The 461,373-nt window shown below is 57.5% G+C and carries 408 protein-coding genes, 12 tRNA genes, 2 other RNA genes and 16 pseudogenes (1 of these 438 only partly in view); 173 read left to right on the forward strand and 265 right to left on the reverse strand.

Going from position 1 to position 461,373, the window contains the following annotated elements; translation table 11 throughout:
- A pseudogene (locus ACI77H_RS03250) lies at positions 1–94 on the reverse strand (integrase); the annotation flags it as partial.
- A 1,127-nt stretch (positions 95–1,221) separates the two neighbouring features.
- On the opposite strand from ACI77H_RS03250, the gene ACI77H_RS03255 reads away from it, so the two are divergent.
- Positions 1,222–1,935, forward strand: a complete 714-nt coding sequence (locus ACI77H_RS03255) for a methyl-accepting chemotaxis protein (RefSeq protein WP_407011027.1) — start codon at positions 1,222–1,224, stop codon at positions 1,933–1,935.
- 226 nt (positions 1,936–2,161) lie between these two features.
- Positions 2,162–2,383, forward strand: coding sequence for a hypothetical protein (locus tag ACI77H_RS03260; protein ID WP_282483474.1), 222 nt, complete (start codon positions 2,162–2,164; stop codon positions 2,381–2,383).
- Positions 2,384–2,436: 53 nt separating this feature from the next.
- Here the strand turns inward: ACI77H_RS03260 and umuC are convergent, their stop codons facing one another.
- Entirely contained in the window at positions 2,437–3,717 is a 1,281-nt protein-coding gene (gene umuC, locus ACI77H_RS03265) for a translesion error-prone DNA polymerase V subunit UmuC (protein WP_282483473.1), read from the reverse strand.
- The gene (locus ACI77H_RS03270; protein ID WP_282483472.1) at positions 3,710–4,135 is read right to left on the reverse strand and encodes a LexA family transcriptional regulator; all 426 of its coding nucleotides are present in this window, start codon (positions 4,133–4,135) and stop codon (positions 3,710–3,712) included. Before ACI77H_RS03270 ends, umuC begins: the two co-directional genes overlap by 8 nt.
- Positions 4,136–5,435: 1,300 nt before the next feature.
- On the opposite strand from ACI77H_RS03270, the gene ACI77H_RS03275 reads away from it, so the two are divergent.
- The 5 genes from ACI77H_RS03275 to ACI77H_RS03295 all read left to right on the forward strand — a co-directional run bounded on the left by ACI77H_RS03275 (position 5,436) and on the right by ACI77H_RS03295 (position 11,103).
- Positions 5,436–5,747, forward strand: coding sequence for a cupin (locus ACI77H_RS03275; protein ID WP_407010355.1), 312 nt, complete (start codon positions 5,436–5,438; stop codon positions 5,745–5,747).
- 612 nt (positions 5,748–6,359) lie between these two features.
- Complete coding sequence (locus ACI77H_RS03280; protein WP_205894086.1) at positions 6,360–7,280, forward strand: LysR family transcriptional regulator; 921 nt, start codon at positions 6,360–6,362, stop codon at positions 7,278–7,280.
- A gap of 387 nt (positions 7,281–7,667) precedes the next feature.
- Positions 7,668–7,850 (forward strand): hypothetical protein, encoded by a 183-nt coding sequence (locus tag ACI77H_RS03285; protein WP_205894085.1) that lies wholly within the window; start codon positions 7,668–7,670, stop codon positions 7,848–7,850.
- A 19-nt stretch (positions 7,851–7,869) separates the two neighbouring features.
- A complete protein-coding gene (locus ACI77H_RS03290) occupies positions 7,870–9,141 on the forward strand; it encodes a RidA family protein (protein ID WP_205894084.1) in 1,272 nt (423 codons plus the stop codon).
- 528 nt (positions 9,142–9,669) lie between these two features.
- Entirely contained in the window at positions 9,670–11,103 is a 1,434-nt protein-coding gene (locus ACI77H_RS03295; protein WP_205894083.1) for a catalase, read from the forward strand.
- A gap of 535 nt (positions 11,104–11,638) precedes the next feature.
- Here ACI77H_RS03295 and ACI77H_RS03300 read toward each other — a convergent pair.
- The 3 genes from ACI77H_RS03300 to ACI77H_RS03310 form a co-directional block, all read right to left on the reverse strand.
- Positions 11,639–12,055, reverse strand: coding sequence for a hypothetical protein (locus ACI77H_RS03300; RefSeq protein WP_205894082.1), 417 nt, complete (start codon positions 12,053–12,055; stop codon positions 11,639–11,641).
- A gap of 353 nt (positions 12,056–12,408) precedes the next feature.
- Complete coding sequence (locus ACI77H_RS03305; RefSeq protein ID WP_237142333.1) at positions 12,409–13,866, reverse strand: YncE family protein; 1,458 nt, start codon at positions 13,864–13,866, stop codon at positions 12,409–12,411.
- A 41-nt stretch (positions 13,867–13,907) separates the two neighbouring features.
- On the reverse strand, positions 13,908–14,333 hold the full coding sequence (locus tag ACI77H_RS03310; RefSeq protein ID WP_205894081.1) for a DUF305 domain-containing protein: 426 nt from the start codon (positions 14,331–14,333) through the stop codon (positions 13,908–13,910).
- A gap of 955 nt (positions 14,334–15,288) precedes the next feature.
- Here ACI77H_RS03310 and ACI77H_RS03315 point away from each other — a divergent pair.
- Positions 15,289–15,768: pseudogene (locus tag ACI77H_RS03315) on the forward strand (OprD family outer membrane porin); the annotation flags it as partial.
- Positions 15,769–15,883: 115 nt separating this feature from the next.
- Here the strand turns inward: ACI77H_RS03315 and ACI77H_RS03320 are convergent.
- The 15 genes from ACI77H_RS03320 to ACI77H_RS03390 all read right to left on the reverse strand — a co-directional run bounded on the left by ACI77H_RS03320 (position 15,884) and on the right by ACI77H_RS03390 (position 30,633).
- A complete protein-coding gene (locus tag ACI77H_RS03320) occupies positions 15,884–16,216 on the reverse strand; it encodes a Rieske 2Fe-2S domain-containing protein (protein WP_205894079.1) in 333 nt (110 codons plus the stop codon).
- Positions 16,216–16,530, reverse strand: a complete 315-nt coding sequence (locus ACI77H_RS03325) for a YciI family protein (RefSeq protein WP_205894078.1) — start codon at positions 16,528–16,530, stop codon at positions 16,216–16,218. Before ACI77H_RS03325 ends, ACI77H_RS03320 begins: the two co-directional genes overlap by 1 nt.
- 3 nt (positions 16,531–16,533) lie before the next feature.
- Positions 16,534–17,406 (reverse strand): dioxygenase, encoded by an 873-nt coding sequence (locus ACI77H_RS03330; RefSeq protein ID WP_282483160.1) that lies wholly within the window; start codon positions 17,404–17,406, stop codon positions 16,534–16,536.
- Between the two features lie 87 nt (positions 17,407–17,493).
- Complete coding sequence (locus ACI77H_RS03335) at positions 17,494–18,561, reverse strand: maleylacetate reductase (RefSeq protein ID WP_205894076.1); 1,068 nt, start codon at positions 18,559–18,561, stop codon at positions 17,494–17,496.
- 8 nt (positions 18,562–18,569) lie between these two features.
- Positions 18,570–20,033: an aldehyde dehydrogenase family protein gene (locus ACI77H_RS03340; RefSeq protein ID WP_205894075.1), complete on the reverse strand. Its 1,464-nt coding sequence runs from the start codon at positions 20,031–20,033 to the stop codon at positions 18,570–18,572.
- Positions 20,034–20,124: 91 nt separating this feature from the next.
- Positions 20,125–21,144 (reverse strand): hydroxyquinol 1,2-dioxygenase, encoded by a 1,020-nt coding sequence (locus ACI77H_RS03345; RefSeq protein ID WP_205894074.1) that lies wholly within the window; start codon positions 21,142–21,144, stop codon positions 20,125–20,127.
- A 66-nt stretch (positions 21,145–21,210) separates the two neighbouring features.
- On the reverse strand, positions 21,211–21,705 hold the full coding sequence (locus tag ACI77H_RS03350) for a hydroxyquinol 1,2-dioxygenase (protein ID WP_205894073.1): 495 nt from the start codon (positions 21,703–21,705) through the stop codon (positions 21,211–21,213).
- 126 nt (positions 21,706–21,831) lie between these two features.
- Positions 21,832–22,761 (reverse strand): LysR family transcriptional regulator, encoded by a 930-nt coding sequence (locus ACI77H_RS03355; protein WP_205894072.1) that lies wholly within the window; start codon positions 22,759–22,761, stop codon positions 21,832–21,834.
- Between the two features lie 85 nt (positions 22,762–22,846).
- Positions 22,847–23,881, reverse strand: a complete 1,035-nt coding sequence (locus ACI77H_RS03360) for a branched-chain amino acid ABC transporter permease (RefSeq protein WP_205894071.1) — start codon at positions 23,879–23,881, stop codon at positions 22,847–22,849.
- Positions 23,881–24,744, reverse strand: a complete 864-nt coding sequence (locus ACI77H_RS03365) for a branched-chain amino acid ABC transporter permease (RefSeq protein WP_282483159.1) — start codon at positions 24,742–24,744, stop codon at positions 23,881–23,883. The genes ACI77H_RS03360 and ACI77H_RS03365 overlap by 1 nt, the downstream gene beginning before the upstream one ends.
- Positions 24,745–24,746: 2 nt before the next feature.
- Complete coding sequence (locus tag ACI77H_RS03370) at positions 24,747–25,439, reverse strand: ABC transporter ATP-binding protein (protein ID WP_205894069.1); 693 nt, start codon at positions 25,437–25,439, stop codon at positions 24,747–24,749.
- Between the two features lie 3 nt (positions 25,440–25,442).
- The gene (locus ACI77H_RS03375; RefSeq protein WP_282483158.1) at positions 25,443–26,168 is read right to left on the reverse strand and encodes an ABC transporter ATP-binding protein; all 726 of its coding nucleotides are present in this window, start codon (positions 26,166–26,168) and stop codon (positions 25,443–25,445) included.
- Positions 26,169–26,193: 25 nt separating this feature from the next.
- Positions 26,194–27,504 carry an ABC transporter substrate-binding protein gene (locus ACI77H_RS03380; RefSeq protein WP_205894067.1) on the reverse strand — a complete coding sequence of 437 codons (1,311 nt, stop codon included), beginning with the start codon at positions 27,502–27,504 and terminating at the stop codon, positions 26,194–26,196.
- Positions 27,505–27,588: 84 nt separating this feature from the next.
- Positions 27,589–28,935 carry an outer membrane beta-barrel protein gene (locus tag ACI77H_RS03385; protein ID WP_407010356.1) on the reverse strand — a complete coding sequence of 449 codons (1,347 nt, stop codon included), beginning with the start codon at positions 28,933–28,935 and terminating at the stop codon, positions 27,589–27,591.
- 996 nt (positions 28,936–29,931) lie between these two features.
- Positions 29,932–30,633, reverse strand: a complete 702-nt coding sequence (locus ACI77H_RS03390; protein ID WP_282483156.1) for a hypothetical protein — start codon at positions 30,631–30,633, stop codon at positions 29,932–29,934.
- A gap of 902 nt (positions 30,634–31,535) precedes the next feature.
- Here ACI77H_RS03390 and ACI77H_RS03395 point away from each other — a divergent pair.
- Positions 31,536–31,611, forward strand: a tRNA-Ile gene (locus tag ACI77H_RS03395).
- 138 nt (positions 31,612–31,749) lie between these two features.
- Here the strand turns inward: ACI77H_RS03395 and ACI77H_RS03400 are convergent.
- Together ACI77H_RS03400 and ACI77H_RS03405 are read right to left on the reverse strand one after the other, a co-directional pair.
- Positions 31,750–33,165, reverse strand: coding sequence for a relaxase/mobilization nuclease domain-containing protein (locus ACI77H_RS03400; protein ID WP_282483155.1), 1,416 nt, complete (start codon positions 33,163–33,165; stop codon positions 31,750–31,752).
- Complete coding sequence (locus ACI77H_RS03405) at positions 33,162–33,545, reverse strand: hypothetical protein (protein WP_282483154.1); 384 nt, start codon at positions 33,543–33,545, stop codon at positions 33,162–33,164. The genes ACI77H_RS03400 and ACI77H_RS03405 overlap by 4 nt, the downstream gene beginning before the upstream one ends.
- A gap of 2,523 nt (positions 33,546–36,068) precedes the next feature.
- Here ACI77H_RS03405 and ACI77H_RS03410 point away from each other — a divergent pair.
- Positions 36,069–37,055, forward strand: a complete 987-nt coding sequence (locus ACI77H_RS03410) for an AAA family ATPase (protein WP_205893181.1) — start codon at positions 36,069–36,071, stop codon at positions 37,053–37,055.
- An 814-nt stretch (positions 37,056–37,869) separates the two neighbouring features.
- Here ACI77H_RS03410 and ACI77H_RS03415 read toward each other — a convergent pair.
- Entirely contained in the window at positions 37,870–38,166 is a 297-nt protein-coding gene (locus ACI77H_RS03415) for a hypothetical protein (protein ID WP_282483153.1), read from the reverse strand.
- A 68-nt stretch (positions 38,167–38,234) separates the two neighbouring features.
- The gene (locus tag ACI77H_RS03420; protein ID WP_282483152.1) at positions 38,235–38,804 is read right to left on the reverse strand and encodes a hypothetical protein; all 570 of its coding nucleotides are present in this window, start codon (positions 38,802–38,804) and stop codon (positions 38,235–38,237) included.
- A 624-nt stretch (positions 38,805–39,428) separates the two neighbouring features.
- On the opposite strand from ACI77H_RS03420, the gene ACI77H_RS03425 reads away from it, so the two are divergent.
- The gene (locus ACI77H_RS03425) at positions 39,429–39,683 is read left to right on the forward strand and encodes a hypothetical protein (RefSeq protein WP_407010357.1); all 255 of its coding nucleotides are present in this window, start codon (positions 39,429–39,431) and stop codon (positions 39,681–39,683) included.
- Positions 39,684–39,785: 102 nt separating this feature from the next.
- Here ACI77H_RS03425 and ACI77H_RS03430 read toward each other — a convergent pair.
- The 9 genes from ACI77H_RS03430 to thrS all read right to left on the reverse strand — a co-directional run bounded on the left by ACI77H_RS03430 (position 39,786) and on the right by thrS (position 47,242).
- Positions 39,786–39,862, reverse strand: a tRNA-Pro gene (locus ACI77H_RS03430).
- Positions 39,863–39,951: 89 nt separating this feature from the next.
- Positions 39,952–40,308, reverse strand: a complete 357-nt coding sequence (locus ACI77H_RS03435; protein ID WP_003179985.1) for a MerR family transcriptional regulator — start codon at positions 40,306–40,308, stop codon at positions 39,952–39,954.
- Positions 40,289–40,591, reverse strand: coding sequence for an integration host factor subunit alpha (ihfA, locus tag ACI77H_RS03440; RefSeq protein WP_002553164.1), 303 nt, complete (start codon positions 40,589–40,591; stop codon positions 40,289–40,291). Before ihfA ends, ACI77H_RS03435 begins: the two co-directional genes overlap by 20 nt.
- Positions 40,592–40,594: 3 nt before the next feature.
- Positions 40,595–42,976, reverse strand: coding sequence for a phenylalanine--tRNA ligase subunit beta (gene pheT / locus ACI77H_RS03445; protein WP_407010358.1), 2,382 nt, complete (start codon positions 42,974–42,976; stop codon positions 40,595–40,597).
- A 26-nt stretch (positions 42,977–43,002) separates the two neighbouring features.
- Positions 43,003–44,019, reverse strand: coding sequence for a phenylalanine--tRNA ligase subunit alpha (pheS, locus tag ACI77H_RS03450; RefSeq protein WP_007905876.1), 1,017 nt, complete (start codon positions 44,017–44,019; stop codon positions 43,003–43,005).
- Positions 44,020–44,128: 109 nt separating this feature from the next.
- Entirely contained in the window at positions 44,129–44,485 is a 357-nt protein-coding gene (rplT, locus tag ACI77H_RS03455; RefSeq protein ID WP_007905879.1) for a 50S ribosomal protein L20, read from the reverse strand.
- Positions 44,486–44,513: 28 nt separating this feature from the next.
- The gene (rpmI, locus tag ACI77H_RS03460; protein WP_008145659.1) at positions 44,514–44,708 is read right to left on the reverse strand and encodes a 50S ribosomal protein L35; all 195 of its coding nucleotides are present in this window, start codon (positions 44,706–44,708) and stop codon (positions 44,514–44,516) included.
- 60 nt (positions 44,709–44,768) lie between these two features.
- Positions 44,769–45,320 carry a translation initiation factor IF-3 gene (gene infC, locus ACI77H_RS03465; protein ID WP_176469887.1) on the reverse strand — a complete coding sequence of 184 codons (552 nt, stop codon included), beginning with the start codon at positions 45,318–45,320 and terminating at the stop codon, positions 44,769–44,771.
- The gene (thrS, locus tag ACI77H_RS03470; protein ID WP_010455934.1) at positions 45,320–47,242 is read right to left on the reverse strand and encodes a threonine--tRNA ligase; all 1,923 of its coding nucleotides are present in this window, start codon (positions 47,240–47,242) and stop codon (positions 45,320–45,322) included. Before thrS ends, infC begins: the two co-directional genes overlap by 1 nt.
- Before the next feature lie 373 nt (positions 47,243–47,615).
- Between thrS and ACI77H_RS03475 the strand changes: the two genes are divergently transcribed.
- Both ACI77H_RS03475 and ACI77H_RS03480 read left to right on the forward strand, forming a co-directional pair.
- Positions 47,616–47,918: a hypothetical protein gene (locus ACI77H_RS03475; protein WP_192420302.1), complete on the forward strand. Its 303-nt coding sequence runs from the start codon at positions 47,616–47,618 to the stop codon at positions 47,916–47,918.
- Between the two features lie 292 nt (positions 47,919–48,210).
- Complete coding sequence (locus ACI77H_RS03480; protein WP_003179963.1) at positions 48,211–48,423, forward strand: cold-shock protein; 213 nt, start codon at positions 48,211–48,213, stop codon at positions 48,421–48,423.
- A gap of 72 nt (positions 48,424–48,495) precedes the next feature.
- Here ACI77H_RS03480 and ACI77H_RS03485 read toward each other — a convergent pair whose 3' ends face one another.
- Positions 48,496–48,816, reverse strand: coding sequence for an I78 family peptidase inhibitor (locus ACI77H_RS03485; protein ID WP_407010359.1), 321 nt, complete (start codon positions 48,814–48,816; stop codon positions 48,496–48,498).
- A 165-nt stretch (positions 48,817–48,981) separates the two neighbouring features.
- Positions 48,982–49,287 (reverse strand): hypothetical protein, encoded by a 306-nt coding sequence (locus ACI77H_RS03490; RefSeq protein ID WP_407010360.1) that lies wholly within the window; start codon positions 49,285–49,287, stop codon positions 48,982–48,984.
- A 131-nt stretch (positions 49,288–49,418) separates the two neighbouring features.
- Here ACI77H_RS03490 and ACI77H_RS03495 point away from each other — a divergent pair, with 131 nt between their 5' ends.
- Entirely contained in the window at positions 49,419–49,631 is a 213-nt protein-coding gene (locus ACI77H_RS03495) for a hypothetical protein (RefSeq protein WP_033061806.1), read from the forward strand.
- 32 nt (positions 49,632–49,663) lie between these two features.
- Here ACI77H_RS03495 and ACI77H_RS03500 read toward each other — a convergent pair whose 3' ends face one another.
- The 8 genes from ACI77H_RS03500 to ACI77H_RS03535 all read right to left on the reverse strand — a co-directional run bounded on the left by ACI77H_RS03500 (position 49,664) and on the right by ACI77H_RS03535 (position 57,319).
- Positions 49,664–50,692: a nucleoside hydrolase gene (locus ACI77H_RS03500; protein ID WP_407010362.1), complete on the reverse strand. Its 1,029-nt coding sequence runs from the start codon at positions 50,690–50,692 to the stop codon at positions 49,664–49,666.
- 43 nt (positions 50,693–50,735) lie between these two features.
- Positions 50,736–51,140, reverse strand: a complete 405-nt coding sequence (rbsD, locus tag ACI77H_RS03505) for a D-ribose pyranase (RefSeq protein ID WP_407010363.1) — start codon at positions 51,138–51,140, stop codon at positions 50,736–50,738.
- Complete coding sequence (gene rbsK, locus ACI77H_RS03510) at positions 51,137–52,054, reverse strand: ribokinase (RefSeq protein WP_407010365.1); 918 nt, start codon at positions 52,052–52,054, stop codon at positions 51,137–51,139. Before rbsK ends, rbsD begins: the two co-directional genes overlap by 4 nt.
- Before the next feature lie 56 nt (positions 52,055–52,110).
- Complete coding sequence (locus tag ACI77H_RS03515; RefSeq protein WP_407010366.1) at positions 52,111–53,130, reverse strand: LacI family DNA-binding transcriptional regulator; 1,020 nt, start codon at positions 53,128–53,130, stop codon at positions 52,111–52,113.
- Positions 53,131–53,133: 3 nt separating this feature from the next.
- A complete protein-coding gene (locus ACI77H_RS03520; RefSeq protein ID WP_145317149.1) occupies positions 53,134–54,111 on the reverse strand; it encodes an ABC transporter permease in 978 nt (325 codons plus the stop codon).
- Complete coding sequence (locus ACI77H_RS03525; RefSeq protein WP_407010367.1) at positions 54,108–55,661, reverse strand: sugar ABC transporter ATP-binding protein; 1,554 nt, start codon at positions 55,659–55,661, stop codon at positions 54,108–54,110. The genes ACI77H_RS03520 and ACI77H_RS03525 overlap by 4 nt, the downstream gene beginning before the upstream one ends.
- Before the next feature lie 56 nt (positions 55,662–55,717).
- Positions 55,718–56,671 carry a sugar ABC transporter substrate-binding protein gene (locus ACI77H_RS03530; RefSeq protein WP_407010369.1) on the reverse strand — a complete coding sequence of 318 codons (954 nt, stop codon included), beginning with the start codon at positions 56,669–56,671 and terminating at the stop codon, positions 55,718–55,720.
- Positions 56,672–56,857: 186 nt separating this feature from the next.
- Positions 56,858–57,319 carry a hypothetical protein gene (locus ACI77H_RS03535; protein WP_407010370.1) on the reverse strand — a complete coding sequence of 154 codons (462 nt, stop codon included), beginning with the start codon at positions 57,317–57,319 and terminating at the stop codon, positions 56,858–56,860.
- A gap of 352 nt (positions 57,320–57,671) precedes the next feature.
- On the opposite strand from ACI77H_RS03535, the gene ACI77H_RS03540 reads away from it, so the two are divergent.
- From ACI77H_RS03540 to ACI77H_RS03550, 3 genes are all read left to right on the forward strand, one after another.
- Positions 57,672–58,760, forward strand: coding sequence for an asparaginase (locus ACI77H_RS03540; protein ID WP_392887108.1), 1,089 nt, complete (start codon positions 57,672–57,674; stop codon positions 58,758–58,760).
- A gap of 157 nt (positions 58,761–58,917) precedes the next feature.
- Positions 58,918–59,208: a DUF1654 domain-containing protein gene (locus tag ACI77H_RS03545; protein WP_076030442.1), complete on the forward strand. Its 291-nt coding sequence runs from the start codon at positions 58,918–58,920 to the stop codon at positions 59,206–59,208.
- Between the two features lie 4 nt (positions 59,209–59,212).
- Positions 59,213–59,902 carry an endonuclease gene (locus ACI77H_RS03550; protein ID WP_407010372.1) on the forward strand — a complete coding sequence of 230 codons (690 nt, stop codon included), beginning with the start codon at positions 59,213–59,215 and terminating at the stop codon, positions 59,900–59,902.
- A gap of 80 nt (positions 59,903–59,982) precedes the next feature.
- Here the strand turns inward: ACI77H_RS03550 and ACI77H_RS03555 are convergent, their stop codons facing one another.
- The gene (locus ACI77H_RS03555; protein WP_407010374.1) at positions 59,983–60,348 is read right to left on the reverse strand and encodes an SPOR domain-containing protein; all 366 of its coding nucleotides are present in this window, start codon (positions 60,346–60,348) and stop codon (positions 59,983–59,985) included.
- Between the two features lie 250 nt (positions 60,349–60,598).
- On the opposite strand from ACI77H_RS03555, the gene csrA reads away from it, so the two are divergent.
- Entirely contained in the window at positions 60,599–60,790 is a 192-nt protein-coding gene (gene csrA / locus ACI77H_RS03560; RefSeq protein WP_008028241.1) for a carbon storage regulator CsrA, read from the forward strand.
- A gap of 179 nt (positions 60,791–60,969) precedes the next feature.
- On the opposite strand, the gene ACI77H_RS03565 is transcribed toward csrA, so the two are convergent.
- Positions 60,970–61,425, reverse strand: coding sequence for a DUF2214 family protein (locus ACI77H_RS03565; protein WP_407010376.1), 456 nt, complete (start codon positions 61,423–61,425; stop codon positions 60,970–60,972).
- A 412-nt stretch (positions 61,426–61,837) separates the two neighbouring features.
- Between ACI77H_RS03565 and ACI77H_RS03570 the strand changes: the two genes are divergently transcribed.
- Positions 61,838–62,794, forward strand: coding sequence for a tyrosine-type recombinase/integrase (locus ACI77H_RS03570; protein WP_407010377.1), 957 nt, complete (start codon positions 61,838–61,840; stop codon positions 62,792–62,794).
- 473 nt (positions 62,795–63,267) lie between these two features.
- Positions 63,268–64,131, forward strand: a complete 864-nt coding sequence (locus ACI77H_RS03575) for a hypothetical protein (protein WP_407010378.1) — start codon at positions 63,268–63,270, stop codon at positions 64,129–64,131.
- An 810-nt stretch (positions 64,132–64,941) separates the two neighbouring features.
- On the opposite strand, the gene ACI77H_RS03580 is transcribed toward ACI77H_RS03575, so the two are convergent.
- On the reverse strand, positions 64,942–65,262 hold the full coding sequence (locus ACI77H_RS03580; RefSeq protein ID WP_407010380.1) for a hypothetical protein: 321 nt from the start codon (positions 65,260–65,262) through the stop codon (positions 64,942–64,944).
- A 104-nt stretch (positions 65,263–65,366) separates the two neighbouring features.
- Here ACI77H_RS03580 and ACI77H_RS03585 point away from each other — a divergent pair, with 104 nt between their 5' ends.
- The 3 genes from ACI77H_RS03585 (at position 65,367) to ACI77H_RS03595 (ending at position 66,690) form a co-directional block, all read left to right on the forward strand.
- The gene (locus ACI77H_RS03585; protein WP_407010381.1) at positions 65,367–65,633 is read left to right on the forward strand and encodes a helix-turn-helix domain-containing protein; all 267 of its coding nucleotides are present in this window, start codon (positions 65,367–65,369) and stop codon (positions 65,631–65,633) included.
- A 71-nt stretch (positions 65,634–65,704) separates the two neighbouring features.
- Positions 65,705–65,920, forward strand: a complete 216-nt coding sequence (locus ACI77H_RS03590; protein ID WP_407010382.1) for a hypothetical protein — start codon at positions 65,705–65,707, stop codon at positions 65,918–65,920.
- 143 nt (positions 65,921–66,063) lie between these two features.
- The gene (locus tag ACI77H_RS03595; protein WP_407010383.1) at positions 66,064–66,690 is read left to right on the forward strand and encodes a recombinase family protein; all 627 of its coding nucleotides are present in this window, start codon (positions 66,064–66,066) and stop codon (positions 66,688–66,690) included.
- A 155-nt stretch (positions 66,691–66,845) separates the two neighbouring features.
- Here ACI77H_RS03595 and ACI77H_RS03600 read toward each other — a convergent pair whose 3' ends face one another.
- The 4 genes from ACI77H_RS03600 to ACI77H_RS03615 form a co-directional block, all read right to left on the reverse strand.
- Positions 66,846–67,583, reverse strand: a complete 738-nt coding sequence (locus ACI77H_RS03600) for a hypothetical protein (RefSeq protein ID WP_407010384.1) — start codon at positions 67,581–67,583, stop codon at positions 66,846–66,848.
- A complete protein-coding gene (locus ACI77H_RS03605) occupies positions 67,576–68,400 on the reverse strand; it encodes a hypothetical protein (protein WP_407010385.1) in 825 nt (274 codons plus the stop codon). Before ACI77H_RS03605 ends, ACI77H_RS03600 begins: the two co-directional genes overlap by 8 nt.
- 775 nt (positions 68,401–69,175) lie before the next feature.
- Positions 69,176–69,844: a hypothetical protein gene (locus ACI77H_RS03610; protein WP_407010386.1), complete on the reverse strand. Its 669-nt coding sequence runs from the start codon at positions 69,842–69,844 to the stop codon at positions 69,176–69,178.
- A 98-nt stretch (positions 69,845–69,942) separates the two neighbouring features.
- Positions 69,943–70,323 (reverse strand): Rap1a/Tai family immunity protein, encoded by a 381-nt coding sequence (locus ACI77H_RS03615; RefSeq protein WP_407010387.1) that lies wholly within the window; start codon positions 70,321–70,323, stop codon positions 69,943–69,945.
- Positions 70,324–70,776: 453 nt separating this feature from the next.
- On the opposite strand from ACI77H_RS03615, the gene ACI77H_RS03620 reads away from it, so the two are divergent.
- Both ACI77H_RS03620 and ACI77H_RS03625 read left to right on the forward strand, forming a co-directional pair.
- Entirely contained in the window at positions 70,777–71,493 is a 717-nt protein-coding gene (locus ACI77H_RS03620; RefSeq protein ID WP_407010388.1) for a hypothetical protein, read from the forward strand.
- A gap of 32 nt (positions 71,494–71,525) precedes the next feature.
- The gene (locus ACI77H_RS03625; protein ID WP_407010390.1) at positions 71,526–71,750 is read left to right on the forward strand and encodes a hypothetical protein; all 225 of its coding nucleotides are present in this window, start codon (positions 71,526–71,528) and stop codon (positions 71,748–71,750) included.
- A 198-nt stretch (positions 71,751–71,948) separates the two neighbouring features.
- Here the strand turns inward: ACI77H_RS03625 and ACI77H_RS03630 are convergent.
- A tRNA-Val gene (locus ACI77H_RS03630) sits at positions 71,949–72,025 on the reverse strand.
- Between the two features lie 183 nt (positions 72,026–72,208).
- Here ACI77H_RS03630 and ACI77H_RS03635 point away from each other — a divergent pair.
- A complete protein-coding gene (locus ACI77H_RS03635; RefSeq protein WP_407010391.1) occupies positions 72,209–73,492 on the forward strand; it encodes an NAD(P)/FAD-dependent oxidoreductase in 1,284 nt (427 codons plus the stop codon).
- A 223-nt stretch (positions 73,493–73,715) separates the two neighbouring features.
- Here the strand turns inward: ACI77H_RS03635 and ACI77H_RS03640 are convergent, their stop codons facing one another.
- From ACI77H_RS03640 to leuC, 22 genes are all read right to left on the reverse strand, one after another.
- Positions 73,716–76,130, reverse strand: a complete 2,415-nt coding sequence (locus ACI77H_RS03640) for a TonB-dependent siderophore receptor (RefSeq protein ID WP_407010392.1) — start codon at positions 76,128–76,130, stop codon at positions 73,716–73,718.
- 67 nt (positions 76,131–76,197) lie between these two features.
- Complete coding sequence (locus tag ACI77H_RS03645; protein WP_407010393.1) at positions 76,198–77,142, reverse strand: FecR domain-containing protein; 945 nt, start codon at positions 77,140–77,142, stop codon at positions 76,198–76,200.
- Positions 77,139–77,648, reverse strand: coding sequence for a sigma-70 family RNA polymerase sigma factor (locus tag ACI77H_RS03650; RefSeq protein WP_407010395.1), 510 nt, complete (start codon positions 77,646–77,648; stop codon positions 77,139–77,141). The genes ACI77H_RS03645 and ACI77H_RS03650 overlap by 4 nt, the downstream gene beginning before the upstream one ends.
- Before the next feature lie 249 nt (positions 77,649–77,897).
- Positions 77,898–77,974, reverse strand: a tRNA-Asp gene (locus ACI77H_RS03655).
- 89 nt (positions 77,975–78,063) lie between these two features.
- Positions 78,064–78,140, reverse strand: a tRNA-Asp gene (locus ACI77H_RS03660).
- Between the two features lie 54 nt (positions 78,141–78,194).
- Positions 78,195–78,270, reverse strand: a tRNA-Val gene (locus tag ACI77H_RS03665).
- A 126-nt stretch (positions 78,271–78,396) separates the two neighbouring features.
- Positions 78,397–79,173 (reverse strand): SDR family oxidoreductase, encoded by a 777-nt coding sequence (locus tag ACI77H_RS03670; protein ID WP_407010396.1) that lies wholly within the window; start codon positions 79,171–79,173, stop codon positions 78,397–78,399.
- Positions 79,170–80,381, reverse strand: a complete 1,212-nt coding sequence (locus ACI77H_RS03675; RefSeq protein WP_407010398.1) for an O-succinylhomoserine sulfhydrylase — start codon at positions 80,379–80,381, stop codon at positions 79,170–79,172. Before ACI77H_RS03675 ends, ACI77H_RS03670 begins: the two co-directional genes overlap by 4 nt.
- A 64-nt stretch (positions 80,382–80,445) precedes the next feature.
- A complete protein-coding gene (purF, locus tag ACI77H_RS03680; RefSeq protein WP_046026886.1) occupies positions 80,446–81,951 on the reverse strand; it encodes an amidophosphoribosyltransferase in 1,506 nt (501 codons plus the stop codon).
- Between the two features lie 41 nt (positions 81,952–81,992).
- A complete protein-coding gene (locus ACI77H_RS03685; RefSeq protein ID WP_407010399.1) occupies positions 81,993–82,553 on the reverse strand; it encodes a CvpA family protein in 561 nt (186 codons plus the stop codon).
- Positions 82,554–82,652: 99 nt separating this feature from the next.
- Positions 82,653–83,312, reverse strand: coding sequence for an SPOR domain-containing protein (locus tag ACI77H_RS03690; protein ID WP_407010400.1), 660 nt, complete (start codon positions 83,310–83,312; stop codon positions 82,653–82,655).
- Positions 83,296–84,603, reverse strand: a complete 1,308-nt coding sequence (folC, locus tag ACI77H_RS03695; protein ID WP_407010401.1) for a bifunctional tetrahydrofolate synthase/dihydrofolate synthase — start codon at positions 84,601–84,603, stop codon at positions 83,296–83,298. The genes ACI77H_RS03690 and folC overlap by 17 nt, the downstream gene beginning before the upstream one ends.
- Positions 84,600–85,520, reverse strand: coding sequence for an acetyl-CoA carboxylase, carboxyltransferase subunit beta (gene accD / locus ACI77H_RS03700; RefSeq protein WP_008028281.1), 921 nt, complete (start codon positions 85,518–85,520; stop codon positions 84,600–84,602). Before accD ends, folC begins: the two co-directional genes overlap by 4 nt.
- A gap of 209 nt (positions 85,521–85,729) precedes the next feature.
- Positions 85,730–86,353: a phosphoribosylanthranilate isomerase gene (locus ACI77H_RS03705; RefSeq protein ID WP_407010404.1), complete on the reverse strand. Its 624-nt coding sequence runs from the start codon at positions 86,351–86,353 to the stop codon at positions 85,730–85,732.
- Between the two features lie 64 nt (positions 86,354–86,417).
- Positions 86,418–87,242 (reverse strand): tRNA pseudouridine(38-40) synthase TruA, encoded by an 825-nt coding sequence (gene truA / locus ACI77H_RS03710; protein ID WP_407011028.1) that lies wholly within the window; start codon positions 87,240–87,242, stop codon positions 86,418–86,420.
- A gap of 290 nt (positions 87,243–87,532) precedes the next feature.
- Positions 87,533–90,157, reverse strand: coding sequence for a FimV/HubP family polar landmark protein (locus ACI77H_RS03715; protein ID WP_407010406.1), 2,625 nt, complete (start codon positions 90,155–90,157; stop codon positions 87,533–87,535).
- Between the two features lie 208 nt (positions 90,158–90,365).
- A complete protein-coding gene (locus ACI77H_RS03720; RefSeq protein ID WP_407010407.1) occupies positions 90,366–91,376 on the reverse strand; it encodes an aspartate-semialdehyde dehydrogenase in 1,011 nt (336 codons plus the stop codon).
- 267 nt (positions 91,377–91,643) lie between these two features.
- Complete coding sequence (gene asd / locus ACI77H_RS03725) at positions 91,644–92,756, reverse strand: aspartate-semialdehyde dehydrogenase (RefSeq protein ID WP_407010408.1); 1,113 nt, start codon at positions 92,754–92,756, stop codon at positions 91,644–91,646.
- 68 nt (positions 92,757–92,824) lie between these two features.
- Positions 92,825–93,907: a 3-isopropylmalate dehydrogenase gene (gene leuB, locus ACI77H_RS03730; protein WP_407010409.1), complete on the reverse strand. Its 1,083-nt coding sequence runs from the start codon at positions 93,905–93,907 to the stop codon at positions 92,825–92,827.
- A gap of 79 nt (positions 93,908–93,986) precedes the next feature.
- On the reverse strand, positions 93,987–94,754 hold the full coding sequence (locus ACI77H_RS03735; protein ID WP_407010411.1) for a class I SAM-dependent methyltransferase: 768 nt from the start codon (positions 94,752–94,754) through the stop codon (positions 93,987–93,989).
- A gap of 136 nt (positions 94,755–94,890) precedes the next feature.
- On the reverse strand, positions 94,891–95,535 hold the full coding sequence (gene leuD, locus ACI77H_RS03740; protein ID WP_407010412.1) for a 3-isopropylmalate dehydratase small subunit: 645 nt from the start codon (positions 95,533–95,535) through the stop codon (positions 94,891–94,893).
- A gap of 10 nt (positions 95,536–95,545) precedes the next feature.
- Positions 95,546–96,964, reverse strand: coding sequence for a 3-isopropylmalate dehydratase large subunit (leuC, locus tag ACI77H_RS03745; RefSeq protein ID WP_407010414.1), 1,419 nt, complete (start codon positions 96,962–96,964; stop codon positions 95,546–95,548).
- A gap of 146 nt (positions 96,965–97,110) precedes the next feature.
- Between leuC and ACI77H_RS03750 the strand changes: the two genes are divergently transcribed.
- Both ACI77H_RS03750 and ACI77H_RS03755 read left to right on the forward strand, forming a co-directional pair.
- Positions 97,111–98,001, forward strand: a complete 891-nt coding sequence (locus ACI77H_RS03750) for a LysR family transcriptional regulator (RefSeq protein ID WP_407010415.1) — start codon at positions 97,111–97,113, stop codon at positions 97,999–98,001.
- Positions 98,002–98,067: 66 nt separating this feature from the next.
- Positions 98,068–101,346, forward strand: a complete 3,279-nt coding sequence (locus ACI77H_RS03755; protein WP_407010416.1) for a PAS domain S-box protein — start codon at positions 98,068–98,070, stop codon at positions 101,344–101,346.
- An 89-nt stretch (positions 101,347–101,435) separates the two neighbouring features.
- Here the strand turns inward: ACI77H_RS03755 and ACI77H_RS03760 are convergent, their stop codons facing one another.
- The 10 genes from ACI77H_RS03760 to gltX all read right to left on the reverse strand — a co-directional run bounded on the left by ACI77H_RS03760 (position 101,436) and on the right by gltX (position 107,344).
- Positions 101,436–101,882: an Hsp20 family protein gene (locus ACI77H_RS03760; protein ID WP_407010418.1), complete on the reverse strand. Its 447-nt coding sequence runs from the start codon at positions 101,880–101,882 to the stop codon at positions 101,436–101,438.
- Between the two features lie 117 nt (positions 101,883–101,999).
- Positions 102,000–102,959 carry a tRNA dihydrouridine synthase gene (locus ACI77H_RS03765; RefSeq protein ID WP_407010419.1) on the reverse strand — a complete coding sequence of 320 codons (960 nt, stop codon included), beginning with the start codon at positions 102,957–102,959 and terminating at the stop codon, positions 102,000–102,002.
- A gap of 123 nt (positions 102,960–103,082) precedes the next feature.
- Positions 103,083–103,520: an acyl-CoA thioesterase gene (locus ACI77H_RS03770; RefSeq protein ID WP_407010421.1), complete on the reverse strand. Its 438-nt coding sequence runs from the start codon at positions 103,518–103,520 to the stop codon at positions 103,083–103,085.
- Between the two features lie 48 nt (positions 103,521–103,568).
- Positions 103,569–104,402, reverse strand: coding sequence for an alpha/beta fold hydrolase (locus ACI77H_RS03775; protein WP_407010423.1), 834 nt, complete (start codon positions 104,400–104,402; stop codon positions 103,569–103,571).
- 32 nt (positions 104,403–104,434) lie between these two features.
- On the reverse strand, positions 104,435–104,974 hold the full coding sequence (locus tag ACI77H_RS03780; protein ID WP_008028313.1) for a TetR/AcrR family transcriptional regulator: 540 nt from the start codon (positions 104,972–104,974) through the stop codon (positions 104,435–104,437).
- Between the two features lie 183 nt (positions 104,975–105,157).
- Positions 105,158–105,233: transfer RNA gene (locus ACI77H_RS03785), tRNA-Glu, on the reverse strand.
- Positions 105,234–105,313: 80 nt separating this feature from the next.
- A tRNA-Ala gene (locus ACI77H_RS03790) sits at positions 105,314–105,389 on the reverse strand.
- Positions 105,390–105,442: 53 nt separating this feature from the next.
- Positions 105,443–105,518 (reverse strand) — tRNA-Glu (locus ACI77H_RS03795).
- 79 nt (positions 105,519–105,597) lie between these two features.
- Positions 105,598–105,673: transfer RNA gene (locus ACI77H_RS03800), tRNA-Ala, on the reverse strand.
- Between the two features lie 189 nt (positions 105,674–105,862).
- Positions 105,863–107,344 (reverse strand): glutamate--tRNA ligase, encoded by a 1,482-nt coding sequence (gltX, locus tag ACI77H_RS03805; protein WP_407010425.1) that lies wholly within the window; start codon positions 107,342–107,344, stop codon positions 105,863–105,865.
- 219 nt (positions 107,345–107,563) lie between these two features.
- Here gltX and ACI77H_RS03810 point away from each other — a divergent pair, with 219 nt between their 5' ends.
- Together ACI77H_RS03810 and ACI77H_RS03815 are read left to right on the forward strand one after the other, a co-directional pair.
- Complete coding sequence (locus ACI77H_RS03810; RefSeq protein WP_407010427.1) at positions 107,564–108,613, forward strand: HlyD family secretion protein; 1,050 nt, start codon at positions 107,564–107,566, stop codon at positions 108,611–108,613.
- The gene (locus ACI77H_RS03815) at positions 108,603–110,153 is read left to right on the forward strand and encodes an MDR family MFS transporter (protein WP_407010428.1); all 1,551 of its coding nucleotides are present in this window, start codon (positions 108,603–108,605) and stop codon (positions 110,151–110,153) included. Before ACI77H_RS03810 ends, ACI77H_RS03815 begins: the two co-directional genes overlap by 11 nt.
- Positions 110,154–110,245: 92 nt before the next feature.
- On the opposite strand, the gene uvrB is transcribed toward ACI77H_RS03815, so the two are convergent.
- Complete coding sequence (gene uvrB, locus ACI77H_RS03820; protein WP_407010429.1) at positions 110,246–112,261, reverse strand: excinuclease ABC subunit UvrB; 2,016 nt, start codon at positions 112,259–112,261, stop codon at positions 110,246–110,248.
- Between the two features lie 338 nt (positions 112,262–112,599).
- Here uvrB and ACI77H_RS03825 point away from each other — a divergent pair, with 338 nt between their 5' ends.
- Positions 112,600–113,796: an amino acid aminotransferase gene (locus ACI77H_RS03825; RefSeq protein ID WP_407010430.1), complete on the forward strand. Its 1,197-nt coding sequence runs from the start codon at positions 112,600–112,602 to the stop codon at positions 113,794–113,796.
- 235 nt (positions 113,797–114,031) lie between these two features.
- Positions 114,032–114,232, forward strand: coding sequence for a hypothetical protein (locus tag ACI77H_RS03830; RefSeq protein WP_407010431.1), 201 nt, complete (start codon positions 114,032–114,034; stop codon positions 114,230–114,232).
- Here ACI77H_RS03830 and ACI77H_RS03835 read toward each other — a convergent pair.
- Entirely contained in the window at positions 114,229–114,459 is a 231-nt protein-coding gene (locus ACI77H_RS03835; protein WP_008007186.1) for a hypothetical protein, read from the reverse strand. The genes ACI77H_RS03830 and ACI77H_RS03835 overlap by 4 nt on opposite strands.
- A 227-nt stretch (positions 114,460–114,686) precedes the next feature.
- Between ACI77H_RS03835 and ACI77H_RS03840 the strand changes: the two genes are divergently transcribed.
- A tRNA-Asn gene (locus tag ACI77H_RS03840) sits at positions 114,687–114,762 on the forward strand.
- A 152-nt stretch (positions 114,763–114,914) separates the two neighbouring features.
- Here ACI77H_RS03840 and ACI77H_RS03845 read toward each other — a convergent pair.
- The 3 genes from ACI77H_RS03845 to ACI77H_RS03855 form a co-directional block, all read right to left on the reverse strand.
- A complete protein-coding gene (locus tag ACI77H_RS03845; RefSeq protein WP_407010433.1) occupies positions 114,915–115,910 on the reverse strand; it encodes an AraC family transcriptional regulator in 996 nt (331 codons plus the stop codon).
- A 1-nt stretch (position 115,911) separates the two neighbouring features.
- Positions 115,912–116,925: an AraC family transcriptional regulator gene (locus ACI77H_RS03850; protein WP_191623708.1), complete on the reverse strand. Its 1,014-nt coding sequence runs from the start codon at positions 116,923–116,925 to the stop codon at positions 115,912–115,914.
- 259 nt (positions 116,926–117,184) lie between these two features.
- On the reverse strand, positions 117,185–118,435 hold the full coding sequence (locus ACI77H_RS03855) for an OprD family porin (RefSeq protein ID WP_407010435.1): 1,251 nt from the start codon (positions 118,433–118,435) through the stop codon (positions 117,185–117,187).
- Positions 118,436–118,793: 358 nt separating this feature from the next.
- Here ACI77H_RS03855 and antA point away from each other — a divergent pair, with 358 nt between their 5' ends.
- From antA to ACI77H_RS03930, 15 genes are all read left to right on the forward strand, one after another.
- On the forward strand, positions 118,794–120,197 hold the full coding sequence (gene antA, locus ACI77H_RS03860) for an anthranilate 1,2-dioxygenase large subunit (RefSeq protein ID WP_407010436.1): 1,404 nt from the start codon (positions 118,794–118,796) through the stop codon (positions 120,195–120,197).
- Between the two features lie 2 nt (positions 120,198–120,199).
- On the forward strand, positions 120,200–120,691 hold the full coding sequence (antB, locus tag ACI77H_RS03865; protein ID WP_407010437.1) for an anthranilate 1,2-dioxygenase small subunit: 492 nt from the start codon (positions 120,200–120,202) through the stop codon (positions 120,689–120,691).
- Between the two features lie 19 nt (positions 120,692–120,710).
- A complete protein-coding gene (gene antC / locus ACI77H_RS03870; protein ID WP_407010438.1) occupies positions 120,711–121,733 on the forward strand; it encodes an anthranilate 1,2-dioxygenase electron transfer component AntC in 1,023 nt (340 codons plus the stop codon).
- Between the two features lie 104 nt (positions 121,734–121,837).
- Positions 121,838–122,998, forward strand: a complete 1,161-nt coding sequence (locus ACI77H_RS03875) for an ABC transporter substrate-binding protein (protein ID WP_407010439.1) — start codon at positions 121,838–121,840, stop codon at positions 122,996–122,998.
- 66 nt (positions 122,999–123,064) lie between these two features.
- Positions 123,065–123,976 (forward strand): branched-chain amino acid ABC transporter permease, encoded by a 912-nt coding sequence (locus ACI77H_RS03880; RefSeq protein ID WP_150631563.1) that lies wholly within the window; start codon positions 123,065–123,067, stop codon positions 123,974–123,976.
- Between the two features lie 10 nt (positions 123,977–123,986).
- A complete protein-coding gene (locus tag ACI77H_RS03885) occupies positions 123,987–125,003 on the forward strand; it encodes a branched-chain amino acid ABC transporter permease (RefSeq protein ID WP_407010441.1) in 1,017 nt (338 codons plus the stop codon).
- Positions 125,000–125,749, forward strand: coding sequence for an ABC transporter ATP-binding protein (locus ACI77H_RS03890; protein ID WP_407010443.1), 750 nt, complete (start codon positions 125,000–125,002; stop codon positions 125,747–125,749). Before ACI77H_RS03885 ends, ACI77H_RS03890 begins: the two co-directional genes overlap by 4 nt.
- Positions 125,742–126,428 (forward strand): ABC transporter ATP-binding protein, encoded by a 687-nt coding sequence (locus ACI77H_RS03895; protein WP_150631566.1) that lies wholly within the window; start codon positions 125,742–125,744, stop codon positions 126,426–126,428. The genes ACI77H_RS03890 and ACI77H_RS03895 overlap by 8 nt, the downstream gene beginning before the upstream one ends.
- 6 nt (positions 126,429–126,434) lie before the next feature.
- Positions 126,435–127,244 (forward strand): alpha/beta hydrolase, encoded by an 810-nt coding sequence (locus ACI77H_RS03900; protein WP_407010444.1) that lies wholly within the window; start codon positions 126,435–126,437, stop codon positions 127,242–127,244.
- Between the two features lie 236 nt (positions 127,245–127,480).
- Positions 127,481–128,425 carry a PDR/VanB family oxidoreductase gene (locus ACI77H_RS03905; RefSeq protein ID WP_407010445.1) on the forward strand — a complete coding sequence of 315 codons (945 nt, stop codon included), beginning with the start codon at positions 127,481–127,483 and terminating at the stop codon, positions 128,423–128,425.
- A 17-nt stretch (positions 128,426–128,442) separates the two neighbouring features.
- Positions 128,443–129,774, forward strand: coding sequence for an aromatic ring-hydroxylating dioxygenase subunit alpha (locus ACI77H_RS03910; protein WP_407010446.1), 1,332 nt, complete (start codon positions 128,443–128,445; stop codon positions 129,772–129,774).
- A complete protein-coding gene (locus ACI77H_RS03915; RefSeq protein WP_407010447.1) occupies positions 129,764–130,297 on the forward strand; it encodes an aromatic-ring-hydroxylating dioxygenase subunit beta in 534 nt (177 codons plus the stop codon). Before ACI77H_RS03910 ends, ACI77H_RS03915 begins: the two co-directional genes overlap by 11 nt.
- Positions 130,297–130,890 carry a cysteine hydrolase family protein gene (locus ACI77H_RS03920; RefSeq protein ID WP_407010448.1) on the forward strand — a complete coding sequence of 198 codons (594 nt, stop codon included), beginning with the start codon at positions 130,297–130,299 and terminating at the stop codon, positions 130,888–130,890. The genes ACI77H_RS03915 and ACI77H_RS03920 overlap by 1 nt, the downstream gene beginning before the upstream one ends.
- Positions 130,887–131,675 carry an SDR family oxidoreductase gene (locus ACI77H_RS03925; RefSeq protein ID WP_407010449.1) on the forward strand — a complete coding sequence of 263 codons (789 nt, stop codon included), beginning with the start codon at positions 130,887–130,889 and terminating at the stop codon, positions 131,673–131,675. Before ACI77H_RS03920 ends, ACI77H_RS03925 begins: the two co-directional genes overlap by 4 nt.
- A 28-nt stretch (positions 131,676–131,703) precedes the next feature.
- Positions 131,704–132,936 carry a dienelactone hydrolase family protein gene (locus tag ACI77H_RS03930; RefSeq protein ID WP_407010451.1) on the forward strand — a complete coding sequence of 411 codons (1,233 nt, stop codon included), beginning with the start codon at positions 131,704–131,706 and terminating at the stop codon, positions 132,934–132,936.
- 65 nt (positions 132,937–133,001) lie between these two features.
- Here the strand turns inward: ACI77H_RS03930 and ACI77H_RS03935 are convergent, their stop codons facing one another.
- On the reverse strand, positions 133,002–134,519 hold the full coding sequence (locus tag ACI77H_RS03935; RefSeq protein ID WP_407010453.1) for a nucleobase:cation symporter-2 family protein: 1,518 nt from the start codon (positions 134,517–134,519) through the stop codon (positions 133,002–133,004).
- Positions 134,520–134,776: 257 nt separating this feature from the next.
- On the opposite strand from ACI77H_RS03935, the gene ACI77H_RS03940 reads away from it, so the two are divergent.
- Together ACI77H_RS03940 and ACI77H_RS03945 are read left to right on the forward strand one after the other, a co-directional pair.
- Positions 134,777–135,058: a BrnT family toxin gene (locus ACI77H_RS03940; protein ID WP_407010454.1), complete on the forward strand. Its 282-nt coding sequence runs from the start codon at positions 134,777–134,779 to the stop codon at positions 135,056–135,058.
- A gap of 3 nt (positions 135,059–135,061) precedes the next feature.
- Positions 135,062–135,391 carry a BrnA antitoxin family protein gene (locus ACI77H_RS03945; protein ID WP_407010456.1) on the forward strand — a complete coding sequence of 110 codons (330 nt, stop codon included), beginning with the start codon at positions 135,062–135,064 and terminating at the stop codon, positions 135,389–135,391.
- A gap of 1 nt (position 135,392) precedes the next feature.
- On the opposite strand, the gene ACI77H_RS03950 is transcribed toward ACI77H_RS03945, so the two are convergent.
- From ACI77H_RS03950 to ACI77H_RS03975, 6 genes are all read right to left on the reverse strand, one after another.
- Positions 135,393–136,220: an arylamine N-acetyltransferase gene (locus ACI77H_RS03950; protein ID WP_407010457.1), complete on the reverse strand. Its 828-nt coding sequence runs from the start codon at positions 136,218–136,220 to the stop codon at positions 135,393–135,395.
- A gap of 112 nt (positions 136,221–136,332) precedes the next feature.
- Positions 136,333–137,127 carry an exodeoxyribonuclease III gene (locus ACI77H_RS03955; RefSeq protein WP_407010458.1) on the reverse strand — a complete coding sequence of 265 codons (795 nt, stop codon included), beginning with the start codon at positions 137,125–137,127 and terminating at the stop codon, positions 136,333–136,335.
- 102 nt (positions 137,128–137,229) lie between these two features.
- Entirely contained in the window at positions 137,230–138,801 is a 1,572-nt protein-coding gene (locus tag ACI77H_RS03960) for a diguanylate cyclase (protein WP_407010459.1), read from the reverse strand.
- Between the two features lie 268 nt (positions 138,802–139,069).
- Positions 139,070–139,465 carry a hypothetical protein gene (locus ACI77H_RS03965; protein ID WP_407010460.1) on the reverse strand — a complete coding sequence of 132 codons (396 nt, stop codon included), beginning with the start codon at positions 139,463–139,465 and terminating at the stop codon, positions 139,070–139,072.
- 120 nt (positions 139,466–139,585) lie between these two features.
- Positions 139,586–140,413, reverse strand: a complete 828-nt coding sequence (locus ACI77H_RS03970) for a lipopolysaccharide biosynthesis protein (protein WP_407011029.1) — start codon at positions 140,411–140,413, stop codon at positions 139,586–139,588.
- Positions 140,414–140,606: 193 nt separating this feature from the next.
- The gene (locus tag ACI77H_RS03975) at positions 140,607–142,352 is read right to left on the reverse strand and encodes a murein L,D-transpeptidase (RefSeq protein ID WP_407010461.1); all 1,746 of its coding nucleotides are present in this window, start codon (positions 142,350–142,352) and stop codon (positions 140,607–140,609) included.
- 81 nt (positions 142,353–142,433) lie between these two features.
- Between ACI77H_RS03975 and ACI77H_RS03980 the strand changes: the two genes are divergently transcribed.
- The 3 genes and pseudogenes from ACI77H_RS03980 to ACI77H_RS03990 all read left to right on the forward strand — a co-directional run bounded on the left by ACI77H_RS03980 (position 142,434) and on the right by ACI77H_RS03990 (position 143,771).
- Positions 142,434–143,138: a murein L,D-transpeptidase catalytic domain family protein gene (locus ACI77H_RS03980; RefSeq protein ID WP_407010463.1), complete on the forward strand. Its 705-nt coding sequence runs from the start codon at positions 142,434–142,436 to the stop codon at positions 143,136–143,138.
- 115 nt (positions 143,139–143,253) lie between these two features.
- Positions 143,254–143,328, forward strand: a pseudogene (locus tag ACI77H_RS03985) (twin-arginine translocation signal domain-containing protein); the annotation flags it as partial.
- A 128-nt stretch (positions 143,329–143,456) separates the two neighbouring features.
- A complete protein-coding gene (locus ACI77H_RS03990) occupies positions 143,457–143,771 on the forward strand; it encodes a hypothetical protein (RefSeq protein WP_407010464.1) in 315 nt (104 codons plus the stop codon).
- 370 nt (positions 143,772–144,141) lie between these two features.
- Here ACI77H_RS03990 and ACI77H_RS03995 read toward each other — a convergent pair whose 3' ends face one another.
- The 11 genes and pseudogenes from ACI77H_RS03995 to ACI77H_RS04045 form a co-directional block, all read right to left on the reverse strand.
- A complete protein-coding gene (locus ACI77H_RS03995) occupies positions 144,142–146,181 on the reverse strand; it encodes an acyltransferase family protein (RefSeq protein ID WP_407010466.1) in 2,040 nt (679 codons plus the stop codon).
- A 930-nt stretch (positions 146,182–147,111) separates the two neighbouring features.
- Positions 147,112–147,435 (reverse strand): annotated as a pseudogene (locus ACI77H_RS04000) (site-specific integrase); the annotation flags it as partial.
- A 489-nt stretch (positions 147,436–147,924) separates the two neighbouring features.
- A complete protein-coding gene (locus tag ACI77H_RS04005; RefSeq protein WP_407010467.1) occupies positions 147,925–149,355 on the reverse strand; it encodes an IS1182 family transposase in 1,431 nt (476 codons plus the stop codon).
- Between the two features lie 625 nt (positions 149,356–149,980).
- Positions 149,981–150,382: a GtrA family protein gene (locus tag ACI77H_RS04010; RefSeq protein ID WP_407010468.1), complete on the reverse strand. Its 402-nt coding sequence runs from the start codon at positions 150,380–150,382 to the stop codon at positions 149,981–149,983.
- 5 nt (positions 150,383–150,387) lie between these two features.
- On the reverse strand, positions 150,388–151,302 hold the full coding sequence (locus ACI77H_RS04015) for a hypothetical protein (protein WP_407010469.1): 915 nt from the start codon (positions 151,300–151,302) through the stop codon (positions 150,388–150,390).
- Entirely contained in the window at positions 151,299–151,535 is a 237-nt protein-coding gene (locus tag ACI77H_RS04020; RefSeq protein ID WP_407010470.1) for a hypothetical protein, read from the reverse strand. The genes ACI77H_RS04015 and ACI77H_RS04020 overlap by 4 nt, the downstream gene beginning before the upstream one ends.
- Before the next feature lie 38 nt (positions 151,536–151,573).
- A complete protein-coding gene (locus ACI77H_RS04025; protein WP_407010471.1) occupies positions 151,574–152,569 on the reverse strand; it encodes a class I SAM-dependent methyltransferase in 996 nt (331 codons plus the stop codon).
- A 46-nt stretch (positions 152,570–152,615) separates the two neighbouring features.
- Positions 152,616–153,440: a phytanoyl-CoA dioxygenase family protein gene (locus tag ACI77H_RS04030; protein WP_407010472.1), complete on the reverse strand. Its 825-nt coding sequence runs from the start codon at positions 153,438–153,440 to the stop codon at positions 152,616–152,618.
- A complete protein-coding gene (locus ACI77H_RS04035; RefSeq protein ID WP_407010473.1) occupies positions 153,437–154,513 on the reverse strand; it encodes a glycosyltransferase family 2 protein in 1,077 nt (358 codons plus the stop codon). The genes ACI77H_RS04030 and ACI77H_RS04035 overlap by 4 nt, the downstream gene beginning before the upstream one ends.
- The gene (locus ACI77H_RS04040) at positions 154,440–154,865 is read right to left on the reverse strand and encodes a WbqC family protein (protein WP_407010474.1); all 426 of its coding nucleotides are present in this window, start codon (positions 154,863–154,865) and stop codon (positions 154,440–154,442) included. Before ACI77H_RS04040 ends, ACI77H_RS04035 begins: the two co-directional genes overlap by 74 nt.
- 299 nt (positions 154,866–155,164) lie before the next feature.
- Positions 155,165–155,641: pseudogene (locus tag ACI77H_RS04045) on the reverse strand (transposase); the annotation flags it as partial.
- Between the two features lie 83 nt (positions 155,642–155,724).
- On the opposite strand from ACI77H_RS04045, the pseudogene ACI77H_RS04050 reads away from it, so the two are divergent.
- Positions 155,725–156,729, forward strand: a pseudogene (locus ACI77H_RS04050) (IS110 family transposase).
- Positions 156,730–156,988: 259 nt separating this feature from the next.
- Here the strand turns inward: ACI77H_RS04050 and ACI77H_RS04055 are convergent.
- Positions 156,989–157,102: pseudogene (locus ACI77H_RS04055) on the reverse strand (IS5/IS1182 family transposase); the annotation flags it as partial.
- A 73-nt stretch (positions 157,103–157,175) separates the two neighbouring features.
- On the opposite strand from ACI77H_RS04055, the gene ACI77H_RS04060 reads away from it, so the two are divergent.
- Complete coding sequence (locus tag ACI77H_RS04060; protein WP_407010476.1) at positions 157,176–158,183, forward strand: class I SAM-dependent methyltransferase; 1,008 nt, start codon at positions 157,176–157,178, stop codon at positions 158,181–158,183.
- 717 nt (positions 158,184–158,900) lie between these two features.
- Here ACI77H_RS04060 and ACI77H_RS04065 read toward each other — a convergent pair.
- Positions 158,901–159,044 (reverse strand): annotated as a pseudogene (locus ACI77H_RS04065) (DNA adenine methylase); the annotation flags it as partial.
- On the opposite strand from ACI77H_RS04065, the pseudogene ACI77H_RS04070 reads away from it, so the two are divergent.
- From ACI77H_RS04070 to ACI77H_RS04115, 10 genes and pseudogenes are all read left to right on the forward strand, one after another.
- Positions 159,041–159,709, forward strand: a pseudogene (locus ACI77H_RS04070) (phage late control D family protein); the annotation flags it as partial. The pseudogenes ACI77H_RS04065 and ACI77H_RS04070 overlap by 4 nt on opposite strands.
- Before the next feature lie 55 nt (positions 159,710–159,764).
- Positions 159,765–160,328, forward strand: a complete 564-nt coding sequence (locus tag ACI77H_RS04075) for a glycoside hydrolase family 19 protein (protein WP_407010477.1) — start codon at positions 159,765–159,767, stop codon at positions 160,326–160,328.
- Positions 160,310–160,852 carry a lysis protein gene (locus ACI77H_RS04080; RefSeq protein WP_407010479.1) on the forward strand — a complete coding sequence of 181 codons (543 nt, stop codon included), beginning with the start codon at positions 160,310–160,312 and terminating at the stop codon, positions 160,850–160,852. Before ACI77H_RS04075 ends, ACI77H_RS04080 begins: the two co-directional genes overlap by 19 nt.
- A 150-nt stretch (positions 160,853–161,002) precedes the next feature.
- Positions 161,003–161,653, forward strand: a pseudogene (locus tag ACI77H_RS04085) (DNA adenine methylase); the annotation flags it as partial.
- Between the two features lie 89 nt (positions 161,654–161,742).
- Entirely contained in the window at positions 161,743–162,018 is a 276-nt protein-coding gene (locus ACI77H_RS04090; protein WP_407010480.1) for a hypothetical protein, read from the forward strand.
- The gene (locus ACI77H_RS04095) at positions 162,015–162,236 is read left to right on the forward strand and encodes a hypothetical protein (RefSeq protein ID WP_407010481.1); all 222 of its coding nucleotides are present in this window, start codon (positions 162,015–162,017) and stop codon (positions 162,234–162,236) included. Before ACI77H_RS04090 ends, ACI77H_RS04095 begins: the two co-directional genes overlap by 4 nt.
- Positions 162,233–162,775, forward strand: a complete 543-nt coding sequence (locus ACI77H_RS04100) for a phosphohydrolase (RefSeq protein WP_407010482.1) — start codon at positions 162,233–162,235, stop codon at positions 162,773–162,775. The genes ACI77H_RS04095 and ACI77H_RS04100 overlap by 4 nt, the downstream gene beginning before the upstream one ends.
- A complete protein-coding gene (locus ACI77H_RS04105; RefSeq protein ID WP_407010483.1) occupies positions 162,772–163,146 on the forward strand; it encodes a hypothetical protein in 375 nt (124 codons plus the stop codon). Before ACI77H_RS04100 ends, ACI77H_RS04105 begins: the two co-directional genes overlap by 4 nt.
- The gene (locus ACI77H_RS04110; RefSeq protein ID WP_210688958.1) at positions 163,143–164,075 is read left to right on the forward strand and encodes a hypothetical protein; all 933 of its coding nucleotides are present in this window, start codon (positions 163,143–163,145) and stop codon (positions 164,073–164,075) included. The genes ACI77H_RS04105 and ACI77H_RS04110 overlap by 4 nt, the downstream gene beginning before the upstream one ends.
- Positions 164,072–164,347: a pyocin activator PrtN family protein gene (locus ACI77H_RS04115; RefSeq protein ID WP_407010484.1), complete on the forward strand. Its 276-nt coding sequence runs from the start codon at positions 164,072–164,074 to the stop codon at positions 164,345–164,347. Before ACI77H_RS04110 ends, ACI77H_RS04115 begins: the two co-directional genes overlap by 4 nt.
- Position 164,348: 1 nt before the next feature.
- Here ACI77H_RS04115 and ACI77H_RS04120 read toward each other — a convergent pair whose 3' ends face one another.
- A complete protein-coding gene (locus tag ACI77H_RS04120) occupies positions 164,349–165,473 on the reverse strand; it encodes a site-specific integrase (protein ID WP_210688978.1) in 1,125 nt (374 codons plus the stop codon).
- Positions 165,474–165,575: 102 nt separating this feature from the next.
- On the opposite strand from ACI77H_RS04120, the gene dusA reads away from it, so the two are divergent.
- Both dusA and tal read left to right on the forward strand, forming a co-directional pair.
- Positions 165,576–166,586, forward strand: coding sequence for a tRNA dihydrouridine(20/20a) synthase DusA (gene dusA, locus ACI77H_RS04125; RefSeq protein WP_407010486.1), 1,011 nt, complete (start codon positions 165,576–165,578; stop codon positions 166,584–166,586).
- A gap of 178 nt (positions 166,587–166,764) precedes the next feature.
- Complete coding sequence (gene tal, locus ACI77H_RS04130) at positions 166,765–167,691, forward strand: transaldolase (protein ID WP_407010488.1); 927 nt, start codon at positions 166,765–166,767, stop codon at positions 167,689–167,691.
- A 158-nt stretch (positions 167,692–167,849) separates the two neighbouring features.
- Here the strand turns inward: tal and rssC are convergent, their stop codons facing one another.
- Together rssC and rssB are read right to left on the reverse strand one after the other, a co-directional pair.
- The gene (gene rssC, locus ACI77H_RS04135) at positions 167,850–168,332 is read right to left on the reverse strand and encodes an anti-sigma factor antagonist RssC (protein WP_007935262.1); all 483 of its coding nucleotides are present in this window, start codon (positions 168,330–168,332) and stop codon (positions 167,850–167,852) included.
- A complete protein-coding gene (gene rssB / locus ACI77H_RS04140; RefSeq protein ID WP_084323765.1) occupies positions 168,332–169,513 on the reverse strand; it encodes a two-component system response regulator RssB in 1,182 nt (393 codons plus the stop codon). Before rssB ends, rssC begins: the two co-directional genes overlap by 1 nt.
- Positions 169,514–169,789: 276 nt before the next feature.
- On the opposite strand from rssB, the gene ACI77H_RS04145 reads away from it, so the two are divergent.
- Complete coding sequence (locus ACI77H_RS04145; RefSeq protein ID WP_407010490.1) at positions 169,790–170,089, forward strand: PilZ domain-containing protein; 300 nt, start codon at positions 169,790–169,792, stop codon at positions 170,087–170,089.
- A gap of 62 nt (positions 170,090–170,151) precedes the next feature.
- On the opposite strand, the gene ACI77H_RS04150 is transcribed toward ACI77H_RS04145, so the two are convergent.
- A complete protein-coding gene (locus ACI77H_RS04150) occupies positions 170,152–170,841 on the reverse strand; it encodes a VacJ family lipoprotein (protein ID WP_407010491.1) in 690 nt (229 codons plus the stop codon).
- Between the two features lie 201 nt (positions 170,842–171,042).
- Between ACI77H_RS04150 and ACI77H_RS04155 the strand changes: the two genes are divergently transcribed.
- Entirely contained in the window at positions 171,043–171,663 is a 621-nt protein-coding gene (locus tag ACI77H_RS04155) for an HAD family phosphatase (RefSeq protein ID WP_407010492.1), read from the forward strand.
- A 109-nt stretch (positions 171,664–171,772) separates the two neighbouring features.
- The gene (locus ACI77H_RS04160) at positions 171,773–172,036 is read left to right on the forward strand and encodes a DUF4404 family protein (RefSeq protein ID WP_407010494.1); all 264 of its coding nucleotides are present in this window, start codon (positions 171,773–171,775) and stop codon (positions 172,034–172,036) included.
- Positions 172,037–172,118: 82 nt separating this feature from the next.
- Here the strand turns inward: ACI77H_RS04160 and queF are convergent, their stop codons facing one another.
- Entirely contained in the window at positions 172,119–172,949 is an 831-nt protein-coding gene (gene queF, locus ACI77H_RS04165; protein ID WP_407010496.1) for an NADPH-dependent 7-cyano-7-deazaguanine reductase QueF, read from the reverse strand.
- 61 nt (positions 172,950–173,010) lie between these two features.
- Positions 173,011–173,532: a plastocyanin/azurin family copper-binding protein gene (locus tag ACI77H_RS04170; protein ID WP_407010497.1), complete on the reverse strand. Its 522-nt coding sequence runs from the start codon at positions 173,530–173,532 to the stop codon at positions 173,011–173,013.
- Positions 173,533–173,687: 155 nt separating this feature from the next.
- Here ACI77H_RS04170 and ACI77H_RS04175 point away from each other — a divergent pair, with 155 nt between their 5' ends.
- The 3 genes from ACI77H_RS04175 to ACI77H_RS04185 all read left to right on the forward strand — a co-directional run bounded on the left by ACI77H_RS04175 (position 173,688) and on the right by ACI77H_RS04185 (position 176,304).
- On the forward strand, positions 173,688–174,368 hold the full coding sequence (locus tag ACI77H_RS04175; protein WP_407010498.1) for a heavy metal response regulator transcription factor: 681 nt from the start codon (positions 173,688–173,690) through the stop codon (positions 174,366–174,368).
- Positions 174,368–175,720, forward strand: a complete 1,353-nt coding sequence (locus ACI77H_RS04180; RefSeq protein WP_407010499.1) for a heavy metal sensor histidine kinase — start codon at positions 174,368–174,370, stop codon at positions 175,718–175,720. Before ACI77H_RS04175 ends, ACI77H_RS04180 begins: the two co-directional genes overlap by 1 nt.
- Before the next feature lie 122 nt (positions 175,721–175,842).
- Positions 175,843–176,304, forward strand: coding sequence for a hypothetical protein (locus tag ACI77H_RS04185; RefSeq protein ID WP_407010500.1), 462 nt, complete (start codon positions 175,843–175,845; stop codon positions 176,302–176,304).
- A 137-nt stretch (positions 176,305–176,441) separates the two neighbouring features.
- Here ACI77H_RS04185 and ACI77H_RS04190 read toward each other — a convergent pair whose 3' ends face one another.
- From ACI77H_RS04190 to ACI77H_RS04200, 3 genes are all read right to left on the reverse strand, one after another.
- Complete coding sequence (locus ACI77H_RS04190; RefSeq protein WP_407010502.1) at positions 176,442–177,686, reverse strand: lipoprotein-releasing ABC transporter permease subunit; 1,245 nt, start codon at positions 177,684–177,686, stop codon at positions 176,442–176,444.
- Positions 177,687–177,750: 64 nt separating this feature from the next.
- On the reverse strand, positions 177,751–178,434 hold the full coding sequence (gene lolD / locus ACI77H_RS04195; RefSeq protein ID WP_407010503.1) for a lipoprotein-releasing ABC transporter ATP-binding protein LolD: 684 nt from the start codon (positions 178,432–178,434) through the stop codon (positions 177,751–177,753).
- A 7-nt stretch (positions 178,435–178,441) separates the two neighbouring features.
- Positions 178,442–179,692: a lipoprotein-releasing ABC transporter permease subunit gene (locus ACI77H_RS04200; RefSeq protein ID WP_407010505.1), complete on the reverse strand. Its 1,251-nt coding sequence runs from the start codon at positions 179,690–179,692 to the stop codon at positions 178,442–178,444.
- A gap of 94 nt (positions 179,693–179,786) precedes the next feature.
- Between ACI77H_RS04200 and ACI77H_RS04205 the strand changes: the two genes are divergently transcribed.
- Entirely contained in the window at positions 179,787–180,365 is a 579-nt protein-coding gene (locus ACI77H_RS04205; RefSeq protein WP_407010506.1) for a PilZ domain-containing protein, read from the forward strand.
- An 18-nt stretch (positions 180,366–180,383) separates the two neighbouring features.
- Positions 180,384–181,106, forward strand: a complete 723-nt coding sequence (locus tag ACI77H_RS04210; protein WP_407010507.1) for a glycerophosphodiester phosphodiesterase — start codon at positions 180,384–180,386, stop codon at positions 181,104–181,106.
- 42 nt (positions 181,107–181,148) lie between these two features.
- On the opposite strand, the gene sthA is transcribed toward ACI77H_RS04210, so the two are convergent.
- Both sthA and ACI77H_RS04220 read right to left on the reverse strand, forming a co-directional pair.
- A complete protein-coding gene (gene sthA / locus ACI77H_RS04215; protein WP_201204956.1) occupies positions 181,149–182,543 on the reverse strand; it encodes a Si-specific NAD(P)(+) transhydrogenase in 1,395 nt (464 codons plus the stop codon).
- Between the two features lie 208 nt (positions 182,544–182,751).
- Entirely contained in the window at positions 182,752–183,801 is a 1,050-nt protein-coding gene (locus ACI77H_RS04220; RefSeq protein WP_407010508.1) for an FAD:protein FMN transferase, read from the reverse strand.
- A 90-nt stretch (positions 183,802–183,891) separates the two neighbouring features.
- Here ACI77H_RS04220 and ACI77H_RS04225 point away from each other — a divergent pair, with 90 nt between their 5' ends.
- Positions 183,892–185,190 (forward strand): MFS transporter, encoded by a 1,299-nt coding sequence (locus ACI77H_RS04225; protein ID WP_407010510.1) that lies wholly within the window; start codon positions 183,892–183,894, stop codon positions 185,188–185,190.
- Between the two features lie 194 nt (positions 185,191–185,384).
- On the opposite strand, the gene ACI77H_RS04230 is transcribed toward ACI77H_RS04225, so the two are convergent.
- Positions 185,385–186,848: a glyceraldehyde-3-phosphate dehydrogenase gene (locus ACI77H_RS04230; RefSeq protein WP_407010511.1), complete on the reverse strand. Its 1,464-nt coding sequence runs from the start codon at positions 186,846–186,848 to the stop codon at positions 185,385–185,387.
- Between the two features lie 363 nt (positions 186,849–187,211).
- Between ACI77H_RS04230 and mfd the strand changes: the two genes are divergently transcribed.
- From mfd to ACI77H_RS04245, 3 genes are read left to right on the forward strand one after another with little or no spacing between them, the layout of a single operon-like run.
- A complete protein-coding gene (mfd, locus tag ACI77H_RS04235; RefSeq protein WP_407010512.1) occupies positions 187,212–190,661 on the forward strand; it encodes a transcription-repair coupling factor in 3,450 nt (1,149 codons plus the stop codon).
- A 10-nt stretch (positions 190,662–190,671) separates the two neighbouring features.
- Entirely contained in the window at positions 190,672–191,238 is a 567-nt protein-coding gene (locus ACI77H_RS04240; RefSeq protein ID WP_407010513.1) for a CsiV family protein, read from the forward strand.
- Positions 191,239–191,249: 11 nt separating this feature from the next.
- Positions 191,250–193,940, forward strand: coding sequence for a DEAD/DEAH box helicase (locus ACI77H_RS04245; protein WP_407010514.1), 2,691 nt, complete (start codon positions 191,250–191,252; stop codon positions 193,938–193,940).
- 109 nt (positions 193,941–194,049) lie between these two features.
- Here the strand turns inward: ACI77H_RS04245 and ACI77H_RS04250 are convergent, their stop codons facing one another.
- The 3 genes from ACI77H_RS04250 to ACI77H_RS04260 all read right to left on the reverse strand — a co-directional run bounded on the left by ACI77H_RS04250 (position 194,050) and on the right by ACI77H_RS04260 (position 196,676).
- The gene (locus tag ACI77H_RS04250; protein WP_407010515.1) at positions 194,050–194,787 is read right to left on the reverse strand and encodes an S-methyl-5'-thioinosine phosphorylase; all 738 of its coding nucleotides are present in this window, start codon (positions 194,785–194,787) and stop codon (positions 194,050–194,052) included.
- A gap of 12 nt (positions 194,788–194,799) precedes the next feature.
- Positions 194,800–195,810, reverse strand: coding sequence for a beta-N-acetylhexosaminidase (gene nagZ / locus ACI77H_RS04255; protein WP_407010516.1), 1,011 nt, complete (start codon positions 195,808–195,810; stop codon positions 194,800–194,802).
- A gap of 158 nt (positions 195,811–195,968) precedes the next feature.
- Entirely contained in the window at positions 195,969–196,676 is a 708-nt protein-coding gene (locus tag ACI77H_RS04260) for a TetR/AcrR family transcriptional regulator (protein WP_407010517.1), read from the reverse strand.
- Between the two features lie 229 nt (positions 196,677–196,905).
- On the opposite strand from ACI77H_RS04260, the gene lexA reads away from it, so the two are divergent.
- On the forward strand, positions 196,906–197,514 hold the full coding sequence (lexA, locus tag ACI77H_RS04265; RefSeq protein WP_007944149.1) for a transcriptional repressor LexA: 609 nt from the start codon (positions 196,906–196,908) through the stop codon (positions 197,512–197,514).
- Between the two features lie 10 nt (positions 197,515–197,524).
- Entirely contained in the window at positions 197,525–197,998 is a 474-nt protein-coding gene (sulA, locus tag ACI77H_RS04270; RefSeq protein ID WP_407010518.1) for an SOS-induced cell division inhibitor SulA, read from the forward strand.
- A gap of 86 nt (positions 197,999–198,084) precedes the next feature.
- Here the strand turns inward: sulA and ACI77H_RS04275 are convergent, their stop codons facing one another.
- From ACI77H_RS04275 to ACI77H_RS04305, 7 genes are all read right to left on the reverse strand, one after another.
- A complete protein-coding gene (locus ACI77H_RS04275; protein ID WP_008028479.1) occupies positions 198,085–198,318 on the reverse strand; it encodes a hypothetical protein in 234 nt (77 codons plus the stop codon).
- A gap of 154 nt (positions 198,319–198,472) precedes the next feature.
- Positions 198,473–198,997, reverse strand: coding sequence for a DUF6586 family protein (locus ACI77H_RS04280; RefSeq protein ID WP_407010519.1), 525 nt, complete (start codon positions 198,995–198,997; stop codon positions 198,473–198,475).
- Between the two features lie 142 nt (positions 198,998–199,139).
- Positions 199,140–201,767, reverse strand: coding sequence for a type I DNA topoisomerase (topA, locus tag ACI77H_RS04285; protein ID WP_407010521.1), 2,628 nt, complete (start codon positions 201,765–201,767; stop codon positions 199,140–199,142).
- Positions 201,768–201,881: 114 nt separating this feature from the next.
- Positions 201,882–202,118 (reverse strand): DUF1653 domain-containing protein, encoded by a 237-nt coding sequence (locus tag ACI77H_RS04290; RefSeq protein ID WP_407010522.1) that lies wholly within the window; start codon positions 202,116–202,118, stop codon positions 201,882–201,884.
- 99 nt (positions 202,119–202,217) lie between these two features.
- A complete protein-coding gene (fadA, locus tag ACI77H_RS04295) occupies positions 202,218–203,393 on the reverse strand; it encodes an acetyl-CoA C-acyltransferase FadA (protein WP_407010524.1) in 1,176 nt (391 codons plus the stop codon).
- A 32-nt stretch (positions 203,394–203,425) separates the two neighbouring features.
- The gene (gene fadB, locus ACI77H_RS04300) at positions 203,426–205,573 is read right to left on the reverse strand and encodes a fatty acid oxidation complex subunit alpha FadB (protein WP_407010525.1); all 2,148 of its coding nucleotides are present in this window, start codon (positions 205,571–205,573) and stop codon (positions 203,426–203,428) included.
- Between the two features lie 606 nt (positions 205,574–206,179).
- Positions 206,180–206,617, reverse strand: coding sequence for a hypothetical protein (locus ACI77H_RS04305; RefSeq protein WP_407010526.1), 438 nt, complete (start codon positions 206,615–206,617; stop codon positions 206,180–206,182).
- A 104-nt stretch (positions 206,618–206,721) separates the two neighbouring features.
- On the opposite strand from ACI77H_RS04305, the gene ACI77H_RS04310 reads away from it, so the two are divergent.
- Positions 206,722–207,162 (forward strand): universal stress protein, encoded by a 441-nt coding sequence (locus tag ACI77H_RS04310; protein WP_008028495.1) that lies wholly within the window; start codon positions 206,722–206,724, stop codon positions 207,160–207,162.
- 192 nt (positions 207,163–207,354) lie between these two features.
- On the opposite strand, the gene ACI77H_RS04315 is transcribed toward ACI77H_RS04310, so the two are convergent.
- A complete protein-coding gene (locus tag ACI77H_RS04315) occupies positions 207,355–209,274 on the reverse strand; it encodes an ATP-binding cassette domain-containing protein (protein ID WP_407010527.1) in 1,920 nt (639 codons plus the stop codon).
- Positions 209,275–209,487: 213 nt separating this feature from the next.
- Here ACI77H_RS04315 and ACI77H_RS04320 point away from each other — a divergent pair, with 213 nt between their 5' ends.
- The gene (locus ACI77H_RS04320; RefSeq protein WP_407010529.1) at positions 209,488–211,416 is read left to right on the forward strand and encodes a transglycosylase SLT domain-containing protein; all 1,929 of its coding nucleotides are present in this window, start codon (positions 209,488–209,490) and stop codon (positions 211,414–211,416) included.
- A gap of 187 nt (positions 211,417–211,603) precedes the next feature.
- Here the strand turns inward: ACI77H_RS04320 and ACI77H_RS04325 are convergent, their stop codons facing one another.
- A complete protein-coding gene (locus tag ACI77H_RS04325; RefSeq protein WP_407010531.1) occupies positions 211,604–213,409 on the reverse strand; it encodes an ABC transporter transmembrane domain-containing protein in 1,806 nt (601 codons plus the stop codon).
- Between the two features lie 247 nt (positions 213,410–213,656).
- On the opposite strand from ACI77H_RS04325, the gene ACI77H_RS04330 reads away from it, so the two are divergent.
- Positions 213,657–213,836, forward strand: coding sequence for a PA1571 family protein (locus ACI77H_RS04330; RefSeq protein ID WP_407010533.1), 180 nt, complete (start codon positions 213,657–213,659; stop codon positions 213,834–213,836).
- A gap of 174 nt (positions 213,837–214,010) precedes the next feature.
- On the opposite strand, the gene pdxB is transcribed toward ACI77H_RS04330, so the two are convergent.
- On the reverse strand, positions 214,011–215,153 hold the full coding sequence (gene pdxB, locus ACI77H_RS04335; protein ID WP_407010534.1) for a 4-phosphoerythronate dehydrogenase PdxB: 1,143 nt from the start codon (positions 215,151–215,153) through the stop codon (positions 214,011–214,013).
- Positions 215,154–215,329: 176 nt separating this feature from the next.
- On the opposite strand from pdxB, the gene ACI77H_RS04340 reads away from it, so the two are divergent.
- Positions 215,330–216,739 carry an MATE family efflux transporter gene (locus tag ACI77H_RS04340; RefSeq protein ID WP_407010535.1) on the forward strand — a complete coding sequence of 470 codons (1,410 nt, stop codon included), beginning with the start codon at positions 215,330–215,332 and terminating at the stop codon, positions 216,737–216,739.
- A 123-nt stretch (positions 216,740–216,862) separates the two neighbouring features.
- On the opposite strand, the gene tusA is transcribed toward ACI77H_RS04340, so the two are convergent.
- Both tusA and rlmM read right to left on the reverse strand, forming a co-directional pair.
- The gene (gene tusA / locus ACI77H_RS04345) at positions 216,863–217,114 is read right to left on the reverse strand and encodes a sulfurtransferase TusA (protein WP_214381966.1); all 252 of its coding nucleotides are present in this window, start codon (positions 217,112–217,114) and stop codon (positions 216,863–216,865) included.
- Between the two features lie 176 nt (positions 217,115–217,290).
- Positions 217,291–218,364, reverse strand: a complete 1,074-nt coding sequence (gene rlmM / locus ACI77H_RS04350) for a 23S rRNA (cytidine(2498)-2'-O)-methyltransferase RlmM (RefSeq protein WP_407010537.1) — start codon at positions 218,362–218,364, stop codon at positions 217,291–217,293.
- Between the two features lie 222 nt (positions 218,365–218,586).
- Here rlmM and acnA point away from each other — a divergent pair, with 222 nt between their 5' ends.
- The 3 genes from acnA (at position 218,587) to ACI77H_RS04365 (ending at position 224,009) form a co-directional block, all read left to right on the forward strand.
- Positions 218,587–221,328, forward strand: coding sequence for an aconitate hydratase AcnA (gene acnA, locus ACI77H_RS04355; protein WP_407010538.1), 2,742 nt, complete (start codon positions 218,587–218,589; stop codon positions 221,326–221,328).
- Positions 221,329–221,548: 220 nt separating this feature from the next.
- Positions 221,549–222,340 carry a lysostaphin resistance A-like protein gene (locus ACI77H_RS04360; protein WP_407010540.1) on the forward strand — a complete coding sequence of 264 codons (792 nt, stop codon included), beginning with the start codon at positions 221,549–221,551 and terminating at the stop codon, positions 222,338–222,340.
- 103 nt (positions 222,341–222,443) lie between these two features.
- Positions 222,444–224,009 carry a methyl-accepting chemotaxis protein gene (locus ACI77H_RS04365; protein WP_407010542.1) on the forward strand — a complete coding sequence of 522 codons (1,566 nt, stop codon included), beginning with the start codon at positions 222,444–222,446 and terminating at the stop codon, positions 224,007–224,009.
- 199 nt (positions 224,010–224,208) lie between these two features.
- On the opposite strand, the gene ACI77H_RS04370 is transcribed toward ACI77H_RS04365, so the two are convergent.
- Positions 224,209–224,895, reverse strand: a complete 687-nt coding sequence (locus ACI77H_RS04370; RefSeq protein WP_407010543.1) for an alpha/beta family hydrolase — start codon at positions 224,893–224,895, stop codon at positions 224,209–224,211.
- A gap of 111 nt (positions 224,896–225,006) precedes the next feature.
- Between ACI77H_RS04370 and ccoN (ACI77H_RS04375) the strand changes: the two genes are divergently transcribed.
- From ccoN (ACI77H_RS04375) to ccoP (ACI77H_RS04410), 8 genes are all read left to right on the forward strand, one after another.
- Positions 225,007–226,431: a cytochrome-c oxidase, cbb3-type subunit I gene (gene ccoN, locus ACI77H_RS04375; RefSeq protein ID WP_150632536.1), complete on the forward strand. Its 1,425-nt coding sequence runs from the start codon at positions 225,007–225,009 to the stop codon at positions 226,429–226,431.
- Between the two features lie 10 nt (positions 226,432–226,441).
- Entirely contained in the window at positions 226,442–227,050 is a 609-nt protein-coding gene (gene ccoO, locus ACI77H_RS04380; RefSeq protein ID WP_407010545.1) for a cytochrome-c oxidase, cbb3-type subunit II, read from the forward strand.
- 3 nt (positions 227,051–227,053) lie between these two features.
- Positions 227,054–227,272, forward strand: coding sequence for a cbb3-type cytochrome oxidase subunit 3 (locus ACI77H_RS04385; RefSeq protein ID WP_407010547.1), 219 nt, complete (start codon positions 227,054–227,056; stop codon positions 227,270–227,272).
- On the forward strand, positions 227,269–228,222 hold the full coding sequence (ccoP, locus tag ACI77H_RS04390) for a cytochrome-c oxidase, cbb3-type subunit III (protein WP_407010548.1): 954 nt from the start codon (positions 227,269–227,271) through the stop codon (positions 228,220–228,222). Before ACI77H_RS04385 ends, ccoP (ACI77H_RS04390) begins: the two co-directional genes overlap by 4 nt.
- Positions 228,223–228,705: 483 nt before the next feature.
- A complete protein-coding gene (ccoN, locus tag ACI77H_RS04395) occupies positions 228,706–230,148 on the forward strand; it encodes a cytochrome-c oxidase, cbb3-type subunit I (RefSeq protein WP_407010549.1) in 1,443 nt (480 codons plus the stop codon).
- Positions 230,148–230,756 carry a cytochrome-c oxidase, cbb3-type subunit II gene (ccoO, locus tag ACI77H_RS04400; RefSeq protein ID WP_008028530.1) on the forward strand — a complete coding sequence of 203 codons (609 nt, stop codon included), beginning with the start codon at positions 230,148–230,150 and terminating at the stop codon, positions 230,754–230,756. The genes ccoN (ACI77H_RS04395) and ccoO (ACI77H_RS04400) overlap by 1 nt, the downstream gene beginning before the upstream one ends.
- A gap of 5 nt (positions 230,757–230,761) precedes the next feature.
- On the forward strand, positions 230,762–230,947 hold the full coding sequence (locus ACI77H_RS04405) for a CcoQ/FixQ family Cbb3-type cytochrome c oxidase assembly chaperone (protein ID WP_003175465.1): 186 nt from the start codon (positions 230,762–230,764) through the stop codon (positions 230,945–230,947).
- Entirely contained in the window at positions 230,944–231,927 is a 984-nt protein-coding gene (gene ccoP / locus ACI77H_RS04410; RefSeq protein ID WP_407010551.1) for a cytochrome-c oxidase, cbb3-type subunit III, read from the forward strand. The genes ACI77H_RS04405 and ccoP (ACI77H_RS04410) overlap by 4 nt, the downstream gene beginning before the upstream one ends.
- A 55-nt stretch (positions 231,928–231,982) precedes the next feature.
- Here the strand turns inward: ccoP (ACI77H_RS04410) and ACI77H_RS04415 are convergent, their stop codons facing one another.
- Entirely contained in the window at positions 231,983–232,999 is a 1,017-nt protein-coding gene (locus ACI77H_RS04415; protein WP_407010552.1) for a metallophosphoesterase family protein, read from the reverse strand.
- Positions 233,000–233,232: 233 nt separating this feature from the next.
- On the opposite strand from ACI77H_RS04415, the gene ACI77H_RS04420 reads away from it, so the two are divergent.
- The 7 genes from ACI77H_RS04420 to hemN all read left to right on the forward strand — a co-directional run bounded on the left by ACI77H_RS04420 (position 233,233) and on the right by hemN (position 240,785).
- Positions 233,233–233,562 (forward strand): hypothetical protein, encoded by a 330-nt coding sequence (locus ACI77H_RS04420; protein ID WP_407010553.1) that lies wholly within the window; start codon positions 233,233–233,235, stop codon positions 233,560–233,562.
- Between the two features lie 173 nt (positions 233,563–233,735).
- Positions 233,736–235,151 carry a cytochrome c oxidase accessory protein CcoG gene (gene ccoG, locus ACI77H_RS04425; RefSeq protein WP_407010554.1) on the forward strand — a complete coding sequence of 472 codons (1,416 nt, stop codon included), beginning with the start codon at positions 233,736–233,738 and terminating at the stop codon, positions 235,149–235,151.
- A gap of 11 nt (positions 235,152–235,162) precedes the next feature.
- Complete coding sequence (locus tag ACI77H_RS04430; protein ID WP_407010555.1) at positions 235,163–235,702, forward strand: FixH family protein; 540 nt, start codon at positions 235,163–235,165, stop codon at positions 235,700–235,702.
- Positions 235,703–235,860: 158 nt separating this feature from the next.
- Entirely contained in the window at positions 235,861–238,311 is a 2,451-nt protein-coding gene (locus ACI77H_RS04435) for a heavy metal translocating P-type ATPase (RefSeq protein WP_407010556.1), read from the forward strand.
- A gap of 24 nt (positions 238,312–238,335) precedes the next feature.
- Entirely contained in the window at positions 238,336–238,554 is a 219-nt protein-coding gene (ccoS, locus tag ACI77H_RS04440; protein ID WP_008028543.1) for a cbb3-type cytochrome oxidase assembly protein CcoS, read from the forward strand.
- The gene (locus tag ACI77H_RS04445) at positions 238,547–239,230 is read left to right on the forward strand and encodes a sulfite exporter TauE/SafE family protein (protein ID WP_407010557.1); all 684 of its coding nucleotides are present in this window, start codon (positions 238,547–238,549) and stop codon (positions 239,228–239,230) included. Before ccoS ends, ACI77H_RS04445 begins: the two co-directional genes overlap by 8 nt.
- 172 nt (positions 239,231–239,402) lie before the next feature.
- Positions 239,403–240,785, forward strand: a complete 1,383-nt coding sequence (gene hemN, locus ACI77H_RS04450) for an oxygen-independent coproporphyrinogen III oxidase (protein ID WP_407011030.1) — start codon at positions 239,403–239,405, stop codon at positions 240,783–240,785.
- On the opposite strand, the gene ACI77H_RS04455 is transcribed toward hemN, so the two are convergent.
- Positions 240,782–241,258 carry a hypothetical protein gene (locus tag ACI77H_RS04455; RefSeq protein WP_407010559.1) on the reverse strand — a complete coding sequence of 159 codons (477 nt, stop codon included), beginning with the start codon at positions 241,256–241,258 and terminating at the stop codon, positions 240,782–240,784. The two genes, hemN and ACI77H_RS04455, sit on opposite strands and share 4 nt — an antisense overlap.
- A 156-nt stretch (positions 241,259–241,414) precedes the next feature.
- On the opposite strand from ACI77H_RS04455, the gene fnr reads away from it, so the two are divergent.
- Entirely contained in the window at positions 241,415–242,149 is a 735-nt protein-coding gene (fnr, locus tag ACI77H_RS04460; protein ID WP_407010560.1) for a fumarate/nitrate reduction transcriptional regulator Fnr, read from the forward strand.
- A 79-nt stretch (positions 242,150–242,228) separates the two neighbouring features.
- Positions 242,229–242,777, forward strand: coding sequence for an adenine phosphoribosyltransferase (locus ACI77H_RS04465; protein WP_027921719.1), 549 nt, complete (start codon positions 242,229–242,231; stop codon positions 242,775–242,777).
- Positions 242,778–242,902: 125 nt separating this feature from the next.
- On the opposite strand, the gene ACI77H_RS04470 is transcribed toward ACI77H_RS04465, so the two are convergent.
- The 5 genes from ACI77H_RS04470 to dnaX all read right to left on the reverse strand — a co-directional run bounded on the left by ACI77H_RS04470 (position 242,903) and on the right by dnaX (position 248,735).
- Positions 242,903–244,051: an acyl-CoA dehydrogenase family protein gene (locus ACI77H_RS04470; protein ID WP_407010562.1), complete on the reverse strand. Its 1,149-nt coding sequence runs from the start codon at positions 244,049–244,051 to the stop codon at positions 242,903–242,905.
- Between the two features lie 197 nt (positions 244,052–244,248).
- Positions 244,249–244,851, reverse strand: a complete 603-nt coding sequence (gene recR / locus ACI77H_RS04475) for a recombination mediator RecR (protein ID WP_123403316.1) — start codon at positions 244,849–244,851, stop codon at positions 244,249–244,251.
- Between the two features lie 65 nt (positions 244,852–244,916).
- Positions 244,917–245,951, reverse strand: coding sequence for an NADP-dependent oxidoreductase (locus ACI77H_RS04480; protein ID WP_407010563.1), 1,035 nt, complete (start codon positions 245,949–245,951; stop codon positions 244,917–244,919).
- 276 nt (positions 245,952–246,227) lie between these two features.
- The gene (locus ACI77H_RS04485) at positions 246,228–246,566 is read right to left on the reverse strand and encodes a YbaB/EbfC family nucleoid-associated protein (protein ID WP_008028561.1); all 339 of its coding nucleotides are present in this window, start codon (positions 246,564–246,566) and stop codon (positions 246,228–246,230) included.
- A 66-nt stretch (positions 246,567–246,632) separates the two neighbouring features.
- Positions 246,633–248,735 (reverse strand): DNA polymerase III subunit gamma/tau, encoded by a 2,103-nt coding sequence (gene dnaX, locus ACI77H_RS04490; RefSeq protein WP_407010565.1) that lies wholly within the window; start codon positions 248,733–248,735, stop codon positions 246,633–246,635.
- 144 nt (positions 248,736–248,879) lie between these two features.
- On the opposite strand from dnaX, the gene ACI77H_RS04495 reads away from it, so the two are divergent.
- Entirely contained in the window at positions 248,880–249,617 is a 738-nt protein-coding gene (locus tag ACI77H_RS04495) for a substrate-binding periplasmic protein (RefSeq protein ID WP_407010567.1), read from the forward strand.
- 89 nt (positions 249,618–249,706) lie between these two features.
- On the opposite strand, the pseudogene ACI77H_RS04500 reads toward ACI77H_RS04495, so the two are convergent.
- Positions 249,707–250,095, reverse strand: a pseudogene (locus ACI77H_RS04500) (diguanylate cyclase domain-containing protein); the annotation flags it as partial.
- On the opposite strand from ACI77H_RS04500, the gene ACI77H_RS04505 reads away from it, so the two are divergent.
- Positions 249,988–250,317, forward strand: a complete 330-nt coding sequence (locus ACI77H_RS04505; protein WP_407010568.1) for a hypothetical protein — start codon at positions 249,988–249,990, stop codon at positions 250,315–250,317. The pseudogene ACI77H_RS04500 and the gene ACI77H_RS04505 sit on opposite strands and share 108 nt — an antisense overlap.
- A 172-nt stretch (positions 250,318–250,489) precedes the next feature.
- Here the strand turns inward: ACI77H_RS04505 and ffs (ACI77H_RS04510) are convergent.
- Positions 250,490–250,586, reverse strand: an RNA gene (gene ffs, locus ACI77H_RS04510) — signal recognition particle sRNA small type.
- A gap of 336 nt (positions 250,587–250,922) precedes the next feature.
- Between ffs (ACI77H_RS04510) and ACI77H_RS04515 the strand changes: the two genes are divergently transcribed.
- Entirely contained in the window at positions 250,923–251,399 is a 477-nt protein-coding gene (locus ACI77H_RS04515; RefSeq protein ID WP_407010569.1) for a hypothetical protein, read from the forward strand.
- Between the two features lie 532 nt (positions 251,400–251,931).
- On the opposite strand, the gene ACI77H_RS04520 is transcribed toward ACI77H_RS04515, so the two are convergent.
- Positions 251,932–252,534 (reverse strand): hypothetical protein, encoded by a 603-nt coding sequence (locus ACI77H_RS04520; RefSeq protein WP_407010570.1) that lies wholly within the window; start codon positions 252,532–252,534, stop codon positions 251,932–251,934.
- A gap of 228 nt (positions 252,535–252,762) precedes the next feature.
- Positions 252,763–253,065, reverse strand: a complete 303-nt coding sequence (locus ACI77H_RS04525) for a hypothetical protein (RefSeq protein ID WP_407010571.1) — start codon at positions 253,063–253,065, stop codon at positions 252,763–252,765.
- A gap of 68 nt (positions 253,066–253,133) precedes the next feature.
- On the opposite strand from ACI77H_RS04525, the gene ACI77H_RS04530 reads away from it, so the two are divergent.
- From ACI77H_RS04530 to ACI77H_RS04560, 7 genes are all read left to right on the forward strand, one after another.
- A complete protein-coding gene (locus tag ACI77H_RS04530; RefSeq protein ID WP_407010573.1) occupies positions 253,134–253,361 on the forward strand; it encodes a hypothetical protein in 228 nt (75 codons plus the stop codon).
- Positions 253,362–253,750: 389 nt separating this feature from the next.
- Positions 253,751–254,350, forward strand: a complete 600-nt coding sequence (locus ACI77H_RS04535; protein ID WP_407010574.1) for a recombinase family protein — start codon at positions 253,751–253,753, stop codon at positions 254,348–254,350.
- Positions 254,351–254,817: 467 nt separating this feature from the next.
- A complete protein-coding gene (locus ACI77H_RS04540; RefSeq protein WP_407010575.1) occupies positions 254,818–255,456 on the forward strand; it encodes a hypothetical protein in 639 nt (212 codons plus the stop codon).
- Positions 255,457–255,954: 498 nt separating this feature from the next.
- On the forward strand, positions 255,955–256,548 hold the full coding sequence (locus ACI77H_RS04545; protein WP_407010576.1) for an HNH endonuclease signature motif containing protein: 594 nt from the start codon (positions 255,955–255,957) through the stop codon (positions 256,546–256,548).
- A gap of 305 nt (positions 256,549–256,853) precedes the next feature.
- Positions 256,854–257,114 (forward strand): hypothetical protein, encoded by a 261-nt coding sequence (locus ACI77H_RS04550; RefSeq protein ID WP_407010577.1) that lies wholly within the window; start codon positions 256,854–256,856, stop codon positions 257,112–257,114.
- Positions 257,111–257,317, forward strand: a complete 207-nt coding sequence (locus tag ACI77H_RS04555; RefSeq protein WP_407010578.1) for a hypothetical protein — start codon at positions 257,111–257,113, stop codon at positions 257,315–257,317. Before ACI77H_RS04550 ends, ACI77H_RS04555 begins: the two co-directional genes overlap by 4 nt.
- A complete protein-coding gene (locus ACI77H_RS04560) occupies positions 257,314–258,180 on the forward strand; it encodes a Bro-N domain-containing protein (protein ID WP_407010579.1) in 867 nt (288 codons plus the stop codon). Before ACI77H_RS04555 ends, ACI77H_RS04560 begins: the two co-directional genes overlap by 4 nt.
- A gap of 154 nt (positions 258,181–258,334) precedes the next feature.
- Here the strand turns inward: ACI77H_RS04560 and ACI77H_RS04565 are convergent, their stop codons facing one another.
- The 8 genes from ACI77H_RS04565 to ACI77H_RS04600 form a co-directional block, all read right to left on the reverse strand.
- Positions 258,335–258,979 carry a hypothetical protein gene (locus tag ACI77H_RS04565; RefSeq protein ID WP_407010580.1) on the reverse strand — a complete coding sequence of 215 codons (645 nt, stop codon included), beginning with the start codon at positions 258,977–258,979 and terminating at the stop codon, positions 258,335–258,337.
- Positions 258,980–259,053: 74 nt separating this feature from the next.
- A complete protein-coding gene (locus ACI77H_RS04570) occupies positions 259,054–260,460 on the reverse strand; it encodes a DUF6538 domain-containing protein (RefSeq protein ID WP_407010581.1) in 1,407 nt (468 codons plus the stop codon).
- Positions 260,461–260,540: 80 nt separating this feature from the next.
- An RNA gene (gene ffs, locus ACI77H_RS04575) (signal recognition particle sRNA small type) lies at positions 260,541–260,637 on the reverse strand.
- 136 nt (positions 260,638–260,773) lie between these two features.
- Positions 260,774–261,940 (reverse strand): putative zinc-binding metallopeptidase, encoded by a 1,167-nt coding sequence (locus tag ACI77H_RS04580; RefSeq protein ID WP_407010582.1) that lies wholly within the window; start codon positions 261,938–261,940, stop codon positions 260,774–260,776.
- Positions 261,941–262,084: 144 nt separating this feature from the next.
- Positions 262,085–264,442 (reverse strand): NAD-dependent DNA ligase LigA, encoded by a 2,358-nt coding sequence (gene ligA / locus ACI77H_RS04585; protein WP_407010583.1) that lies wholly within the window; start codon positions 264,440–264,442, stop codon positions 262,085–262,087.
- Between the two features lie 187 nt (positions 264,443–264,629).
- Positions 264,630–265,484, reverse strand: coding sequence for a cell division protein ZipA (gene zipA / locus ACI77H_RS04590; RefSeq protein WP_407010584.1), 855 nt, complete (start codon positions 265,482–265,484; stop codon positions 264,630–264,632).
- 257 nt (positions 265,485–265,741) lie between these two features.
- Positions 265,742–269,230 carry a chromosome segregation protein SMC gene (gene smc / locus ACI77H_RS04595; protein WP_407010585.1) on the reverse strand — a complete coding sequence of 1,163 codons (3,489 nt, stop codon included), beginning with the start codon at positions 269,228–269,230 and terminating at the stop codon, positions 265,742–265,744.
- Positions 269,231–269,232: 2 nt separating this feature from the next.
- Complete coding sequence (locus ACI77H_RS04600) at positions 269,233–269,892, reverse strand: GntR family transcriptional regulator (RefSeq protein WP_407011032.1); 660 nt, start codon at positions 269,890–269,892, stop codon at positions 269,233–269,235.
- Between the two features lie 267 nt (positions 269,893–270,159).
- Here ACI77H_RS04600 and xdhA point away from each other — a divergent pair, with 267 nt between their 5' ends.
- From xdhA to guaD, 4 genes are all read left to right on the forward strand, one after another.
- Positions 270,160–271,614: a xanthine dehydrogenase small subunit gene (xdhA, locus tag ACI77H_RS04605; protein WP_407010586.1), complete on the forward strand. Its 1,455-nt coding sequence runs from the start codon at positions 270,160–270,162 to the stop codon at positions 271,612–271,614.
- Complete coding sequence (gene xdhB, locus ACI77H_RS04610; RefSeq protein ID WP_407010587.1) at positions 271,607–274,006, forward strand: xanthine dehydrogenase molybdopterin binding subunit; 2,400 nt, start codon at positions 271,607–271,609, stop codon at positions 274,004–274,006. Before xdhA ends, xdhB begins: the two co-directional genes overlap by 8 nt.
- Positions 274,007–274,148: 142 nt before the next feature.
- A complete protein-coding gene (xdhC, locus tag ACI77H_RS04615; protein WP_407010588.1) occupies positions 274,149–274,991 on the forward strand; it encodes a xanthine dehydrogenase accessory protein XdhC in 843 nt (280 codons plus the stop codon).
- Positions 274,992–274,999: 8 nt separating this feature from the next.
- The gene (guaD, locus tag ACI77H_RS04620) at positions 275,000–276,304 is read left to right on the forward strand and encodes a guanine deaminase (RefSeq protein ID WP_150631657.1); all 1,305 of its coding nucleotides are present in this window, start codon (positions 275,000–275,002) and stop codon (positions 276,302–276,304) included.
- A gap of 175 nt (positions 276,305–276,479) precedes the next feature.
- On the opposite strand, the gene ACI77H_RS04625 is transcribed toward guaD, so the two are convergent.
- On the reverse strand, positions 276,480–277,244 hold the full coding sequence (locus ACI77H_RS04625) for a GntR family transcriptional regulator (RefSeq protein ID WP_150631658.1): 765 nt from the start codon (positions 277,242–277,244) through the stop codon (positions 276,480–276,482).
- 343 nt (positions 277,245–277,587) lie between these two features.
- Here ACI77H_RS04625 and ACI77H_RS04630 point away from each other — a divergent pair, with 343 nt between their 5' ends.
- The gene (locus ACI77H_RS04630; protein WP_407010589.1) at positions 277,588–278,778 is read left to right on the forward strand and encodes a benzoate/H(+) symporter BenE family transporter; all 1,191 of its coding nucleotides are present in this window, start codon (positions 277,588–277,590) and stop codon (positions 278,776–278,778) included.
- A 45-nt stretch (positions 278,779–278,823) separates the two neighbouring features.
- Here the strand turns inward: ACI77H_RS04630 and ACI77H_RS04635 are convergent, their stop codons facing one another.
- Positions 278,824–279,168 carry a YggL family protein gene (locus ACI77H_RS04635; RefSeq protein ID WP_150634698.1) on the reverse strand — a complete coding sequence of 115 codons (345 nt, stop codon included), beginning with the start codon at positions 279,166–279,168 and terminating at the stop codon, positions 278,824–278,826.
- Between the two features lie 233 nt (positions 279,169–279,401).
- Here ACI77H_RS04635 and dacB point away from each other — a divergent pair, with 233 nt between their 5' ends.
- On the forward strand, positions 279,402–280,862 hold the full coding sequence (gene dacB / locus ACI77H_RS04640) for a D-alanyl-D-alanine carboxypeptidase/D-alanyl-D-alanine-endopeptidase (protein WP_407010590.1): 1,461 nt from the start codon (positions 279,402–279,404) through the stop codon (positions 280,860–280,862).
- Between the two features lie 125 nt (positions 280,863–280,987).
- Here dacB and ACI77H_RS04645 read toward each other — a convergent pair whose 3' ends face one another.
- Together ACI77H_RS04645 and rlmKL are read right to left on the reverse strand one after the other, a co-directional pair.
- Entirely contained in the window at positions 280,988–283,378 is a 2,391-nt protein-coding gene (locus ACI77H_RS04645) for a diguanylate cyclase (RefSeq protein ID WP_407010591.1), read from the reverse strand.
- Positions 283,379–283,521: 143 nt separating this feature from the next.
- Positions 283,522–285,792 (reverse strand): bifunctional 23S rRNA (guanine(2069)-N(7))-methyltransferase RlmK/23S rRNA (guanine(2445)-N(2))-methyltransferase RlmL, encoded by a 2,271-nt coding sequence (rlmKL, locus tag ACI77H_RS04650; protein WP_407010592.1) that lies wholly within the window; start codon positions 285,790–285,792, stop codon positions 283,522–283,524.
- A 530-nt stretch (positions 285,793–286,322) separates the two neighbouring features.
- Here rlmKL and rmf point away from each other — a divergent pair.
- On the forward strand, positions 286,323–286,538 hold the full coding sequence (rmf, locus tag ACI77H_RS04655; protein ID WP_003223300.1) for a ribosome modulation factor: 216 nt from the start codon (positions 286,323–286,325) through the stop codon (positions 286,536–286,538).
- A gap of 286 nt (positions 286,539–286,824) precedes the next feature.
- Here rmf and ACI77H_RS04660 read toward each other — a convergent pair whose 3' ends face one another.
- Positions 286,825–287,844 carry a quinone-dependent dihydroorotate dehydrogenase gene (locus ACI77H_RS04660; RefSeq protein WP_407010593.1) on the reverse strand — a complete coding sequence of 340 codons (1,020 nt, stop codon included), beginning with the start codon at positions 287,842–287,844 and terminating at the stop codon, positions 286,825–286,827.
- 229 nt (positions 287,845–288,073) lie between these two features.
- Here ACI77H_RS04660 and ACI77H_RS04665 point away from each other — a divergent pair, with 229 nt between their 5' ends.
- The 7 genes and pseudogenes from ACI77H_RS04665 (at position 288,074) to cobA (ending at position 298,080) form a co-directional block, all read left to right on the forward strand.
- Positions 288,074–289,285 (forward strand): CmpA/NrtA family ABC transporter substrate-binding protein, encoded by a 1,212-nt coding sequence (locus ACI77H_RS04665; protein ID WP_407010594.1) that lies wholly within the window; start codon positions 288,074–288,076, stop codon positions 289,283–289,285.
- A gap of 15 nt (positions 289,286–289,300) precedes the next feature.
- A complete protein-coding gene (locus tag ACI77H_RS04670) occupies positions 289,301–289,876 on the forward strand; it encodes an ANTAR domain-containing response regulator (RefSeq protein WP_008027390.1) in 576 nt (191 codons plus the stop codon).
- Between the two features lie 336 nt (positions 289,877–290,212).
- Positions 290,213–291,424, forward strand: a complete 1,212-nt coding sequence (locus ACI77H_RS04675; RefSeq protein WP_407010595.1) for a nitrate/nitrite transporter — start codon at positions 290,213–290,215, stop codon at positions 291,422–291,424.
- A gap of 7 nt (positions 291,425–291,431) precedes the next feature.
- A complete protein-coding gene (locus ACI77H_RS04680) occupies positions 291,432–293,099 on the forward strand; it encodes a protein kinase domain-containing protein (protein ID WP_407010596.1) in 1,668 nt (555 codons plus the stop codon).
- Between the two features lie 283 nt (positions 293,100–293,382).
- A pseudogene (locus ACI77H_RS04685) lies at positions 293,383–294,582 on the forward strand (NAD(P)/FAD-dependent oxidoreductase); the annotation flags it as partial.
- A gap of 20 nt (positions 294,583–294,602) precedes the next feature.
- Positions 294,603–297,320, forward strand: a complete 2,718-nt coding sequence (locus ACI77H_RS04690; protein ID WP_407010597.1) for a molybdopterin-dependent oxidoreductase — start codon at positions 294,603–294,605, stop codon at positions 297,318–297,320.
- A 10-nt stretch (positions 297,321–297,330) separates the two neighbouring features.
- The gene (gene cobA, locus ACI77H_RS04695) at positions 297,331–298,080 is read left to right on the forward strand and encodes a uroporphyrinogen-III C-methyltransferase (RefSeq protein WP_407010598.1); all 750 of its coding nucleotides are present in this window, start codon (positions 297,331–297,333) and stop codon (positions 298,078–298,080) included.
- Positions 298,081–298,149: 69 nt separating this feature from the next.
- Here cobA and ACI77H_RS04700 read toward each other — a convergent pair whose 3' ends face one another.
- The 8 genes from ACI77H_RS04700 to ppsA form a co-directional block, all read right to left on the reverse strand.
- Positions 298,150–299,184: an OmpA family protein gene (locus ACI77H_RS04700; protein WP_407010600.1), complete on the reverse strand. Its 1,035-nt coding sequence runs from the start codon at positions 299,182–299,184 to the stop codon at positions 298,150–298,152.
- A gap of 107 nt (positions 299,185–299,291) precedes the next feature.
- Positions 299,292–299,882 carry an RNA polymerase sigma factor SigX gene (gene sigX, locus ACI77H_RS04705; protein WP_407010602.1) on the reverse strand — a complete coding sequence of 197 codons (591 nt, stop codon included), beginning with the start codon at positions 299,880–299,882 and terminating at the stop codon, positions 299,292–299,294.
- Positions 299,883–299,968: 86 nt separating this feature from the next.
- Complete coding sequence (locus tag ACI77H_RS04710; protein ID WP_008027407.1) at positions 299,969–300,793, reverse strand: mechanosensitive ion channel family protein; 825 nt, start codon at positions 300,791–300,793, stop codon at positions 299,969–299,971.
- Positions 300,794–300,795: 2 nt separating this feature from the next.
- A complete protein-coding gene (locus tag ACI77H_RS04715) occupies positions 300,796–301,044 on the reverse strand; it encodes a hypothetical protein (protein WP_007944521.1) in 249 nt (82 codons plus the stop codon).
- A gap of 63 nt (positions 301,045–301,107) precedes the next feature.
- Complete coding sequence (locus tag ACI77H_RS04720; protein WP_407010603.1) at positions 301,108–302,103, reverse strand: zinc transporter ZntB; 996 nt, start codon at positions 302,101–302,103, stop codon at positions 301,108–301,110.
- A gap of 26 nt (positions 302,104–302,129) precedes the next feature.
- Positions 302,130–302,621, reverse strand: a complete 492-nt coding sequence (rraA, locus tag ACI77H_RS04725) for a ribonuclease E activity regulator RraA (protein WP_407010605.1) — start codon at positions 302,619–302,621, stop codon at positions 302,130–302,132.
- A gap of 121 nt (positions 302,622–302,742) precedes the next feature.
- On the reverse strand, positions 302,743–303,732 hold the full coding sequence (locus tag ACI77H_RS04730) for an alpha/beta fold hydrolase (RefSeq protein WP_407010607.1): 990 nt from the start codon (positions 303,730–303,732) through the stop codon (positions 302,743–302,745).
- A gap of 91 nt (positions 303,733–303,823) precedes the next feature.
- Positions 303,824–306,199 (reverse strand): phosphoenolpyruvate synthase, encoded by a 2,376-nt coding sequence (gene ppsA / locus ACI77H_RS04735; protein WP_407010609.1) that lies wholly within the window; start codon positions 306,197–306,199, stop codon positions 303,824–303,826.
- 174 nt (positions 306,200–306,373) lie between these two features.
- Between ppsA and ACI77H_RS04740 the strand changes: the two genes are divergently transcribed.
- Complete coding sequence (locus ACI77H_RS04740; RefSeq protein ID WP_407010611.1) at positions 306,374–307,192, forward strand: pyruvate, water dikinase regulatory protein; 819 nt, start codon at positions 306,374–306,376, stop codon at positions 307,190–307,192.
- Between the two features lie 121 nt (positions 307,193–307,313).
- On the opposite strand, the gene ACI77H_RS04745 is transcribed toward ACI77H_RS04740, so the two are convergent.
- On the reverse strand, positions 307,314–308,723 hold the full coding sequence (locus ACI77H_RS04745; RefSeq protein ID WP_407010613.1) for a PLP-dependent aminotransferase family protein: 1,410 nt from the start codon (positions 308,721–308,723) through the stop codon (positions 307,314–307,316).
- A 137-nt stretch (positions 308,724–308,860) separates the two neighbouring features.
- On the opposite strand from ACI77H_RS04745, the gene ACI77H_RS04750 reads away from it, so the two are divergent.
- Positions 308,861–309,754: a DMT family transporter gene (locus tag ACI77H_RS04750; RefSeq protein ID WP_407011034.1), complete on the forward strand. Its 894-nt coding sequence runs from the start codon at positions 308,861–308,863 to the stop codon at positions 309,752–309,754.
- A 100-nt stretch (positions 309,755–309,854) separates the two neighbouring features.
- On the opposite strand, the gene prpD is transcribed toward ACI77H_RS04750, so the two are convergent.
- The 6 genes from prpD to ACI77H_RS04780 form a co-directional block, all read right to left on the reverse strand.
- Complete coding sequence (prpD, locus tag ACI77H_RS04755) at positions 309,855–311,339, reverse strand: 2-methylcitrate dehydratase (protein WP_407010615.1); 1,485 nt, start codon at positions 311,337–311,339, stop codon at positions 309,855–309,857.
- 160 nt (positions 311,340–311,499) lie between these two features.
- Positions 311,500–312,690 carry a 2-methylaconitate cis-trans isomerase PrpF gene (prpF, locus tag ACI77H_RS04760; protein ID WP_407010616.1) on the reverse strand — a complete coding sequence of 397 codons (1,191 nt, stop codon included), beginning with the start codon at positions 312,688–312,690 and terminating at the stop codon, positions 311,500–311,502.
- 56 nt (positions 312,691–312,746) lie between these two features.
- Positions 312,747–315,344 (reverse strand): Fe/S-dependent 2-methylisocitrate dehydratase AcnD, encoded by a 2,598-nt coding sequence (acnD, locus tag ACI77H_RS04765; protein ID WP_407010617.1) that lies wholly within the window; start codon positions 315,342–315,344, stop codon positions 312,747–312,749.
- 203 nt (positions 315,345–315,547) lie between these two features.
- Complete coding sequence (gene prpC / locus ACI77H_RS04770) at positions 315,548–316,675, reverse strand: 2-methylcitrate synthase (protein WP_407010618.1); 1,128 nt, start codon at positions 316,673–316,675, stop codon at positions 315,548–315,550.
- 40 nt (positions 316,676–316,715) lie between these two features.
- Positions 316,716–317,606 (reverse strand): methylisocitrate lyase, encoded by an 891-nt coding sequence (gene prpB, locus ACI77H_RS04775; RefSeq protein ID WP_223484733.1) that lies wholly within the window; start codon positions 317,604–317,606, stop codon positions 316,716–316,718.
- Positions 317,603–318,322 carry a GntR family transcriptional regulator gene (locus ACI77H_RS04780; protein WP_407011035.1) on the reverse strand — a complete coding sequence of 240 codons (720 nt, stop codon included), beginning with the start codon at positions 318,320–318,322 and terminating at the stop codon, positions 317,603–317,605. The genes prpB and ACI77H_RS04780 overlap by 4 nt, the downstream gene beginning before the upstream one ends.
- A 302-nt stretch (positions 318,323–318,624) precedes the next feature.
- Here ACI77H_RS04780 and ACI77H_RS04785 point away from each other — a divergent pair, with 302 nt between their 5' ends.
- From ACI77H_RS04785 to pabB, 4 genes are all read left to right on the forward strand, one after another.
- Complete coding sequence (locus ACI77H_RS04785; protein WP_407011036.1) at positions 318,625–319,161, forward strand: ATP-dependent zinc protease; 537 nt, start codon at positions 318,625–318,627, stop codon at positions 319,159–319,161.
- A 5-nt stretch (positions 319,162–319,166) separates the two neighbouring features.
- Positions 319,167–320,702 carry an inactive transglutaminase family protein gene (locus ACI77H_RS04790; protein WP_407010620.1) on the forward strand — a complete coding sequence of 512 codons (1,536 nt, stop codon included), beginning with the start codon at positions 319,167–319,169 and terminating at the stop codon, positions 320,700–320,702.
- Positions 320,702–321,688 (forward strand): alpha-L-glutamate ligase-like protein, encoded by a 987-nt coding sequence (locus ACI77H_RS04795; protein ID WP_407010622.1) that lies wholly within the window; start codon positions 320,702–320,704, stop codon positions 321,686–321,688. Before ACI77H_RS04790 ends, ACI77H_RS04795 begins: the two co-directional genes overlap by 1 nt.
- Before the next feature lie 221 nt (positions 321,689–321,909).
- Positions 321,910–323,247, forward strand: a complete 1,338-nt coding sequence (gene pabB / locus ACI77H_RS04800; protein ID WP_407010624.1) for an aminodeoxychorismate synthase component I — start codon at positions 321,910–321,912, stop codon at positions 323,245–323,247.
- A gap of 111 nt (positions 323,248–323,358) precedes the next feature.
- On the opposite strand, the gene thrH is transcribed toward pabB, so the two are convergent.
- Entirely contained in the window at positions 323,359–323,976 is a 618-nt protein-coding gene (gene thrH / locus ACI77H_RS04805; RefSeq protein WP_407010626.1) for a bifunctional phosphoserine phosphatase/homoserine phosphotransferase ThrH, read from the reverse strand.
- 173 nt (positions 323,977–324,149) lie between these two features.
- Between thrH and ACI77H_RS04810 the strand changes: the two genes are divergently transcribed.
- The 3 genes from ACI77H_RS04810 (at position 324,150) to ACI77H_RS04820 (ending at position 327,775) form a co-directional block, all read left to right on the forward strand.
- Positions 324,150–324,890: a phosphoadenylyl-sulfate reductase gene (locus ACI77H_RS04810; protein ID WP_008042297.1), complete on the forward strand. Its 741-nt coding sequence runs from the start codon at positions 324,150–324,152 to the stop codon at positions 324,888–324,890.
- Positions 324,891–325,466: 576 nt separating this feature from the next.
- Positions 325,467–326,993: an NCS1 family nucleobase:cation symporter-1 gene (locus ACI77H_RS04815; RefSeq protein WP_407010628.1), complete on the forward strand. Its 1,527-nt coding sequence runs from the start codon at positions 325,467–325,469 to the stop codon at positions 326,991–326,993.
- A gap of 56 nt (positions 326,994–327,049) precedes the next feature.
- Complete coding sequence (locus ACI77H_RS04820) at positions 327,050–327,775, forward strand: aspartate/glutamate racemase family protein (RefSeq protein ID WP_407010629.1); 726 nt, start codon at positions 327,050–327,052, stop codon at positions 327,773–327,775.
- A gap of 63 nt (positions 327,776–327,838) precedes the next feature.
- Here the strand turns inward: ACI77H_RS04820 and ACI77H_RS04825 are convergent, their stop codons facing one another.
- Positions 327,839–328,762, reverse strand: coding sequence for a LysR family transcriptional regulator (locus ACI77H_RS04825; protein WP_407010630.1), 924 nt, complete (start codon positions 328,760–328,762; stop codon positions 327,839–327,841).
- A 1,208-nt stretch (positions 328,763–329,970) separates the two neighbouring features.
- Here ACI77H_RS04825 and ACI77H_RS04830 point away from each other — a divergent pair.
- Complete coding sequence (locus ACI77H_RS04830) at positions 329,971–331,506, forward strand: AAA family ATPase (RefSeq protein WP_407010631.1); 1,536 nt, start codon at positions 329,971–329,973, stop codon at positions 331,504–331,506.
- Positions 331,497–332,990 (forward strand): VWA domain-containing protein, encoded by a 1,494-nt coding sequence (locus ACI77H_RS04835; protein ID WP_407010632.1) that lies wholly within the window; start codon positions 331,497–331,499, stop codon positions 332,988–332,990. Before ACI77H_RS04830 ends, ACI77H_RS04835 begins: the two co-directional genes overlap by 10 nt.
- A gap of 777 nt (positions 332,991–333,767) precedes the next feature.
- Here the strand turns inward: ACI77H_RS04835 and ACI77H_RS04840 are convergent.
- On the reverse strand, positions 333,768–333,917 hold the full coding sequence (locus ACI77H_RS04840) for a hypothetical protein (RefSeq protein WP_407010634.1): 150 nt from the start codon (positions 333,915–333,917) through the stop codon (positions 333,768–333,770).
- Positions 333,918–334,031: 114 nt separating this feature from the next.
- On the opposite strand from ACI77H_RS04840, the gene ACI77H_RS04845 reads away from it, so the two are divergent.
- Both ACI77H_RS04845 and ACI77H_RS04850 read left to right on the forward strand, forming a co-directional pair.
- Positions 334,032–335,267 (forward strand): TRAFs-binding domain-containing protein, encoded by a 1,236-nt coding sequence (locus ACI77H_RS04845; protein ID WP_407010635.1) that lies wholly within the window; start codon positions 334,032–334,034, stop codon positions 335,265–335,267.
- Between the two features lie 6 nt (positions 335,268–335,273).
- Positions 335,274–335,678 (forward strand): TIR domain-containing protein, encoded by a 405-nt coding sequence (locus tag ACI77H_RS04850; RefSeq protein ID WP_407010636.1) that lies wholly within the window; start codon positions 335,274–335,276, stop codon positions 335,676–335,678.
- A gap of 344 nt (positions 335,679–336,022) precedes the next feature.
- Here the strand turns inward: ACI77H_RS04850 and ACI77H_RS04855 are convergent, their stop codons facing one another.
- Positions 336,023–336,274 carry a hypothetical protein gene (locus ACI77H_RS04855; protein WP_407010637.1) on the reverse strand — a complete coding sequence of 84 codons (252 nt, stop codon included), beginning with the start codon at positions 336,272–336,274 and terminating at the stop codon, positions 336,023–336,025.
- Between the two features lie 152 nt (positions 336,275–336,426).
- On the opposite strand from ACI77H_RS04855, the gene ACI77H_RS04860 reads away from it, so the two are divergent.
- Positions 336,427–337,365 (forward strand): sigma-54-dependent transcriptional regulator, encoded by a 939-nt coding sequence (locus ACI77H_RS04860; RefSeq protein WP_407010638.1) that lies wholly within the window; start codon positions 336,427–336,429, stop codon positions 337,363–337,365.
- Positions 337,366–337,611: 246 nt separating this feature from the next.
- Here the strand turns inward: ACI77H_RS04860 and ACI77H_RS04865 are convergent, their stop codons facing one another.
- The 4 genes from ACI77H_RS04865 to ACI77H_RS04880 form a co-directional block, all read right to left on the reverse strand.
- Positions 337,612–338,874 carry a YiiX/YebB-like N1pC/P60 family cysteine hydrolase gene (locus ACI77H_RS04865; RefSeq protein ID WP_407010640.1) on the reverse strand — a complete coding sequence of 421 codons (1,263 nt, stop codon included), beginning with the start codon at positions 338,872–338,874 and terminating at the stop codon, positions 337,612–337,614.
- Between the two features lie 90 nt (positions 338,875–338,964).
- Entirely contained in the window at positions 338,965–339,984 is a 1,020-nt protein-coding gene (locus tag ACI77H_RS04870) for a hypothetical protein (RefSeq protein WP_407010641.1), read from the reverse strand.
- Positions 339,985–340,351: 367 nt separating this feature from the next.
- Positions 340,352–341,092: an ATP-dependent nuclease gene (locus ACI77H_RS04875; RefSeq protein WP_407010642.1), complete on the reverse strand. Its 741-nt coding sequence runs from the start codon at positions 341,090–341,092 to the stop codon at positions 340,352–340,354.
- Positions 341,093–341,308: 216 nt separating this feature from the next.
- A complete protein-coding gene (locus ACI77H_RS04880; RefSeq protein ID WP_407010644.1) occupies positions 341,309–341,647 on the reverse strand; it encodes a hypothetical protein in 339 nt (112 codons plus the stop codon).
- 187 nt (positions 341,648–341,834) lie between these two features.
- Here ACI77H_RS04880 and ACI77H_RS04885 point away from each other — a divergent pair, with 187 nt between their 5' ends.
- Complete coding sequence (locus ACI77H_RS04885) at positions 341,835–343,004, forward strand: lysozyme inhibitor LprI family protein (protein WP_407010645.1); 1,170 nt, start codon at positions 341,835–341,837, stop codon at positions 343,002–343,004.
- Positions 343,005–343,202: 198 nt separating this feature from the next.
- Positions 343,203–343,745, forward strand: a complete 543-nt coding sequence (locus ACI77H_RS04890) for a DUF1523 family protein (protein WP_407010646.1) — start codon at positions 343,203–343,205, stop codon at positions 343,743–343,745.
- Positions 343,746–343,875: 130 nt separating this feature from the next.
- Here ACI77H_RS04890 and ACI77H_RS04895 read toward each other — a convergent pair whose 3' ends face one another.
- From ACI77H_RS04895 to ACI77H_RS04920, 6 genes are all read right to left on the reverse strand, one after another.
- Positions 343,876–344,310, reverse strand: coding sequence for a hypothetical protein (locus tag ACI77H_RS04895; protein WP_407010648.1), 435 nt, complete (start codon positions 344,308–344,310; stop codon positions 343,876–343,878).
- Positions 344,311–344,402: 92 nt separating this feature from the next.
- Positions 344,403–344,879, reverse strand: coding sequence for a hypothetical protein (locus tag ACI77H_RS04900; RefSeq protein WP_407010649.1), 477 nt, complete (start codon positions 344,877–344,879; stop codon positions 344,403–344,405).
- Between the two features lie 83 nt (positions 344,880–344,962).
- A complete protein-coding gene (locus tag ACI77H_RS04905; RefSeq protein ID WP_407010650.1) occupies positions 344,963–346,174 on the reverse strand; it encodes a hypothetical protein in 1,212 nt (403 codons plus the stop codon).
- Between the two features lie 11 nt (positions 346,175–346,185).
- Entirely contained in the window at positions 346,186–348,159 is a 1,974-nt protein-coding gene (locus tag ACI77H_RS04910; RefSeq protein ID WP_407010652.1) for a hypothetical protein, read from the reverse strand.
- Between the two features lie 8 nt (positions 348,160–348,167).
- Complete coding sequence (locus tag ACI77H_RS04915; protein WP_407010654.1) at positions 348,168–349,025, reverse strand: SH3 domain-containing protein; 858 nt, start codon at positions 349,023–349,025, stop codon at positions 348,168–348,170.
- Positions 349,026–349,047: 22 nt separating this feature from the next.
- Positions 349,048–350,307 (reverse strand): hypothetical protein, encoded by a 1,260-nt coding sequence (locus ACI77H_RS04920; protein ID WP_407010655.1) that lies wholly within the window; start codon positions 350,305–350,307, stop codon positions 349,048–349,050.
- Between the two features lie 345 nt (positions 350,308–350,652).
- Here ACI77H_RS04920 and ACI77H_RS04925 point away from each other — a divergent pair, with 345 nt between their 5' ends.
- Together ACI77H_RS04925 and ACI77H_RS04930 are read left to right on the forward strand one after the other, a co-directional pair.
- A complete protein-coding gene (locus tag ACI77H_RS04925; protein ID WP_407010656.1) occupies positions 350,653–351,951 on the forward strand; it encodes a TerD family protein in 1,299 nt (432 codons plus the stop codon).
- A 329-nt stretch (positions 351,952–352,280) separates the two neighbouring features.
- Positions 352,281–353,531, forward strand: a complete 1,251-nt coding sequence (locus ACI77H_RS04930; RefSeq protein WP_407010662.1) for a VWA domain-containing protein — start codon at positions 352,281–352,283, stop codon at positions 353,529–353,531.
- A gap of 57 nt (positions 353,532–353,588) precedes the next feature.
- On the opposite strand, the gene ACI77H_RS04935 is transcribed toward ACI77H_RS04930, so the two are convergent.
- From ACI77H_RS04935 to ACI77H_RS05010, 16 genes are all read right to left on the reverse strand, one after another.
- On the reverse strand, positions 353,589–354,782 hold the full coding sequence (locus ACI77H_RS04935) for a DUF4236 domain-containing protein (RefSeq protein ID WP_407010664.1): 1,194 nt from the start codon (positions 354,780–354,782) through the stop codon (positions 353,589–353,591).
- A 136-nt stretch (positions 354,783–354,918) separates the two neighbouring features.
- Positions 354,919–355,893 carry a lysozyme inhibitor LprI family protein gene (locus tag ACI77H_RS04940; protein WP_407010665.1) on the reverse strand — a complete coding sequence of 325 codons (975 nt, stop codon included), beginning with the start codon at positions 355,891–355,893 and terminating at the stop codon, positions 354,919–354,921.
- Between the two features lie 83 nt (positions 355,894–355,976).
- Positions 355,977–356,984 carry a hypothetical protein gene (locus tag ACI77H_RS04945; RefSeq protein ID WP_407010666.1) on the reverse strand — a complete coding sequence of 336 codons (1,008 nt, stop codon included), beginning with the start codon at positions 356,982–356,984 and terminating at the stop codon, positions 355,977–355,979.
- 164 nt (positions 356,985–357,148) lie between these two features.
- Positions 357,149–357,727, reverse strand: a complete 579-nt coding sequence (locus tag ACI77H_RS04950; protein ID WP_033896483.1) for a TerD family protein — start codon at positions 357,725–357,727, stop codon at positions 357,149–357,151.
- Between the two features lie 83 nt (positions 357,728–357,810).
- On the reverse strand, positions 357,811–358,386 hold the full coding sequence (locus ACI77H_RS04955) for a TerD family protein (RefSeq protein WP_046071045.1): 576 nt from the start codon (positions 358,384–358,386) through the stop codon (positions 357,811–357,813).
- A 27-nt stretch (positions 358,387–358,413) separates the two neighbouring features.
- The gene (locus tag ACI77H_RS04960) at positions 358,414–359,415 is read right to left on the reverse strand and encodes a TerC/Alx family metal homeostasis membrane protein (RefSeq protein WP_407011037.1); all 1,002 of its coding nucleotides are present in this window, start codon (positions 359,413–359,415) and stop codon (positions 358,414–358,416) included.
- A 44-nt stretch (positions 359,416–359,459) separates the two neighbouring features.
- Complete coding sequence (locus ACI77H_RS04965; RefSeq protein WP_407010667.1) at positions 359,460–359,909, reverse strand: tellurite resistance TerB family protein; 450 nt, start codon at positions 359,907–359,909, stop codon at positions 359,460–359,462.
- 45 nt (positions 359,910–359,954) lie between these two features.
- A complete protein-coding gene (locus ACI77H_RS04970) occupies positions 359,955–361,136 on the reverse strand; it encodes a TerD family protein (protein ID WP_407010668.1) in 1,182 nt (393 codons plus the stop codon).
- Positions 361,136–361,723 carry a TerD family protein gene (locus tag ACI77H_RS04975; protein ID WP_407010669.1) on the reverse strand — a complete coding sequence of 196 codons (588 nt, stop codon included), beginning with the start codon at positions 361,721–361,723 and terminating at the stop codon, positions 361,136–361,138. Before ACI77H_RS04975 ends, ACI77H_RS04970 begins: the two co-directional genes overlap by 1 nt.
- Positions 361,724–361,725: 2 nt before the next feature.
- Positions 361,726–362,484 carry an HAD family hydrolase gene (locus tag ACI77H_RS04980; protein ID WP_407010670.1) on the reverse strand — a complete coding sequence of 253 codons (759 nt, stop codon included), beginning with the start codon at positions 362,482–362,484 and terminating at the stop codon, positions 361,726–361,728.
- Positions 362,481–363,431 carry an HpcH/HpaI aldolase/citrate lyase family protein gene (locus ACI77H_RS04985; protein WP_407010671.1) on the reverse strand — a complete coding sequence of 317 codons (951 nt, stop codon included), beginning with the start codon at positions 363,429–363,431 and terminating at the stop codon, positions 362,481–362,483. Before ACI77H_RS04985 ends, ACI77H_RS04980 begins: the two co-directional genes overlap by 4 nt.
- Positions 363,431–364,525, reverse strand: a complete 1,095-nt coding sequence (locus ACI77H_RS04990) for a cysteine protease StiP family protein (RefSeq protein ID WP_407010673.1) — start codon at positions 364,523–364,525, stop codon at positions 363,431–363,433. The genes ACI77H_RS04985 and ACI77H_RS04990 overlap by 1 nt, the downstream gene beginning before the upstream one ends.
- On the reverse strand, positions 364,518–365,276 hold the full coding sequence (locus ACI77H_RS04995) for a trehalose phosphatase (RefSeq protein ID WP_407010674.1): 759 nt from the start codon (positions 365,274–365,276) through the stop codon (positions 364,518–364,520). The genes ACI77H_RS04990 and ACI77H_RS04995 overlap by 8 nt, the downstream gene beginning before the upstream one ends.
- The gene (locus tag ACI77H_RS05000; protein WP_407010676.1) at positions 365,266–366,393 is read right to left on the reverse strand and encodes a phosphoribosyltransferase domain-containing protein; all 1,128 of its coding nucleotides are present in this window, start codon (positions 366,391–366,393) and stop codon (positions 365,266–365,268) included. Before ACI77H_RS05000 ends, ACI77H_RS04995 begins: the two co-directional genes overlap by 11 nt.
- A gap of 73 nt (positions 366,394–366,466) precedes the next feature.
- Positions 366,467–367,606: a trypsin-like peptidase domain-containing protein gene (locus ACI77H_RS05005; protein ID WP_407010677.1), complete on the reverse strand. Its 1,140-nt coding sequence runs from the start codon at positions 367,604–367,606 to the stop codon at positions 366,467–366,469.
- Between the two features lie 78 nt (positions 367,607–367,684).
- Positions 367,685–368,683, reverse strand: coding sequence for an ATP-grasp domain-containing protein (locus ACI77H_RS05010; protein ID WP_407010679.1), 999 nt, complete (start codon positions 368,681–368,683; stop codon positions 367,685–367,687).
- Positions 368,684–369,169: 486 nt separating this feature from the next.
- Between ACI77H_RS05010 and ACI77H_RS05015 the strand changes: the two are divergent.
- A pseudogene (locus ACI77H_RS05015) lies at positions 369,170–369,280 on the forward strand (transcriptional regulator); the annotation flags it as partial.
- Positions 369,281–369,336: 56 nt separating this feature from the next.
- Here ACI77H_RS05015 and ACI77H_RS05020 read toward each other — a convergent pair.
- From ACI77H_RS05020 to ACI77H_RS05035, 4 genes and pseudogenes are all read right to left on the reverse strand, one after another.
- Positions 369,337–370,096, reverse strand: a pseudogene (locus tag ACI77H_RS05020) (IS3 family transposase); the annotation flags it as partial.
- Positions 370,097–370,099: 3 nt separating this feature from the next.
- Positions 370,100–370,693: pseudogene (locus ACI77H_RS05025) on the reverse strand (IS3 family transposase); the annotation flags it as partial.
- A pseudogene (locus tag ACI77H_RS05030) lies at positions 370,691–370,771 on the reverse strand (hypothetical protein); the annotation flags it as partial. The pseudogenes ACI77H_RS05025 and ACI77H_RS05030, both read right to left, overlap by 3 nt.
- Before the next feature lie 462 nt (positions 370,772–371,233).
- Complete coding sequence (locus ACI77H_RS05035; RefSeq protein WP_407010680.1) at positions 371,234–372,433, reverse strand: AAA family ATPase; 1,200 nt, start codon at positions 372,431–372,433, stop codon at positions 371,234–371,236.
- 511 nt (positions 372,434–372,944) lie between these two features.
- Here ACI77H_RS05035 and ACI77H_RS05040 point away from each other — a divergent pair.
- Positions 372,945–373,901: a DNA-binding protein gene (locus ACI77H_RS05040; protein WP_407010681.1), complete on the forward strand. Its 957-nt coding sequence runs from the start codon at positions 372,945–372,947 to the stop codon at positions 373,899–373,901.
- Here ACI77H_RS05040 and ACI77H_RS05045 read toward each other — a convergent pair.
- On the reverse strand, positions 373,882–374,739 hold the full coding sequence (locus tag ACI77H_RS05045; protein WP_407010683.1) for a hypothetical protein: 858 nt from the start codon (positions 374,737–374,739) through the stop codon (positions 373,882–373,884). The genes ACI77H_RS05040 and ACI77H_RS05045 overlap by 20 nt on opposite strands.
- Positions 374,740–376,386: 1,647 nt before the next feature.
- Here ACI77H_RS05045 and ACI77H_RS05050 point away from each other — a divergent pair.
- The 5 genes from ACI77H_RS05050 to ACI77H_RS05070 all read left to right on the forward strand — a co-directional run bounded on the left by ACI77H_RS05050 (position 376,387) and on the right by ACI77H_RS05070 (position 383,161).
- Complete coding sequence (locus ACI77H_RS05050) at positions 376,387–377,049, forward strand: TnsA endonuclease N-terminal domain-containing protein (protein WP_407010684.1); 663 nt, start codon at positions 376,387–376,389, stop codon at positions 377,047–377,049.
- Entirely contained in the window at positions 377,042–378,583 is a 1,542-nt protein-coding gene (locus ACI77H_RS05055) for a hypothetical protein (protein ID WP_407010686.1), read from the forward strand. The genes ACI77H_RS05050 and ACI77H_RS05055 overlap by 8 nt, the downstream gene beginning before the upstream one ends.
- A 357-nt stretch (positions 378,584–378,940) precedes the next feature.
- On the forward strand, positions 378,941–379,912 hold the full coding sequence (locus ACI77H_RS05060) for a TniB family NTP-binding protein (protein WP_407010688.1): 972 nt from the start codon (positions 378,941–378,943) through the stop codon (positions 379,910–379,912).
- A 647-nt stretch (positions 379,913–380,559) separates the two neighbouring features.
- Positions 380,560–381,813 carry a hypothetical protein gene (locus ACI77H_RS05065; RefSeq protein WP_407010689.1) on the forward strand — a complete coding sequence of 418 codons (1,254 nt, stop codon included), beginning with the start codon at positions 380,560–380,562 and terminating at the stop codon, positions 381,811–381,813.
- Between the two features lie 601 nt (positions 381,814–382,414).
- On the forward strand, positions 382,415–383,161 hold the full coding sequence (locus ACI77H_RS05070) for a 3-oxoacyl-ACP reductase family protein (RefSeq protein ID WP_407010690.1): 747 nt from the start codon (positions 382,415–382,417) through the stop codon (positions 383,159–383,161).
- A gap of 62 nt (positions 383,162–383,223) precedes the next feature.
- Here ACI77H_RS05070 and ACI77H_RS05075 read toward each other — a convergent pair whose 3' ends face one another.
- Positions 383,224–383,919, reverse strand: coding sequence for an HAD-IA family hydrolase (locus ACI77H_RS05075; protein WP_150633972.1), 696 nt, complete (start codon positions 383,917–383,919; stop codon positions 383,224–383,226).
- Between the two features lie 261 nt (positions 383,920–384,180).
- Here ACI77H_RS05075 and ACI77H_RS05080 point away from each other — a divergent pair, with 261 nt between their 5' ends.
- From ACI77H_RS05080 to ACI77H_RS05090, 3 genes are all read left to right on the forward strand, one after another.
- Positions 384,181–389,049 (forward strand): RHS repeat-associated core domain-containing protein, encoded by a 4,869-nt coding sequence (locus ACI77H_RS05080; RefSeq protein WP_407010692.1) that lies wholly within the window; start codon positions 384,181–384,183, stop codon positions 389,047–389,049.
- A 3-nt stretch (positions 389,050–389,052) separates the two neighbouring features.
- Complete coding sequence (locus tag ACI77H_RS05085) at positions 389,053–389,448, forward strand: hypothetical protein (protein ID WP_407010694.1); 396 nt, start codon at positions 389,053–389,055, stop codon at positions 389,446–389,448.
- 155 nt (positions 389,449–389,603) lie between these two features.
- Positions 389,604–389,996: a hypothetical protein gene (locus ACI77H_RS05090; protein ID WP_407010695.1), complete on the forward strand. Its 393-nt coding sequence runs from the start codon at positions 389,604–389,606 to the stop codon at positions 389,994–389,996.
- Between the two features lie 119 nt (positions 389,997–390,115).
- On the opposite strand, the gene ACI77H_RS05095 is transcribed toward ACI77H_RS05090, so the two are convergent.
- The 14 genes from ACI77H_RS05095 to ACI77H_RS05160 form a co-directional block, all read right to left on the reverse strand.
- Positions 390,116–390,337, reverse strand: coding sequence for a hypothetical protein (locus ACI77H_RS05095; protein WP_407010697.1), 222 nt, complete (start codon positions 390,335–390,337; stop codon positions 390,116–390,118).
- Positions 390,338–390,446: 109 nt separating this feature from the next.
- The gene (locus ACI77H_RS05100) at positions 390,447–390,635 is read right to left on the reverse strand and encodes a hypothetical protein (protein ID WP_407010699.1); all 189 of its coding nucleotides are present in this window, start codon (positions 390,633–390,635) and stop codon (positions 390,447–390,449) included.
- A 127-nt stretch (positions 390,636–390,762) separates the two neighbouring features.
- Complete coding sequence (locus tag ACI77H_RS05105) at positions 390,763–391,191, reverse strand: glycine zipper domain-containing protein (protein ID WP_407010701.1); 429 nt, start codon at positions 391,189–391,191, stop codon at positions 390,763–390,765.
- A 190-nt stretch (positions 391,192–391,381) separates the two neighbouring features.
- On the reverse strand, positions 391,382–391,753 hold the full coding sequence (locus tag ACI77H_RS05110) for a hypothetical protein (protein ID WP_017337435.1): 372 nt from the start codon (positions 391,751–391,753) through the stop codon (positions 391,382–391,384).
- A gap of 309 nt (positions 391,754–392,062) precedes the next feature.
- Positions 392,063–392,251, reverse strand: a complete 189-nt coding sequence (locus ACI77H_RS05115) for a hypothetical protein (protein WP_407010703.1) — start codon at positions 392,249–392,251, stop codon at positions 392,063–392,065.
- Between the two features lie 178 nt (positions 392,252–392,429).
- Entirely contained in the window at positions 392,430–392,750 is a 321-nt protein-coding gene (locus tag ACI77H_RS05120) for a YbjQ family protein (protein WP_008027329.1), read from the reverse strand.
- A 27-nt stretch (positions 392,751–392,777) separates the two neighbouring features.
- Complete coding sequence (locus tag ACI77H_RS05125) at positions 392,778–394,064, reverse strand: serine hydrolase domain-containing protein (protein WP_407011038.1); 1,287 nt, start codon at positions 394,062–394,064, stop codon at positions 392,778–392,780.
- Between the two features lie 119 nt (positions 394,065–394,183).
- On the reverse strand, positions 394,184–394,897 hold the full coding sequence (locus ACI77H_RS05130) for a phosphocholine cytidylyltransferase family protein (RefSeq protein ID WP_407010705.1): 714 nt from the start codon (positions 394,895–394,897) through the stop codon (positions 394,184–394,186).
- A 35-nt stretch (positions 394,898–394,932) separates the two neighbouring features.
- On the reverse strand, positions 394,933–395,550 hold the full coding sequence (locus ACI77H_RS05135; RefSeq protein ID WP_407010707.1) for a gamma-glutamyl-gamma-aminobutyrate hydrolase family protein: 618 nt from the start codon (positions 395,548–395,550) through the stop codon (positions 394,933–394,935).
- Positions 395,547–397,862: a PEP-utilizing enzyme gene (locus ACI77H_RS05140; RefSeq protein ID WP_407010709.1), complete on the reverse strand. Its 2,316-nt coding sequence runs from the start codon at positions 397,860–397,862 to the stop codon at positions 395,547–395,549. The genes ACI77H_RS05135 and ACI77H_RS05140 overlap by 4 nt, the downstream gene beginning before the upstream one ends.
- Positions 397,863–397,868: 6 nt before the next feature.
- The gene (locus ACI77H_RS05145) at positions 397,869–398,618 is read right to left on the reverse strand and encodes a class I SAM-dependent methyltransferase (protein ID WP_407010710.1); all 750 of its coding nucleotides are present in this window, start codon (positions 398,616–398,618) and stop codon (positions 397,869–397,871) included.
- Positions 398,615–399,160, reverse strand: coding sequence for an adenylyl-sulfate kinase (locus ACI77H_RS05150; protein ID WP_407010711.1), 546 nt, complete (start codon positions 399,158–399,160; stop codon positions 398,615–398,617). Before ACI77H_RS05150 ends, ACI77H_RS05145 begins: the two co-directional genes overlap by 4 nt.
- A gap of 45 nt (positions 399,161–399,205) precedes the next feature.
- Positions 399,206–400,291 carry a hypothetical protein gene (locus tag ACI77H_RS05155; RefSeq protein WP_407010712.1) on the reverse strand — a complete coding sequence of 362 codons (1,086 nt, stop codon included), beginning with the start codon at positions 400,289–400,291 and terminating at the stop codon, positions 399,206–399,208.
- A 459-nt stretch (positions 400,292–400,750) separates the two neighbouring features.
- Positions 400,751–400,840, reverse strand: a tRNA-Ser gene (locus ACI77H_RS05160).
- Between the two features lie 309 nt (positions 400,841–401,149).
- On the opposite strand from ACI77H_RS05160, the gene ACI77H_RS05165 reads away from it, so the two are divergent.
- The 3 genes from ACI77H_RS05165 to ACI77H_RS05175 all read left to right on the forward strand — a co-directional run bounded on the left by ACI77H_RS05165 (position 401,150) and on the right by ACI77H_RS05175 (position 403,906).
- The gene (locus tag ACI77H_RS05165; RefSeq protein WP_407010713.1) at positions 401,150–401,839 is read left to right on the forward strand and encodes a crotonase/enoyl-CoA hydratase family protein; all 690 of its coding nucleotides are present in this window, start codon (positions 401,150–401,152) and stop codon (positions 401,837–401,839) included.
- 214 nt (positions 401,840–402,053) lie between these two features.
- Positions 402,054–402,776: a 1-acylglycerol-3-phosphate O-acyltransferase gene (locus ACI77H_RS05170; protein ID WP_407010714.1), complete on the forward strand. Its 723-nt coding sequence runs from the start codon at positions 402,054–402,056 to the stop codon at positions 402,774–402,776.
- A 158-nt stretch (positions 402,777–402,934) separates the two neighbouring features.
- Complete coding sequence (locus ACI77H_RS05175) at positions 402,935–403,906, forward strand: magnesium and cobalt transport protein CorA (RefSeq protein ID WP_407010715.1); 972 nt, start codon at positions 402,935–402,937, stop codon at positions 403,904–403,906.
- Positions 403,907–404,003: 97 nt separating this feature from the next.
- Here the strand turns inward: ACI77H_RS05175 and ACI77H_RS05180 are convergent, their stop codons facing one another.
- The 3 genes from ACI77H_RS05180 to ACI77H_RS05190 all read right to left on the reverse strand — a co-directional run bounded on the left by ACI77H_RS05180 (position 404,004) and on the right by ACI77H_RS05190 (position 408,197).
- Positions 404,004–404,726, reverse strand: a complete 723-nt coding sequence (locus tag ACI77H_RS05180; RefSeq protein ID WP_407010717.1) for an amidotransferase — start codon at positions 404,724–404,726, stop codon at positions 404,004–404,006.
- 95 nt (positions 404,727–404,821) lie between these two features.
- Positions 404,822–406,966, reverse strand: a complete 2,145-nt coding sequence (locus tag ACI77H_RS05185; protein ID WP_407010718.1) for a 3-hydroxyacyl-CoA dehydrogenase NAD-binding domain-containing protein — start codon at positions 406,964–406,966, stop codon at positions 404,822–404,824.
- Between the two features lie 25 nt (positions 406,967–406,991).
- Entirely contained in the window at positions 406,992–408,197 is a 1,206-nt protein-coding gene (locus ACI77H_RS05190; RefSeq protein ID WP_407010720.1) for an acetyl-CoA C-acetyltransferase, read from the reverse strand.
- A 592-nt stretch (positions 408,198–408,789) separates the two neighbouring features.
- Between ACI77H_RS05190 and ACI77H_RS05195 the strand changes: the two genes are divergently transcribed.
- Complete coding sequence (locus ACI77H_RS05195; RefSeq protein ID WP_407011039.1) at positions 408,790–409,611, forward strand: c-type cytochrome; 822 nt, start codon at positions 408,790–408,792, stop codon at positions 409,609–409,611.
- 114 nt (positions 409,612–409,725) lie between these two features.
- Here ACI77H_RS05195 and ACI77H_RS05200 read toward each other — a convergent pair whose 3' ends face one another.
- From ACI77H_RS05200 to ACI77H_RS05235, 8 genes are all read right to left on the reverse strand, one after another.
- Positions 409,726–410,535 carry a transglutaminase domain-containing protein gene (locus ACI77H_RS05200; protein WP_407010722.1) on the reverse strand — a complete coding sequence of 270 codons (810 nt, stop codon included), beginning with the start codon at positions 410,533–410,535 and terminating at the stop codon, positions 409,726–409,728.
- Positions 410,532–411,482 carry an alpha-E domain-containing protein gene (locus tag ACI77H_RS05205; protein WP_150630098.1) on the reverse strand — a complete coding sequence of 317 codons (951 nt, stop codon included), beginning with the start codon at positions 411,480–411,482 and terminating at the stop codon, positions 410,532–410,534. The genes ACI77H_RS05200 and ACI77H_RS05205 overlap by 4 nt, the downstream gene beginning before the upstream one ends.
- A gap of 12 nt (positions 411,483–411,494) precedes the next feature.
- Positions 411,495–412,904, reverse strand: coding sequence for a circularly permuted type 2 ATP-grasp protein (locus tag ACI77H_RS05210; protein WP_407010724.1), 1,410 nt, complete (start codon positions 412,902–412,904; stop codon positions 411,495–411,497).
- A gap of 453 nt (positions 412,905–413,357) precedes the next feature.
- Entirely contained in the window at positions 413,358–413,699 is a 342-nt protein-coding gene (locus ACI77H_RS05215; protein WP_017337348.1) for a ribonuclease E inhibitor RraB, read from the reverse strand.
- 212 nt (positions 413,700–413,911) lie between these two features.
- Positions 413,912–414,145, reverse strand: a complete 234-nt coding sequence (locus ACI77H_RS05220) for a hypothetical protein (protein WP_407010726.1) — start codon at positions 414,143–414,145, stop codon at positions 413,912–413,914.
- Between the two features lie 212 nt (positions 414,146–414,357).
- On the reverse strand, positions 414,358–415,233 hold the full coding sequence (speE, locus tag ACI77H_RS05225; RefSeq protein WP_407010728.1) for a polyamine aminopropyltransferase: 876 nt from the start codon (positions 415,231–415,233) through the stop codon (positions 414,358–414,360).
- A gap of 229 nt (positions 415,234–415,462) precedes the next feature.
- The gene (locus tag ACI77H_RS05230; RefSeq protein WP_150630102.1) at positions 415,463–415,654 is read right to left on the reverse strand and encodes a PLDc N-terminal domain-containing protein; all 192 of its coding nucleotides are present in this window, start codon (positions 415,652–415,654) and stop codon (positions 415,463–415,465) included.
- A 70-nt stretch (positions 415,655–415,724) separates the two neighbouring features.
- On the reverse strand, positions 415,725–416,255 hold the full coding sequence (locus ACI77H_RS05235; RefSeq protein WP_407010729.1) for a hypothetical protein: 531 nt from the start codon (positions 416,253–416,255) through the stop codon (positions 415,725–415,727).
- Between the two features lie 179 nt (positions 416,256–416,434).
- Between ACI77H_RS05235 and ACI77H_RS05240 the strand changes: the two genes are divergently transcribed.
- Complete coding sequence (locus ACI77H_RS05240) at positions 416,435–417,916, forward strand: methyl-accepting chemotaxis protein (RefSeq protein ID WP_407010730.1); 1,482 nt, start codon at positions 416,435–416,437, stop codon at positions 417,914–417,916.
- Between the two features lie 225 nt (positions 417,917–418,141).
- The gene (locus tag ACI77H_RS05245) at positions 418,142–418,507 is read left to right on the forward strand and encodes a terminase (RefSeq protein ID WP_407010731.1); all 366 of its coding nucleotides are present in this window, start codon (positions 418,142–418,144) and stop codon (positions 418,505–418,507) included.
- Here the strand turns inward: ACI77H_RS05245 and ACI77H_RS05250 are convergent, their stop codons facing one another.
- The 3 genes from ACI77H_RS05250 to ACI77H_RS05260 form a co-directional block, all read right to left on the reverse strand.
- Positions 418,508–419,305: an acyl-CoA thioesterase gene (locus ACI77H_RS05250; protein WP_407010732.1), complete on the reverse strand. Its 798-nt coding sequence runs from the start codon at positions 419,303–419,305 to the stop codon at positions 418,508–418,510.
- A gap of 278 nt (positions 419,306–419,583) precedes the next feature.
- On the reverse strand, positions 419,584–420,342 hold the full coding sequence (locus ACI77H_RS05255; RefSeq protein WP_407010733.1) for a CHAD domain-containing protein: 759 nt from the start codon (positions 420,340–420,342) through the stop codon (positions 419,584–419,586).
- Between the two features lie 93 nt (positions 420,343–420,435).
- Positions 420,436–420,714 (reverse strand): hypothetical protein, encoded by a 279-nt coding sequence (locus tag ACI77H_RS05260; protein ID WP_045058957.1) that lies wholly within the window; start codon positions 420,712–420,714, stop codon positions 420,436–420,438.
- Positions 420,715–420,937: 223 nt separating this feature from the next.
- Between ACI77H_RS05260 and ACI77H_RS05265 the strand changes: the two genes are divergently transcribed.
- Positions 420,938–421,984, forward strand: a complete 1,047-nt coding sequence (locus ACI77H_RS05265; protein ID WP_407010735.1) for a patatin-like phospholipase family protein — start codon at positions 420,938–420,940, stop codon at positions 421,982–421,984.
- 141 nt (positions 421,985–422,125) lie between these two features.
- Here the strand turns inward: ACI77H_RS05265 and ACI77H_RS05270 are convergent, their stop codons facing one another.
- The 6 genes from ACI77H_RS05270 to kdpF form a co-directional block, all read right to left on the reverse strand.
- A complete protein-coding gene (locus ACI77H_RS05270; RefSeq protein WP_407011041.1) occupies positions 422,126–422,824 on the reverse strand; it encodes a response regulator in 699 nt (232 codons plus the stop codon).
- A gap of 56 nt (positions 422,825–422,880) precedes the next feature.
- On the reverse strand, positions 422,881–425,538 hold the full coding sequence (locus ACI77H_RS05275; RefSeq protein ID WP_407010736.1) for a DUF4118 domain-containing protein: 2,658 nt from the start codon (positions 425,536–425,538) through the stop codon (positions 422,881–422,883).
- 129 nt (positions 425,539–425,667) lie between these two features.
- Positions 425,668–426,213 (reverse strand): potassium-transporting ATPase subunit KdpC, encoded by a 546-nt coding sequence (gene kdpC, locus ACI77H_RS05280; protein ID WP_407010738.1) that lies wholly within the window; start codon positions 426,211–426,213, stop codon positions 425,668–425,670.
- A gap of 151 nt (positions 426,214–426,364) precedes the next feature.
- Positions 426,365–428,422, reverse strand: coding sequence for a potassium-transporting ATPase subunit KdpB (gene kdpB / locus ACI77H_RS05285; RefSeq protein ID WP_407010740.1), 2,058 nt, complete (start codon positions 428,420–428,422; stop codon positions 426,365–426,367).
- Between the two features lie 10 nt (positions 428,423–428,432).
- Positions 428,433–430,127 carry a potassium-transporting ATPase subunit KdpA gene (gene kdpA, locus ACI77H_RS05290; RefSeq protein WP_407010742.1) on the reverse strand — a complete coding sequence of 565 codons (1,695 nt, stop codon included), beginning with the start codon at positions 430,125–430,127 and terminating at the stop codon, positions 428,433–428,435.
- Between the two features lie 8 nt (positions 430,128–430,135).
- A complete protein-coding gene (gene kdpF, locus ACI77H_RS05295) occupies positions 430,136–430,225 on the reverse strand; it encodes a K(+)-transporting ATPase subunit F (protein WP_007899818.1) in 90 nt (29 codons plus the stop codon).
- A 343-nt stretch (positions 430,226–430,568) separates the two neighbouring features.
- On the opposite strand from kdpF, the gene eat reads away from it, so the two are divergent.
- Both eat and ACI77H_RS05305 read left to right on the forward strand, forming a co-directional pair.
- Complete coding sequence (gene eat / locus ACI77H_RS05300; RefSeq protein ID WP_407010744.1) at positions 430,569–431,933, forward strand: ethanolamine permease; 1,365 nt, start codon at positions 430,569–430,571, stop codon at positions 431,931–431,933.
- Between the two features lie 124 nt (positions 431,934–432,057).
- Positions 432,058–432,225 carry a DUF2897 family protein gene (locus ACI77H_RS05305; RefSeq protein ID WP_407010746.1) on the forward strand — a complete coding sequence of 56 codons (168 nt, stop codon included), beginning with the start codon at positions 432,058–432,060 and terminating at the stop codon, positions 432,223–432,225.
- A gap of 45 nt (positions 432,226–432,270) precedes the next feature.
- Here ACI77H_RS05305 and ACI77H_RS05310 read toward each other — a convergent pair whose 3' ends face one another.
- Positions 432,271–433,122 (reverse strand): urea carboxylase-associated family protein, encoded by an 852-nt coding sequence (locus ACI77H_RS05310; RefSeq protein WP_407010747.1) that lies wholly within the window; start codon positions 433,120–433,122, stop codon positions 432,271–432,273.
- 15 nt (positions 433,123–433,137) lie between these two features.
- Positions 433,138–433,791, reverse strand: coding sequence for a GntR family transcriptional regulator (locus ACI77H_RS05315; RefSeq protein WP_407010749.1), 654 nt, complete (start codon positions 433,789–433,791; stop codon positions 433,138–433,140).
- A gap of 176 nt (positions 433,792–433,967) precedes the next feature.
- Here ACI77H_RS05315 and ACI77H_RS05320 point away from each other — a divergent pair, with 176 nt between their 5' ends.
- The gene (locus ACI77H_RS05320; protein ID WP_407010750.1) at positions 433,968–434,525 is read left to right on the forward strand and encodes a TetR/AcrR family transcriptional regulator; all 558 of its coding nucleotides are present in this window, start codon (positions 433,968–433,970) and stop codon (positions 434,523–434,525) included.
- Here ACI77H_RS05320 and fabF read toward each other — a convergent pair.
- The 7 genes from fabF to ACI77H_RS05355 all read right to left on the reverse strand — a co-directional run bounded on the left by fabF (position 434,522) and on the right by ACI77H_RS05355 (position 441,781).
- Positions 434,522–435,796 (reverse strand): beta-ketoacyl-ACP synthase II, encoded by a 1,275-nt coding sequence (gene fabF / locus ACI77H_RS05325; protein WP_407010751.1) that lies wholly within the window; start codon positions 435,794–435,796, stop codon positions 434,522–434,524. The genes ACI77H_RS05320 and fabF overlap by 4 nt on opposite strands.
- 32 nt (positions 435,797–435,828) lie before the next feature.
- The gene (locus ACI77H_RS05330) at positions 435,829–436,623 is read right to left on the reverse strand and encodes an SDR family NAD(P)-dependent oxidoreductase (protein ID WP_407010753.1); all 795 of its coding nucleotides are present in this window, start codon (positions 436,621–436,623) and stop codon (positions 435,829–435,831) included.
- A 206-nt stretch (positions 436,624–436,829) separates the two neighbouring features.
- Positions 436,830–437,165 carry a ComEA family DNA-binding protein gene (locus ACI77H_RS05335; protein ID WP_407010755.1) on the reverse strand — a complete coding sequence of 112 codons (336 nt, stop codon included), beginning with the start codon at positions 437,163–437,165 and terminating at the stop codon, positions 436,830–436,832.
- Between the two features lie 112 nt (positions 437,166–437,277).
- Entirely contained in the window at positions 437,278–439,272 is a 1,995-nt protein-coding gene (locus tag ACI77H_RS05340; protein ID WP_407010756.1) for a polysaccharide biosynthesis protein, read from the reverse strand.
- A 208-nt stretch (positions 439,273–439,480) separates the two neighbouring features.
- Complete coding sequence (locus tag ACI77H_RS05345; protein ID WP_407010758.1) at positions 439,481–440,659, reverse strand: DegT/DnrJ/EryC1/StrS family aminotransferase; 1,179 nt, start codon at positions 440,657–440,659, stop codon at positions 439,481–439,483.
- Between the two features lie 178 nt (positions 440,660–440,837).
- Positions 440,838–441,188 (reverse strand): hypothetical protein, encoded by a 351-nt coding sequence (locus ACI77H_RS05350; protein WP_407010760.1) that lies wholly within the window; start codon positions 441,186–441,188, stop codon positions 440,838–440,840.
- Positions 441,185–441,781, reverse strand: a complete 597-nt coding sequence (locus ACI77H_RS05355; RefSeq protein WP_407010762.1) for a sugar transferase — start codon at positions 441,779–441,781, stop codon at positions 441,185–441,187. Before ACI77H_RS05355 ends, ACI77H_RS05350 begins: the two co-directional genes overlap by 4 nt.
- 636 nt (positions 441,782–442,417) lie before the next feature.
- Between ACI77H_RS05355 and ACI77H_RS05360 the strand changes: the two genes are divergently transcribed.
- From ACI77H_RS05360 to ACI77H_RS05385, 6 genes are read left to right on the forward strand one after another with little or no spacing between them, the layout of a single operon-like run.
- Positions 442,418–443,848: a lipopolysaccharide biosynthesis protein gene (locus ACI77H_RS05360; protein WP_407010763.1), complete on the forward strand. Its 1,431-nt coding sequence runs from the start codon at positions 442,418–442,420 to the stop codon at positions 443,846–443,848.
- Positions 443,836–445,059 (forward strand): O-antigen ligase family protein, encoded by a 1,224-nt coding sequence (locus tag ACI77H_RS05365; RefSeq protein WP_407010765.1) that lies wholly within the window; start codon positions 443,836–443,838, stop codon positions 445,057–445,059. Before ACI77H_RS05360 ends, ACI77H_RS05365 begins: the two co-directional genes overlap by 13 nt.
- A gap of 18 nt (positions 445,060–445,077) precedes the next feature.
- On the forward strand, positions 445,078–447,024 hold the full coding sequence (asnB, locus tag ACI77H_RS05370) for an asparagine synthase (glutamine-hydrolyzing) (protein ID WP_407010767.1): 1,947 nt from the start codon (positions 445,078–445,080) through the stop codon (positions 447,022–447,024).
- Between the two features lie 31 nt (positions 447,025–447,055).
- Positions 447,056–448,339, forward strand: a complete 1,284-nt coding sequence (locus ACI77H_RS05375) for a nucleotide sugar dehydrogenase (RefSeq protein ID WP_407010769.1) — start codon at positions 447,056–447,058, stop codon at positions 448,337–448,339.
- Positions 448,340–448,350: 11 nt separating this feature from the next.
- Positions 448,351–449,391, forward strand: coding sequence for an NAD-dependent epimerase/dehydratase family protein (locus ACI77H_RS05380; protein ID WP_407010771.1), 1,041 nt, complete (start codon positions 448,351–448,353; stop codon positions 449,389–449,391).
- The gene (locus tag ACI77H_RS05385; protein ID WP_407010772.1) at positions 449,384–450,508 is read left to right on the forward strand and encodes a glycosyltransferase family 4 protein; all 1,125 of its coding nucleotides are present in this window, start codon (positions 449,384–449,386) and stop codon (positions 450,506–450,508) included. Before ACI77H_RS05380 ends, ACI77H_RS05385 begins: the two co-directional genes overlap by 8 nt.
- Positions 450,509–450,625: 117 nt before the next feature.
- Here the strand turns inward: ACI77H_RS05385 and ACI77H_RS05390 are convergent, their stop codons facing one another.
- The 10 genes from ACI77H_RS05390 to gyrA form a co-directional block, all read right to left on the reverse strand.
- Positions 450,626–450,841: a lipopolysaccharide assembly protein LapA domain-containing protein gene (locus ACI77H_RS05390; protein WP_407010773.1), complete on the reverse strand. Its 216-nt coding sequence runs from the start codon at positions 450,839–450,841 to the stop codon at positions 450,626–450,628.
- A gap of 42 nt (positions 450,842–450,883) precedes the next feature.
- Positions 450,884–451,177: an integration host factor subunit beta gene (ihfB, locus tag ACI77H_RS05395; protein WP_115486009.1), complete on the reverse strand. Its 294-nt coding sequence runs from the start codon at positions 451,175–451,177 to the stop codon at positions 450,884–450,886.
- A 149-nt stretch (positions 451,178–451,326) separates the two neighbouring features.
- Entirely contained in the window at positions 451,327–451,605 is a 279-nt protein-coding gene (locus ACI77H_RS05400; protein WP_407010774.1) for a hypothetical protein, read from the reverse strand.
- A gap of 217 nt (positions 451,606–451,822) precedes the next feature.
- On the reverse strand, positions 451,823–453,511 hold the full coding sequence (rpsA, locus tag ACI77H_RS05405; RefSeq protein WP_407010775.1) for a 30S ribosomal protein S1: 1,689 nt from the start codon (positions 453,509–453,511) through the stop codon (positions 451,823–451,825).
- A gap of 120 nt (positions 453,512–453,631) precedes the next feature.
- Entirely contained in the window at positions 453,632–454,321 is a 690-nt protein-coding gene (gene cmk, locus ACI77H_RS05410; protein WP_008031791.1) for a (d)CMP kinase, read from the reverse strand.
- Positions 454,318–456,525, reverse strand: coding sequence for a bifunctional prephenate dehydrogenase/3-phosphoshikimate 1-carboxyvinyltransferase (locus ACI77H_RS05415; RefSeq protein ID WP_407011042.1), 2,208 nt, complete (start codon positions 456,523–456,525; stop codon positions 454,318–454,320). Before ACI77H_RS05415 ends, cmk begins: the two co-directional genes overlap by 4 nt.
- Before the next feature lie 28 nt (positions 456,526–456,553).
- Positions 456,554–457,666 carry a histidinol-phosphate transaminase gene (gene hisC, locus ACI77H_RS05420; RefSeq protein ID WP_407010776.1) on the reverse strand — a complete coding sequence of 371 codons (1,113 nt, stop codon included), beginning with the start codon at positions 457,664–457,666 and terminating at the stop codon, positions 456,554–456,556.
- 10 nt (positions 457,667–457,676) lie between these two features.
- Positions 457,677–458,771, reverse strand: coding sequence for a prephenate dehydratase (gene pheA, locus ACI77H_RS05425; RefSeq protein ID WP_029298704.1), 1,095 nt, complete (start codon positions 458,769–458,771; stop codon positions 457,677–457,679).
- The gene (gene serC, locus ACI77H_RS05430) at positions 458,771–459,856 is read right to left on the reverse strand and encodes a 3-phosphoserine/phosphohydroxythreonine transaminase (protein ID WP_407010778.1); all 1,086 of its coding nucleotides are present in this window, start codon (positions 459,854–459,856) and stop codon (positions 458,771–458,773) included. Before serC ends, pheA begins: the two co-directional genes overlap by 1 nt.
- A 237-nt stretch (positions 459,857–460,093) precedes the next feature.
- Positions 460,094–461,373, reverse strand: the end of a protein-coding gene (gene gyrA / locus ACI77H_RS05435; RefSeq protein WP_407010780.1) for a DNA gyrase subunit A. 1,384 nt of this gene lie beyond the right edge of the window; only the last 1,280 of its 2,664 coding nucleotides appear in the window; its start codon lies off the right edge, out of view; it ends in the stop codon at positions 460,094–460,096.

Here is a 461,373-nt window from a genome sequence, read left to right on the forward strand (position 1 = left end):
TTCCCAAATACCTGCCAGTGCGTTCAAGCTTCGTATGACCAAGCAAAAGTTGTACGGCTCTCAGGTTCTTCGTCCTGCCATAGATCAACGATCTGTCACAATTTTGGTGGTCGCTACCCCTAACGATATCCAAGCCACTCAAGCTGACTTCAACAAATAGGCTTTTCGGCATGGACTTCTGACTAGGGAATGATTTGCTTTTCGCGTTTCATAAAAGAGCGCAGAAATAAATCACTCCCCTGCCCTCTTGATTTGATAGCGCATGGCCGATAAAGGCTCTTAGCCACCACTAAAACTCATGGAGGACAGGTTGTGAAATCGATGCTGGGATCAGTGAAAGGTATGTTGGTGCTGCTGGTGGTCGCTTGCAGCCTGGGCTTTGGCGCGATCGTTATCGGTGGCGTCGCGGCGTTCGGTCAGATGGATCGGGCGGCGATTGAGATGGGGCAAGGCAAGGATGTAGTGGCCGACATTCTTCCGCCGCCGTTGTACGTGATCGAAGCGCATTTGATCGTCTACCAACTGATGAACAGCGGCATTGACACCGCGCTGGGGCTGAGCAAGCTTCATCAGTTACGCACCGATTTCGATACGCGCAACGCTTACTGGCTCGCCTCCAACCTCAATGATGCAGTTAAAGGCAGCCTACTAGGCGCCCAAAAAAAAGCCTCCGACACCTATTTCAGCGCGCTTGAAACACACTTCATTCCGGCCCTGCAACAAGGCAATCAAGAAGCCGCCAACACCGCGTTCGAGGAACTGAAAGCCGCCTATGACCTGCACCGCCTGGGCGTCGACAAAACCGTTCAGGTCGCCAATGCCTACGCAGACGCGCAACTGGTGGAGATGAGCAACACCGCCAGCAACGCCCGTTGGCTGTTGGGAATGGTCGGCGGCCTGAGCACCTTGGTCGCCTGGCTGATCTACACCTTCGTCGCCCGCCGGATCAAAACTCTGCTCGGCGCCGAACCTGCCGAACTGCGCCAGGAAATGGCCCGTTTCGCCTCAGGTGACCTGCGCAACGATAACCGTCCTCCCATTGCCGGCAGCGTGCTGGCCGGCCTGGCCGAAGCCCGGGAGCGCATTCGCAAGCTGGTGGCCGATACCGCCGCTGGCGCTGAATCGGTGGACGTACAAGTCAGCAGTGTAAATATTGCACTTGAGCAACTGAAGGAAAACTCCACGTGCCTCGCCGAATCAGCGCTGATCTCTGGTGTGGCCATGGAACACATTTCCAACACCATCACTCACATCGCCAAACAGGCGGTGGCGGCACAGACATCTGTCGGCCAAGCGGACGATCAGGCTCGCGCCGGTGACAGCGCCCGCCTGGAAAGCCTGGAGAGCGTGCAGCGCCTGGCAGCGGCCAGCCGCGAGACGCAATCCTCGGTCACCGACCTAGGCACACAATCGAACAAGGTCAGCGGCATCGTACTGACCATTCGGGAAATTGCCGCGCAAACCAATTTACTGGCGCTCAACGCCGCCATCGAGGCCGCCCGTGCCGGTGAACAAGGCCGTGGCTTTGCCGTGGTCGCCGATGAGGTGCGCAAGCTGGCCGAACGCACGACGAACGCGACTGCGGAAATCGAGTCATTGATCGACGCCATCCGCCGCAGCATCGAAGGTGCCGTGCAAGCGATCCAGCGCAGTGCTGGGGACGTCGACGTTGGCATCAAGACGGTGGTGGCGGCCGGTGAGTCGTTGATGGGCATTCAGGACCGCATCGCGGTAGCGACTCAGGCGATGTTGGAGATTGTCGCCGCCACCATTGAAGTCACCAACGCCTCGCGCAAAGTCACTTCCAGTATGGAAGAAGTTGGTCAACTCGCCGACGCCGGCAACCGCTCGGCCGCCACAACGGCCGGCGCCGGTGAAGTACTACAGAGTGTTTCGCAAAGTTTGCGTACCGCATTAAAGGCGTTCGCGTTTTAAATCTTGCACGCAGACAAGCCAGCTCTCATGCATTTGTGGGAGCGGGTTTGCCTACAAAAAAAGGCAGAAAACGACCCAAAGCATTTTTTTGGTAAAGATTTCGGCGCTGTTAGGGTCCGGCATTGGCTCGCCCGTTCGGAAGAGAGTTGTCAGCGTTACGTCTGAGTTAAATGGAGCGCATGGGCGCTGGGGATATCTATCCCCCATATAAAACCTGGGTGGCATGATGAAGGAAGCGCAAAGAAAGCTGGCTATTACCGCCTGGAAACAGCTCTTTACTCTGTCCGCAAACCGCATCGACGATGAGGACAGATACTACAGATTGCTGAGGTCTGCTGACGACATGGAGCGCGAAGGCCTGATGACTAACACTGAGTGGCTCAAGCTCGCTCAACAAGCCGGGACACTGTTCTCTAGCACAGCAGAGTGCATGGCCGGGCCGAAGTAAGACAAATGGTACGATTTTTATTAAAACGATGATTTGGTGAAAGTCTCCCTTTCCTACTTACAATGCACCGTCCATAACTCGTCGATTCGCGTAGTGAAACTCTGACTAATCATCTCCCGCCGCATGCCCCAATCTGGGTTGCTCGGCACACTGGCGGTACGCAACGTTCCCCTCCCCCACCGCCCATTAATCTGGTCCAGCACGGCCATTATCCTCGTGGCTTCGGCGGGCTGTGATACAGCGAACAAATCGTCAGTGTATTGTCCTGGCTGGCAAAGATTGAGCAGCATGACTTCCGCCTTACTGAATTTGAATCCAGGACGAAACACACGTTCCACCGCGTCCACTGCTGCCTTGGTCAACAGCCGGACATCGTCAGTTGGATACGGCAAATCCACTACCACACCATTAGCGAATTTCGCTTCCTCCGGATTGAACATACCCGTGCGAATGCTGACGCGGATCTTCTTGCAGACTGATCCCTGGGCACGAAGCTTTTCCGAAGCGCGCATCATGTACATCGCCACCGCTTCTTTAATCGGCGGCAACTCCGTGAGGCGTTTCCCAAACATTCGACTGCAACAGATTTCCTGCTTCGGTGGATCAGGTTCCTCTAGCTCAAGGCAATGGGTGCCGGCCAACTCCCGGGCAGTCTTTTCGATCACCACACTGAATTTACTGCGCAGCATCCAAGGATCAGCCTTGGCCAGGTCCATCGCCGTTTTGATGCCCAATGCATCCAAATGTATTTTCATGCGCCGACCGACACCCCATACCTCGGACACATCGGTATTGCGCAGCACCCAATCGCGTTTGAATGGATCACAGATATCAACGACCCCACCCGTTGCCGCTTGAAGCCGTTTCGAAGTGTGGTTCGCGAGTTTTGCCAGGGTTTTGGTGTGAGCAATTCCGACTCCCACCGGTATGCCCGTGCAGCGCAGAACCTGGCTGCGAATTTGACGCCCGAGAGATTCCGGGTTTGCGATTCCCGCTAAATCAGCGAAGGCCTCGTCGATGCTATATACCTCCACCACCGGCACCATGGATTCAATCTGGGACATAACACGTTCACTCATGTCGCCATACAACGCGTAGTTCGAGGAGAAAGGAACGATGCCGTGCTGCTTGAGTTTGTGCTTGATCTGGAAGTACGGTTCCCCCATTTTCACGAAGGGTTTCGCGTCGTAACTTCGCGCTATTACGCATCCATCGTTATTGCTCAAAACGACGATGGGCACACGTGCAAGATCAGGCCGAAACACCCGCTCGCAACTAGCGTAAAAGCTGTTGCAGTCAATCAGGGAAAACACCGGTAACGACTTACTAGACATGGCTACGAACGCTGCTCGTGATCACGCCCCAAATTGAAAGCTCATCCCCCTCCAGAACGTAACGTGGTGGGTATTTGGTGTTCTCTGAAAGCAGGATCATTTGAGTGCCGCGAATGCACAGGCGTTTACAGATGGGTTCGTTGTTCAGCAGCGCCACGACAATGTCGTTGTGACCGGCCTCTAGGGCACGATCGACGATCGCCAAATCAGCATCGAAAATACCAACACCTTGCATGCTGTCCCCGGCAATCGACACTAAATAAACGTGTGGAGCCCGGATATTCAAAATCTCATCCAAGGAGATATGTTGTTCGATGTGATCCGCAGCCGGTGATGGGAAGCCGGCCGGCACACGAAAGGAGCATTTTGGAACCTGAATTCCGCCTTCAGCTATAGGACCCACGATGGTAAAGCTCATGGCAATGCCTTATACAAGTACTGTATTTATGCACAGTAAACGTTGAAGCAGCTTTGCGGTCAATTTTTTGTGTGGGAGTTTTCGACAAGCGGAGGATTGTCGTGCTCGGTGCTAAGCTTTTCGTCTTCTAGGAGGACGAAGCTCATACCAACCAACGACCTGATCCCTTCCCTGCTTTATCGCTTGAATGAAAACCAAATCGCGATCGCCGCGGCCGTTGAGGAGCTTGCCCTGTGCGTAGACAAACTTGGACACGCGACAGTTGCCGAGAATGTGCGCAGCACCTTGGCTACCTTGGATTTGAACTTGGCGCACATCACCCGCGGAATCGCGGACTTGATGAATGATTGAACGCTCGTGCGGTCGGCAAAAAAGACGCTAGGAGCGATGACCAAGCGAAAAAAACCAATAAAAAACCCGCGAGAAACGCGCGGGCAAAAAGGGATAAAACGAGGAGTTCACAAAACTAGAGCATTTCATTGGACAGCCGATTTGAAGCAAACTCCAGCATAGCGGGTTATTCTGTTTACGCAGGAAACTACAATTTTTATTCGCGGCGACCGCGTTGTTTGCTTCGCCCATTTTGAAGCCATGATGATCACTGCACTCAGGCGCATCTGGCGGAAGATCCATTTCGTGAGAAAAGCGACCTACGAGTTACACAAATTTTTGCCCCCTTTCCTCAGGCGGACAGCCCGCAAATCGACCCCTACCTAACGCGAGCGACGAACGACGAATTACCACCCGCTGGTAATCGCCCGTCGCAGCTTCAATCGACGACCACGCCCCCGATGGTCCCCTTTCGGCGCAGCCGGCAACAGGGAAATCTTCCTCGGGCTAAACTGCTTTTGGACTTTGGAGATCTACAATGGCACGTCGAAAAAAGCATCACCCTACAGTAAGCGGTAGCTCCACCCCCCCTGAGATCCCTATGCCTATAAAATCTCGGCAGGGTGTGCCCAGGGCAAAACTCGACCTCGCTACACTCTTAGCCGAAACTCCCGAGCACAGCATCGATTTTCAGTGGGAAGCTATGTCACCCGTTGACCGTGAATTTCAATGAGTTGATGTCAACACGGCTCAACATCACTGCCATTAACAACCTGTTTCCCCAGTGAACTGCTACGGGAAAAATGCTGGCCCGCGGGAGTCATGGACTGCTCCCAAGTCAGCCTCTCGCGAAGGTCAGAAAACGGCCAACAGCGGCTGTCGGTTCAAGCCTGCTTTTAGGCCAGCACTCGACTGTCAATGGTTCTGGTAAATTGGAAGACATTCACTATTTATTTGAGAACCGCGATCAATGAGAGTTATTCGTAGCAAAGACTACACCGCCACTCGCGCTTGGGGTGCTTACGACATAGCTAACATTGATGGAACCACCGTCCGCCTTCACTGGACCGATCAACCATACAAATGGCATGTCAATGATGGGGAGGAAGTTTTCGCAGTCCTCGACGGCACTGTAGATATGCATTATCGAGAGTCAGGCATCGAGCACATCGTGACACTGGTGGTAGGGGACGTGTTTTTCGCAGGGATCGGCTGTGAACATGTTGCACACCCTCGTGGAGAAGCACGGATTCTGGTTATCGAACGTGAGGGTAGCGTTTGAGCTGAGTAGGATATCGCTCGTCATTACAGCTGGTTCACAGACCGTTTAAGATCCATACAGCCCATCGTCAATGGGTGAAATAACCTGTTAAAACACAAGTTCCCTGGTGAATTAATGAGTGTTGAGGTGGATCTCCAATACCCTCATCACTAAACCTCCACCAGGTCGCTATACCGCTGGACGTAAAAAAAGAAACAAGCAGCGAAGACTTAGACATTGAAGGCCAACCACAGAACGCCATCAAGGTCGTTTGGCTTACGTCACAATAGTTCTTCAAGCGCACGACTGCTCAGGTCGAAAGCCCCCTTTATCGATGGCATTGCCCAAGCCGCAGTGAAAAATCGCGACCTTGGTTGGCCAGCTTTTACCAACCCGAGCAGCGATGAATGCCTAGGCGGAAACGAGTCGGCAATCAATTGGCGTGCCCGTCAGTAGAGCCAACGAAAGACCGCATTGTCTAATCTGCTGTCGCGCCAGTGACGAGAATTTTTGCCATGATGTCCTTGCGTTCCAATCATGGTATTCAGGAGGAAACCCATCATGACCAAAGCATTAAGGATTACCTAGTTCTCAATCGGTAGAATCAGCTTCAACCAAAAGCTTGAGGTAATCATGGAAACCCTGGGAAATCTCGAATCCTTCGTCCGTGCCGCAGAGTCCAGCAGCTTTTCCGAAGCCGCGCGACGCTTAGGGATTTCCTCAGCCGCGGTGAGTAAAAATGTGGCGCGACTTGAAGCCAACCTTGGTACGCGTCTGTTCCACCGCAGCACGCGAAGTCTCACCCTCACCGAGGCGGGAGAGTTGTTTTACCAACAAGTCGCGGAAGGCCTTGAAACCATTCAGGGTGCAGTGAACCAGCTTGGCGAATCACGAAAAATCCCCGCAGGGCGACTGCGTGTTAGTTTGTCGCCGACTTTCGCTTACGATTATGCATTGCCAGTGCTAAAGACTTTTATGGAGCGATACCCCGCTGTCGTGCCCGATTGGCAGCTGGAAATGCGTCGCGTGGATTTGATAGGTGAGGGTTTTGATGTCGCTATCGGTGGCGGCATGGAATTGTCACCTGGCGTTGTGGCACGCGAACTGGCCAAACTTCATCTCGTGGTTGTCGCTGCGCCGGCATGGCTGGAAGGCAAGCCTATACCCACTGAGCCCTGCGAGTTGCAGGGAGTTGATGGCATCGTAATGCGCTCGACTAGCTCGGGACGTTTGCTGAACTGGACGCTTCGTGATTCAAACGAAGGACGGGTCGACATCAATCTGAAACCGGTGGCGATCATGAACGACCCGGAAGCGTTGTGTAGATGTGCTGTGATGGGGTTAGGTGTCGCGCTGCTACCTTTGGATCGCGCGTTGCCTTGGTTGCAGCGCGGTGAGCTGATTCGATTATTGCCTGATTGGTATGTGGATCTAGGTGTGGTCTCGATTTACTACTCTTCAAAAAAATCTTTGCCTGCCAAAACAAGGGTGTTTGTGGACTTCCTGTTGGAGCATTTTCAAGAATCACTCTGCCAACATTTACGTGCCGATTGACGCCTACTGCAATTAAGCCAGCATGGATCACTACACACAATAATTCGGCTTTGCTTTCCTCCGCTTTCGACCAAGGAAAATATTTCCAGTTGCGCACCTTGGTTTTCAAATTGGACGAACCACCTCGCGCACTCGCGTGTGTATACCGATAACTTTTTCCAAGCTTTTCAGTTCCTGCTTCTTAGACCTTTGGTGCTGTGCGACCGAGGAAAAATAATCCGGCATAAGAGAAAATTTAATTAGTACTTTATTCCTCTTAACGAAACAGTCTACTTTTATTATTCAGTTGGTAGTACAGCGCATTACCGATGGTCATATTTCCGAAAATTTCGGCATCACTCCATTTGCCTCCAAGCTAGACTTTTGATGAATATGCGGAGGTCAGCCATGTCTCGCATCCCAAAGAAAACATCAGGAATTAAAAAAACAGCCAAACTGAGTAATATTAAATACCCAGACACATGTAAGAAGTCTACATCCTCGCTTGGAACGGAGCTGGACTTGATCATATTGCTGGCAGAATTACCAGAGAATCTCTTGATTTTGGCTGATAGCGAAGGCAACCCCTAAACCAGATTGGAGAGTTGATATGAGTGGCCTTAACGTGGTGCTGGCACGAAACACAAATGATGCAGCGAAAAGCATTGGCCCGTATTCTCAGACAGTTGCATTCTCCCATTACAATTACATCTCGGCTCAATTGCCGCTTGATCCAGCATCAGGGAAGCTAGTCTCTGAAAACGTAAGGGATCAAGCCAAGCAATGCTTCCAAAACATAAAGTCGATTGTGGAAAGCATCGGGCATTACATGGATGACATCATTAAAGTAACTATCTATTTAAAAGACATTACAAACATTGACTCTGCACACGAAGTATATTCCACATTCTTCCCCAACTACGTACCGGTTCTCACAACAATCGCAGTTAAAGATCTGCCTATGGGCGCATCAATTCAAATTGAAGCACTTGTGTCGAATGGCGAAGGTACTATCGAGGGAGCGCCACAAGAAGGTAATCTTATAAAAACTTCCCGAAATACTGACAGTGCACCATCGTGCCTATTATTCTCTCAGTCTGTTGCATTTTCACATTACAATAATATCTGTGCTCAGTTACCCATAGATTCATCGACGCGTAAATTGGTGGCGGGGGGCGTGAAAGAGCAAGCTGTGCAATGCTTAAAAAACATTCAAAATATCTTAAAAAGCCTAGATGTACCTTTAGATGATATCGTCAAAATCAATATTTATCTTACAGACTTAATGAATATCGACGCCGTGGACGCAGCTTATAAGGCTTTTTTTCCGCATTCCGCGATCGCCAGATCATTGGCCTACTACCCTGCGAGAACATTAGTTGCTGCGTCAGCCTTGCCTATGGGTGCACTAGTACAAATTGAAGCGGTAGTATCACATGGAAATGGTACGCCACCGCAGCTTGTTGAGGACAGACATGGAATAGTGATTAAAGCAAACAATGCGGCAGATGCACCGAAGCATCCCTTATCAACACAATCTGTTGCATTCTCTCATTACAACCATGTATCAGCACAATTACCCCTCGACCCAAAAACTGGTGAATTGGTCGGTAGCACCATGAAAGAACAGACAGAACAGTGTCTGAAAAATATCAAATCGATTGTCGAAAATGTTAATCACTTTTTAGGAGACATAGTGAAGATCAATATCCACCTCAAAAACATCGACGATATAACAACCGTTAATGAAATTTACACGAAATTTTTCCCTGACGGCATCCCTGCACGAACAGTGATAGGTGTTTCCGCGTTACCTCACAATGCGCTGGTTCAAATTGATGCAATTGTTTCGAATGCAGAAGGAACACCTCCAAAGCTATGAAAGTAATTTATTTCAACATGGAGCCATCTTGGAGGAATCTATTGGGACCTAGGCACGGTACTCATACGTGCTTGGGTTGGTGGCGATTCAGGGTATAAATAACCTGCCCTCCTCCCGGTCGTTGTTCTGAGAACCAAATCACGACTGAAGTAAAAATTAGCATCAGGTGTAATAATTCGCTCTAACATTTCCGTATATAAAAACAATATTCAGTATTCTTTCGATGTATGCACTGCCGATTAAAATATTGTTAAAACCTCACTGATAGGTGACGCAAATACAAAATCCTGGCCCATACTTACCTCTCGCCTGATCCACACCTCGTTGTCATAGAAGCTCTCCAAAAATGCCTCCGCAGCAACGTACCAATGCTGCTCTCCGACATTTCTCTTGGACCTTCGTGTTTATCAGGATTGAACTGCTGTTTGTCTCGATTGGGGTGGTCTATAGCCGTTGAGAAGGGAAGTTCACCAGTTTGCCGATTGCTGGCGGCCACCGCACACACACTGATTTTCTAAAGGTGGACGCATGAAAAAGCTCACAACGGCATTTGGCGCTCCTGTTGTCGACAACAACAATACTCAAACAGCAGGCGCCCGCGGCCCTGCTCTCCTTCAAGATGTATGGTTCCTCGAAAAACTCGCTCACTTTGACCGCGAAGTGATCCCTGAACGTCGTATGCACGCCAAAGGGGCAGGTGCCTACGGCACCTTCACTGTTACTCACGACATCACGCGCTACACCAGGGCAAAACTGTTCTCGCAGATAGGCAAAGAAACACCGATGTTCACGCGCTTCTCCACTGTCGCCGGCGAGCGCGGCGCGGCTGATGCAGAACGTGACATCCGCGGTTTCTCGATGAAGTTCTACACCGAAGAAGGCAACTGGGATTTGGTGGGCAACAACACTCCCGTGTTCTTTATTCGGGATCCTTTGAAATTTCCTGACCTGAACCACGCCATCAAACGTGACCCACGCACCGGGCTGCGCAACGCGAATAACAACTGGGATTATTGGACCTCGTTGCCGGAGGCGCTGCATCAGGTCACGATCGTCATGAGCGATCGCGGCATACCCTCCAGCTTTCGCCACATGCACGGTTTCGGTAGTCACACGTTCAGCTTCCTTAACGCCGCAAATGAACGCTTCTGGGTCAAGTTCACACTCAAGACCCAGCAAGGGATCAAGAACCTATCGGATGCCGAAGCGGGACAACTCATTGCCGGAGACCGTGAGACCCATCAACGCGATCTGTACGAAAGCGTTGAGCGGGGTGACTTCCCGCGCTGGACGCTGTTCATCCAGGTCATGCCAGAAAATGAAGCTGGTAGCTATCACTTGAACCCGTTCGATCTGACCAAGGTTTGGCCGCATAAGGACTATCCACTGATCGAAGTTGGCGTGATGGAATTAAATCGCAACCCGGAAAACTTTTTCGCAGAAGTCGAGCAGGCAGCATTCAACCCTGGCAACGTCGTCCCTGGCATCAGTTTCTCACCGGACAAGATGCTGCAAGGTCGATTGTTCTCCTACGGTGACGCGCAACGCTACCGTCTAGGCGTCAACCACTCGCAGATCCCAGTCAACAGCCCGCGGTGCCCGGTCCACAGCTACCACCGTGACGGACCAATGCGCGTAGATGGCAACATGGGCGGCACAATTTCCTACGATCCGAACAGCTATGGGGAATGGATAGAGCAGCCGGAGTTCGCGGAGCCGCCGCTGAGCATCGAAGGTGCTGCCGATCACTGGAACCATCGTGTCGACGAGGATTACTACTCGCAGCCTGGTGATCTCTTCCGTCTCATGACTCCAGAGAAGCAATGGCTGTTGTTCGAAAACACCGCACGCGCTATCAACGGTGCGTCGGAAATGGTGGTCGAACGCCACATATCAAACTGCACCAAAGCTGACCCGGCTTATGGAGCAGGTGTAAGGGATGCGATTGCACGGCTTGGGTGAAACCTAACTAGTAATTTCTAGGCGCCAGGCCTACAGCGTGGCGCCTTGTCTTTTTTTACAAACCCTACGCTTCATAATCTTTCAAGAGTTCCATTGATCGAATTCGGTGAACACGACAGTAATCACCCAGTCACAACCACCTAGGTCCACTAACATAAAGGATCTGAAACATGGTTTTTTAACCATATCCCCTTTCGTTATCGACTGATCCCCCCGCCTGTATTCATCAAAGACGATCATTTAAAACCCTTAATCGATGCTGTAAAACGCACCAGAGCCGAAGGCAGGTCGGGGCGCTGTGGTGGGCGCTAAGGAATAATTACAGTAGGAGTTGACCCCCACCGAAGCCACCTACTTGTGCGCATCTACGGAATCTGCCGAAAACTAGAGTCATCTACCGAGGGGCTAATTGAGGCTTGAAGATCTTCTTCAGTAAGGTGCAGTCACGAAAACGAGAAAGGCCCTGCAAGCGTTTACCAGCAGAGCAATTCTTTTTGTTTATAAAGCCCGGCTCGGGCGGACGCAACCAAGGGGGTCACGCCATACGATGGGTCTGAGTGCGATCCGAACCGTCAGACGCGACTTGCACGCTTGGCGTATGATCTGAGCCATCTGCGGCAAGAATTTGGCCTTGTTGAGTGTGGTCCGCCCCATCGGAGGCAAGGGCCTGGCCTTGTGGCGTACGATCCCCCCCATCGGAGGCAAGAGCCTGGCCTTGTGGAGTGTGGTCCGCCCCATCTGAGGCAAGAGCCTGGCCTTGTGGCGTGTGGTCCGCCCCATCGGACGCGAGGGTTTGGCCTTGTGGCGTACGATCCGAGCCATCCGAAGCAATAGTATGTTGATATTCAGCGGTCTGAGTGAAAAATTGATCTTTCTGAGTGCTCGGTACCGCAAATGCGCTAATGCTGAGTGCAAAGGTGGTGACAGCAAGTAATTGGGTAACAGTTTTCATGATGTGTCTCCTGTCGAGTTCGCTTTATTTGCATTGCTGAGAAGTAATTGCCTGTTTGTGAAGCAATCTTCTGCCGATTGGGCGATAGCGTCCAAGACCGATATACAATGCAACGCATAAGCAAAACCTATGCATTGTGAGTGCGGAATTCACAGTCGAAATGCCAGAGGTCCTGTTATCTCGGACGGAGGTCGGTAGCGTTATGTCGCGCAGGTGAACGCAGGGAGAACCGGGACACCAGCGAATCCAGTTTTCAGAAGGGGGGCGGCGGATGGGGGAGACTTACCTGAAAACTCTTGGTCCGAATGCATAGCCACGAATATATGGCTGCGTCGCCATGCAACTGAGTTCGTTTACTTGGACTGAACCTGAACTACTGCCCCAAGTTGCTCCGGCGTGCCGGCCACGATCACCAAATAGCGATTTTGCTCAGGCGCATAGTTCTGCACGATCTGCCGGATAGGACCAACTGCATTGACGACTGCCGAACCTGCCGGGTTTGTCGTGAACGCAGACAAGGGTTGTAAGGGACCGCTACCGTCGGGTTGGTTAGACAACGCCAATATGTAGGGCTGCTTAGGTTCTAGCCCCGTCACAGCGGCTTGCAACACCTGAATCAGTCCTTGATCGAATAGCGCGACGCTGGTTGGAGGCTGATCAGCAGTTTTACCCACGACCTGTAGGCTGAGGTGCGCGGCTTGAGCCGCGACACCTAGAGGCTTGAGGTTGTCAGTCCCCGTCCCCTTCGTAACTGCGTTGGGTACGTAGGCGATAGCCTGTGGTGCTTGGCCGATAGGAATATTGGCTACTACCTTGTTGCTCAGTGTATCGATCACCGCATACGCATCGGCATTTTCCAGCCCTACGTAGATACGGGTTCCATCGCCGGATGGCCACACTCCGTGAGGAAGATTGCCGACGGGAATAGTTGCTACCTTCTCAAAATTGTCCGTGCGATAAACCTGCACCTGATTCAACCCACCAACAGTGATATAGGCAAATGAACCGTTGGCGTTGTTGACCAGATTGACATGGTTGGCGATGGGACCGATATCCAGGGTCTTGAGTGGCTTGAAAGGTGGAGTAGCTTCAAACACCTGGACTTTTCCCGTGTCCTTCAAGGTGAACCAAACCTGCTTGCCATCAGCAGATGCGGCAATGTTTGGGCAGAACGGGCTTACCTGTGGCACATGACCAACAATTGTGTGGTCAGCTACGGACACCACTACCGTCTCTGGAGTGAAGGACGAGCAGACGTAACCGTACTTACCGTCTGGAGAAAATATCTGCATGCCGGGCCCCACTGGCGTCTTGATCCTCATTGTCTCTTGGTAGGTTTTGGCATCGATAACCGACACATAATCCTCGCCGCGCACCGTCACCCAGACTTCCTTGCCATCGGGCGTAAAGAACGCCTCGTGAGGCGCACGGCCAACATAGGTCTTGTGCTTAACGGAGTTGGTTTCGGTATCGATAAACGTCACCGAATTGGTGCCGACTGATACCACCACCAAGGTCTTGTGATCAGGTGAAAATCCCAGGCCGTGCGTTAGCACTTCTCCACGATAGAGCGGGCTGAGGTTTGTCGGTTGGGGATCGCCCAAGGGAATTACACCGAGCACTTTGTTATCGACAGGATCGGTTACTGAGACGGTGTTCGAGAACTGCTCTGCCGCATACATTCGGTCTTGGTGGGTGATGGGGATATCCTGCGCAGAGGCTTTCCCAGGTATTTGGCCAGCGAAACTGACTACGGAACCGGACAGCAACATCGGGGTGATCAACGCTATCAGGACCACTGGGAGCTTCATGAGAATCTCTCCTACTTTTTGTAAAGTCAGGTCTGTGCGGCTCAGGGTTGGGCCACAGAGGGAGTCTGAGAGGGAGAAGCGACTGACGCTGGTAACGGAGCACCTATGGCCAGTTTCATTGCGGCAATTTCCTGCTGCTGCTCGACGATGATTTCTTGGGCGAGCCGTCTCAGTTGTTCGTTTTTCCCATACTTGAGAAGAGTCATCGCCATGTCGATTGCACCTTGGTGGTGTGCGCTCATCATGATGACGAAGTCATGATCGACGTCCCCAGTAGGCTCGACCTCCATTCCCTTCATCATCCTTTCCATGGCGACATTGTTTTCGCTAAGGAAGGGCGTACCTAAGCTGGAGTGGTTGGACGGATCAGCATTCTCCGTAGCCTCGTGAGCAATAGCTGGGAACGCCGCTATCAGGGCAAGAATTGAGAAGCTAATGCGGATTTTGTGAGCTAAAAAGATCGGCATGACGGATCCTCAATTTGAGCCCACAAGCAGGATGAACGAAGGAAGCCTTCACTCGACTCCGCCAAGATATGCTCCTATGAAAAACAGTGCCAAGCGACGTGTTCTTCGAAAGTCATCCGCGACCTATCCGGTTTGACTAGATCGCAAATGGATCCAAATTTTGTAGAACGCGTCGGCTATAACGCATGAATCTTCATATCGCCGTCATCAGATGTTGTCTACTGACAGGAATAACAATGACCGCTCACTACGTGCAAAATAATGAAAGGGCTTGGCCTGCCCATAACTTCGAGTAAAAGTCCCCCCTCTTGTTTCGCGGTCACCGAACGTACCCGCGATAGGGTATAGACGATGCCCATCGCGGCGTCGTCTCACCACGGCTGGTAAAATTTATGAACGCTGCCGCCCATCACTCATAGCATCGCCTCACCGGAATCGGCACTAGGCTAAAAGGTAGGTTTTGCCTGCGTCCTTGCAGGAGACTCCTCAATCGAGGCTATCATCATGATCAAAGATGGCGTTGGTGACATTGCGGCTGCGTCAGTGAACACCGCTTTGGACACCGTTCTAATATTGACAGCTGCCGGCCAATCCACAGCCTCCGCGGTCGAGTCGTCACGCATATTGACGATCGAATCCGTGCGGAGTCTCTTGGAGCAGCAGCTTGGGAACAAAAGCGCATCCGTCATTACGCACAAGCTAGCCACGTCCTCTGTGGTATGCGCTCCCGCGGCGTTGAGTTGCAAAGCGAAAAGCGGTAGGCGTGTTCGGATTACTTGAACCAGCTGCGTGAAAATTGAAGGCCCTCGGCAGTCTGTCCAGGGCCTATTTCTGCATCAGATATCCGGATCTACGACACCGTGTATTAGCTGCCATTAGCAATAATGACAACCAGTCCAAGGGCTGCTGGATCCGAAGGCTAGAGCCAGAGTTCGGCTCCTAAGCCACTGAGACTAACAAAACATGGTCCGCTATGTTCACCTACACCCTAGGCGGCCATGCATTCATGTTGGGCCACGTGAGCGTCAGCGATGATGGCGGGTTTGTATGGCTTGATCAGGGGAACGTTGTCGATGGCCGCAGCCGTCCGGAAGGCAACGGCGGCTCCACCTTTTACTTATTCACGAAAGCTAATGTTGGTACATTTTCACGAGCTGGCGAACAGACGAGCTTTGGTCAATATTCCTATGATTTTTCCAAGGTGGGCATACCTGGGCTCAAAGCTTCAGCGGCATATTTAAGTGGCGACCAAATCAAGGACGTCAGAGGTGGCAGTGATCATAAGGAGTGGGAGCGGGATCTCAGGATTGACTACATCGTCCCCACTGGCCTGTTGAAAGGATTCGGGACAACCCTGCGCCATGGCACGTACCGCAGTGATGGCTCGGGCATTGCTGACACGGACCAGACAAGGCTGATTTTTAACTACAGCTAGTAGTTACGGAGAAAGCCATCTTTCGAGACTTGAGATAAGAGGCGGAGTTGAGATAATCAATTTCGTCGAGGTCTCTCAAATCCGAGTGACATTCAACTCCTACCAATTCACTCCGTCATTGCAAAATGACGTGGCCGTCAACGCACTCCACTGCGACAGGTTCCAGGTGGGCTCCCTTGCATGGACCATCAATGCAGTGTCCATCTTCAAAACGAAAGACCGCACTGTGGTGAGCACACATCAAATACTTGCCCCTGTAGGTGCAAAATTCATTGGGACGGTAATCGAGTGGCACTGAAAAGTGGGGACATCGATTAATGTAGACCCGTACCTCCTCACCTTGGCGTACAGCGACCAACCCCGCAGCATGGAACTGCGTGTGTTCGGGCAGCCCCAGCGCACAGCCGTCTACGATGTCTTCCAATCGACATAGCGTAATGACAGCCATCACCTCCCCCTCGACTCTGGGTTACCGAGACTCCAATTCCAGGGTCTGATTTCTATGTTGGCGAACAATCCAGCCCGTACGTAAGGATCGTCGTTAACGAATGCCTCTACTTCAACAAGGCTCGCTGCTTCAATGACAAGCAGGGTCCCATTCATAGCAACGCCAGTTTCGTCGAGAGTTGGACCACCCAGTCGCACAACTACACGATGCGCATCGGTAGCCCGTAGATGCGCGCGATGGTCCGGCCGTAGACGTTGGCGTAACGCTAAGGAGTCCGGATGGTCGGTTGCGAATACCGCAAAAAATTGGCCCATGCGTCACACGGATTCCATGACGAATTCATAACTAGCACGTCTAAACGGCAATTGGATATCCAACCCAGCAGATAGGTCGTCGTGCGTAAACCGTTCCTCGTAGATAACCTGCAATGACTGTTTAACGCCAAACACTGCGTCGGATTCGAGATACGGATCATCGTGATTGAAGAGGTGCGTGACCAGCTTCTTATAGCCCGGTACCTCGATCATGAAATGCAAGTGTGCTGGCCGCCAAGGGTGACGCTTGGCTGCATTTAGCATCCGACCGACCGGGCCGTCGGTTGGAATTGGATAGCAGACAGGAACGATGGTGCGAATAGCGAAATAACCGTTGGAATCTGTCCGATACCGACCGCGGAGATTTCCAAATGGCTGCGCCGCATCTTGACCTGAGTACATTCCATTTTCAGCCGTCTGCCAAACGTCGAGTATTGCATTGGGAAGAGCATTTCCGCGGGTGTCGACAACCCTCCCACGAACCAGTGCAGCCTCTCCAGGGGTGAACGCCATGTTCTCGCCAAAGGCGCGCTCCGGCATCCCATCGATGTAAAACGGTCCGAACACAGTCGTATCGGTCGCGTTAGCACTGTGCCGGTGGTTAATGGCATCCACCAGCATGGAGACGCCGAGCGTGTCCGATAGAAGGATGAATTCTTGCCGCACATGACCGTCACATTTGTGGCCGGTTTCAGTCAAGAACTTGATGCCCTCAAACCACTCTTTCTCCGTGAGTTCGACCTCACTAACGAAAGCATGCAAGTGATGTGTCAGGCTTTGCATGATTTGCCTGAAACGCGCGTCAGGCGCGTCGTTAAAACTCTGTATTGCCTTTTCGGAGATCAAGCGCTCCGATGCTTTTTCGTCATTGGTCATTGTTGTTATTTCCGACGGAATTGACGCGATGCGACTGAGCAACCGAAACGCAGGATCGCTTCGGTTGGCTTGGGAGGCAACGATAAATCAGCTTGGTGCGGAGCCGTTCAGAGCGCGGCGCAGCAGCTCTTCAATCGGCCCTTGCTCGAATGGCCGCGGGTTATAGTAAGGGCTTGCACAGGCAATTTTTGCCGCTTCAGCCGGCCCCGTTTCTGGAAGCCCAATTTCAGCAAGCGACAACGGAATTCCGAGCTTCTGGTTCAGTTCGTACAGCAACCCACCCACTTCACTGGCGTCGCTGCCGCCTAAGGCTCGAGCAGCTCTTTGGAGTGGTCCCGCTGCTGCTTCCCTGTTGTAATTCGCAGCATGAGGCAACACGATTGCGTGTGCCTGAGCGTGCGGTAAATTAAACGTACCGCCCAATGTATGGCAAAGCTTGTGGTGCAAAGCCATGCCAACCGAGCCCAAGCAAATTCCAGCCAACCACGCCCCATACAGAGCTTGGCTTCGTGCCTCTAAATCATTCGGATCATTGACGACGCGTGGTAACGCCTGAGCCAGCGAGCGGATCGATTCTTCAGCCATGAAACCAATGATTGGATTGGCGTCTTCGGCATATAGCGCCTCTACGGCGTGGGCCATAGCGTTCATACCAGAACAGGCGGATATCTGCGCCGGAAGGGACAAGGTTAATTCCGGGTCATATATGACGGTCTTAGGTAGGACACGAGGATCACGACCTGTCTTTTTTAGCCGGTTTTCGGTGATGCCATAAATGGGCGTCATTTCCGAACCGGCGTAGGTCGTTGGAATCGCCACAATCGGCAATCCCGAGTCCATTGCGATAGCTTTACCCAGCCCAATCGTCGAACCACCACCAACAGCGACGCAGCAGTCAGCGTGAAGCCTGGACGCTTCGCCACGCGCTGCTTGCGCCATTTCTAACGGCACATGCATCACTGCTCTTGAATAAACGTCTGCTGCTCGATCTCCGAGCAGTTGCGCTACCTGCTCCCCAAGCCCGCGCTGCTCAGGTGTGGTTAAAATCAAGGCACGCTTGGCACCGAGGCGGTCAATTTCCTCAGCCAACGTAGATAGTTTGCCTGCGCCAAACACGACGCGCGTCGGGAGACTCTGGTAAACGAAGGAATTCATGATCAGCCTCAGCGCTTGAAATGGGGAGCTATTTTGGCGTCGACGTTAACCCAAACAGATCGGGCCTCCGTGTAATCGTGGATCGCTTCGAAGCCCATCTCGCGACCATAGCCCGACTGACCAACGCCACCAAACGGACTGCCTGGGCTGACACGCTTGTAGCAATTAATCCAGCACATGCCGGCATGGATGGCGTCCGCCATCTTGTGCGCACGTGTAAGGTTCTGAGTCCACAACCCGCTACCCAAGCCGTATTCAGTGCTGTTTGCGATAGCGAGCGCTTCTTCATCATTGCTAAAACGCACAACGGTGACGAAAGGACCAAATACTTCTTCTTGGCAAACGCGGTCTTGGTAAGAGGCCTCGACTACTGTTGGCTCAACATAAAAGCCGTTAGCCAAGCGTTCGTCATCGGGAGCTTTACCGCCAGCCAGGATTTTGCCGCCCTGCTCTTTTGCAACTTCGACGTACGACAGTACCCGATCTCGGTGAAGTGCCGATGTGAGGGGGCCCATTTCGGTCTCTGGATCCATCGGGTCGCCCAACCGAATGGATTTCGCCAGCGCGATGAAACGCTCGAGAAACTGGTCGGCAATGTCCTTGTGCAAGATCAACCGAGACCCAGCAATGCACGCTTGACCTTGGTTATGGAAAATCGCCCAAGCTGCGCCATTTACGGCCGCGTCCAAATTGGCATCTTCGAACACGATATTCGCGCCCTTCCCGCCCAACTCAAGCTGGATACGCTTAAGGTTGCCTTTGGATGCTTCGACGATTCTGCGGCCTGTCGCCGTTGAGCCGGTAAATGCGATTTTACCTACGTCCAAGTGCTCGGCCAGCGCTTGTCCGGCGGTGTGACCGTAGCCTGGAACAACGTTTACGACACCTTTAGGAAAACCGACTTCTGTCATCAGCTCCACAATGCGCAGAGTGGAGAGCGGAGTGATCTCGGAAGGTTTGATAACGACAGTGTTGCCGGCCGCGAGAGCTGGACCCATTTTCCAGCTGGTGAACATCAGCGGGAAGTTCCAAGGCACGATCTGACCCACGACGCCAATTGGCTTACGTTGGACGTAATTCAGAAAGCCGGCCTCAACTGGAATAACGGATCCTTCGATCTTGTCCGCCATACCTCCAAAATAGCGAAAGCATGCCGCTGTCCGCGGGACATCAAGGCCACGCGAATCACGAATTGGGTGTCCCGTATTGAGCGACTCGAGTTGTGCCAACTCTTCGCTGCACTCTTCGATTTTGTCTGCGAGCTTAAGCAGAAGGCGCCCGCGTTCTGCGGCACCCAATGCAGCCCAAGCAGGGAAAGCGCGTTTGGCAGCGGCGACAGCGAGGTCAACATCAGCCGCTTCCGCAGCAGCAATTTTGGTGATCAATGAGCCGTCATGGGGCGACACGACGTCGATGGTTCCGCCCGCAACTGCGTCAACGAATTGGCCGTCGATATAGAGCTGATTTTGCATAATGTATTCCTCGCGCTGTGCCGATGGCGCAGCCTGGCAACTGGATTCTTTTGCGCTAAGCCCGATGCGAACCGGGCTGTTCACGCGTGTCTTAGAATTCGATTGGGTACGGCTTCAGTTCGCCGCTCTCGTACCGTTGCGGCAGGTTCGGCGTCGCGTTTTCCCACACCAAGAGCATCGAACGTTTTGTTGAGTACCCTTGGTGACGGATATCTGCCGGCATAGCGCAAATGTCGCCGGCACGCATGGTGATGCGAGCGCGCGGATTGCCATCGTCTTTATCGCCGACATCCCAAATGATTTCGTCTGACAGTTGCAAGAACCACTCAACACGGTCGTTGCCATGGAAAACGGGCAGAATGAATTCTTCAGTGGTTGGGCAAAACAGACTTGCCTTACAGACCGAGGTAACACTCGGGTTCCAGGTTACGTCGGACCGCGACAGGTACTTGAACAGGCTGAAGGCATGCAATTCGCCTTCAAATCCTTCGGCCGCGTGAACTTCCGGCTCATCTTGGGAGACATCGATGAATTGGCGATTTACCGGCAGATCGTTGCGCAGCGGCGAGTCATCCGGCAGGCCCGGCATGCGCTTTGTGGCGATGCGGAAGCGTTCGATGGCTTCAATGTTATTGCCGTTTTTTCGGCCGAACGCCGTGCCGGTTTCTTCCGGTGCTGCAAACGGGTCAAAGGTGGCGTTGACCCAGTCGCGCAGAATGGCTTTGAACGTTGCCATGATTAAAGGCGTTTCAAAATTCTCGGTGTAATTGACTCCAGCGGCTTTGAGCGTCCCATTGAACGTGCCGGCATACAGGTCAACCTTGCCATAATAGTTGCGAGTGCCGATGACGTGGTCGAAGTTGACCCAGCCGTAGAAGAACCCCCAAGCGACATCGCGCATCATGGCACGAAGAAATGCGTCGATTGGGATCAGGTGCGATCGAGTCTGCCCCTTGGCTGGCCAGGTGATGCGAGCAAAGTACTCATCTCGCGAAAGTTCGAAGGCACCGAGTTGGAACGAGCGGTAACCCGTTACGGCATGGGGTTCGCTGGCTTTGACTTCATCGTCGGCAAAGGTTGCGCCATCAGCGGCGTTTTCAAGCATGGCCATGAATGTATTCCTCTTGTTGCTTTTGTATGGAGGTGGCAGCAGAGCTGAACAGCTCAACCAAATTGGTCACTTGATGCAGATGTCTGCCCATTTCTCGATAGACAGAGGACCTTTGATTGTCTGTTGCAAGATCACGCCTGGACGATCTGCTTCAAATCGATAGGCGACACCGGCTGGCAAAATGCACTGATGGCCGCGCTTGAGCAGGACGTAGCCCATAGGCTTGCCCTCAGGAATCTCGCCCGCCAGTTGAGTGCCTTCGCCGGTGACCAGTGGCGTGCTGAGCTTCAGGAAATCGACCCGGACTTCACCGTCCATAACCACAGCGAACTCGTCGTGCGCGGCCGTGTACCAAGGCGATTGCCCTTCAGCGCGCAGAGTCTCAATCACGTAATCGAGGTTCAGTCCGACGACTACTTTTTCGTAAGGAAGGGATTTTTGCGCCACCTCGAAAATGTTCGAGAAAGCGTAATGGCTGGCTTGCCCGCTGATGAGTTCTACTGAACCTTTGCTGTAGTTCTCAAGCGAACCAAAAAACGTTTGGATTGCAGCGCTGCTCATGGTTCTCACCGTCTTGTTGTTGTAGTAACAGTGAGCCAACAGTACGACGCTGCTTGACTTGGAACAATTGGAGGTCTGACGACAACAGTGTTTGCGAAACGCAAACACTCATCCGACAATGCGCCGCTAGTGCACCCAGCCTCGTTCAAGCAATGGCTGGTCCCAACAAGGCTCCTCGCCAAATTTCCCCACTAAAAAATCGATCAAGGTTCGCACTTTGAGGGCCCTGCGCTGAGTCGCTGGGTAGACCGCGGAAAAATTGAACGACGAAAGGGCATACTCCGGCAAGACTGGAATCAGCTTGCCGCTGAGCAAGTCTTCGCTTGCCACAAGAGTCGGGAGGCAGACAATACATACGCCCGTCGACGCATAATCGCGAAGCATATGCACCGAATTTGATCGCACCTGACCAGGCAGACTCAGCTCTACCTGCTCGCCATCTTTCGTGAATATCCAACGGTTTCGCGAGGGGTAGCCTTCATACAAAGCAATCTTGTGCTGGAGAAGCTGTTGAGGGTGCGTGGGTACACCGAAATTTTCAGCGTATTCCGGCGAGATGCAGAACAATCGACGGACGCTAAAAAGCTTGCGTTCAATTAACGTCTCGGCCATTGGAGGGAACATCTGAAACGCCACGTCAAAGCCCTCCTCGATGGGATCCACCACCCGGTCGTTGACGATTACATCAACCTCAATATCGGGGTACAACCGGGTGAATTCAGCCAGCATTCTGCCGAAATGACTGATGGCGAATCCTGGGAGCATTTGCACGCGGAGTTTTCCTATCGGCTTGGCTCGCTGCTCTCTCATATGCTCAGTGAGTGAATTGAAGCTCGCCACCATATCTGCGCACTCTTTGTAGTACGTTTCGCCTACTTCAGAGAGGCGGACATGGCGAGTGCTGCGATGGAACAGCGGTGCGTTTACAAACTGTTCCAGTTGTTGGATGCGGTGGGTAATTACCGAGCGAGTTACGCCCAACTGCTGTGCAGCCCTGGCGAAATTCCCGGTTTCGGCAACTCGCACAAAAGCTTCGACACTGAGTAAACGATCCATAACGCGGGCTCTCTGGGAATCTTTGTTTTTATTGGAGTGTCGAGGTTAACGTGTCGGCATCCAGCACTCCACTGCCCGCCGATCGTTAACCGCTATGCGAAGCAGAAAGCCGTCGCTGCATCGGGAAAATTTGCCATCCGAATCGCTCATTGATCAACCCCCATACACCCTGCGGCGCTTTAAGCATCATGACCACCGCGACCAGCCCCAGAATGATCATGTACACCGCACCGTATTGCGCCAGGCATCCACGCAACACGAAGTAAATCGCCGTGCCGATCAAGGGCCCTTCCAGCGTGCCGATGCCCCCGATGATGACGATGAAAATCACCACTGCCGTCCAGTCCTGAAGATTGAACGCCGCATCCGGGGAGATACGCAGTTTTTGCAGGAAGATCAGTGCCCCGACCACACCTGTACTCCCCGCGGCCAGCACGTACACCATTAGTTTGGTGCGGAAGGTGTCGACGCCGAGGCTGCCGGATGCCGGCTCGGAATCGCGGATCGAAGCAAGTGCCAGACCCTGTCGCGAGCGCAGCAAAAAGAACACCACTGCCACCGCGGCAATGGCGATGGCCAGCGCAGTGAAGTAAATCAGCATCTCCCGCTCGTCCCGATCAGTACCGATCTGCCTCACAATTGTCGCCGGCAAGCTCTGCCCGGAACCGCCGCCAAGACTGCTCATCTGTGCGAGGCCAAGACGGAATACCTCAGCAACGACCCAAGTGCCAATGGCAAAGTAGGCCCCGCGCAGTCGGAACACAATCAATGCGGTAGGAACCGCCAGCACCGCAACCACTACGCCGGAAAGCAAAACCGCAAACAATGGCGGCACACCAAACCGGGTGGACAGCATGAACAACAGGTATCCTCCCAGGCCCACAAAAGCCTGCTGCCCGACGGACACCATGCCCGCGTAACCCGCCAACAAGTTCCACATCTGCGCCAGCGCCAGGTAATAAGCGAACTCCACCACTAGCCGCAGACTTGAACGGTCCGCCCAAAACGGCGCACTGATCAGAATCAAAACGCAGATCCCTAGCAACGACAGACCAATAAGACTGCTGGTGGTTGTACGTTGCACACGAAAGTCGAGCGCGGAATTATTTAAGACATTCATCAATCGACACTCCGGGGAAACAGGCCACGCGGGCGCACGACCAAGATCAGCAGAAACACAAGGTGACCAGCAAGGATTTGCCAGCCGGGATCGATTTTTGCCCCCAGCGCTTGGGCAACACCAAGAATTACTCCGCCGGCCAGGGTGCCCCACAGACTACCCAAGCCACCGATGATCACTGCTTCGAAGCCGTACAACAGCCGCGCCGGTCCCACCGTTGGGTCAAAGCTCGTGCGGATCGCTAAGAACACTCCGGCAATCGAAACTACGGCCATCGCGAGCGCCATTGCCAAGCCAAAAATATGTGCGTTGTTCACGCCCATTAGTCGTGCGGTGTTCTGGTCATCCGACGTTGCGCGAAATGCCCGCCCTACGGCGGTTTTGAAAAACAGTAATTGGAGTCCGCCGATGATCAGCAACGCGCTGCAAAAAACAATGAGTGGCATGACACCCACATTGAGGCTTCCGAAGCCCACGCTTGCTACTTCAAGGTCGCCCTGCGAGAGCTTTTGGCTGTCCGCGCTGAAAAATTCGAGGAGCACGTTCTGCACAATAATCGACAGCCCGAAGGTCACTAGCAGCGGTGGCAAGATGTCTTGACCGAGCGTTCTGTTGAGCAGCAGACGTTGAAGCAAATATCCGAATACGAACATGAGCGGTACGACGATGAGCAGGCTAGCGAGCGGACTGAGTCCTAGATGGTTGACAACCATGAGTGCGAGGTACGAAGCCAGCACGATGAAGTCGCCATGCGCAATATTGACTAGGCGCATGATGCCAAACATCAGGGAAAGGCCCACGGCAAACATCGCGTAAAGGCCACCGAGCAACATGCCCTGGATAAGTGTATTGAGCCATTCCATAACTAGATCCCGAAATACGCGGCTTTGATCTGAGCTTTATCCGCTTCCCCTGGACGTCCGGTCAGGGAGACGCGCCCCTCCTGGAAGCAATAGAAGCGGTCGCATACACTCAGTGCTTGATTGATATCCTGCTCGACGAGAACCAACGTAGTGCCGTCAGCTTTGATTGAGGGTAATGCTGCGTATATGTCCTTGATCGTGGTCGGGGCCAGTCCCAAGCTGATCTCGTCACACAGCAGCAGTTGCGGGTTCGCCATCAAACCTCGGCCTATTGCGACCATCTGCTGCTGGCCGCCAGAGAGTGCTGTACCAGGACGGTTGCGCATTTGATCCAATACCGGGAATAGCTGATAAATGCGTGCAAGATTCCAAGGCCCGGGACGTTTGCTGTAAGCACCAATCAGCAAATTTTCCTCAACGCTGAGCGAAGGAAACAACTTTCGGCCTTCCGGCACCAAGGCGATGCCCCGCTCTACAACCTGATTGGCAGCCATGTTGCCAATGGCCTCGCCGTTGAAGCGAATGGAGTCGAGTTGATTACTGATCAGCCCCGCCAGCGAGCGTAGGAAGGTCGACTTGCCAGCACCGTTAGAGCCGATGATGGCCACGGTTTCCCCGGCATCAAGGGTCAGACTGATGTCGAACAGCGCTTGGAAGTCGCCGTAGCCGGCACAAAGTTTTTCGATGGTTAGCATGCGTCAGCTCCCGATGCCCATGTAGATGTCCTGAACCCGAGGATCGGCCATCACGCTCCGCGGTTCGCCCTCAGCCAGCTTCGCGCCGAAGTTGATCACCGTTAGGCGACTGACCACCGCTAGCAAGGCGTGTACGATGTGCTCGACCCAGATGATGGCAACGCCCGACTTATGAATTCCCTGGATGGTCTCCACCAGCGCCAAGCATTCCGGCTCAGTCAGCCCGCCGGCGATTTCGTCGAGCAGCAACAAACGCGGCTGGGTCGACAACGCGCGGGCCATTTCCAGACGTTTGCGGTCGAGGAGAGTTAGTGAACCGGCAAGCACATTGGCCTTGCGCATCAGCCCGGTCAGCTCCAGGGTTTGTGCACACCATTGGCTGGCTTCCTTATCCGGCAACCCGGCACCGAAAGTCGCACCCACCAGCAGGTTCTCGAATACGGTCATTTTCACGAACGGATGGGGAATCTGGTGAGAGCGGCCGATGCCTTGCTGGCAGCGCTTGAAAACCGGCACGCGGGTGACGTCGCGGCCCTCGAAATGGATCGAGCCCTTGTCCGCTGCCACGCCGCCGGCGATCAGGTTGAACAGCGTACTCTTGCCCGCGCCGTTGGGGCCGATGATGCCCAGAGCTTCTCCCGGTTGCAGGTTCAGGCTCATGGCGTCTGTAACCTTCACCGAGCCGTAGCTCTTGTGCACGTCACTGATTTTCAGAAGTGGCTCTTGCATGGTGCACCCTTGTCCAGTCGCGCGATCAATAGGTAATTGCCTGCATCTCGCCGCCCAGCGGAATCGCCGGCGCGGTCGTGTTGCTGGTGATCACCAAGTCGTACTTATTGTCTTGGCCCAAACGCCACTGGCCGCTGACCAGCGGGGTCTTGGCAACGTTCTTGACCGGCCCGCCATTCCAACTGATCGGCCCGACCACGGTGTTGAGGTTGGTCTTGAGCAAGGCATCCCGAACCGCGTGGGCATCACCGACCTGTTCTGTGCGTTTGAGGATGTCCACCGCCAGTTCGAACAGTGCGTGCACAAAACCCAGCGGCTGTGTCCATTGTTTGCCGGTGGCTTGGGTGAAACCCTGGGCCAGTTGCCCCGCACTTGCGCCAGTCAACGAAGAGCTGAACGGGTGCGTCGGGCTCCACCAGATTTCCGTGGACAGGTTGTTGCCGGCCTTCCCCAGCGCCTCGACCGCAGTCGGGAACAAGAGAGCTTTACCCACCGAGACTGCCTTGGGCTTGAAGCCTTGCTGCCGAGCTTGGGTCCAGAAAGTACTGAGGTCAGGTGGAATCACCACACCGGTGACGATCTCGACTTCCGCTTTTTTAAATGCTGCAATTTGCGCGGAGAAATCGTCGGTCAGACTTTGGAAGCGACCTGGGTCGACCAGTTGAAAGCCCTTTTGTGCGAGTACCGGCGGGAAGCCCAACTTCGGATCGCCCCATGCGTTGCCGTCGCCATCATTGGGGAACAGGCCGCCGACCACCTTGTTAGTGGGCATCGCGCCCCACATGGCGGTGTAGGTGCCGATCACATCTTCCAAACCCCAGAAGAAATGGTAGGTCCACTCGAAACCCTGATCCGGTTTGCCGCCCCTGGTGAAGAACCATGGCTGCCATGGCGCCACTGTGGAAATGCACGGAATTTCGTTGATTTCGCACTGATCGGACACGGGGTTGGTGGTTTCCGGCGTCGACGACACCAACATCAGGTCGACCTGGTCCGACAGGATCAACTCGCTGGCCACCTCTGCCGCGCGATTGGGGTTGGACTGGCTGTCCTTGACGATCACTTCCAGGCGATAAGCTTTGCCGGCAACAGTGATGGTGTTTTTCAGCGTTTGCTTGAGCGATTCGATGATGTAATTGTCCGCTGCGGCAAAGGGCGCCAGCGGGCCGGTCTGCGGACTGACATAGCCGAGTTTGATCACCCGCTCGCCGCCGATGGCGAAGTTGAACGGCAGACTCGCCAGTGCCACGCCACCGGCGGCGACACCGGTACCGCGGAGGAAATCGCGCCGGGAAACGTCGCGGCCAAACAGGTTTTTATCGTTGTTGTCTGTCATGTGAAGGCTCCAGCCTGGACGAACAGGATCGCAACGTGTGGCGGGGCCATCACGCAGGGTCAGGGGAAAACCGGAAGAGTCGGGTCAGAAGAACAGCGTTACGTCGAAGGACGCCACCACCTGCGAGTCCTTTTGCCCATCGGCATAGGCATCGCGGCCGGGGCCGGAATGGAAGTCGTAACGTAGCTCCGGACGCAGGCGCACGTTGGGGGTCGGGGTCCACGCCAAGTTGGTGGTGACGCCGTAGAAACTGCCCCATGTCGGGTCGGGAATCCCGGTGTCGGGGTCGATGTTGGCCATCATCACGTGGACCGGCGCATCGGTGTAGAACCATTCGGCGCGGCTGTTCCACATCAGGTTTTCGCTGAGTTTGTGGTACCAGTTCAGGTCGGTACCGTACCAGGTGGCGTCATTCTTGTTGGCGAAGCCGGCGAAAGCCCCCTGCTCCTGCTTGCCGTAGTTCAGTTCCAAGGCCACACGGTTGTTCGGGTCGAGCACTTGCGACAAGGTCAGGTAGGAGGCCAAGCGTTTGTAGTCATCGTCCTTAGTCCCGGCCGGCAGCGGCGAGCCGCAACTGCACTCGGCAAAGCTGTCGCCGGCGCCGTTACCGTAGATGTTTTCCCAGTCAATCCAAGTGCTGAAATCAGCCGAGCGCCAGCGCACGTTGGCGATCACGTCCGGGTCGTGGTTGGGGTCTTGCAGGTTGTTCCAGCCCTGAACCACACCCAGTTCGAAGCCCAGCATGCTTTCCCCGGGCGCCGAGGGCAATTTGAAGGAATACAACGCGCCGGCATGTTTCGCCGGGCCGTGCATGAAGGAATAGGTGTGAGAGTAGAAGTCAGTTGGTGCGGGGGAAGGCAAGGCAAAGCCAATCTCATTTTCCAGTGGTGTGTGGAAAATCCCGATCATCAGATCCGAACCGCCTAGTACCGGAAAATAGAAGTCTACGTAGGCCTGAGCGATTGTGAAGGCTTCGTCTTCGGCCTTGTTGTCGCGATTAACCCCCAAGTCCTCGTCCCAGCCGTAGGTCTTGAAATAGCGCGCATCCTTGCCGTAAAGGGTCGTGACGTTAAACCCCCAGTCAGCTTCTTGCGGCATCGGACCGGGAAACGGACCTACACGACCGACCACATTGCTTTTAGCTTTCTTTTCTACGGCCAACGCGAACTGATTGAGGTTTACACCCTCGTCGGACGTAAAGAAGCTCTGTTTGCTGACGTCATCCGTGCCGTTATTGTTGTAGCTCATACCCGCCTGAGCCCAACCGTAGACCTTGATTCCATGGTCACGCTCCATACTGTCGCCGAATATCCCGCGAGCCAGTGAGCCCATTGGATCGTCGGCGGCCGAAGCCGTCGTGGGAAACAATACGCCGCCACCCATAACGGGAGCGAACAGGGTTGCCGCACAGAACCATGCACGAATGTTCATACCTGCCTTCCTCTTATTTTTATTAGATGCCATACCCCGACTGGGGCATCAGTCCGAACGCAAGGTGAAACGCGATGAACTCGCTCTTGATAAGTCTTGGCTTGGACTCCACCCGATCGTTGGCGAATCGTGGTGTTCGGCGCATTGGAGGCTACAAGCCCGCTACTGCACCAACAATTCCATTCTCGGCGACTTCAGTGTTTGCGTAATCAGAACAATCGCGCACATAGGCTCGGATTCTGGAACCCCGCGCGAAGCTGCCGCGGTAACGAAGAATACGAAAGCGTGGGTGAAAACGATGACTAAGTGGAAGGCTTCTGGCTGAATACGAGCCTGTCTCACTCTCAAGCGGTTCCTGAATACCTAGGTCCGCGAGCGAAGCAGCCGTCATTGCGACGAAGCTTCAACAGCACTGTCCGTCAGCCCGACAGTTATGACAAATTCCGCAGGTTGGGCATTTATGCTCGACTGACGGGGCAGGTCGTCATCCGTCAGAAACTCCAACACCCTTGCTGAGCTTATGAGAGTAAAGCTTCCGTCCGCGCCGGCATTTGCCTTTCTCAACGTCATATTTCCAAGGATGAAATTCATGTCTGAAGACGAAAAACACGGATCGTACAAACCGATACCAACCTCAGTTCCGCCTACCTGCAACCTCTCTATCAGGGGCATGCCCTAGGACGCCCCGTGGAGGGAGGCATTCCAAAAGGTGATTCTGCAACTGATCGTCAACTGCGGTGGATTTATGGATTTATCGCAGTTGGATGGAGTGACGATAGGCTTCGATTACGATAATGCTCTAGCTTCGGTCGACTTGGGATACGAGTTGATCAGCTAATCCAGCCACTCGGCTTCTTCGTAAATTGGGACAACCTTTGACCGGCTTCGCCGAAGCTGACCAGCGGGTTCGAGGGTGGTTGCCGATCGTTCTCATGAAAGTCGACACCCAATTACGCACCCAATTACACCCATTTCGAGCCTAAGGATGGGTGAAAATCAACCCGTGATGCTCTTCCTTAGATCTTTGAACATCGCTCTGCCCTCCTTCGCAGCTGTCCGCCCATCACGTGGACCTTCAATTTTACCCTGACCAGCCACGTCGTCTTCCATGCATGCCCCAAGGGCGCACCAAGCGGCACGTATGTTTAGTAAATCATCCAGGCTGTACAGGTCGTCGCCTTTGAGGCCGGTACGGTGCTGATGCCTCAAAATTCTTGAAGAGATTTCCAAGATCGAGCTAATGATGGACTGTGCATCTACTCCATCAATTGGCCCTTTCGGGAACGCTAGGTCACTTTTCTGGCCAGACATTGCGCTCTTGATTAAGCCCGTCTGCACTTCTATCACCGGTTTGATGATCCCGCTGAATTCGCCAACTTTGGCCGATTGATCACCGAAATCGGACCGAGTCTTCAGGACTGGCGTGCCGCCAAGTTTTCCTGATGCTGCTGCCTCGATGAATGCCTTGTGAATTCTGCTGATCTGTTTCGCTCTCCAGAACTCAAACTCAGCCGCTTGTTCTGCTGAAATTTCTGGATGCGTGATGGTCTCGAAAAGATCAAACGAGGCGATTTGCTCAGTTGAGCTTTTGCGGACGCCCTTGAGGGGTTTCTGATCCGCGTCGAACGCGACAACAGCAATTGAGACTGATTTGACAACTACAACTCTGTCACAGTTTTGAGTCATGCGAATATACATTGATTGCTACTCCTTATTATCGTTCTTATGTTTTTATTATAACATACTAAAAATTATATCTAAAGCACACTTATTAAAACGCAAATAAATCATGATACTTTTAATATTGCGTTATTTTGTGACGCCTGATTATCTCTGAAGCCTCTTTGCTTTTTTTGAAGTCAGCGAACTCATCTTCAAAGGTGCAGTAAAAAAGGCTTACCGCGTTTAACCCATTCGTCATGAAGCAGCGGGTGCCATCTTTGCGAGGTTTTTCCCAAGCGATTTCTGTACCGCGTCTTTGAAGATGAAGAGAAATGCATGACCAGATTGTTCATAAACGGCTTCGTATTTCCCCGGCTCATCTTTTTCGAATGCGCCCTTAAACTCTACCAGAATGTTTGTGCCAGAAATGGCGAATCCGGTGTATATCGGTGTTTAGGTGTGCAGTCGATTGTTACTGGTTCGTACACAAGATTCACGAGTTCTGTAAGAAACATCCGAACTTCAAGCCACCTTTAATAAGGCTCGGAGGTTTTTGGAAGCTTTACAGCATCTTCAGGTACAGGAGGGACAGAACAATTTACTCTAGTATTCATTAAAATTTTTAATAATTTTTGCCTTCTAACTGCCATCGTAAATCCCAGTAGGGCACCGCGCCCGAGAGATTTAATGTTCTTAGGATCTGGATCAATTGGTGGCAACTATTATGAATGGTTAACTTAAATGGCTATAACAAAATTAAAACTATTTGACGGCCATACTTTATCTATATATTTACGTAAAAGTATTGAGTAAAGCGTTTAGTGGATTCATAATAGAAGAATGAAACGGAAGTCCTAAAATTCCATTTGGTCATGATTCTGACGGTTCGGAAAGACGAGCAAAGGACCTACTTTTCTACAGATTTCCTATGTTTCATTGGCGCATAGCTCAGCTGGTCTAGAGCACTCGGCTGATAATCGAGAGGTCACTGGCTCGAATCCAGTAGCGCCACCACATACAAGTTTTTCTCGAATATACCTGAACGCTGATAAACCCCGTTGTAACCTCTTGACTCCGGGGTTTTGTTTTATTTGGGGGCAAAGAAACCAAAAAATCAGACCCACCGATCACTATTTCCGGCTTAACAATTTCTTATAAGTCAAGCCCGAGAATCGCTTCTTTTTCACTCTCGTAACACATTTTGGCGAGGCTCGATAATTGCTTTTTGGTTTGCACTAAGACACTCTCTTCCCAGTTCTCGTCCAGAACGAACTGACCGGTCGAGTCCACCACGACTGGTGTACTTAGCCGTAAGGCTGTCTGAGGATAATCGGCGACAATTGCATCTTGGTCGAAATGCACAGCCATCCCACGAAAAAGCGTGTCCATGATGTCCTGAATAAGATTGAACATTTCAGTGAGCAATTTAGCGACGCGCTCTCTTTCGATCTCAAGCTCGACCTCACTACGTGTTTTCTTACGCGTGGTGAATGAAATACCGAAGTTAAAACCCAAAAATAGCTGAGTACGGTCATTGAAGCAGTGAATGTTTGTACACTTGGAATGCTTGCTAAGGTAGGTTTTCAAACGCTCATTCGGCTTGCTGATCTTTACGTATGCGCGGAACAACACACCATCATTACGAACGGACTGCGCGTCTGGAGATGCTGTTGGCATACCTATGCCAAGCTTTGCGTTATCACGGGAGGACAGGTACGCAACACCGTTGCGCTGTAAGGACTGAAAAGTCAGCTTCGTAGCCATAATTGTGCTGCCGCTAATCCATCGACCGTCCTGCCTATCGAGTCTGTAGCTTACCCCCTCCACAACACCGTTTTCATCACGAACACGAATTTGGATGCCACGCTCTGCGAATCTATCAACAAGTTGTGACATATTTACCGGGCGGTTGTTCGCTTTAAAGATAGCCTTTGAAATACCTCTAATGATATGAGCCTGATCCATTTCAGGGTCACCTACACAGGGTTCTTTTGTCCACCCGTCACTGACAGGTACCGCCAAGTTGTATAGTTGTTCAATCTCCCTGACGGCATCCATTCCTTTAAATCTGTCGTTGCTATCGCTCACCAGCTCGAAGTGTGCCCCAAGAGCACTGCGCGAACTCAGGGGATCAGCTTCAACCAACCGAACTCTTGAGCTAACGATATGAGCGTGCTCACAATCTGTGTCTCGATGTATGACTGCGACGTATTTTGTCGTTTCATCGTACCCAAGATCACTCATGTACTTTCTCACGGCCTCTGTCCATTCTGCTGTCGTTAATGCCTCACCTTTCGATAAAGATAAAATGTAGTGACCACAGAGTTTCTTGCTTTCACCTTTATAGAGACGAGTATAACTTTCAAATTCGTGAATGAACGGCTCAACATCAACAAAAACCTTTCTCTCTCCCTCATCCATTATCTCGTAGTAGGGATTTTTTGATATCAGGTTTCCACCGATGAACTCAACATGCTTTCGTTTGTCGAAATCCTGGGCTCGTGCCGCAAACTCATAGACAATTCGGTTCCTAAAAGTCGGAGAGAATTCTTTACCCTTGCTTATCATTTTGATGCTCCATTTATTGTTATTGTTTTTTGGATTGATTCGTTCAGTTTGATTATTTTTCTCCGAGCGGAATCAGAGAGCACAAATGCTGCTGACGGCATGCTGGGATGGCTGCACAGATCATTCAAAGCATGTATATCGCTTGCTAGACCGCTTAGATAGGCTGAAATGACAGCTGATTTTGCGTCTAGACCAATATCCTTCTGCTTAATAAGTGCTAATGCTGCAAGCCTCAAAAATTGCGAGAGATAAGCATAACCGAATTTTTTGGCTGCTCCCTTGAGTTCTGCTGCTTCTTCCGGAGTTAAATACACTTCGGAAACTATAGTTCTGGGATTATCTTTTTTAGGGCGACCACCCTTGGATTTAACCTTTTCCATTAATTCACCTTTTATTATTTTTATTGGTGTTTTTGATTTTGGCGCAGAACCCGAAGGGTTTGAGCACAAGCCCGTTTCGATACCGTGCCAGACCGAGGAACGAGGTTTGGTACGGGGGAGAAACATAGCTTGCAATTCAAATCATTGAATATATTATATCATTTTAGTGTTGAATTTTTGAGACCTCATTAATTACTTTAACTGTTTACAGGTAAGGTATCCGACTTTGAACATGCCCTAAGCATGCGAAGATTTGCAGAACATAACGCTTGCTATGTGGATGTGCGCGTTTTAACCACCTGACACTAAAACGACTCAGTTGATTGGTCCGTCAAACTCAAATACTTTTGAATAAAGAAAATTAAACGTGAAGTGCATTCCGTTAAACCTTAATTTGCATGGAATAATGTTGAGTTCATAGATGAGTTTGCATGCACTCACAGTAAAATCTCTACGTGCTGAGCAGCTCCCCATTTTTTCTTTAGCAACCTTGGAGTGATGCGACCAGGCCGGGTAACCACTTATTAATATCGCGTGCTTCAGAATGCTAATGGCAAACGTTTCCGCGACTCAAGAGACTTGCCGTTAATTCACGCTGAGTCCAAACCGCCGCGTAAGCAATTTTGCCTTCTATTCCACTTCACTAGATAAAAACGGTGAATGTCTTTTTACACAGCCTGGGCTGGAATGACGCTATCAAAACCCAGATTGACCAGATCGGGTTCGTCGACTACCCGCACAAGGTTGGTATCAGTGATGAAGTCGTCGAGGCTCTAGGAAAGTAAGGTGCTTTGACCTCAACGTTCACTTTGATTCTCGATGTTCACTTTGAATAAAGCGCTTCATAGGCGATCCCTGCGATGAAGCACTGAGAAATCATTGACTGGTTCGCGGAGGTATTTTTACACGCTTTTGATCGTTAACGGCCAGTCCTGACAGACAGCCAATATCAGTCACGCTGACGTGGGGTTACTCCGGCTTGAACAACCAGCGCCACGGCCCAGCGCTTTGCCTAATGAGGAAAGTCTCCCCCTTTACACATCGCAGCAATAGTGACCTCAGATTGTCAGAGCACCCCGCCTCGCGGGAAATGATCCATTGGCGGTAGCTATCCCTTCTAGCCCACTGAGACCAATAGATTTGAGTAACTGTCAGCATTGATGACGACATCTACAAAACCGCACTTGAGATGGTCGCCCCTGGTATGCAGGAAGCAGGCACTTTCTACGAAACCCCAAAAGTTTTTATGAGAGTGCAGACTGGCAATCGGCTGGCCGACCTTGGCGGCAAGATGCCATTTATTGAGGAAGTATCACGCAGGAGCAGCGAATCGGATTCGTAATAGGTGCCTTCTCGCTTACACAGCTGTGTAATCACGGTCTGATTCAACATCCCATCATCGCGAACGCACAACCATTACACAGCTGTGTAATCAGGGGCTGTATCAAGATCCCGTCATCGCGAAACACACAACCATTACACAGCTGTGTAATCAGGTGCTGATCCAAGCCCCCGTCATCGCGAAACGCACAACCATTACACAGCTGTGTAATCAGGCGCTTATCCAAGACCCCGTCATCGCAAAACGCACAACCATTACACAGCTGTGCAATCAGGCGCTGATCCAAGACCCCGTCATCGCGAAACGCACAACCATTGCACAGCTGTGTAATCAGGCGCTAATCCAAGACCCCGTCATCGCAAAACGAACAACGATTACACAGCTGTGTAATCAGGCGCTAATCCAAGACCCCGTCATCGCAAAACGAACAACGATTACACAGCTGTGTAATCAGGCGCTAATCCAAGACCCCGTCATCGCAAAACGAACAACGGTTACACAGCTGTGTAACCAGGGGCCGATTCAAGACCCCGTCATCGCGATACGCACAACCATTACACCGCTGTGTAACCAGGGGCCGATTCCAGACCCCGTCTTCGCGAAACGCACAACCATTACACAGCTGCGAAATCAGGTTCAGCCCCCCCTTTTTTAACGAAAACCTGCCCTTCAAACCATCCAAATCTCAATGACACCTGGAAACTAAAATTTTTTGCCTTCCTAAGTGGTCAAATACGACCAAGCCCGCCGGGAGTTTTAGAAAAAACAATACCAAAACAACGCTTGACAAAAAAATAATTTCATTGACGGCAATATGAGAGCGGCTTATTATGGGAAACCTCAAGCAAATGAGGTGAGTCATATGCCAGTACAAAAAAGCCTTTCCAGCATCCAGCAAAACCACACTTCAAAACTCAATTTACCCAAAGACTTTTAGTCATCTTCAGTCCTTAATCGACCAAATTTTCGTGTTTACGTGAATGCGAGAATCAGGCTCTTTTCGGCTTTTTCAGCCCGCCTAGGGTATTTATAACTTGGCTCTTTCAAGGGCAGTCGCTTGTCTATAATTTAAGATCAGATTGGCATATTCCTGCAACACACTTACCTAACCAGCCACATTTAAACCACTTTAAAAAATTGCCGCTTGGCATATCCATACGACACTCCTATCAGGACATTCCATGACCATGATGACGGCTGAAGAAATTTTTGCACGTTGCAACATGCGTAAAGTGCTCAACGACGCTGACAAAAAACCCGAATGGATCATTCAAGGCCTCATTGAGCGTGGAGAGCAGTGGATAATATCCGGCGCCCCAAAGACAGGAAAATCAAGACTCGCCCTTCAACTCGCTGTAGCAGCAAGTTTGAATTCAGAGTGCATTGGATTCAAAGCAAACGGCCATCAAAAAGTGCTCTATATGGACATGGAAATGTCAGAACGTAGTTGCGGTAGCCGGGCCCTACGGCTTCATGGTAACGATCGTGAAAAAATGTCCAACAACGCCAATCTTTTCATATGTAAAGACTTCATGAACATAAACGTACTTAACTCAGATGATCTAGCCAAGGTCACCCCCTATATCAATACAATCAAGCCGGATCTGATCGTATGGGACGTACTCACCAGGTGCCACATTGCCAAAGAAAATGACAACGGCGAAATGGCCCAGGTAATGCTCGCGTTTCGAAAATTGTGCGCAGGGGTTGCACACATAGTGGTCCACCACGACAAAAAACCTCAATTTCAGGGTGGCGCCATGGGTGCTGGTGCCATGCGTGGCGCGTCCGCAATCCACGGCGAAGTAAATGGTGTTCTCTCAATCGTACGTCCAAACGAAGCAAAAAACGATTATCGGCTGAGTCTTTCCGGTCGCGATGTCAATCTGCCAGAACGAATGCATTTGGTAGGTAATGACGACTTGTCTTTTTCGGCGGTGTTGCCACCACAAAAGGTCTCTATTGAATCAAAATTGTCAGATGCTTTCGGAGCTGAGAACACGCTGACAAAGACCGTTCTGATAGATGCATTGAAAGGGAGTCAGTCGATCAAGACTGTTGAAAGGCTGCTCAAAGAAGGCGTCGAGAAAGGTCTGCTGACTAGCCAACGCGTAGGCAAAGCGGTCGAGTACACGTATCTCAAATCGAATCAGGTCTGTGCTGTTTAGGGGCGGGACAGACTGGATATTCGCCACGATCCTCTTGGCATGAATGTCGTCTGATGTTGGCTTATAAAATACTGTCAATGGACATACGACACATCTCCCCTAAAGAGCAGATTGTCTAAGGTCCCCCCTCTCTAAAACTCTCCCCCCGTTATTAATTAGGGACGGGACAAAAAAAACAAAAAAACCTTTTTATTGTTTACAAAAAAAACCGTACTTCAGGTGCCGGAACGGATCCAGATGACAGCTGTGACAGAACCCATTAGCTCAAGCAACTTATCAGTAAAGGAACCAATATAGTATTTAAACAAATCCAAATTGAAGGTCCTAAAGCCCATCACCAATAGGTGATCCCATAGAATCACCCCACTGGCTAAATTCCGGCAGAGCCGGCTCTGGCGGAGAGGGTCGAAAAAATTTGGATAGACAGAGTGCTAAAGTCAATGATGAGCGGCGAGGTGACCAAGGGAGCGGCAGCACAGACCTGCAACCCTTACACTCAAGAAAGCTCAAATCTGCGCGTTTACGCTCAGTCAAAAAACAAACCCCGACCTGTATGCGCAAATAGAGGTTTCGGAAATTAATCTTGACGATGATCGACTCTCACAAAGAGAAACTCTGCACGACCACCGACGACCAACTACCGCTCCTACAGCAGCGTACCCAACGGCTCTCGCAAGCTTGTACGCTTCTCTTTAACGCAAGCAGTGCTACTGCCCCGGCGGCACATCTGCGACGCGCTTCAAGCTCAACCACATACCGGGTTTCGATTATCCTGGTGCCTCCGTTGCGCGACGGTTTGACGCCGGCCCTGCCTCTATCGTGCGGCAACCGCGGCGTCGAATGCACGCTGAAGGTCCACTGACGAAAAAGGCTGGGGGATGTGTTCCTGATTAAAGGTGCCACGGGGCATGAAGGGCTTGTGATTGGCGCCGCGATAGGGATTCACGTTGCCATTGTGGAAACACACCTGGTAGTTGGGCTGGATCCCCTGCCCCATTTCACCGAACTGCACGGTCGCGCCTTCAACGGATCGCAGGTTTTTCATCACCTTGCGCAAAAAAATACGATCCAGCGAAGCGAGGGTGTCGACATTCCATTGGAGAGGGTTCATCGCGTGTTTCCTATTGAGGGGGGGTGAGCAAGCGTTGGATTGGCTAATTAAACGGTGAACAAGGGTGGTTAAGCCTGCGTCGACGGCGTCAGTAGCTGCGCTTCGATTTGAAACGCCTCCGCCACCGACAGGCCGTTCATGATGTTTTCGATAATGGCTTCGCGCAGAGCGCGAATGCCGCTCGGGTAAACATTCAGCGGGTCGTGGTAGTGGCCGGCCATCAGTTGTTTCGCTTGCTCACGGGGCACACGCTGAACGGGCGTGACCGCTTTTTCACTATGCTGGCCGTACCGGTCAAAGGCCTGATCGGCCGTGGACCAGTCAAAGGCAAAACAGCGTTGTTGTTCGGCAGCGCAATCGTGCTGCCACATGGCACTGCCCGGGTACTGATCGCCGGCGCTGACGATGATCAGGGTCAAACGCGGCAGGTCGCGCTCTGCCACGAAGTCATAGATCACCCAGAGAATGCGCCCCATCCGCACTGGAATTAGGTTGGCCACCCGCTGATCATCCGGGTAACGGGCTTGGGCGCGCTCGATCAGCTGGCCGTAGGTCAGGGTCTGCTGGGCGCTGGCCAGTTCGATGAGCAGCGGGTACAGCAGTCGGGCGAGCTGGACATCCAGCAATGTACGGGCCATGGCGTGTTCCTTTGAGGGTATGAGGTGGGCCGCCCGGTTCGTCCGCGCTTTAGCGTGGGCGGGCCACCTGGCTGAAAGCGACGCTGGAGTTTGTCGTGCGAGCTTGTGATGCGGGCAGATTAGCGTGTCGCACCCTGCTCCGTCAGAATCTAGGCTATGCGAACGTGGTCGCAGTCGACCCGCCGGGAGGGGCCAATCCATGACCACAAGAAAATCTACTCACAGGATCAGCCTGAACAGGAAGTAAAACTCGCTTCAATCAATTGGCATGCCGTAGCATTTCATTTGGCTTTTAGCGCGGGATCAGCAGCAAGCTCATGGATGAAAAATGCGCCCTGCTGCAAAATCGTCGGCAATCTCACGGCTGCACCTGATCCATCTCAGCGAGGAATCGTTCACGACGTGTTTGCTTGCGCTTGCCGGCGTACCCAAAGTCGGAAAAGCTCATCTGGCTCATGGGGGGCCCGGGGCAGGTGGTGAAGGCATATTTCAGCACATCTGCAAACTTGTTCGGAGATTCCCTAAGCATTGCGCCAACGTGGCCTGCATGGATGCTTGGGACTTACTTCGCTCACTTGCAACGAACGTCTCGTCAAGCCATCGCGTAGGTACATTGGGCACCCGATGCACCTGTTTCGCACCTCCGCACCGCCTGTACCGCCGGCGCCACAGCCAATGGATGAGCGGCTAGCTGTGGTGCTGGCCTTCGAGCGCGACCCGTCCAATCACATCGTCGTCCCTGACCACATCCGCCACTGGCATCCGCTGGTTTTCGCGGCGCAGCAAACGCTGAAAAAGCCGGTGATTGATCAACGCGAGATGCCTAGCACGAACTCACACAGACTCGATGCAGCCAAAATGCACAACGATTCGCGGTAGTTTTCATGTGCCCTATGTGTGCCCTAAATTCAGGCCTTCCTTCACACACAAAAAAGCCGATCCAAATGATCGGCTTAAGTGTCTGATTTTAATCAGAAAATATGGTCGGGACGGAGTGATTCGAACACTCGACCCCTAGCACCCCATGCTAGTGCGCTACCGGACTGCGCTACGCCCCGACTAGGCGTGAAACTCGTTCTTCATCTCGAAGAACGCTCAAGAATATATCGCAAGCGTTTGAAAACTGGAAGTATTCAAACGCATGAATTTATTTCTTGAGGACCACTAGCACATCTTCCAATTCGGCAATCATCTGCCTAATCATCTGTTTGTATTGAGTGGTGTCGTCTTTGGCTTCATCGCCGGACAAACGCAAGCGCGCGCCGCCGATAGTGAACCCTTGATCGTAAAGAAGCGCACGGATCTGCCGGATCATCAGCACGTCTTGTCGCTGATAATACCGACGGTTTCCGCGGCGTTTGACGGGATTGAGTTGAGGAAACTCCTGCTCCCAATAGCGCAGCACGTGTGGTTTTACCGCACATAGCTCGCTGACTTCACCAATGGTGAAGTAGCGTTTGCCTGGGATGACGGGTAGCTCGTCGTTATGACTTGGTTCCAGCATAAGCCTCAACTCGGGCCTTCAACTTCTGCCCTGGACGAAAGGTGACCACACGGCGAGCCGTGATCGGGATTTCTTCACCCGTTTTTGGATTGCGGCCAGGCCGCTGGCGTTTGTCCCGAAGGTCGAAATTGCCGAAACCGGACAATTTAACTTGTTCGTTGTCTTCAAGAGCGTGCCTGATTTCTTCAAAAAACAGTTCGACCAATTCCTTGGCCTCCCGTTTATTCAGGCCCAGCTCTTCATACAGACGTTCCGCCATCTCAGCTTTCGTCAGAGCCCCCATACGTCACTTCCTTAACGTGGCGTTCAACCTTTGTTCGAGCGAGGTGAGGATGTTTTGCGTCGTGGTATTCACCTCATCGTCATTAAGAGTGCGCGATGGATGCTGCCAGGTCAAGCCGACTGCAAGGCTTTTTCTATCAGGATCAATGCCTTTACCCTGATACACGTCAAATAGCCTGAGGTCTGTGAGCCATTCGCCTGCATTTTCACGGATTACGTCCAGTACAGCACTGGCTGCAACGCCGGTATCAGCTATCAGGGCCAGGTCACGACGCACTTCAGGAAAGCGCGATAACTCCTGGAATTTAGGCATTTTGCCCAATGCCACTTCGGCCAGAACCAGCTCGAATACGAAGACCGGACGATCGAGACCTAGGTTTTTCGATAACTCAGGGTGAATCGCGCCAACGAAGCCCACCAGACGACCTTCACGCTCGATGCGCGCGGTTTGACCCGGGTGCAACGCAGGGTGTTTGCCCGGCACGAACGTGAACGAATCCAGTGCACCGGCAAAACCGAGCACCGCTTCCACGTCAGCTTTAACGTCGAAGAAATCCACGACATCTCGACCTTGCGCCCAGCCTTCCGGCAAACGGCTACCGCACACAACACCCGCCAGCATCGGCTCTTGCTTCAGGCCTTCCAGCTGACCGACAAAACGCAGACCGCTTTCGAACAAACGAACGCGATCCTGTTGACGGTTCAGGTTGTGCTGAAGCGCCTTGACCAGACCCGGCCACAGGGACGAGCGCATGGCCGCCATGTCGTTTGAAATCGGGTTGGCCAGCAGCAGCGGCTCGACACCCGGATTAAACAACTCGAATTGTTTCGGATCGATGAAGCTGTAGGTGATCGCTTCCTGATAACCGCGAGCCACCAGCAGGCGACGCAGTTCTGGCAGATCGCTACGCGCTTCCGCCTTGGCTTGTGGTGCCAGACGGGCTTGCGGGTAACGAACAGGCAAACGGTTGTAGCCGTACAAACGGGCGAGCTCTTCGATGAGGTCAACTTCGAGGCTGATGTCGAAACGATGGCTTGGCACTTCAACGCGCCACTGCCCTGCACCATCGGCAGAAATCTTCAGACCCAAGCCGCTGAGCAGTCGCTCGACTTCGGCCGAATCCATTTCCATACCCAGCATCTGAGTGATACGTTGCGCGCGCAGAGTAACCGGAGCAATCGAAGGCAGGTGCTGTTCGCTGACGGTTTCGATGATCGGGCCGGCTTCGCCACCCGTAATTTCCAGCAGCAGGCCAGTGGCACGCTCCATGGCTTCACGGGCAAGCTGCCAGTCCACGCCGCGTTCGTAGCGGTGCGAGGCGTCGGTGTGCAGGCCGTAGGAACGAGCCTTGCCAGCCACGGCAATTTGATCGAAGAACGCGCTTTCAAGGAAAATGTCGCGAGTAGTCGCGGTGTTGACGCCGCTGTGCTCGCCCCCCATGACGCCGGCGATCGCCAGCGCGCGGGTGTGGTCGGCAATCACCAGCGTATCGCTACGCAGGCTGACTTCCTGGCCGTCGAGCAGCACCAGCTTCTCGCCGTCTTCAGCCATACGCACGCGGATGCCGCCATTGATTTCGGCGAGATCGAACGCATGTAGCGGTTGACCCAGTTCCAGCATCACGTAGTTGGTAATGTCGACGGCAGCGTCGATGCTGCGCACGTCGGCGCGACGCAGACGCTCGACCATCCACAGCGGCGTAGGCTTGGACAAGTCGACGTTACGGATCACACGACCCAAGTAACGCGGGCAAGCGGCCGGTGCCAGCACCTCGACCGAGCGCACTTCATCGTGCACGGCTGGAATGGTAGCCACGACCGGGCGAGTGACCTGGGCGTCGTACAGCGCGCCGACTTCACGGGCCAGACCGGCCAGAGACAGGCAGTCGCCACGGTTCGGGGTCAAGTCGACCTCGATACTGGCGTCGTCCAGGCTCAGGTATTCACGAATGTCCTGACCGACCGGCGCATCGACCGGTAATTCCATCAGGCCATCGTTGCCTTCGCCGACTTGCAGCTCGGCTTGCGAGCACAGCATGCCGTTGGACTCAACGCCACGCAGCTTGGCTTTCTTGATTTTAAAGTCGCCCGGCAGTTCGGCACCGATCATGGCGAACGGAATCTTCAGGCCCGGACGTACGTTTGGCGCACCGCACACTACCTGGAAAGTCTCCGAGCCATTGCTGACCTGGCAAACACGCAACTTGTCAGCGTCCGGGTGTTGCTCGGTGCTCAGCACTTCGCCCACGATCACGCCACTGAATTCGCCGGCGGCCAGCGTAACGCTGTCGACCTCAAGACCGGCCATCGACAGACGGGCAACCAGCTCGTCGCGACTTACCTGCGGGCTAACCCAGCCACGCAGCCATTGTTCACTGAATTTCATCCTGCTCTCCTAAGAATTCGTTACGACTAGCGAAATTGCGCAAGGAACCGCAAGTCGTTGTCGAAGAACAGACGCAAGTCGTTCACGCCGTAACGCAGCATGGCCAGACGCTCGACGCCCATGCCGAAGGCAAAGCCCGAAAACTCTTCCGGGTCGATCCCGGACATGCGCAGCACGTTCGGGTGAACCATGCCGCAGCCCATCACTTCCAGCCAGCCAGTCTGCTTGCAGACGCGGCAGCCTTTACCGCTGCACATCACGCATTCCATGTCGACTTCAGCGGATGGCTCGGTGAACGGAAAATACGAAGGGCGGAAGCGTACAGCCAGTTCTTTTTCGAAGAACACGCGCAGGAATTCTTCGATGGTCCCTTTCAGGTCGGCGAAGTTGATATCGCGATCGACCAGCAGGCCTTCGACCTGGTGGAACATCGGCGAGTGGGTGATATCGGAGTCGCTACGGTACACACGACCAGGGCAGACGATGCGGATCGGCGGCTGTTTCGATTCCATGGTGCGGACCTGTACCGGCGAGGTATGGGTTCGCAGCAACATGTTGGCATTGAAATAGAAGGTGTCATGCATCGACCGGGCCGGGTGATGGCCTGGGATGTTGAGCGCTTCGAAGTTGTGGTAATCGTCTTCGACCTCAGGGCCTTCGGCGATGCCGTAGCCGATGTGAGTGAAGAACTGTTCGATACGTTCCAGAGTACGAGTAACCGGATGCAGACCACCCGAGGTCTGGCCACGGCCAGGCAGGGTCACGTCAATGGACTCGGCAGACAGTTTGGCGGCCAGGTCGGCCTCTTCAAACAGTGCCTTGCGGGCATTGAGAACCTCTGTGACACGCTCCTTGGCAACGTTGATCAGGGCGCCGACTTGCGGACGCTCTTCTGCCGGCAGATTCCCCAGGGTCTTCATCACCTGAGTCAATTCGCCTTTTTTGCCAAGGTAGTGAACCCGGATTTGCTCCAGGGCATTGATATCTTCAGCGCTTTGCACAGCCTCTAGTGCTTGAGAGACGAGCGCATCCAGGTTTTCCATGTACAGACTCCAGATACAAAATAGGGGAAGAGCTTGAAGGCTCTTCCCCTATTTATGACGTTTAACACCTGGCCCCACAAAGGTAAGGCAGGGTGACTGTCGTGGGTACTTAAGCCAAGGTGGCTTTAGCTTTCTCGACAATCGCAGCAAACGCCGCTTTTTCGTTCACTGCCAGATCAGCCAGAACCTTACGGTCGATCTCGATGGACGCTTTTTTCAGGCCGGCGATGAAACGGCTGTAGGACAGACCGTTGATACGTGCACCAGCGTTGATACGAGCGATCCACAGAGCGCGGAACTGACGTTTTTTCTGACGACGGTCACGGTAGGCGTATTGGCCTGCCTTGATTACCGCTTGCTTGGCAACACGGAATACGCGCGAGCGAGCGCCGTAGTAGCCTTTAGCAAGTTTCAGAATTTTTTTGTGACGTTTACGGGCAATGACGCCACGCTTTACACGAGCCATGAGTTACTTCCTCTATTCTTGACTAAAATTAACGAAGGCGCAGCATGCGCTCGACTTTTGCCACGTCACACGGTGCCAGCAAGCTGCTACCGCGCAGTTGACGCTTACGCTTGGTCGACATTTTAGTCAGGATGTGGCTCTTGAAAGCGTGCTTGTGCTTGATACCGTTAGCAGTTTTCAGAAACCGCTTAGCAGCACCACTTTTAGTTTTCATTTTTGGCATGTTCGGATACTCCGCATTCAGTTGATAAACATAATCAGAAGGCCTGCCGTGCCCTATTGATTACTTCTTCTTTTTCGGGGCGATGACCATGATCAGTTGGCGTCCTTCCATCTTAGGATGCTGTTCGACCGAACCGTACTCGAGCAAGTCACCTTCAACTCGCTTGAGGAGTTCCATCCCCAGCTCCTGGTGGGCCATCTCACGGCCGCGGAATCGCAAGGATACCTTGGCCCTGTCCCCATCACTCAGGAAACGTACCAGGTTGCGCAGTTTTACCTGGTAATCCCCTTCCTCCGTCCCTGGACGAAACTTGATTTCTTTAACCTGAATCTGCTTCTGGTTTTTCTTGGCCGCGGCAACCTGCTTCTTCTTTTCGAAGATCGATTTGCCGTAGTCCATCAGTTTGCAAACAGGGGGTACTGCATCGGCGGAAATCTCCACCAAATCCAGCTTGGCCTCTTCAGCCTTAAGAAGCGCGTCTTCAATTGACACAATCCCAAGCTGCTCGCCTTCAGCCCCAATTAACCGAACCTCGCGTGCCGAGATATTCTCGTTGATCGGGGCTTTCGGTGCAGCTCGTTTATCTTGTCTCATTTCACGCTTAATAGTAATTACTCCGAATCTGGGCGACCACGCCGGGAAACCGCTTGCGCGAGAAACTCAGCGAACTGGGCGACGGGCATCGAGCCCAGGTCAGCACCTTCACGAGTACGCACAGCGACAGTCTGCATCTCGACTTCCCGATCTCCGATAACCAAGAGATAGGGAACCTTGAGCAAAGTATGCTCGCGGATTTTAAAGCCGATCTTTTCATTTCTCAAGTCAGACTTGGCACGAAATCCGCTTTCGTTGAGAGTTTTTTCAACTTCAGCGGCGAAATCAGCCTGCTTGTCAGTGATATTCATGATCACTGCCTGGGTCGGAGCCAGCCACGCAGGGAACGCTCCCTCGTAGTGCTCGATCAGGATTCCGACAAAACGTTCGAAGGATCCGAGGATCGCCCGGTGCAACATAACCGGGTGCTTGCGACTGTTGTCTTCGGAGACGTATTCGGCTCCCAGACGGACAGGCAGATTAAAATCGAGCTGCAGGGTACCACACTGCCAGACGCGACCAAGGCAATCTTTCAGCGAGAACTCGATCTTCGGACCGTAGAAAGCGCCTTCGCCCGGTTGCAGATCGTACGGCAGGCCCGCGCTATCAAGGGCTGCAGCCAGGGCAGCCTCGGCGCGATCCCACAGCTCGTCGGAACCGACGCGTTTTTCCGGACGAGTGGACAGCTTCATCTCGACGTCTTTAAAGCCAAAATCGGCGTAGACGTCCATGGTCAGCTTGATGAACGCGGCGGATTCGGCCTGCATCTGCTCTTCGGTGCAGAAGATATGGGCGTCATCCTGGGTGAACGCACGCACGCGCATGATGCCGTGCAGCGCACCCGATGGTTCGTTACGGTGGCAGGCACCAAACTCGGCCAAGCGCATCGGCAGCTCGCGGTAGCTTTTCAGGCCCTGGTTGAACACCTGCACGTGGCACGGGCAGTTCATCGGCTTGATGGCGTAGTCGCGGTTTTCCGACTGGGTGGTGAACATGTTGTCGGCGTAGTTAGCCCAGTGCCCGGATTTTTCCCACAGGCTGCGGTCAACGACTTGCGGAGTCTTGATCTCCAGGTAGCCGTTGTCGCGCTGAACTTTGCGCATGTACTGCTCGAGCACCTGATACAACGTCCAGCCGTTCGGGTGCCAGAACACCATGCCCGGCGACTCTTCCTGGGTATGGAACAGGCCCAGGCGCTTGCCGATCTTGCGGTGATCGCGCTTTTCCGCTTCTTCGATGCGCTGGATGTACGCCGCCAGCTGCTTCTTGTCAGCCCAAGCCGTGCCGTAGACGCGCTGCAATTGCTCGTTCTTGGCATCGCCACGCCAGTAGGCGCCGGACAACTTGGTCAGCTTGAAGGATTTCAGGAAACGCGTGTTCGGCACGTGCGGACCGCGGCACATGTCGACGTATTCTTCGTGATAGTACAGGCCCATGGCCTGCTCGTTCGGCATGTCTTCGACCAGGCGCAGCTTGTAATCTTCGCCGCGGGCCTTGAACACCTCGATCACTTCGGCGCGCGGAGTGACTTTCTTGATCACGTCGTAATCTTTTTCGATCAGCTGCTGCATGCGCTGTTCGATGGCGGCCAGGTCGTCCGGAGTGAAAGGACGTTCGAAGGCGATGTCGTAATAGAAGCCTTCGTCGATGACCGGCCCGATGACCATCTTGGCCGTCGGATACAGCTGCTTGACCGCATGACCAACCAGGTGAGCGCAAGAGTGGCGAATAATCTCCAGCCCTTCTTCATCCTTTGGCGTAATGATCTGAAGCGTGGAATCGCTGTCGATGATGTCGCTGGCGTCGACCAGCTTGCCATTGACCTTGCCGGCCACGGTGGCCTTGGCCAGACCTGCACCAATGGATGCGGCGACCTCGGCTACGGAAACCGGGTGATCGAATGAACGTTGACTGCCGTCGGGAAGAGTAATAGTTGGCATGGCGCCTCCTCTCCTAGTGGTGACCCCTACCAAAGGTCACGTGGGTTGGGATGAGCCAGTACAAGATCCGGTCCAGGCCATTCAATAACGAACGCCTGCCTTACAGCGGCAGGAGCCTTGCGGCCAACCGGAAAACCGAACCAGAGTGACTGGGATTCAAATCAGGGTTATTCGAATATCTGCCGCCACCGTGACTGAAGGTCTGCGGAGCTTGCAAATACCCGAGCGAGGCATGCTAGCACAGATGAACGGTCGTCGAGGCGCCTAGGTTTTCCATCAAGGCAAATCAGGCGATTTTATGCCAGAGTGCTGAACTTGAACCGCGCTTTACCCCTCAGATAACAAGACATTGACCCACAAGGAGCATCCCAGCATGCGTCTGAATCGTTTGTTCGCAGTAGTCGCCCCCATCGTCCTGTTGCTGCCGTTGGCCGCCCATGCCGATTGGCCGAAGGGCGAGCGCGAGAAATACATGGCTCAGTGCACCGAAGCGGCAACCCCTCAGATCGGCGCTGCCGCGGCAAAAGCCCACTGTGCTTGCGGGGCGGATGCAATCAAGTCGTACCCGGCCAGCGACATTCAGTCGTTGATGGACAACAAGGCAAGCGATGCACTGAAACAAAAAGCACTGACCCAGATTTCAGCGTGCAAGGCCGATAACAAGGCGAAAAAATAAGCCCGAAAGAACGCTTTAAAGGCCTCAACAGACGATGAAAAGCCTCCGAAAACCGCTTTTTCGTACAATTTATGCAGGTTTTACAGCTTTTTTTATCGTCTTTACTTTCGGTTGAAAGCCTTTTAAAACGGGGCTTTCAGCCACATCAAGCGACAAAGAAAGCCCGACTGTAGGGCAAACAGCACGTCCGGGGGGCTCCCAAAGCGAACATTTCGACTATGATACCCCGGTGTGCCCAGTTGGCCTGAGCAGCACAGTACTACTGAAAATATATGTTTCTTGGAGATACACCATGTCTAATCGCCAAACCGGCACCGTTAAATGGTTCAACGATGAAAAAGGCTTCGGCTTCATCACTCCTCAAGGTGGCGGTGACGACCTGTTCGTACACTTCAAAGCTATCGAAAGCGACGGTTTCAAAAGCCTGAAAGAAGGCCAGACCGTTTCCTTCGTGGCTGAGAAAGGCCAAAAGGGTATGCAAGCTGCTCAAGTTCGCCCAGAGTAATTTCCAGGCGCACTAAAAAAACCCCGTCCATGTGACGGGGTTTTTTATGGGTGAAGCAAAAGCCCAACGATATCAGCCGCAGTTGATGCGTGTGATCACCAGGTTGGCATCGGTGTTCAGGTTCAGGCGGTCGGAGCGGTACTCCAGAGTCACCATATCGTCAGGCTTGAGGATACGGGCATTCTGCGCCCCTGCGCGAACACGCGCCTGCTCCAGCAGCTCGGGCGAAGCCTTTTTGCCAATGGTGAATTCGGCAGCCTTTGCTTCGCAACGGCTGTGACCGGTATCCGTCGTCGTGACAGGGTCTGTTGCCGATTCGGTGGATGTGCTGCTGCAACCTCCCAGCAGGCTAGCAGCCAACAGAGTACCCAATGACGCGAGCTTCCAAGGCATGAAGCCTCCTTTTTTCAATAGTTAAGCTGAGATCGTGCGACCGCCAATCTGGCGTTTGGTTTCACAGGCAGTGCCAGCACTCTACCCTCGCCCCGGACAAGCGGCGAGTTTGCCTGAGCACTCCCGGTCATTCACCCCGCAATCGTGACTGAATATGACCTGCGCTCAATAAATGTCGATGTAATCGAACGGCGGTGATGGCCAGTTCTCTTTCAGCGCATTGAAGATCTGCATGACCCAGACCTCGTCACTGGCCGCGACCAACCCCACATACCCCGAGCCCTTTGCCCACGTCTCCAGACGAAACAGTAGCCCGCCGATATCGGTGCCACCCACAACGCCCGATGAAATGTAGGCGATACCGCCCTTGGTCACTCGCAATTGAGTGTGCTCATCATCACTGGCCGAGGCCAGAAGCTGGCGCACCGCCTCAAGGGTCAAGCCGTCGGGAGTGTTCAAATCGATCTGCACAGCACGGTCCTTGAAAAATCATCAAAGACCAAGTGTCGCATAGCCCTCCCCTCATGCCTAAGTCGGAGTGCCAAACACCCTGCAAAATGGTTAACTCACACCCAGACTTTCCCGAATTCACGAGCGCCATCATGACCACCGTAAGCATCGACGCCGACATCAAAGCCAAGTGGCCGCAAGGTCATAGCTCCTATAGCCCGGGCAGCCCGGAAGAGTTGGCAATCATTGGCATCGATCTATTGGTCAAGGAACTGGGGACTGAAGCGGCGCAGTCCTTTATCGCCCAGGTGTTCGAGAAGTACCCGGCCGACTACAAGGGCGCTGAATACAACGAAAGGGAGTGAAACCCGCAGGTTGGTACCTGCGGGTGTAAAGCTTACTTCAAGCGCGCCAGACGCTGGGTCAGCAGGTCAAAGAAGCCTTGAGCGTCACCGCTTTCAACCCAGAAAGCGTTTTTCGGCGCTTTCAAGCCGTCATACCAGTCGACGATGGTTTGACCGAAGGTCGGGCCTTCGCGGCTATCAACCACCACATTGACCGAACGACCTGAGAACAACTCCGGTTTGAGCAGGTAGGCTATGACCGTAGCGTCATGCACCGGGCCACCCGGAAGACCGTAGTGTTCCATATCGCCTTTGACGTATTCATTGAGAATGTCGCCCACCAACTTGCTGGCGTTGTTGTTCAATGCGGCGATCTGCTTCAGGCGCGCTTCACTGGTGAGGACTTTGTGGGTCACGTCCAGCGGCAGGTACGTCAGCTTGACGCCACTTTTGAGCACCACTTCAGCTGCCTGCGGATCGGCGAACAGGTTGAACTCGGCCACCGGGGTAATGTTGCCGCCGTTGAAGTGAGCGCCGCCCATGACCACCACTTCCTTGATGCCCTGAACGATTTCAGGTTCCTGGATCAGCGCCAGCGCCAGGTTGGTCTGTGGACCGAGCATGGCAATGGTGATGCTGTGGGGTTTGGCGGCTTTCAGGGTATCGATCAGGTAGTTGACTGCATTACCCTGCGCCAGGCCTTTCTTAGGCTCATGCACGGTGACGCCCGACAGGCCTTCCCTACCATGAATGTTCTCGGCATAAATCGGCGTACGCATCAGCGGTTTCGGCGCACCGGCATAAACCGGCACGTCTTCGCGCCCCGCCCATTCACGGGCCAGCCGCGCATTACGCGAGGTTTTGTCCAGACGCACGTTGCCGGCGACGGTGGTCAGCGCGCGGATGTTCAACTCTTCCGGTGATGCCAGCGCAAACAGCAAGGCAACCACGTCGTCGGCACCTGGGTCAGTGTCGATGATCAAGTCGATCTTTTCCGCCGCCTGGGCGCTTGTTGCGGTAATCAGGGACAAGAGCAGCAGACTCCGGAGCAGATGGTGCAGTTTCTGAGCATAGCGGTGCATAGCGCACTCCTTGTGCGTGAAAAAGCAGAGAGACAACAGCGAATCAGAACGTGACCCCGGCCACCAGCACGACGTTGCAGTACGGCTGACATTCGCCTGTACGAACAATCGCCCGCGCCTGTCGGCTCAGGACTTTGAATTGGTCATGACTGAGCAGCTCACGCCGACCCAGCGCACCTTCAGCATTCAACTCATCCAGCGCCACCAGCGCCGACGGCTGCTTGTCCAGAATCTCCTGGGCCAACACGTGGCTTTCGACCTGCATTTCGCTGAGCACAACCTTCAACGTGCTGATGAAATCCGGAACGCCGTGAGTCAAGGCCAGGTCGATCAGTTCGACACCCGGCGGAACCGGCAGTCCGGCATCGCCAATCACGACTATGTCGCCATGCCCGAGGGAGGCGATCAGCCGCGACAGCGCGATGTTGAGCAACGGTGTTTTTTTCATGGTGCTTTAAAGGCCTGTACGTCGGACAAAGTGGGGATCGAGGGTTGCGCGCCGGCACGGGTCACTGACAGCGCCGCTGCGACCTGGCCGAAACGGATTGCTTGCGCCTCGTTGTTGCCGGCCGCCAGTGCGGCAGCGAAACCACCGACAAAGGTATCGCCAGCCGCCGTGGTATCGACCGCCTTTACCTTCTGCGCAGGGAAGTGTTCGAAGCTGTTGCCATTGGCAAACAGCGAGCCTTGGGGGCCGAGGGTGATGATCACCTTGCCGGCCCCCATGGCGATCAACCGGATCGCAGCGACTTCGGCGGTTTCCAGTGAGTCCACCGGCAAACCGCTGAGGGCCGAGGCTTCGCTCTCGTTGGGGATCAGGTAGTCGATGGACGCATACCAGTCTGCAGGCAGCGGTCGGCTGGCGGGCGCAGGATTGAGAATCACGGTTTTGCCCAGTTCACGGCCGCGCTTGAGCGCATGGCCGACCGTGGCATCCGGCACTTCGAGCTGACAGATGATCACATCCGCCGCCTGCAATACCGCGTCAAAGCGATCGATCACTTCTGGGGTCAGCGCTCCATTGGCACCCGCGACGATGACGATCGCGTTCTGGCTGTTGTCATCCACCACGATCAACGCCACGCCACTGGCACCGTCGACGGTGCTGACCGCCTGGCAATCGATATGGTCGGCCAACAGCGCTCCGCGCAGTTCCTCTCCATAGGCGTCGCTGCCCACGCAACCGACCATCGACACCTGCGCGCCCAGTCGCGCCGCAGCTACCGCCTGATTGGCGCCCTTGCCGCCGGAGACCGTGGCAAACGACTCGCCGATCAACGTTTCACCGCCACGGGGCAACCGCGACGCGCGGGTCACCAGGTCCATATTCAGGCTGCCTATCACTACTACTTTTGCTGGCATACATCACTACTCATCAATTCTGTTTCGGCGGTGCTTTTGATTTAGCGCTTTCTACTTCAACGAAACTGGGCGAACACACCGGCCAGCGGCGCGGTCGATTCCCGCAGCACAATACTGGGCGTCACGATCCGTTGATCGGTGGCCATAGCCGGCGTGGCGATCCTGCGCAACAGCACTTCGGCCGCCATCTCGCCGAGCTGCAAGATCGACTGCCCTACCGTGGTCAGCGCCGGGTAGACATAACGGCTCATCTGGATATCGTCGAAGCCGATCACCGACAGCTCGCTCGGTACACGAATATTGCGCTCGGCGGCGGCGCGCAGCACGCCGATGCCGATCATGTCGTTGCCGGCGAAGATGGCGCTGGGCGGGTTATGTTCGAGGAGGAGCGCGGCGGCGCTGTAACCGCCGGTGCTGGTGAAATCGCTTTCCAGCATGCGCTCGCGAGGCACTTCGACACCCGCCTCTTTCAAGGCGCGGCAATAACCCGCCAAACGCATCTGCGCGACGCTGGTACTGGCCGGCCCGCCAATCGTGGCGATGTCCCGATGCCCCAACTCCAGAAGGTGGCGGGTCGCCAGATAGGCGCCGTACTCGTGATCGATGCGCACCAGGTCCGCATCAACCCCTTCCAGCCCACGGTCGACAATCACCATCGGCGTGCGCACACCTGCGAGTCCTTCTGCCAGCCCGGCGTCCCCACCGGCCGACGCCACGATCAGCCCGTCAATGCGCTTTTCCAGCAACACGCGCAAGTAGCTGCGTTGCTTGTCCGGGTTGTCGTCGGAGTTGCAGAGGATCACGCAATAACCATTGCGCTCGCAGTAGTCCTCGATGCCGCGCGCCAGTTCGGCGAAGTAGGGGTTGAGGCTGTTGGGCACCAGCAGTCCGATGGTCGCGGTGGTCTTGGCTTTTAATGAGCGGGCCACCGCACTGGGTACGTAGTCGAGACTTTTGATCGCCGCTTCGACCTTGATCCGCACTTCTTCGCTGACCGGCCGGCTTTTGTTCACCACATGGGAAACCGTGGTGTAGGAAATCCCCGCGAGCGCTGCCACATCCTTGATCGTTGCCATGACTCAGGTCCGCCGGCTTGCGCGCTGACTGCGATAGGTATCAAGTACCACCGCCACCACGATAACCGCGCCGGTAATGATGCGTTTGGTCGGTTCGGTCGCGCCGATCTGCGCCAGACCAGCGGCCAGTACCGAGATGATCAACACCCCGAAGAACGTGCTGATGACCGAGCCGCGCCCGCCCATCAGGCTGGTGCCGCCGATCACTACCGCGGCGATCACTTGCAGTTCCAGGCCGGATCCGGCATTCGGGTCCGCCGCCTCCAGGCGGGAAATCTGGAACAGCGCGGCAATACCTGCCAGCAGCCCCATCAGACTGAACACCAGAATCTTGTAGGGTTTTGGATTGATCCCCGCCAGACGCACGGCTTCTTCGTTGGTGCCGATGCCGATCAGGTAGCGACCAAACACCGTACGGGTCAACACGGCCTGGGCAATGAAGATGATCAGCAAGGCGATGATGAACGACGGCGAAATGCCGAAGGCAATCGGGTTGGACAGCCAGGCGAAAGCATCGCCGATGTAGGCGGTGCGCGAACCGGTCATTTGATAGGCCACGCCGCGTGCCATTTCCAGCACGCCGAGGGAGACGATGAACGACGGAATCCGCCACGCCACCGTGATCGAGCCGGTGATCGTCCCCGCCAATGCGGCTGCCGCCATGCCGAGCAACGCTGCCGGCAATACGCTCCAGCCCCAGCCGAGAATCGCCACACTGACCGTCGACGCGGCGAGTGCCAGCACCGAGCCCACCGACAGGTCGATTCCGCCGATGATCAGCACGAACGTCATGCCTACCGCCAGCACCATCAAGTCAGGAATCTGGTTGGCCAGCGTACTGAACGTGTCGTAAGACAGAAAATGGCTGCTCAGGACCGAGAACAGCACGACCATCGCCAGCAAGGCACCGGCCAGGCCCAGATAGGTGCCGAGTCCGTAAAAATTGCCACTACGTTTACCGGCAGATGTTGCAGTTTTCATGAAAGATCCCTAGGCGCTGCTTCGTTGAGCAGCGCATCACGTTTTTGATAGCCGGCAAAAGCAGCGGCAAGCAAGTCATCCTGGGTCCAGCTATCGCGCTCGAATGTCTCGATCAAGCGCCCCGCCGACAGCACGCCGATCCGGTCGCAGATCAGCATCAGCTCGCGCAGGTCGCTGGACACCACCACCAGCGCCTTGCCCTGACGGGTCAACTCACCGAGCAGCGTATAGATGTCGAATTTTGCGCCGACGTCGATGCCGCGAGTCGGCTCGTCGAACAGCAACACCGAGCAATCGCGCTCCAGCCAACGGCCGATCACAACTTTCTGCTGATTACCGCCGGACAGCTCCGACACCAATTGCGTCGGGCTGGAACTGCGGATCCGCATGGCGTCGATCTGACGCTGGGCCAGGGACATCTCGTCACCGTTGTTGACGAAGCCACCGCTGGAAATCATCGGCATGTTGCCCAAGGCAATGTTTGCGCTGATCGACTGCGTCAGCAGCAAGCCCTCGCCCTTGCGGTCTTCGGTGATCAGGGCGATGCCGTGATCGACCGCGTCCACCGGTGAACGAATACTCACGACCTTTGCCGGTGAACCCAGCGCAACCGTGCCGCTGTCCGCCGTGTCGGCGCCGAAGATCAGGCGCAGCAACTCGGTGCGCCCTGCCCCGATCAAACCGGAAATCCCGTAGATCTCGCCGGCGCGCACTTCGAAAGAGACGTCGCGCACCTTGTCGGAGCGGGTCAGCCCCTTGACCGTCAACGCCGGAGCGCCAATCTTGCGCGGGCCCATGTCGATGTGTTCACCCAATTCACGGCCGACCATCAGGGTGACCAACTGCTCACTGTTGTAATTGGCCATCGGCTCGACGCAGACCAGGTTGCCATCGCGCAACACCGCAATGCGCTGAGCCACCCGCGCCAGCTCTTCGAGGCGATGCGAAATGTAGATGATCGACACGCCGCGAGCCTGCAGACGCGTGATTTGCTCGAACAGCATTTCGACTTCACGGGCCGTCAGCATCGCGGTGGGTTCGTCGAGGATAAGCACATGGCAATCGCCGATCAGGTTGCGGGCGATCTCGACCATTTGCTGGTGACCGATACCCAGTTCGCCGACGAGAGTGTCCGGGTCGATCGCGTCGAGCCCGACCTGAGCCATGGCTTCGATCGCAGCCTTGCGCAATTGCTTGCGGCTGATCCAGCCGCCGTTGCTCGGCAGGTTATCGAGAAACAGGTTTTCCGCCACCGACAGGGTCGGCAACAGATTGAGTTCCTGCATGACCATGCGGATGCCCAGGTCTTCAGCCTGGGTACGGCTGCCGGGGCGGTAATCCTGCCCCTGGAATTGCATCTGGCCGGTGGTCGGCGTGACCAGTCCACCGATGATCTTCGACAGCGTGCTTTTGCCGGCGCCGTTCTCGCCGGTCAGCGCCAACACCTCGCCGCGCATCAGCGTCAGCTCGATGCCGGTGAGGACAGGTTGCGCGTAGGTCTTGCCGATACCGCTGACCGAGAGGACAGCGTTCGGAGCGGAAACAGACATAAAAACTCTCCATGCGCTCGCCCGGACGGGCGAGCACCGTTGTGTCGCCAGAAGGTCTACTTGGTGACCAGCTCTACCGGCGTTTCGATCACGCCGTTGCTGCCGCTGTCGACTTTCTCGCCTTTGATGATCTTCAGCGCCGTCTCGATGCCGAACACCGCTTGCCGGGCAGCGAACTGGTCAGCGGTGGCCAGGACGCGGCCGTCCTTGAGCATAGGCTTGATGGCGTTGATGTTGTCGTAGCCGACCACTTGCACCTTGCCGGCCTTGCCCGCCGCACGCACGGCAGACACTGCGCCGACGGCCATGCTGTCGTTGCCGGCCAGCAAGGCTTTGACTTGCGGGTATTCGCTGAGGATCGACGCGGCGACCTTGTTGCCTTTATCGATTTCCCAATCGCCGGATTGCAGGGACACGACCTTGATCTGCGCCGCTTCCATCGCATCCTTGAAGCCGGCAGTACGGGCCTGGGCATTGGTGGTGGTGGACACACCCTCGATGATGCCGACTTCGTCACCGGCCTTCAGCTGTTTGGCCAGGTATTCACCCACCAGGCGCGCACCTTTGCGGTTGTCGGGACCTACGAACGGAACATTGATATTTTTGCTTTTGACGACCGCTGGATCCAGCTGGTTATCGATGTTGATCACGGTGATGCCGGCATCGATGGCTTTCTTGATCACCGGAACCATGGCCTTCGAGTCCGCGGGGGCGATGACCAGCGCGTTGACCTTGGCCAGAATCATTTGCTCGACGATACGTGTCTGGCCCGCCGTGTCTGTTTCGTCCTTGATACCGTTGGAGATCAGGTCGAAATCGGCGGAATGGTCTTTCTGATACGCCTTGGCACCGTCTTCCATGGTCAGGAAGAATTCGTTGGCCAGGGATTTCATGACCAATGCAACTTTGGGTTTTTCAGTGTCGGCGAAGGCCGAGGAGACAGGCAACGCGGCGGATGCGACAGCCAGCATAGCGACAGCGAGAAGACGTCCAGCGAATGGCAGCTTCATGGGTTCACTCCGATCTTATGATTATTCTGAGCAACGCTTGCGCTGGCGTAAGTTTTACCGCGTGAGCCAATGGCACAAGCCATCGGCAGTGCCGCGCAAACGTTTGCGTAGACAGAACTATGCGAACCCTGCCGATATTTGTCAACGACCGAAAAGCACGCTTTGCGCTTGCGCCAACAAAACCGGTTATGCCGTGGTGCTGATCACGCCGCCCGCACTGGAGCCCTTCGCCAATTCCTTGACGAGATTGCCTGTGACTTCCGCCAGCGCCCCACTGGTGTTGGCAATTTGCCCTTGAATCGACATGACGGCAGCCGTCTTGGCTTCCGGTGTCGGGTAAGTCGCCACTTGAGCCGCTGCCAATTGTTGCTGTTGTTCGCGCAGTTGCTGCTGCAGTTCCTGCATACGCTTGAGCAACAGCTTCACCACAACGCTTTGATCGCTGCCGCTTTCGCTATCGCTTTCCGTTTTCGTTTCGATCACCGCGCCGCCACCGGTCCGGACCTTGGTTGCGCCACCCTCCTCCTGGGTACCCAACGCCTGTGTCGAAGCCTCGGAAGTTGATTCGCTCAAGGCGTTGATCGTTGCGGTGGACTTGCCACCGATGGTGATTGCGCCTGCATTGGGAAAGCCGATCGAAAACGACATGTGAACTCCTGAAAAAAATAATCCTTCAGAGAAGCATCGACCTGTACGCAGGTTTCTTTAGCAATGATTTGCCCTCTGGCAAAGCGACTTGACCAACAGAAGCTGTAGCCCTTTTCGGAGAGCCGAACGCAAATGACAAACATATTCGGAAAACCGGACAACAGAACGTTTAATTCCAGTTCAACACAATGCAAATAACTGATAAAAATCATTAAGTTAAAGCTATTTTTTATTTCCAAGTATGACTGGTACAGATCCTGCTCCCTCTCATTCACCCCGAACGTTCAGATCTGTCCGGGGCGCATCTAGATGAACCTGCATCCGCACTGTCTCACTACTAGAGAGAAAAATAATGACATCTGCTTTCAAGACTTTTGTTCCGGGCGCCTTGGCCCTCCTGCTGCTCCTTCCGACCGCCCTTCAGGCAAAAGAAGTCGAAACCAAACAGAAACTGGCGAACGTGGTGATCCTGGCCACCGGCGGCACCATTGCCGGCGCGGGCGCCAGCGCCGCCAACAGCGCGACTTATCAAGCGGCGAAAGTCGGCATCGAGCAGCTGATCGCTGGCGTTCCGGAACTGAGCCAACTGGCTAATGTTCGCGGCGAACAGGTCATGCAGATCGCCTCCGAAAGCATTACCAACGACAACCTGCTGCAACTGGGTCGTCGAGTGGCCGAACTGGCTGACAGCAAAGACGTCGATGGCATCGTCATCACCCACGGCACCGACACCCTGGAAGAAACCGCCTACTTCCTGAACCTGGTGGAAAAAACCGACAAGCCAATCATCGTCGTGGGGTCCATGCGCCCTGGCACTGCAATGTCCGCCGACGGCATGCTCAACCTGTACAACGCCGTGGCCGTGGCCAGCAGCAAAGACGCGCGCGGCAAAGGCGTGCTGGTGACCATGAACGATGAAATCCAGTCGGGTCGTGACGTCAGCAAGATGATCAACATCAAGACCGAGGCGTTTAAAAGTGCCTGGGGTCCGCTCGGCATGGTGGTCGAAGGCAAATCCTACTGGTTCCGCCTGCCGGCCAAGCGTCACACCATGGACTCGGAGTTCGACATCAAGAACATCAAGAGCCTGCCTGACGTCGAAATCGCCTATTCCTATGGCAACGTGAGTGATACCGCCTACAAAGCGCTGGCTCAGTCCGGCGCCAAAGCCATCATCCACGCAGGCACCGGCAACGGCTCGGTTTCTTCGCGTGTGGTTCCGGCCCTGCAAGCCCTGCGTAAGGATGGCGTGCAAATCATTCGTTCCTCCCACGTCAACGCCGGTGGCTTCGTACTGCGTAACGCCGAACAGCCTGACGACAAGTACGACTGGGTTGTGGCCCATGACCTGAACCCACAGAAGGCTCGCATCCTGGCCATGGTCGCGCTGACCAAGACCAATGACAGCAAAGAGCTGCAACGGATGTTCTGGGAATACTGATTCACCCTCGCCCGATCGGCTCCGGTCGGGCACCGTTTTCACCACTCGCCAGCCGTGGCGAGTGGTCTCCTTTCTGATAAAAAAATCTCCTTCGTCCTACACCAAACGGGTAAAAGCGCTGTCAGAGGATTTTCTTGAATTTTAAGCAGTTGCGAAAATGCTTACAGTTAAATACTGTATGCACGTACAGCTTAATAAGGATAATTCCGTGGCCACCACCTCCGCCTCTCCTGACGCCTATGAACGCATGGGTATGCGCGTTCAGAAAATCATCAATTCCCCCACCGCCCAGAAAGCCAAGGCGGCCCTGATCTTCCGTCTTCCGGACGAGCCAGTGGATGAGTGGGAGCAACTACTCGAAGAAATCGACGAAAACGACAACGTCACCCTCGCCTACCGCGACGATGGCGGTGTGCAGATTTTCTGGGTTGTGCCGAAGGAAGATTGAGTCAATGAGTGTCCGTTGTTTTGCTTTGCTGTTTCTGCTCTTCGCGATGGGCGCGCAAGCTGACGCCCCGCGCACCTTCAATGAAGCCAAGAAAGTCGCCTGGAAACTGTACGCCCCGCAATCCACCGAGTTTTATTGCGGCTGTAAATACACCGGCAATAAGGTGGACCTCTCGGCCTGCGGTTATGTGCCACGCAAAAATGCCAAGCGCGCTTCGCGGATCGAGTGGGAGCACATCGTCCCGGCCTGGCAGATCGGCCATCAGCGCCAGTGCTGGCAGGAAGGGGGGCGTAAGAACTGCACGCGCTACGATTCGACCTACCAGAAGGCCGAGGCCGACTTGCATAATCTGGTGCCGAGCATCGGCGAGGTGAATGGTGATCGCAGCAATTTCAGTTTTGGCTGGCTGCCGGAGCAATCGGGGCAATACGGTTCGTGCCTGACCCAGGTCGACTTCAAGGCGAAAAAGGTCATGCCCCGCCCTTCCATTCGCGGCATGATCGCCCGGACTTACTTTTACATGAGCAAGCAGTACGGTTTGCGCCTGTCGAAACAGGATCGGCAACTGTACGAAGCATGGAACAAAACCTATCCAGTACAGGCCTGGGAACGTCAGCGCAATCAGAGCGTGGCGTGCGTGATGGGACGCGGCAATGAGTTTGTCGGGCCGGTGGACATGAAAGCGTGCGGTTAAGCACTTGTTGAAAACATAAAGGCCTGGGGTTGAATGCCCCAGGCCTTTTTCGTTTTCAATCGTGCTGGCGCCAAGGCACCTTACTGAGTCATCGGATGCTCGATGACCAGCAGTTCGATGTTCTGTTTTTTTGCCCGGGTCAGCGCCGCGCGCACCTCTTCCTGCTTGGCTTCAGCTTCGGCTTTCGAATTGAATGGCCCCATCAGAATGCGGGTCTTGCCATTTTCCTTGACCACGCTGGAAATGAAACTGTGCTCGATCAGCCAGCCACTCAGGTCGCTGACAGCCTGGGTTATTTCGCCTCGAACCTCCAGATCCCACTGCGGCGCAGATACCGCCGTCGGTGCTGCCGCCACGACTGGCTGCGGCTTTGGCGCATCAACGCGCTTACCCTCACCGCATCCCGCCAATGCCAGTACTGCGATTACCAAAGCCATTTTGCGCACAACGCTTCCCTCTGAATCCTGAAAACGGGGATTTTAACACTCATGAATACTTCTCGAGTGCCGCAAAATGGGCTCAAAACAACGAGAATCATGGAGGCGGCCTCTGTATAGTTACGCCTTGGGAATTAATGCAGCATCTGCGCGTCAGAAAGAGGCACCCAAACCGTGAGACTTCGCACTAATCTATACATACCACCGACCTCTGCACTGTCCGAATCAGGTGCCCTACAAAGCAATCAAGGAGAAGACCATGCTGATACTCACCCGCAAAGTCGGTGAAAGCATAAACATTGGTGATGACATTACGATCACCATTCTGGGCGTAAGCGGCCAGCAAGTCAGAATTGGCATCAACGCCCCGAAAGACGTTGCGGTGCACCGCGAAGAAATCTATCAGCGCATTCAGGCTGGCCTGACCGCCCCGGACAAGCCGCAATCCTGAATCCTGCTGCAGTCAGTAGCCAGCCTGTTCGCCCCGGAACCACGGCTGGCTAAAGATTCACGCACTGCGATCACTTCCGCCCCCATTCCCGAATGTGAAGCCGATATTACCGGCATGTCTCACGTCATGGCTGTCGGACGTTTCGGATTAAGCCTGGGGAAGTATGCCTTCGCACTCGGCTAACCAAACGTCACCCCCCGCGCCATGCCCGTGGCTGCCACAACCATCAGCATCAGCAGCAGCGCTTCGATATGACTGATTCGCGCGAACAACTTCGCACGACCGGCATCAATGGCTACGCCGCGCGCCTGCGCAATTCTCCACTTGATCAGCCTGATCATCGGCGCAACTTCAAGCAGCAGGATGAGAACGAAAAGCGTCATCTTTAGATGGAACAACGGCTGGTGAAGATAGTAGTCAGTGCCCTTTTCGTACCCGGCAAAGGCTCGCATCCCACCGGTGATCAACAGGATGACGGCAGAAATACCCCACAGATTATCTGCAATCAAGACGCTGCGCGCCTCACCCAACCCGGCAGCCAGCCTCCGGAAAGCGCTACCGCGAGCCAGCACAGCCCAAAAGCCCAGGGCAAACGCCAAGAGATGGATCGCAGCAAGAAACCAGTGGGCTAGCATCGATATACTCCAGTCGGGTGTTGAGTTCGATCAGCCTGTCAGTAGTAGCCTATAAAATCGGGGACTGCCTGCTCAGCGGTTATCGCTTGCACTGGTGGTGATTGCAGGCGCTCTCGTCGACGTCCTCGTCGGATGGACCGACAAAGCAATAACGCTCTCCTCCGTGAAAGCAGAGAGAACACCGCGATGTGTCCGGGATTTGCAGTCCGATTTGCAAATCGCAGACAACAAAAAAGGGCCCACCTTTCGGTGAGCCCTTCTAGACCGCCCAGCAGAGCGGATTTTGTTTGGTAGGCGCGATTGGACTCGAACCAACGACCCCCACCATGTCAAGGTCTGCTAGGAGCAAGCTCCCAGCCCTGCTGCTCTTGGACTTCGCAGAACGCCCATTCACATATATGAGGCGTCAACAATGGCAAATTTCCGCCTACTTCCGTCCGGCAACTGGAATGCTCAGGTACGGGTTAAAGGCAAATCTCCCCAGTCGAAAACCTTCAGCACCAAAGCCGAAGCAGAGTCATGGGCGAAACAAATCGAAGCCGTGACGTTGGATCGCAAGCATCACACCGTCTATACACTTGGGATGATTTACTGCGAAACCATGCTCAAAGGGAAAGGCAGCTACAACCACGCCGTAAAGATCGTTGAGCACCTAGGCAGGCATTTCACCCAGCCTATTCATGAAATCACGCCGCAGATGATCAATGACTTCAAGATCATGCGACTGAAGAAGGTGAAGCCATCCACGTGCAGGACGCAGCTCGCATTCATGTCGCGGTTCTACCGATTCGCAAAACGCGGCTTGCTGATCGACATTCACAACCCTGTAAGCGATATCACACTCCCAAAGCCCGACCGGTCTTCTGACAAGGTAATCCGTGCAAGCGAGCTTGAGCGCCTGCTGGCGAAGTTATCTCCCACCATGAAGCTCATCGTTGAGCTTGCTTATGAAACAGCGATGAGGCGCTCTGAAATCCTGAAGCTGACGAAAGACTGCCTGCACCTCAATGAGCGTATTGCCGACGTGATCGACGGAAAGAACGGAACGAGGTCTGTCCCCCTCACCCATCGTGCTGTTGAAATCCTTCAGCTCGCCGAACTCTGGGCCACCGTAGATCGCCATCCGTATGGCTTGATCTTCACTGTCACACCCCACGCAGTCTCTCAGGCTGTCCGTCTGGCACGCGTAAAGGCTGGACTTGATAGCAGCGTCAGGTTGCACCAGCTCAGGCACACCAGAATCACCAATGTGGCGAAGAAAGGATTCAACAACGCCCAAATCATGATCGTCTCAGGACACAGAGATACTCGATCCGTAGCGCGGTACTCTCACTTGAACGTCAGAGATGTGCTGCACCTTATTGATTGACCAACCCAATGGGCTGCCAGCCTCGATTAACTGAAGGGTTGGCGGCCTCGAAAACTCGCTCAAAACCATCGATAAACCCCAGCAGAACCTTCATTGATTTCTTCCTACTCCAATCACCCAGCTCCATTCTGCCCAGTGTTTACTAGGTGAATTGACACTCTGGGCTAAGCATGGCGCTTTCTCTCCGATGGAAACTGGTTTAAGGAAAAATGGCACGGTGCTTCATGCGCCCAGAATGATTGGCGCCTAAACACATCTGAACTCTGATCGCAACCACTTCTTGACAAGCGGCTAAAAATCTGTAGAATACGTCGCCTACCCAGTAGGTAGACAGACAATGTTGAAGCCTCCACCGCGACCACCAAACAGGTGCCTTGCATGGGGGCTTCGTCTTGTCTGGGATTTGATAAACCCACCCGGCGATCACGCCGAAGGATGTGAACCACATTTGAACTGACCATAGGAGGCCACTCATGCACAACGCAATTCCCTTCGTTTTGAAGCTCACCCCCGGCACCATTGCTGCCAACCAAGACTCAGCAGAACCTTCCCTCGATGAGCAGATCGTTATTCTGCACAAGCAGGGATTCGGTCGTCGTAAGATCATGCTCGCGCTTGGCGTCGGAGAATCTCAAGTACGTCGTCTGACCAAAGGAATCGCGGTTGAGGGTGCAACATGCCCAGCTATCACACCTTTTGAACGCGCAGTGAAGCTCTGCTATCCGCTGGCCGTACGTCGTCATGGCCTCAAGGACTACCAGCTTCGGGACATACTTTTTCGCGTCTATGGCTCGAAATGGAATGCAGCCACCGGCAAGTACGATGGGCTTTACACTGATGACAACATCTACAGACTGAGGAAGCGGGTTCGTGAGCTTGCCGTCGAAAGGGATGAGATTGCCGTGTTTCCAATGGATTGGTTCGATACCACCAAGCCTTTGGAGTCAAACCGCCAAATCCGCCACTGTGCCCTCAATCTTGCAGAGCGCGTACAGGATGTCATCGATGATTACATGCTGGCCTGTGGAGTGGAATTGATGGCAGAGGAAGGAATGCCGACAGAGCAGGAAGCCGAGCTACATCAAATTGAGCGAGCCAAACAGGTCGCAGCAGCAAGGCTGCACATCCTCAAGCTTGCTATACCTGAGCTCAGTCCTGAGCCGGTTAACCTGCTGATGGAGCGTGCCGAAAAGCAAGCCAGAAACCTAGCACGAACACCAGATATCGAAGTTCCAGATGTGCAAGCGCGTAGCAGGCAGGATCAACCCGAACCAACGCGCACCAACGCATTTCTCGACTACGTTGAAAGCCGAGGGTGGCTAGCCTCGAATCAGTGAAACGCTAATGGCAAGCTGTGCTGACAGGGATTGTAGATCACCAACAGCCTTGGTACCCCAGTCGCACGGACAATATATAAGAGGTGGGGTGGTGGGGCGTTCGCACTCTTAAAGGTCATCCAAAGACCGACAGGTCTAAGCTTGATACACCTCGACCGGAGGTCGTAGCTCAATCACCTGAAGTGTTACTGGGGAATAATATTGATGACAATCAATTCCCCAAAAAGAAAGATAGGACCCTGTGTCGCCGCGACACGGTGTCATCCTCTCAACTCCGTTGATTATCTCTGCACCATACCATCAAGAACGGCAGTTCTTCTGGAAGTTGGTGGTTATGTGTTTATTTATCTGGATGATAATCCAAGTGGTGTCGCAGTTGAGGTGCGGAGAAATTGGGCGTTCGCTCGAGGGATGTCCTTCTTTGAACATCCGTTCAGGGGGCTACCAGCTAACGTAGGTGCGAACGATTCAGTGAAACTGGTTACGTACTCGCTCTACCCTTTGGCGCTCTGCTCACCACTTGGACTTCTGCCCGCTCTCAACCCACGTTTCATTTCTACGCTTACCATTGACTCCTAGAATCTGCCTGATCTGCTTGTCAATCTTTCTGTTGTGCCAATCATTGCTACGCATGGTTATGCCCCAGATGAATAGCCACAGACCGCAAGTCGGAATGCAAAGCAGCAGGTGCAAGATGTGATTGATCTTTCTCTTCTGACTGGTCAGATAGTAGAGCTGATCGTTCATGTTCGCCCTTGTGCAATTCGATTGGAGCAAGGTGGTTGATTCAGGTCAGTTCTTGAACAGAAATCAACGCAACCAACCATTCGCCGTCATGGCAGTTTTCCCGCTGGGAAGCTGAATCAATGCTGACTTGTCTCCATCTTTCGGACCTTCGATGAAGTTGACTTTAGTAGCAGTTGAAATCGTTCGGCACTTACCTGACTCGATCAAACGCCCAGCCTCATCTTCGTCCTGATCGAGCGATGCCTCCACCATCTTTGTCCAGTCACCAGCTTTATAGCAAACCATCGAACCTGCGACGAGCGTTCGCTTTGGATAGGTGTCAGCCATAGCTACAGCAGATGCGAATAGGGGCAGTAGGCACAACAAGCGAGTAGCGTTGTTCATCAAGCATTCCTTCGATACGGAAGATAGAGGCAATAATATCCCAAATTCAGATATCTGAAAACCAGATATAGGTTGGAGACTGCTCATCTCGCAGTTGCCCAGCCATGCCTAAGACGATCTACAAACCCGAACACGCGGTCCTGCTGACCCTACTGAAGAAACACAGGAAGGCGGCTAGTCTGACTCAAGTACAGTGTTCAAAGGCACTGGGACGTCCACAGTCGTTCATGAGTGACGTTGAGAGTGGGACGCGCCGCTTGGATATCGTGCAGCTTCGCGACCTATGCAAAGTACTGGGAATTGGATTGCCAGACCTGATCGCGGAATTCGAACAATCATTGTCGGCAGATGAAGCCGCCACTGCTCAATGACTTTCTGAACTGAGTCACCCGATCATCCATTTGTTGGACTACGATCTTTACGCCCTTCAAGGACGACCGCCATGCCAGACAATGCAGACGCCCACATAGCCACAGCGGACGCGCTAACCCTCCTATTGCACAACCAGCACGCCATAGCTGCTGCAATTGAAGAATTGTCCCTGTGGGCTAAAGCTAGTGGGGCAAGTGACACCTGCGACAATGCACTCAACGCATTACAGACTCTCGATGCGAACGCATCAGCCATCACCGCTGGGATTCTCAAGCTCCGGCAATAATCGCTATCAAAGAAGTAGACCTATCCGGTAGTGAAGTGGACGCTACGCAGTGGCCAAAATAATCTATCAATAAAGTCTTTAAAATAGCCTAATAATAAACTATCATTGATCTATTAAATTGAGACCCCAAAGGATAGCCAACCATGAACGCCCACTTATACCTCCGAGCATCGACCAAAGATCAAGATGCCAATCGTGCAAAGGTGGTCTTGGAGTTGTTCGCCGTCGAGAGGGGTTTGAACGTCGTTGGTGTGTATGCAGAAAACATCAGTGGCACCAAGCTCAATCGTCCTGAGCTGCTCGCCTTGCTCGATACTGCCGAGAGTGGAGACGTGCTATTGGTTGAGTCTGTAGACCGCCTCAGTCGTCTCTCACAAGCTGACTGGGACACTCTCAAGACCACTATCAAAGCCAAGGGATTGCGTCTAATTGTAGCTGATCTGCCTACCAGCCACATGCTGGTTGAGGCGAAGGGAATCACTGGCCAAATCATGGACGTGATCAACAACATGCTGATTGATCTTATGGCGACTATGGCACGGCTGGATCAAGAGAAGCGTGTAGAACGCATCAAGCAAGGTCTGGAAAACAAGCGTGCTGCCGATCCTGAATGGAAGCCGTCAGGCAAAGGGAGGAACGCTGCCAAGTGGGAAGAGGTGCAATCACTGATGAGAAAACATCCAACCATGTCTGCTGATAAGGTCGCCAAGCTGGCTGATTGTGGTGTTGCCACGGTATACAGGATCAAAAAGGAAACGATAGCGACGTGAAGTATTACCATCTACCCCGTCATGATCGCGCCATATGCAACTAACCACTTAGCTTAACTTGGGGCCTGCTTGGATTTTATCTGTTTAACTACGAGTCCCTTACTCGACAGCACTGGTGATTCGACGACCTCTGATCGCTTCAAAACAAAGAAAAATCAATACAGATCGTAACGCAGACCAACGCTGTTTAATATCACATTAAACCCGTTATTAGATTTTAAGTAGCTAGTTGATGCGTACTCCATGAATTGAGCACTCATCATTATCAGACGTAGCAGCGAAAAATCAGTAAAATTAATTATCGTCAAATAGTGGGACTTTCTATCTTCCTCCGAAAAGCCATTTGAATCGCTCAGCTTTTCATCAACGATCCTTACCATATTATAAAAGATTCGAGTAAGGCTGTATATTTGGTCAGTTGAATCAACTCCTTCCAAGTATTCAACTACGGACGATACCTCAGGGTCGGAGGCTCGAAGCCCTTCAACAACGTCTTCAATTTTTATAACAGCCTCCCCTCCCGACAGCCTCACCACTGTTCCTTGAACATCTGCATCAACCCGAAAGGAATCAAAGTATGTTTTTTGCGAGTCGAGCATATTGAAAAGCTGCATTTCGAACGAGCGAAGCCTTTCTGTCTTTCTTGAGGCCTCCACCTCCAACTTTAATTCTTTATTGGCTTCCACCTGAATAGACAGAGACCGTATAAGCAGGACTATCGATACAAAGCTGAGTAGAGGATTTAAAGTACCTCCTACATAGTCTCCTAGCTGGCCCCATTTTTCCGGATCGCCGGAAACAACATAATTAAGATTCAAATAGAATTGTGCAAAATACGAAAATAGCACTAGAGCAATAAGTGCCGCCGATAAAATTACATATCGGTTAAACATCTATAAACCCAACCACAAGATACTTAACTACACGCCCATCCAACAAGCGTATAGGGTTTGCAACAAGTTCTAGATACTCCCACCTCTCTACATCAATCCCGTTATTCTTATCTAAGTTCTTAGAAAACTTCTTCTTCATTGCAAAATCGACGTCCCGGTAGTTCACTCGGAACCCGAACGCCACAGTATCCTCCTCTCCTTCTAGCTGAAGTCTTCCGTTCCCAGTATTTGTATTAAAGCGCCTTATGCTTGCCACAAGATTGAGTCTTTCATCAGTCTTTGTAGCTTGAACAGCATGAACCGTATCCTTTGTAAATTTTGCAAGAGAAACTCTTTCTTCGAAACTCTTCCTGTACTGGATCGAAACATCATAATCAAATTTAACGGCGACCTCATGAACATTTTTCATTACAGAAAGCCGTAATTGCCTAATCAAATCTTCAGCATGATCACCTAGTTTGTCCAATATTTTCTGGGCTTTTTCCGAAGGGTCTGGCGTTTCAATGTAAAGCGCCTCCTTCATAAAGTAACCCATAAGCTCTGTAAATATAGAGTTCCCCATCCTTCTTAATTCTTTTCTAGGCTCTTCATCTAAAACATCCAACCTAAAACTTAGCCCGTAGGACCCCTTGAATGTTTTCTTGAGCGTAGTTCTCACACTGCTCTTTGCTGTGATTCTCTCGGGAACTTTTCCGAGTAGTAGCGTTTCACCAATGATTCGTGTGGCGTCAGAGATTCCTTGCATCGTATCTAAGCCAGACTTCATATCTACTTCATACTCAGCTGTATCAATAACGATGTCCAAATTGATTGGCATAAAGCTCCTTGAGGGGGAAATAGCATCCCCAAAATTTTAGTCCCCCAATCCCTAGAGCCTTCATCTTCAGACGATGCCGCCAAATCAGGCTGGAATGGCTCTTAGCCATCAATCTTTTTATACCTTAGATATTAGGATTGTGCACCTGATTTTGGGCCGCAGGGAGGCCAGAGCACACTGACACTCCAATCACTCCCCACCACAGCCGGACAGATTCCGCCGTAAGAAGCTCAAAAAAGAAGCATGGCAAGGTACTAAAAGTCGTTGTTGGCGATGCAATTGAAGTGCGGAAGATCAACAACTGCTCTCAGGCGCTTGCTAAAGGCCGCTCTGCTGCTGACGTAGTCGTAGCCAATGATCAACGCATGAGGAACTTGAACTCGCATCAAGCAGCCACCCAACCCCACCTGCTTACCTACCAATTTAACAAACTGAATACCTTCAAATCAGTACCTGATTGCCTCAACCCCAATGGCTTGTGTACCTCCCGTGTTAGCGAGTTCACACCAACAGCAGTACGTCGCCTGATGCTGGCTTTCAACGTCTCGTTCTGAGGCTGCGGGAGCTTCCAGATGCCTACCTTTATTTCTCAAAAGCTTGGGTTTCTGGTTGAGCCACTTGTGCCTTGCTTAGCACCTGGGACATTTCGACCGTTTCTAGAATGGATGGAGGGCCTTCCAAACTCGGAACCATTATTTCTGGCCGGATTTTGGGAAACTCAATCAGAAGTGCTATCCCGATTTTCGCCGGGGCTGGGGTATTCGGTGCATCTCTCTCAGCAACCGGGGTTACTCAAACCTAACTGATGAATCATTTCAGGCCACGGCCCAACTACCCATACTTGATAGAAGCCAAGCGAGTCGACCCAGCCACCATATTGGGCATTAAAAGCTTCGTGCACTGCGTCAAGGGAAAGACCGGGAACGTCGGTAGCGTCGAGTGCCAATATGAAGCCGTCCAGCTCTGGCTTGTACTTGTGCGAAATCGACTTCCTCAGCATCTCGACTGCTTCAGCCATCGGTACGACTCGCTCAATCTCTCCACTCTTACTTCTGGCTAGCTCCTCCCAAAACGTTGCGTCCGTGAGCGCCCTCACAACTTGAATGTTCACTTTAGCCCCATCTGGTGAGCGTACGAATGCGTCAACGTGCTTGATGTGCTCCACGTGCTGAAGGTCGGTGTAGCGTGCACCTGAGGCATTCAAGTGCTGAAATAGCCGCCTGCTGGTTTCTTTAGTGCCATCCTCTCCTCTAGGTGGCTTACCGAGCATTCCTAGAGTGACGCCACAGCCGAGACTCAAGTCGCCGCTGGAAGCCCTTCCCCTACCTTCATCTACGCTGACACGAACGTTTTTCCCATCTTGCTGCGTTAGAGCCACCACTCCATCCGACATAGACAAGAACCACGATGTCTTTGGAAGATTCCCATCATCATCTGTAGCCATGCTTCTCTCCAGAAAATCCAGACGTCAGTCCACCACACCACCAACAACACTTACGACCACTGTAACTTGCGAGCCATCCATTCATTTCGCCGCAGTCATTATTTACAAGGATAAGCATCCATAAATGCATTCCATACCAGCTCTGTCCTACCCTCGTTCAACCGTTTCGGATTATCTTTTAAATATTTAACTACGATGCGTACCATCTGACCATTCGTCACACTATCGGGCATACAATATTTCACATCCTTCTTAAGCACGTCACTGTAGAAAAAAACCGTGCTGTTGACTCCCCCTATAAAGCCTCCACATATACCAACGGCTAGCACATCATAGTTTCTCTCTGAATCGGCCACCTTAAGATATTGCTGACACTGCGCTAGCAGCTCATTTCCATCGTATTTTAGGTCTGAGGCCTGAGCACCACCATTCGCCATCATCCCAACCAATACCGCTGCCGCTATCCCTGCTACCTTCATGATGATCACCTTGGAGTGTTGTGGCCTGATATTACACACAAGGAATAATTTTATGAGAAAACTGATTGCAGGGCTTTGCCCTGATGCTGGCCTGCATGACAGCGAATGCTGACGACCTTTTGCAGAACGCAGGAATGAAACCACTCGTGAGCGAAGACGCACGCGCCACGCTCATCACGATTCGCCATTGCACTGAAGGCTATGGCTGTGCGGGTAACCGGCTAGACCGCATATTCAATAATCCTAGAGCCTGCGATTCAGCCGGGAGAGACACCATTGTGCATTTTCTGCTGACTGATGCAGAGGAAGGCATCAAGGGCCACACCGTTTCCTCTAGCTGCTCTTGAGTGGGCCGCTAGCCAAGCAACTCAAACCTGAACTGGTAAAACTTCCGATGACTGTGGCTATATAGCATCACCTTCAACAACGAACAGCAGCAAGGCAAGGAAGTGTATGCGGATACCACAGGAAATTTTGGATCAGATTAGTGACGATCCCTTAGCTGGAACCATTACAGCTTGTGAATTTGTTTCGTCATCGTTCAACCCCCAATCGCCGTGGGAAGAAGATGATGAAGAGCTGCTTTTTGAAATTTACAGCCTAATTAGCAGCCTGAAAGAAGCAAAACAAATTGAGTACATTGCGGATGAGCCGAACCTCAACTCGGCATTTCCGAGCCTCTGCTCACAAATATCTACGTTCATGAACGAGGTCAGGGCGCAACTGGAAGCAAAATTTCGGACCAAGACGAATCAGCGCAAGGTCGACCAGTTCAAGAACCATTTCTCTCTCACGATCACTAACGCTTTCGGCTATGAATTCACGGATGGCGACCTAAAGCGTATCCGAGCGCTGATCAACGAGTTACGGGAGCTTATAACTGAGAATACGGAGCTCGATGAAGAGCACAAGCTTCGCCTACTTAAACGTCTGGAGAGGATGCAATCGGAAATCCATAAGAAAGTATCCGACCTCAACGCCTTCTATGGCCTTGCGGTCGAGGCAAGCGTGATGCTCAAAAAGGTGGGTGAAAACGCCAAACCTATAGTGGATCGGATAAAGGAACTGACCGGTATATCTTGGAATACGCAAGCGCGAGCTGAGAACCTGCCTTCAGGAACGGAGCCACCACTGCTTGAAAATGATGCTGCACCAGCCGCGATTGAGTGACCTCGATTCGAACAATGCAAGGGGCAAAGACAATGAAAGACATCGTAATCACCGTAGTGAATTTCTTCGCTTGGGCAGGAATCGTCGTTGCAACGGTTGTGGGATATTTTGCGATGAAGGGTAACTATGAGTACATCGGCGCCCTGATTGGCTTCGCCGTAGGATGCCTGGGCTCTGGAGTGTGGTTCGTTCTCTCAGCAATCCATCAGAATATCCAAACCATCCGAGATATTGCCATCAAGCAGCCGCAGGGCTGATTACTACTTTCAACACCCCATCCCCCACCACCACCCCAAAGCAGAATCCCACCCGAAAACGAACTGATATCGGCGTTCACATTGCCCAGTGTGAACGAACCCGATATTTTGTGAACGTTCTGAAGAAATCCAAGACAACAAAAAAGGGCCCACCTTTCGGTGAGCCCTTCTAGACCGCCCAGCAGAGCGGATTTTGTTTGGTAGGCGCGATTGGACTCGAACCAACGACCCCCACCATGTCAAGGTGGTGCTCTAACCAACTGAGCTACGTGCCTGCTGTGAGGCGGCATTCTACGGAATTCCGGAGGGGTGTCAACACCTTTTTTCGAGCTAACCCTATGAATATGCAAAATATTTAATTTCGCCGCTGCAAAGAAGATTTTGCGGTGGCTGGCGGTCGATTTTTAACTCGGGTAGGATCGACGCACTCGTAAAATATATTAAACAGAGGCAGCAGGATGGCGAACACCCACTACCCAGAGTCCTACTACGCCGCATCAGCCAATGCGGTTCCGCCGCGTCCGGCCTTGCAGGGTGACGTAGAGACTGACGTCTGTGTGATCGGCGCCGGTTACACCGGCCTGTCCTCTGCCCTGTTTCTGCTGGAGAACGGTTTCAAGGTCACGGTACTGGAAGCCGCCAAGGTGGGTTTCGGTGCATCGGGCCGTAACGGTGGCCAGATCGTTAACAGTTATAGCCGCGACATCGACGTCATCGAGCGCACCGTCGGCCCCAAACAGGCTCAGTTGCTGGGGCAGATGGCGTTTGAAGGTGGTCGGATTATTCGTGAGCGGGTTGCCAAATATAACATCCAGTGCGACCTGAAGGACGGTGGTGTGTTCGCCGCGATCACCGCCAAGCAGATGGGCCACCTGGAATCGCAAAAGCGTCTGTGGGAGCGTTTCGGGCACGCGCAGCTTGAGCTGATGGATCAACAGCGCATCCGTGAAGTGGTGAACTGCGAGCAATACGTTGGTGGCATGCTCGACATGAGCGGCGGGCACATTCATCCGTTGAACCTGGCACTGGGTGAAGCGGCGGCCGTGGAGTCGTTGGGCGGTACGATTTACGAGCAGTCGCCGGCGGTGCGCATCGAGCGCGGCGCAAACCCGATAGTGCACACGCCCCAGGGCAGGGTCAGGGCCAAGTTCATCATCGTGGCGGGCAATGCGTACCTCGGCAATCTGGTGCCGGAACTGGCGGCCAAGTCGATGCCGTGCGGAACCCAGGTGATTACCACCGAGCCATTGGGCGAGGCGTTGGCCAAAAGCCTGTTACCGCAGGACTACTGCGTCGAAGACTGCAATTACCTGCTCGACTATTACCGTTTGACCGGCGACAAGCGTCTGGTTTTCGGTGGCGGCGTGGTGTACGGCGCGCGCGACCCGGCGAACATTGAAGCGATTATTCGACCGAAGATGCTTAAAGCCTTCCCGCAGCTCAAGGACGTGAAGATCGATTTCGCCTGGACCGGCAATTTCCTGCTGACGCTGTCGCGACTTCCGCAGGTTGGACGCCTGGGTGACAACATCTACTACTCTCAGGGTTGTAGTGGCCACGGCGTGACGTACACACACCTGGCGGGCAAGGTGTTGGCCGAAGCGTTGCGCGGTCAGGCTGAGCGTTTCGATGCATTTGCTGACTTGCCGCACTACCCGTTTCCCGGCGGCCAACTGCTGCGGACACCGTTTGCGGCGCTGGGGGCGTGGTATTACGGGTTGCGGGACAAACTCGGATTTTAACCGAAAGACGCAAAAAAGGGGCAACTGTAAAACTGCCCCTTTTTTATACGCTTGAGAATGAGGTGCATCTGTTGAATCGCGTTGATGCCATCGCGAGCAAGCTTGTCCCTACGGTGATGGCGCGAGAGCCAAACCCAGCTGATGCCGCTGCGGATTCGCGGGATATCGGCGAGTACGGCGAGGGCTTGCTCGCGAAGACATCAAATCAGTCAATGAGACGCCGTCAGAAGTCGACGGTTGCCGAAACCAGGTACGTTCGCGGCGTCGACAGCGTCAAGCCAGGCTCGCTGTCATCCGACGCGCCGGCCGAACTCCAGTAGCGCTTGCCCGCCACGTTCTCGATATTGGCGCGCAAGGTAATGTTCTTTTCCTCGACCTTGAACGCGTAGCGGGCGCCTACATCAAAACGCTCCCACGCGTCGATTTCCTTGACGTTGGACTGGTCCAGAAACTGCGAGCTGGAATAGATGCCGCGACTGGTCAGGGTCAGCCCCTGCACGGTCGGCACATCCCACTCGGCACCGAGGTTGACGTTGTATTTTGGCGTCGCAGGCGCGCGATTGCCGTCGAACGTGCCATTGGAAGTGTTGGTCAATTCACTGTCGATGTACATGACACCGCCGAGCAGGCGGAAGCCCTTGAGCGGCTCACCAAACACGCTCAGCTCCACACCATCGTTTTGGCGTTTGCCGTTCGGACCGAAGACGCGCGTGGTGGCGCTGGTTTCATAGGCCGGCTGCTTGATCCGGAACACCGCAGCGGTCACGGCGAACGCACCCGCGTCATACTTGGCGCCAACCTCGACCTGGCGGCTGATGAACGGCGGGAAGATTTCGTCCTCGTTCACCGAAGTCGATGGCGCGATCTTGCCCTGGCTCAAGCCTTCCATGTAGTTGGCATACAGCGACAGCTTGTCGGTGGCCTTGAACAGGATGCCGCCAGACGGCGAAACCTTTTCTTCATCATAGGCCGTGTCGCCTTTGACATCGTCCGTCCAGTCGTCAACCTTCACCCGCTGCCAGCGGGCGCCAAGGGTCAGCAACAGACGATCATCGAAGAACCCCAGCGTGTCGGACAGCGCGAGGCCGCTGAAGCGGTTCTCGGTGTAGACCTTCGAATCGAGCCGAGTGGGCGTGACAGGCGTCGGCGTTTCCCTTGGGTTGTAGAGGTTGCTGTTGGCGGTGGCATAACGGGCGCCGCCATTTTCGAAGTCCATGTAGAAATAGCTGGCAGCCAGGTTGACCTCATGGCTCACCGGCCCGGTATGGAACCAGTTGCGCACCCCGGCGTTAGCCGTCCGGACACTTTCGTCACGGGTGAAGTCACGGGGCTGAACGCTGAAGTCACCCCTGTTGTTGGTGACCGCAACGGCATGACGGAGGAAGTCATGATTGCTTTCGCGCGCCCCCACACCGCCGTACAACATGACGTTATCGCTGACATCGAATTCGCCGTTCACCGTGCCGAACGTGTCGTTGGTACTCGCCTTGCTCCAGGGCTGCGCATAGTTGTGGCGGACATCGCTGGCATGCGGAACCTGCGCGGTGGCGCCGACTTGCACGCGCTCCTGCGGGGCGTCGGTATCGCGCTCGGTCCGCCCTAGGTCAGTTGAGAGGCGCAGCCGCTCACCGCGAAAATCCAGACCCAGCACGGCCATCTCGCGGTCAACATTCTGGTGATCCCATTCGGTATCGCCAGACTGCTTCACGCCATTGAAACGAATCCCGAACATGTTGTCTTCACCGAAGCGCCTGCCGATGTCGACGGCCCCGCCGGTCTGGCTGTCGGACGCGTAGTTGCCGGTAAAGGAAGTGATCGGCTTGTCGGTCGCGCGCTTGGGCACCACGTTGATCCCGCCACCCACGGCGCCTCGCGGCGAGATGCCATTGATGAGCTGGCTCGGGCCTTTGAGAATGTCGACGCGGTCGGCCATCTCCATGTCGATCGTATAGGTTGGCAAAACGCCGTAGAGACCGTTGTAGGCGACATCACTGTTGAACAGGCTGAACCCGCGAATCGTGAACTGCTCATAACGCCCACCCGCCGGGTTGGTGGCGCGAACGGAAGGATCGCTGGCGATCAGCTCGCCCAGGGTCCGCGCCTGCAAGTTCTTGACCGCCTCGCTGGTGTAGGTGGTCATGCTGAACGGCGTTTCCATGAAGTCTTTCGAGCCCAGCAAGCCCTGCGATCCGCGACGTGCGACCTGACCGCCGGCATACACCTCGCCGCCAGTCCCGCCTGTGGCGCCAAGAATCGAGGTAGGGGCCAGTTGCAGGCTGCTGCCTTCTGGCGCCGGGGTCAGGATGTAAGCCTGTTCGCCCACCGGTTGCAGTTGCAGGCCGGAACCTTGCAACAGCCGCGCAAAGCCCTCCTCGACCGCGTATTCGCCGGACAGACCGGTGCTGTTGCGACCGCTGACCAGCGCCGGGTCAACCGATAGATTAACCCCGGACAGCCCGGCGAAGCGGGTCAGCGCATCGCTCAGGCTGCCGGCAGGCACCTGATAATTGCGTCGGGCACTGTCTTCGGCCCAGCTGGCGGTGATGAACAATGGACTGGCACTCAAGCCCAACAACAGGCTCAGGTGCAACAACGGACGCAGACGGAAAGTAGCCAGGCGTGGAAAGGCGGTGGGCATTGAATTTGCTCTCTTGATTCGTTCACATGCCTTGAATGACAAGTAAGTCGAAAAAAGGGGACAGCCTTTACACACTAGTTTTGCGCGGCAGCAACGTGACCCAGTAACGGGTTCGGGATTGCACCTCCAGCGGCAGGCTCGCCGCGAGCAGCGCAAGGACGCGATCCGTGTCGTGGAGACGGAAACTGCCGGTGACACGCAAGGTTTCCAGCTCAGGCTCCCAGCGCAGAACCCCCGGTCGGTAAGTGCCGAGCTCACGCAGGAGATCGCCCAGCGGCTGGTCTTTCGCCATCAGCACGCCTTCACGCCAACCCGGCGCAAGCGCATCGAACGGCGTGATCGCACTGGCCCCCATCACTTGAAGGCTGACCTGTTGCCCCCCGCGTAATGCCAGTGCCGGCCCCTGCAAGGGCTGCAACTGCACGGAACCGTCGAACACCGACACCCGACAGCCGCGTGCGTCCTGGCGCACGCAAACTTCGCTTTGGCTGAGGATGACGTTGCCGAACTTCGTCTGAATCGTCAGCGGCGCAATGCCTGGAACCTGCAGCGACAGCTCGCCTTCAATCAGCTTCACGCGGCGATTCTGCACATCCACATCGACGGCACTGGCGGTGTTGAGTTGCATGGAACTGCCATCGGCAAGCTGCACCTTTTTGCGCTCGCCAGTGGCGGTGTGCAGGTCGGCGCGCCAGACATCCAGGGGTAGTTGCCGACTGATCAGCCAGGCCGTCGGCACCAACGCCACAGCACCCAATGCGCGCTTCAATACCGCGCGTCGCCCCGGATCAGGACGGTCCAGGCTGCTCAGCGCCAACCCCGACGGCAAATCGGCGAAACGCTGACGCAAAGCCTGGGCCTTCTGCCAGGCCTGCTCGTGAACGGCGCAGGTGTCGCGCCAACGCTGCAAGTTCAGGCGGTCCTGCTCATTGGCGCCGCCGGACTCGAGCAACGCAAGCCATTGCGCGGCAGCACGGACGGCCTGACGGGGATCGGATGCCTGACTGTTCACAGCTCCACCAACAGGCAATGCTCATAGGCTTGCGCCATGTAGCGTTTGATCGTGCGCTCGGACACCTGCAGGCGCTCGGCGATTTGCGAGTAGTTCAAGCCTTCGAGCTGACTCCAGAGAAATGCCCGCCGCACCGCCCTCGGCAGTCCGTCGAGCAGCTCATCCAGCGCTTGCAGGGTTTCCAGTAGCAGCCAACGCTGCTCGGGTGATGGCGCACAGTCTTCAGGCATTGACGCCAACGCGGCCAGATAGGCCTGCTCCAGACTACGACGCTGGTAGAAGTTGCTCAGCAGGCGTTTACCCACCGTAAGCAGATAGGCACGGGGTTCTTTCAGGTCGGCGATCCGCTGGGAGCTGGCAAGCAAACGCAGGAACGTATCCTGGCTCAGGTCCGCCGCATCACAGCCGTTGCCCATGCGCCTTCTCAACCAGCCTTCCAGCCAGCCACGGTGATCGCGGTACAGGTCGTGAAGGGTTTGCTCCTTCGGCATCGCTGCATCACTCATCTCAAGAAGCCCTGTGCCAAGGAGTTATCGTAAATGAGAGTGATTCTAATTAATGTCAGAGCTGTGAACCAAGTCCTTTATGCACCGCACAGGCAGAAAGTTGGTTCTGGAAGACTGGAGAGGGATAAAAGCCAAATTTCAGACACAAAAAACCCCGGCCTTTCGACCAGGGTCTTTGCTATCGACTCGAAGATAAACCAGGGGTTTTCTTCGTAGCTCCAAGGCGTTCAGTGGGCCTTGAGGCAGATATGGCGCAGCGGACGGGACTCGAACCCGCGACCCCCGGCGTGACAGGCCGGTATTCTAACCGACTGAACTACCGCTGCGTATCGCTTTGGACTTGCGTCCTAATTCGTCTGACTGGAAGCTTCGAGGCTTTCAATCTCGACCCAGGATAAACCTGAACCGGAAAATATGGCGCAGCGGACGGGACTCGAACCCGCGACCCCCGGCGTGACAGGCCGGTATTCTAACCGACTGAACTACCGCTGCGCGTCGGTGGAGGCTTTTCAGCTTCCATCTTGCTTTCGCAAGACTCTCAAGAAGTGGTGGGTGATGACGGGATCGAACCGCCGACATTCTGCTTGTAAGGCAGACGCTCTCCCAGCTGAGCTAATCACCCTTTGCTTCTCTGAGGCCGCGAAATTTACGCACCTAACGAAGCTAAGTCAATAGCAGGATTGAAGTTTTTCTGAAAAAGACAAAATCGTGTCAATCCCGACAACGTCGCAGACGGCGTCCCGCCCCGCTACTCGCTGTAAATCATCTTCTTGGTCATGCCGCCATCGACCACAAACTCCTGCCCCGTGACGAAGCCCGCATTCTTCGACAGTAACCAGGCAACCATCGCCGCCACGTCCTCGACCGTCCCCACCCTGCCCGCCGGATGCTGCGCATGGTCGGCTTCGGTGAGGGGTTCGGCACGCCGTACCGCCGGGTCTCGCGCATCGATCCAGCCAGGGCTGACCGCGTTGACGCGGATTTCCGGCCCGAGACTGATCGCCAACGCGTGAGTCAGGGCCAACAGCCCGCCCTTGCTCGCCGCATAAGCTTCTGTGTCGGGCTCCGACTGCCCGGCACGGGTCGAGGCTAGATTGACGATTGCCCCGCTGTGAGCACGCAGGTACGGCGCACAGTGCTTGGCCAACAGCATCGGCCCGCTGAGGTTCACCGCCAACACCCGATTCCAGTACGCCAGATCGAGGCTTTCCAGGGTGATGTTGTGCGGATCGGTCACTGCCGCGTTGCATACCAGCGCGTCCAGCCGCCCGAACTGGCCCAGCACTTCGGCGACGCCCAACGCCACCTGCCCTTCGCTCGAGACGTCCATGGCGATGAACCAGGCGTTGTCACCCAGCACCTTCGCCACTTTCGAACCGCGCACCCGATCCAGATCCGTCAGCACCACCTGCCAGCCTTCGCTGATCAGCCAGGCCGCGATCCCCAGGCCAATGCCCCGCGCAGCACCGGTGACCAGTGCGACGCGACCATTGGAACCGGTAGACGGCGTGGACAACTCGATCACAAGGCAGCCAACCCGCGCGCCAGATCGGCCTGCAGGTCGACCACGTCTTCCAGACCGACCGCAATGCGGATCAGGCTGTCACGAATACCCGCTGCTTCGCGCTCTTGCGGCGCCAGACGGCCGTGGGAGGTGGTGCTTGGGTGGGTGATGGTGGTCTTGCTGTCGCCAAGGTTCGCGGTGATCGAAATCAGCCGGGTCGCATCGATAAAGCGCCACGCGCCTTCTTTGCCGCCCTTGACCTCGAAACTCACCACGGCGCCGAAACCCTTCTGCTGACGCAGGGCCAGTTCGTGCTGCGGATGGCTTTTCAGGCCGGCGTAATGGACTTTCTCGATACCGTCCTGCTGCTCCAGCCACTCGGCCAGTTGCTGCGCGTTGGCGCAATGCGCCTTCATGCGCAGGCTCAGGGTTTCCAGGCCTTTGAGGAAGATCCAGGCATTGAACGGGCTCAGGGTTGGCCCGGCGGTGCGCAGGAAGCCGACCACTTCTTTCATCTGCTCGCTACGACCGGCCACCACGCCACCCATGCAACGGCCCTGGCCGTCGATGAACTTGGTCGCCGAGTGCACGACGATGTCCGCGCCCATCTTCAGCGGCTGCTGCAGCGCAGGCGTGCAGAAGCAGTTGTCGACCACCAGCATCGCGCCTTTGGCGTGAGCGATTTTCGCCAGTTCGGCGATGTCCACCAGCTCAGCCAGCGGGTTGGACGGCGACTCGACGAACAGCAATTTAGTGTTGGCCTTGATCGCCTCATCCCAACCGGACAAATCCGCCAGGGGCACGTAATCGACTTCGATGCCGAAGCGCTTGAAGTACTTTTCGAACAGGCTGATGGTCGAACCGAACACGCTGCGCGAGACCAGCACATGGTCGCCGGCGCTGCACAGGCTCATCACCACCGCCATGATCGCAGCCATGCCGGTGGCGGTGGCCACGGCTTGCTCGGCGCTTTCCAGCGCGGCAATGCGCTCTTCGAACGCGCGCACGGTCGGGTTGGTGTAACGCGAGTAAACGTTGCCCGGCACTTCCCCGGCAAAACGTGCGGCCGCGTCGGCGGCAGTACGGAATACATAGCTGGAAGTGAAGAACATCGGATCACCGTGTTCGCCTTCCGGCGTGCGGTGCTGACCGGCGCGTACGGCCAGGGTATCGAACGCTACGCCTTCGAGGTCGCTGTCCAGCCGACCGGCATCCCAATCCTGACTCATGCTGTCACTCCTTGCCTTGCTCTTCTAGTAGATACAAAACCGGCCCCTCAGGGCCGGTAGTTACTCAGTTGTTGTACAGATCAATGATCGCGCTGACTGCCTGCGTCTTGACCTTGGAGGCATCATTGCGTGCCTGCTCGATCTTGTTCAGGTAAGCCTCGTCAACGTCGCCAGTGACGTACTGGCCGTCGAACACTGCGCAATCGAACTTGTCGATCTTGATCTTGCCGCCACCGACCGCCTCGATCAAGTCAGGCAAGTCCTGATAGATCAGCCAGTCTGCACCGATCAGATCCGCTACGTCCTGAGTCGAACGGTTGTGCGCGATCAGCTCGTGAGCACTCGGCATGTCGATGCCGTAGACGTTCGGGTAGCGAACGGCCGGTGCCGCGGAGCAGAAGTAGACGTTTTTGGCGCCGGCTTCGCGGGCCATCTGGATGATCTGCTTGCACGTGGTGCCGCGAACGATCGAGTCGTCCACCAGCATCACGTTCTTGCCTCGGAACTCCAGCTCGATCGCGTTGAGCTTCTGGCGTACGGATTTTTTCCGCGCAGCCTGGCCCGGCATGATGAAGGTCCGGCCGATGTAGCGGTTCTTCACGAAGCCTTCGCGGAACTTCACGCCCAGGTGGTTCGCCAGCTCCAGTGCCGCAGTACGGCTGGTGTCCGGAATCGGGATAACCACATCGATATCGTGCTCAGGACGCTCGCGCAGAATCTTCTCGGCGAGCTTCTCACCCATGCGCAGACGGGCCTTGTAGACCGAAACACCATCGATGATCGAGTCCGGACGCGCCAGGTAGACGTGTTCAAAGATGCACGGGGTCAGGGAAGGGTTGGTCGCGCACTGACGGGTGTGCAACTTGCCGTCTTCAGTAATGTAGACCGCTTCGCCTGGCGCCAGGTCGCGAATCAGGGTGAAACCGAGCACGTCCAGGGACACGCTTTCGGAGGCGATCATGTACTCGACGCCTTCGTCGGTGTGACGCTGGCCGAAGACGATCGGACGGATGCCGTGCGGGTCGCGGAAACCGACGATGCCGTAGCCGGTCACCATCGCCACGACGGCGTAACCACCGACGCAACGGTTGTGCACGTCAGTCACGGCAGCGAACACGTCTTCTTCGGTCGGCTGCAACTTGCCGCGCTGGGCCAGTTCGTGCGCGAACACGTTGAGCAGCACTTCCGAATCGGAGTTGGTGTTGACGTGGCGCAGGTCAGATTCGTAAATCTCCTTGGCCAGCTGTTCAACGTTGGTCAGGTTACCGTTATGCGCCAGTGTGATGCCGTAAGGCGAGTTGACGTAAAACGGTTGAGCTTCGGCCGAAGTCGAGCTGCCCGCGGTCGGGTAACGCACATGGCCAATACCCATGTGACCGACCAGGCGCTGCATGTGACGCTGATGGAACACGTCACGCACCAGGCCATTGTCCTTGCGCAGGAATAACCGGCCGTCATGGCTGGTCACGATACCGGCAGCGTCCTGGCCGCGGTGCTGGAGGACGGTTAGCGCGTCATACAGCGCCTGATTGACGTTCGACTTACCGACGATACCGACGATGCCACACATGCGACGCAACCCCTACTTAATGGATCTGAACTGAACACAACTCACTGAGGCGTTTTGGCCGTCGGCAAGAGGTGCTCCTTGAACGGTATTTCAGCGGGTATGCTGATACCGCTGGCAAGCCACTGACTGCTCCACCCAAGGATCAGGTTTTTGGACCAGTCTGCGACCAATAGAAATTTTGGCACGAGCTGCGACTGTTGCCACCACCCGTCCTGCTGTACCGGCCCCAGGCTCAACAGCCCGACCGCCACGACCACGAGCAACACGCCACGCGCGGCGCCGAAGGCCATGCCGAGAAATCGATCGGTCCCGGACAACCCGGTAACGCGAACCAATTCGCCGATAAGATAATTGATCATTGCGCCTACGATTAACGTGGCGACAAACATTATTGCGCAGCCCGCGATCACGCGGGCCGATGGCGTTTCGATGTATCCGGCGAGGTACTCGGACAATGCACCACCGAACATCCAGGCGACGACTCCTGCGATGATCCAGGTCACCAGCGATAATGCTTCTTTGACGAAGCCGCGGCTCAGACTGATCAATGCGGAGATGGCGACGATTGCAACGATCGCCCAGTCAACCCAGGTAAATGGCACAGTGCAGCCTACAGACGGATAAGGCGGCGCATTTTAGCAGAGCCCATGCTTATCGGTAAGCTGCGATTGTCAGTGCATTTCAAATCGGGTCGATAGTTTTCAACCGCGCTCAGGCTGGAAGCGCACCACAAAACCCTTGAGGTTCTGCTGGCGGTTCAACAAGTCACGCAGACGATCGGCTTCCGCACGCTCGATCAGCGGCCCGACGAACACCCGGTTCTTGCCATCGGCAGTCCGGATATAGGCGTTGTAACCCTGGCTGCGCAGGGTTTTTTGCAGGTTTTCTGCGCTCGCGCGGTTCGACAGGCTGGCCAGTTGCACCGACCAACTGACCGACAAGCCATTGGCATCGACTCGACTTTGAGTCGTGTCCGGCTTACCCGGCGCGGCGCTAATCGGCTGGCTCGGCGCAGTCGCTGGTTTGTTGACCGGGACCGGAGGCGGCGCTACCGGCTTAACGGCAGGCGCAGGCGCGACGGGCGCAGTAGGCGCGATTGGCATCGCGGGCTCTTCCTGCTGAGCAATGTCGTCATCACTCGGCACAGGTTCCTGCGGCAAGGCTTGCGGCTCAGGCACAGCCACCGGCTCGACCTGCACCTGCGGCACTGAAGGTGCTTGCGGTGCAGCCGGCGCTTCGACCGTTACCTGCCGCTGCTCATCCTGACGGGAAAACAGCATCGGCAGGAAAATCACCGCCAGCGCCACCAGCACCAGGGCGCCGACCATGCGCTGTTTGTAAGCCTTATCCAGCAATGCCATTTGCCGCTTCCTCCGTGGAGCGCCGGGCCAACCATTCAAGGGCCTCGGCAACACAATAAAATGATCCGAACAACAGAATCTCGTCGTCGCTCGTCGCCAGCGCGCACTGCCCTTCCAGGGCAGCGGCCACGCTGTCATAGGACGTTACTGACGCACCAAGGTTCTGCAGCACCCCGTGCAAATCGGCGACAGGTCGCGCCCGCGGTGAATCCAGCGGCGCAACAGCCCAGTGCTGGACACTAGCATTCAATTCGCCGACAACACCATCCAGATCCTTGTCCGCCAGCAATCCAAACACCGCCAGGCGCTTGCCGGCCGGTGGTCGGCTCGCCAAACGACGGGCCAGATACTCGGCGGCGTGAGGGTTATGCCCCACATCCAGCAACAGGTTCAGACGCTTGCCGTGCCAGTCGAACTGTCGGCGATCGAGTCGACCGACCACCCGCGTGGCTTTCAGCGCATCAATAATCTGCGCATCGACCCAAGGCAGACCAAGCAACAGGTAGGCCTGCAACGCCAGCGAGGCGTTTTCCATGGGCAGATCGAGCAACGGCAGATCATGCAACTCGACAACCCGCCCTTGAGCGTCGAGACCGCGCCATTGCCAGTTGTGATCGGTCACACCGAGGTCGAAATCACGACCGCGCAGGAAAAACGGGCAAGCCAGCTCGCGCGCCTTGTCCAGCAGAGGTTGAGGAGGATCGAGATCGCCACAGAGCGCAGGCGCGCCCTGGCGGAAAATGCCAGCCTTTTCATAGGCCACGGACTCACGGGTATCGCCCAGATAATCCGCATGATCCACGCCGATGCTGGTCACCAGCGCCATATCGGCATCCACCACGTTGACCGTATCCAGACGCCCGCCCAGACCGACTTCCAGCACCACGGCATCCAGCGCCGACCGTTGAAACAGCCAGAACGCCGCCAGGGTGCCCATCTCGAAATAAGTCAGGGAAGTAGCGCCACGACCCGCCTCTACCGCAGCAAAGGCCTCGCACAGCTCGGCATCTGTCGCTTCGACGCCGTTGACCTGCACCCGCTCGTTGTAACGCAGCAGGTGCGGAGAATTGTAGACACCGACTTTCAGTCCCTGTGCCCGCAGCAACGAAGCCACGAATGCGCAAGTAGAACCCTTGCCGTTGGTGCCAGTGACCGTGATCACCCGAGGCGCCGGCTTGCCCAGTCCCATGCGGGACGCTACCTGTTGCGAGCGCTCAAGGCCCATGTCGATGGCCGAAGGGTGCAACTGCTCAAGGTAGGCGAGCCACTCGCCAAGGGTGCGTTGGGTCATATGTTTGCAGGCACCGGCGGCACGACGATCGGCTCGATCGGCGCGGCAACGAATTTCGGCGTCGGCTTGCCGGTCAGTTGTGCCAGCAGGTTGCCCAGACGCGGACGCAATTCCTGACGATGAATGATCATGTCGATCGCACCGTGCTCCAGCAGAAATTCGCTGCGCTGGAAGCCTTCCGGCAGTTTTTCGCGAACGGTTTGCTCGATCACGCGCGGACCGGCGAAGCCGATGAGGGCTTTCGGCTCGCCGACGATCACGTCGCCGAGCATCGCCAGGCTGGCGGAAACGCCGCCGTAGACCGGATCGGTCAGCACGGAGATGAAAGGAATGCCTTCTTCACGCAGACGCGCCAACACCGCAGAGGTCTTGGCCATTTGCATCAGGGAAATCAGGGCTTCCTGCATCCGCGCACCACCAGAAGCGGCGAAGCAGATCATCGGGCATTTGTTTTCCAGGGCGTAGTTGGCGGCGCGCACGAAGCGCTCACCGACGATCGCACCCATGGAACCGCCCATGAAGGAGAATTCGAAGGCCGAAACCACCACCGGCATACCCAGCAGCGTGCCACTCATGGAGATCAGCGCGTCTTTCTCGCCGGTCTGCTTTTGCGCAGCGGTCAGGCGATCCTTGTACTTCTTGCCGTCACGAAACTTCAGACGGTCGACCGGCTCCAGGTCCGCACCCAGTTCGCTACGGCCTTCAGCGTCGAGGAAAATGTCGATCCGGGCGCGGGCGCCGATACGCATGTGGTGGTTGCACTTGGGGCAAACGTCCAGGGTCTTTTCCAGCTCCGGACGATACAGCACAGCCTCGCAAGACGGGCATTTGTGCCACAGACCTTCAGGCACCGAGCTCTTCTTGACCTCGGAACGCATGATCGAAGGGATCAGTTTGTCTACTAACCAGTTGCTCATGCTTTCTTTCTCCAGTACCGGCGGCCCGAACGCTCTGGTTCGCAGCCCCGCGTATGCCCTTGAGCTAAATTCATGTGTGTGGCGATGATCGGTGGGTGGCCGGGTCAGTGAAGCGTGACCTGCGTACAACCCATCAATCCTCAGCCGTGCCTGCTTTGTGCAGCGCAGTGCATTTTGGGACGGCGGCAGTCTGCCAGCCGTCACATCAACTACGTGCCACTACGTACAGCCTTGATGAACGCCTGAATCTTTGCGTGATCCTTGATGCCCTTGCTTGCCTCTACCCCACCACTGACGTCCACGGCATAAGGTCGGACCCGGGCAATCGCCTCGGCGACATTATCCGGGGTCAGGCCACCCGCGAGGATGATCGGTTTGCTCAAGCCTTGCGGTATCAGAGACCAGTCGAACGCTTCGCCGGTTCCGCCGGGTACGCCTTCAACGTAGGCGTCGAGCAGGATACCGCTGGCGCTCGGAAACGCATCGCATGCCGCCGCGATATCGTCGCCGGCCTTGACCCGCAGCGCCTTGATGTATGGCCGATGCCAGCCTTCACAATCAGCAGCGGTTTCATCGCCGTGGAACTGCAGCAAGTCCAGCGGTACGGCATCAAGCAATTCGCCCAACTCGCAGCGGCTGGCATTGACGAACAAACCCACGGTAGTCACGAACGGCGGCAGCGCCTTGATAATGTCGCGCGCCTGCTGGAACGTCACGCCCCGCGGGCTCTTGGCGTAGAACACAAACCCGATCGCGTCCGCCCCGGCTACGACCGCCGCCAACGCATCTTCTATGCGGGTAATCCCGCAAATCTTGCTGCGAACGGCTGACATGTCGATAAAACCCTCAGGGCAAATCCGGGAAAGTCCAGGATGGTAACAAATGCGTTCGAGGGCGTCAGCCGTCAAGTTCGGCGAAACCGGTCAGGAAGTGTGGGCCAATGTAACGCTCGGGCAATTCGAACTCATCGCGATACTCGACCTGCACCAGGTACAGACCAAATGGATGAGCCGTAACCCCGCCGGAACGGCGTATGCGACTCTCCAGCACCTCCTTCATCCATTCCACCGGACGCTCGCCGGCACCAATGGTCATCAGTACACCGGCAATGTTACGCACCATGTGGTGCAGGAAGGCACTGGCGCGGATGTCCAACACGATCATCTTGCCGTGGCGCGTGACGCGCAGGTGATGCAGCTGCTTGACCGGCGATTTGGCTTGGCACTGGCCGGCGCGGAAAGCGCTGAAGTCGTGAGTGCCGACCAGGTATTGCGCAGCCTCGGCCATGCGCTCGACGTCGAGCGGACGGTGATTCCAGGTGATTTCTTCGTTCAGGTGCGCCGGGCGAATCTGATCGTTGTAGATCACGTAGCGATAGCGCCGGGCGATGGCCTTGAAGCGCGCATGGAAATGCCCAGGCATGACCTTGGCCCAACTGACGCTGACGTCGTGTGGCAAGTTGATGTTGGCGCCCATGACCCAGGCTTTCATCGACCGTTCGACCTGCGTGTCGAAATGCACCACCTGACCGCAGGCATGCACCCCGGCGTCGGTGCGTCCGGCGCACAGCAGCGACACCGGTGAGTCGGCGACTTTGGACAAGGCGTTTTCCAGGGTTTCCTGCACCGTGAGCACGCCGGAGGCCTGACGCTGCCAGCCGCGATAGCGCGAGCCTTTGTATTCAACGCCTAACGCGATGCGGAAAAAGCCGTCGGCCACCATTTCGGCGGCCGGGTTATCTATATTTGCCAAGGAGTGACAGCCTGCTGATCTGCGCAAAGGCGGGCATTATAAGGCCGCCGGACGGGGAAGCCAGTACAACAGAAGATGCAATGCTGAATGTCAGGGCCTCTTCGCGGGCCTGCCCGCTCCCACAGGGTTTTGCGCAGGTCACATAATCTTTGCCCCCCCTCCGAGACCGCGAAGGTGTCCAAACAGGCACCCTCCCATCTCGCAGAAACAAAAACGGCAGCCGAGAGGGGCTGCCGTTTTGTTTACTGCTTACCGATCAATCAAGCCAGACGCGAAAGCATTTCCTTGGCTTCGCTCTTCTGCCCCGCATCACCCTCGGTCACAACCTCGTTGAGGATGTCGCGTGCGCCGTCGGCGTCGCCCATGTCGATGTAGGCCTGGGCCAGGTCGAGCTTGGTGGCGACTTCGTCGGTGCCGGAGAGGAAATCGAATTCCGGCTCGTCAGCGGCAGAAGCCAATGCGTCTTCCGCACTGAAGGTCGGCTCGCTGATGCTCTGCGACAGACGATCCAGCTCGATGTTGACGTCATCCAGCTCAGCGGCGAATGCATCCGGAGCGTCCATCTCATCGGCCAGCGACAGATCGAAATCCGCCGGCAACTCCAGATCATCCAGCGCCACCTCAGGCACGGCCGGTACTTCAGCGGCAGGCAGGTCCTTGAGGTCGTCATCCAGGCTCAACAGGAAATCGTCTTCGGCGAGGGTCGCTGGCGACGCATCACCACCGAGGTCCATGTCCAGATCGAAGTCCGACAGGTCGTCGAGGCTTTCCTTGATTTCGGTCTGCTGCTGCAGTACCGACTCAAAGCTCAGGTCGTCGTCCAGCGGGAATTCATCCAGCTCGGCCAAAGCCTCTGGCGAAGGCGCCGGCTCAGGTGCAACCACCGCCGGTGAGGCGTTTTCCAGATCATCCAGACTCAGATCAAACGCGCTGTCGAAGTCGCCATCGGCCAATACCGGTGCCGGAGCTTCGGGCTCGTCCATCAACAGGTCTTTGACGTATTGGGCGTCCAGTTCGGCAGCGACGGCCGCAGCAGCCAGCCCCCCCGCCACGACGACCGCCATGGCCGGGAAGCGGCTTTTCAGCTCTTCGACACGGGCGAAGTTTTCGCCGTTAGCCACGAGCTGACGCTCCTGTGCCACGAACGCATCGCGATCGCCCTGCTGACCGTAGACTTCCATCAATTTCAGACGCAGGTCACTGCGCTGAGGTTCTTGCTTGATGCCGTCTTCCAGCAACGCAGCGGCCTGATTCAGGCGGCCGGCGGTCATGTGCGACTGCGCCTTGGTCAGCACGTCGTCATCACGATCAGCGGCAGGCGCGACCAGTGGCGCAGCGATGGGCGGCGTTACCACCACCGGCGCAATGACCGGAGCCGGAGCGGGTGCCGGGGTCGGCGCTGGCACAGGAGCCGGTGCAGTTGCGAGTTTCACACTCGGCGGCGGCACTTCCAGACCTTCGAAGCTGCTTTCAGGCAAGTCCAGATCAGCCGTGAATTCCTGCTCCTCGGACAAGGCACGAGCCATGCGCAGGTGTTTCTCGGCTTCTTGCTGCGCTTTGCGGCGACGGGCCAGCAACAGCAGCAACAACAGCAGAACCACCGCACCGCCGCCGACCAGACCCAACAGCACTGGATTGGTCAGCAGGTCGTTGAATTTTTGCTCGTCAGACGCTACCGGAGCTGGCTCGACAGGCGTTTCAGCCAGAGCTGGCGCTGCCTCAGGGGCGGTCGCCACCGGGGCTGGCGTTACGGGTGCAGGGCTCGGCGTCAATTCGGCCGAGATGGCCGGGGCCGTCGCAACAGCCACCGCCGGCGCACCCGCAGCGCCTTCAGCCTGCAACTTGGCCAATTGATTGTTTTTCAGTTCGATCAGGCGTTGCAGCTTGTCCAGCTGACTTTGCAGATCGGTCATGCGGCTTTTCAGTTCAGCGTTGTCACGACGGGTCGTGTCGAGGCTTTCCTGGGTCACGGCCAGTTTGTTGCTCAAGACCTTTGCATCACCTGCAGCACCTTTGCCTCCGGCCTTGCCGGTCGGGGCAGACACCAGGCTCAGATTGTCCTTGGCGGGCTGCACAGGAGCGCCCTCACCGCGAGCGCGCTTGGTCGCATCGAGTTGCTGTTGCCCGGTTCCCGGCTTGGCTACATAGCGACGCCCCTGACGCCACGCGGTGTTCTGCGCGGCGACTTCAGCAATGGCTTTGGGTTGCGGCACGCTGGTGACTTGCGTCTGATCTGGCAGGCGCAGCACCTGACCGGTTTTCAGCAGGTTGATGTTGCCGTTGATAAAGGCATCCGGGTTCAGTGCCTGGATGGCCAGCATGGTTTGCTGAACCGAACCGCCATTACGCGCCTTCGCGGCGATTTCCCAGAGGGTATCGCGTGGCGTAGTGGTGTATTGGGTCGGTTTGGAGGCGCCGGTGACCGGTGCAGTGACGGTCGGAGTCGGTGCCGGTTGCGCAGCCGCTTCAGCGGTTTGCGGCGAGAATTTGGACGGATCGAGCAGCACGCTGTAATCGCGCAGCAGGCGACCGTTGGGCCACATCACCTGAACCAGGAATTTCACCATAGGTTCGGAAAGCGGCTTGCTGGAGGTCACACGCAGGATGCTTTTGCCACTGGCGTTAAGCACTGGGGTGAAGCTCAGGTCATTCAGGAATGCCTGGCGGTCGACACCGGCCTTGGCGAAATCTTCGGGCGACGCCAGGCTCGGTACCAGTTCGGCGGCCGTGAGCTCCTTGACGTCGAGCAATTCGATTTCCGCCACCAACGGCTGGTTCAGCGACGACTTCAGGGTCAATTCCCCGAGCCCGAGCGCATGCGCCATACCGGAGGACAGCGCCGAGGCGGCCGCTATTGCTAACACCAGTTTGCGAACTTGAACCATAGCCTCATCCTTTGTTTGAACATTCCTCGGCCAGCGAGAAGGTGTTGATAGTCGCTGCCGTAAGGCATTGCGCGCGGCGGCGAAGAGTCGTCGCGCGCGATCATTTCTTTCATGCCCCGGAAAGCCTCGCAGGGTGGCTTGCCTTCAGCAATCCAGCCAAGCATAGCGCCCGACCAGAATCATTCTGCAAATTGTTGCCAAGTATCTTTTACAGCAGGTCTTTTATCAACAATTCAGCCACCTGCACAGCATTGAGCGCCGCGCCTTTGCGTACGTTATCTGACGTCAGCCACACATTAAGTTCCGACGGGTCGTCGATTCCAGCGCGAACCCGACCGACGTAGACCACGTCCTGCCCTACCGCATCACCGACCGGAGTCGGGTAATCGCCGGCTTCCACCAGTTCGATACCCGGAGCGTCTTCCAGTGCCGCGTTGATTTTTACCAGGTCCACAGCGCTTGCAGACTGCAGGGTCACGTTAAAGCTATCGCCAAAAAACACCGGGGCTTGAATGCAAGTGACGGAAATCTTTAACAAAGGCATGGCCATGACCTGACGCAGTTCCCGCACCAGGCGCTTTTCCAGCAGCGTATGGCCGTTCTCGTCCGGTTTGCCGACTTGCGCCAGCAGGTTGAAAGCCATCTGCCGATCGAAAAAAGTCGGCTCCAGCGGACGCACATTGAGCAGCTCCGCAGTTTGCCGGGCCAGCTCCGTGACGGCTTCGCGGCCCTGGGCAGAAACGGCCAGACTGGCGGTCACGTTGACGCGCTGCAGATCGAGCAAACCGAGCAATGGCGCGAGCACCACGGCCAACGTGGTGGCCGACGGGCTTGGGCTGCTGACCTGGAAAGGCTTTTTCAGACCCGCCAGAACCTGGGCATTGGCTTCCGGCACCACGTGCGGCGCCTGATCGGCGGGCAATGCGCCCGACAAATCGATCAGCGAGCAACCGGCCGCCGTGGCGCGCGAGGCAAAACTCAAGGTGACCGCCGGACCTGCGGCGAAGAACACCAGCTGCACTTTGCTGAAGTCGAACTCATCGACTTCCCGCACCCGCACGTTCTTGCCGCGAAACGGCACCGAATGACCGGCGGACTCGCTGCTGGCCAGCAGGTGCAGGTTGCCGACCGGAAAATCGCGTTCTTCGAGAATCTGCACGAGCGTTTCGCCGACAGTACCGGTGGCGCCGATCACGGCAATATCAAAGGACTGGCTCATGGTTCTACCTCTGGCGAAACGGGGGGAGCGGCACTTTACCGGGTGGTGGTCATGCAGGCAATTATGTGGCGCCTATACCGACCTCATCGCGGGCAAGCCCGATCCCACATGGTTTGTATCGTGCCAAAATTCGGGAGCAACACAAAACCTGTGGGAGCGGGCTTGCCCGCGATGGCGGCGGACCAGACACCCAACAAGCCTCAGACTGTTGCGCATAAAAAACCCGCGCCCCTTTCAAGGCACGGGTTCTTTCATTGCTTCAATCGATCAACGCTCAAGCAGGATCCGCAGCATGCGACGCAGCGGCTCGGCCGCGCCCCACAGCAGCTGGTCGCCGACGGTGAACGCGCCGACGTACTGCGTACCCATGTTCAGTTTGCGCAGACGGCCAACCGGTACATTCAGGGTGCCGGTAACCTTGGTCGGGCTCAGCTCCTGCATGCTGATGTCGCGGTTGTTCGGCACCAGCTTGACCCAAGGGTTGTGCTGGCTGATCAGCCCTTCGATGTCGGCGATCGGCACGTCTTTGTTCAGCTTGATGGTCAGCGCCTGGCTGTGGCAGCGCATGGCGCCAATGCGCACGCAGATGCCATCGACCGGGATCGGGCTCTTGAAGCGACCAAGGATCTTGTTGGTCTCGGCCTGGGCTTTCCACTCTTCGCGGCTCTGACCGTTCGGCAGTTCCTTGTCGATCCACGGGATCAGGCTGCCGGCCAGCGGTACGCCGAAGTGTTCGGTCGGGTATGCGTCGCTGCGCATGGCTTCGGCGACACGACGGTCGATGTCGAGGATGGCGCTGGCCGGGTCCGCCAGTTGATCGGCGACAGCGGCGTGGCTCACGCCCATTTGCTTGATCAGTTCACGCATGTGCTGCGCGCCGCCACCGGAGGCCGCCTGATAAGTCATGGCGCTCATCCACTCGACAAGACCTGCCTCGAACAGACCGCCCAGGCCCATCAGCATCAGGCTGACGGTGCAGTTGCCACCGATGTAGTTCTTGGTGCCTGCGTCGAGCTGCTGGTCGATGACCTTGCGGTTGACCGGGTCCAGCACGATCACCGCGTCATCCTGCATGCGCAGGCTGGAAGCGGCGTCGATCCAGTAACCCTGCCAGCCGGCTTCGCGCAGTTTCGGGAAGACTTCGCTGGTGTAGTCGCCACCCTGGCAGGTCAGAATCACGTCGAGGGTCTTCAGCTCTTCAATGCTGTAAGCGTCCTTGAGCGGAGCAATGTCCTTGCCCACGGACGGGCCTTGGCCACCGACATTGGAAGTGGTGAAAAACACCGGCTCGATAAGATCGAAATCCTGCTCTTCCAGCATCCGCTGCATGAGCACGGAACCGACCATACCGCGCCAACCGATCAGACCTACACGTTTCATCGCAACTACACCTTCTTGAAAAGTGGGCCGCTGCTTTCGAAGTGGAAAGTGGCAGCGGGCCCGAGAGATTACAGATTCCGCAGCGCGGCGACTACTGCGTCACCCATTTCCTGCGTACCGACTTTAGTGCAACCGGTCGACCAGATGTCGCCCGTCCGCAGGCCTTGATCCAGCACCAGGCTCACGGCTTTCTCGATCGCATCCGCCGCGCCTTGCTGGTTGAAGCTGTAACGCAACATCATCGACACCGACAAAATGGTCGCCAGCGGGTTGGCAATGCCTTTACCCGCGATGTCCGGCGCCGAACCGTGGCACGGCTCGTACATACCCTTGTTATTGGTGTCCAGCGAGGCCGACGGCAGCATGCCGATGGAACCGGTGAGCATCGATGCCTGGTCGGACAGGATGTCGCCGAACAGGTTGTCGGTGACGATCACGTCGAACTGCTTCGGTGCGCGCACCAGCTGCATGGCGGCGTTGTCGACGTACATGTGGCTCAGCGCGACTTCAGGGTAATCCTTGGCCACTTCTTCGACGATTTCACGCCACAACTGGCTGGACGCCAACACGTTGGCCTTATCCACCGAGCACAGCTTCTTGCCGCGCACCATGGCCATGTCGAAACCGACGCGGGCGATGCGACGGATTTCGCTTTCGCTGTACGGCAGGGTGTCGTAGGCCTGACGCTCGCCATTTTCCAGAATGCGGGTGCCACGCGGCGCGCCGAAGTAGATGCCACCGGTCAGTTCGCGAACGATCAGGATGTCCAGACCCGAAACGATTTCGGCTTTCAGGCTCGAGGCCTCGGCCAGTTGCGGGTACAGGATCGCCGGGCGCAGGTTGCCGAACAGGCCCAGTTGCGCACGAATTTTCAGCAGACCGCGCTCAGGGCGGATGTCACGCTCGATGGTGTCCCATTTCGGGCCGCCCACGGCGCCCAACAGAACAGCGTCAGCGGCGCGGGCACGCTCCAGGGTTTCGTCAGCCAGCGGCACGCCGTGCTGGTCGATGGCCGCGCCGCCGATCACGTCGTGGCTCAGTTCGAAGTCCAGGTTGTACTTGTCGTTGGCCAGTTCCAGAACCTTGACCGCTTCGGCCATGATTTCCGGGCCAATACCGTCACCTGGGAGAATCAGAATCTGCTTGCTCATGCTTTCCTCATGTCATCAGTCGGTGCGCCCTGGGGCACGCCCGGAAAAATTCTATTGCTCGGCACTTATGTTTCCGAGCTTATCGTTCAGCCATCAGCACCAGCACATCGGTACTGAACGAACCATCGGCCTCAATCTCAAAATATTCGCGTACTTCGTTGCCCATCGACTGCTGCAATTCGAGGATCGCGGCACGCATCACTTGGGGTGTGCGCATGCGCTCGACCCAGCTGTTGTACTCCAGACGCAGACGTTGACGCGTGGTGCTGCGCGTGTGCAGCCCCGCCTCGCTGACCTGACGCAACCACTCGCCGGCGGAATAATCGCGCACATGGCTGGTGTCGCGCAGCACTTCGACACTTTGCAGGTACGTGTCAAACAACGGGCTGCCCGGTGACAACACGTCGACGAACGCCGCCACGCCGCCCGGCTTCAGCACCCGACGCACTTCGCGCAAGGCCAGGCCGAGATCGCTCCAATGGTGCGCCGAATAGCGGCTGAACACGAAGTCGAATTCGCCATCGGCAAACGGCAAGCGCTCGGCGGCACCAAGGACGGTGGACACGTTGTTCAAACCACGATCGACCGCCGCACCGGCGACCACGTCGAGCATCTGCTGCGACAGGTCGTAAGCCACCACCTCCCTGACCAGCGACGCCACGTGAAAACTCACGTGACCGGCGCCGCAACCGAGGTCCAGTACGCGGGCATCGCCCTGCCCGGCCAACTCGGCCTGTAGCAGCGCAAATTCGGTGCCTCGAGCATGAACAGCGCTGCTCAGGTAGGCCGAGGCCTGCTCACCGAATTGCTTTTGGACTACCTGGCTGTGCTGGGCGGTGCGGGTCATGGGGAGTTCCTTTTTGGGGAGAGTCTTGTGTTGCTTGTTCGGGCCTCATCGCTGGCAAGCCAGCTCCTACAGCGGAGTGCGATTCAACTGTAGGAGCTGGCTTGCCAGCGATGGCGTCATCACGCCTTACGCACAATCAAACGTCGCGAAACAACCAAGGCTGGCTCGCCCGGTGCTTGCTTTCAAACGATGCGATGGCCTCGTGATCCTGCAAGGTCAGGCCGATGTCATCCAGGCCGTTGACCAGGCAATGCTTGCGGAACTCGTCAAGCTCGAAACTGTAGACCTTGCCATCCGGCCGGGTCACGGTCTGGGCTTGCAGGTCGACCGTCAACTCGTAGCCAGGATTCGCTTCGACCTGCTGGAACAGCTCATCCACTTCAGCGTCGCTCAAGATGATCGGCAGCAAGCCGTTCTTGAAGCTGTTGTTGTAGAAGATGTCGGCATAGCTCGGCGCGATGATGCTGCGGAAACCGTACTCTTCCAGCGCCCACGGCGCGTGCTCACGGCTGGAGCCGCAACCGAAGTTCTCGCGGGCCAGCAATACGCTGGCGCCTTGATAACGCTCGGCGTTGAGGACGAATTCCTTGTTCAGCGGACGCTTGGAGTTGTCCTGGTAGGCATAGCCCACGTCCAGGTAGCGCCATTCGTCAAACAGGTTCGGGCCAAAACCGGTGCGCTTGATCGACTTCAGGAACTGCTTCGGAATGATCTGGTCGGTGTCGACGTTGGCACGATCCAATGGCGCGACCAGGCCGGTGTGTTGGGTAAAAGCTCTCATGTGCGGTTCCTCAGATCAGTTCGCGAACGTCGATGAAACGACCGTTGACGGCAGCCGCCGCGGCCATCGCCGGACTGACCAGGTGCGTACGGCCACCGGCGCCCTGACGACCCTCGAAGTTGCGGTTGGAGGTCGAGGCGCAATGCTCGCCCGACTCCAAACGGTCCGGGTTCATCGCCAGGCACATCGAGCAGCCCGGTTCACGCCACTCGAAACCGGCTTCGAGGAAAATCTTGTCCAGGCCTTCGGCCTCGGCTTGCGCCTTCACCAGGCCCGAGCCCGGCACCACGATGGCTTGCTTGATGGTCGAAGCCACTTTGCGGCCCTTGGCGATCACTGCCGCAGCGCGCAGATCTTCGATCCGCGAGTTGGTGCAGGAGCCAATGAATACGCGGTCCAGCTGAATGTCGGTGATCGCCTGATTGGCGGTCAAACCCATGTACTTCAAGGCGCGCTCGATGGAACCGCGTTTGACCAGATCCATTTCCTTCGCCGGGTCCGGCACGTTCTGATCGACCGCCAACACCATCTCGGGCGAAGTGCCCCAGCTGACTTGCGGTTTGATCTGGGTCGCGTCGAGTTCAACGATGGTGTCGAACTTCGCATCCTTGTCAGACACAAGGTCTTTCCAGGCTTCGACCGCCAGGTCCCATTCCGCGCCTTTCGGGGCAAACGGACGGCCTTTGACATACGCCACGGTTTTTTCATCCGCAGCCACCAGACCTACGCGAGCGCCGGCCTCGATGGACATGTTGCAGATGGTCATGCGGCCTTCGACAGACAAGTCGCGAATGGCGCTGCCTGCAAACTCGATGGCGTGGCCATTACCGCCGGCGGTGCCAATCTTGCCGATGACCGCGAGCACGATGTCCTTGGCCGTCACGCCGAACGGCAATTTGCCTTCGACCGACACCAACATGTTCTTCATTTTCTTGGCGACGAGGCACTGCGTGGCGAACACATGCTCGACCTCGGAAGTGCCGATGCCGTGGGCCAGAGCGCCGAACGCGCCATGGGTCGAAGTGTGCGAATCACCGCAGACCACGGTCATCCCTGGCAACGTGGCACCCTGCTCCGGACCGATCACGTGAACGATGCCTTGACGCACGTCATTCATTTTGAATTCGGTGATGCCATATTCGTCGCAGTAGTCATCGAGGGTCTGAACCTGCAAACGCGAGACCTGGTCGGTAATCGCTTCGATGCCGCCTTTGCGATCCGGCGTGGTCGGCACGTTGTGGTCCGGAGTGGCAATGATCGAGTCGACGCGCCAAGGCTTGCGCCCGGCCAGACGCAGGCCTTCGAAAGCTTGGGGCGAAGTCACTTCATGGATGATGTGGCGGTCGATATAGATCAGCGACGACCCATCGTCGCGCCGTTTCACTTCATGGGAATCCCACAGCTTGTCGTAAAGCGTTTTGCCGGCCATCAGACGGTCCTCATCAGCGTGTTTCTATGCCCTGGGCTTTGAACAATTCAATAACCCTTTGGCTTGTGAGGTCGATCCTAGGGGGTTACATTAAATAACTCAAATTCATATTTTTTATGCTTTGGATAACCAACTGGAATACGACGATGGATCTCGCCAACCTCAATGCCTTTATTGCCATCGCCGAGACCGGAAGTTTCTCCGGCGCCGGTGAACGGCTGCACCTGACGCAACCGGCGATCAGCAAACGGATTGCCGGGCTGGAGCAGCAATTGAAGGTGCGGCTGTTTGATCGACTGGGGCGTGAAGTCGGCCTGACCGAAGCCGGGCGCGCCCTGTTGCCACGGGCTTATCAGATTCTGAACGTGCTGGACGACACCCGCCGCGCCCTGACCAACCTGACCGGCGAAGTGACCGGCCGCCTGACCCTGGCCACCAGTCACCACATCGGCCTGCACCGTTTGCCGCCCTTATTAAGGGAATTCACCCGACGCTACCCACAAGTCGCGCTGGATATTCAGTTCCTCGATTCGGAAGTAGCCTACGAAGAAATTCTCCATGGCCGCGCCGAACTGGCCGTCATTACCCTGGCGCCGGAACCCCACGCGCTGGTCAAGGCCACGCCGGTGTGGGACGACCCGCTCGATTTCGTGGTTGCACCGGAGCATTCACTGATCAGCAATGGCGCGGTCAGCCTCGCGGACATCGCCCTGCATCCGGCGGTGTTCCCCGGCGGCAATACCTTTACTCACCACATCGTCCAGCGCCTGTTTGAAGCGCAAGGCCTGACGCCGAACATCGCGATGAGCACGAATTATCTGGAAACCATCAAGATGATGGTGTCGATCGGCCTGGCCTGGAGCGTGTTGCCGCGCACAATGCTTGACGATCAGGTTGCGCGAATACCCTTGCCGGGCATACAACTGACTCGCCAGCTAGGCTATATCCTGCACACCGAACGGACGCTGTCGAACGCAGCACGGGCTTTTATGGCCTTGCTGGATGCACAACTCGATCTGCCAGGGATTCAAGGCTAACTTGTGCTACTCCTATAGAGCCGCAAAACCCTGTGCCTAACGCCCAACTCAGCCCAAGGCCTGCCAATGCCGAAATCTGTTGACCGTATTCCGCCGATGCCACGTATTCAGGCGCTTGACCCGAAACGGTCCGAGCAGAGCTGGGAGAGTGCGCCGCAGCTGCTAGCCGCCCTCAACGGCGCGCGTTTGGGTGCCTGGTATTGGGACATCGAGCGCGGGCAGATCAGTTGGTCGCGAGGTACGCACGCATTGTTCGGTTTCGATCCCCGGCAACCGTTGCCGGCGGATCTGGAATACCTCGATCTGCTGCCGCCCGAAGACCGGGCCAAAACCATTCCCGCGTTCCACGCGGTGATTGCCGGCGCGCCGCTGGAACAGGCGATGCACCACCGCATCCGCTGGCCCGACGGCAGCCTGCACTGGCTGGAGATCAACGGCAGCCTGCTGCCGGACAAACACGGCCGGCCGCGCATGATCGGGGTGATTCGCGAGATCACCCACCAGCGCCAACGCGAACAGGCACTGAGCAGTTCGGAAAAGCGCTTCGCCACGCTGTTTCACCTGTGCCCGAATATGGTGCTGCTGACACGCCAGGAAGACGGCCTGATCACTGAAGCCAACCAGTATTTCGAAAGCCTGTTCGGCTGGCCGGTGCAAAACGCGATTGGCCGCACGACGGTCGAACTGGGCCTTTGGGTGCACCCGGAACAACGGGAGAAACTGGTCAAGGCGACCAAGGCCAAAGGTGAGCTGGTCAGCATGGAGGTGCAATTTCGCGCCAGCAATGGCCAAGTCCACGACGGCATTCTCAGCGCGCAAAAAGTCGAACTCGAGGGCCAGCCCTATCTGCTCAGCACCTTCCTCGACACCACTGAACGCAAGGCTGCCGAACTCGCCCTGAAAGACAGCCAGGAGCGCCTCGATCTGGCGCTGGACTCGGCGCAACTCGGCACCTGGGACTGGCACATTCCCAGCGGCATGCTTTATGGCTCGGCCCGCGCCGCGCAGTTGCACGGACTGGACCCCAAACCGTTCCATGAATCCTTCGAAGAGTTTTTCGAAGGCGTGCCCGGTGAGGAGCGCGACAGCATGCGCGATGCTTATCGCAGCCTGCGCGAAGGCCCGGCCGGCAACTATCAACTGACTTACCGCGTGCAACTGGAGGACGGCACTTCGCGCTATCTGGAAAGCCGCGCCCGCCTCTACCGCGATGAAAACGGCGTCCCGTTTCGCATGGCGGGCACCTTGCTGGACATCACCGATCAGGTCGAGCGCGAACAGAAGCTGGTGGCCTCCGAAGAGAAATTTGCCACCCTGTTCCAGGTCAGCCCGGACCCGATCTGCGTCACCCGCCAGGACACCGGCCAGTTCATCGAGATCAATTCCAGTTTCACCCAGACCTTTGGCTGGAGCACCACCGAGGTGATTGGTCGCAGCGCCGACGAAATCGGCCTGTGGGACGCCTCGGCGAAAAGCCTGCGCCGGATCGAACAAGTCATCCGCGAACAGGGCCTCAGCAACGTGGCAATCCTCGTTCAGCACAAGGACGGCCAATCGCTGACCTGCGTGATTTCCAGCCGCCAGATCAGCGTCGGCAATCAGCCATGCATCGTCACGACCTTGCGCGACATTACCCAGCAACAACGCTCGGAAGCGGCGCTCAAGGCCAGTGAAGAGAAGTTCGCCAAAGCCTTCCACTCCAGCCCCGATGCCATCACCATCACCGAGCGCGACACCGGGCGCTATCTGGAGGTCAACGACGGCTTCTGCCGCCTGACCGGCTACCGCGCCGATGAAGTGGTCGGCCGCACGGTGTATCAGGTCGGTATCTGGGCCGAGGAGAAACAGCGCTCGGCACTGCTCGCCGAGCTGCAGATCAAGGGCCGCGTCCATCACCAGGAAATGCTCGGCCGCAACAAGCGCGGCGAACTGTTGACCGTCGAAGTCTCGGTGGAACCGATCACCCTCAACGAAACCGCGTGCCTGCTGCTGACCGCGCGGGACGTCAGTTTGCTGAAAAACGCTGAAGCGCAGATCCGCCACCTGGCCTACCACGACCCGCTGACCAACCTGCCCAACCGTGCACTGCTGATGGATCGCCTGAGCCAGCAAATCGCCCTGCTCAAACGCCACAACCTGCGCGGCGCCTTAATGTTTCTAGACCTCGACCACTTCAAGCACATCAACGATTCGCTCGGCCACCCGGTGGGCGACACGGTGCTGAAAATCATCACGGCGCGCCTTGAAGCCAGCGTGCGCATGGAAGACACCGTTGCGCGGTTGGGCGGCGACGAATTCGTAGTGCTGCTCAGTGGCCTGGAAGGTTCGCGCAATGAAGTCAGCGCGCAGGTCCGCGAGCTGGCGGACACCTTGCGCGAACTGCTGTCGGAACCGATGTTCCTCGACGGCCAGCGGCTGCAAGTGACACCGAGTATCGGCATCGCGCTGATTCCCGATCATGGTTCGACCCCGACCGATCTGCTCAAACGCGCCGACATCGCGCTGTATCGGGCCAAGGATTCGGGGCGCAACACGACGCAGATGTATCACAACACCATGCAGAAGGCCGCCAGCGAACGCCTGCGCATGGAAACCGACCTGCGCCTGGCGCTTTCCCGGGGCGAATTCGACGTGCATTACCAGCCGCAGGTGGATGCCCGCGACAATCGTATCGTCGGTGCCGAGGCGCTGGTGCGCTGGAACCACCCGGAGCTCGGCGCGCAATCGCCCACCGAATTCATCAAGGTGCTGGAAGACAGCGGACTGATCCTGGAGGTCGGCACCTGGATCGTCGACGAAGCCTGCGATGCGTTTAAACAGTTGATCGCCAAGGGCCTGATCGACCCGCTCGACTTCAGCCTGTGCGTGAACATCAGCCCGCGGCAGTTCCGCCAGAACGACTTCGTCGAACGCATCGAGCTCAGCCTCGCCAACCACGGCCTGCCCTGCTCGCTGCTGAAACTGGAGATCACCGAAGGCATCGTCATTCAGAACCTGGAAGACACCATCAGCAAAATGCGCCGCCTGAAAAAACTCGGTGTGAGTTTCGCCATGGACGACTTCGGCACCGGTTACTCCTCGCTGACTTACCTCAAGCGACTGCCGGTCGACACGTTGAAAATCGACCAGTCGTTCATCCGCGATGCCACCACCGACCCCAACGATGCCGAGATCATCCGCGCCATCGTCGCCATGGCCCGCAGCCTGGAATTGAAAGTGATTGCCGAAGGGGTGGAGACGCCGGAGCAATTGGAGTTTTTGCAGGGGCTGGGCTGCCATTTCTATCAGGGCTACTTGCACAGCCAGCCGCTGCCGATGGAAGCGTTCGAAAAGCTGCTGAAATAAAACGGCACCTGCAGGAGCGAGCTTGCTTGCGCCTACAAAGTAGCGGGCACAAAAAAGGGCGCCATTGGCGCCCTTTTCATTGCCCTGCCTTAGTGCTGCAGCGCGGGGTTTTGCGTCCCGTTGATCGGAATGCGTTTGGCTTTCGCCTCTTCCGGCACGACACGCAGCAGGTCGATGCTCAACAGGCCGTTGCGCAGGTCGGCGGCCTTGATCTCGATGTGATCGGCCAGGCGGAACGACAGTTTGAACGCCCGTTGGGCGATGCCTTGGTGCAAGAAGGTCACGCCTTCAGTCGCGTCGCGTTTGCCGCCACTGATGGTCAGCACACCTTTCTCGACTTGCAGGTCCAGGTCTTCTTCCTGGAAGCCCGCGGCCGCCACCACGATGCGGTATTGATCGTCACCGTGTTTTTCCACGTTGTAAGGCGGATAGGTGCTGCCTGGCTCGTTGCGCAGGGCGGTTTCGAACAGGTCGTTGAAACGGTCGAAGCCAACCGAGGAACGGAACAGTGGGGCCAGGGAAAATGCAGTAGTCATGGTTCAAATCTCCTGAAAACAATCAGCAAGTTTTTGTCTCCGCGACCCGAATTCGGCATCGCGTAATCCTTAAATAAGGATCGCCGATTGCTTTTCAAGAGACTATTTTCAAATTTTTCAGGCAGCCTCCAGCACCTGCAACCCGAGCAAACGCGAAACCTGATCCAGCTCGGTTTCACGACGAAGCAGGGTGAACAGCTCAACCGCTTCGGGATAATTGCGGGTCAGCATTGCCAGCCATTGCTTCAGCCTACCGGGCGATTGCCGTGGCGTCATCTGCGCCTTGGCCTGCAGCCAGAAGTCCTGAATCAGCGGCAGCAGCTCGGCCCAGCTCATTTCGACCACTTCTTCACCGGCACGGGTGGCGGCGATCTGCCGGGCCAGGTCCGGGCGCGACACCAGCCCGCGGCCGAGCATGATGTCTTCCACGCCGCTGATTTCGCGACAGCGGCGCCAGTCTTCGACGCTCCAGATATCACCGTTGGCAAACACTGGCACCTTGACCACTTCCTGCACGCGAGGGATCCACTCCCAATGCGCCGGCGGTTTGTAGCCGTCCATCTTGGTCCGTGCATGCACCACGATGTGCTCCGCGCCACCTTCGGCCAGGGCCGTGGCGCAAACCAGCGAGCCGTCGGGGCTGTCGAAGCCAAGACGCATTTTCGCGGTGACCGGAATGTGCGCGGGGACGGCGCGACGGACATGCTCGACGATCTGGTTCAGCAGTTCGGGCTCTTTGAGCAGTACCGCGCCGCCACGGGATTTATTGACGGTCTTGGCCGGGCAGCCAAAGTTCAGGTCGATGACTTCGGAACCCAGCTCGCAGGCCAGTGCGGCGTTTTCCGCCAGGCACACCGGATCAGAACCCAACAGCTGCACGCGCAATGGCACACCGGATGCGGTGCGCGCACCCGTCAGCAATTCAGGGCCGAATTTGTGGAAGTAGGCAGGCGTGAGCAGTTGGTCGTTGATCCGGATGAACTCGGTCACGCACCAATCGATACCGCCCACACGGGTCAGCACGTCCCGCAGGATGTTGTCGACCAACCCCTCCATGGGTGCCAAAGCAATTTGCATGAAAAACACACTCGACGAAAAACGTGCGGCAGTTTACTGGTTTCGGCGGTTAGAAGGTATTTCGTCAGACCGGACGGTGTTGATTGTGCGGACGCCTTCGCGGACATGCCGCGAAGGGATCAGTCAGATCGCGACTTGCAACGCCGGACCATAACCCTCGATGAACTCTGCCGGCATGCGCTTGGGCTTGCCCGAGGACAGTTCAATACAGACAAACGTGGTTTGCGCGCGCAGCAGCGTGGTGTTGTCGCTCGGGCGCTTGAGCTGGAAGTGCCGGGTCATTTTCAGGCGCTGATCCCAATCGACGATCCAGGTTGCCAATTGCAACTCATCGCCTTCATAAGCCGCCGCCAGGTAATCGATCTCGTGCCGGACCACCGCCATCGCCCGATCCAGTCGCCGATACTCGACCAGGTCGAGGCCAAGCCGCTGCGAGTGGCGCCAGGCGCAGCGTTCGAGCCAGGTCACGTACACCGCGTTATTCGCGTGGCCCAACCCGTCGATGTCCTCGGCGCCCACTTCCAGATCAATGATAAATGGCGTTGCCCGATCCCAGCCCATGCCCCACTCCCGGTCAGATGATGTCGACCGGGGCAGTGTACCGGATGCTCAGGCCGATTGGCGCGATTGCAGGCTGCGACCGGCCAGCAGTGATAACACCCCATCAATCACCCGCGGGTCGGCGAGCACCCGTTGATGACCGCCCTCTTCCAGCCGCAACAAACGGCTGTCAAACCAGGCCTCGTGGATCAGTTGAGATTCCTTGACCGAGACGAAGTTGTCGTCATCGGCATGAACGATCAGACCAGGCATGTCGAGTTGATAGCGCGAGACATCCAGTGCAGCCGCACGCATGCCGACGTCTTTTTCGACCTGGCGAATGAACGCGGAACGGGCTTTTGGGGGCAGCCGAACGTAGCGGGCGAAACCACGTAAAACCCCGAGAATCCGCGCCGGCGCAGCAATCGTCACCAGGGTTTCAGTGCGCAAACCCAACTGAACGGCGAGCATGGCGCTGGCACCGCCCATCGAGTGACCGATGACTGCTTGCAGCGGCGGCAACTCGGCCGCGGCCTCGAGCATCGCCCGGGCGAACAGCACGACGTTAGCTTCGTTGCCGGGTGAGCGGCCGTGAGCCGGACCGTCCAGAGCAACGACGGTGTAACCGGCCTCAACCAGCGCGGTGATCAGGCTGGCAAACTGCGTCGGCCGACCTTCCCAACCATGCATCAGTAACACCGCCGGGCCTTGCCCCCAACGCAACGCCGAGAGGCCGAAACGGAGCGTGATGCGCTCGGATTTCGCCAGCAACGGCAACTCCCAATCACGCGGCGGCAGATCCCGCGGTGTCATGAACGCCAGTCGCATTTTGCTCGCGACCAGTTTCGGTGCAAACCAGCCCAAGGTGCCATTAACGCCACGAACCCACTTCAACGTGCTCATCGCTCTCACTCCTCAGGCCATTTGCCTTCAGGTCATAGCACCGCCGATTTGGCGGCGCGCAGCAATCGATCGGACAACTCGCCCGGCCCCAGCGCCCGCGCCAGAGCCAGACCACCGACCATCAAGGCCATGTCGGCCAAGGCTTTGTCAGTGTCTTCAGGGCTGGCCGCCAGCTGCGCGACCATCATTTCCACGTGTTCATTCAACGCCACCCGAAACGCGTCCGGCAGGCGACCCAGCTCACCGACGGACGCCGGGATCGGGCACGCCGACTCAGAAGAGTCCCGGTGTTTGCGTGACAGGTAAAACGCCGCCACCAACGCGCGACGTTCTTCGCCGGTCAATTCGGCATCCATGTCGGCAATCAGGCCACGGCGGTGACCGAGCAGTTGCTTGAACGCTTCCAGCATCATCGCGTCCTTGCTTTCGAAGTGCGCATAGAAGCCGCCAACCGTCAGGCCGGCGGCGCCCATCACTTCGCCCACGCTCGGTTCGGCCGGGCCACGCTGAATCAGCGCTGCGCTAGCGGCCTTGAGAATGCGTTCGCGGGTTTGAGCTTTTTTATCGTTCATCGTTGCCTCCGAATATTACGACTAGAATATTATTCTCATAATAATTTTCCGCAAGTCGTGGATGCGACCGCTGGTCTGAAGAACAGTTTGAAAGAAATGGGGGATTTGGCCAAACGCCAGACAAACAAAAGGGCCATTCAATAATTGAATGACCCCTATAAAATCCCGCAGAGCGGGTAATCGTGGCGTCCCCTAGGGGACTCGAACCCCTGTTACCGCCGTGAAAGGGCGGTGTCCTAGGCCACTAGACGAAGGGGACGCAAAACCTTCTATACAACTGATCAGTGCTGAGAGCTGATCGATTCAAGGCCGGTGTGGCCAGACCTTGAACTGTAAAATTGGTGGAGCTAAACGGGATCGAACCGTTGACCTCTTGCATGCCATGCAAGCGCTCTCCCAGCTGAGCTATAGCCCCGGATTTTTCGCCTCGCGGCGGAGCGACATCTTGCAACATCGCTTCTGTAAAACTGGCGTCCCCTAGGGGACTCGAACCCCTGTTACCGCCGTGAAAGGGCGGTGTCCTAGGCCACTAGACGAAGGGGACGCAAACCCTTCTATACAACAGATCAACGCTGAGTGTTGATCGCTTCAAGGCCGGTGTGGCCAGATCTTGAAGTGTAAATTGGTGGAGCTAGACGGGATCGAACCGTCGACCTCTTGCATGCCATGCAAGCGCTCTCCCAGCTGAGCTATAGCCCCTCATCGCTGAGGACGGGGCGAATCTTAATGGCGCTTCGGAAACGTGTCAAATTTATTTTTAACAATTCCCAAAGTTTTTTGCCGACATAACAATCACTTACCGCCCTCCCCCCGTAAATTCGGGGGAAGAGCCGAAGATCAGGATCAAAAGACCACAACCTCCGGCAGCTCCTGTGGGGTCAAACAACCTCAGGCGATGTTGCCCAAGAGTTTTTCCCACTCCTTGTTTTCCTTCTTCGATACACCACCGAGCAGGTCAATGGCTTGGCGCAGACGGAAACGCGTGAGGTCCGGGCCGAGGATTTCCATCGCATCGAGCACCGACACCGAGCTCGCCTGGCCAGTGATCGCAGCGAACATCAGCGGCATGGCGTCACGCAGCTTCAGCTCCAGGGATTCGACCACCGCTTGAATCGTTGCGGTGATGCTGTCCTTCTCCCACTGCCGCAGGCTTTCCAGTTTCCACAGAATCAACTGCATCAACTGACGGACCTGATCGCCCGACAGTTTCTTCGATTCAAACAGCTTGGCATCCGGGTTCACGCCACCGGCGAAGAAGAAGCCGGCCAGCGGTGCGACCTGGCTGAAGGTTTCAACGCGGCCCTGCACGTGCGGCGCGATCTTCATCATGTACTCAGGATTCAGCGCCCAGGTCTGCAAGCGACTGGCGAACTCTTCCACCGGCAGGTCACGCAGCCATTGGCCGTTGAGCCACGACAGTTTCTCGATGTCGAAAATCGGCCCGCCGAGGGAGACGCGGCTCAGGTCGAAGTTGTCGACCATTTCCTGCAGCGAGAACTTTTCGCGCTCGTCCGGCATCGACCAGCCCATGCGCCCGAGGTAGTTGAGCATTGCTTCCGGCATGAAACCCATGCGCTCGTAGAAGGTCACCGAGGTCGGGTTCTTGCGCTTGGACAGCTTGCTCTTGTCCGGGTTACGCAGCAGTGGCATGTAGCACAGCTCCGGTTGCTCCCAGCCGAAGTACTCGTACAGCAGAATCAGTTTCGGCGCCGAAGGCAGCCATTCTTCGCCGCGCAGCACGTGGGTGATGCCCATCAGGTGGTCGTCGACCACGTTGGCCAGGAAGTACGTCGGCAGGCCGTCGGTCTTCATCAGCACTTGCATGTCCATGCGATCCCACGGGATCTCGACATCGCCACGCAGCATGTCCGGCACCACGCACACGCCTTCACTCGGCACTTTCATGCGGATCACGTGCGGCTCGCCGGCGGCCAGGCGACGTGCAACTTCATCGGCAGACAGCAACAGCGCACGGCCGTCGTAACGCGGGGTTTCGCCGCGAGCCATTTGTTCGGCGCGCATCTGATCCAGTTCTTCGGCGGTGCAGAAGCACGGGAAGGCGTGACCCATCTCGACCAGTTGCTGGCAGTACTTCTGATAGATCTCGCCGCGCTCGCTTTGACGGTATGGACCGTGCGGGCCGCCGACGTCCGGGCCTTCGCTCCAGTCGATACCCAACCAGCGCAGGGCGTCGAAAATCTGCTGTTCGGACTCGCGGGTCGAACGCAGTTGGTCGGTGTCTTCGATCCGCAGGATGAACTCACCGCCGTGCTGCTTGGCAAAGCAGTAGTTGAACAAAGCGATGTAAGCGGTACCTACGTGGGGATCCCCGGTAGGCGATGGCGCGATGCGAGTGCGGACGGTGGTCATGGCAAGTCTCGAAATGAAGATAAAACAAAGGGCGAATGGTAACAGGCGTTGCCCGCCCGGCTCCAGTGAGCAGGGCATTTAAGCCAAGTTTGCGTCTACAACGGGCCTGAGCCGCGCTGAAGGGTCGATTATCAACCGATGGCATTTACCCACTATCGACTGTATGCCAAATTCCCCTGCTGATAACTTTCCTTACAATTTCTCGACTACAGTTTGCCCATGCCAGCCCAACTCAAGCGTCGCCTGTTTATTTTCCTGTTGATCGTCCTCCTGATTGCCGGGGGCTTTTTTGCCCAATGGTTCTTCAAGGGACGGTTTTATGAAAGCACCGACAACGCCTATGTCCAGGGCGAGATCACCCGTGTCTCGAGTCAGTTGGGCGCGCGCATCGATCGGGTGCTGGTGCAGGACAACCAGCACGTCGAGAAGGGTCAGTTGTTGATCAGGCTCGAAGGCGATGACTTCCACCTCGCCGTCGACCGCGCCAACGCCGCCCTCGCCACCCGCCAGGCCGAACGCCTGCAAGCCCAGAGCAAACTGACGCAACAGGCCAGCCTGATCGCCTCCAGCGAAGCGCAAGTCGCGTCCAGCCAGGCCAGCCTCGGTCGCTCGCAGATCGACTTGTCCCGCGCACAAACGTTGCGCAAACCCGGCTACGTGTCGGAAGAACGAGTGACCACCCTTTCCGCCGACAACCACATCGCCCGCTCGCAGGTGACCAAGGCCCAGGCCGACGCACAAAGTCAGCGCCAGCAAGTCAATGCCCTCGGCGCGGAGATCAAGCGCCTCGACGCCATGATCGCCAATGCGAAAACGGATCTGGCCCAGGCCGAGCTGAATCTGACCCGCAGCGAAATCCACGCGCCCATCAGCGGCCTGATCGGCCAGCGTGCTGCCCGCGAAGGCCAATATGTGCAGGCCGGCGCCTATCTGTTGTCGATCGTCCCGGATCAGGACATCTGGATTCAGGCCAACTTCAAGGAAACCCAGATTGGCCACATGCAGCCCGGACAGAAAGCCGAACTGACGTTCGACGCCTACAGCGACACACCGATCGACGCACGGGTCGACAGCCTGTTCGCTGCCTCGGGCGCGCAATTCAGCCTGTTGCCCCCGGACAATGCCACGGGCAACTTCACCAAAGTCGTACAACGGATTCCGGTAAAACTGACCTTCGCCGCGGACAATCCGTTGCGCGGCAAGATTCGTCCGGGCATGTCGGTCACCGCCAAAGTGAACATCAAAGACACCCCTGACGATGGCCGGTGATCAACTGATCCGCCCGGTCGGCGAACCGACCCGGCGGGACTGGATCGCGGTCATGAGCGTGATGCTCGGCGCGTTCATGGCGGTGCTCGACATCCAGATCACCAACTCGTCGCTCAAGGATATTCAGGGCGCGTTGTCGGCGACGCTGGAAGAAGGCTCATGGATTTCCACGTCGTATCTGGTTGCGGAAATCATCATGATTCCGCTGACGGCGTGGCTGGTACAACTGCTCTCGGCGCGCCGTCTGGCGGTGTGGGTTTCCCTTGGATTTCTTGCCGCGTCCCTGCTCTGCTCGATGGCGTGGAGCCTGGAAAGCATGATCATTTTTCGCGCGCTGCAAGGCTTCACCGGCGGCGCGCTGATCCCGCTGGCGTTTACCCTGACGCTGATCAAACTGCCCGAACACCATCGCGCCAAAGGCATGGCCATGTTTGCCATGACCGCAACGTTCGCGCCCTCCATCGGCCCGACGCTCGGCGGCTGGCTGACGGAAAACTGGGGTTGGGAATACATTTTCTACATCAACATCCCGCCGGGCCTGATCATGATCGCCGGCCTGATGTACGGGCTCGAGAAGAAAGAAGCGCACTGGGAACTGCTGAAAAGCACCGACTACACGGGGATTCTCACCCTTGGTATCGGCCTCGGTTGTTTGCAGGTATTTCTCGAGGAAGGTCATCGCAAAGACTGGTTGGAATCAAACCTGATCGTGACCCTGGGCAGCATCGCGCTGATCAGCCTGATCACCTTTGTGATCGTGCAGTTTTCCAAACCCAATCCGCTGATCAACCTCGGGATTCTGGGCAATCGCAACTTCGGCTTATCGAGTATTTCCAGTCTGGGAATGGGGGTCGGGTTGTACGGCTCGATCTTTCTGTTGCCGCTATACCTGGCGCAGATCCAGAACTACAACTCCCTGCAGATCGGCGAAGTGATCATGTGGATGGGCGTGCCGCAGCTGTTCCTGATTCCGCTGGTGCCGAAGCTGATGAAGTACATCTCGCCAAAATGGCTGTGCACGCTGGGCTTCGGGTTGTTCGGCCTGGCGAGTTTTTCCTCAGGGGTGCTGAACCCGGATTTCGCCGGTCCGCAGTTCAATCAGATCCAGATCATCCGCGCACTCGGCCAGCCGTTGATCATGGTGACGATCTCACTGATCGCCACCGCGTACATCCTGCCGCAGGACGCGGGGTCGGCGTCGAGCCTGTTCAACATCCTGCGCAACCTCGGCGGCGCCATTGGCATCGCCCTCCTCGCCACGTTACTGGATGCGCGGACCAAGACCTACTTTGATTATTTGCGTGAATCCATTGTGCCGAGCAACCCACAGGTGGCCGAACGGATGGCGTCGTTGACCGACCGGTTGGGCAGTGAAGCGGCAGCGCTGGGCAAGCTCAGCGAGATTGCGCATCAACAGGCGTCGATCATGGCTTACAACGATGCGTTTCACTTTGTCGGGATTGCGCTGGGGATCAGCATGATTGCGGTGTTGCTGACCAAGCAATTACCGGCGGGACTGAAGGCTGGCGAGGCGCACTAGTTGATATTTGTATCGCCCTGACTGGCCTCATCGCGGGCAAACCCTGTGGGAGCGGGCTTGCCCGCGATGAGGCCGGCACAACCACCGCAAAATCAGACCGCAATCAACCGATCCCGCAGCTTGGTAATCTCATCGCGCATCTGCGCCGCCGCTTCGAATTCCAGGTCGCGAGCCAAGGCGTACATCTTCTCTTCCAAGGCTTTGATGCGCTTGGCGACCTCTCCCGGCGAACGCAATTCCGCTTCGTACTTGGCGCTTTCCTCGGCGGCTTTGGCCATGCCTTTGCGCTTCTTGCTGCGCGAGCCTGGCACGGTGGCGCCTTCCATGATGTCGGCAACGTCCTTGAACACACCCTTCGGGGTGATGCCGTTGGCCAGGTTGAAGGCGATCTGCTTGTCGCGCCGACGCTCGGTTTCACCGATGGCCCGCTCCATGGAACCGGTGATCCGGTCCGCATACAGAATCGCCCTACCGTTGAGGTTACGCGCCGCGCGCCCGATGGTCTGGATCAGCGAGCGTTCGGAACGCAGGAAGCCTTCTTTGTCCGCATCGAGAATCGCCACCAAGGACACTTCCGGCATGTCCAGACCTTCACGCAACAGGTTGATCCCCACCAGCACGTCAAACGTGCCGAGGCGCAAATCACGGATGATTTCCACGCGTTCCACGGTGTCGATGTCCGAGTGCAGATAACGCACGCGCACGCCGTGGTCGGCCAGGTAATCGGTCAAGTCTTCGGACATGCGCTTGGTCAGCGTGGTGACCAATACCCGCTCTTCGAGGGCGACACGCTTGCTGATTTCCGAGAGCAGGTCGTCGACCTGGGTCAGCGCCGGACGGATTTCGATTTGCGGGTCCACCAGCCCGGTCGGACGCACCAGTTGCTCGACCACGCGACCGGCGTGCTCCGCCTCGTAGTTGCCCGGCGTCGCCGAAACGAAAATCGTCTGCGGGCTGATGCTTTCGAACTCATCGAAGCGCATCGGCCGGTTGTCCAGCGCTGACGGCAGGCGGAAACCGTATTCCACCAGGGTTTCTTTACGCGAACGGTCGCCCTTATACATGGCGCCGACCTGCGGCACGCTGACGTGGGACTCGTCGATCACCAGCAAGGCATCGGCCGGCAAATAGTCAAATAACGTCGGTGGCGCCTGACCGGAATCGCGCCCCGACAGGTAGCGCGAGTAGTTTTCGATGCCGTTGCAGTAACCCAGCTCGAGGATCATCTCCAGGTCGAAACGCGTACGCTGTTCAAGGCGTTGCGCTTCCACCAGTTTGTTGTTGGAGCGCAGGTATTCCAGACGTTCCTGCAACTCGACCTTGATCCCCTCGATGGCGCCGAGCAGGGTTTCTCGCGGCGTCACGTAGTGGCTTTTCGGGTAGAACGTAAAACGCGGCAGCTTGCGGATCACCTCACCGGTCAGCGGATCGAACGCCGACAGGCTCTCGACTTCGTCGTCGAACAGCTCGATGCGGATCGCTTCGAAATCGGATTCTGCCGGGTGAATGTCGATCACATCGCCGCGCACGCGGAAGGTCGCGCGGGCAAAATCCATGTCGTTACGGGTGTACTGCAAATCGGCGAGACGGCGCAGCAAGGCACGCTGATCGAGCTTGTCGCCGCGATCCACGTGCAGCACCATTTTCAAATAGGTTTCCGGACTGCCCAGACCGTAGATACACGACACGGTGGTGACGATGATCGCGTCCTTGCGCTCCAGCAACGCCTTGGTCGCCGAGAGTCGCATCTGCTCGATGTGGTCGTTGATCGAGGCATCTTTCTCGATGAAGGTGTCCGACGACGGTACGTAGGCTTCAGGCTGGTAGTAGTCGTAGTAGGAAACGAAGTATTCAACGGCATTGTTCGGGAAGAACGCCTTGAACTCGCCGTACAACTGCGCGGCCAGGGTCTTGTTCGGCGCCAGCACCAGGGTCGGGCGCTGCACCTGGGCGATGACGTTGGCGATGCTGAAGGTCTTGCCCGAACCGGTCACACCGAGCAACGTCTGGTGCGCCAGGCCGGCTTCGATGCCCTCGACCATCAGGCGGATGGCTTCCGGCTGGTCGCCGGCGGGCTCGAAGCGGGTGACTAGCTGGAATTCAGACATGAAATACCTCTGGGTTCACCCGTGCGCGGTCAAACCGGACAGGAACGAGAAAGACCGCAAACGACCGAGGTCGCCCGAGGAAAAAACTGGATTGTGCTCAATGTGGAGTCGATTGCCTTCGCTTTCAAGGCAAACGTCCTACATCCCTTACAGTCTTTGACGCGATCAATCGACTAACGGTCGAAAAATAATCGGAAAAACTTACGGTAAAAGCCGAATCGGCTGTCGCCATCAATCGCGGATGACCTCTATACTAGCTCCCCGTTTGTGCACCGCTCTAGTGCATTCGGCTGGAGCGCGACACGTCCCTCCACATTCCATTCAGAGCCGCCGCAAAAATGAGCCTGTTCTCCGCTGTCGAAATGGCACCACGCGATCCAATCCTGGGCCTCAACGAAGCATTCAACGCCGATACCCGTACCAATAAGGTCAACCTGGGGGTCGGTGTTTACTGCAACGAGGAGGGGCGAATTCCACTCCTGCGCGCCGTTGTCGAAGCCGAGACGATTCGCGTCGCTCAACACGCTTCCCGTGGCTACTTGCCAATCGACGGCATCGCCGCCTACGACCAGGCCGTGCAAAAACTGCTGTTTGGCAATGACTCGCCACTGATCGCTTCCGGCCGCGTCCTCACCACCCAAGCCGTTGGCGGTACTGGCGCGCTGAAAATCGGTGCCGATTTCCTCAAGCAACTGCTGCCGAACGCCGTCGTGGCGATCAGCGACCCGAGCTGGGAAAACCACCGCGCGCTGTTCGAAACAGCCGGTTTCCCGGTGCAGAACTATCGTTACTACGACGCCGCGACCCACGACGTTAACCGCGCAGGCCTGCTGGAAGACCTCAACGCCCTGCCGAACGGCTCGATCGTTGTGTTGCACGCCTGCTGCCACAACCCGACCGGCGTGGACCTGAGCCCGGCGGACTGGAACAACGTGCTGGAAGCCGTGAAGGCCAAGGGTCACGTACCGTTCCTCGACATGGCGTACCAGGGCTTTGGCGATGGCATCGACGAAGACGCCGCCGCCGTGCGTCTGTTCGCTGAATCGGGCCTGACCTTCTTCGTTTCCAGCTCGTTCTCCAAATCCTTCTCGCTGTACGGCGAGCGCGTTGGCGCCCTGTCGATCGTCAGCGAATCGAAAGAAGAAAGCGCGCGCGTGCTGTCGCAAGTCAAACGCGTGATCCGCACCAACTACTCCAACCCGCCAACCCACGGTGCAAGCATCGTCGCCGCTGTGTTGAACAGCCCGGAGCTGCGCGCTCAGTGGGAAGAAGAACTGGCCGAAATGCGTCTGCGGATTCGTGGCATGCGCACCCAGATGGTTGACCTGCTGGCGAAACAGGCTCCGCAGCGCGACTTCAGCTTCGTGGGCCGTCAGCGTGGCATGTTCTCCTACTCCGGCCTGACGGTTGAGCAAGTCACCCGTCTGCGCAACGAGTTCGGTATCTACGCCCTGGACACCGGCCGCATCTGCGTCGCTGCATTGAACCAGAGCAACATCGATGTCGTAACCAAGGCCATCGTTGCGGTGATCTGAGTCGTCGAGCGGTAAAAAAACGGGAAGCCCTTGGGCTTCCCGTTTTTTATTTGTCTCAGATAATTCTCAACCCACCAACCAAGCCCTCTAGACTGCACACATCTACTTTGTAGGAGCCAGCTTGCTGGCGATGGCGTCCGTCCCGTCAATAAACAGGTTGGCTGACCCACCGCTATCGCCGGCAAGCCGGCTCCTACAGGGGTTGTGTACACCACCGAATTTGATGTGAGCCGATATGAAAAACGATGATTTGCGCGCTGACCGCGATGAGCTGGACCACTTTGTGCCCCGCCCCCCAGCCAAACGCGGCAACAACCTGGTGCTGCAAGTCGCGGCTGGCGTATTTCTTGGCGGTCTGGCCTTGTGGCTGGTGCAACTGGGCGCGACGCTGCTTTACGCCAAACTGATGCTCGCCACCGTGACGTTCGGCGGTTAAGCCAGTTCGGTCGCGCGCTGGCTGGCCGCGTCGTCATAAGCGACGTACAGCGACTCGGCGACCTGGCTTTTGATGGCCTTGGTGCTTTCCAGGCCCAGGACAAAACCTTCGGCCTTGCCGCCAGCGCGATTCAATTCGTCAGCGGTGCTGGCCTGGGTGATGGCGTCGAACAGTTTTTCGGCGTGCGGACCGACCCCTTTGGGCAGGCTGATTTGAGCGATGCTCATACGGACACCTCGTTACTGCGAAGTGTGAAGGCTGGGTGATTCATGGCGCGTACCTTTTCGGCGAATGGCCGGCAGCGCGTGTAACCACTTCCGGGCGGCCATGGTAGACCTCTGGTGCGGTTCTGGTAACCGCCAATCACCGATAAACCGCCGTCCGTCCCGACGAATCGCTCAAGCTGCCAACAGGTGCTTGACTTCTCTTTTTGAATCAGTAACATAGGCGCCATTCCGCGATAGCTCAGTTGGTAGAGCAAGTGACTGTTAATCACTGGGTCCCTGGTTCGAGTCCAGGTCGTGGAGCCAGACATGGTTCGGAGAAGGCTTTCAAAATCTCTGAACATCAAAAACCCGCCTTATGGCGGGTTTTTCGTTTTGGCATTGCCGGCAAGTCCCGCAAGGTTGGCTAGCAGTCATTGAACCACGCCACCTGAGCCAGGCCGACCGCCTCACCCCCCTCATGCCTGAGACTTAATCGTCTGCTTCGGCAACTCTCCAAACCGCTGCCGATAGTAATTGGCAAACCGCCCCACATGCCCGAACCCGAACTCCAGCGCGACCTCAGTCACGCTAGTGTGCGGCCTCGCCAACAAGTACTCCCTGGCGGCTTCAAGCCGTAATCCGCGCAAGCGGTCCATCGGGCTTTGACCGTATTCGCGTTGGCATAAGGTGTTCAAGCTGCGAATGCTCACCCCGACAGCAACCGCCAGTTCAGCCAGGGAGATGCCTTGAGCAAGGTGTTCGCGCATGCAGGCGTCGATTCTTTGCAGTTGACGGGTGGGCTGCCGCGGCGAAGGCGACTCTTGTTGCGCAACGCCACAATGGCTGAGCAGAAACAGCGGCAGGCTTTGCTCCAGATGCTGTAACCAGCGAGATGGCCGTCCACTCGACTCGCCTTCGGGCAAGTGCTCCAGCAACTCGCTGACCAGACGAAACCAGCGCATCGCCAGTGGCCGTTCCAGACGGCTGACCGGCGCTAACGTGAAGTCCGATGGCAAGTCATCGGCCAGCGCATTCTGGCCGGCGTCGAGCAATGCCCGTGGCAGTTTGAGGATCAGTTGCTCGCAACCCTCCTCCCACACCACTCGAGCCTGCTTGCGCGGAGACAGGATCGCCACTTCTCCCGGGCTGACGGCATAGCCCATGCCGTCGGACTCAAGCGTGGCGCTGCCGCGCAGCGGCATCTGTACCAGCACGAAATCTTCAAATGGCTGCGGCCGGATTTCTACCTGGCCGCCGTAACGCAGCGCATACAGTTCGCAACTGGCGACCTGGCCGCGATAGAACGCCGTATCGACGCCGCCCCGCGGCCAGTCCAGCTCATGTTCCACCAGCGCTTGCCCCATCAAGTGCTGGGTTTCCTGCGCCGAGCGGCTGGTAAAGACCGGCTCGCGGCACATCAGCGATAAGTTCAGACCCACGCTGTTGGCAGTGGCTGCGTGGAAAGTCGCCATATCAAAGCGACCGGTTGCGACGGGCTTCGCTGCGCTGCAGAGTGGCGCTGGGCGTTTCGTTGAACAGCTTGCGGTACTCGCTGGCGAACCGGCCCAGATGCGAAAACCCCCAGCACATCGCGATCACGGAGATGTTGCGCACCGAGGCGTCTTCGAGGATTTCCTGGCGTACGGCGCCGAGGCGAAACTTTTTCAGGTAAGCCATGGGCGAGACGCCCATGTGCTTGCGAAAGCCTTCGAACAGTTTGAAGCGGGACACACCTGCCGCCGCCTCGATGTCTTCCAGGTGGATGTCTTCGCGAGCGTTGCTTTCTATGAAGTCCTTGGCGCGCACCAGGTAATACGGCAACTTGACGCCCAGTTGGTCACGCAGTTCGGCACTGTAGTTGTTGGGCTGGGAAAGGATGAGGCCCTTGATCAGCGCGCTTTCGATATCGCGGGTGAAGTACACCTGACTGAACAGGTCGTGGCCGCGCTCCAGCTCATCAATGTAGTAACGGGCCAGCCGCCACCAGGAGGCAGAGGCGCCGTTGACCGCGTCCATCACCGGCTCGAACTTCAGCGGCATTTCCAGCGGACGTTGCAGCATGCCCTCCAGTGTCTGGCGCATGGCCATGCGGGTGATCACCACGGAGATCTTGTGACAGTCACCGGCCATGCTCAGTGTCTGGGTTTCGTGCGGCGTTACGATCAGCCCCTGATCCTGATTGGAGTACAACCGACGGCCGTCCTTGACCAACTCCTGCTCGCCGCGAATCGGCAGGCTGAGGCTGTAGCAATTGAGGTGTTCGGCATCCTCGACGCCGATGGTCACGTCGGTACCGTATTCCATCCGACCCAAGGTCGTGGACATGGATTTGAACACATTGGCCTTGTGGTGAAACTGAATCCGGTTCGGCTGCGAGGTCTGCAGTTCGTGCGGCCCGCAAATGCCGGCCATCCACGCCCGGGCACCGGCCAGGTCGTAGCGATCTATGCGGATATCTCGAAACTGGACAACATTTGGTTCGGTCATGACAGCACACCCACGGCAATGGACATCGACACGCTCTTCGGCGCGTATTCTCATTGGATTTGCAAGGGCTATGCCCAGCCGGTGCGAACAGGCGAAATCCGCACTTTTCGGCTAGTAATCGGAAACTATCTGGATGTCGAACGCGTTGCGCGGCGTTGATGCGCACAGCAATGGTGCCAGGAGCGGGCGACGCAACGGGTAAAGCGCTACCCGAGGCGTCACTTCTGCGCGCAACCGTGTCCGATTTCAGGGCAGGACGTTACCAAAATTTCCAGGTGTAAGTCGTGATCAGGCGGTTTTCCACCCAGTCATTGCCGTGGCTGAATTTGGCGACGACATTGCCGGCCTCCACGCCCACGCCTTTGAGCGGACCGCTTTGCACCACGTAAGACAGCACAAGGTTGCGCTCCTGCTCCGCGGCCTGGCTGAGGTTGTCGCCACGGTCCACCGAACTGCCCTTCAAGTATCGGGTCATGAAACTCAGGCCCGGCAGCCCCATGGCGGCAAAGTCGTAGTCATAACGCAGTTGCCAGGATTTTTCGTTGGGCTTGATGAACGCCACCCGCGACCAGTTCACCAGGAACGGCTGCGGCACATAACCGCCCAGTGTCGGGAAGTTGCTGTCGCCGAGCATACGTTGGTATCCCACGCCGAATCGGTGACCGCCCTTTTTCAGCGATGTCATGGCGCCATAGGAACGGTTGTCAATGTCGCCGTAGAGAGCGTCGCCGTCTTCGCTGTTGTTGAAGTAACGCAGGTCGGTCTTCAGCGCATAGCCGTCGCCCAGGTCTGCCAGATGGGTGATGCCCAGGTAGTGCTGCTGGTAGATGTCTTCCAGTTGCGCGTAGAAGTAGCTACCGGTCAGCGACGGAGTGAAAGCATAGCTGGCCCCGGCGAGGTTGAGCCCGTCACTGCCGTGGCGCACACCCGAGCCGGTCTGCAGGTACAGTTTTTCGTAGTTGGAGGAGTTACGCGCACCGATCTGCGTCAGCCGCCCGGCGGTCAATGTCAGGCCGTCGATTTCCTTGGATTCGAGCAGGCCACCGCGATAGGTCGTGACCAACTGACGTGAGTCATCAATGATCACCACTGGCAGTAACGGCCGCAGTTCACCGACTTTCAGCTCGGTTTTCGAATAGCGCATTTTCAGCGTTGCCCCGCCACGGCCATATTCATCGGCCTGCTCCTGACGACTTCGGCTGTAAGGGATGATGGAGTCATCGCCGCGCCCGCCACCGCCGTCCAGTCTGTAGGCATATTGCACCTCTGCATCGAGGCCAAACTGCACCGGGCCTTCGGTATAGCCGGAGGCGAAACGCAGGTCGAACCCCTGAGTCCAACTGCCCACCCGCGAATGGGCCGGGTTGTCCTGCTTGAAATCCCGATCGATGTAAAAGTTGCGGGTACCCAGCGTCAGCCGGCTGTCAGAGACCACATCGGCCTGTGCCAATAATGGCGTCAACAAGCCAAATGTTTGAATCCCTCGAACTAACCACGTTTTATGCAACATATTATTTTTCCCCCTGCCGCGTTTAGAGCAACATATGAATAGAAGGCACTTCTGATTAAAACCAGGGCCATGAGCAATGGCAGTTTCCAGTGACCTGCAGCGAGACACTCTGGTGGTGCTTCGATTGAAATTAAGCCGCAACAAGTTCGTCAGCGGCTATCCCGTTACTGGAAGACAATTAGCCGTTTGCTCAGCCTTAACACACGACAAGACCCAGTGTTTACTGGTTTAAACTGCCAGAAGCCAGGAATCAGGGCTTATTTTCCGGATGGCTTTCCACTAATAAGCGGATAGACCCTGTCCGCCGCCACGTCATTTAATGGAAGCGTGAATTAGCCCATTGGCCGAGGACTGGGATATGACAACTGCACGAAGTATCGAACAGTGGAAAAGTTATATAGAAAGTTGCCTGGACTTCCGCCCGGAAGACGGTGTTTATCGCATCGCCCGCGATATGTTTACCGACCCGGACTTGTTCGATCTGGAAATGGAACTGATTTTCGAGAAGAACTGGATTTATGCCTGCCACGAAAGCGAGATCGCCAATAATCACGATTTCATGACGATGCGTGCCGGCCGCCAGCCGCTGATCATCACCCGCGACGGCGAAGGTCGTCTCAACGCCCTGATCAACGCCTGCCAGCACCGCGGCACCACCCTTACCCGTGTCGCCAAGGGCAACCAGTCAACCTTTACGTGCCCCTTCCACGCCTGGTGCTACAAAAGCGACGGCCGGCTGGTAAAGGTCAAAGCGCCGGGCGAATACCCCGAAGGCTTCGACAAGGCCACCCGCGGCCTGAAAAAGGCCCGTATCGAAAGCTACAACGGCTTCGTGTTCGTCAGCCTCGACGTGGAGGGCACCGACACTCTGGAAGACTTCCTCGGTGACGCCAGGGTGTTCTTCGACATGATGGTGGCGCAGTCACCTACCGGGCAGCTCGAAGTGCTGCCGGGCAAGTCGGCTTACACCTACGACGGCAACTGGAAACTGCAAAACGAGAACGGCCTGGACGGTTACCACGTCAGCACCGTCCACTACAACTACGTGGCCACGGTGCAACACCGCCAACAGGTCAACGCCGAGAAAGGCCTGACTTCCAGCGACACCCTGGACTACAGCAAGCTGGGGGCCGGCGACAAGGAAACCGACGACGGCTGGTTCGCTTTCCACAACGGCCACAGCCTTCTGTTCAGCGACATGCCCAACCCTGCCGTGCGCCCTGGCTACGCCACCATCATGCCGCGTCTGGTCAAGGAACACGGCCAAGGCAAAGCCGAATGGATGATGCATCGCCTGCGCAATCTGAACGTCTACCCGAGCATGTTCTTCCTCGACCAGATCAGCTCGCAGCTGCGCATCATCCGCCCGTTGGCCTGGAACAAGACCGAGATCAACAGCTTCTGCCTGGGCGTGGTCGGCGAGTCGGACGCCGATCGGGAAAACCGCATTCGTCAGTTCGAAGACTTCTTCAACGTGTCCGGCATGGGCACCCCCGATGACCTGGTGGAGTTCCGTGAAGCGCAGCGTGGCTTCCAGGCCCGTCTGGAACGCTGGAGCGACATTTCCCGCGGCCAGGGCAAGTGGGTCGAAGGCGCCACCCGCAACAGCGAAACCATCGGCATCGCCCCGGCACTGACCGGCACCGAGTTCACCCATGAAGGCCTGTACGTCAACCAGCACGCCAACTGGCAGCGCTTTTTGCTCGAAGGCCTGGCGCGCAAGGCGGCCGAACAACAACCGTTGAAACTGCGTGAGGTGTGAACATGAATTCGCAACTGCAATACCGCGTCGAGCAATTTCTCTACCGCAACGCCGAGGCCTGCGATGCCCAGGACTGGGACACCTACCTGGCCATGTTCAGCGATGACAGCGAATTCCACCTGCCGCAATGGGATTCGGAGCACGTCTACACCACCGACCCGAAAAAAGGCATGTCCCTGATCTACTACCCCAACCGGGGTGGCCTGGAAGACCGGGTGTTCCGCATTCGTACCGGCAAGGCGGCATCGACCATCCCGATGCCGCGCACCCTGCACCTGATCAGCAACGTGCGAATCGCGCAGCTACCGGATGATGAGCTGGAGGTCCGCGTCAACTGGAGCACCCTGTACTACCGCATGCAAACCGCCGAGCAGTTCTTCGGCCGCGCCACCTACCGTCTGCGCCCCGACGGCGAGAGCTGGAAGATCGCCCGCAAACACGTAGTGCTGCTCAACGACACGATCAACTCCGTGCTCGATTTCTACCATCTCTGAACCCTGCGGATTAGCGCTCATGACGTACAAGGTCGCCTTCAGTTTCGCCGATGGCAAAACACTCTTCTGCAACGTGCAGAACAATGAAATCCTGCTCGACGCGGCCCTGCGCAGCGGAATCAAGATTCCGTTGGACTGTCGCGAAGGGGTTTGCGCGACCTGTCAGGGCCGCTGCGAATCCGGGCAGTACACTCAGGACTATGTGGACGATGAAGCACTGTCGGCCAGTGACTTGGCCGAGCGCAAGGTGCTGAGCTGCCAGACGCGCGTGCAGTCGGACGCCGCGTTCTACTTCGACTTCGATTCCAGTCTCTGCGGCAGCAGCGGCCCGAGCACTCTGCAAGGCACCGTGAGCGAGGTGCGACAGGTATCGCCGACCACCGCCATCGTGCATGTGGAAGTCGGTGCAGCGGGCGCGGCGCTCGACTACCTGCCGGGCCAGTACGCTCGTCTGCAGGTACCGGGCACCGAACATCGGCGCTCGTATTCCTTTGCCGGCGCGCCGGGCAGCAGCAACCTGCAGTTTCTCATTCGCTTGCTGCCCAGCGGCGTGATGACCGATTACGTGCGCGATCGTTGCCAGGTCGGTGATGTGATCCACATGGAAGCGCCGCTGGGTGCTTTCTACTTGCGTCATATCGACCGACCACTGGTGATGGTGGCCGGTGGCACCGGGCTGTCGGCGTTCCTGGGCATGCTCGACCAGATTGCCGACCAGCACGGCTGCGGCCATCCGGTGCATCTGTACTACGGCGTGCGCGAGGCCGCGGACCTGTGCGAGGTCTCGCGCATCGAGGCCTATGCCGCACGCATCCCCGGGTTCCGTTTCACGCCCGTGGTCAGCAATCCCAACCCCGACTGGCCGGGCAAGACCGGCTATATCGCCGATCACCTGGAGTTGGCCGAGCTGCGCGACCAGCCGTTCGATCTGTACCTGTGCGGCCCGCCGCCGATGGTCGAGTCGATCAAGGACTGGCGCCAGCAGCACGGCCTGGACCAAAGCCGCCTCTATCTGGAGAAGTTCACCGAAAGCAACAGCTGACGCAGCACCCCATAACAACAATCAATCGGCCCGACCGAACACTGAATCACTGCCCTCATCGATACCCACCGTGCGTTGGCACGACCTACTTCATAGGCCGCCTCATGAAAAACCTGGTATTGCGTGCATGTCTGGCAACCTCCCTCTGCGCAGCGATGGCTGCCCAGGCCGTGGAGCCTGTCCGAATCGGCTTCATCACCACCCTTTCCACCCCCGCCGGCTATCTGGGCGAAGACTCTCGAGACGGCTTCCAGCTGGCGATCGATCAGGAGGGCGGCAAGCTCGGCGGTGTGCCGGTGCAACTCATTGTGGAAGATGACGGACTGCAACCGGCCAAGGCCAAGCAGATCGCCGACCGCATGAGCCTGGACGGTATCTCGCTGTACACCGGGGTGATTTTTTCCAACGTGCTGGCGGCTGTGATCAACACCGCCACCAAGGACGGTTTCTACGTCAGCAACAACACCGCGCCCTCGACCCTGGCCGGTGAAAAGTGCATGGCCAACTACTTCGTCGCCTCCTACCAGAACGACACCCCGCACGAAATGGCCGGTGTCGCCGCCAACGAGCTGGGCTACAAGAAGATGGTGATTCTGGCGCCCAACTATCAGGGCGGCCGTGACGCACTGGCCGGTTTCAAGCGCACCTTCAAAGGCGAAGTGACCGAGATCTATACCAAGCTCAACCAGCTGGACTTCTCGGTGGAACTGGCGCGCGTGCGTGCGCTGACGCCGGATGCGATCTTCCAGTTTCACCCGGGCGGCGGCGGCATCAACTTCGCCAAGCAGTACGGCGGCTCGGGCCTGTCGGCGCAAATCCCGATGGTGGTGCCGGTGTTCTCCATGGATGAACGCATGCTCGCCGCCACCGGCGACGTGGCCAAGGGCACCAACATCGTCACCCTGTGGAACCCGCAATCGGACAACCCGGCCAACCAGGCCTTCGTCAAAGCCTTCACCGAGAAGTACAAGCGCGCCCCGACGGTGTATGCCGCCCAGACCTACGACACGGCACGGCTGATCGGCGCCGCCCTGAAGACCTCCCAGGGCAATCTGAAAGACCAGGCGGCCTTCCGCTCGGCCATGAAGAACGTCAAGTTCGATTCCATTCGCGGTGACTTCAGCTTCGCCCAGAACCAGCACCCGGTGATCGACTGGTACCTGCTGCAAGTGCAGGCCGGCGCCGATGGCAAGCTGATCGAAGTGCCGATCAAGACTCTGGCGACCCGCCACGTCGACAGCTACGCCGCTCAATGCGCGATCTGACCGGCACCTGAGCCCCCGTCCTCGCCCTGCAGAAACCTGCGGGGCGTTTTCATGAGGAACGCAGTCATGTTATTGCTCGAACAGATTCTCAACGGCCTGCAATACAGCGCCTTGCTGTTTCTGCTGGCCTCGGGCCTGACCCTGATTTTCGGCATCATGGGCGTGATCAACCTCGCCCACGGTGCCTTTTACATGGTCGGCGCTTTCTGTGCCGCCTACACCGCCATGGCGACCGGCTCGTTCTGGCTGGGCGGCCTGGCCGCGCTGATCGGCTCGGCCTGCTATGGCGCGCTGATTGAAACCTCGATCATGCGCCACCTCTACAAACGCGATCACCTGGATCAGGTGCTGGCGACGTTGGCCGTGGTGTTTTTCAGCAACGAATTGCTGACCCTGATTTTCGGTCGCAGCCCACCGGCGATGCCCACGCCCGAATGGTATTCAAGTTTCGTCCAAGTGCTGCCGGGGCTGATGTACCCGGTCAGCCGGCTGTTGTTCATCGTTGCAGGGCTGGTGGTGGCGGTCGGCATGTGGCTGCTGATCAACCACACGCGCCTGGGCATGCTGATTCGCGCGGGTGCCGACGACCATGAAATGGTCGGCGCGCTGGGCGTCAACATCGCCCGGCTGTACACCCTGGTGTTCGTCTTTGGCTGCATGCTGTGCGGCCTGGCCGGCTTCATGGCGGCACCGCTGCTGTCGGTGGAAATCGGCATGGGCGAGAAGATCCTGATCACCACCTTCGTGGTCATCGTCGTCGGCGGTGTCGGTTCGGTGCGCGGTGCGCTGGTCGGTGCCCTGCTGATCGGCATGGTCGACAGCCTGGGCCGTGCCTACATTCCGCCGCTGCTGGACCAACTGCTGCCCAGCGAAACCAGCGGCACCCTGAGCGCCGGGCTGATTTCCGCCAGCGCCTACATCGTCATGGCCCTGGTGCTGCTGGTGCGTCCGCGCGGCCTGCTGCCGGCCCGTGCCTGAGGAGAACGCTATGTCACCACGCCTTATCATTGACCTTGCGTGCCTGGCGACCTTTGCCTGCATGCCGCTGCTGGCCCACTGGTTGCACGAACCCTACCTGGTCAGCTTCTTCACCCGCCTTGCGATCTACGGCATGGCAGCCATCAGTCTGGACTTGCTGATCGGCTACGGCGCCATGGTCAGCTTCGGCCATGCCGCGTTCTTCGGACTCGGCGGTTACATCGTCGGCATCGTTGCCTTCCACACGTCGCAAGGCATGCCGCTGTGGGGCTGGGAAGGCAGCAACAACGCGCTGGTGGTGTGGCCTCTGGCCCTGCTGGTATGCGCGCTGCTGTCGTTGCTGGTGGGTTATCTGTCGCTGCGTACCAGCGGCGTGCAGTTCATCATGATCACCCTCGCGTTCGGCCAGATGCTCTACTTCGTGCTCGGCTCGCTGTCGCTGTACGGCGGTGACGACGGCATCCTGCTCAACGAGCGCAATACCCTCGGCGCACTGGATCTGGGCGACGCCAACCACTTCTACTACCTGTGCGTAGCATTGCTGACCGGTTGGTTGCTGCTGTGCCGGCGGCTGGTCAACTCGCGTTTCGGTTTTGTCCTGCGCGGGCTCAAGCAGAGCGAGCGGCGCAGCGTCAGCCTGGGCCTGAAACCCTTGCGCTATCGCCTGACGGCCTTTGTGATTGCCGGGACCGGCGGTGGCCTGGCGGGCATTCTGTGGGCCAACTACGCGCTGTTCGTCAGCCCCGACATGGGTGCCTGGCACAAGTCCGGTGAGTTGATGGCGATGGTGATCCTCGGCGGCGTCGGTACCCTGCTCGGCCCGTTGCTGGGCGCGGCCACCTACCTGGGCCTTGAACAAGTGCTGAGCCAGTGGACCGAACACTGGATGCTGATTTTCGGCCCGCTGTTGCTGCTGGTGGTGCTGTTCGGCAAGAAAGGCGTTTACGGCCTGCTGCTGAGCCTGTTGCAGCGCAAACCGAACGTCGTTGCCGTCAAATCGAACACCGCCGTGGAGGCACGCCCATGAGCGCAAAACTGTCGATTCAGGATTTGCACAAGGCCTTCGGTGCGGTGAAAGCCACCAACGGCGCCAGCCTGGAACTGGCGAATGGCGAGTTACACGCCATCATCGGCCCGAACGGCGCCGGCAAATCCACGCTGATCGCGCAGATCGCCGGGGAAATTTTCCCCGACCATGGCCAGATCCATCTCAACGGTCAGGACATCACCCGCGTACCCGCCTGGCAGCGGCCGCGCCTGGGATTGGCGCGGGCCTTCCAGGTCAGTCAGCTGTACACCGAGTTCACCTTGCTGGAGAACGTCGCGCTGGCTATCGCCGCTCGTGAGGGCAAGGCGTTCGGCATGTGGCGTCCGCTGAGCCGCGACACCCGCCTGCTGGAACCGGCGCTGGGCTACTTGCAGCAAGTGGGCCTGGGCGCACGCGCACAAGACCCGGTCCACGAGCTTTCCCATGGCGAACGGCGGCAACTGGAGATCGCACTGGCACTGGCTCAGGAAGCCTCGGTGCTGTTGCTCGATGAGCCGATGGCCGGGATGGGCGCCGACGAATCCGCACGCATGACCGAGCTGCTGCACAGCCTCAAGGGCCGCTACGCAATCCTGCTGGTTGAACATGACATGGACGCGGTATTCGCCCTCGCCGACCGTATCACGGTACTGGTTTACGGTCAGACGGTGCTGACCGGCAGCGTCGAACAAGTGCGCAACGACCCGCAAGTGCGGGCCGCCTACCTGGGAGAAGAACATGCTTGAAGTTCAAGGCTTGAAAGCGGGCTATGGCTTGAGCCAGGTGTTGTTCGACATGCACCTGAGCATCGAGCAGGGCCAGGTGGTGTCATTGATCGGCCGCAACGGCATGGGCAAGACCACCACGGTCAAATCGATCATGGGGTTGCTCAAGCCCAGTGCCGGCAGCATCCGCATCAACGGCACGGAAATGCGCGGTGCTGCGCCCTATCGCATCGCCAAGGCCGGCCTGGGACTGGTGCCGGAGGGCCGCCGCGCCTTCGGCACCTTGAGTGTGCGGGAAAATCTGCTGGCCACCGCCACGCGGGGCAAATGGGATTTGGCGCGTGTCTACGAACTGTTCCCGCGCTTGCTGGAGCGCCAGGACCAGCTGTCTCGCACCCTGTCGGGCGGCGAGCAGCAGATGCTGGTGGTGGGCCGCGCGCTGCTGACCAACCCCAGCCTGTTGATTCTCGACGAAGCCACTGAAGGCCTGGCCCCCATCATCCGCGAGCAGATCTGGCGTTGCCTGGCCACCCTCAAGGCCGAGGGTGAGACGATTCTGGTGATCGACAAAAACCTCAAGGAAATGGCACGGGTCGTCGACCGTCATCACATCATTGAAAAAGGGCGACAGGTCTGGGATGGCACCCCTGTGGAACTCGCAGCTCAACCAGAACTGTCGCAACGCTACCTGGGAGTGTGAGCAGCCATGGACCTCAATCAGGCTTACAACAACGTCGCCGCAGTGGGCGATTTTCCACAGATCATGCAGCGTTTTCGCCAGCGCAGCGCCGAGACCTATGCGAGCCACGCCTGGCAGCGTGACATGTCCTATGGCAATGGCATGCGCGAGCGTTTCGACTGGTACGCCCACGCGAATGCCGGAGCGCCGACGCTGCTGTTCATTCATGGCGGTTATTGGCAAGCCTCGGACAAGGACGACTACGCCTTTATTGCCGAGGGGATGATCGCGGCCGGCTTCAATGTCGGACTGCTCGAGTACACCCTGGCGCCCGAGGCGAACATGAACACCATCGTCGGGCAGATCGGCAAGGCTCTGGACCACCTGATGGCGCACCGCGAAGCCTTGAACATCGGTCAACAGGTGGTGCTTTGCGGGCACTCGGCGGGAGGCCATCTGACTGCGCTGCATCGCCGCCATCCGCTCGTGACCCTGGCCCTGCCGATCAGCGGCCTGATGGAGCTTGAACCCATCAGCCGCTGCTGGTTGAACGACAAGCTGCAACTGAGCGAAGAGGATATCCAGCGCTTTAGCCCGCAAAGGCTGATCGGCGATGGCGCACCGTTACTGGTGACCGTGGGCGGGGATGAGTTGCCGGAGTTGATTCGGCACTCGCACGAGTACGCCAGTGCCTGTCGCGAGGCCGGGCAGGCCGTGAGCCTGGTCGAGCTTGCTGGGTGTCATCATTTTGCTGTGCTGGATGATCTGGCCAAGGCGGATGGCGAACACTTGCGGGCGCTGCTTGCGCACCTGAGGGCGACGCGCTCAACCCGATAACACGCGTCATCGTTAACCCCCATCGCTCCTACAGGTATTGCACTGTCTTTGTGGGAGCGAGCCTGCTCGCGAAAAACGCCCGGACAACGCGATCATTCAGACAGGACACCGCATCGTGGGCGTCCATCCGTCCTGCCAATCACTCTCGCCAGAAGTGGATACCGGTTTGCCTTTAACGGCTTTTTTGCCCTCCCCAAGCTTCATACAGTGGCTACGAATTCAGACAGGAATTGCGTATGTCCAGCCTCTCGCTCAGGGTCGAACACATCGAGCTCTTGACCCCCAGAATCCGCCGCGTCCTGCTGGTGTCCAGCGACGCCCGGCCACTGCCGGGTTTCACCGCCGGGGCGCACCTTGAGTTGCACGTACCCGGCAATCGCGCTCAACGCCGGGCCTATTCGCTGGTCAACCTGCCCGACGGCGAGCACTACGAAATCGCCGTCCAGCTCGAAGCGTCGAGTTCCGGTGGATCGCGTTGGGTGCACTCTCTCAAGGTCGGCGATGAACTGCTGGCCGAATCACCACGCAACCACTTTCCCCTGCATGAAAACACCGAACACGCACTGCTGATCGCCGGCGGCATCGGCATCACGCCCATGCTCGGTATGGCCCGCTCGCTGCGAGCGGCGGGCAAGCCCTTCACCCTGCACTACGCCGGTCGCGATGAAGCGCAGATGGCCTATCTGCCAGAGATCCGCGCCTGCCAGGACAACCATTGCTGGATCAGCGGCGGCGACCCGCAAAAGCGCTTTCCTGCCGCTGCAATCCTGACCGCTCCAAGACCCGGCCTGCACCTCTACATCTGCGGCCCGACCGCCCTGCTCAACAGCGTGCTGGCCTGCGCTCGCGAACAGGGTTGGGCAGAAGATCACCTGCATTACGAACTGTTCAGCGGCGCCCTGGAAATGGCCGGCGATCAAGGCTTTGAGGTGCTCCTGCGCGAAAGCGGCGTGAGCCTGCAAGTGGCCGCCGGGCAAAGCGTGCTGGACGCCATGCTCCAGGCCGGCCTGGACCCGATGTTCGACTGCCGACGAGGTGACTGTGGCGTGTGCGTCGCCCAGGTCATCGACGGTCAGCCCGATCACCGCGACATCTGCCTGTCGGAGCGCGAGCGCGCCAGCGGCAGTTTCTGCACTTGTGTCTCCCGTGCCCGCAGCGCGCTGCTGGTGCTCGATCTGTGACAAACCGAGGACATCCCGTGATACCGACCAACGAGCAAATCGCTGCCTTGATCCGTGAGGACAGCGTCCACAAGAGCGTCTACACCGACCCGACCCTGTTCAAGCTGGAAATGGAGCGCATCTACGGCAACGCCTGGATCTACGTTGGCCATGAAAGCCAGGTCAAGACCCCCGGCGACTACCACACCACCCGTATTGGTGATCAGGACGTGATCATGGTGCGCGGCGCCAATCAGCAGGTCAGCGTGCTGTACAACCGCTGCCCGCACAAGGGCGCCAAACTGGTGGCCGACGGTGACGGCAGTGTCGGCAAATTCTTCCGCTGCCCGTATCACGCCTGGACCTTCAAACTCGACGGCCAGCATTTGTCGGCACCGCTCAAGAGCGGTTTCGAAGGCACCTGCTACGACCCCAAACACCCGGATTTCTCCATGGCCAGTGTCGCCCGCGTCGAGACCTATCGCGGCTTCGTGTTCGCCAGCCAGGCGGCGTTCGGGCCGGACCTGAAAGCATTTCTGGGTGGCGTCATCACCTCCATCGACAACCTCTGCGACCGTTCACCGGTCGGCGAAGTCGAGGTGGCCGGCGGCATCTTCCGTGTTCAGCAGCGCTCGAACTGGAAAGTGTTCTACGAGAACCTGCACGACACCATGCACGCCCGTGTGACCCACGAATCGTCGGTAGACGCTGCGCGTGACGAAGCCCAGGCCATCGGCGAAATGCCCTTCGAGCTGCTGATCATGGACGGCAACGGCGAACCCTACGATTTCTGGGAAAAACTCGAACTGCGCGCCTACCACAACGGCCACGGCTACATGGAAGCGATCTTCGACCCGGCCGCCGCCGAGCGCGACGAGGTCTCCCGTGCTCACTTCGAATGCCTGAGCCAGGCCTACGGCGAGCAGCGCGCCAAGGAAATCCTCGGCATGAACCGCCATAACACGGTGATCTACGGCAGCGGCTCGCCGCACACCGTGTTCATGCAGTTCCGGGTGATCCGCCCCATCGCCGTGGACCGGACCATGGTCGAGATCCAGACCTTCCGCTGCAAGGGCGCTCCGGATGCCGTGTTCGACCGCGCGCTGACCTACGCCAACGTCATCAACTCGCCCTCCTCCAACGTGATGCCCGACGATGTCGAGGTCTATGCCCGCTGCCAGGAAGGCAACATGACCCGCGGTGGCGAGTGGATCAGCATGCACCGCTACGCCGGCACCGACAGGCCGTTGGAGGACGGTGCGGTGTCCACCAACGGCACCAGCGAACTGCCGATGCGCAACCAGTTTGCCGCCTGGAAACAGTTCATGACCGCCACCCTGATCGCCAAGGAGAGCACCCATGCTGCTTGACCGCCGAATCGACGTCGACACCCGCCAGTTGACCCCCGCCCAGGTTCCCGTCGAGACCCTGCGCCGGATCGAACAGTTTCTTTACCAAGAGGCGCGTCTGCTGGATGAGCGGCGTTTCTGGGAGTGGGACAAGCTGTTCACCGACACCGGCATGTACTGGGTGCCGCACAAGCACGAGCAAGCCAACCCGTTCGACCATATCTCGCTGTTCTGGGAAAACCGCATGCTGCGCGAGGTGCGGATTCGGCGGGTGGAAAACGCCCGCAACTGGTCTCAGCAACCGCAGACCCAGACCGCGCACCTGGTCGGCAATGTGCTGGTCGAGGGGCTCGACGCCCAAGGCCTGCTGGTGGTCAGCGCCAGCTTCCAGTACAGCGAGTGGCGCCTGGAACAACGCCAACTCGCGGGGCGCTACACCTATAAATTGGCCGCTCAGGACGGCGGTGACTGGCAGATCCAGCTCAAGCGCGTGGACCTCATCAACTGCAACGATGTGTTCGCCAACCTTGAGGTATTCGTGTGATGAACGCGCCGGTGGTGATCGCCTTGCACTATCAGAATGACGTGTTGCACCCCGACGGCAAGATAAGGGTCGGACTGGGGTCCGATGACAACGTGCGTGCTGCACTGCTCGACGCCGCCGGCAGATTACTGGCTGGCGCACGCGCCAAGGGCTGGCCGATCGTTCACGTGCGTGTAGCGTTCCGAGCGGACTACGCCGACCTGATCCAGAACGCGCCAATTCTGCGCACGGTCGCGACCCTCGGCGCTGTCCGGGAAGGCAGTTGGGGAGCGGAGTTTTTCAGCGCCCTGGCGCCGCTGGACAGCCGCACTGAATTCGTCGTCACCCACAACCGGATCAATGCTTTTTACGGCTCACCGCTGGAAACCGTGGTGCGCCAGTTCAATCCTTCGCACCTGTTGATCGCTGGCGTGGCGACCCATTCTGTCGTGGAGAGCACAGTGCGCCATGCGGTGGATTGCGGATTCGAGGTGACGGTGGCGGCAGATGCCTGCGCCAGCGCGGACAGCGACGCGCATGTGGCCTCGCTGGCGAGCATGGCGCTGATCGCCCGTATCAGCCACGTCAAGGAAGCACTGGAGGACTTGGCATGATGCTCGAAGGCAAAGTGGCGATTGTGACCGGCAGTACTCAGGGACTGGGTCTGGACATCGCTCGACAGCTGTTGGCCGAGGGCGCTCGGGTGATGCTGGTGGGGCGTAACGCCGACAGCGGTCAGGCATTGGCGCAAGCAATGGGTTGCGGATTTTCAGCCTGCGACGTGGAGCGCGACGAAGATATCGACGCGTGCATCACGGCCACGCTGGCCCGCTTCGGCAGGCTCGACATTCTGGTCAACAACGCATGCCTGTACGCCGATCAGGGACTGGCCTCTGACCGCGCGCAGTGGCTGAAAACCCTGAACGTCAATCTGGTGTCGGCGGCGATCTTTACCCAGAAGGCCGCCGTGCATCTGCCCAGCGGCGGCGTGGTGATCAACATGGGCAGCACCGGCGGTAAATTCGGCGCAGCCGGGCGTGCACTCTACCCCGCTTCCAAGGCCGGCATCCTGCAACTGACGAAGAATCTGGCCATGACCCTGGCCCCGGAGCAAGTCCGGGTGCTGAGCGTATCCCCGGCCTGGACCTGGTCGCCCAGCGTCGCCGAACTCAGCGACAACGATCCGCAGCTGGCCGATCGGGTCGGAGCCCCCTTTCATCCGCTCGGGCGCATTGGCCGGGGCCATGAGATCGCAAGCGTGGTGGCCTTTCTATGCAGCGCCGGTGCCGGCTGGATGACCGGTGTCGACGTGCCGGTGGACGGCGGCTTTTCGATCCTCGGGCCAGACCGTGGCGTGTCGCCGCGAGTGTGGTTCCAACAACACCGTGACAGCCAATAAAACCTGATAACCGAATGAGGTAGACAACATGGGCAAGATGATTGAGATCCGGGCAACGGACAGCAACGCCACGTTCAACGGTTACCTGGCCCTGCCGGCCAGCGGCAAGGGCCCCGGGGTGGTGATCGGCCAGGAGATTTTCGGGGTCAATGCCAATATGAGAGAGGTGGCCGATTTCTATGCCGAGGAAGGCTACGTGGCACTGGTGCCGGACCTGTTCTGGCGCCTGCAACCGGGCGTTGACCTGGGCTACACCGAAGCGGATTTTGCCGTTGCCATCGACCTGTTCCAGCGCCTGGACGTGGACAAGGCCGTCAGCGACATCGCCGCCAGCTTCACGGCCCTGCGTGCATTGCCTGAAGTCGAAGGCGCGGGCCTCGGTTATGTCGGCTTCTGCATGGGCGGCAAACTGGCCTGGCTGACCGCCGCGCGCACTGATGTGGCCTGCTCGGTCGGCTACTACGGCATGGGTATCGAACACCTGCTGCACGAATCGGATAACCTCAGGGGCCGGCTGGTACTGCATTTTGCCGAGAACGATGGCTACTGCGACGCCAATGCCCGCGCCCGGATCAGCGAGCACCTGGCCGGCAACGACAAAGCCGAAATCTACGTGTACCCAGGCGTCGACCACGCCTTCGCCCGGGCCGGGAGCGCTCATTACGACAAGCCCGCCTCGCTGATGGCCCATGAACGCAGCATCGCCGCACTCAAGCGCGAGATCGGCCCCCACTTCAACCTGTCAGCCCTGTGGGAAGAACACATCCGCCACGAATTCGAGACCCGCGACGTACCCGCCACCATGGCAACCATGGTCGCCGAACCCTACGTCAACCATATCCCGACCATGACCGGCGGCGTCGGCGCGAGGGAACTCAGCCGCTTCTATCAACACCACTTTGTCCACGGCAATCCACCGGACATGAAGCTCATCCCGATTTCCCGCACCATCGGCGCATTGCAGATCGTGGATGAATTCATCATGTGTTTCACCCACAGCACCGAAATCGACTGGATGCTGCCCAACGTCGCACCGACCGGGAAGTACGTCGAGATACCGATGCTGGGGGTGATCAAGTTCCGGGGCGACAAGCTGTACCACGAACATATCTACTGGGACCAGGCCAGTGTGCTGGTGCAGATTGGCTTGTTGAACCCCGAAGGGTTGCCGGTAGCGGGAGTGGAAACGGCGAGAAAGCTATTGGATGAACAACTGCCGTCCAATACGTTGATGGGTCGCTGGACACACAGCGGGCAATAGCGACCGACAATGAAAAAGGCCGATCTGTCATTCAACAGATCGGCCTTTTTTCATTCAATCAAACGTCAGACATGCTCACTGCTTTTCGCCTGCACCGCCCGTGGCTCTCCATGCCCAGGGTCCGCCTCTACCACCGGGATCTCTTTGCCGTCGCAGTCACGCAACTTGCCTTCGCTGAAGTAATCCCCTTCGCGCAACGCGGCCAGATCCTGATAACGCAGGACCCGTTCAGTACCCGCCGCAAACACCGACTGCTGATCCGAGTTACCGGCGGTGAGGTGGTTGAAGGTCAGGTTCAGCACGATGGCCATGATCGCCGAGGAGCTGATGCCCGAGTGGAAGATCGTGGCGAACCAGCTTGGGAAGTGGTCGTAGAAATTCGGCGCAGCGATCGGGATCATGCCGAAACCGATGGAGGTGGCGACGATGATCAGGTTGACGTTGTTGCGGTAGTCGACCTTGGACAGCGTGCGAATGCCGCTGGCCGCCACGGTGCCGAACAGCACGATCCCGGCGCCGCCGAGCACGGAAGTCGGAACAGCGGCGATGACCCGCCCCATGAAGGGTAGCAGGCCGAGGATCACCAGAAACAAGCCGCCGGTGGCCACCACGAAGCGGCTCTTGATCCCGGTCACCGCCACCAGCCCGACGTTCTGGGCGAACGCGCTTTGGGTGAAGGAACCGAAGATCGGCGCGATCATGCTCGACAGCATGTCGGCGCGCAGACCGTTGCCCAGGCGCTTGGAGTCAACCTTGGTGCCGATGATTTCACCGACGGCGAGGATGTCCGCCGAGGTTTCCACCAGCGTCACCATGACCACGATGCACATCGACAGGATCGCAGCGAAGTGGAAGGTCGGCATGCCGAAGTGGAACGGCGTCGGGAAGCCGAACATCGGGCCTTGGGTGACGGACGAGAAATCCGCCATGCCGAGGAACACCGCGATGACTGTGCCGATCACCATGGCCAACAGAATAGAGAGCCGGGAGATGGTCGCGCTGCCGATTTTGCTCAGCAACAGCACCAGCACCAGCGTCACCGCCGCCAGACCGATGTTCGCCATGCTGCCGAAGTCGGGCGCATGACTGTTGCCACCCATGGCCCAACGCGCGGCCACCGGCATCAGCGTCAGGCCAATGGTCGTGATCACGATGCCCGTCACCAGCGGCGGGAAGAATTTGGTGATGCGCGAGAACACCGGCGTGATCAGCAAACCAATCAACGACGCGGCAATCACCGCCCCCAGGATCGACTGAAACCCGCCCTCCCCGCCACTGCTGACAATCGCCACCATCGTCGCAACGCCCGAGAACGACACGCCCTGCACCAGCGGCAACTGACAACCGAAAAACGGTAAACCGAGGGTCTGCAGCAATGTCGCCAAGCCCCCCGCAAACAATGAAGCAGCAATCAACAAACCAATGTCCGCGGGCGAGAGCCCGGCCGCTTGGCCGATGATCAAAGGCACCGCGACGATGCCGCCGTACATGGTCAGAACGTGTTGCAGGCCGTAAGCCATATTCGCGCCGACCCCGAGGTTTTCGTCCTCAGGCCGTTGGTGTGAAACATGGGGCGTTTTCATGGTTGGGGGGGTTCCCTGGTTTTTGTTATGCACACACTGTATGCAAGACTCAGGACAAATGTCTATAGAGTTGTATACAACTCATCGGTCAGATTATGGACACCTGTCCATGTAGCCCCTTTCCTGCGCTGTTTTCCCCTCCAAAAAACATTTGAAATACATCCTTCCTGTGCCTACTCCCCCGCCCGCTAGTCTTTGGCATTCCAGGCGACCATCGGTACGGACGCGTTCTCGCTTATACATATAAAGTATGCATAATGAAGTCATTCGAGATTCAGTATCACAAGGCAAAGAACGCAGCTAACAAATTAAAGCATCAAGGGATCAGCCTCGCGGAGACAGAGGCCGTGTTTTATGACGAGAGAGCCCTCTCGCTGCAGGACAACCATCACGATGAGCAGCGGTGGATCATCATGGGGCTGGATGCCAAAGGGTGCTTGTTGGTCGTTGCGTACACGTATCGCGAGCCGAATTTCGTTCGAATCATTTCTGCGCGCATCGCTACCAAAAATGAGCGGTGCCGATATCTGGAGGCTTGAACCATGAAAGACGAATACGATTTCAGCAAGGCCAAACGCGGAGCGTTTGCCTCCGGCAAAGGCAAGACCCGAATCACCATCATGCTCGACGATGTCGTGTTAGACGCGGCGCGTACCGCCGCCGAGAATGAGGGATTCGGTTATCAGACGGTGATCAACAACACCTTGCGCCAGGCCTTGCTCGGCGATGGAAGCAAGACAGCGGCCATCCCGAACACCGCTGTTGCAAATGCCGGACATTTCAAGGAAGGAATAACCGCCTCCGAACTAAAAAACCTGGAGAAAAAACTGTCAGAGGTACTCAGTGAAATTCATCGCGTGATGAAGCCTTGAGCTACGTCGCCGCGATCAACCGCGTAAGCGCTTGTTTCAATGTCGCGTGCTCCGGCACCCGAATCCCGAACTCGCTCCCCAGCAACCCCACCAGCTCGTCCACATTCGCCACCTGCCGACGTTCGCTCTCGCTGCCGATCCGGTGAACGGCAAAACTGCCGTTGTTGAGCGTGCGCCGCCAGCCTTCTCCCGTTCGCGCCACCATCAGTTGCCTGGCAAAAGACGAGTCAGGATGGGTCGAGACGTACCAGTTGCCGACGGCGAAATCGATGTCTTCCTGTCGTTGCAAATCGAAGATGTACATCGCTCGCCACTCACCGGCCACGTTGGCGCGCAAGGTGTAGCCGTCGGCATGTTGCTCGATGCGATAGGGTTCGTGCGGTGTGCGTTGCTCGGCCGGGGTATCGAGCAAAAGCGGTGCCGTCGGCACCATGCCGCCGAAGCCGACATCGGTGATGTAGCGCACGCCGTCGAGGGTAACCAGGCTCAAGCGGTGCGTTCGCGCGGTCCACACGCCCTCGGGCTGGCCCATGACCACGCGACCGCTGATGCCGAGCGCGTCGAATCCCAGCGCCTGAAGCAGCGCGAGAAACAGGTTATTGAGTTCGTAGCAGTAACCACCGCGACCATCGTGCAGGACTTTGCGCTCGATGGACGGCAGGTCGATCAACACTGGCTCGCCTGACAGCGTGGTGAGGTTTTCAAACGGGAATGCGCCGGTGTGACGCAGTTGCAGCTGACGCAGGGTTTCCAGGGTCGGCGCCGGTGGCACGTCGAATTCCAGGCGTTGCAGGTACAACGAAAGATTGCTCAGGCGTGGCTCGCTCATTGCTCGGTCCTTATGCAGGGGCCGCGGATCTCTCTGCCGATGGTCGCCATGTATAAGGGATAAAGCGGTGAGACCGACAATTGATTTCGCCAATCGCCACCCGACCGAAAAATCAACGGCGCTTGCGTGAACTCAGTTGAATCCACGTCGGTGCATGGTCACTGGCATGCGGCTCATTGCGGACCCAGGCGTCGACACCGGCCTCCCGCAGATAAGGACTCAGCGAGGGGTTGAGCAACAGATGGTCAATGCGCAGCCCGGAATTTTTCTGCCAGTGCTGTCTGAAATAATCCCAAAAGGTGTAGAGCCGATCTTCTGGATAAAGATGACGCAAGGAGTCTGTCCAACCCTGGCCGAGCAAACGCTGATAACACTCGCGGCTTTCCGGTTGTAGCAACGCATCCTTGAGCCAGGAGCGTGGGTTGTATATATCCAGGTCGGTCGGCACTACGTTGTAGTCACCCGCCAGCACCACCGGGTGTTCACTGCGTTGGAGGTCTTCGGCGTAGGCGATCAGCCGCTCGAACCACGCCAGCTTGTAATCGAACTTCGGCCCTGGCTGCGGATTGCCATTGGGCAGGTACAGACAACCGACCAGCACGCCATGAACGGCAGCTTCCAGATACCGACTATGCGTATCGCTGTCGTTCCCCGGCAAACCGCGCCGACTCTCCAGCGGTTGCGCATCCCGCGCCAGAATCGCCACCCCGTTCCACGACGATTGGCCCTGCCAGATCGCCCCGTAACCGGCCGCCTCAAGTTCGGCGACGGGGAACGCACTGTCCACCGACTTCAGCTCCTGCAAACAGGCGATGTCCGGTTTTTCGCGCTCCAGCCAGGCCAGCAGGTTAGGCAGCCGGGCGCGCATGCCGTTGACGTTGAACGTGGCGATTCGCAGATTCTTCATGGGCCGACGCTCCAAATGAGGGTGTTCAGTGTCTGACATCCACACCCTCAGGTGGTTGCTCGGTGCACAACAGGTAACGACTTGGATCATGCCGCAGTTGTCTCAACGATCCGAGCGCATCAACTCCTCGATGCCGCCTTCGATCGACAGCACCGCCGAACGGTTGCGCCCTGAATGTTTGGCCTGATACAACGCGGCGTCCGCACGCCCGATGAACACTTCGGTGCTGTCCAGGCGCGTGGGTACAAACGAATAGCAGCCCAGGCTGACCGTGACGAAGCCGTTCGGCGAACCGCTGTGGCTGATATTTTTGGCCATGACGGCGCGGCGGATATGCTCGGCAATGACCATCGCACCGTGAATATCGGTATCCGGCAGCAACACGGCGAATTCCTCACCACCGTAACGCACCGCCAGATCGGCTTTGCGATGGCAACAATTCTTCACCGCCCGCGCCACTTCCGCCAGACAATGATCTCCCGCCACATGGCCGTAAGCGTCGTTGTAGCGTTTGAAGTAATCGATATCGAGCATGATCAGGCTCAATGAACTCGACTGACGGGTGCCACGGCCAAACTCGATGTCCAGCGCCTGCTCGAACAGTCGGCGATTGGCCAGGCCGGTCAGGCTGTCGTGCGTCGCGATCAGCTTCAGCGCCTCCTTGGCCTTGCGCAAATCTGCCTCGACCCGCTCTCCGAGGCGAACCTGACACACGAACACCCAACCGAACAGCCCCACCCCGAGCACGACCAGGGCAACAATGACACTCGATTGATACGCGGTGCCGTACCACCCCTTGAGAATCGAATCCCTGGACGATGCCGCCGACACCACCAGCGGATAGGCGTCAAGCTGACGGTAACCATACAACCGCACGGTGCCATCGACCACCGAACGGAACGTTGCATTGCCAGAGGGGGCGTTGGGCAGCAACGTTTGAAAGATCTCGCCATTGGCCAACGACGTGCCGATCTGCGCTTCGACAAACGGCCGGCGCGCCAGCAGCGTCCCGTCAGTCAGCCCCAAAAACATCGAGCCATCGTCATCAAGGTTGAAGCTTTTGAAGAACTGATCGAAGTAGGACATCTTGATGCCGGCCAGCAAAACACCCTGAAAATGGCCGTTTTTGTCGTTCACGCGTTTGGAGACCGGAATGATCCATTCGCCATTCTCGCGACTGCGAATGGCCGGCCCGATATGCGCCACGGAAGACACGTTCTGCTGGTGATACTTAAAGTACTCGCGGTCCGCCACGCCATTACCACGAGGCAGATCCGCAAAAGAAGTCACGATCCACTGGCCCTTCTGGTCAAACAGAAAGATCCCGTGGAGTTGACTCAGCGCGTGCACCCGCCGGGCGAACGTTTGCTGAAGGCGTGGTCGCTGCGGCGGTCCGAAGCCGTCGGCCTGAATCCAGTCAACCAGACTGGTCAACACCAGATCGGCTTTCATGAAGGTGTCTTCGGCTTGCTGCGCCATGGCGCGCGTCAGGTTCGATGACGCCACTTCGGCCACGGCCAGATCGTGCCGGCGCGATTGCTCCAGTTGCAGATAAAGCAAACCGCACAGACACAGGCACACCACAGCAATGAACAGTAGCGCTGCCTTGCGCAACGGTAACCGTTTCAAGGGAACGCCTGTGGCACTGTGCGGGTCGTTTTGGAGAATAGGCAAAGCTCATCCTGTAAGGGTAAGGCATGAGCGAAGGCCCAAAACCCCTTATTTTTGTGAGCTTAGTCTACGCCGTGGTGAGGGGCAATTGTCCTTTGGACTGTCTGCGCATTGCACTGTGCACAGGCGCTCGCGCCTTTCGGCATCCCATAGGCGAATTTGATCGTAAGTACGCCGGGCAACAGGGTCTGGCACAGGTGAGGAATTGGGTCGGGTATGAACATGATGAATGGGCGCGCCATGAACGCCCATTGCTGCGCGAATCCCGGCCTCAAGGCGTAAGTTTCAAGTGTGCATTAACTCTGCCGCTCTTAGGATCGACAAACCAATACTCGTTATTGGCCGTCTTCAACTGGCCGCATTCGGTTGGATAACCTTTCGCTTCAATACACACAACACCGTCTTTCAGCGTCCATTTTTCCTTCTCCGGTTTGTTCGGCGCCATTTCGAACGTTTCTACGCCGTTTGACGCGAAACTCATTGAGTAAGGGTGACTACCCTCTCGGGTGGTGCCATAAAACTTCTTGCCGACCAGTGTGCTGGTGATTTGCCCATCATCCAGCGTCACCGCCGATGCAGGCACGGGGGGTGGTTCGTAATGGCTGCTGGTGACGCAACCTGCCAGGCAGACCAACAGGATGGACGCGCCGAACTTTAATGAAGTCATGCCACACCTTCCTTGCAAGCGCCGGAGGAATTTCCGGTAAATCAGAGCTTAGGTGACGCTGTTTGCCAGTCTGGACGCAGGTGCCGAACGGTTGAAGTTCACGCAAAAAAAATGGGCGCTTCAAGAGCACCCACCGTCATCAAGCACGGCCCCTCCGTAGAGCATCCTGTCGACGTCATCCAGCGTAACGTGGGGAATGAGCTCAGGAGGAATTCTTGAGGTAGCGGACAAGTTGTAAACCTGGAAATCATCGCTCACGACGTACTTCGACAGGATCTTGAACGAGGGCAGAATTCTCGTAAAAAAATGCTGATCGAGCATGCACGGTGAGACATCGGCGTCGTCATCTTCATAGAAGCGCCGCACTGACTGATTCAAATCGACCCCCACCAGAAACACCTTGTTAAAGCCTGCGTGGTAGGCGATTTGCAGCGCCAGATAGGCTACGGTGCGCGCATCAAAAAAACCGCGTTTGAGGTTCTTGCTGAACCCCAGGGTTCTGTTGCGGCCGTTGCCCAGCCTTCGAATTCTGACAAGTTCTTTATCGCCCCTGAAGACCAGGTCACTCCAGGACAGTTTGGGTGCCTTGGTCAACAAGTACAGGTCTCCTTCAGGCGCAACGACCGAACGCCTGATGTGCTCTTCCCAAACGGCAACCCGCTCGCTGAGGTGCATGGCCGCTGACAGCAATTCGGGCTGCTCCCGGTAAAAGGCAATATCGGTGCATGCATAAAAGAACGGCTTGATATCGGTACCGATGAACATCGAGATGGCCCCGTTCATCGTGATCATTGGAACGTTGGCGTACTTTTCAAGCGGAAAATTTTTAGCGGAAGCCCCAGAAGCAATGATAAACACCGGACCTTTTTGAATGTTGCGGCACTCATCGAGGTCATGCACATGTAGCTGACCTTTGATGGGTACCGTGTTTTCTTGCGCAACATCCATCTTCACTGCCCTATTCCTTTGGGTCGATTACTCGTTGGTTTTTTTCATTGTGATAGCTTTCAACGGGAGCGCCAACTACCCGCTTGTATAAGCAATGCAAACTGCGACCCAGTGCAAAGGTTGGCGTAGAGCATTTGCCTGGCCGGAAAAACAATGAGTCACGCTTTTCCTGACGACCAAACAGCGGTCTGTTTTAGTCACTGATGCTTTTTCCCCCGGCCGCCAGCGCAGGCAGTCCTGCTTGCTGCCATTGCGGTGCAGGAAGTTCCGAACGCAGATTCAACCCCCGCAGTACCGCAGAGTCGTACCCGTATACATCGGGCTTGAACATCACACGACCATCACTACTCAGGTCCACCGTCCAGTAAGCCAACAGCACCGGCACCTTGACGGGCAGCCGAATGTTTTCGGTCTTGCCGTTGGCCAACTGCGCCTGGATCCCGGCGCTGTTCCAATGAACCGGATCGTTGAACAACAGCTCCACCAACTGCAGCGGGTTCTCGACCCTGATGCAGCCTGAACTGGTGGCGCGGCGGGATTGCGCAAACAACTCGCGATGCGGCGTGTCGTGCAGATAAATCGCATAGTCGTTGGGAAACCGGATGACGACCTGGCCCAGCGAGTTGTCCGGCCCGGCATCCTGTCGCAATGTCACGCCGCGCGGGTTGGACCAATCGACCGTCGATGGGTCGAGCAAGTTCCCTTCGCGGTCAATTGCCTTGATTCGGTTGGCGGCAAGGTAGCCGGGATTGTTCTGAATCTTCGGCAGCATGTCCTTGACCAGAATGGTCGGCGGCACCGTCCAGGTAGGGTTGAACGTGACGTAAGTAATCTCTGATTGAAACACTGGCGTACTGCGAAACGGTTTGCCGACCTGCACCCGAGAACGCCAAATCGGCTTGCCATCGCGGTAGAGCGAAACTTTGTAACCAGCGATGTCAACGATGACAAAAGTGCCCTGAAGTTTGTACAGCAACCAGCGCGCACGCTCCATGTTTACCCGCACCTGGTCGATCCGCGCCTCAACCGAGACATTTAACGCCGCGAGCGTCGCCGCCCCTGCGACACCGTCCGCGCCGAGGTATTGTTCGGTTTGATACTTTTTGACCGCAGCGGTGACGGCATCGTCATAGTCGCTGCGTGGTTTCAGTTGCGGGGCCAGATAACCGCCGGCCACCAAACGGGCTCGCAGCTGCGCGACCGCAGGCTCATCCATGCCAGGCTTGAGTGACTTGTCTTCGGCAATCTTCGGCCAGCCACCCGTGTCCCGGACCTTGCGCAATTGCGCCAGGCCCATGCGCAAGCTGCCATAAACCCCTTCTTGCGGTGGCGCTTGAGCAAATGCCCGCGCGACATCGTGGCTGTCGAGGGCGGTGAAGAAGTTGTTCACGTCTTCACGCGGATCGACGCCGACCGGATCGAAATTCCAATGCATGTCCAGGCGCGAAGGGTCGACCTTGCCGCGTCGCAATTGCAGGAGTGCGGTGATGAACGTACGGGTGGCGGCGACATCGAAACCCGCCCGTTGCGCCGGGGTTTGCATCGACGCTCGAACCCTGGCCAGTTCATCCATATGAAAATCGGCCGGGTCCAGACCATCCGCTTGCGTGTCGCCCAGGCTTTTCAGCAACTGGGCAACATCACTGTCTTGCGTCCACGCTGCGCGATAACCGCGATGCGTATAAAAATCCATGACCACGCGGCTGACGTCCACCCGTTGATGCCGAGGGGCTGTGAGCAACGGCGGAAACGCCGAGGCCAACGGCGACAGCATGCTTTGAATCGTCTGAGCGACGATATCATCCGGTGCCGCCTCACTAACGCTGATAGGGGTAGATGACCGCTGGATCGGCGAAGTTTCTGCATTAGCTGCACCGCTGATCAGAAAGCCCATAAAAAAGATGCGGCTTATGACGAATAACCTTGTTAACTGCCCCATGGATAATCCTTAATCTCCCGCATTCACCGGCTAGCAGCGCGCACGCTGCTAGACTCGAAACAATCATGATGAGACCCGCATATGGCGCTAGACCGCTTCGGCTTACTAATTACGGCCCTGCTGCTGAGCTCAACGTCAGCCACGGCAGCCTACGCCGATTCACTTGAAGCCGCTTTGGTCAAAGCCGCTCCAGACGCTAACGCCAAGGTAATTGCACTGGCCGTCCGTGCCTCTCAATGCAGCTTGGCCCAAGGTGCCGCGCCTGTCCAAAGACTCGCCGTCATTGATTACTCGCTGCCCTCCACAGAGCAACGTCTGTGGGTGTTTGACCTGAAACAGCGCAAATTGCTGTTCCACGAACTGGTCGCCCACGGTCGCAACAGCGGCGAGAACATGGCGGTCAAGTTTTCCAATCAGAACGAAAGCTTCGCCACCAGCCTGGGCTTGTATCGCACGCAGTCGAGTTATGTCGGGCAGAACGGTTATTCGTTGCGCATGGAAGGACTGGAGCCGGGTTTCAACGACAACGCCTTCGACCGGGCGATCGTCATTCATGGTGCGCCTTATGTCAGCCCGGTGCTGGCACGGGCAAACGGGCGGATTGGTCGAAGCCTCGGTTGCCCGGCGGTACGGCCGGCGATTGCGCACAAGTTGATTGACTCGATGAAAGACGGGCAACTGTTGTTTTCGTACTACCCGGATCAGCGCTGGCTGAAAAAGTCTTCGTATATCAACTGCGGTAGCGGGACAGTGGCGTCGGCCGCCGAGCCTTCCACCACTCGTTAAGCGCCGCGTTGAAGCTGGCAAAACTGTAATCCCCGCCGCAGCCTTCTGGAAGGCATCGTCCTTTAGCCTCGCCGTCAAGTTGTCTCCCAACTGACGGGGCGGGATTAAACATGGCATGTACTCCAACACTTCCAGGCGCACCTTCGTAAAGGGCCTGGCCGCGAGCGGATTGCTCGGCGGCCTCGGATTACGGCAGAGTCTCTGACTGTCTAACCTCCAGCAATGCCAAGAACACCTTTGGCTCGCCCGGGACACACTCATGGACCTTCAACGTCGCAACAACGGCAGGCGATGTTCCGGCAACGCTGATTTTCTCCCATGGCTTTGGCCGCGATCAAAATGGCCTCCGACATCCTCGCCCGAGCAGAGCGCACTGCCAAGGAAACCAAGTTGCTCGGTCACATCAGCCAATCGACGGACCGCGTCGAACGCATGATTGCTGACCTGCTGAACCTGGCACTGACCAGAGTCGGCAGCGGTATTGCTATTGCCCCCGCCGCGCAGGACTTACAGGCATTCGTCAGTCACAGCGTCGACGAACTGCGCGTCGCCTTTCCGAATGCGGCGCTGCCGTTGTGTCAGTACAAAACCACGGCCGGCTATTCCGCAGTCGCTGCTGGCCGTGCTGTTTGAACCGATGACCCGCGGTGCTGGGGCTGACGGGTGATGTGGGAGGGTGGGGCTTGGGTTGTTTATCGTCCGCGAAATCGCCAAGGCGCATGGCGGGGATGTTTCGGTGAGTTCGAGTCTGGAGGGGGAACGCTGTTCAGCGTTTATTTTCCACTGGGTGCGGCTGCACTTTAAGGGCGACGCTGAGAAACCATTCAAATCCATAAAGTAAGCTCAATCTATCGTTGTTCCGAGCAAAAAAGGGCGCTTCGTACAAAGCGCCCTTTTTCATTACGATCCATCGATTGACTACCTATTGACCCTGCAGCCACCCGAACTGAGCTCAGCGGGTGATGCATTGACGTTCTCACCCGGTAACAGGGATGGCGGCCGTCTACCTCATCGTTTCATCGATGAAATCCGCTTTCAGGCGCACGTACTTTGGCCTGAGGTGATCCCCATCCTTGTACATAGGTTCATCATTAGCATCAACTCCAGAACAATCTGGATTACATAAATAGTCCATCGGCTTTATAACCATAGCCCCAGCAGTTATGGCAACGTGTGCCAAATCAGTCTGTATCTGCCCGTAAGCCTTTTCCAGATTGTCGCGCGGAATTCCGTTGCTTTTGAAAGACATCAATTTCGGAAACGCCTTCAGATCGCGCTGGACCATGTAACGGGGATCAAGTTGGTAACCTCCCGGGATGTTGAGCACAACATATACCCGCTTATCCAACGCGCGAAGTTCCTTGATGTAAGCGCCCAGCTTGTTCAACGCATCAACATACTCTGGGCTTCCCACTCCGAATTGACTGGCCATGAATACGCCGGACTTAAGATAAGCATTCCAGAGCGAGCCAATGACTACGGTATCAACTTCGGGTTTTTCTTTGGCCAGTCTTAGAGCATCCTGCATGAGTGTCACACAATGCTTGTGCTTCAAATCATAGGGCATCCCGGGAATGGCAAGGCACCCGCCGCCCGTCTTGAAGATAACCCCATTGGTATCCTTGGGGTTGCTGGCGATCAACGCCTCGGCGCGGGGGAAAAACTGCTCGATGTTGGAATCGCCCACGAATAGGGTGACCGACGGTTTCTCGGATCGCAGGGAGTAATACTGGATCCCCTCAAAGTTCTCATTCGTAAGTTTGCCGGGATAACCCCACTCAGCGGACGCCTCTGTGACTTTGGCAAACTGCTCCACTCTGGACGGTACTCCACCGCTCATAAAAGCTTGAAATCCGACCAGGCCCACAATGACCATCAATAGGCTCAGAGCAGCGGTCTTGACCCAGGTTTTCTTTCCAAGCCGGATGGGCTTTTCGATCAGACGATAGGTCAACCAGGCCAATACAACACTGAGCAGCACTGCCCCCAAACGAGTCCAAGGCGAAATCTCGACCAGGAGGATTCGTGCAAACGAGAGGATCGGCCAATGCCAGAGGTAGAGCGGGTAGCTGATGACCCCAACGAACACCATCAATCTGTTCGCCAGTATGACTCGATTCACCCACCCTTCAGGCCCGGCGAGAATCAGTAAAAATGTCCCTGAAACCGGCAGCATTGCCCACCAGCCCGGAAATGGCGTGTTTTTGTCGATAAAATAAAAACCTGCGACAAGAAGAAGCAATCCAACACTCGACAACAGGTTGTTGAGTACTGCGTTACGTTGAGCCAACACTGGCGGGTGCCGGAACAGAACCGGATGAAACACCCAACGCTGCATCCACTCGGCAAATTGCGCTTGTTTGAAAAGTTGCAGGTACGCCAGAACCGCTCCCGCCAACAGTTCCCAGAAGCGGGTTTGCGGCAGGAAAAACGTCGCGGTGGGGTCATCGGTCACTCTCGCGACATTCAACACGACGGAGATCAGTCCCAACGTCAGAACGACCGTCAGGACGTTGAACCCCTTGCGCCACGCGAGCAGGATCAGCACCGGATAGATCAGATAGAACTGCTCCTCAATGGCCAGTGACCACAGATGCAGAAGCGGTTTCAGTTCGGCTGAGGTATCGAAGTACCCCACTTCTTGCAGCAGGACGAAGTTCTGCACGAAGCCGGCGCCAGCCGCCATGTGCTTGCCCAGCTGCTTGAACTCATCGGGCAACAACACAAACCAGCCAAACGCGTAACTTGCCGCCAGCACGACAACTAAAGCAGGGTAAATGCGCTTGATACGATGGGCGTAAAATTCAGTGAAACTGAAATCACCGCGATGCATCCCTCTGAAGATGATGCTGGAAATCAGAAACCCGGAAATGACAAAAAAAACATCGACGCCAATGAACCCGCCCTGCAGCCTCGACGGGAACGCATGAAAAATGACCACCGACAGAATGGCCACGGCTCGTAGACCGTCGATATCAGCTCGGTAGGCTGGTTTGGATTTAACGTTGTGTGATACAGATTTCGGATCGCTCAAGCTGTCCATGCGGCACTTCTAGTGTAAAAAGTCGCGCAGTGTACCTTCCCCTGCGCTTACTCTCCAAACGGCTTTCATCGGCACGGTCATATAAACCTTACTGCTGCCTCTACGTGCACATTACAGTCACCATACTCGCCTAACACGCCTAACACGCCAACAGATCCGGCCTCTGGCCTGGCTGTCGACCGCCCGACCTTCCTGATAAACTGGCACACACTTTTGCGTAAAACACTGGCAACCGGCAGTGAGTGAGGCCATTTTTGCCCCACTAAAGCCCGCAGACCGCAATCTGACAGATTCCGCCAGCTATTGGTCGGATCGGGAGTGGCGGCAACGATGTACTTGCGAATGCTGAGCAGCGGCCTGACGGGCCTTCCGCATTCACGCCATCTCTCTCATGGCAAACTACACCGGTGTGCCTCGTCGATTACCACCCTGGCCTGGCCGCCCGAAGGAGTGGTTATCACATAGTTCGTTGAATAGCGGTAGGCACCGGTGTCTTGAAGTTTCTCCCCATTGCTTTCGTACAAGCCTGCCTCGATAGCCACAATGCTCTGCAGCCAGTCGGAAAGATAATAGTTGCTGACAGTCTTGGAGGTCAGGGGTTGTGTACCGCTGGATTCAAGTACCGAGCTATCCGTGCATTTGTACTTGTAGAGCATGCCAGGCAGCCCAACCAAGTACTTCATAGCGTTGAACTGCCCCTTGTAGGCGCATCCTCAGAACTTTCCGACTCAAATACTGTGGCTCAACCCGTTTTTCCGCATAGTAGGTGAAATCGCTTTCGGGCCATTTACCGCTGCGTTTAAAGTTAATTTTGAGGATCTTAATCTGCGGATTTGTTGTATATCCTTCAAGGCCAAAGTACATCGATACTGACTTGTATGGCGACTTTGGCACGTCTTGTGAATCACTCGGGTCGGGCGGAAAGGAAACCGAATCGTCGAGTTCACCCAACCAGGTGTACTTGATGGCATTCAACGCGGCATTCTTGGTCTTGCCCAGCGGACGGATCTTCTCATTCTCGCCCAAGTACTGCTCGATCATCTTCCTGATCGTCACACTCTTGCGGTTCGCGCGCTTGATGGCACCGGGCTTGGCCAGCTCCGTCCTGCGACGCTTGATCCAGGCCTGGGCGACCTGCTTGCGGTCGAAGGTTTAGCTTTCCTGATAAACTGTTTCCCCGTCCCGATTGATCCGTATCTGCGCCGAGTAGGCCGTCGAGTTGTACTTGCGCTTGCGTGATGTGATCGTGCCCATTTCCCGTTGCTACATTGCCGACTTCGCGTGCTACATCGTAGCAACTGACTTCGAAAAACAAGGAAAAATGGGTAAAAACCGCTGTATAAAAGATCAGTATCAATGAATTTCGAAAAAGCTGAAGCCCCCGTAAACCTTAGCCAATCCCGTCCTGAGCTGTCCCGACGCTTCAGTGTGGCCCCGATGATGGATTGGACCTACTGAACCAACGAGCCTTTAAAAAAAAAGCCTACAGAAGCTTCCTCTTTCGCTCGTACCATTTATGTACCACTGGAATCCATTCGGCGGCCCCTCTGCTCTGACTAACTGCCTTTGGCATCAGGCAGATAACGGCCCAGAGTGTGTAAAAACGCTTTCGTATATCGAGTGCGTCAACCAGGCGTTCCTGGGCGATGCGATTACCAAGCGTTTTCCGTGATAAGCATTACTGACGTTCCAAAGCGGTTATGTTGCGGTTTAGCGCCTTCTGGGGCAGAGAAAACCGAGGCTTTACGCCGCCATCGCCTTCAGCAAGCCTGCTGTACCTATGATGTTCATAACCCGCTTCATGTTGTAGGCGAGTACATTCAGACTCATCTCCGCGCTTACCCCGACCAGTTTGCGCGTCAGGAAATGCGTTGAGCCCATCCATTGTTTGAGCGTCCCGAAGGGATGCACAACTGTCCTTTTTCGGATTCGCATCATGTCCGGTGCATCGTTCAACCGGCGCTGCATTTCCTCCAGCACCGTTTCATGTTCCCAGCGCCTTACTCGACGATTTTTGCTCGGCGTGCACTGCGTTTTCAGCGCGCAGCCCTGGCATTTCGAACTCCAATAACAGTGCATATTCATGCCTTTCTCAATACTGGAGAAGCGCCAAGGCAGCGCCTCTCCAGCCGGACAGATGTATTCGTTTTTCGTCGCGTCATAAACGAAAGCATCTTTGTTGAATCGACCATCCGCCTTGGCGCTTGAAGTCATCGGCTTTGGCACGTAGGCAGTGATGTCCGCGTCGTGACAGGCAAGGATTTCTTCACTCTTGAAGTAACCTCGGTCAGCTACCACCGCCAGCGTTTCGGACGCCATGGCATCGCGAGCCAGCTTCGCCATCGAGCTGAGTTGATCGCGGTCGGAACCGAAGTTGGTGACCTCATGAGCAACGATCAAATGGTTCTGGGTATCGACCGCTGTTTGCACGTTGTAGCCGACAATTCCCGTGCCGCGCGTCATCATGGAGCGGGCGTCTGGATCGGTCAGTGAGACCTGTTTATCCGGCGATTCGTTGAGCTGGATTTCGATCGCCTGAAGCTCTTTCATTTGCGTCTTCAGCTTGGCAATTTTCTCCTCCAGCCGCACGGCGCTGGGCTCGGAGGCTGTTGGTTCTTGCCGATCGGCAGCATCGAGTGCCTTCAGGTAACGGTTGATGCTCGATTCAATTTCTTCCATTCGCCGCTTCAGTTTGGCGCTGGTGAAATTGCGGTCGCGGTTGTTGACTGCTTTGAATTTACTGCCATCGATGGCGACCAGATTTTCTCCGAACAGTCCCAACTGCTGACAGAGCACAACGAACTGGCGACAGACGCCCCGAATGGCCTTGCTGTTGTCTTTTCGGAAGTTAGCGATGGTCTTGAAATCCGGCATCAAACGCCCGGTCAACCACATCAGCTCGACGTTGCGTTGAGCTTCTCGCTCCAAACGTCGGCTCGACTGGATGCGGTTGAGATAGCCGTAGATGTAGACCTTCAGCAGGATCGCGGGATGGTAAGCCGGCCGGCCAGTATCGGCTGGAATGGCACTTTCAAAACCCAGATTGACCAGGTCCAGTTCGTCGACGAAGACGTCGACTACCCGCACCGGATTGGTATCGCTGACGTAGTCGTCGAGGCTCTCGGGAAGTAAGGTGCCTTGGCCTCGATGTTCACCTTGGATAAAGCGCTTCATAGGCGATCCCAGCGATAAAATCCTCAGAAATCATAGCAAGGGTTCGCGAAAGCGTTTTTACACACTCTGGGCCAAAAGTAGCCGTTCAACCCAGGCACTTACCGACCAAGTGCCGTTGCTCACGAATGTCCAGTCTTCTGAGTTCATTGGCAAATACACTCGGTGCTCAGTCCTATATGTAATAGACTGCGGACACTTTTAGAGCTTCCACCCCCCGGTAAAACTGAGCGTCTGGCATTCTTGTGCCAGCTATATGTGCCAAAGGTGCCTGGCAGTCCACTGGCTACAAGCTAAGTCATGAGTAGCAAATCTCGGTACGGTGGATGACTCGGCTGATGGTGTGGGAACACAATTCTCGCTCCAACCTCAGCTGTCGACGTTGGCTGTGGGGTTAATGGAGCGGTTACAGTGAAAGGGCCGTCACCCACGAGCATACTTCCAAACTTCGCTTCAGCAATACAATATAACTCTTTACCGGTCATATACTGACGGTTAAAATCTATTTAATATTCGTTCATTATAATATCACAAACCATGAATTATCTAAAATCGAGCTCAAAAAATTACTACAGCCTGACTATGCGAAACTTAAAAAACTCACGACAACAACATTTTACAAGCTGAATTATGACCTAACGCGAAACACGAATAACTTAAACGCAACAAACAAATAAAGAGCTACCACCACAGTTGCACCTGCCTGAACCCACTGATGCGGCCAAGCCAGATAGTCGTGAAAAAAAAGTAGCAAACTTAAGTTCATGCCATAGCCACCCAGATGCGCAATAAAGTAGCGCGCAGCAGCAGTTGCGTGCGAACCCTCGTGATTAAATGCAATATTCTTTGAGCCAAAAAAACTAATAGTTACTGCGATACAGTAAAGGCAACTCATTGTCAGGATTGGATTCAGACCGAGCCAGGTCAAAAATAGATAAATAACAAATCCCGTGCTATTGATGACCACGCCTACAATCGCATACCGAATCAATTGCTCAATTAATTCGTTTCGCCAATATTTTTTAAACATCCCAATCATTCCCTCAATACCGCTAAACCAAAACCCGTCTTACCGTAGCCATTACCGTTGTAAAGCATATAGATCAGGTCATTGTGTCTAAAAACAAAAGGATACTCCACCATCTCGCTGTCCCAGCCTGTATCGGATACATCGATGGAAAGACCTTTGAGCGCCAACTCCCATTGGCCGTTCACCGCACTGACAGCGTGCCCAATTCGATATGATTGGCCCGTTCCGGCGCGATAAGAGAACCACATATGGAGGCCGTCATCTGACTGTATAACACTTGGCCGCGAAAAAGCCTGAGCAACGCCCAGTGCGTAAGGAACAACCGCACCGTGCCTGGACCACTTTTCCCCATCTGTAGACGTTGCGTGCTTTAAGACTGCCAGCATCTCACCATTCCCCACCTCCCAAGACACCACGGACGGGTACCACATATCGAAACCTCCCTGTGCACGGGGAGCAACCCAGGGGTAAGCGAGGCTGATAGGGTCTTCGTGATCCATCCCCATTAACAACTGCTCTGATTCGGGAACTATGGTCAAATCACGTATCTCTACCCGCCCAATATCCCCGCGCCAGTGTCCTTGAGCAGGCGACTGCCAACCCATGAAAGTCATGTAAGTGCGCCCAAGCCTTTCATAGCAATTACCGATGCTTACACCATCAGCATGGAAACTCCCTGACGGGCCGTGTACAAAGAACGGAGCGTAATGCTCCTCAACAACTTCACGCCTGACAATGTCGATATCGACAGCGCCTACGGATGAACGATTTTCATAATCTCTACCACAATAAAATATCCGGTAAACATTCCCAGATATATGAAGAGGTAACGGGTTAGCTGCGTGAGTTAACAACTTCGGATGCCGGCCTTTTAAACCAGGACAGTAAAGAAGCCCAAGTTTCTCCCACCTGGCACTCATAAATTTTTCAACCGAGAACTGGGAAGATACTCAAGTAACTCACCATAACCATAACCGCAACCTAAATCTGTAATAGAAAAGGCTGCCTCCTGAATAACCTTGCTCAACTGCTCAAATCTCAAAGATTGACTTTCAACTCCGTTCCAGTCCACTCCTTTCGCGGTCTGCCCATGCTCAGCAAGCTTCTGACTGCAACAATCAGACACTTCAGTCAAGATATTTTTATCTTCCACTGCTGCCTCCTCACTTATAATCTGTGGGTCAGTCAACTTCATTTGCTGGAATCTAATTGCAAGCGCAGTGCGTCTTCGATCCATTGGCTTGCGCTTTTCCCGGCACCAGCACTAGCCTCTTGGACACGGGCTTTCAAGTTGGGGTCAACACCCTCTAGCTGTCCGAAATAACGTGTCCGCATAGATCCACCTCTGGCCCCTTTGTGCACCAAATCTATGTTCATATATGGAAGACCGCATGAAACGGTAAAATCAATTATGTAAAAACAATTGCCTAGAACCCAAGATAGATTTACATCGCGCGAATACTCAGGAATATACTGCAGAGGTGGATCTGATGCCCACAAAGCAATATTGCGAATTGCGACTTTCCCAAATTCTTTATTTTTCAACCAAGGAGCCACGCCCTCGTCACCTATCAGCACTCGCCCACCAACTTTGGTAACCCTGGCCATTTCATCAATCGCAGAAGGTATATCAGAGAACAGATTGATCCCACCAAAATGGTAAGCTGCATCAAAGTACCCATCAGGAAAAGGTAACGCTGACGCATTTGATACAGAAAGGTGTAAATTTTCACTATTTTGAAACATTTCCGTCATTCGCCGCGAGGCTGCGGCAACCATCAAATCAGATAAATCTTGAGCATACAATTCACCCTGTTCTCTTAGTATCGGATACAGATACTTCAAATCATCGCCAAGACCACATCCTGTGACTAGCACTTTATAATCAGGTTTGACACCAAGACGTTCTATGAGACCAAGCCTGAATTCCCGCTCGTCTTGATCAAAAGTAAGAAATAACCAGCTCAGAAAATTATCATATGATTCTTCAGCATCGTCTTTTGCATACATTGCATTAGATATAACATCCCCGCCGGTTAGTTGGTCCGCGGAGATAAAAACAGGAATATCGTTACCTGCAGCCGATGAAAGAAGCTTATAGGAGGTACCTGATTCGGTTAAAAAAGCATCACCCTCTTTTCTAAGCGGTTGCTTCGTAATGGGGCAGCAGTAAACTAAATCTCTCATAAAGGCCTTCCTTAATTTTTTGATTTTTTCTTAAATTGAAAAAAATTCAGTATTTTTGGCTATTTCTACTACTGATGTAACTGCTTACCGACGGTGGGATCTGATAATCGAAACCGAGAAAAGCTTTTTGTTCATCATTCAGCGATTTTCCGACCATCGCCATTGGCAAATTTATTTGCTGCTTAATGTAAGGCACCGTAAAAAGATGATTTATTGCGCGACGGGGTGAAAGAGTATTATTGTAGGCGCCGCAATGAAAAAGCATGCAGTCCAGTATAATGAAAGAACCAGCTTTAGCTACAACCTGAACAGCATTTCGGCGAATATAATCTTCGCTAGGAAACTGCTCTATTTTATGTGACGCAGGCAAAACAAACGTACTACCATTATCCGTAGTAAAATCATCGACACAATACAATGCATTTAGCGCCAAAGGCCTTGATGATACGAAATGCTGATATGGAAGATCACGATGCCATGCCGATTGACTGTACTGCTTTCGTGGCGGATTAGTTATACCGTTCTGTTGATTCAGTATGTATTTTCCTACAATAAGCTCTTCAATTACGCTCTTTAACACCGCGTTCATTGCAATCTGTAAAAAGGTCTCATCGCCCTGTGTCAAAATCGCTCGAATGGTATCGATTTCGTTAATCGACTCCAGCGTAGACCGACCATGCTCGGTGATGTATTGATCAGAGATTCGTGCGAACCTATCTCCAATATCAATAATTTCACTCTGAGTGTTACCCGAATCAATTATAGCATAGCCAATGGCTCGTAATTGTTCAACGGCAGGGTTAACCGAAGCGGCCGTTCTGAAACCTTCTACAACGCCGTAGGCGGCCAACGGCAAGTCTGAACGAATCATTTTGAAGAGCCCTCACGTTCGGCACGGTAAATCGAGCGAATAATCGTATATGGGCGACGCTTTACCTCGGTAAATATCTTCGAAATATAAATGCCTTGAACACCGATAAAGAAAATAATAAGACCTGAGAACAACCATATAGAAGCAACAATAGAAGTATAGCCCATTGGCGGTGCAGCCCCCAAAGAATAACGAACTACAAGATAGGCTATAAATAACAGCGCCGTGATCGAAACAATTCCGCCTACATAAAACGTGAACACGAGCGGCAAACTGCTGAATGAGGTGACAGCGTTAACAAAATGGCTCAGCTTCCCACGCAATGAGTAGGTAGTCGGACTTGTAGCTTTTTTGACAATTGACAGCGCGCGCTGATCAAAACCCGTAATAAGCCAAAGACCTCCAATATTTAACTCTCGTTCCTCGTGTCTTAGTAACTCAGTTACGTATTGATTTGTCATCAATCGCGCGGTAACGATGTTGTCCGGTTGCGAGATTCCCGTCAGCAACCGAAATGCTCGGTAAAAAATCGGACCGCTTACTCGTTCGGCCAACCCGCCTTTACGTGCCTCTTGCACACCATAAACCACATCGCATTGATGTACCGCCATACATTCGGCGAACAAGTTGAGCCACTCCGGCTCCTCTTCCAAGTCGCTATCAATAAGGAAGATCCGCTCACCAGTCGCCTGTTGCAGACCCGTCATCATCGCTTTGTGATGACCAAAATTCTTTGACAAGTCAACAACACAAACATGTAGGTCAAGGTTAGCGATATTTTTCGCCACGTTTAAACTTTCATCTGGCGACCCATCATTCACCAGGATAATTTCATAATCATCGCCCACCAGCTTAGTCGCCGCTGCCCCTGCGCGACTGCAAAATTCTCCTATGTACTGGGCAGACTTATATAACGTTGCGACAATAGATAACTTCACTTTACGAACCTCATCGAATTCTTTGCCCATCCACCATAACTCATCAACAGGTTTAAAATAGTCACTCCGTGCTGAAATCCCCCCCAGAGCTGAGGAGCCGCGTATACTGCTTATCGTCATATAAGATAAATTCATCACCCGCCGCAATGAGATCGAAGTATCCTTTCCAGGTTATATAATTAGACTGTAAGATTGCGACTTTTCTCATTCGGATTACACCCTTGCTCTTACAGTCATTTAGGTCCACTCCCCGGGACTGAGTAGACGAAACTCGTATTCGATTCCTAGCTCCCGCCTCGAATATATCGCCCCCCCCATTTTTAGCCTGTAAACCAAGAGACTCATGCCTCCCAATTTCTTGTGGAAGATCACGCAGGAAAAGGACTAGATCTTGCGCGCCGAACGCCATCCAGTCAACTTTACCGATCCAGCGCTTCATGCGATTCGACGGCGCGCCGATACCTTCACCGAGGCATATGCTCCACATAGCGAGCTCGTTAGCAGCGACTGGGCGGCCAATTGCCCTCTCCCGCTATGCGTGTCGGAAGTACATTCATGATAGTGGCTGTCCATTTCCTGCGATGAGAGACTCGCCCCCTACCTATTAGACTTAACCACTGGACTGGCCCAGGCATGCGATAGATCGCGGACAGGGACCTAAAGATGCTCCGATCAACTTGCGGCAACCGCGCGGCAAGTTGAAAACATCGTGGCGTTCGGCGCTATATTCTCGCGAAGCGTCCCGTGCACACTGCCTTGCCTGGCTTGTCAGCCCATTTCCCCGTGTTACACGCGTAACTCGCCCATACCCATCACCTGTTTTCGAGCCATCCACAGGTTTGATAGAGCGAACAGCGTGGTCAACTGAGCGGTGTTCTTCATCAGCCCGCGAAAACGCACCTTCACATAACCAAACTGACGCCTGATCCCCCGAAAAGTAAGTTCAACCTTGGCCCGCGTCTGGGCTTTGAGGTACTCGATTTTTCGCTTGGCCTTATAAAGCACGCTGCGCTTACTCGGCCTGGAGTAGATGCTGCGCCGAGCTGCGATCTGCCATACCGCCTCGCGATTCTCATGCTCTTCGCGCTTCTTGACACCGGTGTAGCCCGCATCGGCATAGACCGCGTTTTCCTCGCCATGCAGCAGTTCGGCAACCTTGGTGAGATCAGCTACATTCGCCGCCGTGCCGTGAACGTGGTGAGCCAGCCCCGACTCAACATCAGCACCGATATGCGCCTTCATCCCAAAAAAGTATTGGTTCCCTTAATGAGATGGTCAGCCCGGTTCGAGAGACCCGGTGAGTCTAGACTTACCGGGTCTCTCTTTTTACCGAAGGAGGATCTCTCATGAGTACCGTAACGCTTCTAGGTATCGACATCGGCAAGAACACCTTCCACTTGCATGGCCAGGACGCCAGAGGAAATCAGCTCTTGCGCAAGAAGCTCAATCGAAGCCAATTGCTGCCATATCTGGCGCAGTTGCCAAACTGCAAAATTGCCATGGAGTCCTGCGGCGGTTCGCAGTGGCTGGCTAGGCAGATTGAGGGATTAGGCCACCGCGTGCAATTAATCGCGGCGCAGCATGTGAAGGCCTACGTCACCGGCAACAAGAATGACTTCATCGATACAGAGGCCATCTGCGAAGCAGCGTCGCGCCCCAGAACCCGCTCGGTTCCGGTAAAGACCCTTGAACAGCAGATCCTGTCGACCGAGCATAAGCTGCGCAAGTCTTGGGTAGATAACCGTATGGGAATCATCAACCAGGTGCACGGTTTTCTACTGGAATTCGGCATCATTTTTCCCGTTGGATATGCTGCTTTGGAGCAGATACCGGCCCTGATGAAAAACCACGAACTGCCGATTTGACTGCACAATGCGGTTGACCGAATGCTGCTCGATATTCAAGGCCTGACTCGAGATATCAACGCGATAGATGTCGAGATCAAACAGCAATCGTCTGAGGACGCCGCCGGCACGAGCTTGTTGAGCATCCCCGGCATCGCCCCTCTCACCGCTAGCGCGCTGCTAGCCGACGTCGGCGATGCTTCGACTTACAAAAATTCGCGCGACTTTGCCGCCTCACTCGGGTTGGTGCCTCGACAGTACTCAACCGAGGGCAAGACGATCTTGCTCGGCATCAGCAAACGCGGCGATAAATATCTGCGCTGCCTGCTGGTGCATGGCGCTCACGCACTGATGATCCGCATCGACAAGAGGAACGATGCACTCGGAGCCTGGGTAAGAAACCTTTTGACTCGTAAGCCCCCGAACAAGGTTGCTTGTGCGCTAACCAACAAAATGGCCAGAATCATCTGGGCTGTATTGGCCCGAGGCGGTAGCTACAACGCGTAACAAATGGCCTGCCCCACCGAGTTACTACCGACTTTTGCGACGACAATGATGATGACGATAAACGGCAGATATCCCGACTGAATACCTGAAAACGAAGATAGTTTTTTTCGCAGCTGATGCCTTTATCACGGACAGTGGGGAGCGACTTTTCATCGAGGGCCGAGCACTGCTGTGCTCAACCATGAGCCCGAATACATTAGCGCAAGCATGTTTTACCGTTCATCAAGCTGGTTTGTAGGGGATGGGCTGGCCATACATTCTTGGTTTGGCGCATCTCCGGATCGCGTTTGCTGTCCTCGTTTTTGGTCGAACTGGGCGCGTGAATAATCGTCGCATCGACGATGGTGCCCTGGCGCAGCGAAAAACCTTTTTCCTGCTAATATTCTCGCAACGACTGACTCACAAGGCTATATGTTAATGAGGCCCGCTGGTCGCCAGTGACCTGAATGGTACTGAGTAAGCGCATCCAGAAAAAATACACGCTCGGTTCGGTAGTTTCAGACGAGATCGAATCGTACTGGCACCGGAACGAACACAATCCGCGGGCGTCCTTTGGCGGTTCGCTGCGCTATCCTGGTGATGATAGCGATACCCTGCCACTGGTAAAATCGCGCTATTTCAGGTGTTTAAGCTGTGCCAAACAAAATTGGGTGGCCAAGCTGCATCATGTTCAATTATCTCTAATACAGGTAACACCAAGGATGACCTCGACTCGGCAACCATTCCCGTCAGAATCGTTTGACCTTCTCGCCGCAGAGGAAGCCAAGCATTGGTGGTTTCGCGCCAGAAACAGAGTAATTCTGTGGGCTATGAGAAAATACGTCGGCCCATTTAACCGTTTTCTCGAGGTAGGCTGCGGAACAGCATTTGTTTTAGATGGCGTGAACAAAGCCTATCCTCATTCCAATCTCTACGGCTCTGAATATTTCGAGGAGGGTTTGGTACATGCCAGAAAGAGAATACCCAACGCGACGTTTCTTCAGATAGACGCAACAGTAATGAAGGATGTCTCTCAATATGACGTCATTGGGGCGTTCGACGTTATAGAACACATTGAACAAGACCAACTCGCACTTAACAACTTAGCACGAGCATTAGAGTCGGGTGGCACGTTATTGATTACAGTTCCTCAGCACCAATGGTTATGGTCCGAGGTAGATGAGTTTGCCTGTCACGTTCGTCGATATTCACGCCCTGAATTAATTCAGAAAGTCGAATCCGCAGGGCTCTCAGTAAAATACACTTCATCTTTTGTAAGTCTTTTAGTTCCGTTAATGTGGCTATCACGGGCACGTCCCTCCAAGGGCGACTATGACCCAATGACCGAATTCCACATCCCTAAATTTATCAATAAAAGCCTGGAACTGGTGATGAGGTTTGAGCTGACCCTGATGAAACTTGGTCTGCGACTCCCCTTGGGCGGCTCACTTCTTTTGGTAGCCAAAAAACCTTAAATCAAGGTTTTCGATGGAAAAAAAGCTCTAATTGCTGGGCAAATGACAAGCGAACCGTGATCTAATCGAGAGTCCTTCGACAACCGATTGGGAGTCTGATTTTTCTATTCTGATGGATAAAAAGCTTTATATTAACCCGATTGAGATCAACAATGGCTACTATCGTATTCAGAATGAAACTCACAAAGTAGGCTACGAACGATTTAAGGATAGATACAGATATCTTGCCCCATACGAAGTGATGATCGTCCCGACGCAGACAGTATCAGCAGTAATGATTGATCGCAGTCCAACGACAGAAATGAAATAACCCGGTACAACTAACTTTCTCACGGTTCTTTCATCGACAAGCCTTTAACAAACCGGGGTGCATTTCCCAGGAACGGTGATCAGCGACTGCATCGCAAGTGCGGTGCTAGTCGCCCATAGTTGAGTAGAAACGTCTGAATGGCTGGTTCTGGCCGATTCTGTTGAAAAAGTCGGCCATAGTTTCGGCAGCAGAAAAGTATGCGCCTGAGATTGAAATCTTTACTTTCGGCAGAGGTTACCGGACTCAGATTTCACGTGGCAGCGCCCTAAAAAGGCACTTTCATCGATCGATCTTCTGGTCGTTTCAGAAACCGACTTTTTCAACAGAATCGGCCGACTCCCGCCTGTCGTGACCGACAGAGAGTGGCCAAAAAGGACATTTAGATTAGGGAATATACCAAGGGACACTCAAAACAACCCGCCCAACGCCGCCGGCTCCCAGTTCATGATCACCAACTCTCCGCTGACCTCGGCCTTCCCTTGTCGCTGGTTGGTGTTGGTGTAGCGGATGTCCAGCGTCTCGAAGTGAAAGCCCGCAAACACACGGCGGATGGGCGCCGGGGTGCCCGGTGGCGACGAAAGTCGCCCGGGCGGACCAACTCAGCGAGTCCGATTTCAATTTCATCACGCGCCTGGCCAAACAATATGACTGCACGGCCAAGGTCGCGGACGGCAAGCTGTTGGTGATGCCGCGCCAAGGTGGGCAGAGCGCGAGCGGCAAGGCGTTCGGGGCCATCACTCTGACCCGCAGCGACGTTAGCCGCTGGCAGTTTCGTCTAGGTGATCGCAACACACACGGCAAGGTGGCCACCAAACACCAGGACAAGAAGGGCGGGAAACTCGCGGTGGTGTCCCTGGACAATGATGACGCACCGGACGGCCTGCCCTCGGTGCACACCGACCGCCACATCCACCCGAGTAAGACTGCCGCCGAGTCGGCGGCCAAGGCGCGCTTGGCAGCGTTCAATCGCTCCGGCGCTGGGGTGCGTTTTGAAATGCCCGGGCGCACGGACTTGTTTGCCGAACGGCCGATCAACGCCCAAGGTTTCAAGGTTGGGCTCGATGGCGAGTATCTGGCGGACTCGGTCGAACAGGTTTATACCCAAGCCGGCTGGTCGACCACGGTCGAGTGCAACGGCGGCAACAAGGGCAAGGCCAAAGCCAAGGGCAAGAAAAAGAAGGAGGTGAAGCCGGTCAAGGTTGTCAGTCTCGCATAACGCCACAGCGCACCCACCATCCGCCGCGTGCGGTTTTTTTATGCCCGGAGTTTGTATGTCCATCACTGAGCAACAGCTACAACGCATCATGCCCAACGCCCGCCGCCAAGCGGGCGTTTTTGTTTCCGCCCTCAGCGCCGCCATGGTCCACCGGCAAATCAATACGCCGAAACGTGAGGCCGCGTTCCTGGCCCAGCTCGGTCACGAATCCGGTCAACTGCAGTACGTCCGCGAGCTGGGCGGCGATCAGTACCTGAGCAAATACGACACGGGCAATCTGGCCGAGAAACTGGGCAACACCCCAGAAGCGGACGGCGATGGCCAGCGCTATCGCGGTCGAGGGCTGATCCAGATCACCGGCCGCCACAACTACCTGCGTTGCAGCCTGGCGCTGTTTGGTGATGAGCGATTGCTGCGCACGCCGGAACTGCTCGAACTGCCGCAATGGGCCGCCGAATCCGCCGCGTGGTTCTGGGCGCAAAACGGCCTCAACGAACTGGCCGACCGTGACCAGTTCAATAGCATCACCCGCCGGATCAACGGGGGACTGAATGGTTTGCAAGATCGGTTGCAGCTGTGGGAGCGGGCGAGGGCAGTGCTATGCGTCTCGTCGACTTGATCCCGGCCCAGTACCGGCTGCTTGCGGTGGGTGTGTTGTTGGCCGTGCTGCTCGGTGGTTCTGCCGCGATCGCCTGGCAGGTTCAAGACTGGCGCTACGGCCAGCAGCTCGAACAACAAGCCCGCCTGCAGGCGGAAACCCTCAGTCAACTGACATTGGCCGCAGCCGCCCAGCAGCGTGCCGAGCAAGACAAACGCCTGGCGCTCGAGCAGCGACTGTCAGCCAGCGAACAAACCTATTACCGAGCCCTGAGCGATGCCCAACGTGATCAAGGTCGCCTGCGTGACCGTATTGCCACTGCTGATGTGCGCCTGTCAGTCCTACTCGACGCCACCGAGTCAGCCAGCGGCTGCGCAGTGTCAGCCACCACCACCGCCTCCGGCGGCGTGGTTCATGGCCCCACAAGAGCCCAACTTGACCCAGCGCATGCTCAACGAATTATCGGCATCACCGACGCCGGCGATCGAGGGTTGATCGCCCTGGCGGCCTGCCAGGCCTATGCCAAAGAAGTCTCAACGAAGTGAAAAAGAGCGACCAGGGTGGATGCGTCAACATCCATCCCGGCCGCCGTCCCTGCAGATTGTCCCTGCAAGTCCAGCCAAGGCTCTTGCTCCGTGCACGAAGCGCGGCGAGCCTAGCACCTGTTTATCCATACAGTAAAGGTCTTGCTATTAATGTCCACACCCATCATCCCTTGGATGGGCGGCAAACGCCGCCTGGCCGATCGCCTCATTCCGCTTTTTCCGCCACACGAATGCTATGTCGAAGTCTTTGCAGGCGGTGCCGCGCTCTACTTCATGAAGCCCCAGCCATCGCCGGTTGAAGTCCTGAACGACATCAACGGCGATCTGGTGACGCTGTACCGCGTCGTGCAGAACCACCTCGAAGAGTTCGTGCGCCAGTTCAAATGGGCGCTCAGTTCGCGGCAGGTGTTCGAGTGGCAGAAAATGACCCGCCCTGAAACCTTGACCGACATCCAGCGCGCCGCCCGATTTTTCTACCTGCAGCACCATGCCTTCGCTGGCAAGGTCACCGGCCAGACGTTCGGTACCGCGACGACTGGCCCGGCCATTAACCTCTTGCGGATTGAGGAAAATCTCTCGACCGCCTGGCAACGGTTGTCTGGCACCTACGTCGAAAATCTCCCCTGGCTTGAATGTGCTGAACGTTACGACCGTGCCCATACCTTCCACTACATGGACCCGCCGTATTGGCAGACCGCTGGCTATGGCGTCGATTTCCCCTTCGAGAATTATGAGCGTATGGCGGACTTCATGCGCCGCAGCAAAGGCAAAGTGATGGTCAGCATTAACGACCACCCGGACAGGCACGCGCTCATTACAAGCAATTGTTCTCACACTATGAACGTGCACTGGCCGCCTCGAAACTCGGGGAACCAGCACGTCAAACTCTGTTGGACATAGCAGAAAAACTACGGATCGCAGCCGAAACATTCAGTGCATTTCGTACTGGGAAAAAACTCGAGCGGGACACCATTGAGCTTCGCGATCAAGCGCTCGCCATGGCAGCACTGCTGGATCCAGCAACACAACTGGATTTGTCCAAGGAGAGCGAACATGGCAACGGAAGCATCCATACAAGTTTCGAGGACGCAGAAAAAGCATCTCTGTTTTTTCAACAGCTTCATCTGAAAAACCAACACCAAAAAATGGTTGGAGGTGATGCATGAGTCGTCCTATTTCAATGCTGCGCCTCACCCCCGAGGCGGCCGGCAAGTTACAGCAGCAATGCACCAAAGCCTCCACCGAAATGCAGGAGCTGACTCGCTACCGCAAAGAGTTCGACCGGCAGCTGGCCCTGCTGATTGGCAACGACAGCCTGCGACAACTCCACAAGGACACCAAGAACGCGCTTTTGCTGGCCGATCTGGTTAAGGAGGTCGCATGACTCAGATTCTCACCTCAACCGGCAAACGCTTTGACCTGTATGAGCCGGATGCCGAGCTGATCGACCCACGCGATATCTCCCACTCGCTATCAAATTTGTGCCGTTTCAATGGCCACACCCGCGAGTTCTACAGTGTGGCCCAGCACAGCTGCATGGTCGCCGATCTGGTGCCCGAAGAGGATAAGTTGGCGGCACTCCTACACGACGGTCCCGAGGCCTTTGTCGGCGACATGGTACGACCGCTGAAGGAATGGATGCACGCCTACCAAGATGTCGAGCATTGGATCTGGGAGCGCATCTGCAGCCGTTTCAACCTCGACCTCGCACTACCTGCATCAGTCCACCATGCCGACCTTGTTGCCCTGGCTACCGAACGGCGCGACCTCATGCCCGCCGATCCGGCCGTCTGGGATTGCCTGATCGGCATCGAACCCATGGCCGAAACGATTCGCCCATGGTCCGCCACCGAAGCACGGCTCACGTTTCACCAGCGCTTGATGGACCAACTCGCTATCGAACATCGGAGGAAAGCGGCATGAAGATGGACCTGCATATCACTCAAGCATCGACCGCTTTGCTCCGCACTGCTAATCGTGTCGACACAACTGAAACAAACAGTCTCTGCTGCGCAGCAGCAGGCATTATTGTCCCACTCAGCGCCACTGCCGAGGCGCTTATACCCCACGAAAAGCTGCGCGGGGCAGCGCTCGCTGATGCAACGCTAAACGCTCAGAAACGCCCGCTCGCGCAGCCTGTCGTGGGGTATAAAACCACCTCGCACACTCAAACTATGAGCGAAATAAAGGAGCTTATGACCATTCCCGGCGTCGGTCGAAAACTAGCCGGAAAGATCCATGAAGCAGGCTACCGGTTGGGCCTCAGCGTCGCACAGCAAGGAGAACTTCAATGACACTCATTAGCTCAGACAACCTAGATCTCTGGACAACTGACTCTTTTGAAGACTCTGTCGCCGCAGCCTTGATCACCTGTTTTGAAACCAGAATCAAAAAAAATAAAGGGGCCGGCCCAAATACTCTTACTAATGAGCGGATGGGCCTCATCAGAAGAATCGGTCCCTATATTCCAAGCAACGACAGATTCATCATCGCGCCAAGCACAACCGGCTTTGGAGATTGGGAATTCGATGTTACCAATGACCCTTTACCTACACTGGGATGCATTGGGTTTACCAGAACACGACAAGCCCCGCCCGATGAATATGGTGGTTTTTTTCAAACCACATATATCCGAAAAGTTACCGGTCTGCCCAAGACATGGCACAAACGTTCGGGTGGACAGTTGTATGAAATAATAATAGCCGCAGCGGAAAATGATTTTATCGAGGGTGAACGTTCTTTCTTTTGCATAACGAAAGAAGGCAAAGTTGTCGCCTGTGAACAACGCTTTGAAATCGCTGGCCGGTACAAAACCAGTTACGACCTCACCACGCCAGAAAAGGAACTAAAAGATCGCGAAGCCAGAGCATCCATTGCTTTGCAATTCATAGCCGACAGCCGTTACTGCTGGACTATTGAGGCCCGTGAATCCAACTGCCTCGCTCGCCTGGGTTCAATGCCCGAGCAGATTAAATCCTTGCTGTACGCGAGATCAGTACCGCTGACCGAGACAGGACGAAAACGACCGATACTACACTTGGTGGCGGCTCATCAACGTCGTTTAAAGAATGGTATTGATATCGACATAACTGGATTTCTTAGGGGCGTTCAAACAGTCGAGATAGGTGGAACCTGTTTTACTGTTAGGCCAGCACCAGCACTACTGCCAGACCTATCTGCGGCCAGCAGAAGCAAAGTATCCATGCGCGAGGAGATAGAATGAACACAGCTTTCATTCTTATGGCCCAGTACAATGGCCGGGCCATTATCCCGCTGGAGCAGGTATGCAAGGACTACTTCACGCACCTGACCACCGATATGTTCCAGCGCAAGGTCATGGCCGGACAGATCAAAATCCCGATCACTCGGCTGGAGTCGAGCCAGAAAAGCGCCAAAGGTATCCACATCACTGATCTGGCGGCCTACCTTGATCTGCAACGGGAAGCTGCGGTGAAAGAATTCAACCAGCTCAACGGATACCGCCGAGCCAGTTAACTCACTGCTTACCCCAGGCGCCCAGCTTCACGGGCGCCTGAATGATCCTCTCTAACCACGGCCATTCGGCATAGTGGTCACCTCGTCCGCGCAGATGGGTGTATCTACGTAATGAATTCCAATCCCGATGCCCGGAAACACTGGCCACTCGCGGGATATCCCAGTCCATTTCAAATAACCGGCTCACGCCGTCGTGCCGCAGATCGTGGAAGTGCAGATCTTCAATCATCAGAAACTTGCACGCCTTTGCCCAAGCAGTGGCGATCGATGACGAGTTGTAGGGGAAAATCTCTGCACGCTCCTTTGGCATGCTCTTCAGAATGCGCCAAGCTTCATCCGGGAGGTGACACCAAACATCGTTGCCAATCTTCTGGCCTGGGTTCTTCATGTCCCGCACCATCACCCGCTGACGCTCTTCATCGACGTCCTCCCAAAGCATTCGGCCGATCTCGTCTTGCCTACGCGTGGAGAACAACGCAAAGCCGGTGACTTTGAGCATATTGATCGAACTAGGGCGACGCTGCTGAATACCTACAAAGTGCTCCAGAACCTTATCCAGCTCGTCCTTGGTCGGCCGCCGATCCCGCTCGCGGCTTTTCATGTTGTAACCCAGCTTTCTCAACACCTTTCGAGCATCTGCCATCGCGTGGATATCGACCTCATATCCCCAAGCTGGCCGTGCAATCGATAGGACAGCCCCAAGGTGCGCCAGATCGTTGCCTGCCGTCTGCGGCTGGACACCGCCGCCCTCTTTGCTCATACGCCAGAGTGCAAAATCCACCAATCGCTGGCTGTTGATGGCGGAATCAACGGTCTGGCCAAACTCCGTCGCCGCGATAGCATTTAGAGTGGCTTCCTTGGTTTTACCCAACGGCCGGACTTTCTCCATTTCATCCAGGTACTGCTTGATCATGTCCTGTACGGTGACGCCCTTGCGGTTCGCCCGTTCAATCGCACCAGGCTGATCTAGCTCTGCCTCACGTCGCCGCACCCACGCTTGTGCCGCCTGTTTCCGGGCGAAGGTCTGGCTCTCTTGGTAGACTTGCGCTCCATCGCGAAACAGGCGTATCTGTGCCGTGTAACTGACTGAGCCATCGGTGCGTTTTCGTGCTCTGATCGTTGCCATAGTCGACTGGTACAATTCCGAAAGTGATTGGTACATTGTACCAGCGCCATCGAAAAAACGCCTGAAAACGCCTAAAAACACGCTATAAATACGTTGAGCCAAATGGTACCAAACACCCACTCCAGCCCAGTAAACTCAAGCCCTGCGCTATCTCGGCGGTTTTCCGTTGCACCTATGATGGATTGGACGGACCGCCACTGCCGTTTCTTCCTGCGCCTGCTTTCCAGGCACGCTCTCCTCTACACCGAAATGGTCACCACTGGCGCACTCCTCAACGGTGATCACGAGCGTTTCCTGCGTCACAACGAAGCCGAACACCCGCTCGCCCTGCAACTGGGCGGCAGCGTGCCGCTGGACTTGGCCGCCTGCGCACGCATGGCGCAGGACCACGGTTACGATGAGGTGAATCTGAACGTCGGCTGCCCGAGTGATCGGGTGCAGAACAACATGATCGGCGCGGTGTTGATGGGGCATCCGCAGTTGGTGGCCGATTGTGTGAAGGCGATGCGCGATGCGGTGTCGATCCCGGTGACCGTGAAGCACCGCATCGGGATTAATGGACGGGACAGCTACGAAGAGTTGTGTGATTTCGTTGGTACAGTCAGCGATGCCGGGTGCACCAGTTTCACGGTGCATGCGCGGATTGCGATTCTGGAAGGGTTGTCGCCGAAGGAAAATCGCGACATTCCACCGCTGCGCTATGACGTGGCGGCGCGATTGAAGGTGGATTTCCCACAGCTTGAGATCATTCTCAATGGCGGGATCAAGACGCTGGAGGCCTGTCACGAACATTTGCAGACCTTCGACGGCGTGATGCTCGGCCGTGAGGCCTATCACAACCCATATGTGATGGCCGAGGTGGATCAGCAACTGTTCGGCAGCACGGCGCCGGTGATCAGCCGGGCCGAGGCATTGGCGCAGCTGCGGCCTTATATAGCGGCACATATTGATGCGGGCGGTTCGATGCACCACATCACCCGGCACGTGTTGGGACTGGGCACCGGATTTCCGGGCGCGCGCAAGTTTCGGCAGTTGTTGTCGGTGGATATTCATAAAGCCAAGGAGCCTTTGGCGTTGCTGGATCAGGCCGCGCAGTTGCTTGACGGTCGCTAACGGTCACCCGGGTTGAACCTGCGTCCTTATTTGGCATCGTATTTATCGACACCGCGCCCCGCCATTCAAACAGCCGTTTTCAGGTTGTTGCAGCCGGGGCCTTCGATACGTACATGCGCCCTTGAGTGGCTGTCAGCGCTCGGGTAATGTCATTAGACCCATAGGACAGAGCACGCCCATGACTTCCAAGCTGGAACAACTCAAACAAATGACCACCGTAGTTGCCGACACTGGCGACTTCGAAGCGATCGCTCGCGTTAAACCGGTGGACGCTACCACCAACCCTTCCCTGCTGCTTAAAGCTGCGGCCATTCCCGGTTATGCGGATCTGCTGAACGCGTGCGTCAGCGACTGTAAGGGCGATGTGGGCTTGGCCAGCGACCGTTTTGGCGTCGCGGTAGGGCAAGAGATCCTGAAGGTGATTCCTGGCCGTATTTCCACTGAAGTGGATGCGCGCCTGTCGTTCGACACTGACGCCGTCTTGAAGCGTGCGCACCGCCTGATCGAGCTGTACGAAAAAGCCGGCATCGGCCGTGACCGCGTGCTGATCAAGATCGCTTCCACCTGGGAAGGGATTCGCGCTGCCGAAATCCTGGAAAAAGAAGGCATCCAGACCAACCTGACATTGCTGTTCTCGTTCGCCCAGGCGGCGGCGTGTGCCGATGCGGGTGTGTTCCTGATTTCGCCGTTCGTGGGCCGTATCTACGACTGGTACAAGAAGGCCAACGGCAACGATTACACTGGCTCGGATGACCCGGGCGTGCAGTCGGTGACGCGTATTTACAACTACTACAAGGCCAATGATTACAAGACTGTGGTCATGGGTGCGAGCTTCCGCAACCTGAATCAGATCGAGCAGTTGGCCGGTTGCGACCGCCTGACTATCAGCCCGGACCTGATCGATAAACTGGCGGCGGACACTGGCAAACTGGAGCGTAAATTGGCACCGGGTCATGCCGGCGAAGCGCGCTTGAGCCTGAATGAAGCGCAATTCCGCTGGTTGTCCAACGAAGATGCGATGGCGACCGAAAAACTGGCGGAAGGGATTCGTCAGTTTGCTCGGGACCAGGAGAAACTTGAGGCGCTGCTGCAAGCCAAGCTTTGATCTAGCTCGGCACAATGCAAAAAGGGCGAACCTTGATGGGTTCGCCCTTTTTTGTTTGCGTTTGATTGCTAGTGGCTTCGCAGCTTGAAGAGTAGGTGGTTGCCAGTCCGCCATCGCCGGCAAGCCGGCAGAGGGATCGACCACATCACTTGAAGCAATCAATGACGCTCGAGCGCATTCACCAGATCATGAAACGCTTCACGATTCGAATCATTCAGCCCCATGAGGATCTTGTGCGCTTCGAGCACTTTGATCCGCACCACTTCTTCGGACTGGTCCTGGTCAGGCAAGTCGGTCAGGCACTCAGGGCATGGGATCGGGCGATCAACGATGTTGAACACCTGCTCGAAGCCCATGGACTGCAGCAGACGGGTGATGTCTTCATGGGTGGTGACGACGGTCGGCAGCAGGCCGACTTTCTGCCGCGACAGGATCGACAATTTGGCCAGCAGGCCAAGGGTGGTGCTGTCGATGCTGCGGGTCTCGGTCAGGTCGATCACGATGGCGTTGAAGTTCAACGCCGTGAAGATCCGCTCAATAGTCGCATCCAATGCCGAACACAGGGTCAGGCGAACTTCACCGACGAACTTCAGGACGAAGGTGCCGTCCTGCTCGGCGAACTGGATTCTACCGGTACTCATTAAAGATTCCTGCTCAACACCAACAGGGCGATATCATCCGGCATCTCCCCTAGCGTGGCCAATCCAAAAACCTGCCGCAGCCCATCCAGGGTGCCGCCCGCTGCCTTGACCCGTTGGGGCAAAGCCGCTTCTTTTTCTTTGAGTGTCGGTTCTGGCAAAAGGTCCAGAATGCCATCGGACATCAGCGTCAGGCTGAATGTCGGCGGCAGCTCCAGCACATGATCTTCGTAGGTGGCTTCATTGAAGAGGCCCACCGGCAGACCACGTCCTTCCAGATATCGAACACTGTCTGGCGTGTACAACACAGGCAACGGTAAATGACCACCGATGCTATAGGTCAACAAACCTGTCTCCTCGTCGATGACTCCACCGACCATTGTGACGTGTTTACCCAGCTTACAACTGATCAGTCCCCGGTTGATATGACCAAGGACCTCTGAAGGCTTGAATTCCGGCAATGTGCCGTTGCGCTTGGACTCGAACAGCAAGCGCGTGGTCATGAACTTCAGCAGCACCGTGACGAAGGCTGAAGAGGCGCCATGACCGGATACGTCCGCCAAATAGAACGCTACCCGACGTTCGTCGACCCGAAAGTAGTCAACGAAATCACCCGACAGGTACAACGACGGGATGATCTGGTGCGCAAACTGGAACTCGTCGATGGTCCAGGGGCTGACCGGCAGCATGTTCATCTGCACCTGGCGACCGGCGTTCTGGTCTTCCTGGAGCAGGTTCAGGCTGGCTTCGAGCTCGCGATTGGCCTTTTCCAGCTTCTCGCGGTAGCGCTGGTTTTCCAGCAGCAGACGCGCGCGATCCAGGGCCCGGCGCACAGAGTGCTCGAGCACGGCCAGATCTTCGAGAGGCTTGATCAGGTAATCCGCCGCGCCCAGGCGCAAAGCCTCGACCGCGTCGTTCATCACGCCCGCACCCGAAACCACAATCACCGGGGTTTGCGGTGACCGCTCGGTGACCTGGCGAATGAGTTCGAGTCCGCCCATCTGCGGCATGCGCAGATCGCAGATGACCAAGTCGGGCTTGTCTTGCTCGAATACCTGAAGACCCTGCTGGCCATTGCTGGCCTGCAAGACGCTGAAACCACTGTCTTCCAAATAGGCGGCGAGGCTCGCGCGCACTACTTCGTCATCATCGATTATCAGCAGCGTGGCACTGGTTTTTGGCATGTGGGCAAACGGCGCCAGAATTAGGTTGGCGTAGCAGGCTGGGCAATTGCCCCCGCACACACTACTGGATTCGCTTTCTAGCCTCTCTGCTGCACCGCTTTCGAGCATTTGCCCTACTCACAGGCACACCAGAGGTGCCCTTCTAAGGCGCAGACGGTACTCCCATCCGCGGGGCGTTTCAAGCTCACGCCGATGGTCGCTTGACGTCTTTACTTGTCAAATCACCGGGAGTTATAAGAACAGGCAAAACCGTAACCCAATGGAAGGATGAACCCCATGAGCCAAACCGATCGGGACTACAGCGAAAAGCGTGATTTCATCCGCATGCGAGTCGATGCCGATGTCGCGCTGATTCATCAAGGGGACGAGGTCGCAGCCGTCTGCATCGACCTTTCCAGCAGTGGCATGCAGGTTGAGGCACCTCGCTTGTTCAAGATCGGCGACCGGCTCAGCGTGCGAATAGAGTCCGATCACGCGGCACTCAAAGGGCTCGAAGCCGACACTGAAGTGGTGTGGGTGAAAGCACAGGACGGCGCCAGTCAGAAACTCGGCCTTACAATCTTGAAGATGAAATAACCCGGATCCAAAACCAAAGAAGGCGGCCAACTGGCCGCCTTCTTGGTGTTTACCGGTCGAGATCAAAAATCGTCTTCGACCTGGCCGTCTTTGACTTTGAACTCGCGGTTCTGCAGGTACGCATTGCGGATGAAGGTGTATTTGTCGCCGCTGATCAACTTCTCGGCCGACAACAGACTGGCGCGGGTGTCGACGATGTTCAGACCGAAGATCGAGTTGCGCACCGGTACGTCGTGGATATATGGGTATGGGCCGGTGTAGCCGTCGACAAACCTGGCCGGCGCATCACGCAGGGTGCTAGGGCCCAGCAACGGCAGCATCACGTAAGGGCCGCTGCCTACACCCCAATAGCCCAACGTCTGACCGAAGTCTTCGTCGCTACGGTTCAGACCCATCTTGGTGCCCACATCGAAGAAGCCCAGCAGGCCGAAGGTGGTGTTAAAGATAAGGCGTGCGGTGTCAACGCCGGCGGCGGCCGGTTTGGCCTGCAAGATGTTGTTGGCAAGGTTGGTGACATCACCGACGTTGCGGAACATGTTGTGGATGCCGTCTTCGAGAAATTGCGGGGTCACGAACTGGTAGCCCTGCGCCAGAGGCTTCAGCGCATAGGTGTCGACCACATCATTGAACGTGTAAATCGGACGGTTGATGCTTTCCCAAGGGTCGTCTTCCGTAGCTGCCTGGGCAACGAACGGAGCCAGCAACACACTGGCACACACACACAGCTGAGCTAGATGATTGCTCCAGCGCATAGAAAAACTCCTTGGATTGTACTGACACGGGCGTCTTGGCCCGGGCATTAAGCTGGCTAGTATAAGACGGAAAAGTCGCTTTAGGCAGCATCGTACGCGATGGCCTACAGATGATTCTCGATGACTGTGAGCGATTCACATCAATGTCACTCAACTGTCACCGGCGACACATAGCCTTGTCGCTATTTCAGGGAAGTTTACATGCCGCACGCCGAAACCTTGCCCCTCACCGTCCCCAGCCTGACCGCCGTCCTGTTTGGCCTCAGCGGTTGCCTGGTGGACTTCGGCGCCCGCACGCGCCAACACGGCGCCCATTGTGTCGAGCACGCCGAGGTCACCCCGGGCGCCCTCGACAGTTTGCACAGTTTGCAGCGCCAACAGATTCCTTGCGCCTGGCTCGACGAGCTCTCCCCTGCACTCAGCCATTCCCTGGCCGTCGCCCTGCCGGAATGGATCAAACCTTCGCAACACCCCGAAACAATCAATCCATGGCCGGCACCGAATGCGTGCTGGCAAGCCTTGATGGCGTTGAATGTCGGACGACTGGATGGCTGCGTGCTGGTCAGCGGTGAACCGCGATTGCTGCAATCAGGCCTGAACGCCGGGCTGTGGACGATTGGCCTGGCCTCCTGCGGCTCGCTCTGCGGACTCGCACCCAGCGAATGGCAAGCCTTGAGTCAAAAGGAACGCGAACACCTGCGTGGCAAGGCCACCGTACAACTGTTCAGCCTGGGCGTGCATTCGGTGATCGATCACCTCGGCGAACTCGACACCTGCCTGGCCGACATCAGCCTGCGGCGACTCAAGGGTGAAAAGCCCTGATCGAGATCATGCAGGTTGCGCACGAGTGGATTAATCTAAAGGTCAGCCATAGACCTTTGGCGTGATGCCGCGGTCTATGCCAGTGCCTATCGATAAAAGGAAGAACGCCATGCCTGCCCGCGAACTGCAAGACCAGCTCAATGCCCTGCGCGAGCAATTGGAACAGAATCCTCCGCTGACTGAAGCCGAGCGCGCCGACCTCCATGCGCTGATGCAACAGATCGAACTCGAAATCGAGCTCGAAACCAAAACCCAGGACTCCAGCCTCGCTGACGGCGTAAACCTGGCCGTCGAACGCTTCGAACTCGAACACCCCGCCATTGCCGGCACCTTGCGCAACATTGTGCAAACCCTGGGCAACATGGGGATCTGAACCCGCCAGATGCAAAAAGCCCCGCTTTTGACAGCGGGGCTTTTTAATGCCTGCGATTTGAGCTCGCTCCTACAGGGGATTTTTATTGGCGGACCAGGCGATGGTTCGGCAATTGCACCGCTTCAGTGCTGCGATACGGGTTGATGTCCAACCCGCCACGACGCACATACCGTGCATACACCGTCAGTTTCTCTGGTTTCAGCAACCGCTGCAGATCGAGGAAAATCCGCTCCACGCACTGTTCATGGAAGTCTGAATGCTGGCGAAAACTCACGATGTATTCCAGCAAACTCGCGTGATCCAGCGCTGCGCCACGGTACTCCACCGCCACACTGCCCCAGTCCGGCTGACTGGTCACCGGGCAGTTGGATTTAAGCAAATGACTGTGCACGCTCTCCTCGACGATGCGCGAATCATCACAACGCAGCAGCTCCGGACGTGGATGCTCGTAGTTGCTGACGCTGATGTCCAAGTCATCGATGCACACACCTGGCAGCGCCACGACGCCTTCGCTTTCAACGTCTTTCAGGCTGCGAATCCGCACGCCGACCGGCTTGCCTGCGGCGACGGACAGATCCTTCACCAGCGTTGCTTCAAGGCTTGCGATATCTGCAAACGGTGTCTGATTCAGGGAGTTCAGATACAGCTTGAACGACTTCGATTCGATGATATTCGGCGAATCCGCCGGGATGCTGAATTCGCCGATCGCCACCACCGGCTTACCGGACGGCAACAGCCACGACAGCTCGAAGCAATTCCAGAAATCCACGCCTTTATATGGCAGGGTTTCAGCCGTCAGCCCCAGTTCGGCCCATTTCGCGGTGCGCGGGATCGGGAACAGCAAGGACGGCGTGTACGTGGCGATGTATTCGCTGGATTTGCCCAGCGGCGAGTGTTCGGCTGCGGGATGCATGGCGGAAACCTGACTGATGAATCAGCGGATTCTACCAGCCTTTGCATCCGCCTTAGAGTGCTTACTGACTGACAGTCAGCTTACCGACCATGCCAGCCTGATAGTGGCCTGGAATATTGCAGGCAAATTCCAGGTTAGTGGCCTTGGTGAAGGTCCAGGTCAGTTCAGCGGTTTTGCCTGGCTCGACCAGCACGCTATTGGGGTCATCGTGCTTCATGCCGTGATCCATTCCCGCCATCGCGCCGTGGTCCATTTCCTTCATCCCTGTAGGCGTAAGCATGCCGCTCTGCTGCATCTTCATCATTTCCTGCTGATGTTTTGCATGCATCGCGGCATCACCAAGGTTGAATTCGTGCAGCAGCTGACCCTTATTCACCAGCACGAAGCGAACCGTCTCACCAGCCTTGATATCGATGGCCTTCGGGATGAATGACATGTCGCCCATGACCACTTCGACGCTGCGGGTCGCCTTCGCGGCCGGGGCTGGTTGACCGAAGTCGTAGGTGCGCGCCGGCGATGCCCACGCCGGCGAACTCAGCACCAGCAGGCACGCAGCCAACACCAGGGATTTGCGCAAAAACATAGTCGTACTCCAACAAGATAAGGTTCAGCCTGTGGAAAACTCTAAACTGACGCCACTGCCTACAACCTGACAGCCAGATTACAACTTTGTCAGGTTGGCCTGCACGTTCGCCGCCCACGGTATAAAGCGTTCGGTCCATTTGCCTCGAGTCGCCCATGAAACTGCTGATTGTCGAAGACCAACCGAAAACCGGCCATTACCTGCGTCAGGGCTTGACCGAAGCCGGCTTCAACACCGAACTGGTGGCCGACGGCAGCACCGGCCAGCAATTGGCGTTGAGTGGTGACTACGCGTTGTTGATCCTCGATGTGATGTTGCCGGGTCGCGATGGCTGGCAAATCCTGCAAGCTGTGCGCAGCGCCGGCCTGGATACGCCGGTACTTTTTCTGACAGCGCGAGACGCGGTGGAGGACAGGGTTCACGGCCTCGAGCTCGGGGCCGACGACTATCTGGTCAAGCCCTTTGCCTTCTCCGAGCTGTTGGCCCGGGTTCGCAGCCTGCTGCGTCGAGGCAGCGCCACGCCTCAGGAAACCAGCCTGCAACTGGCCGACTTGCGCCTGGATCTGATCCGCCGCCGCGTCGAACGCAGCGGCCAGCGCATCGACCTGACCGCGAAAGAATTCGCCCTGCTGGAAATGCTCCTGCGTCGTCAGGGCGAGGTGTTGCCCAAGTCACTGATTGCCTCCCAGGTCTGGGACATGAATTTCGACAGCGACACCAACGTCATCGAAGTCGCCATCCGCCGCCTGCGCCTGAAGATCGACGATGAATTCCCGAACAAGCTGATCCATACCGTACGCGGCATGGGTTACGTCCTCGAAGAGCGCCCTGCCTGATGCGCCAACTGTCCTTGAGCAGCCGCCTGGCATTGCTGTTCGCTGCCTGCACGGCCGTGGTTTCGTTGCTGGCCGGCGTGTTGTTCAGCCGTGCGAGCGAGGCGCACTTTGTCGAGCTTGACCAGCAGTTGCTGGACGGCAAGTTGATCGGTCTGCGCCGGGCGCTTCAGGACATTCAATCGAGTGAGAGCGAAGTCAAACTGGCGGACGAATTGAGCCGCCAGGCTGATCTGTCGCTGCGGATTACCGGCAGCGACGGCCGACGCTGGTTCGACAGCTCGGCGCGCCTGCCCGACAAGCTCCCGCAAAAACCGGGTTTGTCGACGATGAACGACGAAGGTACCGACTACCGCGTGCTGAATGCCCCTTTGTTTATCGACAAGCCCCATTCGCCGCAACTGACGCTGTTGCTCGACATCACCCATCACCAGCATTTTCTGCAACGCATGCAGCACCTGATCTGGCTGACCGTTGGCTTGTCAGCGCTGGCCACCGCACTGCTCGGCGCCTGGGCGGCGCGTAGCGGGTTGCGGCCGTTGCGACGCATGAGCGCGGTTGCCAGTGGCGTTTCCGCGCAATCGCTTAACGTTCGCCTGCCGGAAGAGAACATGCCTCCAGAACTTGCGGAAATGGCCCACAACTTCAACGCCATGCTCGTACGCTTGGATGATTCTTTTCAACGACTCTCGGCGTTCTCCGCCGACATAGCCCACGAACTGCGCACGCCCTTGTCGAACCTGCTGACCCACACCCAAGTTACTCTCACCCGCCCCCGGCCCATCGAGGATTACCGCGAAGCGCTGCACAGCAACCTCGAAGAGTTGCAATGGATGGCGCAGTTGGTCAACGACATGTTGTACCTGGCCAAGGCTGACCATGGGTTGCTGATGCCCAAGCGGGAACCGCTGGAGCTGGCCGAAGAAGCAGATGTGTTGCTGGAGTTTTTTGCGCCGCTGGCCGAGGACGCACGGGTGACATTGAGCCGTGAAGGTAGCGCGCGGATGGAGGGTGACCGGAGCATGTTGCGGCGGGCGCTTTCCAATTTGCTGGATAACGCGTTGCGTTTCACGCCGCAGGCGGGTCACGTTCGGGTACGAATAGTTGAAAACGCGGACAGTTTGAACCTGAGTATAGAAAACACCGGCATCGGCATTCCCGCCACGCAGTTGCCACGATTGTTTGATCGCTTCTACCGGGTCGACCCGGCACGGCGTGAAGGCAGCAGTGAAAACGTAGGCCTGGGACTGGCAATTACACGTTCAATCATCCGCGCTCATGGTGGCGACATTACTTGTACGTCCGACTCGCAGTGGACTTCATTCACAATACAATTCGTCAAGTACGCCAAATAATAATTTGCAACTGAACACACAGCACAAACATCATCAACCTCAAGTATCCACGCCCATCCTCTGATATACAGTTATCACTCCCTTACAAGGGAAAGCCAATAACTTATTGAAGGAAGAGCATCATGGAAGATACAACTCTCGCCACACCCACAACTAAAAAGTCTACTCATATCATCTTTAAGTCCACCTTGGAAAATCGCAATGCATTCCTGGATGATCGGCCTCGCATTGCGGTCCTCGCCGGAGGTGGATTGGCACTGACAGCCTCACAACGTAACCGCCAGGCGCCCCACGACCAGATGTTTTACATTGGCCTGGACCCTGGCATTCGCAGTGGCACACACACCATTCCCGGTCCCATGATCAAAAATCTGGTTTATCAGGAAAGAAACGAGGATATCGTCGAAGGGGACCAATGGACATTATTCAGTGCAACTAGCGGGACAATGACGCTGGAGCTTGATCAGGCAAACAGGCGCTTTAAAGCGACGTGCACATTCACTCTCAAGAACAAACAAAATGTAACGCTAAATGGATCAGCCGAAATGAATGTCGCTTATAGCAGTTGGCCTACTGCTATTTAATTAGCCACTGATTGCGCCAGACGGGAGGCTCTTCGCTGGCAAATCAGCGCCTACAGTGATCGAGTGGAGTCACAATGTTGTGAACGTCTCGGAATCCTGCAGGAGCTGGCTTGTCAGCGATAAAACGGTATCAGGGCTTACGAATACCGCAACGCGTGAGCCGGCTCGATCTTCGCCGCCCGCCACGCCGGGTAAACCGTGGCGAGGAAACTCAACACAAACCCGGCCGAGCAGATCAACAACACATCACCGCCCTGCAATTGCGAAGGCAGGTTACTGACGAAATACACGTCAGAACTGAAGATATGCTGCCCGCTGACCCGCTCCATCCAGCCCACCAGCTCACTGACGTTCAGCGCTGCAATCACGCCGAGCACGCCGCCGATCAAAGTGCCAACCACGCCAATCACCGTGCCCTGGACCATGAAGATCGCCATGATCTGCCGTGGCGTGGCACCGATGGTACGCAGGATCGCGATGTCCGCGCCCTTGTCGTTCACCACCATGATCAGGGTCGCGATGATATTGAACGCTGCCACCGCAACGATCATCAGCAACAGCAGGCCGATCATGGTTTTCTCCATTTTCATCGCACTAAACAGACTGCCCTGGGTGTGAGTCCAGTCGTCAGCCTTGTAAGCGGCGCCCAAGCCGCCAGCGATATCGCTGGAAACCTTCGGCGCTGCGTACAAATCCTTCACCGCGAGGCGCACGCTCTGCACCTGATTCGGCTCCCAATGTTGCATCTGCGCGGCATCAGCAACGTGGATCAGCGCCATGGAACCGTCCAGCTCAGCGCCGACCTTGAACACGCCCACCACGTTCAGACGCTGCATGCGCGGGGTGATCCCGCCCGGAGCGGTACTGACTTCCGGTACGATCAGGGTGATTTTGTCGCCGACATTCAAGCGGAAACGTCGTGCCGTGATCTCACCGATCACCACACCGAACTCGCCCGGCTTCAAGGCGTCGAGACGGCCCTGAACAATGTGCTGGGCAACAATCGAGACCTTGCCTTCCAACGCCGGATCGACGCCGCTGACCTGAATCGGCTGCATCGTGCCTTTATAGGAGAGCATGCCTTCCATTTCGGTGAACGGTACGGCGGCGGTCACTTCCGGGTTTTTCATCGCGGCGGCGGCCACCGGCTGCCAATCATCGATCGGGTTGACGCCGACGATGGTCGCGTGCGGCACCATGCCGAGGATGCGCGAGCTCATTTCGCGCTGGAAGCCGTTCATCACCGACAACACCACGATCATCGACAGCACACCGAGGGCGAGGCCGATCATCGAGGTCATCGAGATGAACGAAACAAAGCGATTGCGGCGCTTGGCGCGGGTATAGCGCGTGCCGATAAAGATCGATAACGGTCTGAACATTCGCTGGGGCACCGTATAAAAACAAAAAGACCCGACATCTTTTCAGACATCGGGTTTCGGCCAATCAGATAGGCGTCAGGCAACCGTCCTGCAAATGCAGGACGCGATCCATCTGGCGAGCCAGGTTCATGTCGTGAGTCACCACCAGGAACGCCGTGCGCATCGAAGTGCTGAGTTCCAGCATCAAATCCTGAATTCCCTGGGCAGTGTGGGAGTCGAGGTTGCCGGTCGGCTCGTCGAGCATCACCAGGCCTGGCTTGTTCACCAGCGCGCGGGCGATGGCCACGCGTTGACGTTCGCCACCGGACAGTTCAGCCGGCTTGTGCTCCAGGCGATGGCCCAGCCCTACCCGCTCCAGCAACGCCGTTGCACGCTGGCGCGCTTCCGGGATTGCGGTCTTGCCGATCAGCAGCGGCATGCAAACGTTTTCCAGCGCGGTGAACTCCGGCAGCAAATGGTGGAACTGGTAAACAAAACCCAGCGACCGATTGCGCAACAGACCGCGATTCTTCTCGCTGAGTGCCGACAGCTCTTCACCGTCGAGCCAGACGCTGCCCTTGGTCGGCGTATCGAGGCCGCCCAGCAGGTTGAGCAAAGTACTTTTGCCCGACCCCGAGGTGCCGACAATCGCTACGCGCTCCCCCGGATGCAGTTCCAGTTGCAGACCGGCCAACACCTCTACCGACTCCGGGCCTTCCTCGTAGGATTTGCCCAGGTTGCGGCAGCTCAAGATTGCTTTTTCACTCATGCCCGACTCACTCATAACGTAGCGCCTCCGCAGGCTGGGTGCGCGCGGCACGCCAGGCTGGATACAGGGTGGCGAGGAAACTCAGAACCAACGCGGCGGCGCAAACCATCAATACATCCTGGCTCTGCACTTGCGACGGCAGGTAATCGATGAAGTACACGTCGGCATTGAGGAACTTGTGCCCGATCAAGCCTTCGAGGGCCGAGATCGCGGCGCTGACGTTCAGCGCGGCGAAGATCCCGACCACGGCGCCGATCAACGTGCCGACCACGCCGATGACCGTGCCCTGCACCATGAAGATCGCCATGATCGAACGCGGCGTGGCGCCGAGGGTACGCAGAATGGCGATGTCGCTTTTTTTGTCGTTCACCACCATCACCAGCGTGGAAATGATGTTGAACGCGGCGACGGCGACGATCAGCAGCAATAGCAGACCGATCATGGCTTTTTCCATGCGGATGGCCTGATACAGATTGCCGTGGGTGCGGGTCCAGTCGCGGGCGTAGAAATGGTCTTCGCCGAGCTGCTGGGCGATGTTCCACGCGGTGCGCGGCGCCTGGAACAGGTCGTCGAACTTCAGGCGGATGCCCTGCACCTGATCCGGTTTCCAGCGATGCAATTTGGCCAGATCCTGCAGGTTGGTCACGCCCAGGTACCCGTCGATCTCGCCGGCGCCGACATGGAAAATGCCGACCACGGTAAAGCGTTTCATGCGCGGGAACATGCCGGCCGGGGTCACGGTGACTTCCGGCGCGACGAAGGTCAGCTTGTCGCCAATGGCTGCGCCGAGCTTGGCGGCTGCCTTGTCGCCGATGACGATGCCGAAACTGCCGGGCGCGAGGTCGTCGAGTTTGCCCTGCAGCATGAACTTGTCAATGATCGACACTTGGCGCTCCAGCGCCGGGTCGATGGCATTGAGCAGCACCTTGGAGACCTTGCCATTGTTGGTCAGCAACCCCTGCATCTGGGTAAACGGCGCCACGGCCGTCACCTGCGGGTTTTGTTTGACCTTGGCGGCGAGGCCTTGCCAGTCGCTGATCGGCTCACCGGACTCGATGGTCGCGTGGGGCACCATGCCCAGCACGCGCGTGCGCATCTCATGATCGAAACCGTTCATGACCGACAGCACGACAATCATCACGATCACGCCGAGGGCAAGACCGATCATCGAAGTCAGGGAAATGAACGACACAAAATGATTGCGACGCTTTGCACGGGTATAACGCGTGCCAATAAATACGAAGAGAGGTCTGAACATGTCGGGGCTTGTTCGGAGGGAAAAGGAACGTCCTTGTGGCGGGGGTCGATAACCAGCTTTACACTCAGACCACCGCCGCTACCATGGGTTCGCCATGTCGACATTAGATGAAGAAGATCGCCGCGAATACTACCGTATCGAGGACACGATCGCACTGGAAATTCGGCCCCTGTCCGCTCCCGAAGCCGCAGGCCAGGAAGTGTTGCAGGATGCTTCCCCGCTATTCAACTTGCTCAGCGAACTGCACCTGAGCGAATTCGAGTCGCAACACCTGCTGCGCCAGATCAGTGAACGCGACCGCAACCTCGCGGCATTCCTGAAATCCCAGAACAAACGCATCGATCTGCTCAGCCAGGTGATCGCTATCACCGTGCTTGGACAGATCGGCGAGCCTCAGCCAGTGATCATCTCGGAAGGCGGAGTCGACTTTCAGCATCCGACCGCTATTGCAGCAGGCACTCACTTGTCGGTGAAACTGGTGTTGATGCCGCAAGCCCTCGGCCTGTTGCTGCGGGCACGCGTCACCCACTGCGACCGCAAGGGTGGCGGCTTCGACATCGGCACCGAGTTCGAACGCCCAACCGATGCCCAGCGCCAACTGCTCGCCCGTTACATTCTGCAAAAGCAGGCCCAGGAACGACGCCTGGCCCGCGAAAACGAATCAGGCCTTTAATTTTTTTAAGGAAGAACCGTGACCCTCATCTACGGCCATCGCGGCGCCAAGGGCGAAGCACCGGAAAACACGCTGAACAGCTTTCAGCAATGCCTCAAGCACGGCGTGCGTCGTTGCGAACTGGACCTGCACCTGTCCAAGGACGGCGAGCTGATGGTCATCCACGACCCGACACTCAAACGCACCACCGACCGACGCGGCAAGGTGGTCGAGCACACGGCCGCCGAGCTGGTGACCTACGACGCGCGCAAGGGCGGCCCGGGCTGGATCAAGCCGTGCCCGATTCCTACGCTGGAGGAGTTGTTCGAGAAATGCGATTTCGAGCACTGGCAGTTGGAAGTCAAAAGCGCTTCACGCACCCGCGCCGCGACCACCGTGTTGGCGATTCGTGAAATGGCCGTGCGCCACGGTCTGCTCGACAAGGTGACCATCACGTCAAGCTCGCGCGAAGTGCTCAAAGCCGCGCTGGACCTGGTGCCGGACGTGTCCCGCGGATTAGTCGCCGAGTACGCCTGGCTCGACCCGTTGAAGGTCGCGCAAAGCTATGGCTGTGAAATTCTTGCGCTGAACTGGACCCTGTGTACGCCGGAACGCCTGCAAAAGGCGCAGCGTCAGGGGCTGCATGTGTCGGTGTGGACAGTCAACGAGCCCGCGCTGATGCGCAGACTCGCCGACTTCGGCGTTGACAGCCTGATTACAGACTTTCCCGGTTTGGCCACTGCCACCCTCGAGAATTGCTGAAATCGGTCTCCCCGGCCGGCTCAGGCCACCGGCCGGAGCCGCTCAAAAAAGCCGGTTAAGGCCATCGTACGCCGCTACCCGATAGGCTTCAGCCATGGTCGGGTAGTTGAACGTCGTGTTGACGAAATACTTCAGCGTGTTCAATTCACCCGGCTGGCTCATGATTGCCTGACCGATGTGCACGATCTCCGACGCCTGATAACCAAAGCAGTGAACGCCCAGCACTTCCAGGGTCTCGCGGTGGAACAGGATTTTCAGCATGCCCTGAGGCTCGCCGGCGATCTGTGCACGCGCCATGCTCTTGAAGAACGCCTTGCCCACTTCGTATGGCACTTTGGCCTGGGTCAGCTCTTGCTCGTTCTTACCGATCGAGCTGATCTCCGGAATGGTGTAGATGCCGGTCGGCACGTCATTCACAAAGCGCCAGCTGTTGTTATCCACGATGCTGCCAGCAGCGGAACGACCCTGGTCGTGCGCGGCACTGGCCAGGCTCGGCCAGCCAATCACGTCACCGGCGCCGTAAATGTTCGGTACGCAGGTGCGGTAGGCTTCGTCGACTTCGATCTGGCCACGGCTGTTGACCTTCACGCCGATGTTTTCCAGACCCAATGCGTCGGTGTTACCAGTCCGGCCGTTGCACCAGAGCAAGGCGTCGGCCTTGATCTTCTTGCCGGACTTGAGGTGCAGGATCACGCCGTTGTCCACGCCTTCGACGCGGTCGTAGTCTTCGTTGTGGCGAACTGTGATGTTGTTGTTGCTGAAGTGATAACTCAGCGCCTGGGAAATTTCCGAGTCGAGGAAGCTCAGCAACTGACCACGGTTGTCCACCAGTTCAACCAGCACGCCCAGACCACTGAAGATCGACGCGTATTCGCAGCCGATCACGCCGGCGCCGTAAACGATCAGTTTGCGCGGGGTGTGGCCGAGGCTGAGGATGGTGTCGCTATCGTAGATACGCGGGTGATGGAAATCGATGTCCGCCGGGCGATACGGGCGCGAACCGGTGGCAATGATGATGTGCTTGGCCACCAGCTTCTCGACCACACCGTTGGCGCAGACCACTTCGATGGTTTGCTCGTCGGCGAAGCTGCCGGTGCCGAAGAACACGTCGACGCGGTTACGGGCGTAGTAGCCAGTGCGCGAAGCGACTTGTTTGGAAATGACTTTCTCGGCGCTTTTCAGCACGTCCGGGAACGAGAACCAGCGCGGCTCACCAATGGCCCGGAACATCGGGTTGGTGTTGAACTGCATGATCTGCCGGACCGAGTGACGCAGTGCCTTGGACGGGATGGTGCCCAGGTGAGTACAGTTGCCGCCAACCTGGCGACGGCTGTCGACCATCGCCACCTTGCGCCCTGCTTTGGCGGCGTTCATTGCCGCGCCTTCTCCCGCCGGGCCGGAACCCAGCACCACCACGTCGTAGTTGTAGACAGCCATGCGTACTCCTCAGAACAGGCCGCGGCGCCCTCGGCACCTGCGGCTAAATCACGCCGAATCTGCGGCGTGAAGGAACAATTTGGGGCCAGTGCAGAACCCGGACACAGTCTATAGAAGCGTCAACGCCGCGCACATTAACCCTTGGTCGCGTCGTAGGCTACTTTTGCCTGCACTACAACGCCAGTTTTCAATGCACGAATTGCCGTAATCATTCGGTTTTTCCGCCACTGAGGCGTTCAAACGCCTGATTGGTCCGTATGACGAAACCTGTATCGGCACGAATCACAAAGAATGCACCGATGTTGTGAGTTTCGGCATAGTCCCAACCCCGTTCAGGGCCAAGAATCAGCAACAGCGTCGATAGGCCATCAGCCATCAACGCTGAAGGATGAATGACCGTGACTGACGCCAGGGTGTGTAGGACCGGTGTTCCAGTGCGGGCATCGAAGGTGTGGGAATAGCGCCGACCACCCTGCTCGAAATAATTACGGTAGTCACCGGAGGTGGACACCCCGTAGCCGTCGACGGCGATGATGCGTTTGGCCACTTGTTGGTCATCACGGGGTTCTTCCAGGGCGATGCGCCACGGCGAGCCGTCGAGTTTTTTGCCGACAGCCTTGAGTTCGCCGGTGGCTTCAGCAAGGTAGTCGTGGATGCCCATCGCTTCAAGTTTTGCGGCAATCGTGTCAACCGCGTAACCGGCAGCGATGCTGTTGAAGTCGACCTCCACCGCGGCATCCTTGCACAACCGGTCCCCGTCGATGCGCAAGTGGCTGTGACCGACGCGCTGCTGCACCTCGGCCAGCGCTTGGGCACTCGGGACTTTTTCCTCTCGCGCCTGCGGGCCAAAGCCCCAGAGGTTGAGCAGCGGCTCCACCGTCAAGTCGTAGGCGCCTTCGCTTTGCGAAGACAATCGCTCGCCGATGCGAACCAATTCGAGTACCGGGCCAGGCATGACCTGACAGCGACCGGCCGGCAGTGCGTTGAAGCGCTCGGTGTCCGAGTCGCTGCGATAGGTCGAAAATTGTCGATCCACTTCGGCGAGGATATTTTCCACTTCAGCCTGTACCGCTTTCGGCCCAGGCGTGGAGGCATGCCTTACGTATTGAATGGAATAACGACTGCCCATGGTCGGGCCGTCGAAGCGTTCCAGGCTGTCGCCGTTGCCGCAACCGGATAAAACGCCGGCCAGCACCAGAAGTCCACTCAACCGTCCAGTTAACAAACTTTCATCTCCCCTCAAAACCGCTCCCGCCATTATGGGCTTCAGCGCGCATAGGAGCGAGGCCTGCTCATACCCACAGATGCAGCGCATTCAAACAAGATTTACCAGAGTGAGTATCTACAAATGTCTTCCAGCACGAGCAAAGGCAAAGCGATTTTTCGCGTTGTCAGCGGTAACTTTCTCGAAATGTTCGACTTCATGGTCTATGGCTTTTACGCGACGGCCATAGCCAAAACCTTCTTTCCCGCCGATAGCGCGTTTGCTTCACTGATGCTGTCTCTGGCCACTTTCGGGGCCGGTTTCCTGATGCGTCCCTTGGGTGCGATTTTCCTCGGTGCCTACATCGACCGTCATGGTCGCCGCAAAGGGTTGATCATCACCCTCGCGATGATGGCCGCCGGCACGGTGTTAATTGCCTGCGTACCGGGTTACGCCACGCTGGGCGTAGCCGCGCCGTTGATCGTGCTGTTCGGTCGACTGCTGCAAGGCTTCTCTGCCGGCGTGGAATTGGGCGGCGTGTCGGTGTATCTCGCGGAGATCTCCACAGCGGGGCGCAAAGGCTTCTTCGTCAGTTGGCAGTCCGCCAGTCAGCAAGCGGCAGTGGTGTTTGCCGGTCTGTTGGGGGTGGGTTTGAACCACTGGCTCAGCCCGGAAGAAATGGGTGACTGGGGCTGGCGCGTGCCGTTCCTGATCGGCTGCATGATCGTACCGGTGATCTTCGTGATTCGCCGTTCGCTGGAAGAAACCCCTGAGTTCCAGGCACGAAAGCATCGCCCTACCCTGCAGGACATTGTTCGCTCGATCGGTCAGAACTTTGGCATTGTCCTCGCCGGCATGGCGCTGGTGGTGATGACCACGGTGTCGTTCTACCTGATTACCGCGTACACCCCGACCTTCGGCAAAGCCGAACTGCACCTGTCGGATCTGGATGCGCTGCTGGTAACGGTCTGCATCGGCCTGTCGAACTTTTTCTGGCTGCCGGTGATGGGTGCTGTGTCCGACAAAATCGGCCGAAAACCCTTACTTCTCGCGGCGACCATTCTGGCAATTCTCACCGCCTACCCAGCCCTGTCGTGGCTGGTGGCGAACCCAAGCTTCAGCCATTTGTTGATCGTCGAATTGTGGTTGTCGTTCCTGTATGGCTCGTATAACGGGGCCATGGTCGTGGCGTTGACCGAGATCATGCCGGTGGAAGTTCGTACGACCGGTTTCTCTTTGGCCTACAGCCTGGCGACGGCGACCTTTGGCGGGTTTACGCCCGCTGCCTGTACGTACCTGATCCATGTACTGGATAACAAGGCTGCGCCGGGGATCTGGCTGAGTGGTGCGGCGGTGCTGGGGTTGATTGCGACGTTGGTGTTGTTCAAAGGCAATCGGCATGAACTGCGGACTGCGCAAGCAGCGGTGGTCGGTCGCACCTGATAGATCGCCATCGCGGGCAAGCCCGCTCCCACAGGGTTCAGCGGCGCTTACACGATGGTGTAAACACCACAATACCTGTGGGAGCAGGCTTGCCCGCGATGAGGTCGACACACACAACGCATCTGCAACTGACCAAACTCCGAAAACAAAAACGCCCCGACCAAAGTCGGGGCGTTTTCATGTGCAGCTAAAGCTTAGCGCGGGAACGCTGGCGGGTTTACACCGGCCATGTCTTCCATCACGCGAACCACCTGGCAGCTGTAACCGAATTCGTTGTCGTACCAAACGTACAGAACAACGCGGTTATCTTGGGTGATGGTTGCTTCAGCGTCCACAACACCTGCGTGGCGCGAGCCAACGAAGTCGGTGGAAACCACTTCCTGCGAATTGACGAAGTCGATTTGCTTGTGCAGATCGGAGTGCAGCGCCATGTAGCGCAGGTACTCGTTCATCTCTTCACGGGTGGCGGCTTTCTCAAGGTTCAGGTTCAGAATGGCCATCGACACGTTTGGCGTCGGAACACGGATCGCGTTACCGGTCAACTTGCCAGCCAGCTCAGGCAGGGCCTTGGCAGCAGCGGTGGCAGCACCGGTCTCGGTGATGACCATGTTCAGCGCGGCGCTACGGCCACGGCGATCGCCCTTGTGGAAGTTGTCGATCAGGTTCTGGTCGTTGGTGTACGAGTGAACGGTTTCGACGTGACCGTTGATGATGCCGAACTTGTCATTCACAGCCTTGAGCACCGGCACGATGGCGTTGGTGGTGCAGGAAGCGGCGGACACGATCTTGTCTTCAGCGGTGATTTCACCGTGGTTGATGCCGTGAACGATGTTCTTCAGCTTGCCTTTGCCAGGCGCGGTCAGAACAACGCGGTCGATACCCGGGCACGCCAGGTGTTGACCCAGGCCTTCGGCGTCACGCCACACACCGGTATTGTCCACCAGCAGTGCGTCTTTGATGCCGTACTGGGTGTAATCCACCTCGGTCGGGTTCTTCGCGTAGATCACCTGGATCAGGTTACCGTTGGCGGTGATGGTGTTGTTTTCTTCGTCGATGACGATGGTGCCGTTGAACGGACCGTGTACCGAATCGCGACGCAACAGGCTTGCGCGCTTGACCAGGTCGTTCTCGGCGCCTTTGCGCACCACGATGGCACGCAGACGCAGGCCGTCGCCGCCACCGGTTTTTTCGATCAGGATGCGCGCCAGCAGACGGCCGATACGACCGAAGCCGTACAGAACAACGTCAGTGCCTTTGCGAGCGGAAGCGTTTTGCTGGCCAACCACGTCAGCCAATTCTTCACGGACGAACTGCTCGGCAGTGCGGCCTTTGCCTTCGACGCGGAATTTGAACGCCAACTTGCCCAAGTCTACCGAAGCTGCGCCGAGCTTGAGCTCGCTCATGGCTTTAAGCAGAGGGAATGTTTCGTGGACGGAGAGTTCGCTATCGTCGGAAGAACGATGGCGAGCAAAGCGGTGAGCTTTGAGAATCGCGATGACAGACTGGTTGATCAGGCTGCGGCCATAGATCGAGCTCACCACGTTGTTATTGCGGTAGAGCTGACCGATAAGCGGAATCATCGCTTCTGCGAGTGCTTCACGGTCGATCCATTCACCAAGACACTGGTCGGGCTTCTGAGTCACGGGAACCTTCCACATGTAGGGGCAGAAAAAAGGGGCTACATTATGCCGCCGAGTGCTCCCCGTAGCAATGCGCGCCTGTCGCGCGATCCGTAACAAATTTCTCTTCAAAAAAATTACGCACCTTCGAAGCCCAGTAAAACCGCGGCTTTCAGCGCAGTCAATTTTTTGGAGATACCGCTGCCTTATCCGTAACCCTCCGTAACACTCAGTCGTTTTGCCACTACATAATCAGTAATTTTCAGCAATAAACCGGCGTTTTTTGTCTTTACCACTACATTTCGCCAAACCTGCGTAATAGACACAGTCAGCAACTGACAGGCGGCACCCGGGACCGCTACAATTACCGACTTTGTCGCAACGCTTGGAGCTCAACCTTCCGTGCCCGTTCTGCGTCTACCGCTTCTCCCTGCCGCGGCAGGTAAACAGCACTGGGGCAATCTGCCCGGTGCCGCCCTGAGCCTGGCCATCGCCGAGGCCGCCAGCGCTGCCAAGCGCTTTACCCTGCTGCTGACCGCCGACAGCCAAAGTGCTGAGCGGCTGGAGCAGGAGCTGAGCTTCTTCGCCCCGGATTTGCCGGTGCTGCATTTCCCGGACTGGGAAACCCTGCCCTACGATCTGTTTTCGCCACACCAGGACATCATTTCCCAGCGCATCGCCGCCCTTTATCGATTGCCTGAACTGAGCCATGGCGTGCTGGTAGTGCCGATCACCACGGCATTGCATCGCCTGGCGCCGACCAAATTCCTGCTCGGCAGCAGCCTGGTTCTGGATGTCGGGCAAAAGCTCGACGTAGAGCAGATGCGCACCCGGCTGGAAGCCAGCGGTTATCGCTACGTCGACACGGTGTACGAGCACGGCGAATTCACCGTGCGCGGCTCGTTGATCGATCTGTTCCCGATGGGCAGCAAACTGCCCTTTCGCATCGACCTCTTCGACGACGAAATCGAAACGCTGCGTACCTTCGATCCGGAAAACCAGCGCTCCATCGACAAGGTGGACACAGTCCGCCTGCTGCCGGCCCGCGAGTTTCCGCTGCAAAAAGATGCGGTCACCCGCTTCAAGGCGCGATTCCGTGAGCGCTTCGACGTCGACTTCCGCCGCTGCCCGATCTTTCAGGACCTGAGCAGCGGGATTACACCGGCGGGTATCGAGTACTACCTGCCGTTGTTCTTCGACGAAACCTCGACGCTGTTCGATTACCTGCCCCAGGACACGCAAGTGTTTTCGCTGCCGGGCATCGAGCAAGCGGCAGAGAACTTCTGGAACGACGTGCGCAACCGCTATGAAGAACGTCGCGTCGATCCGTCCCGTCCTTTATTGCCGCCAGCCGAGTTGTTCCTGCCGGTGGAAGACTGCTTCGCGCGCCTGAAGAACTGGCCGCGCGTCGTTGCCAGTCAACAGGACGTTGAAACCGGTGTCGGTCGCGAGCGCTTCCCGGCACGACAGCTGCCGGATCTGGCCATCGAGGCCAAGGCTACGCAGCCACTGGCGGCGCTGGCCGGTTTCCTCGACGAGTTCCCCGGTCGCGTGCTGTTCACCGCCGAGTCCGCAGGCCGTCGTGAAGTGCTGCTGGAACTGCTCGAACGCCTGAAGCTGCGACCGAAAACCGTCGACAGCTGGCCCGACTTTGTCGCGAGCAAGGAACGTTTGGCGATCACCATTGCACCCCTCGACGAAGGCCTGGTGCTCGATAATCCTGCACTGGCGCTGGTCGCCGAAAGTCCGTTGTTCGGTCAGCGCGTGATGCAGCGGCGTCGCCGTGAAAAACGCGCCGACGCCAATAACGACGCCGTGATCAAGAACCTCACCGAGCTGCGCGAAGGCGCGCCGGTGGTGCACATCGACCACGGCGTTGGCCGCTACCTCGGATTGGCGACGCTGGAAATCGACGATCAGGCCGCCGAGTTCCTGACCCTGCAATACGCCGAAGGCGCCAAGCTGTACGTACCGGTCGCCAACCTGCACCTGATCGCCCGCTACACCGGCAGCGACGATGCCTTGGCTCCATTACATCGCCTCGGCTCGGAAACCTGGCAGAAAGCCAAACGCAAAGCCGCCGAACAGGTGCGCGATGTGGCGGCCGAATTGCTCGACATTTATGCGCGCCGCGCTGCTCGCGAAGGGTATGCCTTCGAAGATCCGAAAGCCGATTACGCAACCTTCAGCGCCGGGTTCCCGTTCGAAGAAACCCCAGACCAGCAAACCACCATCGAGGCGGTGCGCGCCGACATGCTCGCACCGAAGCCGATGGACCGACTGGTTTGCGGCGACGTCGGTTTCGGCAAGACCGAAGTGGCGATGCGTGCAGCGTTCATTGCGGTGCACGGTGGGCGCCAAGTGGCGATCCTGGTGCCGACCACCCTGCTCGCCCAGCAGCACTACAACAGTTTCCGCGACCGCTTTGCCGACTGGCCGGTGACGGTGGAAGTGATGAGCCGCTTCAAGTCGACCAAGGAAGTGAATGCCGCCGTCGCCGACCTCGCCGAAGGCAAGATCGACATCGTCATCGGCACGCACAAACTGTTGCAAGACGACGTGAAGATCAAAAACCTCGGGCTGGTGATCATCGACGAGGAACACCGTTTCGGTGTCCGTCAGAAAGAACAGCTCAAGGCCCTGCGCAGTGAAGTCGACATCCTCACACTCACCGCTACGCCGATTCCGCGCACGCTGAACATGGCGGTGTCGGGCATGCGCGATCTGTCGATCATCGCCACGCCGCCGGCCCGTCGCCTGTCGGTTCGCACCTTTGTCATGGAGCAGAACAAGAGCACGGTCAAAGAGGCGCTATTGCGGGAGTTGCTGCGTGGCGGCCAGGTTTACTACCTGCACAACGACGTCAAGACCATCGAGAAATGCGCCGCCGACCTCGCCGAGCTGGTGCCGGAGGCGCGGATCGGTATCGGCCACGGGCAGATGCGCGAACGCGATCTCGAGCAGGTGATGAGCGACTTTTACCACAAGCGCTTCAACGTGCTGATCGCCTCGACGATCATCGAAACCGGCATTGACGTGCCGAGCGCCAACACCATCATCATCGAGCGTGCCGACAAGTTCGGCCTGGCCCAGCTGCACCAATTGCGCGGCCGCGTTGGTCGCAGTCACCACCAGGCCTATGCTTACCTGCTGACGCCGCCGCGCCAGCAAATCACTCCGGACGCAGAAAAGCGTCTGGAAGCGATCGCCAATACCCAGGACCTCGGCGCGGGCTTCGTGCTCGCCACCAACGACCTGGAAATCCGTGGCGCCGGCGAACTGCTCGGCGACGGTCAGAGCGGCCAGATTCAGGCGGTCGGTTTCACCCTGTACATGGAGATGCTGGAGCGCGCGGTGAAGTCGATCCGCAAGGGCGAACAACCGAACCTTGATCAGCCGTTGGGCGGCGGTCCGGAAGTCAATTTGCGTGTACCGGCATTGATTCCCGAAGACTACTTGCCGGACGTGCATGCCCGACTGATTCTCTACAAACGCATTGCCTCGGCCACCGATGAAGAAGGCCTCAAGGACTTGCAAGTGGAGATGATCGACCGTTTCGGCTTGCTGCCGGAGCCGACCAAGAACCTGATGCGCATCACCGCGTTGAAATTGCAGGCCGAACAGCTGGGCATCAAGAAAGTCGACGGGGGCCCGCAAGGCGGTCGAATCGAGTTCGCGGCGCAGACACCCGTCGATCCGCTGACACTGATCAAACTGATTCAGGGCCAGCCTAAACGCTACAAATTCGAAGGCGCCACGATGTTTAAATTCATGGTTCCGATGGAGCGCCCGGAAGAGCGCTTTAATACTGTAGAGGCACTACTTGAATGCCTCATTCCGAAAACTGCTTGAAGGACGCCGCATGCGCCTGTTTCGTTTACTGACCTTGCTGACCACCTTGGTCGCTCCTACGGCGTTTGCCGATGACCTGTATCAGATCGAAATGATTCTGGTCCGGCAAAACGCCGTGCCCGCCATCGTCAGCCGCGCCGCGCCGGAAGACTGGGCCGCCGGCGCCCAGCAAATCCGCCCTGAGAGCCTGCGCACGCCGAGCCTGAATGGTGAAGTGGAAAAACTCACCGCCAGCAATGATTACACGGTGTTGCTACACAAGGCCTGGCAGCAAAACCTCGGCGAAGAAGCCAGCAAAGTTGCGGTCAGCGACGGCAAGGAACAGTTCGGTCAGTTCCCGATCGAGGGCACGCTGAACCTGAAACTGGGGCGCTTCACCGACGTTGACGCCGACTTCTGGGTCAACCAGATCGACGCCAACGGCATGGTTACCGCCAGCGAACGCCTCAAGCAAGAAAGCCACACCAAGAACGGCCAGCTGAACTTCCTCGACAACGGCCATCTCGGCCTGCTGATCAAGATCACCTCGCTCACCGCCCCTGCGCCCCGGCCAGTCCCCGATGAAATTCCGGACTGATTGAAGTCCCTATGCCTGCGACCCTGAGCAAACCCCTGGCACCTTCATGGGTCAGTCGATTCAAGGAACAGAGCCTGGAGCGTGGCCGCCGCTACGCTTTGGAGAACCGCGTCAGGATCGTCGAGGCCGGCGACGCTACGATCATCGCTGCGTGCGAAGGTTCTGGCGGCAACGTTTACCGTCAGACCATTCGCCTGCGCGAGTCAGCCAAAGCCACCTTGCTGATGGTCGATGCCACCTGCACCTGTCCGGTCCGCAGCAACTGCAAACATTGCGCCGCGGTACTGCTGAAAGTGCAGGAAACCCTCGCCTACCCCGCCGCAGCGCAAGATGCCGAATTGCTGGAGAAGCTTCAGGCCGTACTGGAAAACCGCAGCCCGAAAGCACTGCCGCAAGTGCTGGTGGACAACGTGCAACCGGTGCCGCGCCTGTGGCTGGCGAGCATCGAGTTCAGTGCCTTCGAGCCGCGCAACGGCAAGATGCAGCGTTATATCCAGCATCGCGCCGCGTTGTCCTTCAGCTATCTCGATGAATACGTTTGTGGACAGAAAAACGCCGACATCCTGATTCGTCAGGAAACGCAGACATTACGGATAAAGCGCCATCCCGAAGTCGAACAGGCCTACAGGGAACAGTTGCGAATCCTCGGCTTCAAGATCGCTACCCGGCAAAGCAAAGCCTTGCCGGAAAGTGCTGGCGAACTCTATGAGATGGTCAATGACAGTGCCTGGTTGACCTTCACCCTCAATGAGCTGCCGAAGCTGCGCAGCCAAGGCTGGGAGTTGCAGATCGACGAGGATTTCGGGTTCGACCTGACCGCCGTGGATGACTGGTACGCCACCGTCGAACAGGCGCCGGAGCGCGACTGGTTTGATCTGGAACTGGGAATAATCGTCAACGGTGAACGGCTGAGTCTGTTGCCGATCCTGTTGAACCTGATGCGCTCCCACACCGAAATCCTCAACCCGGAACGCCTGGCCCGCCGGCGCGACGACGAGCTGATACTGGTGAACATCCCCCATCGCCCGAACTCCGAGCATGGGCCGCTGCAAGTTGCCCTGCCCTTCGGCCGCTTGAAACCGGTATTGGCGACCCTCGGTGAGTTCTATCTGCAAGAGCCCGGCGAAACCACGCTGCGCCTGAGCAAGGCCGACGCCACCCGCCTGAATCCGCTGGAAGACTTGCCGCTGCTCTGGGAGGGTGGCGAACAGATGCGCAGCTTTGCCCAGCGTCTGCGGGACATCAAGGACTACACCGCGACCGCGCCGGAAGGCTTGAACGCGACGTTGCGCCCATATCAGCTGGAAGGCCTGAGCTGGATGCAGTCGTTGCGGCAACTGGAGGTTGGCGGGATTCTCGCGGATGACATGGGCCTGGGCAAAACCCTACAAACCCTGGCGCATGTTCTCAGTGAGAAAAACGCTGGACGTCTCGACCGGCCGTGCATGGTGGTGATGCCCACCAGCCTCATCCCCAACTGGCTCGACGAAGCAGCGCACTTCACACCGCAACTAAAAGTGCTGGCACTGTACGGCGCCAGTCGGAAAAAGCATTTCGACAGTCTGGCCGATTACGACCTGATCCTGACCACCTATGCGCTACTGCCCAAAGACGTCGAACGCCTGGCCGCGCAACCGTTGCATGTGCTGGTGCTGGACGAGGCGCAGTACATCAAAAACCCCAACAGCAAAGCCGCCCAGGCCGCGCGGGAGCTGAACGCACGACAGCGCTTGTGCCTGAGCGGAACGCCACTGGAAAACCATCTGGGAGAGCTGTGGTCGCTGTTTCACTTCCTGCTGCCCGGCTGGCTCGGTGACGTGAAGAGTTTTAACCGTGATTACCGCGTGCCGATTGAAAAGCGCGCCAGCGAAGTAAGACTTCAACATCTCAACGGTCGAATCAAACCGTTCCTGCTGCGTAGGACAAAAGAGCAGGTGGCGACGGAATTACCGCCGAAAACTGAAATCATCCATTGGGTCGAGCTCAACGAAGCCCAACGGGATGTGTACGAAACCATGCGCCTGGCGATGGACAAGAAAGTCCGCGACGAGATTACCCGCAAAGGTGTGGCGCGCAGCCAGATCATCATTCTGGAAGCACTGCTGAAACTGCGTCAGGTGTGCTGCGATTTGCGCCTGGTCAACGACGCTGCCGTGCCGACGCGCGGAAGCACTTCGGGCAAGCTCGATAGCCTGATGGAAATGCTTGAGGAGTTGTTCGAGGAAGGTCGACGGATTCTGCTGTTTTCGCAGTTCACTTCGATGCTTGCGTTGATCGAGGTCGAACTGAAGAAGCGCGGCGTGGAGTACGCACTGCTGACCGGACAGACCCGCGATAGACGTTCGCCGGTGAAGGACTTCCAGAGCGGTAAACGTCAGATCTTTCTGATCAGTTTGAAGGCAGGCGGTGTTGGCTTGAACCTGACGGAAGCGGATACGGTGATTCACTACGACCCGTGGTGGAACCCGGCGACGGAAAACCAGGCGACTGACCGTGCGTATCGCATTGGTCAGGAGAAACCGGTGTTCGTTTACAAGATGATCGCCAGGGGCACAGTAGAAGAAAAAATTCAGCACCTGCAGAAGGAAAAATCCGACCTGGCCGCGGGCGTGCTGGATGGGCGCAAGGCTGGGGACTGGAAGTTGCAGAGTGATGATATTGAAGCGTTGTTTGCGCCGTTGCCGGAGAAAATCGACAAGTAATTGCGTTAGTTGGAGTGCTATCGCTGGCAAACCAGCTCCTACAAAGGTTAACGCGAGACATGTAGGAGCTGGCTTGCCAGCGATAAGGTCAACTCGGTGTAACGATCGTTCAGCCCTTCAACACCCGCGCCAACGTCGACTTCACCTTGCCCATCCCGTCATGCAGCGCCTGCTCGATCTCAGCCATGGTAATTACCGCCGTCGACTTGCCCGCCGCCGGGTTCACCACCAGCGCCAGGCACGCGTAATCCAGTTCCAGCTCACGCGCCAATGCCGCTTCCGGCATGCCGGTCATGCCGACGATGTCGCAACCGTCGCGTTCCAGTCGCGCAATCTCCGCCACTGTTTCCAGGCGCGGCCCCTGCGTGCAGGCATACACGCCATGACTGCTATAGCCAACGCCTTCAACCGCCAGCGCCGCGATCAATTGCTGACGCAGCGCTTCGCTGTAGGGATAGCTGAAGTCGATGTGGGTGACCTGTTCCAGGTCATCGGCAAAATAGGTGTGTTCACGACCGCTGGTGTAGTCGATCAGCTGATGTGGCACACAGAAATGTCCGGTGCCCATCGCGGCATGAATGCCGCCCACGGCGTTGACCGCAAGGATCGCTTCGGCACCGGCCTGTTTCAACGCCCAGAGATTGGCGCGGTAGTTCACCTGATGTGGCGGGAAACGGTGCGGGTGACCATGACGCGCGAGAAACAGCACTTCCTTGCCGGCATACTCACCGATCTGCACCTCGGCCGAAGGTGCGCCGTAGGGGGTGTCGACCGCCAATGACTGACGTATGCTCAGGCCTTCCAGTTGAGTCAGGCCGGTGCCACCGATAATCGCGTAAACCGTCATAAACTAAAGTCCTTATTCAATCAGTTGAGCGTCTTTTAGCGCGCCAATGGCTGTCAGCCAGCGCGGGTCTTGACGGTATTCGGTGCTGGCGTACGACTGGCCACGCATCCGCGCGATGCGCTCGGATGGCTTGACCTTCAGACGCTGGGCGGCGCTCAGCGCCAGTTCCGCGGCAGCGCGGTCGTTGCACACCAGGCCCATGTCGCAGCCAGCGGTCAACGCGGCTTCGATTCGGCTGGCCGCATCGCCGACCACGTGAGCGCCGGCCATCGACAGGTCGTCGCTGAAGATCACCCCGTCGAACTGCAACTCACCGCGCAGGATGTCCTGCAACCAGCGACGGGAGAAGCCTGCTGGCTGGGAATCGACTTGCGGATAAATAACGTGAGCCGGCATGACAGCGGCCAGTTGCTTGCTCAGCCTGGCGAACGGCACCAGATCGTTGGCGCGGATTTCATCGAGGCTGCGCTCGTCATTCGGGATCGCGACGTGAGAGTCCGCCTCCGCCCAGCCGTGACCGGGGAAATGTTTACCGGTAGCGGCCATGCCTGCGCAGTTCATGCCGCGGATAAATGCCCCTGCCAGCAGCGCAGCGCGCTCAGGGTCATCTTCGAACGAACGGGTGCCAACCACGGCGCTGCGCTGGTAATCCAGATCCAGCACCGGGGCAAAGCTCAGGTCGAGACCGACGGCCAAGACTTCGGTAGCCATGATCCAGCCACACTGCTCGGCCAGGTATTCGGCATTCAGGTTGTCGGCAATGGCGCGCATGGCCGGCAGGCGCACGAAGCCCTGGCGCAGGCGTTGCACGCGGCCACCCTCCTGATCCACTGCCAGCAACAGATCAGGTCGAACGGCGCGGATTGCGGCGCTCAGTTCGCGCACCTGGCGCGGGTGTTCGATGTTGCGGGCAAAAATGATCAGGCCGCCCACTTCCGGTTGGCGTAACAATTGGCGATCTTCAGCCGTCAGCCAGGTACCGGCGACGTCCACCATCAACGAGCCTTGCAGGCCAGCAGTCATAGAAATTCCTTGATAACAATTAACCCGGCTCGCACGCGTTCGCCGCCAGGGGCTGTGCCCGGCAGGTCGGCGAGATCAATGGGGAGCAGGTTCAGAACGAGAGTCGGCATGGGCGGCTAGCTTAGCGGATGTCAGCTGCCGCGCCCACCCGTGCGCGGTTAAACCTTGGCGGCAACCTGCGTCGATTTGCTGCGCGGACGCAATTGCGCGCTGGCCATGGCCGTGTCGGTCACACCGGTTTCGGCGCGCATGCCAGCGGCCAGGAACGGCACCATCAGGCGCATTACTTGCTCAATGGACGTGTTGACGCCGAAATCGGTTTCGGCAATTGCACGCAAGGCCTTGATACCGGACATGCTGAACGCCGCAGCACCCAGCATGAAGTGCACGCGCCAGAACAGCTCGATCGGCGGAATGCGCGGCGCGGCTTCGTTGACCAGCATCATGTAGCGACGGAACACCTTGCCATACATGTCTTCCAGATAGCGACGCAGGTGACCCTGGCTCTGGCTGAACGCCAGCCCCAGCAAACGCATGAAAATCGAGAGATCGTTACCGCTGCGTGGCTGCACCACCAAAGCTTGTTCGACGAGGATTTCCAGCAGTTCTTCAAGCGTCGGTTTGTCCTCGGGCTTGGCCTGACGCCGCTCCAGCTCTTTATCAAGGCTTAAACAGAACGGCCCGAGAAAGCGCGAGAAAACCGCTTGAATCAGCGCCTTCTTCGAGCCGAAGTGATAGTTCACCGCCGCCAGATTGACACCTGCCTTGCTGGTGATCAGACGCAATGAAGTTTCTGCGAAACCTTTTTCAGCGAACAACTGCTCGGCAGCATCAAGAATGCGTTCAACGGTTTCCGACTGGGCCATGGCTACTCCGCCTGACAAACACTTGTTTGAAACATACGTTTCAGCCCAGGCCTTGTCAAGCCTGGCGGTTCGTTTTTGGAATGGCCGGTCAGCTATTTAATCATACAACGTCGACGCTTCAATCAGCAGGCTGATCTACCGTCCGGCGGCCGGCAAAAAAAGGGGCATTGCCAAGTCGCTTTCACTGTATATAATCCCAGTCACTGTATAAAAAGACAGAGCGATCAATATGCTAAAGCTGACGCCACGCCAAGCCGAGATTCTGGCCTTCATCAAACGCTGCCTGGAAGACAACGGCTACCCGCCGACCCGCGCGGAAATCGCTCAGGAACTGGGTTTCAAATCGCCCAACGCGGCGGAAGAACACCTCAAGGCGCTGGCTCGCAAGGGTGCAATCGAGATGACGCCGGGCGCATCCCGCGGCATTCGCATCCCAGGCTTCGAAGCCAAGGCCGACGAGTCCACCCTGCCCATCATTGGCCGAGTCGCTGCTGGCGCGCCGATCCTTGCCCAGCAGCACATCGAAGAATCCTGCAACATCAACCCTGCCTTCTTCCATCCTCGCGCTGACTATTTACTGCGCGTTCACGGCATGAGCATGAAGGACGTGGGTATTTTCGACGGTGACCTGCTGGCCGTCCATACCACCCGCGAAGCCCGTAACGGCCAGATCGTGGTGGCGCGGATCGGCGACGAAGTAACAGTCAAACGCTTCAAGCGCGACGGCAGCAAAGTCTGGCTGATCGCCGAAAACCCTGAGTTCGCCCCTATCGAAGTGAACCTGAAAGATCAGGAACTGGTGATCGAAGGCTTGAGTGTCGGCGTTATTCGCCGCTAAAGGAGGCTCCATGCAGTTCCCACACACCTCACAGCAAGCCCAACTGCCGTTGTTCGAGGCGTTCATGGTGCAACCGATGACGCCGAGCCTGAAGGACGTGGTCGAGTCGCCGTGGAGCGCCGAACCTGAGTTTTTCAGTGAGCTGTCATTACGTGGTGCGGCCGGGAACTGCCTGAGTCTTCTGGCACCGATCCTCAGGGAGTTGAGTGAAGACCAGGACGCGCGCTGGCTGACATTGATCGCCCCGCCCGCCAGCCTGACCCAAACCTGGCTGCGAGACGCAGGCCTGAATCGTGAACGCATTCTATTGCTGCAACCGCGCGGCACCCAGAGCGCACAACAGCTGACCTGCGAAGCCTTGCGCCTGGGTCGCAGCCATACGGTCGTCAGCTGGCTCAATCCACTGAGCACCACGTCACGGCAACAGTTGATCAGCGCCGCCCGGACCGGGGACGCACAAAGCCTGAACATTCGACTGGGTTAAACGAGGCACGCACTGAATTGCGCGGGGCTTCTCCAGGGATAGAGAAGCCAATCTGTAGCGGTATCAGGAAAAAGCGACGAACGGGATCAATGAAGGACCCGTGAGCTCTCATCCGTATTGAAATCACCTTCAACCAAGCGGCCAGCCATCTGAACGCCGACGCTTAACATTGCCTTGGCAACTTCCACGTGCTGGCCCTGCAGGAACGCTTTGGCATCCTCAGAGAAATCCAAAGTAACCAGAGAACCCTCGTCCTCGGCCCTGCGCAGCTCGATTCGGCCGTCTGGCAACTCGACAATTTCTAGAAAGGACGTTGGCATAAAGGTCTGTTCTCCACGAAAGGCGGCGATTATATAGGCATCGGACAGGCTTCGCTCAGGATCTTGACCAGATGCCATTACGAAGAGACATTTCTGACAGCTCTCATCCCTGAAACGGACAGTCCGTCGGACCCTCCGTCAAACACTCAACCCTTCAGCACTCGTTCAACCCTTCGCGAAAACGAATCGCCAGGCCCTTCAGGTTCTGACGCCAGCTCTCCAACTCCTCCCGGCTCAGTTCTTCCGGCGAATCTTCTTCGTCCAGATTAACCGCCAGGATCAGCGGCTGCGTCACGTCTCCCTTGGGTTTGTGTGGCGCGCGCGGCGGTTGAAACAACGCAGCATGAGCCGACAACAGCTTGGCCAGCCAGGTTTCAGGGTTTTGCGCCAACTCGACCATCTCGGCCATTTCAGGAATGGCAATCGCGTCCAGTACTTCCCGGGTCAGTAACATCTCCGCCCGAGGTGCATTGGCCTGAGGCAAGCGGTAGAAGCCAGCAATTTCATGGCACAGCCCCAGCAACGCGCCGTACAAGTGAAACAACGCCGATTCGCGCCCGGCCTGAATCAGCGCCAGGGAATTCATCGCCCGCCCCTCTTCAGCCTTGGCGAGGGCTTCCAGCGACAGGCCGGCGAAATAAATCTTTTGGTTCGTACGGGTATAGAGTTCGTGGGCCATGACGGCAGCCTCCACAACGAAATAATTGCTTCACGCAGGTCGGACAGTGTCGTGGATCACCCAAGCCCACTGCAAGCCCAAAACAAAAAGGCCGCATGAAAACCCGAGGGTTGTCATGCGGCCTTTTGTTTTATGGCGCTGTTTAAGCTTTGGCTGATGGACGCTTGTCTTCAACCGTCCACTTGCCGCCGTCGTAATACGCCTTCCAGCCAGTCGGCTTACCGTCGACTTCCGTCTGCACGTACTGCTCTTTGGTCTTGCGGCTGTAACGGATCACGGCAGGGAGACCGTCCGGGTCCTTCTTCGGTGCTTCGCAGAGGAAGTGGTACTTCGGATCGATCTCATCCTTGTGCGGCACGATTTCCATGACCAACGGAGCACGCGTCTCACGGTTTTTCGGGAACTGGCTAGCCGCCAGGAACAGGCCGGAAGCCCCGTCGCGCAGGATGTAGGTGTCGTTGACCTTTTCGCATTTCAGCTCAGGCATCTTCACCGGGTCCATCTTCGGCGGCGCCGCGTCACCGCTTTTCAACAGTTTGCGGGTGTTTTTGCACGTTGCGTTGGTGCAGCCAAAGAACTTGCCGAAACGGCCAGTCTTGAGCTGCATCTCGCTGCCACACTTGTCGCATTCCAGGCTCGGACCTTCATAGCCCTTGATGCGGTAGGTGCCCTCTTCGATTTCGTAGCCATCGCAATCCGGGTTGTTGCCGCAGATGTGCAGCTTGCGCTTCTCGTCGAGCAGGTAAGCGTCCATCGCAGTGCTGCAGATTGGGCAACGATGTTTGCCACGCAGAACCAGCGACTCCGATTCACCCTCGTCGTCCGCGGCGATTTCATCGCCCGGCACCAGGTTGACGGTGGCCTTGCAGCGCTCCTTCGGCGGCAGGCTGTAACCCGAGCAGCCGAGGAACACGCCGGTCGATGCGGTACGGATCTGCATCGGACGGCCACAGGTCAGACACGGAATGTCGGTCATCACCGGCTGGTTGGCACGCATGCCGTTTTCCGCGCTTTCTGCTACTTCGAGCTTCTTCTTGAAGTCGCCGTAGAACTCGTCCAGCACGTTTTTCCAGTCGCGTTCGCCCTGGGCCACGTCATCGAGGTTCTCTTCCATGCCGGCGGTGAAGCCGTAGTCCATGAGATTGGAGAAACTCTCGGACAGGCGCTCGGTGACGATGTCACCCATCTTTTCCGAGTAGAAGCGGCGGTTGTGCAGCGCTACATAGCCGCGGTCCTGGATGGTCGAAATGATCGCCGCGTAGGTCGAAGGACGGCCGATTCCGCGTTTTTCCATTTCTTTCACCAGGCTCGCTTCCGAGTAACGCGCCGGCGGCTTGGTGAAGTGCTGGGTCGGATCAAGCTTGATCAGCTTCATCGCATCGCCCTGGGCCATGTCCGGCAGCACGTCGTCATCGCCAGGCTTGGCGATTTGCGGCATGACGCGGGTATAACCGTCGAACTTGAGGATGCGACCCTTGGCGCGCAGCTCGAAATCACCGGCACCGACGGTGACCGTGGTCGACAGGTATTGCGCCGGCAGCATCTGGCAGGCGAGGAACTGGCGCCAGATCAGCTCGTAGAGCCGCTCTGCATCACGCTCCATGCCCGCCAGCTTGCTTGGCTCGGTGTTGGCGTCGGACGGACGAATAGCTTCGTGAGCCTCCTGTGCGCCTTCCTTGCTGCTGTAGACGTTCGGAGTTTCCGGCAGGTACTTCTTGCCGAACTCGCCTTCAATATAAGTACGCGCCATCGTCACGGCATCGGCCGAGAGGTTGGTGGAGTCGGTACGCATGTAAGTGATGTAGCCGGCTTCGTACAAACGCTGGGCCATCATCATGGTTTTCTTCACACCGAAGCCCAGGCGGTTGCTCGCAGCCTGTTGCAGGGTGGACGTGATGAATGGCGCGGACGGCTTGCTGCTGGTCGGCTTGTCTTCGCGTTTTACGATGCTGTAGCTGGAAGCCTTGAGCTTCTCCAGCGCGGCCATGGCCTGGGCTTCGTTCAACGGCTTGAAGGCCTCGCCTTTCTCGCGAGCCACGTCGAAGCGCACGGTGGCGCCCTTGGCGGTGCCGAGGTCGGCGTGGACTTCCCAGTACTCTTCCGGGTTGAACGCACGGATTTCGCGCTCACGCTCAACGACCAGTTTTACCGCAACCGATTGCACACGACCGGCGGACAGGCCACGGGCGATCTTGGCCCACAGCAGCGGCGAAACCATGTAACCCACCACGCGATCGAGGAAACGACGCGCCTGCTGGGCATTGACACGGTCGATGTCCAGCTCGCCCGGCTTGGAGAAGGCTTCCTGAATCGCCTTCTTGGTGATTTCGTTGAACACCACGCGCTTGTAGCGGCTGTCGTCACCACCGATGGCTTCGCGCAGGTGCCAGGCAATGGCTTCCCCCTCGCGATCCAAGTCGGTTGCGAGATAGATGGTGTCAGCATCCTTGGCGAGCCGGCGCAGCTCTTCGATGACCTTTTCCTTGCCCGGGAGGATCTCGTACTTGGCTTTCCAGCCATGATCGGGATCGACACCCATGCGCGAGACCAGCTGCTTGCGCGCTTTCTCTTTCGGCGTGAGCACCGGACCTTCACCCGCGGCAGCCTTGCCGCGCTTGGCGGCTGGCTCTTTGCTGGCGCTAGCCGAACCGCTGGTGGGCAGGTCTCGGATATGGCCGATACTCGACTTCACCACGTATTGGTTACCCAGATACTTGTTGATGGTCTTGGCCTTAGCCGGGGATTCCACAATGACCAGCGATTTGCCCATGGATCAGAAAATTCCTGAATTCTAGAAGTGAAAGGCGGTTGGCGCCTGACGCGGCACCGCTATATATAGTGGCTACAAGGTGAGGTCAAGCGCAGGGTTCTGCGCGCACTCCGCTTATGGCTTGGAAAAAACGCTCGGTTCGACTTGCACCAATGCAAAGCGTGGGACCTGTTCGCCGTCTACCTCGACCGACTCCAGGAACATGCTCAAGGGACGTACCCAAAAGCCGTAATCGCCATACAGGGCTTGATAGAAGACCACTTCTTCTTCGGTTTCCGAATGCCGCGCAACACTGAATACGCGGTACTGCGGACCTTTGTAATGTTGGTAGAGCCCAGGTTGTATCGGCATGGTTTGGCCCTCACTCAAATCTTTTCAAAATAAAAACAAAAATAAATCCGGAAAAACAAAAACCGGGGCACTTGGCCCCGGCTTCCGTCAACGAAACGCTTAAACGCGTTCGAAGACGGTGGAGATGCCTTGGCCGAGACCAATGCACATGGTAGCTACCCCGAAGGTGCCGCCATTTTGCTTCATCACGTTCAGCAAAGTGCCGGAGATACGCGCACCGGAGCAACCGAACGGGTGACCCAGGGCGATCGCGCCGCCGTGCAGGTTAACCTTCTCGTTCATCTTGTCGAGCACTTTCAGATCTTTCAGCACTGGCAGGGCCTGTGCGGCGAAAGCTTCGTTGAGCTCGAAGAAGTCGATATCGTGGATGCCAAGGCCCGCGCGCTTCAGTGCTTTCTGTGTCGCCGGTACTGGACCATAGCCCATGATTGCCGGGTCCACACCTGCCACTGCCATCGAACGAATCACCGCCAGAGGCTGGATGCCCAGGTCCTGTGCACGTTGCGCCGACATCACGATCATGCACGAAGCACCATCGGTGATCTGCGACGACGTACCGGCTGTCACGGTGCCGCCCTTCGGGTTAAACGCTGGCTTCAATGCCGCCAGGCTTTCCAGGGTGGTTTCCGGACGAATGGTTTCGTCGTAGTCGAACAGTTTCAGGAAACCGTTCTCGTCGTAGCCCTGCATCGGGATGATTTCGTCTTTGAACTTGCCTTCCAGGGTCGCCTTGTGGGCGAGCTGGTGGGAGCGCACGCCGAAAGCGTCTTGCTGCTCGCGAGTGATGCCGTGCATTTTGCCGAGCATTTCCGCAGTCAGGCCCATCATGCCCGAGGCTTTGGCCGCGTACAGCGACATGTGCGGGTTCGGATCGACACCGTGCATCATGCTCACGTGGCCCATGTGCTCGACGCCGCCAACCACGAACACGTCACCGTTGCCGGTCATGATCGCTTGCGCAGCAGTGTGCAGAGCGCTCATCGACGAACCACACAGACGGCTGACGGTCTGGCCGGCAGCAGTGTGCGGGATCTGCGTCATCAGCGACGCCATGCGAGCGATGTTCCAGCCCTGCTCCAGGGTCTGGTTAACACAGCCCCAGATCACGTCTTCGACTTCGCTCGGGTCGACCTTGACGTTGCGTTCCAGCAATTTGCTGATCAGGTGTGCCGACATATCTTCAGCACGGGTGTTGCGGTGCATGCCGCCCTTGGAGCGGCCCATCGGAGTACGACCGAAGTCGACAATCACGACGTCTCTTGGATTCAAGCTCATAAAATTTCACTCTCGCTCAAAAGTTGGGACGCTTAACCGAAGAACCGTTGGCCGGTTTTGGCCATTTCACGCAGTTTTGCGGTCGGGTGGTACAGCGCGCCCAAATCAGCGTACTGGTCAGCCAGGGCAACGAACTCGGCCACACCGATCGAATCGATGTAACGCAGCGCACCGCCACGGAATGGAGGGAAACCAATACCGTAGACCAGACCCATGTCGGCTTCGGCAGCGGTTTCGACGATGCCGTCTTCCAGGCAACGCACGGTTTCCAGGCACAGCGGGATCATCATCCAGTTGATGATGTCTTCGTCAGTGACTTCGCGCTGTTCAAAGACAATCGGCTTGAGCACTTCCAGTACCGACGGGTCGGCGACTTTCTTCTGCTTGCCCTTCTTGTCGGTCTCGTAGGCGTAGAAACCCTTGCCATTCTTCTGGCCCAGGCGCTTGGCTTCGTAGAGCACGTCGACAGCTGAACGGCGGTCGTCTTTCATGCGGTCCGGGAAGCCTTCAGCCATGACGTCGCGACCGTGGTGGCCGGTGTCGATGCCGACCACGTCCATCAGGTACGCCGGGCCCATCGGCCAGCCGAATTTTTCCATGACCTTGTCGATACGGACGAAGTCCACACCGGCGCTGACCAGTTTGGCGAAACCGCCGAAGTACGGGAACAGGACGCGGTTGACCAGGAAGCCCGGGCAGTCGTTGACGACGATCGGGTTCTTGCCCATTTTCTTGGCGTAGGCAACGGTGGTGGCAACGGCCAGCTCGCTGGACTTCTCGCCACGAATCACTTCAACCAGCGGCATCATGTGCACCGGATTGAAGAAGTGCATGCCGACAAAGTTTTCCGGACGCTTGAGGGCTTTGGCCAGCAAGGTGATGGAAATGGTCGAGGTGTTGGACGCGAGGATGGTGTCCTCTTTGACCTTGTCTTCGACTTCGGCCAGAACGGCTTGCTTGACCTTAGGGTTCTCGACGACCGCTTCAACCACCAGGTCAACGTGACCAAAGTCGCCGTAGGACAGGGTCGGACGAATGCCGTTGAGCACTTCGGCCATTTTCGCCGCGGTCATGCGACCTTTATCAACGCGGCCGACCAGCAGCTTGGCGGCTTCCGCCAGGCCTTGCTCGATGCCGTGCTCGTTGATGTCTTTCATCAGGATCGGCGTGCCTTTGGAAGCCGACTGATAAGCGATACCGCCGCCCATGATGCCGGCGCCCAATACAGCAGCCTGCTTCACGTCTTTGGCGATTTCGTCGTAGGCCTTGGCCTTTTTCTTCAGTTCCTGGTCGTTCAGAAACAGACCAATCAAGCTCTGCGCAGCAGAGGTCTTGGCCAGTTTGACGAAGCCGGCAGCTTCGACTTCCAGCGCTTTTTCGCGACCGAAGTTCGCTGCTTTCTGGATGGTCTTGATCGCTTCAACCGGCGCCGGGTAGTTCGGGCCAGCCTGACCTGCCACGAAACCTTTGGCGGTTTCGAAAGCCATCATTTGCTCGATTGCGTTCAGTTTCAGCTTTTCCAGCTTCGGCTGACGCTTGGCCTTGTAGTCAAACTCGCCGGAGATGGCGCGTTTGATCAGTTCCAGGGCAGCTTCCTGCAGTTTCCCAGGTTCAACCACCGCATCGACGGCGCCGACTTTCAGCGCGTCTTCAGGACGATTTTCCTTGCCGGAGGCAATCCACTCGATTGCGTTGTCGGCACCGATCAGGCGCGGCAGGCGTACCGTGCCACCGAAGCCCGGGTAGATGCCCAGTTTGACTTCCGGCAGACCAATCTTGGCCTTGGTGGACATGACGCGGTAGTCCGCCGCCAGGCACATTTCCAGACCGCCACCCAGGGCGATGCCGTTGATCGCGGCGACTGTCGGGACGTTGAGGTCTTCGAAATCGCTGAAAATCTTGTTGGCTTCGAGGTTGCCAGCGACAAGCTCTGCATCAGGCAGCTTGAAGTTCTCGACAAATTCGGTGATGTCGGCGCCGACGATGAACACGTCCTTGCCACTGCTGACGATCACACCCTTGATCGAAGCATCTGCCTTGATGGTGTCTACGGCCTGACGCAGTTCGTTCAGGGTTAGACGGTTGAACTTGTTGACGGACTCACCCTTGAGGTCGAATTTCAATTCGACGATGCCACTTTCAAGAGCCTTAACCGTGATGGCTTTACCTTCGTAAATCATCAACTGATCTCCACGATATGGAAGCTGAACAGTACACGTCGGACGCAGGCGAATGGCTTGGCAGGGACGTTTATCGTCGATGCTACGCCAATCCACCCGACACACCCGCCAACGCGATAGTCGGGATTCTGTAGGAGCGGTCTGAAATACAAACGCTCAATTCATACGCCCGTTTGATTTGGGTACGTCACCTTCACGGAATTTCCGACAATTGTCAATCGCCCAAAATACGGGTTGAAACGCGACTTTCCGGTCATTTCCGTAACGCGAAGACCTGCAACACGCGGCTGCATGGGAAGTCATTCATAGAATCAATAGTTAGAAAAGTCGCCCTAATTCACGGCAGCCTTTGTTTAACGGGCTACGCTGGCGGGAGTTTGAGAAAAAATTGAACGCGCTGGCGAATGCCCGGCGTAAGATCAGCCCACAGTGAATTACCGGCCTGCCTGGCCAACTCCAGCCCGATGTTGAATGTCGGGCTTTTTATTGCCTGCGAATCTACCAATGCCCTGTAGGAGCCGGCTTGCTGGCGATCCAGACAACGCGGTTAACGAGGTAAACCGCATGTCCTTCATTGCCAGCAAGCCGGCTCCTACAGGATCGGGTTCAGGCGAGGTCCTTGAGGGTGGCGTCGATTTGTTGCAGGACGGAAGCGTCGCCCTTCTCGCCCCAATACAACGTGATCATTTGCTTGTCCGCTTCGACCTTGTAGACGTTGGCCGGCAACTTTTCAAAATGAATCAGCAACGCCGGATCTTCGCAGAGTTCCTGCCATTGATTCACCCAAACGCCCGCCGACTTTTGCCAATAACTCCAGCACACCGGCTGATTGCCGCGACGCGGTCGGTGGTACTGAGCGCAAGGGCTCGGCGGCTCCTGACTCAGCCAATGCGGCCACTCCTGGGGCGCCAGTTGCATGGCCAGCCCGATGCGTCGGGCCTCCATGCGCAGGGCCATGCGCCCACTCTGATGGCGAGACGGCCGCAACCATGCCAGCGGACTCAGTACCACCAACAGGATTGACACCACTATCCAGACCGTCATATCTGTACTCCCGATTCTTGATGAGCGCTTTGAATCACTTTGAAAACACTGCGCTTGAAACCAGCCATACTTACCCCTATTGCAAACCTCAGGAGGAGCACCTCATGCCCTACAACCACATTCTGGTCGCTGTAGATCTAACCGAAGAGTGCGATCCTGTAATCCACCGCGCTCGCGAACTGTCGGTGAGCAACGGCGCGAAACTGTCCCTGGTGCACATTGTCGAGCCGATGGCCATGGCCTTTGGCGGCGACGTGCCGATGGACCTTTCCCAGTTGCAGCAGCAACAGTTCGATCAGGCCAAGGAACGTCTTGACCGGCTGATCGTGAAGTACCCGGAACTCTCCAAAGAGTACAGCCACCTGACCTACGGCCAGCCGCGCCAGGAGATTCATCACCTGGCCAAAGAGCAGACCTGCGACTTGATCGTGGTGGGCAGCCATGGCCGGCATGGCCTGGCATTGCTGCTGGGCTCTACCGCCAATGACGTACTGCACGGTGCGCCTTGCGACGTGCTTGCAGTGCGCCTGCAAAACAAAAGCTGATAACACGGACCCATGTGGGAGCGGGCTTGCTCGCGAAAGCGGTGCATCAGCCGACTTCAATGTTGATTGATACACCGCTTTCGCGAGCAAGCCCGCTCCCACATTAGATCTGCGCACGTCTGCAGATTGTGTTGCATACGAAAAGCCCGGCGTTCATCACTGAACGCCGGGCTTTTTTTATTACAGGATCAATCAGGCATCCAGCTCGGCCCAACGCTCGACCATCACGTCGTGCTCAGCCTGCAACTGCTCAAGCTGAGCGATCACCGCAGCCGTCTCGGCAGCAGGACGCTGATAGAAACCACCGTCCGCCATCTGCGCTTCAACGGCCGCGATCTGCTGTTCCATGGCTTCGATCTGGCCCGGCAACATTTCCAGCTCACGCTGCAATTTGTAGCTGAGTTTCTTCTTCGCTACGGGTGCTTCGACCGCCGCCGCAACCGGTGCAGCTGCAGCCGTCACGACCGCCGACGTCAGGTCGGCCTTGCCGGACTTGCTCTCGGTCACGCCCAGCAGGCGCGGCGAGCCGCCCTGACGCAGCCAGTCCTGATAACCACCGACGTATTCGCGAACCTTGCCTTCACCCTCGAAGACCAGGGTGCTGGTCACCACGTTATCGAGGAATGCCCGGTCGTGGCTGACCATCAGCACGGTGCCGTTGAAGGTCAGCAAGACCTCTTCCAGCAGTTCGAGTGTTTCCACGTCGAGGTCGTTGGTCGGTTCGTCGAGAACCAGCAGGTTGGCCGGTTTGCTGAACAGTTTTGCCAGCAATAGACGCGCACGCTCACCACCCGACAGCGCCTTGACTGGCGTGCGGGCACGCTGCGGGCTGAACAGGAAGTCGCCGAGGTAACTCAGCACGTGACGGCTCTGACCATCGATGTCGATGAAGTCGCGACCTTCGGCCACGTTATCGATCACGGTCTTTTCCAGGTCCAGCTGATGGCGCAACTGGTCGAAGTACGCCACGTCGATGCGCGTGCCCTCTTCCACTTTGCCGCTGGTCGGTTGCAGACCGCTGAGCATCAGTTTCAGCAACGTAGTCTTGCCGGTACCGTTGGCGCCGAGCAGACCGATACGGTCACCGCGCGTCAGGACCATCGAGAAATCCTTGATCAGGAACGGACCGCCCGGGTGGGCGAAGCTCACGTTCTCGAGGACCATGACCTGCTTGCCGGACTTGTCGGCGGTGTCCAACTGAATATTGGCCTTGCCGGTGCGCTCACGGCGCTCGCTGCGCTCGACGCGCAACGCTTTCAGGGCGCGGACGCGGCCTTCGTTACGGGTGCGACGGGCCTTGATGCCCTGGCGGATCCAGACTTCTTCCTGGGCCAGCTTCTTGTCGAACAACGCGTTGGCGGTTTCTTCTGCCGCCAGCGTGGCTTCCTTGTGCACGAGGAAACTGGCGTAGTCGCCGTTCCAGTCGATCAGACCGCCGCGATCCAGTTCGAGGATGCGGGTGGCAAGGTTCTGCAGGAAAGAACGGTCGTGCGTGATGAACAGCACGGCGCCCTGGAAATCCTTCAGCGCTTCTTCAAGCCAGGCGATGGCACCGATGTCCAGGTGGTTGGTCGGTTCGTCGAGCAGCAGCAGATCCGGCTCGGAAACCAGCGCCTGCGCCAGCAGGACGCGGCGACGCCAGCCACCGGACAATTCGGCGAGGGTCTTGTCGGCCGGCAACTGCAGGCGGCTCAAGGTGCTGTCGACCAATTGCTGCAAACGCCAGCCGTCGCGGGCTTCGAGGTCGTGCTGGACGTGCATCAGCTTGTCCAGGTCAGCGTCGGTGACGATGTTCTGGCTCAGGTGGTGATACTGCGCAAGCAGCTCGCCGACACCGTCCAGGCCTTCGGCTACCACGTCGAACACAGTCCGCTCGTCGGCTACCGGCAGTTCTTGCGGCAATTCGCCAATCTTGAGGCCGGGTGCGCGCCAAACGGAGCCTTCGTCGGGCTTCTGGTCGCCCTTGACGAGCTTCATCATGCTGGACTTGCCAGTGCCGTTGCGGCCGATGATGCACACCCGCTCACCACGGGCGATCTGCCAGGACACCTTGTCCAACAACGGCATAGCGCCGAAAGCAAGGGACACATCGCTGAATTTGAGCAGGGTCATGAGCTTCTCCAAAAACCGGGCGCGCATTCTACCTGACTTGAGGCTTCAGAAGGCCGGCAATTTCACCTTCGGGGCACTCTGCATGACAAATGTTGCGAACTGATGCTGAGAGGCCTGCAAAGCTTTCGTCCGTTGCTGGCAAAAGGCTAAGCTACAGTTAATTCAGTGTTGGCATCGTCAACGCTTGTCATGATTTCTCTGCCCGGACGTCTCATGCGCAGTCGCCTTTTTGGTCTTTTAACCTGTTTTCTTCTTTCTGCCACAGCCATCCAAACAGCACAGGCGGTGGACCTGTCTACGCAACGTCAATACTACGATGAAGCCAAGCGTGCCTTGGCCAAGGGTGATACAGGTCCTTACTTCCGTTACAGCCAGGCGCTTAGTGATTACCCGCTGGAGCCTTATCTTGCGTATGACGAACTGACCGCGCGCCTGAAAACCGCGAGCAACGCCGAAATCGAAAAGTTCCTCGCCGAACACGGTGACTTGCCGCAAGCCAACTGGATGAAACTGCGCTGGTTGCGCTGGCTGGCCGATCGCGGCGACTGGGCGACTTTCGTCAAGTACTACGATCCCAAGCTGAATTTCACCGAACTGGACTGCCTGAATGCGCAGTACCAGATCGGGAATAACCAGAAATCCGAAGGCTACGCCAACGCCAACAAGCTCTGGTTGACCGGCAAATCCCTGCCGGCAGCGTGCGACGGCTTGTTCGGCGTCTGGGCTGCCGAAGGCCAACTGACCGAACAGAAACGCTGGGAACGCACCAAGCTTGCCGCCCAGGCGCGCAACTATCCGCTGGCCAACAGCCTGGTCAATGGCCTGACCACCCTCGCTCCGCGCGGTCGTTTGCTGGTGGATGTGGCGCAGAAACCCGAACTGCTCAACCAGCCATCACGCTTCAACCCGGCCGACGAACCAATGTCCGACATCGTCAGCCTCGGCCTGCGCCGCCTGGCCAAGCAAGACCCGGACAAGGCTATGGACCTGCTCGACGGCTACGCCAGCAGCATGCATTTCTCCCGTGACGAAAAAGTCGCGATCGCCCGGGAGATCGGCCTGACCCTCGCTCGCCGCTTTGATGGCCGCGCACTCGACGTGATGACCAAGTACGACCCGGAATTGCGCGACAACACCGTATCTGAATGGCGCTTGCGCCTGCTGTTGCGTCTGGCCCGCTGGGACGATGCCTATCAGTTGACCCGCCGCTTGCCACAAGACCTGGCGACCACCAACCGCTGGCGCTACTGGCAGGCTCGCAGCCTGGAACTGGCGCAGCCGCAGAACCCGGAGGCACAGACGCTTTACAAAGGCCTCGCCCGTGAACGTGATTTCTATGGTTTCCTCGCCGCCGACCGCTCACAGCTGCCGTACTCGCTGAACAACAAACCGCTGGTGCTCAGCCAGGCGCTGATCAATAAGGTTCGCAACACGCCGGGCGTGCGTCGCGCCCTGGAATTCCACGCGCGCGGGCAGATCGTTGATGGACGTCGCGAGTGGTATCACGTCAGCCGCCACTTCAACCGTGACGAAATGGTCGCCCAGGCGAAACTGGCCTACGACCTGAAATGGTATTTCCCGGCGATCCGCACCATCAGTCAGGCGCAGTATTGGGACGACCTCGACATCCGTTTCCCGATGGCCCACCGCGAAACCCTGGTGCGTGAAGCCAAGGTCCGTGGTCTGCATTCGAGCTGGGTATTCGCCATTACCCGCCAGGAAAGTGCATTCATGGACGACGCCCGCTCAGGCGTCGGCGCCAGCGGCCTGATGCAGCTGATGCCGGGCACCGCCAAGGAAACCGCGCGCAAGTTCAGCATTCCATTGGCCTCGCCACAGCAGGTGTTCGATCCGGACAAGAACATTCAGCTCGGCGCCGCTTACCTGAGTCAGGTACACGGCCAGTTCAACGGCAACCGCGTCCTCGCCTCCGCCGCCTACAACGCCGGCCCGGGACGCGTGCGTCAGTGGCTGCGCGGCGCGGATCACCTGAGCTTCGACGTCTGGGTGGAAAGCATCCCGTTCGACGAAACCCGCCAGTACGTGCAGAACGTATTGTCGTACTCGGTGATCTACGGCCAGAAGCTCAACTCGCCACAGCCGCTGGTGGACTGGCATGAGCGGTATTTTGATGATCAATGATTGTCAATTGAGGTACTGACAAAAATGCCCGCATTGAGAAATGCGGGCATTTTTTTGGGAGCCACTTCATTTTCAGCGTTGACACGACCCACTGTAGGAGCCGGCTTGCCGGCGATGGTCGTTAACGATAACGCGTATGAACTGATTAAACGCGGCGCACTTGAGTCCATCGCCGGCAAGCCGGCTCCTACAGGTGAGGTGTTATCTCACCGACTGGGGTCGAGACATCATGCCCATCATTGAACTGCAACGCCGCCAGCCGCGCATACAGCGCATTGCTCGCAATCAGCTCCTGATGCGTGCCCACCGCCACCAGTTTGCCCTGATCCATGACCGCGATCCGGTCGGCGTTTTTCACCGTGGCCAGGCGATGAGCGATGACCAGGGTGGTGCGGTTTTTCATCAGGCTGGGCAGGGCTTGCTGGATCAGGTGTTCGCTTTGGGCGTCGAGGGCGCTGGTGGCTTCGTCGAGCAGCAGGATGGGCGCGTCCACCAGCAGCGCTCGAGCGATGGCCAGGCGTTGGCGCTGACCACCGGACAACCCGAGGCCGCCGTCGCCGAGGTGAGTCTGGTAGCCGCTAGGCATCGCCTCGATAAAGTCATGGGCGTAGGCGATCTTCGCCGCTTCCTGAACCTGCTCCAGCGTCGCTGTCGGGTTGCCGTAGCGGATGTTCTCTTCGATGCTGCCGAAGAACAGCGCCGGGGTTTGCGAGACCAGCGCAAAGCAACGGCGCAAGTCGAGCGGATCGAGTTGAGTCAGCGGCACGCCGTCGAGCAGGATGCGGCCTTCGGCCGGGTCGTAAAAACGCAGCAGCAAGTCGTACACCGTCGATTTGCCCGCACCGGACGGCCCGACCAGCGCGAGGGTTTCGCCGGCCTTGATGGTCAGGTTCAAGCCATCGACGGCGTAGCTTTCAGGACGCGACGGGTAGGAAAAACGCACGTCCTGCAGAACGAGATTGCCCGTCACCCGCTCGGGTAACGTCACCAGGCCAGTCGCCGGTGGCTGGATGATATTTTCCGAGCGCAGCAATTCGGCAATCCGCTCGGCGGCACCGGCGGCACGCTGCAGCTCACCTATGACTTCGCTCAACGTGCCGAACGCGCTGCCGACAATCAGGCTGTAGAAGACGAACGCCGCCAGTTCACCCGCAGAAATCCGCCCGGCCATCACGTCCATGCCGCCCACCCATAGCATGACGCCGACCGCCCCCAGCACCAGCACGATCACCAGGGTAATCAGCCAGGCGCGCTGGAAAATCCGTTTGCGGGCGGTGTTGAACGCCTCTTCCACGGTCACGGCAAAACGTTGTTCGTCCTGGGTCTGGTGGTTGTAGGCCTGCACGGTTTTGATCTGGCCCAGGGTTTCGGAAACATAACTGCCGATATCGGCAATCCGGTCCTGGCTCAGGCGCGACAGGCTGCGTACCCGCCGACCGAAAATCAGGATCGGCGCAATCACCAACGGCAAGGCGATCACCACGATGCTGGTGAGTTTCGGGTTGGTGATAAACAGCAGGACAATCCCGCCGATCACCATCAGCAGATTGCGCAGGAACAGGGACAGCGAAGAGCCGATCACTGATTGCAGCAACGTGGTGTCAGCGGTCAGCCGCGACTGGATTTCGGAGCTGCGGTTGTCTTCGTAAAACCCGGGATGCAGATAAACCAGATGGTTGAACACCTGACGGCGGATGTCGGCGACCACGCGTTCGCCGATCCACGACACCAGATAGAAACGCGCGAAGGTGCCAAGCGCCAGGCCCATCACCAGCAGCATGAACAAACCGATCGTCTGGTTGAGCAAATGCGGGGATTGGGTCATGAACCCCTGGTCCACCAGCAAGCGAATCCCCTGCCCCATGGACAAGGTGATGCCGGCCGTGACGATCAGCGCGAGCAAAGCACCGAAGGCCTGCCAACGATAGGGCGCGAGAAAAACACTGGTCAGGCGAATCGCGCGGCGGTGACGGGCAGAGAGCATCGGGTTCATCCAGTTACGCAATTGATGGGGGCAGCTTGAGGGTTCAATGGGGTTGAACTCTGTAAATCACAATGAGTCAGGTTAATTATGACCGCGATGACTAGGCCCTAGACGCTATTGGTCTAAAGTCCGGGTGGCAACACTTGGGTATTTCTGGTGGACTGATGTTGCCGTCCCGAGAAGATCGCAGGGAGTTGTCATAGCCCGGTCACCTGGCGGTTTTACAGTAAGCACACACCTGAAGAGGAGACAGGCCATGTCCTTGCAACATAGCAGCGATGACAAGATTCAAGTGATCCGCACACAGCCAGATCAGTCTTTGGGTTGCTCAATCATTGACGAAAAAGGCCAAGAAGTACCGATCACTGAAGGCATGATCCAGGACGCTTGCCGCGAACTGGAAAAGCGATTGGTCAAGCCTGCCAAACAAGATTGATATAGCCACCGTCTTCTTGACCCGGCCCAGATGGCCGGGTTTTTTGTGGGTGCTGATCCGCAATTGTGCAATGGCCATTCGCGAGCAAGCCCGCTCCCACAGGTTTTGCGCCACTTTCAAAAGTGCGCTGCTCCTGTGGGAGCGGGCTTGCTCGCGAAGGGGCCGACTGGGCTTCTAGACCGCCGTTGCACCCAATGCCGCCACGATCTTCAGCAACTCAGGCGCATCTCCCTCGATCCGCACCTGCAGCCCATCAATCTCCCGCCGCGATGGGTAGTTCTTGCGCAACCCATCAAACGCCGCACGCCGCTCGCTCACACTGCCGACAAGACTGCGACGGAAATCCGCGTCGTCACGGCGCGGGTCGTACACGCCACGGCACAACATTGCCAGCGCCCAGGCAGGATCGCTTTCAGCATTCAAGGTCACCTGCGACAACCACGGTGCGGGCAGCAAATCGCTCAGGCTGACCTGCGCCGCTTGCCCGAGAAAATCGCAATACGCCTGATAAATCTGCGCCGTCCCGCGCTGCTTGCCGTCAAGGCTGTAACCGGCAATGTGCGGCGTCGCGAGTACGCAGAGGTCGGCCAATGCCACATCGACCTCAGGCTCGCCTTCCCAGACATCCAGCACCGCTTGCAGGTCTTCGCGTTGCAGCAACACCTCGCACAGGGCAGCGTTGTCCACCACCGGGCCACGGCTGGCATTGATCAGCCAGGCGCCGGGTTTGAGCTGGTTCAAACGGTTTTTGTCGAACAGATGCCAGGTCGATCCGGCCCCGTGTTTTTTCAACGGGGTGTGCAGGCTGATGACATCGCACTGTTCGATGATGTGCTCAAGGCTGACGAAATCGCCCCCTTCAGCCGCTTGCCGTGGCGGATCGCAGACCAGCACGTTCCAGCCCAGCCCTTGCAGAACCTTGACCAGCCGCCCGCCCACTTCGCCGGCACCGACCACGCCGTACGTACGCCGGGTAAGATCAGCACCTTCGATTTCCGCAAGCGTCAGCAAACTGCCCAGCACGTAGTCAACCACGCCTCGGGCGTTGCAGCCGGGGGCGCTGGACCAGGTGATACCGGCCTGCTGAAAGTAATCGAGGTCGAGGTGATCGGTGCCGATGGTGCAAGTGCCGACAAAGCGCACCTTGCTGCCTTCGAGCAACGTGCGATTGACGTTGGTCACCGAGCGCACCAGCAACACATCGGCCTGCTCGACGGTGGCGCGGTCGATTGAACGTCCCGGTACCCGGCGGATTTCACCGAAACCTTCGAAGAAGGCATCGAGCAGCGGAATATTTTCGTCGGCAACAATCAGCATGGCAGGCTCCTTTGGCGGATCGGCAGTGTAGGCGCAGATGAAGGTGCCGGGCCACCGGGGATGTAAAAACCTGCGGAATTCGATTACAAATCTGCAACACAGGACTTTTCCTGACCGCTGCGTCAACGCGTAGAATGCGCCGCCTCGCGCATCAAAACCTTTTGGACGTTTCGCCCTTGAATTCCGTGACTGACCGCCCCGCCGCAACTTCCCTCAATCGACCGGCCCGGGTTCGCCTGGAGCTGAAAAACCTGCTGAGCCTGGCGCTGCCGATCATGATCGCGCAACTGGCCACCACCGCCATGGGCTTCGTCGATGCGGTGATGGCAGGTCGTGTCGGCCCACGGGACCTGGCGGCAGTGGCGTTGGGCAACTCGATCTGGGTCCCGGTGTTTTTGCTGATGACCGGCACCCTGCTGGCCACCACGCCAAAAGTCGCCCAGCGCTTTGGTGCCGGCACGCACAGCGAGATCGGCCCGATTGTGCGGCAGGCCTTGTGGCTGGCGTTGGTGGTGGGTTTGATGGCGACAGGCATGCTGTTCAGCGCCGAACCGATTTTGCACCTGATGAAAGTCGATCCCGAGCTGATCGGCCCGTGCATGCAATACCTGCACGGCATCGCCAGTGGGCTGCCTGCCGTCGCGTTCTACCATGTGTTGCGCTGTTTCAGTGACGGCCTGGGACGCACGCGCCCGGCGATGGTCCTGGGGTTGTGCGGTCTCGCGCTGAACATTCCGCTGAACTACATTTTCATTTATGGCCACTTCGGTGTGCCGGCCATGGGCGGCGTCGGTTGCGGCTGGGCCACGGCGATTGTGATGTGGGTAATGGCGCTGGGCATGGCCGGCTGGGAACGCTGGGCGCCGGCGTATCAGTCGAGCCAGTTGTTCAGCCGTTTCGACTGGCCGCAGTGGTCTGTGATCAAACGCTTGCTGGGCATCGGCCTGCCGATTGGCATCGCGGTGTTCGCCGAGTCGAGCATCTTCGCGGTGATTGCACTGCTGATCGGCAGTCTCGGCGCGACCGTGGTGGCCGGGCATCAGATTGCCCTGAACTTCAGTTCGCTGGTGTTCATGATCCCCTACTCCCTGGGCATGGCTGTGACGGTGCGAGTGGGTCAGGCGCTCGGTCGTCAGGAACCGCGTGAAGCGCGTTTCGCCGCCGGTGTCGGCATGGGCACGGCGCTGGCTTACGCGTGTATTTCGGCGAGCATGATGCTGTTGCTGCGCGAGCACATCGCGACCATCTACACCGCTGACCCAACGGTGATTCGCGTGGCGGCGATGCTGATCGTTTACTCGGCGCTGTTCCAGTTTTCCGATGCGATCCAGGTCACAGCGGCCGGTGCGTTGCGCGGCTATCAGGACACACGGGCGACGATGATCCTGACACTCTTCGCGTACTGGGGCATTGGTTTGCCGGTGGGTTACGCTCTGGGTTTGACCGACTGGTTCGGCACGCCGAGTGGCCCGAGCGGGCTGTGGCAAGGCTTGATCGTCGGCCTGAGCTGCGCCGCGCTGATGCTGTCGATCCGCCTGACGCGCAGTGCACGCAAGCGGATCCGCATCAGTCATTCGGCGGGCTGAAGCATTCAGTTCAGGGAAATCGAAATTGTAGGAGCCGGCTTGCTGCGGGTGGCGTTCCGACGATAGCGCCCTTAAGCACGCCATCGCCAGCAAGCCGGTGCCTACACCAAACCATTCACGGATTTAATCCGACTTCTTGCGAATCCAGTACAGGTAGGTGCCTGCCTCTTCATGCTGCGCGACCAACTCGTGGTCGAGGAATACGCAGAACTTGGGAATGTCGCGACGGGTCGACGGGTCGGTGGCGATCACCTTGAGCAGGCCGCCGGGTGCCAGGTCACGGATGTGCTGGTGCAGCATCATCACCGGCTCCGGGCAGTTGAGGCCGGTGGCGTCGAGGGTGCCGTCTACCGGCGTATCAAGCATTTCACTCATGATTCACTCCTGAAACTGGCCGGCATTGTCGCGCATTGCCGGGTTTAACGTCATCTGTGGCATACACCGTACCTGTGGGAGCGGGCTTGCCCGCGAAAGCGGACGGTCAGGCACATCTACGTTGAATGTGCCTCCCTCATCGCGGGCAAGCCCGCTCCCACAGGGATATAAGCATTTCAGCGGGCCTTGGGTTTCTTCACGTCGAGCCGACGCAAGTGGCACGTCACTTCTTCGCGGTCGTGATACAGCTGTTTGCAGCCGATTTCGACCCGAATCCCGCGCTCCTTGAAACCGTCGGCGATGCGTTCGAGCAAGCGTTTCACTTCGGCGTAGCGCTGCTTCATCGGCAGCTTGAGATTGACCACTGCTTCGCGGCAATGCCCTTCGCCAATCCACTCTTCCAGCATCGCGGCGTTGCGTGCCGGTTTCTCGACGATGTCGCAGACCATCCAGTCCACCGGCTGGCGAGGCTTGTAGGTAAAACCGTCGGCCATCAAATGTTGCACCAGACCGGTGTCCATCAGGCTTTCCGCCATCGGGCCATTGTCGATGGCCGTCACCAGCATGCCGCGATTGACCAGTTGCCAGGTCCAGCCGCCCGGTGCCGCGCCGAGGTCGACGCCGGTCATGTCACTGTGCAGGCGCTCGTCCCACTGGTCGCGCGGGATGAAATGGTGCCACGCCTCTTCCAGCTTCAGGGTCGAGCGGCTCGGCGCCTCGCGGGGAAACTTCAGGCGCGGAATGCCCATCGGCCACATCGCCGAGTTGTTCGACTCGGCCAGGCCCATGAATACTTCGCGACCGCTTTTGAACGTCAGCAGCAGGCGCGGCTTGTTCTCGTCCTCCACCAGCTTGCCCGCCGCCATCAGCGCCTTGCGCAGGTGCACTTCGAATTTCTTGCAGAAGTTCGACAGTTCCTTGCCATCGTTGGTATCGACCATTTCCAGCCACAGGCTGCCGCACAGCGGGAAGTCCGCCATGTGCGCGAGGATCACGCTGATGCGGTCGGTTTCCGGCAAGTCGATGAAAATCCCGCGCGCCCATTGGCGCGGGAAGATCAGCTCGGCAAAACGCTGACCGCGCATCAGGCGCTCGGCGCCGTCTTCTTCGGTGCAGATGAACTCGGCGCAGGCGCTGGCGGTTTTAGCCTTGGCATAGCCGGCCACGTTCAGCCGTGCGGCGTGTTCGGAAATCTCGGAACAGACTTCGCCTTCGAAGCCCGGCCGGCAATGCATAAAGAGGGTGTTCATTCTTACTCCTGGGCAGTTGGCGAAGAATTCAGCCACTGCGCGATGCCCAGACTTGCGGTGAAGCAAAGCCTGTCACGAAAACCGGCGCATGATAGCCGAGTTCGGAACCTTGGACTTGGCCATAGAGTCCAGTTATTAGCCAGCTACTCAAAACAGGGCTAGGTTTAATGCTCTGTCCGTCCCCTCAGTCCGTAGCCGTGCGGACTCAAAGGAGTGATCGCAATGCCGTCCCTCGATAGCCTGAAAACCCTTAAAACTCTGCAAATCGACAACAAGACCTACCATTATTTCAGTCTGCCCGATGCCGCCAAGAGCCTCGGTGATCTCGACAAGCTGCCGATGTCGTTGAAAGTGTTGCTGGAAAACCTGCTGCGCTGGGAAGACGAAAAAACCGTGACCGGCGCCGACCTCCGGGCGATAGCCGCCTGGCTCAAGGAGCGCCGTTCCGACCGCGAAATCCAGTACCGCCCTGCCCGTGTCTTGATGCAAGACTTTACCGGTGTTCCCGCCGTGGTCGACCTGGCCGCCATGCGCGCCGCCATGGCCAAGGCCGGTGGCGACCCGCAGCGGATCAATCCGCTGTCGCCGGTGGACCTGGTGATCGACCACTCGGTGATGGTCGACAAGTTCGGCAGTGCCAGCGCCTTCGGACAAAACGTCGACATCGAAATGCAGCGCAACGGCGAGCGTTATGCCTTTTTGCGCTGGGGCCAGAGCGCCTTCGACAACTTCAGCGTGGTACCGCCGGGCACCGGGATTTGCCATCAGGTGAACCTTGAATACCTGGGCCGCACGGTCTGGACCAAGGATGAAGACGGCCGTACCTATGCGTTCCCCGATACCTTGGTCGGCACCGATTCCCACACCACCATGATCAACGGCCTCGGCGTTCTCGGCTGGGGCGTCGGTGGGATCGAAGCGGAAGCGGCGATGCTCGGCCAGCCGGTATCGATGCTGATTCCGGAAGTGATCGGCTTCAAACTCACCGGCAAACTGCGCGAAGGCATCACCGCCACCGACCTGGTACTGACCGTCACCCAGATGCTGCGCAAGAAAGGCGTGGTCGGCAAATTCGTCGAATTCTACGGCGACGGTCTCGCCGACCTGCCACTGGCCGACCGCGCGACCATCGCCAACATGGCCCCGGAATATGGCGCCACCTGCGGTTTCTTCCCGGTGGATGACGTGACGCTGGAATACCTGCGCCTGTCCGGCCGCCCCCTCGAAACGGTGAAACTGGTCGAGGCCTATTGCAAGGCCCAGGGCCTGTGGCGCCTGCCGGGCAAGGAACCGGTGTTCACCGACAGCCTGGCGCTGGACATGGGTAGCGTCGAAGCCAGCCTCGCCGGGCCGAAACGCCCACAGGACCGGGTCTCGCTGCCCAACGTCGCACAAGCGTTCAGCGACTTTCTCGGCCTGCAATTCAAACCCACCAGCAAGGAAGAAGGTCGCCTGGAAAGCGAGGGCGGTGGCGGCGTCGCGGTCGGCAATGCGGATCTGGTCGGTGAAACGGACTACGAGTACGACGGCCACACCTATCGCCTGAAAAACGGCGCGGTGGTGATCGCCGCGATCACCTCTTGCACCAACACCTCCAACCCCAGCGTAATGATGGCCGCCGGCCTGGTGGCAAAAAAAGCGGTGGAGAAAGGCCTCAAGCGCAAACCGTGGGTGAAAAGCTCACTGGCGCCGGGCTCGAAAGTCGTCACCGACTACTACAAGGCTGCCGGGTTGACGCAATACCTTGATGAACTGGGTTTTGCGTTGGTCGGTTACGGCTGCACCACCTGCATCGGCAACTCAGGGCCGTTGCCGGAGCCGATCGAAAAAGCCATCCAGAAAGCCGACCTGACCGTCGCTTCGGTGCTGTCGGGTAACCGCAACTTCGAAGGCCGCGTACATCCGCTGGTGAAAACCAACTGGCTGGCCTCGCCACCGCTAGTGGTCGCGTATGCGCTGGCGGGCACGGTGCGCGTTGATATCAGCAGCGAACCTCTGGGTGACGACAAGGACGGCAACCCGGTTTACCTGCGGGACATCTGGCCGAGCACCCAAGAAATTGCCGACGCGGTGAATCAGGTCAACACCGCGATGTTCCACAAGGAATACGCCGAAGTGTTTGCCGGTGACGCGCAATGGCAGGCGATTGAAGTGCCGCAAGCGGCGACCTATGTCTGGCAGGACGATTCGACTTACATCCAGCACCCACCGTTTTTCGACGACATCGGCGGCCCGCCGCCCGTGGTCAAGGACGTCGCGGGCGCCAGAGTCCTTGCGCTGCTCGGCGACTCGGTGACCACCGACCACATCTCCCCCGCCGGCAACATCAAGTCCGACAGCCCGGCGGGCAATTACTTGCGCGAGAAAGGCGTGGAACCGCGAGACTTCAACTCCTACGGCTCCCGTCGCGGCAACCATGAAGTGATGATGCGCGGCACCTTTGCCAACATCCGCATTCGCAATGAGATGCTCGGCGGCGAGGAAGGCGGGAATACGATTTACATTCCCACCGGGGAAAAACTGGCGATCTACGACGCGGCCATGCGCTACCAAGCCTCGGGCACGCCGCTGGTGGTGATCGCAGGGCAAGAATACGGCACCGGCTCAAGCCGCGACTGGGCGGCCAAGGGCACCAATCTGTTGGGCGTGAAAGCGGTCATCGCCGAAAGCTTCGAGCGGATTCACCGCTCCAATCTGGTGGGCATGGGCGTGTTGCCCTTGCAGTTCAAGCTGGATCAGAACCGCAAGAGCCTGAATCTCACCGGTAAGGAGACCCTGGATATTCTGGGCCTGAACGGTGTCGAGTTGACGCCGCGGATGAACCTGACGCTGATCATCACACGTGAAAACGGCAGCCGCGAGAAGATCGAGGTGTTGTGCCGGATCGATACGCTGAATGAAGTCGAATACTTCAAATCAGGCGGGATTTTGCACTATGTGTTGCGGCAGTTGATTGCATCGTAAGTGTTTGCAGAAAAAGACACCGCCTTCGGGCGGTGTTTTTGTTTGTACGGACATCCCTATAATCGCCCCTCTTTTTTATACCGGCCCCGTAGCAGCAATCTTGCTCGCGATGGGGCCATAACATTCACATCGATGTTGCCTGACACTCCGCCATCGCGAGCAAGCTTGCTCCCGCAAGGGACCGAGACGACCCGCAGAATCTTCGACACAAGGACTTCAGATGTTTGCTTTGCCATGGACGCTCCTGGTCCTGCTCTCCCTCGGCTACGCCATGGCCCTGACCTACGGCCGCCTCGGCTGGCTGGCGCTTATCTCGGTTGCATTACTGCTGATCGCCGGTTTCGCGACTCGCCAGCAACAGGTCCGGATTGGCCACTACCTCGGTCACGGCCTGTTTGTTTTCATGGCGCTCGCACTGGCGATGCACTGGCTCCCCGGTTTCTACAATGGTCGCGGTATCAATCCGCAACGTCTTACCGACGATGCCGTACCGTTTGCCCTGTACCTGAATCTGGACAAACCGCTGATCGGTTTCTGGCTGTTGCTGGTCTGCCCGTGGATTGTCAGCCGGCGGTCGCTGCGGCGTACCGGTTTTGCCACCGCGATGGGACTGACACTGAGCAGCGTGCTGGCGTTGGGTGGCGCGCTGTTGCTGGGCCTGATCAGTTGGGCCCCCAAATGGCCGGATCAGGCGTGGCTGTGGCTGCTCAACAACCTGTTGCTGGTGACGCTGGTAGAAGAAGCACTGTTTCGCGGCTACCTTCAGGGCGGTCTCAGCCGCCACTTCAAACACCTGCCTTATGGTGAAAACCTGGCACTGCTGCTCGCCTCGCTGCTGTTTGGCCTGGTGCATGTGGGTGCCGGCTGGCAATGGGTGTTACTGGCGGGCCTGGCAGGTGTCGGCTATGGTCTGGCCTACCGTTTCGGCGGGTTGGGTGCGGCCATTGCCACGCACTTCGGCTTGAACCTGCTGCATTTCGGCCTGTTCACCTATCCGATGCTGGTGGGCTGACGCAACGGTCGTTTTGCGACGCGCCGCTGATTATTGAAATAAAAATTCAATAAACCCCTGGCGATGCCGACAACAACTCAAAGCCTTGCGGATTGAAAAAGCCATGCGTAACAACCAGCCCATTACACAACGCGAACGGACCTTCCCGGCTCAGCAACGGTTGATTTCCACCACCGATGCCAAGGGCGTGATCACCTACTGCAACGACGCATTCGTCGAAATCAGTGGGTTTTCCCGCGAGGAACTGATCCGTGCGCCGCATAACCTGGTCCGTCACCCCGACGTACCGTCTGCGGTGTTCGCGCACATGTGGGGCACATTGAAACAAGGCTTGCCATGGATGGGCATTGTCAAGAATCGCTGCAAGACCGGTGACCACTACTGGGTTAACGCCTACGTCACACCGGTGTTCGAAGGCAACCAGGTGATCGGTTACGAGTCGGTGCGGGTCAAACCCACCGCCGAACAGATCCAGCGTGCCGAAGCGCTCTACCAACGCATCAACCAGGGCAAGTCAGCAATTCCGTCCTCTGATAAATGGCTGCCGATCCTGCAGGACTGGCTGCCATTCATTCTGGTCAGCCAGTTGAGCTTCATGATCGGTGCCACCCTGAACTCTCACTGGGGCTTTGCCCTGGCCGCCGGTCTTTCGGTGCCATTGGGCCTGCTGGGGTTGAGCTGGCAACAGCGCGGTCTCAAGCGCTTGCTGCGCCTGGCCGAGCAGACCACGTCCGACCCGCTGATCGCGCAGATGTACACCGACAGTCGCGGCGCTCAGGCGCGTCTGGAGATGTCGATCCTCAGTCAGGAAGCCCGCCTGAAAACCTGCCTGACCCGTCTGCAGGACACCGCCGAGCACCTGAGCGACCAAGCGAAGCAGTCCGACACCCTGGCCCACAGCAGCTCCACCGGCCTGGAACGTCAGCGCGTCGAAACCGAACAAGTGGCCACCGCCGTCAATCAGATGGCCGCCACTACGCAAGAAGTCGCCAGCCACGTGCAACGCACGGCGGACGCGACTCAGGAAGCCAATCGCCTGACCGGACGCGGCCGTGACATTGCCGGGGAAACCCGCGAAGCCATTCAGCGCCTGTCGGTAGTGGTCGGCGAAACCGGTCTGACCGTGACGCAACTGGCCAAGGACAGTGATGAAATCGGCGGCGTGGTCGACGTGATCAAAGGCATCGCCGACCAGACCAACCTGCTGGCGTTGAACGCCGCCATCGAAGCAGCGCGGGCCGGTGAAATGGGTCGCGGTTTTGCGGTGGTGGCCGACGAGGTTCGTCAATTGGCGCAGCGCACCAGCGAGTCCACCGGGCAAATTCACGCCCTGATCGCCAAGCTCCAGCAAACCGCCAGCACTGCCGTGCAAACCATGGAAGCCGGGCATCGCCAGGCGGAAGAAGGTGTGGCGCGGGTGCTCGAAGCGGATCAGGCGCTGATCGGGATCAGCGAAGCGGTGGCGCACATCACCGACATGACCACGCAGATCGCAGCCGCGACCGAAGAGCAAAGCTCGGTGGCTGAAGAAATCAGCCGCAACATCAGCAACATCTCGCAACTGGCTGACCAGACGTCGGAACAGGCGCAGCACTCGGCGTTGTTGAGTGAAGAGCTGACGAAGACGGCGAATACCCAGTATTCGCTGGTGGAGCGGTTTAACCGCTGACAGTTGCTGGAGAGACAAAAACCCGGACAGTGAAAGCTTCCGGGTTTTTTCTTGCCAATCTGAAAGTGATGTTGCCTGTCAGGGCCTCTTCGCGGACAAGCCCCACAGGGTTATGCATTGATCTCAAAATCGAGCAACACCACCTATCACTGTGGGAGCGGACTTGCCCGCGATGAGGCCCTGACTGACGACGCACATCTCACTGCAGGAATTCGGCAACCTTGCCCGCCGCCGAAGCCAAATGCTGTTCATGGGTAAACCCCGAAGCCTTCAACGGCTTCAAATCATGATCCCCCGCCACCAACCAAAACACCTCGATACTCGGTGACAACGCGTAAGCCTCGACCGCCTCACGATTGCCCAAGGCATCGCGCTCGCCCTGCACAATCAACGTCCGCGTCTTCAGTGCCGCCAGGTGCTCGACCCTCGGTTTCTCCGGTTTGCCGACGGCATAAAACGGATAACCGAGGCACACCAGCGCATCCGCGCCCAATTCATCCGCCAGCAGACTGGCCATCCGCCCGCCCATGGACTTGCCGCCCATGGCCACACGCCCAGTGACATGACGTCGCACCACGGCGTACACCTCACGCCAGTATTCCAGCAATTTCGGCGCCGGGTTCGGTGGACGTTTACCGCCATCAATACGCCGTTGCGCCATATACGCGAACTCGAATCGCACCACGTTGACGCCCTGCGCAGCAAGGCGCGCAGCCATGTCATTCATCCAGGCGCTGTCCATCGGTGCCCCGGCGCCATGTGCAAGAATCAGCGTTACCGGCTCAACCGAAACCGTCGAAGCAGCCTCGTTCCACAGCCATCCATGATCCCGCACACACCGCGCCCATTGATCCCCGTCAATACTGGCCTTGTGCTCTTTGTCCATGCTTGCCTCGCTTTTAGTCTGCCTATAACTCCAGGCGAAGGAAGCGTCTGCCTTGCGCGGCTTACTCGCAAAGACGGGCCTTCACTTCGGCTGAACCGTGGATGGGGAACCATGAACACTTCTATCAGTACCGCCTACAACTACAAGGTGGTCCGCCAATTCGCCATTATGACGGTGGTGTGGGGCATCGTCGGCATGGGGCTCGGGGTTTTTCTCGCGGCTCAATTGGTCTGGCCTGAACTCAACTTCAATTTGCCGTGGACCAGTTTCGGCCGCTTGCGCCCACTGCACACCAACGCGGTGATCTTCGCGTTCGGCGGTTGCGCCCTGTTCGCCAGTTCGTTCTATTCGGTGCAACGCACCTGCCAGACCCAACTGTTTGCACCAAAAATCGCCGCGTTCTGCTTCTGGGGCTGGCAAGTAGTGATTCTGCTGGCTGCCATCAGCCTGCCGCTGGGTTACACCAGCTCCAAGGAATACGCCGAACTGGAATGGCCGATCGATATCCTGATCACCATCGTCTGGGTCGCCTACGCCATCGTGTTCTTCGGCACATTGGCCAAGCGCAAGACCAAGCACATCTACGTCGGCAACTGGTTCTTCGGTGCGTTCATCATCACCGTGGCCATCCTGCACATCGTCAACAACCTTGAACTGCCGGTGAGTTTCACCAAGTCCTACTCGGTGTACGCCGGTGCGACCGATGCCATGGTTCAGTGGTGGTACGGGCACAACGCCGTAGGCTTTTTCCTCACCGCTGGCTTCCTCGGGATGATGTACTACTTCGTGCCGAAACAGGCCGAGCGTCCGGTGTATTCCTATCGCTTGTCCATCGTGCACTTCTGGGCGCTGATCACCCTGTACATCTGGGCCGGTCCGCACCACTTGCACTACACCGCGCTGCCGGACTGGGCGCAGTCGCTGGGCATGGTGATGTCGTTGATCCTGCTGGCGCCAAGCTGGGGCGGCATGATCAACGGGATGATGACGCTCTCGGGGGCCTGGCATAAGTTGCGTAGCGACCCGATCCTGCGCTTCCTTGTGGTCTCCCTGGCGTTCTACGGCATGTCGACCTTCGAAGGTCCGATGATGGCGATCAAAACCGTCAACGCCCTCTCCCACTACACCGACTGGACCATCGGCCACGTGCACGCCGGTGCACTCGGCTGGGTGGCGATGATTTCCATTGGCGCGCTGTACCACATGATCCCGAAAATCTTCGGTCGCCCGCAGATGCACAGCATCGGCCTGATCAACGCGCACTTCTGGCTCGCCACCATCGGCACCGTGCTGTACATCGCCTCGATGTGGGTCAACGGCATCGCCCAGGGCCTCATGTGGCGCGCAGTCAACGAAGACGGCACGCTGACCTACTCCTTCGTCGAAACCCTGGTGGCCAGCCACCCAGGCTTCGTCGTGCGACTGGTGGGCGGTGCGATCTTCCTCAGCGGCATGTTCCTGATGGCTTACAACACCTGGCGCACCGTGCGGGCCTCGCAGCCTGCCGAAGTCGCCGCTGCCGCGCAGATGGCCTGAGGAGTCCGCCATGAAACACGAAACAATCGAGAAAAACGTCGGCCTGCTGATGCTGCTGATGGTCCTGGCCGTGAGCATCGGCGGTCTGACGCAGATCGTCCCGCTGTTCTTCCAGGACGTGACCAATAAACCGGTGGAAGGCATGAAGCCCTACACCGCGCTGCAACTGGAAGGTCGCGACATTTACATCCGCGAAGGCTGCGTCGGCTGCCACTCGCAGATGATCCGGCCGTTCCGCGCCGAGACCGAACGCTACGGTCACTACTCGGTGGCCGGTGAGAGCGTCTGGGATCACCCGTTCCTCTGGGGCTCGAAACGTACCGGGCCGGACCTGGCACGGGTCGGCGGCCGTTACTCGGAAGACTGGCACCGCGCGCATTTGTACAACCCGCGCAACGTGGTGCCGGAATCGAAGATGCCGGCCTATCCATGGCTGGTGGCCAATCAGCTCGACAGCAGCCACACCGAAGGCAAGATCAAGGCGATGCGCACCTTGGGCGTGCCGTACACCGACGACGACATCGCAGGCAGCGTCGAATCGCTCAAGGGCAAGACCGAAATGGACGCACTGGTCGCCTACCTGCAAGTGCTCGGCACTGCCATCAAGAGCAAGAGGTGAGCCATGCCCATTTCTTTTATAGAGAGCGAGATGAGCAGTGGAATGATCCGCGGCCTCGGCACGGTCGTGGTGTTTGTGGCCTTCGTCGGCCTCGCGTTGTGGGTGTTCAGTAGCAAGCGCAGCCCAGACTTCGCTGAGGCAAGAATGCTGCCGTTCGCCGACGAGTTGAAACCCGACGACGCCAACACCCAAGAACCTGAAACAAGGAGTACCCGGTCATGACCACTTTCTGGAGTACGTGGATCTGCGTACTGACCATCGGCAGCCTGATCGGCCTGACCTGGCTGCTGATCGGCACCCGCAAGGGCGAAACCAAGGGCAGCGTCGACCAGACCATGGGCCACAGCTTCGACGGCATCGAGGAGTACGACAATCCATTGCCGCAGTGGTGGTTCATGCTGTTCGCCGGCACGCTGGTGTTCGCCGTGGGTTATCTGGTCCTGTATCCGGGCCTGGGCAACTGGAAAGGCGTCCTGCCGGGTTACGAGGACGGCTGGACCGGCGTCCACGAATGGGAAAAGGAGATGAACAAGGCCGATGCGAAGTTCGGACCGATCTTCGCCAAATTTGCCGCCATGCCCTTGGAAGAAGTGGCCAAGGACCCGCAAGCGCTGAAAATGGGCGGCCGCCTGTTCGCGTCGAACTGCTCGGTGTGCCACGGCTCGGATGCCAAGGGCGCTTTCGGCTTCCCGAACCTGGCCGACAGCAACTGGCGCTGGGGCGGCGACGCCGAGATGATCAAGACCACGATCATGGGTGGGCGCATGGCGGCCATGCCGGCCTGGGGTGAAATCCTCGGTGACGCCGGCGTGAAAAACGTGGCCGCGTATGTGCGTCATGAACTGGCCGGCCTGCCATTGCCGGCGGACGACACCGCCGACCTGCACGCCGGACAGCAAGTGTTCAGCACCACCTGCGTAGCCTGTCATGGGGCAAACGGCCAGGGCACTGAAGCCATGGGAGCGCCGAATCTGACGCAACCGGCCGGATTTATCTACGGTACAAGCCTGGCGCAACTGCAACAAACCATTCGTCATGGCCGCCAGGGCCATATGCCGGCGCAGAACGAACTGCTCGGCAACGATAAGGTGCAACTGCTGGCCGCTTATGTGTACAGCCTGTCCCACGGTCTGAATACAGAGCGTTTGCAGGCGAAAGGCAAAAGCGAATAATTCTTGACCGTTCTGCTGCCGCATTCTTCCCGGATGCGGCAGTACCCTGCCCCTTTGCGACCCATTGTCGCACCCTCCGATAGTCCGCCTTTCGGTCCACTCGATTCGGGTCTAAGCTTGCCCCCATGCGGACTGGCTTGAGCCGGTTCCAGGTCGACCCGACCCGATGTGTTCAACGAATCTGCTCGATGACAAGCCGCAAAGGCTGGTAGATACCGGCTGTCGTGCCAATTGCCATCGGTCACCCGATCGTTGCGTTTGAACACACCCCGTTACAACTGACCTGACCCTCTCATCATTTTCGTTCGCTGCGACATTTTGTCCGAGGGCGATTTTGTCCTTACGCGGCGCATGGAAAGGCCGCAGAATCAGCTTTTGAAAGCATTGACCCAGGTCATGGCGCGTTGCAATGACCCCCTGCTTTCTCCATACTTGCGGCCGATTTTTACTCCTAATAAAACACCCAAACCGTGGAACCTTAGAATGAGCACAGCAATCAGTCCGACTGCTTATAACTATAAGGTAGTCCGCCAGTTCGCCATCATGACGGTGGTCTGGGGGATCCTTGGCATGGGGCTCGGTGTCTTCATCGCCTCGCAACTGGTCTGGCCGGAGTTGAACTTCGGTCTGCCGTGGACGAGCTTTGGACGCCTGCGCCCGCTGCACACAAACCTGGTGATTTTCGCCTTCGGTGGTTGTGCACTGTTTGCCACTTCTTATTACGTCGTGCAGCGAACCTGCCAAACGCGACTGATTTCCGACAGCCTCGCGGCCTTCACCTTCTGGGGTTGGCAAGCGGTGATCGTCGGCGCCATCGTTACCTTGCCGCTGGGTTACACCACCACCAAGGAATACGCTGAGCTGGAATGGCCCCTGGCTATTCTGCTGGCCATCGTCTGGGTTACCTACGGTCTGGTGTTCTTCGGCACCATCACCAAGCGCAAGACCAAGCACATCTATGTGGGCAACTGGTTCTACGGTGCCTTCATCGTCGTGACGGCGATGTTGCACATCGTCAACCACGCCTCGCTGCCGGTCAGTTTCTTCAAGTCCTACTCGGTCTACGCCGGTGCAACGGATGCGATGATCCAGTGGTGGTACGGCCACAACGCCGTAGGTTTCTTCCTGACCACCGGCTTCCTCGGGATGATGTACTACTTCGTTCCGAAGCAGGCCGAGCGTCCGATCTACTCCTATCGCTTGTCCATCGTGCACTTCTGGGCGCTGATCACCCTGTACATCTGGGCCGGTCCGCACCACCTGCACTACACCGCGCTGCCGGACTGGGCGCAGTCGCTGGGCATGGCCATGTCGATCATCCTGCTGGCACCGAGCTGGGGCGGCATGATCAACGGCATGATGACCCTGTCGGGCGCCTGGCATAAGCTGCGCACCGACCCGATCCTGCGCTTCCTCGTGGTCTCGCTGGCGTTCTACGGCATGTCGACCTTCGAAGGCCCGATGATGGCGATCAAGACCGTCAACTCGCTGTCGCACTACACCGACTGGACCATCGGCCACGTACACGCCGGCGCTCTTGGCTGGGTAGCGATGATCTCGATCGGCGCGATCTACCACATGATCCCGAAACTGTTCGGTCGCGCGCAGATGCACAGCATCGGCCTGATCAACGCGCACTTCTGGCTCGCGACCATCGGGACCGTGTTGTACATCGCTTCGATGTGGGTCAACGGCATCACCCAGGGTCTGATGTGGCGTGCAATCAACGACGACGGCACCCTCACCTACTCGTTCGTCGAAGCGCTGCAAGCCAGCCACCCTGGTTTCATCGTTCGCGCCCTGGGCGGTGCGTTCTTTGCCAGCGGCATGCTGTTCATGGCCTACAACGTATGGCGTACCGTACGTGCCTCGAACCCGGCCGAAGCTGAAGCCGCCGAACAGATTGCTGTAGTTGGAGCTCACTGATGAAGCATGAAGCAGTCGAGAAGAACATTGGCCTGCTGGCCTTCTTCATGGTTATCGCCGTCAGCATCGGCGGCCTGACCCAGATCGTTCCGCTGTTTTTCCAGGATGTCACCAACAAGCCGGTCGAAGGCATGAAGCCGCGCACCGCCCTTGAACTGGAAGGACGCGACATCTACATCGCCAACGGTTGTGTCAGCTGCCACTCGCAGATGATCCGCCCGTTCCGTGCTGAAACCGAACGTTACGGCCACTACTCGGTTGCCGGTGAAAGCGTCTGGGACCACCCGTTCCTGTGGGGTTCCAAGCGTACCGGTCCGGACCTGGCCCGTGTCGGCGGTCGTTACTCCGATGACTGGCAGCGTGCGCATTTGTACAACCCGCGCAACGTAGTGCCGGAGTCGAAAATGCCGGCCTACCCGTTCCTCGTGGAAAACAAGCTCGACGGCAAAGACACCGCCAAGAAAATGGAAGTCTTGCGCACGCTCGGCGTCCCTTACACCGACGAAGACATCGCCGGCGCCAAGGATGCTGTGAAGGGCAAAACCGAAATGGACGCGCTGGTGGCCTATCTGCAAGGCCTGGGCACCATCATCAAAAGCAAACGGTGATTTAGATGGATATCGGGATGATTCGTGGCCTGGGCACCGTTGTTGTGATGGTGGCCTTCATCGGTCTGGCGTTGTGGGTGTTCAGCCCCAAGCGCAAGTCGGAGTTTGAAGACGCGACCTTGCTGCCTTTCGCGGATGATCCCGAAGCCATCAAGCACGTCGAGCAAGCTTCTAGGAGTAACAAAGAATGACTACGTTCTGGAGTCTGTACGTCACAGTCCTCAGTCTCGGCACGATCTTCGCCCTGACCTGGCTGCTGCTGTCCACCCGCAAGGGCCAGCGCGCCGAGCAGACGGAAGAAACGGTTGGCCACTCCTTCGACGGGATCGAGGAGTACGACAACCCACTGCCAAAATGGTGGTTCATGCTGTTCGTGGGCACCATCATCTTCGCCCTCGGTTACCTGGTGCTGTACCCGGGCCTGGGCAACTGGAAAGGCCTGCTGCCGGGTTACAACTACCTGGATAACGAGAAGCAGACCGCGTTCGCCAACGGCCAGAGTGGCTGGACCGGCGTTCACGAATGGGAAAAGGAAATGGCCAAATCGGACGCCAAGTTCGGTCCGATCTTCGCCAAATTTGCTTCCATGCCGATCGAAGAAGTCGCCAAGGACCCGCAAGCCCTGAAGATGGGTGGCCGTTTGTTCGCCTCCAACTGCTCGGTTTGCCACGGGTCCGACGCCAAGGGCGCCTACGGCTTCCCGAACCTGACCGACGCCGATTGGCGCTGGGGGGGCGAAGCGGAAACCATCAAGACCACCATCATGGGCGGTCGTCACGCGGTGATGCCTGCGTGGGCTGAAGTGATCGGCGAACAAGGCGTTGCGGACGTTGCCGCATTCGTGTTGACCAACCTCGATGGCCGCAAGCTGCCGGAAGGCACCAAGGCCGACCCGGTTGCCGGGCAGAAACTGTTCGCCGCCAACTGCGTGGCATGCCACGGTCCTGAAGGTAAAGGCACCCCAGCCATGGGCGCGCCTAACCTGACTCACCCGGCAGCGTTCATCTACGGTTCGAGCTTCGCTCAACTGCAGCAGACCATCCGTTACGGCCGTCAGGGCCAGATGCCTGCGCAAGAACAGCTGCAAGGCAACGACAAGGTTCACCTGCTGGCCGCTTACGTCTACAGCTTGTCTCACGGTGAGAAGGCTCCGGCGCAAGACGCTCAGTAAGGCAAACGCCTGATGCAAAAAAAGGCCCCGCCAGTGAGAACTGGCGGGGCCTTTTTTATGGGCGACTGGTCCGCTTTGATGTCGCCGGCACTGTCGCTATCAGTTCACGTTTTTGCCACTGGTTGTTGTCGACCGCATAGACGTGCAGGTTTTTACGATCCTCGGAAAAACTGGCGATCAGATAAGTCTGCTGGGATGCGCTGCCGCTGATGAAACCGGGCACACTGCTCGTGTACCACATGGAGCCGCCACTCCCATGAAGATGACCGGCGAACATTGCAGTCACTTCATATTTATCGATCATATCCCTGAGGCGTTTTTCCTGACTCCAGTCGCCCATGAAATCGTTGGGTTTATGCAGGTTCAGGAGAATGATTTTCCCCTGCGCGCGTGCCTGCTCAAGGTCACGCTCAAGCCAATCGAGTGCCGGAGTAATTTCAAAAACCGTCGGACTGAAAAGGGTGCCCGAAGAGAAGCTCACCGAGTAAGTCGGCTCGTTATGTAACTGCACCAGGTGCACATCGCCATATTGCCTGGAGTATGCAAGGCTGCCGTAATAAATGGTGCTCGGCCATGAAGCTCGTGCCGCCAAATCCATACTGCCGACCTTTCCCCAATAACGTTTCTTCAGATCTTCAATGCTTCCAGCGGCGCAATTATTCAGAAAACAATCATTCACGTTATTTTGATAATCATGATTACCCAACCCGTAGTCATAAACCCCTTGAAGTTTTGCATCCAGCGTCTGCTGGACATAGGAACGCTCCCCCGCATGACCAAAGGCGGTCATATCGCCATTGATCATCACGGGCACCGCCGCGCTTCCACCCTGGTCTCGCCTGAAGTCCGCAATGCTGTCGTACTGGGTTTCGATCAGCCACCTGGAGCGTTCCAACCGCTGCGAATCGGACTCCGGCAACCGGGCATCGGTGTTGTCGGTCCAGGGAAACTGCGGGTCAGAAGCGAACACTATATGCCGTGGCGTTTGCGCCGACGAAGCCCCATACACATTAGGAACTGCCCAGACACTGACCAGTAACACCCACAATCGCCATCCTTTGCTTATTTGCATAATGCCTTTTCCTTAATACTTAATAGTGAGTACAACCCTAAAAATCCATTTAAAAAACCCACCTGCAAAAAGCAAACTACAACAGCACTTACTCAACACCAACAAATAACATATTTAGAATCACGAAACATAAACTTTAAAAAACAAACTTACTTGTAGAGCCAATCAAACCAACCCGTCTAAATCTTTCCGGACTTTCAATACAACCACCACTTTAATGGAAATGGATCTCTATGAAGTTATATACACTACCCACCGCATTGATCCTGACGCTCGCTGTAACGGCCACCTCTTCAATGGCCTCTGACTTCGCCCCGCGACATATCGTATTTGCTTCGAACCCCAAGTTCCCCTCAACTGAAAAGTCCGAAAAAGGAGAAGTTGAATCCGCCTCAAACAAGGAAGAACGTTCACGGAGGCTGATCGACGCGCAGTACACCAGCATCGCTGACTTTCGCAAGCAATCGGGAGGCGCCGCTGCCGTTCCCGTCATGATCAACGGCAAACCGTTGGCGCCGGTGACGAACACCGAGCAGCTATACTCGACAAGTCAATTGATCTGAATCATGTTTTGTTACATCTGCTACACCATTCATGATTTTTCCCCAACGCGACCAAAGGTCGCACCCTTGAGCTAGAGCGACAGGCGTATCATTGCGCCACTGCAACACCTCTTTTTGACCGCGGTCGGCATGCACTGACCGAGGCATTTTTCCACTGCCGTGGGATGCAACCGATGAGCAACCAGATTCCGGTACACGACGTTACCCCGCCTGCCAAGAACGCGAATAACAGCGTCGACCTCTACGCCTCTCGAGAAAAGATCTACACCCGCGCCTTCACTGGCCTGTTCCGCAATCTGCGGATGATGGGCGGCGCATTTTTGTTTCTGTTGTATTTCGGCACGGTCTGGCTGAACTGGGGCGGTCATCAAGCCGTCTGGTGGAACCTGCCGGAGCGTAAATTCTTTATTTTTGGCGCAACGTTCTGGCCTCAGGATTTCATCCTGCTCTCGGGCATTTTGATTGTCAGCGCGTTCGGCCTGTTCTTCATTACCGTGTACGCCGGTCGCGTCTGGTGCGGCTATACCTGCCCGCAGAGCGTCTGGACGTGGATTTTCATGTGGTGCGAGAAGGTCACCGAAGGCGACCGCAACCAGCGCATCAAGCTCGACAAGACGCCGATGAGCGCCAACAAGTTCCTGCGTAAACTCAGCAAACACTCGATGTGGCTGCTGATCGGCTTCGCCACCGGCATGACCTTCGTCGGTTATTTCTCGCCGATCCGCGAGCTGACCATCGACTTCTTCACCGGCGAAGCCGATGGCTGGTCGTATTTCTGGGTCGGTTTCTTCACCCTCGCCACCTACGGCAATGCCGGTTGGTTGCGCGAGCAAGTGTGCATTTACATGTGCCCGTACGCGCGCTTCCAGAGTGTGATGTTCGACAAGGACACGCTGATCGTCTCCTACGATCCGCGTCGTGGTGAAGCCCCTGGCCCGCGCAAGAAGGGCGTCGACTACAAGGCGCAAGGCCTGGGTGATTGCATCGACTGCACCATGTGCGTCCAGGTCTGCCCGACCGGCATCGACATCCGAGACGGCCTGCAAATCGAATGCATCGGTTGCGCTGCGTGCATCGATGCCTGCGACAGCATCATGGACAAAATGGATTACCCGCGCGGCCTGATCAGCTACACCACCGAGCACAACCTGTCCGGGCAAAAAACCCATAAACTGCGCCCGCGCCTGATCGGCTATGCCGCCGTGTTGCTGGCGATGATGGGCTTGCTGGCGGCGGCGTTCTTCATGCGTTCGCTGGTCGGTTTCGACGTCAGCAAGGACCGCGTGCTGTACCGCGAGAACGCCGAAGGCCGGATCGAAAACGTCTACAGCCTGAAGATCATGAACAAGGATCAGCGCGACCACACCTACGTGCTGGAAGCCGCTGGCCTGCCGGATCTCAAGCTGCAAGGCAAACGCGAGATCAAGGTCGCCGCCGGCGAGATTTTCAGCCAGCCGGTGGAACTGTCCATCGCCCCGGAAAAACTGCCATCGAGCACCAACGAGGTGAAATTCATCCTCAAGGATGCCGATGACGAGAGCATCCACGTTGAAGCCAAGAGCCGGTTCATCGGCCCACAAATTCGTTGAGAGAAGTGATCATGCCCGCAGCAAACGCCGCAAGTCCCTGGTACAAGCACCTTTGGCCGTGGATCATCATTGCCATTCTGGCCTGCTCGGTGACCCTGACCTTGTCCATGGTGACCATCGCGGTGAACAACCCGGACAACCTGGTCAACGACAACTACTACGAGGCCGGCAAAGGCATCAACCGCTCCCTCGACCGTGAACTGCTGGCGCAGACCCTGCTGTTGCGCGCCAGCGTGCACCTGGATGACGTGACCGGCGAAGTCGACCTGCGCCTGAGCGGCAACAGCCAACCAAAAACCCTCGAACTGAACCTGATCTCGCCGACCCAGCCCGAGAAGGATCGCAAGATCACCCTCGCCCAAAGCGAAACCGAACAGGGCCGCTACATCGGCCAGTTGAGCGACAAGGTTGAAGGTCGTCGCTTTGTCGAACTGCTGGGTGTGCAGGACGACAAGACCTGGCGCATGTTCGAAGAAGAACAGGTCAGCCATGACAAGGATCTGCTGCTGGGTGATGAACCGCTGCAGGGCGCGGAAGACCTGAAAAAGTAAAAAGCTGCGCTTCGCGCATTCGCGAGCAAGCCCGCTCCCACAGTGGATCGTTTGGTGTACACAAAATTTGTGCATGACACAGATCAAATGTGGGAGCGGGCTTGCTCGCGAAGAGGCCCTACCTGACGATAAGATTTCGCGGTACCAGTGAATATCTAATGACCACTCCTACCCCCTGCTACCACTGCGCCCTGCCCGTCCCGGCCGGCAGCCGCTTCACCGCTGCCGTCCTCGGTGAAACCCGTGAGTTCTGCTGCCCGGGTTGTCAGGCGGTGGCTGAAGCGATTGTCGCCGGTGGGCTGGAAAGCTATTACCAGCACCGCAGCGAAGCCTCGGCCAACCCCGCCGCGTTGCCGGTGCAGTTGGTGGACGAACTGGCGCTGTACGATCGCGCCGACGTGCAAAAACCCTTCGTCCGCCACGATGGCGAACTCGCCGAAACCACGCTGCTGATGGAAGGCATCAGTTGCGCGGCCTGTGGCTGGTTGATCGAGAAACACTTGCGCGGTTTGCCGGCGGTGGCCGAAGCGCGCCTCAACCTGTCAAACCATCGCCTGCACGTGCGCTGGGCCGATGCGCAACTGCCGCTGAGCCAGGTGCTCAGCGAGTTACGCCACATCGGTTATGCCGCTCATCCCTATCAAGCCGACCGCGCCAGCGAACAACTGGCCAGCGAAAACCGCCTGGCCCTGCGCCAACTCGGGGTCGCCGGGCTGCTGTGGTTCCAGGCGATGATGGCGACCATGGCCACCTGGCCGGAATTCAACATCGACCTCAGCCCGGAGCTGCACACCATCCTGCGCTGGGTCGCGCTGTTCCTCACCACGCCCATCGTGTTCTATAGCTGCGCGCCGTTTTTCAAAGGGGCGATGCGCGACTTGCGCACCCGCCACCTGACCATGGACGTCTCGGTGTCGCTGGCGATTGGCAGCGCCTATATCGCCGGGATCTGGACCTCGATCACCGGCGTCGGCGAGTTGTATTTCGATGCCGTCGGCATGTTTGCGTTGTTCCTGCTGGCCGGACGCTATCTGGAGCGGCGCGCCCGCGAACGCACTGCCGCCGCCACCGCACAGCTGGTCAATCTGCTGCCGGCCTCGTGTTTGCGCCTGAGCGCCGACGGTCAGAGTGAGCGGATCCTGCTCAGCGAACTGCGCGTCGGCGATCAAGTGCTGGTGCATCCCGGCGCGATCCTGCCGGCCGACGGCAAGATCCTCGACGGCCAGTCGAGCATCGACGAATCCCTGCTCACCGGCGAATACCTGCCACAGCCGCGAACGTTGGGCGATGCTGTCACCGCCGGCACCCTGAACGTCGAAGGCGCATTGACCGTGGAAGTCCTGGCGCTGGGCCAGGACACGCGCCTGTCTGCCATCGTCCGCCTGCTCGACCGCGCCCAGGCCGAGAAGCCACGACTGGCGGAAATCGCCGACCGCGCCGCGCAATGGTTCCTGTTGCTGACGCTGATCGCCTCCGCCTGTATTGGCGTGCTTTGGTGGGAGCTGGATTCATCGCGGGCCTTCTGGATCGTGTTGGCGATGCTGGTCGCAACCTGCCCATGCGCCCTGTCGCTCGCGACGCCAACCGCGCTCACCGCCGCCACCGGCACCCTGCACAAGCTCGGTCTTCTGTTGACCCGCGGCCATGTGCTGGAGGGCCTGAACCAGATCGACACGGTGATCTTCGACAAGACCGGCACCCTCACCGAAGGGCGCCTGGCGCTGCGCTCGATCCGCCCCCTCGGCGCACTCGACAGCGATCAATGTCTGAGCCTCGCCGCCGCCCTCGAAAACCGTTCCGAACACCCTATCGCCCGTGCGTTTGGCCGCGCGCCTCTGGCTGCCGAAGAAGTCCATAGCACACCGGGACTGGGCCTTGAAGGGGTGGTCGGCGAACAGCGTTTGCGCATCGGCCAACCGGGTTTTGTCTGCGAGCTCAGTGGCGCCGCCGTACCGCTGATGCCAGATGAAGCCGGCCAATGGCTGCTGCTCGGCGACCCCGCCGGACCGCTGGCGTGGTTCGTCCTCGACGACCGTTTGCGCGCCGATGCACCCGCGTTACTGGAAGCCTGCCGGGCGCGCGGCTGGCGCACATTGCTGCTGTCGGGCGACAGCTCGCCGATGGTCGCCAGCGTCGCCGCTGAACTGGGCATCGACGAGGCCCGTGGCGGTTTGCGTCCGGACGACAAATTGCAGGTCCTGCAACAGCTGCACAAGGAAGGTCGCAAGGTGTTGATGCTCGGTGACGGCGTGAATGACGTGCCGGTGCTGGCCACCGCCGACATCAGCGTCGCCATGGGTTCGGCCACCGATCTGGCGAAAACCAGCGCGGATGCGGTGCTGCTGTCCAACCGTCTCGACGCGCTGGTGCAAGCGTTCAGCCTCGCTCGGCGCACCCGTCGGGTCATCATCGAGAACCTGTTGTGGGCCGGGCTGTACAATGGCCTCATGTTGCCGTTCGCCGCCCTCGGCTGGATCACGCCGGTGTGGGCAGCGGTCGGCATGTCCATCAGTTCGTTGACCGTGGTGCTGAACGCCCTGCGCCTGACTCGCCTGCCGAGCGCGCCGGCCGCCAGCGCCACGCCACAAACCCGCCCGCTGCCGGCCTGAGCCGCGCGGGCATGGAGTCTCACCATGCCAGCTCTCTACGTGATGATCCCGGCCGCGCTGCTGATCGTGGCCATCGCGGTCTACATCTTCTTCTGGGCGGTCGACAGCGGTCAGTACGACGACCTCGACGGCCCGGCCCACAGCATCCTGTTCGACGACCAGGACCCAAACCACACCGCAGCGGTCGACGAGGCCAGCGGCCATCCGGCCAAACCGGACGACAAGGCGCCCCCGCATGTTTGAGCTTGCGCCACTGCTGGTGTCGGCGGTGATCCTCGGCCTGCTCGGCGGCGGCCATTGCCTGGGCATGTGCGGCGGTTTGATGGGCGCGTTGACCCTGGCGATTCCCAAAGAGCAACGCAGCCGCCGGTTTCGATTACTGCTGGCCTACAACCTCGGGCGAATTCTCAGCTACGCCACGGCAGGTCTGCTGATCGGCCTGGCGGGCTGGGCGGTGGCGAACAGCCCGGCGGCGATGTTCATGCGCCTCCTCGCCGGACTGCTGCTGATTGCCATGGGCCTTTATCTCGCCGGTTGGTGGAGCGGCCTGACCCGCATCGAAAGCCTCGGTCGCGGTCTGTGGCGGCACATCCAGCCAATCGCAAATAAACTACTGCCGGTGTCGAGCCTGCCACGCGCGTTGTTGCTGGGCGCGCTCTGGGGCTGGCTGCCGTGCGGGCTGGTTTACAGCACGCTGCTGTGGTCGGCGAGCCAGGGCAATGCGCTGGACAGTGCATTACTGATGCTCGCGTTCGGACTGGGCACCTGGCCGGTGTTGCTCGCCACGGGGCTGGCAGCCGAGCGCGTTACGGCGCTGTTGCGCAAACGGTATGTGCGGATGACGGGGGGCTTGCTGGTGATGTTGTTTGGCATCTGGACTTTGCCGGGGCCGCATCAGCATTGGCTCATGGGGCATTAGATCGGCGGCGCGCCCACAGGGAGAATGCATTTCAATGTGGGAATGAGCCTGCTCGCGAAGAGGCCAGCACTGACCACACGAATCCTGACCGTTGATGCAAATCAAGATGCCCCATCGCCGCACCCCATAGACTTGCTGACACTGCCAGCCTATCCGGGGGAATGCCCGCATGATGCTCGACGCCATTCGTTGGGATACCGATCTGATCCGCCGTTACGACCTGGCGGGACCTCGTTACACCTCCTACCCGACAGCCGTGCAATTTGATGGGCATGTCGGCACCTTCGACCTGTTCCATGCGCTGCGCGAAAGCCGCAAGGCGCTACGTCCGTTGTCGTTGTATGTGCACGTGCCGTTCTGCGCGAACATTTGCTACTACTGCGCCTGCAACAAAGTCATCACCAAGGATCGTGGTCGCGCCCTGCCCTATTTGCAGCGCCTGGAGCAGGAAATCCAGCTGATCGCCTGCCATCTCGACCCCGCACAGAAGGTCGAGCAATTGCACTTCGGTGGCGGCACACCGACCTTTCTCAGCCATGACGAACTGCGTCAGCTGATGGCCCAACTGCGCAAAAGCTTCAACTTGCTGGATGACGATTCCGGCGACTACGGCATCGAGATCGACCCGCGCGAAGCCGATTGGTCGACCATGGGCCTGCTGCGTGAACTGGGTTTCAACCGGGTCAGCATCGGCCTGCAAGACCTCGATCCGGCCGTGCAACGCGCGGTGAATCGCCTGCAAAGCCTGGAGGAAACCCGGGCGGTGATCGACGCCGCACGGACACTGCAATTTCGCTCGATCAACATTGACCTGATCTACGGTTTGCCAAGACAGACGCCGGAGAACTTCGCCCGCACGGTCGACGAAGTGATCAACCTGCAACCGGACCGACTGTCGGTATTCAACTACGCGCACTTGCCGGAGCGCTTCTTGCCGCAACGACGAATCAACAGCGACGAATTGCCGACGCCTGCACAGAAGCTGGAAATGCTCCAGCGCACCATCGAACAGTTGACCGCCGCCGGCTACCGTTACATCGGCATGGATCACTTCGCCCTGCCCGACGATGAGCTGGCGATTGCTCAGGAAGAATCAACCCTGCAACGCAACTTCCAGGGCTACACCACTCACGGCCATTGCGATTTGATCGGCCTCGGTGTCTCGGCCATCAGCCAGATTGGTGACCTGTACTGCCAGAACAGCAGCGACCTGAATCAGTACCAAAACGCCTTGGCCAGCGCACAACTGGCCACCAACCGCGGCCTGCTGTGCAATGCCGATGACCGCCTGCGGCGAGCGGTGATTCAACAACTGATTTGCCGTTTCAGCGTGGAATTCGCCGACATCGAACAAACGTTCAACATCGACTTTCGCGGTTACTTCGGCGAACTGTGGCCACAACTGCAAAGCATGGCCGAGGACGGGCTGATCGAACTGAACAATGAACGGATCACCGTACGGCCGGCAGGCCGCTTGCTGGTGCGTTCGGTGTGCATGGTGTTTGACGCGTACCTGGAGCAGCAGAATCGCCAGCGGTTTTCGCGGGTTATCTAACGTTCCAGCAGCAGGGAAGTCGTCTTCAACACCTGCTCAGGGGTCAGGTTCGCTTGCGAAATGGCTTTGGACAGCGACAGATTGGCTGTGATCAGCCCGCCATTGAGGGTGGTGATGGTCGCTTGCAGGGCGCCGAGTTTGGCCCTGCGTTCTTCGGCGGAGAGTCGTTTGTCGGCCATCACCGCTTGCATGCGTGCGATTTTCTCGGCGATCTGCTGCTGCAATCGGCGAATCATTTTCAGGATCTGTTGAATGTTTTCCGGCAACCCGCTTTCTTCAATGTCCTTGTTGTCACCGTGGGAACTGGCGGCCTTGGTCAAACCGGCGCCGGACAACGAGACTCTGATGCCTTCGGCCACGGGCGAAGTGGCCGGGCCGATGATTGCCGAGCCATCGCCGGTCGAACCGCTGGCAGGCTCAAGCAGCGTTTGCACGCCACTGCTGCCGGGGTTGAGCACGCCGATGGTGGCCATGAAATGAATACCTTTGCGCAGAAGTGGATACCCGGTTATCGGCCGCCGATTGCGGCGCTTTACCTCAGCGCGACAAATCGGCACAGCGCTGGCCGGATAGTCTCCCCGTGAGTTACCCTTACGTCTTATGTGTGTTTTCCCACAAGGATTTAAGAAATGTCCGAGCCTGTAAAACTGCGCGCTCATAGCCAGGCCCATTGCAAGGATTGCAGCCTGGCCCCCCTCTGCTTGCCACTTTCTCTGAATCTGGAAGACATGGATGCGCTGGACGAAATCGTTAAACGCGGCCGCCCGCTGAAGAAAGGCGAGTTCCTGTTCCGTCAGGGCGACGTTTTCGACTCCGTTTATGCAGTTCGCTCTGGCGCCCTTAAAACCTTCAGCCTCAGCGATGGCGGCGAAGAACAACTCACCGGTTTCCATCTGCCGAGCGAGCTGGTCGGCCTGTCGGGCATGGACACCGAAAAGCATCCGGTGTCGGCGCAAGCGCTGGAAACCACCTCGGTCTGCGAAATTCCGTTCGAACGCCTCGACGAACTGGCGCTGCAACTGCCACAACTGCGCCGTCAGTTGATGCGTGTGATGAGCCGCGAAATCCGCGACGATCAACAGATGATGTTGCTGCTGTCGAAAAAAACCGCCGACGAGCGCATCGCGACCTTCCTCGTCAACCTGTCGGCGCGCTTCCGCGCTCGCGGCTTCTCGGCCAACCAGTTTCGCCTGAGCATGTCGCGCAACGAAATCGGCAATTACCTGGGCCTGGCAGTGGAAACCGTGTCGCGGGTGTTCACGCGCTTCCAGCAGAACGAGCTGATCGCCGCCGAAGGCAAGGAAATCCACATCCTCGACCCGATCCAGCTCTGCGCCCTGGCCGGCGGTTCGATCGAAGGCTGATTGCGACGATGGCGGCTGAGCGAAACGCTTCAGCCGCCGTTATACTGCGACGTTTGCAGCCTGCCAGGACACCTCGACGATGGTCTTTGACTCCTTCGACATCAAATCCCTGATCCGCCCGGTGATCGACTTCCCGAAACCGGGCGTCATCTTTCGCGACATCACCCCGCTGTTCCAGTCGCCCACGGCCCTGCGCCTGGTGATGGACAGCTTTGCCCACCGTTACGTCGAGGCCGATTTCACCCACATCGGCGCGATGGATGCCCGTGGCTTCCTGATCGGTTCGGTGCTGGCCTATCAGTTGAACAAGCCGCTGGTGCTGTTCCGCAAGCAAGGCAAACTGCCGGCGGACGTGCTGGCCGAAGGTTATGCGACCGAGTACGGCGAAGCCTTCCTCGAAGTCCACGCCGACAGCTTGTGCGAAGGCGATTCCGTGGTGATGTTCGATGATTTGATCGCCACCGGCGGCACGTTGATTGCGGCGGCGAACCTGATTCGGCGCATGGGTGCGCGGGTGCATGAAGCAGCGGCGATTATCGATCTGCCGGAACTGGGCGGGTCGCAGCGCCTGGAAGACATGGGGATTCCGACGTTTTGCCTGACGCAGTTTGCGTTGACCGATAAGTAAGCGGCGCCTTCACTGACGCCATCGCTGGCAAGCCAGCTCCTACAATTTGGAGTCGTGCCGAAAACGGCACCGAACCTGTAGGAGCTTGCTTGCCGGCGATAGCGTCAGCGGCAACACCGCAACACTCAAAGCCCCATCTGCTTGCTGATGATCTCGTTCATCACTTCCCGCGTCCCGCCACCAATCGACAAGATGCGATTGTCGCGATAAAGCCGCTCCACCAGGCTTTCACGCATATACCCCAAGCCCCCCAGAATCTGCACCGCATCCGTGGTAATCCGCTCCGCGGTGTCCGTCGCGAAATTCTTCGCCATGGAAATCTCCTTGATCACACTCTGCCCCGCCGCCATTTTCGCTGCCTGACGGTAAGTGAACTCCCGGGACACCTCCAGCGCCGTGGCCATTTCCGCGAGGCGATGCTTGAGCACCTGAAACTTGCCGATGGGTTTACCGAACGCTTCGCGCTGACGGGCCCATTTCAGGCTTTCCTCCAGCGCCAGTTGCGCGGTCATGTTGGCCATCAGCGCCAGCGCCAGGCGCTCACTCTGGAAGTTACCCATGATGCAGGCGAAGCCCATGTTCTCCGCACCGATCAGATGGCCTACAGGTACGCGACAATCATCGAAGAACAACTCGGCCGTGTCCGACGCCCACCAACCCATTTTCTTCAACTGACGGCCTACGGTGAATCCTGGCGTGCCCCTCTCGATCAACAACAGGCTGATACCACCGAAACCCGGCGCCCCGGTGCGCACCGCGACGGTGTAATAATCCGCACGCACACCACTGGTGATAAAGGTCTTGCTGCCGCTGACCCGGTAGACATCGCCGTCACGCACAGCGCGGGTTTGCAGGTTGGCCACGTCGGAGCCACCGCTGGGTTCGGTGACGGCCAGGGCGCTGATCTTCTCGCCCGTCAACACCGCTGGCACGACGCGATCGCGAACCTGCGGCCTGGCCCATTTGAGGATCGGCGGCAGACCGATGTCCAGCGACCCCAACCCGGCAACCAGACCACCAGAACCGCAACGCATCAACTCCTCACTGGCGGCGATCTTGGCGAACAGATCACCTTCGTGGCTGCCGCCCAGGGCTTCGGGGTAACCGATCCCCAGAATCCCCGCCGCACCGGCCTTGAGATAGAGCTCGCGGGGAAAGCTTTCGGCTTCTTCCCACAGGTCGATGTCCGGAAGAATCTCGCGCTCGACGAAACGTCTGACGCTGTCGCGGACCAATTGGTGACTGGGGTCGAAGTATTCCTGAAAGGCAGGCATCGGCGAACTCCACTGAAGGTTCAGCGAAGTTAACCGAGCGCTTGCTTGGTTTTCAACAGGAATGTGTGAATCGGATAGATCGAGGTGTCTGGATCGCCGGCAAGCCGGCTCCTACAGGGATAGAGTTGTGCTGAAAATGTGCAGCCACCCCCGATTCTGTAGGAGCTGGCTTGCCAGCGATGGCGCCAGGCTGAACGCTACAGCGCGATCGGCTTACGCCCCGCAAACGAATGCGCCAACGTCCCGCCATCCACCAACTCCAGCTCACCTCCCAACGGCACACCGTGGGCAATACGCGAAGCGATCAGGCCTTTGTTGCTGAGTAACTGGGCGATGTAATGCGCCGTGGCTTCACCCTCGACCGTCGGGTTGGTCGCGAGGATGACCTCGGCAAAGGTGCCCGCTTCTTCGATCCGCGCCAGCAATTGCGGAATCCCGATGGCTTCCGGACCAAGCCCGTCGAGCGGCGACAGATGGCCCTTGAGCACGAAGTAACGACCGCGAAAACCGGTCTGCTCCACTGCGTAAACGTCCATCGGGCCTTCAACCACGCACAGCAAGGTATCGTCGCGGCGGTTATCGGCGCATTGAGGACACAGGTCGTCTTCGGTCAGCGTGCGGCACAACCGGCAGTGGCCCACCCCTTCCATGGCCTGGCTGAGCGCCAGGGCCAGTCGCGAGCCACCGCTGCGATCACGCTCGAGCAGCTGCAACGCCATGCGTTGGGCAGTTTTCTGACCCACACCTGGCAACGTTCGCAGGGCATCGATCAGTTGGCGAATCAAAGGGCTGAAGCTCATGGGGAAACGTCCGACAAAACAACGAGACGCGGTTTATACCCGCGCCTCTCTTTAGCGTCAAATACTCAGTCCTGCGCGACCCGCACCACCAGTTTGCCGAAGTTGCGTCCCTCCAGCAGACCGATGAACGCCTCGGGTGCGTTCTCAAGACCATCGACCACGTCTTCACGGAACTTCACCTTGCCATCGCGCACCCACGGCGCCATGGCGCTGACAAACTCGGGCTGACGATCGCCGTAGTCGTCGAACACGATAAAACCCTGAATCCGCACGCGCTTGGTCAGCAACGTGCGCTGCAATTGCGGCAGGCGGTCCGGGCCGGTCGGCGCTTCGCTGGCGTTGTAGGAAGCGATCAGCCCGCACAGTGGAATGCGCGCCTTGGGGTTGAGCAACGGCACCACCGCGTCGAACACCTTGCCACCGACGTTCTCGTAATAGATGTCGATGCCGTCTGGGCACGCCTGAGCCAGCTCATCGGCGAAGTTGGGGCTATGGTGGTCAATGCAGGCGTCGAAACCCAACTCATCCACCACGTAACGGCATTTCTGCGCGCCACCGGCCACGCCAACCACCCTCAGCCCCTTGATCTTGGCCACTTGCCCGACCACTGACCCCACCGCGCCAGACGCTGCCGCGACCACAAGGGTTTCCCCGGAGGTTGGCTGACCGATGTCCATCAAGCCCATGTAGGCCGTCATACCCGGCATCCCGAGCACGCCCAGCGCCATTGACGGGCTCGGCAGCCCGGACGGCACCGGAATGATATTGCGACCGTCGCTGATGCTGTGGCTCTGCCAGCCGGTGGCGCCGACGACCAGATCACCTTCGTGGAACTTGGGATTCATGGAACGCTCGACACGGCTGACAGCGCCACCGGTCATCACTTCGTCGATTTCCACCGGTGCGGCGTAGGACGGCGCGTCACTCATGCGTCCGCGCATGTAGGGATCCAGCGACAGATACAGGGTTTTGAGCAACACCTGGCCTTCGGCCAAATCTGGCAGCGCTTCCCGTTCCAGGCGGAAATTCTCCGGCGTCGGCGCACCTACGGGGCGGGACGCGAGGACGATACGTTGGTTGAGGGTCAATGCTTCTGGCATGTGAGCGTCTCCTTTGATCGATGAATTCAGCGGTATAAGGGAGCAGACCGTGGGGGCGGTAGGGCGTTCGATGTTTCTGTTCGGGACCGGGTCGACTTCTTCGTCGGAACGCCGCCCGGAGCCGGCTAGCTCCCACAGGTTGATCGCATTCCGATGTGGGAGCGAGCCTGCTCGCGACAGCGGCCTGATAGACATACATCGCCATCAGGCAGAAACAAAAATGCCAGGCGCACTGCCTGGCATTTTTTTGTAGCTCATCCGACGCGCTTTGGCGAATCAGAATGGCAGCTTCATACCCGGAGGCAGTTGCATGCCAGCGGTCATGCCGGACATTTTGTCCTGGCTGTTGGCTTCGATCTTGCGCACGGCGTCGTTGACGGCGGCAGCAAATACGGCCTCCAGCATCTCTTTGTCGTCTTCACTCAGGCCTTCGACCAGGCTCGGATCGATGGTCACGCGTTTGACGTCGTGACGACCGGTCATCACCACGGTGACCATATCGCCACCGGCCTTGCCGGTGACTTCGGCGTTGGCCAGTTCTTCCTGCATCTTGGCCATTTTTTCCTGCATCTGCTGCGCCTGCTTCATCAGGCCGGCCATGCCACCTTTCATCATGGGAATCACCTCAAAGTACTTGGATAAAAACAGCGTCCGGCCCGTTCGGCCGAACGCCTTCAGTTATTAGCCCTGACTGACCAGGGCTTCGACAGGTTCAATAGTATCGTTACGGACCACCGCACCGAACTGCTGCATCATTTGCTGGATGAACGGATCGCCGTGGATCGACTCCTCGGCCTCGCGCTGACGGTTGGCGCGGCGTCGTGCCCCTGCCTGGGCCGGGGTTTCCTGCTCGGGCTTGATCAGCTCCATGCTCAGGGTCAGCGTGCGCCCGTGAAACTGGTTCAGCGCATCGTTGAGACGACGTTGCTGGGTCGCGTTGAACAAGGCGCTATGGGCCGGGTCCAGGTGCATCAGCCAGTGGTCGCCTTCCACGGAGATCAGCGTGCAGTTGGCGGCGATGCTGCCAGTCATGCCGGAGATCGGCAGTTTCGGGAACAGCTCCAGCCATTGCAGGGCCAGACCGGTGGCGGGCATCGACGCCGGCTCAGGCTCGGGTTCCGGCGCAGGTTCGGCGGCATGCTCACTCGCCAGTTCGTCTAGATAGCTGTACGCCGAATCCATGTCTGGTTCGATGTAATCCTCATCCAGCGGTGGCTCGTCGTCGAGGTCGATGCCCGGTGTCGCGGCGTCGACGTCGGCCACGGAGGGTTCCGGGATCGGCGCAGCGGCCCACTCCGGCGCATCTGGCACAACGCTGTCAGGCGTCGGCAACGGCATCGGGGGCAATTCGGGTTGTTCACCGGCGGTTTCCAATACCGGCTCGACGGCTGGCTGCTGGACGACTTCGGGCTCGACCGGATCATTCCACGGCAGGTCAACGACGGCTTCGACCGCTACCGGTGCAACGACGGGCTCCGGCACGAGGACTGGCTCGGGCTCGGACTCGGGCACGGCCATGGCCGCAACCGGCTCAGGCTCGGGAACAACCACCGCCGCAATCGGCGCGGTGACAACCGGTGCAACTGCCGCAGCAACTACCGGCGCAACAACCGGCGCGGCAGCCACTGAGTTTGCGGAATCAACTGTGGCCTGGCTGATCCCCACTGGCTTTAGCGGTTGCCTCGGTGCATCCGCGGTGTCCGCCGGTCGGAACGCGAGCATCCGCAGCAAGACCATTTCGAAGCCACCGCGCGGGTCCGGCGCCAGCGGCAAATCGCGGCGGCCGATCAGGCCCATCTGGTAATAAAACTGTACGTCTTCGGCCGGCAAGGCCTGGGCCAGCGCCAGCACCCGATCACGGTCGCCTTGACCGTTGTCGACGCCTTCAGGCAAGGCCTGGGCGATGGCGACACGGTGCAGCACGTTGAGAATTTCCGAGAGCACGCCATTCCAGTCCGGGCCTTGCTCCGCCAGATGGCGGACGGCTTCGAGCAACGCCCTGGCGTCGCCTTCGATCAACGAGTGCAGAACGTCGTAAACCTGACCGTGATCGAGCGTGCCAAGCATCGCCCGGACATCGGCGGCCATGACCCGCCCTTCACCGAAGGCAATCGCCTGGTCGGTCAGGCTCATGGCATCGCGCATCGAACCATCGGCGGCGCGCCCCAGCAGCCACAGCGCGTCGTCTTCGAACGGCACGTTCTCGACGCCCAGCACGTGGGTCAAATGCTCGACCACCCGTTCAGGGGTCATGTTCTTCAGCGAGAACTGCAGGCACCGCGAGAGAATCGTTGCAGGAAGTTTCTGTGGATCGGTGGTTGCCAGGATGAACTTGACGTAGGGCGGCGGCTCTTCGAGGGTTTTCAGCAGCGCATTGAAGGAATGGCTGGAGAGCATGTGCACTTCGTCGATCAGGTAGACCTTGAAGCGCCCGCGGCTCGGGGCGTACTGCACGTTGTCGAGCAGTTCGCGGGTGTCCTCGACCTTGGTCCGGCTCGCGGCGTCGATTTCGATAAGGTCGACGAAACGGCCTTCATCGATCTCACGACACACCGAGCACTCGCCGCACGGCGTCGAAGTGATACCTGTTTCACAGTTCAGGCATTTGGCGATGATTCGCGCGATGGTGGTCTTGCCGACCCCGCGCGTCCCCGTGAAGAGGTAAGCGTGGTGCAGCCGCTGGCTGTCCAAGGCGTTGATCAGAGCCTTGAGCACATGGGTCTGGCCGACCATTTCGCGGAACGAGCGCGGACGCCATTTACGTGCAAGAACCTGATAACTCATCGAAAACCATCGCCACTGGGAAGCAGAAGCGGCTAATGCTAGCGGAGCAAGGCCAAAATTGCATCCGGCGCGCTCGTCTAATCTGGCTAAGATGCACTTGGGGTGATTTTTATCGGCTCGGGTTTCATCGGTAGCGGAGCGTTTATGCGGCTGGCCTTGGGGGCACTGCTGTTGATGAGTCTGAACGTCATGGCGGCCGGCGCGCCGCTGCGCTTCGTGGTGCCCGACAGCTGGGCGATGCCGATGGTGCAGCTGGATCGCGGCCAGCCGACCCAGGGCATCCTGCATGATGTGATGGTCAGCCTCGCGACCCAGGTCGGCGTTCCGGCCGAGTTTCACGTACTGCCACGGGCCCGGGTGCAAAGCGCCATGGAGCACGGCGAGGTCGATGTCCGTTGCTACGCCGCGCAATCCTGGTCGCCAAACCAGTCTGGCGACTACATCTGGAGCATTCCGCTCTGGACCCAGCCGGATGTGCTGATCAGCCGGCACGAGTTGCCGACCTCAATCAATCCCGCGGGGTTGGCGCGACAGTCCATCGGCACAGTGCACGGCTATAGCTACCCCACCTTGCAACCGCTGTTCGACGCCGGGCGCCTGCTTCGCGAGGACGCACGCAACCAGGAACAGGTTCTGGAAAAACTCATGGCCGGACGCTACCGCTATGCCGTGAGCAATCAATGGACGCTGGACTGGTTCAATCAGCGCCTGCTGCCTGAGCGACAACTGCAAGGCGTGGCAGTGTTGCAAGTGCAGAGTGTCGGCTGTTACGTGCGCAACGACCCGAAAGTGCCCGTGCAACGCATCCTGCGCACCTTGGTGAGGATGAAAATGTCCGGGGAGATCGATGACATTATCCGGCTGTATGTCGGCAAACCCTGAACCTGTGAGAGCAAGGCGAAGTTCAGGCCACTTGATCTCGCGCTCGCCATTGCGGTGGTGCGACAAAGCCTTCGACCCAGCCGGGCACTTCAACCGCCGGCATCGGCGTGACGCAGCAAGGTTTCGGCATCTTGATTGTCATCCGGGAACAGGCTGATGCCGATGCTGGCAAATACATTCAGGGCCTTGCCCCGCAGCAGGTAAGGCGCCGAAATCGCGCCCAGCACGCGGTTCAGCGCCGCGCGCACTTCCGGCACATAACGCAACACCAGCACAAACTCGTCACCGGCCAGCCGCGCCACCACATCCTCGCCGCGAACAATGTCGAGCAAACGCTTGGCCACCTCCACCAGCAACAGATCGCCACTGCGTGCCCGTAGCCGTCGTTGACCGCTTTGAAGCCCTCGAGGTCGAGCATGCACACCGCCAGCGGGATGTTTTCCTCCCGCGAGAACGCCAGCGCCTGATCCAGCAAATCCGAGAGAAACGCTCGATTGGGAAGCCCGGTCAGCACGTAATGCACCACCCGCCATTGCAGGGAATGCAGCAGTTGGCGTTTTTCACCGATGTCGAAACGAATCGCCAGGTAACGGTGAATCCGCCCGGTGGTGTCATCCACAAAGCCACCCGGAAGGATCTGGGAAAACTGATTGCAGCGGCGGTTGACCAGACCATGTCCAAGCCTGAGTGGCAGAAATGAAAAAAGGAGGCCGACTTGTCGTGATTCGACAGGTCGGCCTCCTTTTTTATCGGCGCAATTCAGCATCGCAGACGACAAAAATCCGCCGCTGGACTGGGTCCATGGCAGAGCAACAAGACGGCATTTTCAATGGATAACGCGAGAGAAGGCTCACGAGGCGTTATGGAGGCAACCCCACCAGCCACACCCCGGCACACAATGTTCCCGCTGTGGCTGCTTCCTTCCGGATCTGACCAGGTTCACGGGTAATCGTTGCGGGGGGACCGATGGGGTCACCATAACGACGCTTGCCTGGGGCTTCCAGAGGAGCGACGCACGATTCTTCACCATCACGCGGATGTGAATTTGGCGGCATTGTATGGCAAGTACAGGGGCGCTCGGCAAGCCGTTTGTATCACCCGTTTGTCTCCCTTTTGTACCACCAGAAGGTGCCAGCCCGGCAAATCCCAACCAGCCCTGGCTTATATCCAATTATCAAAACCGGTTCCGGTTCTTATAACTTTTTATTTGAATCCATGCCATTCCTCATCTATAAAGGGCGAAGCCAGGCTTAATCCAAACGCCTGCCATTTGCGCCAGCCGTCTCGACCGATGAGGAATAAGGCATGAAACCCCTGATATACGCGGAGCAGGATTTCGAAACAAAACAGCTGGAGGAGCTGGAGAACAAGGAAGCGCGTGCAAGAGCTGCGCATTTAGCGGAGTTGCTGACTCCCTACCTTGCCGCCCAATTCGGTTACAAGCGCAACCATGTGACGTTGGGACTTGGGCCTACGGTGAACGCAAGGACGCTCAAATATGACCTCTACCTCAGAGTTACACCGCCGAGGGGGCACTGGGCAGGGACCAACTGCCTGGTCATCGCTCGGATAGGCTTCACACCCACTCGTAAAGGCCACGGGCGGCGCTTCATGGCGTTCCTGGTGGAATGCGCGGAGCGCGTCGGGTACAGCAACATCGGTATCGAGTCGACCAATGAAGAGTCGGAGGCGTTTGGGGCAAAGTTTGGGTTACAAAGGCATCTTGACGGCAACGACTTAATCGGCACAGTGGGGAAAATCAAAAGGCGCATCGTCAAATGAATCCGCTACTCCTGGGCGGTTGAATCCTTCTCGCCGTAGCTTGCTAAAGGGTTGAAGTTATCGGTGAAGGCGATGTCAGCTACAGCCGTCCAGAAACTCTATATGGCCCATGCCCATGCAGTGGCCTTTAGGATAATCGGCGAAACCTTTTTGCCGCCCTTCCCAAGGCAACCACAGTTGTCCTCTCCGGTTACTCACAGCGCCCGAACAAGGGGACAGGGTGTGTTAGCGACGAATACCTTTTCTCGGTTCGAGTGGAAAAGGCAGCCTGGAGTGACATTGATTTCAGACGCCTGGCTGACATCGAGGTCGTTGAAGCCTTGGCACGGTTCGAACTGCGTCGCCAAATGTCAAAGACAGGTATTTTCAAGGCCATAGATCCGTTCCCAAAGTAGTGGAACTCTTTGCATTCCGGCTGGCCTTTAAATGGGCTAGCAGGAGCACAGTTTCGGAAGAGAAATCCGAGACCCCATGTAAGTAATAAACCTCAACGCCGCCCCCTCCCTACTTAAAGTCTTGGTTGGACTTCCCGTCACGTAATGAAGGCGAGTAGCCCCGGGCTATGAAGTAGCTCGTCGGCAAACCGACGCAGCACCCAGAAGTGTGTATCCCCCATAGATTCACGTATCTCTTCTCCGGCGTCATTTTTTGAGACCTTCACCCAGAAGCCTTCTCGGAGAGCCTCCAAGCGTTTATCAGGTTTATCAACATGTGCGCCCCCATCCTTGTGAGCAGCAGTTAAAACCACATCTCTACGGCTATATGGCTCGTAATTGCGAACGAGGACTGTCTCACGCCACCAGTCAGGACACAGGACGGTGGGTGAGGCGGGAGGAATAGAGGCATGATGGATCGTTTCACCAAGTACCATTTCTCCCAGCAGATCACCGAAAGGCAGAGAGTGTGCGGAAATGGTAGGGGGAAGCGTCCTCGCGGTGCTCACCAGCTGTAGATTGTTCTTCGCGCCCATATGCGTGAGCAGAGAAGTGCAACGGCCGCTGTCGTGGCAAAGCACGCGAATAACGACTGCTATCCGGATGCCTTCCTCCGCGCATCCTCGGTCATATGCTGTTGCAGAGTTACGGAGAAAAGTAATCTGGCGCCTCAGATGTTGGATCAACTCTTGTTGGGTCATCCTAAGATCGATCCTCTAGGCCGTGGGCGTGTCAATGGAATAGCACAGCGCACCTTACTGGACAGTGAAGCGGCTGAAGATGCCACGCACTTGTCTCATTAAATACAATCCACCAGCCAGGAACATATAGGCCGTCCACTAGAGTTCGTGGAAGCGGATATTTAATTTCGAGTCGACCAACAAGCGCTCAGAACGGCCTGTAACGGTCAAGCAGGGCTATGCGTCAAATCAATACCGAGGGGCGCGGTAGGTGGAGCCGGTTTTGCCGGTCGAGCGCGTCGACCCGAAGGACGAGCCGTAGGACTGACTGCCGCCATACTGAGGCTGTCGGGTCCCGTTCTGCCCAGTATAGGGGTTGGTGTTGCCTTTGACCGTCCAGTTGTTGTTGTAGCTGGAGTCTGCCGAGGACCGGACGTGAGGAGCAACATACGTCCCACTGCTCTTGGTGTAGCCGGTCACGTATTTATCGGCATGGGCCGTATTGGTGAACGCTGCGATTACCAGCGTCGAGAAGATCAATATACCTTTCATTCCATCCCCCATTACCATGGCAATGCGCCACCAACATCATACTGACACACTTCACTCAGGAAGGACCTATGAGAACGCTCCTAATCGCCTCCTTACTCGCCGGAATCATCCTCAGCCCAGCCTTCGCCGGAGAAGGCTACGACGCTGGCTATCAATGGGCGGAAGACAACGACATCGACGACACGTCAAGTTGCAGCACCCCCTCGTCATCCTTCAACCAGGGCTGCGAGGACTATGTGGAAGAGACCGCTCCCAGCCTCTCTAGCGATGAAGATGGGGAGGACGAAGATGAATAACTGATACCGGAAATGCCAGGACTACTTTCTGCCCAAAAATCTGTTGCCCCATGTAATAGATGACGATTGGCACTTTTCCCCCGTGGGGGGGGGCATCTCCGCCCTATCCGTCACGCAGCACCAGCATCGGCATCGGCCCACGGACCTCAGTCAAGCCAGCTCTCCCTGAAGCGTCGCAACCTGAGTACCTGTCACATCAGTTGGCATGCGTATGGATGCTGAAGGGACGCGTACTCACATGGCTCAGAAAGTACACCCTACGAGCCAGGTAAATGGCAGGCGACGACCCGCACAGAATAAGCTCTCCGCAATAGCTCAAATGTGTTGACACTGACTGAGCCACCACCTCACAATCTGAGCCTACTTACCGAGCCAGGACGCGCCTCCTCATGACCGCCACAATCGCCTACCTCCGAGTCAGCACCGACGACCAAAGTACCGATGCACAACGCCATGCAATTGAGCAGCGTCACAGTATTGCCGAATGGTTCTGCGACGAAGGCACAAGCGGTGCAACCAAAGCAATCGAGCGTCCTGGATTTGAGGCTCTGTTCAAGTACGCCAGGAAAGGAGATACCGTTGTGGTCTACGCCATTGACCGTCTGGGCAGGGACACCATCGACGTACTGACCACTGTGCAGGCGCTGAAGGACAAAGATGTTGCCGTTATTTCACTCCGTGAAGGGTTCGACCTATCAACACCAATTGGCGAGGCGATGCTTACCATGCTCGCTGCGGTCGCAAAGCTTGAGCGGTCCAACATAAAAGCGCGACAGATGGCCGGGATTGATAAAGCCAGGGCACAAGGTAAAAAGTTGGGCGCAGTGAAGAAAATCGACGACCTGGCTGTCGCGGCGTGGCGGCAAGAAAACAGAGCCAGCATTGCGGACACTGCCAAGCATTGGAGTATCTCCACGGCAGGAGTAAAGCGCGCCTGCTCTCACGCAGCCAAGAGCAAGATCACTCCAATACAGGCTGAAACGACCTAGAATCACAAGCCGACAAAGGGAAATACACCCCTACGGGAAAACCACTACGAGGCCGTTAAGGCACCCTGTGAGGGCTCCTGAATTACCGCCAATCCTTGTATAACCGCACCCGGCATTCGCCAGGCTGCCCCCGCAACTACCTCCTCTCGCCACGAAACACTCACCCTGCCCGAACACCTTCGGCGGGGCGTTTGCGTTCGCTATCACCGGACATCGATCCCTTGAAACTCCCATCCCCATTGGTGCGACTCAACCTGCACCTCCGAAAAGAACACATCGACCGACTGACTCACCTGGCTAACGCCATCAGCAAACGGAAAGGGCGCGACACGCGACTCGCAGAAGCCCTGGAACTTGCCTTGATTACCGGGCTGACATGGACCAACGCCGACATGCTGGACCTACTCCAGTCCGACAGGGAGGCGCCTTACTGGTGCGCCCTCGGACCTATAGTAAGGACGCGCTGAATGGACGCGCACAAGATGAACGTTGAAGTTCCTCCGCAATGTGACGTCCAGGTCACTGACACACAAATCAAGCCAACAGGAGGCAGACCGACCGTCGCCGTTACGGACAAGGGACACACGTACTTTGCCGACCTGAATACCGGCCAAATCATCCACGCTACCCGGAAGCTTCCCAGATTTAGAGTCGAACGCCGGGTTAATGCCTACGTGGGTCTCGACACCAAGTTCCCCGCCCAAGCGAGGGACGGTGAGGAACTGACTGAAGCACTGGCCCCGTTCGATACCTGGATTGACAACAAATACTTCAGTTCAACAAAAGCCATTGAGCTGCTTGGCTCTGGCGCTTCAGCAAACGCCGTTTGCACGTTAGCCCACCTCGGGCAAAACCTGTCCGGGCGAAATTACTGGTTCGGTCGTATTGAAGATTTGGCCAACGCACTGGGCACCCCTCTGAGGTCGGTTGAACGCGCACTCATGGACCTAGAAAGCATGAACGTTGTGAAGCGCAAGACCCAGGGACGCCAATGGCCTACACGTATCACGGTGCATCCGTGGTACGCGTGGAGAGGTGACCTCCAAGGTCGTGACATCGCGTATACGGATTGGCTCGAAATTAGACCCGCCGACTTTGGCGGTTAACCATGCCTGTAGCCCACGTGTCACGGGGTCTCACTTTCCCCGCAGATATTATATGAGCGGCACCGTCAGGGCAGGCGTGGAACAGGCAGTAGCGTAGCTGCTGCATGGGCCGTAGAGCCGGACCAACAATCAAGATCAAGTCAGGGAATATGGTTAGCTGTCTTCAACCAAAGCCTTAATCAGTTTTCCTTTTTAAGGGACCAACAACGGATTAGCTCCACAACCGCCCTTACTTGTTGGTCGTCCTCGTTGGGCACCCAACAGCAGCTTCGCTACTGCCGGCTACCACGGCCGCCCTTGTGTAAAAGCCTCCATCTTTGGTCTAGCAACATTGAGAGCCCTGGCTCCGATAAAGACCCCGCCGATGCCTTTCCGGTAGTCGGCACCATAACCCCAGCAACTCGCTAATGCCCCACCGACGCAATGTCAGGGCGTTGTATCCGCGTGCGCGCTGGACTCTCCCTACGGCCATTCGGCCACCGTACAACAAACAAACCAATGACATCTATCGCAACCCGTTTCAACAGAGAAACCGAAACTACCATCAGCCACTCATTCGTCTTCGACGAAACCGAAGCCTCCGCCGAATTCATCTACGAGGGCGTACTCGCGCGCACCTTGCCTGACTTCCCCGGCTACGCCTTCACAAGTGACGGAAGAGCCATCAGCTTCAAGCGCAAGGAACCCAGGGAACTGAAGCATGGGTCTTCCGCCAGCGGCTGCTATTGCTACGTCAATATCGGTAGACCACCACTAAAAGAGTCACAGCTACTGCACATTCTGACAGCGCGCGCCTTCGCTCCTAACCCCGAAGGAAAGCCACAGGTAAACCACAAAGACGGCAGGCCCAGCAATAATGCGGCCAGCAACTTGGAGTGGGTCACCCAGTCAGAGAACGTCAGGCACGCACACGAGTTACGCAAAGAGCAGGGCCGAAGCATCTTCAAGACTACACCCGAGCAAAGAACGCAGGTGATTGCGCTGTGCAATGGGGGCATGTCGATTGCCGAAGCTTCCAGACAACTGGGCCTGCCCTATGAGGTCGCACGTTACACGGTGAACTCGGCGAAGCGCCGTAACGCCACCATCTAAGCGCTACACCAGCCCCCCTCCAAACCATCTACAGCAGCACAATGCTGTTCGGTTGTGCTCAGGCTTGGAGGGCGATGGGCGCAGCCATAAGCAGCCCACCTATCAAGTCGCAGGTTGCTTACGACTGCTCCCGGACGGTCATCCGGCGGTAGTTGTGCGCGCGATTGAAGAACCCGCTTCAGGTCTCGACGAAGGCCTGTTAGCGGGCACCCTTCTGATGCTCAGCGGCCACGTGTCTGAGCCCCCCTGTTTTTTTACCGACCAGAATTACGCCAAGATCGAGCCCCCAGGACTTGATAACCCCCATGAACAAGCTCTCTGATACCACTGCCCTGTCCCTTGTGGACCTCACCAAGCGCGGCCTTGAAGCCCACCTTCAGCACGTCGTGTTGGACCTCATTGTTGAAGAACAAATGGACGCCTTCGAAGACCGCCTCCGCGCTGCACTGAAGGAACACATCGAGCGAATCACTATCAGCCACGTCCACCACGTCAAAGATGTCCTGAAGCTGCGCGACGAAATGGTCATCCAGGTCGACGTGAACATGCAGGAGGTCTCCAAATGAAGGCCTTTAACACCATCCTCAAAGGCTTCCAGAAGGCCGTGAGCCAACTAGAGACCCTGGCAAAGCACAACCACGCCCAAGCTGACGCCAAGATGGAGCAGGCCGAAGACCTGGACAACCAGGCAGTGGCCCTCCGTGACGAAGCGAAGGCGGCTACCCAAGCGGCCCTGAACATCCGCGTGCTGGTTGGAGACGTGAAATGAACCAGGTGCAAACTTTTGGCTTCGGCCTTATGAACGTCCGTGTCATCGAGCAGGACGGCCAACCCTGGTTTGTAGCCGGCGACGTCTGTGAATGTCTGGGATTGTTCGCCGCCGTGAATCGGTCCTATCAGAACCACTACCGACGCTTGGCCCCTGATGAGCTTTCGATAGCAACCGTCGAGCTTGCTAATGGTTTAACCATGCGCAAGTCGAAGCTAATCAGCGAATCCGGCCTGTACAAGCTGGTCATGCGCTCCCGTAAGCCCGAAGCCAAAGCCTTCCAAGAATGGGTAACACGCGTTGTCCTCCCGGCCATCCGCAAGGACGGCGCCTATGTCATGGGCGAAGAGAAGGTCGCAACCGGCGAGCTGTCCGAAGACGAACTGGTCATGCGGGCAATGTCCATCATGTCGAGGAAGGTTGAACGCCTCTCCCAGGAGCGCGACCAACTGGCCCTGGACAAGCAAGCCCTGGCACTGACCAACGACCACCTGGCGCGTGTTTCCTCAGCCCAGGAAGCCCACATCGAACGCCTCCTCCCAGCCGCTGAAGTTGGCCAAGCGTTGGCCAAGCGTAAAGCCCTGGGCATCGTCGACTTCTGCCGCAAGTTGCCTGGCGTCTCTATCAACGCCGTCCAGACCCGCCTGTACGACATGCAATACCTGCACAAGAAGCACGGCCACTGGTCTGTCTACGCAAAGTTTAAAGGCGTCCTGTTCGACGAAACGTTCGACCACCTGGGCTATTCCAAAGTGGTCGTCCTGGAAGCTGGCCAGAACAAACTGGTGGACATGTACCACAAGGGCCTCCTCCCAATGCTGAAGGGCCGCAAACCCGCAGCCTACGTGGAGCCGGCCGCTTGAACCGCTTCGGCCTGGGCGAACCAGGCGCACCACAACCCCTGGTGGAGGACCACGACTTCCGCCGCCACCCCCTACTGACTCTGGCCTACCTGCACTGGTGGGACAAAGGCCAGCGTGTTCCCGCTGATATCGCAGCCCGACTCATTGAGGAAGGCTACGACGTTGAAGCGTCTTTCTCATTATTCTTAGCCATGACGTCGGGGGAAACACAGTAAAACAACGGTACTCCATCCTTCACAACTGCCAACGTTGCACCTTGACATGCCGCTACAGCCTCTGCGGGGCTCGCACTGAAAATAGAAAGATCAATCATGAGGCCCGAAAACACTTTTACAGGCTTAGCCATCAGTACATGCTCCTCCATATCGGCGGAACATTGACCAGCGTCCTGGCTTTCGCTCAAGCGCTCATCAACATTCGAGAAACCGATACCCCCTTCAGCTTCAGCTTCAGCTTCAGCTTCAGCTTCATCTTCATCTTCATCTTCATCTTGTGGCCCATAGAGACATGAATCGCAAGGCCGCTGTATGTCCCGCATGTGCTTCAGGTAGGAAGAACGACAATCAACATACACAGCACCTGCGCAGCTTGGACAGGTTACGTCTTGAAGACGCGCGGTACTATGCTTCCTCACGTACTCAAGTAGGCCAGCCGGGCTTTCCCCAGTTTCTTTACCAATGGAAACAACGTCTTCTATGAATAGACCTTCTTCATACCTATCCCAGTAGCGCGTAATAATACTTTTCGTATGTTCGGTGTAATCCGGTTTAAGACAGATACTCAAGCTCACAATTCGCATGTTTTGCCCTCTCGTCGCATTCACGTTACAAGCAGCTGAAGGATGCTGCCAACCGCCCTTTGCTGAATCGAGTGCTACAAAGACTCGAGACTGACAAGCTCCACAACGGGAGCCAAAACGTCTGGCCTGAAGTCTTTACCGTAGCGTCCAAAGGTGATGCCGCCAGCTTGGTGCCCGAGCACCCCGCCAACTAACGATTCAGCAACACCTTTTTGTTTCAGGTGGTCTGCAAGCGTATGACGAAAGCTGTGAAAGTCTTTCTTGGCGACGTCGTCACGGAAGCCCAGCTGTTCGCGCACCCTGGTGAACCACTTCGACGGAGCCGCACTGTAGCCATGCTTCTTATGGCAGGTCAGCTCCGGGAAGATACGCTCGCTCCCCGTCGCCTTCACCTTCGTTACGTACTCCAGGAAACCCAACGCAAGGAGCCTGGAATGTATCGGCACAAGTCGTTCGGATGAGGCCGTCTTAAGCTTCTGGTCCGGCCTTGTAGCCCGTATGTGAATGCAGGGAATGCCGTCAATGGTAACCACGTCGTCAGTGTAAAGCTGGCACAGTTCGTTGAGCCTGGCACCCGTGTAGAGCCCCAAGAGAGGCAGCCAGTATTGATTTGGCTTACGACCATGGGCCGGCGCATACGTGGCTGTGTTAAACAACGCCTTTAGGTCGTCAGCACTGAAAGCGCTTCGCTCCTCGCTCACCTTGCGCCGTATACGTACGCGCAGACCATCGAACGGATTGCGACTGCAATAGCCCTCCCTGACCGCATACGAAAAGAATGTCGTCAGGTTCTTCACGTAGTTGTTGAAGGTCGTCACGCTGATGGTCGTCGTCGCCTCCGCAATTGATTGCTCAAGAGGCTGGTCGGGCAACTGGTGCAAGCGCGGGGGCAGCTTCAACGCAGTCTCCCGGAACAGGTGTGCGTCCTTCCGGGTTATCTGGTCGATGGGCATGTCGCCAATGATTCGGGTCAGCAGCACCGCGACCGCACGCTTGTCGTCCAGCGACTTGACCGCAACACCTTCCCGGCGCTGGTGGGTTAGTTGTTCGTCGACTACGGAAAGGAAGCCTGGCGACTGCTGAACAATGGGCTTCGCCATCACGACAGGAGTTATGGGAGGGGACTGAAGGGCATCTGCGGACCGCTCTGTCACTAGCGAAGGTAAGGGCATAGCAGCACCTATCAACTGCTGCTGCCGCAACCACGACGCCCAGCTAGCGAGACGCTTTCCTCCCGCCTCCCAGGCCCCGCGAATGAACTCAAGCGACGGCCTGACACCCTGGAACGCCTGCGTGAACAGACCCTGGACCTGGGCCAGAATGTCACGCCCACGAATCAGCGCCTCCCGCTTGCAACGAGTTTGCAGGGAGCGACGTATTTCTCTTTGGGGGAACAACGGGCGAATGACATCCGGCACCACGATTCGGAAGTAGTAGACCGAGTGGCGGGACAGCAAAAGGTAGGACGGGATGGTCGACACGGATGTATCACTCCTTGTACCACCGCGTGGTAAAGGGTGAAAAACCGTTAAGAATCAATCACTTAGATGATTGGAGGCAACCCCACCAGCCACACCCCGGCACACAATGTTCCCGCTGTGGCTGCTTCCTTCCGGATCTGACCAGGTTCACGGGTAATCGTTGCGGGGGGACCGATGGGGTCACCATAACGACGCTTGCCTGACGGCGAGCCGCGCCATTGTACCTGTCTGAGACGAAGTTACAACCGTTCGCGTGGATTAAAAAATATGAGCAGCTTCAAGGACATGCGCAGACTGAAAAGAGCGCAGGCGCCTAAAGGTCCTGCAACACCTCATCCGCCCTGCCACCCTCCTGCTGGATCACCAGGTGAATGAAGTGCAACTTGGCGATCACCGCTGGCGGCAATACGAACGGGTAGAAATCCGGCTGGCCCATGCTGCGCGACAGTTCGTTGAGCATGCCGGCGAGTTCGATCCACGCATTGACGAATGACAGGAACGCCGCGCCACCGGGATGCTGCGGATCATAGAGGGTGCTGGACGGGAATGGCTGGTAGTCGAAATCCATTTCCCGCGCACTCATGCCAAAGCCGAGGGCGGTGTCTACCGCGTCCATCATGTGCAGGTAATGCGCCCAGGTTTCGGCCCAGTCTTCCCAGGGATGCATGGTGGCGTAGGCGCTGACGAAATGTTGCTGCCAGTCGAGCGGCGCGCCTTGCTGGTAATGCCGATCGAGCGCCTCGGCGTAACTCGCCCGCTCGTCGCCGAACACGCCGCGAAACGGTTCCAGCCACTGGCCGTTGGCGATCAGCCGATCCCAATAGTAATGTCCGACCTCGTGACGAAAGTGCCCGAGCAATGTGCGATACGGCTCGTGCATCTGCACCCGCACCTGCTCGCGGTGGGCGTCGTCGGCTTCTTTGATATCGAGGGTGATCAGACCGTTCGCATGGCCGGTGGTCGGCGGTTTGCCTTCGAGGTCGACGCCGATGAAATCGAAGGCCAGGCCGGTTTCTTCGTCCACAGTTTTGGGGATGACCTGCAACCCCAGGCTGACCAATTGAGCGACCAGCCGACGCTTGGCGGTTTCGACCTTGCGCCAGCGTTCGTGATTTTCAGCAATCGATAAATCAGGAATGGTGCGATTCAAGCTGCAGGCGATGCACAACGCATCGTGATCGTTGGCCGGCAGTAGCCAATTGCACGCAGCCGGGGAATCGAGGTTGACACAGCGACGGAACACACCCGACTCAGGGTCGGCGTCGAGTATCCAGGTGTCTGTCTGCAAGCCGGGTTGCAGCGACGACAAGCGACTGCGCTCAGGTTGATAACCCAACGCCGCTGAACAGGCCAGACACTGGCTGTTGCGAAAGAACAGCGACTGCCCGCAGCGACAATGCCAGACCTTGCTGTTGCGCGAGCTTTCGCCAATGAACGGCGCAGCGATGCGTGAACTGAGCTGTTCGAAGAAGCGGTGCATGGCGATCTCTCCCTGGGGCTTGCCAAGACTAGATCACGATTGCTTACCAATCGTTCCAGTTTTATGTGGTGTGACTGATATCGCTATCGCCGGCAAGCCGGCTCCTACAGGATTGTGTAGGAGCCGGCTTGCCGGCGATTGGCATCACGCAGAAATACCATGGGCACTCAGAAACCCGACAAACGCCTCTTCATCCAGCACCTTCAACCCAAGCTCATTAGCCTTGGCCAACTTCGAACCGGCACCCGGCCCGGCCACTACACAATGGGTCTTGGCCGACACCGAACCGGCCACTTTGGCGCCGAGGCTTTCCAGTTTGTCCTTGGCGATATCGCGGCTCATCAATTCCAGCGAACCGGTCAATACCCAGGTCTGCCCGGCCAGCGGTAAGCCCTCGACGACCTTTTTCTCGCTCTGCCAGTGCATGCCGAAATCACGCAGCTGCTTTTCAGCGGCTTCAGCAATCTGGCGATGTTCGGCGACCGCAAAAAACTCGCGAACCGAATTCGCCTGCTTCTCTGGCAGCGCCTGACGCATGTCCAGCCAGTCAGCAGCGCACACCCCTTCCAGTGAACCGAACTTGTCCGCCAGTTTCTGCGCCCCGCCCGGCCCGACTGAAGGAATGTGCAGCTTGTCGAGGAAACCGCCCAGCGTGGTACTCGCCGCAAACTCTGCACCCAACTCACCCTGATCCTGAATCTGCAGGCCATGCTTGAGCAGATCCGCGATCACCTGCCGGTTATGCGTATCTTCGAAGAAGCTGTGAATCTCGTGCGCCACTTCCAGGCCGACATCCGGCAAGTACGTGAGCACTTGCGGCAGCGCCTGTTGAACCCGCTCCAGCGAGCCGAGAGAGCGCGCCAACACCTTGGCCGTCTCTTCGCCGACATCGGGAATGCCGAGGGCATAGATGAAGCGCGCCAGGCCTGGCTTCTTGCTGTCCTCGATAGCGCTGAGCAGATTCTTGCTCGACAGCTCGGCAAAACCTTCCAGATCGACGATTTGCTCGAACGTCAGGGCGTAAAGATCAGCCGGTGAACTCACCAGCCCCTCGTCCACCAACTGCTCGACACTCTTCTCGCCCAAGCCTTCGATGTCCATCGCGCGACGGGAAACGAAGTGGATGATCGCCTGCTTGAGTTGCGCACCGCAGGCCAGCCGACCGACGCAGCGGTACACCGCGCCCTCGCTGACGGTTTCGCGGCCCTTGCTGCGTTTGACCAATTGTGTGCGTTCGACATGCGAACCGCAGACCGGGCACTGCTCAGGAATCTGCACGGGCCGTGCGTTTTCCGGACGGCGCTCCAAGACCACTTGCACCACTTGCGGAATCACGTCGCCCGCACGACGGATGATCACCGTGTCACCGATCATCAGCCCCAGACGCGCCACTTCGTCCATGTTGTGCAGCGTCGCATTGGCCACGGTGACGCCCGCCACCTTGACCGGCTTCAAGCGCGCCACCGGTGTCACAGCACCAGTCCGACCGACCTGGAATTCCACGTCGAGCAACTCGGTGAGTTCTTCCATCGCCGGGAATTTGTGGGCAATCGCCCAGCGCGGTTCGCGAGCGCGGAAACCCAGCTCACGCTGGGAGGCGATGCTGTTGACCTTGAACACCACACCGTCGATTTCATAGGCGAGCGCGTTGCGACGCTCACCGATGTCGCGGTAGTAATCTAGGCACTCATCGATGCCGTGCGCCAGTTTCAGCTCGCGACTGATCGGCATGCCCCATGCCTGAAGTTGTTTGAGATTGCCGATGTGTGTGTCGGCAATCTCCGCCGAAACCTGGCCAATGCCGTAGCAGCAGAATTCCAGCGGACGGTTGGCAGTGATCTTCGAGTCCAGTTGCCGCAAGCTGCCCGCCGCCGCGTTGCGCGGGTTGGCGAAGGTCTTGCCGCCGACCTCCAGTTGCGTGGCGTTGAGCCGTTCGAAACCGGCCTTGGACATGAACACTTCGCCGCGCACCTCCAGGGTCGCCGGCCAGCCACTGCCTTGCAGTTTGAGCGGAATATTACGCACGGTGCGAACGTTGACGCTGATGTCTTCGCCGGTGGTGCCGTCGCCGCGCGTCGCGCCGCGCACCAACACACCGTCCTGATACAGCAGGCTGACCGCCAGGCCATCGAGTTTCGGTTCGCAGCTGTATTCCACCACTGCCCCGCCGTCAAACAAGTCGCCGGCCGGCAGGTCGAGGCCTTCGGTCACCCGACGATCGAACTCGCGCATGTCGGTTTCTTCGAAGGCGTTGCCGAGGCTGAGCATCGGTACTTCGTGACGCACCTGCGTGAACGCCGACAGCGCCGCGCTGCCGACGCGCTGGGTCGGCGAGTCGCTGGTGATCAGTTCGGGGTGGGCCGCTTCGAGGGCCTTGAGCTCGTGGAACAACCGGTCGTATTCGGCGTCCGGAATGCTCGGCTCGTCCATCACGTGATAGCGATAGTTGTGCTGATCCAGCTCAGCGCGCAGCTCTAGAATGCGGGTTTTGGCGGCGGTCATGGGTGTTCTCTCATAAAGCAAAAGAGCAGCCGAGGCTGCTCAATCTGTTGATGCGGTATAAATCATTGTAGGAGCCTGCTTGCTGCAGGCGGCGTTCCGACGATGGCGTACTTGAGACTGCCATCGCCAGCAAGCTGGCTCCTACAAGGTGCGGGGGTCGCGTCACGATTCCCGCACGTTGCCAATATCAGCGCTTCTGGGTCAGGGCACGACGTTCGAATTCGACGATGCGCTGACGGTAATGTTCGATAGTCTGCGCGGTCAGCACACTGCGCTGATCGTCTTTCAATTCGCCGTTCAGCTCCTGGGACAATTTGCGCGCTGCCGACACCATAAGGTCGAAGGATAGCTTCGGATTACGTGGGCCCGGCAGACCGAGGAAGAAACTCACGGCCGGGGTGCTGAAGTGGTCGATGTCGTCCAGATCGAAGATGCCCGGCTTGACCGCATTAGCCATGGAGAACAGGACTTCGCCATTGCCGGCCATGCTTTCGTGGCGGTGGAAAATATCCATCTCGCCAAAGCGCAGACCGCTTTCCAGAATATTCTGCAATAGCGCCGGGCCCTTGAAGCCGGCGGCGTCGCGGCAGATCACGCTGATCACCAGCACTTCTTCGGCTTGCGGTTGTTCCTTGTCGCTGACCGACGGCGAAGACTTGCTGTCATCCGGGAAATCGTCGTCACGGCTGCTGAAGCTCGGGCCGCCGTCCAGATCCAGGCTGAGGTTCATGTCGCCCTGGGAAGGTTCGCCATGGCCACGCTTGCCGCGCTTGGAACCCGATTCACGGGGTTCACGGGCCGGCATGCTCACCGACGGCAGATCATGCTCGTCCAGTTGCGGTTCTTTGTGGGTATCCAGGACGCGGGGCGGGCCCAACAGCTCGGCGCTGGTGTCCTCGTCCGGCAGATTGGACAGACTTCGATCAAGACGGAACTTCAGTTTTCCCTTGCCGCCGCGCATCCGGCGCCAGCCATCGAAAAGAATACCGGCAATGACAATAATGCCGATGACGATCAGCCACTCGCGCAGACCGATTTCCATGTAATCCCGTGCCTCTATAAAAAATGCTGAAAAATAAGGGGTTTACAACTCGCAAACCGCTTTAAAACGTGGCGCCAACTCTATGTTCTGACAGGCGTTTTGCCCACGTATACGAAAAATTGACATTAAACTAGCACGACCAAAGGCAACTTTACACCGTCTGTCACAATGGCTTGCGCGAATATGTCGATTGGCCAGCAAGTCAAGCCAGGTAAATAACCCTGTACCGGCAAAATACTAACCCTGCAAACATCGGCTCAGGCATCTACCATCGCCATTGCCTCCTCGACATCCACGGCCACCAGACGCGAACAACCGGGCTCGTGCATCGTCACCCCCATCAGTTGATCGGCCATTTCCATGGCGATCTTGTTGTGGGTGATATAGATGAATTGCACTGTCTGCGACATCTCTTTCACCAACCGTGCGTAGCGTCCAACGTTAGCGTCATCCAGTGGTGCGTCAACTTCATCGAGCATGCAGAACGGCGCCGGATTCAACTTGAAGATCGCAAAAACCAGGGCCAATGCGGTCAGGGCTTTTTCGCCGCCAGAGAGCAAATGGATGGTGCTGTTCTTCTTTCCGGGCGGCTGCGCCATGATCGTTACCCCTGTATCGAGTAGATCTTCGCCCGTCAGTTCCAAATACGCGCGTCCGCCACCGAAAACTTTTGGGAAAAGCGCCTGTAAACCGCCATTGATCTGATCAAAGGTATCCTTGAAGCGGTTGCGGGTTTCCTTGTCGATCTTGCGAATCACATTCTCTAGGGTGTCGAGCGCCTCCACCAGATCGTCGTTCTGCGCATCCAGATAACGTTTACGCTCGGATTGTTGCTGATATTCGTCGATGGCCGCGAGGTTGATCGCCCCGAGGCGCTGAATGCGCGCGGCAATGCGCTCAAGTTCCTCTTCGGCGTCCTTCTCGTTGGCTTCGCTCGTAAGTGTGCCGAGTACGCCGTGCAGGTCGTAGCCGTCTTCCAGCAACTGATCTTCCAGGGTCTTGCGGCGCACGGTCAGGGCTTGCCATTCCATGCGCTGCGTTTCCATCTGGCCACGAATCAACTGCGATTGCTGCTCAGCCTGATTGCGGCGTTTCTCGGCGTCACGCAGTTCGCGGTCGGCATCTTCCAGCGCGATTTGTGCAGTCTTGAGTCCTTCGTCGACGGTCATGCGCTTGTCGAGCAACTCTTCAAGTTTAAGGCGCAGCTCTTCCAGCGGCGCCTCGCCCTCCTCCAGATTGAGGCTGAGCTGTTCGCGTTTTTCGGTCAGACGCTCGGACTGCATTTCCAGCCGCTCCAGCGCCTGACGCGTCGAGTCGTGTTGCGCCTTGAGCGAGCCTAGACGCACCGCCAGTTGATGCGCGTGATCCTTGTGCTGACGAGCTTCCTGACGCACGCGATCCAGTCGCTCGCGCAGGCTGTCGCGCTGGGCCAGCAGCAACTCACGCTGCTCGGTGTCCAGCGCCATGGCGTCGAGGGCTTCCTGCAATTGCAGGCGCGCTTCGCCGATGTTTTCGTGCTCCAGGGCGCGTTGTTCCGCCAGTTCGGTGAGCTCTTCATCGAGACGGGTACGGCGCAAGGTCAGTTGCTCGGCCTTGGCCTTGCCGGCGGACAACTGGGCTTTCAATTCGCCTTGCTGACGCGCTTCGTCTTGCAGCAAACGGCGCAAATGTTCGCGACCATTTTCCTGCTGACGCTGCTGTGCCCGCAGATTTTGCAGTTGCGTTTCAAGGGTTTCGACCGTGGCCTCGCGCTCCTCGCGTTCGATGCTCAGAGACTGGATTTCCTGACCGCGCGCCAGCACGCCGCTTTCCGCTTCGCTGGCCCGACGCACACGTAAAAAATGTCGACCGACCCAATAGCCGTCGCGGCTGATCAGGCTCTGGCCGGCGGTCAGTTGACTGCGTAGCGCCAAGGCCTGTTCGAGGCTTTCAACCGGTTTGACCTGCCCCAGCCACGGCGACAGATCGATCTGTGCCTCGACCTTGTCGAGCAGACTGCCGGGCACGCGCACGCCATCGCTGGCGGGACTGAGCAAGCGCAAATCGCCCTGGGCAAAACCGGCCAGATCGAAATCGCCGAAATCATCCACCAGCACCGCTTGCAGATCAGCGCCGAGCACGGTTTCCACCGCCAGTTCCCAACCGGCTTCAACCTTGAGGCCTTCGGCCAGACGCGGACGGTCAGCCAGGTGTTGTTCGCGCAGCCATTCAGCGGTGCCGGTGCCCGGATCGAGCGCGGCTTGCTGCAACGCTTCAAGCGAGGCGAGACGGCCGTTGAGGCGCTGCAAATCGCCCTGGGCCTGTTGCTGCGCCGACAGCGCTTGCTGCAATTCCTGACGCAGTTGCTCGAGGCGCTCGACCTGCGCTTCTTCACTGGCCTGCAAGTCTTCGAGCGTCGCCTCGGAAGCGGCCAACTGCTCGCTGAGCTCCATGATCGCCGCGTCTTCCGGGTCCGCCGAGAGCAAGGCGCGTTCTTCGCCGAGACGCTTCTGGCGATCAGCCAAACGCTCCATGCTGGTTTCCAGCTGCTGGATGCGCGACTGCTGAACTTCGGATTGGCGACGCGGCTCGGCGGCGGTCAGGTTGAACGTGTCCCACTGCTCCTGCCAGCCGTGCATGGTGGTTTCGGACTCTTCCAGCGCGGCGGCGGCTTCTTCGGCGGCGGCGCTGGTGACTTCCTGTTCCGGCGTGAGCATGTCCAGCTCTTCGCCCAGGGTCAGCAGCAAGGTGCGGTCGTGGCCCAGATGCGACTCGGTTTCCAGACGCGCGCGCTCGGCTTCTTTCAGATCGTCCTGCAACTGACGCAAACGTTGCTGTCCGTGCTGGATGCTCTGCTCGACCCGGGCAATGTCGCCGCCAACCGAATAGAAACGCCCCTGCACCAGATTGAAGCGCTCCGACAGATCATGGTGCCCGTCGCGAAAGCGTTCGATGCTCGCATCGGCGTTGCGTTGCTCAGCCACCAGCGCTTCGAAAGTGACTTCCTGGTTGCCGATGACTGCTTCGCGCTGACCGACCTGTTCGTTCAACGCCTGCCAGCGCAACGCCGACAGTTGCGCCTTGAGCTGCCGCTCCTCGCCCTTGTATTCCTGATACTTCTTGGCCGCCTCGGCCTGGCGGTGCAAGCGTTCCAGCTGACGCGTCAGTTCTTCGCGCAGGTCGGTCAGGCGTTCCAGGTTTTCATGGGTGCGACGAATACGGTTTTCGGTCTCGCGGCGGCGCTCCTTGTACTTGGAAATGCCCGCCGCTTCTTCAATAAAGTTGCGCAAGTCTTCGGGTTTCGACTCGATCAGCTTGGAGATCATCCCCTGCTCGATGATCGAGTAGCTGCGCGGCCCCAGGCCGGTACCGAGAAAGATGTCGGTGATATCGCGGCGGCGGCATTTGGTGCCGTTGAGGTAGTAAGTGGTCTGGCTGTCGCGCGTCACTTTGCGGCGAATGGAGATTTCCGCATAGGCAGCGTATTCGCCAAGCAGCGTGCCATCGGAGTTATCGAACACCAACTCGATACTCGCCTGGCTCACCGGTTTGCGGCTGGTCGAACCGTTGAAGATGACGTCGGTCATCGATTCGCCACGCAGGTTCTTGGCCGAGCTCTCGCCCATCACCCAGCGCACGGCGTCGATGATGTTCGACTTGCCGCAACCATTGGGCCCAACCACCGCCGCCATGTTACTGGGGAAGTTCACCGTTGTCGGATCGACGAAGGATTTGAACCCCGCCAGCTTGATGCACTTGAGCCGCACGCTTAAGCGTCCGTCAGGGCAGAAACCACCAGATCGCAACTGCGCTGGGCGTACGCCGTCAGCACTTCGCGGATCTGCGGAAAGTCACGGGCCAGCACGGCCGCGAGCAAGCGTTCGAACAACTCGAGAAACTCGCTCATCGACGCCTTGCGCTGCTCCAGCGCGAGGAAATAGGCGCGGCTCATGGCCGGCTGCAAATTCTCGACGGTTTCCTGCAAGTACGGGTTATTGGCAAATGGATACGCAGCGCGCATCACATTGAAGCTGTCGTCGACGAAGGTGCGGATGTCCTGACGCTCGTAACTGTCGGTCAGGCGCTGCTGGATCTGCACGAACGGCGCCATGTCGGCCTGGACTTGCCAACCGCCGGCCACAGCATTGCCGAGCAGGATGTACAACTCGCTCATCAGCGTGCACAGGCTCTGCACCTTGTGCGCGGTGAGCTCGGTCACGTGGGCGCCGCGTCGCGGCAGGATCGCGATCAGGTGGCGACGCTCGAGGATCAGCAAGGCTTCGCGGACCGAGCCGCGGCTGACATTGAGGGCCAGCGTGACTTTTTGTTCCTGGATGCGCTCCCCCGGCTTCATTTCGCCACGAATGATGCGTTCGGCGAGGTGGTGAGCAATTTGCTCGGCGAGGCTGTCCGGCGCCTTGAACGTCATGGTTGTCCCTTCAAACTCTTCGATCTGCACAAGCGGCGCAGTGTAGCGCACATGGAGGGTCATGGCGGAGTGCGCACTCGGCGGTTTTTGGCACGAATCCCGCAAAAAGCAGGCTAACCCGCGAGGGTCAATAATGAAGAAACAGGTCGTTGATCGACAAAAGATGATTTCCTGACCTTTAAGTCAGAAAATCATTGACCGCAAAGTCAGACCTGATAAATTCGGTCCACGTCGGTTAACAACAATAATGAGTCTGCGAGGCCTTCCGTGATCCAGTTTTTACTTAACCAGGAACTCCGTAGCGAGCACGCCCTGGACCCGAACCTGACCGTGCTCAACTATCTGCGCGACCATGTGGGCAAACCCGGCACCAAAGAAGGCTGCGCCAGCGGTGACTGTGGCGCGTGCACCGTGGTGGTCGGCGAGTTGCAAACGGATGACGCTGGCCGCGAACACATTCGCTATCGCAGCCTCAACTCGTGCCTGACGTTCGTTTCGTCGCTGCACGGCAAACAGCTGATCAGCGTCGAAGACCTCAAGCACCAAGGCGAACTGCACAGCGTGCAGAAAGCCATGGTCGAGTGCCATGGCTCACAGTGCGGCTTCTGTACCCCCGGTTTCGTGATGTCGCTGTTCGCGCTGCAAAAAAACAGCGATCAACCGGATTCCCACAAGGCTCACGAAGCACTGGCCGGCAACCTTTGCCGCTGCACCGGCTATCGGCCGATCCTGGAGGCTGCCGAGCAATCCTGCTGCGGTAAGCAACCGGACCAGTTCGATGCTCGCGAAGCGCAGACCATTGCGCGCCTGAAAGCCATTGCCCCTACCGATATCGGCGAACTCAACAGTGGCGACAAGCGCTGCCTGGTGCCGCTGACCGTCGCCGATCTGGCCGACCTCTATGACGCTTATCCACAGGCCCGACTGCTGGCCGGCGGCACGGATCTGGCATTGGAAGTCACCCAGTTTCATCGCACGTTGCCGGTGATGATCTACGTCGGCAACGTCACCGAGATGAAGCGCATCGAGACCTTCGACGATCGCATCGAAATCGGCGCTGCCGCTGCCCTCTCCGACTGCTATGAAGCGCTGAACGCCGAGTACCCGGATTTCGGCGAACTGCTGCACCGATTTGCATCGCTGCAAATTCGCAACCAGGGCACGTTGGGCGGCAACATCGGCAACGCTTCGCCGATTGGTGACTCGCCGCCGCTGCTGATCGCGCTCGGCGCGCAGGTTGTGTTGTGCAAGGGTGAAACCCGACGCACGCTGAACCTCGACGATTACTTCATCGATTACAAAGTGACGGCGCGTCAGGAAAGTGAATTCATCGAAAAAATCATCGTGCCGCGTGCCAGCGCCGAACAACTGTTCCGGGCGTACAAGGTGTCGAAGCGTCTGGACGATGACATCTCCGCCGTCTGCGCCGCGTTCAATCTGCGCGTGGAAAACGGCGTCATCACCGACGCCCGCATCGCTTTCGGCGGCATGGCCGCGATCCCGAAACGCGCCGTCCATTGCGAAAACGTGCTGATCGGCGCGCCGTTCAACAGCGCGCTGGTCGAACGCGCCTGCGCCGCACTGGCCGAAGATTTCACGCCGCTCTCGGACTTCCGCGCCAGCAAGGAATACCGCCTGCTCAGTGCGCAGAACCTGCTGCGCAAATACTTCATCGAACTGCAAACGCCGCACATCGAGACTCGGGTGACCGCTTATGTCTAATCATCACGCTGTAGAGAAGACCCAAGCCGAACTGGCTGAACTGTTCGCCAAGGACCTGACCACCGGTGTCGGCCGCAGCGTCAAGCACGACAGCGCGGCCAAGCATGTGGCCGGTGAAGCGCAGTACATCGACGACCGTCTGGAATTTCCCAATCAGCTGCACGTTTACGCCCGGCTGTCGGACCGCGCCCACGCGAAAATCATCAGCATCGACACCAAGCCCTGCTACGCCTTCGAAGGCGTGCGCATCGCCATCACCCACGAAGACGTGCCGGGCCTGAAAGACATCGGCCCGCTGTTGCCGGGTGATCCATTGCTGGCCATCGACGACGTGCAATTCGTCGGGCAACCCGTACTGGCCGTCGCCGCAAAAGACCTGGAAACCGCACGCAAAGCCGCCATGGCCGCGATCATCGAATACGAAGATCTTGAGCCGGTACTGGACGTGGTCGAAGCCTTGCGCAAACGCCACTTCGTGCTCGACAGCCACACGCATCAGCGTGGTGATTCGGCCGGTGCCCTGGCCACCGCTGAACATCGTATTCAAGGCACGCTGCACATCGGCGGCCAGGAACACTTCTACCTCGAAACCCAGATCTCTTCGGTGATGCCGACTGAAGATGGCGGGATGATTGTCTACTGCTCGACCCAGAACCCCACCGAAGTGCAGAAACTGGTGGCCGAGGTTCTGGACGTTTCGATGAACAAAATCGTCGTCGACATGCGCCGCATGGGCGGTGGGTTCGGCGGCAAGGAAACCCAGGCCGCGAGCCCTGCGTGCCTGTGCGCAGTCATCGCCCACCTCACCGGCCAGCCGACAAAAATGCGCCTGCCGCGTGTCGAAGACATGCTGATGACCGGAAAACGTCACCCGTTCTACGTCGAATACGACGTCGGCTTCGACAACACCGGGCGCCTGCACGGTATCGCCCTGGAACTGGCCGGCAACTGCGGTTGCTCGCCGGACTTGTCGGCGTCGATTGTCGACCGGGCGATGTTCCACGCCGACAACTCGTACTACCTGGGCGATGCGACCATCAACGGTCATCGCTGCAAGACCAACACCGCCTCGAACACCGCTTACCGTGGCTTCGGCGGCCCGCAAGGGATGGTTGCCATCGAAGAAGTGATGGACGCGATTGCCCGCCATCTGGGCCTCGATCCGCTGGCGGTGCGCAAGGCCAATTACTACGGCAAGACCGAGCGCAACGTCACCCATTACTACCAGACCGTCGAGCACAACATGCTCGAGGAAATGACCGCCGAACTGGAAGAAAGCAGCCAGTACGCCGAGCGCCGCGAAGCGATTCGTCGCTACAACGCCAACAGCCCGATCCTGAAAAAAGGCCTGGCGCTGACCCCGGTGAAATTCGGCATTTCCTTCACCGCCAGCTTCCTCAACCAGGCCGGCGCGCTGGTGCACGTCTACACCGACGGCAGCATCCACCTGAACCATGGCGGCACCGAAATGGGCCAGGGCCTGAACACCAAAGTCGCGCAAGTCGTGGCCGAAGTGTTCCAGGTGGAAATGGACCGCGTGCAGATCACCGCGACCAACACCGACAAGGTGCCGAATACCTCGCCGACGGCGGCTTCCAGCGGTGCTGACCTGAACGGTAAAGCCGCGCAGAACGCGGCGGAAATCATCAAGCAACGCCTGGTGGAATTCGCGGCTCGGCACTACAAAGTCAGCGAAGAAGACGTGGAATTCCACAACGGTCACGTGCGGGTTCGTGACCATATCCTGACCTTTGAAGCGCTGATCCAACAGGCGTATTTCGCCCAGGTGTCGTTGTCGAGCACCGGGTTCTACAAGACCCCGAAAATTTTCTACGACCGCAGCCAGGCGCGGGGTCGGCCGTTCTACTACTACGCCTTCGGTGCGGCGTGCTGCGAAGTGATCATCGACACCCTGACCGGCGAGTACAAGATGCTGCGCACCGACATCCTCCACGACGTCGGCGCCTCGTTGAACCCGGCCATCGACATTGGTCAGGTCGAGGGCGGTTTCATCCAGGGCATGGGCTGGCTGACCATGGAAGAGCTGGTGTGGAATGCCAAAGGCAAACTGATGACCAACGGCCCGGCCAGCTACAAGATCCCGGCGGTCGCCGACATGCCGCTGGACCTGCGGGTGAAACTGGTGGAAAACCGCAAGAACCCGGAAGACACCGTGTTCCATTCCAAGGCAGTGGGTGAGCCGCCGTTCATGCTCGGTATCGCATCGTGGTGCGCGATCAAGGACGCGGTGGCGAGTCTCGGCGACTACAAGCATCAGCCGAAAATCGACGCACCAGCGACGCCGGAGCGGGTGTTGTGGGGGTGCGAGCAGATGCGGCAGTTGACGGCGGCGAAGGCTGTGGAAGCCGAAACCGAGTTGGCTTCGCTCTAGGACCGAGGCGCGCCTATCGCTGGCAAGCCAGCTCCCACAGTGTTTTGTGGTGTCCACAGAATTTGGATTCAACACCCATCCTGTGGGAGCTGGCTTGCCAGCGATGAGGCCTGGATAGACAACACAGATGTCGAGGTGAAACATGTACAACTGGATCGACGCCCTCGCCGACCTGCAAAACCGGGGTGAACCCTGCGTGTTGGTGACCATCATCGAAGAGCTCGGTTCGACGCCGCGCAATGCCGGTTCGAAGATGGTCATCAGTGCCACCCAGGCGTTCGACACCATCGGTGGCGGGCATCTGGAATACAAAGCCATGCAGATCGGCCGCGAGATGCTCGCCAGCGGCAAGCAGGACACCCATCTGGAGCGTTTCAGCCTCGGTGCCAGCCTCGGCCAGTGCTGTGGCGGCGTGACGGTGTTGCTGTTCGAACCGATGGGCCAGGTCCAGGCGCAGATCGCCGTGTTCGGTGCCGGCCACGTCGGTCGCGCGTTGGTGCCGCTGCTCGCCAGCCTGCCCTGCCGGGTGCGCTGGATCGATTCGCGGGAAGATGAATTTCCCGAACAGATCCCCCACGGCGTACGCAAGATCGTCGCCGAAGAGCCGGTGGATGAAATCGACGACCTGCCCGTGGGCAGTTACTGCATCGTCATGACCCACAATCACCAACTCGACCTCGAACTCACCGCCGCGATCCTCAAGCGCAACGACTTCGCCTACTTCGGCCTGATCGGCTCGAAGACCAAACGCGTGAAGTTCGAACATCGCCTGCGCGACCGAGGTTTTGACAGCAGCGTGCTGCAACGCATGCGCTGCCCGATGGGTATCGGCGAAGTCAAAGGCAAGTTGCCTGTGGAAATCGCCATTTCCATCGCCGGCGAAATCATCGCCACCTATAACGCGAATTTCGGCCAGCACTCTGCCAGCGCCGGATCGATTGCCAAACTGCTGCCCGCTTCACGCCGCAGCCAAGCCTCTAATTGAGAACACCCATGCCTCTGACTCGCAAAGCCTACCGCGCCGCCATCCTGCATAGCATCGCCGACCCTGCCATCGTTGGCATCGAAGCCTCGTACGAGTATTTCGAGGACGGCTTGCTGGTGGTCGATAACGGCCAGATCAGTGCCCTCGGCCACGCCAGCGAATTGCTGCCGACCCTGCCCGCCGATATCGAGATCACTCATTACCAGGACGCGCTGATCACTCCAGGCTTCATCGACACCCACATCCACCTGCCGCAAACCGGCATGGTCGGTGCCTACGGCGAGCAGTTGCTGGACTGGCTCAACACTTATACGTTCCCGTGCGAAAGCCAGTTCGCCGACAAGGCTCACGCCGACGAAGTCGCGGACATTTTCATCAAGGAACTGCTGCGCAACGGCACCACCACCGCGCTGGTGTTCGGCAGCGTCCATCCGCAATCGGTGAACTCGTTCTTCGAAGCCGCCGAACAGCTGGACCTGCGGATGATCGCCGGCAAGGTGATGATGGACCGCAACGCGCCGGACTACCTGACCGACACCGCCGAATCCAGCTACGTCGAAAGCAAGGCGTTGATCGAACGCTGGCACGGCAAAGGTCGCTTGCACTACGCCGTCACTCCGCGCTTCGCACCCACCAGCACCCCGGAACAACTGACCCTCGCCGGCCAGTTGCTGAGCGAATATCCGGACCTGTACATGCAGACCCACATCAGCGAAAACCTCAAGGAAGTCGAGTGGGTCAAGGAACTGTTCCCGGAGCGCAAGGGCTACCTCGACGTCTACGATCACTACCAGTTGCTGGGCGAGCGCTCGGTGTTCGCCCACGGCGTGCACCTGTGTGACGACGAATGTGCGCGACTGGCCGAGACCGGTTCGGCGATTGCGTTCTGCCCGACTTCGAACTTCTTCCTTGGCAGCGGTTTGTTCAATCTGCCGATGGCCGAGAAGCACAAGCTGAATGTCGGTCTGGGCACGGACGTGGGGGGCGGCACCAGTTTCTCGCTGCTGCAAACGTTGAACGAGGCGTACAAGGTCATGCAGTTGCAAGGTGCGCGGTTGAGCCCGTTCAAATCGCTGTACCTGGCGACGCTGGGCGGTGCACGTGCGTTGCGTCTGGAAGACAAGATCGGCACGCTGCTGCCGGGCACCGATGCCGACTTCCTGGTGCTGGATTACAACGCTACGCCGCTGCTGAGTTATCGCTTGAAGCAGGCGAACAACATTGCCGAGACGTTGTTTGTGTTGATGACGCTGGGGGATGACCGGACTGTTCTGCAGACGTATGCGGCAGGGAATCAGGTGCATCAGCGCTAATTCTTTCAGGCATAAAAAATCCCCCAGCGCTTTTCAGCCTGGGGGATTTTTATTGCCTGTCAGATTGCTATCGCTGGCAAGCCAGCTCCCACAGGATTTGGTGTATCGCGGATCTGGTGAACCCCACAAAACATTGTGGGAGCTGGCTTGCCAGCGATGGGGACGACACAGTGCTTCAGATTTTCGCCGACGAACGCCCTGGCTTCTTGGTCTGCAACAAATGCGAGAACACCGCATGCAAATCATCCGACGCGCTTTCTTCGTCGAGGTTGAGCTTGCTGTCGATGTGATCCATGTGATGCATCATCAGGTTCACCGCCAACTCACCGTTGCGCGCTTCGATGGCGTCGATCAGTTGGGTGTGCTCGTCGTAGGAACAGTGCGAGCGGTTGCCGCTTTCATACTGGGCGATGATCAACGAAGTCTGGGACACAAGGCTGCGCTGGAAGCTGATCAGCGGGGCATTCTTCGCCGCTTCGGCGAGTTTCAGGTGGAATTCGCCCGACAGACGGATACCGGCACCGCGATCGCCACGGGAGAAGCTGTCGCGTTCGTCGTTGACCATCTGGCGCAGTTCGGCGATCTGCTCGGCGGTAGCGTGCTGCACCGCCAGTTCAGTGATCGCGCGCTCGACCAGGCGCCGGGCGAGGAACACCTGGCGCGCTTCCTCGACACTCGGGCTGGCAACCACGGCACCACGATTGGGCCGCAGCAGCACGACACCTTCATGGGCCAGGCGCGACAGCGCACGGCGAATGATGGTGCGGCTGACCCCGAAAATTTCCCCCAGCGCTTCTTCGCTCAATTTGGTGCCGGGCGCCAGGCGTTGTTCGAGGATGGCCTCGAAGATATGCGCGTAGACAATATCGTCCTGGGTCCCGCTGCGGCCGGCTTTGCCTGCTCGCGGTTGTTTCTTGAGGGGTTGCAACTGTTCGTTCATGGGCACTCGAGTCGGGAGAACTGCGGCGAATTGACCGTGACTGTAATACGGCACAGTGGGTCGCTGGCAAGTATCGCGTAAAAAACACCGCGATTGTACACAATGGATGGTGGCAACACGACTGTACGGCTGTTTGTCGCCTCTGCTGTATTGCAACGATTGCTTACGTTTGAGTTTAGGCTTGATCACAGAATCCGCAGCGCGATCTCCCCTAGGAGCCGGCTTGCCGGCAATGGTGTGTCAGTTGACGTAAAGGCATCTGACCCGGCATCGCCGGCAAGCCGGCTCCTACCAGGGATTACGTGGCTCGGGTATTTTCGTACGTATAAGGAACACCGCTGTCATGAACGACGCCACGCACACGCAGCTCCGCCCGTTGGCGGACACGTCTCCTTCCGCCATCGTTGCCGGGTTCATCGCGATGATGACCGGCTACACCAGCTCCCTGGTGCTGATGTTCCAGGCCGGGCAAGCGGCAGGCCTGACCAGCGGGCAGATTTCTTCGTGGATCTGGGCGATCTCTATTGGCATGGCGGTGTGCTCGATCGGCCTGTCCCTGCGTTATCGCACACCGATCACCATCGCCTGGTCGACACCCGGCGCGGCGTTGCTGATCACCAGCCTGGGCGGTGTGAGCTACGGCGAAGCCATTGGCGCCTACGTGACCTGCGCGGTGCTGGTCACTGTGTGTGGCTTGACCGGCAGCTTCGAACGCTTGGTGAAGAAGATTCCAGCGTCATTGGCCGCCGCGTTGCTGGCCGGGATTCTGTTCAAGATCGGCAGCGAAATCTTCGTCGCCGCCCAACATCGCACCGCGCTGGTGCTGGGGATGTTTTTCACCTATCTGCTGGTCAAACGCCTGTCGCCACGCTACGCCGTACTCGCCGCGCTGCTGATCGGTACAGCGCTGTCAGGGTTGATGGGGCTGCTGGATTTCAGCGCGTTTCACCTGGAGGTGGCGACGCCGGTCTGGACCACACCGCACTTCTCCCTGGCGGCGACCATCAGCATCGGCATCCCGCTGTTCGTGGTGGCGATGACCTCGCAGAACATGCCAGGCATTGCGGTGCTGCGCGCCGACGGTTACACGGTGCCTGCCTCGCCGCTGATCACCACGACAGGCATCGCTTCGCTACTGTTGGCGCCGTTCGGTTCCCACGGGATCAACCTGGCCGCCATCAGCGCGGCGATTTGCACCGGACCGCATGCCCACGAAGATCGTAACAAGCGTTACACGGCCGCCGTGTGGTGCGGGATTTTCTACGGGGTTGCCGGGGTGTTCGGCGCGACGCTGGCGGCGCTGTTTGCCGCACTGCCGAAAGAATTGGTGCTGTCGATTGCGGCGCTGGCGTTGTTCGGCTCGATCATCAATGGCTTGAGCATTGCAATGACCGAAGTGAAGGAACGCGAAGCAGCGCTGATCACCTTTATGGTCACGGCGTCGGGGCTGACGCTGTTTTCCATTGGCTCGGCGTTCTGGGGGATTGTGGCGGGGGTGTTGACACTGGTCATTCTGAATTGGCGAAAGGCCTGAAGACATAAAAAAACGGCGACCCTTGGGTCGCCGTTTTTCATGCCATCAAGCGACCGGATTGATCGGCTTTTCCGGGTACCAGACGTCCAGCAGCGGGCTGACGGTAACTTCAGTCAGTTCGCTGCGGCCTTTGAGCCAGGCTTCAACAGCAGCACGCTGCTCTTCGGACACCGAGCCACGTTTCTGCAGGCAAACCAGACCGAAGTCGTCGCCGCCAACATAGCCAAGACCGTTGGCTTCCATGGCTTCTTTCAGAAACGCGTCGAGGAAAGCATCAATGGCTTCATCAGCCAAATCTTCTTTGAAATCCAGGTTCAGCTCGAAACCCAGCTCTTGAAATTCATCGACGCACAGTTTTTTGCGCAGACGCTGGGAACGGTTAGTCGCCATTGGAACAATCCTCATAAGTAATAACGGGCGGCACTTTAGCAGTTTAAGCGGCCAATTGCCCGATTCTCTGGGTGCAACAAGTTACCGTCAGTAAAAAAATAGCGGATTAGGTGACTCGGGCACGGCACAAGTCGCTACACCTTGGGGCATAATGCCGACACTTTCATGACCACTGAGGGAAATTATCTTCATGCCCTCGTCTTTTTCCCCTCGGCTGTAGGGTTTTATTTCAGATGATCAAATCTTTGCGTCCACTGTTGCTGGCCAGTCTTCTCCTCCCCCTGGCCCTCCCCGTTTCTGCCGCCACCATCAACACCGGCCTGTCGCCCAACGTCGAAAAAGCCCTCAAGGCCAGCAAACTGCAGGACAACGCCTTGTCGCTGGTGATGATCCCGCTCAACGGTCCCGGCACCCCGACCATTTTCAACGCTGACGTCTCGGTCAACCCGGCCTCGACCATGAAACTCGTCACCACTTACGCCGCGCTGGAAATGCTCGGCCCTAACCACCAGTGGAAAACCGAGTTCTACACCGACGGCACCCTCAGCGGCGGCATCCTCAACGGTAACCTCTACCTCAAGGGTGGCGGCGATCCGAAGCTGAACATGGAAAAACTCTGGTTGCTGATGCGCGACCTGCGGGCCAACGGCGTGACACAAGTCACCGGCGACCTGGTGCTGGATCGCAATTTCTTCGTGCAACCGCAACTGCCGGAGTTCAACGATGATGGCAATGACGAGAACAAACCGTTCCTGGTCAAACCCGATTCGCTGCTGGTCAACCTCAAGGCCCTGCGCTTCGTCGCACGCAACGACAACGGCCGGGTGCTGATCTCGGTAGAGCCGCCGATTGCCAGCATCCGCATCGAAAACCTGGTCAAGGCCGTCAACTCCAAGCAGTGCGCCGGTGGCGTGCGTTACAACCCGGTGACCCAGGCCGATGGCAGCGTCACCGTGACCGTGGGCGGGCAGTTGGGCGAAGGCTGCAGCTCGCAGACTTACCTGTCGCTGCTCGACCACGCGACATACACCGCCGGTGCCGTGCGGGCGATCTGGAAGGAACTGGGCGGCAGCATTCAGGGCAAGGATGTTCTGGCACCTACGCCGAAAGACGCCAAGGTCCTGGCTCGCGCCTTCTCGCCGGACCTGGCGGAAATCATCCGCGACATCAACAAATACAGTAACAACACCATGGCGCAGCAGCTGTTCCTGAGCCTGGGCCAGAAATTCCGCACCGACGCCGACGCCGACGATGCCAAGGCAGCCCAGCGCGTGGTGCGTCAGTGGCTGGCGAAGAAAGGCATTACCGCGCCACACCTGGTGATGGAAAACGGCTCCGGCCTGTCCCGCGCAGAACGCGTGAGCGCCCGTGAAATGGCGGCGATGCTGCAAGCCGCGTGGCGCAGCCCGTACGCAGCCGAGTTCATCAGTTCGATGCCGATTGCCGGCACCGACGGCACTATGCGTAAACGCCTGAAGACCACCGCGATGCGCGGTGAAGCCCACGTCAAGACCGGCACCCTGAACACCGTGCGCGCGATCTCCGGCTTCAGCCGCGACGTCAATGGCAACACCTGGGCGGTGGTGGCGATTCTTAACGACAAGGCACCGTTCGGCGCGTCGTCGGTGCTGGATCAGGTGCTGCTGGACCTGTATCGCCAACCGAAACTGCCTGACACGGCTTCGGTTCTCTAAGGCACCGCAGATCCAATGCATGAGCCAGCTTGCTCGCGATGACGGCGGCACATCCAACACAGATGTGACTGAAAGACCGCTATCGCGAGCAAGCTTGCTCCTACAGGTCTGGCGTACAGACCACGTTAATTCATCTCGCCTTGAACCCGGTCACGCCCCGCCTGTTTCGCCGCATACACCCCCGAGTCCGCCCGCAGCAACAGCGCATCCGCGCCCTCGTCAACGCGCCAACTGGCGATGCCGAAACTCGCAGTGACAATACCGATGTCATCGATCGGGGAACTGCGCAAGCCCTGCCAAAGCTCCAGTGCCAGCACATAGGCTTGTTCGCTGTCGATGTCCGGGCAGAGCACCATGAACTCTTCACCGCCCAAGCGACAGAACACATCCGTGCGGCGCAGGCGATGGCCGATGCGCTCGCACACAGCCTGCAACACCCGATCGCCCACAGCGTGGCCGTGCTGGTCATTGATGCGTTTGAAATGGTCGATGTCGAGCATGATCACCGACAACTCGCCGCCGCCGCGCTCGACACGGGCCATCTCGGTGGTCAGACGCTCCTGGAAGTAGCGACGATTGTGGATACCGGTCAGCGAATCGGTGATCGACAGCGCGCGCAGCTCTTCTTCGACGCGCTTGAGATCGGAGATGTCCGAGATGTAGCCATGCCAGAGTACGCCGCCACCTGGCTGTTCCTCCGGGGTTGCTTCACCACGGACCCAGCGCAGCCCCCGTGTCGGCAGCTGCACGCGATACTCCTCGCGCCACGGGCTGAGCGTGTCCGCCGACGCCCGGATCGAGGCGCGGACCCTCGTGGTGTCCTGAGGGTGGATCCGGGTGAAAATCGCTTCGGCGTTAAGCAGCAAGACATCCGGTTCGAGTTCGTAGATCTCGCGGATGCCATCGCTGGCGTAGATCACACTGAAGCGTCCGTCGAACTCCATCTTGAACTGATAAATCCCGCCGGGCACATGGGCGCTGAGTTTCTTCAAGAGCAAATCCCGTGCGGCGAGCGCCTCGTGCACGCGCTTGCGTTCGGTGACGTCGATGCAGATCGCCAGGTGCCCGACCCACAAACCTTGCTCGTCGAGCACCGGGGTCGCCAGCATGTTCACCGTTAATTGGCTGCCGTCCCCACGGACCAGCGTCCACTCCCGCGCCTCGTGACCGCCCTCCTCGCCGCCCTCGACCAACATCGCCTGGCAGGTCGGAATCGTTTTGCCATAACGTGCACTCAACTCCGCCGAACGCGCGGCAAGTTCCCGGGGCAGGTGCAGGTTTTCCAGGGTCATGTGCCCGACCACTTCCACGCTTGAATAGCCGAGCATCTGCTCCGCCCCGGCGTTGAACGTGCTGATGACACCGCGCAGGTCTGTAGCGATGATTGCCACCTGGGTCGCGGCATTCAACACGCCACGCAACTGACCGTGGGTGCCTCGCAGTTCCTGCTCACGGGCACGCAGTTCCTGAGTCCGCTGCTCGACCATTTTCAGCGCGCGTTGCCGCTGACTGACCAGCACATAAAGCAGCGAGCTGAGCAGCAGACTGAGCAAACCACCCAGTACCACCAGGCTGCCTACCGAGGAGTGGTTGGCTTGCAGGAAGGCCTCGCTGGGCTGGATGTCGACCTGGTAGTCATGGTCAGCCAGCCGCAGCAGCCGGGTCGCCGACAACTCACTGGCGGCAGGACCGTTAGAGGATTCGTAGAGCACTTCGTGCTGGTCCTCGGTGGACAAGTCGAGGATACGCACCGACAGATAATCACGGCCCGCTTCCGGCAAGCCATCGGCCAGCAACTGACGCATGCTGATCACCGCCATCACATAACCGTAGGGTTTGGACGCCGGACTGTCGCGGGATATGACCGGCGCGACCAGCAGCACGCCCCGCGCATAGGCCGGCTCGATGCTGACCAGATGCATCGGCTGCGACACCGCCATCTGGCCATGCTGGTCCGCCCGGTCCAGGGTGGCACGGCGCAGGGGCTGCGCCGCCAGGTCGTAACCCAACGGTGAGCCGAGCTTGCTTTGGGTCTGGCTGTACAGCACCACAACATACTCATCGCGCTCCGCCGCCAATTGCAGCTGACCGTCGGCATTGAGCTCACGAATGCTGAAATCGGATAAACCCTCTTCACGCACCCGACGCTCAAACTCTGCCCGCTCGGCACGGCTGACCCGCAGAGCAAACGAATAGGCCTGAGTCCGGTGCAGCAAAGGTTGGGTGTAGCCGTCGAATTCCTCGCGGGCAACCGCATCGGAATTGGCAAAGAACCGGCGCAGCCCATCGAGGCGCTGCTCCTGATCTTCGAAACGTTCTTCGATACGGCTGTAACGTTCACTGGCCAGCAGTTGGAAACGTTGCCGCAATTGTTGGTGGAACAGATTCAGGGTCGACCAGGCGAGCAACCCGGTGAGAATCCCGCCGGCGACCAATACCAGTAGCGCGACCAGCCAGGCCGAGACGTCTTCACTGATAAAACCCAGGATCTTTGGGCGCACGGCGTGCAACGACATAGAGGCAACTCAAAATGCCAGGTGCCGGAAAAGCCCATTGGCCATGTGTTGAGTTATAGCTATTAGCCATCAATTTGACCAGCACTGAAAGAAGCCAAGAGCCTTTAAAAATCAAGGCTCTGTGGATCCAATGCGAAAAAATGTCAACGCGCAGTGATTTTCCAGGCTCGGTGGATCTTGCCGTTGCGGGCGAAATCCGGATCGATGGTCTGGGTCGTGATCTCCTCGACCGCGTAACGCTCGGTGAGGTTTTCCTCGAGCTCGAACTTGCGGAAGTTGTTGGAGAAATACAACACGCCACCCGGCGCCAGTCGCGCCATGGCCAGGTCGATCAATTGCACCTGATCTCGCTGCACGTCGAAGATCCCTTCCATGCGCTTGGAGTTGGAGAAGGTCGGCGGGTCGATGAAGATCAGGTCGAACTCGTCACGGCAGGCGTCGAGCCAGACCATCACATCGCCCTGCTCCAGACGGTTCTTGTCGGAGAAACCGTTCAGCGACAGGTTGCGTCGCGCCCAGTCGAGGTAGGTTTTCGACAAGTCGACGCTGGTGGTGCTGCGCGCGCCGCCCTTGGCCGCGTGAACGCTGGCCGTCGCGGTGTAGCAATACAGGTTGAGGAAGCGCTTGCCGGCCGCCTCTTTCTGGATGCGCATACGCATTGGGCGGTGGTCGAGGAACAGCCCGGTGTCGAGGTAGTCGGTGAGGTTGACCAGAAGCTTCACGCCGCCTTCGTTGACCTCAACGAACTTGCCTTGCGCCGCCTGACGTTCGTACTGCTTGGTGCCGCTCTGACGCTCACGACGTTTGACCACCACGCGGCTCTTGTCGATGTTCAATGCCTGCGGAATCGCTGCCAAGGCGTCGAACATGCGCGCCGAGGCTTTTTCCGGGTCGATGGATTTCGGCGCGGCGTACTCCTGGACGTGGACCCAATCCTGATACAAGTCGATGGCCATCGAGTATTCCGGCATGTCGGCATCGTAGACGCGGTAGCAGTCGATGCCTTCACGCTTGACCCACTTGCCCAGCGCCTTGAGGTTCTTTTGCAGACGGTTGGCAAACATCTGCCCGCCTTCGCTCAAGCGCGGTTGCTCGATCACCGGAGCGGGTGCCGCAGCCGGTTTGATCGGGTTACCGTTTTTATTGTACTGGCGTTCCTGCGGCGCATTCGGCGCCTGATCGTATTCCGCCTGTTCGCGCTCGACTTGACGCTGCTCCGGGGTGCGGCGCTCGCCAGTGACGAACTGGTCCGGCGTGACCTTGATCAGCAGCAGTTTGCACGGCAATGCGCCGTTCCAGAACGAATACTGTTTGTGGCTGCGGATGCCCATGCGCTTGCCCAGATCCGGCGCGCCGGTGAACACCGCCGCTTCCCAGTTCAGGCAAGCCTGACGCAGACGTTCGCCGAGGTTCTGGTAGAGATAGAGCAGGCTCGCCTCGTCGCCCAGACGCTCGCCGTACGGTGGGTTGCAGATGACCAGGCCTTTCTGGTTCTGGTCCGGACGCGGTTCGAAGGTAGCGACTTCGCCCTGGTAGATCTTGATCCACTCGCTCAGGCCGGCACGCTCGACGTTGTTGCGGCCCGGTTGAATCAGGCGCGGGTCGGCTTCGTAGCCACGAATCCACAGCGGTGGCTTGGCCAGGCCGGCGGCAGCGCGCTCGCTGGCTTCTTCGTGCAGCTTTTTCCACAGCGCCGGCACGTGGCCAAGCCAGGCGGTGAAGCCCCATTGCTCGCGACGCAGGTTGGGCGCCATATCGGCGGCGATCATCGCGGCTTCGACGAGGAACGTACCAACACCGCACATCGGGTCAGCCAGTGCGCCGCCGTCGGCCGCAATGCGCGGCCAGCCGGAACGGATCAGGATGGCGGCCGCGAGGTTTTCCTTCAGCGGCGCCGCACCTTGCTGCAGGCGATAGCCGCGCTGGTGCAGGCTGTGGCCGGAGAGGTCGAGGGACAGAATGGCTTCGCCACGGTCCAGGCGCAGGTGAATGCGCAGGTCCGGGTTGAGTTTGTCGATGGACGGACGGTCGCCTTGCGGGGTGCGCAGTTTATCGACGATGGCGTCTTTGACTTTCAAGGCACCGAAGTGGGTGTTGTCGATACCCGAGCCGTGGCCGCTGAACTCGACGGCCAGGGTGCCGTCGTTGAGCATGTGGTCTTGCCACTCGATATCGAGCACGCCGTGATACAGGTCTTCGGCGTCCTTCATCGGGAAACGCTTGAGCACCAGCAGCACCCGGTTCGCCAGGCGCGACCACAGGCACAGGCGATAAGCGGTTTCCATGGTCGCCATGCCGCGCACGGCCGAGGTGTGCTCACGCGCTTCTTCAAGGCCAAGCCCGACGGCTTCCTCGATGAGCAGGCCTTCGAGGCCTTTTGGGCAAGTGAGGAAGATTTCGAATTGATCGGACATTGGAATTTCAGAGCCTTTGGCTAAGTGAACCGGCAACGCATTGCCGGCCCGGTTTTCAATCAGGCGCTTTTCTAAAGAGCGCCCGCGTGGCACGAAGGTGTGCCGTCCCACCCGTGCTGCTCAGGTTAGAAGAGCTTAGATGCACGGGCAGATAAAAAAGTTGATGCAACAAAATGTCATAACTCGACCCTTCGTCGAATAATGCCCGGGACCAACGCGAGGCATTCTCACTAAAGGATTAACCCCATCATCCTGCGGGGGGCCGATCATACAGGGCTTTGGCCAATAAACACGGGACAAACATCGTGTTACTTATGGCCATACCATCTTTATCGTTACGTCCTTATGACAAAACGATCATTCCCTCGATGTGACGCATTGGTTAGAACTCAACACAGGTTGGCGCCACAACGGACGTCAACACCTTGGCTCGCCACGCCGGCAGCGAGCCCCCCAACGGCAGACATTTCTGCCAGACCTCGATTGAGGTCAACGCGATACATACAGTCAACAAGTGAGGGCAACACCCTATGAGAAGACTTAAGCGTGATCCGTTGGAAAGAGCATTTTTGCGCGGATATCAATATGGCGTTGGTGGCAAATCCCGTGAGCTTTGCCCATTTACTCTACCGTCGGTACGCCAAGCCTGGATTAACGGCTGGCGAGAAGGACGCGGCGACAACTGGGACGGTATGACCGGCACTGCGGGAATCCATAGACTCAACGAACTTCACGCCGTCGGCTAACACAGGGCACACACTCCGACACGACAACCTGATTACGTAACGACTTAACACGCACGCCCCATCCGGGCGGCGGGCTCCGGCCCAGGGGCTCCTTCGAGGAGCCCTTTTTTATGCCCGCTCTTTGGCCAGACACGATCCCCTGTAGGAGCCAGCTTGCTGGCGATGGCGATTTCAAGGATGCCATCGCCGGCAAGCCGGCTCCTACAAAGTGACCCAATGCCGCGATGGCGATCTCGAGGCTGCCATCACCAGCAAACGGAACGCCGCCCGGCCGCGCTTAAAGGGCTTAGCGCAGAGCGGCGATGGCGTCGACGGACTCGCGAATCAGCGCAGGACCTTTGTAGATGAAGCCGGAATAGAGCTGCACCAAGCTCGCCCCCGCAGCGATTTTCTCAGCTGCGTGCTTGCCTTCGGTAATGCCGCCCACGGCGATGATCGGCAAGCGGCCGGCCAATTCTGCCGCCAGCACCTTCACGGTGTGGGTGCTCTTGTCACGAACCGGTGCGCCGGACAGACCGCCCGCCTCGTCACCGAACTCCATGCCTTCGACGCCGACGCGGCTCAGGGTGGTGTTGGTGGCGATCACCGCGTCCATCCCGGTTTCGATCAGCGCTAGCGCGACTTGCGCGGTTTCTTCGTCGGTCATGTCCGGCGCGATCTTGATCGCCAGCGGCACGTGCTTGCCATGGCGCAGCGCCAGCTCGGCACGACGAGTCGCCAGATCCGCCAGCAATTGCTTGAGCGAATCCCCGAATTGCAGGCTGCGCAGGCCCGGGGTGTTTGGCGAACTGACGTTGACCGTCACGTAGCTGGCATGGGCGTAGACCTTGTCCAGGCAAATCAGGTAGTCGTCGACCGCGCGCTCGACCGGAGTATCGAAGTTCTTGCCGATGTTGATGCCCAGCACGCCCTTGTACTTGGCCGCCGCCACACGCGCCAGCAAGTGATCGACACCCAGGTTGTTGAAGCCCATGCGGTTGATGATCGCCTCGGCTTCCGGCAGACGGAAGATCCGTGGCTTCGGGTTGCCCGGCTGAGGACGCGGGGTGATGGTGCCGATTTCGACGAATCCAAAACCCAACTGGGCAAAACCGTCGATGGCCGCGCCGTTCTTGTCCAGACCGGCCGCCAGACCCACCGGGTTCGGGAAGTCCAGGCCCATGACGCTCACCGGCATTTTTGCCGGAGCCTTGCACAGCAAGCCGTTGAGGCCCAAACGCCCGCCCGCGCCGATCAGGTCCAGGGACAGATCGTGGGAGGTTTCCGGGGAAAGTTTGAACAACAGCTGACGGGCCAGGGTGTACATGGGCGGCTTTGACTCGAATGGCGGCGAAATGAGGCGGCGATTATAGCCGGGCATCGGGGTCGCAAGCGAGGCGCGCAACAAAATCAGCGAGCGATGGCATATGCCTTGCACCGACACAGGCATCAGCACTCATGCCAACGGCGGGATGAGTGGAAGGACAATGGCGTCGTCACCCGGTTTTGCTTGCGCGAGGACCTGGGACGACGCTTTTTTTGGAAGGTGTTTTGTCATGAATGAAACCACAACGGGCCCGCTGGCCTGGGTCAACGGCAGCGATGCCCCGGAAAAGACCGACATCAACCTCGGCTTCATGGCCCTGAGCGATTGCGCCTCGGTGGTGGTCGCCGCCACTCAGGGCTTTGCCCAGCCTTACGGCCTGACCTTGAACCTCAAGCGCCAGTCTTCCTGGGCCAGCCTGCGGGACAAACTGGTCAGCGGCGAACTCGATGTCGCCCACAGCCTGTACGGTTTGATCTATGCCGTGCACTTGGGCATCGGTGGCGTCGCGCCGACCGACATGGCGGTGCTCATGGGCCTGAACCAGAACGGTCAGAGCATCAACCTTTCCCACGGCTTGCAAGCCTTGGGCGTGACCGCTCCTGAAGCACTGGATCGACACGTGCACCAAACTCGCCCAAAACTCACCTTCGCCCAGACATTTCCGACCGGTACCCACGCCATGTGGCTGTATTACTGGCTAGCCAGCCAGGGCATTCATCCCCTGCACGACGTCGACAGTGTGGTGGTGCCGCCGCCGCAAATGGTCGCGCACCTGCAAGCCGGGCGGATCGACGGTTTCTGCGTCGGTGAACCCTGGTCCGCCAGCGCCGTGAAACACAATCTCGGCTTTACGATGGCAACGACCCAGACGATCTGGCCCGATCATCCGGAGAAAGTCCTCGGCTGCACCCGCGCGTTCGTCGAGCAGTACCCCAACACCGCTCGGGCACTGGTGATGGCCATTCTGGAGGCCAGCCGATTCATCGAAGCAAGCGTCGAGAATCGCCGCAGTACCGCCCAGTTGCTGAGCGCCCCCGAATACCTGGACACGCCGCTCGACTGCATCGAACCGCGTCTGCTCGGCGACTACGCCGATGGCCTCGGCAACCGCTGGCAAGACCCGCACGCGCTGCGCTTCCATGGCGCTGGCGAGGCCAACCGGCCTTACCTGTCCGATGGCATGTGGTTCATGACCCAGTTCCGCCGCTGGGGTTTGCTGCGCGACGACCCGGACTACCTCGCGGTGGCCCGTCAGGTTCAGCAACTAGACGTGTATCGAGAGGCCGCCAGCGCGGTCGGCGTTGCCTCTTCAGGCAAGGAAATGCGCAGCAGCCAGTTGATCGACGGCAAAATCTGGGACGGCTCGGACCCGGCCGGATATGTCCGCAGTTTCAAACTGCACGCCATGAGCGACAGCTCGTCCCGATTCGCCAGCCGCTGACAGGAGACTGCGAACATGTTGCGTATCCTGCTGATCAACGACACCGCGAAGAAAGTCGGCCGCTTGAAAGCCGCCCTGACCGAAGCCGGATTCGAGGTCATCGACGAATCCGGCCTGACCATCGACCTGCCCGCACGCGTCGAAACGGTGCGTCCGGACGTGATCCTGATCGATACCGAGTCACCGAGCCGCGATGTGATGGAGCAAGTGGTGCTGGTGAGTCGCGACCAGCCACGGCCGATTGTGATGTTCACCGACGAACATGACCCCGACGTGATGCGCCAGGCGATCAAGTCCGGAGTCAGCGCCTACATCGTCGAAGGCATTCACGCACAACGCTTGCAGCCGATTCTCGACGTCGCCATGGCGCGCTTCGAAAGCGACCAGGCCCTGCGCGCACAACTGCACGCCCGCGATCAGCAACTGGCCGAGCGCAAGCGCATCGAGCTGGCCAAGGGGCTGCTGATGAAGATGAAGGACTGCAACGAAGAAGAGGCCTACACGCTGATGCGGCGCCAGGCCATGAGCCGGCAGCAGAAACTGATTCAGGTGGCGGAGCAGATCATCGCGATGAGTGAGTTGCTCGGCTGAGATCTTGTGGTGCCTTTGAGGGCCCAATCGCGGGCAAGCCCGCTCCCACAGGTTTTGTGAACTCCAGCAATCCTGTGTGTGCGGGCTTGCCCGCGATGGCCACGACTCGGTTCCACGCTGTTGGCACAAATCTCGCTATGTAATCCACACAGGTAACCAACGGCGGTTGCCCCACCTACGACAAAGACGTCGCTCACCTCATTTGCCCATGGCAAATCCGGTGGCGGCGTTTTTTTGTTTTGGCCCCACAGACCGGGGCCGGTGGTGCGGCCGTTGCGGCGCCCCACCCGCAAGCTCATGACTCCTTCTCGAGACGACTCACAGCTGAGGTGCGCGATGAATTCAAGCTTCTGGAAATCCGGCCATACCCCGACCCTGTTCGCGGCCTTCCTTTATTTCGACCTGAGTTTCATGGTCTGGTACCTGCTCGGCCCACTGGCGGTGCAAATCGCCGCCGACCTGCACCTGACCACCCAACAACGCGGACTGGTGGTGGCCACGCCGATTCTGGCCGGGGCCGTACTGCGCTTTATCATGGGCATGCTGGCGGATCGCCTGTCGCCTAAAACCGCCGGCATCATCGGCCAGGTGATCGTCATCTGCGCACTGTTCGTTGCCTGGAAGCACGGCATCCACAGTTACGAGCAGGCGCTGCTGCTGGGTCTGTTCCTCGGCATGGCGGGCGCGTCATTCGCCGTGGCGCTGCCGCTGGCGTCGCAGTGGTATCCGCCACAACATCAGGGCAAGGCCATGGGCATCGCCGGGGCCGGTAATTCGGGCACTGTGCTTGCCGCGCTGATCGCTCCGGTGCTGGCCGCCGCGTTTGGCTGGAGCAACGTGTTCGGCTTCGCCCTGATCCCGCTGATCCTGACCATCATCGTCTTCGCCTGGCTGGCCAAAAGCGCGCCTGAGCGGCCGAAAGCCAAGTCGGTGTCCGACTACTTCAAGGCCCTGGGCGACCGCGACAGTTGGTGGTTCATGTTTTTCTACAGCGTGACCTTTGGCGGCTTTATCGGCCTGGCCAGCGCCCTGCCCGGCTACTTCAACGACCAATACGGCCTGAGCCCAGTGACCGCCGGTTACTACACCGCGGCCTGCGTGTTTGGCGGCAGTTTGATGCGCCCTCTGGGCGGTGCGCTGGCCGACCGCTTCGGCGGGATTCGCACGTTGCTGGCGATGTACACAGTGGCGGCGATCTGCATTGCAGCAGTGGGTTTCAACTTGCCAAGTTCCTACGCGGCGCTGGCACTTTTCGTCTGCACCATGCTCGGCCTTGGTGCGGGTAACGGCGCGGTTTTCCAATTGGTTCCGCAACGTTTTCGGCGTGAGATCGGTGTGATGACCGGTTTGATCGGCATGGCCGGCGGCATCGGCGGCTTCGCCCTCGCGGCAGGCATGGGCGCGATCAAGCAAAGCACCGGCAGTTATCAACTGGCCCTGTGGTTGTTCGCCAGCCTCGGCGTCCTCGCCTGGTTCGGTTTGCACGGCGTGAAACGTCGCTGGAGAACCACTTGGGGTTCGGCTGCCGTCACCGCTGCGCGGGTGTGAGGGCTGAATGAGCCTGCAACTGAGTTTTGCCGAAGCCAGCGCTATCGGTCCGCGCGAGGAAAATCAGGACGCCTTGCGCCTGGTGACACCGGCCCCGGCGCTGGCGGCGAGCAAGGGTTACCTGTTCGCCATCGCCGACGGCGTCAGCCAGTGCGCCGATGGCGGCCTCGCAGCGCGTTCAACCTTGCAGGCGCTGGCGCTGGACTACTACGCCACCCCGCAAACCTGGGGTGTCGCCCAAGCGCTTGATCGCTTGCTACTGGCACAAAATCGCTGGTTGCAGGCTAATGGCGGCGGGCAACCGCTGCTGACCACTGTCAGTGCCTTGGTTATGCGCGGCAGGCGTTTTACCCTGGCGCATGTCGGTGACTGTAGGGTTTATCGCTGGCACGCCGATCAATTGCAGCGGGTTACTGAGGATCACGTTTGGGATCAGCCGGGCATGCAGCATGTGCTCAAACGGGCGCTTGGCCTCGACCAGCATCTGGTCCTGGATTTCCTCGATGGCGAACTGCGGCTGAATGAGCATTTCGTTCTGCTCAGCGATGGTATCTGGGCGGTGCTGGGCGACACCGCCATTGCGGCAATTCTGCGCGATCAACCGGACCTGCGCAGCGCCGCGCAAACCCTGGTGAATGCGGCGCATCTGGCGGGCAGTCAGGACAATGCCAGCGCGCTGCTGGTGCGGGTCGACGCCCTGGGTGAAACCAGCATCGGTGATGCGCTGATTCATGTGCAGCAATGGCCACTGCCGCCTGCGCTGAAACCGGGCCAGACGTTTGAGGGTTGGCACGTCGATGGGATACTCGGGCAAAGTCAGCAGTCGTTGCTCTATCGGGTGCGCGACGCTCAGCAGCAACCCTGGCTGCTGAAAACCCTGCCCAACGCGTTGCGCGATGATCACCTGGCCGGGCAGGCATTGCTGTCGGAGGAGTGGTTTCTCAAGCGCGTGGCCGGTCGGTATTTCCCTGAGGTCCATGCCGCCACGCAGCGTCAGCATTTGTACTACGTGATGCGTGAATATTCCGGTTCGACCCTGGCGCAACTGGCGGAACGACCCGCCACCCTGGCGCTCGCCCAATGGCAGGATCTGGCTGAACGCCTGCTGCGAGCGGTCGGCATGTTGCATCGAAGGCAGATTCTTCATCGCGACATCAAACCGGAGAATCTGCTGCTGGGAGACGATGGCGAGCTGCGGCTGCTGGATTTCGGCCTCGCCTACTGCCCAGGCCTGTCTGAAGATCAGGCATCGACCCTGCCCGGAACCCCCAGTTACATTGCGCCGGAAGCCTTTCGTGGTGACAAACCCAGCCCGCAACAGGATCTGTATGCGGCCGGCGTGACCTTGTATTTCCTGCTGACCGGGCACTATCCCTACGGCGAAATCGAAGCGTTCCAGCGTCCAAGGTTTGGGCTGCCGGTCAGTGCCAGTCGCTACCGCCCGGACCTGCCCGAGTGGATCGCACAAAGCCTGGCACGCGCGGTGGCGGCAGATCCGGCCGAGCGATTTGAAACCGCGGAAGAATGGTTATTGGTGCTGGAACAGGGTGAACGACGCAGTTTGAGCGTGCGGCCCAGACCTTTGCTGGAGCGCGAGCCGTTGAAGGTCTGGCGGACGTTGGCGCTGGTGTCGCTACTGATGAATCTGGTGTTGCTGTTTCTGGCGCTCCATTAGTGGGCAAGGCGCTTTGATTCGGTGCAATAGCCACGCTTGGTCACTCAACCAACGCCAGTAAAACCGGGCAATGGACAACTTGGCACAACCACTGCATTACCTCTCTCAACAGACATAAAGCCCAGCCTTCAACGACGAAGGATGCGCTTCCCGAGAGAACGGGACCAGGACAAAGGCGTCCTCGCTAGGCAACTAGCGGGACGCCTTTTTTTGTTTGCGCAAAATTTGTCGAGCACGACCTGAACGCCCTGTCGAGGCGGGTCCGAGCTCCCCGGAGAACCTGATGAAAAAGCTAAAACTGGTGATGATCGGCAACGGCATGGCCGGGGTTCGCACCCTCGAAGAGCTGCTCAAGCTGAGCAACGAGCTGTACGACATCACGGTCTTCGGTGCCGAACCCCACACCAACTACAACCGCATCCTGCTGTCGCCCGTATTGGCCGGCGAGCAAACCTTCGAAGAGATCGCGCTCAACGACCTGGACTGGTACCTGGACAACAACATCAAGTTGCTGCTCAACCGCCGAGTCGTGGAGATCGACCGGGTCAAACGAAGAGTGATCGCCGACGACGGCACCGTGGCCAACTACGACCGCCTGCTGATTGCCACCGGCTCGACCCCGTTCATCCTGCCGATCCCGGGCAACACACTGCACGGCGTGATCGGCTACCGCGACATCGCCGACACCCAAGCCATGATCAGCACCGCCAAGACCCACAAGCACGCGGTGGTCATCGGCGGCGGCCTGCTCGGCCTGGAAGCGGCCAACGGCCTGATGCTGCGCGGCATGCACGTCACCGTGGTGCACAACGGCGAATGGTTGCTGGAGCGGCAACTGGACAACATCAGCGCCCGGTTGCTGCAAACCGCGCTTGAGGACCGTGGCCTGCACTTTCGTCTGCGTGAGCAAACCCAGGCTCTGCACGATGCCGGCAATGGCCGGGTCGGCTCGGTCGAGTTCAAGAACGGCGACTTGATCCCGGCCGACCTGGTGGTGATGGCCGCCGGCATCCGCCCCGCGACCGAACTCGCGGAACGCTCCGGGCTCCCGTGCAACCGCGGGATTCTGGTCAACGACACCCTGCAAACCTACGACCCACGTGTATATGCCATCGGCGAATGCGCCAGCCATCGCGGCATCGCCTATGGCCTGGTGGCGCCGCTGTTCGAACAAGCCAAGGTCTGCGCCAACCATCTCGCCCGGCTTGGCTTCGCCAGCTACAAAGGCTCGGTAACCTCGACCAAATTGAAAGTCACCGGCATTGACCTGTTCTCCGCCGGCGATTTCATGGGCGGCGAAGGCACCGAAACCATCACCCTCTGCGACCCGATCGGCGGGATCTACAAAAAACTGGTGATCAAGGACGACGTGCTGGTCGGGGCCTGCCTGTACGGCGACACGGCAGATGGCGGCTGGTATTTCCGGCAGATTCGTGAGAGCCAGAATATTGATGAAATCCGCGATCACCTGATGTTCGGTGAAGCCCTGCGGGAAGCCAGCTGATGAACCGCCAGATCACCGCCTCCACCTGTTGCTACTGCGGGGTTGGCTGCGGCGTGCTGATCGAGCATGACGGCGAGCGCATCCTCGGCGTCAGCGGCGATCCGGCCCACCCCGCCAACTTCGGCAAACTGTGCAGCAAGGGTTCGACCCTGCACCTGACCGGCGACCTCGCGGCCCGAGCGCTGTATCCGGAACTACGCCTGGGCAAAAATCTGGCCCGCAGCCGCACCGACTGGGACACCGCCCTCGATCACGCCGCCAGCGTGTTCGCCGACACCATCGCCGAGCATGGCCCGGACAGCGTGGCGTTTTACATCTCCGGGCAGTTGCTGACCGAGGACTACTACAGTTTCAACAAACTGGCGCGAGCGTTGGTGGGCACCAACAACATCGACAGCAATTCGCGCCTGTGCATGTCATCGGCAGTGGTCGGCTACAAGCGCAGCCTAGGTGCCGATGCACCGCCATGCAGCTACGAAGACCTTGAGTCAAGCGACTGCGTGATGATCGTCGGCAGCAACATGGCCTATGCCCATCCGGTCCTTTTTCGTCGCCTGGAAGAGGCCAAATCCCGCCGGCCACAGATGAAAGTCATCGTCATCGACCCACGTCGTACGGATACCTGCGACTTGGCTGACCTGCATCTGGCGATTCTTCCGGGCACCGATGTCGCTTTGTTCCATGGGATCTTGTACCTGTTGCTGTGGGAAGACTGGATCGACCGCGACTTCATCAAGGCCCACACCGAAGGCCTGGCCGAACTGAAAACCCTGGTGCGCGATTACACGCCACCCATGGTCGCGCAGTTGTGCGGAATCAGCCTTGAGCAACTGCAACAATGCGCCGAGTGGGTGGGCACCTCGCCGAGCTTTCTGTCGCTGTGGTGCATGGGCCTGAACCAGTCCACTGCCGGCAGTGCGAAAAACAGTGCACTGATCAACTTGCACCTGGCTACCGGGCAAATCGGCCGTCCCGGTGCAGGACCTTTCTCCCTGACCGGTCAGCCGAATGCCATGGGCGGTCGCGAAACCGGCAGCCTGTCGAACCTGCTACCGGGCCATCGCGAAGCGGCCAATGCCGAGCATCGAGCGGAAGTGGCAGCCTACTGGGGCGTTGACCAGTTGCCTGAAAGTACCGGGTTCAGCGCTATCGAGCTGTTTGAGCAGGTTCGTAGCGGAACCATCAAAGCCCTGTGGATCGCCTGCACCAACCCCGCGCAATCGATGCCGGACCAGAGCGCCGTGCGCGCGGCACTGCAAGCCTGCCCGTTCGTGGTCTTGCAGGAAGCCTTTCGCACCACCGAAACCGCCGCATTCGCCGACCTGTTGCTGCCTGCCGCCAGTTGGGGTGAAAAAGACGGCACGGTGACCAACTCCGAACGGCGGATTTCCCACGTCCGCCAGGCGATTGTCTCCCCCGGCGAAACGCGAGCCGACTGGGCAATTACGGTGGATTTCGCACAGCGCCTGGAAAAATATCTGCGTCCCGGGCAGCCCAGTCTGTTTGCGTTTGACACCCCGGCGCAGGTCTTCGATGAGTACAAACTACTGACGCGCGACCGAGATCTGGACCTGTCCGGCATCAGTCACGAGCTGATTGATCGTCTCGGTCCACAGCAATGGCCGTTTCCTGCGGGCGCCCGTGAAGGCACGGCCCGACTGTATCGGGACGGAATTTTCCCGACCGCCAGCGGACGAGCCCGATTCGTGGCCGATCCATACCTTGCCGCCAAGGAACAACGCGATGGGCAATTCCCGCTGACCCTGATCACCGGCCGCCTGCGCGATCAGTGGCACGGCATGAGCCGCACCGGCACTGCCGCGCAGTTGTTCGGTCATGTCAGCGAAGCCGTGCTGAGCCTGCACCCGGATGAACTGCATCGTCACGGACTGCAAGCGGGTGAGTTGGTCAGTTTGAAAAGCCGTCGCGGCGCGGTGATTGTCGCCGTCGGCGGCGACGACAGTGTGCGTCCGGGCCAGGCGTTTCTACCCATGCACTGGGGCGACCGGTTCCTGAAGGGCGGGGTCAATGTGCTCACCCAACCGGCGTTCGATCCGTTGTCGAAACAACCGGAACTCAAACACAGCGGTGTACGAATCGACCCCGTGCATTTGCCCTGGAACCTTTTCGTCCTGATTGAGGGCGATGTTCAACAGCACTTTGAGACGCTACGACCGCTCTGTGAGGAGTTTTCCTACGTCAGCCTCAGCTTGGCTGGTCGTGAACGCCCTGCGCTGCTCATACGCGCTGCCAGCGCCACGGCGCCAGATCCGCAACTGTTGTGCGATATCGACCGCTGCCTGGGGCTCAATGAAGGTCAAGTCCTGGCTTACGACGACCCAGGGCGCTCCATTGGCAAACGGGTACGCATCGAGCATGGCCGGATCACCGCGATTCGCCTCGCCGGCGAAACGCTCGCGCAACACTGGCTGCAAGACCTTTGGCGGGAAGGTCATGCCGACGAACAACTGCGACGCTGGCTGCTTGCGCCGCTGAGTGCGCCACCGGGCAATGCCAGCACCTCGGTTGCCGGCACTAAAACCCTGTGTAACTGCAAAAACGTCAGCCAAGGCGCGGTCTGTGCGGGGATCCGTCGAGGCCTGGATTTGCAGGGGTTGAAACAGGAGTTGGGCTGCGGCACGCAATGCGGCTCGTGCGTCCCGGAAATCAAGCGTTTGCTCGCCGCCACGGCGCAGCCGATCGCCGTCATCTCGTGAGGAAAACACTATGAACGCAAAAGTCTGGCTGGTGGGTGCAGGTCCTGGTGACCCGGAATTGCTGACCCTTAAAGCCGTCAGGGCGTTGAGCGAAGCGGATGTGGTGCTGATCGACGATCTGGTGAACGACGCCGTGCTGGAGCATTGCCCCCAGGCGCGGATCATTCCAGTGGGCAAGCGCGGCGGCTGTCGCTCGACGCCTCAGGCATTCATTCATCGATTGATGTTGCGTTATGCCCGTCACGGAAAATGTGTGGTGCGGCTCAAGGGCGGCGATCCGTGCATTTTCGGGCGCGGTGGTGAGGAGGCGCAGTGGCTACGAGAACGAGGGGTCGAGGTGGAGCTGGTCAATGGCATCACCGCCGGGCTGGCCGGTGCAACACAATGCGCTATCCCCTTGACCCTGAGGGGCGTTGCGCGCGGCGTGACGCTGGTCACCGCCCACACTCAGGATGGCACCAGCCTGAATTGGCAAGCTCTGGCGCAAAGTGGCACGACGCTGGTGGTGTACATGGGCGTAGCGAAGCTCAGTGAAATTCGCGAGCAACTGCTGGCCGGAGGGATGGTGGCAGAAACGCCGGTGGCGATGATTGAAAACGCCTCCCTGCCGCACCAACGGGAATGTCGGAGCGATCTGATGGCGATGGAGGAAGATGCCTACGCCTTTGAGCTGAAAAGCCCGGCAATTCTGGTGATTGGCGCGGTGGCGGCCTGTGCCGCACAAAATCTTTCTGCGACTGCAGTCACTCAGTCAGCCTGATCCCCCCCCCAAATCGCAGACAAAGAAAAGCCCGGCCTAAGCCGGGCTTTTCTCAGAGCTGCGGGCTAATTACTTAGCTTGAGCTTCAACCTGCGCTTCTACGCGACGGTTTACAGCGCGACCAGCTTCAGTTTTGTTGTCAGCAACTGGGCGGGATTCGCCGTAGCCAACAGACTGAACGCGGGAAGATTGAACACCGTACTGGTTGGTCAGAACTTGCTTAACGGCGTTTGCACGACGCTCGGACAGTTTCTGGTTGTAAGCGTCAGGACCGACGTTGTCAGTGTGACCTTCAACAGTAGTGGTGGTGGAAGGGTACTGCTTCATGAAGTCAGCCAGGTTCTTGATGTCGCCGTAGCTGTTGGTTTTAACAACAGATTTGTCGAAATCGAACTTAACGTCCAGCTCTACACGAACAACTTCAGCAACGGCTGGGCAGCCATCAGCGTCAACAGTTACGTTGGCTGGGGTGTCCGGGCACTTGTCAACGTTGTCGCAAACGCCGTCGTTGTCGCTGTCGGAGCAGACTTCAGCTGGTGCTGGAACTGGAGCAGCAGCAGGCTTGGAGCCGCCACCGAAGTTCACACCGATACCGACGCTTGGAGCCCACTCGGTGTCACCTTGGTCGATGTTGTACTGAGCTTCAACGCCGGCACGGGCGTAGAAGTTCTCGGTGAAGTACAGTTTTGCACCGCCGCCAACGTTGGCGAAGGTGGAACCGTTACGACCGCCTTTGCCGTTCTGACCGATGCTTTGATCGGAGAAACCAGCAGAAACGTATGGACGGACCATGTCGCCTGGGTTGTTGAAGTGGTACAGAGCGTCAAGAGCAGTATCAGAGCCCTTGATGTTACGACCATCGTCGGAACGCACGTTGTGCACTTCGTCGTAGCCCAGACGCAGTTCAACGTCGTCGGTCAGGAAGTAACCAACCGAACCACCGAACAGGTTGCCGTTGTTTTTGAAATCGCGGGCGCTGTCGTACATTTCTTTCTTTGCGAAGCCTTCGATTTCAACTGCGCCTTGGCCTTGTGCCAGTGCGCCGAACGAAGTGGCCGCAATAAGAGAACCAATGGCCAAGCCCAAGGTGTTTTTCAGTTTCATCCGTTAAATCCCCATCTGGTGATTGTGAAGCAGTCCCGCAAACCGGGGGACAACTCGGCGGCAAGTCTATCAGAACTTGCCTACACGTAAGAGATATTTGCGCCGAACTAAGTTTCAGCAATGCCTGCAAATTTCTCACGCAATTTGTCTAGAGCACGTTTGTAACGCATTTTTGTCGCACTCAAACCCATGTGCATGATGTCTGCGATCTCCTGAAACTCTAGCTCTGCGACAAATCGTAGCACCAGAATTTCACGGTCAATCGGGTTCACATACACTAGCCAGCGATCAAGCCCGCCCGTTTCCTCGGGTTTCGGCGTCTTTTCTTCAGACGCTTCCTCAAGGGGGTCCAGGCTCAATGCGTCCATCAAGCGACGCTTTCGCCGTTCTTTCCGATACTGCGTGATGCACTCGTTGTACGTGATGCTATATAGCCACGTCTTGAACTTCGATTTACCTTCGAAGTTCTTCAGGCCATACAACACCTTCAACATCACTTCCTGACAGACATCGTCTGCATCGCGATCGTTCCCGAGATATCGCGCACAAACGTTAAATAATGTTCGTTGGTAACGCCGCATCAATTCTTCATAGGCGCGTGTCACGTGAAACAGCTCGGTATGCGAGCGCGCGACCAACTCCTCATCAGAGAGCTCGCGGGGGTCGTAGCGCGTGGAGAGCGATTGAGCTTTATTCAAAACAAGTCGGGCCGACAGTCAGGTCAATGTCCGCCGCAGCCCTTCAGGGCATTTTGCGGCGGCATACATTAGCAGGGTTTGCCGGGTTAGCGGCTACTCACATGCTGCTCCAGGAGAATCCGATTGGAGAGAGAGACTAGCTCACCCTCATCGGTCAGCAATGTGGTTTTAACCGTGCCGATCTCTTCGATCTGACCTTCGACCTCGCCAACACGCACTTGTTGCCCAACCTGATACAACTCACGCACATAGATTCCCGCAAGAATCTGACCGGCGATTTCCCGGCTTCCCAACCCCATGGCCAGCGCAACCGCCAGACCAACGGTAATCAATACGATCACAATCACATGGTTGAGCAGGTCAGTCTTGACCTCCAACTGGCTGATTGCGACCGAAATACTGATGATAATTACCAGCCCCTGGGCAATTCGCCCGAGCCCGGCGGCGTAATCCAGCCCTACGCCCTCTGCCGCACCTCGCACCAGCCCATTGGCCAGTTGTGCCAGCAAAACACCCACCAGCAGCACCAGCGCGGCACCGAATACTTTCGGCAAATACAGCGCAAGCATGTCCAGCGTAGCCGAAACTCGCTCAAGTCCAAGGGACTCCGCGGCAGAAACCAGAAAAATCAGCAAAACAAACCAGTAGACAATCTTGCCGATCAGCGTCGAAATCGGCACCTGAAGCCCGGCCCGGGACAGCAATTTAGTCAGCCCGGTGCCGCCCATCAGCCGGTCGAGGCCGAGTTTGGCAAGCAACTTGGACAGCAAAGTGTCCAAAAGTTTCGCCACGACGAAACCCAACAGCAGCACGACCAGCGCGCCGAACAGGTTCGGAATGAAATTCGCTACCTTGGTCCATAACGCAGTCATTGCAGTGACGAGGCTCTGAGTCCAGAGATCAAGTTCCATATTCAATCAGCCTTATCAGCAGTGCGAACGGTAGGTTTACGGTGACGGGAAACCGGCGAGACGTGAGCCGATCCGTTGTTCAAGGCGATCATCAGCGCGGGCAACCAGCGGCCCAGCAGGCTGAACAGATCGCCGGCGCCGACCTGGCGATTGGCGGTTTTCAGGACACGCCCAAGGCACGCATCATCGTCGCGAGTGGACGGCGAAGCGTTCAGCATGTCACGCAAAGACTGTTCAAACGGATCGTGCATACGCACCTCTCGTGATGTCTGTGAAAGACGCGGCCACATTTCTCCGGGTCACATGGCGCATCGTCATACCCAGCGCAATCGTCGGAATAACCACCACTGCCCCAATGCCACCGAGATCATCATCAGGCAGGCAATCAGGAAGCCATACGGGCTGGCAGAGAACGGAATTCCCCCAACATTGACACCCAAAAGACCGGTCAGAAAACTCATCGGCAAAAAGATCCCGGTGATTATCCCGAAGCGATACATCGTGCGATTCATACGCACGCTCAAACGTCTATCCTCGGCCTCGAGGACCAGCCCCACCCGCTCCCGGGTCAATTCCAGCTCCTCGAGATAACGGGTGAGACTGTTGTTCAATTCGTTCCAGTAGTCGCCGTCATCTTCGACAAACCAGGGCAGTTTTATCCGGGTCAGTTGTCCGAAAATATCCCGTTGCGGTGCCAGGAAACGTTTCAGCGCAGCAGCCCTGCGACGGATCTGCAAAATGGAGTCATGCTCGGGTGAATACCGTTCGTCGGCATCCAGTTTTTCTTCTTCCTCATCGACCACTTCCGAGAGGCAACTGACCAGATCCTGCACCTTGTTGGTGAGGTACTGGGCCATATAAAGGATGAGTTCGGAGGCGGTCTTCGCTCCTTTGCCTTCCGCGAGCTGCACCAGCAACTCGTCAGTGGCGCGCAATGGACGCAGGCGCAGGGAAATAACCCGCTGTGCCGAGGCGAAGATCCTCACCGAGACCATGTCTTCCGGTTCGGCCCCGGGGTTGAGATTGACCCCACGCAAAAATAGCAGCAGTTCGCTGTCGGAAAGCTGTAAAAGACGCGGACGAGTGTTTTCCTCGAGCAACAGATCGCAGCTGAATTCACTCAGACCGCTGGATTTGCGCAGCCAGGTCTGGGTTTGCGGGTGACTGCGATCCCAGTGCAACCATAAGCTTTCATGGGCCTGCAGTTGCAAGTCATCGAGTTCAGTCCGGGCTATCGAACGCGCACTGCCTTTACCATCCAGCACCAGGGCATGTACCAGCCCCCACTGCGCGTTTTCTTCCTCGAACATCCTCACCCCTTCAGTTGGTGCAACGTTTATTCAGGCATTTTCAGCGGGCTTGGCGAGATGATCACGCCATTATTGTCCGCATAGATGTACTCGCCTGGACGGAACGTCACACCTGCAAATGTCACCGCAACGTTAAGCTCGCCGAGCCCGCGCCTGTCGGATTTTCGCGGATGACTGGCGAGAGCCTGAACACCCAGATCGGTCTGCGCGATGATATCGACGTCACGGATGCAGCCGTAGATCACCAGCCCTTCCCAGCCGTTTTTCGCGGCTTTCTCCGCCAGCATGTCACCCAGCAATGCGTGACGCAGGGAACCGCCACCGTCGACCACCAGCACCTTGCCATGCCCCTGAAGCTCGACCTGCTCCTTGACACGCGAGTTGTCTTCGAAGCACTTGATGGTCACGATTTCGCCGCCGAAGGAATCACGGCCGCCGAAGTTGCTGAACATCGGTTCCAGCACCTGCACCAGTTCCGGGTAGGCGTCGCACAGGTCAGGCGTAAGGTAATGGTTCATCGAGAAACTCCTGTAAAGAGGAAGACAATCGAGGATGTCGCAAAGTGACCGAAAAAGCTGAATGCGTCATATCTTAGCCGCTAGCCGATCAGAGCGGAATGCCCTTGATAGAGCATCGGGCTCAGACTGCGGTGGCCAAATCCGCTTTTTCGCCAAGCAAAGGCGTGTGCTGATTCGACAGCCAACGTGCCACCAACGGCCAGACTTCGGTTTGAGCAGCTTTACTGACCAACATTTCGACGTGACCGAAATTGTCCCCAAAGCCCTGCTCGCGGCCCAGATTGATGAATTGCTTGTGCTCGGAGCCCATCTGATCGAACAGCTTGCGGCACGCCCACGCCGGGTCCTGATGATCGCCGACGGCGCTCACGACCAGCACTGGCATCTGAACGTTAGCCAATCCGGCCCACCAATCCTTGTCGGCATCGCCAAAACGCCCGAACAAGCCATACCAACGCATGCTTTCCAGGGCCAGGCCAATCGGCTCGTCCTCCGGGCCGCGTTTGAGCCGTGACCCCGAAAGTTGCGCAAAACGCTTGAGAATGAAGCGTCCGCTCCACTCCACCGGCGGAATTTTCAACGGCCAATAAGTGCGGCTGACTTGCGTACCGAAGAGGGCCGCAGACGCGACAACCGGCTCGCCGATATATTCGCCTCCCAGCGCTGCCGCCAGGGTAATGCCACCCAGCGAGTGACCGATCCAGTGCGGAACCTGGCCGCTCTGCTCACGCACGAACGCGCCAATGGCCGGCAGATCGTAACGAGCGTAGTCGGCGACGCGGTTCTTGCGGTAGTTCTGGTTGCGCTGGGACAGGCCATGGCCGCGCATTTCCGCAATCCACACATCAAATCCAAGGCGTGCCAGATAGGCGCCCAACCCCAGACCTTTTGGAGAGAACCAGAAGCGTCGATTGGAAAAGCTGCCGTGCAACAGAATCACCGGCACACCGCGCACCGCCGGCTCATCGGCCATGCCGAGACGAGTCACGGCCAGCTCCACGGTGCCGTCAGGGCTGTTGCCGGGTTTCAAACGATAGACGTCTTCGCTCAGATCGCCGCGCCGCTCGGCGCTGATCAGGGCGACAGGAAATAGGTTGCTGCTGCTTTGCATAATGCTCTTGCACAAAAAAGGGCGGCGTCCAGAGGAGCCCGCCCTACTTGAATCTTAAAGCCCCGGCCACTTGACCGAGGCTTCATTCACATCAGGCCGAAGCCTGACCTTCCGCCAGGAAGAACCAGGTTTCCAATACGGAATCGGGGTTCAACGAAACGCTTTCGATACCCTGCTCCATCAGCCATTTGGCCAGATCAGGGTGGTCCGAAGGACCCTGACCGCAAATGCCGATGTACTTGCCCGCCTTGTTGCACGCGGCAATGGCGTTCGCCAGCAGCTTCTTGACCGCAGGGTTACGCTCGTCGAACAGGTGAGCAATGATCCCGGAGTCACGGTCCAGGCCCAGCGTCAGCTGAGTCAGATCGTTGGAGCCAATGGAGAAACCGTCGAAGAATTCGAGGAATTCTTCAGCGAGGATCGCGTTGGAAGGCAGTTCGCACATCATGATGATGCGCAGACCGTTCTCGCCACGGGCCAGGCCATTTTCGGCCAACAGATCGATCACTTGGCTCGCTTCGCCCAGGGTACGGACGAACGGCACCATGATTTCGACGTTGGTCAGGCCCATCTCGTTGCGCACGCGCTTGATGGCACGGCACTCGAGCTCGAAGCAGTCACGGAACGCTTCGCTGATGTAACGCGAGGCGCCACGGAAGCCCAGCATCGGGTTTTCTTCTTCCGGCTCGTAGAGTTTGCCGCCGATCAGGTTTGCGTATTCGTTGGACTTGAAGTCCGACAGACGCACGATGACCTTTTTCGGGGTGAACGCAGCAGCCAGGGTGCTGATGCCTTCAACCAGCTTCTCGACGTAGAAGCCGACCGGATCGTCGTAACCGGCGATGCGCTTGTCGACGCTGTCCTTGATTTCCTGCGGCAGACCGTCGTAGTTCAACAGCGCCTTGGGGTGCACACCGATCATACGGTTGATGATGAATTCCAGGCGGGCCAGGCCCACACCGGCGTTCGGCAGTTGCGCGAAGTCGAACGCGCGGTCCGGATTGCCGACGTTCATCATGATCTTGAACGGCAGATCAGGCATCGCGTCCACGGAGTTTTTCTTGATGTCGAAGCCCAGTTCGCCTTCGAAGATGTAACCGGTGTCGCCTTCCGCGCAGGAAACAGTCACGCCCTGGCCGTCTTTCAACAGCTGGGTGGCGTTGCCGCAACCGACCACGGCCGGAATGCCCAGCTCACGAGCGATGATCGCCGCGTGGCAGGTACGGCCGCCACGGTTGGTGACGATGGCGCTGGCGCGTTTCATGACCGGTTCCCAGTCCGGATCGGTCATGTCGGAGACCAGCACGTCGCCTGGCTGGACTTTGTCCATCTCGGACACGTCCTTGATGATTCGCACTTTGCCGGCGCCGATGCGCTGGCCGATGGCGCGACCTTCAACCAGCACGGTGCCGGTCTCTTTCAACAGGTAACGTTCCATGACGTTGGCCGAGGTGCGGCTCTTCACGGTTTCAGGACGGGCCTGAACGATGTAGAGCTTGCCGTCGTCGCCGTCCTTGGCCCACTCGATGTCCATCGGACACTGGTAGTGCTTCTCGATGATCATCGCTTGTTTGGCCAGTTCGCTGACTTCGGCGTCGCTCAGGCAGAAACGTGCGCGATCGGCCTTGTCGACGTCGATGGTCTTGACCGATTTGCCGGCCGTGGCGACTTCGCCGTAGATCATCTTGATGGCTTTACTGCCCAGGTTGCGACGCAGGATGGCCGGACGACCGGCGGCCAGCGTGCCTTTGTGGACGTAGAACTCATCCGGGTTCACCGCGCCTTGTACGACGGTTTCACCCAGGCCGTAGGCGCCGGTGATGAACACCACGTCACGGAAGCCCGATTCGGTATCGAGGGTGAACATCACGCCGGCAGTGCCGGTTTCGGAGCGGACCATGCGCTGTACGCCGGCCGACAGGGCCACCAGCTTGTGGTCGAAGCCCTGGTGGACGCGGTAGGAAATGGCGCGGTCGTTAAACAGTGAAGCGAACACCTCTTTGGCGGCGCGAATAACGTTTTCGACACCACGGATGTTCAGAAAGGTTTCCTGCTGACCGGCGAAGGAAGCGTCCGGCAGGTCTTCGGCAGTAGCGGAAGAGCGCACGGCCACGGCCATGTCAGGGTTGCCGGCCGACAGCGTGGCGAACGCGGTGCGGATCTCAGCGTTGAGCTTCTCGGGGAACTCGGCTTCCATGATCCACTGACGGATCTGGGCGCCGGTCTTGGCGAGGGCGTTGACATCATCGACGTCCAGAGCGTCGAGGGCGGCGTGGATCTGATCGTTCAGGCCGCTCAGTTCCAGAAAATCACGATAAGCCTGAGCTGTCGTGGCGAAGCCACCGGGCACCGATACACCGGCACCTGCAAGGTTACTGATCATCTCGCCCAGGGATGCGTTCTTGCCCCCCACATGCTCAACATCGTGTTTGCCGAGCTTATCGAGGGAAACTACGTACTCTACCAAGGTGATCTCTCCACTAACTGTGTTGGAAAAGCTCAGAAGCCGGCGCTCTAAAGGAGCATTTGCCAGCTGTATGGCCTGGACCTGGAAAATAAGTGAGAATGCGGGCCACTGGCGGCCGGCAAATCGCGCCTATCATATCCAAGATTCGTCACTAGCTTAAGGCCCAAGGTGCAAATGAAACGATCTGCTTTCTTTATCTCCGATGGCACCGGCATCACAGCCGAAACCCTGGGTCAAAGCCTCCTGGCGCAGTTCGAGAACATTACCTTCAGCAAATTCACGCGGCCGTACATCGACAACGCGGATAAAGCGCGGGCCATGGTACAACAAATCAACAAGGCCGCCGAAACCGACGGCTTCCGGCCGATTATCTTCGACACCATTGTCAATCAGGACATCCGTGAGATCCTCGCAACGTCCAATGGTTTCATGATCGACATTTTCTCGACCTTCCTGGCGCCACTTGAACAGGAACTGACCGAGCATTCTTCCTACACCGTCGGCAAGTCCCACTCCATTGGTACCAACTCCAATTACATGGAACGCATCGAGGCGGTGAACTTCGCCCTCGACAACGATGACGGTGCGCGCACGCATTATTACGACAAGGCCGACCTGATCCTAGTGGGCGTGTCGCGTTGTGGTAAGACGCCGACGTGCCTGTACATGGCCATGCAATTCGGCATCCGCGCGGCCAACTATCCGCTGACCGAAGACGATATGGAGCGCCTGACCCTGCCAGCCGCCCTGCGCGCCCACCAACACAAGCTGTTCGGCCTGACCATTGACCCGGACCGTCTCACCGCGATCCGCAACGAGCGCAAGCCCAACAGCCGCTACTCGAGCTACGCCCAGTGCGAATTCGAAGTGCGCGAGGTGGAGAACCTGTTCCGCCGCGAAAACATCCCGCACATCAACTCCACGCATTTTTCGGTGGAAGAGATTTCGGCGAAGATTCTCGTGGAGAAAGGTGTGGAGCGGCGGTTCAAGTAAATCTTTAGCGCCTGTGCGGCCGCCTTCGCGGGCAAGCCCGCTCCCACAGTGATCTTCAGTGGACACAAGATTTGTGCACGACAGAAGTCCCTGTAGGAGCGGGTTTGAACGCGAAGAACGATTACACGGTCTCTGTTAATGCCCCTACCAAAGCCTCAAACCCGCCTATCAACAACCCGTCACCCCCCACCGAATGACACAAACTCGCCCGAATAAACTGCGGCACCGCAGCATGCCCCACCGCAAATGCCTCGGCGGTGGCGACCAGATAATTATTCTGCTTAAGCTCCGCCGCAATGTGCGACGCGCGCCACGGCTCAGGCACTTCGATCCAGAAGTGCGGGCTGTGGGGATGCGTCTTGTAGCTGACGTCTCCTAACAGGGCGCTGACCAAGCGCTTGCGACGGCTGATTTCGGCAATCTGCTGCCCCAGCAACTGTTCGGCGATACCGTTTTCAATCCACGCAGTCGCCAGTTCCATCGACAGCGGACTGGCCATCCAGCACGTCCCGCGCACCGCCGCGCTCAAGCGTCCGATCAACGGTTGCGGCGCGTGCAGATAACCCACCCGCAATCCGGCCGAAACCGCTTTACTCAGGCTGCCGATCAACACCGAGCGCTCCGGGGCGAAGTGGCTCAAGGGCAAGGGGCGCTGCTGCGCCAGCACGGCATGGGCTTCGTCTTCGATGATCAGTAAGTTGTGTTGGCGACAGACCTCGGCAATCGCCTCGCGCCGTGGGACCGACATCACCGCCACCGTAGGATTCTGGATCGTTGGCGTGCAGTACAACGCCGATACCCGATGAGTCTGGCAAACGTCCTCCAGTGCATCCGGCATCAGCCCTTCGTCATCCATCCCGACACCGATCAGTTTTATTCCGAGCATGCGTGCGACGCTGATCAATCCGGGGTAGGTCAAATGCTCGGTCAGCAGCGTGTCGCCCGGCTTGAGCAGCGCCATCAATACGCAGAGCAAGCCATGCTGGCCGCCGTTGACGCAAATCACCTGGTCGGCGTTCGGCACAAATGCCTGGTGTCGCAGCCAATGGGCACCCGCCGCTCGGTGGTGCGGTAAACCGCCATCGGCCGTGTAGCCGCTGAGCAACTGCAAGGTCTGCGGATCGCTGGCCAGGGTCTGCAGGCTCTGACTCAGAAACGCAGCTTCATGCCCGGGAATCGGCTGATTCCGACTCATATCAAAGAACGTCTGAGGCTCGTCGCTGACATTGCGAAAGCCCGAATCCCGCGGCCGTTCCATCCCGCGCTGACGCACGTAAGTGCCATCTCCTACACGCGCCACCACCAACCCAACGCGCTCCAGTTCACCATAGGCACGGCTGATGGTGCCGATGGTCACGCCCAGGCTGTCCGCCAACAACCGATGGGGCGGCAATTTACTGCCCGGCTCGATCAAGCCTTCGCCGATGCTGTTTTCCAGGGCTTCGGCCAAGCGCTTGTACTTGACGCCGCGCCCATGGACCAAGCCTTCGCGAAGGATTGACACCGTGGCAATACTTACTTTGACAGTCATTTGCTTCCCGAATAGCGTGCTGAAAACAGATTCAATCAGGGATAGACCTTTTCCGTTAGCAGGTCAATTCCGACGACCCAAGGAGCACAATTATGTCCATTGCCCTCAGCACGCCGTCCATCACCGGTAAACCCTGGCTGGCGGGATTGATCACCAGCACCTTGTTCCTGATCGTGTGCCTGAGTTGGGGCACTACGTGGCTGGGGATCAAGATCGCCGTCGAAAGCGTGCCGCCCCTGACCGCCGCCGGCCTGCGCTTTCTGATCGCCTTCCCGCTGTTTTTGAGCTTCGCCCTGCTGCGTCGAGAACCGCTGCTGTTTCCTCGGCAAAGTCGCTGGTTTTTCGTGTTCGTCACGCTGTCGTATTTCAGCCTGCCGTACTACTTGCTCAACTACGGCGAGATGCACGTTTCATCTGGCCTGACCGCGCTGCTGTTCAGTTGCATGCCGGTGTTCATCCTGATTTTTTCCGCGCTGTTTCTGCGGGAGAAAATTTACCCCTCACAAGTGCTCGGCATCGCCATCGGGTTTGGCAGTCTGTTCATGATTATCCGCAGCCAGGGGCTGCATCTGGACCATGCTGAATTCTTCGGTGTATTGGCGATTCTCGCGGCGGCGGTGATGCATGCGCTGTGTTACGTGATCACCAAAAAACAAGGCGCGGCGATCAGCGTGATCACCTACAACACGCTGCCGATTGGCCTCGCCGGGGTGATGCTGTTTGTCGCGGGGTTGAACTTTGAGGCGCCAGTGTTTGATGACATTACCGCGCGCTCCTGGAGCGCCCTGCTCTACCTGGGACTGGTGGCGTCGGTGGGCGGGTTTATCGTTTATTTTTTGCTGCTAAAACGCCTGAGCCCGATCATTTTGTCGTTTGTGTTCATCATTTTCCCGGTGTTCGCGGTGGTGATCGGCGCTTGGTATGAGGGGCAAAGCCTTTCGCGCGAGCTGATGATCTACTCGGCGATTTTGCTGAGCGGATTTGCCATTACCAAATTACCGCTGGAGAAATGGCTGACACGGACCTTGTAGGAGCTGGCTTGCCAGCGATGGCGGTCGTTCGGTTGAAGTAATGTTGGCTGAACGGACGCCATCGCTGGCAAGCCAGCTCCTACAGGTTTTCCTGCGTTATCTAAATCACGAACAGGTCCATGAAGCGGTTGACCGGCGTAGTTTCAAGCGCTGCCTGATCCTTGCACAAGGCAAAAATCTCGGCGCTGCGCTGGGCGGTAAAACGCGTCGCCAGGTTGGCCTTGAACTTGTCCTCAAGCAACGGAATGCCCTCGGCGCGACGGCGACGGTGGCCAATCGGGTACTCCACCGCCACATTCTCGGTGCTGGAACCGTCCTTGAAAAACACCTGGATCGCATTGGCGATGGAACGTTTGTCCGCTTCCAGGTATTCGCGGGTGTATTGCGGGTCTTCGACGATGAGCATTTTTTCGCGCAGCACATCGATGATCGGGTGCGCGGCATGGAAGTCGTCTTCGTACTGCTCGGCCACCAGATTGCCGAACGCCAGCGGCACAGCGGTCATGTATTGAATGCAGTGGTCGCGGTCGGCGGCATTCGCCAATGGGCCGACCTTGGAAATAATGCGGATCGCCGATTCGTGGGTGGTGATGACGATCCTGTCGATTTCGTGCAGACGGTTTCTGACCTGCGGATGCAGGGTCACAGCGGCTTCGCACGCCGTCTGCGCGTGAAACTCGGCGGGGAAGCTGATTTTGAACAGCACGTTTTCCATCACGTAGCTGCCGTACGTGCGAGAGAAGCTGAACGCGCGTTTGTCTTCGGGTTTCAGCGCCAAGTCGTTATTGGTGTGGCTGAACAACACGTCGTAGAAGCCCCACTGCCTGGCGGTCAGTACGCCGGGGATACCCATCTCGCCACGCATTGCGATGTCGGCCAGACGGACGCCGCCACTGGAGGCATCACCCGCCGCCCAGGATTTGCGCGAGCCGGCATTCGGCGCATGCCGATACATGCGCAACGCCTGACCATCGGCGAACGCATGGGACAGCGCCGACAACAGTTGCTCGCGATTGGCGCCCATGAGTTTGGCGGTGACGGCAGTCGAGGCGACTTTGACCAGGATGACGTGATCAAGACCTACGCGGTTGAAGGAGTTTTCCAGTGCGATCACGCCTTGAATCTCGTGAGCCATGATCATCGCTTCGAGCACCGCACGCACGGTCAGCGGCGCATCGCCATTAGCCACGCGCTTCTGCGACAGGTGATCGGCCACCGCGAGAATACCCCCGAGGTTGTCGGATGGATGTCCCCATTCGGCGGCGAGCCAGGTGTCGTTGTAGTCGAGCCAGCGCACGATACAACCGATGTCCCAGGCCGCTTTCACCGGATCGAGGCGGTAGCTGGTGCCCGGCACTCGAGCGCCAAACGGGACGACGGTGCCTTCGACGATCGGGCCGAGGTGCTTGGTGCATTCAGGGAAGCGCAGGGCCAGGAGGCCGCAGCCGAGGGTGTCGATCAGGCAGTTGCGGGCGGTGTCGAGGGCTTCGACAGACTGGATTTTGAAGCTCAGAACGTAATCGGCAATGTCCTGCAGGACCGTGTCGTAGTCGGGGCGGTTGTTCTGGTCGACGTTGGTGCTCATGTTCGATTCACTCGTTAAGTGGTTCGTTGATGGGACCTCGGTTCAGGGCTGATTTTTCTTATTTTTGAAATGCAATCCTTGTCGGAGCTGGCTTGCCGGCGATGGCGATTTCGAGGTCGCCATCGCCGGCAAGCCAGCTCCTACACGGGTTTTGTGTGGGTTAGAAGGAATCTCCCGGCACACGGACGAAACCTTCCATCAACACCCGCGCACTGCGGCTCATGATGGCTTTTTTGACGGTCCACTCGCCATTCACCTGACTGGCTTCAGCGCCCACGCGCAACGTGCCGGACGGATGACCGAAACGCACGGCGTTGCGCTCGATGCCGCCCGCCGCAAGGTTGACCAGGGTGCCGGAAATCGCCGCCGCCGTGCCGATGGCCACCGCAGCGGTGCCCATCATGGCGTGGTGCAACTTGCCCATCGACAATGCACGCACCAACAGGTCGACATCCCCCGCAGCAATCGCTTTACCGCTGGAAGACACATAGTCCGCAGGCTTTGCAACGAAGGCCACTTTCGGCGTGTGTTGACGCTTGGCAGCTTCATCCAGAGTCGAAATCAGCCCCATGCGCAGCGCGCCATAAGCACGAATGGTCTCGAACATCGCCAACGCTTTTGGATCACCATTGATGGCGCCCTGTAACTCGGTGCCGGTGTAACCGATGTCTTCGGCATTGACGAAAATAGTCGGAATGCCCGCATTGATCATGGTCGCCTTGAACGTCCCGACGCCGGGCACTTCGAGGTCGTCCACCAGGTTGCCGGTAGGGAACATCGAGCCACCGCCGCCCTCTTCTTCTGCCGCCGGGTCCATGAATTCGACCTGCACTTCGGCCGCCGGAAAGGTCACGCCGTCGAGTTCGAAATCACCGGTTTCCTGCACTTCACCGTTGGTGATCGGCACGTGAGCGATGATGGTCTTGCCAATGTTGGCCTGCCACACGCGCACCACGGCCACACCGTTGTGCGGTATGCGGCCGGCGTCGACCAGGCCGTTGCTGATGGCGAACGAACCGACCGCTGCGGACAGGTTGCCGCAGTTGCCGCTCCAGTCGACGAAAGGCTTGTCGATGGAGACCTGACCGAACAGGTAATCGACATCGTGATCGGCCTTGATGCTTTTCGACAGGATCACGGTTTTGCTGGTGCTGGAGGTCGCACCGCCCATGCCGTCGATTTGCTTGTCGTACGGGTCGGGGCTGCCGATCACCCGCAGCAACAAAGCATCACGGGCCGGGCCGGAAATCTGCGCCGCTTCGGGCAAGTCTTTGAGGCTGAAAAACACGCCTTTGCTGGTGCCGCCACGCATGTAGGTGGCGGGGATTTTGATTTGAGGTACGTGAGCCATGGGTGCTCCTTCAAAGCAGGCAAGGGACTTGAAATCCCCTGCCCGCAACGTGCGTTTTAGACGGCAACCGCCGATTCTTCGAGGAAGTCCTGCGCGAAGCGTTGCAGCACGCCGCCGGCCTCGTAGATCGACACTTCTTCAGCGGTGTCGAGGCGGCAGGTCACTGGCACTTCGACGCGCTCACCGTTCTTGCGGTTGATCACCAGCGTCAGCTCGGCACGCGGGGTGCGCTCGCCGATCACGTCGTAGGTTTCGCTGCCATCGATCGCCAGGGTGTGGCGGTCGGTGCCCGGTTTGAACTCCAGCGGCAACACGCCCATGCCCACCAGGTTGGTGCGGTGAATGCGCTCGAACCCTTCGGCGGCAATCGCTTCCACACCCGCCAGACGCACACCCTTCGCCGCCCAGTCGCGGGACGAACCCTGACCGTAGTCGGCGCCGGCGATGATGATCAGCGGCTGCTTGCGCTCCATGTAGGTTTCGATGGCTTCCCACATGCGCATCACTTTGCCTTCCGGCTCGACGCGCGCCAGCGAACCCTGTTTGACCTTGCCGTTTTCCTGGACCATTTCATTGAACAGTTTCGGGTTGGCGAAGGTGGCGCGCTGCGCGGTGAGGTGGTCACCACGGTGCGTGGCGTAGGAGTTGAAGTCCTCTTCCGGCAGGCCCATTTTCGCCAGGTATTCGCCGGCGGCGCTGTCGAGCATGATCGCGTTCGACGGCGACAGGTGATCGGTGGTGATGTTGTCCGGCAGCACCGCCAGCGGGCGCATGCCCTTGAGCGGACGCGCGCCGGCCAACGCGCCTTCCCAGTACGGCGGACGCCGGATGTAGGTGCTCATCTCGCGCCAGTCGTACAGCGGCGTGACCTTCGGGCCAGTGTCTTCGTGGATGGCGAACATCGGGATGTAGACCTGACGGAACTGCTCAGGCTTGACCGAAGCCTTGACCACCGCGTCGATTTCTTCGTCGCTCGGCCAGATGTCTTTGAGGCGGATTTCCTTGCCGTCAGCGTCCAGACCCAAGACATCTTTTTCGATGTCGAAACGGATGGTCCCGGCGATGGCGTACGCGACCACCAACGGCGGCGAAGCGAGGAACGCGTTCTTGGCGTACGGGTGAATCCGGCCGTCGAAGTTGCGGTTGCCCGAGAGCACGGCGGTGGCGTACAGGTCGCGGTCGATGATCTCTTGCTGGATCACCGGATCGAGTGCGCCGGACATGCCGTTGCAGGTAGTGCAGGCGAAAGCGACGATGCCGAAACCGAGTTGCTCCAGTTCGCTGGTCAGGCCAGCCTCGTCGAGGTACAGCGCAACGGTTTTCGAACCCGGCGCGAGGGACGATTTGACCCACGGTTTGCGGGTCAGGCCGAGCTTGTTGGCGTTGCGCGCCAGCAGACCGGCGGCGATGACGTTGCGCGGGTTGCTGGTGTTGGTGCAACTGGTGATGGCGGCGATGATCACCGCGCCGTCCGGCATCTGGCCCGGCACTTCGGTCCACTGGCCGGAGATGCCCTGGGCGGCGAGGTCCGAAGTCGCGACGCGAGCGTGCGGGTTGCTCGGGCCGGCCATGTTGCGCACTACCGAGGACAGGTCAAAGGTCAAGCCGCGCTCGTATTGCGCGCCCTTCAGGCTGTCAGCCCACAGGCCGGTGGTCTTGGCATAGTGTTCGACCAGTTGCACTTGCTCGTCTTCGCGGCCGGTGAGTTTCAGGTAGTCGATGGTTTGCTGGTCGATGTAGAACATCGCCGCGGTGGCGCCGTATTCCGGGGCCATGTTGGAGATGGTCGCGCGGTCGCCAAGGGTCAGCGCGGTGGCGCCTTCGCCGAAGAATTCCAGCCACGCGCCCACCACTTTTTGCTTGCGCAGGAACTCGGTCAGCGCCAGCACCATGTCGGTGGCGGTGATGCCCGGTTGCAGCTGGCCGGTCAGTTCGACACCGACGCTTTCCGGCAGGCGCATCCACGAGGCGCGGCCGAGCATCACGCTTTCGGCTTCCAGACCACCGACGCCGATGGCGATCACGCCCAGCGCATCGACGTGCGGGGTGTGGCTGTCGGTGCCGACGCAGGTGTCAGGGAACGCCACGCCGTCGCGCACCTGGATCACCGGAGACATTTTCTCCAGGTTGATCTGGTGCATGATCCCGTTGCCCGGTGGAATCACGTCAACGTTCTTGAAGGCTTTTTTGGTCCAGTTGATGAAGTGGAAACGGTCTTCATTGCGACGGTCTTCGATGGCGCGGTTCTTCTCGAACGCCTCCGGATCGAAGCCACCGCGCTCGACGGCCAGCGAGTGGTCGACGATCAGTTGTGTAGGCACTACGGGGTTCACTTGCGCCGGGTCGCCACCTTGCAAAGCGATGGCGTCACGCAGGCCGGCGAGGTCGACCAGCGCGGTCTGGCCGAGAATGTCGTGGCAGACCACACGGGCCGGGAACCATGGGAAGTCGAGGTCGCGTTTGCGCTCGATGAATTGCTTCAGGGATTCGGTGAGCGTGGCCGGGTCGCAGCGACGCACCAGGTTTTCAGCCAGCACACGAGAGGTGTACGGCAGAGTGTCGTAGGCGCCGGGTTGAATGGCTTCGACCGCCGCACGGACGTCGTAGTAATCCAGGTGGCTGCCGGGCAGCGGTTTACGGAATTCAGTGTTCATCGGTCAGGACTCGGTCACGGTGATTTCAAAGGGTGGGGCCTGGTATCGGATCGGAAATCAACACAACCCCTGTGGGAGCGGGCTTGCCCGCGATTGCGGTGGGTCAGGCGACGTTTATGTCGAATGTGACTCCGTCATCGCGGGCAAGCCCGCTCCCACAGGGATTTGCGTAATGTTCAAATCCCTGCGCAAGCCTCCACCATTCAGCGTTGTTCGATTGGCACGAACTTGCGCTGTTCGACGCCGGTGTACTCGGCGCTCGGGCGAATGATGCGGTTGTTGGCACGTTGTTCGAACACATGCGCTGCCCAGCCGGTCAGGCGCGAGCAGACGAAAATCGGCGTGAACAACTTGGTCGGAATACCCATGAAGTGGTACGTCGACGCATGGTAGAAGTCAGCGTTCGGGAACAGTTTCTTCTGTTCCCACATGGTGGCGTCGATGGCTTCGGACACCGGGAACAACACCGTGTCGCCCACTTCGTCAGCGAGTTTTTTCGACCAGCCCTTGATCACCTCGTTACGCGGATCGTTGTCCTTATAGATCGCGTGGCCGAAGCCCATGATTTTGTCCTTGCGCGCCAGCATGCCGAGGGTGCCCTCGACCGCCTCTTGCGGCGAGCTAAAGCGCTCGATCATTTCCATCGCCGCTTCGTTGGCGCCGCCATGCAGCGGACCGCGCAAGGAACCGATGGCCGCCGTGATGCAGGAGAACAGGTCGGACAAGGTTGATGCACATACGCGAGCGGTGAAGGTCGAAGCGTTGAACTCGTGTTCCGCGTAGAGGATCAGCGAAACGTTCATCACCTTGACGTGCAACTCGCTCGGCTTCTTGTCGTGCAGCAGGTGCAGGAAGTGGCCGCCAATGGATTGCTCGTCGCTCACACAGCTGATGCGTTTGCCATCGTGGCTGAAGCGATACCAGTAGCACATGATCGCCGGAAACGCGGCCAGCAAGCGGTCGGTTTTGTCGTGTTGCTCGGAGAAGTCGTTCTCTGGTTCGAGATTGCCCAGGAACGAGCAACCGGTGCGCATCACGTCCATCGGGTGGGCGTCGGCAGGGATGCGTTCCAGCACTTCCTTGAGCGCTTGCGGCAGGTCGCGCAGCTTGCCCAGTTTGCTGATGTAGGTGTCCAGTTGCGCCTGGGTCGGCAGTTCGCCGTACAGCAGCAGGTAGGCCACTTCTTCAAATTGGGCGTCAGCCGCCAGTTCGCGAACGTCGTAGCCGCGATAGGTCAGGCCTGCGCCCGACTGGCCCACGGTGGACAGTGCGGTTTGCCCGGCAACCTGGCCACGGAGCCCGGCGCCACTGAGTACTTTTGCTTCGGCCATTGCTGTCTCCAATCTTGAATTTATTAGGGAGTTGCGCGACTTACTTCTTCGCGGCAAACAACGCATCGAGCTTCTGCTCGAACGTGTGGTAGTCGATGCGATCGTAAAGTTCCATACGCGTTTGCATGGTGTCGATCACGTTCTGTTGCGTGCCGTCGCGACGGATCGCCGTGTAGACGTTTTCCGCAGCTTTGTTCATCGCGCGGAACGCCGACAGCGGGTACAGCACCAGCGACACATCGGCAGCGGCGAGTTGCTCGGTGGTGTACAGCGGCGTCGCGCCGAATTCGGTGATGTTGGCCAGGATTGGCGCCTTCACGCGACTGGCGAACAGCTTGTACATCTCCAGTTCGGTAATAGCTTCCGGGAAGATCATGTCGGCGCCGGCTTCAATACACGCCGCAGCGCGATCCAGTGCGGACTCCAGGCCTTCAACGGCCAGGGCGTCGGTGCGAGCCATGATCACGAAGCTGTCGTCGGTGCGCGCATCAACCGCAGCCTTGATGCGATCGACCATTTCCTGCAACGAGACGATTTCTTTATTAGGGCGGTGACCGCAGCGCTTGGCGCCGACCTGGTCTTCGATGTGAATCGCCGCCGCGCCGAACTTGATCATCGACTTCACGGTGCGGGCGACGTTGAACGCCGAGGAACCGAAACCGGTGTCCACGTCCACCAGCAGCGGCAGATCGCACACGTCGGTGATGCGGCGCACGTCGGTCAGCACGTCGTCCAGGCCGGTGATGCCCAGGTCCGGTACGCCGAGGGAGCCGGCAGCCACCCCGCCACCCGACAGATAAATAGCCTTGAAACCGGCGCGTTTGGCCAGCAGCGCGTGGTTGGCGTTGATCGCGCCGACCACTTGCAGCGGATGTTCGCTGGCGACCGCATCGCGGAATCGCTGGCCTGGAGTGCTTTTGTTGGAACTCATGACTCACCTCGTTGAGTGGCTGTCTGGTTTGCGCCGTCCTGGTAGTGACGGGCGATATTGCGTTTGGAGGCGCCGATGTGGCGGCGCATCAACAACTCGGCCAGCTCACCGTCACGGTCGGCGATGGCGTCGAGAATCCGGTGGTGCTCGGCGAAGGCCTGGCGCGGGCGATTGGGCGTGGTGGAAAACTGGATGCGGTACATGCGCACCAATTGATAAAGCTCGCCGCAGAGCATCTGCGTCAGAGTGCGGTTGCCGCTGCCCTGGATGATTCGGTAATGGAAGTCGAAATCGCCTTCCTGCTGGTAGTAGCCGACACCGGCCTGAAACGCCGCATCGCGCTCGTGGGTTTCGAGAACCCGGCGCAGTTCGTCGATTTCTTCGACGGTCATGCGTTCGGCCGCCAGGCGACAGGCCATGCCTTCCAGGGATTCGCGGATTTCGTAGAGTTCCAGCAGCTCGGCATGGCTCAGTGAAACCACCCGCGCCCCGACGTGCGGTATGCGCACCAGCAGGCGCTGGCCTTCGAGACGGTGGATCGCTTCGCGCAACGGCCCGCGGCTGATGCCGTAGGTGCGCGCCAGTTCCGGCTCGGAGATTTTGCTGCCCGGGGCGATCTCGCCCTTGACGATGGCCGCCTGAATGCGCCGGAAGACGTTCTCGGAAAGTGTTTCCGAATCGTCTTGGGCAATGACCGGGGGATCGAGTTGATCCAGCATATTGTCGACACCTTGAAAGCTGATGCGGCAAAAACTAGCGAATACAGACCTTTTAGTCAAAGGATAAATAGGTATTGTCGACAATCGTCTAATAACCGGTTGCACCACAACAATGCAGCCCCTCTGTTTATAGCCGCCTCCCGGCGCTGGCGCCATAAAGCCACCGTGCTAGAATGCCGCCCGCATTTGTTTGTGACATCTGCACTGCCTGTCATAAATAGCTGATAGGCATACGAGGGAGCTTGCGCAGCGATGCCAGGGCCTTGAATCGAAACACGGACCGCTGCGCACCAGGATTTATGAGACTCAAGCCCTTCCCCACCTTCCTTTATTTGCTTTGCCTGCCCGCTGTCGCCGCGGCGGGGGAAAAGACTGTGTACGGCCTCAACGAGTACGCCTCGCTGGACGGCATCAATCTGGAAGTCGCCGCCAAACTCGACACCGGCGCCAAAACGGCCTCCCTGAGCGCCCGCGACATCAAGCGTTTCAAACGCAATGGCGAGTCCTGGGTGCGCTTCTATCTGGCCATCGACGCCGCGCACTCGCACCCGATCGAACGCCCCCTGGCCCGCGTCAGCAAAATCAAACGCCGTGCCGGCGACTACGATCCGGAAGAAGACAAGAAGTACACCGCCCGTCCGGTGATCGAACTGGATATCTGCATGGGCTCGGCTTTACGCAGCATCGAAGTGAACCTTACCGACCGCAGTGCCTTCCAATATCCGCTCCTGATTGGCTCCGAAGCGCTTAAACGCTTTGATGCGCTGGTCGACCCCAGTCTTAAATATGCTGCTGGCAAACCCGCCTGCGCCACCGACGCACATACCGCAGAGTAATTCCAATGCGCGCTCTTACCCTCCATCTGAAACTGCTGATCGCCATCCTGGTGGTGCTGGGCATTTCAGTCACGGCCTATCAGATTTTCGTGCTCGGCATTCCGGTGACCGAAGACGCCACCGACGACTTGTGGAACATCGACGCCAAGGTCGAGTTCGTCGCCAGTGCCAAGGACCCGGTCAAGATCCAAATGTTCGTGCCACCGCTGAGCCGCGATTTCGTCAGCCTCAACGAAAGCTTCATCTCCAATAATTACGGCGTGGCCGTGAATCGCGTCGACGGCAACCGCAAGGTCACCTGGTCGGCGCGCCGGGCCAAGGGCAACCAGACCCTTTACTACCGTCTGGTACTGACCAAGCGCTACACCGGCGAAAAATCCAAGGTCAAAGGCCCGACCTTCCGCGACAGCATTGCCGTCGAAGGCGCGGAAAAAATCGCCGCCGAAGCCTTGCTCGCACCGATTCGCCAGCACTCGGCCGACGTCGAAACCTTCATCGGCGAAGCGATCAAGCGGGTCAACAACGTCAATGACGACAACGTGAAACTGTTGCTGGGTGGCGATCCATCCAGCGGGCACAAGGCAAAAATCGTCGAGCTGGTACTGTCCATCGCCCACGTGCCGGTGGAAAAAGTCCACACCATCCGCCTGGTGGCCGACCAGCCGCAATCCCCGGAACTCTGGCTGCGCAGCTTCAACGGCACCGATTGGCTGTACTTCAACCCGGAAACCGGCGAGCAAGGCCTGCCGACCGACCGTTTGCTGTGGTGGACCGGCGATGAAAACCTGATCACCGTCGATGGCGGCAAGAAAGCCACCGTCACCTTCAGCATGAACAACAGCGAAATGAACGCGATTCGCCTGGCCAAGCTGACCGACGAAAATACCGACGCCAACTTCCTCGAATACTCGCTGTACGGCCTGCCGCTGCAAACCCAGCAGACCTTCATGATCATGGTGATGATCCCGATCGGCGTGTTGGTGATCCTGATCCTGCGCAACCTGATCGGCTTGCAGACCCTCGGCACCTTTACCCCGGTGCTGATCGCCCTCGCCTTCCGCGAAACCCAGCTCGGGTTCGGCATCATGCTGTTCACCATCATTACCGCGCTGGGGCTTTCACTGCGCTCCTACCTTGAACACCTGAAGTTGCAAATGCTGCCGAGGTTGTCGGTGGTGCTGACGTTTGTGGTGGTGTTGATTGCCGCAATCAGCCTGTTCAGTCACAAGCTGGGCCTGGAGCGCGGGTTGTCCGTGGCGCTGTTCCCGATGGTGATTCTGACCATGACCATCGAACGCCTGTCGATTACCTGGGAAGAACGCGGCTCCGGACATGCCATGAAAGTGGCCATCGGCACGTTGTTCGCCGCGTCCCTGGCGCACCTGATCATGAGCGTGCCGGAACTGGTGTACTTCGTGTTCACCTTCCCGGCGATCCTGTTGATTCTGGTGGGCTTCATGTTGGCCATGGGTCGCTATCGCGGCTACCGCCTGACGGAACTGGTGCGCTTCAAGGCATTCCTGAAGAAGGCTGACGCCTGATGTTCGGCTTCTGGAAGACCTGGAAAGCCCTGGAAGCCCGGGGCATCATGGGGATCAATCGGCGTAACGCAGACTACGTGCTCAAGTACAACAAGCGCAGCCTGTACCCGATCGTCGATGACAAGATCATCACCAAGGAACGCGCGATCGCTGCCGGCATTCATGTGCCGGAACTGTACGGGGTGATTTCCACCGAGAAAGAAATCGACAAGCTCGACGAGATCATCGGCGGACGCAGCGACTTCGTGATCAAACCGGCCCAGGGCGCCGGTGGCGACGGCATCATTGTGATTGCCGACCGTTTTGAAGGGCGCTATCGCACGGTGTCCGGCAAGATCATCAGTCACGAGGAAATCGAGCACCATGTCTCCAGCATCCTCACCGGCCTGTATTCCCTGGGCGGTCACCGTGACCGCGCACTGATCGAATACCGCGTGATCCCCGACCAGATCTTCAAGAGCATCAGCTACGAAGGCGTGCCGGACATCCGCATCATCGTGCTGATGGGCTATCCGGTGATGGCCATGCTGCGCTTGCCAACGCGCCAGTCCGGCGGCAAGGCCAACCTGCACCAGGGCGCCATCGGTGTCGGCGTAGACCTCGCCACCGGCCTGACCCTGCGCGGCACCTGGCTGAACAACATCATCACCAAACACCCGGACACCACCAACGCAGTAGACGGTGTGCAACTGCCCTACTGGGACGGTTTCATGAAACTCGCGGCCGGCTGTTATGAGCTGTGCGGGCTGGGTTACATCGGTGTGGACATGGTACTGGACCAGGAGAAAGGGCCGCTGATTCTTGAGCTGAATGCCCGGCCCGGGTTGAACATCCAGATCGCCAATGATTGCGGGCTGACGTTGCGCACCCATGCGGTCGAGGCGCGGCTGGAAGAGTTGAAGGCGCGCGGGATTACCGAGACGCCCGAGGAACGCATGGCGTTTGTGCAGGAGATGTTTGGGCATATTCCTGCGGTTGAGGGTTGATCCAAAACCGAGTCGCCCCCTTCGCGAGCAAGCCCGCTCCCACATTGAATCTATGTAACACCGGAAATCCAATGTGTGGGCTTGCTCGCGAAGACTGACTCCCAGCCACCACAGCACTCAGCCCTGCCTCCAATCTGCCAATCCCCGACATCCCCCCTAGGAGCAATTCCCCGAGGGGACTACAATCGCCACCCCGCCTCGATGGCTGATCTGCACCGCCCATGTCGACCTGTTACGTACATCCGCTGCCCTATCGCGCCAACCCCGCCGAATACTTCGCGGCGATCCGTCATGCCCCCGGTGCCGTGCTGCTCGACAGCGGCCGGCCAACGGCTGATCGCGGGCGTTATGACGTGCTCAGTGCCTGGCCACTGGAACAACTGGCGGTAATGCCTGACGAAAGCGGTGGCGATTTCCTGCAACGCCTTCGCGACAATCTGACACGACTCGGTGAAGCCGCCGTTCCTTTTGACCTGCCCTTTGCTGGCGGGCTGATTGGCTACCTGAGCTACGACTTCGGGCGGCATCTGGAACACCTGCCGAACCGGGCACAAGACGATTTGCAATTGCCGGATGCGTGTTTTGGGCTCCACGACTGGGCGCTGATCAGCGATCACCAACGGATGACCAGTCAGTTGGTGTTTCACCCGTCGCTGAGCGACAGCGAACGTCAACGCCTGATCACGCTGTTCAGTCATCCCGTGGTTGAAGCGGTCGAATCGTTCAAATTGAAAGCACCGATGAGCGCCGACCTGAGCGCTGATGACTACCGCCGGGCAATAGAACGTATTCAGCAGTACATCCAGGCGGGCGACTGCTACCAGGTCAACTTTGCCCAGCGCTTCCGCGCCGAGTGCCAAGGGGATCCGTGGGTCGCGTACTGCGCGTTGCGCGCGGCGTGTCCGACGCCATTCTCCGGCTTCCAGAGCCTGCCCGACGGTGGCGCAGTGCTGAGCCTGTCGCCAGAGCGTTTCGTCAAAGTCAGCGACCGCCACGTGGAAACCCGCCCGATCAAGGGCACTCGCCCTCGTGGCCTGACCGATGCGGAAGATGCGGCGAACGCCGCCGAACTGCTGGCCAGCCCCAAGGATCGCGCGGAAAACCTGATGATCGTCGACCTGCTGCGCAATGACCTCGGCCGTACGTGCCGCATCGGCTCGGTGCAGGTGCCAGAGTTGTTCAGTCTCGAAAGTTATCCGAACGTACATCACTTGGTGAGCAGCGTGACCGGCGAACTGGCGGATGACCGCGATGCGCTGGATCTGATCGCTGGCAGCTTTCCCGGCGGTTCGATTACCGGAGCGCCGAAGATTCGCGCGATGCAGATCATTGATGAGCTGGAGCCGACTCGGCGCGGGTTGTATTGCGGTTCGTTGCTGTATCTGGATGTGCGCGGCGAGATGGACAGTTCAATCGCGATTCGAAGCTTGCTGGTGAAAGATGGGCAGGTGTGTTGCTGGGGCGGTGGCGGGATTGTTGCGGACTCGGAGTGGCAGGCGGAGTATCAGGAGTCGATCACCAAAGTGAAGGTGTTGCTCGACACCCTGCAAAACCTTTAACAGCATCGCGGGCAAGCCACGCGCCCACAGGTCTTGTGTTGATCGCACAATTGCGGGGCGACACAAAACCTGTGGGAGCGGGCTTGCCCGCGATGGCGTACTTGAAAACGACTACAAACTCAACGCCCGATTCGAAGCCTTGATGAACTCCTGTTTCAATTCCTCAAACGTGTGCACCGCCGGGAATTGCGGGAACTCGCGAATCACGTTGTCTGGCGCATGGAACAGTATCCCCGCATCCGCCTCGCCCAGCATCGTGGTGTCGTTGTAGGAGTCACCCGCCGCAATCACCCGATAGTAGAGGCTCTTGAAGGCCAGAACCGACTGACGCTTCGGGTCTTTCTGACGCAACTGGTAGCTCGTTACCCGCCCGGCATCGTCGGTAATCAGACGATGGCAAAGCAAGGTCGGGAAGCCCAGCTGACGCATCAGCGGTTGGGAAAACTCATAGAACGTATCCGACAGAATCACCACCTGAAAGCGCTCGCGCAGCCAGTTGACGAACTCGATGGCGCCGTCCAGCGGCTTCAGCGTGGCGATCACTTCCTGAATGTCGGTGAGCTTCAAGCCGTGCTCATCGAGAATCCGCAGGCGCTGCTTCATCAGCACGTCGTAGTCGGGAATGTCCCGGGTGGTGGCCCTGAGGGATTCGATCCCGGTTTTTTCGGCGAAGGCGATCCAGATTTCCGGAACCAGCACACCTTCAAGATCCAGACAGGCAATTTCCACAACACACTCCCATTTGTATTGATTATTGAGTCGAGCGAGCAAAAGGACTGCCGAACTCTAGCGACTCGGGCTGACCTGCGCAACGCAGAGGGCGCGCCAGTGGCTGCAGGATTTTGTTACCATCAGGCCCATATAGAGCGCCCAGCGCCACCGACCTGTAGGAAGCCGCCCTGATGAGCCCATCGTTCGATGTCGTGGAACTCGCCACGACCTATGCCAACAAATCCGCCCAGGACATCCTGAAACTCGCTTTTGCCGAGTTCGGCGATGACCTGTGGATATCTTTCAGCGGCGCCGAGGACGTGGTGCTGGTAGACATGGCCTGGAAGCTGAACAAGAACGTCAAAGTGTTCAGCCTCGACACCGGTCGTTTGCACCCCGAGACCTACCGCTTCATCGATCAGGTGCGCGAGCATTACAAGATCGACATTGAGCTGGTGTCGCCGGACTACACGAAACTTGAACCGTTCGTGAAGGAAAAAGGCTTGTTCAGCTTCTACAAGGACGGGCATGGCGAATGCTGCGGTATCCGCAAGATCGAGCCGCTGCGTCGCAAGCTCTCGGGCGTGACTGCCTGGGCCACCGGCCAGCGTCGGGACCAGAGTCCTGGCACTCGCAGCGCCGTCGCCGTGCTGGAAATCGACACCGCGTTCTCCACTCCGGAACGCACCCTGTACAAATTCAATCCGCTGGCGCAGATGACCAGCGAAGAGATCTGGGGCTACATCCGCATGCTTGAGTTGCCATACAACAGCCTGCATGAACGCGGCTTCATCAGCATCGGCTGCGAGCCATGCACCCGCCCCGTGCTGCCGAACCAGCACGAGCGCGAAGGTCGCTGGTGGTGGGAAGAGGCGACGCAGAAAGAATGCGGGTTGCACGCGGGGAATATCATCAGTAAATCCAAAGCATAATCCCGCCCGGCCCTGGCGAAATCCCCTTGTAGGAGCCAGCTTGCTGGCGATTGCGATTTTCCAGTCAATCACGCTGTGAATGACACACCGCTATCGCCAGCAAGCTGGCTCCTACAGGTGTCGTGATCAATCCGAGAAAATGTGTACACACGAATGTCACCATAGGTGCCATTTATGTGTGCACTTTTTGTTTCTGCGCCCCAAATGGTTACATCCGCCCTTTCTGACTCCTTCCATAGACCCTCCCCAAGATTCCCGCTGAAAAATAAATACCTGTTTAAACGGTCAATTTATACCGTCTGTTTTTCAGTCACTTATCTCAAATCGATAACAAATCGAAATTAGCCACGAATTCCATAGATCGAGAGCTGGCACAGATCTGGCTTAAGTGCATACATGTTTTGTATACAATCAAAACAAAACATACACACACTTTCGATCCGCAAGCCTGAAGCGCCCTATCCCGTACAGGCTGCAGATGCCCCGTAACCAATGATGCTTGTCGCCTGCGACGAAGATTTGTCGAGCCCACGCTCATGCACAGTCATCGCAACGCCAAGCTCGGAGCCTGCCGGAATGCGTACTAGCCTCTCCAATAACAACATCGCGCTGGATCTGCCCTCCTTATCCCCCACTCAAACGTTTCAAGAACCCGTGGTGCTCAGCCCGCGCCTGCACAACAAAGACCTGGCGCCGACCAAAGCCGAAGGCCGACGCTGGGGCCGCTACAGCATTTTTGCCCTGTGGACCAACGACGTTCACAACATCGCCAACTATTCCTTCGCCATCGGTCTTTATGCATTAGGTCTGGGCGGCTGGCAGATTCTGCTGTCGCTCGGGATCGGCGCGGCGCTGGTGTATTGCTTCATGAACCTCTCCGGCTACATGGGCCAGAAAACCGGCGTGCCGTTTCCGGTGATCAGCCGGATCAGTTTCGGTATCCACGGGGCGCAAATTCCCGCATTGATCCGCGCCGTTATTGCCATCGCCTGGTTCGGGATTCAGACGTACCTCGCCTCGGTTGTGTTTCGGGTGCTTCTGACTGCGGTGCATCCGGGTTTCGCCGACTACGACCACAACTCGATCCTCGGCCTGTCGAGCCTGGGCTGGGTGTGTTTCGTGGCGATCTGGCTGGTGCAGCTGGCGATTCTCGCCTACGGCATGGAGATGGTGCGGCGCTATGAAGCGTTCGCCGGCCCGGTGATTTTGCTGACCGTCGCCGCCCTCGCCGCGTGGATGTACACCCAGGCCAACGCGACCATCGCCTGGTCGATCCGCGAACCACTGACCGGCGGCGAGATGTGGCGCAACATCTTCGCCGGCGGTGCGTTGTGGCTGGCGATCTACGGCACGCTGATCCTCAACTTCTGTGACTTCGCCCGTTCTTCGCCTTGCCGCAAGACGATCAAGGTCGGAAATTTCTGGGGCCTGCCGGTGAACATTCTGGTGTTCGCCGGTATCACCGTCCTACTGTGCGGCGCGCAATTTCAGATCAATGGCCGGATCATCGAAAGTCCGACGGAGATCATCGCGTCGATCCCCAATACGTTCTTCCTGGTACTCGGTTGCCTCGCCTTCCTGATCGTCACCGTGGCGGTAAACATCATGGCCAACTTCGTCGCCCCGGCCTTCGTGCTGAGCAATCTGGCGCCGAAATACCTGAACTTCCGCCGCGCCGGTCTGATCAGCGCGACCATCGCCGTACTGATCCTGCCGTGGAACCTTTACAACAGCCCGCTGGTAATCGTGTATTTCCTGTCCGGCCTCGGCGCCCTGCTCGGCCCGTTGTACGGGGTGATCATGGTCGACTACTGGCTTGTACGAAAAGGTCAGGTCAACGTGCCGCAGTTGTACAGCGAAGATCCCAACGGCGCTTATTACTACAGCCGCGGCGTCAATTTACGCGCCGTAGCGGCGTTCATTCCTGCAGCACTGATCGCCATCGTCCTGGCGCTGGTGCCCGGGTTCAATCTCGTATCACCGTTCTCCTGGCTGATTGGTGCCGGGATTGCCGGGATGCTTTATCTGATCATCGCCAAACGGCAGCCGCACTACGCGGACGTCAGCGGCGAAGCCATCGCGGTCGACAACGTCAGCCACTAAACCCTGGCGACCCGGCAAGCACGGGGCGCAGAACCGTCCCGCTATAAGGATTTCCCATGCGAATTCTCGTGGTCAACGTCAACACCACCGAATCCATCACCCAGGCCATCGCCCGTTCGGCCCAAGCCATCGCTGCACCCGGCACCGAAATCATTGGCCTGACACCGTACTTCGGCGCCGACTCCATCGAAGGCAATTTCGAAAGCTACCTGGCCGCCATCGCCGTGATGGATCGAGTGATGTCCTACGATCAGCCCTTCGACGCGGTGATTCAGGCCGGTTACGGCGAGCACGGTCGCGAAGGGTTGCAGGAACTGCTCAACGTGCCAGTGGTGGACATCACCGACGCTGCGGCCAGCACGGCGATGTTTCTGGGTCATGCCTATTCGGTGGTCACCACGCTGGACCGTACCGTGCCGTTGATCGAGGATCGGCTGAAACTCTCAGGGCTGTGGGACCGCTGCGCATCCGTGCGGGCCAGTGGCCTGGCGGTCCTGGAGTTGGAATCCGATCCCGAACGGGCGCTTGAGGCGATAGTGCGTCAGGCGGAATTGGCAGTATTGGAGGACAAAGCCGAGGTGATTTGCCTCGGTTGCGGCGGGATGGCCGGGCTCGACGATCAGATTCGCCGACGCACCGGCGTGCCGGTGGTGGATGGCGTGACGGCGGCGGTGACAATGGCCGAATCGTTGGTGCGGCTGGGGTTGTCGACGTCGAAGGTAAGGACGTATGCGACGCCGCGGCCGAAGAACATTATTGGGTGGCCGGGGTTTGGCAGGTAGAGACCGCGTTATCGTTCATCGCCGGCAAGCCGGCGATGGCCGCACCTCGGTCCAAGGCCAGACTCAAACCGCACTAAACCGCGCCCCCAATCCCTGCTGGGCAAACTGCTCAATAATGAAGTCCACAAACGCCCGGGTCTTGCCCGGCAACAATTTGTGCTCAGCGTAGTAAATGGAAATGTTGCCATCGTCGACATACCAGTCCGGCAACACCCGCTGCAACGTCCCGGCTTCCAAATAACCCGACGCAAACGGCATGCTCACCAACGCAATCCCCAATCCCTGAATCGCCGTCGCACAAGCCGCTTCGGAATCGCTCATGGTCATCCGCGCCTTGAGCGTCAGCGGGCTGTGTTGGTGGGTGCGGCTGGTCAATTGCCAGGACCGCACACGCCCCGTCTGCGGCGACCGAATCAGAATCCCGTCGTGGTGTTTGAGATCATCCGGCTCGACGACCGCCGCACGCCCCGCCAGATATTCGGCGGACGCCACCAACACCCGATGCGCCGGCGTCAGCCTGCGCGCGACCACCCCCTGCGGCAGCTCGAATCCACCGCCAATCGCGGCATCGAAGCCTTGTGCAATCAGATCGACCTGGCGGTTATCAAAATGCCAGTCCGGGTTGATTGCCGGAAACCGGCGTAGAAACTCGCCCAGCAACGGCACCACATACAACCGCCCGAACACCGTACCCATGCTGACTTTCAGCGTTCCCGCCGGACGTCCTTCGGCGCTCGCGAGATTGGCCACGGCATTCTGAATCGTGTGCAGGCTGGAACTGACTTCGCCAAGAAACAGATGGCCGGCCTCGGTCAGCGTCAGGCTCCGGGTGCTGCGCTGAAACAGCCGCACACCGAGCCGCGCCTCAAGTTTTGCAACACTCTTGCCCACCGCCGCCGGGGTCAGACTCAGTCGTCGCGCGGCTTCGGCAAAGCTGCCGACTTCGGCGCTGCGCACGAAGCATTCGATACTGCTGAAGGTTTCCATAAGCGCCACTATAAACTTTTGGTTTACACAGACTATCGCAATTACCGTCTACACAGCCTTCGGTGGTCATTAGAAAATAAAATGAAGTCATTAGATTTTATAAGAAGTGAACATGCCCTCCTCCTTCTGAAGCTTCGGAAAGCTACAAGGAAGCCTTATGTCATCAATGAAAATGCCGAATTCAATGTGATCCTACGAAATAAAGTGTGTCGGATCGAGCCCAGTAAATTCAGGAGGTAGCCGGTGGACGATTCAGAAATAAAGTCTGTCGAAGACCCGATTTTTTAACGTTTTGCCGCGAGACCTACTAAATAAGTCTGTCGGAAACCGGTGCCGAACCCATCCAGGACACCTACGACCGCGCTATTAAAACGCTGAAAGTGTCGATTTAGAAACCTTGCAGCGGCTAATCTGCCGCCGGGTACTAGAGTCACCGGCGAGGGATGAAATAGGCAACGAGACCGATGGTCATTAACCAGACATGGGTTGAACTGTCGACCGGGGTATCACCTGGGAAAAGGATCATTGTTTGCATGGACCGATTCTCCCGCCAGGGGAAGGGTCATAGTCGGAGTTGACTAGTGACTGTCCTGACTTCGTATTTAGTGGCATTGCTCATCAAGTTGACGTATCCAGACAAAAAAGTTGTCTCGTTGCCGCCTGAATCTCAGCGCTCCCAACCCCTTGGGTAATTGCACGGACTTGACCTCGCGGGATCGCTTTTGCTTCTTCGTCGTCTGTGACGTCCTTACCGCTACCTAAGGTGGGGCCGTGAGCTGGTTCGTTACACCCGCGACGACTGCACCGGTATCCAGCAAATTCTGCCTCTTGGCGCCCACTCACCATATCCCACTGGCGACACAGAGTGGTAAGCCAACGCTCGTTTGCCGACTACTGCGAATCTGTTGTTCAGACTTACGATATGCCGATGTTAGAGGGCCTGTGAGAGCTGAGCGCATCACTGTATGTGCGGCGTCTGTTGCTCAAGATGCGCGTAGAGTGGAACAGTCTCCAGCCTTACTGGCCCCGCTGATATCGACTGGCTGGTTCGGTTCTCCGGTCACGAGAGGCGACTTTCGGCCAATAGCGTGCATTGACAAATTCTCCGGCGCACCCGCTGCAGAAAAAGGCATCGCCAAGCAATGGCCATTCGCTATGAATCTGGATAGTCTCTGCATCAACAGCCGAATGGATTCAAGGAGTTGAGTGTGGGTTTGCAAAAGCGTATCGGGGATTTAGTTGCCAGCGTAAGCTCGGGCATGTTTGAGCGTGAAGAGATCATTGCGGTATCTCTGCTGGGAGCGCTCTGCGGGCAGAATACTTTTTTATACGGGCCACCCGGCACGGCCAAGAGTCTGATTTCTCGTCGTATAGCCTGCGCTTTTGAGCAACCGACCTATTTCGAATACCTGATGAACCGCTTCAGCACACCTGAAGAGGTGTTTGGCCCTGTGTCCATCAAGGCACTAAAAGAAGATAACTACATTCGCAAAACAGATAATTACCTGCCCAAGGCCGAGTTCGCCTTCCTTGATGAGATCTGGAAATCCAGCCCCGCCATTTTGAATACCCTCCTGACGTTGATTAACGAGCATGTGTTCCGTAATGGTGAAGCCATTGAGAAAGCCCCACTTAAGGCTCTGATTGCTGCATCCAACGAAACGCCAGATGCTAATCAGGGCCTTGAAGCCTTGTACGACCGCTTTATTGTGCGGCTGATGGTGGGGCCGATCCGTGAAGTCCAGCACTTCGATCAGCTGGTTAATAGCAAACCGACCGAAGCAAAAATCAACATCCCCTTGGCTCTACAGGTGAAATCCAGCGAATGGGCTGAATGGATGGCGCAATCGCATCAGGTCAAGCTGTCTGCTGAGACGCTAACCATTATTCATTTGATCCGCGAACAACTAGAGCAGCAATACGAAACGCTCAAGGTTTATGTCTCCGACCGACGCTGGCAGCGAGCCGCGATGCTCATGAAGGCAGCAGCCTTCTTTAATGATCGCAGGGAAACCAACCATAGTGACGCCTTACTGCTGCAGCACTGCTTGTGGACGCATGAAGAAAATCGTCAGACTGTCTGGGATATCGTTGCGGAAGCGGTAAAGGTCTGCGGGTTTGATAGTGGTATAGATTTGGCTACGCTTGATAAAGAGAAAGACGCACTAGACAAGGAGATAAAGAAGGAGCTTTTCCATTCCTCTGACATTTATAAAACGGTAAGCATCTCCAATAAACATTTCTTTCAATGCAAAGGCACCTTCAAGTCAAAGAGCAATTACTACAGCAATCACGAAAAAATATTTGAGATATTTATTGCAAAAGAAAGACTTAAAACAAAGGACGAGTTTCATCCGCTAGACAGCAAGGGCAATGAACAGAAAAGCATTAAGTGCAAATTTGATGGACAAGGAACCTGCCAGCTCAACATGTCTGACGGGCACATGGATTACTTGAGTATTAAATTTACGCCTGAGATTATTTTTCATAAAGGCGACAAAAAGGAAGACATTAATATAAGGCTAGTTACTTCCCTTGCCTGTTCGGTGCGTGAAATTCGTGAAAAACTTTCTATTACCCTTAAAAGGGTAGAGAAAAGATTTAAATCCTACGAGGCTAAGCTGAGTTCGCCTTTTGTACCGGCAGATAAGGCGTCCCTAGCGATTTCGGGCATAGCGCTACAAATTGCAGGCCTACAACTTCGTATCAAAGACTGCGAACGTTTGGAAGAGTTATGCCGCTAGATCAACTGGTCAGTGTTGCCAATGATATTGGTGATAACGTTCAACGTAAATTCGCATCGCTACTAGGGCGCTCTGATTCGGCTGCAGGTTACGTAGAAGAGCGGATTCGGCTGTGGCAATCGGCCTCGGCTGCTCAGCTGAAAGCTGAGTTCCCCTATGCGCTATATGAGCAGCAGCTATCGGCTTGGCAAGTACGGTTCCAGTCTCCTCCTGTGTCGAGTGCCGAACTGGCGGCGGCAGTTGAGAACTATGTTGCGCTGTGCCGTGCAGCCAAACTGCCGAACAATCAATCTTTTTGGCAGCGTGAGCTGGCAGCGGCGACAGCTCCTGAAACGGTTGAGAAAAAACGTCGGGGCGATTGCACTGTGAGCGCCCGCCTTTTGCGAGATGAATGGCAAAAAGCGCTAGATAAGGTGCGAGCTGAGTGGGAACTTGAGCGTCTATCCATGCTGCGCCAGCAGTTCATGGAGGATCTCGAAGCATTTTTGCAGTTGCTGCAACAGCTTCACCAGCAGTTGGAAACGCTGGGATTGGATCCTGGTATGTTCCTTGACCTCTCCAAAGGTAATTTGTCTGCACAAGAGATTGAGCGCTTTAAGCGTTGGGCTACATACTTGGCCAATAATTCGGGCGTTCAGTCGCTATGTGATTTGCTAGGTAAGCTACATCAGTTGGAGTTATCCGAGCGGATCGAGCGAGCCCAAGTGCGCTATACGCAAGACATTGAGTTGCCGGATATCAATTCCCGAGAAGAGATCATCGGCATTCGTTTGGGGCGTGATATCGAGCATGTGCTGCCCAGTGAGTTGGCACTGTTGGCTGACCCTGAAACGTCCATACTTTTCGACCTCAAATACGTCGAGTCACGCCTAATGTGTTTTGACATGCAGGGCATTCAGCGCGTGCAACAGCATCACCAGAAGGAAGATCTGCTTCGTGTCGAAGAGGCGGCTGAACAAGGCCCCATGGTGATCTGTGTCGACACCAGCGGTTCTATGAGCGGTATGCCTGAGACGGTTGCCAAAGCCGTGGCGCTTTTCATTGCAGGCAAGGCCAGGCAGCAAAAACGAGCGTGCTATTTGATCAATTTTTCCACCGGCATCGAGACGCTGGATCTTGGCGACGATTTTGGTATGGAGGCATTGATAAAGTTTCTGGGCATGTCCTTTCACGGCGGTACAGACGCTATCCCGGCATTGGATCATGCGCTGGGTGTGATGCAGCGCGACATCTATGAGCGTGCTGATCTACTGATGATTTCAGACTTCATCATGGCCAGCTTGCCGGAGCAGCTATGCCAGCGAATTGAGCAGCAGCGTACTCATGGCAATCGTTTCTATTCCTTGGTTGTAGGCGATTGCTTTATGACTCAACGTTTGACTAGTCTTTTTGACCATGAATGGGTCTATGACCCGTACAGCAGCCAGATTCATGAACTGATTGGTTTTGAGCACGCGCTATCTGGTAGTGCCAAGAATGGATGACCCCATAACCCTGATTTAATGACTGCTTCTGGCCGACTCCCGCCTGTCGGGACCGGCAGAGAGCGGCCATATCCGGACATTCGTGGCAGCCACAAAATCGCCATCGTGACTAGCTACGGTTGCAGATCCCAACCCTGAGAAATGGCAAGCGTATCGGAGTCGCACCCAATCCTTCTCAGAGCCGCAGCGACCGAGTTTCATGTCGCAGATAATTGATCACCTGCGACAGACTCACGCTACGCAGCAAAGCTTTATCCTGCGGTGCGAGCGCAACGTCGCGTAACTTAGGAATAAAGCGACGGACAACTCTCGGCCAAAATTTGCGGTTGACATCAGTGAAATAGCGCCTGCTGCTAATTACTGTTGGGTGTAGCCATACACCGTAAGGCTTGATAAAAAGCCTCTACCTCAGCAGCCCCCTTCGTTGCATGTAACGAAAACAATGGAAACGAGCTCTTAACCCACTCGCAATAGACACGCCCCGTGCGAATCGAGTAGTGTCTCAGGCGAGTTTGCTCACGCACTTGGTTGAGCATTGAGGCTGTCTATCCAAGGTGTATAACTCCCTTATACGGTCATAGGGACGCTGAAAGCCTTAGCATAGACACGAATAGCCAGATGGACAAGGAGTGTCCACCAAGCCTATCAGGGTAGTTGCGCACCATTTTGGTGCGTTTTTATAGTTGAAAACAGTTCTTAATTTTGGTGGTTTTGTATGCACGGAAGCATTCACTCATCTCTTCGGCCAGACCTCAGCGCAGTTGCACGTGCTGAGCGTCAGCGCACGAGCAGGCTGAATGCCCGCAGCGTTTTGCGGTGGCCTTGCGGCTCATCGCTGAAGCAAACGCCATTGATCTCACCGCCTTTCTTCATCTGCCAACGCCCGCACGTTCGTTGCCCAACCTTTCGGTTCGGCTTGAGGTACATTTGTAGTCGCCTGCAAATTCAATGCTCGATTTACCACCGCAATAGCCCGCCCCGACGGGCTAAAGCGCGCCCTTAACTAAACGTTATAGCTTATCAATCATATAGGTGCAGCGAATGGCAAAAAAACAAAAATTATGTTTCGTTATTATGGGGTTTGGAAAAAAAACAGACCTGTCTACAGGTAAAACATTAGACCTTGACAAAACATATAAAAACATTATTAAGCCGGCAGTTGAAAAAGCAGGGCTTCAGTGTGTTAGGGCAGATGAAATCCAAGACTCTGGCTTGATAGATAAGAGCATGTATGCGTTGTTAATGCATGCGGATTTAGTTGTGGCAGATATATCCACATATAACCCAAATGCAATTTATGAATTAGGTATTCGTCATGCTGTTAGGCCTTATTCAACAATAATAATAAAGGAGCAAGAGGGTACTATTCCATTTGATCTAAACCACAACCGTATTTTTCATTATGTTCACTTAGGCGATGATATTGGCGTCGATGAGGCTGGACGATGCAAAGAAGCATTGGTTGAAATGATCGAGTCGATACTAAAAAATAAAGTAATTGATAGCCCTCTTTATGACTACATACAAGATATTGAACCACCTAAATTAACACAAAAAGAATATCAAAGAATTATTGGTGATTTATCTGAAAGAGAAGAAAGTATTTTTGCTATTTCAGAGCGTGCCAAGCATTTTATGGAGGATTCTAACTTTGTCGGAGCTGCTAAATTATGGGAAAAGGCTGAAGGGTTAGTTCCAAATGAAGTATATTTTACTCAGCAACATGCCTTGGCTAAGTATAAATCTAAAGAACCTACAGAAATCTCTTCTTTAACCGACGCTCTTAAAATAATCGAAAAGCTAGATCCAGATAATGAAACAAACGACCCGGAAACTCTTGGGCTTACTGGCGCTATATACAAGCGAATGTGGCATGCAACAAATGATGTCGAGTGTTTGAAGCGAGCTATACATTATTATGGCAAGGGGTTTCAAATTCGCCGTGATTATTATAATGGTGAGAATTACGCTCTTTGTTTAAATCTTGCAGCAAGTATCGAAGTGGATCTAGAAGAAAAAACCTTTTATAAAATTTCAGCCAAAAAGGCGAGGCAAGAAATTTTGGGGATTTTGGCTCACTTATCTGAGGAGGAAGAAATTTCTCAGTCAATAAATAAGTGGCCTTATGCAACACTCGCCAATTGCTATTTTGGCCTTGGTGATGTTGATAATGGAATGAAATATGAAAATATTTATCTAGCTTTGGTTTCGTCCGGCTGGGAAAAGGAAACATATTTCGAAAGCAAAGAAATATTAAATAAATTAATCAATGGGTAAATGGCAATGGCTAAAGAATATAAGATATTTATAAGTCACTCCTGGCAGTATTCAGATACACTGGAGGCGCTAAGAGATTTAATTAACGCAAGATCGCATTTTAGCGCCACATACGAGGAGTCTACAAAGGATAAGCCAATAAACTCTGAAAATGAAGGCTACGTCAAAACGAGGTTGGCACAAAAAATTGGGAACTCAAACATCGTATTAGCATTGGCTGGAGTATATGCGAGTCATAGCTCTTGGATGGAGTGGGAGTTAGATAAGGCTATTGATTTAGGAATCCCCATTGTTGGTGTAATTCCAAGAGGGCAGGAAAGGATATCAACTATTGTGTCTTCACGATCCATCGTTGATGTTCGTTGGAATACCGAAAGTATTATTACCGCAATCAGGGCGCATGCCAAGTAAGTCATAATAAATCGTTTCAATACCACTTCAGCGCTTCGCGCCTGCGTTGGACAGTTTTTAAGTCGCGGTTTTATGGTTTTGCTACGCAAAAGTATTCCATGAACCAAAAACTTAAAAGCTGTCGTTGAATTCTGCGATTTAAACGGCTCTTAATTTTTGTGGCTTCATATGCACGGAAGTATTACTTGATTTCATCGGCACAAATCTCAGTGCAGTTGCAAGCCATGAGCCTCTGCGTGCGAATAGGCTAAATGCCCGCAGCGTTTTGTATTGGCACCGTCGGAACATGCACATTCACCGTTGGTGAGCTCGACCCGCATCAGCCTCAAAGCATCGTAGATGCATCATTTAATACGATCAGAACGAAATACCGTGATCATCACGATGTCATGGCTGTGCCCTGGGCCATGCGTCACCTGGTTACTCAGACGCAAGCGCGCTGCCGGATCTTTGGCCAGACGCTCGACCAGGATATTACCCAGCGTGTCGCGCTTTTCACCAGGTGGCACTGCGGTCAACCATTCGACCAGCTTGCATTCATCTTTCACCGCAGGATCAGCCAGGGCTTTCAGGTGCGGCCTCCAGCTTTCAACCATGGGCGCCAGTAATCAGCTTGGCGGCCGTGCCTCACAGATCCTTCACCAGTGTCTTCGCCTCACTCTTGTCGTTGAGTTCATGCTGCGCTTTAACACGCAGGTCCTGTTCTTGGTGCGCCAACATTTCGGCCCGATTCTCTAGGTATAGCGGCTTGCAATCGAAATTGACGCTGCTTGATTGCAATCAGCTACAAATATTTCCATGCGTTGGTATGTTGATATTAGGCAAGCGCGGTACAGGGAAGAGCCGTTTGGTTGAGACCCAGGTGGCAACGCTCAAGCAGCGACCGCACAGAGTGGTTACTTTCGCGTGCGGCGGGCTTGAGTCCACGCTTGCCGAAAGTCTGCTGTTCGGTCATGTAAAAGGCGCCTTCACGGGCGCAGCACAAGCTCGCAAAGGGCTGTTAGCGCAGGCCGATGGCGGGATTCTTTTTCTCGATGAAATCCAGGACCTGCCCCGCCCCGTACAACGCCAACTAGTGCGCGTTTTCCAGGATCGCCAGCGACGCTACCGTCCCATCGGCAGTGATGACGAGATCAGCGTGGATTTCGAACTGGTCTGCGCGTCAAACCTGCCAATGACACAACTGCGCGAGCGGTTGGACGAAGACTTCTATGATCGCCTGAGTCACCTCTGCGTCAGGCTGCCGGCCTTGCGCGATTGCCGTGAAGACCTGCGCCAGGATTGGGAGCAAGTGTGGGGCGATTGCCGGGTGGATGCCAACCTGCCCGCGCAAGCTCCTTGGTCAGATGCTTTGGCGAGAACCCTGGCGGAGCACCCGCTGCACGGCAACCTGCGTGACCTGCAACGGCTGGCAGCACTGTACACGGCATGGTTCGAGCCTGGTGCTGAAATTCGTAGCCTGAAAAAAGCCCTTCAGCAATGGTCCGCTGCAGCCGTCGACTCTCTGGCTGCGGAGCCGCTGAACAGCGGTACTCGTGAAGAGCAGATCAGACGCTTTCAGGCGGCGTTGGCGGTTCGGACCAAGAGGCAGTTTGGTACCTGGAAAGAGGCGGCAAAGGTGCTGGACTGCGATGCGAAAACCTTGCAGCGCGATGCTGCTTTCATAGGTAGCACACGTTCTTCGTAGCAAGCGGTCTGCTGATCGGGCGCTGCAGAGGCGGTGCGAGCATCGCCCGCGGACTGCCCGGGCGACGCGTCGCTTGACGGAGGTAAAGCCCCCGGACGACGCAGGCTTGCAAAATTTGAGAGCTGGGGCAACCAGACAAGAGCATGACGTACTGCAAGTGAAGCCCTTTGCAGATGAGGACTCACGACCAAATGGCCCCTTGTGGACGCTCGGCTGACGTGTGGGGCGCAGCCGCCTCGCTTGCGGCTAGAAAGTCTTCATTGGTTCGTCAATGGAGCGTATGCGGAAGCAGTCGTCGCAAAGTCGACACGTCCCAGGTCCAGCCGGCGGAACACTCAAGAGGACATAATCGCAGACTGGCTCGTCTGCACAGACAGTGCACACATCCAAACTTCCGGCTACCCGGATGGCCGCTTCCGTCATCGCAGCCTGCTTTGGGTCCCACTCGCGCAGCGAAGCGAACCATTCCGGCGTGTGCGGACGAAGCAGCGTGCGAGGCTCCGGCTCAAGCAGCCCCTTACGCTCAAGCCAAGTAGTTGCCGCCCTAATGCGACGAGCATATAGCTGTGTCAAAAGCTCGTACAGCTCTATCTTCAGAGCGAAATATTGGCGCGGATGCAATGCGTTCACGGTCACGTAGCCCGCATGGTTCAGGACAAAACGGTTTTGCCCTAACTTCTCGCTTTCCAGCAGCTCTTCACAGTATCTCTGCTTGTGCTCCGCCGAGCTTTCGGATCCCTCCATGAAGGCGACGTGATACTGCCAAGCATTCCTTTCAAACTCATCCTTCCACAGTTCCAGATACCTTGAAGTTCTCAGAGCTTTTACTAGGTGATCATCTGCCTCCTGATGGTCCACTAGGTATGCATCAATGTCGTTGAGTGATTCAATCTCAGAGGACAGCTTTCGGGCTTCCCGAAGCAAGGCATTGGTTGAATCCCGCATAGCCTGAACGTGGTCAATATCTTCACGCCAGCGAGCCTCTTCTTCCGCATTGAGATCTCTCAGCACATTAGGAACCTCAAAAAGCGCGGCGCTATTCAGTAACTCCCCTGGATGGCAAAAGTCAGCATTCGGCACTAGGTTTGCACCGGCCCGATGATAAGCCTGCGCGACCAATCGCGAGCAGAACTGCCTCCGACCGGCCACAAAACCAGCCAACACGCTCTTGCCGGCGCCGATCTTGGTGTATCGAGTACCTACCGCAGCTCTGGCGAAGGTGATAATAGAGTGCAGTTGGTCAGTAGTCAGGGGCACAACCGGCCGAAGAACGTGCCCAGCGCAGCCTGGCTCAAGTATCAGCCGCTCGAGATTGCGTGCATGAACACCGTCACCAGTAGAATCGATCACACTCGACTTCCCCACACAAATCATAGCGTGAGAGATGTCCGCGCCGATGGCCTTACGGATCGTTTTGCTCATGGGTTCGGGCGTGGTTGTCAGTACAATATCGCCGAGCTGGATGAGGTCGGAGACGAACACCCGAGGCCTCAGTTCCAATTCATTCATCTCGCCTTCCATATTGAATATTGCTCCTGTGCAGGTACTGAACGATGGATATTGGTGACCGATCCGAGATGTCCAAAACTGAATAGGCATTCAAGCAGGTAGATGCCGAGCTGTCCCGATGATGGTGAGAGATTTCGCTCCTCGGGTCATCGCGACGTACAAATCCTTCGCATCAAGCGAGCCGGCATCAAGAATGACGGCGTGGTCATACTCAAGGCCCTTGACCAGCAATGTGGTTCCAATCTGCTTACGATGGCTGATCGGCCGCCCCGAATGCCTCATCTCGCGCTGGTAAAGAATACCGGCCTCCACGAGCGTCGTGGCTTGGCCATCAACATGAATCTTGAGCACGTTCAAGAAACGATAGAGTAAGTCACGGCGATAGGCTGATGTATCAGGGTTGCTCTTCAAGGTTTGGAAGAATGCCTTGAGATAGCTGCTCGACGGGTCAGACAAATAGTCATTCGCGGCTTGGAGCACCAGTGGGTACTTCGTTGTCTTGCGAAGGTTGGTAACCTCACCCCGCTTGGTGCCTGCCGTTAGCGTGCGAGTTACACCTGTGAAGCACTTCGTTGCGAACTTCAGGGCAAGGAGAAAGCCCGCCTGAGCGGTCTTTGCAGCCGCAAGCTTTTTGATGAACGAATGCAGATCCTTCCCTTCGATTTCCTCGATTGAGGAAAAGCGGCCCGCCAAGCGGTTGGCCAAACGGTGAGTTTTGTTCTTGGACTGTTGATCGCCGCCATGGAGTGCAATGACGCTCTCATCATGATTTAACAGGCCACAAAGCGCCGTGAACTGTTTAGCGGCGAGATAGTCAGGCTGGGTGTAGGCACGAATTACGCTCGGTGGAAGATGGGCTGACAGATCAATCTTTTGGCCTAGCTCGATCTTTCGCCTCGCATCTTTGAGCCATTCGCCCAGTTCCGGACTCTTCGCGTTGACCCACCGCCAGGGGATCTCCAGCTGTCCCAAGCAATCAAACTCGGGGTAGACGCTGGCTTCCCAATCAACAGGCTTGCCGTCGTCAAAATCGAATATGGCTTGCAGGGGGTCTCCCAAGAGTCGGCTTGGAAGAAATTCTGCCAGGTTGCAGACCAGATCATGCTGCAAGTCTGAGCAGTCCTGGTACTCGTCGACGTAGAGACCTATGTAGCTGGACGACACGGCCTCACGAATGAATCTCATCCCCAGCAAACGGGAGCAGCACTCGTACAACTTACTCCACTGCTTGCTAGTCGGGTTTTCAATTTTCCACCCCGATGCCTTCGGGTTCGCTAGACAGAGTCGAAGTGCCCAGCTAGCGATCGTATCGACCTGATACTGGGATGCTCGAACGCCCAAGCCCGCCATTTTGGTTTTGATCGAGTTCACGCCGGCAAAAGTGTGCGTCAGGATAAGCTGCCGGCCACTGGACGCTCGCACCGCCATTGCGATGAGATGAGTCTTTCCAAACCCCGCTGGCGCGATTACATAGCCCTTAGAGGTACTGACCGCCGACTTTCAAGTTGATGGACGCCAAGTCGAGATGGGCCTTATAGGCATCAAGCACAGGGACACCTAGGAGCTTCGCAATCTCTTGCGATTTCGTTGCTGCAGTGTCGAAATTTGTCAGGGTGACAGCCCGGTCGACATCGAGCGAACTCCTCGCGGTCCTCGATGCATTGGCCAATAGCTCACTCAAGCTCTGCGCCGCGGTAAGCTTGGCAAGAGCAGTTCCGTTTGCCCAGGAAAGCTCTCGTTCGCTAAATACTCCGATGAGACCCACGCCGACCTTGTTTCTGTCTGCCTGTTTGAACGGCACTCCGTCAGGATTGCGATCGCACACGATTGTCCACTTCGGCTCCAGGTCCTTTTCGACGGTAAGCCGGGCGGTCAACACGCTTTCAAAATGATCATCTGGCTCGTCATGAAGCTTCTGAGCTGCCGCGTCCCAGCCCCGTAGGTGAAGCCCGTACTTATTGAGTGCACAGAAGTCCGCTGCCAAATGCCCGATCGTGATCTCAATTATGATGGGATCAGCGATTTTGCACTGGTAAAAATCTGAGTCGCTGAGGGCCAGATTCCACTGGGGGTGGAATGTGTAACGGATGGCTTCCAGGATTGTGGATTTTGAGGAGTCGCCCTTGCCTATGAGGCAAAAAATGTCGGCTGTTGGCACGTTCCAATCAAGCGCTTTCACCCCGCGAAAATTCTTGATCACGATCTTTCTAATTTTCACCGACCGGTATCCTCTGAACGTCATCTATGAGTAAGGCGAAATCCGTTTGTGGCGCCTCACCTGGCTCTCAAGGAGCGCAGCGGGAGTGGCCATTCGCCTTACCCATCATAGATACATCCAGCGAGCCGGGGAACTGGCCGTACGAATCCGTCGGAGTTCGCGCTATTACTCAGGCTTAGGGGATACCTACTGGAGAGGAATCACATCGAATGCTGATCACCCTCGACTCTGTAGGCGAACAGCAGTCATCTTGGCCTTTTGCTGCTCCCTGACCACAGCCTGCTGATCTATTCGCGTCTGGATTTGGGTATAGAGCTGAGCCCGCTCGTTGTCTCGGTCCGCCACCGTAACCACCAGCGAGTACTGTTCCTTTTCTGCGGCCGAGGGATTCCAGTCACGATCCTGCCTGACTACGACCACAAACCACTTCTCGCCAGGTTTTCCTTGTTTGAACGTCCAGCGAGAAGACTGAACCGTACCGTGGTTTCTCATCTGGGCGGGAATGTCGCGATTTGTGTCCCTGGCCTCTTTGAGTACCTCCGTCGTCTTTTTCATCTCCTGGCTAAAGTGTTTCTGTACTCCTCCAGCGAGGTGCCTGTAACCAAGCGGTAATAAATCTGGGTAGCCAGATAGGTGAGTGATGTACGGCGCCGCCACACGAGCATGCAGGTTCTCCTCACGTATTCACATGCCCGGCCGATAACCACTATGCCCTGCTGGGCACTGGATAACGGAATTAGGGATGAACCGGATGATGTTTCGCAACGCTCTCGCATTTACGCTGGCATTAGTGGCCTGTAACTCAATAGCAGCAAGCTTTGATTGTTCCAAGGCCGCAAATTTTGCGGAATCCAGCATCTGTAAGGACGGCTATCTGAATGGCGTCGACAGCATTCTGGCGCGCTCCTATCAAAAAGCCCTCGCTGAAACGGAACACCCGGATGAGCTACGGCAATCACAACGCGAATGGCTATCGGTGCGAGACCAGTGCACCACCCAGAAGTGTCTCGATCAAACCTTGGGAGCTCGTGTCACCTTTCTGGATAATTACTCACGCGTTGAAAAAAGTAAGTCAGACGCTGCAGAAGAGAAGCTGCGAAAGGATGAGTTTGAAGCTCAGCGCCAGGCGGAGGAACTTGCCAGATCACAAAGAGATGAGCAGTACCGGATAGCTCAGGGACAATCCCGTCAACAAAGACAGCAATCTGATCAGCAACACCAGGTAGCTCAAACACAATCTCAAAGTGTACAAACGGCGCCCTCCTCTCAAAGTCCAGCTTATAAGCTCTCGGCACAGCAAGTGCGCCCTGCACAGCCTGTAGCTGAGGAATCAGCAGTGCTACGCATGTGGCAGGCCTTCTGGGCCGGCCCGGCATGGAAATACACGCTCTTGATCGGTTCTTTGATCACCTGTCTCGCGATCTGGAAACACCACACAGAGGCTGCAACGATCTACACCGACTACACCGATGCTGCGATCACGAATGCGCTACCCGCGATCGGAGCAGTTGCGGCTCTGATCCTTCGCTGGCTTGAAATGCCTGGCTTATTCTCAGGGATAGCGTTGGGTACCGGGATTATCTTGGCCATTGCATACGCTGTATTCGCAACCTTCCGGACAAACCAGGGAGCTCTGAGTATCACCCTAGTCATTGTTGCCAAGCTCACTCTCATCACAGTGTTCTACGCGGTGATTGGAATGCTAATCGCGTCGCTGTTTTCGAACAGTGCCAGACGGAAGGGTGAATCCAAAGCGCGTGCTGCTGCAAGAAACCGTCGAGAGAAGAAGCAAACGATGGCACTGATCACAGGCTTGTCAGTGGCGTACACCGCATTTACTGCCTGGGTGTGCCGGCGACCTGAGTTCACCTCACTTTCCGAATGCCTGGAATTTGATACTGCACCTGCATAAACCAGGGCGATCGGAACGCAATCGCGTACTTTAGCAAACAAGTAGCCCGGGAAATTTCCTGGGCTTTTTTTTGCCCTCGTTACTATCATTGCAGCACCTACACATTTGCTAACCAAGTTTAGTAGCACCCCAGCGGTCAAAGGTGAATACCCAAGATCGAATTGGGGCAGAATTCGACGATCAAAATGGAGCACATAAATGAAGTGGATTAAAGGGGTGATTATCGGCGCAATCTTGCTCGTAATCACTGGTGCGGGACTGGGTCTGTTTTATGTTTTGCCTCAGTACGACGTGGTGGCCATCACCGGCGTTGAGGTAAAACGTGTGGACGATGACGGCGTCATCAATGCTGAAAACCCCGCTGACGGCCCTACCCGGGACGTGTATTTCATTAACACTGAACACCCAACATCGAAGGTGGTAAAGGTTTACCGAAACGACGACACCGGCTGGAGTTTTCCGTGGTACTTCAAGTTTGACTCGGCCGACGTTCAGGCAAAGGCCCAGGGTTACTCACGAGATGCCCAGCAGCTGGCTCTCATTCGTTACTACGGCTGGCGCATTCAAATCTTGTCCGTGTTCCCTAACATCACAGACATCGAAGCCACGAACAGTCGCGAAGAGCCGTTTCCTTGGTTCAACACGATCTTCCTCAGCGTTGGCACGCTGCTGATTTTGTTTGTGGTATTTTTCTTGCGCCGGCGACTCAAGCGCAAGGCCAGGGGTGAAGTGCTGGGTTGAACGGTTAATCACTCGCCTGTTCAGCTTGGAAGATTTGTTAGCCGCAGAATGTAAAAATGCCAGTCAGTTACCTGACTGGCATTTTTTTGTAGGTGCGATTCCTTGTTCCGGCCAGGCTAACGCAAGCCAGTCAGCGCTTTACCATTTCACACTGACGTCGTAGGTCATCGTTTTTGATGCTCCCGCAACTGCCATTGCCAGTCTTGGCGTAGCACAGGTATCGCTGATCGTCGTCACGGATACTCGCGCAACTCCCGTTGCCTGTTTCGACGTAGCAGGCGTTACGCAAGTCGTCATTGTTGATGCTTGCACAGCTTCCGTTGCCCTCTTTCACGTAGCAGTATTTGCGCTTGTCATCATCACGGATACTCGCACAACTGCCATTGCCGGCCTCCACATAGCAGGTAGCGCGCAGGTCGTCATCCTTAATGCTCGCGCAACTCCCATTCCCTTCTTTGACGTAACAGTAGGCACGTTGATCGTCGTTGTTGATGCTGCCGCAACCGGCGTGAGCGAAGCCGCTGAGCACTAGCAGCACTAGCAGCACTATCAAAATCAGCCTCATCCACCCTCCATGAATTGCCAAACGCTGCCTGGAACTGTTCGTAAGAGTCGCCTCGATAACCGTGGTTATAGCGCGAGACGGCAAATGACGGATCAGCCGCGAGCTTCTTTCTGAAGGTCGTCCAACTCGTCAACGATGTCTTCATCACGATCCTCGAACGCCTTGGCCATATCACGCTGAAGATCCACCTGGACTTCCATGGATTTTTTGGCCAACTTCATGCCGTCCTTAGAGCCCATGATAATTTTCATCGCCTGATCAGGATGCTTGTTGGCCTCGATCATCAGTTCGAGCTCGTCGGCATCAAAGTGATCTGCGTAGACCTGGACCAGGGTGTCTTTCAGTAGGTCCTGGGAAATGTTGTCCTCGATCACGGCCTTGATTTTTTCTGGCGCGACTTCGCGATATTTGGATGCATAACCCGTCGTGGCGACTTGCACTACCATCTTGTACTGGCCGTCCAGGCCCATCAACTCGACCAGTTCTTCAGCTTTGTCCTGGCTTGAACCGCAACCGGCCAGCAGCACCGAACAGATCGCCGTGATTGCCCATTTGGAAACGTAAATCATGAAATGCCTCCCTTTGTCTTGAGATATTTTTGGTGACCGTGGAGTACGGCGGTCCGCACTCCAGGTTCTAGGGATTGAGACGATCAGTTCGTCTCAAGCGTGAAGCTTTTGCTCACGAACAGGCCGGCGAATAACGACTTGTCTTCCTTGAAGGTGTAGGACTCTTCAAACTTGCCATCGGTGGCCAGCTTTTGAGCGATCGCGCACTCCGAATCGCTGTGACCCTTGCCCTTGGCTCCAAAGTCACTCTGATAACCTGATAGGCCTGTTTCATTGCAGAAGCCAATGAACTCCTCACGCTTGGTAGCGGCCTTGAATTCGTCGAACGACTCCTTTAACTGATCGAAGCCTTTGTAGGTCAGCGAGTAGCTGGCCAGCTTGGTCTTGCGAGCAAAGTCACCTGCGGCTTCGGCAATTACGGCTTGGCCCATGGACGCGCTGTAAGCCCCCATGATGAAACCACTTAACGCGCTCTTGAATTGCGCCTGAACATCGTCAAGCTCTGGGATGGACGCAAATTTAGCCTCGCGCACAATCCGGCCAACTTCACTGCCGTCATTACGATGCACCACTACAAACTCGATCGAGCCTTCGCCGTCGCTGGAACGCGTGAGCTTGAAGTCCAAGTCAACTTTGGTGCCGAACTCGCCTGTAGCGCCGGTGATAAATGCACCAGTGAACGGCAGGCGTTGGACGATATTGCTACCCCACGAGTAGGGCGACTTGACCACGCCGCCGTACTGATCCACCTCCGCGCGCGGCTGGATCTCATCCGCTACTTCCGAGGGCAGGACAACATCTGTGCCTTTGTGCGACAGGTAAGGAGTACTCATGTCCATGCCCAACAATTGGACATGGATCTCGCCTTTCTTGTTATCACCGTCGCGACTAACCTTGAGGGCATCGGCCTTCAAGTAAACGCCACCGGCACGACCGCCTCCAGTACTGGACGAAAGCAGATACCGTGACCATTCGACCAGGGCAGATTCTTTCGCACCGGAGTCCATTCCACCGAGCAGCCCCATAATCCCTTTCAGGAATTTATCTGCGCCGTTGGTCTCTGCTGCAACCAGGCGGATTTCTGGTGCTTCAACGGTGACGTTTCCCGACCAGAAGGAATAGGAAATATCTCCCTCGCTCAGGACGTTCTCGAGGAAGTACTGCTCCTTCATCTCATCGTACTGACGCAGCGCTTGCTTCTTGCCGGAGCTCGATAACGCCAAACCACCTGCAAGAATCGCAATACCGGCGACCGCAGCAGCGATGAGGATGTGCTTCTTGTTCATCGTTTTCATAGTCGGTTGCCTTACTGAATTTGAGCGGATGCTTGCTGCCAATCAATCACGTGCTGCTGAGAGACTTCAGGCGTCCAGTTGAAGTCGATCCCGGCGCTAGGAAATTCCTTGGCCAGTACGGCACCAAATGACACTCTGTCAGCACAGTGGTCTTGCTTGCAGGCCTCAGCCGCGCCAGCGGTGTACACGCGATACGTAGGTACGGCGCGGCCGTCCTCTAACGGCAGGAACGGTGTCATGTTTGCCGCCGGCAACACGTACCACTGACTTTCCAGATCCGCATCAGCCTGTACCCGTCCCTTACGTGGAAAGTCGACCTCGTAAAAGTCGCCGCTCTTTCCGGTGACGTGAATCATCATCGGCACAGCGGACTTTGAAGAGCCCGGGTCCTGCATTGCGATCGGCGATGGGAAGGTGACTTTGATACCTGCCATCTGCGCCAGCGCTTCAGCCTCCCGACCTTCGAATTCCTTCATCCCAGATTTGAGTTGTTCGTAACGCTCCAAGACGCGAGTGTGCAGCTCGGCCATTTGCTGCTGTAGGCGACGTACTTCTCTCAGACGGATCTCCTCACGACGCTGGGCATAGTTGGTGCCCTGGCGAGGATCGAAGTAAAACTCACCACGGTTTTCGCCCATGCGGCTGCGGACAATGTTGTCCTTGGTTTCGGAGGCGTAACCCTCCGGATACAGCGCTTCAAAGTTTTTGGCGAAGAAGAGGTTCGAAAGGCCGACCGTCGATGGTGACGTTGCCTTCACCAGTTGATAGACCTCCACCACGGCACGCTTCAACTCCACTGGATCAAGAGCAAATGCTTCATCCGGGGTGATGACTACGTAATAGGGGTCGTTCGAAAACGGTGGAAGGACACGGTAGTTTGGACGTTCAAAGGCCAAATACACCTGCATTTTGCGCGCTGGCAGTTCACCCACCTGAAAGAGTGCTTGGTCAGCTCTGCTACTCAGGAAAGAAAGCGCCTTGCCTCTCACCGCCGGGACAAGCGCCTGGTTGAACATCAGGCCGCTTGGATGCACGGTTGTTTTTGACCAGGTGTCACCGCGATAGGTGTTCGGTACCGCCCAACGCAATTTGTCAAAGGACCCTTCGGCATAGCCTGATGCAGCGCAAGGCATGGCGGGTGTCGATGCAAAAGACAGACTTGGATCGGACTCATCAGTTACCGATTTGCTGATAACCCATTTGCAACCGCTACCGTCGGTAATCCCCATAAGGTTCTGGTTGGCCAGCACCAATGAGCGGCCGAAGTCACCGGTAGGAACGGCGGCAACAGCTGCCGGCGCTTCAGCTGGAGCGGGAGGCTTAGGATCGGCGGCTGGAGCTGCCTCGGTAGGTATTGCTGCTAGGGCAGCAACAGGAGCTACAGTGGCAGCCGTCACAGGTACTTGAGCCACCGGCACCGGTTGCACTGGCGTGGGTGCTGCCTCTGAAGCCGGTTGTGGTGTCACAGGTGCCGTTACAGGCGCTGGGGCCGATGCAACAGCCACCGGCGCTGCGACAGCAGGCTCAGTAGGCGCAGCGGCGGCTGGTGTAACAGGCGCAGCCGCGACTACCGCAGGTGCCGCAGAGGGAGCTGCCACGGTGGCTGCTGAAACTGCGGGCGCCGCAGCGGCCGGAGCGGCAGGCGGTGAAGTCAGCGTGGCCAGGCCCAGATTGGTCGCATTGCCCGCACCAGTGGCGTAAACCACCCCCTTTGCGTCGACTGCTTTCCAGGTGACCTTCGCCGTCGGGCATTCCTGGCCGAGAATATACGGCAGCTTCGATAGAAGCGTGTTCAGCGGCTTCTGGTCATCCCACGTTGGGCGCTGCATGGTGATGGCAACTTCTGGTTTGCACCAGGTGGTCGCCTCACCATCAACGTTCACCTGGATCTGTTCTGTTTTTGAGTAGGCGAGCTGATGAGCCCAGGCTTGCGGCGCGATGCCGCAAGCACCCACTACGACGAGAGCGAGTGCGCGGTTTTTCATGGAATTCCTTAGATGAGTTCCCAGGTGCCGTTGGCTTGTTTGCAGAAGGTGTTCTTCTCCTGCTCAGTGTTTCCATCGGCCGCTTTGAGGCTCACAGTCACCGGCCGGCAAGACGTTTCAGCAGCGACCTGCTGAGTTGGCAACGTCGGGATCGAATCCAGATCGAAGGCCTTGGTTTCCTTGTCGGCCGCGACGTTCATCTCGTCCAAGTTGGCCGCGGGCTTCACACTCTTCGCAACGGCTACAGATTTTGGCTCAACCAAATCTTTGTGGACGTAGCCGACAGTGACACCCTTGCGGCCGACAAGAATCCAGTCGCCTGTCGAGCCAACAGCAGTGAACTCGGTCCCGGGTTTCAAACCACCCACTTTGTCTCCCCCTTTCTCAGGCGCGGCGCGGACGTTCGAGCTGCTTTTGGTGACGTACTGCTCGTTGATGAGCTTCATCGAAGGGACGGCAACGATCTGCGGAGCACGTTTCACTTCAACCGTTTTGGTTTGGGTGAACTCTTGGCCCTGGACGATCTCCGCCGAAGCGCCGGAATGCGCCGATGTCCAGGACACTGGCAGACTGGACCCGCTCGGCGAGGCGTTCAAAGCATCTTGCGTGCGCTGTGCCAGGGCCTGCTGATCCTGCTCATCGAGTTTTGCACCGATTTTGTTACCGATGTAACCGCCCAGAGCACCGCCGACCAGGGTTGCCACGATCCGTCCGCTGCCTTTGCCGATGAACTGCCCGATGACAGCGCCAGCGACGACCCCCACTGCGGTACCGGCCTGTTGCTTGTTGATCCCCAGCTCAGCGCAGCCAGAGGTTGATGCTGCGATGGCAAATGCCAGTACTGAAACGAGAAACTTTTTACGCACGGTGACTCTCCCTTTGTGTAGGTCACTCTGCTTTCAGCAGAGGCCTTGTGATGTTGTAAAGCATTGCTTCTGAGGACATGGCCCAATGGAAAACGGTGGCAAGCACAACCGGCTGTTTGCCCAAGCTCCTGAACGCATCTCTATAACCGGGGCTATCGACAATCGCGTTGCCAACAACGAGAGGCAGCATAACGATCGAAATCACGGCGACCGGTCGAACGAAGCGAATTCGCCCGGGGAGGTTTCGAAGCGCCTCAATACCCGAGATGATCAAGACCACAAGACTGATGCCGCCGAAGAACAATCCGCTTAGCAGGGAGAAGGGGATAAACCACATATTCTTGAGGACGCTCAAACCCTCAGCGCCGTGGATGTCGGTGTGAGCGACGTCATAGGCCATGTTGTCGGCAATGCCAGGCAGATAAGCCTGGTACTGCTCGCGCGTAGCCAGGAGGTTCATGCCCTTCACATAGAGAGGACCAAGCTTGGTCTTCGCCATGTGGCGAACCTCGGTAGTGTTGGCCAGCGCATCTCGTGTCCGCACACCGGGATTGATTGACCGGGCATACTCGTCAATGGTCGGGTGGTACCCCAGATCTGCCCCTGCATTCGGCCATTGGATCGGTCGCCACTCACTTCCCGGAATGCCTCCCGCACGAAAACCTTCGAGCTGTGCATACGCCCTGCTGATGTCACTGATAGAGGCCACGACAGTTTCTTGGAGGCGCTCGTATAACGCGTCTCCATTACGGGCGGTGTAGCCACGGAAAACCGCTGCTGAAAAGCCTTGGAAGTTCTTGTCGATGCGCTCGACGTAGGAGCCCTGAACGCTCATCAGAACCCCGAGATTGGCAATGAAGGCTTTGCCCTCTCCCTCGTCCTTGTAGGCCTTGTAGGGGATCTGCGGAATCGTCAGGGAGTCGTAGAGCAACCCCTTTTTGGTGACGTATGCGTAGAGGCTGCTAACCCGTAGCGAGCCGGGGAACTGCTCGGCGATCCAATCCGGTGCCGCGCCCTGAAACCACCACGTCAATGGTGTGACGACGAGGGTCGATGCGGCGAGCCAAACCCACAGCACCCTCCCCTTGCCTTGATAACGTCGATAGCAGATTCGCCATACCAACAAGCACATGCTCGTAGCCGCTAGGATCTGGCTATACGTCTCAAGGACTTCGAGTTTTCGGAGGGGGATATCAGCGCCAGCGAAGTTGAGCAGCTCGGCGTTGAACAGCAGACTGCAGATCAAATAAAGGGCGTTCAAAACCACAAGTGCGATTAGCATCCAACGGGTCCTTGTCAGAAATTAAACGCCAGGCCCTGGATGATGAGGGGGAGCGAAAATAGATGTAGCATATTGCCATCTAGCAGGAGACGGCACCACTCAAAATGCTCCGTCGAATTCCGATACAGAACGCCGGGCAGATGTTTTCGTTACCTACGATCAGAACTTAACGAGACTCAGAGGACTTTCAATGCCGGGCACACCATTCCCTCCCGCACGTTCCCATTCTTGGTCTCGGCGGCCGCCGTCAGACAAGCCGTTAAACTGCAACGATGCGGTCAGTCCCTAAAGAGGGGATCTTTCCCCTTGGCCGGCCTTCGCGCTCAAACAACGAAAGCGCAGCGCATGAACAATGCATTGCGAAACCCATGGAATAGGCGGCAAGAATTGAATCAGTCACTCAAACCCGGCGAGAACACAACCATCTCTTCCACCCAAGGGCGGGTGGAAGTTACCCATGCGGCAGGTAACAACCTGGACGTAAACCTTACTGCGTTTTTGGTCACCGACACTGGCAAGGTGGTGGATGACAGCGGCATGGTTTTCTTCAATGCACCCGAGCACTCTTCAGGCGCGGCGACATTCGCGCCCCCGATCGCTCGTAGCGACACGGTCAGTCACAGCATCAGCTTCGACTCGTCTCGACTCCCGACAAACATCACGAAGATCGCAATCACTTTGACGCAAGACGGCAGCGCCGGCGGCTTCGAAGCAGTCAAAGACCTTCGCGCTATCGTCATTGCCGGGGACCAAACCCTGGAACTGGCACCTGAGCCCTTCTCACAAGAGACGGGCATCATCGTGCTTGAGTTGTACGTCCGGAACGGCCAACTCAAGGCGCGCTCTGTTTGGCAAGGTTTCGCCTCAGGTCTTGCCGGACTCTGCGGGTTTTATGGCATCGAAGTTGAAGACAATGAATCCTCCGCGCCGGCGGCGACACCTGCTCCGCCTCCAAAGCCCGTCAACATCGCCAAAACCGTGGTTAAACTGGACAAGCCTGGCAGCAGCCACAAGGTGTCCCTCGAAAAAGGGCCGTCCGCTCCAAAGGTAATTCTGGTCAGCGCAACGTGGGTTGATAACGGCTACGGATCTGACAACGACGACCTCGATCTTCGAATCGGCATCCTTCGTCCTGATGGACGAATGTCCATCATCCAGGCACCTGACAAGCGTGGGGCCTTTAACGTCGATCCCTTCGTTTTCCATACCGGTGACGTAGTCAGCGCCAGTGCCTCCGCTCCTGGTATTGAAACCGTCGAAATTAACCCAGCAATCTCGCAGCTCATGGGCGGTAAGGTAGTGCTGGTCTGCAGCGTTTATTCAGCCGTAGATAACGGTGCGGTTTCGGTGGCATCACTGAAACCTAAGATGCGGATGGAATACGGCGACCAGGTCGTCGAGTGCGCATTCGAATTCAAGGCAGGCGGTTTCTTCAGTTCAATGATTTACACCTATGTTATCGGCCAAATCGAAATCCATGATGACCATATCCTTTTGAGCCCATCCGGAGTTACCTCCAAAACTGGCAGTGAAGCCACCCCCTGGCTGACTCGGAAGGGTGACAAAATTGAGCTGACGATGGACGGCCCACAGGTGTTCAAAGGGCACCCAATCGAAAGGAGCGGCAAAAAGCAGTACGTCTAGGCTTCAGAGCTTACAGGCGCTTTGAGCAGATTGATGCTTGCCCAGTCCTCCCGCGACGGCACATGGCCGGCGCGGGATTTCTATTTTGGTTGTATGGCAGCATCATCGGCCTCAACAACCCATATTGAATCGCCCGGCGCCCTCGAGCGAATGATCAGTTTTTCCCGTAGGAACTTCCCGCTGTGACCTCACTGGCCGCATAAGACTTGCAGGAACATCGAGCGCCGTTAGGTTTAAGCCGACGGATGAACCAGCCACCCGTGCGAAACAGGCTGTATCACCATGGCCATTTCATCATCAGGCGTTCTAATCGACACAAGGAACCATGCATGCAGATCACCCAAGGCCAGCGCATGCCGCTGGCAAATATTCTTCCCGGTCTCTCTCTCACTCTCTCGGTCAACATCGAAAACCCCAGCGTAATCGACTTCGTCTGTTTCGCTGTGGACGACCAAGGCAAGCTTTCTGACGATCGCTATATGGTTTTCTTCAATCAGCCGGTCACGCCTTGCCGCAGTGTGAAGCTTGCCCCGGGTGGCCAGTTTGAGATTAATCTTGCCACCCTGCCCGCCTCTATCGATCGCTTAGTCTTCACAGCCTCCATCGACGGTGCCGGGGCCATGAGTGACATCCGGAATGGCAACTTCAAAGTAATCAGCCCCACTGGTGAGACAGGAGCGACCTGCGCGTTCTCAGGGCTCACATTCACAACCGAGAAAGCGGTAATGATCGTTGAGCTTTACCGTAAGAATGGGAAGTGGCGGTTGGCCTCAAACCTTCAGGGGTTTGCCGAGGGCTTGGACGCTCTCGTGAGGCATTTTGGCGGCGAAGTTACTGAAGAGGCTGCACCGGCCCCGGCCCCATCTCCCTCCACAATCTCTCTGGAGAAGCTTGTAGCTGCTGTCGCGCCGGAACTGGTCAGTCTGGCCAAGAAGGCACAGGTCAGCCTCGAGAAAGCCTGCCTGGTTGGAATGAAAGCTCGCGTTTTGCTCGTGCTCGACGTCACCGACTCGATGAGAAATCAATACAAAACCGGCCGGGTGCAGGAAGTACTCAATCGACTTGTGCCAATCGCCGTCGCCCTAGATACAGACGCCGAACTTGAGTGCTGGACATTTGCCGAACGGCCATTGCGACTCTCACCTGTGACACTGAACAACTACCAGAACTTTGTCGAATCCGACAACAGCGGCTGGACAAAGTGGGACGTCGGTCGGCGCTACAATGATGAGCCGAAGGCGATCCAAAAAGTGATCGAGTCCTGCCAAGCTTCCAAAGACAAAACCCCTATGTTTGTGGTTTTCATCAGCGACGGTGGCGTGTCTGAAAACCGCAAGATCACGCAACTAATGGTAGATGCAGCGAAGCTGGGAATCTTCTGGCAATACGTTGGTTTAGCAGGCCGGAATTACGGCATTCTGGAAAAACTGGACACCTTGCCCGGGAGAGTCGTGGACAACTGCGGATTCTTTGCCCTGGATGACCTGCACGACATGACGGAAGAACAGTTGTACGACCGGCTGATGCAGGAATTCCCGATGTGGATCTTGGAAGCAAAGCGCGAAGGAATCATACGCTAATCCTCTCCTGCTCTCCCCTGCCCCACACCGCGGCGGCTCTAGCCGCCGCGGTTGTCTTCAGTTCAAGACTGACATTTCCATCGGCGTCACCTCAACAAAACGCGCAGAGCGGTCCAGCTTTACCACTGCGCCACACGCGTTCAGGGTCGCTGCAGGATCGATCGCATCCAGACGATTAAAATCAATCGCATCCCACTGATTTCTGCCTACCAAGACCGAGATCACGTAGTGATCATCCACCGCACCGGTAGCGGGGTTGTTACGCTGAATGTAGCCCGACACCAGGATCTTCTGGATTGCCGGCAGTAGAGCGAACACCTCTCCTACAACTCGAAACAGAGATCCATAGCACAAAGCAACAAAATCCCTACGCACTTGGGCATCAGAGCGATTCTTAAAGGTCAGCTTGCCATTGCCTCTGGCTTCAGCGCTGCGCTGCGGGATATCGCCCTCATCAGGTAAATCAACATCGAGCGCGACGCCGGTAACGTCTTGCGAGAACTCATAGGCCACTTGTGTTTCTTTTGGCCAGGCAATGCCGCTCAACACATAGTCCAGAGCACGTTCCATTTGAGCACTGAAGCCCTTTGCCGCCAGCCGGAATGCTTTCTCGATTTCGGTGCGTTCAAATTCATGGGAGTCCCGCGTTGCCTGCCAGTTCGCGAGGTCTTGTCGATACTGCTCTTCCGTCGACTCGGCCTCACGCTCAATCTTCGCGCTGCGCAGTAGCATTCGATCCATTAAGCCTGGCGTTTGCTGAGTAGGCCTCGTGGGTTCTTCAATGGCGAAAGGAGCTGGGATTACCGGCATGGCCCCCGGCCGAGGCGTCAGTAGGTGCACACCTAGGCATGATTCGAGATCCTGATTGACCTTATCAGCTGCTTTCGTCAGCAAGTCCTGAATGGAATCGGCCATCTCGGATTTGACGCGTTTGATGACAGCAGCCGGCAACTCGATATCATCCATATCCGTAATCAACAACGTGCCATCGTCGTTTACTTTCACCTTTACCTGGCCAGAGTATTCGCTTCCGGCAGGGCCTGGTTGAGAGCTACTCGATCTGCTGGGCCGGTCGATCCTTTCACGATATGAAAGACCAGTACCGGGTAAGCCCGCATTGAGATAGGTGCCATTGCGGCCCATCGTCATACTCAGACCACGAGGCCCAATCGAAGTACTTACCCCTTTTCCACTGATGTTAAGGCGTACGCCAGGCACAATCGTGATTCGCTTGCTGAAACGAAATCCCATGACTACTCCTTGATCCTTCTTCCTGGATTCTTTGTTGTTTGAAATGCCGGCTTCGGTCGGGCCCCTTAGTCTGGCCCGACGTCCATTTACATCGGTGGTCGCGCATGTGGCAATAGCGCGACCTCCGATATGTCACTTATGCCCGTCCGGCTATGTAATCGTCGATCGAACTGAATTGCCGATTCCGGCACATCCAGCCTGAGAGGAATACGAATACGGTCGTGGCAAGAACTGCCCAGCCGCGCCGCCGCCGGGCCTCACTTTTGGTTCGCGCACAGCCGCACAGCAGGAGGGCCATCATCAGGACGTAGAAGGTCAGCAGAATGACCTTTGCGAAGAGGGATAAAAGGAAAAACCAGATGCTGTTGCTTCTGTACGTTTGGATAAGCACCTGCAATGACATAAGGCCACCAAGGACACAGGCAGCAATGATGGAGTAGTTGCGTGGTACCTCGAGCCAGGCGCTCGCGACGAAATACGCACCAATCCCCAAGATCGGAGTCAAGGTTGTCCAAAGCGCGTCGGTGTAGTCCTGATAGATCGTAATGATCCCCCGACGGTGCAGGTAAATGCAGACCAGCAGCAACATTGCCATCACGAACAGGCCAATCTTCAAGTTCAGGATCGCTTGATGATCATCCGTGGCATTTCGCGGGGCTGCCGGCTTCACCACGGCGGGGACCATTGGAGAAGTAGCGGCCTTTGAAATCACATTCGTTTCAGATTGATCAACCCGGGTAGCGACAACGGAGGTTGGCGCTTTAGATGGCTGATCCACCTTGGTGCGTAATAGAACACTGAGCCGATCAGTCATCGAAGCGGTTAAGCAACTGGCGGTCTTGCAGTTGTCGCGCAGACGCAACCAGTCTCGTTGATCTTGACGGACCTGGGCCTTGTTCGGCGCTGCGTCTAAAGCGCGGACATATTCGGAGTTCATCTGCTCATCCAGACGACTGAGTGCAGAATCTGTGCAAATCGATTTCTCAGCAAAGCTTGCAGCTTTGGTGCAATCAAAGCTGGTGGCATTGGAGTGGGCTGATACCAGGGTGAGCAACATGACGAAAAGGCCAGAGCCGATGTTGAATCGCGACATATTCGATTTTTCCTTCATTTTGTTTGCTCCAGCGTTTCGCCAGAGCCCTGCCTAACCGCGCTCGTATGCACACGGCTAGGTGCCTGAAGCCTGGCTCTTACTTACGACGTTGGGGCTTGAAGAAATGTCGTGCCGTCCCACTTGTAGTTTTCGGTGCTCTGAACACTCGGGCAGCAATCCGCATCATCCGGACCGACGGAGAGAACCGTCAGTCTGACGGTTTGGGGATCAACTACCTGAATGTCCTGGACACCATTGCCGACTACAGCTTTTCCACGGAAGTTCCAACCTGCCGAGTTGCCAATGAACGCGGCAAGGGTTTGGAAGTAGCCATTACCGCCACCTTGACCTTCGATCGTGTAAAGCACCACGGCATCCTTGATGCCGTCGTTATTCAGGTCAGCAAAAATAACCTGACGGCCCTCCTTGTATTCATCCCCGCCATCCTGGGCGATTTCACTCGCGATCATCCGATCTGCAGATGCAGCAAGGTCGGATGGCACTAATGCCTTTGCCTGAACAGTCGGTTCGACGGCCTGAACTGCTGGTTCCGCCGGCCGGGCAGTCGGGGTGACCTGAGCCTGAGTCGGTGCTTGAGGTACCTTGCCTAACAAGATTGCCTCAGTCTCAGTCATTGGTTCATTAGGCTTAGCAGATGCTTTGCTCGCTTGAACACCGGCGCTGATCTTTTGAAGCACTGCAGCACGCACTTCTTGCATGTCTGAAATGTCAAAAAGTTGGTTGCGGGTATTGCCGAACGGTTGACCTTCACCTAGGAACCATCGCGCAAAAAAACCTGGACGCTTGTTTTCCTGTTGATCGACCAAGTGGTCAATTAGCTCATTGGCAGTTTTTGAGAAACGATCAAATCCATCTTTGCCGACGACTTGCACGATCGAGTCCTTCTCCCGCTCGATGTTGCTTCGTGCGAGCTCGAGCATGACAATGTTCGTGTCGACCAGTTTGCTTTCGCACTCGTTCGTATAATTTCCCAGGCATGCCTGCCTGTATTCTTGAACTGCATTGTTTGCCTGGAAGTCGTTGTAGGCTCCGCAGCCTGACATAGACACCAAAACACCTGCAGCTACAACCCCACGAAACATGCCCATCCAAATATCCTTTTAAACCCGAGAACCGGTGGACTGCCGTGGCGATCGCCAGCAGTCGCTCCTAGTGATGAAGTAGTCGAAACCGCCTCCAGGACCAACTCCGTGGTCTTTCTGTAGGCAAGAAAAAGCCCCCGTTTCGCGGGGGCTTTCTCAACCCTTGCGGGTTAGCCGATGTTCACGCCCATCGATTTAGCCAGAGGCGCCAGGCCACCAGCAAAACCTTGGCCGATCGCCTTGAACTTGAACTCGTCGCCATTGCGGTACAGCTCGCCGAAGATCATGGCGGTTTCGGTCGAAGCGTCTTCGCTCAGGTCGTAGCGCGCCAGTTCTTTGCCGTCAGCCTTGTTCACTACACGGATGTAAGCATTGGCAACCTGGCCGAAGCTCTGCTTGCGTGCTTCAGCGTCGTGAATGGTCACAGCGAATACCAGTTTCTTCACAGCGGCAGCCAGACCGGTCAACTTGACGTTGGCTTGCTCGTCATCACCAGCGCCTTCGCCGGACTGGTTGTCGCCCAGGTGTTCAACCGAACCGTCTGCCGATTTTTTGTTGTTATAGAAGATAAAGCTGGCGTCGTCGAGGACTTGGCCGCTTTCACCCAGGATGAAGATCGACGCGTCGAGGTCGAATTTCGAACCGTCGGTAACTCGTGCGTCCCAACCCAGACCTACAGTGACTTCGGTCAGGCCTGGGGCCTCTTTAGACAAACTTACGTTCCCGCCTTTCTGCAGAGATACGGCCATTTTCGATTCCTTTAAGTGAGGCAAACAAGGCCTTGAAATCAAGGCCAAGCAAACAAAAGATAATTAAATTAACGACTTAGGCGTTAAAAATTCATGCCATAGTTATTGGCCAGAGCTTTCAGGCCGCCGGCATAACCCTGGCCAACAGCGCGGAATTTCCACTCGCCGCCGTTGCGGTACAACTCAGCAAACACCATCGCAGTTTCAGTCGACGCGTCTTCTGCCAGGTCGTAACGAACGACTTCCGCATTGGTCGTATCGTTAACGATGCGAATGAAGGAGCCGCCGACCTGACCGAAGCTTTGCTTGCGTACTTCTGCATCGTGGATGGTAACGATGAAGACCACTTTGTCCACGTCGGCCGGGATGCGGCTCAGGTCTACCTTGATTACTTCGTCGTCGCCGTCGCCCGCACCAGTGCGGTTGTCGCCAGTGTGCTCAACCGAACCGTCAACGCTTTTCAGCTGGTTGTAGAAAATGAAGTCGGCTTCGCCTCGTACTTTGCCATTTGCGCCCAGCAGTAGCGCACTGGCGTCCAGGTCGAACTCAGCACCATCAGTAGCACGCGGGTCCCAGCCCAGGCCTACCAAGATTTTGGTCAGGCTCGGGTCGGTTTTGGTCAACGAAAGATTGCCACCTTTCTGTAGGGTCAACGCCATGGGTATTACTCCTTGTGGTATGGGCTATTACTCAGCGGTTTCAGGTTGAGCTTCTTCCTTGCCTGGGAAGACAAGGCTTGCAACCACACCAATCGCCAGTACAACCATAACGATCAGCAGGCTGGTGTTTGCATCGATTGTGTAGCCATGGTGGAACATGTGGTCGGTTGCGTTCAGGCCGAGTTTAATGGCGATGAAGAACAGCAGCGCGACTACAGATTTTTCCAGGTGGACCAGGTAGCGTTTCAGCGCTTCGAGCACGAAGTACATGGTACGCAGACCCAGGATCGCAAACAGCATGGCTGAGTAGACGATCAGAGGTTCACGGCTAACCGCGATTACCGCCGGCACAGAGTCGAATGCGAACAGGACGTCAGACACTTCTGCCACAACAAGGCAAAGGAATAGCGGGGTCGCAAAAATTGTTCCTTTTGCTGCCAGGGTCATGCCTTTGTTTTCAGGCTTCTGCAACTCAACCTGAAGCTGTTTACGGCTGACGAAGAAGTTATGGCCATAGAGTTTCGGCCACACAGGGAACAGCTTCTGTGCGAAGCGGTAAGCCATGTGCTTGGAGTAGTCCTCTTCCTCTTCATCATCACCGCCGGCGCGCAGCATCATAACTGCGGTCCAAGCCACGATCACTGCGAAGACGATTTCGACCCACGGACCGAAAGCCAACAGTCCGGTACCAATGGCAACGAAGATGCCGCGGAACACGATGGCGCCGATAATGCCCCAATACAGGACTCGGTGACGCATGCCATCCGGCACTTTGAACCAGGCGAAAATCGCCATGAACACGAACAGGTTGTCGACGCTCAGAACCTTTTCCAATGCGTAGCCAGTTACAAACAGGCTGGCGACTTCCGGGCCGTGCTGTACGTATAGGAAGCCGGCGAACGCTAACGAGATAGCGATCCAGAAGATCGACCAAATCGAAGCCTTAGCCAGGGAAATTGGCTTGTCACCGCGGTGAGTGACCATGTCGAGGAGAAGCGCGCCGAGCGCGATCCCGACGAATACCGCCATGGTCAGCGGAGGGAAACCGATGTGAGTGTCCAAAGTACCGCTCCTTAAAGTTCAAAGTCAGCTGGGTTAAGGCCCAGCTCAAGGCAGACCAAGCGGCACGCCGCTTTTTCTTTGTCATCGAAGTCGCCGTCAGACGCACCAATGGCGCAGCCGACGCGAACCAAGAGCCGGGCAGCGCCAGCATCGTTCTTGATCTTGCCGATAACCTTCAGTGCTTCGGCCTGGCCAAGCTGAAAGTCGAACTCGAACTTTTCGCAGTGTGCGTTGAACGCCTTGATCACATCGCCCATGTCGAACACTTTCAACTCAGGCGAGTTTTGAATGAAGCCGGTCATCTTCTGTTTTTCTTCAGAAGAGATACCACCTGACGCCGCCGAGATGAGCGCGCAATTCGCAGTCATCGCATCAAGAAATTTCTGGTTCTTGAACTTTGAAACTTCAGTAGTCAGTGCTTCACGCGCTGCAACTGCGTTTTGTTTAAGCCATGCAAACATGCTGTGTTCCCCCAAGGGCGGGGTCGACAGACCCCGCCAGAATTTCTATTTGGAGCCTGCGCGCCAGTTCATGCCCCAGCCGTAAGCTTTGTCCATTACTGCGTGACCTCGATGGAAGTCCACACGCCGAGAGACCTTAACGGCGCCGTTCACATTTTCAAGCATCGCAATGGCACACATTGGTTCACGGCCGCCTTCTTCATTGAGACGCACCTCAATTTCAGGTTGGCCTGGGATGAAAATGGTCACAACACCATCGGTTTCTCTCCAGTTCGGAGCACCCTCGTAGATGAAAGCGAAGACCAAGATCCGGCGGATTTCACTCCACTTGGTCCCGTTGATGTGCATCCACTCACCACCAGCGACAGAGCCAGTACGGTCGTCACCCATCAACTGAATGAAAGGCTCACGTGTAAGACTACCGAACGATTTTCCGAGGGCTTGAACAACTCCCTTCTCGCCGTCCTGCAGTTCGTACAGGCAACCAACGTCCAGGTCGACGGATTGGCTTCGCTTGAAGAAGCCGCCCGAGCTGCCTTTGTTCCAGTTCAAGTTCACCTTGATTTCGCCGAAACCGGCTGCTGTCTTTTCAAGACTGATAGACGATCGTGTTTTATCGAGGGTGACCTTGCTCAGACTGATCGTAGATTTAGGTGCAGCGGCCGGAGCAGGCGGCGGCGTTTGTACCACTGGAGCGGGGGCAGGTGCTGGGGCCGGCGTTGGTGCGGCGACCTCTACACCAAAGTGCTTGGCCAACGGCTCAAGGCCGCCATTGAAGCCCTGGGCCACACAGCGGAATTTCCAGTCACCATTTCGGCGATAAAATTCGCCGAGGATGAGTGCTGTTTCCTTCATGCCGCCAGTAGGGATTTGAGCTTCAATGCCACCCGTCACCACAACCGAAAGTTGTGACACGCGCTCAAAGCTCGCCTTGTTCTCGTAGATAGTGGCAGTAAGGGCCACTTTCTCAACTGCAGACTCAAGACGACTCGTATCGAGGGTGAACACTGCCCGCCCGGCCGAGGACTCGGTCAGCTGAACAGCGCCACCCAGAATTTGAGGCTGGCCATAGAAACACATGTCGCCATCGCCTCGGACTTTGGCCGAGGCGCCCAGTGCGAAGGCCGAGACGTCAATGTCGGCCCCCGGGATTGGCGAGTAATTGATATCAACGCGAAGCTGGCCGCTGGCAACCGGCGCATTACCACCAGGTACGAGATTCGCCATTAGCGCAGCGCCTGAACGGCCAGAGTGATCAGGTCGTCGGCAGTTCGGCCATTCGTGGTGGTACCGATTGCCTTGAATTCCCAATCGCCATTTTCGCGAGCCAGGCTTGCCATGACGATGCCGGTGTGCCCACCTTTTTCGGAAAGGTTGAAGCGTGCCAGCTCGGTGTTGTTGCTGCCATTCACAATACGGCAGTAGGCCTTTTCGACTTTCTCAAAAGACTGTCCCGTGAATGAGTTTACCGTAAAAATCAAATACTTGACGGAGGCAGGCAGGCGCTGCAGATCGACGTTAATGGTCTCGTCATCACCTTCGCCATCGCCGGTACGATTGTCACCGGAATGTTTGATCGAACCGTCCTGGGACTTCAGTTGGCGAAACCACACCAGGTCGATTTTTTGGTAATCGCTGTTCAGCAAAATGCAGGAAGCGTCGAGGTCGATCTCGGCACCGCCACCAAACATCTTGCCGAGGAAACCGCCCGCCTTGACTGGGTCCCAACCCAAACCAAGGCTGATGCTGGTCAGCGAACTGCCGGCCGTTTTAGCCAGGGAGATGGATTGCTGTTTTTGCAGGGTAAGTGCCATGGTTACGCTCCTTGTTGGTCATCAGTGTTCGCGTGTCGATCAGGGTTGACCGTCACTTGCAGGTTGGCTTGCGCGACATTGCGCACACCCGAGTTCCCGCTTCTATTTGCCCGCAGGCCTAGACGACGCCATGCGGGATGAAAGTGTCGCCAGTGTGCTTCTTGGGCCGCAGCCAACAACTCGAAATCGCCGCGGGTGTCACCCCATGCTTTAACCCGGTACTGGCCCAGTGGCCCGTACACAGCCTCAAGCCTGAGTACTTTGTTCTCGCATCTGCAGTTGTTGCCAGTCATGCGCCCGGTCAACAGACCGTCTACTACCTCAAGCTCGGTGCCGATCAACTTGATGCCAAGTCGATCCGCAAACGGCTGGAGCACCAACGCTGGGGACGCAGAGCAGAGAGTAACTACTGCCCCTGCCTCTAATTCGGCGGCGACAGATTTTAAACTTGAAGGGCGCATGAGCCGTTCCCAAAACAACCCGCAGAATTTCACGGCCTGCTCCTGGACCCAATTCATTTCTACGCCTGTAAGAAACGTGCTGATCAGCTGTGCTTTCAGTTCATCACGAGTCAAACGCCGAGCCAGGAATCGAACGCTTGGCAGGGCAAGCCGCAAAATGCGTCGATTGAATTCCCGTGTTCCGAAGGCAAACTTCAGGAATGGAACGAAGCTATCGTGCCGGGTCAGCGTGCCGTCGAAGTCAAAAACTGACAGCACCTGACGTCTTTGCCCGCCAGCATCGTCAAATTCCAATGTCATCGCGCAGCCTCGGCCAAACGGATAGGGGCCTCAATGGGTCCTACATCTGGTTGCCGAACCCCGTGCCACTCCGCTCGTTCAAGGATGTTGACCGCCCACTTGTAATGGGTCGCAGGCTCGCACATGGCATCGTTGTGCTTGAACACTGCCGGAGCAACGTCACTGACAATCATCTTCGCGCAGTTGAGGTCTTCGAGGCTTACGCGCAACGTGTCCTGGATCGTGCTGATCTGCGATGGATGAATCGCCGTCTTCCCTACCATGCCATGGGCAATGTCGAGTTCCAGCTCCTCCATCAGCAAATGCGGTGTCGCGAGTTGTTCAAACACCGGCGCCGTCAGCGCAAAACCTTGGGACCCCATGACGCCTGCCAACATTGGGATCACGTAGCCCATTGGGGTGCTATAGAGCGTTGTTGCAGGATTCCGACGAAGTCCAAGACTGCCCATCAGGTCGTTCCCGCCGATACGTAGAGCAATAATTCGCTGATTCAGGTTCGCCTTCAGCGCCTGGCCCAACTCGACCATTGCACCTGGGTTGAACACGTCTGTGGATTCCAGCGTCGGCATGAGGTACAGCGCCGGGTTTGTAACGGCCTGTTCCCATTCCCCAAGGTTGCGCAGGGTCAATTTCGGCACAACGAACCCATCGACGTGGGCCATCAACGGCCAATCATTCAGCACTGCAGCCATCACCGAGTCCCGGGGACGAACAAACAACAGCGGGCCATCGGGCGGACGCCCACCGCGATCATTGATCGCGGTCAGCAGGCCATGCAGATTTCTCAAAGCCGTGTCGACGTCAATCTCCGCGACCGCATCCTCCAGGCACACGACCAAAGAACGCAGTTCTGGCAGTTTTGTGCGGAAAACCACATCCAGCAGATCCGGACGTGTGGCCGGCATGTAGAGCGTTGCCCCCAGGGCATAAGGAGAAAGGACTTTCATCAGCTCACACTCCGAATGATGGTTACCGCCCGGTAAGGGCCCAATGCAGTACCCACTTCTTCCACAGCGACCCCAGCTCCCTCAGTCAGGTGCATGAGCAACTGAACATCACTGTCGCTACGGCTGCGGACCAAGACGTGATCCGGTACGCGACGCAGTACCGCGCGGGTTGCTTCGGCAATACCAGGCTTTACTCGATTGAGATTGGTAATGCCGAACTGGGAGGCCAGCGACTTGACTACGTGCGAAGCTGCACCCTGCAGTTCAAAACGCTGGGTATCGGTCCATGGAGAGGCTTGAGGAACCGTCCCCAGCGCCTTTCGCTTCTCCTCGATCTGCTCGATGAACTCGCTGGTGACATCGTGCTCACGCAGATGGTCATAAACCACACAACCATGCAGGCCTCCATCTGCGGGCCATATGGAGCGCGAAACCAGACCAGACACCGTCGCACCAAGGATGCCGGAGGGGATAACCCAGTCTTCAGCCGACGCGGACAACCACGCCCGGCCGCAGGGATCTGCCAGCACTACAAGCCGGGGTTCCTCAGGGAAGCGCGAGTCTCCATTGAGGCTGCGCTGAATCTCGCCAGAGATTGCGCCCTTCCCTGTCCAGCCATCGACGAAGACGATGTTCTCGGAACCATGTGCCTGAATGATGGCCTCGAGGGCGACTTTGTCGATCCCCCGATCTCGGACAATGCTGATTCCGTAGTGGTGCGCATCTCGACCCATGTCGAGCAGGGCCCGACGCAACAACACGCCGAGCGGCAAGCCAGCACGAACGAACGACACAAGCACAATAGACGGGCCCGTGTATGCCTCGCTCAGCGCCAGCGCCAGGGACTGAACGTCCATGGCCATGCGGGTACCGTTTTGTTCGAGTGCGCGCTCGTAGAGGGCTTTGTGCACGTCAGTCGGCGCACTCTCAAGGCTGATCATTTCGGAGTAGTGCTTCTGCTTCGACTGAATCAGACGCTCCTTCTCCAAGACATCAGTGGTCTCCATCTGAACGGCCTGCAGCAGGAACTGAACATCATCTGCTGCATAGCTGCCGCTCCCCACGGTAACCAGACCCGCAATGGCCTTAGTCATGGACTTTCCCTCCAACCAGCTTGGCCAATTGGCTACGCGCTGGGGTCGCCCACATATGGCACTCCTGCATGAAACCGAGGTCAGTGATGCTGTCCCCAAAGCCCAGCACCGGACGCTCACCATTGGCCTCACGATCACGGCGCAACAATTCTTGAACAGCCACTTCCTTCGACAGGCCCAGCGGCAAGAACGCGAGGTTGTTGGAATTGCCGTGGATGTGCATGCCTTCCAATAAACCGCGGGCCTGTACTTCAGCGAGAACCGTTTGCAGGACTTCATCATTGGATTCGTTGTGCTTGGTCACCACGTAGTGGCGCAGGCCTTCTTCCTCGACAACCCATCCGCGCAAGGAAATGCCAAGCTCCTTGCCAATGGCGAGGGTTGCTTCACTGAGGCCTGGCAAGCGAGCCTGATAGTCAGCAAGAACATCGCTCATGCGTGCTTGCCATTCCTCGTCAAGCTTTCCATCAGCACCAAGGATCACGCCGCCATGGGAGCAGACGGCACCGTGCATAAAAGGCAGTTGCACACGACTGAATGCTTCAACGCTGCGCGCTGTAACTGGGACCACGTCGGTCGTGGACAGGAGCCACTGGGCGAGGGAGTGTTGGACCGTACTCATGTAGCCATTGGGCTGACCCTCGATATCGAGAGTCGCAGTAATCCGCTGCGAACCTTCTGGCATTTTGCGAGCAGTCTGGAACAGGGTGTCGTCGAGATCGACCAGGGCGAGGGGGCGCTTATTGACCATCGACAATCACCTCCGCGCTCAGGGATTCAATCAGCGCGGCGGACACAGCCTGCGCAGGTGTTTCCGAGCAAATCAGGACACGATCAAACTGCCCTGGGCTGACGTTGTAGAGGAAGTTGGGGATACCGAGACCGTAGTTGTCCGCGAACGACAACGCGTGACCGATGGCATGGCCCAGTGCGATTGGTGAGCGACTGGTCGAACTGAAATGCACATCAGCACCAGCACGCTCCAAGCGCTCGGCGAGCAAAAACGGACGCCAGACGAATTCACTGGTACCAACCACGAGTACGCGCTCACCCGCTTTGACTTTCAGATCGAGAGCCAAAGTGTCTTCTACACAGCGAACACCATGGCGCCCCCAATCGCTTTCCGCCGACAACGGCCACTCTCCGGGCTCGATGGTGCCCACGGCCGGCATTTCCGGCAGCGGCGCATCAGCGTCCTCGTGGAAGGTATACGACCCCTGCAACAGCGAAACCTGATGAGCAGAGTCACCGATGGTTTTGCGCACCGCATCGCCGGACCAATCCGTCAGTACGCACGTCACCACGCGCTCGACCTGAGTCAGGCCGGCATCGACCAGCGCACGGTGAAGATTGATGAAGGTTTTGCCCGTCGAGGCTTCGTCGTCGACCAGCACCAGCGAACGGGCATTCAACATCATTTCCCGGACATCGGCATCGATCGGCAAATGAATGAGGTGCGCACTGGCGTGGCTATGTTCTTCTTCAAAACGGGCGAACAGGTCATTGCCAGTAGGGTGGCGTGTGCTGACCATGTAGACCGTGTCCGGGCGCGTCGCGCTGTATGCGCGATGCACACCAGCACCCAGGCCAACTGCTGTTTCAGCCATGCCGATAACGAGTACGGGCCCAGGCAGGTCGTCAGGAATTTGTGCCGCGAGGCTTTTGAAGCTCGCATTAATGATCGAAGGCCGCACAGGTATGTGGCGACCAAGTACTTTGGACACGAAAAGAAACGCACGCTTTGGATTACGGCGCTCGGCAAAACCGAACAAGGAGTCCGGGTCGATATGTGTGGCATCGACGGTGACATCGAGACGCCCGCGCATCAGTTGTGCGCTTAGCGCTTGTTTAACTGCGTTACTTTCCATGAAACAAATTCCTAGGTTAGCGTGAGGTCGATAACCTAACGTCTCGTCCGCAGCTTTCAAGTCAAAATAGGTGCTAAAAATTCTTGGCTTCGACGCGCCATATAGATGCTTGGGCCGAACGTGCTAATTCAGCAGTTGTGAACGTCTTGCTGCTGGATGTTTGAACTGCATCGACGCGGCACGCATCCAGAAAGGAAAGGAGCAAAGACGCTTTAACCGCAAAGTTCATATTTTGAGCATCAGGCATTGTCGAAGTGACCAGACCGACAACTGCGCCTGATGAATCAAATAAGGGAGATCCGCTAGAGCCTGGTTGAATGGCCGCGGTAAATTGCAGAAGGCTGGAATCGTTGTGCAGGCCAAACAACGCCGACACACCGCCCTGGGTTACGTGAACCCCACCGCCGGCGAAGCCCGACATGGGGAAGCCCAACGCGACTACAGATTCCCCCAGGTCGCAGCCGGAGCCTTTCTTGAAGGACACAGCTTTGAGGACTGGTGACTCCATCACTCTGAGGAGAGCGATGTCGTTACGCTGATCGACTACGACCGGCTCTGCACGATAACGGCCATCAAAGGAGGAAATGAAAATCTCACTCATACCCTCGATTACATGAGCACAGGTGAGTACATGGTGCTGGGATACAGCGAAACCAGTACCGGTTGCCCCCGTGCGTGCGCGGTCAGCATCCGCGGAGCTACTTCGCCCTTTAGGATGAGCATCATTGATATCGATGCCGATGCGGCGCCCTAGTGCCGCCAAACCATACGCCGAACCCTCAGCCAGGGCGCGAAACTTCCATTGCTGATTGCGGTTGTAGAATTCGCCGATGATGATCGCCGCTTCACCGTTATCGCGAAGGTCTATCCGGTATTCAATCTGCTTATCAACAAGCAGGTGCAACGACCGAAGTTCGCTTACTGGTCCTGCTGCTGAGAAAGTGTATGCGATGAGGAGTAGCCGATCGCTGCCGGGCGGGAGGGCTGACAGGTTCAACTTACAACCAACCTTCGCCTGGTCGCCGCTCCACTCCATCCATGACTGTGTAGTCTGGAATAGTGCAGCCTCACCAGTGGGTTGGCGTTTGTCATTTACCGGCAGTATGGCAATCGCCGCGTACTCCCCGAAAGCCGAGGAGTTTCCGCATTCCAGAGTCCATTCACTCCGTGCACCTGATACCGCGGTGTTTGCGCCTGGCGCGAGCACCATCATTCCTTGATTACTCCTTGAGTGCTAAAACCACCGCGCTGCAATGGTACCAAACTTCAGGTTTCTCGATGCCTCAGGATGTCATTTTGGCACTACAGCTGCAACGGTGACCCCTTTCACACGTACGTCTGGCCGCCAAACAGTAGCTGGCTCAGGGAGATTCAGGCGGCGCGTAGCAAATATGCCCGCCAAATTGACGCCAGCCTCCCGGGTATAACCAACGCCACCAGAGTAACGCGGGTTGATTTCCAACAAGTGGGGTATACCCTGCGCATCATCCTTTGTCTGAACGTTCACAATGCCGTCACACTGGAAATGCTCGGCCGCTTTGAGTGCAAGCTCAACCGCTGCACCATCGTTTTCAAAGATCTGATGGACGCCAGTCTTCCTCCGTGCCACGAACGCGATCGCTCGGCCAGCCTCGCAGACCATATCGACCGAACACTCGCTCCCGGGCATGTAAGGCATCACAAGCATAGCTGGCGGCGTTGCTCTTTCGCTGTAAGCACGCATGTAGGTAGCGAAATTCGCAACCCGTGCATCGGGATCAGCAAAGCAGCAAAAGGGATCAGCATCCTCTTTGAAACGCCAAAAGCCTTGGCCATAGATGCCGACTGCAGGTTTTACGCAGACCTCACCCGACGCCGAAAGAGTTTCGTAAGCAGCAAACATATTCTCAGCATTCGTAGCAGTGATCGCCGGCACGCAAGCCAAGCCAGCACGCTCTGCCTCAGCAGTAAACCTGCTCTTGTCATCAACAAGGTCGAAGGTTCGCATCGATGTCCCACCGGTTACCAGCACCAGGCCAGCTTCCTCGAATCGAGCCCGGGCCTGCTCAAATACACCCCCCAATCGACCTGCTAGGATTACTTTGATGCCATAGGTGCGTGCAGTCGAAATCACCCACGAGATCCGCTCTTCAGCACCACGAGGCTCGGTGAAACTGATATCTGCACCGGCCGTGATTTCAGGGCGATCGTCGCGATGCGAGGCGAAAATCTTCACCTCAGGTGGCAGCGCATCACGCGCACCTTGAATAATGTCGCGCTGGCTAGACTGCCCTTCGAGAAACCAAATCATGTTTTAACCTCACTTGTAGATGTGCACTGGCAGTCAAACCCGATGACGGGGACTGACAGCATCCGATGGTTCAACCGGAACATAACGAGTCCGGCCGTAGCGTCAAGGCAATGCAGCGCGTTGTTCCAGGAGAGCGTCATCACGAGACAAGCTCCCATCCACAATTTCGGTTTTCAGATTTTAAACTGGACCGCTTGCATGCGGTTCCTGCGCTCGTAAAATAATTCGGGACGGTGGTGGTGAGGCAAAACTAGGCGGGGTCAGCCGGAGAAAAACAAACAGCATTGTCATTTTCGAGTCGAGTCCAGTTAAGAATGGGCACCGATCGCAACATTTCTCTAACAATTTTGCAGCAACATCAAGTAAATCGTCCACAGACATTCTATTTCAGCGTATGAAGCTGCAGGGCAACTGAAGCTCACCCCGTACCGTCCTCAAGTTTTGAACCAGTGGAAGCGCAAGTGGCCAGGCTGTTGAGCCCCTCATGTGATCAGCCAAAACGCGGATACACGATATGTTTCCACGCCTCCAACCCGATTGCAGTTCGCGCGTACTTGTTATGACCACATGGCAGGAACACTGGCTGTACAACTGCACTGTTGGCGCTGATTGAAAACTGACCTACTGGGGATGCGGACAAAAACTTGGACTGGTTATGCCGCGAAGCCCAGGCTTTCACGATACTCAATGGGACTGAGCGCGCCGAGGGAAATCTTTATACGTTTTTCGTTGTACCAGCGAATGTATGAATCCAAGGCCTGAATGAACTGCTCGATGCTCGTTGACTGCCAGTTGCGAGGATAGAACAGCTCCGTTTTCAGTCGGCCGAAGAAACCTTCACAAGCCGCGTTGTCAGGTGAGCAGCCTTTGCGCGACATCGAACGAATCAGCTTCGCATCAGCGATGCGCGATAGCCAGCCGGGCCAGCGGTAGTGAGCGCCACGGCCGGAGTGAACAACAGGCCGTTTATCGTTGCTGGCCACCGTTTCGACAGCGGCATCCAGCATCGTGTTCACAAGCTCGGCGTCGGGACGCGTGCCGATCGACCAACTGATTACCTTCCCATCGAAGCAGTCGATCATGGGGGACAGGTACACCTTGCCGGCCGGGATCTGGAACTCCGAGATGTCGGTCAGCCATTTCTCATTCGGAGCTAGAGCCGTGAAGTCGCGGTTGAGGAGGTTTTCCGGCGCCGGACTGATCTCTCCGGTAGGAACCGTATCGACGCCGTTTCGGCTTGGCGACGACTAGGCACTCCTGCTTCATCAAGCGCTGCACCACCTTCTCTGAAAGGCGCACACGCTGCCTTCTCAACGAAGCTCGCATCCGACGGTAGCCATAGCAACGATGATTGCGCTCGAATATGTCCGCCATGGCACGACGCACTTCGGTGTACTTTTCCGCGACCTGTAGTGGTCAACTAATCCCGGACACGACGTTAAGTTTTTCCTCGGCCCGCGCTGGCGCCAACCCATCGTTGAATTGGTGAGGCCGAATCCAGTTGTAGCGATGCATCAAAAAATGGCTGATATCGCGCTGTGCTTCCTGCGCAGTTCGATAGCCCACGGTCGGTATCCATTCTGTTTTCAAGCTGCGAAATACGCGCTCCATCGGTGCGTTATCCCAGCAGTTTCCTCGTCGACTCATGCTCTGGCGCATGCGGTATCGCCACAACCGCTGGCGAAAGAGTCGGCTTGCATATTGCGATCCCTGGTCCGAGTGGAATAGCAGATCCGAAGGCCTGCCACGCTGCTCGTAAGCCATATCCAGCGCTTTGATCACCAGCTCAGCGTCTGGCTTTTCCGACAGCGCCCAGCCCACGATCCGACGCGTACAAAGATCCAGGACGACAGCCAGGTAATGCCACTTTCCTTGCGCCCAAATGTAGGTGATATCGCCGCACCAGACTTGATTGGGCGCTGGCAGGTCGAACTCGCGGTTCAATGTGTTCGGGATATCCAGTCTTTCTATTGTTGCTCGCTTGTAGGCATGGGAGCCGGGTTGTTTGGTATCGCTGACATAGTCGTCGAGGCTTTCGGGAAGCAAGGTGCTTTGACCTCGGTGTTCACCCTGGATAAACCGTTTCATGGGGTTCCCTTGCGATGAAATTCTCAGAAATCATAGCAAGGGTTTGTCCGGGCGTTTTTACACACTCTGGGCCGAGAGCTGCCCACCGTGAACGACTGCTTCTGGCCCAGAGTGTGTAAAAACGCTTCACCAAAATTGAAGTGTGCGCATCTACGTCAAATCTGAAATTTATCGGCACGTCAGGATGTGGATTTCGCATATAAGCGCGTTTTTCAGTCCGGTTTTGAGTAACTGTCGCGCTCAAAAACGTTTTTACACAGCCTCGGCCGGATACAGCCCTTGGAGACAGGCAGTAAACGGCGAAAAGAGCTGCACGCATGTATGAAACACATCCTAGTAAGTGGTCACAATGTCAGCACCACTGTAGCGCAGAGGCGGGATCACGAACTAGCAAAAAAGCCATCACTGGAATGCTTGCCTCGCGCGTGAGCCACGCGCGATCCCAGGTGGCGAGCCGGTGCATCAGCTGACAACCCTCCGGTCATCGCATGGCATGATCCGCTGCATGAATTCGTCAAAAAACGGCACCGTGAACGCCGTGTCCCCATGCCCGGGGCTCCAGATCAGCCCTTTGCCGATCAAGCCATTTCTGAGTGGCGCGACGGCTTGGACTCGACGGCCTTGACGGTCGGCAATCTCGCCGGAGCGGTGCGGCCCCGGGCCAAGGTCAGCCATTGCTCGCAGATACTGCTTTTCCGTCTGCGTTAGACGGTCGAAGTAGGCCCGAAAAAAGTGTTCATCCAGCGCTACGATAGCTGGAGTCCAAGCCCGCTCCACGTCGGCCAACGAGATGGGGCTGGTTGAGGCCGCATCCCAGGCATGGCTGGCCCACGCTTGGAGAAAAAACGGATACCCGCGGGTCTTCTCGACGATCAGGTCGACCGCCTCCGCTTCGAAGGCCACCCCGTCCTGCGCAGCCGGCTGCACAATGGCAAGGGCCGCCTCGACTTCAGACAGTGGGCCAATGGCCGGGTAGTCAAACAGACGCTCGGCGTACGCCTTGGCGTTGCCCACTCGGCCCCGAAGCTGGGGTAGGCCAGCGCCCACTACAATGATGGGCAAACGGGATTGCGCGCAGCGATGTAAAACGACGATTAGGCCGGAGAGCTGGGTCGCTTCGATACAGTGGAACTCATCGATAAACAGCACCACCGCGGAGCCGGCCTGCTTGGCCGCCAAGCAGGCGTGTTCCAGCAATGTGGTGGGACCGACCTCCACCTGACTCTGGTCAGCCAGTCCGGCGGCTTCGGTGTCAAAATTTAGATCAATCAGCCTGCCGTTGAATGGCCCCTCCAGCGCCTTGGTAAATCCCGCCAGTGCGCTTAACGCCCGCCGGGCGGTGTCCTGCGCGGCCTCAGTTTGACTGAGGCGCAGCAACACCTGCCGTAACTGAGGCGCCAGCAAGGCCGGCAGCGAGCGCTGTTCAGGGTTTCCGATACAGAGCGTGTACGCGCCCTCGCCTTCCGCATCGCTGCGCATTTGCTGCAGCAACACCGTTTTACCGACGCCGCACAGGCCGACCATCAGCACGCTCTTAGCCGATCGGCCCTCCCGCAGTCGTGCGATACCAATCCGCACCCGCTCACGCAAGGCCTCTCGCCCCACCAGCACCGAGGGCGGTAGGCCGGCAGCCGGCATGTAGGGATTGCTAATGGGGTTCATAATCCGACCAAAGTTAGTGAAATTATGCTGACAACATAAACTAACTAACATCTTTATAAATTCGTTATTTTTGAACACTCAAAGAGCAGGCAAGGCTCTATAAATCAAGGTCAATGGTTGTCTCCACCAGTCGACATTCGATCATCCAATTCGTCGACTAACGCTGTACCTCCCGCAGGCTGTTTAGCTAGGAGTTCCGTCATTCTAGCCGGCAACTCCGGCATTCGCCTGCGCCTACTCCAACATGGATAAATAACCAATACCGGTGAAACGTCCTCAGCAAAGACAACTACGCTAATAAGACGCGGCTCCTCTTACTTACTCAATTGGGCGATGAATACGCGGTGCCGTACCGAACTTAACGGCAAAAACGCTGAATAACTGCGCTGACACGGGGTAACTCCGGCTTACCCCGCACCACTAATCGGCGGTAAAGCGCATTTCAGGCTGGGTTTAATAGCCCGTAATTACATGACTCATGACACAGTACGAAATCGTCGGGAGAGCGACCATGGCCCGCGGCGGGATTAACAAGGCGTTGGTTCAAGGGGCTTATACGGCTCTGCTTGGGCGGGGGCGCCGACCAAGCATCGACGCGGTGCGCATCGAGCTGGGCAACACCGGCTCGAAAACCACCATCGCCCGCTACCTCAAGGAGCTGCAGGCGCTGCCGAGCAGCGCCGAGCTCAGCCCCCAGGAACGCGTCAGTGCCCCGATTCTGGCGGTGGTGGTCGCGCTGAGCGAGCAACTGGCGAAGGAGGCCGAAGTGACGCTGGCACGGGAGCGTGAGCAATTTGCCGCGGAGCGGAGCGACTTACACGCCGACCTGTCCCAGTGCACCCGCGAGCTGGAACTAGCGAAGGCACAAAACAGTGACCTGACGGCAGAACTGGCGCAGGCGCAAAGCCAGAGCCACGCAGTGCAGACGCAACTGGCAGGAGAGCAGAAAGAGACGGCGACGCTGCAGGCCAAGGTGCAGGAACTGTTCACTCAACTGGCCGACAAGCAGGACCAGCTGCAAACCCTGAACGACACCAGCGCCCATGCGTGGGAATCCCTGCTGCACTTTCGCGAGGCGAGCAAGGAGCAACGCGACACCCTGGTGCATCAACATGAACAGCAAGTGCAGCAGGTCGAGCAGCAGCTCAGGGCGCTGGCTCGAACACTGGACAGTAAGCAGGACGCAGTGATCGGTCTGAGCCGGGACAATGAGCGCTTGACCAGTGAACTGACGGCCAGCGACAAGCGGACCCAACTTTTAGAGCGGCAAGTGCAACGCTTGAACCAACAACTGGCCGAACACACCCACACCCAGGGCCATATGCAGGCTCAGATCAGCAGCCTCACGACGCAGTTGGAGCAAGCGCATTCCCGCTACGAAAAGTTGCAGCACACCTACACCCAAAACTTGCTCAACAGTGAGCGTTTAAAGCAACGTGTGCTGGAACTCACCCCAGCCCAACCCTAAATCTGGACGAGGCCATGGCACGGCGAATCGCCGCGTCAACGCGGTGCAGCTCCGCGCAGTTCCACGGGCGTTTGTCCGCGCGCATGGCGGCCACGATCTGTTGCCGCTCTTCCGGGTGATAACCTTGGAAAAGCCGTGAAAAAATCGCCCGTTGTGGGCCATACACCTGCGGAATCAGATGACTGTTGACGGCCAGCACCGACAAGTCATGCCAATTTCTCATTGACTCATCGACGGCGTCCAGCGTGCGCGGCCAGCGCTCGACATCAGCGGCGTCCGCCTGATCGCCGAACCTTTCCCAAACCAACGCCCACAACTCATAACGCACAAAGCACAACGGGCGATTGCAGCAGGCCAGTGCCATCAACCTTGGCAACATCCGCGCACAGCGTTGGACCAGCCAGGGGTTAAAGGGCTTCAGCGCACGGCGTCCCAGGGCAATGACCAAGGACAGGTCCACATCGTCCGAGACCACGGGCAACACCTGCAGGACCGACCAGGGGTCGGTGTCGGGCACACCAAACCTGGCAAAGAGTGTGTCCATGCGCAATCGTTGCGCCCGCGTGTTGGCCAATTCAGGCGCCAAGACCACAGGCAGTGGATGCTCAACCCAGTATGCCAGTTGTGGATACGCCTTTAGCGGCCCGTGCAACAGCGATTTACCAAGGACACGACCGTGGAGCGCCGCCCGCCACGGCTCAACATGCTCAGTCACGTCGTTGCCTCGCCACCCGGCCAACCCAGAAGACGTATGCTTGACATTGGCCGCGTCGGCGACGGCATGCACAATCAGCATACCCTTGAACTGATGGCTGCCGGCATGAGTACTCGTCGACACTGAGACCTCCTCTCAGCAATCGCTGATGAGCATATCCCCCTGCTTTATACCTTAGCATCAGCTCGTTACATGCCATCGCCTCTCCACCGATGCACAAACTTTTTTTTCGAAAAAAGTCCTGAGTTAGAGCCCTAATACGGGCCCTGACCGGTCGGCAGGGTGTGCGTATGAATAACGGCCCATTCGGGAAACAATACACGTGAGAGCACAGCATATTTTCGTTAGCGAACATGTTTAGAACGCTTCATATCGAAGGCATTCAACGGCTCAGAGATTGTCAACTTGAGTGAGACAGCGCTCTGGCGGTGCACTCTACGTCCACCGCGTATCACTCTCCTCCAGAGGGTTTCGTCATGTGGAACAAACACCATTGGCTGCACCGTCGGCGGGCACCGGCGGACGCAACCCATCACGTCCATGCGGGGCATCACCAGCAGGTCGATGCTCCTTCACCGCCTAGTCATGCTCCCCGGTACAAAGGTGTAAGGGAGTACGCCCATTACCGGCGACGTGGGAAGGACGTCGCCTTCACCGCGCATTGCGCACCACCGCAATCCTTCGGCTGCCAGGCTAGCGTTCGGAAATGCAGTAAAGCCTACCCGCCAACTTTAGTAATGACAGCCCAGCTCACGGACGGCCAACGGAATCCGGGGAGGAACACCATCCTGGGACAAATTTTTGTTAGAGATAAAGAGGGCAAATCCTCTCTGTGTCGTCCCCCCACGGATTTGCCAAAAACGCCGCTTCAGAAAAAAACGGATCGTATCAGCAACATTTTGACGAAAAGCGCCGCGGTTAGAGAGTTTCTAAACTCGAAGGACCCGCAGGTAAGGGAAGCGCAGCGCAGGTACCATTATGTCGTGGGTATTAGAGACGCATTGCGATATACAAATGCGTTGCCAAAGCTACGGTGCTTAGCGGAATTGCAACGACTGGCGCGCAGCATTGAAGATCCCTGCCCTCCCAGTTATACCTCCTTGTGGCGTTGGATGCGGCTCTGCAAAAGGGCGAAGGGGTCGCCATGGGCGTTGATCAAACACACTGCCAAGAGCCGTGAGAACACGGCGATGATGTTTGAAAAACCTCTCGACTTTAGCGGTCACTTGGGAGAAATGCGGAATCTCGACCTCGGTCACCTGCGAGAAATGCAGGAGCGGTTTTTCACCCAGGCCTTAGCGGCAATCAATACCGATGCACAGGCGCGCGTGCGCCGGCGGTATGTCGATGTAGTACCACTTGTATGGGTCATTGATACATCCAGTGAACCGCTTGGATCTGCTGTTTTCCTCCAGACCATCTGCGATGCGCAGAGTCGGACAATTATTGCCTATGGTTTAACGCCAACAGGCGCCCAGTCGGACAGGCGTTACGACTCATCCGCGACTGACTGTCGAAGTTCCAAGCCACCGCGCCCGCGCGCGGACAGACACTGAGATACCACCGAACGCCCTGCGGTCGGCGATCCGACCGCAGGGCTCGGGGGGAGATCGCCCACTGAACGCTGTTTCCCAATGTCAATGCTGCTGCAGTGGATTGATCCCTCAAGCGCGACTTAGCCCCCCATGCGGGACCGTCAGCGAACGTCAGATGGGCTAGCAGATTGGATTTGCGCGCGCCACTGTCGGCAGCGCAACAGGAGGACTCCAGATGATCATCACTTCTGGTGAAATGAAACTCGAAGACGGACCTGCGCGGCAATGGCCCCGCCGGCGACATCAAAATTTTATCGTGGACTTTCCTTCCCTAAAAAATGGCCACTCGATGGAGTGCGACGCGGTGTTGGAGTCCGCCTATTGCATTTGGTTGGAGCACGACCCCCACGTCGTGAAGTACTACACACAACCCCATACATTTACCTGGGTGGACGACGGTCAGCGCTATCGTTATACCCCGGACTTCCTGGTGATTCTGGAGCAGGGAGACAGCTACTTTACTGAGGTCAAGCACGACTTCAGCACCCAACGACCCCGTCGCCGAGCCAAGCTGGACAGCTTTAGTGCCCTCTGCTTTCGAGAAGGATGGACGTTTCAGCGCCGCGACCGACAGAGCATTACTGGACCAAGCCAATTTCATACATTGAAAGCGCTGTACAGCCGGTCGCGGCCCTATAACGAACAACGGCAAATGTATTTCTATCATTACCTGCAGCAACGTGATTGGCCCGCGACGCTGGGCGATCTGGTGCAGGATCGCGACGCGCCGGACATTGGAACGATCTGCTACAACCTTTTCACGGGGCGCCTGGTCGCTGACCTGACCCAACGCTTGACGTTGGACCTCATTGTCGATCGGGTACAGCCGCATGAATAAGCAACCGCTAGAGCCCACGGTTGGTAGTCAATACCTGATCAATGGCCGGACGATGCAGGTCATTCATGTCGATGAGGAACTGGTGACACTCAGGAGTTTGGAGCGGCTGCATACGCTCTCCATGACGGTTGATGTGCTGATGACGGGAGTAGCTAAACAAGCCATCGTACAGGTCGCGCGCTCGCCCGGAGCCGGAACAAAAGCCTTGGCCTTTCTCGAGCCAGATAACCCCCACGTGATCGCTGCCCAGCGTAAATTCGGTTACGTCAATGCTGCGTACCAAAAATTTGGCGGGCCGTTGCCCGTAGCCGCGACGATAGCCCTGATATCCAAGCTTGCGGTTGAAACAAACGACCCTTCCCCGCCCTGCTACAACTCAGTATACAAATGGTCAAAGTTCTATCGAGAACACAATTGCGACCGTTTCTGTTTGTTGAAAGATCAGAGTATTGCCCTGCGTGGAAAACGCTTAGATCCGGACGTTGAAAAACTCATCCCGGAAATGATTGAGCAGTATTACCTCGCTCAGCCGCCCGCGACCGTAAAAAGCATTCATAGTTTCATCCACGGCCAAATCATCTTGATTAATCGTGGCCGTGTTGGTTACTCGACCTTACTGCTGAAAAGTCCATCGCTGTCTACCATCCGGCGCAAGATAGCCAAGTTATGCTCGCAGTCCACCGATAAAGCGCGGTACGGCTCGGACTATGTAAAAAAGCATTACCACTCAAGCAAGCACACTGCTGAGCCCGCCGAAGTGCTGGATTTAGCCGAAATTGACTCTCACCTGATGAACATCAATATCATCGACGAGGATGGCCAGCTGCTAGGCCATATCCTCTGGTGGGCCGTCATTCTGGAAATCAAGACGCGGAGTGTGATCGGCTGGGAGCTCTCGGCAACCTACCCTTGTGCAGAAAAAACCATCCGAGCCTTGAAGACGGCGGTGCAAGTAAAGCCCGGAGAGGAACGTCGCCGCGGTAAGCCCATATCCGTGAGTGGTGATAATGGGTCCGAAATCAAAAGCGCGCGAGTCCGCGATTTTCTAGATCGGCTGGGCATTATTTTCACCCGGGGCCCGCCCTACGCACCTAATACAAGGGCGCGCATCGAACGTTTTTTCGAAACATTTGAGCGGTGGTGCAATCAACAGGCGGGAACAACGATGACCTCTCCTATAGAGCGTGAGTACTACGACGCGGTCGGCGAAGCGGCCTTTACCGCAGCAAATATGAATGAATACGTCAACGACTGGATTGAGAATATTTATCATCAAAAAAAACACCTCACACTGAACATGCCCCCGGCAGTGGCTTGGGAACGAGGGATGAAAAATCGCCTGCCACCGGAAAAATTCACTGCAGAAGATCTGGACATCCTGTGCCGAGGCATTGAATTCGCCTGTGTCAGCGCCGCAGGACGAGTTCAGTTTTTGTGTTTGAGCTGGTGGGGGCCAGGCCTGCAAGAAATCGGAGCGAAACTGAAGGCTGGGCAAAGGGCAAAATGCTATTACAACCCCCCTAGACCTCGGTGAAATCTTAGTCGTCCACCCTGATCAAAAATGTCCACCCCAGCCGGCATACGCTACCCGTCCCGAGTATCAAAACGGCCTGACCCTAACTGAACACGAAGAATTGCACAGAGCCTACCTAGCAGAGGGTCGCCAATTCGATGACAGCGAGGCCGACCTCGCATTATTAGAGCTTCGCCAGCGTACGGCCAAAAAGTATGAGGACTTTCATGCGCGTGGCACCGAGGCGAAGTCAAAATCGCTGAAAACAACCAAGACGGTAATCGCAGGTCTTGCCGTGGACGACCAACTCAACACCGCCATCTCAGGGGAGAGTCAACCCGCAGAGGAATATATCCCGACTTTCAAGGTGGACCGGTTATGAACATCTCCCCTAATGGGATCAATATCAACGAGGCTCTTGAAGCACTTGCGGCGTGTACCGTTTGTTACCCGGAATATCTTGAGGCGATGCGCCTTATTAGCAAGTGCTTCATCGCCACGCGCAACCGCAAAGATCCATCATCGGCCATGCTTATAGGCCCAACTGGGGTGGGAAAAACCCGCTTGTGCCACATGATCGAAAAGCAGTTAGGACCAATCACGATCACTCGCCGTCCTGAATGCGTGAAAGAAATTCGCCCTTGCGTGTACATCGAACTACCGGAATCTGCCACGATAAGAAGCTTGTCCATGGTAATGGCCAGAACTCTGAATGAATCCCCGTATGACAGGCAAAGTATTACAACTTTGGAAACCCTGATCATCGAGAGACTGATTACAATGGAGGTCCAACTGGTGATTCTTGACGACTTCCACCACATAGCGGAAAAAGGCAGATCCATAACAAAAAGCTCATTATGCAACTGGCTAATGAAACTGCTAAACAATTCTGGAATACCGTTTTTAGTGTCTGGGTCACCTCAGGCGGAAAAACTGATAAACCAAGTTCAGGAGTTAAGTGATCGTTTCCCCTATCGTGCCAATTTGAAGCCTCTTCCATTAGCTGAAGAGCAACCCACCTCTGTCTTGCTGGGTGTAATCGCTGGTTTGCAGCAAGAAATGATCCGGTTAGGAAAACTAACAAAATACCCCCACCTGAGCGACCCCAATCACTATAAAGCCGTGTATATGGCGACACAAGGAAATTTTAGACGATTAAGCAACTTGCTTCACGACACCTTCAGCATCGCTCTTACCCGTGGCGATCATACCCTTTCAATAGATGATTTTTCGCGCGCTGCTGATGACCTCTCATTTTGCTGCAACCCAAATTACTTCCGCATGCCCCCAAAACAGTTGAATAACGCCATTAAGGCTAAAATCAATCGTTCTTCGGAAACGACAAGATGAACAAAATATGTTACGTCGCAACCCCCCGAGACTGGGAAAGTCCCAAAGGAGTAGTGATGAGGACCTCACTTCATAATGGATATGGTAATGTGGCAGCCATGTGTGCATCTTTAGAGACTCCTTGTAACGGAGACGGACTCGATTTGCTATCGGAGCAATCGCTGCTATTCACGACGCTCGCCACTGCAACGCCGCAAATTGCGCATTCGTTATTGGCCAACTCCTATAGTGTAGACAACAACGACGCAGCAAGTTGGATCATCGACAAACTCAGGTTTCACCGGTCGCAATTTACTCATCACTTCAGTTATTGCCAAGAATGCTTGCAGGACGAGCTGATCAGCGTATTTCAGGACTTGACCAGTTTGCCAATATGTCCGTTTCATCGAACAATGATGATCACATCCTGTCCTGACTGTCACCAAAGTGAACACTGGACTACGGCTCATCTACTTTTTTGCAAATGCGGACGCGACCGGCGGAACACGCCCGGCCAACGTGGAATGCTTTTTCATGGAGAGTACGTCGAAACGTTCGGCCCATCCGCGGGCGTTAATGTACTCTCGAAAATGGTTGGAGTCGCCCTAACGGCCGAGGCGGTTTGGCATTCGAGAAAGCCCAGCACAGAGAAAAGATCGTGCTGTGTTATGGATGAAGTGCTAAATCATGCAAAAAAAATGATGACTACCCAGCTGTCGAGATACCCAGGATTTATGCGCTCACAACACCTATCAGCCTGGAACTCCAGTCATCCAATATTAGCCGAGCTCGCAGAAGACACCTTCAAAGAACCAAATAAAATAAATAAAAATTGTATTGCTGGCATATGTTGTGCCGATGTCGAATTTACAGTCGATCAACTTATTTACTCATTGGGCGACTGGAAGAATTGGACAGAAGAAAAACAATTCATCTCAAAAAATTTTAACATCCATCGCCACGGTACCGCCAATCACTATTACCGATGTCACATCCCTATTTGTAGGCTGGCTCGTGGTGTAAAAGACCGCGACCTGCATCTTAAAACGGCAGATAAAGCGCTTGAATCCAATTATGTATCTACCGTCGACGCTGCCGCGCTACTTCAGTGCAGTAGCGGGGAAATTTTACAGCTTGCAGAACTGGGTTATTTGCAAAAGCTCAAGAAAAACAAAAAAAAATCCGGATGCGGATACCCCACCCTGATCAGCCGACGCTCGATCCAAAACTTTAATAATTCGTTCATTCTAGTTGGAAAAATAGCAAAATCATTAAATACAACACCCATAAAAGCAGTTCGCCTTCTAAACCAGTTTGGCATCGCTTCGGACCACAAGAGGCTAGGCCCATATGTATATGAACAACATAAAATTTACTTCATCCAAGAGGAATTAGAGAAAGCACTGGCCAGCCCTTCGCTGCTTTACCCTATAGCGCTACCGCCGACACGGTGGGTGTATAACACTTTTAATATTCATAATTCAAACCTGGACCATACCGAGACGCCCTCTTCTGCTCAACCGGACTTGCTAGAAGGATCAGCGGCCGAAAACAACGTATGTTGCTTTACAACCCACCAAGCGGCAACTTTCTTAAATATTAACGGCCGACTTTTGCATTACCGCTTCGTACTGACAGGTCTAATAATTCCCGAGTTCATTGATGACACACCCTATTATTCACTGATACACATTCAGAGCATGAGTCACCACCTGCAGCACCACATCTCATTAGAACAAGCAACCGAGGCACTGAACTGCGGACGAAAAAAAATCTCTCAATTGATAAATACCTTCGAACTTAAATCCTCCTGCACGCTAGTTTATTCAAATGGAGACAGACAATTATTATATGATAAAGATGACATCGACCAACTAAAAAACCTCCAAAAAACTAAAAAAACAAAGACCACACTTCGATAGCGGTAGTTCAATGCACAAAGCAGACCTCTAACAGAGGCTATGCTTGTCATGGCATCACCTTCTAGCCCATGGCCGAGGTTCGACTGCATTTACTTACTTATACACCGCCAGACATAGTTGCGAATCACTCGAAAATTCCAGAAGCATAAAACTACATTTCCCGTGACCTAATGTATCAGGTGCCATTCCACCAAAACTCCTATCAATCAAGCGTTACTAAAGCGTTAGAAAACAAGTACATCATTTTCTCGCCTGCCTCCAGATCACTCCGAGCGTCTACCTAGGTAGAGTAGTGCACCAATCTCAAAGTCAGTATCAAGAAAAATTCTGGCCTCAGCGCAGAAAATCGGTCCAACACCTACCCTCGCAACACTGCCAATAACTCACATGAAAATTGTTAAATTCAAATGATCAAAAAATTAATATTTTTACAATCAAATGCAATTCTATTTTATTTTCAAATGACACGCCGATCGTAACCTCTTGATCTGTAATGCTGTGATTTTATGTTCTGATGACCACCGAAGACAGCCTGTAATCCTGAATCGATACTAGGCTCCATCAACCGAGGCATCTCGCCCCGGCGACTTTGGAGATCGACATGACTACTCAGAACCTCAGCGGCAAAGTGGCTTTGATTCAAGGCGGTTCCCGCGGTATCGGCGCCGCCATCGTCAAACGCCTGGCCGCTGAAGGCGCGACTGTTGCCTTCACCTACGTAAGCTCCACGGCCAAGGCCGAAGAACTGCAAAACAGCCTCACTGCCAACGGCGGCAAAGCGCTGGCCATCAAGGCCGACAGTGCCGACGCCGAGGCGATTCGCAACGCCGTCAGCGCCACCGTGAACGCCTTCGGTCGCCTGGACATCCTGGTCAACAACGCTGGCGTGCTGGCCGTCGCCCCACTGGAAGATTTCAAACTCGAAGACTTCGACCAGACGCTGGCAATCAACGTGCGCAGCGTGTTCATTGCCACCCAGGCCGCCGCGAAACACATGACCGAAGGCGGTCGCATCATCAACATCGGCAGCACCAACGCCGACCGCATGCCCTTCGCCGGCGGTGGCCCGTACGCCATGAGCAAAGCGGCGCTGGTCGGTCTGACCAAAGGCTTGTCCCGCGACCTCGGGCCACGCGGCATCACCATCAACAACGTGCAACCGGGCCCGGTCGACACCGACATGAACCCGGCCAGCGGCGACTTCGCCGAAAGCCTGATCCCGCTGATGGCCGTGGGTCGTTATGGCAAAGCGGAAGAAATCGCCAGCTTCGTCGCCTACCTTGCGGGCCCGGAAGCGGGTTACATCACTGGCGCCAGCCTGACCATCGACGGTGGTTTTGGCGCCTGATACAAGTCAGTCATACGCCAAACAAATGTGGGAAGGGCCCGGCCCTTCCCACATTTCCAGCATCAAGCCCACTCAAGCGCCGGCAAACCGCAAGCGCTCGGTTTGAACGCTTTCAGCGTACGAAGAATGCCATCCGCGTGTGCGTATTTTTCATCGGCCATCGCCGCATCAGGGATCGCAATCGCCGTCATCCCCGCCGCTTTCGCCGCAGTCACGCCGAACGGTGAATCTTCGAACACCAGGCAATCCTCGGGCGCCACGCCCAGGCGTCGCGCTGCGGTGAGAAAGATGTCCGGCGCCGGTTTGGCCGCGCCGACTTCCGGGTCATCGGCCGTCACGACGAAGTCGAACAGCGCAAACCAGTCACGGTGCAAGGTGGTTTTCTGGCCGAACGACTGGCGCGACGAACTGGTGCCCACCGCGATCGGAATGTTGTTGGCCTTCAAATGCCGCACCAGTTCCTCGGCACCGGGCATCGCCAGCGCAGTCGGAAAACGCTCGCGCATCAGCGGCTCGCGGATCACCAGGAATTCCTCGGCAGTAATCGGCAGATCCAGCGCCTCGACCACATAACGCGCCAGATCACCCGCGCCACGGCCGATGATGTTTTGTTTGACGCTCCAGTCGAAGGTCCGGCCATAGCGCCCGGCAATGATGGACGTGACCTCGGTGTAAATGCCCTCGGTGTCCAGCAGCAAGCCGTCCATGTCGAAAATCACGGCTTTGATCGGGCCGAACTCTTTCAGTGGTGCATTCATCGCGTCTGATCCGTTTTTAATGACATCCCGGTCGGCTCAGGCACGGCTGATTCCGGGATTTGATTAAAGGGTTCAGCAGCATAGCGAGCGCGGTCGGCAGAGAGCAACGGGCAATCTCCCGACGGTGACAAAACCTTCGCCGCAGCGCTGAGCATGATTTAGCGATTCGCCCTACAACAAACGCCTCTTTTCCCGACTTCTTTCCTCGTTGATCCCCCGCAAAGTCTCGCGACCCAAATTGATTCACCCGAGGGACCGCGAATGTTCAACCCTGACAAGGTCCTGGCCTTGAACAACGCCATCGGCCTGTTGGTGGTGGCAGCCATGAACCCCGAGCAACCGGACGTTGAAGCACTGCTCGGCGATTTTCGCCTGTGCCTTAACGACTACGAGGCCTGGGCGGAAAACTTCTGGACGGGGTGGGCACTGGATGTCGAGCAAGTGTTCAAGGTCGGCAACGACGTCCGTTTGAGCGCGCCGAAGGACTCCACGACCCCTGTCAGCTCGATACTCGCCACGTGCCCGGCCAGCGGTCCGTTGACCCTTGTGCATATGTTCGACGCGGTCCGTTTCGTGCCCATCGGTGATACGCCGGTGATGCTCGAACTGATCACGGAAAAGAGTAACGGCGAGCTTACCTTTGGAGAACCGACCCATCACATCATCGGCCCCGGCGGCATCCTCGAAATCCCCGAGTGCTGGCGCGGTCATCGTTACCGCATCACCTTCTTTCCCCACGTTTCCACCGCTCACGTCCAAGCGCTTTATAGCTCCTATCAAAGCGTGATCGATGAGCTTGAAGGCTGGTTGCGCAACGAGTGGACCAGCGAATTTCAACCGTTATGGGCGGGGTTTTCCGAAGCCCGTTTCACCGAACGCTACGGCATGCTGCAACGGGCCGACTGGCGCGGATTCGAGAAGTCGCTGCACGGTTTGTGGGATGACGTGAAGCAAATCTACGCCCTGATCGCGGACCTGCAGGCCAATAGCGAAAAGCTCCTTGAATACCTGACCGAACTTGAGCTTGAGACATTGCTGAAGGCTCCGGCCGAGGCCATCGCCAATCTGATGCTGGTGTTGAGTGATGAACCGTTGATGTTCATTCATCTCGCGGCTTTCACCAGTTGGCTGCGCATGTTGCCGCCGCAGTACATCGCCGAAGTGGTCGCGGAAATTCGTACAGAAATACTCGTCGCTTTCCTGCTGGTGCGCCTCACAAGTCCTATAGGCCTGAAACTCGGTATCAGCGCCAGGGTGCTGGGCAAGGTCAAGTCCAAGCGAGCCCGACAATGGCTGACTGCCGCGAGTCTGCGCCTGACCGAACTCACGACAACGTCTGATCTGAGCCATCACGCCGGCACCCTCAAACCGCTGATGCTCAACGCGCGGAACGTGCCGCTAAGCCCCGCGCCGGCGACTCCGTTGCACATCACCACGGGTGAATCACCGATCGTGCGGGTGAACAACCCGGTCGCTATTGCCCGTGACAAGTCCGAAGCCAAGACGCGCCTGAGCCGCCAGGAACATCGAGATGACGCCCCTGCTCCCGCGCAAAACCCGAACGGCGACAGCGTTGATTCCGCGGATAGAACCACGACCAACGGCTGCCCGGTATCGATGGTGACCGGCGAAGAACTGCTGACCCTGATCGATGGTTCCCTGGATGGGCGGTTGCCGTTCGAGTTCATCCGCACGTATCGCACCAGTGCCGTCGGAATCGACTGTGGGCTCGGATTTGGCTGGAGCCATGCCCTTGCACATCGGCTGGAAATCGACGGCGAACAGGTTATCTGGATCGACCACGAAAACCGTCGCACCACCTTCCCTGTACCCAACGTCGAACGCCCGACCATTCACAACAGCCTGTCGCGAGCGGCGATTTTCCTGGGGGCTGAGTCGGAAGAACTGATCCTCGCAATGGCAGGCGAAGCGACACGTTTTTACCACTTTCGTACAGGCCGACTGACAGCGATCAGCGATGCGTATGGCTATCGTCTGACAGTGCAGCGGGACACCGCCGACAGAATCATGCGTCTCGACAACGGCGCCGGGCGTTCGCTGCGATTGCGCTACGACCGCCGACACCTCGCCGCCGTCGAGTATCAGCGCTTTCATCCCGCCGCCACCCTGGACGATGCCTGGCGCACCGAACAAACACTGGTTACCTACCGCTATGACGCCTGCCATCGTTTGATCGAAGCGACGAACGCCGCCGGCGAAAGCGAACGTTACGACTACGACGACCAGCACGTCATTCTGCAGCGGCAATTGGCCGGTGGCGCGAGCTTCTTCTGGGAGTGGGAAAGGTCCGGCAAGTCTGCGCGATGCATCCGACATTGGGCGTCGTTTTCGCAGATGGACACGCGCTATGCCTGGGATGACAACGGTGGCGTGCAGGTTAAAGACATTGATGGCAGTGAAGCGGTTTACCAACACGACGATCGAGCACGCCTGGTGCGACGTGTCGAACCCGACGGGGCGGAACACCTCAACGTCTATGACGACCACGGGCAACTGATTGCCGAAAGGAATCCGCTCGGTGCAATTACCCGCTACCGCTATGACGAAGCCGGACGGCTGATTGCCCTGATTCCAGCCGAAGGTGAGCCAACGTCCTACGAGTACCGCAATGGTTTCCTGCATGCGCGGTCTCGCGGCAACGCCGTGTGGAAGTATCAGCGCAATGCTCAGGGTGAGGTCATCGAGGCGACCGACCCCGAAGGGCATGCCACCCACTATCACTACGATGAAAAAGGCCTGCTGCTGTCGATCCGCTTTCCGGACAACAGTCGGCATGTCTTCGTCCGGAATGCCTTGGGCCAACTGATCGAAGAGACGTTGCCGAATGGCGGTCAGCGGCGTTTTTCCTACGATGCGTTGGGCCGGCAGGTGACCCGTCAGAACGAACACGGTGCCGTCACCCGTTATTCATGGGATGTCGTGGGACGACTGATTCAGACGACGTTTCCCACAGGCGCCAGCCGTGCCTTCAGCTACAACGCCTACGGCAAGATCACCGCCGAACGCGATGAACGGGGTCGCATCACGCGCTTTGAATATGCCGATGATTTGCACCTGATCAGCCGCAGGCTCAATCCCGATGGCACACAACGGCTTTATCGGTACGACAACGCACGGTTGTTGCTGACCGAAATCGAGAATGAGTCCGGCGAAAAATATCAGCTGGACTACACGCGCAATGGATTGATCCGACAGGAAACCGGATTCGATGGCCGACGCACCGCGTATGCCTACGACCTCAATGGACAGCTACTGGAAAAAACCGAGTTCGGCGACGACGGCTCGCAATGGGTCACGGCTTATCAACGGGATTCGACGGGACGGCTACTGGTCAAGACGCTGCCCGACGGCGTCAATATCGAGTACCGCTACGACAGCCTTGGCCGACTGGTCAGTGTCGATGACGGTCACGATCACCCGCTGGAGTTCGAGTACGACCAGCAGGGTCGACTCGTCACCGAACACCAGGGCTGGGGTACGCTGCGTTATGGCTACGACGCCTGCGGCCAACTCAACCATCTGCGCCTGCCCGACAACAGCAAACTCGATTACCACCACGCCAAGGGGGGTGCACTGACGGCCATTGACCTCAATGGCGCCCGCCTGACAGCTCACACCTTTTTCGCCGGCCGCGAACAGAACCGTCAACAAGGCCGGCTGCTCAGCGACTATCAGTATGACGATCAAGGCCGACTGAACGCCCAGGCTGTCCGGCAAAACCTGCAACCACTGTATCGCCGCGATTATGCCTACAGCGCCAACGGCAACCTCGACCACATTGCCGACAGCCGCAACGGCCAGCGCAGCTATCACTACGATTCGCTCGATCGCCTGATCCGCGTCCGCCACTCCCGAGACCACCAACCGGAAAACTTCGCCCACGATCCGGCCGGCAACCTGCTGATGCAGGACCGCCCCGGTCCGGCCACGGTCAAAGGCAATCGCCTGCTGATGCAAGGCGACCGTCACTACGATTACGACGCCTTTGGCAACCTGATCCGCGAACGCCGCGGCACGGCACAAAAACTGGTCACCGAGTACCGTTACGACTGTCAGCACCGACTGATCAGCGTCACCCTGCCCAACGGCAGCCAGGCGACTTACCGCTACGATGCCTTCGGCCGCCGCATCAGCAAAAACGTCGATGGCCACACCACCGAGTTTTTTTGGCAGGGCGACAACCTCGTCGCCGAAAGCAGTCGCGAGCACTACCGCAGCTACGTCTACGAACCTGGCAGCTTTCGCCCGCTAGCCATGCTCGACGGCAAAGGCCCGCGCAACGCCTGCCCGTTCTACTACCAGCTCGATCACCTCGGCACACCACAAGAACTCACCGACTACAGCGGCGAAATCGTCTGGGCCGCCCAATACACCGCCTACGGCCGACTCACCCGCCTCAACCGCGACACCCACCAGATCCTCGACCAGCCGCTGCGGTTTCAGGGCCAGTACTTCGACTCGGAATCGGGTTTGCACCACAACCGGCATCGGTATTACCAGCCTGAGCTTGGACGGTATTTGACGCCGGATCCGAGCAAGTTGGGCGGAGGATTGAACCAGTACCAGTACACGCGGAATCCGACGGGATGGGTCGATCCGTTGGGGTTGAGTGATTGTCCGGGGGCGGGGAGGTGTGGGGCGGCTGGAAGGGTGGAAGACCCAGTCCACAAGATTGAAACTGGTGAGGGGGAGCCTGCGCTTCCCTCTTCGGTTAAAGAAGGTGAATATCTATATCGTGGTGATCTACGTCGCCCAGACGATATTTTTCAAACGGGATTTGTAAGTCTTGGGGACAGCACCGATTTATTACTTCATGCTTGGGATAATAAAAATCCACCTAGCAATTTTGTAAGTACATCAACTGATCGTGAAGTCGGCATAGACTTTGGCACTAGGTTTAGAACCATGAAGGGTTATTTGTACACATTGAAAAAAATCCCCGGACACGACATCAACAAAGAGCTTCACCCCAATGACATCCCGTATAGCTATGAAAATGAAATAGCTATTCCGGGCCGAATAAAAAGCGAAGACATTCTAGGTGCCACCCCTCTGAAAAAAGATGGCAGTTACGTGGGACATTCAATACCAAACCCTAGAAGGAACTAATCCATGACCATTAAAACTATATCTGTGCTGATCGACAAAGAAATGAAGTCAGTCGTAATGGATTACGACGAACATCCACCAACCATACGTATCACAACGGAAAACGGTCAAACAAAAAAATTTACAGGGCAAGATGTTTATGAGTGTCTTGGAAAAATCTTAAAGGACATGCCAGAAGCCAAATTCCTGTGCAAAGGAGCAAAGCTAAATGTGCGCCCTTCATCCATGTCATCACAGATGACGTCGGGGATTATGGCTTACGAACATACATTAGGCTCGCGTATTACCAGAAAAAATTTAGTGAACATTTTCGACTACGACGACCAAGACATCATTAATGATCCACAGATGCAGACAGACTTTTTCTTTCTATGGCTGAAATCCATTAAGCAGCCATAAAATTGAGAAGACTAGAATAATTTGTTATCTATTTCACAATCATTGAGCTAAAAGCACAGCACTTATAAAAAATCAACAAAGGCCCTCCAAGCCCCATTGCATACGCGGCGATCAGCGACAAAGTTTACTCACACCAGTCCGGACAAAAAGCCAACATGAATAAAATAGAAATCCGCACAAACACTAGAGGACACATTCAAACAGCAGAAATAAAACTTGATTCAAAACAGTTGTCGTTATCTTTATTTATGGAAAACGGCATAAGAAAAACATACACAGCTCATGATTTTTACGTATGTTTTGGCTTATTGCGAGCAGACATCCCGAATACTAAATTTTTGTGCAAAGGCGCCAAACTCAATGTGTATCCATCTAGAATGTCATCACAAATGTCCTTGGGGTTGATGGCATATGAGCTTGAACTGGGTAGGCCAGCCGAATGCTATGATGTAGTCAGAATCTTTGATTATGAGGAGAGCGATATTACTAATGACATTCAGCAGCAGCGAAATTTTTACAAACGCTGGGTGAACTCTTTAACAGGCTAATTCTGGCTAACGTAATAGCCTCGGGGCCTAGGGGCGCAATCAAATTATTCGTGCAGACAGCTATTATAAAGCTGGCACGAGCTAAGTGGCGGATGGTAGGCAAGTCCTTACGCACAAGCTTAGCTGGGTTGGCCGGAACCATCCTCCCCCGCAATATCCGGATCATCAGGAAGCGCTTCAACATCAGTATCACTGCGCCTTACATCACCATCAGGCACCTGTTCCACCCCAACCTCTTCATCATCCGGCGGCCGCTGATCACGACTCAGCGAATCAGTCGGCGAAGGCAGCGGATACTCGGGGGTGTCATCGATGTCGGTATCTTTCGAATCAGCGTTCATAAAGCACCTCTCAAAGAGCGTGAAAAACAAGCTCCTGAAAATTCGATGGCACCACGATGAAAACTGTTCGATCAAGGAGACGACCGGTCACTCCAATCATTACGGCTGATCATTGCTGGTCTTCGTCCTCATCCTCGTCTTCAAACTCAGTCAGCCCTACGTCACCCGCGTCATCGGCATCGTTGAGCGGCACCGTCGCGTCATCAATCAGTGAACCAGGATCTTCGTTGCCAGGGTCGTTGATGAACGGAAGTCCGCTTGGGCCTTTTTCTTCGTTGCCTTCGGTTTCGGGAGTCATGGCATGCCTCATAACATTCAGGTGGGTATAAAGTTCGAGGCGGGCTGAGGTCAATCGTTCCGATGTCATGCTCGCGAAAACGAAAAACCCGGCACGAGGCCGGGTTTTACTGTCACTGACTGTCGACTCAGTGATGTTTGTTCTTGTGCTTATTCTTATGCTTGTTTTTGTGCCCGCTGCCGGAATGGGAGCCGCCGCTGTCAGTGCCCAGGTTATTGCCCACTGCACCACCCGCTGCGCCGCCGAGGCCTGCGCCAATGGTCGAACCAGTGGAGCCGCCAAGGCTGTTACCAATCACCGAACCGCCCGCCGAACCCAAACCACCACCGACCGCCGCTGCGGTGCGACTGCCTTTGGGCGCACCAATAGCGCTGCCCGCCGCGCCGCCCACGCCTGCGCCAATCGCGGCACCGGTGCTGCCGCCCATCTGCTGACCCACCACGTTACCCAATGCACCGCCAATACCACCGCCAACAGCTGCGGTGCCATCACCGGCAGCCATCGCACCTTGAGCGACCAAAAGTCCCAGAAACAACGTGGACAATGTCAAACGCATGATATGAACCTCTAATTCCGCATCGGGGGAAAAGTACGCGCTGCGGATGGGCGGAGTCTAGCACCTACCCCCACTGAATCCGGCCAGCGATGACGGTTCGACCGCTAAAGATGCCATAGCCGTGAAGGAGAAATAGCCAGATACAAAAAGCCCGGCATCAAGCCGGGCTTTTCAAGCGGATCGATCAGGATCAGTGACGCTTATGGCCCTTGGCCAGGTTGCTGCCCACGCCGCCGCCCAAAGCACCGCCCAAGCCTGCGCCGATGGTCGAACCGGTCTTGCCGCCCAAGCTGTTGCCGATCACCGAGCCGCCCGCTGCACCGACGCCACCGCCGATGGCCGCTTTGGTGCGGCTGCCTTTGCGTGCTGCAACAGCGCTGCCGGCGGCGCCCGCTACGCCAGCACCAATCGCTGCGCCAGTGCTGCCGCCCATGCTTTGGCCGACGACGTTACCCAGCGCGCCACCCAGACCGCCACCCAGCGCGGCAGTGCCGTCGCCAGCAGCCATTGCACCTTGAGCAACCAAAAGCCCCAGAACCAGAGCGGGCAGTGTTAAACGCATGACAAGAACCTCAAAAATAGGGGGAAATCAAAAAGGGTCGAGATTGAATGCTTTAGCGGCGAGAAAGTCCAGACATACAGACCCAACCTCAGCATCGGCGACGGTTGGACAGCGTTTATGGAAAAGGTTTTATGACAGGCAAAAAAAAGCCCGCTGGGGAGACGGGCCAGGTGTTGCTTCTAACGGATGAGCTCAGACTACGTAAGACCTTGTGAAAACCTTGTGAAAAATCTGGCGGAAAACAAACGCGGCAAAAAATGTTTCAGGCATAAAAAACCCCGTTCAATGACGGGGTCTGGAGATGATGGGTTACTTCCTGACAGGGGCCGCTACCTTGGGTAAAAATTTCGCCTTCGGCCCTCGGGGCACCTGGGATTTCATTTTGCCGAGCTTGACCTGATCGTCACCGTAAGCCACCACATAGTCTGTCTGGCCACACTGCACGCAATTGTTGATCGGAAATTCAGCACCGTCGTCTTCGATATACGGATCAGCCATCTTTTCGCCCCTCTCAAATGCGGGATCGATACCGGCAAGCCCTATTTGCCTGAAACATACCGACCACCAAGCGTTTGAGACTAGTCGGTCATTACCGGACTTGTAATTCAGTTTCCACAACGCCCGACGAATGGCCCGCACCGTTTCCTACAAAAAAACACATAACCCGTTGCCTGACTCACCTCAGTTTGACGGCGGTCCCGGTTACAAATACCACCACCATGCCGCCCTTGCCCGCCGGCATGCTGATCTCATAATCGAGCCCCACCACTGCGTCGGCCTGTAACGCCCGCGCCCGCTCCTTGATCTCGTCGGTGGCCTGAATCCGCGCCTCCTTCAATGCACGCTCCAAGGTTTGAGAGCGCCCGCCGAAAAAATCCCGCATCCCGGCGAACATGTCGCGGATAACGTTGACACCCTGCACCGACTCGGCACTGACGATGTCCAGGTATGCGGTGATTTGACGGCCTTCGATGGCGTGGGTTGTGGTGGTGATCATGGGCATTCCTTCCTCATAAATAGTCACTCAAGGCAACCTGGACAGATAGTTGGCCAACGCATCAAAAGCAGGCAACGTAACAGGATCATTCGCCGCATTGCTGGCAACCGGGTGCGAGGCGTAGCGAACAATCACCATCTCGGCCTGCGGATCGATATAGATGCGCTGCCCATGAACACCGCGCGCCATGAACGCCCCGCCATCCTTGTTCGTCACCCACCACATCGACCGGTAACTCCAGCCTTTCAGCAAGTCATACCCGGCCTTGGCAAAAACCTGTTTGTCGCCACCACGACGGATATCGTCCACCACCGCTTTCGGCACGATCTGTTGACCATTGAACCAACCTTCATTGCGCAGCATTTCACCGAACCGCGCCAGATCCCGCAAGCCGGTATTCAAGCCGCCGCCGGCAAACGGCGTGCCGATGGAATCCACGGTGAAATAGGCATCCTGCTCGGAGCCCAGCCGACTCCAGATACGCTCGGACAACAACTGCGCGACAGTGCGACCGGTGGCTCGGGCGATGACCCAACCCAGTACATCGGTATTGACGGTCTTATAGCCGAACGCCTTTCCATGCTCACCTTGTAACTGAACCGTCTGCAAAAACTCGTAGTAACTTCTCGGGCCGCTGTAGTCCTTTGGCTTGGGCAACGGGCTGCCGGCTTTTGCATGCGCCCAGACCTCGGCATTCGGGTCGGCGTAGTCTTCGCTGTACTTGAGCCCGGTGGTCATATCGAGGACCTGGCGCACCGTGGCGCTACCAAACGCGGAGGCGGCCAATTCGGGGACGTAATCGGCGATGGTCTTGTTCGCATCGATTGTCCCTTGCGCGACCAACATCGCCCCCAGCGTGCCAACCACAGATTTGGTCACCGACATCGCCGCGTGCTGGCCTTGCGGCTTCAGTACACCGAAGTAGCGTTCGTACACCACCTTGCCGCGGTGCATCACCACAATCCCGTCGGTGTAAGTCGCGGCCAACGATTGATCCCACGTCATCGACGCCTTTGCACCGAGCGGCGTGAAGGTGATCGCGTCGACGTCTTTAAGCAACGCCGATTCCAACGGAATCGGTGCCCCCAGGCCCCGCGAAACATTGATCGTCGGCATGAGCTGGCGGAAGTTGGAGACACTCCAGCGCATTGCCGGGAACTGGAAGTAACTGCCGTCTTCAAAGCGCACAGTGCGATCGGCCGGCGGTGGCGCGCCGACCATCCAGCCGAGTTTCGCGGGGTCGCTGGCGTTTGCGTCAGGGAAGGTTGCAGGGGGGGATGCAGTGGCCAGTGATGAAACGATGGACATCATCATGGCGGAGGCAAGTATCGCCAACCAGCGGGTTGCAGCGGCAGAACAAGACATGGTGGCGATTCCCTTCGAAGGTCCTGATTATCTTTCAAGGGGCGAAAGCGCAGATTCTGCAGCCCCAATTATTGATACAGAAAGAGGTCCTCTGAAGAGTCCACTTCTCCCCACTCTCCAGTGTACGCAACGGCGTGTATCGGCACCCGACCCGCGTCGATGACCTGCTGAAGAGTGTTCGTCATGTGCACCTTGTCACACTGTTCCGCGGTCAAGGCCCGGCGCAGCCGGACGACCTCTGCCCATCCCTCGGGCGTGAAGCGCAGAAGCCCCATGTACTGGCCCTGAACATCGTCGACGGATGTCGGTTTGTTGCCGATTTCGATCAAGGAGTCATCAGAGGCCAGGCGGAAGGTTTCGGCATCCAGCAAGGGATCGCCAAAGCGCTGTGTCCAGAGCGCCAGCCAGTTCGGGTCATAGGTGACGGCCAGGGAAGCCTTGCATGCCATTAACGACTGGACCGCTGCGGGGCTGTAGAAGATGTCGGAATAACTCACGATGCACGGAGCGTCCTGCAACCAGGCTTCAGCACACGCCAATGACGAGACCATGTTGGTGTGCGCCCAGTGAGGATTATGGAACTCGATCAACCCCTGGTCTGCCAACACTTCGCGCTTGTAGCCGGTCACGATGGCTATCTCGCGTATGCCTGCACCGCGCAGCGCCAAAAGTTGCCACTCCAGCAGGGTCTTGCCACGCAATTCGACCATGCACTTCGGACGTTCATCCGTGAGGCTTTTCATGCGGCTGCCACGTCCGGCAGCCAGAATAATGGCTTTCACAACAGTCCTTCCTAATGAAATGTCTTGAAGTCGTTTTATTGACCGAACAATTGCTGCAGTCGATGAACATCGTGTGAAGCCCAAACGTCCTCTCGCTCCGGGTGCCACATCCAGCCCTCCCAAGGGAGACTGCGGTGCCGGATGGCTTCGATTTCCCCATCGCCACTGCACGCCAGGACCTCGAAACCTTCCGGGCAACCGGCAAGCGCAAAACCGTGATAGCTGTTCACTTCGGCAACGATTTTTCCTGACAGTTGATGCCGGGTTCGCACATGACCGTTCACCGGTTTCAGCTCACCGCCCGACCAGTGCGCAATCATCTGCATGCCCCGGCAGATTCCAAGTACGGGCAGGCTGTGGGATCGTGCGTGGGCAAGCAATCGGCTTTCGGTCAGGTCGCGTGATGAACACTGGCCGATGTCATTCCCTCCCGACAGCACAATGGCCTGTGGCGATACCGTGCGCAGCCAGTCATGCAGGACGTCCGGAGTCAGCCGCCCGTCAGTGGTTTGCGGACATAACCCGTTGGGCACCGGCACCGGCAAAAAGCCAGCAGCTACAAGAAAGGCGATCAGACGCTGGTCAATTGCATCGCGGCTTTCACCGCGCTCGGGTAATACGTCCACACGCTGACTGAGGGCAACGACTTTCATGCCAGCATCTCCACGCAACGTCCGGGACAGTCCAGGTGCAAGCGTTGTGCCGCCGACCAGCGGCGATAGAGGACCTCGCCGGCACCAATCACTGCCGGCAAGCCAAGTTCTCCTGCGCGAATCGCCATGTGCGAGTTGGCGCCGCCCCACGCCGTTATCAGCCCGGCAATCGGGTAGGCAAACAACCAATCGAATCCGGGGTCCGCGTTGGGAATGCAGACAATCGCACCGGCGAGTCTTTCTCGGTCATCACTGCCCACCACGGGTGCAGTCACCTGCTTCTGGGTGATGAAGTTGGGTGCTGTTTCCGGCCATTCGAAAGACCAGACATCCTCAGGCCGGGTAATCACCGGCGGTAGCGATACCTTGAGCGTCTCTGCGTGGCGGGCCTTGCCCTGCTCAATGCTGCGCAACAGCACGTCACTCGGGTTGACTGCCGCAACGTGCAGTTCCTTGAACACACTGATGTCGCAATAGGCCATGTCTTCACGGCTTATGCCGTGCCCGGCACCCACTTGCGCGATCAATGCCAGGGCATCCGAGAGATTGCGGGTGAAGTGGAACTTGGCCAGCTCGCGCAACTCGATCCCTGCTTGCATGAAGTCCAGCAAGCCGACAGGATCGGGCTGCAAGCCGTGTGACTCCAGTTGCTTCACGATTTCGCGCATTTGTGGAAGGGTCAGCGAAAACGGTTGGACGGGCTCCGGGATGGACGGACGTTGAGTCCAGTCGAAGTAAAGTTCCGGCGCTTCATCGTAGCGAGGCGAAAGGATGTCGTAGGTGCCCGGGCGCAAGTGGCCATAGCGCGCGAGGAACGTCGCCTTGTCCAGCGTCGCACGGTCACGTGCCAACTGGCCGCTGACCGTCGACACCCCGCCCATGAAACAATCGTAGTCAGCCTGCGAGAGCACGCCCACCGTCATCAGGGATTGAAGCATCTGCACCGCAACGAAGCCGGCGCGGGCCAGACCGGCGAATGGCAGGGTCCCGTAGCGCTTGGCATCCTCCAACAACCAGTAAATACGCTCCAGAGGGTCGGCGTTGGAGGCCAGCAATGCCTCACGTCGCGCATTCAGCGTATCGAGCTTGTTGGCATCAGCGCGCCACAAACCATCCTTGGGATGGACGATGCGGTTGGTCAACTTGCGCAAACTGCTGCTGATGGCTTCCAGTTCATGCTCCAGGAAACCGGCACTGGCCAGGCGCTCCAGTCGCTGCGACAAATCCAGTGTGTAGCACGAGAACACAATCTCGAACTCCACTTTGTCGTGCAACGTCGGCTCGGACAGCAGCCGATCAATATAGTGATCGACCAGACGCCCCGCCAACCCCTCATCAAGGTCTGCCGGGATGAACGAGTTGAAAGACAACCGCACATCGATGTACGGCAACCCGAAAAAATGCGGCATCAGCGGAAAACTGCGCAAATTGCGGTAGCCGTAATTATGGCGTTGATAGGCCCAGATCGAGTCAGTCACCAAATCCCGGTAAAGCGAAAGCGCCAGTGGTTTGGGACGGATACCGATAATCTCGGCCGGATTCCAGTCCGGCATCACGCCATAAACGGTACGCTGGCCGATCAGGAACGGGTGCGGCTGCATGCCCCGCGCCACCTTGCGTTGAATATTTTCCAGGCGATCGGCTTGGGTTGTTTCGGATTCCGGGGGGCCTGGCAAAATCAGTGGCCGGGCTTGCAACAACCACATCACCTCGCCTTCAGCCTCCCGCGTGACAGCGAACTCACAATCGACCGGCACCCCCTCGAACAACCCCAACAACTCTTCGAGCAAGGCGATGACGGGCACCATATCTGGCGGTGGTGGCACTTTACTGTGTGCCGCCTGCTGCCAAAGCCGGCCGCCCATACCGCTGGTGACAGAGGCGGTGTCCCGGCCTTCCGTCCAGTTCACCACCCGATAGGGCGCACACGTATTCGGGTCGTGGGAAAAGGCCACGCCGGACCGAACGACATGACTCAACATCGGTTGAATCAGAACTTCGTCTGCCAGGTTTACATCGCCATAACTGGCTATGACCTGTTCGACCGCCGATTCCAATCCGGCTTCATTGACGTCAAGTATCGAGAGAAAGGCCCCCGCACAGGACGCTTGTACGCCATCTTCACGCAGACAACTGGAGCGCACGATCCAGGGGCCGGCGTCCAACCGTCCCTGAATGTCGCGAAAACAGGCCTGGCGACCCATTTGCCAGTCCCTTACGGTGAATGACAGCAGCGGAGCAATGCGCGCCGACGTCAGCCGCTCTTGCAGGCCGGCAAGCGTACCGGCCTTAGTTGAGAATTGCAGAGCCATCAGACTTTATCTCAGCTGAGCAACCCAGATATTGGTTGAGTACGGAATCTGGATCGAGGCGGTCCCAAGGCCCTTCAAATAGTCATCAATTGCGCTAATCACCTCATGGAAATTCGCACCTGCCTGACGTTCCAGCGTCGCGTGAGAACGCCAGGCCTCCAGACACTCTTCAATGGTTTGTTCGTGAATGACACGTGCATCAAGATGAACAACAGGACCGAATAGCGCACTGGCATCGATCACCGCCGTTTGATCTTCACGACGAGTACCGTAGCCGTAACCCTGTACCCGTTCTTTAATGATCGCTTCGATTCGGGCCTGGACCGGATCATCCAGATGACGGTGATTCCACATACAGGCGAACCAGCCTCGTGGCTTGAGAATGCGCGCGGTTTCCTTGAGCGCCTGCTCGCGGTCACACACATTGAAGGAACTGCCAAACGTGACCATGTCGAACGCTTGCGACTGTTGCCCTGTCACTTCGCCCGTTCCTTCATGCCAACTGACATTGGCCAGGTCCGCGGTACGCTTGATGCCATTCGCTCGCATCGCATCATTAGGTTCCACCGCAACAACGTCCAGGCCTCGCGCAGCCAACATCAAGGTCAAGTGTGCGACGCCGGCTCCGACATCGCAGAACTTGTCGCCTTTCTCGGCGCCGGCAATCGAAAGCATCGCATCGATCGCCGCATCGGCGTAGTCAGGACGCTTCAAGTAAGCGTCGGCCAGTGTGGTGTAATCCCATTCCGTTTTCATACCAACTTCCTATTATAAAAATGGTGTAGTAAGTCATCAGTCAACATAGAGAGGGGGCGGTGGGGGTCGAACTCCACCACCCAGTCCGCCGCGTCCGGTTCATCAATCGACAAATCGAGTCCCGCGACGTTGTGCAACTCGCCTGCATCGAACCGGCGATAGATGCCCTTGGGGTCCCGGCGGCGAAGTTCCTCCATCGGCACCTTCAAATAGATCTCGAAATAACCAGGCAGGTGAACACGGTTCCAGGCATGAACTTCGCGGAACAGCGAAATCGTGGCGATCACCACTGTGACCCCCTGCGCCGCTATGACCCTGCATAGATGTGCGTATTGCAGGGCCAGCGCCAATCGCCCCTCACGCCCGTGGTTTTGCGAATTGGCCGCACTGGCGCCAAAGACATCACGCAGTTCATCGCCGTCCAGCATCACAACCGGGTGACCATCGTTTCTAAGCCTGGCCACACATTCATGGGCCAACGTTGATTTGCCAGCACCCGACAAACCGGTAATCCACACGACTTCGCCGACAGAGTTATTCATATCGCCCTTAGTAGTCCGAAAGTTCGATGGGTCGTTGACTCACGATCATTGCGCCAGACTGGCTGGATTGTTGATCAGTTTTCCGTGGGCGCCACCGAGGGAGTCGACCAGGCAGTAACGAAAACAGGTCTCATGTTGCTGTTGAACCAGATCAAGAAACACTTCATCCGGATGATGAAGCTCGCTGTATTCCGAGTCGTAGAATTTTTTATAAATAAAATACTTTTGTTCAGGGGTAAGAAGTTTAAATCCAAGCAGCATATCTTTAAGCTCGTCGCCACTTTTAGCGATCGGCAACAAGCCCTCCATTTGATCCAGCCAAGCCTCGACAATAGGATTGCTTCCGTGGACTGTCGGAACATAATAAATGGGCAGCTTGCACGTATTCAGCATAAAGGACACACCACCACTGGAAGCGTCGGTAATGATCGTGTCACATATCCGATAGAAGTCTTTGCTGCTGCCTCTAGTATCGTCAATTGAAATCCATGGGTACCGAGCAAGCTGTTCACACAACTCTTTTACATAAGGGTGCTCAAAATCCGTCATATACGGTCGAAAAATTATCTTGGCCTGAGGAATCTGAGACTTGACCGAGTTAACAACCACCTCCATGTTTTCAAACAGAGAAGCGCCACTCGGGCATATGCCTATCTGGGTAGGCAGAAGGCCAACTACATATTCCTCAGACGTGCACCGAAACTCAGGGGGCGCACTGAACGCTTCGGGAATTTTGACCGGCAGCACGGAGACTGCGCTGGTGTTTCGAAGGTCCGTGCGCGCTCGGCCCTCTTCAGGTTCCAGACGCAAGGCACCCCTGTCCTGCCTGAAAAGGTGCAAGCCTGTTTTAATCAGATCAAACAGTGATCTGGAAGAGGAAACAATGGCATCCCAATAGGATGTCCAGCCGGAACAGTAGTAAACGTCCCTGAGGGGCATCCCTACATTGCCGTGTGCAATAAAAATGGAAAAATTTGACTCATCCAGTAACCACCCGACCGAAGCATCGTTCGAGATAATTATTTGCGATCTCAGTTTTGCAATATAATCCAGCCCCACCTCTTCAACGGGACAACCTAGAAACTGTTCTGCTTCAAACTTGCTGATACCGACAATATTTGTTTGAAGCACAATACGTTGTATTGATTGCGAAGAGCATTTAGCGCAGGCAGCAAGTACTCAAGATAAGTTTTTCCACCATTATCCACGTTACTGATCAAATAAACGCTTTTCATGTAAAACGTGCACCTTCAAAGCTGCCCCAGGCAAGCCAGGCTTAGGCCAAGTAAACGCACAGAAAAGGGGAAGCATTTGATTCTGCCCAAGCGCATATCCCTTTCGCACGTGTACATCCTTGTTGTAAAGCGAATCAGACTAAAGTCGTATTAATTTTCGTTAAAAATCAATTACAAGGCTTTGATCCTCGTCACATAAACGGCGTCAATATATCATACGGTGGCAAATTGACACCCCGCCAGGCGAGCATTTTTTCCCATCACCCAGCCAGTGGGCGGCCTCGAAATCCACACCCCCAGAAACCACAAAACCCCTGACTTCTCTCGAAATCAGGGGTTCTGGTTACATCGAATTTGGCGGTGAAGGAGAGATTCGAACTCTCGATACAATTTCTTGTATACACACTTTCCAGGCGTGCTCCTTAAGCCACTCGGACACTTCACCGTATCTCGTCAAACATGTTCTGTCTGTCGAGGCGCGCTAATGTAGTCGAAAGCTTTTCTGATGGCAAACTTTTTTTGCAGAATTTTCATGTGCTTAGCGGTTTGGAGGTTCTGGTGCATTCCGGGCCATGGCAAACCTGCCAATCTCTGGCTTCGCGCTCTCCTTATATAGAGAGGGGGAATGCACGGTGGGGGCGGCAGCTACGCTTGCCCGGCGGGGAAAGGGTGACTGGTGGGTCAGTCATTGCGCTTTACCTGGCCTGCGGCGGTGGGTAACGTCTGCCCCAACTTTCATACAAGGAATTGCGTCATGAGTGAGTTGATTTCCTACCACCTCGAAGACGGTATCGCGACCCTGACCTTGAGCAACGGCAAGGTCAATGCCATCTCCCCGGACGTAATTGCTGCGTTTAATGCTGCGCTGGATCAGGCGGTGACTGATCGTGCGGTGGTGATCATTACCGGTACCCCTGGCATTCTGTCGGGTGGTTATGACCTGAAGGTGATGACAGCCGGCCCTAAAGAAGCCGTCGCGCTGGTGACGGCTGGCTCGACGCTGTCCCGTCGCCTGCTGTCGCACCCGTTTCCGGTGATTGTTGCGTGCCCAGGGCATGCAGTGGCCAAAGGTGCATTCCTGTTGTTGTCGGCGGATTACCGGATTGGTGTCGACGGCCCGTTCAGTATTGGCCTGAACGAAGTGCAGATCGGCATGACCATGCACCACGCAGGCATTGAAATCGCCCGTGATCGTCTGAGCAAGGCAGCGCTGCATCGTTCGGTGATCAACGGTGAGATGTTCACTCCGAAGAGTGCCGTGGATGCGGGTTTCCTCGATGTAGTGGTGTCGCCCGAAGAATTGCAAGGCGCGGCGCTGGCAGCGGCTCGTCAGTTGAAGAAGATCAACATGACCGCGCACAAGAACACCAAGCTGAAAGTGCGCAAGGCGCTGCTGGACACCCTGGACAACGCAATCATTCAGGATCAGGAGCATTTGGGTTAACCCAAACCACGCTGCACCGAAAAGCCCGACCGTCATGTCGGGCTTTTTCATACGTGCGCTGTTGAAAAGCCTACAACCGCTCTAGAACAAGTCTGACCAATAAGTCGGAAACATGCGCTCAAACATCGGCTATCTCCTACCTCTATAGCAGCAATTGCCGAAAACAGTGCACATCCGTACACTGCGCCACCTTTTGTCCCGGTGGGGCCTGTAAATGCTGTTTGTGTTTCGTATGTTACTGATGGGCCTGCACTTTATTCTCGCTGGTGTGCTGGGGGTCATTCTGGGGCTGTGCCGCCCGTTCAACCCGGACAACAGCCGTTTGTGCGCGCGTCTATATGCGTGGCCGGCAATGTGTATTTTGCGTTTGCGGGTGAAGGCCGACGTCGGGCCATTGATGGACAAACCCGAGAGCTGCGTGATCATCGCCAATCACCAGTCCAACTATGATCTGTTTGTGTTCGGCAACGTGGTGCCCCGCCGCACCGTGTGCATCGGCAAGAAAAGTCTGAAGTGGGTGCCGTTGTTCGGCCAGTTGTTCTGGTTGGCCGGCAATGTGCTGATCGACCGTGGCAATGCGCACAAGGCACGTCAGTCGATGCTGACCACCACGCACACCTTGCAACATGAGGACACCTCGATCTGGGTGTTCCCGGAAGGTACGCGCAATCTCGGCGAAGACCTGCTGCCCTTCAAGAAAGGCGCGTTCCAGATGGCGATCGCTGCGGGCGTGCCGATCGTCCCGGTGTGTGTCAGCAGTTACGTAAAACACATGCGATTGAACCGCTGGCGCAGTGGGAAAATTCTGATCCGCTCGCTGCCGGCGATTCCTACGGCAGGACTGAGCCTGGACGACATGCCCCTGCTGATCGCCCAGTGCCGCGAGCAGATGCGCGAATGCATCGCTTCGATGGACCGGCAACTGCAAGCCGCGTAAAAGAAAAACCCGCCCTGTGCGGGTTTTCTTTTGCCTGCGAACGCTTACCGGCGAACTCCGCAGATTTCACTGACTCTCAAGCAGCAGACAAGGCTAAGCTGAACACTGCCTGCCCCATTTGCTAACGAAAGCCTGCCAATAAGAAGTGAACCAACATCATGGGTAGAGTTGTTGCTGCTGCGGTTTACAGCGCTGGTAAGAAAGTCACCAATATCACCCTCGACGAAGGCGCTGCCTGGGCTGCCAAGCCTGACCACTTTGTCTGGATCGGCCTCGAAGAGCCGAACGCTCAGGAACTGGCCAACCTGCAACGCCAGTTCAATCTGCACGAACTGGCCATCGAAGACGCCCTTGAGAAACATAGCCGTCCGAAGCTCGAAACCTTCGGCGACGCGTTGTTTATCGTCACGTATTCGCCGATCCGCCATGAAGGAAAGCTTGAGTTCATCGAGACTCATATCTTTGCCGGCAACGGCTACATCATTACCGCGCGTAACGGTCACTCAGCGTCCTACGCTTATGTCCGGCAACGCTGTGAGGCGCGTCCGCTCCTGCTTGAACATGGGGAAGATTTCGTACTCTATGCCCTCCTCGACTTCGTGATTGAAAACTACCAGCCGGTGGGCGAAGCCATTCACGCCGAGATCGATGAGCTGGAGCGCAACGTGTTGTGTAGCGCCCTGAATGAACATGACATCCAGAAGCTTCATGGCCTGCGTCGGGACGTTCTGCGTTTGCGTCGGTATGCGGCGCCGATGGTGGAAATCGGTGAGGAGCTGCAGAAGCTGAACTTTCCGTTCATCGACAAGAACATGCGCCCGTATTTCCGCGATGTGCAGATCCATGTGACCCGGCAGATGGAAGACCTGACAACCCTGGCGGACATTGCCAGCCAGACCATTGAGGTGGGGGTGTTGCTGGAGGCATCACGGCAGAGCGTGGTACAGCGCAAGTTTGCCGCGTGGGCGGCGATCCTGGCGTTCCCGACGGCGGTGGCCGGGATCTACGGGATGAACTTCCAGAACATGCCGGAATTGACCTGGCATTACGGGTATTTCGCGGTGATGGGGTTTATTGCGGTGGGGTGTGTGAGTTTGTGGGCGAGTTTCAAGAAATCGGGGTGGTTGTAGTCGATACCGCGTCGTATGTGAACATCGCTGGCAACCAGCGCCTACAAAGGAAACGCAAACCTCTGTAGGAGCTGGCTTGCCAGCGATGCTTTTAGCGTTAAACCGTTTCTGGTTTATGCGCCACAAACCGCATCATCCACTCCGCAACGGTAGCGCCATGATGCTCATGCTCGAGGCTCGCCATGCCTTTGGTATAAACCTGCACGCCCAACGCTTCCTGACGAATATCCAGCAAGGCTCGCGAATAATCGTGAATGAATTCCGGGTGCCCCTGGAAACACAGCACCTGGTCGTTGATGTGGTACGCGGCAAACGGGCAGAAATCACTGGAGGCGATAACCGTGGCGTTTTCCGGCAGCGATGTCACTTGGTCCTGGTGGCTGATCAACAACGTCAGTTCTTCCCGCACCGGGCTCATCCACGGCGCCTTGGCCGCCAATTTGTAGCTGTGCGTGCCGACGCCCCAGCCCTGGGTCGCACGCTCGCTCTTGCCGCCCAGCAGGAGCGCCAGCAACTGATGGCCGAAGCACACGCCGAGCAGTTTGTCGCCGCGTTCGTAGCGGGTCAGCAGGTAAGCCTTGAGGGTCTCAATCCACGGGTCGGTGCCGAAGGAGTCGGCCTTGCTGCCGGTGACGAGATAGGCGTCGAAGGCCTCATCATCGCTGGGGTATTCGCCCTGCATCACGTTGTAGACAGTGAACTCAGCGGCGATGGGTTGTTGCGAAAACAGACGCTGGAACATCTGCCCGTAACCCTGATATTGATCGACCAGTTCCGGACGCAGGATGTCGGTTTCCAGAATGCAGATGCGTAACGACATAAAAAATACCTGACACGTGATGGGAATAATGCACACCCCAGAGCCTGCCTCGAAACACCGTTCCAAGGCAAGCCCCGCGAGTCGTCATCGGTCCCTTAAAACACCTCCCCTTTGGCCGCTTTCTCCAGCAGCAGCGCGGGTGGTGCGAACCGTTCGCCATACTGCTCGGCCAGGTATTGCGCACGAGCGACAAAGTCCTTCACACCGTACTGGTTGATGAACTGCAGCGCACCGCCGGTCCAGGCCGCGAAACCAATGCCGAAGATCGAGCCAACGTTGGCATCCGCCGTCGAGGTCAGAACGCCCTCCTCCACGCAACGCACGGTTTCGATGGCTTGCACGAACAGCAGGCGATCACGCACGTCCTTTGGTGAAATCTGCCCGTCAGCCTTCTCGAAACGGCTTTTCAGCTCTGGCCACAGGTGCTTCTGACCGCCGACCGGGTATTCGTAGAACCCCCCTCCTGCAGCTTTGCCCGGACGCTTGTATTCATTGAGCAGCAAGTCAATCACAGCAAACGCCGGGTGCTCAATCAGCGGTTTCCCTTCTGCTTGCAGGTCTTTGGCCGTTTGCTGGCGGATATGGCTCATGAGGCTGAGGGAAACTTCGTCGGAGATCGCCAGAGGACCGATGGGCATGCCGGCCTTGCGCGCTTCAGTCTCGATCATCGCCGCGCTGACACCCTCGCCGAGCATGGCAATGCCTTCGTTGGTGAAGGTGCCGAACACTCGCGACGTGAAGAAACCGCGACTGTCGTTGACCACAATCGGGGTTTTCTTGATTTGCAGGACGAAATCGAAACCGCGGGCCAGGGTTTCGTCGCTGGTGCGGGCGCCCTTGATGATTTCCACCAGCGGCATTTTTTCCACGGGGCTGAAGAAATGCAGGCCGATGAATTTGCTCTGGTCCGGTACGGCGGTGGCGAGGCCGCTGATGGGCAAAGTCGAGGTGTTGGAAGCAATCACCGCGTCCGGGCCGACGACTTTTTGTGCGGCAGAGGAGACCTTGGCTTTCAGTTCACGGTCTTCGAATACCGCTTCAATGATCAGGTCGCAACCGGCCAGATCGGCGTCATTTTCTGTGGTTTTAATCCGCGCCAGCACCGCATCGCGCTGCTCGGCGCTCAACTGGCCCCGGGCCACTTTCTTCTCCAGCAACGCCGCCGAATGAGCCTTGCCCTTCTCCGCCGCCGCGAGGTTGATGTCCTTGAGCACCACCTCAATACCCGCCGAAGCACTGACGAAGGCAATCCCGGCGCCCATCATCCCCGCGCCCAAAACACCCACACGACGGGTCATGTAAGGCGCAACCCCTTGAGGTCGCGAGCTGCCAGCATTGATCTCGTTGAGTTGGAACCAGAACGTGCCGATCAGGTTCTTCGAGACCTGGCCGGTGGTCAGCTCGGTGAAGTAGCGGGTTTCGATCAGGTGCGCCGTGTCGAAATCCACCTGAGCGCCTTCCACTGCGGCGCAAAGAATCTTCTCCGGGGCGGGCATGCAACCCTGGGTTTTAGTGCGCAGGATCGACGGCGCAATCGCCAGCATCTGCGCGACTTTGGGGTTCGACGGTGTACCGCCGGGGATCTGATAACCCTTCACGTCCCAACGTTGCACCGCCGTCGGATTGGCCAGAATCCAGGCGCGCGCCTTGCTCAGCAGTTCATCGTGATCCACCGCCAACTCATCGATCAAACCCGCCTGCAGGGCTTGTTGCGGACGGACTTTCTTGCCTTCAAGCAGATACGGCAAGGCCTTTTCCAGACCGAGCATCCGGACCATGCGCACCACCCCGCCACCGCCCGGCAACAGGCCGAGGGTGACTTCCGGCAAGCCGAGCTGCACCGATGAATTGTCCAGCGCGACGCGGTGATGGCAGGCCAGGCAGATTTCCCAACCACCGCCCAGCGCCGCGCCGTTGATCGCGGCGACCACCGGTTTGCCCAGGGTTTCCAGGGTGCGTAATTGCCCTTTCAGCGTCAGCACCATGTCATAGAACGCTTTGGCTTCAGGCTTGCCGACCTTGATCAGTTCATTGAGGTCGCCACCGGCGAAGAAGGTCTTCTTCGCCGAAGTAACGATGACGCCAGCGATGCTTTCTTTTTCAGCCACTAAACGGGCAACACAGGCAGCCATGGCCTCGCGGTAAACCGCGTTCATGGTGTTGGCGCTCTGGCCCGGCATGTCGATGGTCAGGACGACAATCCGGTCCTGCCCTTTTTCGTAACGAATGGCTTCAGTCATGAAGATAGTTCCTTGAAATCGTGGCTCAGAGGCGTTCGATGATGGTGGCAATACCCATGCCGCCGCCGACACAGAGGGTCGCGAGGCCGTAGCGCAGGCGCCGGGATTCCAGTTCATCGAGCAGCGTGCCGAGGATCGCGCAGCCAGTGGCGCCGAGCGGATGGCCCATGGCGATGGAGCCACCGTTGACGTTGACCTTGTCCGGGTCGATGGCCATGTCCTTGATGAATTTCAATACGACAGAGGCAAACGCCTCGTTGACCTCGAACAGGTCGATGTCTTCGACCCGCAGCCCGGCCTTGGCCAGCGCCTTGCGGGTGGCCGGCGCCGGGCCGGTGAGCATGATGGTCGGGTCGGTGCTGGTAACCGCCGTGGCGACGATTCGCGCCCGTGGCTGCAAGCCGAGTGCACGGCCCTTGGCTTCGGAGCCGATCAGCATCAACGCTGCGCCATCAACGATCCCGGAACTGTTGCCCGGCGTGTGCACGTGGTTGATCCGCTCGACGTGGCTGTAGACCCGCAACGCCGTGGCGTCGAAGCCCATTTGTCCCATCATCTCGAAGCTCGGCTTGAGTTTGCCCAGGCCTTCCAGGGTGGAGTCGGCGCGGATGAACTCATCGTGATCGAGCAGGATGATGCCGTTCTGATCTTGCACCGGCACCAGCGATTTACTGAACGAACCATCGGCCCGCGCCCGCGCCGCTTTTTGCTGGGAGTGCAGCGCGTAAGCATCGACGTCCTGGCGGCTGAAGCCTTCGAGGGTGGCGATCAGATCGGCGCCCACGCCTTGCGGGGTGAAGTGGCTGTGCAAATTGGTTTCCGGGTCCAGCGCCCAGGCGCCGCCATCGCTGCCCATCGGCACGCGGGACATCGACTCGACGCCACCGACCACCACCAGGTCTTCGAAGCCGGAACGCACTTTCATCGCCCCGAGGTTGACGGCCTCCAGCCCCGACGCGCAGAAGCGGTTGATCTGCAGGCCCGCGACGCTGACGTCCCAATCGGCCACCTGCGTCGCGGTTTTGGCGATGTCCGCACCTTGATCGCCGACCGGCGTCACACAACCCAACACCACGTCGTCGACCTGACTGGTGTCCAGCGAAGTACGCTGCTGCAACGCCCGGAGCAACCCGGCCACCAGGTTCACGGGTTTGACGCTGTGCAAGGCGCCATCGGACTTGCCCTTGCCACGGGGCGTGCGTAACGCGTCGAAAATCAAAGCTTGGGTCATGACGTCCTCGAACCTGACGGTGAAAATGCTGAGCCCTCACCTTATGCCGAGCCACCGCCGATTCAATGACCGCAATGCTCACCGGCGTTGACGGACACGCTCAGACGGACGGTAGTGTGCTACCGGATTAACCGTTTCAGGACACCGAGCTGTCTAGCAAAAGGGCGGCAAAGAAGCTGGCAATAGGCCTCATGCCTTTTTTAAAGCAATAAGTGCGCACTCCATACGAAAGGGATCTAAACCACGCGTGACGCGGGCCCTAAGGTGAACATATGCGAAGTTGTCGTCGGGTTTTGCCGAGGCGCTCGCCCTACAGGAAGTGCAACGCGCTGCCGTCATGGAGATATGCAGGCAGGCATCAGGAAATAACAAAAAAGGCGGTCAAGCCATGTTCAAACATTCGAAAGTACGTCAAGCCGGGCTCATTCTTTTCGCCACTACGCTGTTGTTGATTTTGCCGAACCTGACCAAGGTGATCGGCTGAGTCTTTTATTAAAAGATCGGCGCAAGGTTTCTATCGCCTCTTAAAAATGTGACTGGCTCGCTACCCGGGCCGGCGTGGGTGTGCCAACCTTTGCGGCACTTCCACGACATGGACGGCGATCTGTTGAAAACGCTCATTTTGTTCGGGGCCTTGCTACTCAGCACGCCTCTGTTTGCAGCACAGTTGAACCTGGAGCTGGGCGCGCACAGTCGCACCTGGCAGAGCGAAGAATTGCTCAAGCATCCCCAGGTTCAGACCATCACCATTACCAACGACGTTTCCTACAAACGGGACATGAGCTATCGCGCCGTGCCCTTGGCGGCGTTGTTGACCGGCATAAAACCTGACGATCACCTGCAAGCTGTGGCACTGGATGGTTTTGCCGCCGAACTGGCTGCCGCGCCGTTGCTCAATGCCCAGGGTGCGCGAGCGTGGCTGGCGATTGAAGACCCGGCCAAACCGTGGCCGGCGCTGTCGGCGGACAAGCCGAGTGCCGGGCCTTTTTATCTGGTCTGGACCGATCCGCAGGCGGGCAATATCAGCCCCGAGCAATGGCCCTTTCAAGTCGCGGACATCAAGCGCATGGCGCCAGTGGCCGAGCGCTTCCCTGCGCTGCTGCCGGATCCGGCGCTGAAGGCGGACGATCCGGTGAATCTGGGGTTTGCGCTGTTTCAGAAGAACTGTTTGGCGTGCCATCGATTGAACGGCGCCGGGGATGCGCAATTCGGGCCGGATCTGAATATTCCATTCAATCCGACCGAGTATTTTGCTGCGGATTTTTTGAAGCGTTACATCCGTGATCCGCAGAGTTTGCGGCAGTGGCCTCAGGCGAAAATGCCGGGGTTCGCAGCGCAGGTGCTGCCGGATGGGGATCTGGACATGTTGGTGGGATATTTGAAGCATATGGCCGGGCGCAAAATTAAGCCCTGACGCGGTCCCTCGCAGGAGCTGGCTTGCCAGCGATGGTGAATCAGCCAAAACGATGTCGACTGACACTTCATCGCTGGCAAGCCAGCTCCTACAGGGGTTGTGCGGTGTCCAGGTTTACTGCTGCTGGACTGAAATAACCGGCATCGGCGTCGGCGACACAAACACCTTCGCATGCATCTGCTCGCACCCACCGCCGCGACGCATCCCGCGTACCGGGCAAGCGTCCAGATAATCCAGGCCCACCGCCAGCTTCAAATGCCGCTCCGGCCGCGCCAGTTCGTTGGTCACGTCAAAGCTGTACCAGGCGTCATCGAGCCAGGCTTCCGCCCACGCGTGACTGGCCAGATGCTCGCTGTTCTCGCTGTACAAATAGCCCGACACATAACGCGACGGAATGCCCAGGCTGCGGGCGCAGGCGAGAAACGCGTGGGTGTGGTCCTGACAGACACCCGAACGCCCGGCGAAGGCTTGAGCAGCGCTGGTGTCCACTTCGGTGGAACCCGGCGTGTAGGTCATGTGCGAATTCAGCCCATGCATCAAGTCAATCAGCGCCGTGCGATCCCGACGCTTTTTGCAGGCTTTCTCAGCGAACGCGCGCAGGGCTTCGTCGGCTTCAGTGAGGCGCGTGAAGCGCAGGAACGGCAGCGCCGACTGGCTCTCGTGCTCGGCTTCGCGCAATTCGTCGATATCGACCTGGCCACGGGCGCCAATGATGATCGCTTCATGCGGCTCGTCCATGGTCAGCACGTGCAGGATGTTGCCGAACGGATCCAGTTGCGCGCGCACCGGACGCGGCAGGTCGAGCTGCCAACTGAGCACGTGCTGGCGCTCGCTGTCGTGGGGGGTGAGTCGCAGGTACTGGATGCTCGCCCGCACCTGATCTTCGTAGTGATAGGTGGTCTCGTGGCTAATGGAAAGTCTCATGCAGCCTCCAGGTAGGAACTGTGTATGGCGTTACCCAACTGGCGCACCAGCGGGATGAACTCGGTCAGCCAGGCATGCAGGCCTTCGTCGAGAATTTCGTTGATGCCGGTGTAGCGCAGGCGTGCATCCATTTCGGCGGCCAAACGTTGCGCAGGACGGCCATTGGCCCCCGGCAGTTGAGCGAGGATCTGGTCGATTTCTTCGGTGCAGGCGCGCAGGGATCGCGGGACATCGGCGCGCAGCAACAGCAACTCGGCGACGTGCCGGGCGCCGGGGGCGTCGCGGTAGATTTCGGTGTAGGCCTCGAACGACGACAAGGCTCGCAACAAGGCACTCCACTGGTAATAGGCGTGAGCCGTGCCGTCGCTGACCGCTTCGGCCTGATCGCCCGCCATTTCGTAGCGCGCATCGAGCAGGCGCAAGGTGTTGTCAGCCCTTTCGATAAAGGTGCCCAGACGAATAAACCGGAACGCATCGTTGCGCATGATCGTGCCGTAGGACGCGCCGCGAAACAGGTGGGACCGTTCCTTGATCCACTCGCAGAACCGGCTCATGCCGTAGCGACTCAAGCCTTGCTCGGCAATGCCGCGAATTTCCAGCCACGTGGCGTTGATGTTTTCCCACATGTCGGCGGTGATTCGCCCCCGCACGGCGTGGGCACTGGCCCGCGCCGAACCGAGGCAGCTGTAAATGCTCGCCGGGTTGGCCGCGTCCAGGGCGAAAAAGTGCAGCAGCCGTTCGGCATGCAACTCGCCGTGGCGTTCGAGGTAATCGTCCAGGGTGCCGGTAATCAGCAGCGGCATGGCGAGCTCATGCAGACCATCCCCGCGACCATCCTGTGGCATCAGTGACAGCGAATAACTGATGTCGAGCATCCGTGCGAGGTTTTCCGCCCGCTCCAGGTAACGCGACATCCAATACAAATCCGAGGCAGTTCTACTTAACATGGCAGGCTTCCTTCAATCCTCGACCACCCAGGTGTCCTTGGTTCCGCCACCCTGGGAGGAATTCACCACCAGGGAGCCTTCACGCAGGGCGACACGGGTCAAACCGCCGGGCACAACCCGGGTTTCGCGGCCAGACAATACAAACGGACGCAGGTCGATGTGGCGTGGTGCGATGCCGTTTTCGACAAAGGTCGGACAGGTCGACAGAGACAGCGTTGGTTGTGCGATGTACGCGTGAGGCTTGGCCTTGATCCGCTCGCGGAAGGATTCGATTTCCGCCGCCGTCGCCGCCGGCCCCACCAGCATTCCATAACCGCCGGAGCCCTGGGTTTCCTTGACTACCAGTTCTGGAAGATTGGCCAGCACGTGGGAAAGTTCAGAGGGATTACGACACTGGAACGTCGGCACGTTTTTCAGGATCGGTTCTTCATCGAGGTAGAAACGGATCATGTCCGTCACAAACGGATACACCGATTTATCGTCCGCGACCCCGGTGCCAATGGCATTCGCCAGCACCACATTGCCCGAGCGGTACGACGACAACAGCCCCGGCACGCCGAGCATCGAGTCCGGGTTGAATGCCAGCGGATCAAGGAAGGCGTCGTCGAGGCGACGGTAGATCACGTCCACCGCTTTTGGCCCGTCGGTGGTGCGCATGAACACCTTGTCATCCCGCACGAACAGGTCCGCGCCTTCTACCAGTTCAACGCCCATTTCCCGCGCCAGAAACGCATGCTCGAAAAACGCGCTGTTGAAGCGACCCGGCGTCAACACCACCACGCTCGGGTTGTCGATGGGGCTGGAGCTTTTCAGGGTGTCGAGCAACAGGTTGGGATAATGGTCGATCGGCGCGATGCGCTGGGCCGAGAACAACTCGGGGAACAGTCGCATCATCATCTTGCGGTCTTCGAGCATGTAGCTCACGCCGCTGGGTGTACGAAGGTTGTCTTCGAGCACGTAGTACGTGCCGTCGCCATCGCGCACCAGGTCGACGCCGGAGATGTGCGAATAGATATCCCGATGCAAATCCAGGCCCTGCATTGCCAACTGGTATTGCTCGTTGGCCAGCACTTGCTCGGCCGGGATGATGCCGGCCTTGATGATGCGCTGCTCGTGATAGAGGTCGGCAAGGAACATGTTCAGCGCCTTGACCCGCTGGATGCAGCCGCGTTCGACGATCCGCCATTCACTGGCGGGAATGCTGCGCGGAATGGTGTCGAAGGGAATCAGGCGCTCTGTCCCCTGCTCGTCCCCGTAGAGCGTGAAGGTAATCCCGGCGCGATGAAACAACAGATCGGCCTCGCGTCGCCGTTGTGCCAAAAGCTCGTCAGGCGTTTCGGCTAGCCAACGGGCAAACTCCCGATAATGCGGGCGGACCTGGCCGCCGGCATCGTACATCTCATCAAAATAGGTGCGGATCATGCCGTACTCCTTGTCACCCGGACATCTAGGCTTCGCAAGGCCCGTGCCATCGGCAGAAACGCTTTGATATCAATCAGTTGGATAATCACATCATTAACACCGCACCAATCCTGTGCGGTAAATGCCCCAACCTGATCGCCCCCGCTTCATTGCGAAGCAATGCTGTCGTCTATCACCAGCATAGTCAGAGTTGATTTCAGTGCTCGGCAGTTGGTGCGGATAATCGGCGCATTCGCTGGAATTGCTCACCGAACTTCCCTTTTAGCCGCCTTGCTCAGGCGGCTTTTTTTTGTTTCCGGATTTGTGCCCGGTGGCGTGGCAGCCTGTTTTGCAGAGATTGGGAGGACGCCATCGCCAGCAAGCCGGCTCCTACAAAGGTCGGCGTTGAATCCACAAACGAAAACGGCCAACCCGTAGGTCAGCCGTTAGTGGATATTGTCGCTGTTCATAGTGTTATGCGAGTAGCCCTCGTACCTCCTGCTTGACGCCCCATCCTTCGATGATGCCCCCCAAAGGCTCGACCACCGCCTCGAAATCCTGCTCAAAGTCGCCGATGCCGTCGTAAGTGGCGGACATCACTTTGCTCAGTTCCAGAGCCCAGGCACCGTCGTCGCGCACGCTGATCTGTGCATTCATGGATTCGCCGGAATAATGCCCTGCCGCCCTGCGTGCCCGCTCCTCGTCCGGGAAAATGGCGTAGAACTCGATGGGATGGAAACGTGAAAAGTCAAAACCGCCTTCTTTCATGCGGCGCAGCACCGAGCTGCTGATGTCTTCTTGATAGGCTGTGCTCATGAAACGTCCTCCTGAACCGATGGATAGACTTTCCGTACTCCCGACGCCCGCAACCGAATGGTGCGCGCTATGCGGCAAACCAATTGCCGATGGGAAACAAGCATGTAGCTGACAAGACCAGACCTTAGCGATCCATTCGCTGATCTCGCTTGCAGAGTAGCCCCAAGTCAGAGGCGCTGCCAAGGCCTGGATAGGATTGAGACAGGAGATATTCAGATTGGCGTGATGCCGAGGATTTGTATGCTGTTCTGGGCCTTGAGGCTTTTGACGCTTGCATCAGCAGTTCGCCCTTCCAGATCATTCAGATCCAGTTCGGCTGCGACAGGAAGGAGCCGGGCCTTGATGAGTTTGGCGGCATGCTCGTTGTCCGGGCACTCCTCGCACTCAAAGACTTCATCGACCGTTTCACCGTGATCATCCACGAAAGTGATTTTCCACTTTTGCATCACTGCCTCCTCGATCAAACCCGTAGATGGGCTTACATCCATCTGGACTTTTACCCTGACCGATCGTTCAAACGGATTACGGCACACCAACATGAAAACACACAGAACCTGTGGGAGCTGGCTTGCCAGCGATGCATACACCGCGGTTCGTCAAACACACCGCAGTGATCCAATCGCTGGCAAGCCAGCTCCCACAGGGGATGTGAATAAGGTTAGTCGTTGCTTGGCTTGTTCACGGCCTGCAACACGTACTGCGGCAAAGCGAAGGCGCCGATGTGGATTTCCGGGTTGTAGTAGCGGGTGATGATGCCGCTCCCGGCAAAGCGCTGCTGCAAGGTTTCGCGGGACAATTTGCGATAGGCAGTGTCGGTCGCGCCCCAGGCAAAGGTCATCGAGCCGCCGATGTAGGTCGGCACGGCGGCCTGGTAGAAGTGCCAATCCGGGAACAGGCTGCGCAGGCGGCCGGCAGTGGTTTTGACTTCTTCGATTTGCATGAACGGTGTGCCGTTCTGGGTCACCAGGATGCCGCCTTCATTAAGGCAACGACGGCAAGCCTGGTAGAAGTTTTCCGAGAACAGCACTTCGCCCGGGCCGATCGGGTCGGTGGAGTCGGAAATGATCACGTCGAACTTTTCAGTGGTGGTGGCGACGAAACGCATGCCGTCGTCGATCACCAGGTTCAGGCGCGGATCTTCGAACGCACCCTTGGAGTGGTTCGGCAGGAACTCCTTGCACATCTCGACCACGGTGCCGTCGATCTCGACCATGGTGATGTGCTCGACGCCACCGTGTTTGGCCACTTCACGCAGCATGCCGCCGTCGCCGCCACCGATGATCAGCACGCGTTTGGCGCTGCCGTGCGCCAGGATCGGCACGTGGGTGAGCATCTCGTGGTAGATGAATTCGTCGGCTTCGGTGGTCTGGATCACACCGTCCAGCGCCATGACCCGGCCCATGCGCGGGTTTTCGAAAATCACCAGGTGCTGGTGTTCGGTGCGCACTTCGTGCAGCAGTTTTTCCATGCGAAAACGCTGGCCGTAGCCTTCGTAGAGGGTTTCCAGGTAATCGCTGGTTGGAGTGTTGCTCATGGGAAGTGCTCCGAGAAATGCGGTGGCAACGGACGGTTACCCGCCCATGAAGGCCAATCGATCAGCTCGATTGCCCGGGAAAGGCGCGCATTCTACGTCGCGGAAGATGACAGGTCGAACCTTCTGGTGACCCCATACCTGTAGGAGCCGGCTTGCCTGCGATGCAGACGACGTGGTCTGTCAAATACACAGCGGCAGGCAAGCCGGCTCCTACAGGTTTGGTGTTGGCTCAGATCCGCACGTTGCCCCGTGGCCCGGCGATGGCCCAGATGATCAGGCCCAGGACCGGCAGCAGCAGGATCAGCAACACCCAGACAATTTTCATCCCGGTCGAGACGCCACTTTTCAGCACGTTGATGATTGCCCAGATATCCAGGGCCAGAATGATCAGGCCAACCAGGCCGTTGAACGTGGAACCCATGGTGTCGCTCCCTAAGAGTGGATTGCATTCTTAGGATAGCCGGCCTTGGCGAGGGTTCCGTTTTATTCCATCAAACGTGGATAGCGACTTTCAGGGCTTCCAGGGACGGCGCGGCAGTGATGCCGACTTCGGCGCACAACTCGAGCACACGCGGTACGTCGTTGCCGTAGACCAGCACCACTTGCAGTTCGTCGTCCAGCAGTTGGCTGAAGTTCATCAACGTGTAACCGCCATTTTCCTTGTTCATGCTGCCCATCTGTACCTGGATGCGATTGAGCGCGGTCAGCGCTTCGGTCTTGGCCAGTTGCTTGGGTTTGATGTTGAAATCCACGCCCGGGCCGAACGACGCGACGATCTGCGCAAACAGGTCCACGTAGGTGTCCGCCTGGAACAGCACGGTTTCCGGCAGGCTGCCAACGACGACCCACTCGCCCAGGGAAATCGGGAAGGTGTCGTCGTAGTTAACGTCCGGATTGGCTGTCAGAAAAGCTTTTGGATCAGCGAAGGCCTGGGCCGCTTCGTCGGCGACTTTGAGGATTTCGTCATCGCTCATGCACCCGGAGCTGATTTTGCTGATGAGTTCGACGAGTGCGGCTTTCATGAGGGCGGAATCCTGTAGCGAGGGAATTTTGAAGGCGCGAAGGATAGCGCATTACGCCCCGCAGTTCCTGCGCGTGAACGTCTCCGGGAATGTTGACCCATATCAAGGTCCGGCGCGTTGAGTAGCGGCACAATGCTGGCACCTTGCCAATGCTGTTTCCGCTATCAGAGAAGACCTCCATGGGTGCCTGGCTTAGCAACATCTCGCTGAAATATAAATTCTGGGCGGTCAACGCTGTCGCCTTCGTCACGACCCTGTTGCTGGTGCTGTACGCCGTGCAACTTGAACAACAGGCTCGCAGTCACGCGTCTCAAGCGTCCGCTCAGGCACAGGCACGACTGCTCGGCGCCTGGCCGTCCGGGCAAGCGCTGCCCAAGGCCGACAACCTGCTGACGTTCAGTCGCGGGCACGCGCCGCTGCTCAACGATCAACCCGTACTGGAACTGACGGACAGCAACGGCTGGGTCGAGATCAACTCGATGCCACTGTTCGGCGAGAACCCGTTGATGGGCGCCGAAGTGTTCTCCCGTGCCGACGGCCAGCACGTCGCCGTGATCGCCTATGGCCCGAGCCTGAGCCAGGTGTTCGGCGAGCGTTTTGCCAACTACGCGGCGGCGGTGTTCATCCTGATGCTGGCGATGCTCGGGGCGTCGCAATTATTGATCCGCTTTCTGCTCAGTCAGCTCAATACGTTGAAAGACGTCATGCTCCACGTCGAAAAAACCGGCGACCTCTCGGCCCGTGTGCCGTTGGCCTGCACAGACGAAGTCGGGCAGATGGCTGGCGCGTTCAACGCCATGCAGGCCGGTTACCAGCGGGTGGTCAACACCGTCGCCAGTACCGCCCGGCAACTGGATGTCGGCGCCGCGCGGCTGGCGTCGAGCATGAATGAAGTGCGCCACGGCATGCTCGGCCAGCAAAGTGAGACCGATCAGGCCGCCACGGCAATCAATGAAATGACCGCCACCGTCTACCACATCGCCCAGCACGCCGGCGCCACTCGCGACCTCTCGCAAACTGCCGATACTCTGGCCGGCAGCGGCCAGGAAGTGGTCAGCCGCGTGCAGAAATCGATTGCCGGGTTGTCCACCGGCGTTCAGCAGACGGCCGAGATGATTCAGCGTCTGGCCGAGGACAGTCAGAAAATCAACGGTGTGGTCAATGTCATTCACAGCATCGCCGAGCAAACCAACCTGCTGGCGCTGAACGCCGCGATTGAAGCAGCCCGTGCAGGGGAAATGGGTCGTGGCTTTGCGGTGGTCGCCGATGAAGTGCGCAACCTGGCCAAACGTGTGCAGACCTCGACCGACGAGATCACCCTGATGGTCTCGGCGTTGCAGGCCGGAACCCGCGACGCGGTGGACTTCATGCAGGAAAGCTCGTTCAAGGCCGACGACTGCGTGCAACAGGCTCAAGAGGCCGGCGCCGCATTGCTGGAAATCACCAGCGCCGTGGCGCAGATGCGCGAAAGCAATACGCAGATCGCGGTGGCGGCCGAGCAGCAGAGCCAAGTGGCGGAAGAGATGAATCGGGCGGTGGTGAGTATTCGCGATGTAACCGAGAACACCGTGCAGCAGACCGTGGATTCGGCGACGACCAGTAATGAGTTGGCGGCGCTGGCCGGGGAGTTGAGCAAGGCTATTGGGCAGTTGAAACTCTAAGGGCCCCATCGCGGGCAAGCCCGCTCCTACAGGTTCAGCATTGATCGCATATCTAGGGTCAACTCGGTCATTGTAGGCGCTGGCTTGCCAGCGATAGCGTCAGCCCGGTCAACATCAATATTGCCCATGACGCCTATCACGCCGATAGCCATCCTTGATTCGCCGCCCGCCCATGCCGCGCCTATTCTTCAACCATGTGTTCAACATGGATCGAGGATCAGCATCATGGGCAAACGTCACCCCAACCTTCCCGCCTGGCAATGGCGCGCGTACCCGGACAATCACCAGCACCCGGCCAATCTGGTGTTGCACCTGATTGCCGTGCCGCTGTTCATCGTGGCGTTTCTGCTGCTGGTTTGCGGGGTGTTCAGCCTGAGCCTTGCGAACTTCGCGATTGGCGTCATCGGCCTGCTCGCGGCTTTGGGCCTGCAACGCCACGGTCACAGCCTGGAGGTGCAAGCCTCCGAACCGTTCAGTGATCGCAAAGATGCGGTGTCGCGCCTACTCGTCGAGCAGTTTCTGACCTTCCCACGGTTTTTCCTCAGCGGCGGTTGGTGGCGCGCCTGGCGTGAGCGCCACCGTGGTCACTGATCAGGCAAAAATCGTCACCGTCTGCCGGCTCATGGCAATCAACTGGCCCTCTGCGTTCCACAGCTTCGCCGCCGCGTGACCGTAGCCGTCAGCGGCATGTTCGATTTCAACGAGGTATTTGCACCAGTCCAGCGTGCTCAGCGCCAGCAACGGCTGGACGAATTCGATGGTCCAGGTCAGCGTGCTGCCCATCGCGACTTTCGTCAGGTGCGGCAACAGCGCCGGTGGCCAGGCGTCCACCAGCGCCAGGATATGCGCCTCACTGAGCGCCTCTTCCTTCACGTCCCCACGCAAGCGCACCCAGCCGCCCATCTCACGGGATTTATTGCCGGTGAACGGCAGACCGCCAACGCTCCAGCGCATCGCCAGATGGCGCATGAATTCCGGGGTCACACCTTTGATGTACGGCAGTTCCTGGCAATCGTCCCAGTGTTTCATTTCCGGGGCCGCCGTCGCCGATACCGCTACTTCGGATGGTCGCGAGGCGCCGAAGCTGCCCTGGATGAGTGTCACCACCTGACCCTTCTGCATCGCCCGGCCCAGTACCTGACTGACAGCCTTGCCTTCGCGCAGGACGTCGACTTCAAAACTGACCGGCACCTCAGGCTCGACCGGCCCGACAAAGGTGATCGCCAGCGAACGTACCGGACGATCCGCCGGCACCCTGGCGCGCATGGCTTCGTATTGCAAGGCAGCCACCAGACCACCAAAACTGGCCCGCCCCTGTGCCCATTCGGCCGGAATAGACAGCTCCAGCGGCTGGCTGCGGACGGCGTCGAGCAGATCGGAAAAGCGCATGAAAACCTCAAGGGCAGAAAAGGATGGAGGAATGTTAACCAGCCACGGGGGATGACACAGCGCTTATTCTGGCCAAAGAGACTGACAGATAGGCCGCAATCGGATCGAACACAACTTTCATGTTCAACACACTCCGTGTGGGGCTTGCCCGCGATGAGGCCAGAACAGTCAACATTGATGTCGACTGTCAGACCGCTATCGCGGTCAAGCCCGCTCCCACAGGGTTTTGTGTTGTCCGCCCTATTGGCGATGAGACCCACATTGGATCGGCGGAGGTTTCAGGATTTGAAACAGGCGGCGCTGAGTTTGTCGAGGACACGGTCCGCACGGCTCTCGGCCTTGGCCATCATGGTTTTCCACACGGCCACGCAAGGCTGTAAATCGGCTTCCTGTTCGGCTCGCGCCAGCCATTGCCAGCAGTCGTGCCAATCGCCCAAAGCGGCCTGGGCCGATTTCAGTCGGGGTAGCGACGGTTTCGGCAAGCGATCCAGCTCGGGATACGCTTCGATGCCGTAGCGCACACGTTTGATCAATAGGCGCAGACGATGACGATCATGGGCGGGATCATGCAGGGCCTGGTCGAGTTTCTTCCATTGTTTGGCCAGGCGTTTCTCTATGCGTTGACCCAAGCCCTTGAGCAACCCCTGACGCTGTGAGCCGCGCAAGAAACGCGGAAAGGCATCAAGGATCATCAGCAACTGCGCCAGCTCAGGGCTGGCCGCAACGGCCGGATACGCCTTCGCCATCTGCGCCATGCGTCGCTGCGCTGCTTCGGGTTGATCGTGCTCAAGCAAGTACGCCGCCAGCACTTCACGATCGCGCAAAGGCGTGGTCAGGTCACCGACCCGAGACGCCGCCACTTCCAGCTGCTCGACCCCGGGCAAGCCGCGCAATGGACGCAGCAGACTGCGCAAACGGCGAACCGTGGTGCGCAGTTCGTGCAACGCTTCCGGGTCTGTTCGAGCACTCAAACGGGCCTGACAGGCCAGCAAACGGACTTCCAGACCCAAAACATGAGCCACCAACCGATTAATCATGCGATTGACTCCAATTAGAAGCCGGCTTGCTAGCGATGGTGGCCGTGATGGCGCCATCGCCAGCAATCCGGCTCCTACAGATTAGCGGCTTGCTTAACGGCCGGCACGTGACTCACGAATATAGAAGCGTGCCTTCTCGGCTTTCTTGGTGCAGCCTTCGAACGCTTCAAATTGCTGCTGGGTCTTGGCGCCGGTCAGCAACGACAGGGCCTTGGAGTAGCTGACGGTGCCGGCGAAACCTTCGGCCTTGGCCAGGTCCAGCTCGTGCCACGCGGCATCGATCCCGCTGCCGCAGCTGTCACGGTAAGCGGTTTTGCCGGCACAACCGGCGAGTGCCAGCGCAATCAAGGGCACACAGATCCAGGCTTTCATCTCTTACACCTCAACAATAGGTAAACAGTCGTGCAGGTAAGACGGTCTGGCGCGTGAAAAGTGCCTTGCTCCCGCCACGCAAACTATAGCGTTGGCGAGAATAACCATCTGCCGCCATGGAGTGTCGAAAAAACGACGCCTTCACCCTGCCGTGCGACCTTAGCGATTGAAGCACAGCCCTCGATGGGTGCATTGTTGAACCTTGTTCAGACGAGGTCGATTCATGAAAAAGCGTGTCGCACTGGTGTTGGGCTCAGGTGGGGCCCGGGGCTATGCCCATATCGGTGTCATTGAAGAGATCGAGCGGCGTGGCTACGACATCGCCTGCATTGCCGGCTGCTCGATGGGCGCCGTGGTCGGCGGGATTTATGCCGCCGGCAAGCTGGACGAATACCGGAACTGGATCGAAAGCCTGGATTACCTCGACGTGTTGCGCCTGGTGGACGTCAGTTTTCGGCTGGGGGCGATTCGCGGCGAGAAGGTCTTCGGGCAGATCCGCAAGATCGTCGGCGAAATCAATATCGAAGACTTGCGCATCCCCTACACGGCGGTCGCCACCGACCTGACCAACCAACAGGAAATCTGGTTCCAGGAAGGTTGCCTGCACCAGGCGATGCGCGCCTCGGCGGCGATTCCCAGCCTGTTCACCCCGGTGATGCAGGGCAATCGCATGCTGGTGGATGGCGGTATCCTCAACCCGTTGCCGATCGTGCCGGTGGTGTCGAGCCATTGCGACTTGATCATCGCGGTCAACCTCAACTCCACCAACCAGCGTCACTATCAACTGCCGGTGATCCAGCGCCCCGCTGCGTTCAGGACCCGGTTCGACAGCCTGATCAACTCGGTGGGCTCGAAGTTGCCGTTCCGCCGCAAGCAAGCGGAAAAGTTGTTGCTGCTGGAAAAGGAAGCGTTGATCGCAGAAGCGGCCGAGATCAATCCCTGGATCGAATCCGCCGAACCCGAAGCCCAGCAACCGGCGGCCGCCCCTGAACGTGACGGCGCGCCGAAGTCGGCCACCGGTTCGTTCATCATCGACAACGTGGGTCCGGCGTCCTTGCTGGATTTGATCAACCAGAGTTTCGAGGTGATGCAGACGTCGTTGGCGCAGTACAAGATCGCCGGGTATCCGCCGGATATCCTGATCAACGTGCCGAAACGGGTGTGCCGGTTTTTCGAGTTTTACAAGGCACCGGAGTTGATCGCGCTGGGGCGCGAGATTGCGCGGGATACGCTGGACCGCTATGAAAGCGAACGGGATCAAGAATCCTGACCTTCTCGGGTGGATGTTAGAACCTCATCGCGGGCAAGCCCGGCTCCCACAGGATTTGAGTCGTTCACAAGTACTGTGATCACCTCAACACCTGTGGGAGCTGGCTTGCCAGCGATGGGGCTGGATCAGGCAACACAAATACTAAAGCCCACCCTCACTCAACAACCGATACCCAACCCCCGCCTCGGTCACGATAAACCTCGGCTGCATCGGATCATCCGCCAGCTTCTGCCGCAAATGCCCAACCACAATCCGCAAATAATGACTGTCTTCGGTGTGGGTCGGCCCCCAGATGTCCTTGAGCAATTGCTGTTGGGTGATGACCCGCCCCGGATGCCGCGCCAATTGCGCCAGCACCGCGTATTCCTTGCGGGTCAACGCCACTTCGACGCCTTCGAGCAGCACTCGGCGATAGGCCAGGTCCACGGTCAACGGGCCGAACGTCAGCGCCGCTTGTTGAGCCTCGCCCACCGGCGCCTGACGCAACAGGGCACGCACCCGCGCCAGGAATTCCTGGATGCCGAACGGCTTGGTCACGTAGTCATTGGCGCCGCCATCCAGCGCTTCGACTTTCTGCCCTTCACCGGCGCGCACCGACAGCACCAGCACCGGCACCGTCGACCATTCGCGAAATTCGCGCAGCACTTGCTGGCCGTCCATGTCCGGCAGGCCGAGGTCGAGCACCAGCAAATCGGGTTTATTCAGTGCGGCTTGCGCCAGGCCTTCGGTGCCGGTGCCGGCCTCCAGCACTTTGTAGCCTTGGGAGGCGAGGCTGATGCGCAGGAATTTGCGGATCTGCGGTTCGTCGTCGATGACCAAAATGGTCGCGGTCTGGCTCATGATTTCCGTTCGCGGCATGGAGATGTCCAAAGGGTATCAGGCTTCACTTTCAGTGCTCACTGTCCGCTGTCGATTTCAAAGGAAGGTTGTTCCTGCAACGGCAAGTGAAGCGTGATGCACGTGCCGTGTCCGTCTATGCCTTCGCCGACGCTGATCCGCCCGCCGTGCGCACCGACCATGCCTTGGCAGATCGCCAGTCCAAGCCCCGTGCCCTGCCCACCTCGATCGCCGCGTGCGGCGGTGTAGAACATGTCGAAAATCTTCGCCCGCTCCTCCTCCGGAATCCCCGGACCTTCATCGCTGACCGAGAAGAACAACTCGTTTTCCTCGACTCCGGCGCGCAATTGCAAACGCCCATGCACCGGTGAAAACCGGGCGGCGTTTTCCAGCACGTTGACCAGCGCCTGTTCGATCAGCGCGGCGTGAACGTAGAGCAGTGGCAACTCCGCAGGCACATCGGTGCTGACCTGCAACGGCGCCAGTACCGCGCGCAAGCGATTGAGCGAGCTGCCAACGATGTCGGCCGGTGACACCCAGTCCCGCGCGAGCTTCAGCGCGCCGTGACCGAGACGGGTCATGTCCAGCAGGTTCTGAATATAGCGATCGAGGCGTTCGGCTTCATCGCGGGTGCCTTCGAGCAGTTCGCGGCGATCCTCCAGCGGGATGGCTTCGCCGAGCGCCAACAGGCTGTCGATGCTGCCGCGCATGGACGTCAGCGGCGTACGTAAATCGTGGGACACCGAAGCCAATAAAGCACTGCGCAGTTGCTCGGTTTCGCCGTGCAGCCGCGCCGCTTCCAGGTCTTCGGCCAACTGCGCGCGCGCCAGCGCCTGGGCCAGCGGCTGACTCAGCGCGGTCAGTAACCGTCGACGCTGACCGCTCAAGGTCTGCCCCTCTTTGGCACAGACGCCGAGCAGCGCCAGCGGCCCGTCTTCCACCGACAGCGGCCACCACCACCAGCGCCCGAACGGCAACGTGCCGGTGCCCGCGCCCGCGGGTTGATCGTGTTGCCAGGCCCAATCGGCGGCGGCGCGCTCGGCCTCGGTGAACTCCAGCGGGCCACCGGTCTCGACTTTCCAGCCCGCCTGACCGTCGCGATTGAGCAGGCACAACTGCAAGTCTTTCCAGCCGTTGAGGTGCTGCGCGGCGGCGCTGACCACCGCCTGACGGTCCGTGGCGGCAGTGAGTTTGCGTGACAGGTCGAGCAGTTCGGTGGTCTCTTCCTGCGTATCGCGCAACGCCTGCAATTGCCGGCGCTGACGCGCGGCGAGGTTGCCGGTGAGCGCCGCCATCAGCAGGAAGAACAGCAGCGTCAGTACGTCTTCTTCGCGCTGAATGCTGAAGGAAAAATTCGGCGGAATGAACAGGAAGTCATAGGTCAGAAACGACAGCGCCGCACAGGCCAACGCCGGGCCGAGGCTGCTGCGTACCGCCACCAGCAACACGGCGGCGAGGAACACAAGCGAGATGTTCGGCAGCGGCAAAACACTCGCCACCGCCCAGGCCAAGGCACTGGCCAAAAACGTCGCCACAACGGCGAGTGCGTAGTCGAACCACACCAGCGACTGCGCCGAACGCTGGCGTGGCTGATGCGGTTCGTGATCGCTGTCGAGGACGTTGATTTCCAGTCCCCGCGCATCGCGCAGCAAGCGTGACGCCAGCCCTCCGCCGAACAGGCGCCGACGCAAACGCTGCCGGGATTGCCCGACCAACACCAGACTGGCGCGGCGTTCGGCAGCGTGCTGAATCAGGGTTTTCGCGACTTCGCCGGCCCGCAGCAACACCACTTCGCCACCGAGACGTTCGGCCAGTTGCTGGGCACTTTGCAGACGCAGGCGCGATTGCTCGTCGCGCACACTGCCGTTGTCCACGTGCACCAGGCTCCACGGCAAATGCCGACGCTGGGCGACACGACTGGCGTGACGCACCAGACGTTCAGCCTGGGCATCACCATCGACTCCGACCAGCAGCCGACCGCGCACTGCGGGGGCCGCCTGGCCGAGCTGGCGATAGCCTTGTGCCAAATCGTTATCGACCTGGGCCGCAGCGGTTTGCATCGCCAGTTCGCGCAGGGCGGTGAGGTTGGTCTGGGTAAAGAACGCATCGATGGCCGCCCGCGCCTGCTCCGGCACGTAGACCTTGCCGTCGCGCAGACGCTCGAGCAGCTCGCGTGGCGGCAAGTCGATCAGCAGCAGTTCATAGGCTTCTTGCAGCACCCAGTCCGGCAAGGTTTCGCGGACCTGCACGCCGGTGATGCCGCGCACCTGGTCGTTAAGGCTTTCCAGGTGCTGGACGTTGACCGTGGTGAAGACGTCGATACCGGCGGCGAGCAGTTCCTGAATGTCTTGCCAGCGTTTGGTGTGACGGCTGCCGGGGGCGTTGCTGTGGGCCAGTTCGTCGACCAGCACCAGTTTCGGTTTGGCCGCGAGCAGGCCGTCGAGGTCCATTTCTTCGAGCATCACGCCACGGTATTCCGAGCGCACCAGCGGTTGCTGCGGCAAGCCGCCGAGCAGCGCTTCGGTTTCGGCACGGCCGTGGGTTTCGACCACGCCGGCAATGACTTTTACCCCTTGGCGCAATTGGGTGTGCGCGGCTTGCAGCATGGCGTAGGTCTTGCCGACGCCGGGCGCGGCGCCGAGGAAAACCTTGAGCCGGCCACGGCCGTCGCGGGGCAGGTCTGCTAACAGCGCGTCGGCGCGGCCGGAGTCACTCATGCAGGGGATCTCTTCTTTCAGATGTTGATGGAGTGATTGTTCGGCCGTCATCGCGAGCAAGCTTGCTCCTACAGGAGTACGCATTCCAATGTGGGAGCGGGTTTGCCCGCGAAATATGCCACCACCGATCTAGAGTTTTTCCAGCGCCATATTCAGCGCCAACACATTCACCACCGGCGGTCCTACCAACGGCTGCTCGATGTGCGCGGCCAGCAGATTCTGAAGCGTAGACACCGGCAGATTCCGCGTCGCCGCGACACGCGCCAGTTGATAGGCAATTGCGGCCGGAGGCAAGTGCGGATCAAGCCCGCTGCCCGAAGTGGTCAGCAGCGCCAACGGCACCGGACCCTGGCCTGGCACCAGCAATTTATTGGCATCGTCGATCACCCGAGTGGCCAGTGCCGGGTTGCTTGGCGAGAGGTTGCTGGCGCCGCTCGACACCGTGGCGAAAGCGCCGGCGGATGGCCGCGGATGGAACCACGCGTCACCGGTGAAATCCTGGGCAATCAGCGAGGAGCCGCGGACTTTGCCGTCGGCGTCGCGCACGAGGCTGCCATTGGCCTGATCCGGGAACGCAACCTGCGCGACACCGGTGACCACCAACGGGTAAGCGACGCCGGTGATCAGGGTCATCAGGACCAGCAGGCTCAGGGCCGGACGTATCATTGTGGACATTTCATAATCCTCGAATTCGGTGAAAAACTGCGATGGGTCAGGTGGACCGTGGTGTGTTCCTCGCGAGCAAGCTTGCTCCTACGGGGCGATGTCGTTCGCGACACTGTAGGAGCCGGCTTGCCGGCGATCGAGCGCGCGGCGCTCGCCAGGGTCAAACCAGATGCAACGCCGTCAACAGCATGTCGATCGCCTTGATGCCCACGAACGGCACCAGAATCCCGCCCAGCCCATAGATCAACAGGTTGCGGCGCAGCAACGCCGCTGCACTGGCCGCTTGCACGCGCACGCCGCGCAGCGCCAATGGAATCAGCACCACAATGATCAAGGCATTGAACACGATCGCCGACAGAATCGCGCTCTGCGGACTGCTCAGATGCATGACGTTGAGCACACCTAGTTGCGGGTAGATCGAGGCGAACAGCGCCGGCAGAATCGCGAAGTATTTGGCCACGTCGTTGGCGATGGAAAAGGTCGTCAGCGCACCACGGGTCACCAGCAATTCCTTGCCGATCTGCACCACGTCCAGCAGTTTGGTCGGGTCGCTGTCGAGGTCGACCATGTTCGCCGCTTCGCGCGCCGCTTGCGTGCCATCGTTCATCGCCATACCGACGTCTGCCTGGGCCAGGGCCGGGGCGTCGTTGGCACCGTCGCCGCACATGGCGACCAAACGACCGTCATTCTGCTCATGACGAATACGCGCCAGTTTTTTCTCCGGCGTGGCTTCGGCGAGCACGTCGTCGACGCCCGCTTCGGCCGCAATCGCCGCCGCGGTCAGCGGGTTGTCGCCGGTCACCATGACCGTACGAATCCCCAGTTTGCGCAGCTCGGCAAAACGTTCGCGGATGCCGGGCTTGACCACGTCCTTGAGGTGGATCGCACCGAGCAATTTGCCGTCAGCGCAGACCAGCAATGGCGTGCCGCCGCTCTGGGCAATCTTGTCGATTTCACGGGACAAAGCAGGTGCGAGATCAGCGCGTTTCAGGCCGACGAACGCCAGCAGCGAATCCACCGCGCCCTTGCGATACACGCGCCCCTGATAGTCAACGCCGGACAGACGGGTTTCAGCGCTGAACGGTACGGCGGTCAACAGTTCGGTGCTCGGCTCAGGCTGCGGATGCAAGCCACGCAGGTACTCGACGATGGATTTACCTTCCGCCGTGTCATCGGCCAGCGAAGCGAACAGCGCGCCCTCGGCCAGTTCCCGGGCGTTCACACCTGGCGCGGCATACACCGCGGTGCAACGACGGTTACCGAAGGTGATGGTGCCGGTCTTGTCCAGCAGCAGGACGTGTACGTCCCCGGCCGCTTCCACGGCGCGGCCGGATTTGGCGATCACGTTCAGGCGCACCAGACGGTCCATCCCGGCGATACCGATGGCCGACAGCAAACCGCCGATGGTGGTCGGAATCAGCGTGACCAATAACGCCACCAGGAACACCAGCGGCAGGCTGCCGTTGGCGAAGTGGGCGAACGGTTGCAGGGTGACGACCACCAGCAGGAAGATCAGCGTGAGGCCGATCAGCAGGATGTCGAGCGCCACTTCGTTCGGAGTTTTCTGGCGTTTGGCGCCTTCGACCAGCGCGATCATGCGGTCCAGGGTCGACTCGCCAGGGTTGGCGGTGATGCGCACCAGCAGCCAATCGGACACCAGTCGGGTATTGCCGGTGACGGCCGAGCGGTCGCCACCGGATTCACGGATCACCGGTGCGGATTCACCGGTGATTGCCGCTTCGTTGACCGCCGCGATGCCTTCGATGACCTCGCCGTCACCGGGGATCATTTCCCCGGCTTCGACGCGCACCACATCGCCCTTGCGCAGGCTGGTCGCCGGCACCACTTGAAAGGCACCATTGCCGGTTTTACGGCGTGCGCTCAAGCCTTCGCTGCCGGCCTTGAGGCTGTCGGCGCGGGCCTTGCCGCGGCCTTCGGCCAAGGCTTCGGCGAAGTTGGCGAACAGCACGGTGAACCACAGCCACAGCGCGATTTGTGCAGCGACGAAGGTCGGCACGGCGCTGTCGGGAATGAAGCACAACACGGTGGTCAGCACAGCGGTCAGTTCGACCACCAGCATCACCGGCGCACGCTGCAATTGCCGTGGGTCGAGCTTGACGAAGGCTTGCACCAGCGCCGGGCGCCACAGGGCCGAGATCGCGGTTTTCGGTTGCTCCGGCGCTTTCGCTGCGACCGGTTTAGTTGCGGGCATATTCATCATTGATTCCTCAGAAGCCCATGCTCAAGTGTTCAGCGATTGGGCCCAGCGCCAGGGTCGGCAGAAAGGTCAGGCCACCCACCAGCAGAATGGTCACGGTCAGCAATGTCACGAACAGCGGGCCATGCGTCGGGAAGCTGTTCTGGCCAATCGGTGCGGTTTTCTTCATCGCCAGGCTGCCGGCCAGGGCCAGTACCGGGAGGATGTAACCGAAGCGACCGATCAACATGCCCAGACCGAGCATCAGGTTGTGGAACGCGGTGTTGGCACCGAAGCCGCCGAACGCTGAACCGTTGTTGGCACTGGCCGAGGTGTAGGCGTACAGCAACTGGCTGAAACCGTGCGCACCGGGGTTGCTCACTGCTGCGACCGGGCCGGGCAGGCTCGCGGCAATCGCGCCGAGCACCAGCACGCCGACCGGCATCACCAGCAAAGTCACCACCAGCAATTGCACTTCCTTGGCCTGCAGTTTCTTGCCGAGGTATTCCGGTGTACGGCCGATCATCAGGCCGGCGAGGAACACTGCGATCAATACGTTGAGCAACATGCCGTAGAGCCCGGCGCCGACGCCGCCGAAGATCACTTCGCCGACCATCATGTTGACCAGCGCGACCATGCCGCTCAGCGGGTTGAGGCTGTCGTGCATGCCGTTGACCGAACCGTTGGACGCTGCGGTAGTGGTCACCGACCACAGCACGGTGGCGGTGGTGCCAAAGCGCGCTTCCTTGCCTTCCAGCGGCGCGGTCTGTTCGACGGCAACGTTGTTCAGGCTCGGGTTCGGCTGGTATTCAGCCCACAGCGAGGTCGCGCCGCCGATCAGGAACAGCGCCAGCATGCAGGCGATGATCGCGCGACTCTGACGCAGGTCTTTGACGTAATGGCCGAAGGTAAACACCAGGGCGACCGGGATCAGAATGATCGACGCCATCTCGAACAGGTTGCTCCACGCCGTCGGGTTCTCGAACGGATGCGCCGAGTTGACGCCGAAGAAGCCACCGCCGTTGGTGCCCAGTTGCTTGATCGCAATCTGGCTGGCGGCCGGGCCGAGCGGGATCACCTGATCGACGCCTTGCATCGTCACCGCATTCACGTACTGCGCGAAAGTTTGTGGCACGCCCTGCCAGACCAGATACAGCGCCAGCAGCAGACACAGCGGCAGCAAGCCGTAGAGGGTAGCGCGGGTCATGTCGACCCAGAAGTTGCCGAGGGTTTTGGTCGATTTGCGACCGATACCGCGACACAGCGCAACCAGCACAGCGAGGCCGGTGGCGGCGCTGACGAAGTTCTGCACGGTGAGGCCGACCATCTGGCTCAGGTAGCTCAGCGAGGCTTCGCCGCTGTAGGCCTGCCAGTTGGTGTTGGTCATGAAACTGACGGCGGTGTTGAACGCCAGCGTCCACTCCTGGCCCGGCAGATTCTGCGGGTTGAGCGGCAAGTGATCCTGGAACAACAGGATCGCGAACAACAGCAAGAAGCCCGCAAGGTTGAAGGCCAGCAAGGCCAGGGTGTATTTCTGCCAGCTCTGTTCGGCCTGCGGATCAACGCCGGCCACCCGATAGCAACCACGCTCCACCGGTCCCAGGATCGGTGTCAGCCAAGTGCGCTGCCCCTCCATGACCTTGTAGTAGAACCGCCCGAGAAACGGTGCCGGGACCAATACCACCGCGAAAAACGCGAGGATCAGCCAATAGTCATAACTGTGCATAGCCGCTCCTAGTTCCGGTCCGCGCGCAACAGCGCAACCAACAGATAAATGAACAGCCCCACTGCCAATAGCAGTGACACCCCGTCCAGAACGCTCATGGAAGTTCTCCGTGTTACGGCGTATTGCCGCGTGTGGAGCCATTGTCGGAAGGAAGGCTGTAAAGGAGCGAGGTCGAGGGGTGTGGCGGGGCATAAAGAAAGCGTAAAGAGTGGGTTTATGGCTTTGTTACAGCGTTGCCTGGACTGGCCTGATCGCGGGCAAGCCCGCGATGACGGCAGAACAGAAGACAACGCCCTCAACTGGCGCACAAAAATGCATGCATCCAGCAGCGAACATCCCCGATACGACACCTTTTTACGCTTTACGACTGCCATCACCACACTGGCACGCCCGCTGCACACGCCCTCCCCGAGCTTTTCAAACCGTTCAGGGAGCAAATGCATGAACACACAACTCAAACCCACGCTGGGCACGCTGCACCTGTGGGGCATTGCGGTCGGGCTGGTGATTTCCGGTGAGTATTTCGGCTGGAGTTACGGCTGGGGCGTGGCGGGCACACTCGGGTTTCTGGTGACGTCTTTTATGGTCGCCACGATGTACACCTGTTTCATCTTCAGTTTCACCGAGCTGACCACCGCGATTCCGCATGCCGGCGGTCCCTTTGCCTACAGCCGTCGCGCCTTCGGCGAGAAAGGCGGATTGATCGCCGGGCTGGCGACGCTGATCGAATTCGTCTTCGCCCCGCCGGCCATCGCACTGGCGATCGGCGCCTACCTCAACGTGCAATTCCCCGCCCTGGACCCGAAACACGCAGCGGTCGGCGCCTACATTGTGTTCATGGGCCTGAACATCCTCGGGGTGAAACTGGCGGCCACCTTCGAGCTGGTGGTCTGTGTACTCGCGGTGGCTGAATTGCTGGTGTTCATGGGCGTGGTGGCGCCGGCGTTCAGCTTCAGCAACTTCGCGCTGAATGGCTGGGCCGGTTCCGATGTGTTTGGCGCACCGGCGATTGCCGGAATGTTCGCGGCGATTCCGTTTGCCATCTGGTTTTTCCTCGCCATCGAAGGCGCGGCCATGGCCGCCGAAGAAGCCAAGGACCCGAAACGCACGATTCCCAAGGCGTACATCAGCGGCATTTTGACCCTGGTGTTGTTGGCCATGGGCGTGATGTTCTTTGCCGGCGGCGTCGGCGACTGGCGCACCCTGTCGAACATCAACGACCCGCTGCCGCAAGCGATGAAAACCGTGGTCGGCGAAAGCTCCGGCTGGTTGCACATGCTGGTGTGGATCGGCCTGTTCGGCCTGGTGGCGAGTTTCCACGGGATCATTCTCGGTTACTCGCGGCAGTTTTTCGCCCTCGCCCGCGCCGGTTACCTGCCGGCGCCGCTGGCCAAACTCTCGCGTTTCCAGACGCCGCATCGGGCAATCATCGCCGGTGGTGTGATCGGGATCGCGGCGATCTACAGCGACGGCTTGATCAACCTCGGCGGCATGACACTGACCGCCGCGATGATCACCATGGCAGTGTTCGGCGCGATCGTGATGTACATCATGAGCATGCTCAGCCTGTTCAAACTGCGTAAGACCGAGCCGAACCTGGAGCGCACATTCCGCGCGCCGTGCTATCCGCTGGTGCCGGCCATTGCACTGGTGCTGGCGGTGGTCTGCCTGGTGGCGATGGCGTGGTTCAACACGCTGATCGGGTTGATCTTCCTCGGTTTCATGGCAGTCGGCTTCGTCTACTTCATGCTGACCGCGCAGTTGCGCGCGGATGCACCGGCAGATGCAATGTTGACCGGGTTGTAAACAGTCGCGGCGCTGGGGGCATATCAGGCATAGAATTGAACCACTGCGAAACTGAATCGCTCAAAGTGGTATGCACGATCGATTGGCGAGACCCGCCAATCGGCCTGCCCTCAAGGAGAGCCCTATGCCCTGGTATGCCTGGCTGATTCTGGTCGTTGCGATCGGCTCGATCGTTGGCGGTTTGATGATGTTGCGTGACACCGCCAATAAGGTCGAAATGACCGATGAGCAACGTAAACGCGTCGCTGAACGCAACGCGCAAGCGGACGCCAAGGATGCGCAGGACCGCTGAAACAAAAACCCTGTCATTCTCATCGAATGACAGGGTTTTGCGTTTCTACTTTTCCCATTCGGCCTTGGCAATGTGCAAGCCATGCAGCCCTTTGTACGCCGCTCGCTCGGGCTGACTCCAGCCTTCAAGCAATGAATCCTCCAGTTTGTAAATCTCCACCCCGAGCGGGCGACAAACGCTCAGCGGGTCCTGCGCGTCTGGTCGCCACATGGCCAGCGACAGATCGCCACCCGGACAGGTCGACAGCGCGCACAACAAATCGATCTCGGCAAAGAACTCCAGGTAATCGCCCTTCTGCGCCGGGCAGGCTTTCATAAAGTACATGTCGTCGTGGTTAAGCCCGGTGCACTGGAAAATGTTCAGCACGTCATGCACGTCGAACTCGGTCAGGCCGTGGGGCAATACCGCGCGAGTCAGGTTGGAATGGCAGTGATGGTGGAAATCTTCGCCGGTGAGCATTTTGTTCACGTAGGGATCGCAGCGGGTGCCGAGCAAGTCGTGCAGGCGCCCGCCATGTTCGTCGATGCCGTAGCCGGCCAGGCTGTCATCGGTGATGGTCACCAGCGGCCGCAAGAATGGCAGGTTCGACCAGAGCCGGTCATGAGTGCTGACATGCGCCCCCTGCAACTGCCGCGTGCGCGATGCCCACAAGCGTTCACGCGGATCGTTGGCATTCCAGACGTTGAAATCCCCGACTTGCGGGCCGACCGGCGTGGTCACGCGAAACACGTGCCCGGCCGGGACATTCCAGGCGCGGCCGGTGCGGATCGGCACTTCGAACTGCTCGATCAGCGTGCGCCCCTGCTTCGTATCCCGGATCTTTTCGTAGAAGGCTTTGTCCACCTGCAAGGCCGAACCTTTGCTGACTTGGTAGGCCGCCGGATAGTCTTTGTACATGGCACGAGTCCTCGATCAGTGATGGGAAGAAGGGGCAAGCATTTGCAACAGCAGGTGTTCGGAATCGTCGAGATAAAGGCTCATGGCGTCCTCGGCGGCGCGCTTGTCACCCTCGACCAGCCGCTCGTGGATCTGCCGATCGCGCGCCAGCCAGGGCGCCTGAAACCGTGACTCATCGGGCGCGGCGCAAAACACCAGGCGCAGTTGCGCGACGACATTGGTGAAGAATTCATCAAACAACGGGCTGCGCAACAACCCGACGATGTGTTGATGAAACGCCAGACTGTGCGTGCCGACGGCGCGCCAGTCCTCGCGCTCCCTGGCCAGTTCGGTGGCTTCCAGGGCTTCGAGCATCCGATCGGATTGATAGTCGCGCAGCGGCTGACTGGCGCGGATGGCCTGCAACTCCAGCGTGCGGCGGACGTTAAACAGATCCCGCACATCGTCAACGCCGAGGCGACGCACCATCACGCCTTTGTTGCGCACATACCGGGTCAGACCTTCTTGCCCCAGACGATGCAAGGCTTCGCGAATGGTGTTGCGGGAGGCGTTGTAGGCAGACACCAGATCGTTTTCCACCAGCGCCATGCCGGGCAGCAAACGGCCGCCGATGATGTCGGCGCGTAACTCCAGAGTGATGTGGTCGGCCAGGGACAGTCCGCTGTTCATACTTATCGCCTCATGATTGTTCAACAATCGTCAGCTAACGAGTAATCACTATTTGTGCCAGTTCATGCAGAAAGCTATGACGCAGTTGGACGCATCTGCATGCTTTTTAGAAATAAAAGTACAGTCACCATCCCATTTCCATTGGTTAAGATGGCGCATTGTTGCGGAGACTCCACATGCGTTACTCGCAGGACCATAAAGCTCAGACCCACCGACGCATTATCAAGGAAGCCTCAGCGCGATTTCGCCGCGACGGTATTGGCGCGACCGGCTTGCAGCCGCTGATGAAAGCATTGGGTTTGACTCACGGCGGCTTCTACTCGCATTTCGAGTCCAAGGATGAACTGGTAGAAAAAGCCCTGCAGGCCGCAGGCGCCGAGGTGGAGGTCGTCTGCGCCAAACTGTTCGCTCAGGAACGCCCACTGGAGGCGTTCATTGACAGGTACTTGTCCGAATGGCACCAGACTTCGCCCCATGAAGGGTGCCCGTTGCCGACCATGTCATCGGAACTCGGCCTGCGCGGTCAGCCAAGCCCGACTTCCGATGTGGTGCTCAATGCACGACTCGAACAAATACAAGGCACCCTTGAAGGCGAGGATGCCGCCGACCAGAGCATCTTCATCATGTCCGCACTGGTCGGGGCGCTACTGCTGTCGCGCAGCGTCGAGAGCGCCGAACTGGCCCAGCGGATTCTCGACGTCACACGCGAACTTCTCAAAAAAACCCGGGATTAACCCTGCCAGCGCTTGAAGAGCACGCTGGCATTGACCCCGCCAAACCCGAAGCCATTGGACAGCGCGTACTCGATAGCCATCGGCCGCGCCTGACCATGGACGATGTCCACACCCTGCGCTGCCGGATCCGGGTTTTCCAGGTTGAGGGTGGCCGGCACGATCTGGTCACGGATCGCCAGGAGTGTGAAGATCGCTTCGATCCCGCCCGCCGCGCCGAGCAAATGCCCAGTGGCCGATTTGGTTGACGTGACCGCGATCTTGTTCTCGGTGCCGAATAACGACTTGATGGCCGCCAACTCGCCCAGATCGCCAACCGGCGTCGAGGTTGCATGAGCATTGAGGTGCTGCACCTGCGCGGCAGCAATGCCCGCCTGAGCCAATGCCAACGACATCGCCCGTCGCGCACCACTGCCATCTTCGGGGCCAGCGGTCAGGTGATAGGCATCGGCGCTGGTGCCATAACCCACCAGTTCCGCCAGCGGTTGCGCACCACGGGCCAGTGCATGCTCCAGGGATTCGATCACCAGGAGGCCCGCGCCCTCCCCCATGACGAAACCATCGCGGCCACTGTCGAACGGGCGCGAAGCACGCTCCGGGGTTTCGTTGTAACCACTGGACAATGCACGAGCCGCGGCAAACCCGGCGAGACTGACGCGATCGATCGCCGCCTCCGCGCCGCCACACACCGCAATGTCCGCCTCGCCGCAACGAATCAGCCGCGCCGCGTCGCCAATTGCCTGAACCCCGGCCGCGCACGCCGTTACCGGAGCACCCAGAGGGCCTTTGAAACCGTGCTGGATCGACACATGGCCCGCCGCCAGGTTGACCAGAAACGAGGGAATGGTGAAAGGCGACAATCGCCGGGGGCCACGACTGTCGGTGGTGCGTACCGCATCGGCAATCGCGCCGAAGCCGCCGACCCCCGAACCGATAATGGTCGCCGTACGCTCCTGGGCATTTTCATCCTGAGCCTGCCAACCGGCTTGCTCAAGCGCCTGACGCGCCGCTTCCATGGCAAACATAATGAAGCGGTCCATCTTCTTCTGCTCTTTGGGTGGCGTCGCACGATCCGGATCAAAACCCGCCTCGGCATCTTCGGCCAGCGACGGCACTGCGCCACCGACTTTGGCCGGCAGATCAGCCACGACGTCGTCCGGCAAGTTACGCAACCCGGAACGCCCGACCAACAGACGCGCCCAGACCGCTTCGACCCCGCTACCCAGCGGAGACACCAAACCCATGCCCGTTACAACCACTCGACGTTCACTCATACTGCAATTACCTCAAGCCAGTGGAAGGTGCTTCACTTGTAACGCGAAGCGGCCGTGCTTTTGGAAAGATTCGGCGCCATCACCAGACGCGCCGCGACAAACGCATCCCAGTCGGAGGCATCCGGCAACGAAGGAATGGTGATCAGTTCTCCCTGGTCCAGCCCCGACAACGATGCATCGACCATCTCGCCCGCCTCCATGACCATGTCCGCCGGGATCTGGCTTGCGTCAATACCGGAACGCTCCCAGATTTCGGTGCGTGTCACGCCTGGCAACACAGCTTGCACTTTGACCCCGGTGCCATCCAGCTCGGCATTCAACGACTGGGTCAGACTTAACACATAAGCCTTGCTGGCGCTGTAAGTGGCGTTGAAGCGCTCGGGGAACAACGCCACCACCGAGGCGATGTTGATGATCGTACCCCGGCCGACTTTGGCAAAACTGGCGGCCGCCGCCGAAGCCAGGCGAGTGACCGCCGTTACGTTCAATTGAATCAAGCGTTCCAGCTGGTCCAAATCGGCGTTGGCCAGCAAACCATCTGCCGCAACACCCGCGTTATTCAGCAGCAGACTGATACTCGAATCGCTGCGAAGGCGTTGCTCGAGTTTTAGCACATCGTCTTTCTGGGTCAGATCTGCCTTGAGCACTTCGACTTGAACACCGTGCTCGGCGCGCAGCTTGCTGGCCGCAGCCTCAAGACGCTCCTGATCTCGAGCGACCAACAACAAATCATAACCACGCGCCGCCAACCGCTCAGCGTAAATTGCACCGATCCCGGAAGAAGCACCGGTGACGAGGGCCGTACCTTGGGTCTGGACAGAATTCATGACAGTGCTCCTGGAATTGCGCGAGGGGAAGGACAAGCGCTTGAGCTTCAGCACGCTTGAGCGGATGTGAAATTATTATAGGCATAATCTAATCACGATATGATAGGCGTAATTTTTTACTCGCCGACGGAAGGCTCTAAATCGCCACGTACGCCAGAATGCAAAAAGGCCGGTCAATGACCGGCCCATGGCGCTGAATTACAAGCTTAGTTCACCTCAAGCTTTTCGCGGTTCTTATCCAGAATGGCCTTGCCGATACCCTTCACTTCGAGCAGCTCGTCTACCGACGCAAACGGCCCATTACTCTCACGATACGCAACAATCGCCTTGGCCTTGGCCTCCCCGATGCCGGACAATTCCCGTTGCATCGTCGACGCGTCGGCCTGATTCAAATCGACTTTTTCGGACTGAACCTTGGGAGAAACCTCCATCACCAGAGGTGCATTACCCACCTCCGGCTTGGCCGCGGGTGCAGCAATAGCGGCGACAGAGGTGGTGCTCAGGAGGGCAAAAATCAGAGAGTAGAAGTAGCCAGTACGCATAAATGAAGCTCCATGACATCAATTGGGAAAGCAGCTTTTCCGAAGCTGCCTTCCAAACTTAGGCGATGTCTGGAGCCTGTCAAAAATGTGTTGGTTACAGGATGTGAAACAATCAGGGTTCGAGGCGACGCTGCTGGTAGATCCAGTCGACGATATCGCCATCGGGCGTGTAGCCACTGACGGTGTCGCGCAGAAGTTGACGCACACGCGTGTAATCATCCCGATCGACAGCGGACAACAGCTCGATCAACCTCGCCTTGAGGACATCCCACGGCAGATGGTCTTCATCGGCGCTCATGATCATCGGATGCGACGTCGCCACGACGTTATCGCCGATCAGCAACTCTTCGTACAATTTCTCGCCCGGACGCAAACCACTGAACTCGATCGCGATATCACCATGCGGATTGCGATCCGAGCGAACGCTTAGGCCCGACAGGTGAATCATCTTCTCGGCCAGCTCGACAATTTTCACCGGCTCGCCCATATCCAGTACGAAAACGTCACCACCTTGCCCCATTGAGCCGGCCTGAATGACCAGTTGCGCGGCTTCAGGGATGGTCATGAAGTAGCGGGTGATTTTCGGGTGAGTGACCGTCAACGGCCCGCCTGACTTGATCTGTTTGTGAAACAGCGGAATGACCGAGCCTGATGAGCCCAGCACGTTACCGAAACGCACCATGGTAAATCGGGTCTTGTTGACCTGAGAGACATTGCTGACATCGCCAAACAGGACCGGCGCGGCTTCGCGGCTGAGGGCTTGCAGCGTCATCTCGGCCAAACGCTTGGTGCTGCCCATGACGTTAGTCGGGCGAACGGCCTTGTCGGTGGAAATTAGAACGAAGTTGGAAACCCCGGCTTGCAGCGCTGCCTGCGCGGTGTTGAGCGTACCGATGACGTTGTTGAGAACGCCTTCGGCAATGTTGTGCTCGACCATCGGCACGTGCTTGTAAGCCGCCGCGTGGTAGACCGTATCGACGTGCCAGGTTTTCATGACGTCAAGAAGCTTTGCCTCATGACGTACCGAGCCCAATATCGGCAGTAACTTGACCGATAGCGATTCACGACTGATCCGCTGCTCCAACTCGGACATGATGCTGTAAAGATTGAACTCACTGTGCTCGAACAACAGCAGTGTTTTCGGATGGGCGCCCAGTATCTGGCGGCAAAGCTCTGATCCGATTGAACCGCCCGCCCCCGTCACCAGAACGCATTGAGCCTCGATGCAACGGGAGAACAGGTCTTCCTGTGCCGGCACCGTATCGCGGCCCAGCAAGTCAGCAATATCCACTTCCTGAATATCGTCGACCTTGACCCGCCCGCTGGCCAGGTCCATGAAGCCGGGAACGCTGCGCACGTGCAGTGGAAAGGCTTCAAGAAAATTCAATATCTCACGACGCCGGGCCCGGGTTGCCGAAGGCACCGCCAGCAAGATCTCCTGCGCACCCGTCTCATCGATCAGCTGCTGGATGTGTTTGGGGGTGTAAACCTGCAGCCCGGAAATAGCCCTGTGGGCAATGCTGCGGTCATCGTCGATGAACGCAACCGGGCGCATCAAACGCCCCATCCGCAATGCTACCGCCAGTTGGTTACCGGCAGATCCCGCGCCGTAGATGGCGACTTTCGGCAAACCGTCATCCCGGCTGGTGAACGGTACATGTTGAGCCGCGGTAAACCAGTCACCCAAAAAGTACTGGCGCATTGCCAAACGCAAGCCGCCGATCAACACCAGGCTCAACCACCAATAGTTGAAAATGATCGAACGGGGAACGACCGCTTCATGGTTGCTGTACCAATAGACGATGAGGGCAAGCAACAGCGAAGAAAGACTGACAGCCTTGATGATCGCGATCAGCGCATCGTTGCCGAAATAACGCATGACGGCACGATACATACCAAAACGGACGAACAAGGGAATTGCCACAATCGGAGCACTTATAAACAGCCAGCGATGCTCTTCCAGAGGATTGATCAGGTCATCGATGCCAAGGCGCACGACAAATGCCATCCATAGTGCAAGCCAGACCAGCAGAACGTCGCAGAAGACCTGAATCAACCGCTTTTTCCTACGCGATAGCCCTAGCAAGAATGCTCGTGCCTTTTCCATAACTCCCTCTTGTAAAACCTGGACTGTTCTTGAACCGAATAGCGACCTGAAGACCGTCCATTCCAAAATCAAAAGGCATGCCGTTGCGGTGGATTAAACAAGCGTGCAGCCAGAGCCATCCTGAACTGCCATGCGCTTGACGTGCTGTTACTTCAAACAGGGCTCGCCATTGCAGACGAGCCCCGCACAATCAAAAGCGCATCGACCTTCAACCGGCGACCGCTTCTCGCATGACGTCGGACAAAACCTGACAGGTCTTGTCAATTTCCGCGGATGTCAGCGTCGGATGCACCATGAACATCAAACTTGTCTCACCCAGCTGTTTGGCAACCGGCAGGCGTACCTGCGGACGCCATTGCGTATTGTCGAAGGCCTTTTCCAGATAGACCTCAGAGCACGAACCTGAAAAGCAGGGAACACCACGCGCAACGATCTCATTGAGAATGCGGTCGCGGGTCCAACCGGCTTTCAAGGCCTCAGGCTTGACGAATACATAACACTTATACGCCGCATGCACGTAATCCTCCGGAATGGCAGGCACTCGCAAACCGGCCAACTCATCAGCGGCGGCCCATATTCTGCGAGCATTGGACAGGCGTGCTGGCTGCCATTGATCCATCAGTCGCAGTTGAATACGCCCCAATACGCCTTGGGTTTCGAGCATCCGCCAGTTGGTACCAAAACTTTCGTGTACCCAACGGAAGCCGGGCGCGTGCTCGCGCTCGTAGATAGCTTCCCAGCTTTTGCCGTGATCCTTGTAGGCCCACATGTCCAGCCACAAATTGCGATCATTGGTGGTGACCATCCCGCCTTCACCGCCGGTGGTCATGATCTTGTCCTGACAGAACGACCACGCGCCGATATGACCGATCGAGCCGACGGGACGCCTTTTGTACTTCGCGCCATGGGCCTGCGCGCAATCTTCGATCACCCTGAGATCATGCTCCTCGGCCAGCGCCATGATCGGATCCATGTCGCAGGACCAACCCGCCAGATGCACACAGACAATCGCCCGGGTGCGAGGGGTCAATACAGCGGCAATGGTTTGGGCGGTGATGTTCTGCGAATCCGCGTCGACATCGGCAAACACAGGCACCGCACCGGCATTGACGATGCTGGATACCGAGGCGAGAAACGTTCGGGAGGTCACAATGACCTCGTCTCCGTCACCGATACCCAGCGCCTGGAAGGCGAGGTCCAGGGCGACGGTGCCGTTGGCCAGGGCGATGGCGTACTCGGTTCCGCTCCAGGCAGCGAACTCTTTCTCGAATTCACGGCACTCCTGCCCGGTCCAGTAATTGACTTTGTTGGAAAGAATGACGTCACGTACTGCGTTGGCTTCTTCTTCGGAAAAAGAAGGCCAAGGAGAAAAAGGAGAATTCAACACAGCCCACATCCTATTAATTTCAAGATGAAATTTGGAAAATCCATTATTTACTTAAAACTCGACTCATGTTTCCAGCGTGAAGTCGATCCGGCTCAAGCCGTTGAAATGACTTTGGCAGGCACACCGGTAACCACTAAGCCATCAGGCACATCGCCGACGACTGCCGCACCCCCTACGCTCAAGGCGCCGGCCAATCCGGCACCCGGGCGGAACCGGCCCCAAGAGACGCGTATTGACTGATGACCGCGGCTGGATGCACCAATGACACAACGGGTGCTTGCGCTTCGATCAGTGCCGCCAGCTTCGCCTGTCGAACAACATTATTGCCGATGGCAACAATGACACCTTGATAGTTCTGGAGTCGAGCGCACATCGTCGCCGAATCGCCCGCCACTAGCCAATTGCCAACGCCGGTGAGGCTGGGCCATGCGTCATCGAAAAAGTCCACCTGATCCCAGCCGCAGCATTGCGCGGTATCGGCGACAACTTTCCGGTGTCCGCTGGCCCCGAGAACCGCCAGCCTTTTCATCGTTTATTACCGGTAAACTTGGACATCGTGACTTCACCGTCCGCGCTGATACCTTCTTTGACGACCACCTTCTTGATCGTCATGAAGATGATCTTGAGGTCGAGCCAAAAGGATTGGTTGTCGACATACCAGACGTCCAGTTCGAATTTTTCATCCCAGCCCAACGCGTTGCGACCATTGACCTGCGCCCACCCGGTCACACCCGGACGAGCCTCGTGGCGGCGATTCTGTTCCTGGCTATAGAGAGGCAGGTATTCCATCAGCAACGGTCGCGGCCCTACCAGGCTCATGTCCCCTTTAAGGACATTCCACAACTCCGGCAACTCATCCAGGCTGCTGGCGCGAAGGAAACTGCCGAAAGGGGTCATTCGCTCCGAGTCCGCCAGAGGATTGCCATCGGCATCCACGGCATCACGCATCGTACGGAATTTCACCATCTCGAAAGGCTTCCCGTCCCGGCCAGGACGAACCTGCCTGAAGAGAACCGGTGACCCGAGTTTCTTGCGGATATTCCAGGCGACGATAGCCATCACGGGAGCCAGGAGTACGAGGGCGCACATTGAAGCACTGATATCGATGAACCGTTTAAACATGTATTGACCTGAGTGTTGATTGGATGAGCGCGTGTATTCAATGCCGCCGTAACCTGCGACTCAGATGTTCCCGAGCACTCTGGACGCAAACATAATCATCGAAAACGGATCCCGCTTGCGGGTGTCCCGACAGGAAATAAAAACCGACCCGACAACTCTCAACTTCGACGTCGTCGGCACAAAAACGACTCTAACCAATTGCTGGTGTCGTTATACCATTTCCAGCGCCATCGCTCAGCCGGACGCTCGAAAATATCGGCATCAAAAAAGCGAAAAATTTTGACAACCATAATTTCAACCGTCAAGTAATGAATAGCACGAACCAGTATTCATGCTGTTTGTGCAAGTGCGGAATGCGCTCATGCTACTTGCCAGAAATGCTCTATCCAGTATCATTCCCTACCTTCCAGCCTATGGTGCCTGAGTGCTTGCAAACACGCTTGCATCCTTTATGTTCGCGCCCTCCATGTCCTTGGAGTCCGGTACGGCGTCCAGCCAGCACACACATAGATGGAAGGGCTGTCAGGAAACTGTTTCCGATGTTCCACAGATCACAACAAGCTTTTCGATCCAGACCATTCCCTGATGGAAACCGGAACGTTGAGAAAATTACGTATTCGGCATAGGGAGGTGGAATTGAATAGCTGGCTAAAGAAATCCCTTGCACTGTATTCAGCTAATGGTCTGAATTTTCTACTGAACATTCTGATTATTCCGATCCTTGTTCACTACATCGGTTTTCAAGGCTACGGCTTCTATTCCGTCTATATCATTCTCTCCAGCACTCTGCTGTTCCTGGATTCGGCACTATCCAAGTCTGCGGTCAGTGCTATTTACTCGGCCGGGGAAACGCAGCGCGCTCAGCTCGTCAGCTCCACCCGCGCGGCTTACGTCGCGGCGGGTATTGTGCTGTTACTGGCTACGCCCCTGATTGCCAAGGGCGTCTCCGTCCTTTTCCCACTGCGTACCGATCAACTGAACCTGGCGTACTGGATCGGCGCCGCAGCGGTAGTCGAATACGTTCTGGCCTTGCCGGGGCAGTATTTCCAGATGCTGAACGTGCTGCGGGCGCGGCACTTTGCCTACGCGCAATACCAATTGTGCATCCAGCTAAGCCGCTTCCTCGCCGTGGCGATTGTTGCCATCGCGACACAGCAGATCGAGTGGGTGCTTGCCGCTGTCGTACTCAGGAAGATCCCCGACTATCTGATTTTGTGGCTGTTCTGGCGCAAGCAAGAAGCTGAACTGCGCACCCCGGTCGCATGGCCTCTGGTGACCACCCTCTACCGACACGCGGCCCCCATCATCGGCGTCGCGCTCCTGCAAGTGCTCGCAACCGAATTCATATCCATCTATGTCAGCCACGCCTATGGGGCCGAAACACTGGGCAAGTACCGATCCGTCTACGACGTACTGAACAAAATCTGGTTCGTTGCGACTCTCTACCCGGTGCTGGTCTATCCAAAAATTTGCGAATGGCTGGCTGATCCAGACAAAAAAGCCTGGCTTCGCGACACGATGCCCTACCTCAGCCTGGGCAGTGCGCTGATTTACGGCGCGCTCACGCTCTCGGGTCTCGCCTTCTTTCCGCTACTGGCTCAATGGCTTCCGGCGCTTCAGGATGCAGCCCCCTTTGCCGCAGGACTGCTTGCGGGGATTTGCATGTCCGGGCATGTACGTCTCGGTTATGAGTTTCTGCAAGCGCAGAAGGATGCAGGCGCCGCACTTCTGATCAATCTGCTTTCGCTTGGCGCTGGCGCGGCCACACTTTTCGCATTTTACGGACACGCAACCCGAGAAATCGGCTGGGCCTGGTTCGCTTCTCAATTGCTGGCCGTCGTCATTGTCGACATCCGTAACGGTATACTCTTGTCCTGCTCGCTCCGGAAATCAGTCATTGGGCTACTGCCCTGGCTCGGGGTAGGTATCGGGGTTTTCATCACAACTTCAATTCATGGCATGGAAGGCGCACTTGTTTCACTGCTCCTGCTTGCTGTTTTCATGAGCAGCCTCGCCTTTCTGGCGAAGCGTTTGCGTGACCTAAGGCAGGAAAAATGCGCAAGGTAAATTTCATTTCGATCGGTGCCGCCCTGGTGGTTTTTGCCTCCGTTGCGACGGCCCTGCGCTTCGGCAAACTACCACTCGGAATCGGCGAACTTGCCGTTATGTTGTTGTTTCTGTGGTCCCTGCGCTACAAGCAGGCTCTGCGCTACCTGACGCATCCCATCATGCTCTTCTGGGTAGGTTTCATGGTGATTGCGGCGGTTGCAGCGCTGCTCAGCCCTGTCAAAGGAGGCAGTTCTGTCCACACCGCAGTGGCGTATGTGTACACGGCATGCTTCTCTCTGATGGCGCTGGCCTGCCTCGAGAAAGCGACACAGGAAGAGTTCAATAGCTTCATCAAGGCCCTGACCATCATTCCACTTGCGTTGCTGGCGATTCCGTTTCTCTGTTTGATGACCAACTCCCCACAGTTGGCGGAATGGCTAGGGATCAATACGCTGTTCCCTTCACGCCTTTCTGCCTGGTCCACCAACCCCAATCAGCTCGCCCTGTTCCTGCTGCCGATCCCAATCTGGGCGATGGCCGCTTGCCGCGAGTCAAACTGGCAGGGGATACGTTGGCTACGCAACTTCCTGTTTTTCTGGATGCTGTTCACTGTTGGATTGAGCGTGCGCAGCGATGCACTGCTACTCGCCTGGGCCATTAGCCTGCCACTCCTTACAATCGTCGCGCTGCTGTGGGTGAAACGGGTCAACTGGAAGATATTCGCGACGATGCTGTTCGCTTTCCTGGTCGCGTTTGGTTCATTCAAGCTAGTGATCGATGCCCCCGGACGGGAAATGCTCATCGGAAAGTCGGACTCCGTGCTCGGTGTCGGCTTCGACGAGAACAAGGGCATTGCCCGCAAAATCTTGTGGGCCCATGCCACAGAAGCATGGATGAAGTCCCCTGTTATCGGGCATGGCCCGGGCGCGTACTCTTATTTTGACGATCCTGAAGTCAAGCAGGAGGCGCACAACCTCGGCTTCGACATTTTGACCCAGACAGGCATCGCAGGCGTGTTGCTGATGGGCGCCTTGTACCTGTGGCTTCTCCTCAACGCCTATCGAGCCCGAGACCCTTATTCGCTGGCTGTACTTGTCGTTCTAATGGTTTTCTCAGGGGCGCACTTCACGCTCCGCCAGCCGGTATTCAGTCTCTACATGATCATTTGTGCGCTAGCGGTCAAGAATGGCAGTTTCACTACTGTGCGCGAAAAGCCTCAACCCCTTTGATTACAACGAGATTGCTCCATGTGCGGTATTGCTGGGTTCTGGCACCCTAACAGCCAAGGCAGGTACGACGGGCCATCCGCCCTCACCCGCATGACCAACGCCATTCTTCGCCGGGGCCCCGATGATTCGGGCGCCTGGGACAATGGTGCCGGCCTTTTTCTTGGCCACCGCCGACTGGCGATCGTCGACCTGAGCTCCGCCGGACACCAGCCAATGGCATCGCCGACAGGTCGTTACGTCATTGTGTTCAATGGTGAAATCTACAACTTCCAGGCATTGCGCCAAGCGCTCGACGCGGCTCATCCGAGCCCGCTGCCATGGCGCGGCCATTCGGATACCGAGGTGATGCTGGCAGCCTTCGAACAGTGGGGTATTCAAGAAACCCTGCGCAAGCTGGTCGGCATGTTCGCGCTGGCAGTATGGGACCGCACCCGCGAAACCCTCACGCTTGCGCGCGACCGGATCGGAGAAAAGCCACTCTATTACGGCCTGAGCAAAGGCGCGCTGTTTTTCGCATCGGAGCTGCAGGCACTGGAAGCGCACCCGAACTTCGACGCGGAGATTTCACGCGACAGCCTGGCCCTGCTCCTGAAGTATGCGTATGTACCGTCACCACACTCCATTTACCAGGGCATTCACAAATTGCCGCCGGGCACGTGGCTCGAGCTCGACCAGGCCACCCTCGATAGCGGCACGACAGGAACGCCACAGACCTATTGGGAACTGCCCGCCGCACAACCCGGACACAACCCGTCGCGTTCCGATGCAGAAGCCATCGACCAGCTTCACGAGCTGATGAGCACCACGATCCGCGACCAAATGGTAGCGGATGTACCTCTCGGCGCGTTCCTGTCCGGCGGCATCGACTCAACACTCATCGTCAGCCTGATGCAGTCGCTATCGTCCCAACAGGTCAAGACCTACACCATCGGTTTCGACAATCCGGGCTACAACGAGGCCGAGCACGCCAAAGCCGTTGCCCGCCACCTCGGCACCGACCACACCGAACTCTATGTGTCAGGTACGGATGCCATGAACGTGGTGCCGAAGCTACCTGACATCTACGGCGAACCCTTTGCCGATTCATCACAAATACCAACCTTTCTTGTTTCTCAGCTGGCTCGTAGCCACGTCACGGTGAGCCTGTCCGGCGACGCAGGCGATGAGCTGTTCGGCGGATACAATCGCTATCAGCACCTGCCCAACGTATGGCGCAAGCTCAGTCGTGTACCGGGACCAGCACGCAGGCTGGCAGCCAAAATGATTGAATCCGCCTCGCCAGCTCGCTGGGACTCCATCGCCGCCGGATTGAACCCGATTACCCCCGCAGGCTTGCGCGTCGCGTTGCCTGGCGACAAGCTCCACAAACTCGCCAGCGTCATGCGACATGCCTCTCCCGACCAAATGTATGATCGGGTAGTATCACAATGGCCAAATGCAACCGATATCGTCATCGGCGCTAATCCCATGCCTGGCCTTGTATCTGTCGGGGACAGCGATTTCGCCTCCTGGATGATGCGTCAAGACACACTGACCTACCTGCCCGACGATATCCTGGCCAAAGTAGATCGAGCAGCAATGGCCGTCAGCCTCGAAACTCGCGTTCCGTTCCTGGACCACAGGATCGTCGAGTTTGCATCGACATTGCCGATGTCGCTCAAAATCCGCAATGGCAGCACCAAGTGGATTCTGCGCCAGCTACTCGATCGCTACGTACCACGAGAACTCATCGAACGCCCAAAAATGGGCTTCGGTATCCCGCTACACGATTGGCTCCGCGGCCCTTTGCGCGACTGGGCCGAATCATTGCTGGACCCACAACGACTGGCGAGCGAAGGTTATTTCGTACCGGGCCCGATCAGGGCCGTGTGGGAAAAGCACCTTCGGGGGCAGGGAAATTACCAGCAACAGCTTTGGCCTGTGCTGATGTTCCAGGCGTGGCTCGATCGCAAACAAGTCAACTGATTAAAAGATTCCATTTATTAGAGGAAAACCCATGTATCTGAGAAAGATATCAGTGGTCGGGCTGGGTTATGTTGGCCTGCCGGTGGCTGTAGCGTTCGGCAAACACGGACCGGTTATCGGCTTTGACATCAACGAAAGCCGCCTGCAGGAACTGCGCGCGGGACAGGACCGTACCAACGAAGTCACCAGCGATGAACTGGGCCAGACGCAAATCGAATTCACCAGCAAGACTGATGTGCTCGCAAAGGCTGATTTCCATATCGTCGCGGTTCCCACGCCAATCGACGACGCCCACCAGCCGGACCTGACGCCGGTGGTGAGGGCTTCCGAAACCGTAGGCAAAGCGCTGAAACAGGGCGACATCGTCGTTTATGAGTCGACTGTTTACCCAGGTGTCACCGAAGACATCTGCGTTCCGATCCTGGAGCGTGTATCCGGCCTGAAATGCGGCACCGACTTCACCGTGGGCTACAGCCCCGAGCGCATCAACCCGGGCGACAAGGAACACACATTCACCAAGATCAAAAAAGTCGTCTCCGGGCAAGACGCCGCTACCCTTGACATCGTGGCCGACGTGTACAGCTCCGTCGTCACTGCCGGCGTTTACAAAGCCGCGTCGATCAAAGTGGCCGAGGCCGCCAAGGTGATCGAAAACACCCAGCGCGACCTGAACATCGCCCTGATGAACGAATTGGCACTGATCTTCGACCGCATGGGCATCGACACGCTCGACGTTCTTGAAGCCGCCGGGACCAAGTGGAACTTCCTGAAATTCAAGCCGGGCCTGGTAGGCGGACACTGCATTGGTGTGGACCCTTACTACCTGACGCACAAGGCCGAAAAGCTCGGCTATATTCCTCAGGTCATTCTGGCCGGTCGTCGTATCAACGACAGCATGGGCGCGTTTATCGCCCAGCAGACGATCAAGCAGATGATCCACGCCGGCCACCCTATCGCTGGCGCCGTCGTCACCGTGCTGGGCCTGACCTTCAAAGAAAACTGCCCTGACCTGCGCAACTCTCGCGTCATCGATATCATTCGCGAGCTCGAAGAATTCGACGTCAAGGTACAAGTGTTCGACCCAGAGGCCGATTCGGCAGAAGCCCTGCACGAGTATGGCGTCTCGCTGCGCAAACTCGACGAACTCCAGCCTGCCGCTGCAGTCGTGGTTGCCGTTGCACATGATGCCTATGCGCGCTGGACCACCGACGAATACCTGAAGCTTATGCACAACGCTCCCGTCGTCATCGATGTCAAAGGTGTTTGCGACGGCCCTGCCCTGGAAAGTGCTGGAGCGCGCTTCTGGCGCCTCTGATGGAGAATGGCATGAACGCTTACGAAACTCTGCGCCAAGAGCTGGCGGCGTCGCCGCGCACTTGGCTCATCACCGGTGTGGCCGGCTTCATCGGCTCGAACCTGCTCGAGACACTGCTCCAGCTGAATCAGCGCGTGATCGGCCTCGACAACTTCGAAACCGGCCACCAGCGCAACCTTGATCTGGTGCAGCAGGCTGTTGCAGATACCGCCTGGGCACAGTTCAAATTTGTGCAAGGTGATATCCGCAAACTGGAAGACTGCCAGCGCGCCATGGAAGGCGGTGTCGACTACGTTCTTCACCAGGCAGCCCTGGGCAGCGTACCTCGCTCGCTGGAAGACCCGATCCGGACCAACACCACAAACATCGATGGCTTCCTGAACATGCTGGTCGCCAGCCGCGATGCCGGCGTCAAGCGCTTCGTGTATGCCGCATCAAGCTCCACCTACGGCGATCACCCTGGATTGCCCAAGGTAGAGGATCGTATCGGTCGGCCACTGTCACCCTATGCCGTCACCAAGTACGTCAACGAGCTGTACTCGGACGTGTTCGCACGTTGCTATGGGTTGCAGAGCATAGGGCTGCGTTACTTCAACGTATTCGGCCCAAGGCAGGATCCGGATGGCGCCTACGCCGCCGTGATTCCAAAGTGGTTTGGTGCCCTGCTGCGCGACGAACCCATTTATATCAACGGCGATGGTGAAACCAGCCGTGATTTTTGCTTCATCGCCAACACTGTCCAGGCCAATTTGCTGGCGGCTACCACGCAAGAAGCCGATGCGGTGAATCAGGTGTACAACGTGGCCGTGGGCGACCGCACCACGCTGAATGAACTGTTCTCCCACATCCGTGAACTTGCGAGCGCGGTCAAGCCTGAGCTAAAGGATGTGAATCCGGTATACCGCGATTTCCGGGCCGCCGATGTTCGTCATTCCCAGGCGGATATCAGCAAGGTCGAATCGTTGCTCGGCTATGCACCGACGCATCGCATCGCCGCCGGACTGCAGGACTCTGCAACCTATTACACAACCCATGTAGGCAAGCATGTCTAAAATTGTCGTCATCGCCGGGCTCGCCGAATCGTTGATCCGGTTTCGCGGGGATCTTCTGGATGCAATGCGAGCGAATGGTCATGAAGTCGCCGCGATTGCACCTGAAGATGATGAATCTGTGCGCACGCGACTCGCTGAAAAAGGGATTGCGTACCACGTCGTGCCAATGTCACGCGCAGGATTAAATCCATTCGCCGATCTGCGCTATCTGCTGCAGCTCAGCCAGTGCCTGCGCAAAATCAAGCCCGACGTGGTGCTCGCCTATACGATAAAGCCGGTGGTCTATGGCTTGCCCGCCGCCCGTCTGGCGGGCGTAAAGCGGCGTTACGCGCTGATTACCGGCCTGGGCTATGCGTTTACTGACGCCAAGGCCAGCTTCAGTCGCGATCTCGTCAAACGCATCGCATCAGGCTTGTACCGGTTCGGATTGCGCTTCGCCGACGGCCTGTTCTTCCAGAACCCGGATGACCGACAGCTCTTCAAGGACCAGGGGCTTTTCAACGCAAGCCTTCCAGCCTGGATCGTCAATGGGTCGGGGGTTGACACCGACAGCTTCCCAGTCGCCCCTCTCCCCTCTCAACCGAGCTTTTTGTTCGTCGGTCGAGTTCTGCGCGATAAGGGCGTGGTTGAGTATGTGGATGCTGCTCGTTCGCTGAAATCCACCTACCCGCAGGCCACTTTCCATCTGGTTGGGCCACTGGATTCCAATCCCTCGGGGATTCAAGCAGATATCGTTGCAGGCTGGGAAAAAGAGGGCGTCATCCAGTATCACGGAGCCGTCAGCGATGTGAAACCGTACCTCGCCGCTTGCAGCGTATTCGTGCTGCCCTCCTACCGCGAAGGAACACCACGCTCGGTGCTCGAAGCAATGTCCTGTGGACGAGCCATTGTTACCACAGACGCGCCGGGATGCCGTGAGACGGTTCAGGACGGGGTGAACGGCTTTTTGGTTAAACCGCGGGACTCGGCAGACCTGGCAACCGCCATGGCGCGCCTGGCAGGTTCAAGCGAGTTGCGTGAGCAAATGGGTCGCACAAGTCGCGAACTAGCGGAACAAAAGTATGACGTACATCGTGTGAATGCAGCGATGATCGATGCAATGGCGTTACGCGGCTAAGTACTGGCCGGGTCCGGCGCGCTGCCAACATTCAGCGCCGGGCCATCCTCCCAACGAACGCTGCACCGATCAGCCAGTCAGGTACGAAGGCACTCACAGGCTTCAGAGCCAACCCGCCTACTTTCCAAGCCGGCGGCTGTTTCGCCGGTAGAAGAAAACCCCCAAAAGCGGCCCAACCAACAACCCCAGCAGTAACGCACCCAAAATGTAAATTGACACGGGCCATGGCGGTGCAGACCAACCCACAAACACCAAGGAAACCGGCTGCTGATTCTCCAATGAAAAGAGCAGCGTCGCTGCTAATGCCACCAATACGATCAGCAGCGAAGACAACTTCTTTACTCCGCGCACAAAACTTCTCCTAATCCAGCCTGGTTAAATCGGTTCCTCATCCTCATTAACCCGATCCCGTAACTCTTTCCCCGGTTTGAAATGAGGAACGAATTTGCCGTCAAGGCTGACGGACTGACCGGTTTTCGGATTGCGGCCTACGCGCGGTGCGCGGTAGTGCAGGGAGAAACTGCCAAATCCACGGATCTCGATACGATCACCGGTGGCCAGACATTGGGACATTTGTTCGAGCATGGTCTTGATAGCCAGCTCCACATCCTTGGATGAGAGCAGCCCTTGATGGGTGACAATTCGTTCGATCAACTCCGACTTCGTCATATTTTTCCCTTCTTTTTCAAGCAGCTAGGAAAAGCGCTTCAAAGGTTTTAGCATGCCCGAAGGAATTTGAACAGTCCGAGCTTTGACATATCTTCACCAACAATGGGATAGCAGATTTCAGCGCAGAAGACCCATCACACCTGACCTGCTCATCTGCAGATAACCAGCATGGTGCGCGTCAGATAACCTGCGGGGTTGAAGCCAAAGGGAAACTCATCTTCGTCTTTGGCGTCATCGGATCGAGTGACCACCTTGTAACCAGCGCCCTTGCACTCCTTGGCAGCGCGCTTGTGACACTTCTCCCACCCCGAACCCAACCCCGAACAATCGACCTCGATGCCACTGACCCCACGTGCGGCGTGGGTCTTGGCATTAGTGGTACACCCCGCCAATGTCAGTACGGCTAGTGCGACAATGAGCTTGTTCATTTATTTCCTTATGTCGGGCGCCCTGCCCGACTGTCGTTCGCTTCTAACTAAAGACTAGCTGCAAATAAACGATTGATCCGATGAAAGAAAGAGACAGCTTTTCGGGGCTATTGGTTTCATGGGCCATCAATGTCGTGCGACGCCGTTACTGCAAACACCAAATCGCAGGCACAAAAAAGGGCGACCGAAGTCGCCCTTTTTAACGATCAAGCAGAACTTAGTTCTGTTTGGCCATTGCCTGGCGCAGCAGTGCCGCCATGGTGGTGTCAGCAGCAGCTTCACCTTCCGGAGCCGATTTCAGGCTCTGGATGGCTTCTTTCTCTTCAGCATCGTCTTTCGATTTGATCGACAGCTGAATGACGCGGCTCTTACGATCAACGCTGATGATCTTGGCTTCTACTTCCTGGCCTTCTTTCAGAACGTTGCGCGCATCTTCAACGCGGTCACGGCTGATTTCGGAGGCTTTCAGAGTCGCTTCGATATCGTCGGCCAGAACGATGATGGCGCCTTTGGCGTCAACTTCTTTCACAGTACCTTTAACGATTGCGCCTTTGTCGTTAACCGAGACGTACTCGGAGAACGGATCGCTTTCCAGTTGCTTGATACCCAGGGAGATACGCTCGCGCTCTGGGTCAACCGACAGGATAACGGTGTCCAGCTCGTCGCCCTTCTTGAAACGGCGTACGGCTTCTTCGCCCACTTCGTTCCAGGAGATGTCGGACAGGTGAACCAGACCGTCGATGCCGCCGTCCAGACCAATGAAGATACCGAAATCGGTGATCGACTTGATGGTGCCGGAGATTTTATCGCCCTTGTTGAACTGGCCAGAGAAATCTTCCCATGGGTTAGATTTGCACTGTTTGATGCCCAAGGAGATACGACGACGCTCTTCGTCGATGTCCAGAACCATAACTTCCACTTCGTCGCCGACTTGTACGACTTTCGAAGGGTGGATGTTCTTGTTGGTCCAGTCCATTTCGGAAACGTGTACCAGACCTTCAACGCCTTCTTCCAGCTCAGCGAAGCAGCCGTAGTCGGTCAGGTTGGTTACACGAGCGGTAACGCGAGTGCTTTCTGGGTAACGGGCTTTGATAGCAACCCATGGATCTTCGCCCAGTTGCTTCAGGCCCAGGGAAACACGATTGCGTTCGCGATCGTACTTCAGAACCTTGACATCGATCTCGTCGCCAACGTTGACGATTTCGGAAGGATGCTTGATACGTTTCCAAGCCATGTCGGTAATGTGCAGCAGGCCATCGACGCCACCCAGATCGACGAATGCGCCGTAATCGGTGAGGTTCTTGACGATACCTTTGACTTGTTGACCTTCCTGCAGGGATTCCAGCAGAGCTTCACGCTCAGCGGAGTTCTCGGCTTCGAGGACGCTACGACGGGAAACGACAACGTTGTTGCGTTTCTGGTCGAGTTTGATGACCTTGAATTCCAGCTCTTTGCCTTCCAGGTGCGTGGTATCGCGCACAGGACGGACGTCAACCAGAGAACCTGGCAGGAACGCACGGATGCCGTTAACGTCGACAGTGAAGCCGCCTTTAACCTTACCGTTGATAACGCCCTTGACCACTTCTTCGGCTGCGAAGGCTGCTTCCAGAACAATCCAGCATTCAGCGCGCTTGGCTTTTTCACGGGACAGCTTGGTTTCACCAAAGCCATCTTCAACCGAGTCCAGCGCAACGTGAACTTCGTCACCGACATTGATAGTCAGATCACCAGCGTCGTTGTAGAACTGCTCAAGCGGGATGAGTGCTTCAGACTTCAGGCCAGCGTGAACGGTTACCCAGCGAGCTTGGTAATCGATATCAACGATAACACCGGTGATGATGGAGCCTGCCTGAAGGTTCAGGGTTTTTAGGCTTTCTTCAAAGAGTTCCGCAAAGCTTTCGCTCATTTTAATTCCTGTTGAATAAGGGCGAAGGATACGCCCATCTCCACATCCCAGACGACGTGGGTTACGTTCATTTAAAGAAGCGGCGCAGGACTATGACTGGTCCCCTGCACAACTTCTTGGTCACCCGGCGATATCGCGAATGGCGATCTCACTCATGATGCGTTCCAGCACCTGGTCGATGGATAATTCCGTGGAATCCAGCTGTATGGCGTCAGCCGCCGGCTTAAGCGGGGCTACCGCTCGCTGGGTATCACGCTCATCGCGTGCACGTATCTCATCTAGCAGACTCGACAGACTAACACCATCGACTTTGCCCTTCAACTGCAAGTATCGACGGCGCGCACGCTCCTCGGCACTGGCAGTGAGGAAAATCTTCAACGGTGCATCCGGAAAAACCACCGTACCCATGTCGCGACCATCGGCCACCAGCCCCGGCGCTTCCTGGAATGCACGCTGGCGCTGCAGCAGCGCCTCGCGCACTGCGGGCAATGCGGCGACCTGCGAGGCACCGGAGCCGATGCTTTCGGTGCGAATCACATCGCTGACTTCATCGCCCTCGAGAATGATTCGCTGCAGCTGACCGTCGGTCGCCGCGATGAATTGCACATCCAGATGAGCGGCAAGTTTCTTCAGCAACTCTTCATTGGTGAGGTCGACACCGTGATTATGCGCGGCGAAAGCCAGCAACCGATAAAGCGCACCGGAATCCAGCAGGTTCCAGCCCAGCCGCTTGGCCAGGATGCCAGCTACAGTGCCCTTGCCGGAGCCACTTGGCCCATCGATGGTGATGACCGGTGCAATGTTTTTCACGACTGAGCCTCTTGTGCAACACGGATACCGACCTGCGCGCACAACGCCAAAAAGTTCGGGAACGAGGTCGCGACGTTGGCACAGTCATGGATACGAATCGGTGCAGTGGCACGCAGCGATGCCACGCTGAAAGCCATGGCAATCCGGTGATCGCCATGACCATGCACTTCGCCGCCACCGATCAGGCCGCCATCGATGATGATGCCGTCCGGGGTCGGTTCGCATTTGACGCCCAATGCCAGCAAGCCATCGGCCATGACCTGGATCCGGTCCGACTCCTTGACGCGTAATTCTTCTGCGCCACGCAGGATGGTGCGCCCTTCGGCACACGCCGCCGCCACGAACAGCACCGGGAATTCGTCGATGGCCAAGGGAACCAGCGCTTCGGGAATCTCGATACCTTTGAGCTTAGCTGCACGTACGCGCAGGTCCGCTACCGGCTCGCCGCCGACTTCACGCTGGTTCTCCAGGGTGATGTCAGCGCCCATCAGGCGCAGGATGTCGATTACGCCAGTACGGGTCGGGTTGATGCCGACATGCTCGAGCACCAGCTCCGAACCTTCAGCGATCGACGCCGCCACCAGGAAGAACGCCGACGACGAAATATCGCCTGGCACTTCAATGTGGGTCGCGGTCAGCTTGTGGCCGGACTCGACCGACGCCGTAGCGCCATTGACGCTGACCGGGTAACCGAAGCCGCGCAACATGCGCTCGGTGTGGTCGCGCGTCGGTGCAGGTTCGGTGACGGTGGTTTTGCCTTCGGCGTACAGACCGGCCAACAGCAGGCAGGATTTAACCTGGGCGCTGGCCATCGGCATGGTGTAGGTCAGGCCCTTGAGCTTGTTGCCGCCACGGATGGTCATCGGCGGACGACCTTCGGCAGCGGTCTCGATCACGGCGCCCATTTCACGCAGTGGATTGGCCACACGATTCATCGGACGCTTGGACAGCGAGGCGTCACCGGTAAGGGTGCTGTCGAAGTTCTGCGCAGCCAACAGGCCGGACAGCAGACGCATCGAGGTGCCGGAGTTGCCCAGATAGATCGGGCCCGGAGCAGGCTTCAGGCCATGCAGGCCGACGCCGTGGATGGTCACGCGCCCGTGGTGCGGACCTTCGATCACCACGCCCATGTCGCGGAAAGCCTGCAAGGTCGCCAGAGCGTCTTCGCCCTCGAGGAAACCTTCGACTTCGGTGACGCCTTCGGCCAGGGAGCCAAGCATGATCGAACGGTGGGAAATCGATTTGTCGCCCGGTACACGAATCCGCCCGGTCAGGCGGCCACCAGGTTGTCCCAGGAAAATCAGGTCGTTGGAGTTCATAGCGTCCACATAAGCCCGGCGGGCCAGGATTTTACTGAAATGTTCGCGGGCAACCCGGGCGCGCGTGAACACGCCCAACAATTGGTGCCCATCCCCAGCATCGACCGCGTCGCGCAAGGCGTCGAGGTCGCTGCGAAATGTATCGAGTGTGCGCAGGACAGCTTCGCGGTTGGCGAGGAAGATGTCGTGCCACATCACCGGGTCACTTCCCGCGATTCTTGTGAAATCGCGGAAACCGCCGGCAGCGTAACGGAAGATCTCAAGGTTTTCATTGCGCTTGGCCAGTGAATCGACCAAACCGAACGCCAGCAAGTGCGGCAAGTGGCTGGTCGCCGCCAACACTTCGTCGTGACGCTCGACCTGCATGTGCTCGACATCGGCGCCCAGTTCGCGCCACAACCGGTCGACCACGGCCAGTGCCGCCGGATCGGTTTGGTCCAGCGGTGTCAGAATCACTTTGTGGCGACGGAACAGTTCGGCGTTGGAGGCTTCCACCCCGCTCTGCTCGGAACCGGCAATCGGATGGCCCGGCACGAAACGCGCCGGCATACCGCCAAACGCTTCGGTCGCGGCACGCACCACATTGCCTTTAGCGCTGCCGACGTCGGTCAGGATCGCCTGCCCAAGGTCCATGCCAGCCAAGCGGCCGAGCATCTTTTCCATGGCCAGGATCGGCACGGCCAACTGAATCACGTCAGCGCCCTGGCATGCAATGGCCAGGTCTTCTTCGCAGCGATCCACCACGCCCAACTCGACCGCGAGCTTGCGCGACTGTGGATCGAGATCGACGCCGACTACTTCGCGGCACAGGCCGCTTTCACGCAAGCCCTTGGCAAACGAACCGCCGATCAACCCCAGACCGACCACCACCAGGCGACCGATCACAGGCTCAGCAGATTGCAGCGCAGTGACATCAACCACGAGCCAGAACCTTGGTCAGAGCCTCAAGGAAGCGGCTGTTTTCCGCCGGCAGGCCAATGGTGATACGCAGGTGGTTCGGCATGCCGTAGTTGGCCACCGGGCGCACGATCACACCCTCGCGCAGCAAGCCCTGGAAGACCGGCAAAGCCACACGACCGAGGTCGACGCAGATGAAGTTGCCCTTGGAGGTGATCCAGCTCAGCCCCAGTTCGCGGAAACCCGCCTCCAGTTGCTGCATGCCGGCTTCGTTCAGGCGACGGCTTTCAGCCAGGTACTCGGTGTCTTGCAACGCAGCGCACGCAGCGGCCAGGGCCAGGCTGTTGACGTTGAACGGCTGACGCACGCGGTTCAACACATCGGCCACCACGGCGGTGGACAAGCCATAGCCGACCCGCAGTGCCGCCAGGCCGTAAGCCTTGGAGAAGGTGCGCGAGACCAGCAGGTTCGGATACGCCGCGAGGAAGTCCAGACCATCCGGCAAGTCGCTGCCTTCGGCGTATTCGATGTAAGCCTCGTCCAGCACCACCAGCACATGGGCCGGCACATCCTGCAGGAACTCGTCCAGCGCTTCGGCGCCGAACCAGGTCCCGGTCGGGTTGTTCGGGTTGGCAATGAATACCACACGGGTGTCGGCGTCGATCGCGGCCAGCATGGCTGGCAGGTCGTGGCCCCACTCTTTCGCCGGGATCACGCGCGCTTCAGCACCTACGGCCTGGGTCACGATCGGGTAAACCGCAAACGCATGTTCGCTGAATACAGCATTCAGGCCCGGCGCCAGATACGCACGCGCAACCAGTTCCAGAATATCGTTGGAACCGTTGCCCAGCGTCACCTGATTCAGTTCGACGCGGCACTGATCAGCCAGCAGGGTCTTGAGCGCAAAACCGTTGCCGTCCGGATAACGGGTCAGCTCGGCCAATTCTTCGCGAATGGCCGCCAAAGCCTTTGGACTGGCGCCCAACGGGTTTTCGTTGCTCGCCAGTTTGACGATGCTGGCCGGATCGATGTCCAGCTCGCGCGCCAGTTCGTCCACGGGCTTGCCCGGAACGTAAGGCGAAAGTTGTTGCACGCCCGGCTGTGCCAGAGCGAGGAAGTCGCCACTCATTTGCTACCCCTTAGAGAACGGCTTTCGGGTAGGAACCCAGCACTTTGAGTGCCACTGCTTCCTGACTGATTTTTTCCAGCACACCTTTTACCAGCGGATCACGGTGGTGGCCGACGAAGTCGATGAAGAACACATAGGTCCATTTACCGCTGCGCGAAGGACGCGTTTCAATGCGCGTCAGGTCGATGCCGTTGTCGTGAAACGGCACCAGCAACTCATGAAGCGCGCCCGGCTTGTTGCTCATGGAGACGATGATCGAGGTCTTGTCGTCGCCAGTCGGCGGCACTTCCTGGCTGCCGATCATCAGGAATCGCGTGGAGTTGTCCGGGCGATCCTCGATTTTCTCGGCCAGACGGGTCAACCCGTACAAGCCTGCAGCCATGTCGCCGGCAATCGCCGCCGAGTTCCACTCACCCTTGACCCGCTTCGCCGCTTCAGCGTTGCTGGAAACCGCGACGCGCTCGACATTCGGATAGTGTGCGTCGAGCCACTTGCGGCACTGGGCCAGCGACTGGGCGTGGGAATAGATGCGGCTGATGCTGTCGGTCTTGGTGTTTTCACCCACCAATAAGTGGTGGTGAATCCGCAGCTCGACTTCGCCACAGATGACCATGTCGTGCTCGAGGAAGCTGTCGAGGGTGTGGTTGACCGCGCCCTCGGTGGAGTTTTCCACCGGGACCACGCCAAAGTTCACCGCACCGGCCGCCACTTCGCGGAACACTTCATCGATCGCCGCCATCGGCTTGCTGATCACCGCGTGGCCGAAATGCTTCATGGCCGCGGCTTGGGTGAAAGTGCCCTCAGGGCCGAGGTAAGCCACTTTCAGCGGCTGCTCGAGCGCCAGGCACGAAGACATGATTTCGCGGAACAGCCGCGCCATTTCTTCGTTGCCCAGCGGGCCCTGATTGCGCTCCATCACACGCTTGAGCACCTGAGCTTCACGCTCAGGACGATAGAACACCGGCACTTCGCCTTCGGCCAGCGAGGCCATCTTTACTCGCGCAACTTCCTGGGCGCAGCGTGCGCGCTCGCTGATCAGTTCCAGGACTTTGGTGTCCAGGGCATCAATGCGAACGCGCAGTGCCTTGAGTTCTTGCTCAGACATTAGCCGTGTTCCTTCTCGAACTCTGCCATGTACGAAATCAGTGCGTTGACCGCAACGATGTCGACGGCGTTATAGATGGAGGCGCGCATGCCGCCCACGGAACGGTGCCCCTTGAGGTTCAGCAGGCCACGCTCGTCGGCACCGGCCAGGAATGGCTTGTCCAGACGATCGTCAGCCAGACGGAACGGCACGTTCATCCACGAGCGATCAGGCTTGTTGATCGGGTTGCTGTACAGGCCGCTGGCATCGATGAAATCGTACAGCGTGCGCTGTTTGACTTCATTGAGCTTGCCGATGGCTTCAACACCACCCTGCTCTTTCAGCCACTCGAACACCAGGCCGGACAGGTACCAGGCCAATGTTGGCGGGGTGTTGTACATCGAACCGTTATCGGCCGCGACCTTGTAGTTGAGCATCGTCGGGCACAGGGAACGGGCATGCCCCAGCAGGTCTTCGCGAACGATGTTGACGACGATACCGCTCGGGCCAATGTTTTTCTGGGCGCCGGCGTAAATCATGCCAAAGCGCGAAACATCGACCGGACGCGAGAGAATATCCGAGGACATGTCAGCGACCAACGGAACGTCACCGGTTTCCGGGACCCAGTTGAATTCCAGGCCGCCAATGGTTTCATTCGGTGCGTAGTGAACGTAGGCTGCATCTTTCGACAGCTTCCATTCGTTCTGACCGGGAATCGCGAAATAGTCGTAAGGCTTGGCGGTCGCGGCGACATTGACGTGGCCATAACGCGACGCTTCTTCGATGGCTTTCTGCGACCAGATGCCGGTGTCGATATAGTCGGCAGTGCCGCTTTCCGGCAGCAGGTTCAGAGGAATCTGCGCAAATTGCTGGCTGGCGCCACCTTGCAGAAACAGCACTTTATAGTTCGAGGGGATATTCAGCAGATCACGCAGATCCTGCTCGGCCTTGGTGGCGATGGACACGAACTCATCACTGCGATGGCTCATTTCCATGACCGACAGCCCCTTGCCGTGCCAATCAAGGAGTTCACCCTGGGCGCGCTGCAGGACAGCTTCGGGAAGTGCCGCAGGACCGGCACAGAAGTTATAGGCTCTCTTGCTCACATCCAATCTCGCTCTGATTTGGTGGTATCACGCAATAAATCACGATATCAGTCGACACGGAACTCATGTGGGAGCGGGCCTGCTCGCGAAAGCGGTGCAACAGACGACATCTGCGGTGAATGTCAGTCCGTATTCGCGAGCAAGCCCGCTCCCACAAGGGATCTCCATGGGTGTCGATATTTTCATACACGACAAACAACAAGGGGGCGAATTTTCATCCGCCCCCTGTTTGTCCGCTTACTCTTGCGGTTCTTCGTCAGCGGCGGCGTCGAGTTGCTGGTCTTCAACAACGTCGTCGATCACGACTTCACTGTCGAACACTGCACCTTCTTCGCCCTCTTCACCTTCGAGCTCCTCGCCCTCGACTTCCGACGGTTCCTGAACCCGCTCCAGACCGACCAGCGTTTCATCGCTGGCGAGCTTGATGAGGGTCACACCCTGTGTGTTACGACCCAGGCTGGAAACTTCGTCGACGCGCGTACGAACCAATGTGCCCTGGTCGGAAATAAGCATGATTTCCTCGCCGTCGAGCACCTGGACTGCACCGACCAGACGGCCGTTGCGGTCGTTGCTGACCATGGCGATAACGCCCTGACCACCACGCTTGTACTCAGGGAACTCGGTGATCGCTGTACGCTTGCCGAAACCACGCGCCGAAGCGGTGAGGATCTGGCTGCCTTCTTCCGGAATCAGCATGGAAATCAGCTTCTGGCCTTCCGGCAGACGCATGCCACGGACACCACGTGCGGTACGGCCCATGGCGCGAACGTCGGTTTCCTTGAAGCGAGTCACCTTGCCACCGTCGGAGAACAGCATGACTTCGCGGCTGCCATCGGTAATGGAAGCAGAAATCAGCACATCGCCTTCATCCAGTTCCAGCGCGATCAGACCAACGCTGCGTTGGCGGCTGAAGGACTCCAGCGGGGTCTTCTTCACGGTGCCTTTGGCGGTCGCCATGAAGATGAAGTGGCCTTCGGTGTATTCGTCGACCGGCAGCATGGTGGTGATGTATTCATCACTGTCCAGCGGCAGCAGGTTGACCAACGGACGACCACGGGCCGCACGGGACGCTTCCGGAATTTCGTAGGTTTTCAGCCAGTACACTTTGCCCTTGCTGGAGAACAGCAGCAGCGTGGTGTGGCTGTTGGCAACCAGCAGGTGAGCGATGTAGTCCTCATCCTTCACGCCAGTGGCCGATTTGCCTTTACCGCCACGACGCTGAGCCTGGTACGCAGCCAATGGCTGGGTCTTGGCATAGCCACCGTGGGAGATGGTCACGACGCGCTCTTCTTCCGGGATCATGTCACCCAGGGTCAGGTCGAGACGGGCATCGAGAATTTCGGTGCGACGCACATCGCCGTATTCGGCGCGGATCACTTCCAGCTCTTCGCGGATCACTTCCATCAGGCGCGTGGCGCTGTTGAGGATGCGGATCAGCTCGCCGATCTGGTTGAGGATCTCTTGATACTCGGCCAGCAGTTTTTCGTGTTCCAGACCAGTCAGGCGGTGCAGACGCA

The organism is Pseudomonas sp. O230 (genome assembly GCF_045447035.1).
GTDB lineage: Bacteria > Pseudomonadota > Gammaproteobacteria > Pseudomonadales > Pseudomonadaceae > Aquipseudomonas.

Excerpts from the sequence above, each read along its gene's own strand:
- ACI77H_RS03255 (WP_407011027.1), top strand. The coding sequence starts at position 1,222 with ATGGAACACATTTCCAACACCATCACTCACATCGCCAAACAGGCGGTG.
- ACI77H_RS03260 (WP_282483474.1), top strand. The coding sequence starts at position 2,162 with ATGAAGGAAGCGCAAAGAAAGCTGGCTATTACCGCCTGGAAACAGCTC.
- umuC (WP_282483473.1), bottom strand. The coding sequence starts at position 3,717 with ATGTCTAGTAAGTCGTTACCGGTGTTTTCCCTGATTGACTGCAACAGC.
- ACI77H_RS03270 (WP_282483472.1), bottom strand. The coding sequence starts at position 4,135 with ATGAGCTTTACCATCGTGGGTCCTATAGCTGAAGGCGGAATTCAGGTT.
- ACI77H_RS03275 (WP_407010355.1), top strand. The coding sequence starts at position 5,436 with ATGAGAGTTATTCGTAGCAAAGACTACACCGCCACTCGCGCTTGGGGT.
- ACI77H_RS03280 (WP_205894086.1), top strand. The coding sequence starts at position 6,360 with ATGGAAACCCTGGGAAATCTCGAATCCTTCGTCCGTGCCGCAGAGTCC.
- ACI77H_RS03285 (WP_205894085.1), top strand. The coding sequence starts at position 7,668 with ATGTCTCGCATCCCAAAGAAAACATCAGGAATTAAAAAAACAGCCAAA.
- ACI77H_RS03290 (WP_205894084.1), top strand. The coding sequence starts at position 7,870 with ATGAGTGGCCTTAACGTGGTGCTGGCACGAAACACAAATGATGCAGCG.
- ACI77H_RS03295 (WP_205894083.1), top strand. The coding sequence starts at position 9,670 with ATGAAAAAGCTCACAACGGCATTTGGCGCTCCTGTTGTCGACAACAAC.
- ACI77H_RS03300 (WP_205894082.1), bottom strand. The coding sequence starts at position 12,055 with ATGAAAACTGTTACCCAATTACTTGCTGTCACCACCTTTGCACTCAGC.
- ACI77H_RS03305 (WP_237142333.1), bottom strand. The coding sequence starts at position 13,866 with ATGAAGCTCCCAGTGGTCCTGATAGCGTTGATCACCCCGATGTTGCTG.
- ACI77H_RS03310 (WP_205894081.1), bottom strand. The coding sequence starts at position 14,333 with ATGCCGATCTTTTTAGCTCACAAAATCCGCATTAGCTTCTCAATTCTT.
- ACI77H_RS03320 (WP_205894079.1), bottom strand. The coding sequence starts at position 16,216 with ATGGCTGTCATTACGCTATGTCGATTGGAAGACATCGTAGACGGCTGT.
- ACI77H_RS03325 (WP_205894078.1), bottom strand. The coding sequence starts at position 16,530 with ATGGGCCAATTTTTTGCGGTATTCGCAACCGACCATCCGGACTCCTTA.
- ACI77H_RS03330 (WP_282483160.1), bottom strand. The coding sequence starts at position 17,406 with ATGACCAATGACGAAAAAGCATCGGAGCGCTTGATCTCCGAAAAGGCA.
- ACI77H_RS03335 (WP_205894076.1), bottom strand. The coding sequence starts at position 18,561 with ATGAATTCCTTCGTTTACCAGAGTCTCCCGACGCGCGTCGTGTTTGGC.
- ACI77H_RS03340 (WP_205894075.1), bottom strand. The coding sequence starts at position 20,033 with ATGCAAAATCAGCTCTATATCGACGGCCAATTCGTTGACGCAGTTGCG.
- ACI77H_RS03345 (WP_205894074.1), bottom strand. The coding sequence starts at position 21,144 with ATGGCCATGCTTGAAAACGCCGCTGATGGCGCAACCTTTGCCGACGAT.
- ACI77H_RS03350 (WP_205894073.1), bottom strand. The coding sequence starts at position 21,705 with ATGAGCAGCGCTGCAATCCAAACGTTTTTTGGTTCGCTTGAGAACTAC.
- ACI77H_RS03355 (WP_205894072.1), bottom strand. The coding sequence starts at position 22,761 with ATGGATCGTTTACTCAGTGTCGAAGCTTTTGTGCGAGTTGCCGAAACC.
- ACI77H_RS03360 (WP_205894071.1), bottom strand. The coding sequence starts at position 23,881 with ATGAATGTCTTAAATAATTCCGCGCTCGACTTTCGTGTGCAACGTACA.
- ACI77H_RS03365 (WP_282483159.1), bottom strand. The coding sequence starts at position 24,744 with ATGGAATGGCTCAATACACTTATCCAGGGCATGTTGCTCGGTGGCCTT.
- ACI77H_RS03370 (WP_205894069.1), bottom strand. The coding sequence starts at position 25,439 with ATGCTAACCATCGAAAAACTTTGTGCCGGCTACGGCGACTTCCAAGCG.
- ACI77H_RS03375 (WP_282483158.1), bottom strand. The coding sequence starts at position 26,168 with ATGCAAGAGCCACTTCTGAAAATCAGTGACGTGCACAAGAGCTACGGC.
- ACI77H_RS03380 (WP_205894067.1), bottom strand. The coding sequence starts at position 27,504 with ATGACAGACAACAACGATAAAAACCTGTTTGGCCGCGACGTTTCCCGG.
- ACI77H_RS03385 (WP_407010356.1), bottom strand. The coding sequence starts at position 28,935 with ATGAACATTCGTGCATGGTTCTGTGCGGCAACCCTGTTCGCTCCCGTT.
- ACI77H_RS03390 (WP_282483156.1), bottom strand. The coding sequence starts at position 30,633 with ATGTATATTCGCATGACTCAAAACTGTGACAGAGTTGTAGTTGTCAAA.
- ACI77H_RS03400 (WP_282483155.1), bottom strand. The coding sequence starts at position 33,165 with ATGATAAGCAAGGGTAAAGAATTCTCTCCGACTTTTAGGAACCGAATT.
- ACI77H_RS03405 (WP_282483154.1), bottom strand. The coding sequence starts at position 33,545 with ATGGAAAAGGTTAAATCCAAGGGTGGTCGCCCTAAAAAAGATAATCCC.
- ACI77H_RS03410 (WP_205893181.1), top strand. The coding sequence starts at position 36,069 with ATGACCATGATGACGGCTGAAGAAATTTTTGCACGTTGCAACATGCGT.
- ACI77H_RS03415 (WP_282483153.1), bottom strand. The coding sequence starts at position 38,166 with ATGAACCCTCTCCAATGGAATGTCGACACCCTCGCTTCGCTGGATCGT.
- ACI77H_RS03420 (WP_282483152.1), bottom strand. The coding sequence starts at position 38,804 with ATGGCCCGTACATTGCTGGATGTCCAGCTCGCCCGACTGCTGTACCCG.
- ACI77H_RS03425 (WP_407010357.1), top strand. The coding sequence starts at position 39,429 with ATGCACCTGTTTCGCACCTCCGCACCGCCTGTACCGCCGGCGCCACAG.
- ACI77H_RS03435 (WP_003179985.1), bottom strand. The coding sequence starts at position 40,308 with ATGCTGGAACCAAGTCATAACGACGAGCTACCCGTCATCCCAGGCAAA.
- ihfA (WP_002553164.1), bottom strand. The coding sequence starts at position 40,591 with ATGGGGGCTCTGACGAAAGCTGAGATGGCGGAACGTCTGTATGAAGAG.
- pheT (WP_407010358.1), bottom strand. The coding sequence starts at position 42,976 with ATGAAATTCAGTGAACAATGGCTGCGTGGCTGGGTTAGCCCGCAGGTA.
- pheS (WP_007905876.1), bottom strand. The coding sequence starts at position 44,019 with ATGGAAAACCTGGATGCGCTCGTCTCTCAAGCACTAGAGGCTGTGCAA.
- rplT (WP_007905879.1), bottom strand. The coding sequence starts at position 44,485 with ATGGCTCGTGTAAAGCGTGGCGTCATTGCCCGTAAACGTCACAAAAAA.
- rpmI (WP_008145659.1), bottom strand. The coding sequence starts at position 44,708 with ATGCCAAAAATGAAAACTAAAAGTGGTGCTGCTAAGCGGTTTCTGAAA.
- thrS (WP_010455934.1), bottom strand. The coding sequence starts at position 47,242 with ATGCCAACTATTACTCTTCCCGACGGCAGTCAACGTTCATTCGATCAC.
- ACI77H_RS03475 (WP_192420302.1), top strand. The coding sequence starts at position 47,616 with ATGCGTCTGAATCGTTTGTTCGCAGTAGTCGCCCCCATCGTCCTGTTG.
- ACI77H_RS03480 (WP_003179963.1), top strand. The coding sequence starts at position 48,211 with ATGTCTAATCGCCAAACCGGCACCGTTAAATGGTTCAACGATGAAAAA.
- ACI77H_RS03485 (WP_407010359.1), bottom strand. The coding sequence starts at position 48,816 with ATGCCTTGGAAGCTCGCGTCATTGGGTACTCTGTTGGCTGCTAGCCTG.
- ACI77H_RS03495 (WP_033061806.1), top strand. The coding sequence starts at position 49,419 with ATGACCACCGTAAGCATCGACGCCGACATCAAAGCCAAGTGGCCGCAA.
- ACI77H_RS03500 (WP_407010362.1), bottom strand. The coding sequence starts at position 50,692 with ATGCACCGCTATGCTCAGAAACTGCACCATCTGCTCCGGAGTCTGCTG.
- rbsD (WP_407010363.1), bottom strand. The coding sequence starts at position 51,140 with ATGAAAAAAACACCGTTGCTCAACATCGCGCTGTCGCGGCTGATCGCC.
- rbsK (WP_407010365.1), bottom strand. The coding sequence starts at position 52,054 with ATGCCAGCAAAAGTAGTAGTGATAGGCAGCCTGAATATGGACCTGGTG.
- ACI77H_RS03515 (WP_407010366.1), bottom strand. The coding sequence starts at position 53,130 with ATGGCAACGATCAAGGATGTGGCAGCGCTCGCGGGGATTTCCTACACC.
- ACI77H_RS03520 (WP_145317149.1), bottom strand. The coding sequence starts at position 54,111 with ATGAAAACTGCAACATCTGCCGGTAAACGTAGTGGCAATTTTTACGGA.
- ACI77H_RS03525 (WP_407010367.1), bottom strand. The coding sequence starts at position 55,661 with ATGTCTGTTTCCGCTCCGAACGCTGTCCTCTCGGTCAGCGGTATCGGC.
- ACI77H_RS03530 (WP_407010369.1), bottom strand. The coding sequence starts at position 56,671 with ATGAAGCTGCCATTCGCTGGACGTCTTCTCGCTGTCGCTATGCTGGCT.
- ACI77H_RS03535 (WP_407010370.1), bottom strand. The coding sequence starts at position 57,319 with ATGTCGTTTTCGATCGGCTTTCCCAATGCAGGCGCAATCACCATCGGT.
- ACI77H_RS03540 (WP_392887108.1), top strand. The coding sequence starts at position 57,672 with ATGACATCTGCTTTCAAGACTTTTGTTCCGGGCGCCTTGGCCCTCCTG.
- ACI77H_RS03545 (WP_076030442.1), top strand. The coding sequence starts at position 58,918 with ATGCTTACAGTTAAATACTGTATGCACGTACAGCTTAATAAGGATAAT.
- ACI77H_RS03550 (WP_407010372.1), top strand. The coding sequence starts at position 59,213 with ATGAGTGTCCGTTGTTTTGCTTTGCTGTTTCTGCTCTTCGCGATGGGC.
- csrA (WP_008028241.1), top strand. The coding sequence starts at position 60,599 with ATGCTGATACTCACCCGCAAAGTCGGTGAAAGCATAAACATTGGTGAT.
- ACI77H_RS03565 (WP_407010376.1), bottom strand. The coding sequence starts at position 61,425 with ATGCTAGCCCACTGGTTTCTTGCTGCGATCCATCTCTTGGCGTTTGCC.
- ACI77H_RS03570 (WP_407010377.1), top strand. The coding sequence starts at position 61,838 with ATGGCAAATTTCCGCCTACTTCCGTCCGGCAACTGGAATGCTCAGGTA.
- ACI77H_RS03575 (WP_407010378.1), top strand. The coding sequence starts at position 63,268 with ATGCACAACGCAATTCCCTTCGTTTTGAAGCTCACCCCCGGCACCATT.
- ACI77H_RS03580 (WP_407010380.1), bottom strand. The coding sequence starts at position 65,262 with ATGAACAACGCTACTCGCTTGTTGTGCCTACTGCCCCTATTCGCATCT.
- ACI77H_RS03585 (WP_407010381.1), top strand. The coding sequence starts at position 65,367 with ATGCCTAAGACGATCTACAAACCCGAACACGCGGTCCTGCTGACCCTA.
- ACI77H_RS03590 (WP_407010382.1), top strand. The coding sequence starts at position 65,705 with ATGCCAGACAATGCAGACGCCCACATAGCCACAGCGGACGCGCTAACC.
- ACI77H_RS03595 (WP_407010383.1), top strand. The coding sequence starts at position 66,064 with ATGAACGCCCACTTATACCTCCGAGCATCGACCAAAGATCAAGATGCC.
- ACI77H_RS03600 (WP_407010384.1), bottom strand. The coding sequence starts at position 67,583 with ATGTTTAACCGATATGTAATTTTATCGGCGGCACTTATTGCTCTAGTG.
- ACI77H_RS03605 (WP_407010385.1), bottom strand. The coding sequence starts at position 68,400 with ATGCCAATCAATTTGGACATCGTTATTGATACAGCTGAGTATGAAGTA.
- ACI77H_RS03610 (WP_407010386.1), bottom strand. The coding sequence starts at position 69,844 with ATGGCTACAGATGATGATGGGAATCTTCCAAAGACATCGTGGTTCTTG.
- ACI77H_RS03615 (WP_407010387.1), bottom strand. The coding sequence starts at position 70,323 with ATGAAGGTAGCAGGGATAGCGGCAGCGGTATTGGTTGGGATGATGGCG.
- ACI77H_RS03620 (WP_407010388.1), top strand. The coding sequence starts at position 70,777 with ATGCGGATACCACAGGAAATTTTGGATCAGATTAGTGACGATCCCTTA.
- ACI77H_RS03625 (WP_407010390.1), top strand. The coding sequence starts at position 71,526 with ATGAAAGACATCGTAATCACCGTAGTGAATTTCTTCGCTTGGGCAGGA.
- ACI77H_RS03635 (WP_407010391.1), top strand. The coding sequence starts at position 72,209 with ATGGCGAACACCCACTACCCAGAGTCCTACTACGCCGCATCAGCCAAT.
- ACI77H_RS03640 (WP_407010392.1), bottom strand. The coding sequence starts at position 76,130 with ATGCCCACCGCCTTTCCACGCCTGGCTACTTTCCGTCTGCGTCCGTTG.
- ACI77H_RS03650 (WP_407010395.1), bottom strand. The coding sequence starts at position 77,648 with ATGAGTGATGCAGCGATGCCGAAGGAGCAAACCCTTCACGACCTGTAC.
- ACI77H_RS03675 (WP_407010398.1), bottom strand. The coding sequence starts at position 80,381 with ATGAGTCAGGATTGGGATGCCGGTCGGCTGGACAGCGACCTCGAAGGC.
- purF (WP_046026886.1), bottom strand. The coding sequence starts at position 81,951 with ATGTGTGGCATCGTCGGTATCGTCGGTAAGTCGAACGTCAATCAGGCG.
- ACI77H_RS03690 (WP_407010400.1), bottom strand. The coding sequence starts at position 83,312 with ATGGCATTGCTGGATAAGGCTTACAAACAGCGCATGGTCGGCGCCCTG.
- folC (WP_407010401.1), bottom strand. The coding sequence starts at position 84,603 with ATGACCCAACGCACCCTTGGCGAGTGGCTCGCCTACCTTGAGCAGTTG.
- accD (WP_008028281.1), bottom strand. The coding sequence starts at position 85,520 with ATGAGCAACTGGTTAGTAGACAAACTGATCCCTTCGATCATGCGTTCC.
- ACI77H_RS03705 (WP_407010404.1), bottom strand. The coding sequence starts at position 86,353 with ATGTCAGCCGTTCGCAGCAAGATTTGCGGGATTACCCGCATAGAAGAT.
- truA (WP_407011028.1), bottom strand. The coding sequence starts at position 87,242 with ATGGTGGCCGACGGCTTTTTCCGCATCGCGTTAGGCGTTGAATACAAA.
- ACI77H_RS03715 (WP_407010406.1), bottom strand. The coding sequence starts at position 90,157 with ATGGTTCAAGTTCGCAAACTGGTGTTAGCAATAGCGGCCGCCTCGGCG.
- ACI77H_RS03720 (WP_407010407.1), bottom strand. The coding sequence starts at position 91,376 with ATGAGCCAGTCCTTTGATATTGCCGTGATCGGCGCCACCGGTACTGTC.
- asd (WP_407010408.1), bottom strand. The coding sequence starts at position 92,756 with ATGAAACGTGTAGGTCTGATCGGTTGGCGCGGTATGGTCGGTTCCGTG.
- leuB (WP_407010409.1), bottom strand. The coding sequence starts at position 93,907 with ATGAGCAAGCAGATTCTGATTCTCCCAGGTGACGGTATTGGCCCGGAA.
- ACI77H_RS03735 (WP_407010411.1), bottom strand. The coding sequence starts at position 94,754 with ATGACCCGCACCGCCCAGCACAGCCAGGTAGTCCAAAAGCAATTCGGT.
- leuD (WP_407010412.1), bottom strand. The coding sequence starts at position 95,535 with ATGAGAGCTTTTACCCAACACACCGGCCTGGTCGCGCCATTGGATCGT.
- leuC (WP_407010414.1), bottom strand. The coding sequence starts at position 96,964 with ATGGCCGGCAAAACGCTTTACGACAAGCTGTGGGATTCCCATGAAGTG.
- ACI77H_RS03750 (WP_407010415.1), top strand. The coding sequence starts at position 97,111 with ATGGATCTCGCCAACCTCAATGCCTTTATTGCCATCGCCGAGACCGGA.
- ACI77H_RS03755 (WP_407010416.1), top strand. The coding sequence starts at position 98,068 with ATGCCGAAATCTGTTGACCGTATTCCGCCGATGCCACGTATTCAGGCG.
- ACI77H_RS03760 (WP_407010418.1), bottom strand. The coding sequence starts at position 101,882 with ATGACTACTGCATTTTCCCTGGCCCCACTGTTCCGTTCCTCGGTTGGC.
- ACI77H_RS03765 (WP_407010419.1), bottom strand. The coding sequence starts at position 102,959 with ATGCAAATTGCTTTGGCACCCATGGAGGGGTTGGTCGACAACATCCTG.
- ACI77H_RS03770 (WP_407010421.1), bottom strand. The coding sequence starts at position 103,520 with ATGGGCTGGGATCGGGCAACGCCATTTATCATTGATCTGGAAGTGGGC.
- ACI77H_RS03775 (WP_407010423.1), bottom strand. The coding sequence starts at position 104,402 with ATGAGCACGTTGAAGTGGGTTCGTGGCGTTAATGGCACCTTGGGCTGG.
- ACI77H_RS03780 (WP_008028313.1), bottom strand. The coding sequence starts at position 104,974 with ATGAACGATAAAAAAGCTCAAACCCGCGAACGCATTCTCAAGGCCGCT.
- gltX (WP_407010425.1), bottom strand. The coding sequence starts at position 107,344 with ATGACCACCGTCCGCACTCGCATCGCGCCATCGCCTACCGGGGATCCC.
- ACI77H_RS03810 (WP_407010427.1), top strand. The coding sequence starts at position 107,564 with ATGCCAGCCCAACTCAAGCGTCGCCTGTTTATTTTCCTGTTGATCGTC.
- ACI77H_RS03815 (WP_407010428.1), top strand. The coding sequence starts at position 108,603 with ATGGCCGGTGATCAACTGATCCGCCCGGTCGGCGAACCGACCCGGCGG.
- uvrB (WP_407010429.1), bottom strand. The coding sequence starts at position 112,261 with ATGTCTGAATTCCAGCTAGTCACCCGCTTCGAGCCCGCCGGCGACCAG.
- ACI77H_RS03825 (WP_407010430.1), top strand. The coding sequence starts at position 112,600 with ATGAGCCTGTTCTCCGCTGTCGAAATGGCACCACGCGATCCAATCCTG.
- ACI77H_RS03830 (WP_407010431.1), top strand. The coding sequence starts at position 114,032 with ATGAAAAACGATGATTTGCGCGCTGACCGCGATGAGCTGGACCACTTT.
- ACI77H_RS03835 (WP_008007186.1), bottom strand. The coding sequence starts at position 114,459 with ATGAGCATCGCTCAAATCAGCCTGCCCAAAGGGGTCGGTCCGCACGCC.
- ACI77H_RS03845 (WP_407010433.1), bottom strand. The coding sequence starts at position 115,910 with ATGGCGACTTTCCACGCAGCCACTGCCAACAGCGTGGGTCTGAACTTA.
- ACI77H_RS03850 (WP_191623708.1), bottom strand. The coding sequence starts at position 116,925 with ATGACCGAACCAAATGTTGTCCAGTTTCGAGATATCCGCATAGATCGC.
- ACI77H_RS03855 (WP_407010435.1), bottom strand. The coding sequence starts at position 118,435 with ATGTTGCATAAAACGTGGTTAGTTCGAGGGATTCAAACATTTGGCTTG.
- antA (WP_407010436.1), top strand. The coding sequence starts at position 118,794 with ATGACAACTGCACGAAGTATCGAACAGTGGAAAAGTTATATAGAAAGT.
- antB (WP_407010437.1), top strand. The coding sequence starts at position 120,200 with ATGAATTCGCAACTGCAATACCGCGTCGAGCAATTTCTCTACCGCAAC.
- antC (WP_407010438.1), top strand. The coding sequence starts at position 120,711 with ATGACGTACAAGGTCGCCTTCAGTTTCGCCGATGGCAAAACACTCTTC.
- ACI77H_RS03875 (WP_407010439.1), top strand. The coding sequence starts at position 121,838 with ATGAAAAACCTGGTATTGCGTGCATGTCTGGCAACCTCCCTCTGCGCA.
- ACI77H_RS03880 (WP_150631563.1), top strand. The coding sequence starts at position 123,065 with ATGTTATTGCTCGAACAGATTCTCAACGGCCTGCAATACAGCGCCTTG.
- ACI77H_RS03885 (WP_407010441.1), top strand. The coding sequence starts at position 123,987 with ATGTCACCACGCCTTATCATTGACCTTGCGTGCCTGGCGACCTTTGCC.
- ACI77H_RS03890 (WP_407010443.1), top strand. The coding sequence starts at position 125,000 with ATGAGCGCAAAACTGTCGATTCAGGATTTGCACAAGGCCTTCGGTGCG.
- ACI77H_RS03895 (WP_150631566.1), top strand. The coding sequence starts at position 125,742 with ATGCTTGAAGTTCAAGGCTTGAAAGCGGGCTATGGCTTGAGCCAGGTG.
- ACI77H_RS03900 (WP_407010444.1), top strand. The coding sequence starts at position 126,435 with ATGGACCTCAATCAGGCTTACAACAACGTCGCCGCAGTGGGCGATTTT.
- ACI77H_RS03905 (WP_407010445.1), top strand. The coding sequence starts at position 127,481 with ATGTCCAGCCTCTCGCTCAGGGTCGAACACATCGAGCTCTTGACCCCC.
- ACI77H_RS03915 (WP_407010447.1), top strand. The coding sequence starts at position 129,764 with ATGCTGCTTGACCGCCGAATCGACGTCGACACCCGCCAGTTGACCCCC.
- ACI77H_RS03920 (WP_407010448.1), top strand. The coding sequence starts at position 130,297 with ATGAACGCGCCGGTGGTGATCGCCTTGCACTATCAGAATGACGTGTTG.
- ACI77H_RS03925 (WP_407010449.1), top strand. The coding sequence starts at position 130,887 with ATGATGCTCGAAGGCAAAGTGGCGATTGTGACCGGCAGTACTCAGGGA.
- ACI77H_RS03930 (WP_407010451.1), top strand. The coding sequence starts at position 131,704 with ATGGGCAAGATGATTGAGATCCGGGCAACGGACAGCAACGCCACGTTC.
- ACI77H_RS03935 (WP_407010453.1), bottom strand. The coding sequence starts at position 134,519 with ATGAAAACGCCCCATGTTTCACACCAACGGCCTGAGGACGAAAACCTC.
- ACI77H_RS03940 (WP_407010454.1), top strand. The coding sequence starts at position 134,777 with ATGAAGTCATTCGAGATTCAGTATCACAAGGCAAAGAACGCAGCTAAC.
- ACI77H_RS03945 (WP_407010456.1), top strand. The coding sequence starts at position 135,062 with ATGAAAGACGAATACGATTTCAGCAAGGCCAAACGCGGAGCGTTTGCC.
- ACI77H_RS03950 (WP_407010457.1), bottom strand. The coding sequence starts at position 136,220 with ATGAGCGAGCCACGCCTGAGCAATCTTTCGTTGTACCTGCAACGCCTG.
- ACI77H_RS03955 (WP_407010458.1), bottom strand. The coding sequence starts at position 137,127 with ATGAAGAATCTGCGAATCGCCACGTTCAACGTCAACGGCATGCGCGCC.
- ACI77H_RS03965 (WP_407010460.1), bottom strand. The coding sequence starts at position 139,465 with ATGACTTCATTAAAGTTCGGCGCGTCCATCCTGTTGGTCTGCCTGGCA.
- ACI77H_RS03970 (WP_407011029.1), bottom strand. The coding sequence starts at position 140,413 with ATGGATGTTGCGCAAGAAAACACGGTACCCATCAAAGGTCAGCTACAT.
- ACI77H_RS03975 (WP_407010461.1), bottom strand. The coding sequence starts at position 142,352 with ATGGGGCAGTTAACAAGGTTATTCGTCATAAGCCGCATCTTTTTTATG.
- ACI77H_RS03980 (WP_407010463.1), top strand. The coding sequence starts at position 142,434 with ATGGCGCTAGACCGCTTCGGCTTACTAATTACGGCCCTGCTGCTGAGC.
- ACI77H_RS03990 (WP_407010464.1), top strand. The coding sequence starts at position 143,457 with ATGGCTTTGGCCGCGATCAAAATGGCCTCCGACATCCTCGCCCGAGCA.
- ACI77H_RS03995 (WP_407010466.1), bottom strand. The coding sequence starts at position 146,181 with ATGGACAGCTTGAGCGATCCGAAATCTGTATCACACAACGTTAAATCC.
- ACI77H_RS04005 (WP_407010467.1), bottom strand. The coding sequence starts at position 149,355 with ATGAAGCGCTTTATCCAAGGTGAACATCGAGGCCAAGGCACCTTACTT.
- ACI77H_RS04010 (WP_407010468.1), bottom strand. The coding sequence starts at position 150,382 with ATGTTTAAAAAATATTGGCGAAACGAATTAATTGAGCAATTGATTCGG.
- ACI77H_RS04015 (WP_407010469.1), bottom strand. The coding sequence starts at position 151,302 with ATGAGTGCCAGGTGGGAGAAACTTGGGCTTCTTTACTGTCCTGGTTTA.
- ACI77H_RS04025 (WP_407010471.1), bottom strand. The coding sequence starts at position 152,569 with ATGAGAGATTTAGTTTACTGCTGCCCCATTACGAAGCAACCGCTTAGA.
- ACI77H_RS04030 (WP_407010472.1), bottom strand. The coding sequence starts at position 153,440 with ATGATTCGTTCAGACTTGCCGTTGGCCGCCTACGGCGTTGTAGAAGGT.
- ACI77H_RS04035 (WP_407010473.1), bottom strand. The coding sequence starts at position 154,513 with ATGAATTTATCTTATATGACGATAAGCAGTATACGCGGCTCCTCAGCT.
- ACI77H_RS04040 (WP_407010474.1), bottom strand. The coding sequence starts at position 154,865 with ATGTGGAGCATATGCCTCGGTGAAGGTATCGGCGCGCCGTCGAATCGC.
- ACI77H_RS04060 (WP_407010476.1), top strand. The coding sequence starts at position 157,176 with ATGGTACTGAGTAAGCGCATCCAGAAAAAATACACGCTCGGTTCGGTA.
- ACI77H_RS04075 (WP_407010477.1), top strand. The coding sequence starts at position 159,765 with ATGTCCATCACTGAGCAACAGCTACAACGCATCATGCCCAACGCCCGC.
- ACI77H_RS04080 (WP_407010479.1), top strand. The coding sequence starts at position 160,310 with ATGCGTCTCGTCGACTTGATCCCGGCCCAGTACCGGCTGCTTGCGGTG.
- ACI77H_RS04095 (WP_407010481.1), top strand. The coding sequence starts at position 162,015 with ATGAGTCGTCCTATTTCAATGCTGCGCCTCACCCCCGAGGCGGCCGGC.
- ACI77H_RS04100 (WP_407010482.1), top strand. The coding sequence starts at position 162,233 with ATGACTCAGATTCTCACCTCAACCGGCAAACGCTTTGACCTGTATGAG.
- ACI77H_RS04105 (WP_407010483.1), top strand. The coding sequence starts at position 162,772 with ATGAAGATGGACCTGCATATCACTCAAGCATCGACCGCTTTGCTCCGC.
- ACI77H_RS04110 (WP_210688958.1), top strand. The coding sequence starts at position 163,143 with ATGACACTCATTAGCTCAGACAACCTAGATCTCTGGACAACTGACTCT.
- ACI77H_RS04115 (WP_407010484.1), top strand. The coding sequence starts at position 164,072 with ATGAACACAGCTTTCATTCTTATGGCCCAGTACAATGGCCGGGCCATT.
- ACI77H_RS04120 (WP_210688978.1), bottom strand. The coding sequence starts at position 165,473 with ATGGCAACGATCAGAGCACGAAAACGCACCGATGGCTCAGTCAGTTAC.
- dusA (WP_407010486.1), top strand. The coding sequence starts at position 165,576 with ATGGTACCAAACACCCACTCCAGCCCAGTAAACTCAAGCCCTGCGCTA.
- tal (WP_407010488.1), top strand. The coding sequence starts at position 166,765 with ATGACTTCCAAGCTGGAACAACTCAAACAAATGACCACCGTAGTTGCC.
- rssC (WP_007935262.1), bottom strand. The coding sequence starts at position 168,332 with ATGAGTACCGGTAGAATCCAGTTCGCCGAGCAGGACGGCACCTTCGTC.
- rssB (WP_084323765.1), bottom strand. The coding sequence starts at position 169,513 with ATGCCAAAAACCAGTGCCACGCTGCTGATAATCGATGATGACGAAGTA.
- ACI77H_RS04145 (WP_407010490.1), top strand. The coding sequence starts at position 169,790 with ATGAGCCAAACCGATCGGGACTACAGCGAAAAGCGTGATTTCATCCGC.
- ACI77H_RS04150 (WP_407010491.1), bottom strand. The coding sequence starts at position 170,841 with ATGCGCTGGAGCAATCATCTAGCTCAGCTGTGTGTGTGTGCCAGTGTG.
- ACI77H_RS04155 (WP_407010492.1), top strand. The coding sequence starts at position 171,043 with ATGCCGCACGCCGAAACCTTGCCCCTCACCGTCCCCAGCCTGACCGCC.
- ACI77H_RS04160 (WP_407010494.1), top strand. The coding sequence starts at position 171,773 with ATGCCTGCCCGCGAACTGCAAGACCAGCTCAATGCCCTGCGCGAGCAA.
- queF (WP_407010496.1), bottom strand. The coding sequence starts at position 172,949 with ATGCATCCCGCAGCCGAACACTCGCCGCTGGGCAAATCCAGCGAATAC.
- ACI77H_RS04170 (WP_407010497.1), bottom strand. The coding sequence starts at position 173,532 with ATGTTTTTGCGCAAATCCCTGGTGTTGGCTGCGTGCCTGCTGGTGCTG.
- ACI77H_RS04175 (WP_407010498.1), top strand. The coding sequence starts at position 173,688 with ATGAAACTGCTGATTGTCGAAGACCAACCGAAAACCGGCCATTACCTG.
- ACI77H_RS04180 (WP_407010499.1), top strand. The coding sequence starts at position 174,368 with ATGCGCCAACTGTCCTTGAGCAGCCGCCTGGCATTGCTGTTCGCTGCC.
- ACI77H_RS04185 (WP_407010500.1), top strand. The coding sequence starts at position 175,843 with ATGGAAGATACAACTCTCGCCACACCCACAACTAAAAAGTCTACTCAT.
- ACI77H_RS04190 (WP_407010502.1), bottom strand. The coding sequence starts at position 177,686 with ATGTTCAGACCGTTATCGATCTTTATCGGCACGCGCTATACCCGCGCC.
- lolD (WP_407010503.1), bottom strand. The coding sequence starts at position 178,434 with ATGAGTGAAAAAGCAATCTTGAGCTGCCGCAACCTGGGCAAATCCTAC.
- ACI77H_RS04200 (WP_407010505.1), bottom strand. The coding sequence starts at position 179,692 with ATGTTCAGACCTCTCTTCGTATTTATTGGCACGCGTTATACCCGTGCA.
- ACI77H_RS04205 (WP_407010506.1), top strand. The coding sequence starts at position 179,787 with ATGTCGACATTAGATGAAGAAGATCGCCGCGAATACTACCGTATCGAG.
- sthA (WP_201204956.1), bottom strand. The coding sequence starts at position 182,543 with ATGGCTGTCTACAACTACGACGTGGTGGTGCTGGGTTCCGGCCCGGCG.
- ACI77H_RS04220 (WP_407010508.1), bottom strand. The coding sequence starts at position 183,801 with ATGGCGGGAGCGGTTTTGAGGGGAGATGAAAGTTTGTTAACTGGACGG.
- ACI77H_RS04225 (WP_407010510.1), top strand. The coding sequence starts at position 183,892 with ATGTCTTCCAGCACGAGCAAAGGCAAAGCGATTTTTCGCGTTGTCAGC.
- ACI77H_RS04230 (WP_407010511.1), bottom strand. The coding sequence starts at position 186,848 with ATGTGGAAGGTTCCCGTGACTCAGAAGCCCGACCAGTGTCTTGGTGAA.
- ACI77H_RS04240 (WP_407010513.1), top strand. The coding sequence starts at position 190,672 with ATGCGCCTGTTTCGTTTACTGACCTTGCTGACCACCTTGGTCGCTCCT.
- ACI77H_RS04245 (WP_407010514.1), top strand. The coding sequence starts at position 191,250 with ATGCCTGCGACCCTGAGCAAACCCCTGGCACCTTCATGGGTCAGTCGA.
- ACI77H_RS04250 (WP_407010515.1), bottom strand. The coding sequence starts at position 194,787 with ATGACGGTTTACGCGATTATCGGTGGCACCGGCCTGACTCAACTGGAA.
- nagZ (WP_407010516.1), bottom strand. The coding sequence starts at position 195,810 with ATGACTGCTGGCCTGCAAGGCTCGTTGATGGTGGACGTCGCCGGTACC.
- ACI77H_RS04260 (WP_407010517.1), bottom strand. The coding sequence starts at position 196,676 with ATGGCCCAGTCGGAAACCGTTGAACGCATTCTTGATGCTGCCGAGCAG.
- lexA (WP_007944149.1), top strand. The coding sequence starts at position 196,906 with ATGCTAAAGCTGACGCCACGCCAAGCCGAGATTCTGGCCTTCATCAAA.
- sulA (WP_407010518.1), top strand. The coding sequence starts at position 197,525 with ATGCAGTTCCCACACACCTCACAGCAAGCCCAACTGCCGTTGTTCGAG.
- ACI77H_RS04275 (WP_008028479.1), bottom strand. The coding sequence starts at position 198,318 with ATGCCAACGTCCTTTCTAGAAATTGTCGAGTTGCCAGACGGCCGAATC.
- ACI77H_RS04280 (WP_407010519.1), bottom strand. The coding sequence starts at position 198,997 with ATGGCCCACGAACTCTATACCCGTACGAACCAAAAGATTTATTTCGCC.
- topA (WP_407010521.1), bottom strand. The coding sequence starts at position 201,767 with ATGGGCAAATCGCTGGTCATTGTGGAATCCCCGGCTAAGGCCAAGACC.
- ACI77H_RS04290 (WP_407010522.1), bottom strand. The coding sequence starts at position 202,118 with ATGCCGATACAACCTGGGCTCTACCAACATTACAAAGGTCCGCAGTAC.
- fadA (WP_407010524.1), bottom strand. The coding sequence starts at position 203,393 with ATGAGCTTGAATCCAAGAGACGTCGTGATTGTCGACTTCGGTCGTACT.
- fadB (WP_407010525.1), bottom strand. The coding sequence starts at position 205,573 with ATGATTTACGAAGGTAAAGCCATCACGGTTAAGGCTCTTGAAAGTGGC.
- ACI77H_RS04305 (WP_407010526.1), bottom strand. The coding sequence starts at position 206,617 with ATGACGGTCTGGATAGTGGTGTCAATCCTGTTGGTGGTACTGAGTCCG.
- ACI77H_RS04310 (WP_008028495.1), top strand. The coding sequence starts at position 206,722 with ATGCCCTACAACCACATTCTGGTCGCTGTAGATCTAACCGAAGAGTGC.
- ACI77H_RS04315 (WP_407010527.1), bottom strand. The coding sequence starts at position 209,274 with ATGACCCTGCTCAAATTCAGCGATGTGTCCCTTGCTTTCGGCGCTATG.
- ACI77H_RS04320 (WP_407010529.1), top strand. The coding sequence starts at position 209,488 with ATGCGCAGTCGCCTTTTTGGTCTTTTAACCTGTTTTCTTCTTTCTGCC.
- ACI77H_RS04325 (WP_407010531.1), bottom strand. The coding sequence starts at position 213,409 with ATGAACCCGATGCTCTCTGCCCGTCACCGCCGCGCGATTCGCCTGACC.
- ACI77H_RS04330 (WP_407010533.1), top strand. The coding sequence starts at position 213,657 with ATGTCCTTGCAACATAGCAGCGATGACAAGATTCAAGTGATCCGCACA.
- pdxB (WP_407010534.1), bottom strand. The coding sequence starts at position 215,153 with ATGCTGATTGTTGCCGACGAAAATATTCCGCTGCTCGATGCCTTCTTC.
- tusA (WP_214381966.1), bottom strand. The coding sequence starts at position 217,114 with ATGAGTGAAATGCTTGATACGCCGGTAGACGGCACCCTCGACGCCACC.
- rlmM (WP_407010537.1), bottom strand. The coding sequence starts at position 218,364 with ATGAACACCCTCTTTATGCATTGCCGGCCGGGCTTCGAAGGCGAAGTC.
- acnA (WP_407010538.1), top strand. The coding sequence starts at position 218,587 with ATGCCGTCCCTCGATAGCCTGAAAACCCTTAAAACTCTGCAAATCGAC.
- ACI77H_RS04360 (WP_407010540.1), top strand. The coding sequence starts at position 221,549 with ATGTTTGCTTTGCCATGGACGCTCCTGGTCCTGCTCTCCCTCGGCTAC.
- ACI77H_RS04365 (WP_407010542.1), top strand. The coding sequence starts at position 222,444 with ATGCGTAACAACCAGCCCATTACACAACGCGAACGGACCTTCCCGGCT.
- ACI77H_RS04370 (WP_407010543.1), bottom strand. The coding sequence starts at position 224,895 with ATGGACAAAGAGCACAAGGCCAGTATTGACGGGGATCAATGGGCGCGG.
- ccoN (WP_150632536.1), top strand. The coding sequence starts at position 225,007 with ATGAACACTTCTATCAGTACCGCCTACAACTACAAGGTGGTCCGCCAA.
- ccoO (WP_407010545.1), top strand. The coding sequence starts at position 226,442 with ATGAAACACGAAACAATCGAGAAAAACGTCGGCCTGCTGATGCTGCTG.
- ACI77H_RS04385 (WP_407010547.1), top strand. The coding sequence starts at position 227,054 with ATGCCCATTTCTTTTATAGAGAGCGAGATGAGCAGTGGAATGATCCGC.
- ccoP (WP_407010548.1), top strand. The coding sequence starts at position 227,269 with ATGACCACTTTCTGGAGTACGTGGATCTGCGTACTGACCATCGGCAGC.
- ccoN (WP_407010549.1), top strand. The coding sequence starts at position 228,706 with ATGAGCACAGCAATCAGTCCGACTGCTTATAACTATAAGGTAGTCCGC.
- ccoO (WP_008028530.1), top strand. The coding sequence starts at position 230,148 with ATGAAGCATGAAGCAGTCGAGAAGAACATTGGCCTGCTGGCCTTCTTC.
- ACI77H_RS04405 (WP_003175465.1), top strand. The coding sequence starts at position 230,762 with ATGGATATCGGGATGATTCGTGGCCTGGGCACCGTTGTTGTGATGGTG.
- ccoP (WP_407010551.1), top strand. The coding sequence starts at position 230,944 with ATGACTACGTTCTGGAGTCTGTACGTCACAGTCCTCAGTCTCGGCACG.
- ACI77H_RS04415 (WP_407010552.1), bottom strand. The coding sequence starts at position 232,999 with ATGCAAATAAGCAAAGGATGGCGATTGTGGGTGTTACTGGTCAGTGTC.
- ACI77H_RS04420 (WP_407010553.1), top strand. The coding sequence starts at position 233,233 with ATGAAGTTATATACACTACCCACCGCATTGATCCTGACGCTCGCTGTA.
- ccoG (WP_407010554.1), top strand. The coding sequence starts at position 233,736 with ATGAGCAACCAGATTCCGGTACACGACGTTACCCCGCCTGCCAAGAAC.
- ACI77H_RS04430 (WP_407010555.1), top strand. The coding sequence starts at position 235,163 with ATGCCCGCAGCAAACGCCGCAAGTCCCTGGTACAAGCACCTTTGGCCG.
- ACI77H_RS04435 (WP_407010556.1), top strand. The coding sequence starts at position 235,861 with ATGACCACTCCTACCCCCTGCTACCACTGCGCCCTGCCCGTCCCGGCC.
- ccoS (WP_008028543.1), top strand. The coding sequence starts at position 238,336 with ATGCCAGCTCTCTACGTGATGATCCCGGCCGCGCTGCTGATCGTGGCC.
- ACI77H_RS04445 (WP_407010557.1), top strand. The coding sequence starts at position 238,547 with ATGTTTGAGCTTGCGCCACTGCTGGTGTCGGCGGTGATCCTCGGCCTG.
- hemN (WP_407011030.1), top strand. The coding sequence starts at position 239,403 with ATGCTCGACGCCATTCGTTGGGATACCGATCTGATCCGCCGTTACGAC.
- ACI77H_RS04455 (WP_407010559.1), bottom strand. The coding sequence starts at position 241,258 with ATGGCCACCATCGGCGTGCTCAACCCCGGCAGCAGTGGCGTGCAAACG.
- fnr (WP_407010560.1), top strand. The coding sequence starts at position 241,415 with ATGTCCGAGCCTGTAAAACTGCGCGCTCATAGCCAGGCCCATTGCAAG.
- ACI77H_RS04465 (WP_027921719.1), top strand. The coding sequence starts at position 242,229 with ATGGTCTTTGACTCCTTCGACATCAAATCCCTGATCCGCCCGGTGATC.
- ACI77H_RS04470 (WP_407010562.1), bottom strand. The coding sequence starts at position 244,051 with ATGCCTGCCTTTCAGGAATACTTCGACCCCAGTCACCAATTGGTCCGC.
- recR (WP_123403316.1), bottom strand. The coding sequence starts at position 244,851 with ATGAGCTTCAGCCCTTTGATTCGCCAACTGATCGATGCCCTGCGAACG.
- ACI77H_RS04480 (WP_407010563.1), bottom strand. The coding sequence starts at position 245,951 with ATGCCAGAAGCATTGACCCTCAACCAACGTATCGTCCTCGCGTCCCGC.
- ACI77H_RS04485 (WP_008028561.1), bottom strand. The coding sequence starts at position 246,566 with ATGATGAAAGGTGGCATGGCCGGCCTGATGAAGCAGGCGCAGCAGATG.
- dnaX (WP_407010565.1), bottom strand. The coding sequence starts at position 248,735 with ATGAGTTATCAGGTTCTTGCACGTAAATGGCGTCCGCGCTCGTTCCGC.
- ACI77H_RS04495 (WP_407010567.1), top strand. The coding sequence starts at position 248,880 with ATGCGGCTGGCCTTGGGGGCACTGCTGTTGATGAGTCTGAACGTCATG.
- ACI77H_RS04515 (WP_407010569.1), top strand. The coding sequence starts at position 250,923 with ATGAAACCCCTGATATACGCGGAGCAGGATTTCGAAACAAAACAGCTG.
- ACI77H_RS04520 (WP_407010570.1), bottom strand. The coding sequence starts at position 252,534 with ATGACCCAACAAGAGTTGATCCAACATCTGAGGCGCCAGATTACTTTT.
- ACI77H_RS04525 (WP_407010571.1), bottom strand. The coding sequence starts at position 253,065 with ATGAAAGGTATATTGATCTTCTCGACGCTGGTAATCGCAGCGTTCACC.
- ACI77H_RS04530 (WP_407010573.1), top strand. The coding sequence starts at position 253,134 with ATGAGAACGCTCCTAATCGCCTCCTTACTCGCCGGAATCATCCTCAGC.
- ACI77H_RS04535 (WP_407010574.1), top strand. The coding sequence starts at position 253,751 with ATGACCGCCACAATCGCCTACCTCCGAGTCAGCACCGACGACCAAAGT.
- ACI77H_RS04540 (WP_407010575.1), top strand. The coding sequence starts at position 254,818 with ATGGACGCGCACAAGATGAACGTTGAAGTTCCTCCGCAATGTGACGTC.
- ACI77H_RS04545 (WP_407010576.1), top strand. The coding sequence starts at position 255,955 with ATGACATCTATCGCAACCCGTTTCAACAGAGAAACCGAAACTACCATC.
- ACI77H_RS04550 (WP_407010577.1), top strand. The coding sequence starts at position 256,854 with ATGAACAAGCTCTCTGATACCACTGCCCTGTCCCTTGTGGACCTCACC.
- ACI77H_RS04555 (WP_407010578.1), top strand. The coding sequence starts at position 257,111 with ATGAAGGCCTTTAACACCATCCTCAAAGGCTTCCAGAAGGCCGTGAGC.
- ACI77H_RS04560 (WP_407010579.1), top strand. The coding sequence starts at position 257,314 with ATGAACCAGGTGCAAACTTTTGGCTTCGGCCTTATGAACGTCCGTGTC.
- ACI77H_RS04565 (WP_407010580.1), bottom strand. The coding sequence starts at position 258,979 with ATGCGAATTGTGAGCTTGAGTATCTGTCTTAAACCGGATTACACCGAA.
- ACI77H_RS04580 (WP_407010582.1), bottom strand. The coding sequence starts at position 261,940 with ATGCACCGCTTCTTCGAACAGCTCAGTTCACGCATCGCTGCGCCGTTC.
- ligA (WP_407010583.1), bottom strand. The coding sequence starts at position 264,442 with ATGACCGCCGCCAAAACCCGCATTCTAGAGCTGCGCGCTGAGCTGGAT.
- zipA (WP_407010584.1), bottom strand. The coding sequence starts at position 265,484 with ATGGAAATCGGTCTGCGCGAGTGGCTGATCGTCATCGGCATTATTGTC.
- ACI77H_RS04600 (WP_407011032.1), bottom strand. The coding sequence starts at position 269,892 with ATGACGTTCAAGGCGCCGGACAGCCTCGCCGAGCAAATTGCTCACCAC.
- xdhB (WP_407010587.1), top strand. The coding sequence starts at position 271,607 with ATGTCTAATCATCACGCTGTAGAGAAGACCCAAGCCGAACTGGCTGAA.
- xdhC (WP_407010588.1), top strand. The coding sequence starts at position 274,149 with ATGTACAACTGGATCGACGCCCTCGCCGACCTGCAAAACCGGGGTGAA.
- guaD (WP_150631657.1), top strand. The coding sequence starts at position 275,000 with ATGCCTCTGACTCGCAAAGCCTACCGCGCCGCCATCCTGCATAGCATC.
- ACI77H_RS04625 (WP_150631658.1), bottom strand. The coding sequence starts at position 277,244 with ATGAACGAACAGTTGCAACCCCTCAAGAAACAACCGCGAGCAGGCAAA.
- ACI77H_RS04630 (WP_407010589.1), top strand. The coding sequence starts at position 277,588 with ATGAACGACGCCACGCACACGCAGCTCCGCCCGTTGGCGGACACGTCT.
- ACI77H_RS04635 (WP_150634698.1), bottom strand. The coding sequence starts at position 279,168 with ATGGCGACTAACCGTTCCCAGCGTCTGCGCAAAAAACTGTGCGTCGAT.
- dacB (WP_407010590.1), top strand. The coding sequence starts at position 279,402 with ATGATCAAATCTTTGCGTCCACTGTTGCTGGCCAGTCTTCTCCTCCCC.
- ACI77H_RS04645 (WP_407010591.1), bottom strand. The coding sequence starts at position 283,378 with ATGTCGTTGCACGCCGTGCGCCCAAAGATCCTGGGTTTTATCAGTGAA.
- rlmKL (WP_407010592.1), bottom strand. The coding sequence starts at position 285,792 with ATGTCCGATCAATTCGAAATCTTCCTCACTTGCCCAAAAGGCCTCGAA.
- rmf (WP_003223300.1), top strand. The coding sequence starts at position 286,323 with ATGAGAAGACTTAAGCGTGATCCGTTGGAAAGAGCATTTTTGCGCGGA.
- ACI77H_RS04660 (WP_407010593.1), bottom strand. The coding sequence starts at position 287,844 with ATGTACACCCTGGCCCGTCAGCTGTTGTTCAAACTTTCCCCGGAAACC.
- ACI77H_RS04665 (WP_407010594.1), top strand. The coding sequence starts at position 288,074 with ATGAATGAAACCACAACGGGCCCGCTGGCCTGGGTCAACGGCAGCGAT.
- ACI77H_RS04670 (WP_008027390.1), top strand. The coding sequence starts at position 289,301 with ATGTTGCGTATCCTGCTGATCAACGACACCGCGAAGAAAGTCGGCCGC.
- ACI77H_RS04675 (WP_407010595.1), top strand. The coding sequence starts at position 290,213 with ATGAATTCAAGCTTCTGGAAATCCGGCCATACCCCGACCCTGTTCGCG.
- ACI77H_RS04680 (WP_407010596.1), top strand. The coding sequence starts at position 291,432 with ATGAGCCTGCAACTGAGTTTTGCCGAAGCCAGCGCTATCGGTCCGCGC.
- ACI77H_RS04690 (WP_407010597.1), top strand. The coding sequence starts at position 294,603 with ATGAACCGCCAGATCACCGCCTCCACCTGTTGCTACTGCGGGGTTGGC.
- cobA (WP_407010598.1), top strand. The coding sequence starts at position 297,331 with ATGAACGCAAAAGTCTGGCTGGTGGGTGCAGGTCCTGGTGACCCGGAA.
- ACI77H_RS04700 (WP_407010600.1), bottom strand. The coding sequence starts at position 299,184 with ATGAAACTGAAAAACACCTTGGGCTTGGCCATTGGTTCTCTTATTGCG.
- ACI77H_RS04710 (WP_008027407.1), bottom strand. The coding sequence starts at position 300,793 with ATGGAACTTGATCTCTGGACTCAGAGCCTCGTCACTGCAATGACTGCG.
- ACI77H_RS04715 (WP_007944521.1), bottom strand. The coding sequence starts at position 301,044 with ATGCACGATCCGTTTGAACAGTCTTTGCGTGACATGCTGAACGCTTCG.
- ACI77H_RS04720 (WP_407010603.1), bottom strand. The coding sequence starts at position 302,103 with ATGTTCGAGGAAGAAAACGCGCAGTGGGGGCTGGTACATGCCCTGGTG.
- rraA (WP_407010605.1), bottom strand. The coding sequence starts at position 302,621 with ATGAACCATTACCTTACGCCTGACCTGTGCGACGCCTACCCGGAACTG.
- ACI77H_RS04730 (WP_407010607.1), bottom strand. The coding sequence starts at position 303,732 with ATGCAAAGCAGCAGCAACCTATTTCCTGTCGCCCTGATCAGCGCCGAG.
- ACI77H_RS04740 (WP_407010611.1), top strand. The coding sequence starts at position 306,374 with ATGAAACGATCTGCTTTCTTTATCTCCGATGGCACCGGCATCACAGCC.
- ACI77H_RS04745 (WP_407010613.1), bottom strand. The coding sequence starts at position 308,723 with ATGACTGTCAAAGTAAGTATTGCCACGGTGTCAATCCTTCGCGAAGGC.
- prpD (WP_407010615.1), bottom strand. The coding sequence starts at position 311,339 with ATGAGCACCAACGTCGACCAGAACAACCGCCCCGACTACGACACGGTC.
- prpF (WP_407010616.1), bottom strand. The coding sequence starts at position 312,690 with ATGGCTCACGTACCTCAAATCAAAATCCCCGCCACCTACATGCGTGGC.
- acnD (WP_407010617.1), bottom strand. The coding sequence starts at position 315,344 with ATGAACACTGAATTCCGTAAACCGCTGCCCGGCAGCCACCTGGATTAC.
- prpC (WP_407010618.1), bottom strand. The coding sequence starts at position 316,675 with ATGGCCGAAGCAAAAGTACTCAGTGGCGCCGGGCTCCGTGGCCAGGTT.
- prpB (WP_223484733.1), bottom strand. The coding sequence starts at position 317,606 with ATGAGTTCCAACAAAAGCACTCCAGGCCAGCGATTCCGCGATGCGGTC.
- ACI77H_RS04785 (WP_407011036.1), top strand. The coding sequence starts at position 318,625 with ATGAGACTCAAGCCCTTCCCCACCTTCCTTTATTTGCTTTGCCTGCCC.
- ACI77H_RS04790 (WP_407010620.1), top strand. The coding sequence starts at position 319,167 with ATGCGCGCTCTTACCCTCCATCTGAAACTGCTGATCGCCATCCTGGTG.
- ACI77H_RS04795 (WP_407010622.1), top strand. The coding sequence starts at position 320,702 with ATGTTCGGCTTCTGGAAGACCTGGAAAGCCCTGGAAGCCCGGGGCATC.
- pabB (WP_407010624.1), top strand. The coding sequence starts at position 321,910 with ATGTCGACCTGTTACGTACATCCGCTGCCCTATCGCGCCAACCCCGCC.
- ACI77H_RS04810 (WP_008042297.1), top strand. The coding sequence starts at position 324,150 with ATGAGCCCATCGTTCGATGTCGTGGAACTCGCCACGACCTATGCCAAC.
- ACI77H_RS04815 (WP_407010628.1), top strand. The coding sequence starts at position 325,467 with ATGCGTACTAGCCTCTCCAATAACAACATCGCGCTGGATCTGCCCTCC.
- ACI77H_RS04820 (WP_407010629.1), top strand. The coding sequence starts at position 327,050 with ATGCGAATTCTCGTGGTCAACGTCAACACCACCGAATCCATCACCCAG.
- ACI77H_RS04825 (WP_407010630.1), bottom strand. The coding sequence starts at position 328,762 with ATGGAAACCTTCAGCAGTATCGAATGCTTCGTGCGCAGCGCCGAAGTC.
- ACI77H_RS04835 (WP_407010632.1), top strand. The coding sequence starts at position 331,497 with ATGCCGCTAGATCAACTGGTCAGTGTTGCCAATGATATTGGTGATAAC.
- ACI77H_RS04840 (WP_407010634.1), bottom strand. The coding sequence starts at position 333,917 with ATGTACCTCAAGCCGAACCGAAAGGTTGGGCAACGAACGTGCGGGCGT.
- ACI77H_RS04845 (WP_407010635.1), top strand. The coding sequence starts at position 334,032 with ATGGCAAAAAAACAAAAATTATGTTTCGTTATTATGGGGTTTGGAAAA.
- ACI77H_RS04850 (WP_407010636.1), top strand. The coding sequence starts at position 335,274 with ATGGCTAAAGAATATAAGATATTTATAAGTCACTCCTGGCAGTATTCA.
- ACI77H_RS04855 (WP_407010637.1), bottom strand. The coding sequence starts at position 336,274 with ATGGTTGAAAGCTGGAGGCCGCACCTGAAAGCCCTGGCTGATCCTGCG.
- ACI77H_RS04865 (WP_407010640.1), bottom strand. The coding sequence starts at position 338,874 with ATGAATGAATTGGAACTGAGGCCTCGGGTGTTCGTCTCCGACCTCATC.
- ACI77H_RS04880 (WP_407010644.1), bottom strand. The coding sequence starts at position 341,647 with ATGAAAAAGACGACGGAGGTACTCAAAGAGGCCAGGGACACAAATCGC.
- ACI77H_RS04885 (WP_407010645.1), top strand. The coding sequence starts at position 341,835 with ATGAACCGGATGATGTTTCGCAACGCTCTCGCATTTACGCTGGCATTA.
- ACI77H_RS04890 (WP_407010646.1), top strand. The coding sequence starts at position 343,203 with ATGAAGTGGATTAAAGGGGTGATTATCGGCGCAATCTTGCTCGTAATC.
- ACI77H_RS04895 (WP_407010648.1), bottom strand. The coding sequence starts at position 344,310 with ATGAGGCTGATTTTGATAGTGCTGCTAGTGCTGCTAGTGCTCAGCGGC.
- ACI77H_RS04900 (WP_407010649.1), bottom strand. The coding sequence starts at position 344,879 with ATGATTTACGTTTCCAAATGGGCAATCACGGCGATCTGTTCGGTGCTG.
- ACI77H_RS04905 (WP_407010650.1), bottom strand. The coding sequence starts at position 346,174 with ATGAAAACGATGAACAAGAAGCACATCCTCATCGCTGCTGCGGTCGCC.
- ACI77H_RS04910 (WP_407010652.1), bottom strand. The coding sequence starts at position 348,159 with ATGAAAAACCGCGCACTCGCTCTCGTCGTAGTGGGTGCTTGCGGCATC.
- ACI77H_RS04920 (WP_407010655.1), bottom strand. The coding sequence starts at position 350,307 with ATGCTAATCGCACTTGTGGTTTTGAACGCCCTTTATTTGATCTGCAGT.
- ACI77H_RS04925 (WP_407010656.1), top strand. The coding sequence starts at position 350,653 with ATGAACAATGCATTGCGAAACCCATGGAATAGGCGGCAAGAATTGAAT.
- ACI77H_RS04930 (WP_407010662.1), top strand. The coding sequence starts at position 352,281 with ATGCAGATCACCCAAGGCCAGCGCATGCCGCTGGCAAATATTCTTCCC.
- ACI77H_RS04935 (WP_407010664.1), bottom strand. The coding sequence starts at position 354,782 with ATGGGATTTCGTTTCAGCAAGCGAATCACGATTGTGCCTGGCGTACGC.
- ACI77H_RS04940 (WP_407010665.1), bottom strand. The coding sequence starts at position 355,893 with ATGAAGGAAAAATCGAATATGTCGCGATTCAACATCGGCTCTGGCCTT.
- ACI77H_RS04945 (WP_407010666.1), bottom strand. The coding sequence starts at position 356,984 with ATGGGCATGTTTCGTGGGGTTGTAGCTGCAGGTGTTTTGGTGTCTATG.
- ACI77H_RS04950 (WP_033896483.1), bottom strand. The coding sequence starts at position 357,727 with ATGGCCGTATCTCTGCAGAAAGGCGGGAACGTAAGTTTGTCTAAAGAG.
- ACI77H_RS04955 (WP_046071045.1), bottom strand. The coding sequence starts at position 358,386 with ATGGCGTTGACCCTACAGAAAGGTGGCAATCTTTCGTTGACCAAAACC.
- ACI77H_RS04960 (WP_407011037.1), bottom strand. The coding sequence starts at position 359,415 with ATGGCGGTATTCGTCGGGATCGCGCTCGGCGCGCTTCTCCTCGACATG.
- ACI77H_RS04965 (WP_407010667.1), bottom strand. The coding sequence starts at position 359,909 with ATGTTTGCATGGCTTAAACAAAACGCAGTTGCAGCGCGTGAAGCACTG.
- ACI77H_RS04970 (WP_407010668.1), bottom strand. The coding sequence starts at position 361,136 with ATGGCGAATCTCGTACCTGGTGGTAATGCGCCGGTTGCCAGCGGCCAG.
- ACI77H_RS04975 (WP_407010669.1), bottom strand. The coding sequence starts at position 361,723 with ATGGCACTTACCCTGCAAAAACAGCAATCCATCTCCCTGGCTAAAACG.
- ACI77H_RS04980 (WP_407010670.1), bottom strand. The coding sequence starts at position 362,484 with ATGACATTGGAATTTGACGATGCTGGCGGGCAAAGACGTCAGGTGCTG.
- ACI77H_RS04985 (WP_407010671.1), bottom strand. The coding sequence starts at position 363,431 with ATGAAAGTCCTTTCTCCTTATGCCCTGGGGGCAACGCTCTACATGCCG.
- ACI77H_RS04990 (WP_407010673.1), bottom strand. The coding sequence starts at position 364,525 with ATGACTAAGGCCATTGCGGGTCTGGTTACCGTGGGGAGCGGCAGCTAT.
- ACI77H_RS04995 (WP_407010674.1), bottom strand. The coding sequence starts at position 365,276 with ATGGTCAATAAGCGCCCCCTCGCCCTGGTCGATCTCGACGACACCCTG.
- ACI77H_RS05000 (WP_407010676.1), bottom strand. The coding sequence starts at position 366,393 with ATGGAAAGTAACGCAGTTAAACAAGCGCTAAGCGCACAACTGATGCGC.
- ACI77H_RS05005 (WP_407010677.1), bottom strand. The coding sequence starts at position 367,606 with ATGATGGTGCTCGCGCCAGGCGCAAACACCGCGGTATCAGGTGCACGG.
- ACI77H_RS05010 (WP_407010679.1), bottom strand. The coding sequence starts at position 368,683 with ATGATTTGGTTTCTCGAAGGGCAGTCTAGCCAGCGCGACATTATTCAA.
- ACI77H_RS05035 (WP_407010680.1), bottom strand. The coding sequence starts at position 372,433 with ATGAACCCCATTAGCAATCCCTACATGCCGGCTGCCGGCCTACCGCCC.
- ACI77H_RS05040 (WP_407010681.1), top strand. The coding sequence starts at position 372,945 with ATGGCCCGCGGCGGGATTAACAAGGCGTTGGTTCAAGGGGCTTATACG.
- ACI77H_RS05050 (WP_407010684.1), top strand. The coding sequence starts at position 376,387 with ATGATCATCACTTCTGGTGAAATGAAACTCGAAGACGGACCTGCGCGG.
- ACI77H_RS05055 (WP_407010686.1), top strand. The coding sequence starts at position 377,042 with ATGAATAAGCAACCGCTAGAGCCCACGGTTGGTAGTCAATACCTGATC.
- ACI77H_RS05060 (WP_407010688.1), top strand. The coding sequence starts at position 378,941 with ATGAACATCTCCCCTAATGGGATCAATATCAACGAGGCTCTTGAAGCA.
- ACI77H_RS05065 (WP_407010689.1), top strand. The coding sequence starts at position 380,560 with ATGGATGAAGTGCTAAATCATGCAAAAAAAATGATGACTACCCAGCTG.
- ACI77H_RS05070 (WP_407010690.1), top strand. The coding sequence starts at position 382,415 with ATGACTACTCAGAACCTCAGCGGCAAAGTGGCTTTGATTCAAGGCGGT.
- ACI77H_RS05075 (WP_150633972.1), bottom strand. The coding sequence starts at position 383,919 with ATGAATGCACCACTGAAAGAGTTCGGCCCGATCAAAGCCGTGATTTTC.
- ACI77H_RS05080 (WP_407010692.1), top strand. The coding sequence starts at position 384,181 with ATGTTCAACCCTGACAAGGTCCTGGCCTTGAACAACGCCATCGGCCTG.
- ACI77H_RS05085 (WP_407010694.1), top strand. The coding sequence starts at position 389,053 with ATGACCATTAAAACTATATCTGTGCTGATCGACAAAGAAATGAAGTCA.
- ACI77H_RS05090 (WP_407010695.1), top strand. The coding sequence starts at position 389,604 with ATGAATAAAATAGAAATCCGCACAAACACTAGAGGACACATTCAAACA.
- ACI77H_RS05095 (WP_407010697.1), bottom strand. The coding sequence starts at position 390,337 with ATGAACGCTGATTCGAAAGATACCGACATCGATGACACCCCCGAGTAT.
- ACI77H_RS05100 (WP_407010699.1), bottom strand. The coding sequence starts at position 390,635 with ATGACTCCCGAAACCGAAGGCAACGAAGAAAAAGGCCCAAGCGGACTT.
- ACI77H_RS05105 (WP_407010701.1), bottom strand. The coding sequence starts at position 391,191 with ATGCGTTTGACATTGTCCACGTTGTTTCTGGGACTTTTGGTCGCTCAA.
- ACI77H_RS05110 (WP_017337435.1), bottom strand. The coding sequence starts at position 391,753 with ATGCGTTTAACACTGCCCGCTCTGGTTCTGGGGCTTTTGGTTGCTCAA.
- ACI77H_RS05115 (WP_407010703.1), bottom strand. The coding sequence starts at position 392,251 with ATGGCTGATCCGTATATCGAAGACGACGGTGCTGAATTTCCGATCAAC.
- ACI77H_RS05120 (WP_008027329.1), bottom strand. The coding sequence starts at position 392,750 with ATGATCACCACCACAACCCACGCCATCGAAGGCCGTCAAATCACCGCA.
- ACI77H_RS05125 (WP_407011038.1), bottom strand. The coding sequence starts at position 394,064 with ATGATGATGTCCATCGTTTCATCACTGGCCACTGCATCCCCCCCTGCA.
- ACI77H_RS05135 (WP_407010707.1), bottom strand. The coding sequence starts at position 395,550 with ATGAAAGTCGTTGCCCTCAGTCAGCGTGTGGACGTATTACCCGAGCGC.
- ACI77H_RS05140 (WP_407010709.1), bottom strand. The coding sequence starts at position 397,862 with ATGGCTCTGCAATTCTCAACTAAGGCCGGTACGCTTGCCGGCCTGCAA.
- ACI77H_RS05145 (WP_407010710.1), bottom strand. The coding sequence starts at position 398,618 with ATGAAAACGGAATGGGATTACACCACACTGGCCGACGCTTACTTGAAG.
- ACI77H_RS05150 (WP_407010711.1), bottom strand. The coding sequence starts at position 399,160 with ATGAATAACTCTGTCGGCGAAGTCGTGTGGATTACCGGTTTGTCGGGT.
- ACI77H_RS05165 (WP_407010713.1), top strand. The coding sequence starts at position 401,150 with ATGAGTGAGTTGATTTCCTACCACCTCGAAGACGGTATCGCGACCCTG.
- ACI77H_RS05170 (WP_407010714.1), top strand. The coding sequence starts at position 402,054 with ATGCTGTTTGTGTTTCGTATGTTACTGATGGGCCTGCACTTTATTCTC.
- ACI77H_RS05175 (WP_407010715.1), top strand. The coding sequence starts at position 402,935 with ATGGGTAGAGTTGTTGCTGCTGCGGTTTACAGCGCTGGTAAGAAAGTC.
- ACI77H_RS05180 (WP_407010717.1), bottom strand. The coding sequence starts at position 404,726 with ATGTCGTTACGCATCTGCATTCTGGAAACCGACATCCTGCGTCCGGAA.
- ACI77H_RS05185 (WP_407010718.1), bottom strand. The coding sequence starts at position 406,966 with ATGACTGAAGCCATTCGTTACGAAAAAGGGCAGGACCGGATTGTCGTC.
- ACI77H_RS05190 (WP_407010720.1), bottom strand. The coding sequence starts at position 408,197 with ATGACCCAAGCTTTGATTTTCGACGCGTTACGCACGCCCCGTGGCAAG.
- ACI77H_RS05195 (WP_407011039.1), top strand. The coding sequence starts at position 408,790 with ATGGACGGCGATCTGTTGAAAACGCTCATTTTGTTCGGGGCCTTGCTA.
- ACI77H_RS05200 (WP_407010722.1), bottom strand. The coding sequence starts at position 410,535 with ATGAGACTTTCCATTAGCCACGAGACCACCTATCACTACGAAGATCAG.
- ACI77H_RS05205 (WP_150630098.1), bottom strand. The coding sequence starts at position 411,482 with ATGTTAAGTAGAACTGCCTCGGATTTGTATTGGATGTCGCGTTACCTG.
- ACI77H_RS05210 (WP_407010724.1), bottom strand. The coding sequence starts at position 412,904 with ATGATCCGCACCTATTTTGATGAGATGTACGATGCCGGCGGCCAGGTC.
- ACI77H_RS05215 (WP_017337348.1), bottom strand. The coding sequence starts at position 413,699 with ATGAGCACAGCCTATCAAGAAGACATCAGCAGCTCGGTGCTGCGCCGC.
- ACI77H_RS05220 (WP_407010726.1), bottom strand. The coding sequence starts at position 414,145 with ATGCAAAAGTGGAAAATCACTTTCGTGGATGATCACGGTGAAACGGTC.
- speE (WP_407010728.1), bottom strand. The coding sequence starts at position 415,233 with ATGAGCAACACTCCAACCAGCGATTACCTGGAAACCCTCTACGAAGGC.
- ACI77H_RS05230 (WP_150630102.1), bottom strand. The coding sequence starts at position 415,654 with ATGGGTTCCACGTTCAACGGCCTGGTTGGCCTGATCATTCTGGCCCTG.
- ACI77H_RS05235 (WP_407010729.1), bottom strand. The coding sequence starts at position 416,255 with ATGAAAGCCGCACTCGTCGAACTCATCAGCAAAATCAGCTCCGGGTGC.
- ACI77H_RS05240 (WP_407010730.1), top strand. The coding sequence starts at position 416,435 with ATGGGTGCCTGGCTTAGCAACATCTCGCTGAAATATAAATTCTGGGCG.
- ACI77H_RS05245 (WP_407010731.1), top strand. The coding sequence starts at position 418,142 with ATGGGCAAACGTCACCCCAACCTTCCCGCCTGGCAATGGCGCGCGTAC.
- ACI77H_RS05250 (WP_407010732.1), bottom strand. The coding sequence starts at position 419,305 with ATGCGCTTTTCCGATCTGCTCGACGCCGTCCGCAGCCAGCCGCTGGAG.
- ACI77H_RS05255 (WP_407010733.1), bottom strand. The coding sequence starts at position 420,342 with ATGATTAATCGGTTGGTGGCTCATGTTTTGGGTCTGGAAGTCCGTTTG.
- ACI77H_RS05260 (WP_045058957.1), bottom strand. The coding sequence starts at position 420,714 with ATGAAAGCCTGGATCTGTGTGCCCTTGATTGCGCTGGCACTCGCCGGT.
- ACI77H_RS05265 (WP_407010735.1), top strand. The coding sequence starts at position 420,938 with ATGAAAAAGCGTGTCGCACTGGTGTTGGGCTCAGGTGGGGCCCGGGGC.
- ACI77H_RS05270 (WP_407011041.1), bottom strand. The coding sequence starts at position 422,824 with ATGAGCCAGACCGCGACCATTTTGGTCATCGACGACGAACCGCAGATC.
- ACI77H_RS05275 (WP_407010736.1), bottom strand. The coding sequence starts at position 425,538 with ATGAGTGACTCCGGCCGCGCCGACGCGCTGTTAGCAGACCTGCCCCGC.
- kdpC (WP_407010738.1), bottom strand. The coding sequence starts at position 426,213 with ATGTCCACAATGATACGTCCGGCCCTGAGCCTGCTGGTCCTGATGACC.
- kdpB (WP_407010740.1), bottom strand. The coding sequence starts at position 428,422 with ATGAATATGCCCGCAACTAAACCGGTCGCAGCGAAAGCGCCGGAGCAA.
- kdpA (WP_407010742.1), bottom strand. The coding sequence starts at position 430,127 with ATGCACAGTTATGACTATTGGCTGATCCTCGCGTTTTTCGCGGTGGTA.
- kdpF (WP_007899818.1), bottom strand. The coding sequence starts at position 430,225 with ATGAGCGTTCTGGACGGGGTGTCACTGCTATTGGCAGTGGGGCTGTTC.
- eat (WP_407010744.1), top strand. The coding sequence starts at position 430,569 with ATGAACACACAACTCAAACCCACGCTGGGCACGCTGCACCTGTGGGGC.
- ACI77H_RS05305 (WP_407010746.1), top strand. The coding sequence starts at position 432,058 with ATGCCCTGGTATGCCTGGCTGATTCTGGTCGTTGCGATCGGCTCGATC.
- ACI77H_RS05310 (WP_407010747.1), bottom strand. The coding sequence starts at position 433,122 with ATGTACAAAGACTATCCGGCGGCCTACCAAGTCAGCAAAGGTTCGGCC.
- ACI77H_RS05315 (WP_407010749.1), bottom strand. The coding sequence starts at position 433,791 with ATGAACAGCGGACTGTCCCTGGCCGACCACATCACTCTGGAGTTACGC.
- ACI77H_RS05320 (WP_407010750.1), top strand. The coding sequence starts at position 433,968 with ATGCGTTACTCGCAGGACCATAAAGCTCAGACCCACCGACGCATTATC.
- fabF (WP_407010751.1), bottom strand. The coding sequence starts at position 435,796 with ATGAGTGAACGTCGAGTGGTTGTAACGGGCATGGGTTTGGTGTCTCCG.
- ACI77H_RS05330 (WP_407010753.1), bottom strand. The coding sequence starts at position 436,623 with ATGAATTCTGTCCAGACCCAAGGTACGGCCCTCGTCACCGGTGCTTCT.
- ACI77H_RS05335 (WP_407010755.1), bottom strand. The coding sequence starts at position 437,165 with ATGCGTACTGGCTACTTCTACTCTCTGATTTTTGCCCTCCTGAGCACC.
- ACI77H_RS05340 (WP_407010756.1), bottom strand. The coding sequence starts at position 439,272 with ATGGAAAAGGCACGAGCATTCTTGCTAGGGCTATCGCGTAGGAAAAAG.
- ACI77H_RS05350 (WP_407010760.1), bottom strand. The coding sequence starts at position 441,188 with ATGAAAAGGCTGGCGGTTCTCGGGGCCAGCGGACACCGGAAAGTTGTC.
- ACI77H_RS05355 (WP_407010762.1), bottom strand. The coding sequence starts at position 441,781 with ATGTTTAAACGGTTCATCGATATCAGTGCTTCAATGTGCGCCCTCGTA.
- ACI77H_RS05365 (WP_407010765.1), top strand. The coding sequence starts at position 443,836 with ATGCGCAAGGTAAATTTCATTTCGATCGGTGCCGCCCTGGTGGTTTTT.
- asnB (WP_407010767.1), top strand. The coding sequence starts at position 445,078 with ATGTGCGGTATTGCTGGGTTCTGGCACCCTAACAGCCAAGGCAGGTAC.
- ACI77H_RS05375 (WP_407010769.1), top strand. The coding sequence starts at position 447,056 with ATGTATCTGAGAAAGATATCAGTGGTCGGGCTGGGTTATGTTGGCCTG.
- ACI77H_RS05380 (WP_407010771.1), top strand. The coding sequence starts at position 448,351 with ATGAACGCTTACGAAACTCTGCGCCAAGAGCTGGCGGCGTCGCCGCGC.
- ACI77H_RS05385 (WP_407010772.1), top strand. The coding sequence starts at position 449,384 with ATGTCTAAAATTGTCGTCATCGCCGGGCTCGCCGAATCGTTGATCCGG.
- ihfB (WP_115486009.1), bottom strand. The coding sequence starts at position 451,177 with ATGACGAAGTCGGAGTTGATCGAACGAATTGTCACCCATCAAGGGCTG.
- ACI77H_RS05400 (WP_407010774.1), bottom strand. The coding sequence starts at position 451,605 with ATGAACAAGCTCATTGTCGCACTAGCCGTACTGACATTGGCGGGGTGT.
- rpsA (WP_407010775.1), bottom strand. The coding sequence starts at position 453,511 with ATGAGCGAAAGCTTTGCGGAACTCTTTGAAGAAAGCCTAAAAACCCTG.
- hisC (WP_407010776.1), bottom strand. The coding sequence starts at position 457,666 with ATGAGTGGCGACTTCCTCGCTCTGGCACAGCCGGGCGTGCAACAACTT.
- pheA (WP_029298704.1), bottom strand. The coding sequence starts at position 458,771 with ATGTCTGAGCAAGAACTCAAGGCACTGCGCGTTCGCATTGATGCCCTG.